Origin of the sequence: Enterococcus sp. AZ149, from assembly GCF_051714285.1 — a bacterium.
Taxonomy (GTDB): domain Bacteria; phylum Bacillota; class Bacilli; order Lactobacillales; family Enterococcaceae; genus Enterococcus_D; species Enterococcus_D entomosocium.
Window position 1 is genome coordinate 690001 of sequence record NZ_JBIORO010000001.1, and the last position, 382500, is coordinate 1072500.

Here is a 382500-nt window from a genome sequence, read left to right on the forward strand (position 1 = left end):
CACTCCTCTTAGGGATGTGACAGCAACTTGCTTTTCAACAAACCAAGCTTAAAGTTTTAGCAAGAAAAAGGCGATAATACCGATTATCAGCAAGAAAAGCCCTAAGTACAAGAGCACAGTGACTGCAGCATGGAAAAAAGAGCGCATTTCTTTCACCTCGAATCATTGTTCTTCTTATTTTACTGCATAATTGCGGAACCAAGTAAGGACCTTCACAAATCTTAAAGGAAGTTTTAGGTCTCTTAAGAGTAGACCTCGTCCTTTTTTGTAACGCTTCCATTTTTTGTGGTAAAATAAAGAAAAGGAGGCGATTTGGATGTTACGTAATTCTCAAAATGTACTTGTAGCCTTAGATGGGTCGGATCAGTCAGAAAAAGCGTTCCAAGAAGCACTCGCGATTTGCCGTAGGAACAAAGCCAAATTGTATGTCCTCTCTGTTATCAACAATGCTGAGTTATCCACAAGTGCCTATGCTTTTGCGAAAATTTTTGATCAAGAAAAATTACGTGTGGAAACGGATATGTTGAAAAAAATCTATGATGCCAATCAACATGGGGTGGAAGATGTTGAGGTGATCGTTGAAGTCGGTGATCCAAAACGTTTTATCATTCATGCAGCGACTGAATTGTATCCAATTGATTTGATCGTTATCGGTGCAACTGGTAAAGGCACATTGACCCGAGCTGTCGTGGGCTCAACCACCGATTATGTCGTTAATCATTCGAAATGTACGGTGCTGGTCGTGAAGTAAAAATTTAAATTAAACGGAAAAAATATGTTATTTTTTAAGTCAGCATCAAGCATCTCCTTTCAAAAAAATTCAGTTTAGTTGAAAAATCTGCTCTCTTAGCTTTAGGAGAGCGGGTTTTTTGTTGTAAAAAAGAAGTGCCTAAAATTGAGCTGTGAGTAACGATTGAAAACCCATTTTAATCTTTTTAACAAAGAATAACTATGTAAATTGAACAAGTTTGACCATTAGAAGAGAAAGTTTGTTACACTTTTAATAAGCAAAGGATGTAGGAAAAGTATTGGAGAGAGGGGCTGATAATTTACTGAGTTTCCATGATTCAGCTGGTTGCAAGTGGCTATCATTGGAAAGGAGAATGAAATGAAGCGTGTTGCAGAAAACTATTAGGTTGTTTTTTCGATTCTTTTGCTGAGTATATGGTTAGGCTTGATCCAAGTGAAGGAATATTCGCAAGAAGCAGTCCTGTCGATCATTTACTTTATTAATCTTTATACGCTCTTGTTCAAATTTAAAGATGCAGCGAGAATGGTGAAAGCCGTTGTATCTTTCGTACTATTGGGTTTTACGATCTTATTTCTTTTGTATATCGCAAGTAATTAGAGGCAATACGAATTGTTAACTTTAGAAATTATCGCTATATATTGGGAATTAGATGTACAAAAAAAGACAACGTTCGACAAACGTTGTCCTACCAAAGCCACTTGACGGGCTTGAACCGTCGACCTCATCCTTACCATGGATGCGCTCTACCAACTGAGCTAAAGCGGCGTGTTATTTAACACAAGATATAGAATACCGTAAAGGCGCTACTTTGTCAATGAGATTTTCGGATATTTCTTGAGAAAAACGCTTTGCGGGAAGGGAAGTTTCTAAAAGGGGATTTTCTTGAAAAAAAGGATCAAAAAATTGATTTTTGCTCTTGCTAAATTATCTGACTATTTGGTATAGTACAGATAGATTCTTCCGGCATAGCTCAGTTGGTAGTAGCGCATGACTGTTAATCATGATGTCGTAGGTTCGAGTCCTACTGCCGGAGTATCAAAAACGACCTTCGTTTCGGAAGGTCGTTTTTTTGTTGGAAAGAGTCCGTTCTTTTGTTGGTTGTCGATAGCCTGGGGATAATGGGTTCCCCAGTTTTTTCTCCAGAACACTCACTCCGCTGAGGAAATCTTCTGTAATAGTTCCTCGTATAAATCCGTCGTTTCGGCGGCTTTTTTATTTGTGTAAAAAACAGTTGGGCCATCGTTAGTAGTGACTTTTAAAATGGGCGTCACCTTCGTGTCGACAAACATTCTGGCAGGTTTGCCGGCAACGGTAAACTGACCGATTTGGTAACTGGCGGTTCCTACACCCATGGTACGAACACGAGGAGACGGCAATGTTTCGATCAATTCCACTGTCTCTATATCTGCCAAAGAGACCGTAGTTTTCCCGGTCATTGGTGCATCGAAGGTGACTTCTTGTCCTTGCACTTCACCAGTGATCGCATCAGGAGCGAAATCTAAGCGGTACATGGGAATGATGGTCCCAATCATTAACACAAGTAAGAAGACCGCGGTGATACCTGCGACGATTTGTCCGCTGCGTTTGCCTAGATTAACGCCGATATTCATTCCGACACGGTCAGGTACGAACAGTCGCGCATCATTAGGATTGATGTAAACACCATATCGCCAGTAAGCATCTTCGCCATAATAGCGCGGTTGTGCTGCTGGTTCTAAGAGCTGATCTTGTTTTTTACGCAGATCAAGCAATAAGAAGAAGGTAAAGACGATCAAGAAAACCACCAAAACAACAAAGAGCACTAAGAGGATAGTACTGAATGCTCCGGTAGCGGACATGGACGCCAGCGGGACAGTCAACAAGAGCAGCGTAATGGTGCAAGTCACGGCGATCATTAAGGACCAATAACGCTTTGTTAAATCATTGATGTGCTGGTCGATAGCTGAATCACCGCTGATCCCGCGAACGGGTAAGCGGCTGATGATCACCCAGAGATAGAGGAACAGCGCAAAAATTGCTAAGGAGACACCGCCCATCAAGTATCCTGTAGAAAGATCAGGCAACTGCCATGCTTGGTACAAACTGATCATCAACAAAATCCCCGCAGGAACGAGGCTATACCACGGCAGCATCCGCTTATTTTTGGTTTGAACGAGTTTCGTATCGATCCGAATCGGATCGATGGGTAGTTCCCATCCATTGGTAAGGATCAATTGCCGCATTTTTCCGATGTAATGTACTTGTACCAAGTAAGCTGTCCCCAGCAAAGCGGCCATATAAAGCCAGAACAGGGTAAGGATGATGGAGTCAGATAAATTGAACAAAAAAAGGAGACTTGCTACACTAAATGTACCAACGATTTGTAAGATACGCTTGCGAAATTCTGTGATCAAGCTGTGGACGCTAGGATCATCCAGATGCTCAGGGGCAAGGGTATTTTCGAGTAAAACATTTTTGTGGGGTTTACTGATCAAGCGTAAACCAAATGCGGTCGTCCCACAGAGGACGAGGGCAATAATGAAAAAAAGATAAGTCATTTGCATTCATTCCTTTCAGGAAATTGGTCCAGAAGTTGTTGAACATCCGTTAAAAGCGCTTGCTTGCTTTTGCCGTGTAAGAGAGCGATTGCTAGCTGTAGCTGTAAGTTTTGGCGATACTCCGCTTCTTGTCCGGAAGTAAACGGTGGTGGCGCGGCAACGGCGGTTCCTTTGCGGCGATCTGTGACTAACAAGCCTTCTTCTTTGAGGGAATTGTAGGCTTTTGAGATCGTCATGGTATTGATGCCGATCTCTTCGGCTAATTGACGGACGGATGGCAGCAATTCGCCAGCGGCCAAATCGCCTTTTGCGATACCGACAATGATCTGTTCCCGCAACTGCTGGTAGATGGGTTGGTTGCTTTGGGTTTGAATATCAAATATCATCGAAAACAGCTCCTTTGTATTATATATATTAATACAAAATATACAAAATAGCAACTGGTAATCAAATGAACAAGAATCGTTAGAAAAAAGTTAATAGCTTGTTACAGTTCTGTTTCATGGATCAGGTATCCTTTGACAGATACAACTTAGAGGAGGAACTTTTTATGAGCCAATCGCAAAGAACGGCTTACTTTGATAATGCCAAATTTTTACTGATGATCTTGGTCGTCTTCAGTCACTTGCTGCAGCCTTTTATCGGCGATCAGAAGTTTTATCATGACCTATATTATTTTATCTTCACTTTCCACATGCCAGCTTTTGTTTTTCTGGCTGGGTACTTTGCCAAACCGTTGACGAAGGGACACAAGCTTCGTGAGTTGATGAAAAAGTTCTTGCTGCCTTATGTCTTCTTTCAGGTGTTTTACACTGTCTATTACTGGTTGATCGGTCTACGGGAGTCGCTAAAAATCCAACTGTTGAATCCGCAATGGGCACTTTGGTTTTTGCTTAGCATGTTCTTTTGGCAGCTCTCGCTGTTGATCTTTCAAAAAATGTCCAAAAAGCAGGCGATCCTGCTGAGTATTGGCTTGAGCATCTTTGCTGGCTACGTGCCGTTTTTAAATCAAGTGTTGACCTTGCAGCGGACCTTTGTCTTTTTGCCGTTTTTCATTATCGGGTTTTATTTTCCCAAAAATGAGATGCGCTTTTTATTGAAACCAAAGATTCGAACCATCAGTTTGCTTTTCCTACCGATCATCTACACCTTTATCGCGTTTTTTCATGGGATGAACAAGTACATGGTTTTTGGTTCCAAGCCTTATGACGATTACTTGAGCTACCCGTTGTTCGGCGGTCCCTTGCGTGCGGTCTTTTTCGTGATCGGGCTGATGGGGATCATCGGTTTTCTGAGCCTCGTGCCCAGAGAGCACCTGTTTTTTACGAAGTGGGGCAAAAACACACTGCTGGTCTATCTTTTACAGGGGATCTTCATCAAGGGCTTGCGGGCATTAGCCATCACCGACTTGAATCTGTCGGTATTAGGCTTTGTGACGTTGGTGTTAGCCAGTGTTTTACTGACGATCTTGCTAGCTAGTCGCCCGATCCGCTTCCTGTATGCACGATTTGAACGAGGACTATCCTTTGTTTTACTTGGCTTTTTGCTTTTGATGCTAACTCTTTAAATCCTTGATACGAGCAACCGCTCTTAGAAAGATGATTTTTTCATTTTTCTAGGAGCGGTTGTTATTTGAGAGGCAGAGGCGTAAAATGGAAGGAACGGAAAGTGAAAGGATGAAGAAATATGTCAGAAATTTCAAAAAAGACCACCGCTGCCTTTGCGCAAGCGTATCAAGACAATAATAAACAAACGGCACTGCAACGGAGTGTTGTGAAAAATGGGATCACCGCTTCTGCAGAAAACGTGTCAGCAAAAGTCAACAATGTGCCGGTTTTCTCAGTCGATGTGACAACAGGGAAAGTCTCAAACCAAAAACAATCAGGCCGCTGCTGGATGTTTGCCGCATTGAATACATTCCGTCATAAGATGCTGAATGATTTCAATTTAAAAGAATTTGAATTGTCTCAAAATCATACCTTCTTTTGGGACAAATACGAAAAAGCCAACTATTTCTATGAAAATATTTTAGCAACTGCCAACGAGCCTTTGACAAGTCGCAAAGTTGCTTTCTTATTGCAAACCCCACAACAAGATGGTGGGCAATGGGACATGATCGTTTCGATTTTCCAAAAATATGGTGTCGTGCCAAAAACGGTCATGCCAGAAAGCAGCAACTCTTCCAATTCTCGTGACCTAAACAATTACTTGAACAAAAAACTGCGTAAAGATGCGGTTGCTTTGCGTCAGCTAGTGGCTGAAGGCAAAACAGCTGAAGACATTCAAACAGCCAAAGAAGCGATGTTGGAAGACATTTATCGTTTCTTAGCGACTTCTTTAGGCACACCGCCAGAAACCTTTGATTTTGAATACCGTGATGAAGACAAAAACTATCACATTGATCGCAACTTAACACCACAAAGCTTTTATGAAAAATATGTCGGGGTGGACCTTGACGATTATGTCAGCATCATCAACGCACCAACTGCCGACAAGCCTTACAATCAATCGTATACCGTAGAAATGCTAGGCAACGTGGTTGGCGGCAAAGAAGTCAAATACTTGAACGTCGATATGCCGACCTTCAAAAAATTAGCGATCGCTCAATTGGAACAAGGGGAGTCCGTGTGGTTCGGTTGTGATGTCGGTCAATCTTCTACCAGAGATACTGGGATCATGGCATTAGATGCCTATGATATCAATGACTTATTTGATATCGACTTTACGATGACCAAAGCAGAACGCTTAGATTTTGGCGAAAGCTTAATGACCCATGCGATGGTCTTGACCGGTGTTGATTTGATCGATGGCGAATCAACCAAATGGAAAGTCGAAAACAGCTGGGGGGAAAAAGTCGGAACGAATGGCTTCTTCGTCATGAGCGATGCATGGATGGATGAATACACCTATCAAATCGTGGTTCGCAAAGAATTCCTGACAGCAGAACAATTGGCTGCCTTTGAAGCAGAACCAACGGTCTTAGCACCTTGGGATCCAATGGGCGCTTTGGCGTAAGTCAGCAATTTCTAATGGCCAACTGAATATTTACTGAAAATTTTCAAAAAGACGAAATAAAAAAATAACGAACCAGTTGCCGCAATCCAACTGTTAGGAAAGCAGAAATCCTAGCAGCATGGGGGTGTGGCAACGGTTCTTTTTTTATTTACTGACAAAAAAGCGGTACCATCCCAGAAAACTGGGAACTTATTTATTGTAAGATGAAGCAAACTTCTTTAAAATGGAATAGTCACTAATGATGCCACACGTCTCATTAGAGTGAACTGTTGAAGAATGGTCACTGGGAACCTTTACTTCCTCTGACAGACTTTGTCATGTTTATTGAACAAAAGGAGGATTCAAATGACAAATCTGTTAACTATTATTGTTGTTCTACTTTTTGCTGCCCTTATTTATGGGTTCTACTTATTGCAAAAGCGTCACGTGAAGTTTTCAACGCGGGTCTTTGCGGCGTTGTTCGTCGGGATCGTTTTTGGTGGTGTGCTACAGCTGATTTTTGGGACAGGCTCTGATGTTGTCACGCAAGCTCTTGACTGGATCACGATGGTCGGTAGCGGCTATGTGGCCCTCTTGCAAATGCTGATCATGCCATTGATCTTCGTTTCGATCGTTGGTGCTTTCACCAAGATGAAAGAAAGCGAAAAAATCAAGAAGATCAGTTTTACGGTTCTTGCGACTTTGCTAGGGACAACGGCGATCGCTGCCTTGATCGGGATCGTGATGGTCATGGTCTTTGGTCTTGACGGTGCCAGTTTTACCGAAGGGGCAACGGAAACAGCGCGGATCGCAGAATTAGCGGAACGTTCGACACAAGTCCAAGATCTATCGATCCCACAACAAATCGTTTCTTTCATCCCAAGTAATGTCTTCGCCGACTTTGCTGGTACTCGTTCGACAAGTACGATCGGTGTCGTGATTTTCTCAGCCTTTGTTGGGATTGCCTTTCTTGGTGTCAAACGCAAATCACCGAAAGAAGCGGAAACTTTTGCGAATTTGATGGACAGCTTATATAAAATCGTGATGCGTATCGTCACGTTAGTTTTGCGCCTGACACCTTATGGGGTTTTGGCATTGATGACTAACGTATTAGCTTCAAGTGATTTTGAAGCCATCTTGAACTTAGGGAAATTTATCATCGCTTCTTATGCCGCTTTGATTTTGGTCTTACTCGTTCATTCATTATTGCTGATCGCTGTACGGGTCAATCCAGTAACGTATTTCAAAAAGGCTTTTCCAGTCTTGAGCTTCGCCTTTACTTCTCGTTCAAGTGCCGGTGCCTTGCCATTGAACATCGAAACCCAAACCAAAGCGTTAGGTGTTGATGAAGCCACGGCTAACTTTGCAGGCAGCTTTGGTTTATCGATTGGTCAAAACGGATGTGCGGGTGTTTATCCAGCGATGTTGGCAACGATCGTTGCACCAACGGTTGGAATCAATGTCTTTGATTGGCAGTTTATCCTGCTGTTAGTTGCCGTTGTTACAATCAGCTCATTCGGCGTTGCCGGTGTCGGCGGTGGCGCAACTTTTGCTTCATTGATCGTCTTAGGCTCAATGAATTTGCCGATCGCCATCGTAGGCTTAGTTATTTCTGTTGAACCATTGATCGATATGGCACGGACACTCGTTAATGTCAGCGACAGTATGGTTGCGGGAATGGTGACCAGCAGCCGTATCAACGAACTGGATCGTTCGATCTTAGATGATTCTGCCGCCGTGATCGAAGCCGAATAGAAACATTTTTTAACAAGCGAAAGCAAAGAAAGACTGCGTGTGGTCTTTCTTTTTTTTGTCCGTTAAAGCTCAGCTTGTAGAAAAATCTAGGTTTCAGTGCCCTTAATAGCGAAGTTTCTGCTATACTTTTAACTAGAACATCGCGGGAGGGATAAGCAATGACACAATTGATTCAACTAGAACGAGCGGCAAACGTCAGAGAACTTGGCGGCTATCAAACGAAAAACGGTACGACGATCAAACGAAAAAAATTGATCCGCAGTGCGGCGATCAATGAATTGACTGCTTCAGATCAAGCAGTACTGGCAAACTATGGGGTCAATCAGGTCATTGATTTTCGCTCCATCGCTGAAGCCAATGCACAGCCTGATCGACCGATCGCCACAGCAAAGCAGCTTTTTTTACCTATTTTCAAAGAAGACGAAACGATGGTTTCCTTGTCGCCAGAAAGCTTGAAGCAGCGCTTGGAAGATGGGGAAGATGCCGAAGAGCAGATGAAAAAAGTCTACCGTCACTTTGTTGAAAGCGACTATGCCCGCCAACAATATCGGCAGTTCTTTGATCATGTGATCGACAATGCGGAAGGCGAAGGAGCAACCTTGTTCCACTGTACCGCGGGAAAAGATCGCACAGGCTTTGGCGCCTTTTTATTGCTTCATGTGTTGGCTGTGGCACCAGCGACGATCAAAGAAGATTATTTAGCGACCAATCGCTATTTAGCCCCAATGCTAAAAGAAAAATTTGCCCCAATGACCCAGCATTTGCCGCAAGAGCTGTTAACGGCGATTACGGTTTTGATGAGTGCCAAAGAGAGTTTTCTTGAGGAAAGTTTGGCTGCGATCGATCAGCATTTCGGTTCGGTCGATCAGTATCTCCTGCAAGGACTAGGTGTGACGAAAGAAGAGCAAGCGTATTTGACTGCCCAACTGACTGAGTAAAGAAAGGGAGATCCGTATGGAGGAAGCATTGTTCGCAGCAGTCGGGATGACCGGCTCGCTGACGCCCATCAGTGGTGGGGATGTCAATCAAACGTATCGGTTCACTACAGGAGAAAATCGCTATTTTTTAAAGACCCATCCTCATGTTTCATCGGTGTTCTTTCAAGCAGAAATCAACGGCTTAGCTGAATTAGCCCCTTTCGTGCGGGTGCCAAAAATCGAACGCCTCGGTCAGACCGAAGAGGGGGCATTTTTATTGATGGAATGGATCGATAGTGGGGAAGGACAGCAGCGGCGCTTAGGCCAATGCTTGGCTCGGCTTCATCAGCAGACGCAGGAGTCTTTTGGTTTTTACGAAGACAATTACATCGGCTTTTTGCCGCAAGTCAATCCGAAAACCACCGATTGGCTTGATTTTTACACAGTCTGCCGTTTGGATGTGCAAGTCGAATTAGCGAAGCTGGGTAATCACTGGCATGCCAAACGGGAAGCCGCTTATCTGCGTTTGAAAGAATTTTTGCATGAGAATTGGCGTGATCGCAGCGTCACACCTGCTTTATTACACGGTGATTTTTGGCGGGGGAATGTGCTGTTCGATCAACAAGGAGAACCAGTGTTTCTTGATCCAGCAGTCGCTTATGGGGATCGAGAAATGGATATTGCGATGTCCCAGCTCTTCGGCGGTTTTCGTCAGGAATTTTTGGAAGGCTATCAAGAAGTCTATCCATTAGATGAGAATTGGAAAGAGCGACTGCCAGTGTATCAATTGTATTATTTATTGGTCCATTTGAATCAATTTGGTGAAAGTTATGGACCAACTGTCGATGAAATATTGAGTCGTTTTTAGGAGGCAATTAGAACTATGGCAGCAAAGTATCAAACCACGCATGAAGTGGCGTATTATGAATGTGATGTCAACCAAACGATGACGTTTCCAGCCATGCTAGGCATCGCCATCAAGACATCAGAAGAACAAAGTGCGACGTTAAACCGCGGACCGGAAGTCATCGCTAGTTATGGCTTGACCTGGATCATTACCAGCTATCACATAACGGTAACTCGTTTGCCGCGCGTAGGGGAGCAGATCCAAGTGGCGACCCAGGCGAGAGAATACAATAAGTTTTTCTGCTACCGTTACTTTTGGTTATTGGCAGAAGACGGAACGGAATTGGTCAAAATCGAAGCGGTTTTTGCGTTGATGGACCCGGAGACGCGCAAAGTCAGCAGTGTTCCGGATGAGATCGTGGTGCCTTTTGGCAGTGAAAAAATTAAGCGAATCAAACGCTATCCGAAGATCACCCCTATCACACAAGGACAATTTTTGCCGTATCGGGTGCGTTTCTACGATATCGATAGCAATCAGCATGTCAACAACGCCATGTATTTCAATTGGCTGATGGACGTCTTAGGCTATGAGTTTTTAACAAAACATGAAGTGACACAAGTGACGATCCGCTTTGATCGGGAAGTTGCTTACGGCCATTTGATCGAAAGCCATTTTCAAATCAATGAAAAGACAATCGATGAAGCCGGCGAGGCTGTGCCGCTGCAAACGATCCACGAGATCAAGATCGGTGAGGATACTTACTGCGAAGCCATCTTTACTTGGCGAGAAAAATAAAACAACCCTTTTGCCTCCGTTAACGGAATGGCAAAAGGGTTTTTGTTTGGTCAATTCTCCATGAAATCAGGAAGCTCATCCATGGTCAACCCACGGTTTTTCGCTATCAATAATTTGATGCGGGCTTTTTGGCTATTGATGCTATTGCAGAAAATCACCCCAAGAGCTTGCAATTCGATCCCGCCGCCTAAGTAGTCATAGACCGGCTCGGCAACTCCGTTGAAGCAGCGAGAAACTAAGACGACCGGAATGTTTCTAGCGATCAGTTTTTTCAAAGGCTCAATGGTTTGAGGCGGTAGATTGCCAGCGCCTAAAGCTTCGATCACTAGTCCATCGATCAGCGAGTCGGCTAAAGCATCGAACAATTCCCCGGTCATCCCAGCATAGGCTTTGACGATCGGAAACAAACCATCGACACGATCAACATCCAAATGGCGGTTATTTAACAGCTCTTGCATAAACAAGATTCGGTGCTTTGTGACTAAGCCGATCGGACCTAATGTCGGGGTGCGGAACGTCGCAATATTGGTGGTGTGGGTTTTCGTAACATAACGTGCGGAATGGATCTCATCGTTCATGACGACTAAGACACCTTTTCCTATGGCATCGGGGGACTTGGCGACCCGAATCGCACTTTCAAAGTTATAAAGCCCGTCACTGCCGATTTCATTACTTGAGCGCATGGCACCAGTCACCACGATCGGTAACTGACCGCCGATCGTGGTATCTAAAAAGAAGGCCGTTTCTTCCAGCGTATCGGTTCCGTGAGTGATCACGACCCCATCGACACCGCTTAAATGCGCCAGCTGGATACGTTCTTTCAGTTGCAGCATTTCTTTTGGCGTCATATGAGGACTAGGAATATTAAAAATGTCTTCGACGATCAATTCAACATCGTCATCAATGTGGATCGGTGCATCCATCAGCGGATTGCTGACATCGGGGCTGACGCCGCCTGTCAGGGTATCTTCTTTCATGGCGATGGTGCCGCCAGTGTGCAACACGAGAATTCGTTTCATTTTTTCATCACCTGCAATGATTTATTTACTCTTAACTCAAAACTATTGTATACTATTAAAATAAGAAAACAAGGAGCGATGGGAAAAAATGATTCGAATTGGTTGTACCACATTTAGTGAACATGGCAGTCTCGTGCAAAGAAAAAACTCGAAATTATTTGAGTATGCCCGTTATTTTCCGTTAGTTGAGCTGGATACCACCTATCATTTTTTGCCAAAAGAAAAAGACGTGCGCAATTGGTTGACCCAGATTCCCGAAAATTTCCGCTTTGTGTTGAAAGTCCATCAAAGTGTGACCACCCAAGGGGATTTGCCAGATCAGTTGACCATGACCGAAGCGCTGCAGCTTTATAAAGAAGCGATCGCGCCAATGGTAGAAGCGGGCAAACTGTTTTGCCTATTGGCGCAATTTCCCAACAGCTTTAAATGTACGAAAGAAAATGTCGCCTATTTAGATCAAGTGCGAGAATGGTTTGCGGGTTACCCAGTGGCGATTGAGCTGAGAGACAGCAGCTGGTATCAGCCGAAACTGTATCCGGGAATGATCGATTATATGAAGCGAAAACAGTTTTCCTTAGTAGTCGTTGATCAGCCGAAAAAGCTATCGACCACGATTCCCCTTGATCCAACCGTGACCAATCCTGCGTTTGTCCTGTGCCGTTTTCATGGACGCAACGACAGCGGCTGGACAGCGACGGGGCCAGATGCCAAAAATCTGCGGACCTTGTATCGCTATGACCAAGCCGAACTAACGGAGTTAAAACAAGCGATTCAAGCCATCGAAGCCAATGCCAAAGAAGTCGCAGTGGTCTTCAATAATAATGCCGGTCGTGATGCCGCTGACAATGCTCGTGCATTGATCGATGCGCTGCAGATCGATTACGAAGCATTAAATCCTAATCAGTTGAAATTATTTTGAGGAGTCATATGATAAAAGCAATCTTTTTTGATATTGATGGCACACTGATTGCCAGTAACGGCAAGGCGCTTGCCAGTACTCGTGAAGCCATCAAACAAGCCCAAGCCAATGGCGTCCTCTGCGGCATTGCCACCGGACGTGGTCCGGTTGATTTAGAGAAGGTGATCGATTACTTGTCGTTAGACATGTTTATCACCTATAACGGCCAATATGTTTACACGAAGGAAACCTTGATTTATGCCAAACCTTTTCCAAAACAAACGCTGGAAGCGATCGTAGAATACGCCGATGAAAATTATCGTCAAGTCATGTTTGGCGGAGAAACGCAAGTGGCTGGCAGCTTGATGATCCGTTTAAGCCAATCACCCGTCATGCAGCGCTATTTGCGCTATGTACCGAAAAAATTTCCCGTCGGCTTTTTAAAGAAAGTCTTGCAGCGCTTCAGTCCCAATCGCAACGCCAAACGTTATGAATCATTGGACATTTTACGAGAGCCAATCTATCAGTGCATTATGCTGAGCCCTGAATCAGAGCGCGAAAAATTACGCTCCAAGCTGCCGCAATGTGATTTTAAGCGATCCAATGCCTATTCTGTTGATATCGTGCCGAAAAACGGTTCGAAAATCAAAGGGATCAAAGAATTTTTGGCCTATGAAGGGATCGCGATGGAAGAAGCGATGGCCTTTGGGGATCATTTTAATGATGTGGAAATGTTAGAAGGTGTGGGGATCGGGGTTGCGATGGGCAATGCCCAGCCCATCACCAAAGCCAGTGCTGACTTTGTGACGGACACCAACGATCATGACGGCATCAAGAAAGCCTTAATCCATTTTGGGATCATTGCCGAGGATGCCCAAGCAAGGATTGAATTAAAAAAATAAACAAGGTGTAGCCAATCCATGAAGCAACGTAGGAGACAGCGCAGAACCATGAAACAGAACCATTAGAAAAAGCAGAAAGAAGCGAGAGAAATGAGTCCATTTGAAATGACGGAAGAGTTTCATAAAACCTTTGATCCAACACGACCGCCATATCCACAAGCTTTTTCAGCGGAAAAAGCCCTGTTTCGTGCTGGTTTTAAAATTGAAGAATTAGTTGAGTTCCTTTATGCTGCCAGCAACAATGACGAAGAGACCTTTCAAGCAGGGTTGACCCATTTGCATCAAGCAATTGATCAAGCCCAAGCCAAGCTGGCTGCCAAACAACAGCCTGTCAGTGATTCTCTAGTAGAACAAGTCGATGCGCTCTGTGATCTGCTGTATTTTACCTATGGCTCTTTTTCACTGGTAGGGGTCGATCCAGCGCCGATCCTGGCTATCGTTCATGACGCCAACATGGGGAAACTTTTCCCAGATGGGCAGCCCCATTATGATCCTGAGACCCACAAAGTCATGAAGCCTAGCGATTGGGAAGAACGGTTTGCTCCTGAACCGCGAATCAAGGCAGAAATCAAACGCCAATTGGCACAAAAACAAGCGCAAGCCCAAGAATCGTCAGAATAATAAAGAAACGTGCCAGTTGCCCGTTCCGATTGCTTATCAGCAAAAGGAGTGGTGCAACTGGCACGTTTGGTTTAATCAAAGAAAGTGTAGTAAAGGGTTCTGACAGCGGCTTTTTCTTGTTCTTTGTGGATGCCGAACATGATGCTGACCTCAGAGGACCCCTGGTTGATCATCTCTAAGTTGATATTTTTTCGCGCAAGGGCAGCGGTACTGTCGGCAGTGATCCCGACTCGTTGACGCATCCCTTCACCAACGACGACGACCATGGATAGATCGTGGGTCATTCGCAGTTCATCGGGATCGATCTCGTAGGCGATCTTGCGCAGCAGTTCTTCTTCCAATACTGGATTCAACTGGTTGGAGCGCATAATGATCGAGATATCATCGATTCCTGAAGGCATGTGTTCATAATTTAAATCAAATTCCCGGAAAATCTCTAAGACCCGTAACGTGAACCCAACTTCGCGGTTCATCAAGTATTTGCGGATATAGATCATACAAAAGCCTTCGTCACTGGCAACGCCGATCACCGGCTGATCCAAATTGTCTCTTTGGTTGGTGATCAAGGTGCCGGGATGACTTGGGTTATTGGTGTTTTTGATCACCACGGGAATTTTCGCATGGTATGAAGGCATCAACGCCTCATCGTGCAAAACAGTAAAGCCGGCATAAGACAGCTCCCGCATTTCTCGGTAAGTCACTTCTTTGATGGACTCTGGATGATGAACGTAGCCTGGATGAGCAGAAAAAATCCCATCGACATCGGTAAAGTTTTCGTACAATTCTACTTGCAGACCAGCCGCCACGATGGCACCAGAAATATCAGATCCCCCTCGAGAGAAGGTACAGATTTCGCCGGCTTCTGTGTAACCAAAGAAGCCAGGAATCACTAAGATTTCAGGACTATCGCGCCATTGTGCGATCTTAGCGTACGATTTGTTCAAGATACGGGCGTTTTGGGGTTCATCCGTCACTAGCAACCCAAGTTCTTGCGGATTCATGTAGCGAGCAGCTAACCCACGGCTTTGTAAAATCCCAGCGATCAATTTGGCATTGTTGTCTTCGCCGCTTGCCAAGACCGTATCATAAAGATGCGGATTGTCTTGAGTAGGCAGTGTTTGAAAAGCCGCCAATGATTGCCAGATGCGGTCTAAATGGACTTGTTCGATACCAAAGGGGGCGGCGATCGCTGTATAGCGGGCATAGATTTCTTCTATTAAATCAGTGATTTCTTCTTGGGCACACAGACCGGTACAGACTGCTAGTAACAGATCGGTGACTTTCTGATCGTCGCTGGAACGCTTACCAGGCGCTGAAACAACAACAAACCGTCTTTTAGGATCACTTTCAATTATCGCAACAACTTTTTCGACTTGTTCGGCTGAGGCAAGGGAACTGCCTCCGAATTTCGCTACTTTCATTTGACATTACTCCTGTTCAAGCTTTTTACTAGAGTACAGTTTCAATAGGGAGAAATCAAGCGGTTTCTTGAAAAAAATCGGAAAAATCAGAAAAAAAGTCACTTGTTGATGTAAATTTCACGATTTGTTTTCATTATCGATGGAAAAGCCGTGAATGATTTTATTCGATGCGAAAAAAGTCGATCTTTTTTGCCTCAATCTAATGCTTGATTTTTTTCTTTATGCTATAATCTAGCGTAGATGCTTTTTTATAAAGGGACTGTCTGTCCTTTTTATACTCAATGAACTTATCAATCAATCTGCTGATCAGCAGATTTTAGACGAAACATGTATATTTGAAAATTGGAGGAACCACAAAATGGGAACTAATATCATCTTTGGAATTGTCATTGCCATCATCATCATCGCAGCGGTCTTGTATGCAATTGGCTTTTTCATGCGGAAGAAAAACCAAGAAAAGCTAAATGACTTGGAAAAACGCAAAGAAAATCTGTTTGACTTACCGGTGATCGAAGAAGTCGATGAAGTAAAAAGAATGCACTTGGTTGGTCAAAGTCAAAACACCTTCCGTGAGTGGAACCAACAATGGACAGATATCTCCACAAAATCTTTTGCTGAACTTGAGAGTCAAATCTTTGAAGTGGAAGAACTAAACGAACGCATCCGCTTTTTCAAAGCAAAAGGGGCGATCGTTCAAGCGGAAGCGACCATGGATGAGATGGAACGCCAAGTAGAAGAGATTCGCGCCGGCTTGAAAGAATTACGAGAAAGTGAAGAACGAAATTCACTGGAAGTCCAAAAAGCGTTGGACGTTTACGAAGACTTGAAGAAGAAGCTACGGGATCAAGGCGAAGAATTCGGTCCTGCTTACAATGAGCTGCAAAAACAAATCAAAAACATTGAAATTGAGTTCACCCAATTTGTTACCTTAAATACTTCAGGCGATCCTGTGGAAGCACGGGAAGTGTTAGACCAAGCAGAAAAACACACCTATGAAGTAGAAGACTTAATGAAACGGATCCCAGCGGCCTACGAAGAATTAAACCGTACCTTCCCAGATCAGTTGAAAGAAATCCAAGATGGCTACAAAAAATTATTAGAACAAAAATATGTGTTCCCAGAAGCAAACTTCCAAGAAGAAATCAACCGTGTGAAAAAACGAGTTGAAAACTCCATGAACGATCTAGCGAAAACAGAAGTCGCTTCCGTTGAAGTGGCAAGTCGTGATACTGCAAGTGATATCGATGCCTTGTATACGGTGATGGAACGTGAGATCAATGCCAAGAAATATGTCATGAAAAATCGCCAAATCATTGAAGACTATATTGACCACGCAACGAAGAACAACCGTCAGTTGTTGATCGAGTTGGATCATACGGCACAAAGCTATACATTGAATCATAATGAGTTAGGTCGCGTCCGTGGTTTCCAAACGGAAGTCGACGAATTGGCTCGTCGCAATAACGAGTACCTACCACAATTAGAAAAGCACGAAATTCCTTATTCAGAAGTGCAAAGCTTCTACAAAGATGCCTACAAGATTTTGGATGATGTGGAAAGCCAGCAAGTCGAAATCGATGATTCCCTTGCGGAATTACGTCGTGGCGAAAAAGTTGCGCAAGAAAAAGTGGAAAGCTTCGAATTCCGTCTACGCAACTTGAAGCGGTTTGTTGAGAAGCAACGCTTACCTGGTTTGCCAGGTGAGTACTTAGAATTCTTCTTCGTGGCAACAGATCGGGTGGAAGAACTAGGCAAAGAATTGAACAAGATTCGCATCAACATGCAAGAAATCAATAAATTGGTTTCTGTCTGTGAAGAAGATCTTGATCTTTTAGATGAACAAACGAAAGACTTGGTGGATGCTGCGGCATTGACTGAGCAAATGATGCAATATGCCAACCGCTATCGTCATTCTCATCCAGATATCAAGGCAGCGATCGACAAATCACTTTACTTGTTCAGTAAAGAATATCGCTATCAAGATGCGCTAGATGAAATCGGCACAGCGTTGGAACGAGTAGAACCAGGTGCCTTCAAACGGATCGAAAACTTCTACTTCAATAACCGCGACTTAGTATAATACGAAAGCCAGCAGTGAAAAACTGACTGGCTTTTTTCATGGAAAGAATGGCTCGCTGCATGATTAACGCTTACGAAGGAAGGGAAAGTTTCCTTTAAATAAAGCCAAAGCCAGCGAGTCACCTTGAAACTCAGCCCAAGAGCAGTTATAATGGGAAAGAATTTTTTTAGAGAAAGGGTCCTATCATTGATCTATTTTGACAACAGTGCAACAACCGCTATTTATCCACAAGCTTTAAATACATATGTCCAAGTCAGTCAGCGAATCATCGGCAATCCCTCAAGCCTGCATGATTTAGGAAATCAAGCCAATCGCCTGCTACAGCAATCACGTCAGCAGATCGCCGATCTGTTAAACGTTTCTTCCAAAGAGATCGCATTTACCAGTGGGGGGACCGAAGGAGACAACTGGGTCATCAAAGGGACTGCTTTAGCGAAAAAAGCCTATGGGAATCACCTGATTATTTCCAGTATTGAACACCCTGCCGTCAGTGAAACAGCGGCTCAATTAGCCGAATTAGGATTTGAGGTCAGTGTGGTCCCTGTTGATGCTCAAGGCTTTGTCAACGTGTCAGAATTAGCAAACATGATTCGCAAAGAAACGATTTTGGTTTCGGTGATGGCGGTCAATAATGAGGTAGGATCGATTCAACCGATCCATGAGATCGCAACCGTGTTGGCGGACTACCCAACGATCCATTTCCATGTAGATGCCGTCCAAGCCATCACAAAGGTCCCGCAAGAGCAATGGTTCAATGAGCGAGTCGATTTTGCCGTGTTCTCTGCACATAAATTTCACGGACCTCGTGGCGCCGGATTTATCTATTGGAAACAAGGTCGTAAGTTGGCGCCATTGATGACTGGCGGTGGGCAAGAGCAAAACCAGCGCAGCGGTACCGAAAATGTACCAGCAATCGTTGCCATGGCAAAAGCCCTGCGTTTAGCGACGGAACACAAGGCTGAAAAGCCGAACCATGTTCAATTATTAAAAGGCTATTTGCAAGAAGCACTGGCTGGCTATGAGAAAGTCACGCTTTTTTCTGGCACTGAAGGGTTTGCGCCACATATACTTTGTTTCTCATTAAAAGGGATCAGAGGAGAAGTCTTAGTCCATGCCTTTGAAGAAAAGCAGATCTATCTTTCGACGACGAGCGCTTGTTCCTCCCGTAAAAAGATGGCCAGCAGTACGCTTCATGCGATGCACGTTCCGGAACAGTTAGCGACATCCGCTGTTCGTATCAGTTTAGATGAGAGCAATACGATGGCAGAAGTCGAGCAGTTTCTAATCGTCTTCCACCAGTTGTACCAAAAATTTTCGAAAATCAATTAAGCACGACATAGCACTATAAAATCAATCCAAATCAAAGGAGTTTTCTCGTGAATTATTCAGAAATCATGGTTCGTTACGGCGAACTGTCAACAAAGGGCAAAAATCGTCGTAGTTTTATTATGCAATTAGCTTCAAACGTCAAACGTACCTTAGCCGATTATCCCCATGTCAAAGTTCATGCCGAGCGAGATCGCATGCACTTGCTATTGAACGGTGAAAACAGCCAAGAGATCATTCCTAAGCTGCAAAAAGTCTTTGGGATTCAAAACTTTTCCCCTAGTATTCGGGTTGAAAAAGACATTGAGGTATTAAAGAAAGCCGTTCAAGACGTTATGGCAGAGATCTACACCGGTGTTGAGACCTTCAAAATCACAGCTAAGCGCAGCGATCACTCGTTTGTGCAAGATAGCAACCAGTTGAATTTGACCTTAGGTAATGCGGTGATCGACCGTTTTCCTGATATCAAAGTCCAAATGAAAAAACCAGACATCAATCTGCGGGTGGAAATACGGGTCGATGGCGCCTATCTGTCCTATGAAACGATCCAAGGAGCAGCCGGCTTACCCGTTGGCACCAGCGGTAAGGGAATGTTGATGCTTTCTGGTGGTATCGATTCGCCAGTTGCAGGCTACTTTGCCATGAAACGCGGTGTTGAGATCGAAGCAGTCCATTTTGCAAGTCCTCCTTATACGAGTGAACAAGCATTACAAAAAGCCAAAGATCTAACGAAGAAGCTTGCTCCTTATGTGGGAAGCATCCAATTTATCGAAGTTCCGTTTACGGAAATCCAAGAAGAAATCAAAAACCGTGTGCCACAAGGCTATTGGATGACCATCACCCGTCGGATGATGCTGCGTTTGACAGATGCGATTCGTGAGGCTCGTCATGGCTTGATTATCTTAAATGGTGAATCATTAGGACAAGTCGCTTCACAAACTTTGCATAGCATGGTCGCCATCAATGAAGTAACCAATACGCCAATCGTGCGCCCAGTGGCAACGATGGACAAATTGGAGATCATTGAAGTTGCCGAAGCCATTGATACCTTTGAGTTATCGGTTCAGCCCTTTGAGGATTGCTGCACAATCTTTGCCCCCCCTCAACCAAAGACACGCCCAAGACTGGATAAAGTACATCAATATGAAGAGCGTCTCGATATCGAAGGGATGATGGAACGTGCGATGGCTGGGTTGAAACTAGAAGTAATCACGGCAAATCAAGAAAAAATAGCAACCGAATTCGCTGAATTCTTATAATAAAGTTTCTTTTTTAAACTACGACCACAACTGTTATGGAACATTTGTGGTCGTTTTTCATCGTGTGAGAGAGTTTGTGAATATTTTCTTGCTATTGAAAATGGAACATGCTACACTCAATATGTGAATCATTTAACAAGGAGGGTGGACAGGATGGAAGCATTAAGAGATAAAAAACTTCCGAAAGCAACGGCAAAACGTTTGCCAGCTTATTTACGACACTTAAAATTACTGGATGCCTCAGGTATTCAGCGAATCAAATCAAAAGAGTTTGCAGAAATCACGCAAGTTCCTTCAGCCACGATCCGCCGGGATTTTTCTCATCTAGGAGAATTGGGTAGAAGTGGGTATGGCTATGATGTTCCTTATTTGATTGAGGTTTTGAGCTATATTTTAGAAACCAATGAGGAGAAAAAAATCGCCTTGATTGGTTATGGAAATTTAGGAAAAGCGTTAGCTAACAACAATTTTCGCAGAAATGAAAATCTTTCCGTCATCGCGGTTTTTGACAATGATCCAGAAATGATTGGCCAGACCATTAGTGGACGTTATGTCTATGGAATGGACCAATTGGCGGAAGTCGTAGCAGAAAAAGGGATCACCGTAGCGATTTCGACTGTTCCTAGCCGCTATTCACAAATGGCGATCGATGCGATCGTGGATGCTGGGATCACAGCAATCCTGAATTTTGCCCCTGATCCCGTCATCGTGCCAAAAGATGTCAATATCCAATACATTGATTTGACGACAGAATTGCAAACCTTGATCTTTTTTGATACGACCTACTCGCAAAAATCGAAAGTCTGAGCAAATCCTTTTCGTTTTTTGACAATCTTTCTTATACTGGGAGAAAATGCTATAGGAGAGATGTTATGCAAGTTACACGCAAAGAAACGGTTTATGAGATGCCCGGCAACCAACCAAAAGTAGGGGATAAAGCAGCTGATTTTCGCTTGAAAAGTTTAGAGGACAAGGAATATACACTGACTGATTTTTTAGGAAAACCAACGATCATCAGCGTTGTTCCCGATATCGTGACACGCGTTTGTGCGTTGCAGACCAAGCGTTTCAACCAAGAGGCAAGTCAATTGGATGATATAAATTTTGTAACGATCTCTAACAATACAAAAGAAGAACAAGCACAATGGTGCGGCCAAGAAGGCGTCGACATGATCATGCTTCATGATCCGGCGAATACCTTCGGTGAGGCCTATCAAATCATGATCCCAGACTTCGGTCATTTTGCCCGAGCAATTTTCGTTTTGGACCGTGAAGGCGTGATTCAACACGTTGAGATCGTGCCTGAGATCTCCCACGAACCGGATTATCAAGCAGCCATTGAGGCGGCGAAAGCAAACCTCTGATTGACTTTCAAAAAAGTTCATTGTAGAATGTAGCAAGATGAAACAAGAATCTATGATAGCAAGACAATGTTCAAGAGGAGTATCAGTGACCCTGGCGGTCAGAGAGAAGTCGGTCGGTGCAAGACTTCCCCAGACACTGAAAAGGTAGCTTGAAGGTCTTTGATCCGAACCACGGTTTGTTTCTTGCAGACAAAGCCGCACAGTAAGATCAAGCGCGTCGTGAACGTTACCTCACGTCAAAGTGGCAGAGCAATCTGCAATTTAGGTGGTACCGCGTATCAGCGCCCTAATGCCTCGGCATTAGGGCGCTTTTTGCTGTGAATCACTGCGAGTGGCCCACAAGTGGGACAGAGCAGATGATGAACAGTACTAGGCGACCATAGGGAGCGTAGTAACCATACTAGGAATCACTATGATTGGCGCACAAAGTGGGACAAAGCAGATGATGAACAGTACTCGAAGTCACCAAAATTGGTTCACGAAGCGAGTTAGATCGGTTGCCAAAGGCCCTAAGACACAATAGAGGATCACGGAAGTGAGCCATGACCTCTGTAAGAAACGTACTTTTTACGAACAACAAACGAGGCGTCAACAAACAACGGATAATCATCTCTACCACTGCACTCATCCTGAACGATTCGAACATTTTCGTGCTTTACCCAGCAACAGGCACCAAAAAACCACACCAACCATTACGTTTAAAAAACGTAACTTTAGGAGGACCAACTATGACAGAAACTGAGAATCTATCCACCAAGTACAATCCCCAAGAAGTAGAAGCCGGGCGTTACCAAGATTGGTTAGAGCATGACCGTTTTAAACCAAGCGGCAACAAAGAAGCAAAACCTTATTCTATCGTGATTCCACCACCAAACGTAACAGGAAAATTGCACTTAGGTCATGCCTGGGATACCACGTTACAAGACATCATCATTCGTCAAAAACGGATGCAAGGGTATGACACCTTATGGCTGCCAGGAATGGACCATGCCGGGATCGCTACCCAAGCCAAAGTAGAAGAAAAGCTGCGGGAACAAGGAATTTCTCGCTATGACCTTGGTCGGGAAAAATTTGTTGAACAAGTATGGGATTGGAAAGAAGAATATGCCGGTCACATTCGGGAACAATGGGCGAAACTAGGCTTATCCTTAGACTATAGCCGTGAACGGTTCACATTAGATGATGGATTATCCGAAGCGGTTCGTAAAGTTTTCGTGACGCTATATGAAAAAGGCTTGATCTATCGTGGCGAGTACATCATCAACTGGGATCCACAAGCCCGCACGGCATTATCTGATATTGAAGTGATCCACAAAGACATCGAAGGTGCTTTTTACCACATGTCTTACGAATTAGCAGATGGCAGCGGTGTGGTGGAGATCGCAACGACTCGCCCAGAAACGATGTTGGGGGATACAGCAGTCGCGGTTCATCCAGAAGATGAACGCTATCAAGCATTGATTGGTAAGAAAGTGATCTTGCCTTTGGTCAATAAAGAGATCCCAATCATCGCTGATGAGTACGTGGACCAAGAATTTGGAACAGGGGTCGTAAAAATCACTCCTGCCCATGACCCGAATGACTTCGAGGTCGGTAACCGCCATGACCTACCACGGGTCAATGTCATGAATGATGACGGAACAATGAATGACTTAGCAGGTACCTATGCAGGCATGGATCGTTTTGCTGCTCGCAAGCAAATCGTGAAAGATTTAGAAGCGTTAGGTCGTCTGATCAAAATCGAAAAAATGGTCCATAGCGTAGGTCACTCAGAACGGACAGGCGTAGTAGTCGAACCTCGTTTATCGACACAATGGTTCGTAAAAATGGAACCATTAGCAAAACAAGCCATCGACAACCAAGAAACCGACGATGCGGTGGACTTTTATCCGCCACGTTTCAACCAAACATTCTTACGTTGGATGGAAAATGTCCATGACTGGGTTATCTCTCGTCAGTTGTGGTGGGGCCATCAAATCCCAGCTTGGTACCACAAAGAAACGGGGGAAATGTATGTAGGACTTGAAGCGCCAGCAGATGCCGAAAATTGGCAGCAAGATCCAGACGTATTGGATACATGGTTTAGTTCTGCTTTATGGCCGTTTTCAACGATGGGGTGGCCAGATGAAAACAATGAAGATTTCCAACGCTACTTCCCAACGAATACATTAGTAACTGGTTACGACATCATTTTCTTCTGGGTAAGCCGTATGATTTTCCAAAGCTTGGAATTTACTGGCAAACGACCATTTGAAAATGTCTTGATCCACGGATTGATCCGTGATGAACAAGGTCGCAAAATGAGTAAGTCTCTTGGAAACGGGATCGATCCGATGGAAGTCATTGAACAATACGGTGCTGATGCATTGCGTTGGTTCTTATCAAATGGCTCTGCACCGGGACAAGACGTGCGTTTCAGCTATGAGAAAATGGATGCTGCCTGGAACTTCATCAATAAAATTTGGAATGCTTCCCGTTTTGTCTTAATGAATGTCAGCGAAATGACTGCAGAAGACATTGATTTTTCTGGTGAAAAATCAGTGGCGGATCGTTGGATCTTGACGCGCTTGAATGAAACGATTGAAAAAGTCACTGACCTTTTTGAACGCTTCGAATTTGGTGAAGCAGGTCGTCAATTATACAACTTTATCTGGGATGATTTCTGTGACTGGTACATTGAAATGTCGAAAGAAACGTTATATGGTGACAATGAAGCAGCGAAACAAGTTAACAAGAGCATCTTAGTCCATGTTCTTGATCAAATTTTACGCTTGTTGCACCCAATCATGCCATTTGTTACAGAAGAAATCTGGAGCAAGCTGCCGCATACAGGGGAATCATTAGTCGTTGCTGAGTATCCACAAGTGGCTCCAGAATGGACGGATGAAAAAGCGGCGCAAGGGATGGAAGTGTTGAAAGAATTGATTCGTTCGGTTCGAAACATCCGAGCAGAAGTAAATACACCACTTTCGAAACCAATCACTTTGCTGATCCAAGCAAATGAGCCTGAAATCGAAGAATTCTTGATTGCTAACAAAAACTATATCGAACGCTTCTGTAATCCAGAAGAACTAGAAATCTCTAACAGCTTGCAAGCCCCTGAATTGGCGATGTCTGCCATCCTATCAGGTGCGACGATCTACTTGCCACTAGCTGGGTTGATCAACATTGAAGAAGAAATCGCGCGTTTGGAGAAAGAACTAGCGAAGTTCACCCAAGAAGTTCAACGGGTACAAGGCAAACTGGCGAACGAACGCTTCGTTGCCAATGCGCCTGAGGAAGTCGTGGCACAAGAACGCAGCAAAGAAGCCGATTATCTTGAAAAACAAAAAGCCGTTCAAGAACGGATCGAACAATTACGCACAATCCAATAGGATGAGCACATCACACGCAAACAAGCATCTTTCGGAGATGCTTGTTTTTGCTTATTCAATAGAAACAGGGCGAACAATTTTCTCGTTTAAAGGAAAGAAATTGGGAAAGCCGTTCATTTTTTGTTAAAATAGGAGCGAGGTGAGCGAGATGACAAGCGAAGAAGCAACAGCGTGGATCCATTCGCGTTTGACATTTGGGCAAAGACCTGGATTGATGCGTGTCGAAGCATTATTAAAACGGATGGGTAATCCTGAAAAAAAGGTGACCATGATCCATATCGCCGGTACGAATGGCAAAGGATCGACCGTCAGTTATTTGCGCAGTCTTTTAGAAGAAGCTGGGCAGCAAGTGGGGACCTTTACTTCCCCACACATTGAAGCGTTCAATGAACGAATTGAAATCAACGGACAATTTATATCAGATGAGGACTTGGTCGCTTGGGTGGAAAAAATCCAGCCGCTGGTTGCTGAAATTGATCGCGATGAAACGTTGACGGGCATTACCCAGTTCGAGATCATTACCGCTATGGCATTAGGCTATTTTGAAGAAAAAAAGGTCGATGTTGCGATTATTGAAGTTGGCTTAGGGGGACTCTTAGATAGTACCAACGTTATTTCTCCTATTTTGACCGCGATCACGACGATCGGCATGGATCACATGGATGTCTTAGGAGATACCATTGAAGCGATCGCTGCCCATAAGGCAGGGATCATCAAGCCGCAAACACCCCTTGTTACTGGCAATATCGTTGAAAGTGCGCTTTCGGTGATCGATTTGAAAGCTACAGAAGCACAGGCACCCGCTTATCATGCAGGGCAAGAGTACCGTGTGACCTATCGTCGTCCCGATGAAGAATGGGGCGAATTATTTGATTTTGAAAATGAGCATGGCAAAATCAAAGGCTTGAAAACACCGATGTTAGGCCGCCATCAACCAGAAAATGCCGGTGTTGCGATCCAATTATACAGCCTGTATTGCGACCTGCGGCAACTGCCCTTTTCAGCCAAAGAGATTCGCAATGGCTTGCGAAAAGCCTATTGGCCCGCCCGGATGGAACGAATCAGTAGTGAGCCACTAGTGATTATCGATGGTGCCCATAACGTACACGCCATGGCTCGTTTAGTAGATACGATGAAAGAAGAGTTCAGCGACTATCGCATCCATGTACTGTTTTCAGCGCTTGAAACCAAAAACGTCAATGAGATGCTTCAGCAATTGCTATCGATTCCCCAAGCCGAGATTTATTTAACGACCTTCGATTTTCCCAAAGCACTGCATTTGGCAGACGGCTATCAGGAACTCGATGAAAAACGAATCTCAACCGTTTCTTTATGGCAGTTTGGCTTGGCAGAATTATTAGAAAAAATGACCAATGAAGATTTGCTGCTGGTGACAGGATCCTTGTATTTTGTTTCAGAAGTTCGTGAATTGTTGTTGGCAATAGGAGGAAGAAATGGCTAAGTTACGTGGTGTGATTTTCGATATGGACGGCTTGATTTTTGACACGGAGCTGCTTTATTACCAAGCGACTCAAATCGTGGCTGATCAAATGGGTATTCCCTATACAAAAGAGTTATACCTAGCCTATGTAGGTGTTTCGGATGAAGAAGTCTGGGCAGCTTATCATGAGAGATTCGATGAAGCCTTTGGTCATCAGATGATTGAAGAATTTATTCAAGCGGCTTTTCAGCAAACGTTGGAAATGTTCCAACGGGGCGAGGCTGAATTGAAGCCGGGGATCCACGAGTTATTGCATTATCTTGATGAGAAAAAGATTCCCCGAGTGTTGGCGTCTAGTAACCAGCGCAAAGTGATCGACACCTTGCTGGAAGCAGCAGACTTAACGGCGGAATTTCCTAAGATCGTCTGCTTTGATGATGTCACACGGGCAAAACCAGATCCTGAGATTTTTGAAAAAGCTCATGCATTACTGGCGGTACCAAAAGAAGAATTGGTGATCCTTGAGGATTCGGCTAACGGTATTCATGCTGCTCATGGGGCTGGGATCTCAGTCATTATGATTCCCGATTTGATCGCGCCGACGACCATCATTGAAGAAAAAGTCTTGAAAGTCTTGCCTTCACTAGAGGATGTCCCAGATTTTCTAGAAACGGCTTTTTCGATTTAACTGTGATTTTTTGCGCATCTTATTCATGAAATACTCTCTCCTTTGCGTATCTTTTATTAGACCGACGCAAAGGAGTTTTTTTATGATCAATGAAACAGAGATTCCCCAAAGCTCGTTTCCACGAGAGCGCTTAGTGCAATATGGGGTTGATGCCCTTTCGAACCAAGAACTGTTGGCAATTTTGTTGCGGACTGGCTCACGGCCCCTAAATGTCTTGGAATTAGCGGCTAGTGTCTTGAATCGTTTTGAAGAATTGTATGAATTAAAAGAAGCGACAATCGATGAATTACAAGAAATTCGCGGCGTCGGACAAATCAAAGCCATCGAGATCAAAGCGATGATTGAATTAGGTGTGCGGATCCAGCGGTCTGTTCAACCAAAGTACGGCAAGATCAACTCCAGTATGGCGATCGCTCATCAGCTGATCCAAGAATTAAAAGACTTTCGTCAGGAGCACTTGCTAGGGATTTATTTGAATACCAAAAATGAGATCATTCAAAAAAAGACGATCTTCATCGGATCGTTGAATCAGTCGATCGCTCACCCACGGGAGATTTTTCATTGGGCGGTACGCTACAGTGCCGCACGAGTGATCGTCGTTCACAACCATCCCAGCGGTAGTCCCCAAGCCTCAGAGGCAGATCTGCTGTTTACACGCCGCTTGATCAAGTGCGGAGACTTGATGGGGATCGAACTACTGGATCATTTAATTATTGGCGACAATACCTATGTTAGTTTGCGAGAAGAAGGCCTCTGGCAACAAGAAAATTGCTGACACAACGGCTAATTTGCGAACATTATTAAAAATAAAGGTGAATTGTCTAATCGTCTGTCTTGCAAAAAAATACGGGCAAGTGTAAAATATTATTGTAATTTTGTTTGCTGAATAGATGTTGAAACGCACGTTAGGCCTCTATCGCACAAAGGCAATGTTACACATAATTAAGTGCTTATGCACGAGGAGGTTTTTTTATAATGGAACAAGGTACAGTAAAATGGTTCAATGCTGAAAAAGGGTTTGGTTTTATCTCTCGCGAAGACGGTACAGACGTATTTGTACACTTTTCAGCGATCCAAGGTGAAGGATTCAAAACTTTAGAAGAAGGTCAAGCAGTAACTTTCGACGTGGAAGATTCTGATCGTGGACCTCAAGCAGTTAACGTAAACAAAGCGTAAGCTTTCAAACAAACTGCCAGTAAGAGCACTTTGAAATCAAAAACCCAAAAGACCATCGATTCGATGGTCTTTTTTTTCTTTTTGCAACGGAAAGGAAAAAGGGGAGTTCCCAGTAACCTGAGAACTCCCCTTGCATGTGAAACTATAAATTATCCGGTGTCATGATCATTGAAAGGATCATTGGATGACGCTCGGTTTTTTCAAATAGGAATGGCTGTAAAGCCGATGACATCGCTTCTCTTAATTTGTGCTCTGTTGGGTCTGGTTGGTTCAAGACTTCTCGCAACGCACGGAAGAGAATTTGTTGGGCTTCGTTGATCATCTCGCCGGATTCCCGCATGTAAACAAACCCACGAGAAAGAATATCTGGTCCAGCAAGAACTTCTTTCTTCGCCACATCGACTGTCGCTACCGCTAAGACGAGGCCTTCTTCTGAAAGAATACGACGATCTCGTAAGACGACATTCCCGATATCACCGATACCGCTGCCGTCGACATAAACATCATTGGCATTGAAATGACCAGCCAAGCGAGCGGTATCCGCTGTTAAGGCCAACATGTCACCATTTTCCATAATGAAACAATTTTCTTTTGGTACACCGACATCTTGTGCCAGTTGGGTGTGGATGTTCAGCATCCGAAATTCCCCGTGGACAGGCATAAAGAATTTTGGCTTCATTAGACGCAACATCAGTTTTTGTTCTTCTTGGCCACCGTGACCAGAAGTATGGATGTTGTTCAATTTGCCATGGATCACGTTTGCGCCAGCTTCCAACAGTAAGTTGATCAGCTGGTTGACACTCGTGGTATTTCCTGGGATCGGTGAGCTTGAGAAAATCACGGTATCATCTGGGTGAATTTGGATTTGACGGTGAGTCCCGTTGGCAATTCGACTTAAAGCAGCCATTGGCTCTCCTTGAGAACCCGTACAAAGGATCATGGTTTCGTTTGCAGGCAAACGGTTGATCTCATGAGATTCTACAAAGGTTCCATCTGGCACCTTGATATAGCCAAGGCGCTGTCCGTTGACGATCGCATTTTCCATACTGCGTCCAAAAACGGCGATTTTACGTCCAGTCGCAACCGCCGCATCTGCAGCTTGTTGGAGACGGAAAATGTTGGAGGCAAAGCTGGCGAAAATGATCCGACCATCGATTTTTTCAAAAATCTTTTGGATCGAGCTGCCGATCGTTTTTTCTGATTTGGTAAAGGTCGGAATTTCTGCATTGGTACTATCGGAAAGGAGGCAAAGGACGCCTTCTTCACCAATTTTTGCCATTTTGTGCAAGTTTGCTGGTTCGCCCACAGGCGTAAAGTCAAACTTGAAATCGCCAGTTGCGACGATATTGCCAGAAGGCGTTTTGACAACGACACCTAAAGCATCAGGGATACTGTGAGTCGTTCGGAAGAAGCTGATGGATGTTTTACGGAAACGAATCACCGTATCTTCATTGATTTCGTGTAATTCCGCGTCCCGCAATAAGCCATGCTCATCTAATTTGTTGGTGATCAAAGCAAGTGCCAAGGGTCCCGCATAGATCGGGATATTGGCTTCCCGCAACAAGTAAGGGATTCCGCCAATATGGTCTTCGTGACCATGAGTGACGATCAAGCCTTTGACTTTCGGTAAATTTTGAACGATGTAGCTATAATCGGAAATGACATAGTCGATCCCAAGCAGTTCATCTTCGGGGAATTTGATTCCCGCGTCAATTAAGATGATCTCATCTTGGAATTGAACCCCATAACAGTTTTTTCCGATTTCGCCAAGTCCACCGACGCCGAATACGCCAGTCTCATTATTTTTCAGCGAAACTTTCATCTTAAAACTCCGCTAATTTGAAATCAGCGTTTTCTTTTTCGTAAGCTAAATGTTTTTCATCTAGTTCTTGAACGAACTCGATGTTGTATGGGGTATTTTGTTCAACCAGACGGCGTGCGATCACTGCATCGTCTGCTTCAATGTACAAAGAGTGGGTTTGTTCTCTCTTTGGGTTGCGGTCTTTTGTTTCTTGGTAATAAATTTTGTAAATCATATCTTTTCTCCTTTATCTGCTTTTCGCAGTAGTCTATTTGGTTGATGAATTCGCTGCATCACAAAATCGAGGTCCGAATAAAGTGACCTGAAAAGAAGGCTTCGAGAGCCGCTGCATGCTTTTTTCAGACAATCGTTGTGAGAAAAAAGAGAAAGCCTCGTCTTTGCTTTCCAAATGTCGTCATAAAAAATTCACCGGGTTTGTAAGTCGTTCCACTACAAGTATCCCTAGTTTATCACAGAAAAACGAATAAGTATAGAAACACGTCATTTTTGAAAAGGCTTACTGAAAGAAAATGAAACGACTATTTCCGAAGTTTACTTTTTTTCGTTGAAAGTGCATTACAATAAGAATATTCCTATGCTATAGTAGAAGTAATGAAGTAAAAAAGGAGGGGATTTTTTGAAATTAATGTGGCACTATACGATGAGAAACAAAAAACTGCTGGTTTTTAATTTCATCTGTGTTTTTGGTTTTATTTTGATTGAATTAGGTTTGCCGACGTTATTGGCAAGAATGATCGACAAAGGGATCGCCGCTGGTGATCGCGACTACATATGGAAAATGGGTGCGGCGATGATCGCGATCACCATTGTGGGGATCACGATGAACATTTTGTTAGGCTATTTCACGTCACGTATCACCACTAACATTGTGGCAGATATTCGTGACGATCTTTTTGAAAAAGTCCAAGGCTATTCACATACTGAATATGAAAAAATCGGGGTTTCATCATTGATCACCCGTGTGACCAATGATGCGTATCAAATCATGCTGTTTATGCAAAGCATCTTACGGACGGGTTTGATGACACCCATGATGTTTGTGGTCAGCTTGTACATGGTCATGCGGACAAGTACACAACTAGGGTTATATGTCTTGGGGGCATTGCCGATATTGCTAATGGCAGTCATCGCCATTGCCAAAATCTCGGAACCATTATCCACCAAGCAACAAGCCAATCTAGATAAAATCAATGGCATCTTGCGGGAAAATCTCTCTGGTTTACGAGTGATCCGTGCCTTCGTCAATGAAAAATTTGAAGAAAAACGCTTTGGCAAAGTCAACCAAGCCTATGCGTCTAGTTCTCGCAGCTTGTTTCGCTTGATGGCAACGGCACAACCGGGCTTTTTCTTCTTATTCAATATCGTGATGATCTTGATTATTTGGACGGGAAGTATTCAAATCGATCAAGGGCAACTGCAAGTCGGTGACTTGATTGCGTTTATCGAATACATCTTCCATGCGCTGTTTTCTTTCATGCTGTTTGCGACCGTCTTTACGATGTATCCACGAGCGGCCGTTTCTGCTCGCCGAATCCAAGAAGCGTTAGATGCGACTTCTGAAATCAAAGAGCCAGAACAGCCAGTGACAGAAACTAAGACAAAAGGTTTCTTGGAATTTAAAAATGTTACCTTTGCTTATCCGGGACATGCGCAAAGTCCAGTGATTCGTAATGTTAGCTTTACCGCTTCACCAGGTGAAACTGTGGCGTTTATCGGTAGTACCGGGAGCGGGAAATCGACCTTGATCCAATTGATTCCGCGTTTTTACGACGTCAGTGAAGGCCAAGTCTTGGTGGATGGCGTTGACGTTCGGGATTACAGTTTAACGACTTTGCGCAACAAGATCGGGTTTATCCCTCAAAAAGCGTTGCTATTTACAGGGACGATCGCAGAAAACCTGCGCTATGGGAAAGAAGATGCCACGCAAGCAGAGCTGGAACGAGCAGCCGAGATTGCGCAAGCGGCCGATTTCATTTCTCGCACACCAGATGGCTTTGATGCTCATTTGGCAGAAGGCGGAAGCAACTTCTCTGGCGGACAAAAACAACGTTTAGCGATTGCCCGTGCGGTGATTCGCCAACCAGAGATCTATATTTTTGATGATAGTTTTTCTGCATTGGATTACCAAACGGATGCAAAATTGCGGGCACGCTTGAAAAAAGAAACCACGGAATCGACCGTTTTGATCGTTGCTCAACGAGTAGGAACGATCATGAATGCCGATAAGATCGTCGTCTTGAATGAAGGCGATGTGGTTGGGATCGGTACCCACAAAGAACTGCTGCAAACTTGTCCAGTATACTACGACATTGCGGCGTCACAATTATCAGAGGAGGAGTTGGCACAATGAAAGCAATCTCTTCTTTAAAACGGTTAGGTGCTTACATCAAACCATACAAAGTACAATTTATCCTAGTCTTGCTGTTTACAGTTGCAACCGTCGGCTTCAATGCGGCAATGCCGTATGTTTCTGGATTGCCGACGACAGAGATCAGCCGCAACATCGCTGCAGGCGAAGGCGTTAATTTTGATTACGTGATCCTTTGCTTGATCTGGATCGCAGTCGTTGGTGTCGGTTACTGTTTCTCACAATTGATGTCAGGGCTGCTGATCACCAACGTTGTCCAATCTGCGATGCGAGATTTGCGGCAAGACATTGAAGAAAAAATCAATCGTCTGCCCGTTTCTTACTTCGACCGCAACCAGCAAGGGAATATCCTGTCAAGGGTGACCAATGACGTGGATGCCGTCAGCGGTGCGATGCAGCAAGCCTTGATCGGGATCGTCAATGCCTTCTTAGGAATCATTATGGCGGTTTCTATGATGTTTTATATCAATACTTACATGGCATTGGTTTCATTGATCATGATCCCAGCCTCCTTATTAATTTCTCGCACAATCGTCAAAAAGTCGCAAAAGGACTTCCAAGGCATGCAAAATGCGTTAGGAGATCTGAACGGCTACGTACAAGAAAACATGACTGGATTCAGTGTGTTGAAAGTGTATGGACGGGAAAAGCAAACACTTGAAGGGTTTAAAAACGTTAACCACCAGTTGCGCTATTACGGCTTTCGTTCTGCCTTTGTGTCAGGATTGATGATGCCACTGGTGCAAATGACCGCTTACTTTACCTATATCGCAATGGCAGTCATGGGTAGTTTTTACGTGATCAGCGGCGTGATCGTTGTTGGTCAGCTGCAAGCGTTCATTCAATACATTTGGCAAGTCAGTCAGCCAATGGGGAACATTACCCAGTTGTCTTCCGTCTTACAAAGTGCCTCAGCAGCAGCAAAACGGGTCTTTGAAATCTTAGATGAGGAAGAAGAGCCAGTCAATCGAACCGATATCCAATTACCGGAACAAATCAGAGGCGACGTGACCTTTGAACATGTCGGCTTTGCTTATGATCCGAAAAAACCATTGATCAAAGACTTGAACTTTGAAGTCAAAGCTGGACAAACTGTGGCGATCGTTGGACCAACAGGTGCTGGGAAAACGACCTTGATCAATTTGTTGATGCGTTTTTATGATGTCAATGAAGGGGCCATCAAGATCGACGGCATCGACACGAAGAAGATGGAACGTCACGATGTCCGCTCACTGTTTGGGATGGTTTTACAAGATGCGTGGTTGTATGAAGGCACGATCGGCGATAACATTCGCTTTGGGAAATTAGATGCCACCGATTATGAAGTCGTTGATGCAGCGAAAACCGCCAATGTGGATCACTTCATTCGTACGATGCCAGATGGCTACGAGATGATCATCAATTCTGAAGGCGACAATGTCTCTTTGGGACAAAAACAATTGTTGACCATCGCCCGGGCAGTCATCTCTGATCCGAAGATTTTGATTCTCGATGAAGCCACCAGTTCGGTAGATACCCGCTTAGAAGCGCTGATTCAAAAAGCAATGGATAAAGTGATGGAAGGTCGTACCAGCTTTGTGATCGCCCATCGTTTGTCAACGATTCGTGAAGCGGATCTGATCTTAGTGATGGATCAAGGGTCGATCATTGAAAAAGGCAATCACGAGACCTTGTTGGCAGCTGGCGGCTTTTATAGCCAACTGTATCAAAGTCAATTTTCAGAAGAAGCCGAGTAAGCCGAAAAGAGCGTCCAGTCTGACTGGCGCTCTTTTTGCATTGTAGCAAGGGTGGTGCTATAGTGAAAAAAGAAAGCGCAGATCCGTTTATGGATTGGAAGGAGAAGTTGATGGACAAAGAACAATCAGGGAATGAAACCCAAAAAACAGTTTCGCCCGCCTCGCCGCAAGCGACACCTTGTTTTGTGGCAAAAAATGCGACGATCGTAGGAAACGTGACTCTAGGAAAAGATAGTACGGTCTGGTTTCAAGCAGTGATTCGAGGCGATGCCAATCGAATCGAAATCGGCGCGCGTACCAATATTCAAGATGGAACGATCATCCACGTTGATCACGATGCCCCGACGATCGTTGAAGACGATGTGACTGTTGGGCATCAGTGTATGCTCCATGGCTGTACCATCAAAAAAGGGGCTCTGGTCGGCATGAGCTCGATCGTTTTGAATCATGCCGTGATCGGCGAAAATAGTTTGTTAGGTGCCGGTTCGTTAGTGACGGAAGGAACCGTCATTCCTCCTAATGTGTTGGCGTTTGGTCGTCCGGCACGAGTGATCCGCCCGTTGACAGAAGAAGAGATCGCCAAAAATCAGGCAAACATCACGCATTACGTGGAAAATGGGCATGCTTACCAACAAGGTCAATATGGCGAAGTCTGACGATGAACCAAAAGACGCAAAAAGGTGTACGAAGCAATTCGTACACCTTTTTATGCAAGCTTATTTCAATTTGTTTGATTCCATGATCTCGTCGATCAAGCCGTAGTCTTTGGCTTCTTGTGCGGTCATGAAGTTGTCGCGATCGGTATCGCGTTCAATCACTTCGATTGGTTGACCAGTACGTTCTGATAAGATTTTGTTCAGACGTTCGCGGGTTGCCAAAATGTGGCGGGCAGCAATTTCAATCTCAGTTGCTTGACCTTGTGCGCCACCTAATGGTTGGTGAATCATGATTTCGGCATTTGGTAACGCAAAACGTTTGCCTTTTTCACCAGCGGTCAATAAGAATGAACCCATAGAAGCAGCCATCCCCATAACGATGGTTTGGACATCGGCTTTGATAAAGTTCATGGTATCAAAGATCGCTAGACCAGCAGTAACGCTTCCGCCAGGCGAATTGATGTACAAGTAGATGTCTTTTTCAGAATCTTGCGCGTCTAAGAATAAAAGCTGAGCAATGATCGAGTTTGCTAAGTCATCGGTTACTTGACCACTCAACATAATGATCCGGTCTTTTAATAGACGAGAATAGATGTCATACGCTCTTTCACCGCGAGATGATTGTTCAATGACAGTAGGAATTAAATTCATAGTGATAGTCCTCCTAAAAATCGTTATAGATATAGTTTAGCATAAAGTTTTCGCAATATCTAAGAGATAGTATACCGATTAGGTCAAGAAAGGTCAAATAAAAAGTTCGTTATCTTTTTTGCGAAACTTTCAAATATGATACAATATTAAAAAAGGAATGAGGAAGGATCGAAGAATGGCAGTAGCAATAGCAGGTTTGATTGGCGTCTTAGTGGGCGCATTGTTAGTAACCATCATTTTTAATTTACGCATACGGTATGAGGAACAAAAAGAAAAACAACGCCGTTTGTTGGAGCATAAAGTCAAAGAAATCGAAACGCTGGTTTTATTGAATCAAAAAATCAGTGAGATTCTACAAAAACGGGTCATGCTGATGGATGAGTATGTCAGCTTTGATGCCTTTGACGACTGTTATATCACCATCGATGATTTTGCCTATCTACAATCTTTTGCGGCGCAAAACAGTTTTTATCTACCGAATTTTTTCTTGGAAGAATTTTTCAAAAAAATCGGGACACGTCGGGTGATTTTGTCGCCAGAGGAAACCGTTAAGATCGGTGGGTATACGTATAAAGGCGGTCGGATCATTATGGAAAATTTCCTTGATCAATTGGTTGAAATGGTCAATGAGCGTAAAAACCAAATGAAAAACATGACGAGCGAACCGTTGACCTATTTTTCAAAAACGATTTGATTCTTCTGGTCAGTCGGTCGCCTTGGTTAAGGTAACCAAACCATAGTATCGACGATTGCACTTTTTCAACTGATCACACACACTCTTACTGCGATCATAGTAAGAGTGTTTTTCTTTGACCGAAACAAAGCGCTGTCCCCTTAAAAGGATCAAAACAAACAGAGGCTTTTTGGTTCTAGCAGATTCCATGGTAAAATAAAGAGTGAGAATGGAGTGAAAGAATGATGGTACAAATCGTTGCCCACCGCGGGAGTAGCGGCAACCGACCTGAAAACACGCTACCGGCATTCGCGGAAGCGGTGCGGGTCAAAGCTGATATCATTGAGTTAGATGTACATCTATCAAAAGATGGCGGCTTGATCGTCATGCATGATGAAACGGTTGATCGAACGACCAACGGCAAAGGTCGGATCTGTGACCTGACGGTTGCTGAACTAAAAGAACTCAATGCCGGCAGCTGGTTTTCTGAGGAATTCCAAGCCGCCAAAGTCCCCACGCTAAAAGAAGTGTTGGATTTGCTTGCAGCGAAGAATTATCGTGGCATTTTGACGATCGAATTAAAAACCGATCATTATGAGTATGAAGGAATCGAAGCCAAAGTATCCGATTTATTGAATAGCCAAGAATGGCCTTTTACTCATTGGTATTGTTCCTTTAATATCGAGACTTTGGATCGGATGCATGCGATCGAACCGGATGCGATCCTTGATTTTATTATGGGACGCGGGGAAGACAAACCACCGTTGGCGCTCAGCCGACCGTATATCGAAGGAATTCATCCGGCCTATCGCTGGGTCCAAGAGACAGCAACGGTCTTGACTGATTTTCCGATTGCAATCCGTCCGTGGACTGTCAATGAAGAAGCGGCGATTCGCACCTGCTTGGCTTTGGGGTTGACCGGGATCATCACCGATTTTCCAGAAAACGCTCGGGCAATTGTGCAGCAGGTCCGCGAGGAAACAAAAGGATGAAAAAAGTCTTAGTGATCGTGGGACCGACCGCAGTCGGTAAAACCGCCTTGAGTATCCAATTAGCTCAAAAATACCATGGGGAGATCATCAGCGGGGATTCCATGCAAATTTATCGACAATTAGATATCGGTACCGCCAAAGTGACGAAGGAAGAAATGGCAGGGATTCCTCATCATTTGATCGATATTCGTGCAATGACGGAAACGTATTCTGCCGCTGATTTCCAGCAAATGGGGCGTGAAGCCATTGAGACGATCCAGCAGCAAGGAAAGCTGCCGATCGTTGTGGGGGGGACAGGGCTATACATCCAAGCGCTTTTGTATGACTTTCGTTTAGGGGCAGAAGAAGGCGACCCAACGATTCGTCAGCGCTATGAACAAGAAGCAGCAGCCATCGGCAAAGAAGCTCTATGGCAAAAGCTGCAGGCGGTCGATCCCTTGACAGCAGCGAAGATCCACTACAACAATGAGCGGAAAGTGATTCGTGCGTTGGAGGTTTTTGAAATGACTGGCGAAAGTATTGCTGCACCAAAAGAAACACCGCAAGTTTTGTACGATTTCTTCATGATCGGTTTAACCACTGAGCGAGAATTGTTATACCAGCGAATCAATCAGCGAGTGGACTTAATGATGGATCAAGGCTTGATCGAAGAAGCAAAAGCTGTTTTGCAGTATCCAGAAACGCAAGCCGCAAAAGGGATCGGCTACAAGGAATTTTTGCCCTATTTTCACGGGCAGGCCACATTGGATGAAACCATTGAGCAAATCAAGCAAAACTCACGCCGCTACGCCAAGCGGCAGCTGACGTGGTTCAATAACCGAGCACAGCCCCGATGGATTGATTTAGTGAGACAACCTGAAGAACAACGTACCCTTGAAACAGAAATCAACCAATGGTTGGAGGAGAAAAGATGAGCCAAGAACGTGTGATTCTTGTCGGAGTAGAAACGGAGAAAAACTATCTTCATTTTGATTCGTCAATGAAAGAATTGAAAAGCTTAACAAAAACCGCCAATGGCGAAGTTGTTTTTTCACTGGTGCAAAAACGGCAGCAAGTCGATCGACAAACCGTGATTGGCAAGGGGAAAGTTGTGGAATTGCAGCAGTTGGCAGAAGCACATGAAGCAGATCTAGTGATCTTCAATCATGAACTGACACCAAGGCAAAGCCAGTTGATCGGTGATGCGCTAGAAGTGCCAGTGATTGATCGCGTCCAGCTGATCCTCGATATTTTTGCGATGCGTGCCCGTTCCAAAGAAGGAAAGCTGCAAGTAGAATTGGCGCAGCTGGATTATTTGCTTCCACGTTTGATAGGGCAAGGAAAGAACATGTCTCGGCTGGGGGGCGGAATCGGAACGAGAGGGCCAGGGGAAACCAAGCTGGAGACCGATCGTCGACACATCCGCAACCGCATCACCATCATCAAACGGGAATTGAAGGAAGTGGCCGCCCATCGAGACCGGACACGCCAAAAGCGCAAAGACAGCCAAGTCTTTCAAATGGGCTTGATTGGTTATACCAATGCCGGAAAATCAACTATTTTAAATATTTTAACCAGTGCGGATACCTATGAACAAGACCAGCTGTTCGCAACACTCGATCCTTTGACGAAACGCTGGCGGATGCCGGAAGGATTTGAAGTCACCATTACCGATACGGTTGGCTTTATCCAAGAATTGCCGACCCAATTGATCGATGCGTTTCATTCCACACTGGAAGAAAGTCAAAACATGGACTTCTTGCTGCATGTCGTCGATGCCAGTTCCGAAGAACGGGTTCAGCAAGAGGAGACCGTCTTGAAGTTAATGGAAGAACTTTCTTTGACCCAATTACCGATGTTGACGGTCTATAATAAGGCGGATCGCATCGACGCCGATCAGTTTGTCCCAACGCTCTTTCCCAACGTCTTGATTTCGGCAAAGAGTACCAAAGGCAAAGAACGCTTGACTCAGGCGATCAAAATGGAGTTGATGCAGATCATGCAGCCTTATCATCTGGTTCTGCAAGCCGATGAAGGCAATGCGCTGAATCGTTTAAAACGGGAGTCACTAGTTTTGAGCAATGCCTTCGATGAAGCAACACAGACCTATCATATCAAAGGATTTGCGCTTGAGGATACCTATCCACTACGCAGAATGGCGCAAGAACAGGAATAAGCAGAAACGGTGCAACCGATGCACCGTTTTTTTGTCGTGACAAAATTATGAAGTATAAGTGGTTTGGCTTGCTTTGAACGCAAAAACCGAACATTTTTGGCTAAAGCACCATTTCTTCCATAAAAACAACTGCTTGAACATACGATCAAATCAAGGACCTAATGAAAAAATCAAAAAAATTTGCATTCATGTCACATTTTCTAACATGAGGGGTTGACACGCAAAAAAAGAATTGGTATAGTTTCCATAAAGTTACGCAGCATCATTGAAACGGAGGGGAGCCAAGTTATGCGGGAAAAAGAATTGCGGCGCTCAATGTCAGTCTTTCCTATCGGAACAGTCATGAAATTGACCGATCTCACCGCCCGTCAAATTCGTTATTACGAAGAACAAGAATTGATCCACCCGGAACGCAGCGATGGCAATCGACGCATGTATTCGCTGAATGATATTGATACCTTGCTAGAGATCAAAGACTATCTTTCCGATGGACTGAACATGGCTGGGATCAAACGAGTTTATGAAATGAAAGTTGCCAAAGAAAAAGAAGCGAAGAACAAACCGCCGCTGACCGATGAAGATGTTCGTCGAATTTTTTATGATGAACTCTTGGCTCAAGGTGGATTGAATCAACAACAGCCATACCAGCAAAAAGGTCCACGAATGTAGAACATTTGTAGATCATTGCTGTGATATAAAAAAAGAATTGGGAAAAAGGAAGGGATACTATGCCAAAATTTGAAAGAACTGCCGAAGACATCAAACAAATCGTAAAGGATGAGAACGTGCGCTTTTTACGCTTGATGTTTACTGATATTTTAGGAACAAACAAGAACGTTGAAGTACCTGTAAGTCAATTAGATAAAGTACTGGAAAACAAAATGATGTTTGACGGTTCTTCTATTGAAGGATTTGTCCGTATTGAAGAAAGTGACATGTATCTGTATCCTGATTTGTCGACATGGATGATCTTCCCTTGGGAAAGTGAACATGGCAAAGTGGCTCGTTTGATCTGTGATATCTACAATCCAGATGGCACCCCATTTGCAGGCGACCCTCGCGGTAACTTAAAACGGGCATTAGCGGACATGCAATCCCTTGGCTTTACTTCTTTCAATCTTGGACCAGAACCAGAATTTTTCCTATTCAAATTAGATGAAGCAGGCGAAATCACAACGGAATTAAACGACAAAGGCGGCTACTTCGATTTTGCCCCAACCGATCTAGGGGAAAACTGCCGTCGCGATATCGTATTAGAATTAGAAAGCCTTGGCTTTGAAGTTGAAGCGTCTCACCATGAGGTAGCACCAGGGCAACACGAGATCGATTTTAAATATGCGGATGCAGTGGAAGCATGTGACAACATCCAAACCTTCAAACTTGTCGTGAAAACTATTGCTCGTAAACACGGCTTGCATGCAACCTTCATGCCAAAACCATTATTCGGCATCAACGGTTCAGGCATGCACTGCAACATGTCCTTGTTCAAAGGCGATGAAAATGTCTTCTTTGATGAAGAAGGGCCAATGCAATTAAGCCAAACAGCGTATCACTTCTTAGGCGGTTTGATCGAACACGCCCGTGCTTACACAGCTGTCTGCAACCCAACCGTCAACTCCTACAAACGCTTAGTGCCAGGTTACGAAGCGCCTGTATACGTGGCATGGTCAGGACGCAACCGTTCACCATTGATTCGGGTACCAGAATCAAGAGGCTTGTCAACGCGTTTGGAATTGCGTTCGGTTGACCCATCAGCCAACCCATACTTAGCAATGGCTGTTTTACTGCAAGCAGGACTTGATGGCGTTAGACGTGAGTTGACACCACCACCAGCAGTCGACCGCAACATCTACATCATGAACGAAACAGAACGTGCAGAAGCACAAATCGAAGATCTGCCATCAACGATCCACAATGCCATCAAAGCATTGCGCAAAGATCAAGTGATGATCGATGCTTTAGGCAAACACATCTATGCCAACTTTGTCGAAGCAAAACGATTAGAATGGGCAGCCTTCCGCCAAACAGTCTCCGAGTGGGAAAGAGAACAATACTTGGAGCTATACTAAAATCGCAAGAAAACCGCTAGAGATAAACAATCTAGCGGTTTTTTTATGATGAACTCAGCTTTTATCCTAATAATTCTCGGTTTATTTATTTCCGATAGTCAATAACTGGTTGATCAAAATTTGAACAGAAAAACATTGCGAAGCTAGAGCGGTTCTGTCTATAAGGCGCGTAAATTTTGCCTGATCATTGAGAAAAAATAAAAAATACCAGTCGGGCGAGGACTGGTAAGAGGAAGAAAAATAATTTTGGTATAAAGCTAGCATAGCCGGTCAAAGTAAAATGAACCTTAAAAAGTAGAAAGTTTCTTGTAAGAAGTCCTTATTCGTCAAAGGTTTCCAGCTCAGACAGTATTTTTGCTGGGACTTCTGATTGAGGGACTTCATTGGGACCCGAGATGACACGGGTTTTACTGATCTCTGCTTTGACTAAGGTATTTGGCGCGAATGGCTTCACATTTTCACCAGAAAGATCATAGGTCATGAGTTCTTTCTCACCGTTTTTCTTAACAAACTCAAACGTGTACTTATACGTAAAGGAGCCATCGATTTTTTCACCGGAATCGCTGTACGTTTGGGTCTTTTCTGGGACTTTGTTGGGCGTGATGGCATAGGCCGTTATCCCTTGATAAGTTGTTGTATAGTAAGTGCAGCCAAAATAGCCACCTACTGCTAAAATCAAAACGCCAAGCGTCAAAAGTAGTTTTTTCATGTGCATCGATCCTTTCAATTACTGGGTTTACTATAGCATGATGGAGCCAAAATCATTCATCGAAATGGATAACAATATTGTAAGTTTACTGTTTATCAACAAAAAGCTTGTAATTTTCTGTTTAACAATTGTGATAATGAAAAACATTTCTGAAACCTTCCTGCAATATTGTAATGTTATTCTCTTACTTGTGCCCGATAGCGGGACAAATAATCAAAAGAGAGGTTTTTTCATTTGAAAAAATTTGCATTTACAGTTGTTGCAGGATTTGGTTTATTCGTTGGAGGAACAGTTGTTTCAGCAGCAGAACAAACCCATGTTGTCGAACCAGGAGACACCCTATCTGGGATCGCTGCTACTTATCAAACAACGATCGAAGACCTTTTAGCTTTGAATGATTCGATCGAAAATCCAAATATGATTTTTGATGGCGAAACATTGTTGGTTTCTAACGATGGCCAATCAGTAGAAAACAAAGAAACAAGTACGAAAGAAAGCACAGAAAAAAGTGAATCTACAGCGACTGCTAACGTGAATCAAACCCTTTCAAGCATTCCTGGTGCTGGTTCTGGAGTCCTGAATCCAGTGGATGGGATCAACTACTTCAATGGTGTGAGAGAATCGTACTACTCACAAAAAGTTTTGCCAGGAGGCGGATTGAACATCCCTGGACGCCATGTAGCCTCTGACGGAACCATCCGTGATGCCGATGGGTACATCGTTGTTGCCAGTGACAATCAACCGAAAGGTTCGACCGGTCAATCATCCTTAGGTGCCTACAAAGTCTATGACACAGGTGTCGGTCATAGCGGTATTGATGTTTATACGAATTGGTAAACAAGTAGAATACGAGTAGAGACGAGCGCATTTTAGAGCTCGTCTTTTTTTGATTGCCGAGAAAAAATCGTCATCTGGTCTAGACTAATTATTGTAATTCAACACAACCTGTGGTATTATTGGACTATACCAAATAGAAACGGAGCGCTGATCATGGAAATTATTCGCGTTAAAGATGCTGCTCAAGGCGGAAAGAAAGCTTTTGAATTGATACAAGAAGGTATGGCAAATGGTGCCAAAGTGCTAGGTTTAGCAACAGGAAGCACGCCAGAAACCCTTTATGCAGAAATGACTGCCAGTGAAGTTGATTTTTCAGAAATGACTTCAGTCAACTTAGATGAATATGTTGGATTAGGCGGCGAAGACGAACAAAGCTATCGTTACTTCATGAATGCACATTTATTCAACAAAAAACCATTCAAAGAAACCTTCGTACCAAACGGCAAAGCGGAAGATTTAGAAGCGGAATGTCAACGCTACGATGGCGTGATTGCGGATCACCCAGTTGATATCCAAATCTTGGGTATTGGTCAAAACGGACATATCGGCTTCAACGAACCTGGTGCATCCTTTGAAGGAACGACCTCAGTCGTTGATTTGACTGAATCGACCATCAATGCCAACAAACGCTACTTTGATAAAGTCGAAGACGTCCCAACGACGGCAATTTCCATGGGGATCGGTTCAATCATGCAAAGCAAAAAGATCATTTTGATGGCATTTGGCGAAGTCAAAGCGGATGCGATCCAAAAAATGATCGAAGGACCCGTAACCAACGAATTACCAGCTTCAGTTTTACAAAAGCATGATGACGTGATCGTGATCATCGACGAGGCTGCTGCCAGCAACCTGTAAAACAAAATCAGCCCTTTTCAGAAATAAGTCAGAAGGAAAACGCGCCATCCTTGCAGCTTCCCTCTGCGCTTGTGCAGTAATGCCAGCGCAGCTGCGAGCGATGGTTCGGATCTATCTTGCTTATTTCTGAGGAGGCTTTTTTTATTTGGCCGCTCTAGCGATGTTTTTTCCTTTTTTCCATCAGAGATGCTATAGTTAAAAGAGAGAATACGAAGAAAAGAGTGATGCAAATGGTTGATATGCATTTATCCATTCCTGAAGTAGCACTGAGGTTGCTGTTGGCGATGGTCATGGGTGGCACGATTGGGTACGAGCGGCAGTACAAAAGCCGACCAGCTGGTCTTAGAACCCATATCTTGGTTTGCATGGGGGCTTGTGTCATTGCTTTGATCCAAGTGGAGATCGCCACAGGTGCCATGCGAGATGCGCTGGATCATCCAGATTTAGCAGGCGTGATTCGTTCGGACGAAGCACGATTGATTGCACAAGTCGTCAGCGGGGTCGGTTTTCTAGGCGCCGGAACGATCATTGTGACGAAGCGCTCCGTGACGGGGTTGACGACGGCTGCTTCCTTATGGGCGATCGCCGGTTTAGGAATTGCCATCGGGATGGGCTTTTACACCATCGCATTAAGCAGTTTTATCGGGATCTTCTTTGCATTGACGATCGTTAAGCGGATCGTTCGCGTACCAACAGCAAAGAAATTGGAGATCCAGTACATTCATCGCACCGAGACCAAAGAGTTTTTGACGGAGTACTTCCAAGAGAAAAATATCGTGATCGAAGATGTCAATTTTGATGTCAAATTCATGGAAGACTATCGCATTTATACCAACATTTATACGATTGATCTCCCGCGAGGACTAGGCTTTTCTGAAGTGATCGAAGAATTGTCTGTCTACAAAAATGTCACGAAGATCCGCTTGGTGGATATTGCTTAACGGGTATTGAATCAAAAAGCAGCAAGACACATCACATTAGTGAGATGCCTTGCTGCTTTTTTTATGATGCGTTAGACATTTTTTAAGTAAAAGAAACACACAGTCAAAATAACGATCACTATTGAAGTCAGCAAATTGACCCCTTCATTCGTTACAAAGGAAAGACCGCCGACTTGCTTGGTCGCAACGTCGTGGTGGACTTTTTTTTCGGTGTATTGGTGACAGACTGGGCATTGATAGCGCACCTGAATCGCTGCGCCCAGTAAGCTGTCCAAAAGACTACCGCAAAAGCCTAAAGCAGTCAAAGTCAACCAGAGATCAAGGGAGAACGGCTTGCCGTTCAACCATAAGGCTGCTGCGAATAAACCAGTGATGGCGAGACTCCCTGCTAGGGAAGCGGCAGTTCCCAACCAACTAACACCGCCGGAAAGTCCCGGTGGTAATTTTTTTCCCGTTAGTAAGTGACGCGGTGGACTTGGACTCAGCACGCCGATTTCTGAGCCCCAAGTGTCAGCCGTACAGCTAGCGATTCCCGCCACAAATCCCCAAAGGAATAGCGGTTCTTTCGTCCAAAAGGCAAGCAGTAGAGCAAAGATGCTTGGTGCGATGTTTGCAAAGACTTGTTTTGCATCACGGCGAGCACCTTTGGCAAGCACAGCTAACTCTGGCTGACGGCGCATTTTCTTTAAAAGACCAATGATGCCAGAGCTGGCAAAGAAAAAGCCAATCAAAAAGATGCTGTACCACGGACCAAAGCCAATAACCAGTGTGCCGCAAAGAATCGCAGCCAGTGCGCCAGAAATAGTCAGCCACTGAAAGACGAATGCTGACGCTGCAACGAATATGCTGGCAAACAATCCTAGCATGAATTGATAGAAGAAAACCATTTGAACACTCCTTTTTGCTGAATAGACTAAACGTATTATAAATCACTTCGCTATCGAAAAGGCAACCCAAAGGATCAGACTCAGGTTGCAGAAGTGAGGAGGACAATTCTCGAAATCTGTCCGTTGTATATTAATATATGAGAAGTTACTATTATCAATAAGCAAACGGTCATAGAAAATTGCTCTTCATAGATAGAAAGCAATTATTTTTTTTAGTGTAAGTGAAAGCGATTTCTAAGTCCGTTTTTGTGACAATCGTTTAAGGAGGTATATATGAAGATTGCAACAAGTGTCATCGATAGTCAAGAAGAAAATCACTGTTTTTTGATTCGAACAAATGGCTGTTTAGTGAAGATCATGTTCTTGACTGACGAAATTATTCGGATTGGTGCCAGCTTTGATGAGGAATTTGATGAGGCGTCTTACAGTCTAGTGTTGACTGGCTGGGAAGATCGCTTCGATCAGTTGATTGGAGCAGAGCGTCAGCGAGTCAATTTACAAGAATTTCAGGTCCTTGAAGAGGAAGACAAGATTGGGTTGATCGGCAAGAAATTGAAAGTGTTTCTCTACAAGGATCCCTATCAATTGGTGATTTACGACCAAGAGGACTTGGTTTTGCACAAAGATATCGTCGATCTTGCATTGATGGAAGATGCGAATAAGCGCAAAATCCACACCAGTGAAATAGTAGAGGGAGATTGCTTCTACGGATTTGGGGAAAAAACAGGTGCCATAGAGAAAAGTCATACTTTTATGGTTATGAGTCCTCGCGATACGATGGGCTATGACCCTAAAAATGCCGATTCTCTTTATAAACACATTCCCTTCTATGTAAAAAGCAATAAGCGAACAAAAGTTGCCAGTGGTTACTTTTATCACACCACGTATGAATGTGATTTTGATATGGGGCGTTCACATAGTAATTATTGGAAGAAGCACAGTCGTTTTCGAGTAGACGGTGGAGACATTGACTTATTTTTTATTGCAGGACCAACGATTAAAGAAGTGGTTCAGCGCTATACCTCGTTGACTGGACGGTCGGCGATGCTACCTAAATATGCATTGGGCTACCTAGGTTCTTCCATGTATTATTCTGAACTAGCTAAAGATTGCGATCAAGCGATCATTGATTTCATCGATACCGCTAAAGAAGAATCGGTACCGATCGATGGCTTCCAGTTATCTTCAGGCTATTGCAATCATGAGGGGCAGCGCTACTTTTTTACGTGGAACAAGGAACGATTTAAAGACCCTAAAGGATTCTTCGCTGAGATGGAGAAACGGGGTGTCACGACCTCGCCTAATGTCAAACCCGGGATTCTCTTAACGCACCCATTCTTTCAGGCGCTTCAAGAAGAACAAATTTTTGTGAAAGACAGCATGGACAAAGGTAAAAATGCTTTAGGTACTTGGTGGGGAGGAAAAGGAGTTTTCGCTGATTTTACCAATCCCCATACACGGAGGATTTGGAAAAAGTATTTAAAGGAACATGTCTTATCTTACGGTGTAACCAGTGTTTGGAATGATAATTGTGAATATGAAAGTATTGTCGATCAAGATGCTCGTTGTTTTTATGATGGGAAAACCGGTACCATTGGTCAGCTGCGTCCAATCATGGCAAATCTTATGTGCCAAATCACAACCGAAGCCATCATAGAAGAGCACCCGAACACCCGACCTTTTGTGGTTTGTCGGGCAGGCCATGCGGGAATTCAGCGTTTTGCCCAATCGTGGTCTGGGGATAACCGAACGAGTTGGGAGTCGCTAAAATACAACATCGCGACAGTTTTAGGAATGGCGCTTTCTGGGGTGACCAATTATGGCTGTGATATCGGTGGCTTTTATGGGGATGCTCCTGAAGAAGAGCTGTTTGTCCGCTGGGTCCAAAATGGGATTTTCCAGCCCCGCTTCTCGATTCACTCAACTAATACTGATAATACGGTGACTGAACCCTGGATGTTTTCTGCAAGTAAGCAACGGATTGCAGAGGCGATCCAATTTCGATACAAAATGATTCCGTATTATTATTCCTTGATGGTGCGGGCGGCTGAGACTGGTTTGCCAATTATTCAACCGACCTTTATGAAATTTCTAGAGGATGCGAACTGTTATGACAATGGCATTGATTTTATTGTCGGAGAATCATTACTCGTAGCGAATGTCGTGGAAAAAGGCCAAAAAGTCCGTGAGGTCTATTTGCCAGAAGGGGCAGTGTATTATGACTTTTATTCACGACAGAAGTACCAAGGGGGCCAAACACTAGCCATTCCTGTGACGATCGATAGTGTCCCATTGTTCGTGATTGGTGGATCTATCACCCTTTTTGCAGCGAATGAAGTGAGAAATCTTCATTCTGAGGCGGTCACTGATCTAGAGATTTTAGTGGCACCAGATCAAGCTTGTCACTTCACCCATTATGAAGATGACGGGAAATCATTGGCTTACAAGACAGGCGCCTACGTCAAAGAAGAGATCCATGTGGAACCTGGAGAACAGGTCAAAGTGACAGTGAAACGAACGGGTGACTATCCAACACAGATCGAAAAGATTCTTTTAAAAATCATCAACCATGAAAAAGCGCCTTTTTGGGTAACGATTGATGATCAGCTTGTTCCTCATTTTCAGCATCGAAAGCAATTCGAGGCTGCGAAGGAAGGCTGGTACTATAGTCAAACCATGGGGCAAGTCTTTATCAAATACCCAAATCCAAAAGTAGATTATCAAGTGGTGATCTCCTTTGAAAACTTTGATTTGTTAGGGATGTAAGAAAAAGAAATGTAAAAACGAGGAGGAAAAGAAATGATTACACAGGTATTAGGCGGATTGGTCATTTTGTCGATTTTATTTATGGCTTTTTATTGTATCAAGGGCTATAACATGACCGTTGGCTTTTTCTTAATGAGTGCGATTTGGATCGCTATTAGTTTTGCCGGAAATATGATTGAGCCCAATAGTGCTATGGAGGGATTAACCGCGGTTGAAGTGCTGACGGATGTCTTCCAAGCGGGCCCCGAAGCCTACGGACGAAATGTTTTAGTCAATGTGTTGTTCGGGGCATTCTTTGGTACCGTTTTGATTGAAACAGGGATTGCTTCAACTTTGATTCGTAAGACCGTGGAATTAGGCGGCGATCATCCACGAGTGACCGTCAACTTGCTGTGCTTGGTTACAGCGGTATTGTTCACTTCGTTAACTGGTGTCGGACCATACATTGCTATTGGGGTAGTTGTTTTACCAATCATGCTGGCATTAGGTATCTCACCACTTGTTTCCGTTTTTGCTTTTATTGGTTCAGCGGGAGTGAGTGCCTCCTTCTTGAATGTAGTGAATTTCCAACAGTATCAAACGATTTTCGAAACGACGAGTCCAGAATTTGCGAATTATAGTTACAATGATTATTTCCCGTTTGCGATCGTGGCAGCGACGATTTCTTTGATCGTGATCTTGACGATCGTTAATGTGAAGATCGGGAAAGCTAGAAAAGTCTATTCATGGGATGCAGGGCAGTCTACTGCGAAAAGTGCCCCGGCCATTTCACTGATTTCCGTTGCTATGCCTGTCATTTTATTGATTGCATTTAATCTACCCGTGATCCTTTCCTTTATTTTATCCAGTTTGTTTGCACTGATCACGACAGGGCATCTAAAAGGCGGCTTTGTGGAGGCCAGTCGGAAAATTGCCAAATATGGGTCTGATGGGGCAATCAGTGTTGCACCGATGATGGCGTTTTTGTTAGCCATCGCCACTTACAATGCGGCAGCTGCGTATGTCGCTCCTTATCTAGGTGCATTATTAAGCCCAGTGATTCCTGCAACCACATTAGGATTGGTGATCGTGTTTGGCGTCTTTGGTGTCTTAGGGCATTTTAGAGGGCCGATGAACTTAGTCGGAAGCGGTCTTGCACTTTTACATGTCGTAGCTGCGGTAACAAGTTGGCCGATTCAATTTCTCTATCCATTGTTTATCGTGACAACGATCATTCCCCAAGGACTAGACATTACCCTTTCAGGAGCAGTCTGGGCATTGGATTATGCCAAAGTACAGTCCAAAGATTATATGCGTCTTGGGATTCCAACGTCAGCGACCCTATGTGTCATTATGGCAATCGTTGTCTATCTCATGTACGGATCTTTAATGTAAAAAATCAGCACAAAAGGCTAGAAAAGAGTGGTATAGAACATGACAAGAAAAGTACGGATGGGAATTGACGTGGGTGGAACCCATACAAAAGCGGTAGCGATCGATAATGCGACTCATGAGATTATTGGGAAATCTTCCGTCAAAACAACCCACGATGATGTTTCAGGAGTGGCAAAAGGTGTTATTCAGACCTTTCAAAATTGTTTAAAAGAAAACAATATTGCTCCGGAAGAAGTGATTTTTGTTGCCCATAGTACCACGCAGGCGACCAATGCATTAATTGAAGGTGACGTGGCGAAAGTAGGGATTTTAGGCATAGCCAAAGGCGGCTTAGAAGGGTTTCTGGCGAAGAAACAATTAAACATAAAAAATATTATTTTAGGAGAAGGCAAAGAAATTCAGATCGCTAATGAATTTCTGAAACTAAAAGAAGTATCCGAAGACAAAATCGGTGACAAAATTGCCACGCTAAAGCAAGAATCAGCGGAGGTCATCGTTTCTTCCATGGCGTTTGGGGTAGATGATATCGGTCCCGAGGAGCTGGTTTCCAATGTAGCGAAGCAAAAAAATATTCCTTCTACGATGGCATCAGATATCACGAAGCTATATGGCTTAACGCGGCGAACCCGTACGGCAGTAATCAATGCCAGTATTTTACCAAAAATGCTAAATACCGCTACATCAACCGAAAATGCCGTTCGACAAGCAGGCGTAACTGTTCCGTTGATGATCATGCGTGGTGACGGTGGGGTGATGGAAATCACTGAAATGAAGCGTCGTCCCGTATTGACGATGTTGTCAGGACCGGCTGCTTCAGTCATGGGTTCATTGATGTATCTGCGGGCTTCAAATGGCATCTATTTTGAAGTTGGTGGAACGACCACCAATATCGGTGTCATCAAAAATGGACGGCCCACGATCGATTATTCTATCGTGGGTGGTCATGCTACGTACATCAGTTCATTAGATGTACGAATCCTCGGCGTTGCAGGTGGTTCAATGGTTCGCGCGGATAAAAATGGCATCATTGACGTCGGCCCACGTTCTGCACATATCGCAGGGCTTGATTATGCCGTATACACCGATACTGAGAAAATCAATCAGCCAAAGGTCGATTTCTTTTCACCTAAGCCTGGTGATCCTGCCGATTACGTCCGAATTCTCATGGAAGACGGTTCAGCTGTCACCATTACAAACTCCTGCGCAGCCAATGTCTTAGGTTTGGTAGAACCGAATCATTTCTCTTATGGAAACATTCCTTCTGCACGCAAAGCGATGCAAGTGTTGGCGGAATATTGCAAGACGACAGTGGAGGATATCGCGAACCAAATCATGGAAAAATCTTATCAAAAGATTGCACCGGTCATCAACGAACTGGTAGATAAATACAAGCTAGAAAAAGACCAAATCTCCTTAGTAGGGGTAGGTGGCGGTGCCTCCTCCCTGATTACGTATTATTCAAATAAAGACCAAGTGAAATATGATATCCCAGAAAATGCAGAAGTGATTTCTTCCATTGGTGTTGCTTTAGCCATGGTGCGTGATGTCGTTGAGCGGATCATCCCATCACCAAGTCCAGAAGACATTCGTGCCATCAAACAAGAAGCACTAGATAAGGCGATCGATAGTGGGGCAAGTGCCGAAACGATCGAAGTTCATATTGAAATCGATCAACAGACGTCAAAAGTGACCGCGATTGCGACTGGTTCCACCGAAGTCAAAGCCATGGATCTGTTAAAAGAATGTTCGGAAGAAGAAGCATTGTCTTTGGCTGCCAAAGACATGCGCTTGACGGAGCAGCAAACGACCTTATTGGCGAAAACCAATGCCTTCTTCGTGTTTAGTGAAGCGACACATGACGGTCCCACTCAAGTTCGCATCTTAGATAAAAAAGGCTTTATCAAAGTGCAACGAGCGAATGCTTTGGCAGCAAAAGCAACGATTGCCACTTACCGAGAGGCAGTGGCGAAATTGTGGGAAGAAATGTCTGTTTATCAAAGTGAGATCATTGTTCGACCAGAGTTTTATGTCTGTTTTGGTTCACGAGTGATGGACTTCTCAGCTTCAACGCTTGAGCAGCTAGCGTTATTGATGGGCATTGAGCTAGATGATTTACAAGGGGATACAGAAGTTTTACTGGTCGCAGGAAACATCAAGCAAACGTAATTAGGTGATCAATGATGAATCCCATGACTATTTTAAGACGACCATTGAAGGAACTAACGCAATACGATGACGAATTTTGGGCGAATTATCTATTCATGACCGATCCCATTGCTTGCAAATACCAAGGATTAGATCATGTGGAGCTGATTGTGCAAGCACGACAATGTGGCAAAACTGCTGCCAAAGAATTTTTAGAAATGTATGGTCACCCCTTTGATAGGGGGACCATCTGCAAACAAAACAAGCTATTGTTGCGAAATCAAGTGCCCTTAAATGCTAGTGGAATGGTCTTAGGGCAATTTCATCCACCTAATCAATTATTCATCAATAAGGCAGCAATCACACAGGTAGCAGCCTTTTTAGAAAACAGGGCAATCAAGAGCACTGACACAGAAATTGCGAACCTAGTTTTCGGACATGAATTTTTTCACTGGATCGAAGAGCAGCAACAAGCATCGATCTACACGAGAACGAAAAAAGTCCAGCTCAGAAAATTTTTAGGGATACCGCAAATCGTCAATTTGCGTGTCTTGAGTGAAATCGCTGCGATGGTTTTTACGAAAGAAATAAATGATTCAAAATTCAATCCCTGTCTCTTGGACTGTGCATTGATTCAGGGAAAAGGGGACTATTATGAGAGTGAAAACATTTCTTTATCTTGAAAAACGACCCGATGATTACTTGATCCATACCGAAGAAGCAACGATTCAACTACTATTTCTCACGGAAGATATTGTCCGAATCCGCGCCTCTTTTGATCGGACATTTATCGAAAAATCGTATGCCTTAGTAATGACGGCTTGGGAGGATCGCTTGGACTCCTTATTGAAGGAGGAGCGTAAGCGAGTCGCAGCGGTTACTGTTCCGTGTGAAGAAACGGAAGATACCTTGATTTTTCCTGCCAAAAAGTTAAAGGTGATCATCCACAAAGCACCTTTCCATTTCAGAATCTACAACCAGAATGACGAATTGATTTACTCTGATTTGCCAGAACGGGCTTTTGAGATCGACCAGCTAGGCAGAGCGTACCATTATAATAAAATCGAACCAAAAACCGATCATTTTTATGGTTTTGGCGAAAAGACAGGGCACCATGATAAAAAAGGCAGACGAATGCGCATGTCCGCCAAAGACGCAATTGGTCACGATCCAGAGTTTGGTGATCCGTTATACAAGCATATCCCTTTCTATATTCGTCTGAGTGAAAGCAACCAAACAGCGATTGGTCTCTTTTATAACAATTCTTATGAGTCTGTATTTGATATGGGCAATGAGATCAGTGGTTATTGGGACCCCTATAGCTATTATCAAACAGATGGTAACGAGATTGATCTCTTTTTTATCAACGGTCCTTCAGTAAAAGAAGTTGTCAATCGCTACACCGATCTAACCGGCAAGCAAGCTATGCCGCCTAAACACAGCCTAGGTTTTACTGCATCTACGATGTATTATGCAGAACTTGACAAAAATTGTGACCAAGAAATCTATGGTGTGATTGAAAAGCATCGTGCCAATGGTATGATGATCGATAATTTTAAGCTAGCTTCGGGCTATTCCTCTGGTGAAGAAGATAATCTGAGGTATGTGTTTCATTGGAATAAAACGCGTTTTCCTGATCCAAATGCGTTTTTTAACAAAATGAACCAGCTAGGAATCAATGTTATCGTGAATTTGAAACCGGGTATTTTAGAAAAGCATCCCTTTAAAGAGGAATTTGAAGCAAATGATGTGTTTGTGAAAGACTGCGACGGTGAACAAGATTACTATGGTCGCTGGTGGGGTGGTGAAGGTCGTTTTGTTGATTTCTTAAAAGCATCAGGGCGCAATACATGGAAAAAAATGTTGAAAGCATCGATTTTAGAAAAAGGGACAACTACCGTCTGGAACGATAATTGCGAATACGATGGGATCGAAGAGAAACAAGCGCTTTGTGGCGAAGGAGCAGAACGAGGTCAAATTGCAGAATTAAAACCGATCCAAGCCAACATGATGGCCTATACGGCAAAACAAGCGATCAAAGAAGTTTTTCCCAATAAGCGACCGTATATCATCAATCGAGCAGGCTATGCCGGGATTCAGCGTTATGCGCAAACTTGGGCGGGAGACAATCTCACTGACTGGCGGACGCTCCGATATAATATCGATACGATCATCGGGATGGGTTTGTCTGGGGTAGCAAATACTGGCTGTGACATTGGTGGTTTTGCTGGCGGTGCACCAGATGCAGAATTATTACTGCGCTGGATTCAAAATGGTATTTTTCAACCGCGTTTTTGTATCAATTCTGCCAACGATGATAACACAGTTACGCAACCATGGATGTATGACAAAATGAATCCATTGATTCGAAAAGCCTTTCGCTTGCGCTATCAAATGCTTCCTTACCTCTATTCCTTAATGTATCAAGCCCATCGAACGGGTGATCCGATCCTCAGACCGTTGTTCTACGAATTTCAAGAAGACCCTAACTGTTATGCAGATCCTTTTCATACCTTCATGGTTGGTTCATCGCTTTTAGTTGCCAATGTTTTGGAAGCAGGTGCGACAACGCGAACCCTTTACTTGCCAAAAGTTAGTCAATGGTTCCAATTAAACGAGCAATTCACATGCTATGAGGGTGGTCAAGTGATCACGATTCCAGTCGGCTTAGAAGATATCCCGATGTTTCTTAGAGCAGATGGTATCTTTGTGACAAGTGCTGATGAGCATCAACGGGCGACTGATACGGTGAAACAGATCGAACTACTAATAGGTGAAGGAGAAAATCAACGATTCGATTTGTACGAAGATGATGGACACAGCAATGATTTTGAACAGCAGCATTACAAGCTAACGACGATCAAGACAACTGGCAGAGAAAGAAAAACCATCCACTTTCAAACAACAGGTACTTTCGACAGTACGATCGAGTATTATCGCTTGAAGGTGATAACAAAAGAAAAAGGTGCTTATTGGGTCACCTTAGATGGGCAAAAGCTGCCACAATATCTAAGTCGTCAAGATTTTGAAGCAGCAACAAATGGCTGGTATTACGATCTTCAAGAACGGACAAACTGGATAAAATTCCCACGACCAAGCAGGCCATCTTTTGAAGTGATCGTTTCAACGGAAACGTTTGATCTGATCGGAATGAGTAATGAGTGAAAGCTGAAAAAAATTAGGCAAATGATTAAAAAGTGTTATGTTACTTTTATAGTAATTTTTTAGATATGATTTAACTGTTTGTTGGACCGGATTGTTTCAGAACCCTAGAAACCAGCTCTATCAGCACAAATAACGATTGGTTTCTTATCAATGGGAGGAAATGCAAAAAACGGCTGTCAATATTCATTATTTGTTATTGTAAACAGACAATAGCTTAGATAGAATACTCGTATAGCGAAGGCAGGAAGGTTCATCTTATTAACCGAACGAGTCGAAGATCTATCCATTAGGGAAGCATCAGAAAAATGGAAGATTCGTTTACTAGATAAGGGTGTTTAGATGGCAGAATCAATGATCGTAAAGAAAAAAATTTCCAAAGCATTTAAACAATTAGTAGTGGAGATTGGTTTCGAGAAAGTAACTATTTCAAAGATTATGCTAGCAGCCAATATACGTCGTCAAACGTATTACAATCATTTTCAAGACAAATATGATTTGACCGATTGGATTTTTCAGCAAGAAGCCATTGAAAAAATAGCAGATAATTTGGCTTATGAAGACTGGATGACGACATTACAAGACTTGTTCGTTTACTTTGAAGAAAATAAGCGATTCTATTGTAATGTGTTATCTTTTCAAGGTCAAAATTCTTTTCAAGAGTATTATGTCGAACACTTAAAGGGCTTGATCAGTAAGATGTTGGATATAAAATGGGGCTACAACAGTAAAAAGAAAGAAAATCGTGAGTTTATCGAAGAATTTTATGCGACTGCGTTTATGGCGATGACGACAAAGTGGATGTCAGAAGGCTGTAAACCAAGTGGACGAGAATTTGCGAATAATATGAGCAGCTGTCTATTTGATTAAGCAAATAGACAGCTGTTTTGTTTTATCGAGGCAAAAGAGGCGAGACTTAATGCCAACCAAAGGCATCGGTCGGAAGATGCAAGTACTCTTGCCACTTTTTGTTTTTCAAGGAAAAAAAGGAAAGCGAGAGACCATCCGTATCATAGGCGGTCAAAAAGTTGCCCATTTTTTTAAAGGAAGCACGAATCTCTTCAATTTCTAGTAATTGTTGGACATCGTTCATAAATATTGCCAGTTCCAAAAGAGGGATCGCCCCTAAGCCGTTGACCAGCAGAGCGATGTCTTTTAGCTCTGCTTTGGAAAATTGCTTGCTGAGTTTGTTGACTAATTCAATAGCGATTCGTTCAGAAGAATGGATCTTTTCAGTTCGGTAACCAGACTCTCCATGAATACCGATGCCAAATGCTAGTTCGTCCGAAGCTAAGTGATATTGCTGACGAATGTGTGCGATAGGTGAGGGCGGAGCAAAAGCAACCCCTAGTGTTTTGATCCTTGGGACGATCTGTTCCCCTAATTCTTTCAATTGTTTTAATGACAGTAGTTCTTCTGAAGCAGCCCCCAATAGCTTGTGGACAAAAATCGTTCCAGCAACGCCTCTACGGCGTTTGATAAAGGTATCACTTTCAATCGAACAATCGTCGGAAACAAGCAAATGATCCACTTTCATCCCAGCTTCGGTAGCCCATGTTTGCGCCTGTAAGAAATTTTGAACATCTTTAGCAAAGTTTTTAATGATCAAGATGGTCCCATGTCCGTTGTATGATGCCTTGATACCACGAAAAATCTCCTCTGCTGAAGGAGGCTCAAAGATTGATCCCATAATAGCACCATCCAACATGTTTTTTCCAATATAGCCTATGTGGGAAGGTTCATGACCACTACCGCCACCACTTAATAAAATAACTTTATTAGTTGGCAATTCTCTTTTTAGGAAAATCCCTGTGCGGGGAATCCAGCGCAGGCGATCATGATAGGTATAGGCAAATCCAGCAAGAATCTGTTTCTGTATCTGTGGTTTTGATCGAATAAAACGATTCATTGACGCCAGCTCCTTTTACTTAAATCGTAATTCGATTATACGCTTTTTTTGAGTATCGAACTACTATAAAGGTAGCGTTGAAAGCGGACACATTAGTGTTTCTGTCCGTTGTAAACTCAACGGGATAACAGTAAGATTATAGATAAGAAGATCAACAAAAAAGCATGAATTCCATTAAAAAATTGGAAAGCTATGTGAAGTGGAAAGACGGTTTTTTTTACAAAACAGTAATATCGATTTTTTCAATAATGCTTTTTGTTTTTAAAAGGAATAATTAAAAATAACAAACGATCAAGATGGACTATGAGAAACTTCTAGTGGATAGTTTGGATGACAGCTTGAGGTTTCCATAGTGTTCTGTTCGTAGCCGAAAGGAAGTAAGCAATGAAAAAAATTATGAATCAACCGACAGATGTTTTGGCAGAAATGATTCGAGGAATCGTTCAAGCAAATGAATCAACGATTGAACAAGTTCCCAATACATTTGTCGTAAAACAAAAAGAACTCGCCAAACAAGTTTCTTTAATCAGTGGTGGTGGAAGTGGTCATGAGCCAGCTCATGCGGGCTTTGTCGGTGAGGGAATGTTACAAGCAGCTGTTTGTGGGCAAGTGTTTACTTCACCTACGCCGGATCAAATTTACGAAGGAATCAAAAGTGTGAATACCGGCAATGGTGTCGTTTTGATCGTGAAAAATTATTCTGGCGATATTATGAACTTTGAGATGGCAAAGGAACTCGCTGAACTAGATGGTATTGAAGTTGGCACAGTGGTCGTTGATGATGATATCGCTGTGGAGGATAGCACCTTTACGCAAGGAAAACGTGGGGTCGCTGGCACGGTTTTTGTTCATAAAATTTTAGGAGCTGCTGCCAAACAGGGGTGTTCCATTGAAGAGCTAGTGGCACTTGGGAACCAAGTTGTTCGTCAATTAAAAACCATCAGCGTCGCACTGAGTGGTGCCACCGTACCAGAGGTGGGAAGTCCAGGCTTTACACTAGCAGAAACAGACATCGAGTTTGGTGTGGGGATTCATGGTGAGCCTGGTTATGCTCGGGAAACGATGTGTTCTTCAAATGAGATCGCTCATAAAATGATCGAGAAATTAGAAAAGGCTTTTTCTTGGGAAAATGGGGAGAAATTTGCTGTGATGGTCAATGGATTGGGCGGTACACCATTGATGGAGCAATATATTTTCTATCAAGATGTACGGAAACATTTGGATCGTGAGCTCGATGTGGTGTTTTCAAAGGTCGGCAATTTTATGACGGCAATCGATATGGCAGGTATCTCATTGACCCTATTAAAATTGGAACCGGAATGGGTGGCTTATTTAACGGAGCCGGTAGCACATACCGCTTGGTAAAAGGGGGAAAAGAATGTTTACAAAAGAAAATTCATTAAAAACACTTCGTCTTTTTCATCAAACGATTCAAGCAGAAAAAGATTATTTGAATGCACTAGATACAGCGATCGGTGATGGCGATCACGGAAGTAATCTAGCTCGAGGAATGACAGCAGTCATGGAGACGTTAGAAAAGGAACCTGTAGAGGAGGTGTCAGAGATTTTTAAAAAGACAGCGATGACTCTGATCAGTAAAGTGGGTGGCGCATCCGGACCCCTCTATGGCACGGCTTTCTTAGAGATGGCGAAAACGAGCGCCATGATGGAAAATCCCAAAGCGATTCTTGAAGCAGCACTTAGTGGTATCAAACGTCGAGGACAATCTGAAGCTAAGGATAAAACGATGGTAGAAACTTGGGAAGCAGCAACCGTAGCTCTGGAAACAGGAACCTTGTCCTTTGAAGTCGTGAAAGAAGCTGCCGAAAAAACAGCGGATCTTGTTGCCAAAAAAGGTCGTGCTTCTTATTTGGGGGAACGATCTTTAGGACATATTGATCCCGGCGCAATGTCCAGTGCCTTTCTTTTTGGCGCAATGATCGAAGCAGGTGTTTTTGATGAATAAAATCGGCATTGTACTCGTCTCTCATGTTTATGAAATTGCTTTTGGCTTACAGCGTTTGATCAAAGAGGTTGCTCCAGATGTTCCCATTACTTTAGCAGCTGGCTTAGAGGACAATGGAATCGGGACAAACGCGGAAACGATCGTAACTGCGTTTGAAGAGAACCGAGGCCAGATACTGTTCGCTTTTTATGATTTAGGCAGTGCCAAAATGAATTTGGAACTTGCGGAGGAATTGACCGAAAAAACAGTTCACTTATTTGATACTGCACTGATTGAAAGTGCCTATACTGCAGCTGCATTGTTGCAAGTTGCTGCTTCTGAGCAAGAGATCATAGAACAATTGACTGCATTAAAAATAAAATAAACGAAATGGAGTGTCGTGTAATGAGAAAAGCTTTTATTAGTCCAGCAAAATATGTGCAAGGAGAAGATGAATTGCTTCGCCTAGGGTATTTTGTAAAAACATTCGGAAAAAGTGCCTTATTGATTGCCAGTAAAGAAGATGTCGCAAGGGTCAAAGAAAAATTAGATCAAACGGCAAACACCTATGAAGTTGTTTTGGTCGAAAGTGATTTTCACGGAGAAGCGACCCGGGGAGAAGTGGCTCGTCTAAAAGCGATCGCTGCCGCAAACGCCTGCGACTGTATTATTGGTTTAGGGGGCGGAAAAGCCATTGATACAGCAAAATGTGTGGCGGAGGGTCGCAACTTGATCATCGTTCCAACAATCGTTGCAACCGATGCACCTACCAGCCATTCGGCGGTTTTGTATACAGAAGAGGGCGCATTTGATGACTACGCGTATTTTGTCCAAAGTCCGAGCGTAGTTTTGATTGATACAGTCGTGATCGCACAAGCACCGACACGTTTTCTGGTCTCTGGAATCGGAGATGCCTTATCAACTTATTTTGAGGCAAGAGCTACTCAACGTTCTTTTTCTAATGTCAATGCTGGATTGCCTTGTGGGGCACAAGAAGGCTGTCCACCCGCGAAAGGAACCAAAGCCGCTTATGCATTAGCGAAGCTGTGCTATGAAACGATTTTAGAAGATGGTGCCAAAGCGAAGCAAGCATGTGAGCGTAACGTGGTTACACCAGCATTAGAAAATGTCATTGAAACCAATATCCTCCTGTCAGGGTTAGGATTTGAAAGTGCCGGGTTAGCAGCGATTCACGCCATTCATGATGGCTTGACGGTTCTTCATGACGCTCATGGTGCTACCCATGGTGAAAAAGTCGCTTTTAGCACGATTTGCCAACTCGTTTTAGAAAATGCACCTCAAAAAGAGTTGTTTGAAGTAATCAACTTTGCGCTATCGATTGGCTTACCTGTTTGCTTGAGAGACTTAGGGGTAGAAACGATCAGTGACGAGGAATTAACAGAAGTAGCCGAAAAGGCTTGTATCCCTGAAGAATCGATTCATTCGATGCCGTTTCCAATTACGGTTGAACAAGTCAAAGCAGCGATCGTCGTAGCAGATAAGATTGGGAGTGCTTGTAAGCGAGATTCTCAGCCTCAATGACATAGATAAAACAATAGCAAAAATAAACCACTCAATCAGGAAGTACGTTGCATGATCCTAGTGATGATGCAACCAAACCTCGATTGGCTGGTTTTTTTTTTGTGTTTTTCTTTTTTTAGCGAATTTTTTAGTGAGGGCTGTGTGGCTGACGGCACAATCATAAAGGTACGGTCATTCAGATTGATTTTTTGGTTTGAAAGCATCTTCCAATATCTGGTGCAAAATAATAGTAAGGAAGATAGCTTTTTACTCGTCAAATGAGAGCGTTTCATTTAAGCTAAGGGAGAGAGGTGATCCAATGAAAATCATAATTATAGGTGGGTCTTTTGGTGGTGTCAGCTGCGCCCGTGAAGCACGTCAATTATACCCTAACGCAGAGATTTTATTGATAGAAAAAAAAGCCCATCTTGGGTTTGTTCCTAGCGGCTTGTTATTGCTGATCGAAGGCAGGATCGCTTCACTGGATGAAGCATTCTTTTGTACGAAGGAGCAGCTGGAGGCAGAAACAATCGACGTAGCCTTAGAAGAAACCTTTCTAGAAGTCTTTCCTTCTGATCATCGGATTCGGACGGATCAGCGGGAACTAAGCTATGATCGACTCGTCTTGGCGGCAGGTTCCAGTCAAGATTCCACTGTTTTGCCGCAACCAGAAGAAGCACTGCTGACCTACAAAGAATATGAAGCAGCGAAGCATTTCTTACAGCAATTGCCCCAAGCAGAGTCGATTACCATCGTCGGTGCTGGTCAAGCCGGGATGGAAGCGGCGAATACCTTAACGATGATCGGCAAAAAAGTCAGTGTGATCGAATCAATGTCGTATCCTTTATTCAAATACTTTGATCGCGATTTTTTGCAGCCCTTTTTAACGGAGATCGAAAAAATCCCCAACTTGCAGCTGCATTGGTCGGAGCCAACTTTGGCAGTCGTTAAAACGGAAACAGGCTTTCGGATCGAAACCGCCGATCAACGTTATGAAAGCGATCTGGTATTGACGACAGTTAACGTTCATCCTCGCTTGCCAGAGGCATTTACGGTCTTTGAATTACACAGTGATCAAACCATCTGGACAGATGCCTACTTGGAAACTTCTGCCACGGATATTTTTGCGGTCGGCGACTTGATCCAAATTCCAAATGCTATTACGAAAGACACGGTCTACATGCCCTTAGTCAATAATGCTGTTCGCTCAGGGATTGCGGCAGCTCGCAATCTAGCAAACAAAACGACCCCGTTTCGTGGTGGATTGCGGACAGTCGGTACACAATTGTTTGAGTGGTATTTAGCCAGTACCGGCTTGACCGAGTCGGATCAGTTTTTCTATGAATCACCGATCGTTTGTCACACTTTTACGGCTACCGTTTCCCTTTTTGATTCGACGCAGGTTCATGGAAAAGTGATGATCGAACAAGCCAGCGGTCGAATCGTTGGTGCACAGCTTTTATCAAAAGCCAATATTTTGGAAAAAATCAATTTACTAGCGTTTGCGATCGAGCAGCAGGCAACGATGGAGGAGCTGACCCAAAAAGACTTTTTCTTCCATCCACGATTCACTAATGTGTTGGATCAAACCTTCATATGGTCGGGAAGTGATGCCGATGAGACTTGATCAGTTATTAGAAAAAAAAGAAGCAAAACAATTGCAGCTGCTCAAAAAACTTTTACTAGTTGGCGGTCAAATGGAGCTACATGAATTAGCGCTCTATCTTGGCATCAGTAAGCCTTCTCTGGAAAAGTATGTGGATGAGCTGCAAGATGAGTTGACGCACTATCATGAGCAGTGTCGATTGTATTACCGAAATGGTTCACTGGTTTTTGAAATGAGTCCCACCTTTTCTCTTAACCAAATTGAATGGGCATTTTATCGTTCGGCCTTGAAATTTCAAATTCTCGAGCATCTTTTACAACATCAAGAAGTGACAACTGTCCAGCTGGCACAAAAATTAACAGTCAGCGAGTCATCCTTGTTTCGCAAAATCAAAGAGCTAAATGGTTTGCTAGCAGAATTTGAGTTAGAGATCTGGCAAGGAAAGCTGATTGGAGAAGAAACCCAAATTCGTTATTTCTATTTTGAACTCTTTTGGTATGTTCATTCTTTTGACAGTCAGCCATTGCCGATCGATGAGAAATATGTCGGTCTGATCACTCGCGGCCTGAACATGCGCTTTACGAAAGAAGCCCAGCAGCGCTTGTCCCTATGGCTGAGGATCATGAAGGCGCGACTTAAAATTGCTACTCAATCCTTTCAAGTTTTACGGGAGAAAATGGCACCTTACATGAAAGACCCTTTGTTTCAACAATTACGTGAGTTGGTATTTCGTGGCTTTGGCCATTACGCATTAGAAGTCAGAGAAGAGGAGGCGATGCTGCATTTTGTCTTTTTGTTGTCGTTCTCGGTGTTATCCGAACACGATCTGCAGGTGTATATGCTGCAGCGTTCTCGGTTTACGCCAACTGCCTTGACGGATACATTGATTTTGGAACATATTTTGCATCTTTACCGCCCATCGTTTGTTCCTCGTGAAATGGAAGCCACTTGCTATGGTCACCTGCTGCAGATCCACAGCCGCGTCTATTTTTTCAAAGGGGATGTGGAGGTTTTTGATCGAGAAAATATTTGGCAGTTAGAAGCGCAGTTATCCAGCCGCAACATTCAGCAAATCAGTCATGAACTATTAGGTAAGGCCTTAACAGAGTTAAATATCAAGCCGTCCGAGAAAAATAGTCTACTGATGATGACGATGGTCAAATACTTGAGTGTCATCACGATCATCGACTATCAAATCAATCGAGAATTTCGTGTTGGGATCGCCTTGAAAATGGATGAGCTATTTAAAGAAGCTCTCTATTATATGTGGCTGCTGTATCTCAAAAATTTGAATGGCGTAGTTGTCGAACGCTATCGTCCAGAACAAGAATATGATTTGATCTTGGCGAATTACGCCATCGAGACCAAAACACCGACTTATCGAATCAGTGAATTAGGGACTGCTTATGATCGTGAGACAATCAAAAAAATGATCCGTGAACGCTTTAAATAGTGGATTTCGTCAATTTCTTAGAGATTTGAAAAAAAATTGACGAACCATATAGCAAAAGTTCAGCTAAAATAAAAGCAAGACAGAAAGCGCTAACAAAAAAAGCGCGTATAAAACCAAAGGGAGCGAATCAAATGGCAGAAAAAAATTATGTAATGGCGATCGACCAAGGAACCACTAGTTCAAGAGCAATTATTTTTGATCGTAACGGGAAAAAAATCGGCAGTTCACAAAAAGAGTTTCCGCAATACTTTCCAAAATCAGGTTGGGTAGAACACAACGCCAACGAAATTTGGAACTCTGTCCAATCAGTCATCGCAGGGGCATTTATTGAATCAGGTATCCGACCAGAAGCAATCGCCGGCATTGGTATCACCAACCAGCGTGAAACGACAGTGGTTTGGGATAAAACGACAGGGCAGCCAATCGCGAATGCGATCGTTTGGCAATCCCGTCAATCTTCTCCGATCGCTGACCAATTAAAAGTAGATGGCCATACAGAGATGATCCATGAAAAAACTGGGTTAGTCATTGATGCGTATTTCTCAGCGACCAAGGTGCGTTGGCTTTTAGACAATATCGAAGGGGCACAAGAAAAGGCGGATAATGGTGAGCTACTCTTCGGAACGATCGATTCATGGCTTGTGTGGAAACTGACAGATGGACAAGTCCATGTCACCGACTACTCCAATGCTAGTCGGACGATGCTTTACAACATTCATAAATTAGAGTGGGATCAAGAAATTTTGGATCTTTTGAACATTCCAAGCTCGATGCTACCAGAAGTCAAAAGCAACTCAGAAGTCTATGGTCACACCCGCAGCTACCATTTTTACGGCAGTGAAGTACCAATCGCTGGAATGGCTGGAGACCAACAAGCCGCCCTCTTTGGACAAATGGCCTTTGAAAAAGGTATGATCAAAAATACTTACGGCACTGGGGCATTTATTGTCATGAATACGGGTGAAGAACCACAATTGTCTGACAATGACCTACTGACGACTATCGGGTATGGCATCAACGGCAAAGTCTATTATGCCTTAGAAGGAAGTATCTTCGTTGCTGGATCAGCGATCCAATGGCTGCGGGATGGTCTACGCATGATCGAGACTTCGCCACAATCAGAAGAACTAGCTGCCAAAGCAAAAGGAGATAATGAAGTCTATGTGGTACCTGCCTTTACTGGATTAGGTGCGCCTTACTGGGATTCAGATGCAAGAGGAGCAGTCTTCGGCTTGACTCGTGGGACGACGAAGGAAGATTTTGTTCGGGCAACACTGCAAGCTGTTGCGTACCAATCAAAAGACGTCATCGATACGATGAAAAAAGATTCCGGTATCGATATCCCATTGCTGAAAGTCGATGGAGGGGCAGCCAAAAACGATTTATTGATGCAGTTCCAAGCGGACATTTTAGACATTGACGTACAACGAGCAGCGAATCTGGAAACAACCGCATTAGGGGCAGCCTATTTGGCAGGGCTAGCGGTTGGCTTCTGGAAAGACTTAGATGAATTGAAATCAATGGCAGAAGAAGGGCAAATGTTTACGCCAGAAATGCCAGCAGAAGAAAGAGACAATTTGTACGAAGGTTGGAAACAAGCGGTGGCGGCTACTCAGACCTTCAAATTCAAAGCGAAGAAAGAAGGCGAGTAAGCCATGACCTTTTCTCAGAAAGATCGGAAGGAAACCATTCAAGAAACGGCAAAGACCACCTATGATGTGTTGATCATTGGTGGTGGGATTACCGGCGCAGGGGTTGCCGTTCAAACAGCAGCGGCTGGGATGAAGACGGTTCTTTTGGAAATGCAAGACTTTGCCGAAGGGACGTCTTCGCGGTCCACGAAACTCGTTCATGGCGGTATTCGCTATTTGAAAACCTTTGACGTGGAAGTGGTCGCTGACACCGTGCGGGAACGGGCGATCGTCCAACAAATTGCTCCGCATATCCCGAAACCAGATCCGATGCTTTTACCGATTTACGATGAACCGGGGGCAACCTTCTCCTTGTTTTCTGTCAAAGTGGCGATGGATCTTTATGATCGCTTAGCAAATGTGACAGGCAGTAAATACGAAAATTATCTGCTGACGAAAGAAGAGGTCTTAGAACGCGAACCACAGCTGCAGGCGGAAAACTTAGTTGGTGGCGGAGTCTATCTTGATTTTCGCAACAACGATGCCCGCTTGGTGATCGAAAACATTAAACGAGCACAAGCCGATGGGGCAGCAATGATCAGTAAAGCCAAAGTCGTCGGCATCTTACATGATGAGCAAGGCATCATCAATGGGGTAGAAGTGGAGGATCAACTGACAAACGAGCGCTTTGAGGTTCACGCCAAAGTCGTGATCAACACGACCGGCCCTTGGTCCGATATCGTTCGTCAATTAGACAAGAATGATGAGCTGCCACCACAAATGCGTCCGACAAAAGGCGTCCATTTAGTGGTCGATCGGGAAAAACTAAAAGTACCGCAACCAACCTATTTTGATACTGGGAAAAATGATGGTCGGATGGTTTTCGTGGTACCAAGAGAAAACAAGACCTATTTTGGCACAACCGATACGGACTATACAGGCGATTTTGCCCATCCGACGGTCACACAAGAAGATGTCGATTATCTACTGACCATCGTGAATGAACGCTTTCCACATGCACAGATCACCCTTGATGATATCGAAGCGAGCTGGGCTGGTCTACGTCCATTGATTACGAATAATGGTGGTTCGGATTACAATGGTGGTGGTAAAGGCAAATTATCTGATGAAAGCTTTGAGCAGATCGTTGAAAGCGTCAAAGAATATCTTGCAGATGAGCGGCAGCGACCAGTTGTAGAAAAAGCTGTAAAACAAGCGCAAGAACGAGTAGAAGCCAGCAAAGTGGATCCATCGCAAGTTTCTCGCGGCAGCAGTTTGGAACGCTCAAAAGACGGACTATTGACGTTGGCAGGCGGAAAAATCACCGACTATCGTTTGATGGCGGAAGGAGCAGTCAAACGGATCAATGAATTGCTCCAAGAAAGCGGTGCTTCCTTCGAGTTGGTGGATTCAACCACGTACCCAGTTTCTGGTGGTGAGCTTGATGCGGCCAATGTAGAGGAAGAATTAGCGAAGCTGACTGACCAAGCACAAGCCGCTGGGTTCAATGAAGCAGATGCGACGTATTTGGCTCATCTTTATGGGTCGAATCTTCCCCGAGTGTTGAACTACAAGACGAAGTTTGAGGGCTTAGATGAAAAAGAAAGTACTGCCTTGAACTATTCCTTGCATGAAGAAATGGTTCTGACGCCTGTCGATTATCTATTGCGTCGGACCAACCATATCCTATTTATGCGAGATACCTTAGATGAAGTCAAAGCCGGTGTCGTCGCAGCTATGACCGACTTCTTTGGCTGGAGCGAAGAAGAAAAAGCAGCCTATGTAGCAGAAATGAACCAAGTGATCGCAGAATCAGATTTAACAGCCTTAAAAGGAGGAAAAAAAGATGAATGAAACAACACAGATCTTTAGTGAATTTCTAGGAACGGCTATTTTGGTTTTGTTAGGGGATGGCGTGTGTGCGGCTGTCAATCTGAAAAAGAGTAAAGCAGAAGCCTCTGGCTGGATCGTGATCGCGATGGGCTGGGCAACGGCGGTGACCATAGCCGTATACGTTTCAGGGTACATGGGACCTGCTCACTTGAATCCAGCCGTTACATTAGGCATGGCGATGACAGGGAATTTTTCTTGGAGTTTGGCTATACCGTTTATGCTGGCGCAGATTGCTGGTGCGATCGTAGGAGCAATCCTCGTTTGGCTCAACTACTTGCCATTATGGGATGAAACAAAAGACCAAGGCGCGATTTTAGGTACCTTTGCAACAGGGCCTGCAGTTCGTAATTTAGTATCGAATACGATCACTGAAGTCATTGGTACCTTTGTCTTAGTCTTTGGCTTATTGGCTTTTGGTGCCAATACCTTTACGGATGGATTAAATCCCATCGTTGTTGGGATCTTGATCTTAGCGATCGGACTGTCTCTTGGTGGACCAACAGGCTATGCCATCAACCCGGCACGGGACTTAGGACCACGGATCGCTCACCAAATCTTACCAATCAAAAACAAAGGGACTTCCGATTGGGGCTATGCGTTAGTACCAATCATCGGTCCAATGATCGGTGCAGCGATCGCAGCTGGATTGTTTATGATGTTGCCATTATAAACGATGTTATTTTAAGGATGGTGCCTATTGGTATCATCCTTTTTTAATCTTTAGCGATTGTCATTGAATTTGCTAAAAAAACATGGTTAAATGAAAAAGCTGAAACAGAACGAAGGAAGGAGCTTTTGCGTGAAAAAAATTCTGCGCTTTTTCATGTGGGTGGCGATTGTCCTGATCGGACTCTTAGCTGCCGTTTTTCTGGCTTTTCAACTCTCCCCACGACCGGGGGCTTTTTTGATCGGTCATCTGTTTAACCAAGAAGTGACCATCAAGGATGAGGCGGCTTATCAAAAAAGTTTGCCGAATGTGACGGTCAAACAGGACTTGGCTTATCAATCGGATTATCAACGCAGTACCTTTGATCTTTATTATCCCAAAGATGCACAAGGCCCTGTTCCAGTCATTTTTTGGGTCCATGGGGGCGGATATGTCGGGGGAGACAAAGAAGGCGTCAAAGAATTTGCGACCTATGTCGTCGATGAAACCAAAGCCGCTGTGATTTCGATTAATTATGAATGGGCGCCAAGTTTGCATTATCCGGGACAGGTCAAACAATTAGCCCAAGCGGTAGACTCGATCAAAGCAGATGCCCAAGCATACCCCATGCTTGATTTCGATCAACTCTTCTTCGGTGGAGATTCTGCAGGTGCCCAAATTGCCGGGCAATATGTGGCGCTGCAAACCAATCCAGCGTATGCGAAGGAAATGTCCTTTGATCAAGACATTCCTGCATCGGCCCTGAAAGGGTTTATTTCCTATTGCGGCCCCCTTGATTTGAAGCAGATCGTTGGAACTTCTTCGGATGATCGTTTTATGAAATTCTTTGTTAAAACGGTGGCTTGGTCGTTATTAGGCAAAAAAGAATGGCAAGATAGTCCCCAACTGCAGGAGATCTCACTGGTGGATAAATTGACGGCTGATTTTCCACCAACGTATATCACTGATGGCAACGCCTATTCCTTTGAAGACCAAGGCATTGCCTTTGCCAACCAGCTGCAAGCTCTTGATATTCCCGTGACAAGTCGTTTTTACAAAGGGGATTCGGAAACAGTGACCCACGAATACCAATTTGATTATAGCTTGCCGCAAGCACAGGAATGTTTGACAGAAACGTTGACCTTTATCAAAGACCAGCTGGCTAACTAAAAACACCTTGTTTCTCACCCTCTATTGGCGAGAAACAAGGTGTTTATTTGTAAGCAAATCAATCAAGTCCGATGAAGTAGTCATCGTCTTTCATCGCTTCAACGGAACCAAGCAGATACCCGTTCCCAACTTGTGAGAAGAAGTCGTGATTGCTGGTACCAGTTGAAATACCGTTCATGACGATTGGATTGACATCGTTGGCGGTGTCTGGGAAAAGCGGGTCTTGTCCTAGATTCATCAAAGCCTTATTGGCATTGTAACGCAAGAAGGTTTTGACTTCCTCGGTCCAGCCAATCTCATCGTATAATTCTTCGGTATAACGTTCTTCGTTTTCATACAACTCATACAACAAGTCGTACATCCAGTCTTTCAGCTTTTGCTGTTCGTCTTCTGGTAATTCGTTGAAACCTAATTGGAATTTGTAGCCGATATACGTGCCATGAACGGATTCGTCACGAATGATCAATTTGATGATCTCCGCTACGTTCGCTAGTTTGTTATTACCTAAGTAGTAAAGGGGTGTATAGAAACCTGAATAGAATAAGAAGGTCTCTAGAAACACACTGGCGATTTTTTTCTCTAGCGGTGTCCCATTTTTGTAAATCTCATTGATTCGTTCGGCTTTCTTTTGTAAGTAAGGATTGGTATTGGTCCATTCAAAAATATCGGCGATCTCCGCTTTTGTATTCAAGGTGCTGAAAATCGATGAATAGCTTTTTGCATGGACAGATTCCATAAATTGGATGTTGTTCAAGACCGCTTCTTCATGTGGGGTGCGGACATCTTTACGCAGTTGATCCATACCGCTTTCTGATTGAACGGTATCTAATAAGGTCAAGCCGCCAAAGACGTAGCCCACCGTCGTTTTTTCTAATGGTGATAGCGTCCGCCAATCATCAAGGTCATTTGATAAAGGGATCCGCGTATCTAACCAGAATTGCTCTGTTAATTTTTCCCAAGTGGATTTATCGATGATATCTTCGATCTCATTCCAGTTGATTGCTTCATAGTAAGTCTTACCCATAGTCGGTTCCTCCAATAATCGTATCAAGACAACAGCCGACCCGCTCTCAAGAAAGAGCAGGGGTAGGCTATTGGTTCGTTTTCAGGCAAAAGTTGGATTAGATGACACAGCTTTCACATTGGTTGCTGCCGATCTCTTCTGCATCATCTGTAAAGGTCCGTACATAGTAGATCGATTTGATCCCTTTGTGGAAAGCATAGTGACGCAAGATGTTCAAATCACGGGTGGTTTGTTTTGTCGTTTCTTTCCATTCGTAAAGACCTTCTGGAATATCTGAACGCATAAACAAGGTCATACTCATCCCTTGATCGACGTGTTTTTGAGCAGTTGCGTAAACATCGATCACTTTGCGCATATCCATATCGTAGGCTGATTTGTAGTAGCCGATCGTCTCATTGCTCAAGTAAGGTGCTGGATAATAGATCTTGCCGATTTTCTTTTCTTGGCGTTCTTCGATCATCCGAGTGATCGGGTGGATGCTGGCACTCGTATCATTGATATAAGAGATCGAACCATTTGGTGCAACGGCTAAGCGGTTTTGGTGATACAAGCCGGTTTCTTTGACGGTTTGTGCCAAGGCTGCCCAATCTTCACCAGTTGGTAAAAAGACGCCTTCAAACAATGCTTTGACTTTTTCCGATTTTGGTTGGTAGTCACCTTGGATATAATCAGTGAAGTAGCTGCCATCTGCATAAGCTGATTTTTCAAAGTTATGGAAAACTTCGCCTTTTTCTTTGGCGATGGCATTGCTTTCAACCAATGTCCAATAGTTCAACAACATGAAATAAAGATCAGTAAATTCAAGGGATTCTGGTGAACCGTATTCCATTTGATTTTTTGCAAAATAGGTATGCAAGCCCATTGCGCCTAACCCGATCGTGTGGTTCAAGGCATTCCCATTTTGGATCGATGGTACCACGTCAATGTCAGACGCATCAGTAACGAAGGTCAAGGCACGAGTCATTGCTCGAACAGATTTCCCAAAGTCAGGGCTGTCCATCAAGTTCACGATATTGGTGGAACCTAAGTTACAGCTGATATCTGTTCCTAAAACCTCGTATTCTTGCTTGCCGTTGATCTCAGATGGTGCTTGAACTTGAAGGATCTCGGAACAAAGATTACTCATGATGATCTTGCCATCGATTGGGTTGCTGCGGTTTGCTGTATCGATATTAATGATATAAGGATAACCAGATTCTTGTTGCAATTTAGAAATTTCATTTTCTAAATCGCGAGCTCTGATTTTAGTCTTGCGAATCCGTGGATTCATGACTAAGTTGTCGTATTCCTTGGTGATATCGACATAAGAAAATGGTACGCCATATTCTTTTTCGACACTGTACGGACTAAAGAGATACATCTCTTCATTTTTACGCGTCAATTCGTAAAATTTGTCAGGTACGATCACACCTAATGATAAGGTTTTGACACGGATTTTTTCATCTGCATTTTCTTTTTTCGCTGATAAAAAGCTGATGATGTCTGGGTGGAAGACGTTCAAGTAGACCACACCAGCCCCTTGCCGTTGACCCAATTGGTTTGAATAGCTGAAGCTATCTTCAAACAATTTCATTACAGGCATCACACCACTTGCTGCACCTTCGTAGCCTTTGATAGGCGCGCCAGCTTCCCGCAAGTTTGATAATGTGATCCCGACACCGCCGCCGATCCGTGAAAGTTGCAGCGCGGAGTTGATCCCACGACCGATCGCGTTCATGTCATCAGTGATTTGGATCAAGAAACAAGAAACTAATTCACCGCGACGTTTGCGTCCTGCGTTCAAGAAAGAAGGGGTTGCTGGTTGGTAACGTTGGTAGATCATTTCATCTGCCAAGCTCATGGCTAACTCTTCATTCCCATCCGCAAAGTAAAGGGCGTTGAACGCCACCCGATCTTCGTAACGCTCAAGATACGCGGTACCATCATTCGTTTTTAATGCATATTGTGAATAAAACTTGTAAGCAGCCATAAATGATTTGAAAGTAAAGTGTTGCTCATCTAAGAATTGATACAAGTCCTCAATAAAAGCAGGACGGTACTTTTTGATAAATTCTTCTTCTAAATAATCATTTTCAATCAAATAATTGATTTTGTCCATTGCAGTCGCAAAGGTTAAGGTATTTGGTTCAACGTTTTCTTTAAAGAATGCCGCTAGGGCTTCTTTGTCTTTATTTAATGGAATTTGACCATCTACTGGACGGTTGATCTCATTATTCAATTTGAAATAACTGACATCTTTGATTTCTTTCAAGCTCATAAATGGCTAACCTCTTTTCTTGTTTTGTTCGTATAAAAAAGGACTTGCGGTCTGGACGACTGACAAATCCCTCAAAAGCATCACATTGAGAAAAATCTTAGCTCGCTAATTGACGTAGTTGATCTGGACGGAAACCGATGATCGTTTGCGCATCAGAGGTAATGACTGGCACACTTTGAAATCCTTGTTCTTTCAAAAATTCTAATGCTTCAGGCTCATTATCGATATTGATTTCTTCAAAGGCAATCTGATTTTCACTTAAAAAGCGTTTCGCCATTTTACATTGCATGCAGTTGTTTTTAGAAAATAGTTTGATATTCATAATTGTTTCCTCCGAGTTGTAATAGTTATAAACCTAGTATAAATAAGTCTCGGAGAAAGTCAACGAAAAAACACTATATCTTGTGCTTGTGAATTCGGCATACACAATTTATAGTGTTTCTGTGTTTTTTATGCAAATGAAAAAAGCGGAAAATACTTAGAATTACAAGGTTTTTGCGTAATTATTAGAGGGGATATGCAATCAAAATGAGTAAAAAAAATCTCTATTGTGAAGGAAGATTCAAAGTTAAGTCGAAAACAGATTGACTTCCTATGGAAATGGCTCTATTATAATGATAATCATTCTCAATTAAAGTAGGTTAATTAAAAAACACTTCACAAAAGGAGTAAGAACCAATGAAAATGGCGCAAACTTGGGCTTCTGGGACATACAAAATCGACTCGTTGGCAACAACCAAAGAAATCACGGTTCATTTAAACGATCTTGGCATTCGCACGGGGGTTGAAATCGTTGTGGTGCAAAAAGATCGCAAAGGCGGCATCATTTTGCACCAAGGGACGCGGATTGCTTTAGATGCACGGGTCATGGAACAAATCGATGTCACAGAAATCCAGCAGCAAACGGTCATTACCTCTTTGGATCAGCTGCAAGTTGGTGAAAGCGGGAAGGTCAATCAGATTGGTGCAAAAGGTGCTTTGCGCCGTCGTTTGATGGATATGGGGCTTACGAAAAACGTTCATTTGGAAGTAGTGAAACTGGCTCCATTGGGTGATCCAATGGAGATTCGGCTCCGCGGCTATGAATTGTCTTTGAGAAAGCAAGAAGCAGCGTTGGTTTTTATCGAAAAAGGAGTCGAAGCTTGATGACCTATCAATTTGCATTAGCAGGAAATCCCAATAGTGGGAAAACAAGTACTTTCAATCAATTGACTGGTGCCAAACAAACAGTGGGCAATTGGCCGGGTGTCACCGTAGAACGTAAAGCGGGGCGACTGCGAAAAGACCGGCACGTGCTGATCCAAGATCTGCCCGGGATCTATTCCTTGTCACCTTATACGCCTGAAGAACTGATTTCCCGCAATTATTTGATGGAAGCATCGCTGGATGCGGTGATCAATATTATTGACGGAACTAATCTTGAGCGAAATCTGTATTTAACATTGCAATTATTAGAAATGAATGTTCCGACCGTGGCAGCCATCAACATGATCGATCTATTAAAGAAAAAAGGCTTGCAGATCAACTTCGAAAAATTGGCTTACGGATTAGGGATTCCTGTAGTGGGGATCAGTGCTTTGAAACAACGTGGTTTAGCCAAAATGATCGAGGCAGCGAAGCAAGCAGCCAACACACTACAGCTCCCTCCCCGCTACGATGCTCGTCTAGAGGCTGGCTTGACCGAGATCATGGCGATTTTGCCAGAGACGATCCCTCAGCAGCGAAAACGCTGGTTTGCCATAAAACTCTTCGAAAAAGATGAAGCGATTCAAACAATGTGTAAACTGACTGATTCCCAGCAAGCAGTCATTCAGGAGACGATTTCGATTTTAGAGATGATCTTTAAAGACAGCAGTGACGCCATTCTCGTCAATGAGCGCTATGGCTTCATTGAAGAATTGTTGGCGCTGGCAGTCATCAAGGAAACAGATCAGCACTTAGCCTTCAGCGACAAAATCGACCGCGTGTTGACCCATCGCGTATTGGCGCTACCAATTTTTGCCTTCATTATGTGGGGAATCTACTATTTATCGATTCAGACGATTGGCACGATCGGCACCGATTGGGTCAATGATGTATTATTTGGCAGCTGGATACCCGAAACAGCAGCGCACTGGCTAGAACAGCTGCGGGTCGCCCAGTGGCTGCAAGAATTGATTTTGGATGGCATCGTGGCAGGGGTCGGTGCGGTCTTAGGCTTTTTGCCGCAGATCTTCGTGTTGTTTTTTTGCTTGGCTATCTTGGAGGACTGTGGATACATGGCACGGGTGGCATTTGTCATGGACCGGTTGTTTCGCAAATTTGGTCTATCCGGCAAGTCGTTTATCCCTATGTTGATTGCCACAGGCTGCGGCGTGCCGGGGGTGATGGCAAGCCGAACGATTGAAAACGAAAAGGATCGTCGGTTGACGGTGATGGTCACGACCTTTATGCCTTGTTCTGCCAAATTGCCGATCATTGCATTGATTTCGGGTGCCTTTTTCCCTCATTATAGTTGGGTCGCACCATCGGCCTATTTTGTCGGCATGGGCGCTGTGATTTTTTCAGGGATCGTCTTGAAAAAAACGCCGCTTTTTGCAGGTGATCTGGCACCATTCATTATGGAACTGCCAGCGTATCATTTGCCGCAGCTCACAACGATTTTGAAAAGTGCCTGTGATCGAGTCGTTGCTTTTGTAAAAAAAGCCGGTACGATAATTTTTGTAGCTTGTATCTTTGTCTGGTTTACCTCCAGCTACAGCTTTACCTTGCAGCGGGTCAGTGAAGACCAAAGCATTTTGGCCTTTTTCGGTCGACTTTTGGCGCCCCTCTTCGCTCCCCTAGGCTGGGGAACTTGGCGAGGCGCCGTGGCGACGATCACTGGCTTGGTGGCCAAAGAAAATGTGATCGGCACATTCGGGATTCTCTACGGACAAACCGGTGAGTTGTCAGAAAGTGGGACGGAGATTTGGCAAGTGTTGCGCGGCGATTACACTGCTGTGGCGGCATACTCTTTCCTCGTCTTTAATTTACTATGTGCCCCCTGTTTTGCTGCCATCGGTGCTATCCACCGTGAAATGGGGGACAGCAAGTGGACGTGGTTAGCCATTGGCTATCAATGCGGCTTGGCGTACTGCGCCAGTTTTCTGGTGTACCAATTCGGACACGTCATCTTTGAAGGCGGACACCTCACGCTAGGTGTTTTTGCGGCAATAGTCATTGCTGGTCTATTAGTATTTGCTCTGGTGAAGAAACCATTCCGAGGGAGTGCGCCCTTGATCCAAGTCGTAGGAGGCGAAAAATGATTGCTACAGTAATACTAAGCGGACTGATTTTTGGCTATGGCGGTCGTGTGGTGTACCGCATGGTGAAAAAGGATCATTGTTCTGATTGCCACAGCAGTTGTCCCGTGAAGCATGAGGAAGCAAAGTAGCGGATGACAGCAGAAAGGAAAAACTTCTGATGTCAGAACTACTATAGAAACGAATAAAACAACTCAGAAAAGAATAAAGCAGTTCGATCACGATCGGGCTGTTTTTTTATTCTTTACAAAACGACCTATTAAAGGAATCTCAAATATAGTATAATTATTTAATAAAAAGATATTATTTAGTGAGGTTCGCAGGAAAGGGAGCAGGGAATCTCGTTAGAACGTAAACGAAGATAGGTTTTTGATAAAGCAGAGTGAAAGGGTGAGGGCATGAGACAACAACGAAGACGGGAGCGTCAGAAACACCAGCGGATCATTGTGGGGTTAAGTACAGCGTTGCTGGCAATCATACTTGGAGTGATTTATCTAGTGATTCAAGCGACAAGCATCCCCGAACAGCGTCTTACAGCAGAATCGACAAAGCCAATGCAAGAATCAAGTAGTTCTACCGAAACAAAGCCAAAAGTAAAAACCATCACAGTGACAGCTAGTGGCGATATGCTTTATCATACACCTGTTTATTTAAGCGCTTACGATGGAAAGCGTTATGATTTTGACAATGATTTTGAGCAAGTCAAACCGTTAATTGCATCGGCGGATCTTGCTCTGGGTGATTTTGAAGGAACCATCAATCCTAATAAACCGCTTGGCGGTTTTCCCTTATTCAACGCGCCTATCGATGCCGTTGCCAGCATCAAAGACGCTGGCTTTGATGTGATCGATCTTGCTCATAATCATATCTTAGATACGGGAATCGAAGGAGTCAAAACAACGGCGGCTGCTTTTCACGATCAAGGGTTGGCAACGATTGGTGTCACGGTCGACAATAGTGGAATTTTGGTCAAAGAAGTCAACGGGATCAAAGTTGCTCTCTTGGCCTATGCCTATGGCTTCAATGGACTTGAAGAAAGCTTAACTCAAGCAGAGTATGACACCTTTTTGAAAGACTTGTCCCTCGATAAAGTGGAAGCAGAGATCAAAGAAGCGGAAACCTTGGCGGATATCACCATCGTGATGCCTCAGTCTGGTGTCGAGTATTCTTTAGAACCAACGGAAGAACAACAAACTGTTTATCGGAAGATGATTGATTTTGGTGCTGATATTATTTTCGGCGGCCATCCGCATGTAGCAGAACCAACCGAAATCATCGAAAAGGACGGTGAAAAGAAATTTATCATTTATTCAATGGGGAACTTATTGTCGAATCAACGTTATGAAACCGTCAATAACAACTATTGGACCGAACGCGGCGTCATTCCAGAAGTTGAGATCACCAAACAGGGAGCTCGGACCTATTTAAGTAAGATTGCCTTACATCCAACTTGGGTCTCCAAAGAGCCGATCCCTGATCGTACCTATTATGATCCAGAATACGGCGTCTTACAGGCCTTTGATTTTCAAGTTTACTTGGCCGAAGATTATCTACCGGATGGACAATACGCCAAACGTGTTCCTGAAGAAAAACGACAGCGCATAGAAACCGCCTACCATGAAATGCTGGAGCTGTTAGATTTGAAGTGGGAGCAGCAAAAAGAAAATCAAAATGACTAATAAGGCAACCTGACCAACAGGTTGCTTTTTTATTAGCTCTCGAGAAAACGAATCATGAAACGAATGGTGCTCCTTCCAACAAAACATGACAGTAGACTATCATTTATGAACAAAAAATGACACCTCAAGCTGATAAAAATAAGTAATAATGTCAACATAAAGCATTCAGAAATGAGTCGGAAAGGATTCAGTAGATGATTTCTGAATAAAAGGGAAAGAAAGCAGGATGTGTCATGAGAATTATTATACTGACGAAAAATATATCATATGAGATTGATTTGCAGCGGGAGTTACAGATTTTGAGTCATGAAGTGTTCGTAGGGAAAAATACAGAAGAGGCGGAATGGTTGATAGAAAGCGCCAAATTATTTGACTGCTTATTTGTCAGTGAAACGATTGCAGATCCAGAATTTTTATTGATCAATCAGGCGTTGGCTCCTTATTATCAAAAACGAATCGTCCGTATCTTGCCAGGGAATATTGAACAAGAAGGTAGGATGGAAAAAGCTGAAAATGCCACGTACCTGAATCGCTCTTTTGTCGAGCTGAGAGAATTTTTGGCTGCACTACCACCAATTAGTCGTAAGTTAGAAAAAGCATCCGTCACGAAAGAATCCTTTCCTAAATTTCTTAGTCTGCAAGAACAGATCTTTTTTAACAATTTAGGAGAAGAGCAATTTATCAATCGAGAAGACCTATGTTGGAAAATTTGGGGAAATGGTGGAACAAATTCAAGAAAATCTCAGTTGTCGATATTAGCGAAACGAATCAATGAAAAATTAGATGAATACGACTACACTGAAAAACGGGTTCGTACCGCTTGGGGCAAAGGCTATATCTTACAATAAAAAGAAAATTGTGTGATCAAAAGAGCATCGAAGTCTTATTTCTCACGAATAGACCTCTTTGTAGCTTCGACTGCTTTTCAGGTAGAAACGACTCTGTTTTCAAATTGAGTCGTTTTTTATATAAAAATATTAGTATTAAATAAATGACGGTATCTAAAATTATGATAATGATTTTTTTTAGTGTTAAAATAGAGATAATCAGTAATGAAAAGGAATACTACAGGATTTAAAAAGCACTTTGGAGAAACGTGCTGTAGTATCTTTCAGAGGAGGAAATGTCGTGAAGAAGATTGAGTGTGTGATATTTGATTTAGACGGAACCCTATTAGATTCGAGAGAATGCAGCATCAAGGCGACAAAAGCAGCTTTTACAGAGATGGGACTCAAAGTACCGAGTGAGGTAGTCATTGAACATTACATGGGGATACCGATCGAAGAATCGTTTTTTAAAATGTCAGAACAGCCATTGGATCAAGAAACAGCAACGGAACTGATTCGGGTTTTTCGTACCTATTATCAAACATACGAGGAAAGTACCTTGAACGTATTTCCTGAAATTCCCCATGTCCTAGAAATCTTAATGAAACGAAAGGTTCCTTGTTTCGTGGTTTCAAGTAAGAAGACAGCGGTCGTCAAACGAAATTTGGCTGCTCAGAACCTGGTGGCGTTCTTTGAAGAAATCATCGGCTCAGATGCGGTGTCCCACTACAAGCCTCATCCAGAAGGAATCAATAAAGTAGTAACTCAGTATCAGTTTGATCCGACAAGGACGATCATGGTAGGAGATGCTATTTTTGATATCCAGATGGGCAAAGCAGCCGGTGTCAAAACCATCGCTGTTACCTGGGGCAGCCACGATGCGAAAAAACTTTCCGCTGACAAACCAGATGCTTTGGCAGAAGCGCCGCAGGATATTTTAGATTATATCTATGCTTGATCTATTTTTACTGATACAGTTTAAAAATCATTTCTATTTTTGATCTGTAGCGTGAAAAATAGAATGGACTGAACGTCTTCTTCCAGCAGTATATTTGAGGTTTCGACCAATGATCGATAGATTCGATTATTGGTTTTTTTTGTTGGTATGGATATGGGGCGTCTATTTACATGAAGCAACAATTTTAGCTATCTGTTGATTTTTATGGATATTATAGTCATTTTCTTGTCATTAGAGACGATCTAGTTGCATTCGGGCACTACTTTTTAGCAGAAGGGAACGGGGCCGCCTCTTTTTCACTCTTATTTCTTTTATTTAATAAAAAGTAATTATAAGAGAATCTGAAAGGGAAACTATAATAGGCGTAACTGATTTTCTTAATGTGTCTGCATTGGTAAGAGCTAAAGACCCAATCATTTTTAGTGGTTTTTGGACAGCTAAGCTTCAATTAAAAAACCTATCGGAAGAAAATCAAAGCGAGCAGAAGGGATAGCGCTACTTTCACCAAAAAAACATAGATGTAAAGGAGTAAGGATATGATATCAGAAAATATCAAGGAACCGAAAGACTATTTGTGTTATTCAAAAGAAGTGTTGCTAAGTGTAGGGGTATTGACTGATTACCCAAAAATCTTTCATTATTATCAAGAACTCTGTGATGAATTTGAGCACATTTACTATGATCAATCAAAGAGTTTATTTGTTCAGCTCAAAGCACTTCTAGCAATAGATGCGCAGATTCAAATTTTACTGGAACTTTTTGAAAATAGTAGAACAAACCTATGCAAAGAGTTTTGTATGGATGATCATGAAATTATTTGTATGATCAAAAATGATAAAAAATCTTATTATCGCGAGCTTACAGGTCAAAAAAACAATCAAGTACCAAAATGGAGTTTAATTTATTTAAGTGAGGAGTAAGCATATTTTAGGATAATTCAACCATCTCAAGAAAGAACACATGGAGCAATAACGCGATGAACACGGGAGTAGAGGAATAGAAAGAGGGATCACAATAACAGAATCCCATCTTATGATCTAGTAAAATAGTCTAGCGCACTTTCCTTGTGATTTGTTATACTAATTCTAAGGAGCTGATCTTGACACCTTGTGTTCGGCAAGTACGTTCATGTGAGCGCTTTATTGATTGAGTGAGAAAAGAGGGAATGATTTGACGAAAAAAATTGTCTTTTTAGATGTAGATGGAACATTATGTGATGATGCTGGAAATGTACCAGAAAGTGCACGCCAAGCGATCACAGCGGCACATAAGAAAGGCCATGAATTTTTCTTATGTACCGGTCGTTCAAAGGCCGAAATTACAGAAGACGTGTTGGCACTGCCCCTAAGTGGGATGATTGGTGCCGGCGGCGGTTATTGTGAGGTGCATAATGAGGTGATTTTGCACAAAGTTTTTGAAAAAGAAGCTTTATTAAGATTGATTGATTTCTTAAAAGAAAACCAAATCGAGTATTACTTGGAATCGAACCAAGGTTTATTTACAAGTACCAATCTAAGAAATCGTTTGCTGGAGATCGTCTTAGCAGGTGAGTCTGTTGAAAGTGAAGCAGGAAAACAGCGGGTTCAAACTATTCAGTGGTTCCTTGATTTACTGATTGAGGACGAAGCGAAAATCGATTACGATGACGTGAACAAAGTTTCCTTCATCAATCATTCCATTCCTTATGAACAGGTCCATGACCAATACCACGAACAATTCCAAATGATTCGCAGTACGGTACCTGTTTTTGGCAAAGATAGCGGCGAGATCGGCATCAAGAATATCCACAAGAAAACAGCCATCGATTTTCTCTTGAACCATCTAGGGATCGATAACAAAGATACCTTGGCGTTTGGTGATGGCCATAATGATGTCGAAATGTTTGAAGCCGTTGCGACGGGAATTGCAATGGGCAATGCCTGTGAACAGCTATTGGCAGTAGCTGACGAGGTGACGGCTCGACCAGAAGACGGCGGGATTGCGCAAGCACTCCAAAAGCACGGTCTGGTGTAACCACTAAGAAGCAGATGTCTGCACAATCCTTTTGTTTCCTAGAGGGATTGACCAGGAGTTGAGCGATGTTGTTAAACTGATCGGTAAAACCAACGATTGACAAGGAGGCTGAGTTGAATGAAGGAAACAACCTTTTTTTGTTATCTTGAACAAGCATTGAAAAATCTGAAGGCGACAGAAGCCTTGCGCTTCAACATCGAAGGCGAAGTCAAACGGCTGATGAAGGTGTACAGTGAGGCAGAAATTTGTGAGAAAGTAAAAGAGGAACCCTTTAAAAAGTAAGAACATTTTCTTATGAAACGCAGCGAATAGAACAAACACCCAACCTTGTGAAAGGCACAAAAGCGATCAATGCGTCCTTTCAAGGAGGGGCACACAAGTAACTATTTGTTGTATCAAAAAAGACTGATTCCAATTGAATCAGTCTTTTTCTTTCTTCTCAAGCAGTCAGATAAGCCACTAAAATAGCAAACAGGTCGAACAAGACATGTGTGCCCCAACTAGTCAGGATCGAGTTGCTCTTGATAGCAGCTTGGTTAAATAGCAAGCGCGCCACTCCTTGAATGAAAAGAATATGGATCAAGGTATGGAAAACATTGCCGTTGTCATAAGTGCTGTAATGAACCAAGCCAAAGATGATCGCGGAAAGGATGCTGGCAATTGGCAAGGTACATTTACTAGAAAAGATCGCTAAAAAGAAGATAGAAAAGAGTTCTTCTCCAAGTAACATGATTGGAATAACTAGCAGAGTCAACCATTGAAAGCCTTCGTTCACTGGATTTCCGTGAAGATCCCATTTTAGTCCATATTGCAAAACGAGAGAAACGAGGAAGCTGATCAGGATGTTTAAAAGAACATACTTGCTGATCGTATTCACTGGCGCGATGGGTTTTCCAAATAGCTGCTTGACTGCCTCATTACCGTAAACCAGCCGTAATGCCAAATAGCTGGCAATCGATAATGAGAAGATGCTGACGATGGCAGGGGCATACAAAAGACCGACCAAACCGATACCTGCGAGGACTGTTCCTAGTAAAGCGTTGTTCCATGAGATTTGTTTTCCTATAAGTTTGTTCATTTACTTTTCTCTCCTTATTAAGCTATAGAGCATGTACTATTTAGCTGTTTTCTCTGATTCTTCTGAGTGTGCTTTTTGTGCCGCAATATAAGCGATAAGTACAACAATGAACGTTTTGGGTGATTGTCATATCATCGCTTCATTTGCGCCAATTCTTTGTACGGTACAAAGGATAGAGTAATCGATAACGAGTTTCTGAAACAAGATGGTCGTATATTTCGGACTTTTTTATGGTTGTGCAACTAAGTGATGGAGGATGCACAAGTACTAAGTTACTTCATTAAGAAAGGAAAACTGACTTCCAGTTTCGATGGAATAATCGTCAACAAAGAAACGACATCGCTATGTTCTCTTGAAATCGACTAAAATTCCAGAATATTTCGAAAAATACCATTGCTTATTTATGGCAAAACCATTAGTATTATTAGAAAAACTGATGGTGAATCGATGATAAAGCGAGCCTTTAACAGTGAGAAAGCCGAATCAGTGGCATGAAATAGGAGTGATAAGTGTGGAAGAGTTATGGAATGTATTGAAACCAGCCGAACAAGTCGAACTGAAATTAAGAAAATTGTATACGCAGCATCATTTTTCACCTTATCACTCGAACAACTTTGAAGAGTATCGCAACTATCAGCAAAATGATCAGTTCTTGCGTGGTTCTTCCATCATCACGTTTACAGGCACGGATGGCAGGACGATGGCGCTAAAACCCGATGTCACCTTGTCGATTGCCAAAAATACACCTTCTGGAGAAGCGCGCAGAGTGTATTATGTGGAGGATGTCTATCGACAGGATCGTCAAGCAGGGGAATACCAAAAGATCGATCAAATCGGTTTGGAGCTCATTGACCAAATCACATGGGAAGATCAACTGGAGGTTGTAAAACTGGCTTGGGAAAGTTTGGCTCAGGTGGGAAAAGGGACCTTGGATCTGTCTCATATGGGGATTTTGGATGGCATCTGCCAACGCTTCCCCGAAGCGGATCGACAAAAGGTACTGCACTGCCTGCGGGATAAGAGTTCTCATGGCATGGATGCACTGACTGAAAAAGCTGGCTTGTCAGCAACAGAAGCTGAAAAATTAGCGAAACTGGTACGTTTGTCAGGTGATTTTGAAACCAAGTATCAAAAAGCCAAAGAACTGCTGGCAGAATATCCCCAAGCTCAAGCTGGTTTAGCAGAACTGAACCAACTGTATCAAGCATTGAAAAAAGAACAACTGTCAGCCTCCATTCGAATAAGGTTAGATTTTTCGATTTTAAATGATGCCGATTATTACAGTGGTTTGCTGTTTCAAGGATTTATCGAAGAAGCAAGAGAGACGATTTTATATGGGGGCCGTTATGATCGCTTAATGAGTCGGCAAGGCAAAGCGCAAGGGGCGATCGGGTTTGGTATGAAGCTCAACCATGTAGGGCAAAAGTTGCCGACTGACAACGAAAGTTCAGGCTATTTGAACATTGCGCTGCCAAAAGGCCGTATGGGGGATGCTGTATACGATTTGTTCACGAAAGCCGGAGTCGCTGCGCAAGGCGTCTTTAAAGACAATCGCCAACTAATTTTTTGTGATGAAGAAAACAAGCTGCGCTTTTTCTTAGTCAAGCCTAGCGATGTAGCAATCTATGTGGAGCACGGAGTGGCGGATATCGGTGTCGTAGGCAAAGATATTTTAATGGAAAGCAAGGCGGAAGTCATCGAATTTCTTGATTTGCATATGGGGGTCTGCCGTTTGGCCGTAGCGGCGCGTAAGGAATTCGAGGAAGATTTCTCCCGACCGCTGCGGGTCTCTACAAAATATCCGCAGATCACCCGCCAGTTTTATCAAGGGTTAGGTCGCTCGGTGGAATTGATCCAACTGCATGGATCGATTGAATTGGCCCCTTTATTAGGTCTCTCCGATGTGTTCGTTGACATCGTCGAAACGGGGACGACACTAAAAGAAAATGATTTAGAAGTGATCCAAGACATCGCGCCGTCTTCAGCGCGATTAGTGATCAACCACGCCACGTGGCGTTTCAAGCAAGAACGCATTCAAACAGTGATTGAGAAGGTGAGGGAGCAATTATGAGAATTTTTTCGACCCAAAAAGATACGATCGAAACGATTGTGGCAAGGAAACAGTCGGAAACGAAGGATGTTTCAACCGTTGTCGCCCAAATCATTGCCCGTGTTCAGCAGCAAGGAGATCAGGCGTTGTTTCAATTAATTGAGGAAATCGATCAAGTGACCTTGTCTTCCTTAACCGTCAGTCCAGGGGAGATAGACGCGGCTGTCCATGCCGTCTCACCCGAGCTGCTTAATGTGATGGAACAGGCGAAAGAAAACATTTTGGCATTTCATCAAAAACAAGTCCAGCAAGGCTTTGTCTTGACGAAGGAAAATGGCGTTGTGATGGGACAGCGGGTCTTACCATTAGCAAAAGTCGGGGTCTATGTTCCTGGCGGCACAGCAGCTTATCCAAGTACGGTTTTGATGGATGTCCTGCCGGCAAAAATCGCCGGGGTCAAAAAAATCGTTATGATCACACCGACGGACAGTCAGGGAAAAGTTCCGGCTGCTATTTTAGCGGCAGCTTCCGTTGCCGGAGTGGATGAAATCTACAAAGTCGGTGGTGCCCATGGCGTAGCGGCATTGGCTTATGGAACAGAAACAATTCCCAAAGTCGACAAAATCGTCGGACCGGGAAATATTTATGTCGCCACAGCGAAAAAAATGGTGTACGGCGAAGTTGATATCGATATGATCGCAGGGCCCAGCGATGTGCTGATCCTCGCTGATGCCAGCGCAAATCCTCGCTGGCTGGCGGCGGATCTTTTGGCACAAGCCGAGCATGATCCCTTAGCGCAAGCCATCTTAGTCACAACAGAAGCAGCCTTGATTGAACAAGTCCAAGTAGAGCTTGACTTGCAGCTGAAGGAACTGCCCCGCAAAGAGATTGCTGCTGCAGCGCTTGAATCTAGCGGAAAGCTGATCCTAGTCAAAGATTTGACCGAAGCACTTACCATTGCCAATCAAATCGCCCCTGAACATCTTGAATTAGCAGTGGCAGATCCTTTTGCTTTGTTGGGACAAGTAGAAAATGCGGGCAGTGTCTTTTTAGGACATCATACACCAGAAGTGCTGGGAGATTATTTTGCTGGGCCAAATCATACCCTACCAACAGAAGGGACCGCTCGTTTCTACTCGCCGTTATCAGTGGATGATTTTATTAAGAAAAGCAGCTACTTGTATTATCCAGAAGCAGCCATGAAGGCGGCTGGTCCAGCCGTAGCGTTGTTCGCAGAAACCGAAGACTTGATCGGCCATGCCCGTTCGATCAATGTACGAAGAGAGGGAGAAAAATGACCTTTTTACATCAAAAGTATCACAAGCTGACTCCTTATACACCGGGGGAACAAGTAGATGAGCAAGTCGTTATTAAACTGAACACCAATGAAAGTCCTTATCCGCCAGCGCCAAGTGTTCAAGCAGCGGTTGCTGATGCCGCCCAAAAGCTGAATCGTTACTCGGATATTGCTGCTGAAGTGGTGACAAACCCTCTGGCTGCCTATCTTGGCGTTACGCCAGCCCAACTGTTTCTCGGTAATGGCAGTGACGAAGTCTTGTCCTACCTCTTTCAAGGCTTCACGGAAAACGGCATCGCCTTTCCCGATGTGACCTACGGGTTTTATCAAGTATATAGTGCCTTGTACCAAGTCGCTGCCACCGTTGTTCCGCTGCAAGAAGATTTCTCAATCGCGTTAACGGACTACGATTCACTCAAAGGGACCGTCATTTTTGCCAATCCCAATGCCCCGACTGGGGTTTATCAAGAACAAAGCGAAATCTGTGCCTTTCTAAAACGGCATCCCGATCGCTTAGTGATAGTCGATGAGGCCTATATCGATTTTGGCGGCTCTTCAATGGTTTCTTTGATCGATCAATACCCAAATCTCTTGGTTGTGGGGACGTTTTCGAAATCTCGGCAGCTGGCAGGAGCACGCTTAGGCTTTGCGGTTGCCAATGAAGGACTGATCCAAGACTTGAATCGGTTGAAATTTAGCTTGAATCCGTACAATGTCAATAGTTTGACCCAAGCCGCTGGTGCAGCCGTTTTGCAGGAACAAGCGTATGTCGATGAGAAAATCCAAGCAACGATCCACGTGCGTGAGTGGAGCAAGCAAGCCCTAGCGAAATTCGGCTTTGAGCAGACCGACAGCCAAGGGAATTTTTTGTTTGCAAGGCACCTTGCGATTGCCGGTGAAGAGTTGTATCAGGCACTGAAAGAGCAGAAAATCTTCGTCCGCTGGTTCAATCAGCCCCGCATCAAAGAGTATTTACGAATTACGGTAGGAACGAAGGCCCAGATGGAACGACTGATGACGGTGCTAACAACTATCATAGAAGAGGTGAAGGAATGAGAAAAGCAGAAGTTACCCGCAATACGACGGAAACCAAGATCCACCTGCAGTTGACGATCGATGGTACTGGTCAGCAATCAATCAAGACTGGTGTGGGTTTTTTAGACCACATGCTGGAATTATTTGTCCGCCACGGTCGCTTTGATTTGACGTTGGTTTGTGATGGCGATACAGAAGTGGATGCCCATCACACAACAGAAGACGTTGCCATCGCCATTGGCCGAGCGTTTTCAGAAAGTCTTGGGGAGCGACGAGGCATCAAACGTTATGGCAGTATGCTGCTGCCGATGGACGAAGCCTTAGTCATGACAGCGATCGATATTAGCGGTCGTGGCATGGCAGTCGTAGAGTTGGCGATACCGAGCAAAAAAATCGGGCAGCAGTTTGATACGGAATTGGTTGAAGAATTTTTCATTGCTTTTGCCCGTGAATTAGGTGCTACGATCCATCTCCATCAAATCGCTGGCAAAAACAGCCACCACATTGTGGAAGCTTGTTTTAAAGGCTTTGGGCGTGCTTTAGGTGAAGCAGTAGCGATCAATCAAGCAGCCCCAGATGAGATCCCTTCAACCAAAGGGACGATCCAGTGATTCATGAGGGAAAAATGATTACGTATCTTCCACACAGAGGGATGAGATAAGGAAAGGGGCGTATTATGTTAGCAATCATCGACTATGGGGTCGGCAATTTGTTCAGCTTGTCTCGTTCGCTGGACTTCTTGGGTGTTGAGTGCCGAATCACGCGTTCACTAGCAGAATTAAAAGCTGCCGACCGCATTCTTTTACCCGGCGTAGGGGCTTTTGGCGATGCCCGTCAAAAGTTGGCAGAGTTGTCGCTGATCGAACCGATCCAAGAATTGGCAGCAGCTGGTAAACCCTTTTTAGGTATTTGTTTGGGGATGCAGCTGTTGTTTGACAGTAGTGAGGAGTTTGGTACACATGCGGGGCTCGGTTTGATTCCAGGACGGATCGTTTCCATGCAAAGTGCCTTTGAAGAAGCCAAACTGAATCTGAAAGTGCCGCAGATTGGGTGGAATCGTTTGACTGTCAGAAAAGAAAGTCCCTTAGTCAGCGGGCTAGGGGAACAAGACTTTGTCTACTATGTCCACAGTTATTTTGCTACTGATTGCCAAGAGTATGTCGTGGCAGACAGTGACTATGGTCTGGCGATTCCCGGTATCGTGCAAAAAGACAATGTCTTCGGCACTCAGTTTCACCCAGAAAAAAGCGGGGCTGTCGGGTTGAAGATTTTAAAAGCATTTACGGAGGTGCCGCTATGAAAATTTTTCCAGCAATCGATCTGTTAGATCAAAAAGTGGTCCGTTTGTACCAAGGAGACTATGAGCAAAAAGAAGTGTTTGGGGATGATCCTGTGGCATTTGCTCGTTCATTTGAAGAAGCGGGTGCCAACTATCTGCACCTCGTCGACTTAGATGGTGCCAAAGCCGGCAAACTCCATTACTTTGATGTCGCAAAAAATATCGTCCAGCAGACCAATCTGTTTGTCGAAGTTGGCGGCGGGATTCGTGAGGAAGAAACGATCCAGCATTGTTTGGCAGCAGGCGTTCATCGGGTGATCCTCGGCACGATTGCCCAGAAAGACCCAGCATTCACAAAAGCGATGCTCAAGAAATACGGCAATAAGATCGCCATTGGAGTCGATGCCAAGGAAGAAAAAGTGGCAGTGGAAGGCTGGCTCGAGAAAACGGCAACAGACGCGTTTACTTTTTGCCAACAATTGGTGGCATGGGGCGCGCAAACGATCATCTTTACCGAAATCTCGCGTGACGGTACAGGAGAAGGCATCAATCTGCCCTTATACGAAAAACTCAATCAATTGGATTGCGACATCGTGGCTTCTGGCGGCGTGGCTTCATTGGCAGATATCAAAGGATTAAAACAGTTGGGGATCTCTGGCGTGATCGTCGGGAAATCCTTATATAACGGCAGTCTCCAATTGGCCGATGTCTTAGCAGCAGGGGAGGAAAGGTCATGATCGCCAAACGAATCATTCCTTGCCTTGATGTGCGAGATGGGCGAGTCGTGAAAGGGGTCAACTTTGCTGGCTTAAAAGATGTCAATGATCCGGTGACTTTGGCGCGCTTTTACAATGAACAAGGCGCCGATGAGCTGGTTTTTTATGACATTACTGCTTCTGCAGAAGAACGCGGCTTATTCACGGACATTTTGCAGCGTGTGGCGTCAGAAGTGTTTATTCCTTTGACGGTGGGGGGCGGCATCAATCAGGTAGCAGATTTTGAACGAGTCTTAAACTGTGGTGCCGACAAAGTCAGCGTCAATTCGGGGGCGCTTCGCCGACCAGAGTTGATTGCAGAAGGCGCGAAACGCTATGGCAGCCAGTGCGTTGTTTTATCCGTTGATGTTCGCCAAGTCGGTGAGAACTGGCATGTGTTTGCTAAAGGCGGACGGGAAGATACAGGCTTAGAAGCATTGGCGTGGATTCGCCAAGCTGAGCAGTTAGGTGCTGGTGAACTAGTCATCAACAGCATGGATACCGATGGCGTGAAGCAGGGGTTTGATCTCGACTTGCTGAAAGCTGTCAGCGAAATCACCAAATTACCGATCGTCGCATCGGGTGGTGCTGGCAAAAGTACCGATTTTATCGAGCTGTTTCAATTGCCAAATATTGAAGCAGGGCTGGCAGCCTCGATTTTTCACTATGGCGAGGTAAAAATCCCAGAGCTGAAAAAACAATTACAGGCCGTCGATATTCCCGTACGAATCGTATAGAGTAGGCGTTTTGATAGGCAACAGAAGGAGTGGATAACATGGTGCAAGTACGATTTGATGAACAAGGATTGGTTCCAGTGATCGTGCAGGATGTGGAAACGAATGAAGTCTTGACTTTGGCTTATATGAACCAAGAAAGTTTGACCTTGACCTTGAAGGACCGATTGATGACCTTTTATTCCCGCAGTCGTCAAGAATTGTGGCGCAAAGGAGAAACCAGCGGCAATTACCAGCATTTAGTATCTTTGACAGCAGATTGCGATCAAGATGCCTTAGTCGCCAAAGTAAAAAAAGACGGACCTGCTTGCCATACAGGCACAGAAAGCTGCTTTACAGAAGTGCTTTATGGTACAGAATCCTCTCCAACCATCGATGCGTTGTATGAGCTGATAAAAGGTCGTAAAGATACGCCACAAGAAGGCAGCTATACCAGCTACTTGTTTGAAAAAGGCAGTGAAAAAATCTTAAAAAAAATCGGCGAGGAAGCAACCGAGGTCGTAATTGGGGCGATGAAGGAAGACCGTCAAGAAACCGTTTATGAGATTGCTGATTTGGCGTATCATACATTGGTTTTAATGGCAGAAATGGGGATTGATTTAGCGGCTATTCGCCAAGAGCTTACCAAGCGTCATGTTGTGGATAAGAAAGTCAAACAAGAGCGGATGCAATAACGGTCAGGATTTTTCAGTAGAAAGAAAGTAGCTGACGAAAAAAAAGAAGCCCTTCAGCTATTGCTTGAAGGGCTTCTCATCCGTGAGGAAAAAGTTGATCTGCTGGTTCTTTAAGTGAGCACACAAAATTGCTATTTGTTTTCTAACTCTTCGATCAATTCTTTCATTTCTTTGATTTCTTTTTCCTGTGCGTCGATGATTTTTTCTGCAAGTTCTTTTACTCTTGGATCAGACAAATCGGCATTTTTACTGGTTAGAATCGCAATCGAATGATGGGGAATCATGGCTTTCATCCAGGCTGTATCTCCCACGGCAGTTTGGCTTCTGACCATAAAAAGTGAACTAAAAAAGAGTACAACACTGACAACTAGAATGCTGATATTCATTTTCTTGTTGTCATACATCTTCCACATAAACAATAGCATGATGATCGCCATCATCGCGCCCATCATAAGTGCCATAAACAGGCGGGTTTGGCTGAAAAAAATATGATCGAGGGCATAGACATTGAAATACATCATACAAAACATAATCACCGTCGATACCCCAATCATTACCAAAAATTTCCCATACTTCTTCATTTCTTTCCTCTCCTTTTTGTATACAAAATAAAAACAATAAAGCAATCCAAAACATCATCGTAACAGATGCTTTTTTTTGTTTATTGTTTTGTTAGAATAAATTTACTCCCTAAATCAAGTATAGCGGAGGAAATAGAATGAGAGAAGAGATATACATTTGAACGAAAACAATCGGTTCTTAGAGTAAAAAAGCGAAAACGGGATTACTCGTCTAGGTTTATTTGTTATAATCAACCTAAGAAATGGATGGTGTATAGAATGAATCACAATGATCGCTTGACGCGTTTACGCTATGCTTTGGATATCAAAGATACTGACATGGTGAAAATTTTTGAACTTGGCGGCGCTTCTTTCACGAAAGAAGAAGTAAGACAATTATTGAAGAAAAAAGACCCTGAGACCTACGAGATTGAGTGTACCAATGAAGCCTTTGAGCGTTTCTTAAATGGTTTGATTCGCTCGCAACGAGGAACAAAGTCAGATGCTGCAGAACCTGTCTTAGAGTTGAACAATGGCAATGTGAATAATTTGATGCTGAAGAAAATAAAAATCGCCCTTTCCCTAACAACGGATGAAATGCTGAACATTTTCGAGCAAGCGGGAGTTACGGTTTCAAAAGGTGAACTGGGCGCCATTTTACGCAAAGAAGGCCATCGCAATTACAAGCCATGCTTAGACAAATATGCCCGCAACTTTTTAAAAGGATTGACGATCGAGTATCGGGATAACTAGTAAAAAATCAATAATAGACTGAACTTACAATGGGGCGCCTAAAGAGATGCATGTTATGTGTCTCTTTTTATGTGTGTAAAAATAACAATTTAAATCAGTGATTGGAACGCTGACCGAGTCCAAGCTTGGAGCATGAAGAAGTAGGTTAAGTGAACGATCTGATTGCTTGAATAACCTGTTCGTTGAAACCTGACAAGTTTGGTCATTTCTGATACAAATGTTGACGTGTTCAGAATGATGAACCATGTAATACTATCAAAATGAACAGGAGCATCCTGTGTCTAAAAGTTGTAATTAACAAGTCGTCACCATCATCAGAAGGCGAAGTTTGTAGATAGGTGAAAGATAGGAAAGCGTATCGTATTTAAACGAATATAAAAGGAGAATGTTATGAAAAGGAAATTTTGGGGCTATTTGTCATTGGCGATCTTGTTAAGTCAGCCTGTGTTGGCACCTTTGGCACAAGTTATGGCTGAGGAACAGGAAACCATTCCATCAAACAAGGAAATAACGACACTAGGAACATTAGAAAAAGTGGAGGAGACTACTGAAACAGTCGATTCTTCTCGTATAGAAGAAATCAACGGGGACACCACAAGTAACTCAGAATCGCAAGAAGTGTTTAATGATGATGAGAAAAATGACTTGACGGAAAGGACAGAAAAAAAACTCCCTGATTCAAGTGAAGACACAGCTAGCTCGGCAACCGAATCGTCAGCAGAAATGAAGGAGGCATTCTCTGATCGCAGCGTTTCATTGGACGCTTGGATGCCGGATAAGAATTTGCAAAATGAGGTAGCGAAAGGGCTAAACAAAACAGTTGATACAATCACTCAAGAAGATATGGCGAATCTAAAACAGCTAGATTTTTCTTCTTTAGTTAAAGACACAGTAGTCGATTTTACTGGCTTAGAATACGCTAGCAACTTACAAGCGTTATATACGACGTCTATTATTGCTGCGAATGTTCCCAAAATCACTATGGCGGACAATGCAACATTGTTTACCCGTCCTAATGTACTAGCACAAATTTTTCCAAAAGGATCTTTTTCAAATATCCACATAGGAAATTATGATGCCTATTTGACAGCCCAAGAATTAATTGGGGTTGGTCAATATCTTAGTGGATGGGTTACAGATTATCTGACGGTCTATGCAAGTAGCATGACGGATTTTTCTAAGTTAGAGCTATCTGCAGAACACCATCAAAATTCCCAACTATCTATTATGACTCAGGAGAAAATACTATTAGAGCCAATGTTAGTAAAAGACGGCCAATCTGATGTTCTTTATAAAGACCGTATGATGGTTGATACCCAAGGAAATGCGTTGCTCTCTTCTTTGTCCAACAAAAAGTATTCTTATTCGATTCGGGGGATAGATAAAAATGGCTATATCTTTCCCTTATATGAAAATGATGGGTTTGAACTTACTGAAGAAGGGATTCAATTTAAACATATTCCCGCCAATGTTGATTATTTATCAATCACTTCTCTTGTACCTAATCGTTTATCCACCGAGAGAGCTGCTAGTACAGGTACCATTCAATATTTAGTGAATTATCAAATACCAGTGAAGTATGTGAATACTGCAGAAGATGTGACCGTCAAGTATGTTGATGAAAATAAAAAGACATTGTTACCAGACGTCACTTTATCAGGGGTTGTTGGTGAACCGTATACGACACAAGAAGAGCCGATTGCTGGCTATACATTGAAAGAAATCCAAGGGGATAAAACAGGTACTTTCAGTGATACCTCGCAAGAAGTCGTTTATGTATACAAACGCAGTGATGCCGCACCCGTGACAGTAAGATACGAAGATACAGAAGGCAATCAGTTAGCCGAACCAACGATTCTGAACGGCAAAGTAGGTTTGCCGTATGAGAGCAAGTCAGAATCTATTTCTGGTTGGTATGTAGCCCAAACACCCGACAATGCCAAAGGCATCTTCGGTGACACCGCGCAAGAAGTGGTCTATGTGTATGAACGTAGTGATGCTGCACCAGTGACAGTAAGATACGAAGATACAGAAGGCAATCAGTTAGCCGAACCAACGATTCTGAACGGCAAAGTAGGTTTGCCGTATGAGAGTGAAGCCAAAGAACTTTCAGGCTGGACGGTGACTCAAACGCCAGCGAATGCCAAAGGCATCTTCGGCGACACCGCGCAAGAAGTGGTCTATGTGTATGAACGTAGTGATGCCGCACCAATGACAGTAAGATACGAAGATACAGAAGGCAATCAGTTAGCCGAACCAACGATTCTGAACGGCAAAGTAGGTTTGCCGTATGAGAGTGAAGCCAAAGAACTTTCAGGCTGGACGGTGACTCAAACGCCAGCGAATGCCAAAGGCATCTTCAGTGACACCGCGCAAGAAGTGGTCTATGTGTACGAACGTAGTGATGCCGCACCAGTGACGGTAAAATACGAAGATACAGAAGGCAATCAGTTAGCCGAACCAACGATTCTGAACGGCAAAGTAGGTTTGCCGTATGAGAGTGAAGCCAAAGAACTTTCAGGCTGGACGGTTTCTCAAATACCAAGCAATGCCAAAGGGATGTTCAGTACTACCGCACAAGAAGTCATCTATGTGTACGGTGCTGAAAAAGAGAATAAACCAGAGGATGATTCAGGAGCAGATACGCCTGAAGCAGAAAACAAAACCCCTGAAGCAGAAAACAAAACCCCTGAAGCAGAAAAAGAGGATAAATCAGGAAACAAAGACAATCAAATGAACACACAAACCAACACACAAACCAACGGGAAAAGTAAATTACCTGCCACAGGAGAGCAACTAACAGGTCAACGAATCATGGGCTTTTTGGGAACGATCATTGTTCTATTTTCTTTCTTAGCAATTTGGCGAAGAAAAAGAAAAACTGAGAATTAAAGCTTCTCTATAAAGAGTAAAATATGTCCAGAATGGACGATTGGTTTAAAAAGTTAACCTTTTATGGAGTGGGGCGATCCACTCCTTTTTTGTAGGATGGATTGGACGGTTTCCTCGTCTCCTTAATCTTTGAATGGATTTTATCTGACTATTCCCAGTAGCTCAAAGAATTTCTGATCATTTGAGACTCTGATTCTTTATCAGACTAACGTTCCAAGACAATCTCGAATAACAGAATTATTTAGCAAGAATGTTTCATTGAGAGAAACGAATGAATCAACACCTAGGAAATGAAAATGTACGTTTAAAAGAGTATAATTACTGTAAAACTAAAGTTAAGAGGTATTACTATGTATAAATTTCTTTTAACTAAATTGGATCAAGATGTCTATGAGCTATTTGCGTATTTTTTTGAACATGCCATTGATCGTGAACTATTGAGTGACCTTGCGGATCATGTGCATTTATCAAAAAGAAGAATCGTTTTAGTTTTTGAGCGTGCAAGAGACTTACAAAAATCATACCCTTTTTTTGAAATCGACATGCGAGAAGGAAGGGAGCTAGCCCTTGATTTTGCGCCTAATTTTTTGTTGTCAAAATTCTATTCGGTTATGTTAGCAGAAAGTATGCCATTTCAAATTTTAGACAGACTCTTTAGTGATAAATACGTGTCTTTGGAAGAAACCGCCCAACAACATTATGTCAGTAATCGCACGGTTCAAAGAAAGCTCAAGGAAGTAGAAACGATTCTTGAGAATTATCAAATCAAATTGAATTTAAAAAAGAAACCGTTATTTGTAGCGGAAGAATACCGAATTCGTCATTTTTTCCATATCATGTATTGGCAGATCTATGATGCGACGAATGTGCGTTATATTGGATTGTCGAAGCAAAGTGTTCGTGCATTGAAGGAGAAGTTGACAAGTTATCCTAGTTTTTATCGTGGTATCGATCAGGAAAAATTTATCCAACTGCTTGCACTAAGTCTTTATCGTTTTAAAAGAGGTTTTCCGGTAAAAGAGATTCCTCAAGAGATGAAGAAAATGGTCCATCACACGATTTCCTACGAGCAATTCAAAGAAGAGCTCATAAAACCATTGCTAAACGCTAACTTGATTCTAAGTGACGTTCCAGAAACAGAGTTTCTCTTCTTATATTATATGTTTTCTGTGATGACGACGTATTTGCCTGAAGAGATTCCTAGCCAACTAAGAGTTGTTGATCACTTCTCGGAAGGATCAATTGCAACAGCAAGACTGTTTGCAAAAACTGCTCAGAAGATCTTTCTCGTCCCTGAAGGGGAGATCGAGTATCTTTTCGTTAATGCCTTGAACATTCATTCTGTGTCACTCCTCTTTGCGTCGAAAAATAAAATTGATGCTTTTGGAAAAACGACAACGGATAAAGATTATCGCAGAGTCTTTCCCAAAATTTTTCCACTCGTGCAGGAGATGTACCAATCGTTAGCCCAACAATCCCCAATTTTTACTACCATGTATGCTTCCAATAATCGACTGCTTTTTCAATACAGCATGCTTCTTTCAATTGTAGCAAAAATCGATCGAACGACAGTCCGCATCTTTCATGAATCAAAATTTGGAAAAATTCAAGAAATCAGACAAAAAGAACGATTGAAACGCTGGTTTGGCTATACCCTCGCTTTCGTTTCAGAAAAACCAGATTTTGTGGTGACCGATTATCCAGTTGATCGGCAAGCCTTTTTGGACCAAAATCCAAACGTCCAATTTTTTAAGTGGAATAGCTTTCCAACCGGTGACCGGTGGCTGGAACTAATTGAAGCGGTGGAAACATTTCAGAATACCTCCAATAAAAAATACAATGAAAATGATTGATTTACCCAAGATTCAGCAAACAGGCAGTATTCTCAAATCTGAGAGGACTGCCTGTTTTTCTTTATAGCCAGAGGATAGAAATTTGCTGAACAACAGTGTCACACCTTCTATAGCTTGCGAAGTATGTTCGGAGATAAAGGTGATTATGTAAATGAACTGTACTAACTAGAATCAGTATTTATATAACAGGACGTATTTTGTATTTAATCAGTCACATATTGACGCGTTTCCAGCTAAAAACCGTGTGATAATACAGACATACAAGACTGGAATAAATCATTTTACATAAGAATCAACCATTAAAATACAGGAGGTGCTGGAGATGGAGGAACCATTTAAAATCCACACATTGCAAGAATATTTGAACTTTTATATTGAGGAATCTGAACGGCTTTTCAGTAAAGATGAGTATGGAAAAATCAAAGAAAAAATCCATAGAAACTGTTTAGAAATTCGCATGGCGATTCAAGAAATCAATCAAAAAAATTTTTTCGAACAGCTTGCGAAAATCAATACCCTTGAAGCAGAGATTTTGATTATTTTAGAGTGTAGTGAGCTTCGAGGCAGTGACAGTGTTGTGCCTTTTACTGAAGCGGAAATCTTGCAAGTGGCAAAAGAAGACAGCAAGACTTACTTTAAAGAAAGGTGCGGGCTGACATTGATCGCCCCAACCCCTCATTCCTTGCATTTTTCGGTGGAGTAGGAATTTATCAGTTGGAATGTACGGATTGACGCTCAAAGACAAAAAAAGCAATAATATGACCAAGTCAATTAATAGACATGGTTTTTATTATGAAAATAAATAGAAAGGGGAAACAAAACGAATGAAGCGATACGATATCAATGAGGACTGGGCACTTTCAGGTGTGATTGAAGCGGGAAATTTTGTTTTCGTGGGCTATTGCGTGGGGAACATCGGGCAGCCAATAGAGCAACAGATTGTAGGGGCATTGAATCATTTAGAAGAACGTTTGAAATTAGTCGATTTGACATTTGCAAATGTGGTTCAAATGGATGTACTTTTTAAAGATGTGTTTGATATTCCAGTGATGGAGAAGCTCTTAAAAGAAACCTTCCATGGGAAATTTCCGGTTAGAAAATCAATTCAGACAGCTTTCGCTCATTCTGGAGAGGTAGGCATTCTTTTTCAAATCGATGCTATTGCTTTTAAGGAAGATCAGGGAAAGTAAGTTCGTAGAAATCAAAAATGGGCTTCGATGTTTTTGCTTGTTAGCCGTAGGATAAAGGGAGAAGATCAAGAGCGTCTTGGCTGTTTCTATGAATAAGAATGATAAACAAAAGGGGCTGAATATCCAGTCTCTTTTTTTGTATCTCTATATAGCTATTATTTCCTTCGAGTTAATTGGATTGATCGGTTACACCCAAAGTTTTTTACGAGGACTCCGAACGCTTTGTAAACATAGTGTGAACCAGTTCTAGGAAGTAAGTTAAACTATATTTCTTTAATTTGTTCACACTTTCAGAGACACAATCATTCATATTCTTTATTTTCGTTTTATAAAATAGGACTTATTTTGTCATATTCATGACAATTATTGTCGTGTTCGTCCCTGAAAACCATGCAATAATGCAGTCATAAGGAATGAGTCAGCGAACGTATTACATAGATGTAAGAAGTAGTTGTCAATGGGCAGCTTTTTTTAATTGGAGAGAGTGTAGCTGATCTTATTTACTTAATTTGAAAGAGGGAAAAGCAATGAAAAAACCAGCGAAGAAAGAACTTTTATCACGTATTCTGATCAGTTCTTCTGTTTTTATATTAGGCAGCCCATTGATCACGCAAGCAATTGTCAGTGTTCCGGCAGTAGCTGAAACGATCAGCACTTCAACGACAGAAGAAGTAACACGAAGTACAAATGAATTCATATCTGAACAACAAGAAGGAATAGTCGAACAAGCTACAGGTGAAGAAACCGTCGATTCAGAAACACAAGTAGTAGAAAGTACAGGGGAACATGGGGCATCGGAGTCATCACAAGCAAGTGAAGATCAAGTGGAACCATCCACAGAGCAAATGACAGAATCCTCCAGTGAGCCAGAAGCCGCTGAGAGCAGTACAACATCTGATGAGGAGTCGAAAACAAAAGTAGCGGAAGCAGAAAATATCCTTTGGTCAGGTAACTGGGGAACCGCTCCAGCCACATTAGATATTGAAGGGGTTTTGACTGTAGGAGCAGGTACATTGACAACGGCGGTGGACCAAGTGATTCCTTTAACGGAAGAACTTAAAAATATGGTCATAAAAAAAGTTATTCTCACTGCGCCCGTCATTCTGCCAGCCGATGTGGCAGGTTTGTTCGAGAGCTACTCCCACTATGGCACTGTACCCTCTCAATTGAATGAGATTGTTGGGCTGACTTATCTTGATACGAGTCAAGCCACCACGATGAATAGTATGTTTTATGGCTATAGCGGATCTACATTAGATTTATCGAATTTTGATAGCACCGGTGTTATAAATTCTTTAGGTGCCGGGATGAACGAATTTTTTGGACAGGTACGCTACCTAAGAGAATTAACATTAGGACCAAAATTCAGTTTTGTTGGGTGGAACAATTGGCCAGGCAATTCCTATCCGGTGAACTTGGTTGACCCAAGTGGGATGTACGGATGGAATTCAAGTTATTATACCGGCTACTGGCAAAATGTAGGGACAGGTACCATAGATGCGCCATACGGTGATAATGTATTGAAATCAGAGGAGCTAGTGCTGATTTACGATGGCACGACGATGGCTGACACCTATGTATGGCAGCCTCGGTTTATTGAAGGAGCACCAGTCACAGTCAATTACCTAGATGAAGAGGGTAATGAATTATTGCCACCTAATGTATTGACTGGCGGAAATATTGGCGATTCAATTGAAGTTGTCCCTGAGGAGATCCCTAACTATACATTGAAGGAAGTTCAAGGAGAGGAAAAAATTGTCTTTAGCAATGTTCCGCAAACGGTCACGTATATCTATAGTCCTAAAATAGAAAGTAATGAGGAAAGAAAAATTGTCGCACGAGTCATTCACTATTTGCATGAAGACGGTACAGAAGCTGCTCCAGATAAAGTAGACACAGTTGAATTTACTCGAGAAGTAAGGACGAATCTAGCCACTGGCGAAGAAACGTTTGGTGAATGGCAAGCAAGAGATGATGATACGATATTTGATTTAGTCAAAAGTCCAGAGATAGTCAACTACTATGCAGATAGGGAGTTTATCGATGAAGTTATCGATGTAAAGGCCGATTCAGAAGATATTGAAGAATTTGTCATTTACTCGCCAAAGATGGTTGAATCTACGGAGACCAAAGAAGTCAAGCGAATGATCCATTATGTGTATGAAGATGGTAAAGAAGCCGCGCCAGACAGTGTCGACACGGTCACCTTTACACGCACAGTGACAACGAATGAAGCAACAGGGAAAAATACCTATGGCGAATGGCAAGCCCAAGATGATGACACGATGTTTGATGAAGTGTTAAGTCCAGAAATAGACAAGTACAATGCAGACCAAAAAATGGTTGATAAAGTCACAGACTTGACGGCAGAATCAGAAGATTTCGAAATAACCGTCACTTATTCGCCAAATATGATCGAATCTACGGAGACCAAAGAAGTCAAGCGAATGATCCATTATGTGTATGAAGATGGTAAAGAAGCCGCGCCAGACAGTGTCGACACGGTCACCTTTACACGCACAGTGACAACGAATGAAGCAACAGGGAAAAATACCTATGGCGAATGGCAAGCCCAAGATGATGACACGATGTTTGATGAAGTGTTAAGTCCAGAAATAGACAAGTACAATGCAGACCAAAAAATGGTTGATAAAGTCACAGACTTGACGGCAGAATCAGAAGATTTCGAAATAACCGTCACTTATTCGCCAAATATGATCGAATTTACGGAGACCAAAGAAGTCAAGCGAATGATCCAATATGTGTATGAAGATGGTAAAGAAGCCGCGCCAGACAGTGTCGACACGGTCACCTTTACACGCACAGTGACAACGAATGAAGCAACAGGGAAAAATACCTATGGCGAATGGCAAGCCCAAGATGATGACACGATGTTTGATGAAGTGTTAAGTCCAGAAATAGACAAGTACAATGCAGACCAAAAAATGGTTGATAAAGTCACTGAGTTGACTGCAGAATCAGAAGATCGCGAAGTGACTGTCACTTATTCGCCAAACATGATCGAATCTACGGAGACCAAAGAAGTCAACCAAACGATCCATTATGTGTATGGAGATGGCAAAGAAGCCGCGCCAGACAAAACGGACACTGTTACTTTTACACGAACTGTCACAATAAATGAAGCAACAGGTGACAAAACTTTTGGCGAATGGCAAGCGAAAGATGATGACACGAAATTTGACGAAGTGAAGAGTCCTGAGATCAAGAACTATCACGCAGACAAAACAAGCATCGAGGAAGTCACAGGTTTGACAGCAGAAGACAAGGATCGTGAAGTGACTGTTACTTACTCACCAAATATGACCGAGTCAACAGAAACCAAAGAAGTCAAACGAATGATCCATTTTGTATATGAAGACGGCAAAGAAGCCGCCCCAGACAAAGTAGACACGGTTACGTTCACTCGAACGGTCACCACGAACGAAGCAACTGGCAACAAGACCTATGGCGAATGGCAAGCCCAAGATGATGATACGATGTTTGATGAAGTGTTAAGTCCAGAAATTGACAAATACAATGCGGACCAAAAAACGGTTGATAAAGTCACAGGTCTGACTGCAGAATCAGAAGATCGCGAAGTGACTGTCACTTATTCGCCAAATATGATCGAATCTACGGAGACCAAAGAGGTCAAACAAACGATCCATTATATGTATGAAGACGGCAAAGAAGCCGCGCCAGATAAAGTAGACACGGTCACGTTCACGCGGACGGTCACCGCCAACGAAGCAACTGGTGACAAGACCTATGGCGAATGGCAAGCCAAAGGTGATGATACAACATTTGATGAAGTGAAGAGTCCTGAGATCAAGAACTATCATGCAGACAAAACAAGCATTGAGAAAGTCACAGGTTTGACAGCAAAGGACAAAGATCGTGAAGTGACTGTTACTTACTCACCAAATATGACTGAGTCAACAGAAACCAAAGAGGTCAAACAAACGGTTCATTATGTGTATGAAGACGGCAAAGAAGCAGCCCCAGACAAAGTAGACACGGTGACCTTTACACGCACAGTGACAACGAATGAAGCAACTGGTGACAAGATCTATGGCGAATGGCAAGCCAAAGAAAACGATACGACATTTGACGAAGTGAAGAGTCCTGAGATTAAGAACTATACCGTCGATAAGGAAACGATCGAAGCAGTTACAGGAGTAGCGGTTGATAATCAAGACATCGAAGTCACCGTTACGTATGTGCCAAAAATGGAAACCGCAACAGAAACTGAGGAAGTCAAGCAAACGATTCATTACGTCTATGAAGATGGTAGCAAAGCGGCGGACGATCATACCGATAAAGTCACGTTCACCCGGGTGATAGCAAAGAATTTGGCAACTGGTGTAGTGACCTATGGCGAATGGAAGGCAAAAGACAACGACACGACTTTTGCTGAAATTTCCAGCCCAATGATTGAATATTGCACACCAGATAATGAGTTGATCGAAGCAATTACGAATATTCAACCCGATGCAAAAGATACCGAGTTGACTGTGATCTACAAAGCAAATACGGAAACGAAAGAGGAAAGTAAAGAGGTTTCGCGGACGATTCATTATGTTTATGAAGATGGTAGCCAAGCGGCAGAAAGTTATACGGAAACCTTAACCTATACACGCACGGAAACAACCAATCTGCTGACTGGTGAAGTCGCATATAGTGACTGGACAGCCACAAATGGTGACACGACATTTGATGAGGTGAAAAGCAAGCAAATTGAGGGCTACACGGCAGACCTGACGACAGTCAAAGAACAAACAGGAATGACTGCAGAAGATGAAGATACGGAGGTGACTGTGACGTATATAAAAAATGCAACAGACGAAGCCAATCCAACAGACTCATCAAAAGAGTCAAGCAACACGCCAAATGATCAGACAAAAACAGATGATAACACACCGTCTACTGATATGAAAATAACGACTAACGTATCAGAAACAACAAGAACAGTCACGAGTGAAAAAAGTCTTCCAAAAACAGGAGAGAAAGAGGAACCCTTCATATTATACGCTGGAGTGACTATGGCGGTATCATCCCTGCTAGCATTTTTCTTAAGACGCTTAAGACAGAAACGAAAATAAGAAATCAGAAAAAGCTTTCTTTTGAAATGGAATAGAATACTGGCGAAGTAGAAGACTGCTGATAATTTCCCATACTAATCTTGGAAATTTATCAGCAGTCTTTTCATTATGATTTGAAGCTTGTTCAAGTACTATCACACACCAAACCTTCTGACCACTTCAATAGAAAAACTCCTTCGTTTTCTGAAGAAAATTATGATATGATTTTGTGACAGAGACACGCTATGAAAGATAAAGGGAGGGATGGAACTATGAAGATAAAACAAGTGAGTGAAAACTATGATATCACACCACATACTCTTAGGTACTATGAACAAATTGGTTTGTTATCACCCAACTATACTGAGAATGGGTATCGAGATTACTCATACGAGGATATTGAGCGATTAAATACCATTAGAGACCTGCGTTTTTTTGATGTGTCACTTGAGGAAATTAAGAACTACTTGGATACAAAGAATAAAGCGCTGACTAAAGAAATCCTTCATTTCGAGATGGAGCAATTAGAAGATAGAATCCATGCGTTAAAAGAGAAACAAGATTTGTTAAAAGAGCGAATTGACTTGCTTGTCTACGCTGAAAAAAAGCAAAACTATGAAATTGAACGTACATTTTATGAAGAACGGTACCTTGTTTTAAGTCAAGAGAAAGACACAATGGGGAAAGACTTGTACTTTGAACTTAAACGCCTGCACAAACAATTTGAAAAAGAACTGCATGCCAATAATCAAAATGTTTTCGGAACGATTTTACTGCCGCACGAAGACGCATTTAGGCATCAAGTTTTCTATTGTCTGACAAACGATTTGGCAGATGAGAAGGCATTTACAATGCCTGCAGGAGAGTATCTCGCTATTTATTATACGGGCACATATAAGCAGCGTTTAGCTGCTTTAGCAGAACTAAAAAGTTACCTAAAGAAAAATAGACTGGTCGCGAAAGGAAATTTTTATGAGTTCTACTTGATTGATTTTCATGAGACGAATTTACCGGAAGAATACGTGAGTAAAATAGAAATTCTCCTTGATCAACCCGATTAAAACGGGATCGATCAAGGAGAAACGTATCTATTGGTACTTAGTGATTCAGCAAGTTTATCGATAAGATGACTTATGAAATAGAACTGTTCTTATTTCTCTACTTTGGTATCCATTGAGTAGGTGGGAGTAGTTTCCTTTAGAATGACTCGTGTTACGTGCTTTTCAGATTCTACTAATAAGAAAAGTAGAGTTGCTGGGATAACACTGATAAGCAGTTCGGATAAAGTTAAAGAGGTGGTCTGTAAGATACTTTGCAATGGTGAAAAATAGACCATTCCTAATTGGAGAATCGCCATAACAAGTAATGAGTAAATCAAGGCTTTATTCTGCTTGATTTTGTTACTGAAGGCTGAATCCGTGATCTCACGACAGTTGATCATGTAAAAAGCTTGACCGAAAACGATCGCATTGATCAAAACGGTTTGTCTGACAGCTTCGTCGCCGAATGCATTCATCGTTAGAAAGCCGAAGAAGGTCAAGAGTAGGCCGACATAAACGATTCGAAAGAGTGTATATTTGGAAATGATTTTTTCTTTCATATCACGAGGTGCTCGATTCATGATCATTTTGTGAGCTGGTTCAAAACCTAACGCATAGGAGAGTGTAATTGACGCAACTAGATTTAACCAAAGAATCTGCACTGTGCTTAGTGGTAAAGGAAGATTTCCCAACATAGAAACGATCAGCAAAAGCCCCTGGGCCAGACAGGTTGGCAAGTAGAAGAGGATCGTCTTTTTTAAATTATCAAAAATTCGACGGCCTTCTTTGATTGCTTTTGCAATCGTTTCAAAATTATCGTCAATGAGGATCATGTCGGCAGCTTGTTTACTAACATCGCTTCCTTTAATTCCCATGGCGATCCCTACATCTGCTTTTCTAAGTGCGGGTGCGTCATTGACCCCATCACCAGTCATTCCAACGATTTCGCCTTGTTCTTGTAAATAAGTAACAATCATCAGTTTATGCTCAGGTGTCGTTCGGGCAAAAATATTAGTATTTTTTACCACTCTTTGCCACTCATCTGTGGATAAACGATCCAATTCAGTTCCAGTGATTGCCCGTTCAGAATGGTCGATTCCTAATTTTTTGGCAATCGCTTTTGCGGTCGTTGGGTGATCCCCGGTGATCATTACGACTCTGACCCCGGCTTTTTTACAATCTGCTACCGCTTCGATCGCTGATTCTTTTGCTGGATCGATAATGCCAGCTAATCCGATGATTACGAGCTCGTCCATCTCTTCATGAGTCAATTCTGTCGTTGTATCTACATCTTTATAAGCAAATGCGATCACTCGTTGTCCCTCTGAAGCAAAAGCCAAATTGATCTTTTCCCACTGTGCATGATCAAACTCCGCTATCTGCCCATCAATATGTGCAGCAGTCGCTTTATTTAAAACGATATCTGGAGCACCCTTTACAAAAATCCGCTTTTTCCCATTGATCAAATGGCTTGTTGCCATATACTTATATTTTGAGTCAAAAGGTAATGTTTCTAGACTCTTGATCCGCGGTGTGCCAATACGATTGGTCCAACGTAATAAAGCTAATTCTGTTGCATTTCCGGTCACTGGACAGTGGCGATCATCGAAACTCTGTGTTTCTTGACAGTTTTGCATGATTTTGGCTAGCAGTTCGTTGTTCGAAGAATCTGTTTGGTCTTCATGATCAATCACTGTTACCTGATTATTAGAAAACACATTGGTAAGGGTCATATCGTTTTTGGTCAAAGTACCTGTTTTATCAGAACAGATGACTGTCATTGAGCCAAGTGTTTCGACAGTAGGCAATCCCTTTACGATCGCATTTTGCTCAGACATATTTTTCACGCCGGAAGACAGAATAATCGTCAAGATAGAAGGCAATCCCTCAGGAATAGAAGAAACGATCAAAGCAATGATTGCTGACACGATATACATCGGACTCATGCCATAAATGAAGTAGCTGATCAATCCTAATAAGAAGATAAAGACGCCGATCCCTTTAAAAATAGCATGATTCATTTCGTTCACTTTTTTCAATAAAGGGGTTTCTTTCACTTCAATGGTTGCTAAAGAAGCATTGATTTTACCAATCTCAGTGTCCGAGCCAATTTCAACAACGATCCCTTTTCCAGTTCCTGACTGTACTTGCGTACCTGAATACGCCATATTGGTTCGTTCAGCAAGTGCTATTTGCCCCTCTAAACGAGCACTTGTTTTTACGACTGCATCAGGCTCTCCAGTCAGAATCGATTCATCGATTTTTAGTTCATTCACGGTTTCCATACGCAAATCAGCAGGAATAACATCACCAGGTGATAAATAAACACGGTCCCCTGGAATCAAATCTTTTGCATCGATTGAAAGACGTCCGTTTTCAGATTCGACTGTCGCCTTTGAACTAAGTAATTTTGAAATGCTAGATAGTGAATCATCTGCTTTTCTCTCTTGGTAGTAACCAATCATTGCGTTTAAAACGACAACGAGTAAAACGATCGCTCCTTCAACTAAACTTCCCGTAATAAATTTTAAAACAGCTGCACCGATCAAGACATACATTAACGCATCGTGGAAGTAAGATAAAAACTTCTTCCATTCGGGTGTCTTTTCTGATGCTTGTAATTTATTTTTCCCGTGTTTTTCTTGATACGCTTTACGTACCTCATTTGTGATAAGCGTCTTACTTGTCGCTGACTGCACCTTTTCAATATCCAAATTATGCCATTGTTTCATTATTTTCCCTCCGTTTTCTTTACATGAATAGCATAAAGGTTAGAGTGACTATAAGGTCAAACGTTTTTTGAAAATATTTTTTACCTATAGGCTAATTGCAAAAAAAATTCTTTAGATGGGCTGAAAATGGCGATTTGGATCCGTGTTTCGTTATAGGAGTCAAGGCGCTTGATTAATGAAGGTACCTACAAAAAGGCTAGCAAAACTATTATCAAATGGCTAAATCAATGTCCGCTGGTAAACTTGATGCCCAAAATACCAACTATTAATAAGACGACGAAAACCCAAGTCAGAAGGGATAGCTGGTCTTTAAAGAACACGACCCCCACAATAATCGATCCCACCGCACCTATCCCTGTCCAAACAGGATAAGCGATACTTAATGGTAGGTTTTTGACCGCTAAAGCCAAGAAGCCAAAACTGAAAAGCATTCCGATGACTGTTAAAATACTATACCAAAAGTGGTTAAACCCGTTGCTCAGTTTCATGGTAGATGCCCATGCGACCTCAAAAAATCCTCCTAAAAGTAAATAAATCCATGTCATAATTTGTTTTCCTCCTCAAAAAAAATAAGCATTCAGTAAACTCTTCAAGGACCTAATGAGTTTACCGAACACTTCTATCACCCGGTGGTGTTTTGGATATTCAATTAATGTAACAATAATAAAATCTTAGCTGAAAAGGGAGAGATTGTCAAACTCTCTGAATTCAGAATCTTTTCATTTACTAACCATAGTTTGCATGCATTTCACAAAAGTTAGAATCAACAAAAGGAGCTGGATTCCCCAGCTCCTTTTATAATTGCTTTATACAGCTCAAAAAGTGGTGATAGTCACTTTTTTGTAAGATTGCTTGTTGAATATCTTCACGATCCATCAATTCTAATAAAAGACTATAGATTTCTTCGGTATCTTCATATTCGTCTTTTTGAATCGCAAAGAGAAAGACAAATTTAACCAAATCACCATTTCCCCAATCAACACCATCAGGAATGATCGCCACTGAAACGGCTGAGCGTTTTGCCAGCAATGTCATGGGGTGGGGGATAGCAAGCCACTCGTTAATATTGGTCTGATTGATTGCTTCTCGTTTTTTCACACTGTCATAAAAATCTTGGGGCACAAAATCTTTTTGGTACAATTGCTGCGCCATTTCCTTTAGTAAGGTTTCTTTATCTGCATGATTTTCATGAAGAAAAAATGCTTTTTGAAACAATGAATAGATGCCGTCTTTTGTTTCACTGAGCGTTTCAATGAACGGTTCGATTTTGCCAATTTCTTTATCTAGCTTGGCCATGTTGATGTAAATAGAGGGAACCGAAAACTGTTCTAATGGAACGGTTGTGATCACAAAATCAATCGCAGAAAGATCACATTGTTGTAGCTCGACGTAAGAAAAGCGATCAACGACTTCGATCGTTTCTTGATAGTGCTTGATAATTTTTGCTTCAATAATACGACTCATGGCTCGACCAGTTCCACAAACAAGGATGACGCGATGTTTATGATGATTTCTGATGGAACTCCTTTCCATAGCACCTGCGATGTGCAAAGCGATATAGCCGATCTCATCAGGAGAAAAATAAAAACCGTGTTTCAGGCTTACCGTTTCTAAATGAGTCAAACATAAATCATAAGCCTGTGGAAAAGATTTTCTGATCGTTGCCAGCAATGGATTGCTACGGCGTGCATCCATTAGATTCATATTGATAAAGCCCTCAATATGAGATGTCAGATCTTCTATTAGCATCTTGTCTGTCTCTAATGCATAGTTTGACGTCTGTTTGATCGCAGTCAATAATTCTTCCACAATGGCTTTTGCAGTTTTCGTGGAAGAATCGCTTGCATCACCTGTTTCAACTAAACGTGGTGCATTCATCGCGAGATAGTAAATGAAGTATTGTTTTTCTCCAGCAGTCAATTGTATATCAAATGCATGATCGATTTCTTCTAAGAAGTGACCTACAACTTTCTGGGCATCTTTTTTGAGCGCGGGCACATGCAAGGGAAATTCGTTGATCTGATGACCGGCTATAAAGCGACTGATTGCTAAAGCAAAATGAGAAAGAATGTTTTTATGATAGTAGTCAGAGTCTAACAAGTCTAAGGACGCCAGATGATTTAATGACAATTCTTGCAAACGGGTCAGATCAATCGTATCAAACAACTCAAGTTCCATTTCCGTGAAGCCGACCAAATACTCTTGGAGATCTTTTTCAATCAACAGATCACTGATTGCTTGGCGTTTGGCGAATTCGTTACCCAAGACTTCAAAGCCAATATTTGGACGATTTACTATTTTTAATTGATAGGTCGCTAAATTGTCTCGAGCCGTTTTTAAGTATGAGTAAAAGGTGTTTTTACTAATAAATAATCGATCAAGAAAATCATCTAAGGATAAAGGGTTTTCATTCTTAAATAAAAGGAAAAGTAGATAGGCTTGTCGTTCTTCACTCGTAGTCAGAAAGGACTCGGTAGTTGACATACTTTCAGTCCACCAGTCATGAAATTGCTCTTTTGAACCAATAGACAACAAATAGCCTTGCCCTCGAATCAACTTGATGGAGGCACCGACATTTGTTAACAAATCATTCAAATTTGCAATGTCGGTCCGAACCGTTCGCTCAGAAATCGAGAAGTTTTTCGTTAACTCCTTCATTGGTAGCGGCGCCGTTTGTCTAGTTAATACTTCCATTAGATCATCTAATCGTTGATAAGCAAGTTTTGACACTTGTTTCACCTCCGTGCTCTTTCTCATCATACAATAGAAAGAATAAGAAGGAAATGCTTCACCAGTACCGAAAATTTCCAGAAGAGTTGGCAATCATTTTGGAAAACGCTTTACTAATGATTGCCACTTGAATTGGAAATTTGTTGTGTTTACATCGTGAATCAGAAACCGTAAATTAAACGTGTACAGAAAATAAACCACACGAATTACGCTAATGGTTTCATAATAAAGGAAAGGAGCAGATGAGATGGATTTTCAGGAAAAAAATATTCTCTTGAATGTGGCTGTTACATCAAAAGAAGAACTGTTTCACGTGATTGCACATCATGCCTATGAATCAGGGATCGTTACCAATGCAGCAGATACATGTGCGGCATTCATTGAACGGGAAGCTCAATATTCAACCGGCTTACAAGAAGGCTTTGCTATTCCACATGCAAAAGCTGAACCGGTTTTGGAACCGACCGTTTTGTTTATTCGTTTAGAGCAAGCCATCGAATGGGAAACTTTCGATGATTCGGCAGTCAAAAATGTGTTTGCTTTGATGGTCCCTAAAAAAGATGAAGGAACGGTGCATCTGCAAATGCTGAGTCGTCTAGCAACCGCATTGCTTGAAGAGACATTCATCCAGCAGATTCAACAATCAGAAGACAAAGCTTATTTAGCAGAATTAATCAAAAAGGAAATGATGGGAGAGAAAATTATATGAAAATAGTAGGGATTTCCGCCTGTCCAGCAGGATTGGCACATACACCGATGGCGGCAAAAGCTTTAGAAAAAGCTGGTGCGAAACTTGGCTATGAGGTCAAGATCGAACAGCAAGGCTCGTTAGGGCAAGTCAATGAGATCACTGCAGCCGAAGCAAAAGAAGCAGATTTCTTGCTTTTAGCGACTGACCAAAAAGTTGTTGGGATGGAACGGTTTGAAGGAAAACCGCAAATTCGAGTAAATATCAATACGTGTATCAAAGCACCGGAAGCGGTGCTGAAGAAATGTGTCGCTGCTGTTGAACAAAGAAACGCAAACTAAAGGAAAGAGGCAAGGATGATGAAAAGAGTTCTAGCAGATTTAAAAGGCCACTTGATGAGTGGAATTAGTTTTGTACTGCCATTGATTATTGGTGCTTCACTGGTTGTTGCCATTCCGAAAATGATTGCTCTTGGTATGGGGATCACAAGCTTAGATCCTTATGCTGACACGGAAGGCTTTAAACATGCGCTTTATTTGATTGAACAAGTAGGGTGGACAGGAATCGGCTTGATCAATACTGTCTTGGCTGGTTTTATCGCGTATTCTGTTGGAGATAAGGCTGCGCTAGGTGCCGGCTTTATCGGTGGTGCAGTCGCTTCTAGCACCAATGCTGGGTTTTTAGGGGCAGTTATTGCTGGGTTCTTAGCAGGATACTTAGTGAAGTGGGCGAAAGAACATATCAAATTACCGGAGTCGTTTGCTGGGGTGATGCCGCTGGTAATTTTACCCTTGATTGCTACATTGTCTGTAGCAATCGTCATGGGCGCCTTACTCTCTGAGCCATTGGCGTGGATCAATACTAGTTTGGTTGAATGGATCCGAACCATGATTGAAAATGACGTTAACAAAATTTTACTGGCAGTCATCATGGGGGCAATGATTGGCTCTGACTTAGGGGGGCCTGTAAACAAAGCTGCTTGGATGGCAGGAAATGTGTTACTAGCGGAAGGGGTCTTTTTGCCAGCTATCATCGTGAATGTTGCGATTTGTGCGGTACCATTTGGATATGCCTTAGCAACTTTGTTCCACAAAAATCGATTCAACAAAGAGCTACTGGATGCTGGGCGTAATAACTTTATTATGGGGTTCATCGGAATCACAGAAGGAGCAATTCCTTTTACATTAGTCAATCCATTACGGCTTGTGCCGATCAACATGTTGGGAGGAGCAATCGCTTCTGGTTTGGGGATCGCATTAGGAATGTATGACAAAATGCCGCCAGTTGGGGGAATCTACGGCTTCTTCACTGTTGGAAACGGTTGGGCGTATTTGATTGGACTATTTGCAGGAGCAGCCTTCATCGGTTTTGTCGCGCCTTTATTCGTGAATTTCAATAAGCAAGAAGAACAAACAGAAGATATTGCCCTCGATGATATTGAAGTGAGCTTTGAAAATTAAGCAACAAGGCTGATTAGCTAAATAGTAGCAAAAGAAAAGGCACGAGCAGGTGATTTTTCAAGAACGCTTTAAGGCATCTGACAATGTCAAGACTTGGGGAAGAAAACGAGAGTATTTGAAGAGAATCGATTTTCAAAATTCGAAGTATTTGTGTAAGAATCAAATTATGCGTACCAGATGGTAAAAAAATTGAGAAAAATTAATAGGCACGAACGACACCCATCGTTACGTGCCTTTTCTAATCACGGGAGAGGAATGATTGAATGAAAAAAACAGTACATGTCGTACCCCACAGTCATTGGGATCGCGAATGGTATTTTACGACGAGTCGCTCGAAAATCTATTTGATGCACGATCTAAAAAACGTCATTGAACAACTAGAAAAGGATGATCCTTATGAAAGTTTTATCTTAGATGGACAGGCTTCTCTGTTAGATGATTACTTGAAATGGCGTCCGCAGGACAAAGAAAGGATTCAACAACTTGTTCAACAAGGGAAGTTGATCATTGGTCCATGGTACACACAAACCGATCAATTAGTGATTTCGGGAGAAAGCATTGTTCGAAATATGTTATATGGCATGAAAATTTGTGAAGCATTCGGAACCTACATGAATGTCGGCTATGTGCCAGATTCTTTCGGACAAGCAGCTAGTATGCCGCAAATCTATCGTGAGTTTGGTATCACTGACACGATGTTTTGGCGCGGTGTCAGTGATGACGATGTTAAATGCACAGAGTACAAATGGCGTGGAGAAGATGGTTCTGTGGTCAATGTTTATCAGATCCCAAGTGGGTACTACATTGGAGGTGCCATTCCTGAGCGAGAAGTAGAATTAGCAAAGTTCTTACATCAAGAACCGTTTAAAACGACTTGGGGACGCAGTGCAACGGATCAAGTGTATTTTCCAAATGGTTTCGATCAAGCACCAGTTAGAGAAAATCTTCCAGAATTGGTTGATCGAATGAATCAACTGTATCAGGATGAGTATGTGTTACAATTTTCAACGATCGAAAAATACATTGCTGCGGTCAAAGCACGCCATCCTGAGTTGGAAGAAATCGCTGGTGAACTGATCAACGGCAAATTGATGCGAATCCACAAAACGATTTTTTCTTCACGTCCTGATTTGAAGGCGATGAACACCCAGATCCAACATTACTTAGTCAATGTCATGGAGCCTATCTTAACCATGGCTATGCAATTAGGATTTGAGTACCCCGTAGAAACAGTCATAGAGATTTGGAAGTTAATGTTTGAAAATGCGGCGCATGATTCGATTGGTTCTTGTGTTTCTGATACGACCAACGAAGATATCTATATGCGCTATAAGCAAGCGCGAGATATTTCTATGAATCTTGTCGAATTGACGTTACGACAGATTTCTACTGCAATCAACAACCCACAAGCAAAAGAAATTACTTTTACGCTTTTCAATACCTATGACACAAAACGTAATGGGGTGATCGAAGCAGAGGTTTATTTGCCGCAAAAAGAGTTTGCGATCCTTGACCAGTCAGGTCAGGCGTTACCTTATACGATTTTAGAGCTTACCGACCAAACGGAGTATGTGTTGAATCAGGGGAACATATTAGATCCAGTCAAGGAGATCTATTTGCCGGAGAAAGTCTATAAAGCAAAAATTGCCATAGAAACGACTGACGTGCCGAGTATGGGGTATACCCAGCTGACGATTGATTTAAAAGGTGATACAAGCGCACCATTGCAGGAGATTACAACCAATACGATCGAAAATGAGTACTATCAGATCACTGTCAATAGCAATGGTTCGTTGGATATTCTAGATAAAACCAATCAAGTACTTTATCAAAATCAAGGGATTATTGAAGAAAATGGCGACGATGGTGATTCATTCAATTATTCACCACCTGTGAAAGATTTTGTGATTTCATCAATTGATGCGCAACCAACGATCTCGATTCAGCAATCAGCGATCTACCAAAAGATTGATGTGGCATTCACCCTGAGGGTTCCGAAGGATTTAGCTGAACGTGCAGAAAAGAAGGTCTCAGCTTCACTGCCGATCCAATTGACAATCGTGTTGAAAAAACAATCGCAACAAATTGATTTCAAATTAACGGTTGAAAACCAACAAGTGGATAGCCATCGGGTATGTGTGCTATTTGATACCGGAATTTCCTCGAAATTTTCGCTGGCTGACCAACAGTTTGGTACGTTGCAGCGTCCCGTTGTGTTTGAAAAAGAAATGGCCCTTTGGGAAGCCAATAAAGAGCAATGGAATGAGCAGCCGATCGCCATAGAAACGTGTCAATCGTTTGTCGGTTTATTCGATGAGTCCCATGGCGTAGCAGTCATGCCCCAAGGTGTACGTGAATATGAGATCGTGGGGGAAGCGTTTGATACGATTCGCTTAACGATTTTCCGAACCTATGGCTTCATGGGGAAAGAGAATCTACTGTATCGTCCAGGGCGTGCTTCAGGAGAATCAGTGATTGCGACACCAGCTGCGCAGTGTCACAAAACGATGCATTTTGATTTTTCTGTTGCTTACTTTGCGCAAGGATTTGATCAAGCAAATGTTGCGCAACGTGCCAAACAAGCAGTAACACCGATCACGCTTTATCAATCCGCAGAATTCCTGAATTCCCGATTGATTTTTACTTTAGGGCCGGTTGAACCAACCTTACCGGCAAACTTTAGTCTTTTTGAGATCAATGGCAATTTGACCCTAAGTGTATTGAAAAAAGCCGAAGCTCGTCCAGGTTATATTTTGCGTCTATACAATGGGCTTTTAGATGAAGTTGGACACGCGACGATCACATTTAACCATCCAGTGAACGTAGTAGAAACAGTCGATTTAAAAGAAGCTACAAAAGAAGCACTTCTTGTGGAAAAGAATGTAGTCACTCTTGAAAAGATAGGCCATGCAAAATTTGTGACATTGTATGTAGAATAATTGCTAGTGATCGAGAGTAAGGATATTTAAGTGCAGAGTTGAAGAAAATTCATAGTGAAAAGGTCAACCTCCCGTATACATTTTAACCAGATGTGTATGGGAGGTAGGTTTTATTTTTGACTATTTTTAACAGTTTTTGTTGAGAGTCTATCAATTCACAGCAATGAAAGGCAAAGAATTTTCTCAGCCACAGCTTTTCCTAAAATTTCCCCTCCAGTTTGAGAAAAATGCAGATGATCCCCCGAATCAAATGCAGAAGCTAATCTCGTTTTATCAGAAGGATCTCTTACCATATCATTGATATCGATCGTATTTGCTTGAGTCATTATCCATTGATTAAACGCAGTTCGGATAGCTTCTTTTTCCTCGGTCCAACTCGGCTTTCCTTGGTTGTAAGAATAGTTAAAAGGGGGAAGCGTGAGGGGAACAAACGGAATGTCTGCTTTTTTTGCCAGATTTATTAGAACTTTGTATTGTTGGATCAACTCTTCTTTGATAGGTAATTCTGAAAGCGGTGAGCCAGTTCCTGGGTGAAACAAGTCATTTAACCCAATCAATGAAACAATCAAATCTGGCTTTTGATCCACGACATCTGCTTGGAACCTGTCGATTCCTGCAACACCAAAGCTGTCTTTCCAACGAGAAATCCCTGAACCAGCATGTGTCAGACGATTGCCTGATATGCCAGCATTAAAGCTTGTTGCAATCAGACCACGTTTGTTTAGATTGTCGATGACACTATCACTAAAATATCCTTGATTCGTCAAAGAGTCGCCAAAAAAAGCAATGACTTTTGCATCAACTTTCGTTTCTAGAGCAACTGAAGTAATCCCAAAAATAAAGTTATTGGTTTCTCTTATATTCGAATGGACTACTTGATCAGATAGTAAGTTTGCCGAGGAAGATACTCGATTGATCTCGTTGGAGAATAATGCCTCTATCAGAATATCGGCTCCTTTGGTTACTGAAAAATCAATGTCATCTGTCCATAAAGTGGATCCAGCTGGGACAATGAATTGTGGTCGATTATCTAAGGTAATAACATTGGATTGTTGGTTTCCCGGATTACTACTGATTTTTATCGACTCTACGTTTAAATCAAAAGAATCATAGCGGTTACAAAGTTCGAGTGCTAATCGTTGTCCAGAAAGCGGCTGCTTGATTCTTAAACGTAATTTACGTCCATTAGGAGAAAAGTTTAGTACTTGGTAATTAGAAAATACTTGATGCCAAATTATTTTTTTCATCATATATCACCTTACAGTTCATCTGCAGCTTTCATTTTATCATTGAAACCAAAAAGCCAAGTCAAAAGAAAGGATAGCAAAAATGTTCCTATATGAGAGAGTAGATAAGCATAGAAGTTTTTATCGATCCCTGCAACCGGGTTGATAAAAGAGGCAAATCCTATAACCCCACCTGCGAATCCATAGTTGACCAAGTGAAGGAAACCTGCTAGAGCACCACCAAAAATATTTGAAAGGGTCACGAGATAGAAGACTTTTTTGTATTTTAGTAGAATACCATAGATTGCAGGTTCGCCAACACCGCATATTTGTGAAAGAGTGGCAGCAAAGGCAACTTGTTTTAGTTGAGCTTTTTTTGTTTTCAATGCGATTGAGCATGTTGCACCCGCAATACCCATCATCAATACAGACGAGAAGGCATTCATCATACTAAATCCGTTAACAGTTAAATCGTTGACGATGATCGGAATCAATGGCCAATGCATGCCGAAGACCACTAAGACTGGAAAAAGTGCGCAATAGACTGCTCCGCCAATAATCGTGTTAAAGTCAAAAATGGTACTAATTCCGAATGCTAGCCCATCACTAATAATCGTTATGATTGGTCCGATGATAAGAAGAACGGCTAAGCTTAGTACCAGAACTTCAACGATTGGTGACACAATGGAAGAAATCACGAGAGGAACAATTTTCTTTAAAAACTTTTCAACATACGTTGCTAACCAAGCAGCGACCAGAATAGGGAAAACCGAAGCTGTATAATTCATAATGGGGAATTCTATGCCAAAAATAGCGACCTTCGCAGCTGTACTTGAAGCAATAGTGACTATATTTGGATGAATGAGTATCGCACCCACGACTGCCAGAACAATAGGATTCACCTTTAATTTTTGAGCTGCAGTAAAACCTAAGATGACAGGTAAAAAATAAAAAATGCCATCTGCAATCGTGCTAATCAATAGATAAGATTGCGAACTATCTTGTAATAAACCAAACGTCACCAACGAAGCTTGTAATCCTTTGATTATTCCAGCTCCTGCAAGAAGACCGATGACGGGCATCATTGAACCTGTAATTATGCCAATAAACTGATTGAAGCCATTTCGAAATAGCTGAAGAAAATCACTATTGGAATCATTTTCCACCACTCCCTCTGTAGAATCAAAGACTTGATCCTTGTTTAACTGGCGCATTACTTCCTCGTAAATAGCATTTACTTTGTTTCCAACAACCACCTGATATTGTCCTTGAGCTTCTACTACGCCCATTACATCATCCAACTCTTTTATCTTAGTTGTATCGGCTTTCTCTTTGTCCACTAGATAGAAACGAACACGTGTAATGCAGTGGATCACATTTTTGATATTATTTTTTCCACCAACGTACTCAATCATGTACTCCGCTAACTGTTTGTCACTCATAATAAAACCTCCTCATTTCTTTTAACCGGTTACGCTCATTTTAAATTTGTTTAAACAAATAATCAAGCATTTGTTTAAACAAATTTAAGTTTTTTGTATAGGTAGAATGATATCATGTTATAATTAACTGAAAGAGTGAGGTGGAACTATGGTGAATAAGTTTCGGGATATATATGACACTTTGAAAAATGAAATTAATGAGGGACTCTATAACGATACAATGGTTTTACCGACCGAAATGGCGTTAATTGAGCGATTTGGTACTAGTAGAAATACAGTTCGCAGAGCGATTCAACTGCTTAATGAAGATGGATTGGTTTATAGTGTGAAAGGAAGAGGGGTAGTTATTCTTGAAAGAATCGAGATTGACAAGAAGTCTTTCAAGGTAGGAAATTTTCAAGGATTGAAGGCACTATCCGCAGATACTGAGGTCGAAAAAAAAACAATTGTGCAAGAATTTCACGAGTTGACTGTTGATGATTCATTAGCAAAAAAAATTTCATTTCCGGTTGGTGAAAGAGTATACCTTGTGAAACGATTACGCCTCATTGATGGGAAAGCGATGATGTCAGATACGAGTTATTTCAAAAAAAGTATCGTTAAGGGTCTTAATGAGAAAATCATAGCCGGATCAATCTACGACCATATCAAACAAAACTTAGATTTTAAAATCGCTGCATCAAAGTCTATAATGAAAGTTGAATCTGCAAAAGATTCTGACTTTAAAGAATTAGCTTTAGGAAAAAATAATTGTGTGGGAATATTGGAAAATGCGGTCTATAATGATATGGGAAAATTATTCGAATATACGACAATCAGGTATATTCCTAACGAATATGCACTCATTTCATTTGATCAAAATTAAAAACTGGTTTAGCTAAATAACATAAAAGATCATAGCAAAGGGATTTCTAGTACATTGTCTGTATACTTTTTTTCTATTGCACTTGTACAAATCAACTAGCTGTCATTTATTTCTAAGTTGATAAATGAATGTGAGTTATCTAAAACAAGACCGAATAAAAAGCCAAAAGGTGGGAGAATACTATGAGAATTAGAGCTGCTGCATTGTCTGATCATAAAGAACTAGCTCATTTGTCGAAAGTACTAGGCTATCCAATCGAAGAAGAAGTATTGATCGAAGGCCTAAAGAGAATTTTAGCTGAGGAGGACCATCTCTTGCTGGTCGCTGAAATAGAGGGAAAAGCAGTTGGAATGATTGAAGCACAGCCATATTCAACAGTTTATTCTGCCGGGCGATTTTTTAATGTCCTAGGTTTGGTAGTGGATGATCAAGTGCAAAAGCAAGGCGTTGGCGGGAAACTACTGTCGGCAATTGAAGCAGAAGCCCGACAGCGAGGAATGCAAGGCATTCGATTAAATTCGAATGTCAAACGCCATGCTGCCCACAAGTTTTATGAAAACCATGGCTACCACAGCAGTCATGAACAGAAACGGTTTATCAAGGAATTATAAAAATACAAAGACGCTGGAGGAGTGACAAACGACTCTTCAGCGTCTTTTTTGTATCCACCTTAATTGATTCATTTATGGAATCAATGCCAACAACAGCCGTTTAATCTCCTCATAAACCTCTCCGGTTTCCGGCGTCACACGTTGACGATTTTGAATGATAAAAAGATCACGATAGCGGTACTCTGGATCAAGTTCCTGCCAAGGCAACCCTTCTGGTAATGAAAGTTTCGAAATGATCGATTTGCCGATGTTTTGTTTTAGTAGGGACAAAATCACTTCACTGTTATTGGCTTTGATGATTTGTGGATGCAGGTGCTGTGCGTACAGATAGGTTTTGTTAATGTAATACATCCCCGAGTCGTTTTCCCGCAAGACCCAAAAATCAGAAGCGAGGTTGCCTGCTAACACCAATTCATCGCGATAAACGAATTCTTTTTGGATCAATGGCGAAACGATTGATTTTTCGATCAGGCCAATATGGGCTTTGTTTGATTCGACGGCATCGATTACTTCTTGAGAATTCATGATTTTGATTTCAAAAGCAAACGTTGGAAATTCTGCAATCAGCTGCGCCATGATGCTGGGCAGTAAGTAGACGGCGGTGGTATTCGAACAAGCGAGCACACACTCTGTTTTAAAATTTTTGGTGTCTTTGGCTTGCGAAAAAATAGTGGACATTGAGCGGAGAGACTCGACCACACGAGGATACAAAAACTCCGCTTGGCTGGTGGGTAAAATCAATTGTTTTCCTTTACGTTCAAAAAGTTTGAAGCCAAGTTCGGCCTCTAAGCGTTGGATTTGCAAGGAAATCGTTGGTTGAGTTTTATAGAGTTGTTTGGCGGCAAGACTAAAGTTTCTCGTTTCATAAACAACAATGAAGGTTTTGAGCAATTCAATCATTTTGGGGACTCCTTTATTATTAATAATATTTATAATTAGTATTTAAAAGTATAATTTTACAAATAGTTATCAGGTGATTATAGTATAAGTGTAGAGAAAAAAGAAAGCAAATTTAGTTGAAATTTTCATACGTTTAGAAAGGATGAGTTGATGAAAACATCGATCCAGCATTTTTTACATTCATTGCCAATCCCGATTTGTGGCTTGATTTTAGGCACTGTGTCATTGGGGAATTTATTGTATTCAGAAGGAATGGAGACGGTTGGAAATGCGTTTTGCACCCTTGGTATTTTCATCATGGGGCTCTTCCTTCTGAAAGTATGCTTTACATTTAAGCACACGATGTCAGAGTTGCAAAACCCAATCGTTGCTTCTGTGGCGCCGACCTTTACGATGGCGCTGATGGTGATTTCCACTGTTTTTGAACGGGTCATTCCCGATGCAGTGGTGAATGATCTGCTCTGGTGGGGGGCTATCGGCTTACATTTTGCTTTAATGATCTATTTTGTTGTCGTGCATATTTTGCCTGTCGACCTTTCGCTGGAATACATTTATCCGAGCTGGTTTATTACCTTCGTCGGTATTGGCGTCATTCCCAATACTTCTGCTGTCTTTTTTAAAGAGCTGGGGGAAGTGATCGTCTGGATCGCATTGGTATTGTATTTTGCGCTTTTGCCGATTATTTTAAAACGAATCGTCCATCAGAAGCTGACGGAACGTGCGGCAGTTCCTTTGATCACGATTTTAACAGCACCAGGTTCTCTTTGCTTAGCAGGTTACCTTTCCGTATTTGAACAAGGCTCTGCTTGGTTTGTCGCCTTTATGCTGTTATTGTCACAAACGATTTATTTTTGTGTCGTCGCTTATATGAAAAACATGCTGGCAGTCGGCTTTTACCCAAGTTATGCGGCATTTACGTTTCCTCTTGTGATTTCAGCGACTGCTATGTTCAAATCAGCGCTGTTTTTTGCGAATCACCCACTGATATTTGGGTTTCTACAAGCCTTAACGATTATTGAAACAAGCTTTGCCGTGATTGTCGTCTGCTATGTGGTAGGAAAATATGCAATTCATTTGTATCAGCAAACCAAAGCGCTGATTGCCGGCCATAGTTATTAAGGAAACACAAGAGATCATCCATTTTTTGAGAAAATACGTAATATACGCAAAACAATACCACAAGTATTTGAAAAGAAAAGGAAGGGATCGCACATGAAAAGTACAAGCAGAAAAGTTGTCGTTGTCGGAACAGGTTTCGTTGGAACGAGCATTGCGTATTCCATGATCAATCAAGGACTGATCAATGAGTTAGTCTTGATCGATGTCAATCGTGACAAAGCAGAAGGAGAAGCCCTCGATTTGTTAGACGGTATGTCATGGGGGCAAGAAAACATCAAAGTTTGGGCTGGAGAGTACTCGGAATGTAAAGATGCTGACATCGTGGTTATTACCGCAGGGGTCAACCAAAAGCCAGGACAAACACGGCTTGAATTGATTGATGTGAACGCCGAAATTATGGCAAGCGTCACAAAACAAGTGATGGCTTCAGGCTTTGATGGCGTGCTTGTTATCGCTTCAAACCCAGTCGATGTCTTAACTTATCAAGCATGGCGTGTGTCCGGGTTGCCAGCCAATCGGGTCGTTGGTACGGGAACGACCCTCGATACCACAAGACTTCGAAAAGAAGTGGCGGCAAAATTAGCCATCGATCCACGGAATATTCATGGGTACATCATTGGGGAACACGGTGACTCGGAAGTCGCTGTCTGGTCCCATACAACGATCGGTGGGAAACCGATCGTAGAATTGATCAAGCAAAAGGATCGTTTGACCGTTGCCGATCTAGCGGTTCTTTCTGAACGAGTAAAAAATGCTGCCTATGAAATCATCGATCGAAAACAAGCAACTTTTTACGGGATAGGGATGAGTGTTGCAAGAATCGTTCGAGCGATCTCAAATGATGAGCAAGCGATTCTGCCGGTATCTTCCTACCTTAATGGGGAATATGGCATCAACGATTTATTCACAGGGGTTCCTGCAGTCGTGGACCAAAACGGCGTCCGCGAAATTATTGAATTGACGCTTACACCTGAGGAAAAACGGCAGTTTGATACTTCGTGTCATCAGTTACGAGCAGTAATTTCCACAATTGGACAAAGCAAAGTCAGCTGATCTCTAGAACACCAATAATGAAATCCTCGTGTTCGTTTTTGCCAAAGCATGGTTCGACTATTTACGGTCTGCCATGCTTTTTTTCATCTAGCAAAGAATGTTAAAAGGAAATGGCGTATTTTACGCGAAACGCCCAGTATTCAACTCTCTTTATTCACACTCCTTTAGGAAAAAACATCCTCAGTGAATGACAGAAAAAGAATGATCGATCAACCTTACAAACTTTCCGAGTTGTAAAAAGTGACAAAGTGTCACCTTATGTGGTATTCTTCAAAAAGTGACACTTTGTCAATATTTGGAAAGTAGGAGGAAAGAACAATGTTTCTGGCTATAAAAGAAATGCGTTATTCAAAATTAAGATATGGGTTGATCGTAGGAATCATGTTTTTGATCGCCTATGTTGTTTTTATATTGTCTGGCTTAGCTACCGGACTTAACTGGGATTTTAAAAAGGCCATCGTCGACTGGGATTCATCCGCGATCGTTTTATCAGAAGATGCGAATGACACATTTGCGGCTTCGCAATTGACGAGAGGGGATTTAGACCGTGTAGAAGGGACACAAAAAGCCCCAATTGGTTTATACAGCAGTGTCATTACGGTCAACGATGAACAAGTCAATGTGACTGTTTTTGGTACACAAGACGATGCGTTCTTGTTACCAGAAGTCTTAGAGGGCAAGCTGTTTTCAAAAGAAAATGAGATCACGATTTCAGAAAACTTAGCAGAAGAAGGTATCAAGGTCGGGGATCAAGTGAAAATCGGACGCTCAGATGAAACCTTCAAAGTCGTTGGGATCACCCCAGAAACGTCTTATACGGTGTCACCAGTGATTTATACTTCCCTCGATACTTGGACGAAAATGAAGTTTGCTAATCAACCATTTGCATCTGACAAGGAGCAGCCAATCAATATCATTGTGACCAAATCAAGTGATCCGAAAGTCAATAACCAGGAAGGAACCCAGCTCAAAGTGTTGGCAACGGAAGACTTTATTGAAAAGCTTCCCGGATTTTCTGCCCAAAACTTGACCTTAAATGCCATGATCTACTTCTTGTTTGTTGTTGCAACGGCAATCGTGGGGATTTTCATGTATGTGATCACCCTACAAAAAACAGCGATTTTTGGTGTGATGAAAGCCCAAGGGATTCGGACCAGCTTCATTGCCAAATCAATTATTGCGCAAGCATTTATGGTAGGAGTGATCGGGGTAGCCCTAGCCTTTGCGGCGGCATACGGCACCAGCTTGTTTTTACCAGATGCCATGCCATTTTTCTTTGAATTAAAGCAATGGCTGCTTTATAGCGGCATCTTGATTCTCGTGGCAGTTCTAGGCGGCTTATTCTCCATTCGGACGGTCACAAAAGTCGATCCAATCACGGCAATAGGAGGGTAACAAAGATGAAAGACATTTTAGTAATGAAGGATATTATAAAAAAATTTGGCAAGCAGCATACGGAAGTAACGGCATTAAAAGGACTGAATTTTCACGTTCAAGAAGGGGAGTTTGTCAGTATCATCGGCCCTTCTGGTTCAGGAAAAAGTACCTTTTTGACTATCGCTGGCGGCTTACAAAGTCCAACATCGGGAGAGATCATCATCAACCAGGTGAACTTTTCCCAATTAAATGAAAAGCAACGAGGGAAGTTGCGTTTTAAAGAGATTGGGTTTATCTTGCAAAGCTCGAATTTGATCCCTTTTCTAACAGTAAAGGAACAATTTTATTTGGTCGACAAAGTTTCAGGAAAAGCCAAGGAAAAGGAACGGATTGATGAATTGCTTGCTTCATTAGATATTCTCGATCTTCAAGACAAGTTTCCCCGCGATTTATCTGGTGGGGAACGTCAACGAGTAGCGATCGGCAGGGCCTTGTTTAATGACCCAAGCTTGATTTTGGCGGATGAACCAACTGCCAGCTTAGACACGGATCATGCTTATGAAGTCGTGAAGTTATTGGTGAAAGAAGCGCATGAGAAAAAGAAAGCGACAGTCATGGTCACCCACGACGAGCGAATGATCCAATGGAGTGATCGCATTTTCCGAATGGAAGATGGCAATCTGATCGAACAAAACGCCCCATCAAGAGAAACTGCACAAGTCTGAGTGGAAAAGTAGAGGGATTTGTTTATAATAGAGGGAGTAGATTGCGAATGATGGAGGAGAATCCCTTGCCAAGTACAACATTTTTTCATTTAAAACAAGAGAAAAAAGAAAAAATCGATGCCGTGCTTTTAGAAGAATTTTTTAGCAAGCATATCAGTCAAGTCAAGGTCTCTGCCATCGTCGAAAAATCGCAAATTTCTAGAGGGGCGTTTTACAAGTACTTTCAAAACTTAGAAGATGCCTATGACTATGCGATCACCAACTATTCCAACCAAATCCATTCTGCGATTTTTACGTTTATCAATCGCAACAAAAATGATTTTTTCAAAGGGATCGAAGAATACTTGGCTTGGTGCAGTCAATGGTCACCTGAAGATGATCATTGGAAAATGATCCACTTATGTACCCAAAGCAATGCCTGGACGAAGCGCGATGCGATCCCTGACGATTCGCCCATGATTCGCCAATGGTTGGAGCTGTTGGAAGAAAATCGCTTCACGATCCATGATACGCAAGAAGCCGTCAGTTTCCTTTACTTTATTATGGCGGTCGTGATGGATAGTCTGACAGATTTTATTTCGAATGAATGGACCGCAAAAGAGCTGATCAAAGATTTCCGCTATAAGGTGCAGTGGATCAAGTATGGAATCAAAAAGGACAACAAAGAGTACAACAAAGAGGAATGAATGCTTCGGCAAGAGGATGGAGCAAATAACTCGCACGGCGGAGAAGTTCATTTACAAAGAAAGAGGTGCCCGACAATCGAAATAGTTGTCGGACACCTCTTTTTTGAGCAAATGGTTATTTTTTATTTACACGTTTCGCAATGATTGGCAAGATCAAGCCAATCAAAAGAAAGGCGATCGGCGTAATGATATTTAAGGCCAATTGGAAGAACCAAGCTTGCGGATCTGCCGCATAATCAAGCTTAGGAACCATCCCTAAAATGCAGGCAAAGGCCGTGAACAAGAAGCACCATAAGCCAATCCCAAAGCCAACTTTGGTGTTTTTCACGAATTTATAATCGGAAGTAAAGCGATTGGCGTGTTTGTTGACTAGCATAAAGGCTAAGAAGACCCATAAGTAACGCAGTGGCATGACAACTGAATTCAAGTTCAGCAACCAACGGTACAGTTCGGTCATATTGCCGATTCCTAGTGCTGGAATGATGATCAAAATGCTGACTAGGATACCAGTCATAATATATCCATTTACTGGTGTTCCTTTTTTGTTTAGTTTTGCTAAGCCATTTGGTACAAATTCTGAATCAGCATCAGACAGTAATATTTTCAATGGGGCATCAATTGAAAAGGCCAAAGCAGAGATTTGCGCCAACGCATTGGCGATGGAATAAAGAATGACAAAGAAGTTGCCGATTCCGTAGAAGTTTCCAAGTCGTTGAAAGGCTTCATAAGCGCCGTTGACCATCAAATCTTCTGGAATATGGTTGGCATCAAAAAGCATCCCCATAGCAATCGAGCCGAGCAAGGCACATAACGCCACCATACCAGCTAAAAAGATCATGCCTTTTGGAAATTCTTTTGCAGGATTTTTTGTGTTATTTACGTAAGGCGAGATTTTTTCACAGCCGCCTACCGCAAATACCAGCATCGAGATCGTGGTTAAATAGGTAAAGTCAAATTTAGGGATATAGGTTGAAACAGATGACATGTTTGGTGTAGCAATTTCAGCACCAGTCATTGCTGGAGCGGTGACTGCTAAAAGAATAAAAAGAATCGACATCACGAACATGGCTGTTCCCGCGATGTTCCCAATCATTTTTAAGGTCGTCAATCCTTTAGAGGCAATCCATAAAAAGAATAGAAAAATAGCTAAACAAATCAACGAGACTTCCATGGAACCCATCGTCGATACAAATGTACCATTTCCTTTAAATAACCAACTCAAGGACACTAAGATTCCTTGAGGTTTTTGTGCCAAATAGGGCACGTGCACGACCCAATAAGTCCAAGCAGCAAAAAAAGCCAACCGCTTTGTTGAGGTTTCTTTGATCCATGAGGAGACCCCACCACTTGACTCTTTGAAGGTCGATCCTAACTGACCAACACTTAATGCATAGGGTACAAAATAAAGAGCCATGATTAATAGCCACGAAACAACAACAGTCAATCCTTGTTGAGCGTAATTGTTTACAACATTTCCCAGTCCCCAAACAGAGACGAACGCCATCAGCGCAATATTATACCAGCGTAATTGTTTCTCATTCATCGCTTTCTCCTTCTTAAAATGATTTTTCTGACTGGTTAAAATAGAGCGTTTTTTGAAATTTAGTGAGAAAAAAATTTCTTTCCATAAGCGCTTGATCACTATCAAGTTTCTTATGCACTTTTTCACAAATGTCAAAGGTCAAATTGAATAAAAAAATTTCAGCTGCTCTTTTTTATCCAGTCATTGATTTTCCATAGTTAGGATAAACCTCTGAATTCTTTTGGTCAAGAAAAATTAAATTGTTATTTAAAAAAAATAATAAATTTCTGATGATAGAAAAAGCAAACATCATCATTCATTAATAATCTGAAAGAAATGCTACTACATTCGGTCAAGGGCGTGGATGAAATAGAGAACGTTTCATTTAAATGAATGGACGCATAAAGATGAAAGAAACCCTTTCGAAAGGCTTTTCACTGGTACTTTTTGGATAGATTTTTAAGCAAAGGAAACAGAAGAGTAGCCATAGTTTTTTTGTTTTTCTAACAATAACTTTACGCTAACATTCTTTCAAAGAAACACGAAAACAAAGTTAGCTGGATTCTTCATTCCATCGAAATCACTGGTTTTTTTTCTTCAATTTATAGGAGTTGGGTGTTATTCGCTCAAATACTGGCCATAAAAGCAAATAAAAGACGAAGTTTCCACTGGCATGGAAGAAATCGAACAGTAGTCCTTGAAGGTAATAGGCAAGAAACGAAGGAAACTGATACAGCCAAACCTCCATCAACGAAACGATCAAGCCATAAAGAAGTCCGCAAAGAAAGGCAAAGAAAGCTTGCAGGATACGATTTTTCTTGATGATCGGGATTTTTCCAAGCTGTTGAAAAAGAACGATGGTGCCGGTAAGTGCAGCCAATTGACTGATCGTCCAGGGACCCATGCCTAAATAGATATTTGTTCCGAGCAAACTTAGCAAGGCAATCATCAACGCATCGGTTAAGCAGTAAGAAAAAGCCACTAAAAATAAAAGGGCACTCATAGGCTGAACGTTAGGGATAAAGACAAAAACCAACCGTCCAACGATACACGCTGCGGTGAGCAGTGCTAAATGAGAAATTCTTTGAACGGAGAATACCTTGGATTGGGGAGGAAGCATGAAAATCGCCGACTTTCTAATTGATAATCATTCTCATTATACATGGAAAATAATATAATTCAAGATTGAAATACACATTATATAGTACGATAATAAAAACTGAGCGCAATATGTTGTGTTTTTAGAAGGAGAGGGAAAGAAATGGACTACAAAAAACAAACGATTGAGAAATTGAACGAGGATATCAAGTTGTTCCAAGAAGTTTCGGCGATCACACCGGAAATGACCAAAACATTTGAGGGAATCGCTCGTTTGATTATGTTGGATCGTTACTCATTCAAGGATCAAACCCATCAAACGTTGGGTAAGGATGATTTGGTGATTTTGACAACGAAAGCTGATCCTAAATATCCTGCACGAGGAATCGGTATTGTGAAAGCAATCGATGGGGAACTAGTCTCTATCGAAGTGGAAGAGGCCTATCGTTCAGCGTTAGAAGATACTGATGAACAAGCCAGTGGACTTGTGAAAAGAAGAAAAAGTGACATTGAAAAACCGTTAGAACTCTTTTTTGAGCAAGTGGCGCATCGTGTTGCCAAAGGGATTTCTGCCAACGAGTCCCATGACCAGGAGCGCTTCCTTGAGACGTTTTACCAACAAATCGTGGCGCAAAACCTAATTCCCGCAGGCAGAGTACTTTATGGAGCAGGAACAAATTCTCAAGTTACCTACTTCAATTGTTTTGTGATGCCTTTCATCCATGATTCCCGAAAAGGGATTGCTGTCCATCGACAAGAAGTCATGGAGATTATGAGTCGTGGTGGCGGGGTTGGAACCAATGGGTCGACCTTGCGACCAAAATCAAGTGTGGTCCACGGCGTCAGTGGTCGGTCTTCTGGGGCAGTTTCTTGGCTGAATGATTTGGCGAACTTGACGAACCTTGTCGAACAAGGAGGTAGTCGTCGCGGAGCGCAGATGATTATGATGGCAGATTGGCATCCAGATATTTTTACGTTTATTCTTTCTAAAGTTCAAAATCCTGCTGTATTGCTTCACCTGAAAAAAACAGTCACGAATGCGGCAATCAAACAACTGATCAATGAAAAACTGCAATTTGATCCTTTGACAAAAATGGAAGAAAGAATGTTCACGTATCTAGCGCAACTGCCTGAATCGTCAGATAAGGAACATAATGACATGATCCAAAAGGCAAAAGAAAAATTGCGAATAGGTGGCAGCCATACGGTAAAAGAAAGTGATTTCTTAACTGGTGCGAATATTTCAGTCTGCTTGACAGGAGAATTCATGGAAGCAGTGAAGACAGATGGGTGGTATGAGCTGCGCTTTCCAGATATTGACAATTATTCAGAAGCAGAGATGGCGCAATATGATGCAAAATGGGCGGAAGTCGGGGATGTGCGAGAATGGGCAGCTGCTGGTCATAAAGTCAAAACCTATCAAAGGATCAAAGCTCGTGAGTTATGGGATTTGATTACTTTTTGTGCAACGTATTCTGCTGAGCCTGGTATTTTCTTTATCGATAATGCCAACAAGATGACGAATGCTACAGCATACGGACAAAAAGTCGTGGCAACCAATCCGTGCGGTGAACAGCCCCTAACCCCTTATGCCGTCTGTAACTTGGCAGCTATCAATCTCGCAAACATGGCGGATCGCCAGAAAGGCACCGTTGATTTTGCCAAACTAAAAGAAACCGTGAAAAAAGCAGTTCGTTTCCAAGACAATGTTATTGACGCAACGCCTTACTTTTTTGACAAAAATGAGCAGCAGGCGAAAGGGGAAAGACGTGTTGGATTAGGGATCATGGGTTTGGCAGATTTATTGATCTACTGTGGGAAAAAATACGGATCGGCAGAAGGGAATCAATTCGTTGATCAAATTTTCGAGGAAATGGCAGTCACTGCCTATGAGGCATCCATTGAATTGGCGAAAGAAAAAGGCAGCTTTCCCTTCCTGATTGGAAAAAATGACCAAGAGACGCAAGCGTTGCGGAAGAAATTTGTCGATACAGGATACATGAAAAAAATGCCAGCGCACATCCGCGAAGGCGTGCTGCGATTCGGCATTCGTAACTCTCATCTTTTGACCGTTGCACCAACAGGATCGACAGGCACGATGACGGGAGTTTCAACCGGTTTAGAACCTTACTACTCCTTTTCTTATTTTAGAAGCGGTCGACTAGGTAAGTTTATTGAAATCAATGCGGAGATCGTTGACGAATACCTGATGGATCATCCTGAAAGAACCAAAGCGCAGTTGCCGGCATGGTTCATTTCCGCTATGGAGTTGACGCCCGAAGAACATGTCGGTGTGCAATGCACCATTCAACGTTGGGTGGATAGCTCCATTTCAAAAACGGTCAATGCACCAAAAGGATATACAGTAAGCCAAGTAGCCAAGGTTTATCGAGATCTTTATGAAGGAGGAGCCAAAGGAGGGACCGTCTATGTAGATGGCAGCCGAGATTCACAAGTACTTACCTTAGAAGCGGTAGAAAATGAGCTGACCGCACAAGTTGAACCGCTGCCTGTCGTTCAAGTAGATGAACCCGTCGTCTCTGGTGAAATCTGCCCCATCTGCCATGAAGGAACCATTGAGGAAATCGGCGGCTGTAGTACCTGCACAAACTGTAAAATCCAATTAAAATGCGGGCTCTAAGAAAAAACGGGATTGATAAAATAACTCTTATCCGCATATTGGATAGAAAAACGATTAGTATTTTGACTATTGGAGAGGAAGAAATAGATGAAAAAAGTATTTGTCGTATTTATGCTAGTGAGCACATTACTCGTCGCTACAGGATGCCAACAGGCAAGTGTAACGTCAGAAAGCACGCAGCAAAGTTCGTTGAAGCAAGAACAAGGAACAGCTACGATCGTCATCCAAAATCAAGAAGCTGTGACCTCAAAAGAAGTAATGTTCCGAGAAAATGAGTCGCTGCTGGAAGTAATGAAAGAAAACTTTGCGATCAAAGAAAAAGATGGCTTTATCACCTCGATCAACAGCATCAGCCAAGATCAAAAAGCCAATCTATTTTGGGTTTATACCGTCAATGACGAAATGACCGATAAAGGGGCACAAGAGTTGATTTTAAAAAACAATGATATCATTACATTTGATTTGAAAGCATTCTGATTTGTTTGATTCTAAGGATCTTTATTGGTGCAAAAGAACTTGCACATAAAGATCTTTATCTATACAGATAGACTCTTGCGTTGATTTTGGAGGTAGTTTTGCATTCAAGTTCTATTCAAGAGTCTATTCTTGTTTTTCTATCATAGTTTGGAGTGGTGGCTTATTTTATTTTAAAATTGGAATAATAGAAATAAAGATACCATTACATACATAAGTTTTAGCCATGATGTTTCTTTCGTATTTTGGCTTGCGTTCCTTTTTTTTGTAGAAAATAATTTTTTTATAGTAGAGTGGAAATGGACAAAAATTTGATTATCCGTTAGCTTAAGTGGCTAACGCTTCTATTCTCTAATATATGGTTTTACTTCCTATTTTTCTTGCGATTGTTTCCCAATCTGCTTGTTGTTCATAAAAACAATGTTATCATTGTATCATCAGATGTGGGTGGCGAACAGTGGTCTAAAACACGAGCGTTGATTACAAATAAGGTTTTTTCGTTCTCTTTGTTTATTGATCAGAAAAGGTAGGAGGAGAATAATGGTTGAGGTACTTTTGATGTGTGGCGTTAGTGGTGCAGGCAAAACCACTTACTCAAAACAAAAAGAGCAAGAAGGTTATGTAAGATTAGCAATAGATGAATTAATTTGGGAAGACTATGGCGTTTATGGTGTTGATTACCCTTCGGAAAAATATGCAAAAGTTTCGTCATTATCTTCAGTTAAATTGAAAGAGCTTACAGTAAGGGCTGTTCAAGAAGGAAAAAACGTAGTTGTCGATTCTAGTTTTTGGGCTAAAAGTCACCGAGACGCTTATAGAGAACTACTGGCAGCATATGATGTGACGATTAAAGTAATCTATCTAAAAGCTGATTATGATACTTTACGAAAACGATTAGCGATCAGAAATAAAGTCCAGACTGCAAATTCCGCTTTTCCTATTACAGAAGAAATCCTTCAACGGTTTTTTTCAGGATTCGAAGAACCGATAAATGAAGATGAAGTAGTGATTGAGCAAAAGAATAAATGAAGTAGCATCAAAATGTTTTTACTCCTTTTCAATACATTTAGTCTTATTACTGTGCAGGACACAAAGGACAGTCATACTAGAAGCAAAACAGTGATTGGCAATTTCTTTTCTTGTTGCATTCTTCGATTAATAAACGGATCAAAAAGCAAGCCGCTGAAGACAAAATGACTATGGCAGCTGTTAAAGACCAAGAATCAATACAAGAAACCGCCCATTTGGTAAATAGGACGGCAAACAGTAACCAAATTGAGCAATCGAAACCACAAATTACGGCACAAAAAACGATTACTAAAAGACTTGAAGACTTGTAAGAAAAATTAAATATGTTCTTCCTCTTTATTTACGTACGTTATAATATGCTTAAGATTTTTAAATAGAAGGAGGAGAAAACATGGAAGTAATTACACCAACGAATGCAAGAAAAAACCTTTATGGAATCATTAAGCATGTTGTGGCTGACAGTCAACCTGTAGAAATTGCGAGTACAAAAGAGGAAGAAAGCGTCATCATGATTAGTAAGAGCGATTGGAACTCCTTACAAGAAACGCTCAACTTACAAAATGTGGGTGTACTTGATCGGATCAAACACTTTGAGAATGAAGAAAGTGAAGACTTAGGTGAAATTGATTGGGATAGAATGTAAAGATCAAAAAGAATGCTCGCAAAGATTTGTCTAAATTGAAGAGTATCAATCTAACTAGTAAGTTTGATGAACTGATCAAAGTCATTAAGGAAAATCCTTTTCAAACACCGCCGCCTTACGAAAAATTACCAGGATTACCTTACTGTTCAAGACGTCTCAATATCAAACACAGGTTGGTTACAGCGTGGAAGAAGAGAGTAAAACGATCACGATTCTCTCTGTTTGGTCACACTATGAACGTGGGATATAATATGCTAAACTATTTCGACTCTTTGTCAATAAGGACTGATGAGTCGTACAAAATCAAATCTGGGTCAGAATAAATAGCATTCTGGCTCAGATTTTTTGTTAGCTTACTTTGATTAGTTGATTGATCAAAATGATTCTAATTCTCATGTTCTCAAATGATTTAAATCTGTAGAATACTCGTTTCGTGATCGGTAAATGAGTCATCGTTTGAGTAAGGGAGAGAATCGTATTGAGATGCCTTCTTCATCGCTCAAAAGTTTTTGAAGTTTTACACAGACCTCTTCAAATAAGAAATCCTCTTATCAAAAAAAATCCCTTTATTCGCAAGGTGATAATAATAAACAAAAAAATGGAACAGCATAAATGTTTTCGAAATGCTTTCGCACCAACATTTACCTGTTCCGTGGGTTTGGCACCCAATGGGCCGTGAGGGGCTCGAACCCGCGACCCGCTGATTAAGAGTCAGCTGCTCTACCAACTGAGCTAACGGCCCGTACCAAAAGTACTTCATTATCTTAGCACTCCGGTGTTTAAAAATCAATCATTCTTTTGAAAAAAATGTGCGCTTTTTTCAGTTGGAAAACAGGGGTTATCTTAAAAAAACACCATTCGTTCCCCAATTTCAAATGATAGGAAATTCTTAAAAGATTGATCAGATTGCTTTAAAAACTCAGAAAACCGTGATAAAATGTATCTAGTTATCGAAACTAGATGATTAGTTTGTGATAATCTAACCTTCTGTTCGTCAAAATGGAGGATGACATGAAAAAATTACAAGCAGACATGAAAAATTGGGGCAATTCATTGCTGAAATTCCATCTGCCGAGATGGGAAGAGTTGCCAACCCTGGAACTGTATATGGATCAGGTAATCACTTTGATTGACCAATATTTATCACCGGTGATCCAAACAGAAAAACATCCGCTATTGACCTCTTCTATGGTCAATAATTATGTCAAAAAAGGGATGATCCCCGCACCAGAGAAAAAACGCTACAACCAAAAGCATCTCGCATTTTTGATCGCGATCACGATGCTGAAGCAAGTGTTGACGATTCCAGAAATAAAGACAGGCATCCTTTTTCAAGGGAAAGCTGTCGGAATCAGAAATGCCTATAATGTATTTTGTGAAGAACAAGAAAAAGCAATCCATCTTGTTGGCAAAGAAGCAATGGGAGAGCCCGAGCAAATGGCATCGGAACCAATCCCGATTGAATTAGTGGCCATGAAAGGTGCAACGCGTTCCTTTGCCAACAAACTATTGGCAGAAAAAACAATCGAATTAGAAGTCATTTATTTAGAAACACATAAAGGAGAAGCCCATGAATAAAGAGAAAATTGCCCTATTAGTTGATTCAGGTACCGATGTTCCCGCACAGATCATGGAGCAATACGGCATGTATATGCTGCCATTGCAAATAATCTACAAGGATCGAACCTATACCGATAAAGTTGATATTACTGCCGAAGAAATTTATGAGCGCTTGCCACAAGAGATCCCTAGTACCTCGTTACCTGATGGCGCGGCGATCGGGGAAATCTTTGATCGGATCAAAGCCGATGGGTATGAAAAAGTCCTTGCCGTAACCATCTCCAGCGGATTGAGTGGAACGTTTAATGTCGTTCGACTGTTAGGTGAACAACGGACGGATCTTGAGGTTTTTGTCCTTGATACGAAAAATATCGGGATCGGTGCAGGGCTGCAAGCGATTCGTGCGGCAGAACTGTTAGAAAAAGGCGTGACTTGGGAAGAATTGCGGGCACAATTAACGAATGAAGTACCGAAAAACAAAGTCTTTTTCAACGTAGCTACCTTAGAGTATTTACAAAAAGGCGGCCGGATCGGTCTGGTTGCATCCATCTTAGGTAATGCTTTGAAATTGAATCCAATTATCTCTTGTAATGAAGAAGGGATCTACTATACGGTCGCAAAATCTCGTGGACGGAAGAAAAGCTTGGATAAAACCGTTGACTTGATCAAGCAATTCATCGGTGACCATCGCCATGTGCGTTTAGCCGTGGCCCAAGGTGATGCACTACAAGAAGCCAAAGAGATGAAAGCAAGATTAGAAGCCGAATTTCCTAAGGTCAAAGAAATCTTGTTTGGGCAAATCTCTCCCGCGTTAGTTGTCCATACGGGTCCTGGGTTGTTAGGGATCGGTATTCAACTCTTAGAAGAGTAAAAAAGAAAGGCCCCGTGCCTTTCTTTTTTTGTGCTTTCCTTAAGAATGAGGCGGCGGTTTTTGGGAAAGATGAAAAGCCTGTTTAAATAATGTATAATAAGTAAGAAACCAAAAAAAATTGAGGTGACATTTTTGAAAAAGATCCTAGTCGTGGACGATGAGAAACCAATTTCTGATATCGTCAAATTTAATTTAACCAAAGAAGGATATGAAGTATATACCGCCTATGATGGAGAAGAGGCATTAGAAAAAGTAGCCGAGGTCGATCCTGATCTGATTTTGCTTGATTTGATGCTACCAAAAATGGATGGATTGGAAGTTGCACGGGAAGTGCGCAAAACCCATGACATGCCGATCATCATGGTCACAGCCAAAGATTCTGAAATCGATAAAGTACTAGGCCTTGAGCTTGGTGCGGACGATTATGTAACCAAACCATTTTCAAACCGGGAATTGGTGGCCCGCGTCAAAGCCAATCTGCGTCGCGGCTCGGCAGCTGCGAAGGAAGCAGACGACAATGCCAACAGCGAATTAACGATTGGTGATTTAACAATTCATCCCGATGCCTACATGGTCACTAAAAATGGTGCAGCCATCGAATTGACGCACCGGGAGTTTGAATTGATGCACTACTTGGCAAAACATCTTGGTCAAGTGATGACCCGAGAACATTTATTGCAAACTGTCTGGGGCTATGACTACTTTGGTGATGTCCGAACCGTTGACGTGACGGTGCGCCGTTTGCGTGAAAAAATCGAAGACAGCCCGAGCCATCCAAACTATTTGGTTACTCGTCGCGGAGTGGGCTATTACTTGCGGAACCCAGAACAGGAATAAGCTATGAAAAATAAGGTTCGCTTTTTTCAATCGGTGAACTTCAAAATCGCCCTGACTTTTATCTTGATCTTATTGATTGCGATCCAGATTATCGGGGCGTATTTTATTCGCGAATTGGAAAGAACAACGGTCGATGCCTTCAAACGCGACATGGAGGCACGGGCCAGCACGTTAGTGGTGACATTAGGCTCTGAATTGAGTCGCATGGATAATGATGACGGGTTGGATTGGGATTCCATGAATGCTTCCTTGAATCGAATCTTAACGAGTACCAACTCTTCAGAAATTTTGGAGATGCGGGTGGTGGATGAGCAAGGGATTATTCGTGCAACCACCAATATCAATGATCGTGGCTCGGTGGGTGAAAAAAATGATTACCGTGATTACGATACGAACCGCAGTGAAGTCCTTTATGATGAATCCAGCGGTCAGCGGGTGTTCAATATCGTCCAGTCGATCCAATCACCGACTGGGGATACCGTTTTAGGAACCCTTTATTTACGGAGCAATCTAGAGTCAAAGTACAATGAAGTCAGTACGACGGCTGTCATTTTTGTTACCGCCTCGCTGATTGCGGCAGTGATTTCGATCATTGTGGCACTATTGGTCTCTCGTTCGATTACCCAACCAATTGGAGAGATGCGGGAACAAGCGATTCGCATCGCTAAAGGAGATTATAGCCGCAAGGTCGCGATTCATGGGAAAGATGAATTGGGACAATTGGCGGAAACCTTCAATCAACTAGGGGAACGAATCGAAGAGACTCAAGAGGCGATGGAGTCCGAGCGAAATCGTTTGGATAGTGTCTTATCCCACATGACAGACGGCGTTGTTGCCACCGACCGACGAGGCAAAGTCATAACCATCAATGAGATGGCGATGTCCTTGTTGAATGTCACTAACGAAGAAGCGATCGGGCAGTCGATTTTGACGTTATTGGAAATCGATGAAGAATACACGTTGCGAAAACTTTTGGAAAATCCTGAAGACATGCTTTTGGAACGTCCTAGCAATGATTTGACGGGAACAAATCTGATCTTGCGCATCGATTTCTCCATGATCCGTCGAGAGTCCGGGTTCATTTCCGGTCTAGTTGCGGTAATGCACGATGTCACGGAACAAGAAAAAAATGAGCAGGAACGGCGAGAATTTGTCTCCAACGTTTCCCATGAGTTGCGAACACCTCTAACGAGTATGCGTAGTTACATCGAAGCGCTGAGTGAGGGTGCTTGGAAAGATCCAGAAATTGCGCCGAACTTTCTAAAAGTGACCTTGGATGAAACGGATCGGATGATTCGCATGATCAATGACCTATTGAGTTTGTCGCGGATGGATAGCGGCAATTCGCAACTGCAATTGGAATATATCAATTTCAATGAGATGGTTAATTTCGTGTTGGACCGTTTTGACATGATGGTGACGAATGAAAGCAAAAAATATCTGATTCGTCGGGAGTTCACCAAACGAGAATTGTGGGTGGAAGTCGATACGGACAAAATGATCCAAGTGATCGACAACATCATGAATAATGCCATCAAATATTCGCCAGATGGTGGGATTATTACGGTGAAATTGATGGAGACTCATAACAACATCGTCCTTAGCATCAATGACCAAGGACTAGGAATTCCGAAAAAAGATCTCACGAAGATCTTTGATCGTTTTTACCGAGTCGATAAAGCTCGAGCCCGGCAACAAGGAGGTACCGGCTTAGGGTTGGCGATCTCACGTGAAGTCATCAAAGCTCATGGCGGTGCGATTTGGGCGGAAAGTCGAGAAAATCGCGGGTCAACATTTTACATTATGTTGCCGTATGAACCGTATGAGGAGGATTGGTGGGTATGAGAATCTCAGAAAAAATCATTCGAGCAGGTTTAATCGTGATGATCGCATTGAGTTTTTATTTCTCCTATATGATTTGGCTAAATCCGACCGGGTTCAACAATGCCAGCACCGAAACAGATACTGGCGTCAATCCTTCGGTTCAAACGTACAAACAAAAAAGCGATTTGTTTTTGCCCCTATATCTAACATGGAATGATGAAGAGGATATCAAAGAAACCAACTCTGAAGCGGTGATTCGAGAGATCCAAGAGGTGATCAACGAGGCAACGATCAGTGATTTGACCCTGCGAACCTATGGTGAAGAACAGGCTTTTTCGAAAGCCCAAGAGGTCGATCAAGGAATATCCTTAAACTACTATACGACATTTTACTTGAAAGATTACGAGAAAACCTTTGATAAAGAACTGTCCTTAGAGGACGAAAGTGAAACAGAGGATTTTCCGTTTTCTCGCATCCAGTTTGATCTCGAAGAAAATACGATCCAATTTGTTGACTTTACCCATCAACGAGTAGTTCGAGGCAAGATCGACTGGGATAAAAGCCAAGTAAAACACTTGCTAGCAGACAATCCTCGGGAATGGACGGCAATGAGGACTGATCAAGAACGATCTAGCAATCAATACTATACGCAGGATTCGATCAAGCTAAAAAAATACAGCTACTATTCTTCGACACAGTCTCAGAGTTTGTTCCGAGAAGCCTTTTTCAGCAATCCTAAAAATGTCAAGATCAACGACGAAAGTGTCGATACCTACTATTATGAAGGTGGGCAAAACATGACTGTCTTGCAAGATCAGCAGCAAGTCAAGTTTGAAACCACCACAGACGGTTCCGATGAAATGGATCTGGCGATGTTGAGTGCGGATTACATTATTCGTCTAGGCAATAACTTTGGGACGATCCGCTATTTTGATCAACAAGACAAACACTTGGATTATCGGGTTTTCGTCGAAGGCTATCCAGTCTTTAGTACTGGCGGCCAGGGGGTGATCAGTGTCGCTTTTTCAGAAAGTGGTCAGACCGGCAGTCGTGAAATGACGATTTCTGCCAGCTTGAATGCGATCCAAGTGCCGATTCCTTCTGAAACGGAGATTGAATTGCCTTCTAGTTTGTCAGTCAAAAATGATTTGATTGCGGCAGGGGCTGACCCAGCGTTGTTGCAACAGATCATCGTCGGCTATCAGTGGGGGGAGATCAAAGATGCACCACTGGTTGATTTGACGCCTGCTTGGTATGTCAATTATGACTCGTCTTGGATTAGCTATGATGCATTAATGACAAAATTAGCAGAAACGGAGGAGAATTAATTGGATTTTAAACGAATCGAATGGATTTTTTTCCTCGCTTTTCTTGGTCTGAATGTCTTTTTATTCAATGTTTATAGTGAGGCTCGCAGCGAGCATCAGATGGTTTCACAATCAAACCAAACGATTCCTATCGAACAACGACTTGATTCTGAGGACATTCGGTATTCTGGCGAATTATCAGACGAGGTCTTGAGTGGCTATTATTTGAGCGGTGAACAGACGGATTTTGATGCGGAACTACGAAATCCGCAACTCAATACTCAGTTCAAAAGAGGGTCTACGGTCAAAGGGCAGCAGTTGATCCATGTCTCAACCAATGGCTTTTATATCAGTGATGATTCTCAAACGGAAGAAACCGTCAATGGTTTCTTGCAACGAAAAGACCAAGTCCTGTTTGGGGATGAATATGACTATTTGGAAAACCTCTCTGTCTTGAACGCCAATCATCCGACGGTGGTGGCGGTCCAGTCGTATGAAGGCATTCCTTTCAATGACAGCTCAAGTCGGATCGATATCACCTTAGAACAAACGGATGATCTACTGCAGATTGCCCGTTATACGCAAACACATATCTCCAATATTACGCCTCTAAGGGAAAAGATGACGGTCTATTCAGAAAAAGAAGCAGTAAATACGCTTTATCTGAACAACAAGCTGCCAAGTCACTCGAAAATTCTCTGGACGGAATTAGCCTATACGATGATTTTGAAGGTTAGGGAAAAAAACGTGTATATTCCTGCATGGTTTATTGCTTTCCAATTAGATGGCGATGACACCATTCAAATCGAAACGGTCAATGCCTTCAGCAATCGGATCATCACGAATAATGCCGTTCAAAAGGTAGAAAATCCATAAAAAAGCGGGTATAATGGAACTCGTTGAAACAACCAGAGAGGAAGTCACGTAAACCATGATGAAGGAAAATGCCTTTCAAGTAAGTATTCTAGCCAGCGGAAGCTCAGGGAATTCGCTCTATATCGAAAGCAATAAAAAGCGGATCTTAGTGGATGCCGGTTTGAGCGGCAAGAAGATCACTTCATTATTGGATGAAGTAGGGCGCAAACCAGAAGACTTGGACGCCATTCTTGTGACCCACGAACATCGGGACCATATCCACGGTGTTGGAGTACTGGCACGAAAATACAAACTTGATGTCTATGCGAATACAAAAACATGGCAAGCGATGGATCCAATGATCGGTAACGTCGCTGTCGAACAAAAACATATCTTTGAAATGGGAAAAGTGCTGACCTTGGGTGACTTGGACATTGAAAGCTTTGGCGTCTCTCACGATGCTGCAGCGCCGCAATTTTATCGTTTCCATAAAGACGGCAAATCATTCGTGATGTTGACGGATACCGGTTATTGCAGCGATCATGTGCGAGGCATTATCAAAGGCGCCGATGCGTACCTTGTGGAAAGCAACCATGACCTAGAAATGTTGCGAATGGGTCCTTATCCATGGAGTCTCAAGCAGCGGATTCTTGGAGATCGCGGTCACTTATCGAATGAAGATGGCGCACTTGTCATGACGGATATCTTGACCGACAACACCAAACGGGTCTATCTTGGTCATTTAAGTAAAGAAAACAACCTGAAAGAGTTGGCGCACTTAACGATGGTCAACACCATGAAAGAACATGATCTAGGTGTTGGAGAAACGTTTGAAGTCTTTGATACCGATCCTGACAAAGCGACGGAATTATTTGCGATCTAATCGATCATCAGAGCGATGAATTTGTTGGGTGGAGGCAGTGGGATGTTTGATGAAGAAAAAATCAAGACTTTGAACGAGCTTGAAATGGCAGTTTATAAATACATTGTCCAGCATTTTGAAGAGATCGATCAGCTGACGATTCGCGAATTGTCAGCTGCATGCCACGTCTCAACGTCGACGATTTTACGATGTATCACGAAATTGGGCTATCGTGGATATTCAGAGTTAAAGTATGCAATCTGTCAAAAAAAGGAACAAGACGCACGAGCGTTTGATCTTTTCTATGATGCAACGATTCAAGTCAATACATTCTTAAAAAAAGTCAATAATGAAGATTACCGTAAGTTTATCCAACCGGCAGTAGAATTGATTCTTTCCGCACGCCATGTGGCGTTTTCCGGTATCGGCACAAGCGGCATTCTGGGCACCTATGGCAGTCGCTATTTTGCCAACTTAGGCATTAATGCTTATAGCATCGTTGATCCCTTTTTGCCAGTACCGTCTCGTGGAATGGAAAATACGTTAGCGATCATTTTATCGGTGTCGGGTGAAACCATTCAAATGATCAAGCAAACGGAGGACTTCAAACGCTATGGAGCAAAAGTACTCAGCATCACCAATGATGAAAAATCGACGATCGCCCAAATGGCAGACTACAATATATCGTATTATATGCCCGTCGTAAGTGGCGGAAAAGAAGTCGATTTGAACCTGACAACGCAAGTCCCGGTGATTACATTGATCGAACTTCTAGCCCATCAAGTCTACAAGCAAATCTAAGCGATCGTAAAAAAACAGCTTCGGCTGTTTTTTTTGTTGGAACATGTTTCATAACTTAGAAAAGCTATAGGCAAGGGGAATATTATCCATTAAGATTTATTTGTAAGCGAATTCACTGGCCGGTGGATGGAATTTTATTTTAGGAGTGATGTGAGATGAACGAATGGATCAATGAGAAATTATTACCCCCAATATTAAAATTTGTTAATACGAAAGCAATCACTGCATTAAGAAACGGTATGCTTTATACGATGCCCTTTTCAATCGTAGGATCGATTTTCCTGCTATTAGCAAACTTTCCCGTCCAGTCGATTGCGGATTGGGTAACGAATAGCGGCTTAGGTGAATACTTCAACCAAGCCTATGGCGCCTCTTTTGCAATTATGGCCTTTTTCGCCGTAATGGGCATCGCCTATTCATATGTAAAAGCAGAAGGTTACGAAGGACTCCCTGCAGGAATGATTGGTTTAGTTATTTTCTTATTAACTATGGAGTCAAGTGTGACGGATGCTGAAGCAAATGTGACCATCGCAAATGTCATTGATAAGACGTGGACCGGTGGACAAGGAATGATCAGTGCCATCTTAGTGGGACTTTTTGTGGGTTGGGGCTATACATGGTTCTTGAAACGCGACATCCGAATCAAACTGCCAGAGCAAGTACCCACCAATGTCGCAAACTCATTTACAGCATTGATTCCAGCCGCTGTTTTGACGACCATCGCATTAGGCATTTATATTTTCTTTGATAAAGTCTTTCAGACAACCGTGGTCGAATGGATCTACACCGTGATTCAAAGTCCAATGCAAGGGGTGACGGATTCCCTTGGTGGTGCAATGATGCTAGGCTTCTTAGTGCCATTCTTGTGGTTCTTTGGGGTTCACGGTTCGACGATCGTGGGCGGGATCATGGGACCAATTTTACAAGCCAATTCATTAGCCAATACGGCTATTCTTGAATCTGGTAAAGCATTGACATTAGAAAATGGCGGACACATCGTGACCCAGCAGTTTTTGGATCAATTTATGACGGTAACTGGCGCAGGAATGACGATTGGGATCGTGCTATACATGGTGGCTTTTGCCCGTTCGGCGCAGTTCAAACAATTAGGACGTCTTTCCTTGATCCCGGCATTCTTTAATATCAATGAACCAATTATTTTTGCGACACCGATCGTTATGAACCCAATCATGGTATTACCATTTATTTTGACACCGATGGTTTCAGGCGTGATCACGTATTTTGCACTTTATACCGGTATCGTACCGCTATTTACTGCTGTGCAAGTTCCCTGGACGACCCCGCCGATCATTTCAGGTTTTCTAGTAGGTGGCATTCGTACCGCTATTTTACAATTTGTTGTTTTAGCAATCGGCTTCTTTATTTACTATCCTTTCATTCGTAAGGTCGATAGTTTGAACTATAAACAAGAAACAGAGATCGTTTAATACCAAGGAAGCAGGTTGAAAAGAAATGAATAAACTTAGAAACGATTTTTTATGGGGTGGCGCAGTCGCTGCTCATCAATTGGAAGGCGGCTATCGTTCGGGCGGAAAAGGCGTGAGTGTCGCTGATGTCATGACTGTAGGAGGCAACGGAATTCCTCGCCGAATCACGGAAGGTATCCAACCGGGCGAAAGTTATCCCAATCATGAAGCGATCGATTTTTATCATCGGTATCCTGAAGACATCAAGCTTTTTGCCGAATTAGGGTTGAAGTGCTTCCGAACATCGATTGCCTGGACCCGTATTTTTCCAAAAGGTGATGAACGCGAGCCAAATGAGGAAGGCTTGGCCTTTTATGATCAATTATTCGATGAGTGTTTACGCTATGGCATTGAGCCGGTTATTACCCTTTCTCACTTTGAAATGCCCTATCATTTAGTTACCGAATACGGAGGTTGGCGTAACCGTAAGTTGATCGATTTGTTTGTCCGCTTTGCAGAAGTTTGTTTTACGCGCTATCAAAAGAAAGTGAAGTATTGGATGACTTTCAATGAAATCAACAATCAAGCAAACTACAAAGAAGATTTTGCGCCGTTTACCAATTCCGGTCTGTTCTTTACCGAAGGAGAAGACCGAGAAAAAATCATGTACCAAGCAGCCCATTACGAACTCGTTGCTAGTGCGAAAGTGGTGGCGCTAGGGCATGCAATCAATCCTGCGTTTCAAATCGGATCGATGATCGCGATGTGTCCAATCTATCCGTATTCTTGCAATCCCAAAGACATGATGGCAGCCACGGTGGCCATGCAGCGCCGCTATTGTTTTTCAGATGTGCATGCCCGTGGACACTATCCGAGATATATGCGCAGCTATTTTGAGAGAAAACAATTTGATTTAGATATCACCCCTGAAGATGAAGCAATTTTGGCAAACGGCTGTGTTGACTACATCGGCTTTAGTTACTATATGTCTTTTGCGATCAAAGGTAAGGAAAATGATCCAACCTATGACTATGATGAGAGCCAAGATCTGGTGGATAATCCCTATGTTGATGCTTCCGAATGGGGCTGGCAGATTGATCCCGTGGGCTTACGCTACGCCATGAATTGGTTCAACGAACGCTACGAATTGCCGCTCTTCATTGTAGAAAATGGCTTTGGTGCCGTAGATACAGTGGAAGAGGATGGACAGATCCATGATGACTACCGTATTGATTACCTGAAAGCCCATATCGAAATGATGAAAGAAGCAGTAGCTTATGATGGCGTCGACTTATTGGGTTATACACCGTGGGGCATCATTGACTTGGTTTCTGCTGGTACAGGGGAAATGAAGAAACGCTATGGTGTGATCTATGTGGACAAAGACAATGAAGGAAATGGGACCCTTGATCGTCGGAAGAAAGATTCATTTGCATGGTATCAGCAAGTGATTGCGTCCAATGGCATGAAGGTATAAAGAAAAAAACGTTACGCAAAATTTCTGCGTAGCGTTTTTTTCTTTAGGGCATTTGGATATAGCCGTAATGAAGCAACAACTGAATAATAATAACTAAAGTGTTCATTCCCACATGGGTAATCATGGAAGTCCAAATGCTGCCGGTCAAGGCATAAAGCCCAGAAAAGAACAGTCCTAAGAAAATATAGACTAAGAGATGATTGTCATTATGGGCAAAGGCAAAGGCTACAGCGCTGACCACTACACCGACCCAAACATTGCTGTATTTCCCAATGATGCCAACTAAGGCTCTGCGGAAGACAAATTCTTCCATAATTGGTCCACCAACCATTGCCGCGAGGGCGAACAGTGGGTTTTGCAGCACAATAGCAATGATATTTTCGGTATTTTGCGAAGCACTGACTTCACCGAAAAGCGATTCGATAAAAATGGCTAGATTTTGCAACAAGATCGCTGCAATAATACCTGTCAGTCCATAAATAAGAATCGATGAAATTTTTGATCTTTTGTGTTCAAACGATAACGGTTCCGTTTGTTTGAAATACAAGAAAAACATGATCGCAGCACCAACTAAATAACCAATCGTTGTTGCGGCCACTTGATGTCCGCTAGGGATGAAGGCGATCGGTAGAAAAAAGACGATGCCGTAAGTAAGAATCGTGGACAAAGAATATTTTGATAAAGACATAGTTGTTTCCTCACACTCCTTTGCTTCATTATAGACTAGGTTGCTTCTAGAAACAAAAAATCCTACTATTTTTATCAATCAAATAGAAATGCAAAAAAAATTTAGCAAAAGGCTTGCAAAAATTTGGGAAAATGAGTAATATTGAAACTGTAAGTTAGCACTCGATACAAGAGAGTGCTAATACTAAATTCTATAACATTCATTGGAGGGATTTATCGTGTTAAGACCATTAGGTGATCGTGTGATTATCGAAGTCGCAAAAGAAGAAGAAAAAACTGTAGGCGGAATCGTGCTTGCATCAGCAGCAAAAGAAAAACCACAAACGGGTACCGTTATTGCAGTCGGCGAAGGACGCACGCTCGAAAACGGTGAAAAAGCTCCTGTTGCTGTCAACGTTGGCGAACAAGTAATGTTTGAAAAATACGCTGGCACAGAAGTGAAATATGAAGGAACAGAATATTTGATCGTTGCTGCAAAAGATATCATTGCAGTAGTAGAATAAGAAAAATAAAAAATACTTGAGGTGATGAAATCATGGCAAAAGAAATCAAATTTGCAGAAGACGCACGCGCAGCAATGCTTCGTGGGGTAGATAAATTAGCAGATACAGTAAAAGTAACCTTAGGTCCTAAAGGTCGTAACGTGGTTTTAGAAAAATCTTACGGTTCACCATTGATTACAAATGACGGTGTAACGATCGCTAAAGAAATCGAATTAGAAGATCATTTTGAAAACATGGGCGCAAAACTTGTTTCTGAAGTCGCTTCAAAAACAAACGATATCGCTGGTGACGGAACAACGACTGCTACGTTATTGACACAAGCAATCGTTCGTGAAGGATTGAAAAATGTCACCGCTGGTGCGAACCCATTAGGTATTCGTCGTGGGATCGAAATGGCAACAAAAGTGGCTGTAGAAGAGCTACACAACATTTCATCAATCGTTGATTCAAAAGAAGCAATCGCACAAGTTGGTGCTGTTTCTTCTGGTAGTGAAAAAGTTGGTCAATACATCGCTGATGCAATGGAAAAAGTCGGCAATGACGGTGTTATCACTATTGAAGAATCAAAAGGGATCGAAACAGAATTAGATGTTGTGGAAGGAATGCAATTTGATCGTGGGTACTTATCACAATACATGGTAACTGACAACGATAAAATGGAAGCAGCGTTAGAAAATCCATACATCTTGATCACTGACAAAAAAATCTCTAACATCCAAGATATCTTGCCATTGTTAGAACAAATCTTACAACAATCAAAACCATTATTGATCATCGCTGATGACGTTGATGGCGAAGCATTACCAACACTTGTCTTGAACAAAATCCGTGGAACATTCAACGTTGTCGCAGTGAAAGCACCAGGATTTGGTGACCGTCGTAAAGCAATGCTAGAAGACATTGCGATCTTAACTGGTGGTACAGTGATCACTGAAGACTTAGGTCTTGAGTTGAAAGATGCAACCATCGATAACTTAGGTCAAGCAAGCAAAGTGGTTGTGGATAAAGACAACACAACGATCGTTGAAGGTGCTGGTGAAAAAGAAGCAATTGACGCACGCGTTCAATTGATCAAAAATCAAATCGCTGATACAACTTCTGACTTTGACCGTGAAAAACTACAAGAACGCTTAGCAAAACTTGCTGGTGGAGTTGCAGTGATCAAAGTTGGGGCACCAACTGAAACTGAATTGAAAGAGTTGAAATTACGTATTGAAGATGCATTGAACGCAACACGTGCCGCTGTTGAAGAAGGCATGGTCTCTGGTGGTGGAACTGCCTTAGTCAATGTCATCAACAAAGTTGCAGAAATCGAAACAGATGGCGATGCAGCAACAGGTGTCAAAATCGTTTTACGTGCATTAGAAGAACCCGTTCGTCAAATTGCTGAAAATGCAGGCTACGAAGGTTCAGTCATCATCGACAAATTGAAAAACGCTGACTTAGGTGTTGGTTTCAATGCAGCAACTGGCGAATGGGTAAACATGCTAGAAGCTGGGATCGTTGACCCAACAAAAGTGACGCGTTCTGCATTACAAAACGCAGCTTCTGTTGCCGCATTATTGTTAACAACTGAAGCAGTCGTTGCCGACAAACCAGAACCAGCAGCGCCAGCAGCTCCTGCAATGGACCCATCAATGGGTATGGGCGGCATGATGTAGTTATAATAAAAGAACCTCTATTTATAGGGGTTCTTTTATTTGTTTGATGTTAGTTTTATACAAAAGGGGCAAAAAAGGGGCAAATTACAAATTGTTTAATCGATCGATAACCTGCTCTTTGGATTTTTTGGTCACGTGATTATAAATTGATAAAGTCGTGTTGGCATCGGAATGTCCGACTCTCTCCATTATGGTTTTTAAAGGAAGATTCAATTCAGCTAGTAAAGAAATATGACTATGTCTGAATATGTGAGAGGATAAGTTTTTATCCCATTTTAGTTCGTCTTGAACTCTATGCAGTACCATATTAAAGCTATGGAGAGACAACGGGGTACCTCTAGATGATTTAAATATATAATCCTCGTTACTTTGAGAGCCGAATACTAAAGAGTTGTGTTCTATAATTTCATTAACAATTTTTATTGCTCTATTAGGCAAAGAAACTATTCTTTTAGAATAAATATTTTTAGGTGAAGTTTTTACAGCATCTGCCATTTTTAAGAAAGAATAGTCTAATGTGCCGTTAATATCCAAAGTACTCCCGTCAAAGTCCTTTACTTGTAATGCCTGTAACTCTCCGTATCTTAGGCCTGTTAAATATAACAATTCTGCAATGTTAGCGTGCAATAATCTTTTAGTAGATTTTCTCATATATACAAGCAACTCTGTCATTTCGCTTTGATCAAGGTATTTTTCATCCATGTTCTTTTTTCTTTTTTCTTCTTCAGCTTTTTTTCTTTGAATTTTGACATTCAGCGCTAGATTTTGTTTAATATACTTTTTCTCAACAGCATAATTCAACATGATTGAAAGGGTCGTCTTGGTCTGTTTCGTATAATTCAAGGATAGGTCACCGAAAGTATACATTTTTTCTGTAATATTACGAATCATATTCTCGTCTATATTTCGAACAAGAACATCGTCAGAAACAACTTTTTGAATATGTTTCATCATCTTTGGAACTTTGGTCCAGCTTGTTCTTTTTACATGTTGTTGGTAATAAACAAACCACTCTTCGTAAAGCTCCTTGAAAGTGATGTCAGATTTATCATAATTACTCAAAGCTTCCTCTATTTTTTTGTCTAATATTTTCTGTGCATTCTTCCAGGCTCTGGAAGAATCACTTGTTAGAACAGTACTTGTCTTTTTCCATTTTTCGGTATAGGGATCTTTGTATCTTTCTATAAACTTATATCTTCCGTTGCCTAAAGATTCGCTCCACATTGTGTGTACCTCAATTCTTTGTTACAATAGGCATGACTAAATAAGCCTATCGTTTATTTTGTTTTGCACGCCTGTCTTTGGTCGGAGGGGCGTGTTTTTTCTTTACTCGTAATAGCCTTGTTCGATAGCTTCTAATGTTTGAATTTCACCAGATGTTAATTCTCTATCTTGAATACTTTTTATTTCATTATATATACGTCTTGCATTTTCAGAAGTTCCTTCAGGCAATGTTGTTTGATCAGCTTGACTACCATTAAATGAATCTTCATATTGACCGGAACCTACTACATAAGTTTCGTTTTCACTAGCTCTGACTGCTTCTTCCCAATCCTCGGCTGTCCAGCCTTCAGCCTTTGCTTTTTCCCACTCAGCTTCACCTTCTTGCCAGCTTGCTGGCATATCGGAAAGACCTTCATAATAGGAACTATCTTCATTGGGATTATTTGTATTGGTTAAAGATTTTGTTTCTTCAGGCTTTTCTAATTCAGTCAAGTCAATTTCATAAATACCTATTTCTTTATCTTCATACATAGCTATCATTTTAACTGGGAAATCTAAGTTATCCAGAGAGTAAGTCTCTATTATGTCCACTGTTTTATCGGGTAACAGTTCATCAGAACGAGAATTTTCTTTATCGACTTGCTCATTATATGATTCGACATCATCTGTTGATCCAAATGCATCTAAGCTATAGTAGGTATTATCGAGATCAACCTCAGAAGTTTCATTCTCTTGTTTAAATAGAACGTAATCATTAATAATATCAATAGGTGTGATATTATTATCTGAAGTATTCGTTAATGAATACGTTATATATAACCCATAGCCATCTTCAGATGGACTTTTAACTATTTCAGAATTTTTATAAGTAAGTTCAAACTCGTCAGTAATGATTTTCCCATATTCGAAGTCAGCTTTCTGTTCTTCAGAAACAGAAGTCGTTTGAGAAGCTGTATCAGTTGGGGGAGTTGTACTTTCTTCATTATTAGAACATCCGGTCATTATTAAACCAACAAACAATAAGTACGGTACGACTTTTTTCATCTTCTTTCCTCATTTCTCTGATATAATATATTTGTACTATCTCAGAAATGAGTAACCCTTATCGAAGCTGGTCCTTTGATAGGGGTATTTTTATCTAGCATATTTAACATCGTAGCCCATCCCAATACTAAATTCTTCTATTAATTGACTATAATTATAAATGTCATCGTATTCGCTGGTGAAGTAGCTTATCATAAATCTATCTGCAGCATATTCCATTTTCGACTTTAAGACAAACGAGAGTTTATAAAGCTCGTAATTATCTTGATCTTCACAAGCATGCCCTAATTCATGAAGTAAAGCCTTCTTCGTATCAAAATCATTTAACTTACTATTCAATACAATTATATTTACAATTGGTAGATATTTCCCATGATCTTCCAAAAATTCATCATAAACTATTGTTATGTTCAACTTTTCAACAATTTCTAAAATCTGAGCATCCAAACAAACACCCTCTTATATTTTTCCGTCCAAGTATGCTTTTGCAATCCTCTCTAAAACTTGACGGTCATTTTCCGAAACTTCTTTACCGTTATAACTCATAACAGATTTCAAAGCTTCTTCTATGGTCATTTCTTTTTGTTTTTCGGACATTCCCATGTGTGGGTTGTCTGTCCTTCCTAAAAGGTAATCTGTCGATACGTGAAAGTAGTTTGCAATAAGCTCCAAAGTCTCAGCTTTTGGACTACTCGTTCTCCACTGATAGATAGCATTTTTAGATAATCCGTTATCTTCTGCAACTCGATTTAAACTTTTACCCTGTTTTTTTGCAAGTTCTGAAACCCTTTCAAATAAACTCATTTTCAACCATCCTTCTTGCAAATGAGTTATTTTTCCCAAAGTATAATAAAAAACACTTTACAATTATAAAGTTATGGGATAATATTAGCTCATAAGCAAATTAAATACGCTAATAAATACAGAAAGACACTTATATTTATTAAAAACAATCGAGGTCGGGAAACTAAGAATGTTTAATATATAGGTATTATTCCGTCTGTTTATTAACCATAAACCAATATTATAAAACTTTGGGATGGATGTCAACTATTTTAGCGTATTTTGTTCGCTTTATTAAAAAAGGGAGGTGTGGGTATGTCTAAAGATTTCATCGTTAAAGTTAGGGTTGAGTTAGCACGGTACGATAAAACACAAAATTGGCTTGCTGAGACAATTGGAATTTCGAAAACATATATGTCTGACATTATGAATGGTCGACGTAAACCGGATAAACAAATAAAACCAATCGAAACAGCTCTAGAACAACTTAAGAATTCACATTAGAAAGGAATGTAAATATGAAAAAACCAACTATTCCGGAATTAATCAAAATGGCTACGGATAAGACTTCGATTTCTGAATGGGATAGGCGTGAGGATTTAATGATTCGTTTCAATGGGTTATCTCGTACTACTTTAAATACGTATCAAAAAGAGATGGAGAGTATTCCTGAATTCAAGGAAGGAGTTTTAAAACCAACCCATAGCGTAACTTGGATTCACCTTGGAACATTCCTTTGGTATTTGAAATGGAAAGAAGCTAACCGTTATAGATCAAAAAAGTTGAAACCTTCAGAGGTAGCATAAAGAGGAGGAAGCAAAATGAGCATACCACAAATTTTCAATTTCGAAAAAAACGAGGTTCGAACATTTTTAGTGAATGATGAGCCATATTTTTTTGGTAAAGACGTTGCAAGTGCTTTGGGTTATTCAAATACGCCAAAAGCAATTAGAGATCATGTAGATGAGGAAGATAAAACGCAGAACGAATCGTTCACCGTTAATGGAACAGCATTAATGCTAATAAATGAATCGGGGCTATACAGCTTAATACTTAAATCCAAGCTACCAAATGCAAGAAAGTTCAAACGTTGGGTAACGAGTGAAGTCCTTCCAACAATCAGAAAAACAGGTAGCTACACAAACGTTCCTCAAAGTTTCGCTCAGGCATTGCGACTAGCAGCTGACCTAGAAGAAAAGAACCAACTGCTCGAACAGCAAATCGCTGAATATGAACCGAAAATCAGTTACCTAGATATGATCCTGTCATCGACTGATACAGTAGCAACGTCTCAAATCGCTGCTGATTATGGAATGTCGGCAATCGCACTTAACAAACTGCTTAATGAGTTAGGTGTTCAGCATAAAGTCAGTGGTCAATGGATACTGTACCGCAAACACATGAACCAAGGATACACAAAATCGCACACAAGCGAAATTCCAAAAGCTGATGGCGGCGTAAAAGTTGTGATGAATACAAAGTGGACGCAAAAAGGTCGGGTCTTCATTTACAACTTATTAACTGCAGAGGGTTACTATCCTCAAATGGATCTACTGGATTAAAAATAACCCCACACGGAAGGAGGGGCTTAGTCTTATTACTATTTCACTTGTTTGGTTTGATAAGTATTTTGCAAAGAATCGAAACAACTAGCATAAGAGTTATGGGTGAGGTGACACCATTAATTACACCAGAAGCCATTGCAAAAATAGTTTGGTAAATAAAGCCAGAAAGTTCATTATAAAATGTCTGTTTATTTAGAAGCACATCTAAGAAAGAAGGGTCGATATCTTGATTTATAACTTTTTCTTCGTGTTCGGAATCTTGAGTTTTATTAGATACCAACTCACTTTTATCACTTATTTCTTGATTGTCCTTGAGCAACGTAGGGGACATCGAATTAAGATAATTTCGAATCTCATTGGATTCTTGAATGTTCTGATTGGCAATAAATTCCGACGCTAACAACAAACTTTCTTTTTCCTCTTTTGTAAAATCTTGTTTCTCTTTCAACTCAACTAATCTGGAGTCTAAACTAGTAAGTTGAGTTTCGATCGGACCATCATTTTTGAGTTCATCGGGAGTAGTAATACCGCTATAAAATTTCTTTACATCTGGGATTAAAGAACGAATCTTGTCGTAATGTTCAGTTGCTACTTTCACATTTTCAGTAGCAACATTCATTATCTTAACATGTGGAGCAATCACTTCTTCAAATTGTCGGATTTGTTCTAAGGCAGGCTCAATAATTTTCTTTCGTTCTTCTAAGTAAGAATTAAATGTTTCGAGATTAAATCCATCCACATTAACACCACCAGTTTTTAACAATTATACCAAAGGAGGAACAGCATGAAAATCACTATCTCAATAGAAACAAACGGATCGACAATGCAGCATACCGTATCAACAAAAGAAGAAGCGCTCGCTTTGATCGATCGATACTTCAAGGAGGAAAAACTATGATTAAGAAATTTTGCATCTGGTATTTACGAATCACTGAAACACCGGTATTTCTCAATTTAGAAACGGTGGATGGGGACATCAATCTTGCCGCAAAAAAAGGACCGGTTTTCCTAAGTGCGGATACTGGCCCCTATGGAGTATTCCTTAATTACAAAAGCAAAAGGAAGGTAAGACGGTATGACTAGAGCAGAAGCTTTGCGCATCGGTAAAGTCGTTGCTGATCGATGGTACAGACACAACAAGCCCTTGATCCAAGCAAGACAACATATCGAACGGATGAAACAAAAAAGTGACTCAGCCGACCAAAGCAATGAGTCACAAACAAAATGTATTTAAGGAGAGTGTATCATGGATCAATTTGACAGTCTAGGGGCAAGACAATTGCCACAAGATGAAAATGACCCTATAGCATTTGATTGGCGTGGCAATCCCCTATATCAAGGTGACCTAGTCTATTCCGTTGATGATCAATTCATCCATGAGGATGACCTGCTGGAGTACTGCAAATCAAAACTAGGAAAGCCGGTGCCTTTATGACAATAAAAGAAATCGTCTCTTTCGAGGAACTTTACAACCGAGATCTGACGAATGCAGTTAAGAAGAATGTCCAAAAATACACAGATAAACAAGGAAATCCACAAGAATTTTCTCTTGAATATCTTTCATGGTCATACGGATGGCGTGAAATGAAACGTATTGATCCGGAGGCATCAGAAAAAGTCCACGAATTTCCAATGTTTGATAATCAATTCCGAATGATTGAAGGGGTGACAGTCCCTTATTTAAAAACACCACAAGGATTTTTCGTCAGAAACACTGTGACATTTCAAGGTAAGGCAGAAACCGAATGGCTGCCAATTGTTGAAAAAGCCAAGTATCCAGTATCTAATCCTAATAGTTTTCAAATTAACACTAGTAACAAACGTTGCTTTGTTAAAGCATTGGCCAAACATGGATTAGGCTTGTATCTCTATGCAGGGGAAGATATGCCAGAAGATATTTCTAAGCCAGAACTAATTAGTGAGGAACAAGTCGGCTATTTGGATGAAATACTCAAGGTTGTTGCTCAAGCAACAGATACAGATTTTGAAATCCTTGTTGCAAATATCCGAGAAAACACAAAAATACAAACACCATTTGATCAATTAAATAAAAATGAATATGGCACTATTTTGAATTATGCCAATCGGATGAAGCTTAAGGCAGAAAAAGTTCAGAAGGCTAAACCACCTGAACAAGGAGCGCCGAAAAAGATAGAAACTAAATCATTTACATGGGGGGAACTATCGGATGAATGAATTAATCAAAACAGACACATCAATTCAGATTGACTATACACCAAGTACCATTGAAATCAAAAATGAAGCAGAGCTTGAAGCACTTGTTGAAAATACCGCCAATCATTACAAAAGCTTGACCTTCAGCGAAGGAGACATCCAAGGAGCTAAAGATGCGCGGTCGTCTCTGAATAACATTATTAAATTGCTGGAAGAAAAACGGAAAGAAGTAAAAAACGGATATTCTGAGCCGTTAAAAGCATTTGAAGCCAAGATCAGAGCCTTTGTTGATCAGATGGAAACTGCCAAAGAAGGAATTTCTCAGAGCCTCGAAAAGTTCGAAACTAAAGAACGTGATTCCCGATTGCAGAAAGTGAAAGAAAAAATAGAGGACCTGTGCAATGCATTAGGTGTTGATCCAAGTGAAATTGAAATTCCTGATCGATGGACAAATAAGGGCGCCTTTACTGCTGCTAAGGGTGAGTTAACAAAAGCAATCAGTAAAGAAATCACAGATGCCATCAATGAAATCGTGTCTAAAAAACAAACTTTAGAAGCGAACAAACAAGCAGTTGAAAGCTATGCGCAGGCCGTTGGCTTAGATCCATTCTCTTGGGTTCGTTGGATCGATCAAGGTCACGAATTGCAAGAAGTCTTTGATCAGATTAATCAAGTTGTTGCAGAACAAAAAGAAAAGCTTGCCAAAGCAGCAGCTATCATCGAAAAAGTTGAGAAAAAAGAGCCAGTTCCATCAGTACCGATTGATCCGGAAACTGGTGAGATCCAAGAAGAGCCTGCTCAAGAAAAGGAAGTATCAGCAAAAGGCAAAGTAGTCACGCTTAAACTTAAAGGCTCGGATGAACAATTTAAACTACTAAACAAAAGCATTGTGCAATTAAGGATCGAAATTGTTGAAGTGACCGAGTGATGCTAGCCAAGATTTTGAAGCAACAGGGGAACAGATTTCTACTGGAAGTTGACGAGAATGTGAATCCTGAACACCTTGAAACGATCCGCAGGGGGCAGGAGGGATTCGCAGAAATCCAGTTTATAGATAATGACCCCAGAAGTGCGAAGCAAAATGCATTATCTCATTCTTTGATCAAAGATATTGCTGAGAGTGAAAATATTCCACGCTATGAAGCGAAAGAAAAAATGCGGAACGTCTATCAAAATACCTACAATTGTGAATTCAGTCATGCTACAGCAACAAAATCAGAGATGAAACAATGGATTGACTTTCTAATCGAATACGTTGTTGCAGAAGGGGTTCAGTTGCCAAGGCGCTATAACTACCTTCTGGAACACGATAGTTTCTTCTACTTCTGCTGCAAATACCGTAAATGCGCAGTAACTGGTCAATCAGGAGCGCAGATCCACCATGTAACGGCAGTAGGGAATCGCCACAGAAACAAAGTCGATCATCGGAAGTTTCCGTTTGTTGCTTTGAGTTGGAAGTATCACAATATCGCTCACAACTTGGGTCAAGAAGAGTTTATTCAAAAATATCAAATCAAACCAGTCTACTTAGACCAAGAGGCATTGATCAAGATCGGAATTATGAACAACGCCCAGATCATGCGATTTGATGAAGAATACGAAACGGAAGATTTGTTCAAGAAAGCTATTGAGGAGGAGTATCGTGAGTGATCACCGAAGTTATTTTGCGGTAATTCCTGCCAGTGTTAGATATGACGATACTTTAATACCTAACGCAAAACTCTTGTACGGAGAAATTACCGCCTTGTGCAATGAAAAAGGCTATTGCTGGGCAAGTAATGACTATTTCGCCAGTCAGTATAAAGTAGGTAAGTCTACTATTCAAAACTGGCTTAAATCCCTTGAAGATAGGGGGTTCATATACAGAGAGGTCAAATACAAAAAAGGGACTAAGGAAATTGAAGCTAGGTATATCAGAATTCTAGACGGCCCCACCCAGAAAAATGTAGGGGGTAGCCCAGAAAAATGGGTGACCCCTCACCCAGAAATCTATCAAGATAATAATACATCTATTAATAATACATTTAATAATACAAATAAAGAAGAAGTTGAAACTTCTCCCGTGAAGTATTCTACCGAACACTTCACGCTTGCTTCGAAGCTTAAAAATAATTTGATGAATGATTTTCCTAGAGAAATGAAAAAAGCCAACTTGGAAAAATGGGCAGATGTTATTCGCCTTATGGAGGAAAAGGATGATCGTACTATCAAACAAATTGAGTATGTGATCAATTGGCTTCCTAAAAGCGAGTTTTGGTTTGGCAATATCAGAAGCGCTAAAAAGCTGAGAGAAAAATTTGACAGTCTCAAGTTTGAGATAAAAAAAGAAACAAGTAACCAAAAGCGAATAAAGAAACCTTTTATTCGAGAAGAACCATTGCCGGAAAGATTTGTTAATCCTGAACCGGAGCCTGAAATTGATCCTGAACGTCAAGCGGAAATAAATGCCAAGGTTCAAGCTTATCTAAACAAAAAGGGAGGCGGTTAGATGGATAAAGAAAAAAGACTTGAAAAAAAGATTCGCCGGCAGCGGATGGTGTACCTTGCAGAAAAAGTGGATCTCGAAAAAGACCCGGATGCCAAAAATGAATGGGAAAAGCTTCGGGAGGATCTATATGAAGGTGTAAATCCTGAAAAACGTTTAGTTGAGGTCCTGTATAAAGGGGGCGTCATTTTTACAGGAAATAAGAAAACCGTTAGTGAGAAATGCAAAAAGTCCAAAGTCACTGTTAAAAATTTAATCCAAAGTGGGAACCCTGATAAACAAGGGCGGATCTATCGCTGGAAGGAGTAACCTCAAAGGTGTCCCACCATTTCATAGGAGGTGTCCCACCTTTTGGCTACGAAGAAAAAAAGACCCAGATACGCTATGGATGATGCAACCATCGAAAAGTTTCAATGGTTGTGTGTGCAGCATCAAAAGCGATCGGGCAAGAAATTATATCCCAAAGATACACTGAAAGAGTTGATCGACCACGAATATGAAATTCGCAAGAGTTTCGGTTAGGAGTGAACGATGACCAGTAAGAATTCGCTGATTAATAAAATTGTTGGAGATTTAGAAAATGATTTGAATCCAGAACAACTTAGGAAAGTAAATATGCTCCTATTGATGCATTTGGATTCATTCGACTTAGTTAAAACTTCAACTGATGTAGTGATCTATGATGAGAGATCCGATGCAGCTGCATACCATCAATTTATGGTGTCAAAGAAGATTCAGGGGCTTTCAGACGGAACATTGAAACTTTATATGCAGACGATCAATTTCTTCATGAGTAAGCTTAGAAAGCCGTTTAAGGATATCACCGCAAATGACATCCGATTGTTTATTGCTAACAGGGAAATTCAGGATCGAATATCTAAAGGTACGCTTGCTCGTGAACGTGGCTGCATCGTTAGGTTCTTTCACTGGCTTTATATCGAAGAGTTTATCGATCGAGATCCTGGCGCAAGGGTGGAAAAGATAAAAGTACCCAAAAGGCGCAAACAAGAATTCAGTGAGCTTGAAGTTGAAAAGCTGCGAAGTGCTGCTTCTAATGCAAAAGAAACGCTCATCATCGAACTGCTATTGAGTACCGGATGTCGAGTCTCTGAATTGGTTTCTCTAAATTTTAATGACTATGACCAAGAAAATGATTCGATTGAAGTAATTGGAAAAGGCAACAAACAAAGAACTTTATACTTTAATGCCAAGGCAAAGTTGGCATTGAATCATTATTTAAAAGAGGTGCCTCACATCACTGGTCCATTATTTTATGGACAGACGAGAGGGAAAGAGATGACTACTGCAGGAGTCCAAAAGTTGGTCAAGCGCCTAGGGGAGCGTGCAGGTGTTTTGAATGTTCACCCGCACAGATTTAGAAGGACAGCCGCAACACTTGCGAGAAGACACGGGATGCCTATAGAACTCGTTTCTAGGTTTCTCGGTCATGAAAATATTGAGACCACGATGGCCTACTCGATGATTAATGATGATGAAGTGAAGATCTCCCATCAAAAGTTTGTAAGTTGAGGTGAATATTTTGAAAAGAATTTATTACAACGAATTTCATGCGATTTTAGTGGATGAAACAGCAAGGACCTATCGTTCATTACTAGTCAAGAAGGAAAAGCCTATGCGTATCAAATTGGTGTACAGGCGATTTATCGTAACGCTTTGAACCAAAGGGAAGAGTTTTTGATTGAACTAGGCTATAAAAGAACAAGATAGACAATATATAGTGGGCGAAAATACGTTCCTACAATATATTGTGTATAACTTTGTGGATATGTGCATAACTAAAATTTGGAGGAAATAACATGGATGTATTAGTTGAATTAGTAGAAAAGTGGGCAAAAAATAAGGGGCTTGATAAGGCAGAATCTAGCAAACAAATGCTGAAAGTTGTCGAAGAAACTGGTGAAGTTGCGGCTGCATTAGCTAGAAATGATCAGGATGCACTTCGTGATGGCATCGGAGATGTTGCTGTGACTTTAATTATTTTAGCTTTACAAAACGACATGGATTTATACGAGTGCTTGAATTTCGCTTATGACGAAATCAAAGGACGGACTGGAAAGATGGTCAATGGTGTTTTCGTTAAGTCCAGTGACCTGAAATAATTCCAGAAGCGGAAGAAATAGCGGAATAGGAGGGAAAGAAATGACAGTTGCTGAACTAATTGAGGAACTAAAAAACTATCCATCTGATGCGAAAGTTACCACAACAGTTGGTGGGGAAGTATGTGAAGAACCTTGGTTGGAGTACAACGATAACTACAACATTGTTGATTTAGGCACCACATGATTAAGTCAGTAATCCACCAAAATTGTGGAAATAAAAAAACTACCCTAAAAGAGTAGCAACAGAATCATAAATTATTTTTTTTGGAATCGGAAATTCCGTGTTTAACTGCCAATCTGATGATTCCATAAAGCATAAATCCTATAAAAATATACCAAATAAAAGCTAAAAAAGTTCCCAAAGCAATACCTCCTTTTAGGTATTGTAACATATTTTACCAAGTCAGTTATCCGACGAAATGCTTTAATCAGAACAGATAATTAAAAGGATTCAAAATTTCTAAAAACAAGTTAAGAAATAATTCTTTAAAGTTTACAAAGAAAGGTTCTCTTTTAAAAACTAATCTAAAAAAACTGATAATGAGAGATGCGACGAGACACAACAAAAAATATATTAAAGCAAATATTAGTATTACTGAAACTACTTCTTTTACTTTGTCCATAAAAAGACTCCTTTTTAATTAATAATCAAATTATATCATTAAGGGGAGTCAGCAACCCTTACAGTATTGCAAGACATTAAATAATAAAAGATAGTAGTAAATTTCCGCAATCGTCAGCGATAGCAAACAGGAGGGATAAAATGATACCAAAATTTAGAGCGTGGGAACCAGATACGAAATTTATGAACGATCAAGTCCGAGTGACGAGTAACCGATTCGGCGACGGTGAGATTTTGGTAGAGGCTACCGATGGTTTTGGTTGGATAGAAGTGAAACCAGAGTACCTCATGCAATCAACAGGCTTGAAAGACAAGAACGGCGTGGAGGTTTTCGAGGGGGATATAGTAGCAATTAAGTATTCTGAATCTGGATATCACTACTATGAAAAAATAGTTTTCGAGAATGGAACTTTCACTGCAGGGGATGAGGATTGGCTATATAACATCAAAGATTATTGCGTTGTATGTGGCAACATATACGAAAACCCAGAACTATTGGAGCCAGCTAATGAAAACTAGCCACTCAATCATCATAATACTGTTGACGATCGCAGGTCTGAGTTGGCTATCCTATACAATTGTGGATCAACAGAAGCAAATTGAACAACTTCAAGAGCAACTGCAGTATGAGCAGATGAAGTACAAGATTATTATTAACGATCCATTGGTACGAGATGCTATGGAAGCAGGGGGATAAAAATGGTATTACCTAAGAAATCAAATCATGTTCGTGAAGTTAAAATGATGGAAGTTATTCATGTGGTTTCGTTCGAAGGTGAGGGAACCACAGAAAATCCAGCAAGGTTGATCAATGAATATTACTCCAAAGAAGGTACCTTGCTAGCAACTAATGATGAATGGCTAGAGCGGGAAATTGAGAAGATAAGAAAATGACAGAGGCGGTTTTGATATTTGTAGCTGTAATAGCTTCTGTATTCGTAGGTGTGATTTTTAGTAAAGAAGATAATGAGGAGGGCAAGTGATTGGAAATTAATGTGCATGAGCTATCAGACAAACAATTAGACGAGCTAGCTCTAAAAATTCGTAAAGGAATTCAAAAAGACAGGGAATATGAGAAAAAGCAGTTCAAGAAAAGAGCTTTTCACAATGCAAGGTTACTGATGAATAACTACCACAAGTTGAAAGCCCATAGTGAAGCCGTTGAGGAGCATGTAGAAGAGGTACAAGGCACATTTTGGGAACATAAGTGGTTAAATCTTGATTTGTTGATGCAGAATAAAGCAAAATCTGTGAAGTTAATGAAACATGTTGATATATGCTTAGAAGCTTATAAAGAAATTTGCCTTTCGACAGGCAAGCCAGAAGACAAGCGCAAGTGGCGAATTATTAACAAAAAGTTCATTGAGCGTCCCTTGTTGAATGATGACAAATTGGCAGAGCAATTGCATGTTGATCGTTCTACTATTAGTCGCAACTGCAAAGAAGCGCTTGAAGATTTATCAGTAGTGCTGTTTGGTATCGACATGATTAACGATTGGTAACCTGATGCACAAAACATGCACACACATGCAACAAATCCAGTGATAAAATAGTAGTATAGAAATTTGTAAATAACAGGGCGCACTCCTTTATGATCAGTTGGCAGACCTACTTTCGTGATTCTCCTTTTAGCGCCCTGTATTTAATTAAGACGGCATCAAAAAATTTAAAATGAATGGAGTTGAACACACTCCTTATCTTCATTCGCTAGCCGTCTTAAAACAGGAATTGGCTCAGTTTGGTAGAGCGCTACTCTTGGGCAGTAGAGGTCGTAGGTTCAAATCCTACATTCCTGATTGGGAGTTGTCGGTTGGATTACTCACATGATCTTTGATACTTCCTACTAAACAGTCCTTCAGGGCTGTTTTTTTGCTTTTCTGAATAATCTAAAATGATATAATAGATTAACTATATTGTTAAGGAGGATTTATGAAAGATTATATTCTAACTTTTTTTGCTTTTTTGGCAGGTGTTGTGCCTTCAGTTTTACTATTTTTTGGTGTTCCAAATATTATCTCGAATTATATAAAATCAAGATGGGACCAAAAATTAGACGTTTTGAAAGCAGAACAAGAAAAAGAACTTCAAAAAGAATTAGAAGCCATTCGGTATGACAATTCAATTAGAATAAGTGAGATTCAGAATGAATTTCAAACGAAGTATCAACAATTAGAACATGAGTTTTCTGTAAAATTCGAAACAATGAAAAAAGAATATGATGTTCTTCCTGTATTATATGAAAAAATTATTACTGCTTTTGAATATTATAGACTCAACTATAAAGGCGGTGTACTAACAAATGATTTGCTTAAATTTATTGCTGACGCCAAGAACTACATAACACTAAATAAATTTTTCATTTCCAGTGAAATATTTGATAAATCTAAAGAATGTGAAGAATCATTATTTGATTATCTGAACGTTAAGAGTGAAGATAGAGCAAAAGGTTCTGCAAGAGATATATATCTACGATCAGAAATTAAACGGTTAGAAAAGAGGATAGATTCATTAATTGATGATCTTGAAATCTTGATACAAAACAAGCTTCATTAGACTTCGTATGAGGTCTTTTTTTATACATAGAATTACAAAAAAGACACAGATTGTGAGGTGGTGGTGAATGGATGGCTAGACAGAGAAACCCAAATAGAGATAAAGCCTATAAATTGTGGTTAAAATCAAAAGAACGGCCTTTAGTAGATATAGCCAAGGAATTAGGAGAACGTCCGTCAACTATCAGAAAGTGGAAATCACAAGATAACTGGGAGCGTTCCGATTCCAAAAGGAGCGCTCCAAATAAAAAGGAACAGTCCGTTAAGGCAAATGATCGACCACAATTAATAATAGATAACGATGACTTGACAGAGCAACAAAAGTTGTTCTGTCTTTACTATTTACAATCATTTAATGCAACGAAGGCCTACCAACAGGCGTATGGATGTGATTATAATTCCGCTAGATCTAACAGCATAAGATTGATAGCAAAAGATAGCATAAAGATCGAGTTGAAAAGACTGAAGGCAGAACTGCAGCAAGATGTGTTTCTTGATGTAAAAGATTTGATAAGAGAATACGCAAAGCAGGCGTTTGCTGATATCACGGATTTTGTTGAGTTCTCATCAACAGAACATAAGCTTTATGAGTATGATGAGGCCGGCGAGAAGCAAGAGGTGTTTAACGAGTTTACTGGCGAATTGGAAACATACAAGTCATCCCAAGTTTCATTGAAAAACAGTGAAGAAGTCGATGGCACACTCATCCAAGAGGTTAAAAAAGGGAAAGATGGAGTTTCTGTCAAACTCTATGACAAGCAAAAAGCTATGGCCGAACTTATGAAGTATATTGAAATTGATGAATTGCACAATGCTCAAATCAAAAAAGCTAAAGCAGACGCAGAAATTTCCCAATTTAAAGCTGAAGCACTCAAAAATGGCACAACTCAGACTACTGAAGATAAGTTAGATGAGTTGTTAGAGAAGATTAGTGGTGAACTGAATGATTAGTGATGTATACACTACTAAACAAATCCAAGTTTTGAATGAAACGGTAAAGAAAGATTGGTTCATTACTTTGCTGCATGGAGCTAAGCGATCAGGAAAGACAAAGATAAACAATGACTTATTTTTGTTTGAGTTAAGACGTGTGCGCAAGATAGCAGATAAAGAAGGCATTAAAGAGCCGATGTATATTCTCGCTGGTGTATCAAGTGCCACTATTCAAAAGAACATACTGCAAGAGCTGTACAATATGTATAGCATTGAACCGAAGTTTGATAAGCATAATAACTTTGTCTTGTTCGGTGTGAAGGTGGTTCAAGCATACACGGGAAACATTGGCGGTGTCGGTGCTATTCGTGGTATGACGGCTCATGGTGCATATATCAATGAAGCTTCATTAGCTAAGCAAGAAGTATTTGCTGAAATCGTTTCTCGTTGTTCAGGAACAGGCGCTAGGATATTGGGCGATACTAACCCAGATAATCCAGAGCATTGGCTAAAAAAGGAATATATCGACAATACAAGTAAAAATATCAAGGCGTTTCATTTTGAATTAGATGACAACACTTTTCTTTCTGATCGATACAGAGAAAACATTAAAGAGTCAACGCCTAGTGGTATGTTCTACGATCGTGACATAAAAGGATTGTGGGTGTCTGCTGAAGGTGTGGTATATCAAGACTTTGATGCGAGTAAGCATTACGTCCAATCAAATGAAATCCCTCAGTTATCCTCTTTCTATTGTGGAGTTGACTGGGGGTACGAACACTGGGGATCTATTGTTGTTATAGGCGAAACAGATAACGGAACAGCATATCTCATAGAAGAACATGCCACGCAGTTTGAAGAGATTGATTATTGGGTAGAGATTGCCAAAGGTATTCAGGAGCGATATGGCTCTAGGATACCTTTTTATTGTGATTCTGCCAGACCAGAACATGTTGCTAGGTTCAAACGTGAACGCATCGAAGCTTTCAATGCAGACAAAGCCAGATTAAGCGGTGTTGAATCTGTTGCCAAGAAGATTAAAGCGGATAAGCTTTTTATCTGTCGTGACAAAGTTAAGAAGTTTCCAAACGAGATTTATCAATATGTTTGGGATAAACGAAAAGGGGAACCGATTAAAGAATTTGATGATGTTCTTGATGCATTAAGATATGCAATTTACTCACACGAGTTGAAGAAAAGCAAAAAGGCTCAAATCGTCAGCAAAGTTAAATTCGGATTTTAAGAGAGGTGATATTGTGGCAATAGTAGTTAACAGACAGATAGCCGGCGACTTAAATAACCCATCTGCTGAGTTACTTAATTTTTGTATCCAACAGCACATGATGGAATTGGCGAGACTAGAAAGGCTATCAGATTATTACGATGGTAAGCACGACATTCTTAATCGTGAGAAAGAAAATGAAGCAGCGCCAAATAATAAAGTGTTGATCAACCATGCGAAATATGTAGTGGACATGAATGTTGGATTTATGGTGGGTAATCCGATTTCTTATGTATCTGAATCAGATAAGAACATATCGCCAATCTTAGATGCTTACGACAGGATTGACATCGTTTCTCATGATACAGAATTGGAGAAAGACCTATCAACGTTCGGCGTTGGTTATGAACTTGTGTATCTAAACAAGACAAAGGAAAACGATGGAACACAATTAGAAATCAAATGTATTGATCCTAGAGGTATTTTCTTAGTTACGGATGACACAGTAGACAAGAACCCTTTGTTTGCAGTTCATTATCAACCCGTACTAACGCTGCAAGGCGGCATTGATCACTATGTGGTTAAGTATTACAACGACAATCGAGTGATTACGTATCACGCAAGCTCAAGAGGATTTGGTGAGTACCTACTAGTGGATGCCAAGCCACATTACTTCAAAGCAGTGCCAGTCATTGAGTATCGAAACAATGAAGAAAAGCAAGGCGACTTTGAACAAGCTATTTCTTTGATTGATGCATATAATTTACTCCAATCCGATCGACTAAACGATAAAGAAGCCTTTGTAGATGCAATCCTATTTATAAGGGGATTTACTTTGGAAGATGGTGATGGTGAGAAGCTAGCGAAAGAAAAGATGCTTCAAACGGCTGCAATGCCTAATGAAGTAGACGCAGGGTATCTTACAAAGGAATTAAATGAGGACGGTGTTAATCTTTTACGATCAGCAATCCTTGACGATATCCATAAGATTACCTATGTACCTGATATGAATGATGAGAAGTTTTCTGGAAATGTTTCTGGTGAAGCTATGAAGTACAAACTTTTTGGCTTGCTTCAGCTTATGTCGGTTAAATCACGTTATATGATCAAAGGTTTGAGAAAGCGCATGGTATTGTTTGAAACAATTTTGAAGGTCAAAGACAATTCAATTGATGCGCAAGGAACAAAGATTAAACTTAAGCCTAATTTACCTGTAAACACTAGCGATATCATCAATCAAATCGTTAGTGCTTATCAAGCTGGCATCTTACCGCTTAAAGTGCTTCTAGGGTGGTTGCCAGATATTGACGATGTGGACGAAGTATTGAAACAGTTGAACCTTGAAAAAGAAGAAGCTATTGTGATGAACCAGAAAGCATTAGGAGTGCAAGCTGAAGATAGTCATTCGGATTTAGATGATGAGCCAGAGGAGGACGAAGAGGATGAAAGCTAGGAAGAAACCGGTAGTGGTCGATGTGATGCAACTAAAAATGTGTTCTGCTCGGTCTTACAGAAAATGTAAAGAGTTCGTGGGCGACGCTTGGATTGATTATTTTGTTGATGGTTCTTGTGTTAACCGAGATGATATGCCCAGCTACTATCCTGCTATCAAGACTTTAGAAGGAACTATGAAAATTTCTGATGGTGATTACATCATCAAAGGCGTTCAAGGTGAGTTCTATCCTTGCAAACCTGACATTTTTCACGAAACTTATGAACTTGTAGAGGATTGAGGAGCTGATTAAATGGCTCAAAAGAAACGCAAGCCATCCTACTGGGAACGACGTAACATCGACGCAGAGCAAAAGATAAACGATGGTGCAATCAAGGTTGAGGAAGCTGTAGCCAAGGCTTACAGGCAAGCACAAACATACTTAACTAAGAAGGTTAGGAAGTTATTTGCACGCTCTCAACAACGCTCTGGGCTATCTGAGGATGAAGCTAAAAGGATACTAAACCAAACAACGTCAGTTGAAGAGTTAGAAGAATTGTGAAAGCTATCTAAACAGATTAAAGATTCTGAATTACAAGCTGCAGCAAAAAACAGATTGCAATCATTAGCATTTAAAGAGCGTATCACTCGTGCAGAAGACTTGAAAGCCAAGTCTTTTTTAGTTTCTAAGCAAGTTGCTGATGTTCAGCTAGAAAAGCAGACAGAATTCTATGTAGATGCTATTCACGAATCTTATCGTGAAGCAACTGCTGAATCAGTCATTCGAAAGGCACAAGAGAATGCTAAGAATGGCGTAGTTATTGAAGTATGGAATAAGAAAGATTATCAGTTTAAGGAACTATCGACCAGGTATACGAAGAACATCCTCGATAGCCACTGGCATGGATCGAATTATTCTAAACGGATATGGGGTGATACTGAAGCTTTAGCAGCAAGGTTAGAAGAACTGTTCACTGTTGAATCAATGACTGGCATGTCGGAGTTTGAAATGACTAAGGCAATAGCTAATGAGTTTGACCGCTCTATTGGTGTTGCTAGGCGCTTGATTCGGACGGAAGCTAATTACATGGCTAACCAAGCAAAGCTCAAAGCGTGGCAAGATAACGGCGTAAAAGAATACATGCTGGTTGCAGTGTTGGACTTGCGAACATCTGATATCTGTAAAGGAAAAGATCATAAAATATATCGAGTTTCTGAAGCTAAAGTAAATGGTGCTAGTGGTACGTATCCGCCTTTCCATCCTTGGTGCAGAACAATAGCTATTATGTACAGCAAACGCACTCTTAAGCTGCCTAGGAATGCTTTGGATCCTATCAGTGGTAAAGTCATTCCAATTAGAGGTGACACTACCTATAACGAATGGATGGATAAGCTGAAAGAAAAGTATTCGGATGAAGAAATAAGAGAACAGAAAAGAAAAATAATGGGATTGAAAGCTTAGTCATTGACTAGGCTTTTTGTCATGTCCAAGCGTGAAGACATTAAAAGCATCGGAAGTGCAAGCATTTATCCACTCTAAAAGATATGGAAGGAGTACAGAACATGAAACACAAAAAACTGTTGCCACTTAACCTACAATTCTTTGCTGAAAAAGATGAATCAGATACTCCGGATGATTCTGAAACATCAAAACAACTTAATGTAGAAGAGTTGAGCGAAGAAGAGATTGCAGCAATCAAAGAGAAGTTTGGTTTCAAGGATGACAAAGAAGTTGACTCTATTGTCAAAAGTAAAAAGTCACGCTGGCAGAAAGAATTTGAAGAAGAAAAGAATGAAGCTGCCCGTTTGGCAAAGCTAAGTGAGGAAGAAAGACAAAAAGAATTGCTTAACAAAGATAAGTTGGAATTCGAAAAAGAAAAAGAAGCTTTTCGACAAGAACAATTATTTGTTGAAAAAGGCAATCAGTTACAGTCAATCGGAATCAGCAAAGAGTTAGCAGCACGCATTAAAGGTGACACCGCAGAAGAAATTTTGGAAGATGTCAAAACATTCAAGAAAGCATGGGATGAAGCGCTAAAAGTTGCAGTTGATCAAGCGCTATTGAATTCAGTTGATTCACCACTAGGTTCTAATACAACTTTGCCTGACATTAATCCGTTTGCTGCGGAAACCTTAAATCTTACTGAGCAAGGAAGATTGCTACGAGATGATCCAGAAAAAGCAAAAGCCTTACAGGCACTAGCGAATAAATAGAAAGTGGGAGAAAAAATGGAAAAAAGTTTAATGAAAATGAACTTGCAGTATTTTGCTGCAAAAACAAAAATCGAAGACGTCATTGTACCAGAAGTCTTCAACCGTTACGTTATTGAACGTACTGCTGAATTATCAGCGTTGTACCAATCGGGAATCGTTGTGAAAGATCCAGAATTAGATGCTTTGGCAACTGCTGGTGGTAAGTTAATCAATATGCCGTTTTGGCAAGATTTAACTGGTGACGATGAAGTATTGTCTGATTCCGAATCACTAGAAACAGATAAAATCACTGCTGGTCAAGACGTTGCCGCTCTCTTAATGCGTGGTAAAGCTTGGAAAGTAAATGATTTATCTAAAGCATTGTCTGGTGACGATCCTATGCGTGCTATTGGTGACTTGGTTGCGGCTTATTGGGCCCGCCGTCAACAAGCTACGTTGCTGAGTGTCTTAAAAGGCGTGTTTGGCGCTACAACTACTAAAATGAGCGATAACAGCTTAGATATTTCTGCTGAAACAGGTAATGCTGCTGCGTTCACTGGTGAAACATTCTTGGATGCTTCATACAAATTGGGTGATGCAGAAGAAAAACTGACTGCAATTGCTGTTCACTCGTCTGTATATGCTAACTTGCGCAAACAAAACTTGATTGAGTTCTTGTTAGATTCAAACAACACAAAAATCCCGACTTACATGGGTAAACGCGTGATCGTTGATGATGGTATGCCTAATTCTGGCGGAGTGTTCACTTCTTATATCTTTGGCCAAGGTGCTATTGGTTTGGGGAACGGTGCTGCTCCAGTCCCTACTGAAACAGACCGTGATGCATTAGCTGGGGATGATATCTTGGTTAACCGACAACATTTCTTGTTACATCCACGTGGAGTTAAGTTCACAAGTAAGTCTGTTGCTGGTTCTTCTCCAACAAACACTGAGTTAGCTACTGGCGGTAACTGGGAACGTGTATACGAATCTAAAAATGTTCGTATCGTTCAATTCAAGCATAAACTATGGACACCGACTACTACGATCGCTGGTGGGACTGGCGAATAAGGAGTGAAATCATGGATGAGAAACGAGATGAAGTTATTTCAGTACTAGCTGAGCAATTGGAGATATCTCCTATCTCAGCAACAGTATTGATCGAGGACGCTGTCGCACTCGTCCTTGATTATACTGGTCGTGAAGCGATGATTGATCGTATGTGGGTATATGCAAGACAACTTGCAACAATCGCATACAACCAACAGGGCGCTGAAGGTGAAGCTTCAAGGTCTGAAGGCGGCGTGTCGCAGTCTTTCTTGACCGATATTCCAGTCTCTATTCAACGTGGCTTGAACAGATTCCGAAAGGGAAAGGTTGTGAGTTACTATGCGCCTACTGAAGAATGACCTACAAACAGTCTATCTAAAAAAGCGAAAAGTTACTCATGATGAAGAAGCAGAGGAAATAGTAACTTATCCATTCGAACCAATTGAGTTACGTATGAATGTACAAGCTGCAAGCGGTTCGGTAAACGCCCAAATCTATGGCAGCAAGCTTGAAACAATGAAAGCATGCAAATACCAAGGCGATAAGATTAGCGAGTCACAGAATGAACTAGACGGCATTTGCGTCTACGTTGGTAAAGATGAGGAACCAGACTTCACGATCAAATCTATCCAGACATTTTCGACGCACAAGAACATTATGCTAGAAAGGAATGATAATCGTGGGAGTTGAAATCAAAGGCCTTGAAAGTTTACGGCGAAAAGTCAAAGCAATACCGCAAATCTTAGATGATGCGATGTGGGATGCAACTTTTGAGATCACTGAGTTGATCAAACAAGCTGCCGAATTGCGATTGTCGTCTAGCATGAAATATTCTAGTGGTGAATTGTTGGGTAGTTTGAAAAACGAAGTCGTGATTAATGCACAAAACCAAATTGTTGGATGTGTCTGGTCCGACAAGCAAGAAGCGCTATTCCGAGAAGTTGGTACTGGTCCTATCGGTGAAGCTAGTCAAAAAGACTTACCAGAAGGATTTACACCAGTTTACTCGCAAACAGCATGGTTTATCCCAGCAAAAGATGTTGCTGCGGATTTGGAAGCTATATACGGTATTCCTCGTGTGACTGTTCAAGGTACAGACTTCTACATTACCAAAGGACAGCCAGCACGACCATTCTTGTATCCTTCTTTAGTAGATTTGATCGGTGAAGCACCAGAAATCTACAAAGAGCATGTACAACGCAAGTTAAGGGAGTTGAAGTGATGGAACGAGTGAATATGAAGACAGTCACTGTTGAAGTATTACAAGCCGTCACTGACATCAAAAAGATTGCCACGGACTATCCTTCAACTTGGAATACATTCCCATTGGCTATTTATAGGACAGCCAATAAACCACATCAGATTGATTCGTTGGGTAATGAGTTACAAACAGATTGGACAATCACAGTTGAATTATACGGAGACAAAAGCCAGACCAGTATTGCTGAATGTGTTTTAAGCACATTCGGTAGTATTGGTTTTTCTGGTACCGCTAAAGATGCTAACACGGCTGATCTAAAGCGAATCATCGTTGAAGTAACAGCTGTAGTTGATAATGTTACGAAATATGTTTACAAAAAATAGGAGGAATTACACATGGATTTTGCAGGACTATTATCAAAGGGTACCGTCTTAACCTACAAAGATGGTGCAACAACTAAAACTGTAGCAGCAGTTAAATCTATCCCAGCATTGGGTAATGACCCAGAAAAAGTGGATGTAACACACTTGGGATCAGAAAAGAAAGCTTATATCAAAGGTATTGAAGATGTAGACAACTTTGAATTTGCGATCGTTTATCAAGGGGACAACTTCCGAGATGTCCATGCATTGGTTGAAACTGGCAAATCTGTGGCTTGGACGATCACTTATCCAGACGGATTGAAAGCTGAATTCACTGGCGAGCCTTACTACAAATTTGATGGAGCTGAAGTTAACCAAGCGATTGGGTTTAACTTAGGTATCGTTGTAAGTGACGGTCCAGATATCACTCCGGCACCAGCGCCGGGGGAGTAACAACCCCTGAAGATACCACAGGGGACAATGCAGACGAATCAGAGACTGAGGGATAATCCTTAGTCTCTATTTTTATAAATTAGGAGGAAACATACATGTCAAAAAGCAACGTAGTACAAATGCCAAACACTAAATCATTTCAATTAGGAGAGCTAAATTTACAACTTCGTTTAGACGGTAAATCGATTTTAGCAATCGAAAAGCGCTTAGATGAAGGGATTATGGGACTGTTTGTTAAAAAACAAGGCGAAATCAAATTACCACCAGCCAACAGTTTATTGATTATCTTACAAGGCGCCAATAAAACAAGCGGCGTGACAGATAAAGCAATCGTTGATGCGTTCGAGCAATACATTGAATCAGGAAAAACAACGATGGATCTATTTGGCGAAATCAATGACTTCTTGGATGAAGCTGGTTTTTTCGGAAAGAAAGAAACGGCGAACGAAGCGACAGATGGGGAATCTTTGGATCAAACGAACAGCGAAGACAGTCTTCTGTAAAAAACTTCGATAATCTATCCGAAATGCTTGAATTCATGTACCCACAAGCTGTCGAATCAGGAATCCCTGCCACTGAATATTGGGGAATGACACTTGAAGAAATCATGATACAAGTTCAAGCCAACAAGAAAATCAAGGAGAATGAGTTGAAAGAAAAAGCATTATTCGACTATTCTCAGCAAAGGTTAGCCGTTTTTGCATTCAATGATCCGAAGAAGTTTCCAAAATTTGAAGATGCTTATCCATTTCTCAAACAAATTGAACAAGCCGTTGAAGAAGCGAAAACGGAGGAAGAAACAAAGCAAGAAGCTATGCAGCGTGAGCAAGAAATGTTCTTGGCCCAAGCGCAGGCTATCAAAGCAACAAGGGAAAGAAGAAAACTCATTGAAGAAAGGTAGGTGAGAAAGCATGGAATTAGAAACACTTGAAGTCTTATTAGATATCAATACTGCTCGAGTTGAGCAATCCCTAGAGAGTGTATTGCCAAAAATTGAGGGTGCAATGAGTAGAATCCAACAAATGTCCGGTAACTCAATGGATCGCACAGAGAAAAATATGGATATTGAAAAAGGCGCTAGCAATTTCACGAAACAACTAGAAAAAATGAATCAGGCAATAGAAAAGACGTTAGCAAACTTTGAACGATCGACAAAGCAATCGTCTGAAGCGGTTGGTGATAACTTTGCAACAGGTGTGCGTAAAGCTCGTCCAAAAGTGACCAAGGAAATCGATGCGATGGTGAATGAGATCAACGCCAAGATGGGACAAGCAAAAGCAGCACAAGAAAAGGTTGCTTATCTGAAATCACAAAGGCAAACGGCATCCAGTCAAGGAGATACAGGGAAAGTCGTTAAATACGACGAACAAATCGCTCGAGCGCAAGCTCAGATGACAAAATTCCAAGATCAGGCAAAAGGTATGGGTAATACAATTAAGCGTGAATTAGACGCTGTTCCGTCTTCCTTGGAAAATATAACAAAAGGCATGAGCCAAAACGAAGCCCAAATTGAAGCGATGCGAAAACGAATTCGGACGTTGAAGGCGGAGTACAACGACCAACGTGTGCCAACAGGCAGCTTTACATCTGGATTCAAGAATTATGAAGATACTCCTCAATCACTGAAAACGTCTGGTGAGATTCAAAAACAATCAATCAAGATGAATAAGCTTATAAGTGATAATGATCGTTTGCAAAAGGAATACGCACAAACAGAAGACAGAGCAGATGCGTTGAGAAAGGCTCTGCAACGAGTTAACTCTGCTTTGGGACAATCATCCATTCAAACGGGCAACGCTTCTAGCGGCGCTAGTATGACAGGCACAGGACTGAAGCAATCTGAGCGGGCTGTTTCTAAATATGGCGGTGTATTCAACCGCATGTCCAATGCTGTTTCACACGGATTCGGGAGCGTCGGAAATGGCTTAAGGAACTCTCTTGGATTTATTGGAAAGTTCGGAAGTCTATTTTCTAGTAATTCCAACAAAGTTACAGCTGGAACAAATCGAATGACAGGAAGCACGAATGCTTTTGGTCAGTCAATGAAATATCTGTTACCTTCATTGGTTGTTTATCAGCTGTTAGGTGGCGCAATTACCAAACTAGCTAGCGGTATGATGTCAGCGTTGAAAACGAACGATCAATTCAGCGCCTCGTTGAATCAGATTAAAGTCAATCTTATGACGGCATTCTATCCAATATACACGGCAATCTTACCAGCGTTGAATGCGTTAATGAGCACAGTAGCCCAACTCACGGGGCAGCTTGCTTCATTTATTGCAATGTTATTCGGGACAACCTATGATGCGGCAAAACAAGGCGCTAGTGGATTGTATGACAATATCCAAGCGCTAAATGATACTGGGTCTTCTGCAAATAAAGCCAATGAGAAAGTGAAAAAACTACAAAAATCTCTCATGGGATTTGACCAAATCAACAAGCTAACGATGGATACGGATGATGAAAAGAAGGAAGATTCCACAACTCCGGGCATTGATTTTGGTTCGGCGACAGGCACTTATTCAACGCCTAAATGGATGAAAGACATTCAAAACTTGTTGAAGGATTTTTTCAAGCCTTTCCAAGATGCATGGAAAAATCAAGGACAACGAGTGATCGATGCTTGGAAGTATGCATTAGGTGAGGTAATAGGTTTAGCTTCTGCTATCGGCAAGTCATTTATGGAAGTTTGGACAAATGGAACGGGTCAATTATTTATTGAGAATATCCTGATTTTATTAGCAGATGTACTTGGCATAATTGGTGATATAGCTGGTGCGTTCAGACGTGCATGGGAAGATGATGGGCGAGGAACAAGGCTAATTCAATCGTTCTTTGATATGTGGAATCGAATCCTTGAATTACTTCATGAAATCGCTGTTGCTTTTCGAAACGCATGGAACGATGGACGTGGAGAAAGTATAGCTGCCAATATTCTTGAAATCTATACGAATATCTTCAACACGATCGGCAACATAGCTGAGCAGCTTAAAAAGGCGTGGAAAGAAGGAAGAGTTGGAGAATCAATCTTCGGAACGATACTTGATGCAGTAGATGATTTGTTAGGAAATATCAACAGTATGACCAAAGCCACAGAAGAATGGGCAAAAAACCTTGATTTCACGCCATTACTTAAAGCGATAGATGGATTATTTAAATCGATTCGTCCTATCCTGAAAAATGTTGGCGATGGACTTGAGTGGTTGTATAAAAACGTTCTACTAGCTTTGGCAAGCTTTTTCATTGAAGACTATGTGCCTAAGTATTTTAATATGTTCTCAGCAGCATTGAAGGTCTTGAACCAAGTGATTGAGATTTTCAAACCAATCTTTAAATGGTTCTGGGACGTCGTTATTGTTCCTCTTACTCAAGTGGCTAAATTCCTGATTATTGGACAAATTGAACTTTTGACAAAAGGGTTAGAATTTCTTGCTGGTGTGTTAGAAAAGGTTGCTAACGCAGTTAAGAATCCTAAAAAAGCGATTGGTGAACTTAAAGATGTTATCGATGATCGCTTTGGCAAAATAATGAAGACTGTTTCAGATACTTGGGGCAATGTCCAAAAATGGACCAGTGACACTTGGAATAATGCTAAGAAAACAGTTACTGGGAAAGCTTCTGATATCTGGAATAATGTTAGCGGTCGATGGAGTGACATCAAAAAGAATACAAAGGAAACTTGGGATACTTTTTCCACAGATGTATCAAACAAAGCAAGAACAGCAAAAGATAATGCGTCAAACCGATTACAAGAACTTCGGAATAACGTTTCTGATCGATGGAATAATGTCAAAAATAATACAGTTGATAAATGGAATGAAATTCGTGATAAGGTTTCAACTTCGGCTAATTCAGCTAAAGAAAAAGCAAGTACTGCATTTAGTAATTTAAAAACGAGCATGGGAAGCTCATTTGATACTATGAAAACAAACGCTTCTGAAGCTTTCGGAAAGATTACCGGTTGGGCTAATGAACTAGGAGAAAAAATAGGGAAAGGTCTTGGCAATGGCGCTAAGAAAGTTAAAGAAGGAGCAGGTAAAATTTTCAATGGAATGGTCGGAGTTATCGGAAAAGGTGTCAATGGAGTCATCAGCGGTATCAACTGGGTACTAAGTAAAGTCGGAGCAGGAGACAGCGCTCTGAAGAAATGGACCATTCCTACTTATGCTAAAGGTACCGGCTATCATCCGGGCGGACCTGCTTTAGTAAATGATGGGTTAGGATCTAATTATCAAGAAGCTTACCGGACACCTGATGGACGTACTGGTATCTTTCCGGCGCAAAGAAATCTGATGGTTAACCTTCCAAAAGGAACATCCGTCTTAAGTGGTCCAAAGACTGCTGCAATGTATGGTGTACCAGCCTATGCAAATGGTATAGGCGAATGGTTAAAAGAGAAATGGGATGGCGCAAAAGAAATTGCATCGGATATTTGGTCGTATGCATCAAATCCTAAGAAACTTTTGAATTCAGCAATTTCTAAATTCGTTAACTTGAAAGGTGCAGTTGAACCGGCTCTATCAATGGCGAAAGGTTCCGTTGGTACGATCGCAGAAGGTTCTTATGAATGGTTTAAATCGAAGTTCGATGCAGGATATGAAGCACAAAATAGTTCGTTTGATGGATCAATGGGGAGTTGGGGTGTATACAAATACCTATATGATATCGCAAGAAAAACCGTCGATCGATATCCTGGTATGAGAATCACTTCTGGGTTTAGACCAGGTGATCCTCATTCCCATGGGAAGCATCAGGCAATTGACGTTGCGTATCCAGCAAGTATGAATGGATCATCTAAATACATGGCTCCTGCCAATTGGGTGTTTGATAACTTTGCTTCAAAAGTAGCCTACGTAATCACTCAAGGTAAAGTTCGAGACCGAAAAGGAATGTCTGGTACTGGTTCAAGCGGAAGTTGGGTAAGATGGCCGCAAAATGACCACTACGATCATTTGCATATCAACGGCTCACTCGGAGCAAGCGACATAGACAAGGATGCTTCGTTTGGTGCATCTGGAGGTGCAGCAGTTGCTGGTCAGTATGGTTCATCAGTAGAAAGATGGAGATCGACTGTCAATAGCGCATTGAACAAACTAGGCATTTACTCACTAGCCAATGCAAATCGCACGCTTTACCAAATGAAGACTGAATCAAATGGTAACCCTAACGCCATCAATAATTGGGATATCAACGCTAAGAACGGAACTCCTTCAAAAGGTTTAATGCAGGTTATTGATCCAACGTTTAGAGCTTATGCCCGAAGCCCATACAACAAAAATATTTGGGACCCAATGTCGAATATTTTGGCTTCTATGAGATATGCATTGAGTCGTTATGGATCACTTGCTGCAGCTTATCGAGGTGTTGGATATGAGAATGGCGGTTTGGTAACTCAAGACGGTTTATATCGGATGGGAGAAGGCAACAAGAAAGAGATGGTTATTCCATTGGAACGTCCACAACGTGCTGCTGAATTAATTCAACAAGCTGTTGAGTATCTTGGACTTGATATGTTCAACTCAAGCATAATGTTGCCAGAAATGTTCCAAACACCAACATTCACACCGTCGAATAGTACGTTTAGTAACAATAATCAAATGAATTATGAAGGTGGCGGCATGAAAGACTTCACATCGTCTATGGTAACAACATTGATGAATGCCATTTCTGCAATGGGTGCAACACCAACACAAGCGCCAAATGGAGATATTGTCATTAATATTGGCGGTAAAGAATTCGGTCGTATTGCAGTTAAAGAAATCAACAAATACCATCAACAACTTGGTTATACAGAATTAAACATTTAGGAGGATTGATCTGATGGCTGGATATTTAAAAATTAATGGAGTTACGATCAAGACTCCTAAAAAGTTTACTGCAGGTATACAAGCAGTTGATGGTGATTCTGGTCGTAATGCGAAAGGTGATATGACTCGTGATTATATCGCTACAAAACGAAAAATGGACCTTGAATGGGGTGCGTTAACAGATGCGGAGATTTCACCAATTTTAAAAGCGGTGATGTCTCCTTTTTTTGAAGTCACTTATCCCGATCCCATGGAAGGCGGCATCGTTACAAAGACATTCTACGTCGGCGATCGATCAGCTCCAGCATATTCATGGCATGACAAATTGCCTAAGTGGGAAGGGCTAACGATGAGTTTTATTGAAAGGTAGGTGAGGTAATTTTGTTAGTCACAACAGATGACGTAATAGCTGCTTGGTTAAGTCCTTCAAGACAGCTATCTATTCGAGTGAAAATGAATAATGTTACGTATGGGAGTGAGGATATTACCTCACTCTCTTTTGATTCTGGCAGTATTTCTGGTGAAGTTTTCCAAATTGGTTCAACCCCCCTGAATTCAGTTCGGATAGTTTTTCCGACAATTATAGAAACAGTGAAAGAAGATTTAGAAATTGAACCAGAGTTGGGGATTTTAATTAATGGTGAATATCAGTTCACTAAATTAGGTCATTTTTTTATAACGGACTTTGAGCGTGATAGAAACAGTAATAAGACTACGATTACTGCAAATGACAAAATGATTTACATGGAAGGAATATATGAATCAAAATTAACCTATCCTAAGCCATATCGGGAAGTTGCGTTAGAAATAGCCAATTTAGCAGGTGTTGAAATCGATCAAGCATCCTTTGCCTCGCTTGGAACTGAGTGGGTTCAGAAACCTGTAGGATATACGTTTCGCCAAGCAATCGGTTTGATTGCTCAGTTTGAAGGTGGTTTTGCAAGTTTTAACCGCAAGGGTGAATTAACAATAAAAAGACTAGCACCCACAAACTTTGAAATCACTCCAGACTCATATATGTTAAAGGGATTTACTAAAAATGAGAACAGTTATCGAATTGGTGGCATCACGGTAAAAACTGGTGAAGAAGAAACGGATGTCATTCGTGTTGGTTCTACCAATGGATCACAAGTTGAGCTTGAGAATAAAGTGATGACTCAAACACATTTGAATCAAATGTGGGAACTAGTCAAGACACTTAATTATTTTCCTTACGAATTGAAGTGGCGTGGAAGTCCCATTTTGGAAGCAGGAGACTGGATCTATATTGTTGATAAAGACGGTACTAGATATTCTGTCCCTAATCTGTCGTACAATATCACCTTTAATGGTGGAATGTCTTCAGAATCAAAAGCAAATACCAATTCAAGTTCACAGGCAACTTATAGATACCGTGGTCCTTTAAATCAACGAGTGGATTATGTTGAATCTCTTCTAAGTGCCAATAAATGGAACAGCAATTACTACGATCAAACAGAGCCTATAGATCCAAAAGAAGGCGATATTTGGTTTAAGCCAAATGGTGTAGATACTGAAATTTGGGTATATGAGAAAAATAGTTCTGGAGAATTGGATTGGGTGTTTAAAGTATCCACTGCAACAGATCCTGATTTGGTGAAAGAAATCGAACAGGCAAAACAAGTCGGAGAAAATGCTCAAGAAGCCGCTGATCAAGCAAAAGCTGATGCACAGTCTGCACAGGCTAAAGCCGATAAAATCCAGATTGATGTCAATGGGCTTGTTTTTGATGTTACTACGATCAATGGGACAGTTAATTCTATTAGTAGTAAAGCTAACGAAGCCTATAATAAGGCGAATGCTGTCGAAAGTAGAACAGCAACGCTTGAAACCTCAGTCACTGGATTAACTGGAAGAATCACAGATGTTGAATCGACTGCCACAAGTACAACGAAGAATCTGAATGAATTGGTAGTAACAGTCGATGGCCAAAAACAAACAATGGCAACGGTTACGACAACAGCAAACAGTGCCTTGAGTAAGGCGAATGTTCTGGAATCCACCGTTGATAGTGTTAAGCAGACGTTGACAAGTGTGGAAGAATGGCAGAATGATTTCAATATTTCTGCAAGAAATTTAGTGCCCAACAGTTCCTTTTATGATGATAGCATTGGGTGGGGAGCCTCGCTTATTACAAGTATTATATCAAACGGGTCATACACACGAGTTGTTAAGGAAAGTACATCCACAAACAGATCAACTATATCACGTAACATCACAGACGGAAGATTTAAGCCAAACACTCAATACACATTGGGGATTATGGTCTACGTGGAATCAGTTTCCAACAATGCTACTTCTACAGGGTCCAACGCCTTCTTGAGAACAAACAACGGTGCGATGCTGGATGCACCGATAGGTCATATTGATTTCACTAAATTGGGCGAATGGCAAATTGTAAAAGGTACTGGCAGGACAAGAATCGACACATGGGTAAATGATCCTCAAATAACTATTGCATTGCAAGCAAACATTACTTGTACCATAAGAATCAAAGAATTTGTGATAGTCGAAGGAAACAAATACTTAGGCTGGTTACCTGACCCAGATAATGTAGCTACTGTTACTAAAGTCAATCAAATCGAGTCAACAGTTGATGGCACTATTCAAACCATAGCTAGCGTCAAGAATACCGCCGATTCGGCTCTTACGAAAGCAACGCAAGTCGAAACAACAGCGAATGGTCTGAAATCAACCATATCAAGCGTTGAGACAACCGCTATCTCTGCTTTAACCAAAGCAACACAAGTTGAAGCTACAGCCAGCGGAATCAGGCAAACCGTTACTGAAGTGCAGTCTGTTTTAGACTTAACAGATCTTAAAACTCGCATAGCTGGTGGACAAGTGCTGAACAGTGATCCAGTTTTTAGTGGGAATCTAACCAACTTCTATTCCTATGGTACGGATTCAACCGGTACTGCAATAGCATTAGTCATAACGACAGATTCCACATTAAAAACGCCATCTGGGAACAATAGGGCGAAATGGAAAAGCGAGCTCTGGTCCGGGTTACGGTGGTTTCGAGTACAAAATCACATCACGTGCAAATGGTAAATTTGTGGTTAGATTTACCGCAAATTTGAAAACAGGTAAAAGATTTCAATATGCGATGAACGCAACTGGAGATGGGAGAAAAGTCACTTGGCTCACTTCTTATGAGGGGAAAGGTGTATGGACTGAGTATGCGTATCTTGTTGAGTGCGGAGCTACAGGAACCTTTAGCACGTTTGGACATTTATACGTTATGGATAGCAATGGGGGAGCTACGGAATCCGGCACATGGTACTGGTACGTTGATAAATATGAATTTATTGATATTTCAGCGAGCCAGCAATCACAGATTACTCAATTGGCATCAGACATCAATTTAAAAGTATCTAAAAATGATGTGATCAACCAAATCAATATCTCGACAGACGGCGTTTTGATTGCAGGTAAAAAAGTCCAAATCACGGGGCAAACGTATATCGAAGACGGTGTTATAGGTAGAGCGCAGATAGCAAATCTCGCAGTTAGCACTGCACAGATTGCAGATGCAGCGATCACTGATGCTAAAATCGGTAGTCTATCAGCAACCAAGATTACCACCGGAACGCTAAATGCAGCGAATGTGAACATCATCAACTTGAATGCGAATAGTATCGTGTCGGGCACTTTAAATGCAATTGATTTGACTGGTGGGAAAATCACTCAGTCAGATTCCGGTGAATATAGTATGGAACTTCTAAAAGGAAGCATCTACTTTAGAAGAAGCACAAACGAATTAGCTAGAATCCAGCCTATTTATATTTCGAAAGAACCTGTGGGATTAGCTATTGTACAGATGCCAGGAGAGGTATTTTCAATAAATACCGGCTCAGCAACTGATACAACTTCTATGCCAATCTTTCAAATTCCAGATACGTCTTCAAGAACGAATATGGAGTGGAAAATGTATGGTTTGGGGAATGTGGACGCCATAGTAAATTTCAACAACACAGTAAACGCAAAACTTAGATTTGTTAGTACGAATACCGTGGAAGCAAAAAGAATAGTTACAGGTAACAAAGATAGTTATGTCATGCAAATGGATGGGAATAACTATTTATCTATAGAAGGAGAATACGGAGTTCGGATAAAACATAATCAAAGTGGAACACTATATACGCCAATTGAAGCAAGATACAACAATACAAAAATTGCAACGACCACTACTATTAATTTGAACGTCACATCGGGTGCGAACATGACTTTGAAAACTGATCGATTGGAGCTAAACAATGGCGGAGATAGTTATTATTCTAACGCACCTGCAGGTGTAACACTAGGAATGGATAGTACGCCAAGAATTTGGAGTATGGCCATTTATAATCGAACATATTCTAGTGCGTCAAATATGTTTATCACAAGTGCTGGAACTATAGGTCGGTCAACATCTGCAAGAAAGTATAAAGAAGATATCCAAGTGGCCGAGGAAGTCATTTCTAAAGCAAAACGACTTTTGTCTATTTTGCCTTCTTCTTGGTACGACAAAGCTGAGATTGCTCGTGGGGGCAAAGCGCAAAGGTATTATGGGTTTGTGGCTGATGATTTTGATTTAAAAGGATTAAAAGAAGTTGTTTTGTATGGCTCTTCTGGTCAAGTAGAGGGTTTAGCTTATGATCGTTTAACCATGTATCAAAATGTTATCCTTAGTGATCACGAGCGAGAAATTCAGTCTCTAAAAAACGAAGTCGATCAATTAAAAAACAAAGTAATAGAGTTAGAGGCTGCATAGCTTTTAGCTCTTATTTTATGGAGGAATTCAAATGAAAATCACATTGAAGAACAACGAGTTAGCGCCAGCAATCAATTTCTTAGAAGGTATGACTCTCAAAGCAAATAAGGACAGTCGTCATCGTACAAAATTAGTTAAGCGGATTAGAGAAGCGTTCAAAGAATTGTCAGATGAAGAAAAGGCACTCATGGAAAAATTCAGTTTGTTGGATGAAAATGGGCAACTAAAAGATGGCGACGATCAGGATGCGAAAGATGTAGCTGGATTTAACAAGGAACAAACAATCCTCATGGAAGAAGAAGTTGTTATTGAAGGTGGTATGTATGCCCGAAATTTTGACGAAATTCCTCGAATCTTGGATGATTACGATGGCATGCTATCAGGAAAAGATGCAGAAGTTTATGATCGATTACTTGATGAATTTGAAAAAAAGGATACTGAGTAATCAGTGTCCTTATTAAATAAAAAATATTGGAGGAAACTATCATGGCATTAGAAGTAAAGAAAGCAATTAGTATTACTGGAGATTCGAGAATAAACGGTCAGCGTGTAATTTATTTTTCAGCAACTGTAACGACAGATTCAGCTGGCAATACGAATATCAATCAACAGATTGAGAATCAAGATTTGTATCGACAAAATCGCGTAGAATGCCGCAAGGATGTCGAAGATTTCCAAGACAAGGTTTGGACAGTTGAAGATGATTTATTACAAGAAGTTGAGGGGCAAGCGTAAGCTTGCTCCTTTTCCTTTTAGAAAGCAGGTGGCATATGTGGAAAGTGTTGGCTTTAAAGTGGGATAGTTTGATTTTGTCACTAGTGTCTATAATCTATGGAGTTCAACTTCTGTTGTATCCAAATATTCTTCAGAGCTATAAAGTTTATCGTTTGATAGATGGGATGTTTGATCAGAAATTAATCAGTTTAACATTCGTTATTCTTGGATTAATGAAGTTGCTCGGTGTGGTATTGAACAAAAGAGTTCTCAAACGATTTTCACTGACAACCTTATCATTTTTGTGGATGGTTTTTGCTATTTCATTCTTAATTAGTCCTCCAGCAAATACTGTGTGGATATTCTCTTTAGCGATGGCGCTTTTAGCGTTTGGAATCGCTCTGAAAGAGGGTTAGATATGACAGAGCAAATGTGGATAGTTATATTGCCTTCGTTAGTAACTGGATTAATTACCTATGCGGCTACTAAGACTACGAATAAAACGAACTTAGCTGAAACGAATATCAAAAATGCAACTCAGCTTTATCAGAAGTACGAAGAACTAAATAAAGGATTGGAAGCGAAAGTTGATCGTTTAGAACACCAAATTGAAATCATGAAAACCAAGTACGAAAAAGAAATAGCATTTTATCAATCAGAAGTTGAAAGACTAGAGGATGAAAACGAAGAATTGACAACGAAACTAATAAATACAGAGAACGAATTGCGAAATTTGAAAGGTGGAATTTAAATGGATTTATCAGTAGTAACAGAAAACTTTGTGCCGGTGATTGTGATTGCATGTTTGGTTGTTGGCTATATTATCAAGAACACGCCAGTTTTAACCAATAAGGTAAATGATTATATCCCATTAATCGTCGGAGTGCTAGGCGCGGTACTAGGTCTTGTAATGAACGGTTTAACGGTTGAATCTATTGTTTATGGTGCAGTAAGTGGTCTGGCGTCTACAGGGCTACATCAAACATTTACCAGGATTATCAATCAAGGAGTGGCTGAATAAGCTGCTCTTTTTAATTTAGAAAGGATGATTTAAATGAGTTTTATTAAGTACGAGTATATCAATATGAACAAGTTTTCTCGCCCAGGGATCAGGAACAGCGGTATTAAAGGCATCATCATGCATTATACTGCAAACAATGGTGGCACAGCCCGAAACCATAAAACGTATTTTAATAATTTGAGCGGTGTATATGCTTCAGCTCAATTGTTTGTTGATGATATTGAAGCAATCTGCATTATTCCGCTGAATGAAGTTGCATATCATGCGAATGATATCCAAAAATATGTAAACGGTCAACCATACTATCCACTTAGAAGTATTTTAGGAAATGCTAACTACTCCGCGATTGGGGTTGAAATGTGTTTGGATAAGAACGGAAACATTACTGAAAAAACTTTCCAAAACACTGTTAAGACTGTTAAAGAATTGATCGCTATCTATCCTAATATTACAAGAGAAAAGATTTGGCGGCACTTTGACGTAACAGGCAAGAATTGTCCGGCTCCTTGGGTAGCAAAGCCAAGCGAATTAGAACGATTTAAAGATGCAGTCTTTGGCTCGAATGGGAATTCTAGTAATAACAACAATTCATCAGAAAAGCCAAGCACGCCAGCTACTAAGCCAAGTTATATTACCTTATCAGTAGATGGCAAGTTTGGTCCAGCCACTGCAAGACGGTTGCAGCAATATTTTGGGTCCACACAAGACGGTGTCATCAGTCATCAGTGTAAGCAGAAATTTAATCAGAATATTTATGCCGCACAATTTGATCAAACACTGAGAGGATCTAATGTAATACGTGCTTTGCAGAAATTGTTAGGAGTCTCTCAAGATGGATTAATGGGTCAAGCCACAATCAAAGCATTACAAAAGCGATTGGGTACTACGCAAGATGGTATTATCAGTCCAGTTTCAAACGTGGTATCTGCATTGCAAAAAGCATTGAATACTAACAAATTACCTTAGAACTATTTTGTATATATTTGCAAACCATTGATAGGAGTTGTCAGCATGACTAATGAAACTAGGGCACACATTCGCTGTATATTATGGCAATATAAAAAAATCGAAAAAACGTTTAAAGAGTTCTCGGATATTATTGCAACTGATAGAAATCCTTATATGGAGTACCCATTAGGTGAAGAAAATCCAAGTTGGACAATGAATCAAATTTTGTTTTACAAATCATTTTTAAGAGTGGTCAATGGTGTTCTAGAAGATTCAACACTTGATGTTAGAGATATATTCTATGTGAAGTACTACAATGGTCATTCGAAAAAATGTATAGCGGTTGTATCCGCGGAAACTTTTCTAAGCGAGTCTACTATAAAGAGAAGAGATGCGGAATTTATTAATGAAATTGCAAAAAGATTAGGCTGGTTATCGGTTTGACCTCTTTCTATACCCATTATGGTTTAACATTTAATTAAGGACGTACGTTCACCATGGACGCATGGTTAAAAAGAGAGGGGAAATTAAAAATGGCTAGTATTGAAAATATGATCAAATGGTTTAAGGATCGAGAAGGTAAAGTAACTTATTCAATGAATTCACGTTTAGGACCCAATAGTTATGACTGTAGTTCGGCTGTGTATTTTTCATTGATTGCGGGAGGTTTCTTACCTTCGGGTACAGGGATTGGAAATACAGACTCACTATTTGCGTTAGAAGGTAAATTGCTTACTTCGATTACTCGTTCTGAAGTGAAACGGGGAGACATTTTTGTTGCAGGGTACAAGGGAAACTCTGGCGGTTCGGATGGACACACTGGGGTTTTTGTTGATAGTACAAATATTATTCATTGTACCTTAGGAGGCGGAAAAAATGGAATCGTAACGACGCCAGCTACAAATTGGATGGGAGATTATAGTGGATTGCCAGTATACTTTTACCGATTAAAGGGCGCTAACCCTCCATTTAAGTACAAAGTGGATGACGTTGTTTATATCAAAAACAATGCTACTCATTACTTTAATGGTGACTTAATTAGTGATAACGACAAGAGACTTGCTGGAAAAGTAACGGGTGTTAAGTATGACGATACCGGCCGAAATGGTGAGCATAACTTAGTGTTTGTAAAACAAGTTCAAACACCTACAATTATTAATCACTGGACCTTAGAACGTGATTTGGAGAAGTGGTCTCCAACAACTACCTATATTTCTAATGGTGAAATTGTCAAATTCAAAGCAGCAGCACAGAGAACAGTCGAAGGAACACTATTGACATCTGATCAGAAATCAAAAAGTGTAAAAAAAGTCGATACAACAGATATTGCACCAGTGAATGTTGGTACAGGTACTAGTTATCGTAAGTATAAGCTAGAGGGTATTTCTGGATGGATCTATGAAACTGATGTTCAAAAATGACGTTTCAAGTTAATCGTTTAGTATATCCAAATCACAAAAATACCACTCCGTAATGGGAGTGGTTTTTTTAAAATGAATAGCCCGCTTCGGCGGGCTTATACATAGATCATATTCGTTTTACTTGCGCTAACCAAGTTTATCCTATAGATTAGTAGGTGCGTGCAATACTCTACGAGGAGTATTAGGCGGTAATGCTTGGGGAAGTGTGCCTAGTACTCTTCGATTTTTATATTCTATCATGATTACTACTTAATAGATATTATTGATTAGAAAACCGTCATAAATTGGTTGAGTTTAATTAATAAAAGATGTATCGTAGACTCATACCCAAAATGTTTATTTTTCGTTTACTCTTTCGAGATCCACTCTATCATAACTTGGGTGGATTTTTTGTTGAAATAAAAACTATGTTCTTGTAGAATGGAATCATAGCCTTGACCGGGGCTATTTCATTTTATATCTTTTTTCAGGCCCACTCTCCTTGAGGGTGGGTTATTTTTGAGCAGAAGGTTTGATCAATTTGTAAATAGTTAATATAATTAAATTACCTTATAAAAAACTTTTTCATCTAATTGTGCCACTCCTCCCCGGGAGTGGTTATTTTTGTTGTGAATTATTTAAACGAAAAAGACAGCCAATTTCAATTGGCTGTCTCCTCTTCTTAAAAATCTTTCAAACTTAAAATCTTTTCAATCTTAAATCTAAAACAAACTTATCATCAACTAAAGATTTTTTTGGTAAACACTCTTATCGTCAAGTAAAAATTTATTTTCAACTAACTAATATCATCTACGAGTTAATATTAACATTTCTTTGGATAAAGTCAACATATAGATTTTAGATATGATATGATTATTGAAAATAATCAACAATGAACAAGGAGAGATAAGTATGATACCAGAAGATTTGTTTCAATTTGCGTATTGTAGAACTAAAGAAATGAATTTTAAAGATTATATTAACGAACTTTCAAGAAAAGCAATTAAAGAAGACTGGGGGAATGAAAATAGAATACTAAAAAATTATTTAAATTTCACTTTTAGTAAATTAGCTTCAGATTATAATATGAATTCTATTGAAGATAAACACAAATTTGTATGTTTTAATTCTGATAAATGCTGCTTCAACACTGGACTTTTCAATGAATATTATGAACCGATTTTTGCTTATTTTAAGAAAAATGTCTATAAAAAAGAAGGGGATGATCAGTCACCTTGGTTTTTAGTAGGCTTTAAAGTTCCCAGTGACTCGGAACTTAATGTTTTTGAGGAGCTTCCTTTAAGAGCTCAATTTTTTAAAGAGGCATCAGACTTAGTATATGATTATAGATTAGAGATAAGAGCAAATGTCAGACATATTTTAGGAGACAAAGAAAATATTAACCGTCTTCCTAAAAGTTATAGTGAAATGGAGCCTCTAGTTTTGGTTCAAATTCTTGAAGGTGCTATCAAAACTGCTGAAAAAAGAGTATCTGCAAATTATAAATTAGCAGTTCCGCAGTTTTACAAAAACAACTTACAGTTGTTAATTCCTCTTTCTTTAATTAAAGAAAATCAAGCTGATTTAGCGTTAGTTTTGAAAAAAGAAGGCAACATTTATACCGCTAGAACGTGTTTAACTCTTGATATGGCGTATAACAATGCTAGACTTATTGTAAAACCGGAATCAGAGTGGTTAAAAGCTCAATAATGAAATAATATAATTGATTACCACTCTTTAAAAGGAGTGGTTTTTTGAAAAAAAAGCACAGCATATTCTCATATGCCGTGCAAGTGGAACTATGTTCCGTCATCATAATAATCATCATATGGTAATTTGCTGAATAGGAAAAGTAAAACGCTTATCGAACATTGATATTTTCAAATTCAATCATAATCTTCGTCTTGCCAATCACCGAATATTTCCGGACTATGAATTGATTTCTACTATTATACTCACCAGCAACCACAATCTGCATTCCCTCATCCACATCGGCTAAGAAGTTCAAACTATGCCCCGCAATTAAACAATTCGCTCTACCAATCGAGAACCGCACCAAAGGGGTCTTGCTCATCTTCAACACACGTATCTTCGATACATAGCCTTTCATCGATTTCATAACAATCGCCTCCATAGTGTTGTACATAATAGCGACAATCCGTTTTACCTAAAGTGACAGCAACATAAAACGCGACACATTTTGCGCCGAATAAAGCTTCCTGTGACTCAGAAATACTGCACGGATAATCATTTATAAACTCAGAGAAGGATAGGTAATCCTGCTCATATTGACTGATTATGTTCATATCAGTTACCTCCGGGCTTATATTTTATATTCGGATCGTATTTTCGGAGAATTTTGTCTTGAGTCCTAACGTGATCGAACAGATAATTTTCACCGTCTATTTTAAATACAAAAGCCAACTCTTCAGAATAATGACTATAGCTGATGGGTACAGTAAAATAGGGTTTCCCGAAGTTCTCCATCGTCCGAACAAACTGATCGTAAAGTAAGTGTGCTGGACCCATTCTTTCTATAAACTCGTAGTAATATCTTTCTAATGCATAGGTCCGTTGGTACGCAAGTGGTATTTGCATATCAATCACTCCTATTCCATTTCAACTTCTGCTAAGGATTCGGATAGTGTATCAAATAAATTTTCCTTTTCCATGAACCTTAGCCAGTCATTGTATGGATCCAAGGCCCTGCTATTAGGAGCTTTGTCCATCCTTTTAACAGACTGATAGATATTTTTTGCAGCTTGATCCCACATACCCTCGATTGCTCTATTTACTTTTTTATTGTTCCACTTAGCCTTTCCAGACCGTAATTTATTTTTGGCGATTTGGAAGTCCTCGGCTTTTTGCATAAATACTTCGTAACCAGATAGACGGTTTTCCAAAAGGTTTTTAAAATCATTATATTTCAATTTGACCACTCCTCTTGTTTATTTCTTCTTCAGTATACGAACGTTTGTTCGTTTTGTAAAGGGATTAAATAAAGAATAGGGGGCAAAAAAGGGGCAAAATAACTTTATTAGTTCGAACTAGTTGAATTATTTTTATACTTTAAATTGATCAAAAGGCTATTATATAGGCATTTTTATACTGGTATAAATGAGTGTGTCAGACAATCTTAGATGGGCGGCATGATGTAAGCAAGCCTTGAGAACTCCTCTTTTGAGGGGTTCTTTTTTTGTACGATCAAAAAATACTTTAACACAGTAAAAGACAAAAAAACTCTCTTCTTAGTATTCTAAGCACCAAAGAATTGGTTCATTGCTTGAATAAAAGGAGAAAGGACTGGTAGATATGAGCTATCTATTTGTCTTGTAAAGGCAGCGTGTTTTCTAAGGAACCGTGAATTACAACCGTTCCCAAAATCCCTGGGCAAACCCAGTAATAAATTCATAAAGAGCCGGCAGTATCACAGAAACACATAAGACGATAAAGACCATTTTCTGAACAGGTGTTAATTGTTTGAGGAAATGGTCTTTTGTGAACAGTAAATACACGATACAGATAACGGCAAGTAGTTGTAATAGATCAAATAAAATGGACAAGAAGATCACCTTTTCTAATTAGATTATATGGATGTTATAATGATGGATTGTCTTAGTATAGAACAAAGATTTGAATGATATTGTTCTGAGAAAAACGTGAAGATCAACGTTTATAAAGAAACGGTATTTCGACACCGAAGAATGCGAAGATACCGCTTAAAAGAAAGTAAGTCAATAAGCCTAAATAAAAAAGGACTTTCCAATTCAATTTCTTTTTCATTTGATCCACTCCTTTTGTGTATCATAGCATAAAAAAACGATAATATAAATAAATAATCTAAAGATGCAAATTTGCATTTTTCAGCAAGTGTAAGCTCTCTCAAGCTACATTTTCGCTATCTTGAAAAACCTGAGCTAAAATAGAAAGAGGAACAAAATCATGGCTCACTTTGATTTTTAAATGAACAATGAGTCGAAAGAAGGAGACATTTCTTTGAAAAAACCATGGATAAAACGCAAAAAGAAGCAAAACGAAAATGAATTATTAACGGAACAGTCCGTTCAAGTCGAGCAAAGTCAAACGAGAGAAGAGCTGCAAGAAGAAGCGGAATTTACTTCTTTTTTTGCGGATGTCATGAAGCGAATGCCGAAAAAATCGGCTGCCCTTGTGATGAAAGGCTATGACGGATCAAAAGCTCAGGCGGAAAAAGTGTTAGCGAAAAGCAAGGATCAATTTGATCAGGTGTTTGAGGAGTTTTTGGTTGGCGTAGATGATGAAACGCGGAAAAAAGCCCACCGCACGATCCATGCGGCTTCTTTGACGGCGGCGATCATCGGCTGTTCACCGATTCCCTTTTCAGATGCAGTGTTACTTGTGCCAGTTCAGATGACAATGATGGCCCGTTTGTATCGTATTTTTGGGCGAACATGGCGTGAAGGGTTAGCGAAAAGTATCTCGAAAGAGCTAGTCGTTGTGAGTTTCGGTCGCAGTGCCGTTGGCAATATCTTGAAATTTATCCCAGCAGTTGGTACCGTTGCCGGAGCTGCGATCAATGCCAGTGTGGCTAGCGGTATTACCGAAGCATTAGGCTGGGTGACCGTCAAGATGCTGAATGATGGGGAAGATGTGTTTGAGCAAGTGATGTCCTTTAAAGGCCAATTTCACACGCTGTTCAATGCGTTGAAAGTTGGCAAGAAATCCAAGTAGGTCAAAAAGAAGAACGAAGCAGGTCCATCAAAAGACGACGTGCTTTTGTTGCTTCTTTTTCTTCACAGCAAAAAAATACTTTTTAAGGAGTGAGTAAAATGAAACAACGAGTGACACGGGAAGAAGTCAAAGAACGGTTGGTCACCGATGCGTATTTTCAAAAAGGTCGTTCTGCTTTGAAGACCCGCCAAACGATTTTGACGATTCTTGCTTGGCTGATGGTCTTGGTTCCGTTTGTCTGGCTGGCCATCCCGCTGACTTTACCGAATCTGGCGGATCGGATCGCCTTTCGGACATATCTGGAAGAAGCAGTGACTTTTGATTTTTTGGCGTTGTTCTTAGGAATTTCTTTTTTGGTCTTGGTTCTGACATTTACTTTGTTGACCTTGAGGAACAATCGCCGTTTCAAACGATTGCTACAAAAGCAATCGATGCATGACGAAGTTGCCTTAGAAAAACGTAAAGAAGTATTAGAAGGATTTTACGAAGAACGCTTCGGAACGAAAGAAGAGCGTCACGCTGCCAAGTACTATGCCGTTGCTCCTGAGCAAAACATTGGAGAAACGGAGATCCAAGAACTTTTCCGTAGAAATGGGGTGGGCTGATGGTTGTCAATTTTGATACTGGGTTCCCGTGGTTGGATACATTTTTAACGGTCGTTTTAATGATTCTGTTCACGTATCCCATTTTAGGTGGCTTTGCTTGGTTCATCGGGGTGATCTGCAATCGTTTTTTGTTCCGCTATCGTCAATTAGAGTGGATACCGATCCCCGAAGAGATCGAGCCGATGATCACCATTATGGTACCGGCTCACAATGAAGAAGTCGTAATTGAAGACACGATTCATTATTTAATGAACAATCTAAACTACAGCAATTATGAGGTGTTGGTGACGGATGATGGCTCAACGGATCAAACTCCTGTGATACTAGACCGATTGATGGAACAGTACCCGAATCTAAGGGTTTTGCGCATCGAAAAAAACCAAGGGAAAGCCCATGCCTTTAATATTGGTGTAGGGTTTGCTAAAGGGGAATTGATTTTGAGCAACGACGCAGATACGGTCCCTGAACCTGATGCATTGTGGAAATATGTCAATTATTTCATCCGCCAAGATTCCATCAATATCTCTGCCATTACGGCGAATATGGACGTTCAAAATCGCACAACGATCGTCGGGAAATCACAAACCGTTGAATTTTCAAGTATCGTAGGAATTATCAAACGAACCCAGCAAGCCGTTTTCGGCGTCATCTATGCCTATAGCGGTGCCAACACAATGTATCGTAGAGCCGCATTGATGGATGTTGGTCTCTTTCGACAAAATCGTGCCACGGAAGATATCAGTATTGCCTGGGACCATCAATTCCATGGTTGGTTGTCCTTATTTGCGTCACGAGTGATGTTTTTCATGGAGGTGCCAGAAACACTCAAGATGCTCTATCGGCAACGGAAACGTTGGGCGAAAGGCGGAACGGAAGTGTGGTTGACCAATTTTAAAAAAGTTTTCTTACACCCTTTTGAAAATATCGGACGAACCGCCATGTTTGTGGATCAGTCCTTAAGTATTATCTGGTCATTCTTTTTCTGGTTGTCTTCGGCTTTGTTTGTTTTTTATCTGATTTATTATGGGGCAACTGGGAATTACGAGCGGATCTACCATATGTTTACGATGGCCTTTCTCTTCGTTTGTTTTGAGATGATTGCAGGGGTCATGCAGCTATTTACCAGCCTTTTGGCGGATGACAACCGCAGCAAGCTGAAGTATTTCCGCTTTGCCCCTTTTTACATGCTGTTTTACTGGATGATTAATGCCATAACGATCGTCACTCCCTTTATTCCAGCCGTCAAAACCATCCTTGGCTACGGTAGCGGCGTTTGGGTCAGTCCCGAGCGAACGGCGAAAAAAAACGAAGAATCTTAACGAGTTCACCTTTCCTAGACAATAAAAACAAGTCTGAGTTTTCTTCAGACTTGTTTTTTTGCCATTAAGGTTCAGAAAGATAGTAAATCTCACGATTTTGGTAAGGATAACGAGTTTGTGAAAATTCGAAGGGCCGCCCGTCGGAGAGACGAGCAACTTGTTCTAATTCTAAGATCGGATCATTGGGATCAACTTCTAAATATTTGATATCATAGGAATCCGCTTTGTCGGCACGGATTTTACGTATGGCGGGGCCTATTTTGAGGTGTAAGGAATCAGTGATATATCGATAGATCGAGTGTTCAAGGATCGCCATATCAATATCGGGAATGGTTTTGATGGGCATGATCGTGTACTCCAATTCAAAGGGTTCGTTATCAACATAGCGCAGTCGTACGATATCATAAACAGGTTCGTTTTCTCGCAAGGACAAGTAATCCATTTCGTTGGCTTCTGGGAAACGAACATTGAAACTAATGATTTTACTTTGCACTTTATGCCGCCCGCCATATCGGTTGACTAGACCGATATACTCATTGATCTGTCCTTGGTAGGTCGCTGAATTGACATAGGTGCCATGACCTCTTTTGGTGGAAATCAGGCCTTCTTGCTTCAGTTGATTTAGCGCTTTTTGGATCGTCATTCGCGAGGTTTGAAATCGTTTGGCTAACGCCGTTTGTTCCGGTAGTTTTGATAAAGCTGGAAAAACACCTTCATAAATATTCGTCCGCAACTGATCAACAATCTCTTTGTATTTTGTCATAGTCATCACTCCTTATGTAAAGAAATTCATGGACTTGAGTTTTGTTTGAAGGGGATAAAAACAAGGTATATCATTAAAGAATCAACTGCAATTCAAATGTACAGAAAAAGCTTTACATGTGTGTTTGAAAAATTTACATGCCGATTTCACCTAATTATAATAGGTTTTGTAAGCGAATACAAATGATGGAGGAATCACTATGACAACATTTTATTGGGGGAACAGTGTCAGCAGTATGCAGACAGAAGGTGGTTGGAATGAAGGTGGTAAAAGCTTATCCGTTTATGATATACGGGAAGCTTCGGAACAGGCTAGCGATTGGCATGTAGCAAATGATAACTATCATGCGTATACAGAAGACTTTGATTATATGCAAGATTTGGGGATGAACATGTATCGTTTCCAAATTTCTTGGTCAAGGGTCGTTCACGATGGAGATGGTGCTTTTAATGAAGAAGGGATCGCCTATTACGATCGTTTTATTGATGATCTGTTAGCTCGAGGAATCGAGCCTATGATTTGTTTGTATCATTTTGATATGCCCCTGCATCTGGCGAAAACCTATAACGGGTTCATCAGCAAAGAAGTGAAGGACGCATTCATTCGCTTTGGTAAAGAAATGGTGGATCGTTTTGCGGATAAAGTCCATTATTGGTTAACCTTTAACGAACAAAATCTATTCCACCAAGACCATGGTTTTAAGATCAGCGGCTATTTAGAAGGGGAAGAAACAACAGAAGAATTGTATCAAATTTTCCACAATGTCATGGTTTGCCATGCAGAGATCTGTAACTATCTTCATGAAACAACAAATGCGAAGATTGGCGGCATGCTGGCGTATTCTGAAGCGTATCCAGCGACTTGTCGTCCACAAGACATCAAAGCAGCAAGAGAGTTTGATGAATTTGCGAATTTTGCTTTATTAGATTGCTATGCGCACGGCAAGTATTCGGCAGCACAAGACCGATACGTGAAAAATCATCAACTCAATATGAATATTTTACCTGGGGAATTAGAAGCGATCGCAGCGCAGAAAAATGATTACATTGCCTTTAGCTATTATGCTTCTTCTACCTTGAACGCTGAAAAAATCCCTGAAGGAACGCCGCCAAATCGGTACATGACTTTTGGAAAACAAGACAATCCGTATATTGAAACGACGGAATGGAATTGGCAAATTGATCCGCTCGGCTTCCGTGATGTCTTAAATAAAGTCTATCAGCGGTACCGGTTGCCAGTGTTTCCGATTGAAAACGGAATTGGTGTCAGAGAGCATTGGAATGGCAACGAACCGATTCAAGATGATTACCGGATTGCCTACCATCAAGAGCATATTCGAGCGATGTTTGCAGCGATGGTGGAAGATGGAGTGGTCTGTCTTGGTTATCTTGGCTGGGGACTGATCGACATTTTGAGCTCTCAAGGTGATATGGAGAAACGATACGGACTTGTGTATGTCAATCGTGGCAATCATGAGTTGCGAGATATGAAACGTGTGCCGAAAAAATCGTATGAATGGTTCAAAGAAGTGATCAAAACGAATGGTAGTACGATCTATACAAACCCATATGCAGAATAGGAGGAACAGAAAATGGCAGCAGAAAAGCGCACGTTTTTAGATAAATTTACAGAGTTTTCGGTCCGTCTCGGCAATCAGGTTCATCTCAAAAGTCTTCGTGATGCGTTTGCGACCTTAATGCCTGCCTTTATTATCGCAGGGATCGCTGTGTTGTTTAATAATGTCTTCTTTCCGTGGTTCTTAGAAGGGGCTGCCTTGGCGCGAATGCAAGTGTTTGGCAATTCCATCACCAATGGAACATTGAATATCGCCGGTTTGCTGATTGCTCCGATGATCGCCTACTTCCTTTGTCGCAACAAAAATAATCCAAGCGCTATCAATGCAACTTTTGTGGCAACGACTTGCTTAGTGGTCATGTTGGCGATGGCTCATGCCGTGATGCCAGAAGGCACCCAAGCAGAAGTGACCATCAGTGGTGTGATGCTGTTTGATGATGTCGGGACCAAAGGGATGTTTTCTGGAATCATTTGTGGGCTAGTTGCCACGGAATTATTTATTCGGCTATCAGAAAACAAGCACTTAAAAATCAATTTAGGGGATCAAGTTCCTCCTGCCGTCAGCAAATCCTTCAGCACGTTGATCCCTGCTATTTTAGTGATTTCTTTCTTTGCCTTAGTTGCGACCGTGCTAGCAGCCTTTGATACCGATCTGATTCAAATCATTTCCACAGTGATCCAAGAACCACTGCGTTTATTGAACACATCGATTTTTGGGTTCTTGATCATCTATTCAACGGGCAACTTTCTGTTTACTTTAGGCATTCACCAAACCGTCATCAATGGCACCTTATTAGATCCATTGCTGTTAGTCAATATGAATGAAAACATGCAAGCCGTGCAGGACGGTGCTGCGCCGCCCAATATCTTAAATTCAGCATTCGTGACGGTTTTCGCACAACTAGGCGGGACTGGATTTACGATCAGCTTGATCATTGCAGTGCTCTTATTCGTCCGCAATTACCAACCTTTTCGGGATGTCGTCAATCTATCCCTAGCTCCGGGTATTTTTAATATCAATGAGCCAATCATCTTTGGTTTACCGATCGTCTTCAATTTACCCATGATCATTCCCTTCGTTGCAAGTCCAATTGTGGCGACGTTGATTGGCTACTTTGCTACCGCAGTAGGATTCATTGAGCCACTTTCTGTGATGGTTCCTTGGACGACACCACCAATTCTTAGTGCATTGTTGGCATCAAAAGGGGATTTTAAAGTTGTTTTGGTTCAAGTGATCATCATCGTCGTCTGTGTAGCAATCTATTTTCCATTTTTAAAAATCGCTCAACGGGTTGCAATCAAATCTGCTGAATTGGAGCGGGCAGAATAAAAAAAGGGAATCCTATATTATAGTGACCTACAAAAGTTAGATCAAAATTCTAACGTTTTGGGGTCACTATTTTTTGAGGTGATTTTTTTACTAAGTTTCTATTTTGAATTTTAATTAAATGGTATACTATCCCAAAAGGAGCGACTATGAAACTATCAGAAATGCAAAAAGCGATTTATCAAAACAAGATTGATCACCAATTCAATGTCACCAATATTGAAAAAGAGTTTTTGGCTTTATATGGTGAAATAGGGGAGGCCTTTGATGCCTATCGGAAGCAACAAGAGGTAGGAGAAGAATTGGCGGATGTGGCGATTTATCTTCTTGGGTTAGCAGAAATCCTTTCCATTGATCTTGAAGCAGAGATTCATAAAAAAATGGCCGTCAACCAAAAGCGCCGTTATATCAGTTATGGCAATGGCTATGCAAAACGAATCGATGATTGATACACGCACAAAAATTAGTGGATTCTTCGAGTATAGGCTCGACCGAAATAGAAAGGGAAGCAGGAGATAGGATGGAAAAGAACGTAAGCATGCGTGAATTAACAACGGCAGATTTAGCAGAAGTCGTGGACCACTATATTGCTGTATTTTCAGCAGAACCATGGAATGACCAATTGACAGTGCCGCAAATCACCGACTATGTATCATCAATGATGGCAATGAATACTTTTATTGGTTATCGACTAACAAACCGATCATCGAATGAATTGATTGGTCTTTCATTGGGCTTTATCAAGCCCTGGTATCAAGGAAAAGAGTATGTGGTCGACACCTTTTTAATTACAGGCACGCACCAAGGAAAGGGCTTGGGTTCCACTTTCTTAGAAATGATCAAAGAGGATCTGCTCAAGAAAGAGATTCCAACGATCCTGTTAGATACCGAAGAAAGTATGCCCGCAGCGGATTTTTACAAAAAGAATGGCTTTAAACCGTTACCAGATAATGTGAGCTATTATTTATCTCTAGATTAATTCAAGCATGTCAATAACTAAAAAGTCTGCGAAAAAATCGCAGGCTTTTTAGTTATGCACAGTTTCAACAGGTTTATCCACAATATATTGTAGGAACGTGTTTTCGCCTACTAAATATTGTGTTTAAGACCCGTTGGAATAAGAAACTGTCGCTTCTTTTGAGGAAGAGTTTCCCTTTATTGCATTGATGGTAGTCATTCGGTGATTTTCAAGGTGAATTGACAATGGTTGAGATAGAAAGTATCATAGCCTGCTTTTTTTTCGATTACAATAAAGACGAGACTCGCCACCCTTCGGCGAAGCCTCGTCTTTTTACAGATCAACAAAAAAAGAAAACGCAGGATTCTACGCTTTCTTTTTCTGTTCTTCTTTTTTCTTGTCTGTGGTCGGTACGGAATCTAGGGCTTTTTTGAAAATCTCTTCTTTTTTCGTTTTGTAGTTATGTTGTCGTTCAGCATAAACTTTTTCTTTCGTCTTTGTTTTCATACTCGGTCACCTCTTCCTTTTTTTTAGTATAGCATAATTTCACAAACTTATGCAAATTCTTGGTTTTCTCCTTGGTATTATAAACTTTCGTATGAAATACATTGTGAAAATATTTCTTTCGGTAGAAGTGAGGGACTTCTCTATCAAAAAATTCGTATCCGGTTGGAAGCGATGTAACAGGATTTCATCATAGCGTCGATCACACTTGTGAAAGAAGCATTCTTTTTGAAAAAACTTTTTCACAGAATCCCGTGTGTAAAAAAGGAATGATAAATGGGTGATTTTAGTATCGATTTTTGAAAAAGGGGATCAGGAAAGAAATGTTATTCAAATAACAGTCTTGATTTTCAAAAAGTGGGTTTGTTTGCAAAAAAAATCCTGTTTTTATTCGCGAATTAAAATAACGTTGAATGAAATAGCATTTTTTTGTTGTTTATAGAAATCTTTGTAAATATAGTGTCAGTGGTCAGCGTCAAAGAGAAAGTGATTAAAAAGAATAACGCAGGAAAATAAATGACACGTTTTATTAAACGCAAATTAAAAAAATACAAAACGAAAACAATATCAAAAAATATTAATTTTTGTTAAAATGGGGTACAGGGGGTGTTTTATTGGAATCTCGGAAAATCAAACGGAAGCGTTTAGTGAAACAAAAACGGTCCCTTTTCGTACAAAAAGGATTGGGTATCACAGCAGCGTTAGCATCAACTTCAGGTGTCTTTACGTCTCTTGCTCATGCGACCGAAACGACGAACGCTTCGTCATCAACCAACACAACTGCTACTCTTGCCAGATCGTCAGCTGAAACGGCGATCAATCGACAATTTAAAACAACAGCTTCACTGAATGTTCGTTCAAATGCTTCAACGAGCGCCTCTATCGTAAGTGGTGTAGGAGCAAATACAACAATCACTGCGGTGGCTCAAAAGAACGGTACCTCAGTGAATGGCAATACAATATGGTATAAGCTATCAACAGGCGGCTGGATCTCAGGGGCTTATGTGAAGAGCACCTCAGGCTCTTCTTCTGCCAATACAGGCTCGTCCAATTCGTCGTCTTCTTCATCGGAAAAAGCAATTTCGAAATCAGTGAAAACTACTACTGCATTGAACGTCCGTTCAAATGCAACGACAAGTTCTAGTGTCGTACGCGGTTTGAGCAGTAATGCGACAGTACAGGTCGTTGCACAAAAGAGTGGGACATCGGTGAATGGCACGACCACTTGGTACAAATTGTCCACAGGCGGTTGGATCACGGCAGCCTATGTCAAAGATGTTTCCAGTAGCTCCACAGGCAATAGTTCTTCTGGCGGCAATACAAGTGTTTCTGCAGAAACGGCTATCAGCAAGAACGTGAAAACAACAGCGGCATTAAATGTTCGTTCGAGTGCGTCAACAAGCGGCAGTGTCGTTGGCAGCCTAAGCAACAGCACGACGGTGAAGGTCGTTGCCCAGAAAAATGGCACATCCGTTGGCGGCACCAATGTTTGGTACAAAGTATCGACTGGTGGCTGGATCACAGCGGCATATGTGCGTGACGTCACGTCTAGTTCTGGAAATACAAGTAATAACAATAATTCAAACACAGGTTCAAACAATACTGGTTCATCAAACGGCTCAAGCAATGCGAGTGAGCAAGCCATCAATAAGACGTTCCAAACAACCACTGGGATGAATGTGCGCTCAAATGCATCGACTTCTGCAAGTGTGGTCAGCAGTTTGGGCAGTAATGCGACCTTCAAAGCAGTGGCTCAAAAACAAGGCACGTCAGTCAATGGCAATACCACTTGGTATAAGTTATCAACGGGTGGCTGGGTATCTGCAGCATATGTCAAAGAAGTCAGTGCGACGACTCCTGGCAACAATAACAACGCAGGCAATACTAATGTTCCGATGAGCGTGAACGGAGCAGCGATCGTTGCAGAAGCTAGAAAACATATCGGCACTCCTTATCAATGGGGAGGCAAAGGACCAGATGTCTTCGACTGTTCTGGGTTTACACGCTACGTCTTCTTAAAAGTGACGGGCAAAAACATCGGTGATTGGACAGTCCCACAAGAAAGCGCAGGGACGATCATTCCTGTCTCGCAAGCACAAGCTGGCGACTTGCTGTTCTGGGGTCAAAAAGGGAATACCTACCATGTAGCGATCGCTACAAGTAATACAAGCTATATCCATGCGCCAAGCACGGGTTATACAGTCACCGAAGCACAATCAGGCTTTTCGACTGCTAGCTTCGCTCTACGCGTGAAATAAATATTTTATTGAAAAGGCAAAGGGTTTGTCCTTTGTTAGAAACGCCCCTAAGAAAGCTGCAATCAGTTTTCTTAGGGGCGCTTTTTGTGCTGGGCGCAGATCTTCTAAAAGGTGGGACTTTGCCCTTGTTTTTTTGACAAAAAGGCCGATTTGTCAAAATCACTTGATTTTACTAGTACAAATTTTTGTCAAAAAAAATAGTTACTGATACCATAAAAACGTACCAATATTAGGAGGGATCTACATGAGATATACGAACGGAAATTACGAAGCTTTTGCAAGAAGCAGAAAACCGAAAGATGTCGAAAAGAAAGAAGCCTATATTGTTGGTGGTGGATTAGCAGGACTTGCTGCGGCAGTCTTCTTGATCCGTGACGGCCATATGGCGGGTGAGAAAATCCACGTCCTTGAAGAACTTTCTTTATCAGGCGGTTCATTAGACGGAAAATTCATTCCCCATGATGGATTTGTGACCCGCGGCGGTCGAGAAATGGAAAATCATTTTGAGTGTCTGTGGGATTTATTTCGCTCGATTCCGTCTTTGGAGGTGGAAGATGCTTCGGTGTTAGATGAGTTTTACTGGTTGGATCACGATGATCCAAATTCGTCTAACTGTCGGATCATCCACAATCGCGGCCAACGAGCAGCAGATGATGGAGAATTTACCTTGTCTGCTACAGCACAAAAAGAATTGACTCAATTATTTATGACTTCAGAAGATCAATTGATCGGGAAAAAAATCGAAGATGTTTTTGGCGAAGAATTCTTTGAATCCAATTTTTGGCTATACTGGTGTACGATGTTCGCCTTTGAAAAATGGCATTCGGCGATTGAAATGCGGCGCTATGTGTTGCGTTTTGTGCATCATATCGATGGCTTGCCTGATTTTACCGCGTTAAAATTTACCCGTTACAACCAATATGAGTCATTGGTCAAACCACTACTTGCTTATTTGGAAGAACAAGGAGTCGACTTCCAATATGAATGCACAGTCAGCAATATCGATGTTCGGATCGTGGGCGAGGAAAAAGTTGCTCAAAAACTTGTGCTAGAAAAAGCGGGGGCAATCGAAGAAATTCCTTTGTCAGAAGATGACTTGGTCTTTGTTACCAACGGATCGATCACTGAAAGTTCCACGCAAGGGGACCATTATACTCCAGCGCCTATCTCAAAAGCACCTGGTGGTAGCTGGCGTTTATGGAAAAACTTGGCGGCGCAATCGCCTGAGTTTGGTCATCCAGAAGTCTTTTATGAAAACTTACCTGAAGAAAGCTGGTTTGTTTCGGCAACTGTCACTTGGCAAAATTTTGATGTTGAACCTTATTTAGAAAAATTGACCCATCGCAAGTTGCGAACAGGCAGAATCGTCACTGGGGGGATCGTCACCATCAAAGATTCCAATTGGATGATGAGCTTTGCGACCCATCGCCAACCGCACTTTAAAGAACAAAAAGACCAACAAACGATCACATGGGTGTATGGATTGTTGTCAAATACGCCAGGAAACTACATCAAAAAACCAATTGAACAATGTTCGGGACAAGAAATCGTGCAAGAACTGCTTTACCATTTAGGCGTGCCGGAAGCAGAAATCCAACGCATTTCAAAAGAATCAAGTGTGGCAGTTCCGGTTTACATGCCGTTTATCACTTCCTACTTCATGCTGCGTGAGCCAGGGGATCGGCCATTGGTTATACCAAATGGCTCCAAAAACTTAGCTTTTATCGGTAATTTCGCAGAGACTGAAAGAGACACTGTTTTTACAACAGAGTATTCCGTTCGGACTGCAATGGAGGCTGTTTATCAGCTATTAGATGTGGAACGCGGGGTACCAGAAGTGTTTGCTTCCGCTTATGATCTGCGTACCTTGGCCAAAGCTGTCTATTATCTGACCGATAAGAAAAAAATCACGGAAATGGAGCTACCATTTATCGAACGGAAACTATTGGAAGGCTTCGTTAAGAAAACCGAACATACCTACATTGGCGATCTGTTGAAAGAAAACCATTTGATTTAATTAAAACACAACGACGGCGAGGCGAAAGAAACTGCTCGTGGTCGTTGCGTTTTTTCATTTACTTTTTAGTGTTGTTTAGACGAATCCTTATTCCTCAGATAAAATCCGTACTTGGATCTCTGTCAAATAAGCTTGCTCGTTGCTAAGGGTCGTTTCATGGATCGATCGTTCATAGAAGTAGTCATCGATTTGCCATTGGTGCGCTGCAATCAGCTGCTTGAGTTTTTGATAGAACTGCTTCAATCCTTCGTCATCCCCCTGATAAATGGTGGTTAAATAGCAACCTGCTGGTTTCACGAAGGAAGCTCGTTGTGGTTCTTCTTGCCGCACATAAACGTAGTCGATGTCCTGCGTATTGTCTTTGTTCGTCCGAATCATAAAACCGTATTCGTTATTCGAGAAAAGATAAGGCTGTGCCATCAAAAGGTCGTAGGCTTGGGTGATCATCTCTGGGATGCTGCTGCCGTTTAATCTAGGACTAAGGGAGAAATACTCCTCTGGCTGTTCCTTCAAGGTGAAGGGGGAAGTTTTTTCTGCAGCCAGACGCAAGTCCGCTGCTTTTCGTTCGATGATTTTTTGGATGTTGGTCAACTGCTGAATTTTTTCATCGATGGTTTGCCGCTTGGCTTCCAATAAGTTTCTCATGGTCTCGGCATCCCCCTGCAACGCTGTTTGAATCTCTTTTAAGGGCATCGATAATTCTTTCAATGACAGGATCAATCCGAGATCCAAAAGTTGATCAAGGGAATAATACCGGTACCCGTTCTCGTCTTTGCTGTTTGGTTGAAATAGCCCAATCTCGTCATAATAGTGGAGTGTCCGAGTATTGATTCGCGCTAAGCGTGCCATTTCCGATACTTTTAATTTGGTTTTCATGGCGTTCCTCCTTGACTTTACAGTTACTGTAAACTTTATACTAAAGATAGTCAACTACTGGGAGGAAGATAGAATGAATAAACAAGTAACATATCGACCATTTAAACGAGAAGATCTGCCTGCGCTTGTGCAAGTAATTATTGATAGCTGGAACTACGACAAGCAATTTGACCAGAAGACCGCCAAACACTTTGCTCATGTCTTTTTGTGTTATGAACTTGCCCGTGCTACCTATTCACGTGTGGCTCTTTTAAATGGTGAAGCTGTCGGTATCTTATTAGCAGACAGTAAAAGAGGGAAGAAGCTTCATCCAATGCGCTATTGGGGGAAAACGATGTGGCATGCTGGCTGCTTAATGCTTTCTAATCAAGGGAGAAACACGCTGCTGCATTATGCCAAAGAGGTGGCTGAGTTAAATCAAGCGATGTTGAAAGACTTACAAATTCCTTTTCAGACCGAAGTTGGTTTGTTTGCCGTTAGTCCCAAAACACAAGGATTGGGTGTAGGCAAGCAACTCTTTACTTCCTTCTTAGCGATGGTCCAGCATGATAAAACAGCTCCGTTTTTCCTTTATACCGATACCACTTGTAATTACGGTTTTTATGAGCATATGGGCTTGAAGCGGGCAGCTGCTGTGAAACGCTGGATCAAAAAGCCGATCAAGAAGGAAATCGAGTTTTATATCTATACTTCCTAAGAGTGCAGCGATGCACTCTTTTTTTCATTGGCTAGTATGGTAAACTGGAAGCAAAGAAGGACAAGAAAGCTGTTTTCGTTTTATGGAAACGGCGCTTGTTTTGGTCGAAAGCGATGGATCAATTCGCTTTCGTAAAAAGGATGGGAATGGGAAAGGATGGTTTATTTGGAAAAAAAGCAGATTGGGTTTATTTTAAGTGATATCGATGGGACGATCTTGGATCATAAACATCAAATCGATCCGGTTTTGATTGAAGAAATCAAACGGTTGAAGCAGCAAGCGATTCCTTTTGTTTTGGCTTCCGCTCGCTCCCCGAAAGGAATGCTACCGATAGCTGAAGAATTAGAGATAGAAGACTGGCCCTTGGCTTGCTACAACGGTGCCCTGATTGGACGGTACGATCATACGGGTACGCTTGTACCAATATTTAGTCATGAGGTCAAAAAAGCAGAAGCAAAGACTTTGGTTGCTCGCATCAAAGCTGATTTTCCTGCCGTTTCCATCAATGTCTACTCTGGTGATCAGTGGTATTGCGAAAGAGTGGATCAGTGGGCACAGGCAGAAGCGGCGATTACCAAAGAGACCCCTTTGGAAACTTCATTGGAACAACTGTTGGCACAAGAAGCTTTTGAGGTACATAAGTTTCTTTTGATCGGCACAACGGCAGAAATCCAAGCGCTTCATGCTGCCTGCCAGAACGCTGACTTATTAGAAAGCGCCTTTTATTTATCCAAAGAGAATTATTTGGAAGTCACTCATCAAGCTGTGGGAAAAGATAAGGCGCTAAATGAATTAGCGGCCTATTTCCAAGTGCCGCTGGCGCAAACCTTAGCGATCGGCGATAATTTTAATGACCTGCCAATGATTGCTTCAGCCGGTATCGGTGTTGCGATGGAGAATGCGCCCGATTTGGTCAAAGCAAAAGCTGATTTTGTGACGGCTAGCAATACAGACCATGGGGTTGCTGATGCATTGCGGCGATTTGTCACAGAATAAATAAAAAAACTAGGTTTTTTGAACAAATTGATTGACTTTCATTTCTACTCTCCTTAAACTTTTAGCTATACCTAAAAAGGTAAGTGTTTGTTGGAAAGAAGGAGAAAAATGAATAAGAAGATCGAGAAGACATTGACCAAATTTGCCGAGCCGTTGGGGCTCTCAGTTGATACTTCCACCGGGGTGATTTATGGAACGTATCATAGTTATAAACTTTTTTTAGTTCAAGAGAATAACAATAGTTATTCTCTTGTGGCTCATTTTTCCCTTAGCAAAGAGGGGGAACTTCCGAACCAAGAAGAAGTCAAAGAAGTTTTAAGTGAGTCAAAAGAGATCACCGACTGTGTGATCCAAGGATATCAAGTTGCCTATACATTACGCGGAGCGATGACTGCAGGGAAAACTGTGGACAAGATCCGTACTGCGTTGGACCAATTGACGAATTTCTTGAAGACGAAAGCTTACCAAAATGCTTGTACCTTCTGCGGAACGATCACTGAGCCGGTTTCGCTGTATGCTATTAGCGGCACTCCCGTCATTGCGTGTGAAGCTTGCTTTAAGAAACAACAAGAAGCGGTCCTTGCACAAGAACGGGAAAAAGGGCAGAAAAAAGAAAATTGGCTAGCTGGAACAGTGGGCGCGTTTCTTGGTTCACTGATTGGTGCCGGCGCAATTATTTTATTAGGACAACTGGGATATGTAGCTGCATTGTCTGGAATCGCAATGGCGATCTGTGCCATCAAAGGGTATGAATTATTAGGTGGAAAACTCAGTACAAAAGGTATTATTAGTAGTATCATCGTCATGATCATTATGGTCTATGTCGGGAATCGTATCGACTGGTCGATCAGTGTAGCGAATTATTACACAGACGTTGATGTCTTCTACGCTTTCCGTATTTTACCTGATTTGATTCGTGAAGGGTATTTGGAAGCGAGTCAATATTACGGGAACTTAGGTCTGGTCTATCTCTTTACGGCGATTGGGGCTATTCCAACTATTATCGCTGCGGTACGAGAGGGGAAAGTGACGCGTCAAAGCTATAAAATGGAGTAATCCACTTTTCTATCCAAAGATAAAAAAACGCAAAGCGCGATCTCTTTCGCTTTGTGTTTTTTGTTTTTGTGTCATAAATAATAACATGCAGTGTTAACATAAAAAATAAATAATAATAAAATGAGAAAAATAGCTTGCTTTTATAATTAATATTTATTAAAATCTTATTTACATTCAGAGTTTTGTAATAATTCTGAAAATTTTGGATTTTCATAAGGGGTAGGTAAGATGAAGAAAAAATGGGGATATGGTGTCATCGCTGTTTGTGGAATCGTATTAGCAGGTTGCTCAACAGGAGGGACATCAAGTACAGGTGAAAGTTCAAGTGGTAGTGGGACAGCAGCTGCCGAACAAATTTTTAATGTTGTGGTTCAACAAGAAATGCCTAGTGCTGATCTATCCTTAGCCACCGATACGATCAGTTTCAGTGCTTTAAATAATGTGTATGAAGGGTTGTACCGCTTAGATGCTGATAGTAAGCCCGAACCAGCAGGTGCCGCCGAATTAGCGGAAGTCAGTGAAGATGGTCTGACCTATAAATTGAAATTACGTGAAGATGCCAAATGGTCAAATGGAGAACCAGTAACAGCAGCGGATTATGTCTTTGGCTGGCAACGCACCGTAAGTGCGGAAACAGGTTCTGAATATGCGTACTTATTTGCGCCCGTAACCAATGCCGAAGCGATAACAGCAGGTGAAAAAGATGCCTCAGAATTGGGGATCAAAGCAGTCAGCGACTATGAATTAGAAATCACGCTGACGACACCTACGCCATACTTCCAATACTTATTGGCATTTCCATCCTTCTTCCCACAAAGCCAAGCAGTCGTAGAAGACAACGGCGATCAATATGCTTCAACAAGCGACAATGCCGTTTACAATGGACCGTTTGTGTTAGCTGGCTTTGATGGTCCAGGAACCGATACAGAATGGTCATATGAAAAGAACGACCAATATTGGGATAAAGATACGGTGAAACTTGATACGATCAATGTCAGTGTCGTAAAAGAATCATCGACCTCTTTGAATCTATTCCAGGATGGGCAAGCGGACGACGTCATCTTAACAGGAGAATTGGCGCAGCAAATGGCCAATGATGAAGCGTTTGTGTCAGAACCATTAGCCCGTACTTCCTATATCGAGTTGAATCAGCGAGAAGAAGATTCGCCATTTCGCAATGAGGATCTGCGTAAAGCAATCTCTTATGCCATCGATCGTGATGCATTAGTGACATCGATTTTAGGTGATGGTTCATTGGCTTCCACAGGATTGATACCAAAAGGAATGACCTTTAACCCAACTGATAATACTGATTTTGTCGATGAAGCGGAAAGTGTCATTGAATACGATCAAGAAAAAGCCAAAGAACATTGGGAAAAAGCCAAAGAGGCTTTGGGAATCGATTCTTTAAGTTTTGAAATTTTGGCCTCTGACACAGACTCAACCAAAAAAGCCATTGAATATATTCAAAGTGCGATTCAAGATACGCTTGATGGGGTGAAAGTTAGCCTAAGTCCAGTACCTTTCTCCGTTCGCCTTGATCGTTCAAACTCAGGTGATTTTGATGTCGTTATGGGTGGCTGGGGTGCTGACTATGCGGATGCCAGCAGTTTTACAGATCTATTTGTAACCGATAATTCATACAACCGAGGTCGTTGGACAAGCGATGAGTACGATGCAGCAGTGAAATCATCTGCCACGACAAATGCTGGCAATCCAGATGCCCGCTGGCAAGATTTGTTGGATGCAGAGAAAATCATCATGGATCAACAAGGGGTTATCCCTGTGTACCAAAACGTTGAAGCTCATTTACGTGCACCAAAAGTAAAAGGGGTCGTTTCTCACGGTGCCGGTGCGCAATACGATTACAAGTGGGCAGTTATTGAAGAATAAGCGCCTAAAGAAGAAGCTGGTTTTGCGTAAGCAAGCCAGTTTTTTTCTTGTGCTTTGTTCTTACTTACACAATGTTAGTAATGAGAGCGGATGCAATTGTTTATAAAAAAACAAAAAAAAGTTGACAAGGATCAATGATCAACTTGTCAACCTCGTTTTTTCTTCATCTATTTCACAGAAATCCAGTGAAAGATTATTCGCTAACTGTTACGTCGCCTGTTACAGAAGCGCCATCTTCGTCAAGTGTTGCTGAATCTTGGAATTCTTTTGAAGTGAATGTTACGTTACCTTCAACTTTTGCACCGTTCAATACAAAGCCGTTTGCATTCACTTCAACGTCACCTTTGATTACACCGTGAACGATGTTGAAGTTTTCTGAGTTAACGATCAATTTAGGAACAGTTACTGTGTACTCAGCTGTTACGTTGCGGTCTTCATCTTGTGAGTACAATGCAAATTTACGGTAGATATCAGCTGAGTCATCGCCTTTATCATGGAATTCGCCATCAACGGTTACATCGTTATCAAATGTCATGTCAGCAGTTACAGCAACGATCCAGTTACCATCTGCACCCAATGCTTTTTCAATGACTGAAGTTTGGTCACTGATAGAAGCAGTTGAAACAACATCATCTGATGATTCAGTTGATGCAGCAGTTGAAGCTGCTGTTGATGATGAGCTTGCAGCTGTGTCGTTATCTGAACTACATGCAGCTAAAAGAGTGCCTCCCATAAGCAATGATGCAGCGATTAAAGTGATTTTAGTTTTTTTCATGTTTCCTTCTCCTTTGTATTCCCATAGTTTTCTTAAAAACAAAATGATTATACCATACCGAAGTGAAGTTTGTGAAACAAAAAACATAAATGAGGAGAAATTTAATAAATATCAGCCTAGGATTAAAAAAATTTCAAAGAAACTAGGAATAAATGCGTGACGCTTACGAATGAATGAGACATCTCATTCACAAAGAACCCTCCATTATGGAGGAAATGCACTTCTTCTATAATGGAGGGTCATTACTACATTCGCTTTCGATCAGTCAACTGCTTGAACTTCGATACGATCAAATCCATGATGAACTGATACATAAAGGCATGGGTTTGGAAATGGGTTTGATGAGGGAAGATGATTGCTTCTTGGACAAAGGGAAGTTCCGAGATCTGTGGGTTGGCGGTGATCACAATGACTTTGGCTTTGGTTCGATCAAAGAAATCTTTTCGAGGCGTTCCATTTCGAATTTGTTGCTTGGTCAGGTAGTCACCGGAATTGGTAAAAATAATAAAAAGCGATTCTTCATCGGCAGATTTGATGATTTCTTCCTGTACGAGATCGTCTTGGAAGGTCCGAATGAACTTGCCGTTGTAAGCTAGTTTGATCTGGAAATCAATAGCAGCCGATTCTGAGAATAATATTCCAAAAGCAAAGACATTTTTATGCGAAACAATTGCTTGTGCGACCCGTTCGATGGCTGGCAGATCAAGATGATGCCGCAGATAATCGATGTCTTGTATCACTGCGTCAAAATAGGAGTCTACGCCTTCTTGCTCCAAAGCAGACAAAATATTCGAGCGATAATTTAGCGGATTGTTGAAGCGGTTCTCGATGAAAGCTGCGTTGTCTTTTAAATCACCATAGTCATCAAAGCCTAAGGTACGGGCGAATTTTGAAACGGTTGACTTTGACACATGGCAAAGAGCGGCGAATTCACCAATACTTAGAGTTTGGATCTGATCGTAATAGTTGATCATGGTCAAACCGATATAGTAGTTGGTGGAATCAGTGGGTGCATTATTTAAAAGATTCAATAAACGAATGATTAAGAGGCCCATTTTCTTTCCTTTCTTGTAAGCAGTTTCCAAATTGCGAACTTTCGCAGGTGAGAGAAAAAAATCTGCTATAGTAACGCCATAAAGCGCTTTATAAATCAAACACGGGAGTGAGTCATTTGGCAAAAGATTATTCAAAACTTGCTAGTGAAATTATAGCACAGGTCGGTGGGGAACAAAATATCGTTAGCCTGTATCATTGCATCACTAGATTGCGTTTTAAGTTGAAAGATGTCGAGTTGGCACGAAAAAATAAGAACAAAATTCAGCAGCTTGATGGGGTATTGTCAGTCATTGAAGGAAATGGCCAGTTTCAAGTCGTGATCGGGAATCATGTGGCAGATGTTTTTCAAACGATCATGAGCAAGTATTCGATCCAAAACGCTTTGGAAAGTGATGGAGATGCCGAAGAATCAACAGAAAAACAAGGCAATGTATTTATCCGATTCTTCAATGTATTGTCTGCGATCTTTAATCCAATCATTGTTGCGCTTGCAGGGGCAGGGATGTTGAAAGCTTTACTAGTTGTTTTTACGACCTATCATTTGATGGACGCAGAAGGAAGCACCTATAAAATATTAGCTGCTGCTGGCAATAGTGTCTTTTATTTCTTGCCTTTATTTTTAGCGATCAGTGCAGCGCGGATTTTCAAAGTCAATATGTTTATTGCTTTAGCAATCGTTGGGGCGTTGCTGGAGCCGAATTTTACAGCAATGGTGACGGAAAACGGTGTGACGGTTGATTTCTTTGGCATCCCAGCTGTGCTGATGGGGTATTCGGGTACCGTGATTCCAGCGATCGTTTCGATCTATATCTACTCGCACTTGGAACGCCTACTCAAACGGATCATTCCTAAGAGTATCGAGATTTTTGCTCTATCGCTAGTGGCTCTTTTGATCATGGTGCCTCTGACCGTTTTGATCATTGGACCGGTCGGTGTAATGCTTGGGGACGGTTTAGGCAATGCCATGAACTTTATCAGCGATAAGAGTGGGCTGTTGGCTGGCTTGTTGATCGGTGGCGGTTGGACATTCTTAGTAATGATCGGGATCCATTGGGGAGTTGTACCGATCATGGTCAATAACCTAGCGGTATATGGCTATGATACGCTGCGCCCGATGATCGCAGCAGCAACATTTGCGAGTGCTGGGGTTGCTTTAGGTGTATTTTTACGCTCTCGCAGAAAAGAAACCAAAGGTCTGGCGCTATCTTCCTTGCTTCCAGCATTGCTTGGAGGAATTACAGAACCCATCGTCTATGGACTTTCGGTAAAATTTAAAAAGCCGTTGATTGCTCAAACCATCGTTGGTGCCATTGCGGGTGCGTTTATGGGCATGATGCAAACCAAGGCCATCGTCTATGTTTTTCCAGCATTGACGACATTGCCAGCTTTCTTTGGGGACACCTTTGTGTACTATTTGATCGGCATTGCCTTTGCGTTCTTCGGTACTGCTATTTTGACCTATGTATTAGGATTTGAAGAAACGCTAGAACCTGTTTTAGAAGAAGGTGCAGGGCTGCAAGTGATGACACCAGTTGCTGGTGAAGCGATCACGCTTGATGATGTCAAAGATGAAGTATTTTCTTCTCGAGCAATGGGAGATGGATTAGCCGTTTATCCATCAGCCGGCGATATTTATGCGCCACTTACTGGTACGGTTGTGACAGTGTTTCCAACTGGACATGCTTTTGGGATCCAATCAGCTGCTGGGACGGAAGTGTTGGTTCATATCGGCTTAGACACGGTTGATTTAGCAAAAGGCGTGTTTGAGATTTCGGTGAAACAAGGGGATCAAGTCGTGAAGGGGCAAAAAATTGGCACCTTTGACTTAGCAAAAATTATTGAAAAAGGATATGATCCGACAACCATGTTGGTCTTTACCAGTGTGATCAAAGAAGATGCATTGACAGTTGTGGATCAAGCGAAAAAAGACGTTACCGCATTGGTAGCAAATGATTTATTAAAAGGAGCGATTTCATGAGTGTATTTCCAAAAAATTTCCTATGGGGCGGCGCGATCGCCGCAAATCAAGCCGAAGGAGCTTATTTGGAAGGAGGAAAAGGATTAAGTGTAGCAGATATTTTACCAGTTGGTGAAAAACGTATTGAGCAAGTTTCACTGCAGCTTGAAGAGGATAACTTTTATCCGAGCCATGAAGCCATCGACTTTTATCATCGGTACCCAGAAGACATTGAACTGTTTGCGGAAATGGGCTTGAAGTGTTTGCGTACCTCAATTGCTTGGAGTCGCATTTTTCCGAATGGGGATGAGACGGAACCCAATGAAGCAGGTTTACAATTTTATGATGATTTATTTGATGCCTTGAATGAAAAAGGGATCCAACCAGTTGTTACATTAGCTCATTTTGAGACGCCACTGCATTTGGTGACGAAATATGGTGGTTGGCAAAATCGTGCACTGATCGATTTTTTTGATCGGTATACAAAAGTGGTTTTTGCACGCTACAAAGGGAAAGTGAAATATTGGATGACTTTCAATGAAATCAACCATACCCATACGATCCCGTTACTCGCAGCAGGTATCGATGTGTTTTCTTTCGAGACTGAAGAAGAAAAATTACAGGCACTTTATCAAGCAAGTCATAATATGTTTGTTGCAAGTGCCAAAGCAGTTCTGGATGGGAAGGCAGTAGATGAAAACAATCAGATTGGCTGTATGCTGTCACTGAGCCCGATTTACCCTGCGACGTGCAACCCGCAAGATGTTTTTGAATCGTATCAACTGCGCCGTCGTTCCTTGTTCTATAGTGATGTGCAATTGCGAGGAGCCTATCCGGAATACTTCGACCGCATCGTGAAGGATAATCATCTGTTGCTGGACATTACAGAAGAAGATCTAGCGATCATTAAAGCGGGGACCTGCGATTATTTAGGCTTTAGTTTTTACCGCAGCTCATTGCATGAAGCAGGCATGAAAATTTTAGGCAATACTGGCGGATTACTAGGGAAAAAGAATCCTTACCTAAAAGAAACTGCTTGGGGATGGCCGATCGATCCGCTGGCATTACGCTATGTTTGCAGCGAATTGACTGATCGCTATCAAAAACCATTATTTATCGTTGAAAATGGAATTGGTTTAAAGGATGTTGTCAATGAAGATGGATCGATCGTCGATGAAGAACGGATGGCCTATTTGAAAGACCATGTAGAAGCAATGGCGGAATCGATCAAAGATGGCGCAACGATTCTAGGCTATACATGGTGGGGACCGATCGATATCGTTTCTGCGGGGACAGGAGAGATGGAAAAACGATACGGCTTTATCTATGTTGATAAGCAAAATGATGGTAGCGGAGATCTTTCCCGCAAGAAAAAAGCTAGTTTTGCGTATTATCAGCAAGTGATTGCCACGAATGGGGAAGCGTTGGCGTACGAATCATTTTTGAAAGGCGGCAAGTAAAATGAAAAGTTATTTTCCAAAAGATTTCCTCTGGGGAGGAGCAACAGCTGCCAACCAAGTTGAAGGAGGTTCTGGAATCGATGGAAAAGGCTTGTCGGTTTCTGATGTCTATCTATTCGATTCCTCAATGCCGAAAGAACGATGGACTGACCAATGGCATATGATGACTCATCAGCAAGTTGCAGAAGCACAGGATCCAAACAGCACGAAATACTATCCGAAAAGACAGGGAATCGATTTTTATCATCACTTTAAAGAAGATATTCGTTTATTTGCTGAGATGGGCTTCAAAGCCTATCGGATGTCAATTGCCTGGACACGGATCTTTCCAAAGGGGGATGAGGTAGAGCCAAACGAAGCTGGATTGGCATTTTACGACGCAGTCTTTGATGAGTGTTTGAAGTATGGGATCGAACCAGTGGTATCACTATCCCATTATGAGATGCCTTTGTATTTAGTGACTGAGTATGGAGGATGGCCAAACCGGCAAGTGATCGACTTTTACGTCCGTTTTGCCAAGACGGTGATTGAGCGATACCAAAAGAAAGTCAAATACTGGGTGACTTTTAATGAAATCAATTGTGTCAAACACCATCCATATGTTAGTGTCGGGATCATTGAAGAAGGTCATCCTAATATTGAACAAGACAAGTACCAAGGGGCGCACCATCAATTTGTCGCCAGCGCAATCGTGACTGACTATTGCCATCGATTGATTCCCGATGCCAAGGTCGGCTGCATGATCAGCTATCAATTATTAACGCCGTACAGCTGTGATCCAGACGATGTCCAAAAAACAGTTGAAAGTCAACGTACCTCACTCTTTTTCAGTGATGTGCAGGCAAGAGGCTATTATCCAGCATATGCCAACCGCATGTTTGAAGAAAAAGGAGTGGAATTGGTGATCGAACCAGGAGACTTAGAAATCATCCGAGAAAACCCTGTTGATTTTGTTTCCTTTAGTTACTATATGTCCAGCGCAGTCAGCGCGCATCCAGAACGCTTGGAAAGTGCTGTCGGGAATCTGATCACTGGTGGGATTAAAAATCCCTATTTGCCAAGCAGTAAATGGGGCTGGCAGATCGATCCCAAAGGGTTGCGAACAGCATTGAATCAACTCTATGACCGCTACCAAAAACCTTTGTTTATTGCCGAAAACGGTTTGGGAGCAGAAGATGTCGTAAACGAAGATGGCACCATCGATGATTTTTATCGAATCGACTATCTGCGTCAGCATATTGAACAAATCAATGAAGCGTTGCATGATGGCGTCGAGGTCTTTGGCTATACGGCATGGGGCTGTATCGATATCATTAGTGCCTCAACCTCACAAATGTCGAAACGTTATGGCTTTATCTATGTTGACCAAGACGATGAAGGCAATGGCACAAAGAAACGCATCAAGAAAGCGTCATTTGATTGGTACAAAAAAGTAATTGCTTCAAACGGCGCAACTCTTTGATTTTTGATTCTTCCAGATAAAGCAATTGCTAGGCTTAATCATAAGGTTTCTTAACAATTTAGCTTTTTATCAAGAAAAAAAGCCAACTTTATTTGCTATTTTATTTTAACCATGCTATGATGAATAGGTAAAGTTCTGATATGTTAATACTTGTTTATCTTTTCTATTGATACACACTTCAATTACACATCATTTTCTATTACAAACAAATAAACACAGTCGATGTGTAATATGGAGGTATACGTTTATGAATAACGGTACAGTAAAATGGTTTAATGCAGATAAAGGTTTTGGATTTATTACAGGTGAAGACGGCAATGATGTATTTGCTCACTTCTCAGCTATCCAAGGCGACGGCTTCAAAACTTTAGAAGAAGGTCAAGCAGTGACTTTCGACGTTGAAGAAGGCCAACGTGGCTTACAAGCAACAAACATCGTTAAAGGTTAATTGACGTTAACAAGCGAGAATCCATTGGGTTCTCGCTTTTTTTGTTTTATTTTATATAAATATTGAAATGGATCGGGTGTTGATGATCTGCTACAAGAGAATAGTTGCAGGTTTTGAGGACCTGACATGGTAAATAGTACATCTTTGATTTCACTATTCAACTAGCCCTAAGCGTCGCGGTTTACTTACCTATGATTTCTCATTCGATGATAAGCGTATAAAAAGAAAGAGGGGCTGTATACCGTATTCAATAAATTAATAAAGTGATTGAACAGGTTTAGTAGCATCGCTACCAATAAAATCAATGATCGCTAGTGATTCAAATGGCATGTCTCATTTGAATAGAATAAAGAAACAGGTACAGTGGAAAATGCCACGATTCAATGTATGGTCCCCCGTACTTATACAAGAGTAATCGATGTGAAAGATCGATAATTCTTATTCGTTTCATCGATATTGTCTTGAATGAATTGTAAAAGTAGAATATATTGATACAAATTAGCTGCTTTTTTATTGCGATTGGAACAAAGATGATTACATTTCGAGGGGGATTTATATGAAGCCAAAAGAAATACTTTGCCAATGGGTTGATGCGTTTAATCAAGCAGATGTAGAATGTATTTCAGAATTATATGATGACAATGCAATAAACCATCAGGTTGCCAATGAGCCAGTTATTGGGAAAGAAGCGATAAAGCAGATGTTTGAGCAAGATTTTTCTAACGCAAAAATGGTTTGTATCGTTGAGAACATTTTCGAAGATGGACAATGGGCAATTTTAGAGTGGCGTGACCCATTAGGTTTGAGAGGCTGCGGTTTTTTTCAAATAGTAAATGATAAAATTTTATTTCAAAGAGGCTACTGGGATAAATTATCTTTTTTAAAACAGCACGACTTGCCTATTGAATAAAAGGAATTCCCGTATAGGAATGGTTAGCAGATATGCATGACAGGAAGGTTGATCGCTTCACGTAAAATTCTTAAAGGGCAACACTGTATGAAAATAAAGCTTTTTGTTTAAGTAATGTTTAAGAATAAGTACGTTTTCTTCCATTTGCACTCTGTCTCGTGGTATAGTTATTAATAAGCGACAAATATTTTTGTACCACACGTTACTTGTTTTGAAGAAATTTATTCAAACCTGGCGTAACTTCAGAGTTACAAGGATACAATAGAGGTTAGGGATTGTATCGTTTAAATGAGAAATAAATAATAGTAGTAATAGTATGCTGCACTTTCAAAGAATAAATATTGACTCGTCAGATAGCCTTCTCGTTTACCCAAACGAGAGGGCTATCGTTCATTAGAAAAGAAAAAGTGTCTTTTTCCTAAAAGAAAGGAAGAAGACACTTTTTGGCTTTATTCTGCTTTGAGGGGGATCGTCAGCTTGCGATCATCGGTTTGATCGTCGAGCATTGAATCGACATATTGCTTCAAAAAGTAAGAATAGGTCGCTAACCACTGATACTCCTCGGAGTCTTTGATGGCAGCTATTTCCTCGACTGAGTAAGTATCATTGCCAGTAAAAAGGGCCGTGTTCAGCTTCGTGACAAACGTGCAAAGTTGTGTGATCTGGGCTTCTGACAGTTCAGACACGGCGGACAATTGGTCGCGGACCAGTTGGTCGGTGTCATTTTCAAAAATACTTTTCTGGTAGTTTTGATAGTCCAGTAACTGTTCATCAGTTTGCTTCGTTTCAGCCGCCCAAGCATCTAGATCAATTTGACGAGCTTCATAGTCGATTTCCTTGTCAGAAAGAGAAAGGACGCCGTAGCCTAATTCTGCTGTTGAATAAGACCCAGTGACTGCTTCATAAAGCGAATCATTCCCTTCGTTAATGTCTTGAATGTGGATATGACCAGAGAAAACGGCTGGCACGTTGAAACGGTCCAACAAAGCGACAGTTTCGGAGGCATTATCGAGAACATAACCGTCTTGTAACAATTTATTATGACCAAACAAGTTATGATGTAAAAAGACCAGTGGTACTTGCTCTGCTTCTTTTGTCAGGGTTAATTGCTCCTCCAACCAGGTTAGAGTAGCTGGTTTCAACTCACCATTCGTTGTAGGATCATCCCAATTAACCTCAGAATCGTAGATACATGAATCTAGTAAAAAGAGGCGATACTTGTCATTTAACTGAATGCTGTAGCTAAGGGAAGACTTGTCGATACTGTTGGCTTTTTCGTAACCTTCAGCAAAAATCGTTTGAAAATCCTCAGGACTGATTTGATCGGCATAGTATTCCTTTTCACCTTGAAATGCTCGCGCCCAACCATTGTAAATCTCGTGGTTGCCAGGTAATGCTAAAACCATAATGCCAGCTTCTTGCAATGGTTCAAGCAATCTTGCCAACTCTTGAGCACTTGCTTTCTCGCCATTGAGCGTCATATCACCGGTCAAAATAATTCCCGTTGGTTTCTCCTTTAAGGCTTGAGCGGTGAAGGCCTCGATTGATTGTTCTTGATACATCATCTCTTTGCCAGCAGCTCCTTGCGTGAAGGTCTGAAAGGCTTCGCCATTATCATGAAGCGTGGAGGAAAGAAAATGAATATCACTTAAGAGCCAAAACTCACTGTTGCTTGCCTGTTGCAAAGGTGTATCGGCTTCATGCACCTTACGAAATTGAAAGAATAACAGGAAACAGGTGACAAAAAGTGTAAGAAGTGCCAATGGCCAAAACCATTTTTTGTGTGTACGAATCGCGATTCCCTCCTCGCTTGTTTTATTTATTATAGGAAGGAAAAGGAATCTTGTCACATAAAGGGTCTTTTTTTGAAAGATTTCTTGTTTTCATAGTTTTTCTTGTTAAGATAATTCCGAAAAAACTATAAGTGCTCTTATTTAGGTGCTTTTATGTGATAAAAATAACTAAAATAGAAAGAACATCATTTTTTGAAAATGAAAAGAAAACGCGGTGTTTTATTCAGAAACATTGATTTAACGGTCTTTAATTGTTCTGTTATTTATCGCTGAGATAAAGGAAGTGTTAGATTGAAACATTTTTGTAACATTTCCTTTATCTGTGTGTCATATCATTATGGTAGAATTCATTTGTCGTTAAATCGAACATTAAACTTTCTTAGACAAAATTAAGTTTTTATAAAGGCAGTTCATCTGTCAAATCAACCAGCTAGTCGGAGGAAAAACGAGTGAAGAATAGTTTGTTATCAGCATTAATGGTGTGTTCACTAACATTAACCGCAGTTGCAGCACCTGCATTAGCATTTGCAGATTCCATTGATGATCAAATCGAGCAGCAAGACCAAAAAATCAATTCTCTTAAAGGTCAGCAAGCTGACGCCCAATCACAGATCGATTCTCTAGAAGCAGAAATTGAAACAGTGAGTGCAAAAGTTGCTTCATTAGAAGCAAAACAAGTTGAGTTAGGTCAAGAAGCTGAGAAATTGCAAGACAAAATCGCAACATTGAAATTGCGTATTGCCAAACGTGAAGAAGCAATTCAAAAGCAAGCCCGTGATGTACAAGTTAACGGTCAAAGCACCAATTTCATTGATGCTGTTTTAGAAGCAGATTCTTTAACGGATGTTATCGGTCGCGTACAAGCGATGACAACGATCGTCAATGCAAACAATGATTTAGTTGAACAACAAAAACAAGACAAACAAGATGTTGAAGACAAAGTCAAAGAAAACGAAAGCAAGATCCAAGAAGTTGCTGCAAACCAAGCAGAACTTAGCCAACAAAAAGATGCCATTGCAGCAAAACAAGCTGATTTAAATGTCTTGAAAGCAAACTTAGCAGCAGAACAAGCAACTGCTGAAAAAGACAAAGATGCATTGAACAAGAAAAAACAAGAAGCGGAAGCTGAAAAAGCCCGTATCTTGAAAGAACAACAAGAAGCTGCTGCTGCTCAAAAAGCAGAAGAAGAAAGACAAGCTGCTGCTTTGAAAGAAGCACAAGAAGAAGCTGCTGCCCAATCAACAGAGAGCACGACAGAAAATACAGTTGCTTCTACTGAAACAGCAACAAGTAGTTCTTCAAGCAACACAAGCTCAAGTTCAAGCAATACTAGCAGTTCTAACAGCTCAAGTTCATCGAACACAAGCTCTTCGAACACTGGTTCAAGCAATTCAAGTTCAAGTAACTCAGGTTCAAACTCTTCATCAAACAATGATTCTACCGGAAGTACTTCTACAGGCGGCGGAAAAGATCATTCAAGCTCAGGGAACATGTATGCTTGGGGTCAATGTACTTGGTACGTGAAAAACCGTGCTCCTTGGGTAGGTACTTACTGGGGTAACGGGGCCCAATGGGGTGCGTCAGCTGCAGCTGATGGGTACACTGTCAATGGTACACCAGCAGCCGGTGCTGTTGTAGTCTTTGCCGCTGGTCAATCAGTTGGTGGCGTTTGGACTGCTGATCCAACTTATGGTCACGTAGCCTATGTTGAATCATACAACCCATCAAACAATACGATCACGATCTCTCAAGGCGGAATGGGCTTTGACAGTCCTGGTGGACCAAACACTGCAACATTGAGCGCATCTGGATATACTTACATCCATCGCTAATCAAATCAAAAGCAAAGCATCAACGCAATCGCGTTGATGCTTTTTTATTTGATCGATAGCATTTTCAGTTCTTGATCGGTTAGGTGAGAGATTTACCAGAGAGACAAGACAGGGTTCTCTCAAATCTTATCAAGATTCTATAGAAAATAGGAGGTTTCTCGTTCTACTATCAAATAGTGAGAAACGGTGAAAAGGTCGTTTTTGAAGTTACCATCAGTTCTTCCATTGCACGAGAAATCGCCGTATAGAGAATCCGCTGATCTTGATCGGTATGATAATTTTCTGCTGAAACATCATATAAAAGAACCTGCTTAAATTCCAATCCTTTGGCAAGATGAATCGGTAAAACCGTTCCATGAAATGACACGGCCTGTTTATCGAAGAATTGTTTAAGCTCTTCACTGGATCGACTATCTTTTGTGATGATCGTTACTGGCTGCTTAAGTTCCTTTACTATGTCTGCCAAGGCAACGTCAGTCAGATTGGCATAAAACTGTGGCAACTTTCCTGCTGGTCGAACGGCAGAGATGTTTAAATTGGTTTCTTTTGGTAGCATTTGAGCAAATAACCGTGTGATTACACCGCTAGACCGATAACTCGTAGTCAGCTGATACGTTTCGAGGGATTTCGCCTGTTGTTGAAATATCGTTTGGATTTCTGATACGGTGATGGCACTTGTAAAAATCGCCTGTTGCTGATCCCCCACGAGGGTGAAAGCGGTCATAGGAAAAAGACATAATAGAAACTGCAGTTGTGCTGGCGTATAATCTTGGACTTCGTCGATAAAGAGATAGCGCAAAGCAGGGACAGGTTGTTTTTCGGCCACCAAATGACGTATCAGCAATAGACAAACAGTATAATCCAAACTATCTGTTGTTTGCGTCAAAGTGATCTGTCCATGAGTAAAATAGTCGGCACTGTCTGCTAACAATTGTTTCGTATCAAACCACGTAAGGTCGTTGATTTGTTTCGTAACTTTTGCATATTTTTTCTTTAGGAGGCGAAGGGCTGCATTCTGAATCGTTTTTTCTGAATCATCTTTTAAAACTGTCCCTAAAAGGGATCGTTGTTCATCTTCAGTCAAAGAACGAACTTGGTTGTGAACATTCGCTGCTAAGGCATTTTTTTGCAATCGTTCCTCCCAAGCGTAAGCCAATTTCTTTTTGACAGCTTGGATGCGATCGCGCAAGGATGCCTGTTTCGGTGTTTCTTGGAAGAAAGTGTCGATCGTTTCTTCAGAAAAAAGGACGACGTTTTTTCTTTTGATTGGTTTAAACTGAAGCACAAGTTCTTCTGGCAGCTGTTTGCTCAAGGATTGAAGAAAGCGGCTGAAGTCAGCACTGCGTAAAAGTTCGATTGCTTCACTGGGTGCTTGCTGGATGCGGTCAAAATAAGCCTCTTCCGATTCTAAGTCAACGCTAGGAAATGCTTGGCAAAACTGCCGCATGGTCAACGTCAATGGATTTTTTTCACCGAGGGAAGGCAGCACTTGCGAAATATAATCAATAAACCGCGAATTCGGGGAGAGGATCAAGACATTCTCTGCGGTCATCTCTTCACGAAAATGGTACAGCAAAAAGGCGATCCGCTGCATGACAGCAGAAGTTTTTCCGCTTCCAGCAACACCGTTGACCAGTAGGTTTTTATGCGCTAAGTCACGGATGATGACGTTTTGTTCGTGTTGGATCGAAGCAGTGATATCCTGCATTTTTCGGCTATTATTGGCTTCAAGGGCTGCCAGTAACACGTCATCTTGAATCGCCACTGAGGTATCAAAGGCTTGCTTCAATTGATCTTTTTCGATAATAAATTGACGGCGTTGTTCAAGAACGGCAGAAATCGTCTGATTGTTCACTTGATAAGAGACCGGACCCAAGCGTTTGGCATAGAACAATTCGGCAATTGGGGAGCGCCAATCATAGATCAGCCCTTCCTTATTTTCATTAACAAAACCATTGATCCCAATGTAAAAATCTTCTATCGTTTCCTCATCTTCAAATTGTAGGGAGATTTTACCAAAGTAGGGACTATCCAGAAGACGGTCGATGGCAGCTAATTCACGTTCAGCAGATTGAAGAGCGGCGTTCATTTGGTCGATCTCACGATTCTTACTTTCGATGGCAGCAAAAGTATCTAAACGGTCAGCAAAATTATCAAAGTTTAAGCGAATCTCTTCGCCGATGCTTTGCATCGCAAGGCGATCTTTTTTTCTGCCTTCAGTCAAGAAACTGTTCAGCACTGTCTTTCGTGTCAGCAATTGCTGGTACGTGTCTGCGAGATGCTTCTTTTCAGCCTTTAGGTTGTTCATTCAGACTCACATCCATTCTCCAAAGTAACTCAATTATACGGGCATCCACCAAAAATACTAGTCTATTTTTTTGACTCTGGATGCGGTATAATAATAGTGGGAAGAGGCAGCTGATTGTTCCAATGTCATGGGAGCAAGCAGAATGCGTCTATTTTTTTGTTTTAAAAATGAGAAAAAGGGTCATTGCTTGTGTTTTTGAAGGGGCTGTTTATACTGAATATAGAGAAAAATACAAAGCGAAAAATCGTTGAGGGAGTGTCAACATGTCCAAACTATTGTCACCAGTGAAGCTAGCGAATTTAACATTGGCCAACCGCGTCGTTATGTCGCCGATGTGTATGTATGAAGTAAAAAAAGAAGACGGTGTTGCGGAGCCCTTTCATTTTGTTCACTATGGGGCACGAGCATTAAGCAAAGCCGGATTGATCATTATCGAAGCAACTGCCGTTGAACCAGACGGACGAATCACAAACAATGATCTAGGGTTATGGAATGAAGAACAGCAAACAGAACTGACGAAATTGGTGGAACTGCTGCATGGTTTCAATGCGCAAGTAGGCATCCAACTAAGCCATGCAGGACGAAAAGCAGTTGATGCCACCAATCCTTTGGCACCAAGTGCCGTTGCCTTTAACGAACGCTACCCGTTACCGTCAGAAATGACCCTGGCGGAGATCAAACGGGTGCAAGACAGTTTTGTTCAGGCTGCCCAACGAGCAGCTAATGCGGGTGTCGCGATGATCGAACTTCATGGGGCTCATGGCTACTTGATGGACCAATTTCTTTCGCCATTCGTCAATCAACGCACCGACCAGTATGGTGGTTCCTTAGAGAATCGGTATCGCTTTGTAAAAGAAACGGTACAAGCAGTTCGGGCGGTCTTTTCTGGGGCATTGTGGATGCGCTTGTCACTGACAGACTATGAAGAACCAGGACGCCAAAATTCGTTGGAAGATTGGCAGCAAGTAGCCCAATGGCTTCAAGCAGATGGCATTGATTGTCTTGACTGCTCCACAGGCGGTGTGGTGGATAAAAAGCCTAATATTCCGATCTATGATGGCTACCAAGTGCCCTTTGCTGCAGCCATCAAGCAAGTGGTCGATATTCCCGTAGCAGCAGTCGGTTTATTGGATAATCCTGATCTTTGCGAATATCTTTTGCAAACCAATCAAGTGGATTTGGTTTTACAAGGCCGCGCGTTGATCAGAAATGTCAACTGGTTGGCAGATGCAGCGGCTAAACTTCACGATAAGTCCTTTCAAGCGTACAATGATTCCTATCAACGTGGGGTGAAACGTTGATATATGTTTTATTACATGAGAGTTGATTCGAAAGAATGACTTGTAAGTGTAGAGATCGGGAATGGAAGAAAAGTAGAGATTTACTTACGGTTCTTCTTTTAAAAATTTTTTTAGTATAGGTTAGGTATTAATCGAAATAAGAGAACAATGGACGATGATTTGTCGTTCTTTGTTCTTTTTTTGACTTTTATAGATCATTTTTATGAACGTATTCCACTTTTTTTCGTCTATTTGCATTAAATAGCTCATAGCATTGAACTGTTTAGTTCACGATGGTATAGTTTAGGCAAGTTTTCGAAAACGATTACAAAAAAATGGAGGTGTTGAAATTGGATATCGGTCAACTGATTGATGAACGATTCATTTTATTTGATGAGCAAATTCGGACAAAAGAAGAATTGTTTACTCAAGCATCTGTTTTATTCGAGTCCTCAGGAGTTATCAGTAATATAAAGAAGTACAAAAAAGATTTATTTCGTCGCGAGAAACAAACCTCTACTGGGATTGAAGATCATTTTGGTATTCCTCATGCAAAAAGTAAGGCAGTACTAAGGCCCGCAATCGCCTTCGTAAAGTCGAGTCAAATTACTGATTATCAAGCAATTGACGGAACGGCTGTCACCTATTCTTTTGTCATCGCAGTACCTGAAAAGAGTACTGACGATCATTTAATCATCTTAAGCAATCTCGCACGGTTGTTGATGCACGAAGGATTTCGAAATGCAGTAAAGAAGGCAAAAGACGCCTCAGATATTATTAATAATATTCAATCAAATCAATCAGAAAAGAGGGAACCTGTATGAAAATTGTCGGTATTTCTGCTTGTCCGACTGGAATTGCGCATACGTATATGGCTGCTGAAAAACTGGAAAAAACGGCAAAATCATTGGGATATACAATCAAAATCGAGACACAAGGAGTAAAAGTCGAAAACATTTTGAGTACAGAAGAAATTCAACAGGCAGAGGTTGTCATTTTAGCGGTTGACAAAGAAGTACAGACCGACCGATTTGCTGGAAAAAAAGTTAAAAGAGTGTCAACCGCAAGAGCAATCAGAGAACCAGAAAAAGTAATTCAAGAGGCAATTGATGGGGTAGAAGTGACCACGGTTGCCCAAGCCGAGCATGTTTCAAACGAATCCGGAAAGAAAGCTGGCATTTATAATCATTTCATGAATGGCGTTAATTACATGTTGCCTTTGGTTATTGCTGGTGGAATTTTAATTGCGTTTAGTTTTGCTTTTGGGATCAATGCAGCTGATCCTAGCGATCCATCATACAATCAAATTGCCGAAGTTTTAAGCACGATTGGTGGGAATACGGCTTTTGCATTGATGGTTCCTGCACTTGCAGCAGGAATTGCCACTTCCGTTGCCGGTAGACCGGGCTTTGCCGCTGGTTTGGTTGCGGGAACGATGGCGGCAAGTGGAGGATCTGGTTTTTTAGGTGGGATGGTTGGTGGTTTACTCGCTGGGTATGCTACGGATTATTTAGCGAATAAAGTAACAGTAGCAAAATCATTTGCGGCACTCTATCAGTTGATTATTGTTCCTTTGATCTCAGTTGCTGTGACTGGCTTTGCCATGTTTTATTTCATTGATAAACCAATCTCTTATGTATTGGATGCTTTGACGAATTGGCTTAATGGACTTGGTTCTACGAGTGGTGTGGTATTCGGCTTACTGATAGGCATTATGATGGCAGCTGATATGGGCGGTCCCATCAATAAATCGATTTCAACCTTTAGTATTGGTTTGATGTCGGCAGGAGTTAATGCACCAATTGCGGCTTGTATGGCTGCCGGGATGACACCTCCTCTAGGCATTGCCTTGGCTTCTATCTTGTTTAAGCAAAAATTTACTCAAGAAGAACGAACTTCTGCTCAGTCTTGCTGGGTTTTGGGATTATCTTATATTACTGAAGGTGCGATTCCATTTGCTGTCGCTGACCCATTACGAGTAATACCTAGTTTGATGGCAGGTTCAGCAACCGCTGCTGCAATATCAATGGGTGTCGGCGTAACTTCATTAGCTCCACATGGTGGTATCTGGATCTTACCGATTCCCAATGTATTGAACAATCCGTTGATGTATGTCGTGGCAATCGTTTCTGGAACGGTGGTTACAGCATTGATGTTAGGGTTTTTGAAAAAATCTAGAACTGAAATGGAACGCCAACCAACCGATGAAGGAAAACTGATTTAGAAACTATTTATAAGTTGAAGCGAAACGAATCAAAAGAAAAGAGGAATGTCACAATGTTAATGACAATGAAAGAATTACTTGCTGTAGCAAAAGAACATAAATTTGCTGTTCCAGCATTTAATATTTGCAGTTTTGATATGTTAAAAGCAATCATGGAAGAAGTTGAGGCACAGGATGCACCAGTCATTTTAGAAATTCATCCTGATGAGATCGAATACTTAGGAGATTGTTTCATAGCGACAGTGCGAGAGTACGCATTAAAAAGTAAGGTACCAGTCGTTATTCATTTGGATCACGGGGGATCAATCTACGATGTCATGCGGGCGATCCGTAATGGCTATACCTCGGTGATGATCGATGCATCATTAGCCGATTACGAAGAAAATAAAAAAATCACGAAAGAAGTTGTTGAACTGGCACATATGGTTGGTGTCAGCGTTGAAGCAGAAATTGGTACGATTGGGAACAACGGTTCCGCAGAAGGGGGAGCTGCAGAAATTATTTACACAGATGTCGACCAAGCCGAAGACTTTGTACGTGCTACCGGCATTGACACCCTTGCCATTGCAATTGGAACGGCTCATGGGTTGTATCCAAAAAATATCACCCCTAAGTTGAACATCGATTTGTTGAAAAAGTTGAACGATCGTATTGCTTTACCATTTGTATTGCATGGTGGGTCAGGAAACCCAGATCATGAAGTGCGAGAGTCTGTAAAATATGGCGTATGTAAAGTAAATCTTAGTTCTGATTTGAAATCCGTATTTTTTGATTCAGTCAGAAAAGTATTGACGGAAAACCCTGCTATGTATGAACCAAATCAAGTATATGTACAACCAATAAAAGATGTGAAAGCTGTTGTACGCCATAAGTTGACCCTGCTGAATACGGTTGACAAAGCACGTTTTTATCAGAGATAATAAATGAAATGATTGATTGGTACAGGATTAAATTGGTGGGAATCTCTTTTTTAAAGGAGTTTAATGTATGGGGAAAGCAAAAGATGAGCGTAAGCAGAAAATCATGATGTATTTAAATGAAACGAAATTTGCTTCTCTGGGGGAATTAGTTGAATTCTTACATTATAGTGATGCTACGGTCAAACGCGATCTGATTGAACTGGAAAACGAAGAACAAATCAGACGTACCCGAGGTGGTGCTGTGCTGATCGATTCAGAGAAGGTCGATGCGGCTTATCTGACAAAAGTGGGGAATTATGTCAATGATGAAGAAAAACGCAGAATTGCAGAACGTGCAGTGACGTATATTGAGGACGATATGACCATTTTCGTGGACAGTTCGAGCACAGCTTTGCACCTGATCCCTTACCTGAAAAAAATTCATGGGTTACGAGTGGTAACCAATAGTGTGCTAACTGCCGCACTACTATCGGAACATACTGCTGCTGAGGTGACCATCGTTGGCGGGACGGTAACGAACAAAAAGTTTACCGTTAATTCAGTTACAGCAGTCAACCAGCTCAGAACCTATCATTTTGATCTTGCACTTCTCTCATGTAGAGGATACGATGAAGAAAAAGGAGCCACTGAGAATACTGAAGGGGAAGCAGTATTTAAACAGGTATTGAAAGACTGCACCGAAAAAATTATTCTAATGGTTTTAGAATCAAAGCGGAATAAAGTATATTTTTACAAGAGCCTCTTACCCGAGGATATCGATATTGTCATCTAGAAAAAAGCATCGGGTTTGTCAAAAACGGTCTTATTTAAAAGGCCGTTTTTATTTCCACTGCTAGTATGCTTTACAAACTAGTGGCAAACACGTATACTAGGTACAACACTAGTTTGTATAACAAACTAGATAAAGGGAACCAAAGGAGGGAAATCGTGAAAGAGACGCAATTGCTAAAAGGGGTTTTGGAAGGGTGTGTTTTGCAAGTGATTGCTCAAAAAGAGATTTATGGTTATGAACTGGTACAGGAACTGAAGCAAAGAGGCTTTGAAACGATCGTTGGCGGCACGATCTATCCTTTGCTGCAGAAGTTGGAAAAACAAGAACTTATTACCTCTGAGATGAAAAAGTCACCTGAAGGACCTGATCGCAAGTATTTCTCGATCACCCCGAAAGGCATAGACTATTTGGCACAATTTAGAGAACAATGGACGAACCTAATGAAGAAAGTCGAAGGATTATTTAAGGAGTGAGGAAACATGGCAAATAAACAAGAGACGACCTATTGGCGAAAGCAAACCAATCTGATCGAGCAACAATTCAATGAGAAAAATCGCCAATTTTTTGATGATTTTCGAGGCTACCTCTTACTTTCCAGCCTTTTTTACGATGAGCATAAAGTCACAGAGCAGGTATACGCGATTGCAATGGATTTATTAGAAGCACAAACTCATGGGGAAGAGGCGCAACACTATTTTGGCAATGATCCGAAAGGGGTGGCAGATGAACTATTGGCAAACACGCCAAAGAGTAATCTCAAAGAGCGCCTCAAATTGGCGTATCTAGCGGTTGGCATCAGTTGGGGAATCAAATTTATAGCTGATTTTACAAATCAAGGACCACTGGTTCTTAACCTTCTGGATTATCTTTTGACAGGATTGGTAACTGTGTTAGCGATCATCGGGATTTTTGCGATCATCAGCAAAACCATCTATCAAAAGAAGGGCACAAGCAAAGTGATTCGTTTCGGCTCCCTGTGGCTCGTTGTAAGTGGCTGGATTGGTCTTTCACTGCTGATCAATCTGCTGACCCCAAACTGGTGGCTCCTGACGATCGCATTTCCATTTGATGTAGTATTGGTTGGCAGTTTGCTGGTAGCGGCGATCGTTTTTGTTGTATCACTCAAAGAAAAAGCTTTTTATCCGATCGTTTTTCTACTGGGGGTATTTGTGTTGCTTGGTTGCCTGCAAAAAGCCATGGCATTTTATCACATTGGGGATCCATCGTGGATGACCGGCGGACTTTTGACACTGTTAGTTGTAGGGTTTCTTATTTTTCTCTGGTGGACCCGTCGAGTGATGAAAGAGCAATAAGCAAAGCCAGAAACAAGTGTCTTGCTTGTTTCTGGCTTTTTTTACATAGAAAAAGCATTATCCTGAGGAATCTTTCTGCTTCATGCTACACTAAAAAAGAAACGGAGGGAAATCAAGATGTTGACAACAGATCAGTTCTTTCACGGCCACGACAAGCAGACCGCTTTTTTTGAAGGCTGGTACCATAAACACCAAATCGGTGAAGAAGTCTATGCTTTTATTCCTGGTTTTTCGATTCAAAAAGACGGGACCAAAGAAGTATTCATTCAAGTGATCAATCATGAGGGTGCGCATTACTTTTCCTTTCCAGAAACTGACTTTCAAGTGTCAGAAGAGGAGCGTAAAGTAACGATTGGTGACAATATCTTTAGTGAAGCAGGCATCCAAGTCTCTTTAAAAAATAACGAACTTCAAGTACAAGGGTCAGTAAAGTATAACGACCACAAACCGATTCAGCGGACACGTTATGCGCCGAGTATCATGGGTCCTTTTTCGTATCTGTCATTTATGGAGTGTTATCACGGGGTCTTGAGCATGAGTCATACCTTAGAAGGTACGCTGTACTGGAACGAAGAACCAATCGATTTTACGAACGGGATCGGTTATTTGGAAAAAGATTGGGGAACCTCCTTTCCAGCAGCTTATATTTGGGTTCAGTGCAACAGCTTTGATGCGCCAGATGTTCGGTTCTTTTTCTCCGCAGCCGACATTCCCTTTGCTGGTTTTGCTTTTTTGGGAACGATTTGTGTTCTGCAAGTCGGCAGCCAAGAATATCGTTTTGCTACTTATCATGGTGCAAAGATTCATGATGTCAAACGCACGGAAGACCGTTTAGTGATCCATCTCAAACAAAAACAATGGTCCTTAACGATCGAAGTTTTGACGAAAGAAGGGCATTCTTTGAGGGCACCTTCTATTGGGCAAATGAATCGGATCATTCGCGAAAGTGCCAGTACGGAAATCACCTTGACCCTTTTAGAAAATGGGCAGGAGATCTTAAGGCAGACAGGGATGTCGGCTGGTTTTGAAGAAGTTGCGAATTTGCGAGGATTTCACTATTAAAAAAAGCAGAAAAATTCGTTTCTTTTGATATACTAGTAGATAGTTACTACGAAAACACGTATATTTGGAGGGAAATGGATGAAAAAAATAACGAATGAGACACTGTTTGAACTGAAAACGATTGCGCAGCCTGCAGTGGGGCAAAATCAGGTTTTTTACTTGGAAACGGTAGTCAACCCAGAGACCAACACGTATGATTCAGCGATTTATAGTATTGACGCAAAGACCAAACAACGGCGTGAGTGGGGCACCGAAGCGACGACCCACAACAGTCTAAAGGTCTCGCCAGATGAGCAATGGCTCAGTTTTGTGACGACCGATCCAAAGAAAGGTGAAAGTACGTTATGGACGATGTCGGTGTCCGGCGGCAAGCCCCAAGCACTTGTCACTGAAAAAGGTCTGGGCGACTATTTTTGGAAGCAAGACGCAACGGCTATCTATTACCAGCTGGCACAAGAGGAGACGGTTTCAGAGAATCAAGACGACAAAGAAAAGACGGACAAGCAAAAGGAATTTCCACAAGTAAAAGCTACTACGAAAGTCAATTATTTGGCGGATGGCGTCGGCTTTTTAAAAGAAAAAAAACATTCGATCATCAAAAAAACGATCGCGACACAAGAAACGGAACTGATTTTTGAGCATAAGTATCCCTTTGTGTTCTCTGGCTTAGCGGATGATCAAGAGACTTTGTTTTTCACTTTTGACAAAGAGGAAGAAGACGAGTGGGATTATGGCTCGAAGGTTTGTCTCCTAAATAGTCAGACGAAAAAGACAGAAAGTTTAGAAAACATTCTGCCAGAAGGAACGTATACTTTTGCTGCAGCGCACAATGATCAGCTATTACTATTAGGCAATGATCTTTCCTATGGTTTTGTGACCTTGGATGATTTGTTTTTGGTCGACTTAAAAACAAAAGCGGTCAAAAATCTTTCCCAAGATCTTGACATCGCTTTTGGCAATGCGATCATCAGTGATTTTCAACAAAAAAATCGCGGCGTAGCGATCACCTGGTTGACGGATGACACATTCCTTGTACCCGTAACGGAGCATGGCAAGCTACAATTGTACCGCGCCTCGATCCAAGGAGAATGGACCAAACTGCTTGATGAAAAAATGGATATCCTTGATGCGGCGATCTATTCGGAAGCCAAACTTGCTGTTGCTTATGCGACGCCAACGATCCCTAGTCGCTTAGGCTTGATTGACTTAGCAAGTGGCGAAGTAACTGATCTATACGATCCCAACCAAGCAATTATGTCACAGTTAGCGATCAGTAAACCCGAAGCGTTTTGGTACGAAGGAGCAGATGGTTGGCAAATTCAAGGCTGGTATTTGCCCCCGACCGAAACACAAGAAAGTCATCCAGCAATTTTGTACATCCATGGCGGTCCGCAAGTCTGCTACGGCGAAACATTTTTCCACGAGATGCAAGTCCATGCCGCTAACGGCTATGGGGTCATCTTGTTGAACCCTCGTGGCGGGCAAGGGTACGGTCAGGCGTTTGTCAAATCGATTTTAGGTGATTATGGCAATAAAGATTATCAAGACTTGCTGTTGGGGGTTGATGCCGTGGTGGCAAACCATCCAGAAATCGATACGAACACGATCCATGTAGCTGGTGGCAGCTATGGTGGCTTTATGACCAACTGGATCGTTGGTCATACGGATCGTTTTTGTGCGGCAGTTACGCAACGCTCGATCTCAAATTGGATCAGCTTTTATGGGACGAGCGACATTGGACCTGCCTTCGTCAAATTCCAATTGTTGCGGGAACTTGATGAGACCGAAGGACTTTGGAAGATGTCGCCTTTGGCCTATGCCAGCCAAGTCAAGACACCTACGCTAGTCCTCCATGGGGAAAATGATTTGCGATGTCCGCAAGAACAAGGACAGCAGTTTTACATGGCGTTGCAGCGTAAAGGCGTCGATACGAAGCTGATACTGTTTCCTCAATCCTCGCATGGTTTATCACGCAATGGCTTGCCGAACTTGCGGATAGAACGCTTGCAGGCGATCAGTGAATGGCTTGCATCACATGAGAACAAATCAGTAAATTAACCGAAAGAAATCACCTGATAAAGGATCACGACATGGGCTGCTTGAAAAGCCCGACCAGTGATTCCTTAAAGATCAGGTGGTTTTTTTGCGCGATCAAAAGCTACAGGTTCCTGTTACCTTGCCGCCAATGACAGCAACGATTGAAAACAAATTCATATGACGTTTTCTTCACGTGTTAAATAACAAAAAGAAGAAATAGTTTTGCTTGCTTCCTATGTTTGAGTGTGATATGATACAAAACGTAATCGTTACACTTTAATCTTTTTTGGTGTGACGCAAGAGGAAGGAGCTGGTTATTATGAGAAACAATATTATTTTGGCATGTGTGGAGACAGGGGAAAGACTTTATTTGACCAATAAGAACCAGCGCAATACGCCGGAACGTTTAGAATTAAAAAAATATTCACCAAAGTTGCGGCGCAGAGCGATTTTTCGTGAAATCAAGAAATAGGAAGGACAATAACTGAATGGCAAAAAAATCAAAAATGGCAAAATACAACAAGCAAGTACAACTGATCGAACAATACCGAGCAGTGCGTCAAGAATTAAAAGCGCAAGGAGATACCCAAGCATTGGCCAAACTACCGAAGGATTCGAATCCGACTCGTTTGAAGAAACGGGATATGATCGATGGTCGTCCTCGGGGCTACATGAATAAATTCGGCATGTCACGGATCAATTTCCGTAAGCATGCACACCTCGGAGAAATTCCCGGCGTTACAAAAGCAAGCTGGTAACAGAAAGGAGTCAACATGGAAAAAACGGACTTGTCTAGTGCGTATCGACGTTTAAAGAGCCCGAACATCAAAACAAGGAAACGCGCATTAAAAATCATTCATGAATTTAAACGAAACAAACGAAAAAATGCATTGCAGCTGCGTGCATAATGAAAAAGTGAAAGAAAGTTGGAAATGACATGGCAGTACCTGCAAGAAAAACATCAAAAGCAAAAAAGAATAAGCGTCGGACCCACCATGGCGTCAAATCCCCAGCGATTTCGTTTGATGGGACAACAGGAACCTTCAAGCGCAGCCACCATGTATCTTTAGCAGAATACAAAGCACAGCACCCAATCGAAAAGAATTAACGCCGTCTTATGACGCCGTCCAGAAAGCAGGGGGAAAATGGAGATCATCTATCCGTCATTGATTGAAGAAGCCTATCGTCACAGTAAAAAATTTCATCCAGAGATCACCAAAGAGGCCATCTATCGCCATTTTTACGAAGCTGGTTTAATCAAAGAAAATGGCGATCCAACGGAAAAAGCCTTGTCAGAAGGGGTCGTTAAAGATTATACTGAGGACTGGGATCTTACCTTTGAAGAATTTTTGATGATCTACCCGGTGTTTCGTTCCTTTGACTCAAAGCATTTCAAGAAGATCGAGCATTTTTGGGAAATGGATTTGACTTTGCAAGAACAAATCCTTGCCCAATGGGAGCAAGAAACCTTCACAGAGGAAGAGATCATCGATCTAACTGCTTTTTTTGAAGAGCGATTACCTTCTAAAAAGGAACAGTAAATGAACCGTGAAAGGCGTACATGTGATGAAAAAGACGATCCAGCCATTTTTAAAACTTCTAAAGCCCTATGATTATCTGCTGTTTATTCTGTTAGTTGTCGGCTCTTTTTTACCGCTTTTTCTATTTGAAGCACAAGCTCAAAGTGATACCGGCGATCGGTATGCAATCGTGCGAATAAATGGAGAAGAGGTTGACCGTTTTAACTTAGAAGAAATCGATGCGATGGAAAAAACCTACTATCCAGCAGAAGGTCAGTACAATATCGTCGAGATCAAAGATGGCGCGATCCGAGTTCGTGAAGACAATAGTCCCGACCAGATTGCTGTCAAAACCAGCTGGATCTATCGCAATGGACAGACGAGCATTTGCCTGCCTCATAAGCTAGTGATCGAGATCAAGCAAGCTGGTGCTTCTGACTATTTAATTTATTAATCGAACTTCGTGGTAGTTGGAAACTACACTATTTTGTGTTGGTGGGAAATCGTTGGATTTTCTACTGACACTTTTTTATTGAAAATAGAAAATAAGTGCGTCTAACTGGAGACAATCTGTCGATCAAACTCAGTCTCATTTGATAAGAAACGAGGAGCATATGAAAAAGATAAGTTTCTGCAAACATCCTTCAAACCAAAGCTATGTCAATAATGCTGTATTGCCAGAAATGGGGAACGGTGAAGGGGAGAAGAAAGGATCGTTCCGTTTGTTCAACAAATTTTCTTCTAAACCTAGAAAAACAGTTCAGCATTACGAAGCATTGGTTGCGTCTAAATCGCTTGTCCAATAAAGAGGAACGAAAACCCTAAAAATCCTTTTTTATGAAGGGCTATAATAAGTTGAAGATTTTTTTTATTTGCGATAGGCTATTAGTAAAGCATTCGGGAGATGAAAACACATGAAATTTAAATTGAATCTAAAAGAAAAAGTAACGGAAGTTGCAGAGCATGTCTATGATGTGGTGAAAAAGGAAGATTATGCGATTCGTGTGGCTCCAAAAGGAATCAAAGTAACGAAACAGCGCAAGACGAAAGACACGATCAAATGGCGTTCAAAGAATCACTAATTGAGGAATAAAAAAGAAACTGCACATTCGCAGCTTCTTTTTTTTATTCCTCAATCTCAATCCCCAAGACAGTCAGGTGGCCGTTTGCCACCAGTTTGATGACAAGTTTTGCTAGATGGTCGGGTGTCATCGTTGTTTCTGCCGTTAGCCACCAATGCAAGGTACCAACAAATATCGAGGTCATATAGTCAATGATGAAGTCTAAGGGCACTTCAATGTCTCCTTCGGTGATTCTCAACGTTGAAAAGATCTCTTGGTAACGTTCAGTCAAAATCAGGCCCAACTTTTTACGGATGATCTCAATGGCAGAGGCATCCATGATCGTCAAATAAAAGGAACGATTGTTTTGAATGTGTAAAAAAAGTTCGGTCATGGCCGCTTCGATTTTGCGGATTTTGATGCGATTGCCTTGAACAAAATCTTCAAAATCAAGAATCGCGGTAAATGATTCGACAGCCAAGTCAAATATCTTTTCATACAAGTCTTGTTTGTCTTTGTAATGGGCATAAAAGGTTGCACGGTTGATCATGGCTTCATCGGCGATATTTTGGACAGTCACTTGCTCGAAGCCTTTTTCTTCCACTAAGCGGATAAAAGCTTCAATAATGTACTTATTGGTTCGTTTGACACGTAAATCCAATTTTTTCATATTGTGAATTTCCTTTCAAAATAAACAACAAAAAACGGGTAATTGTTGTTTATCCCACACCTTCCTTAGAATTGTTTGTTGAATTATCAATTAAAAGAATTACAATGAACATAAGTATTATAACAAACGGCTTGTTAGATAATCAACAAAGTGTTGTTTAGATGGAGGCAACAAATGAAAAAATATAAAGCGGGCATCGATGTCGGGTCGACAACAGTCAAGATGGTTCTGTTAGATGAAGGCAATCAAACGTGTTTTTCAAGATATGAACGGCACTATGCAGATATCCAGAAAGCAGCGGAAAAAATCATTAGAGAAGCGCAAGAAGTGATCGAAGATCAGCCGCTTGCGCTGGCGATTACCGGATCAGGTGGGATGGGTCTGGCGGAAGTTTTGCGGATCCCATTTGTCCAAGAGGTCATCGCTTGTACCAAAACAGTTGAGACAGTGATTCCCGAAACCGATGTGGCTATCGAGTTAGGCGGCGAAGATGCGAAGATCACCTTTTTTGAAGGGGCATTGGAGCAGCGAATGAACGGCAGTTGTGCCGGTGGAACGGGTGCGTTTATTGATCAGATGGCAGTTTTATTGAAAACCGATGCCAATGGGGTCAATGAACTAGCCAAAGATTATCAAACCCTTTATCCGATCGCATCGCGCTGTGGCGTCTTTGCCAAAACCGATGTGCAGCCGCTGATCAATGAAGGAGCAGCAAAAGCAGACATTGCGGCGAGTATCTTTCAAGCGGTGGTCAATCAAACGATTGCTGGCTTGGCTGCTGGTCGTAAAATCAAAGGCAAGGTAGCCTTTCTAGGTGGACCGTTGACGTTTATGTCGGAATTGCGTCAACGATTTATCGATACGTTGAACCTGCAAGAAGCAGATATCATTTTTCCCGAGAACCCAGAACTGTTTGTGGCGATGGGGGCTGCACTGTATGCAGAAGAAGAGCAACAGCTTTCCGTGCTATTAGCCCGCTTAGCCAACGGAGAAGATGGCAAACTCGCGCCAACTGATACATTAGCCCCATTGTTTAAAGACGAGGAGGAATTGACTGCTTTTCGTGCTCGCCATGCTCAAGCGGTGGCCACAGAAAAAGCGTTGTCTGAGCATACAGGCGCTGCTTATCTAGGCATCGATGCAGGATCAACCACAACGAAAGTGGTTTTGATCAATGATGCAGGGGAATTATTGTTTTCTTTCTATGGCAATAATGAAGGTGAACCGTTAGCGACAACGATGGCGGTTTTACAAGAGCTTTATCGTCAGATGCCTTCTGACGTTTACATCGCAAAGTCAACGATCACAGGTTACGGCGAGCATTTGATCAAACATGCACTGAAAGTCGATATCGGTGAAGTGGAAACGATGGCCCATTACAAAGCTGCCGAACATTTCCAGCCGGGGGTTGATTTTATCCTAGATATCGGTGGACAAGACATGAAGGCGATGACGGTTAAAGATGGCGCGTTATCTTCGATTCAATTGAATGAAGCCTGTTCCTCAGGATGCGGCTCCTTCATTGAGACTTTTGCCAAATCTATGAATCAGGATGTCAAAGAATTTGCGTTGGCAGCTACAAAAGCCCAAGCACCGGTTGACCTTGGTTCGCGTTGTACCGTCTTTATGAACTCAAAAGTGAAACAGGTCCAAAAAGAAGGGGCTTCTGTTGGCGACATTTCAGCCGGCTTGTCTTACTCGGTCATAAAAAATGCTATCTATAAAGTCATCAAGGTTCGGCGACCTGAAGACCTCGGCGAGAAAATCGTCTGCCAAGGAGGGACTTTCTATAACGAAGCGGTTCTGCGCGCTTTTGAATTGATCAGCGGCCGTGAAGTCGTTCGACCATCGATCGCCGGTTTGATGGGGGCATATGGTGCCGCCTTGATCGCTTTAGAAGAAGCAGCCCTTGACGATGTTAGTACGTTGTTGTCTCCAGCAGAAATGGCCGATTTCCAAGCAGAAAAAGAATTTACGAATTGCGGTCTATGCGAAAACAATTGCTTGTTGACGGTGACCCTCTTTTCTGACGGTCGAAAATTTATTACCGGGAATCGCTGCGAACGTGGTGCGCGAATCAAAATCAAGAAAGAAGACCGCAAAATCAATCTTGTGGATGAAAAATATCGCCGCTTGTTTAAGTACCGTTCCTTACGTAAAAAAGAGGCCGTCCATGGCGAAATCGGCCTGCCAAGAGTATTGAATCTTTATGAAAATTATCCGCTTTGGCATACCTTTTTCACCAAGTTAGGGTTTCGAGTAACCTTGTCGCCACGTTCCAACAAAGAACTATATGAGCAAGGGATTGAAACGATTCCTAGTGATACGGTTTGTTACCCAGCCAAACTAGCCCATGGACACATCCAGGCACTGATTGATCAAAACGTACCGTTGATTTTTTATCCAGGTGTTATTTTTGAGCGACTAGAGAACACTGCCGCTGAGAATCATTTTAACTGTCCAATTGTGCAAAGCTATCCAGAAGTGATTCGTAATAACGTCGATGCGATTCGTGAAGGGGCGGTTGACTACCGCTGTCCGTTTTTGAATTTGGCGGATGAAGCCTCAATGGTCAAAACTTTAACGAGTACTTTTCAAGATTTTGGTTTTGTAGAAGAAGAAATTGCCCAAGCCCTACGCAGCGGTTTCGAGGAGCTGGATCAGTTCAAGACAGATATTGCGCAACGGGGAGAAGAAACGCTACGTATGCTGATGACGACCAATCAAAAAGGGATCGTTTTATCTGGAAGACCATATCATTTGGATCCTGAAATCAACCATGGGATTGCAGAAGTCATTACCCAAGAAGGCTTCCATGTATTGACTGAGGACAGTATTGCTCATTTAGCAAATGTCGGCGATCTGAGGGTTGTGGATCAATGGGTCTATCATTCGCGATTGTATGCGGCAGCTCGAGTGGTCGCGAAAAACAAACAATTAGAACTGGTTCAATTAAACTCATTCGGTTGCGGGATCGACGCAGTCACTACTGATCAAGTCGAAGAGATTATGGCGCAGTATGGGAAGTTATATACGGTGTTGAAAATCGATGAGGGAGCAAACCTTGGGGCAATTCGGATTCGGTTGCGTTCCTTGAAAGCAGCAGTCAACGAACGGGACAAACAGCACTTTGTACCTAAAAAGCAATACGAGGAACCGGCAAAGATCATTTTTACCAAAGAGATGCGCAAGCAGCACACGCTCTTATTGCCGATGTTGAGTCCCATCCATCAAAGCGGGTTAGTCGATGTTGCTTTGCAAGCTTCTGGGTATCAAGTGATCTGTCTACCTAGTGAAGATCGTGAGGCGGTTAATGTCGGTTTACGCTTTGTCAATAATGATGCGTGCTATCCGGCGATCATTTCCATTGGACAGCTAGTAGAAGCATTGCAAAGCGGAAAATATGATGTTGAAAATACCAGTGTTTTGATGACTCAGACGGGCGGCGGATGTCGTGCAACGAACTATATTCCTTTGTTACGTAAAGCACTGAACGATGCAGGATTTCCACAAGTGCCGGTGGTATCTATTTCGATGGGCAACACCGGGGTTGAATCAAATCCGGGCTTTCGCTTTACCTTACCGATGATGAAGCGTTTGGCGGTGGCATTTTTATACGGAGATCTCTTTGAACGGGTCGTTTATCGCACCCGTCCGTATGAGCAAGAAGCAGGGGCTGTCGATCGGCTCCATCAAGAATGGCTGGAAAAAATTGCCAAAAACGTTCGTAATGGCTCCTTCAGTCTGTTTAATCGAAATATGAAAAAAATCATTCAAGCCTTTGATCAAGTGCCGATAAGAGATATCAAGAAGCCGCGTGTCGGTGTCGTGGGAGAGATTTTAGTGAAGTATTCACCGACTGCCAATAACGATGTCGTTCGCCTGTTAGAAGCAGAAGGAGCGGAAGCGGTCGTACCAGATATTGTCGGCTTCATGAATTATTCCCTCTACAATCAGATTTGGCGCTACGAGCATTTGGGGATGGCGAAGAAAAGTAAAATGATCGCTGATTTTGCGATCATGGCGATTGAGAGGCTCCAAAAACCGATGGATAAAGCACTGAGGGCGTCAACGCGTTTTGATGGTATCCATTCGATCCATCAGCTTGCGGAGCAAGCGAGCGAGATTGTTTCCATTGGTAATCATACGGGAGAAGGCTGGTTCTTGACCGGTGAGATGATTGATCTATTGGAAAATAATGTCAACAATATCATTTGTCTGCAACCATTTGGCTGTCTGCCCAATCATGTGGTAGGAAAAGGTGTTATGAAAGAATTACGTCGTCAATACCCGCAGGCGAACATTGCGGCCATTGATTATGATCCAGGTGTCTCAATCGTCAATCAATTGAATCGTATCCGATTGTTGATGGCCACTGCCAATAAAGCGTTGGCTGAATAAATTCTCAAGCCAGCGACCGAACCAATTTAAAAGAAAAGCGACTGCTCTTGTTTGGACATTTTGTGATAACTTCTTTCTTCTGCCTATAAAATAGGGAAAGAATTCGCACAAATTGAGAAAAACAGAGCAGTTTTTGCTTTTTTTATTAGCTATTTAGGTATATACCAGTTATAATAGGAGGGGAACGGAGGAATGTGTAGTGGTGGAAAAATTACCTGTTTATATCCAAATTCATGATCAAATTAAAGCCAATATTGAAAACAATACATACAAAATCGGGGATCGTCTGCCCTCAGAGCGCGAGTTGTCGAAACAATTCGGCGTGAGTCGCATGACGTTGCGACAAGCGATCCAAACCTTAGCAGATGAGGGGATTCTTGAGCGTAAAATCGGTTCCGGCACTTATGTGGCTCGCCAAAAAGTACAAGAGAAAATGACGGGCACGACGAGTTTTACCGAAATCATGAATTCTCTTGGTCGTAAGCCTTCCAGCAAAGCGGTCGCTTATTTCTTGACGGCACCTAGCTCCAGTGAGATGGAAAAGCTGCAATTAGAAGGTCACGAAACGATTTTACGGATGGAGCGGATTCGGTATGCGGATGATGTGCCGATCTGTTTTGAAGTAGCGAGTATCCCTGAAAAGTTTATTCATGACTTTAGCAAGGAGGAGATCATCTCTTCCCTCTATAAAGTGTTGGAAGAAAAAGGACAGCGGAAAATTGGCGGCGCTTCGCAAACGATCTCAGCTATGGTCGCTTCCGAGCAAATTGCTGATTACTTACAAATCAAACGCGGCGATGCGATTTTACGTATGCGGCAAATCACTTCATTTGAAGATGGTCAACCATTTGAATACGTGCGCACCCAATATGTTGGTAATCGTTTTGAATTTTATATGGAAAAATAACCTGTCTTGAGACGGATGGAAACAAAAAAGACGCGAAAAGCCGAAAGGACACTGCGAGCATACTTGCTGTTGCTCCGCATCGGTCATTTCGGGTTTTCAACGATAGGGCCGTTCCTGCATTCGCTGCAGCAAACGGCATAAGTGTCCACGCTTTGAGGAAAAGAGCAAACCCGACATGGTGCTTGCCATGCGTAGTTACTCGGTTGGCTCCTCAATGAGGCGCTCTACATATTCGGTCTTGCCTTTGTTTAGCTGCACTTGCCCTTGCAGCAAGTCAATCAGAGCGGCTTCTTGGTCGGCAAGTACTGCTTCAGGAATCATTGAGGTGACAACGATTTTCTCCGTATAAGCAATATCTTTTATATAGATATTCTGCAGTTCTAAGTAGTTTTGGAGCTTGCCTAAAAGGGGATAATCGATGGTCAAGGCAAGTTCTTGATGCAAAATACCCTCGACGATTCCTACCTCTTTGATTCCAGCAGAGGCCGAACTTGAATAAGCGCGAATCAATCCACCAGCACCCAGTTTCGTTCCACCGAAGTAGCGGGTAACAACGGCGATCACATTGATCAGTTCGTTTTTCTTTAACACTTCTAAAATCGGTACCCCAGCGGTGCCGCTCGGTTCACCATCATCACTGCTGCGCTGGATCTCATGGTTTTCACCTAATACATAGGCGCTGCAATGATGATTTGCCTTCCAATGCTCTTTCTTGAGGGCTTGAATAAACGCTTTGGCTTCGTCTTCTGATTGAATTCGTTTTAATGAACAGAGGAAACGCGATTTTTTGATTTCTATTTCTGTTTCTCCGTCTTGTCGAATCGTTCGATAAGTCACGCGCACGATCGCCTCCTTTATGTTTCTAGTATAGGCAATCGGAAGGAAAGTTACAAATAGAAGAAAGAAACAGGTACGAACATAGACTCTAAAAAGAGGAGGCAGTTGCTTTGGGTAGACGCAAAAAGTACGATACGATCACTCACTATTTAAAAAACAACGGTGGTTCGCAAATCACCTTAACGTTTACGCAGTTTGATGAATTTCTTTTCCCAGCATCCGGTTTGCCCAAAAGTGCCCGCACCAGTAGCGATTGGTGGGCGAATGATTACCGACATCCAGAAAATGGGGCTTATGCGTGGCTGAATGCCGGCTACGAGGTAGTCCTAGTCAATTTAAAAAAAGAGTACGTCGTTTTTAATCGTTTAGTAAAATCAAACTGGTTGCTGGATAGAAAGCGTTGACAAATTTCAAACTTGTTCTATACTAGAGATAGGAAATGTTATCTTATTCTTAAAATTCAAGGAGTGTTCGATATGGCGAAAAAAACAATTATGTTAGTTTGTTCTGCAGGGATGAGTACAAGCTTATTAGTAACAAAAATGCAAAAAGCAGCTGAAGCAAAAGGATTAGAAGCAGATATTTTTGCAGTTTCCGCATCAGAAGCAGATCAACATTTAGAAAGCAAAGACGTAAACGTTTTACTATTAGGACCACAAGTTCGTTTCATGAAAGGCGATTTCGAGAAACGTCTAGCGCCAAAAGGAATTCCATTAGAAGTAATCAACATGGCAGATTACGGCATGATGAACGGCGAAAAAGTCTTAGATCAAGCTTTGACATTGATCGGCGAATAAGCAAGACCTGCTGTTGAAGCAAACAAGAAACCTGTAATCGGTTCAAGTACTTTTCAAAAAGTACTTGAACCGATTTTTTTGCGTAGTTAAAACTGAGGTGTATGTTATGACCAATCAAAAAGGAAGACAATTTTTTGTTTTAGATGAAACAATGAGTGTAGGAAAAACTTTTGATTCTCGACCGGCAATGCTCGAGCAGGGGAAGAGAATCGTTTGTCAGCGTTGCGGTTCTTCCCACCACAAGCCGTCGGTTCTATTGCCGATAGGCTGCTATTACTGTCCAACTTGTATTCGCTATGGTCGGATCACATCAGATGGCCAACTCGTAATTCAACAAACGGATCTTCCAGCCTTTGATCACAAGATCGTTTGGCCAGGAGTGTTGACTTCGTTTCAGCAAAAAATTTCTCAGCAACTAGTGGCAAATTGTCGACAAAAGAAATCGTCTCTTGTTTGGTCAGTCACGGGTTCAGGGAAGACCGAGATGATCTTTGAAACGATCCGCCACATACGGCAAGAAGGTGGTCGTGTGGCGATCGTCTCGCCACGGATCGATGTCTGCCGTGAACTGTTCCCCCGGATTCAACAAGCGTTCCCACAAGAGGAAAGCCTGCTCCTTTATGGGAAATCAGAAGAACCTTATCGTTATACAACGATCCTTATTGCCACCACTCATCAGCTACTGCATTTTTATCGCAGCTTTCAACTGATCGTGGTGGATGAGATAGATGCATTTCCCTACGAGGGCGATGCGCAGCTGCGTTACGGATTATACAATGCCTTGGCAGAAAACGGGTGTCTGATCTATTTAAGTGCGACGCCTTCAGAACGACTGCTGCAAGAAATTCGTGGAAAATTCGCTGTCTTGAGAATGCCGCTGCGGTTTCATCAGCGTCCATTGATCGTTCCAAAACCTGTTCATTATAGTCACTGGGCGCAGGCTTATCGCAGAAAACGTTGGCTGCGACCATTGCTGCAGCAGTTGCAGCGGCTGCTTCAAAAAAACTTTGTCTTGGTGTTTTGTCCAAGCATTGCGCTGATGAAGGAAGTAGAAGCGGCTGTCCGCCGACAAGGCACGTCATGGTCTTTGACTAGCGTTTCGTCGCAAGATCAAAAACGGAGCGAAAAAGTAGCGTCTGCTCGTCGACAGATTTACAAGGTGTTGTTTACAACGATGATTTTAGAGCGTGGGGTGACGTTTGAAAACGTCTCAGTCATCGTATTGGGTGCTAATCATCCAGTCTTTACAAAATCGGCGCTCGTGCAAATTGCTGGTCGTGTCGATCGTAAAGGGGCCTATACGGAAGGGGAGGTCATTTTTTTCTACGACCAAATGACGGAAGCAATCCGTCAAGCAATCAAAGAAATCAATGAGATGAACCAATTAGCAAGGAGCTGGTTGACCGATGGAGTGTAGTTGGTGCCAAATATTTTTTTCAAGAGAGGTAACGATCATTGAGCTGTTGGCTCCTTGGCGCATCCCCGAAAAAGAATTATGTCCACAATGCGCTCAGCGATTTACAGTGATCGATTGGCAAAGCTGCTGCCCAACATGTGGCAAAAAGGATACCATTTCCTGCAGTGACTGTCTCTTTTGGGCGAAAACCTGTCCCATGATCCATTTGCAGCATCGGGCACTGTTTGCTTACGATCAAGGGATGAAGGAGTGGATTCACGAATACAAATTAATGGGAAACTATCAGTTGCGAGAGACCTTTGCTGCTGCCATCAGACAAAAGATCAACAACTTTGATTACGATTGTTTGATACCCATCCCGCTATCGGCAGAACGTTACCAGGAGCGAGGGTTTAATCAAGTGACCGCTGTGCTGGACGCAGGCGGAGTTAAGTCGAAAGAATGGCTGGATAAAGTGGTTGATACCGCACCACAAGCTCAACGTTCTCGCAAGCAACGATTAGAGGAGGCGCAACCTTTTGCGGTGAAGCCAGAGGCAACGGTTGAAATAAAAAACAAGAAACTGTTGTTGATCGATGATGTTTACACTACCGGTAGAACGTTATATCACGCAGCTGAAGCATTGCAGACCTTTGGCCCCCAGTCGATTCGATCCTTTTCCTTTGCCCGTTGAATCGTTATTTTGAAAACGCTTAAAGAAATTTGTTCGATTTACTAGGCAAATGAGCAAGAGTTCGATATAATAGAGTTAAGAAGAAGAAAAGAGTGGTCCTTTTCCTTCTTTACTGGTAGACGAAAGGGGTAATTTTTATGTTTAGATATAATGTGCGCGGCGAAAATATCGAGGTAACAGAAGCGATCCGTGATTACGTCGAGAAAAAAGTAGGTAAATTAGAACGTTATTTTAACGATGTGCCGGAAGCAACAGCACATGTTAATTTGAAAGTTTATACTGAAAAAACAGCAAAAGTAGAAGTAACGATTCCTTTACCATTCTTAGTTCTGCGTGCGGAAGAAACCTCACCTGATCTATATGCTAGTATCGATTTGGTTGTTGACAAATTGGAACGCCAAATCCGCAAATTTAAAACAAAAATCAACCGCAAATCTCGCGAGACAGCATTGGTTCCGCCAACAGATGGTGATTTGTTCACAACTGAAGCAAACGATGAAGAAAACAATGGTTCTGAATTAGACATCGTACGTACAAAACGTTTGTCTTTAAAACCAATGGACAGTGAAGAAGCTGTTTTACAAATGAACATGCTTGGACACAACTTCTTTATCTTTGAAGATGCGGAAACGAATGGAACGAGCATTGTGTATCGTCGAAAAGATGGCAAATACGGGTTGATCGAAACCGATTAACAAGTGTTGATACCTTTTTCTCAACACCCCAAAAAATAGTCTTTTTTGACAGAGTAGCTGAGAAGCTACTCTGTTTTTTTATACTCGTTAAATTGGCTGGGAATCTTTTTTATATAGAGAGTGTCTTGGTTCTTCTTTTGGTTTATTATGTTATACTATAGATGAAATAATACAAGGAGAGTGAATCATGACTACGCTAGCAGATGTTGCTAAAAAAGCAAATGTTTCCGCAATGACCGTTTCTCGAGTGATCAATCATCCGGACAAAGTAACTGAAGAGTTAAAGCAGCTGGTTCATCAAGCGATGCTTGAATTGGATTATCAGCCGAATATTGCTGCCAAATCATTAGTTTCCAAGCGTTCCCATATCATCAAAGTGTATATTTTAGAGGAGATGGATACGACGGAACCTTACTATATGAACTTATTGGTTGGGATCGCTCGTTCTATTGGTAAAGCACACTATTCTTTGCAGCTAGTTACGACTGACGGGGTGGATCGTGGTCCAGCAGATGGCTGCATCATTACGGGCTTTCGCCAGGCTGACATGGACTGGATAAGAAATTTAAGAAAGCCTGTGGTGTTATTTGGCGAAAATGAAGCTGGGTTCAGTTTTGTTGACAGTGACAACTACCAAGGAATCGTTTCTGCATGCAAACATGCTATCGACACCGGCTATCAACAATTGGTCTATATTGGTTTAGAGTTGGAAGAAGCGTTTACGAAAAGCCGAGAAAAAGGGTACATAGATACAGTCACAAAAGCGGGAATATCACCAAAAATCTATCGTTTTGACAACCGATCTTCCGCCGCCCGCAAGTTTATCCAATCGCAGAATGAGCATTTAATGAAAAACACTTGTTTTATCTGTGCCACAGATCGTTTAGCGTTAGGCATCAATCAAGGCTTACAGTCGATCGGAGTGGAGGTGCCAGATGATTTTGGGATCATCGGCTACGATGGCGTATTCCTTGATCAGGTAAGTTCGCCAAAATTGACAACGATGAAGCAAGCCATCGTGGAAATGGGGGAAGTTTGCGGCGAATTATTGATCCAAAAAATCGAACATAATGATACGAGCCAGCGACAACAGCGCTTTTTACCTCAACTCGTGGTTCGTGAATCCACAAAATGAAAAATTAAGCAAATGGTTGCGCAATTTCTTTTTGATTCCTCGACATCTTAATTTAAAGGCTTTTTCTATTTTTGTTATCGCTAACATTTAGAAAAGGTTTGCCATTTTAAGAAACCGGTTGCATAATGGAGTTACAAATTGCAGGAGGTAAACAGGATGAAAGTGAATTGGAAAAAGGCAGCTCTAGGATTAGTTTCAGGAAGTGCGTTGTTAGCGCTTGCGGCGTGTGGCGGCAACGGTGGTAGTACCGATGGTAGTAATGCAGATGCAGGTTCAGGTAGCGATGAAAAAACGCTCACGGTCTCTGTAGGCGCAGACTATATTGATTATATCAATGAAGTGAAATCTGACTTTGAATCTGAAAATGATGTTACCATCAACGTTGTAGAAATGGATATGTTCGATCAAATGGATGCGCTTCAACTAGACGGTCCTGCTGGGAAAGGTCCAGATGTTACGATGTCTCCTTACGATCGTGTAGGTCAAGTAGGCTCGCAAGGGCATTTGGCAGAAATGACTTTGCCAGATGATGGACGGTACAGCGATACAGACAAGCAACAAGTGACGATCGATGATAAAATCTATGGCGCACCAGCAATGATTGAAGCAGTTGTCATGTTCTATAACAAAGATTTGATCGATGAAGCGCCAGCAACTTTTTCTGATTTAGAAGAGCTAGCAAAAGATGATCGTTTTGCAGAAGGCGATGACAATGTTGGTTTCTTAGCTCGTTGGACAGACTTTTATTATACGTATGGTCTATTAGCTGGTTATGGTGGTTATGTCTTTGGGGATGAAGGGACAGATCCATCTGATTTAGGGATCAACAATGAAGGTTCTGTTGAAGCAATCACGTACGCAACTGATTGGTTCCAAAATGTCTGGCCGCAAGGAATGCTGGATGTATCGGCCAACGAAAACTTGATGTTAGATTACTTTAACCAAGGCAAAACAGCAGCCATCATTTACGGACCATGGGGCGTGAACGGCTTTGAAGAAGCAGGGATTAACTATGGCGTAGCGAAAATCCCAACGCTGAGCAATGGCAATGATTATGAAACGTTTGGTGGTGGAAAAGCATGGGTTGTTTCCAACTACTCACAAAACAAAGACGTTTCTCAACAATTTGTCGAATATTTAACAAACGAAGCTAATCAAGAGAAATTGTATGAAATGCGTCATGATATTCCAGCAAACATTATGGCTCAAGAAACAGTTGCTGCTTCTGATGATCCAGTAGCAAAAGCAGTGATCGAGCAATACAGTGTTTCACAACCAATGCCAAATATCCCTGAAATGTCTGAGGTTTGGGTAGGGGCTGAAAACATGCTGTTTGATGCAGGTTCAGGCAATATGACTCCTCAAGAAGCAGCGGATAATGCTGCCAAAACAATCGAAGAAGCGATTGAGCAGAAATATTAATAAATAGCCGATTACGGTCTGTCATTCATGTCGACGATTCTATAGAGGATGTTTGTCAAAAGGATTCCTTGCAACGTAGCACGCAAGAAATTGCTTGATGAGATTGATTTCTATGGATCGTCGGCCGCTTGGCAGACTTTCGATTTTAAGGAGGATACATATGAGGACGAATTCAAAAGCCATGCAGACAGCGCTTCTTTCAATCATCCCTGGGGTGGGACAATTCAAAAATGGTCAGAAATTTAAAGCGGGACTCTTTTTTGCGGTCTTTCTAATTTTTCTAGGCGAAATGCTTTTGTTCGGTGGACAAGCATTATATAACTTTGTCACACTGGGATCAGTACCGATGGAACACAATTCTTTGTTCTTGTTGATCGAAGGAACGCTACAGGTCATCGTTACCGTTATTTTCATTATCTTTTGGGTTTTAAATATCAAAGATGCCTATCAAGTTCGCCAAAGTATTGAAAAAGGGTTCCCGGTGGCAGTTACGAGAAAAGAGTTTTTCAATAAATTGTATGAGGATGGTTTCGCTTATCTATTGACGATCCCAGCCTATCTGGTGATGATCGTAGCAATTATTTTTCCGGTAATGGTGACACTCTTCATGGCGTTTACCAACTATGATTTTCGACATATTCCGCCAGCAAACTTAATCGACTGGATCGGTTTTTCGAATTTTACGAATATCTTCACCTTAAGTTCTTACCGCGACACCTTTGTAAAAGTGTTTAGTTGGACGGTGATTTGGACCGTTTTAGCAACTACTTTGCAAATTACCTTAGGAATACTGACAGCAGTTGTTGCCAATCAAAAATTTGTGAAGTTCCGTCGGGTCTTCGGGGTGATTTTCTTGCTTCCTTGGGCGGTGCCAGCGTTCATCACGATCATGAGTTTTTCGAACATGTTTAATGATACCGCAGGAGCGATCAATACGCAGGTGATCCCGCTATTGAACAATCTGCCCTTTGTGGATATTGGGAACATTGCTTGGAAGACCGATCCGTTTTGGACGAAAACGGCGATTATTTTGATTCAGGGCTGGTTAGGGTTTCCATATATTTATGTTATGGTCTCAGGGATTTTACAATCCATTTCTGAAGATTTGTATGAAGCAGCCAAAATGGATGGAGCAAATGCGATTCAGCGTTTTCGCAATATTACGTTACCGGCGATCTTTTTGGTGGCAGCACCAACCTTCGTTACGCAATATACAGGGAACTTTAATAACTTCTCCATGATCTATCTCTTTAACGAAGGTGGTCCAGGAAGTTTAGGTGGAAATGCCGGTTCGACGGATATTTTGATTTCATGGATCTACAAATTGACGACGGGCGGCTCGCCACAATACTCGATTGCTTCTGCATTGACCTTGATCATTTCCTTTGTGGTGATTTCCATTTCATTACTGGTGTTTAAAAAGACGAATGCATTTAATATGGAGGATTGAGGATGAAAAAGAAAAAGTTTTCTTTCAGCAAATTATTTACCTACTTGTTTATGATCGCTTTATCGATCGTTATCATCTATCCCTTGTTGATTACCGCAACCTCAGCCTTCAAGGCAGGGAATATGATCGCCTTTCGCTTGGATTTTGATGCGGATTGGACATTGAACAACTTTCGACGATTGTTCAATGAAACCCCCTATTTGACATGGTATAAAAACACCTTGATCGTGGCTGTTTCCACGATGGTGATCCAAGTAATGATCGTAACACTGGCAGGGTATACTTACAGTCGTTATCGCTTTGCCGGTCGTAAGAGCAGTTTGATGGTGTTCTTGATCGTTCAGATGGTGCCAACGATGTCGGCGTTGACCGCTTTTTATGTCATGGGCTTATTAGCAAACGGCCTAGATAGTTTCTGGTTCTTGACACTGATCTATATCGGTGGTGGGATTCCCATGAATACTTGGCTGATGAAAGGGTACTTTGATACGGTACCGATCGACTTGGATGAATCAGCAAAACTTGACGGTGCAGGGCATTTCCGCATCTTTTGGCAAATCGTTTTGCCCCTCGTAAAACCAATGGTTGCCGTCCAAGCATTGTGGGCCTTTATGGGGCCATTCGGCGAATTCTTGCTGGCGCGGTTCTTGCTTCGCTCACAAGAGCGTTTGACCGTCGCAGTCGGTCTGCAGACTTTTATCAACGATGCCCGTAACCAACGGGTGGCACTTTTTGCGGCTGGGGCGATTTTGATCGCCGTACCGATTGCTGCACTGTTTTTCTTCTTACAAAAATACTTTGTTTCAGGTTTGACCTCGGGCGGAACAAAAGGATAGGAATGATAGGATGTCTGAACAACGATTTCCCTTAACATACTTTGGGGCCATATTTTCTCCAACAAAAGTCTATGCATGGCGTAAAAAATTAAATCGCTGGCAGCAAGTGTTTGTCTATATTTTCTTGATGTCCTTGCTGATGATCCCGCTGACCTTGATGATCAGCAAGCAAACGGATCAAGCCTTTGCAGCATTTTTCCCCCATGCAAAAACACTCATGACTGCTGAAACAGCAGCCGAATACAGTGAACTGCAGCTGGAAGATGGCAAACTTTTAACGGATGAGTCACAAGTCTTTTCGCAAACAGAAGCGGGCATTATAGGCGTTGCGCTTTCAGAAGCGGCTCTTGAAAAAGCGAAATACGCCATCAATTTTCGGGAAACAGACTGGACCATCAAAGAAGAAATCGATGGACAAACTTATCACTATGAAATGCGTTACACGGCGGAAATGGCACCTGATCAAGTAGATGATGCGGCTTCGTTTCAAAAAGCAATCGAAGACGGCTTCTATCGCAACAACGAGACAGCGATTTTCTTCAGTCAGACGATCACAGTGGCATTTTTATTGGTGGCAATGAATAGTATTCTAGTCATAGGCGCAGCGTTTTTCCTCTGGTTGACGAAAAAATCACGACTATCGACAATCGGCAGCTTCAAAGAAAGCACGAACGTGATTTTAAATGCACTGGGGGCAGGCTCTCTCGTTGCGATGTTGGCAGGATTTATTGGCGCTGATATCGTCTTGATGATCGGGATTCAGTCTTTAGGCATGCTACTGATGCTCTTCTTAGCTTTCTTAAAAACCCGTTTTAAAACGGCATAATTTGCAAACCTTCGCAACAAGACGTTTGGGCGTGTGCTGGACTTTCAGCGCCGATCAATGGCTTGTTGCGTGTTTTTTTTCCCGCGTTTCTTTAAAATCTGTGAAAAAAGGTTAAGAATCCGTTTATCACGCAAGATTGATGCGATAGTTCTATCGAAAAATATTTCATTTATGGTGAACTAGTGCTAAAATAGTTAGGAGAGTTTCCAGCTAGGATAATGCAGAAGTAAAAGGAGAATTATTAAGGTATGGCCAATTTTTTTAGAAAATTAATCGAAAACGACAAAAAAGAATTAAAACGTCTTGACCATATTGCGAATCAAGTTGAATCACATGCGGATGAAATGGCCGCTTTATCTGATGAACAATTACGCGGGAAAACCGATGAATTTCGTCGTCGTTTCCAAGAGGGAGAGACTTTGGATAAATTATTACCTGAAGCTTTTGCAGTAGTACGTGAAGCTGCAAAACGCGTTTTGGGTCTTTATCCTTACCACGTCCAATTAATGGGTGGGATCGTCTTGCATGATGGGAATATTCCAGAGATGCGTACCGGTGAAGGGAAAACCTTGACGGCGACATTACCTGTTTATTTGAATGCCTTGAGTGGTCAAGGCGTCCATGTCGTAACCGTCAATGAATACTTGGCAACTCGTGACTCGACTGAGATGGGAGAGCTGTACAACTTTTTAGGATTGACAGTCGGTTTGAACATCAACTCAAAATCAGCAGAAGAAAAACGTGCGGCGTATGCTTGTGACATCACTTATAGTACAAACAATGAACTAGGGTTTGACTATTTGCGGGACAACATGGTGGTTTATCGTCATCAAATGGTACAACGTCCATTAAACTATGCCATTGTCGATGAAGTCGATTCGATCTTGATCGATGAAGCGAGAACGCCATTGATCATTTCAGGACAAGCAGAAAAATCGACCGCGCTATACAATCGGGTCGACAATTTCGTCAAACGCTTGACGGAAGAAGAAGACTACAAAATCGATATTCAATCAAAAACGATCGGCTTGACAGAACGCGGGATCGAAAAAGCGGAAGAGACCTTCGGCTTAGAAAACTTGTATGATATCGAAAACACCGCATTGACCCATCACTTGGACCAAGCGTTGCGGGCGAATTACATCATGATTCGTGACATTGATTACGTGGTGCAAGATGGCAAAGTAATGATCGTTGACCAATTTACAGGTCGGATCATGGATGGCCGCCGCTATTCTGACGGGCTGCATCAAGCGATCGAAGCAAAAGAAAGTGTCGAGATCGAAGATGAAACCAAAACGATGGCGACGATCACATTCCAGAACTACTTCCGGATGTACAAAAAATTGTCTGGGATGACCGGTACTGCGAAAACGGAAGAAGAAGAGTTTAGAGAAATCTATAACATGCAAGTCATTCAGATTCCTACGAATAAACCGATCTTACGGGATGATCGTGCGGACTTGCTTTATCCAACACTTACCAGCAAATTCCAAGCAGTCGTTCAAGACATCAAAGAACGTCACCGCAAAGGGCAACCAGTCCTTGTAGGGACCGTCGCTGTTGAGACTTCTGAATTACTATCATCAATGCTTGATCGGGAGAAAGTTCCTCATGAAGTATTGAATGCCAAGAATCACTTTAAAGAAGCGGAAATCATTTTGAATGCTGGGCAAAAAGGCGCTGTAACGATCGCGACCAATATGGCTGGTCGGGGAACGGATATCAAGTTGGGTCTTGGTGTTGCAGAACTAGGCGGATTGGCAGTTATTGGTACCGAGCGTCACGAATCACGACGGATCGACAACCAGTTGCGGGGACGTGCGGGACGTCAAGGAGATCCAGGGATGTCGCAATTTTACCTGTCGCTAGAAGATGATTTAATGAAACGTTTTGGTTCTGAACGAATCAAAGTGTTCTTAGATCGGATGAAAATCGATGAAGGCGATGCCGTGATCCAAAGCAAGATGCTTTCAAAACAAGTAGAATCTGCCCAAAGACGAGTGGAAGGGAATAACTACGATACCCGGAAAAACGTCTTGCAATACGATGACGTAATGCGAGAACAGCGGGAAGTTATTTACGGACAACGTCAAGAAGTAATCATGGAAGAAACGGATCTTTCACCACAATTAATGAATATGGTGAAACGTTCCATCAGCCGTGTCGTTGACAGTCATACGCAATTAGAAGAAAGCAATTGGAATTATGAAGGAATCGTTGATTTTGCTGCCAATGCACTTGTTCATGAAGATACCATCAGTATTGAAGACATCAAGGGCAAATCAGCTCAAGAGATTAAAGATTATCTAAACCAACGGGCAGAAGAAGTCTTTGAACAAAAGAAAACACAACTTAATAGTCCAGAACAATTACTGGAATTTGAAAAAGTAGTGATTTTACGAGTCGTTGATACGAAGTGGACCGACCACATCGATGCCATGGATCAATTGCGCCAATCGGTTGGGTTACGGGCTTATGGACAAAACAATCCGTTAGTTGAATACCAAACAGAAGGATTCAATATGTTTGAAAACATGGTTGGAGCCATCGAGTATGAAGTAACTCGTCTGTTTATGAAGGCAGAAATCCGCCAAAACGTTCAACGGGAACAAGTAGCCCAAGGAGAAGCACAAGGGGTAGAAGAAGCACCGGCTGCCCAAGCGCCAAGTTTCAAAAACGTGGGCCGCAATGATCCTTGTCCTTGCGGAAGCGGGAAAAAATTCAAGAATTGCCACGGGAAAAATATGTAACAAGTTTTGAAAAAGGTGAGAGTAGGCTGGCAGACGTTTTTGTCCAGTCTACTTTCGTTTGTAAGAAAAAAAGAAAGAAGGAATTTTAATGGAAATCGCAGATATTCGGAATCAATTGACCCAGATGAATGAAAAAATAATCAGTTTTAGGGGGTCTCTTTGACTTAGATCAGTTAGAAGAGGACATTGCGGAAGCGGAACACCAAATGGCAGATCCTACCTTTTGGGATGATTCAGAAAAAGCTCAACAAGTCATTAACGCCAACAATGCCAACAAAGAGACTTACGATCAATTCAATCAGCTAGCAGAAGAATTGGAAGAACTCGAAGTGATGTTGGAAATGATTCAAGAAGAAGCCGATCCGGAAATGGAAGCAGAACTTGATGCGCGAATCGGTAAGTTAAATGAGAAAATGGCTTCTTATGAATTGTCGATGTTGTTAGATGAACCCTATGATCGAAACAATGCCATCATCGAGCTGCACCCGGGAGCAGGCGGTACCGAGTCGCAAGACTGGGGCAGTATGCTGTTACGGATGTATACTCGTTTTTGCGAACAACATGGGTATCAGGTGGAAACTTTGGACTATCAAGCCGGTGATGAAGCGGGGATCAAAAGTGTCACATTACTTGTGAAAGGCCACAACGCCTATGGCTATTTGAAGTCGGAAAAAGGCGTGCATCGCTTGGTCCGTATTTCACCTTTTGATTCTGCTAAGAGACGGCATACGTCATTTTGCTCGGTGGATGTGATGCCAGAATTAGATGGGGCGATCGATGTGGAGATCAACTCAGATGATTTGAAGATCGATACGTACCGCGCAAGCGGCGCTGGTGGACAGCACATCAATAAAACCGAATCTGCTGTGCGGATCACTCACATTCCAACAGGTACAGTGGTCGCTAGCCAAGCCCAGCGTTCACAGCTGAAAAACCGTGAGCAAGCGATGGGGATGTTGAAAGCCAAGCTGTATCAATTAGAAGTCGAAAAGAAAGAACAAGAAGCAGCAGCCTTGCGAGGCGAGCAATTAGAGATCGGCTGGGGCTCGCAAATTCGTTCTTATGTCTTCCATCCCTATTCAATGGTCAAAGATCACCGAACGAATTTCGAAACTGGGAATGTACAGGCAGTCATGGATGGCGATTTGGACGGCTTTATCGATGCCTATTTGAAGCTGAAACTGAATCAAAAATAACCTGGTATGACTTAAACAGATTGAAACACAATTGTAATCTGTTGCAAGCAAGGTGAAATATATTCATGCTATAATAAACCAGAATGAAAATTTGAGATGGAGAGATAGCTGTATGATAGAAATGAAAGATATAATGAAAAAGTACTCTAATGGTACGACTGCTATCCGTAACCTTTCGATTTCAATTGATCAAGGGGAGTTTGTCTATGTCGTTGGACCATCCGGCGCCGGAAAATCAACCTTTATCAAATTGATGTATCGAGAAGAAAGAGCAACAAAAGGCGTTTTGAATGTCGCAGGATATGATTTGGTCGGCATGAAAAACCGTGAGATCCCTTTGATGCGCCGGGAAATCGGCGTGGTCTTCCAAGACTACAAACTTTTACCGCGGAAAACGGTCTTTGAAAATGTTGCTTATGCAATGCAAGTTATCGGACGCAAACCCCGTGATATCAAAAAACGGGTGATGGAAGTTTTGGATTTGGTCGGACTGAAACATAAAGTTCGGGTCTTTCCAAGTGAGCTTTCCGGTGGGGAACAACAACGGGTGTCGATCGCTCGTGCCATCGTAAATACACCAAAGGTATTGATTGCGGATGAACCAACCGGAAATCTAGATCCTGAAAACTCATGGGAAATCATGAAATTGCTTGATCGAATCAATGCACAAGGAACAACGGTCGTTATGGCGACCCATAATAGTACGATCGTAAATACGATTCGTCATCGCGTGATCGCGATTGAGAATGGCCGCATTATTCGCGACCAAGCGGAAGGAGAATATGGTTACGATGATTAGAACATTTTTCCGTCATCTCCTGGAGAGTATTAAAAGTTTAAAGCGTAACGGCTGGATGACTATCGCGTCATTGAGTGCCGTGACGATCACATTAACATTAGTCGGTATTTTTCTAGGTGTAATCTTAAATGCAACAAAACTAGCCGAAGATATTCGTGAGAATGTGGACGTGTCGGTTTTCGTTGATATTGGTACAGAACAAGAAGACATGGATGCTTTAGAACAGGCCTTAAATGATCTGCCGAACGTTTCAGAAGTGACATTTTCTAGTCGAGACGAAGAATTGCAGAAGATCCAGGATGCCATGGGGGATTCATGGAACTTGTTCGAAGGCGACAGTAATCCACTGTATAACGTATTTGTTGTAAGTGCAACAGATCCAGAGTATACGACAGAGATCGCAGAACAAGCTGGGGATTTGCCGAATGTCTTTAAAGCCGATTACGGTGGAGATTCTTCTGACCGAATCTTTGAATTGTCTGCGGCTGTGCGGACTTGGGGCTTAGCTGCTGCTGTCTTACTGATTTTTGTGGCAATGTTCCTAATCTCTAATACGATTCGGATCACGATTTTGTCCCGTCAAAGAGAAATTCAAATCATGCGTCTGGTTGGGGCGAAAAACGGCTACATTCGTTGGCCATTCTTCCTTGAAGGAGGCTGGATCGGACTCTTAGGATCAATTGTCCCAATTGCGTTGATGTATTTCGGGTATCATCAAGTTTATGCAATGGTCAATCCATCCTTGCTACGTTCAAATTACAGCTTAATTGCACCAAATATGTTTCTAATACAAGTGTGCGGTGTGATGGCACTGATTGGTATCGTGATTGGTTCGCTTGGTTCCGTCTTATCAATGCGCCGATTTTTAAAATTCTAAACGTATGTTTTATTAAAGTCGATCGTCAGATCGGCTTTTTTTGTTTCATCACAGTGTTTCTTTACTTTAGGTACTATTTTTTGATATGCTTTAGTAGCGGGAAATCGGGGAAGAGGTGGAAAAATGGTTGTAATGGATAATTTGGTAACCATTTTATTTATAGTTAATATTTTGTTATCAATCATTATCATTTTCAGAGAGAGACGTCAGACTGCTCAGACATGGGCCTGGCTTTTGGTCTTGATGTTCATCCCAATCGTTGGTTTTGTGCTTTACTTTTTCTTTGGTAGAGGAATTTCCAAGGAAAAGATTTTCGATATGCGCTCACAAGCAAAGATTGGTCTAAACGTTGAATTAGAAGAACAAAAACAAGCGCTCGCGCGTCATTTGTTTCCGCATCCGCCGACTGCTCAAGTAGAAGTCCAGCAGTTAGTCTATCTGTTGACGGTCTTTGGTCAATCCCTCTATACGACAGCCAATAGCATGACACTTTATACCGATGGGCGGCAGAAATTTGATGCCTTGATCGCGGATATCGAACAGGCAAAAAATCACATTCATATGGAATATTATATTTATCGCAGTGATGCATTGGGAAATGAGGTCAAAGAAGCATTGGTACGAGCCGCAAAGCGAGGCGTAAAAGTAAGAGTCTTGTTAGATGCTTGGGGCAGTACCCAGGTATCATTGAAGTTTTTTGATGAATTGCGTCTGCATGGCGGGCAAATTGCCTTTTTCTTTCCTTTGTTCGTTCCTTATGTCAATCCGCGAATCAATTATCGGAATCATCGTAAAATCGTGGTGATTGATGGTGAGATTGGTTATACAGGCGGTTTTAATGTGGGAGATGAATATCTAGGACAAGTGGAAAAATTTGGTTATTGGCGAGACAATCACTTGCGAATTGCCGGTTCAGCTGTCTATTCGCTGCAAAATCGGTTTTTGATGGATTGGAATTCACAACATGCCTTGGAGATCAAATATGATCCTTCTTTGTTTCCTGAAATCAAACAAGCGGGGACAGTCGCAGCCCAAGTCATCACTAGTGGTCCTGATACGGAACATGAAGAAATTAAAATGACGTATTTGAAAATGATCAATTTAGCCAAGAAAGAAATCCTAATTCAAACGCCGTATTATATTCCGGATGAAGCCATTCATAACGCCTTAAAGTTAGCACTGCTCTCTGGGGTGAAAGTTCATATACAAATTCCGAACAAACCAGATCATCCCTTGGTTTACTGGGCGACCTATTCCTTTGCGGCTGAGCTGCTTCATTTTGGCGCAATCATTGAAACCTATGAGAAAGGGTTTATGCATGCGAAAACGATGATTATAGATAGTGGGCTTGTATCGATTGGCTCAGCAAACATCGATGTTCGATCCTTTCGTCTGGATTTTGAAGTCAATACGATTATCTATGACGCGCAACTTGCGACTCAAACAAAAGAAGCGTTTCTGGCGGATTCGATCGATTCCAAACCATTAACGATCGAAGCATATCAACAAAGAAAATTGACGATCAAGATCAAGGAAGGCCTGGCACGTCTTGTGTCACCGTTACTTTAAAAAAATGCCCTTTTCCAAAAGATGGAAGCCATCATTTTGGAAAAGGGCATTTTTAATAGGATTAACCCATAATACTTGTGTACGCTGCTAAGAAAATCGAGCCGACAGTGAGAATAAGCATGGTCCAGATCACGACTTGCGTGATTTTTGCAAAGGTACTTTTTGGTTTTTTCTCGTTCATTCTAATCCACCTTTTAGAGTTATTCTAGTGACAGTTTACCCTCAATTTCTCAAGAACTCAAGTTGATCCAAGGAGAAATTAAGAAAATTTCAATTTCACCATAAAAAAATTCGTTAGAATGGCAAGATAGGCTTGTTGAAGCTACGCCCTTCTGTTTTAATAGGTAAAGAAATACATTCTTTAAAACTTTCAAAAGTTAGTTGTTGAAATAAGAGCCTCCTTAAAAAATTTCATGGCTGTCTTATTCCGGCTTAAATTTTTAAAAGAACTGAAACATGGATGTAAAGAAAATAAAGTATAGTGACACTAGTTGTTAGAAAGGATTTTGCTGTATGTCTGGATTTAATCCAATCGTTTTGTTTTGGTATATTTTTCCTGTGCTCGTTTATTTTGCTTGTCGTTTTATCGTTTCTGCACTTTCGTTGAATGATCGTTACCATGTGAAGGCACCGGATTTAGCGGTACCATTTTTAATGGTGGGGATTCATCAATTATCAAAATATACTTTTGATCAAGCAATCACATTGTATTATTTGATCTCCATTTTTTTATTAGGCATTCTACTGGCCGTCTTTCAGGCGTACTACTATGAAGAGATCCAATATGGTCGCTATTTTAAGATGTATTGGCGCAGTATTTTTCTATTTACGATCATTTTTCATGTCGTTTTGATCATTCTAAATATCGTAAGTTACTTATAGTGTTTTGCCCCTTGATAAACGTCCATTTTTTTACTTAAAGTTTTTTTAAAGACTTTAAGGAGTCTGATTTCCTCTTTTTGTTCATTTGGTAAAGAAAAGTCAAACAACTTCCCTTTCAAATTTCATATAATTTGTGGTAGAAAGTGGGGGATTGTGGTAGACTGTGAATATCAGGTGGAGATCGGGGGTTATTTATCGATGTTTATGGGTGAATTTCAACATTCGATAGATGCAAAAGGCCGACTAATCGTCCCTTCAAAACTACGAGAAAAACTCGGAGAAAAATTTGTTGTGACACGTGGATTAGATGGCTGTTTATTTGGCTACCCCTTATCTGAATGGGAAAAACTTGAAGAAAAACTAAACGAAATGCCTTTAGCGAAAAAGGATGCTCGGACATTTGTCCGCTTCTTTTATTCTGCTGCAACAGAGTGCGAGATCGATAAACAAGGACGAATCAATATCCCTGTTACATTGAGAAATCATGCAGACCTTACTAAAAGCTGCGTGATCATCGGGGTTTCAAATCGAATCGAGATTTGGGATGAAACGCGTTGGCAAGCATTCTCTGAAGAAGCAGAAGAAAACTTTGATGAAATTGCTGAAACAATGATCGACTTTGGCTTATAGGCTTGATAGGAAGAGGAAAAACACATGGCAGATTTTCAACACTACACCGTTATGCTACAGGAGACCGTTGATGGATTATCAATTCGTCCAGAAGGCGTCTATGTCGATTGTACATTAGGTGGAGCTGGTCATAGTGAATATTTATTGTCACAACTGTCTGAAGAAGGACATCTCTTTGCTTTTGATCAAGACCAAACCGCCATCGACCATGCAAAAGAACGTTTAGCACCTTATGTTGCTAAAGGGATGGTCACGTTTATTAAAAGTAATTTCCGCTATTTAAAGGAAGCATTGAATCAACACGGCGTAAGCCGAGTCGATGGTATTTTGTATGATTTAGGTGTTTCCTCACCCCAATTAGATGAAGCCGAACGTGGCTTTAGCTACCACCAAGATGCACCGCTGGATATGCGGATGGATCAAACTGCAGCATTGACTGCCTATGAAGTGGTCAATCAATTCGACTACCATCAATTAGTCAAAATCTTCTTCCGTTATGGAGAAGAAAAATTCTCAAAACAAATCGCTCGGGAAATCGAGCGGGTGAGACAAGATCATCCCATCGAAACAACAGGGGAATTGGTCGATATCATCAAAACAGCCATTCCAGCTCCAGCAAGAAGAAAGGGCGGTCACCCAGCAAAACGGGTTTTCCAAGCCATTCGAATTGCAGTCAATGATGAGCTAGGTGTAATTGAAGAATCACTTGAACAAGCCATTCATCTTTTAGCAGTCAACGGACGTGTCAGTGTGATCACGTTCCACTCATTAGAAGATCGCATTGTGAAATCGATGTTCAAGGAATACAGTACACCAAAGGATATGCCACCAGGTCTGCCGATGATACCAGAAGAATTTCAACCAACACTAAAACTTATAACAAGAAAACCACTGCTTCCTACTGAGGAAGAAGTAGCTGAAAATAATCGTTCTCGTAGTGCGAAACTACGAATCGCGGAAAAAATCAAGGAAAGCGAAGGGTAACAACTATGGCAGAACTAAAAGTTCATGACTATGAATTCAGAGAACCTCTTGAATCACAACCTTTGGATCACTCTGAACCGACAACTGAAAAACTGCCTACTGATCCCCAGCGTCCTGAGGTCATCCGTGTACCAGCATCTCCGGCTCGTCGGTTAAAAAGTATTTCTACTCTAGAAAAACTGATTGCTGCCTTTGTGATTATCGCTGTATTGACGTTGGCAATCTTGACCATCAATATTCGGACCAATATCAGCCAAGTTGAGCATGATATTTCCTTGATCCAATCGGATATCACTGAGAAAACAACACAAGCAGAACAGTTGGAACAAGAGAAAAATGAACTTTCTAAAACCGAGCGCATCCAAAAGATTGCTGAGGATAATGGATTGTCGATCGATGATGGCAATTTAAGGAAAGTGGACTAAATGAAGTTAACAGATAAATTCAAGCAATACTTAAAAAAGAACAATCAAACTACAACGAACAATCGCAAAAAAGTAGGTATTATTCTCTTTGCTACGAGTATTGGATTGTTCTTTTTGTTTGTCACGCGTTTGAGCTATATCGTCATTGTCGGGGATGTCGCGGGAACTTCATTAGCAGAAAAGACCAAAAATCTTTATGAAGGCAGCGAAGTGATCAAAGCGAAACGTGGAACAATCTATGACCGTAATGGGATTCCGATCGCCGAAGATGTGACCTCGTATTCCATTTATGCTGTTTTGAATCAGAATTACAAAGATGGCAACAAAAATCTCTTTGCAGAAAAAGCAAACTTCAATAAGTTGGCCAAAATTTTGTCAGATGTATTGTCCATTGATCAAGAAACAGCAGTCAATACGTTAGAGGATGGCCTTGAGCAACAATTGTGGCGGGTCTCTTTTGGGAGCAAGGGAAATAATATTACATTGGAACAAAAAAATGCGATCGAAGATGCGATGGAAAAAGAAGATATTGCCGGCTTCCATTTTGATAGCCATCCAGCTCGCCTTTATCCGAATGGGGTCTTTTCTTCTCACTTTATCGGGTATGCTGTTGCCAATGATGACGATACTGGTCTAGTCGGCAAAACTGGGTTGGAAGCTGCTTACAATGATGTATTATCGGGAACTGATGGTGAGATCGTTTATCAAAAAGATAACAATCAAAACCCGCTGCCCGGAACAGTAGCAGAGACCGTCGCAGCCGTTGACGGAAAAGACGTTTATACCACCATCGATAGTCGAATCCAAAGCTATTTGGAAACGCTGATGGACAGCGTCTTTAAAGAAAACAAACCAGAAAACTTAACAGCGAACTTAATGGATGCCAAAACCGGCGAAATCATAGCGATGGCACAACGACCAACCTACAATCCAGAAAATTTGGATTCGATCAATGATTGGCAAAATCTGTTAGTTGAAGACAACTATGAGCCAGGATCAACCATGAAGATTTTGACGACAGCAGCTGCCATCGATCAAGGCATCTTCAATGAGAACGAAACCTTTACCCCAAGTCCTGATGGATTAAAACTTTACGATGCAACCATCAATGACTGGGACTTTGGTCAAAAAGGAACACTGACGATGCGCCAAGCTCTTTCATGGTCCAGTAATATCGGAATGGTGACCTTGGAGCAGCGGATGGCTGATCGTTGGCAACAATACTTAAAAGAATTTGGCTTTGGCCGTAGCACCTATTCAGGATTGCCTAACGAAAATACTGGAATCACCCCAGAAGATAATCCTGTCAGCCAAGCGATGACTTCCTTTGGTCAAGCGATTGGTGTGACGAATTTCCAAATGATGCAGGCTTTCACATCGGTCGCAAATAATGGAACGATGCTGAAACCACAATTTATTAGTAAAATCGTTGATGGCAATACTGGAGAAGAAACGGTCACGCAACCAGAAGAGGTCGGCCATCCGATCACAAAAGAGGCTGCAACAGAGGTCCGTGAATATATGCGTGATGTTGTCGAGAGTGAAAATTATGGAAGTGCCTATGGCGTTTATGAATTACCTGGCTACAACATTTCTGCAAAAACAGGGACGGCCCAAGTAGCCGATCCAACAACCGGTAAGTATTTGTCTGGTGGCACCAATTATCTATATTCCGTTGTTTTGATGTTTCCTTCAGAAGAACCAGAATACATTTTGTATTTGACGATTAAATTACCAGAGAAGCACGAAAGCACCGTGTTGGGTGAAATTGCCAATCCATTGATGAAACGGGTCATGGATCTGAAAAACTCTGCATTAGAAGAAAGCACAACATCTGGTAGCGAAACAACTGTGGGGGATTATCGCAATCTCGATACAGAATCGGCTGCAACGGATGTTCAAAAAGCTGGATTGATCCCGGTAGTCATCGGGGATGGTGAAAAAGTCATTGCCCAATCGGTTGACAGTGGGACTTCGATCATGCCTGGCGGACGGGTACTGCTCGTTACCGACAGCGATAAGTACTATATGCCGGATACGACTTCTTGGTCAAAAGCAGACTTAATCAAATTTGGTAGTCTGCTGAATGTAGACGTCAGTTTTGAAGGAAACGGCTATTGTACCAAACAAAGCGTGGAACCATACACCGAATTATCAGGACAATCGATCAAGTTTACACTAAGTGAAAACGAATAAATAGGAGAGAACAATATGGAATGGACAGAGATGATATTACCTTTGGCAAGTGGCTTTGCGATCGTAACAGCCACAATGCCTTTGTTTATCGGCTATTTTCAAATGAAGAAATACGGACAGGAAATACGTGGTGACGGCCCCAAATGGCACAATGTAAAGGCCGGTACACCAACGATGGGTGGGTTTGTATTTTTGATTTCTGCAATGATCACTGCCATCTGGGTAGGAGCATGGCAAAATCAATTGACTGCTTCATTGTTCATTCTTTTGTTCATTACCTTGGTTTATGGTGCATTAGGATTTCTTGATGACTTCATCAAGATTTTCCGCAAACGAAATATGGGGCTGAACTCGTTGCAAAAGCTGATTGGACAGATTTTAGGCGGACTCGTCTTTTACTTTGTTTTCCGATCCGAAGGCAATGCGGATGTACTGAATTTCTTTGGGATAGACGTGTCGCTATCGATTTTTTATGGCTTGTTCGTCATTTTTTGGCTTGTTGGTTTTTCAAATGCAGTCAACTTGACGGACGGTATCGATGGGCTAGTCGCAGGACTGGGCACGATTTCTTTTTCAACTTACGCACTGATTGCTTGGCGACAAGATCAAATCGATGTGTTAATCGTTTGTCTTGCGATCATCGGCGGATTGATCGGCTTCTTTCCCTACAATCGCAAACCGGCAAAAATCTTTATGGGGGATGTCGGCTCACTGGCTTTAGGCGGTCTGCTGGCAGCTATCTCGATTCTTTTACACCAAGAATGGACCCTATTGCTTGTCGGACTGGTCTATGTTTGTGAAACAGCAAGCGTGATGCTGCAAGTTGCCTCATTCAAATTAACAGGCAAACGAATCTTCAAGATGTCACCCATCCATCATCATTTTGAAATGAGCGGATGGTCTGAGTGGAAGATCGACACTGTGTTTTGGTGTATCGCGTTAGGTTGCTCGTTGCTCACAATAGCCCTTGTATGGTAGGAGATGAAGAAAATGAAAAAAATTACAACATATCAAAATAAAAAAGTTCTTGTGCTAGGATTAGCGCGTAGTGGATTCAGTGCGGCCAAATTGTTACATGATTTGGGCGCACTTGTGACCGTTAATGACGGAAAGCCATTTGCTGAAAATCCAGAAGCACAAGATCTTTTGGCTTTAGGGGTCAAAGTGATCACTGGCAGCCACCCGATTGAATTATTGGATGAAGGATTTTCGCTAGTCGTTAAAAATCCAGGGATCCCCTATTCACAACCTCTTGTTCAAAAAGCTTTAGAGAAAAAAATTCCTGTGATCACGGAAGTGGAACTAGCGTATCAAATCTCTGAAGCGCCGATTATCGGTATTACTGGTACGAATGGAAAAACCACCACAACGACTATGATCGCCAATGTCTTGAATGCTGGAATGGAAAAAGGACAGGCTTTGCTTTCTGGAAATATCGGGTTTCCTGCAAGTTCCGTTGCTCAAACAGCTAAGCCTGAAGATCGCTTGGTGATGGAGCTTTCAAGTTTCCAATTGATGGGAATCGATACCTTACGGCCGAAAATCGCTGTCATCACGAATATATATGAAGCCCATATCGATTACCATGGTAGTCGCCCGGAATATGTCTTAGCAAAATGGCGCTTGCAACAACGAATGACCGCTGACGATTATTTAGTGATCAACTGGAACCAACCGGAACTAGAAGCACTGTCGGCCAAATCAAAGGCGAAAATCATTCCTTTTTCCACCAAGGAAAAAGTAGCAGGAGCATATATGCTTGATGGGATGCTCTACTATAAAGAAGAAGCAATTATGGCAGCGGAGGAACTTGGCGTACCAGGGGCACACAATATTGAAAATGCCTTAGCGGCGATCGCTGTTGGAAAACTTTGCAATATGCCAAACGAAGCAATCAAACAAGCGTTGCAAACCTTCACTGGGGTACCTCATCGGACCCAGTATGTCACCACCATCAATCAGGTGAAATTTTTCAATGATTCCAAAGCAACCAACATCTTAGCAACAGAAATGGCCTTAGGCGGTTTTGACAATGAGAAATTGGTCTTATTGGCAGGCGGCTTGGACCGTGGTAACAGTTTTGATGAGTTGGTTCCAGCACTAAAAGGACTCAAAGCTATCGTAGTGTTTGGAGAAACAAAAGAAAAATTAGCCGCAGCCGCTCAAGCAGCTGGCGTAAAAACGATTGAAATGACAGACAATGTTGAAACAGCCGTCCCAGTTGCCTTTTCTTTAAGTGCTGCTGGAGATACGATTCTATTGTCACCGGCGAATGCAAGTTGGGATCAATACCCTAATTTTGAAGTTCGAGGCGACAAATTTATGGCGGCAGTAGCAGAACTTAAATAGAAATGAGTGAAGGACATGAAAATACTTGTGACTGGCGGCGGTACTGGCGGCCACATCTATCCAGCGTTGTCTTTTGTCGATTACGTAAAAGAGATTGACCCGACAGCCGAATTTTTATACATTGGTGCAACAAGGGGCTTGGAGAATAAAATCGTCCCTCCAACAGGTATTCCTTTTAAAACGTTAGAGATTCAAGGCTTTAAGCGTAAGCTGTCTTTTGATAACGTAAAAACGATCCAGCTTTTCATGAAAAGCTATTATGCAGCAAAGAAAATCATCAAGGAGTTTCAACCGGATGTGGTGATTGGCACCGGCGGCTATGTTTCTGGCGCCGTGGTCTTTGCTGCAGCGAAGTTGAAAATACCTACCATTATTCATGAACAAAATAGTGTTCCTGGAATCACCAATAAGTTTCTAACCAAGTATGTGGATAAAATCGCCATTGCTTTTCACGATGCTTCTCAATACTTTCCAGCGAAGAAAACGGTGCTTGTGGGCAATCCCAGGGGTCAAGAAGTACGGAATAGTCAAAAGTCGACGATTTTGTCTTCTTACGATTTAAATCCGGCGAAAAAAACGGTTTTGGTTTTTGGTGGGAGTCAAGGAGCTCTGAAAATCAACCAAGCGATCATTGATGCGCTGCCGCTTTTTGCTCAAAAAGAGTATCAGTTACTTTATGCATCTGGGGAAAGGTATTACAAAGAGATCGAAGAAAAAATCGGGATGTCAAAAGATGCTTTCCCTAATATCAGTATTCGTCCCTATATCGATCAAATGGCAGAAGTGATGGCAAATAGTGATTTGTTGATTGGACGAGCAGGCGCCACATCGATTGCCGAATTTACGGCATTAGGGATTCCAGCAATTCTGATTCCTAGCCCTTATGTGACTAATGACCACCAAACTAAGAACGCCCAAAGTTTAGCCAATGCAGGAGCAGTCAAAATGATTGCCGATCATGAACTAAACAGCCAAAACCTCGTGGAAGCAGTAGATAGTATCATGCAAGATGAAGCCCTTCGTAGTAAGATGGCCAAAGCCTCAAAAGAACAAGGGATCAGCGATGCCTCGGAACGATTATTTCGACTTGTGCAAGAGGTAATCAAATAGTACAATGTGTGGGATAGAAAGGAGCGATTATCATTAGTAAAGACAAAACACCTCATGATGATCAAACCCCCTCGTCAACGGAAGAGTTGACCCCTTGGCAAAAAGAAAATCTAAAATATTTGCAAGAAAAAGGCAATCAGCCAGCTTGGTCTTCACCCGCTTCTGAAGAAACAGAAGACATGAAAGAAGCGCATGAAGATGAAGAGGAGTTGGCAGAAGAAGCACTTTTTGAAGCAGAACAAGCGATAGAAGAAACCGACGCTGGGAAAGAAGAGCTGCCTGAGCCAGAAAAAAAGGCTCGCTCCTTTGCTGACCGGCTACCTAATCTAAAGGCGTACCGCAATCAAGTATTGATTCGCCGTTTAGCGCTGATTATCGGTTTACTGATGATTCCTTTGCTGATTGTTTTGTATTTTGTTTCGCCGCTTAGTCGTTTGGCTAATGTGGTGGTCAAAGGCAATCAAGAAGTATCCGCAGAAGCGATTATCGAAAATTCTGACCTAGCCGTCAATGAAGAGATGTGGCCGCAATTTTTTGAACGGAATCAGAGTGTAGCAGCAATCAAAAAAGAATTGCCGCGCATAAAAAATGCTTCTATTTCTTTATCTGGTATTAATCGTTTTGATATCACTGTCACTGAATTCCAGGAAGTGGCTTTATTAGCCAAAGATGGCGGCTATGCACCAGTTTTGGAAAATGGCGCTGTTTTGGATGATATCAGTGAGCAGCCAGAGGAAGGATTGCCGGTTTTAGAAAATTTTTCGGCTGAAGACAAAATCAAGGCGACACTCAGTGCCTATCAAGAATTAAGTTCAGAAATTCGAGATGGCATTTCTCAAATCAAATACACCCCCCGTGACAGCAATGATGAACTGTTAACTCTCTTTATGAATGATGGCAATCAAGTGATTGTCAATATCTCAAATATGGTGAGTCAAATGCAGTATTATCCGCAAATTGCCAAAGATTTGACCGAGGACAGTATTGTGGATATGGAAGTTGGGATCTTTACTTACCCAATTTCAAATACACAAGAAGACGATGCAGACGAAAATCAAACAGCTGATAGTGATTCTTAGGAAAAATTCAAGAGTTTTTTTCATTAACTTGTTTCTAAAAAGCGCCATTATATGGTAGAATTGGTAACAGTGAACAAATTATTCGAATGAACTCTAAAAACGGACTGTGATGGTTCGCTATATATCCAATTTAAGTAGGAGGGAACCCCATCCATGGCAAAAACGGGAATGTATGTTGGCCTTGATATCGGTACGACATCTGTAAAAGTTGTAGTAGCCGAATACGTTGACAGCCAAATGAATATCATTGGTGTAGGAAATGCAAAATCAGAAGGAATCAACCGTGGCATCATTGTAGATATCGATAAAACGGTACAAGCCATTCAAAGAGCAGTAAGACAAGCAGAAGAAAAAGCAGGAATTCAAATTCGCAGTGTAAGTGTTGGTGTACCAGCCAATCTTCTTGAAGTGGAAAATTGTCAAGGGATGATCGCTGTCAACAGTGAATCAAAAGAGATCACCGACGAAGACGTCCGCAATGTTGCTTCCGCAGCACTTGTACGTTCAACCCCTCCTGAAAGACAGATCATTGCTATCTTACCGCAAGAATTTACAGTGGATGGTTTTGAAGGGATCAAAGATCCTCGTGGCATGATCGGTGTTCGCCTAGAGATGTTTGGTGTGGTTTATACAGGACCAAAAACCATCATTCACAACATTCGTAAATGTGTGGAAAAATCTGGTCTGATCGTTAATGAAGTAGTCATTACGCCATTAGCACTGACAGAATCGATTTTATCTGATGGTGAAAAAGATTTTGGTACGATCGTTATCGACATCGGCGGCGGCCAAACGACGACATCAGCGATGCACGACAAGCAATTGAAATTTACCCATGTGAACCAAGAGGGTGGCGAATTTGTCACAAAAGACATTTCGACAGTTTTAAATACCTCCTTCAACAATGCAGAAGCATTAAAAATCAATTATGGGGATGCGTATCCTGAACGGACGTCCGCTAGTGAAGAATTTCCAGTGGATGTGATTGGGAAATCAGAACCTGTGAAGATCGATGAACGCTATTTGTCAGAAATCATCGAAGCACGTATGGAACAGATTTTTACCAAATCAAAAGAAGTCTTAGATGAAATTGATGGACTTGATTTGCCAGGTGGCGTGATTTTGACTGGTGGTGCTGCAAGCCTGCCGGGTGTCGTAGATTTGGCTCAAGAAGTATTCGAAACAAACGTTAAGCTTTACGTTCCTAATCATATGGGACTTAGAAATCCTGTATTCACCAATGTAATCAGTATCGTTGACTATTCAGCAAACTTAAGCGAAGTCTATCAGCTTGCCAAAAGTGCGATCACTGGTGAAAAAACAGTCGCGCAACAGCCCGTTGCCATTCAACAACAAGAAGTGCATTACGAACAATATGAAGCTCCAGAAGAAACTTATGAAGAAACAGAAGAAGAGAAAAAAGGTGAGTCGATCACAAACCGAGTAAAAGATTTCTTCTCAAATATCTTTGAATAATCTAAAACGATTCTCAGGAGGAAGATAAACTATGGAATTTTCAATTGATAATAACATCAATGACGGCGCTGTGATCAAAGTCATCGGAGTCGGCGGTGGTGGCGGCAACGCAGTCAATCGTATGATCGAAGAAAATGTCAAAGGCGTAGAATTTATTGCAGCCAACACTGACGTTCAAGCATTAAAAAATTCAAAAGCAGAAACAGTCATTCAATTAGGCCCTAAATATACCCGTGGTCTTGGTGCTGGTTCACAACCAGAAGTTGGTCAAAAAGCAGCAGAAGAAAGTGAAGATTCTATTCGTGAATCATTAGAAGGCGCAGATATGATTTTCATTACCGCTGGTATGGGTGGCGGAACCGGGACCGGTGCTGCACCGATCGTAGCTAAAATTGCCAAAGAAATCGGGGCATTGACAGTCGGCGTCGTTACTCGTCCGTTTACATTTGAAGGACCAAAACGCGGCCGTTTTGCTGCTGAAGGAATCGCTAAATTAAAAGAGAATGTCGATACCTTATTGATCATCTCAAACAACCGTTTGTTAGAAGTTGTTGACAAGAAAACGCCAATGCTTGAAGCATTCCGTGAAGCAGACAATGTCTTGCGTCAAGGGGTTCAAGGGATCTCAGACTTGATCACTGCACCTGGCTATGTCAACTTAGACTTCGCTGATGTGAAAACAGTGATGGAAAATCAAGGCACCGCTTTGATGGGAATCGGTGTTGCTAGCGGCGAAGAACGCGTGATCGAAGCAACGAAAAAAGCAATCTCTTCACCATTGCTAGAAACATCGATCGATGGTGCTGAACAAGTGCTATTGAACATCACTGGCGGATTGGACATGACTTTATTTGAAGCACAAGATGCTTCTGATATCGTCGCTCATGCGGCAACAGGTGATGTAAATATTATTTTAGGTACATCAATCAATGAAGACTTAGGCGATGAAATCCGTGTGACTGTCATTGCAACTGGCATTGACCCTTCTAAAAAAGAACGTGGGTCTCGCTCTAGCAGACAAAGTCAAAGCCAAATTCATTCTATCCCACAAAAACCAACCTTAGATATGGACCAAGCGCGTCCTGCACAAGCAGAAGAAAGCAATGGTTTTGGTGATTGGGATATCCGTAAAGAACAAAATGTACGACCTAAAGTAGAAGAAAACACATTTGAAAATGTAGAAAAGAAAGAATTCGACACCTTCAGCCGTGATGAAGTACGCTCGAATGATGACGACGAATTAAGCACACCACCATTTTTCCGTCGTAAACGCTAGGGGGCAGAGCACATGATTTCTGAGAACTTGCACAAGATCCAGCAAGAGATACAGGACTCCTGTGCTCTTGTTTCTAGAAATGCCAGTGAGGTCTGTTTGACAGCTGTGACAAAATCCGTCGATACAGAAACGACAAGAGAACTTCTAGAAAATGGTGTGCGTGATTGTGCAGAAAATCGAGTAGAAAAGCTACTTGAAAAAAAGGCAGCATTAACTGATTACCCAGATGTCCGTTGGCATTTTATTGGTAATTTACAGCGCAGAAAGGTAAAATCAGTTATAAATGAGATTGATTTTTTCCATGCGTTGGATTCAATCAAACTGGCACAAGAAATTCAAAAACGAGCAGAGCATCCGATCAACTGCTTTGTGGAAGTGAATGTTTCGCAGGAAGCAACGAAACAAGGGATTTTCGTAGAAGAGGTGGTGGCTTTTATTGAAGCACTCGCTTCGTTCGACAAAATTCGTGTTGTTGGATTGATGACGATGGCCCCGCTCACTGCTTCCAAAGACGAGCAGCATCAGATTTTCAAAGAATTAAAAAGGATTCAACAACAGATCGCTGACCTGCATCTTACACATGCCCCTTGCTTAGAAACGAGTATGGGAATGAGTAATGACTTTCCCATTGCGATTCAAGAAGGCGCAACATTTATTCGTGTAGGAACAGCATTATTTCAATAAAAAAGGAGGTTGACCGATGTCGCTCAAAGAGAAACTGACCAATTTTTTTGGATTGACTGACGAAGAAGATTATTATGAAGAAACATTTGCCACTGAAGAACCGGCACGCACGGCAGCGAAACCAGCTGTGAACCAAGGAGGAGCTTTTACCGCCCCTAGAACAACAGCGAGTACGCGTGCTTCTAGCCAAGCGGCTTCTTATACAACAAGTCAACCACAAAATCAAGCCTATCAATACAGACAGCAGCCTCAAACTGCTGCCTATCAACAATCCTCAGCGGCGGCTGAACGAGTAAGATCGGTGCCTAAGACGGAAGAAAAAGTCGTTCCAATGGCGCAACAAAGAACTAATACGAGAGTCAAAGACACAAAAGCAAAAGAAACTTCTCCACAAATGGCTGGAAAAATAACGATCGTAGAACCACGCGTTTATTCAGAAGCTATGGGGATTGCGAAGCAAGTCATCAATGGAGATGCTGTACTTGTTAATTTTCATTTAATTGAAGAGTACCAAGCTCGTCGAATAGTTGATTTTTTAACAGGAACAGTGTACGCTGAAGATGGTGATATCAAGCGTGTTGGCGATGAAATTTTTCTTTGCACGCCTAAGGGTATGGAAATTGAAGGCACTGCCCAAACATTAGCAGATACCAATTTTTTTGATATCTAAAGTGAGGAGGAACGCCAATTTTATTCTTGAGATTCGTTAAATTACTGAGTGATGCTGTTTATCTGTATACCATTTTATTAGTGATCTATGCACTTTTGTCTTGGTTTCCAGGAGGGTATCAGTCCGCTTTTGGCCGTTTCTTAGCAAAAGTGTGTGAACCGTATTTGAGTTTATTTGATCGATTGAAATTAAGTTTTGCTGGTATCGATTTTACGATTGCATTTGCAATTATTGTCTTACAGCTAGCATCACAAGCATTGATATTGATCTTACAATCAATTTTATTTTAACGTAAGGGGTGGTTATCGGTGAACGCAAATGTCTATCAACATTTTCGAAACGATGAACGCCCTTTTATTGATTCCGCTCAAGGATGGATCGAACAAGTGCAAATGCAGTATGCGCCTTACTTGACTGATTTTTTAGATCCGAGACAAGCGTATATCTTAGAAAGCTTGATTCGTCAATCAACGGATTTAAGTTTCCGCTTTTTTGGTGGATATGAAGCTGCTGAGAGACGACGTTGTTTGATTTATCCCGATTACTATGAGCCCACCACCGATGAGTTTGACATGACTTTATTTACGATTCAATACCCGAAAAAATTTACGGTGTTGAGTCATGGAAAAGTTTTAGGCACATTAATGGGGACTGGAGTCAAGAGGGAATACTTTGGAGACATTCTTTCCGATGGTGAAATATGGCAAGTATTCGTTGCCACTGAAGTCAGTCATTTTATTCAACTCCAAGTGGATAAAATCGGCAACGTATCCGTTCGATTGGAAGAAACAAAATATACCGATTTGATCGTGCCTAAAGATGGCTGGACCGAGGAAAGAGAAACGGTTAGCTCATTGCGTCTTGATACAGTGATCTCTGCCGTATACAACATCTCACGCCAGCGTTCGAAACAGTTGATCGAATCAGGAAAAGTAAAAGTAAACTGGACAGAAGCATTACGACCAGATTTTGTTCTGGATTTACTGGATATCATTTCGGTAAGAGGATTTGGTCGGATTCAAATACAGGGGTTAGAAGGAACCACGAAAAAAGAAAAAGTTAGATTGTTATTAGGTGTATTACGTAAATAAATCAAAGAGGTGTATAGAATATGGCATTAACTCCATTAGACATTCAAAATAAAAACTTTTCAGTAAAAATGAGAGGCTACAACCAAGATGAAGTCGATGACTTCTTGGATATGATCGTTCGTGATTATGAAGAAGCCGTTCAACGCAATCGTGAGTTAGAAAAATCGTTGAAACACGCAGAAGAAAAACTTGAATATTTCAATGAATTGAAAGATGCCTTGAATCAATCCATTATCGTGGCTCAAGATACGGCGGATAAAGTAAAAACAAGCGCAAGCAAAGAATCAGAAGTAATCGTTACTTCTGCTCAAAACCGTGCGGATGAAATGGTTGCTACTGCAGAAAAACATGCGCATGCCTTGATGACCTCAGCGGAAGAAAAAGCCAAAGAGATTTTGACGGATGCAACCGACAATGCCCGTCAATTGGCGACAGAAACAAATGACTTGAAGAAGAAAACCAGAGTCTTCCATAACAACTTATTAGTTATGTTGCAAACGCAATTAGAACAAGTGAAGAGTCCTGAGTGGGAAGAAATTTTGGCGCCATTTTCAAGCTATGTACAAGATTCCCACCAAGTGATCAGAGAAGTTTTGTCAAAAGAACTTGACAGTGAAAATGGTTCTGGAGTAAACTCAGAAGCAGTGGAAACATTTGATGTGGACATTGTTGAATCAGATGAAAAAATCGTTGATGTAAGTGAAAGCCCTGAAGTGAAAACATTAGATGATGCGAGAAACTTATTAGACGAATTGAACAAGACAGATAACAACTAAGACACAGAACAGAAAAATTTCTTATATTTTTCAAGCGAGTTTGGGAGAGTGGAAGCCAAATAAAACCCTGTAAGAAATCAGATCATCTGTGAGTTGCGTTCTTGAAAGAGCTGACTTTTCAAAGACTCGAGTAGAGAACGACGCCTGATCCCGTTACCGATCATCAAAGAATTGTCAACCGACAATAAAATTTGGGTGGTACCACGAACACGTTCGTCCCTTACCAGGGACGGACGTGTTTTTTGCTGTGAATCACTGCGATTGGTCCGCAAAGCGGAACAGAGCAGATGATGAACAGTACTAGGCGACCGCCGGGAGCGTAGTAACCGTACTAAGAATCACTATGATTGGCTTGCGAAGCAAGACAGAATAGATGATGAACAGTACTAGGCGACCATAGGGAGCGTAGTAACCATACTAGGAATCACTATGATTGGCTTGCGAAGGAAGACAGAGCAGATGATGAACAGTACTAGGCGACCGCCGGGAGCGTAGTAACCATACTAGGAATCACTATGATTGGCTTGCGAAGCAAGACAGAATAGATGATGAACAGTACTAGGCGACCGCCGGGAGCGTAGTAACCGTACTAAGAATCACTATGATTGGCTTGCGAAGCAAGACAGAATAGATGATGAACAGTACTAGGCGACCATAGGGAGCGTAGTAACCAAATTAGGAATCACGCTGATCAACTGTTAACAATCAGTGAATCCTAAATGCATTGAGTTTATGGCAACCAATCCATTTGACAGGTTCAATAGAAGCAATCGGTTGATCGAGTCGATGGATTTTGAAACTATACCAAAACGTTGAGAGACGAAAAGGAGCGAAACAAGAATGAAAATGAAAGAAACACTGCATCTTGGAAAAACCGCTTTTCCAATGCGAGGCAACTTGCCGAACCGCGAAGTGGATTGGCAAAAAGAATGGGAAGAAAATCAATTGTATCAACGTCGTCAAGAATTAAATGAAGGCAAGCCAACCTTTGTCTTACACGATGGCCCTCCCTACGCAAATGGAAACATCCATATTGGACACTCATTGAACAAAATCAGTAAAGACATCATCGTACGTTCCAAATCGATGTCAGGTTTCCGTTCCCCTTATGTACCTGGTTGGGATACTCATGGTTTGCCGATCGAACAAGTACTGACCAATAAAGGGATCAAGCGCAAAGAAATGAGCTTGGCAGAATATCGCAAAAAATGTGAAGAATATGCTTTGACACAAGTGGATACACAAAGAGCTGATTTCAAACGTTTAGGCGTTTCTGGTGACTGGGATCATCCATATATCACATTGACACCAGACTATGAAGCAGCAGAAATCCGCGTGTTCGGAAAAATGGCAGAAAAAGGCTACATCTACAAAGGATTGAAACCAATTTACTGGTCACCATCTAGTGAATCATCATTAGCAGAAGCTGAGATCGAATACAAAGATGTGAAATCACCATCGATCTATGTGGCTTTCCCAGTAGCAGATGGCAAAGATTTGCTTGATTCAGATACATCTTTTGTTATCTGGACGACGACGCCATGGACCTTACCAGCGAATCTAGGAATCTCTGTGAATCCAACCTTTGCCTATGTTCAAATCTTGGCCGATGGCCGCAAATTCGTCGTGGCAAAAGATTTATTAGAAACCGTGACGAATGAGATCGGTTGGGAATCTGTCGAAGTATTACAAGAATTGGCTGGCGATCAATTGGAAAAAATGACGGCAAAACATCCTTTTTATGATCGTACGTCTCTATTGATGTTAGGGGACCATGTGACATTGGATGCCGGTACTGGTTTGGTCCACACTGCACCAGGACACGGGGAAGATGACTACATCGTCAGCAAAAAATATGGTCTAGATGTCTTATCACCAGTCGATAGCCGTGGGGTCTTCACAGAAGAAGCACCAGGATTTGAAGGGGTCTTTTATGACAAAGCCAATCCAATGATCACTGAGCTTTTAGAAGAAAAAGGAGCCCTACTAAAACTAAACTTCTTTACTCACAGCTATCCACATGATTGGCGGACGAAAAAACCAGTCATCTATCGGGCAACACCACAATGGTTTGCGTCTATTGATAAGTTCCGTCAAAATATTTTGGATGAAATCGAAAAAGTAGATTGGATCATTCCATGGGGCAAAACTCGTTTATACAATATGATTCGCGACCGCGGCGACTGGGTGATCTCTCGTCAACGTGCGTGGGGCGTTCCGTTGCCAATCTTTTATGCAGAAAACGGCGAAGCCATCATTACGCCTGAAACGATCGAGCATGTGGCAAACTTGTTTGCTGAACATGGTTCAACGATTTGGTTTGAAAAAGAAGCAGAAGAATTACTGCCAGCTGGCTTCACGCATCCGGGCTCACCAAATGGCAAATTCTCGAAAGAGACTGACATCATGGATGTTTGGTTTGATTCAGGTTCTTCTCACGAAGCCGTGTTACGTCAACGTCCAGAATTGACGTTCCCAGCTGACATGTACTTGGAAGGTTCTGACCAATATCGTGGGTGGTTCAACTCAAGTATCACGACTAGTGTTGCGATCAATGAAGTCGCACCATATAAAGCCGTCTTGTCTCAAGGCTTCACCTTAGATGGCGAAGGTCGCAAGATGAGTAAATCTCTTGGTAATACCATTGCACCAGAAAAAGTGATCAATCAAATGGGTGCGGATATTTTGCGTCTTTGGGTCAGCAGTGTTGACTACGAAGCGGATGTCCGAGTGTCTATGGATATCTTGAATCAAGTGTCAGAAGTCTATCGGAAGATTCGCAATACCATGCGTTTCTTATTAGCGAACACGAGTGATTTTGATCCAGCAAAAGACAGCGTACCTTTTGAAAACTTGCGTTCTGTCGATAAATACATGATGGTTCGTTTGAATCAAACGATCAAAACGATTCGGGAAGATGGCTATGAAAAATATAACTTCTTGCATATTTACCGGACAGTCATCAACTTCTTGACAGTCGATATGTCTTCCTTCTATTTGGATTTTGCAAAAGATGTCGTTTATATCGAAGCTGAAAATGATTTCCAACGCCGTGCTATGCAAACTGTCTTTTATCAAACAGCGGTTGCATTGACGAAATTATTGACACCGATCATTCCGCATACCGCAGAAGAAATCTGGTCACACTTGAAAGAAGAAGAGGAATACGTACAGTTAGCGGAGTTCCCTGGCTATGATACATTTGCTAACCAAGAAGAACTGCTCGATCTTTGGCGGGCCTTCCTTGATTTCCGTGACAATGTCTTAAAAGCATTAGAAGAAGCGCGTAATGCAAAATTGATCGGAAAGTCCTTTGAAGCGAAAGTCACTGTTTATCCAACTGAGCCAGTTGCGGCATTGCTAAAAGCTATCGATTCAGATATTGCACAACTGCTGATCATTTCACCAGACTTCTTAACGATCAAAGAAGTCGGTGAAGCAGCTCCTGAAGCGGCATATCAATTTGAGGATGTGGCGATCTTAGTTGAAAAAGCCGAAGGGGAAGTATGTGAACGTTGTCGCCAAGTCCGGGTAGATGTTGGTGTAGAAGAGCAACTGCCAACACTTTGTGGGCATTGTGCAACCATCGTCAAAGAAAACTATCCCGAAGCAGTTGCAGAAGGCTTTGAAAAATAAAAGAACGAAAAAAGATGACCCCATTGCGGGTCATCTTTTTTTGCGCTTGCTCATTCTTATTCCTTGAGAATGGGAGAAAAACGCACGTTTCTGACATGAATATGAGAAAATAGGTGGCAATTGATAACGATTCTCATTTGTTTGCAATAATTTTTCGACAGTTTATTGTATAATAAAAAAACCTTACTAGACGAAGTTTCTTCCTTAAGGTCTGTAGGCAATTGTTTGTTCGAGATAGAGTATTTCACTGTCAACAGAAGAAACCAACGAGCTCGGATCAAGTAAAAAAAACTTGCCAGATAGAAAAACAGGTTGTAAACTGTTAAAAATCGGAATATTCAGAATATTGAAAGAAAGTGTGATTCCATGAGTGATTTAGAGATGATGAGGAAAACGAACCAAACGATGTACGATGCCGCTTTTGAAAAAGATGCTTGTGGGATGGGGTTTATTGCACAAAAAGATGGTCGCTATTCCCGAGAACTTGTGCAAAATGCCTTAACAATGTTAGAACGGATGAACCACCGAGGGGGAACTGGCGCTGAACCTGACACAGGTGACGGAGCTGGAATTTTGATGGCGATGCCTGACCCATTTTTTCAACAGCGAGCAAAAGAGGCCGAAATCTCATTGCCTGAAAAAGGCGCCTATGCTGTTGGGATGTTTTTTTTACCGAAAGAAAAGCTCCGAGCAGCACAGGTCCAAGAAGAAGTAGTCAAAGATATTCAACAAATGGGTTTTACCGTTTTATGGCAACGGGATGTGCCTTATGATTATTATCAGTGTGGACCGGGGGCGCAAAAAGTCATGCCCTCATTTGTGCAAGTCTTTATTGAAAAACCTGTCGATGTAGCTGCTGGACGTCTCTTTGAAGATCAGCTTTACCGGCTACGACGTAAACTGGAAAAAACGTATCATACTGATGAGTTGTCTATCTGCAGCTTGTCCAGTAAGACAGTTGTTTATAAAGGAATGCTGCATGCCTATCAAGTTGGCTTATTTTTCAAAGATCTTCAAAGTGCAGAAATGACTTCGAGTATTGCTTTGACCCATTCTCGTTTTTCAACGAATACCTTTCCAAGCTGGAGTCGGGCGCAACCTTTTCGTTTCTTAGCCCATAATGGCGAAATCAACACGTTACGCGGGGCAGAAAATTGGATGCATGGACATCAAATCGAAGTCTATGATGATGAAAATTCTGATTCGGCGAAACTAGAAAATTGTATGGAATATTTGTACCGTCAAGGGCGAGATATTCCTCAAGCACTGTTGATGATGGTGCCAGAAGCGTGGTCCAAAGAAGCTGGATTGTCACCGGAGCTGACGGCTTTTAATGAGTACAACGCAAGCTTTATGGCTCCTTGGGATGGACCGGCAGCTTTATGTTTTACAGATGGGGATTTGGTAGGGGCTGCACTCGATCGAAATGGGTTACGGCCATCTCGCTACTCGATCACGAAAACTGGTTTTGTGGTCGTGGCCTCTGAGTCAGGCGTTGTGGATCTTCCAGCATCGGAAGTGATTGAAAAAGGGGTGCTTGGACCAGCAAATATGTTTTTGGTGGATACCAAAAAAGGGGTGATCTTACGCAATCAAGAAATCAAAGCGCATTATGCGAATGCCCATCCTTACCAGGAGTGGCTAGCGGATCACTTATTGACACCAGAGCTGCTTCCTGAGACTGAGAAGCAGGAGGAAACAGCAGATGATGCGATCCAGACCCTTTGGAAACGAAATGGTTACACGGATGAGATCATTCGCACGTTGATTTTACCAATGGCTCAAACGGGAGAAGAACCAGTGATCTCCATGGGGTTTGATTCACCCTTAGCTATTTTGAGCGAACGTCCCCAATCCTTGTTTACGTACTTCAAGCAACAATTCGCCCAAGTGACCAATCCGCCAATCGATGCGATTCGCGAAAAATTGGTGATCGGTACCGAGCTGTTTTTAGGTCGAGATGGGGATGTTTCAAAGGACATTCGAATCAATTGTAATAAGCTGAAGATTGCTAGTCCGGTGTTAAAAACGAGTGAATATGAAAAAATCAAACAGTTAGATCAAAATGGTCAAAAAGCGGCTTTACAGTCGATTCTTTATGATTATGTACCAGAAAACGGGGCAGCTTTGCAACAAGCGTTAGAAGCGCTTTTTAAAGAGACGGAGCAAAAAATCGATTCTGGGGCAACGATCGTCATTTTAAGTGATCGGGAAGTCATCCAAGCGCAAGAAGGAAAAGTGGCGATTCCGATCCTTTTGGCGGTATCAGGTCTGCACAATTACTTGGTGCGAAAAGGCAAACGTTCCTTGGCATCAATCGTTGCGGATACTGCGGAAGTCTGTGAGGTCCATCATTATGCCATGTTAGTCGGCTACGGAGTAAGTGGGGTCCACCCTTATGGGGCTTACCAGACATTGGCACATTTTGAGCTTTCAGAGAAGATCGAAAGTTACCGTAAGGCATGTGAAAAGGGCATTGTCAAAATCATGTCACGAATGGGGATTTCAACGATTGCCGGTTACCATGGGGCGCAATTGTTTGAAGCTGTTGGTATCTCTGAGAAAGTTATCTCCGAATACTTTACCGGCACGGTTACTCGTATCGGTGGACTTTCATTAGCGCAAATCGAGCAAGAATACTTAACGCGTTATGAAGCGGCGTATGGCGAGAAACGCGTGGATTATCTTGATTCGGGTGGTAGTTTCCAATACAAAGCTGACGGGGAACATCATCTGTTCAATCCAAAAACAATCTATGGATTTCAAAAAGCTGTTCGTACCGGCAGCTATGCGCTTTATAAAGAATATGCGGCGGAGATGAACCAAGACGCGTTAGAGAATCCAACGACCCTCCGTTCTATGTGGACCTTTGGGAACACGAGACGCAGTATTCCTTTAGCTGAGGTGGAACCTGTTGAAACGATCGTCAAACGGTTTAAAGTCGGTGCGATGTCTTACGGCTCTCTAAGTGAAGAGGCGCATCGCTGTATTGCTGAAGGGATGAATGCGATTGGTGCAAAATCCAACAGTGGAGAAGGTGGAGAAAATCGGAATCGTTTCAAACCAGTGAAGGGCATTAACTATAACAGTCGTATCAAACAAGTTGCTTCTGGCCGTTTTGGTGTCAATGCCGAATATTTAATGAGTGCGGACGAACTCCAAATCAAAATGGCCCAAGGGGCAAAACCTGGTGAAGGTGGTCAATTGCCAGGCAACAAAGTCTTCCCATGGGTAGCGGAGATTCGTGGCTCAACACCTGGTGTCCGACTGATTTCGCCGCCACCACATCACGACATTTATTCGATTGAAGATCTAGCCCAGCTGATCTATGACTTAAAAGCAATCAACCCGTATGCCCGCATCAATGTCAAATTGGTTTCTAGTACAGGTGTGGGTACGATCGCTACCGGTGTCGTCAAAGCCGGCGCAGACGTAGTCGTGATCTCAGGCTATGACGGTGGGACCGGTGCTTCTCCGAGAAATTCGATTCGTGATGCTGGCTTGCCTTGGGAGATGGGGCTTGCAGAAGCCCATCAAACGTTAGCTATGAATCATTTGCGGCAGCGAATGACCTTAGAGACAGATGGAAAATTAATGACGGGTCGGGACATCGCCATTGCTGCTCTTTTAGGAGCAGAAGAATATAGCTTTGCCTCTTTAGCGCTAGTTGCGATTGGTTGTGTCATGATGCGAGTTTGCAGTATCAATACATGTCCTGTCGGCATTGCTACGCAAAATCCAGCGTTGCGCAAATTTTTCGCAGGGAAACCTGAGCACATCATCAATACGATGTACTTTTTAGCAGAAGATTTACGGGAAACAATGGCCGAGCTAGGGTTTCGCACGATTGATGAGATGGTAGGACACGCGGAAGTGTTGACACCACGCTTCGTTGCCAAAGGCAAAGCAAAGTCATTAGACTTTTCGAAAATGATTGGAACGACGATCCCGATCGAACGCAAGGTGACGGACCCATTCCTTGAGAAACGACAATGGCCAGAATTAGACGCTTTTGCCCAAGAAGCCATCGACAATAATCAAGAAATCGTTATGAATCATACGATCAATAATGTTCAACGTTCAGTCGGCGCTCGTTTAGGGGGGTGGATCGCAGAACGCTTTGGCAATTACGAAGTAACACCAGGTTTGTTGCAGTTTACGTACCGCGGCATTGCTGGTCAAAGTTTTGGGGCGTTTGCCACCCAAGGCATCCAGTTGAAACTGATTGGCGAGGCCAACGATTATGTAGCCAAAGGATTGAGTGGTGCCCGTTTGATCATTGTGCCGCCTGAAGATGCTGCTTACGATGCAGAGCATTCACCGATTGTCGGTAACGTTGCTTGTTTCGGAGCGAATCGTGGTGAAGGCTATTTCCGCGGCATTGCTGGCGAACGCTTTTGTGTCCGTAACAGTGGAGCCAAAGTCGTTGTCGAAGGCGTTGGTGACCATGGCTGTGAGTACATGACTGGCGGCGTCGTGGTGATTTTAGGAAAAACCGGTCGCAACTTTGGTGCCGGAATGTCCGGTGGCGTGGCGTACGTCTATGATCCCGATCAAACCTTTGCTGATAAATGCAATCGGGAAATGGTTGATTTGTACCGGATTGGCGAAAGTGGCGATGACCATCAGCTGAAGGAGATGATCCAGCAGCATTTTGCCTATACAGATTCATTGAAGGCGGCGGAGATTTTAGAAGATTGGGAAAATCAGCAGCACCATTTCATCAAAGTCTATCCGACAGAGTACCATCAGATGATCCAAGCAACGGAGACTTTGGCTGAGCAAGGATTTATCGGGGAGGAACTTGTGACGAAAGCCTTCGAAGCTGTTGTCGGTCCACAATTGACTATTCCAGGAAAGGAGCGTGACTAATATGGCAGATCCATTTGGTTTTTTAAAGTATCCAAGAATAGAAAATCCTACCCGACCGGTTTCAGAACGTATCGAAGACTGGCAAGAATTACAGACGCCATTGCCTGAAAATGAGCGTCAAGAGCAAGCGGCACGCTGTATGAATTGCGGGATCCCATTTTGTCATACGGGTTCTTTTTACGGCGGTCAACGGGCAGTTTCAGGTTGTCCCAATGACAACCTGATTCCTGAATGGAATGATCTGGTTTATCAAGGACGTTTCCAAGCCGCCTTTGAGCGTTTAGCCAAAACCAATCCACTACCAGAAATGACAGGGCGTGTCTGTCCTGCTCCATGTGAAAAAGGCTGTACCGAGGCACTGAATGGCTCAGGTGTCACGATCCATGACAATGAACGTTTTATTATCGATACTGCTTTTGAAAACGATTGGGTCAAAGCTTCCGGGTTGCCTCAAGAAGCGACTGGTTTCAAGGTGGCGATCGTTGGTAGTGGACCGGCTGGTTTATCCGCTGCTTGGCGCTTGAATCAACTAGGACATCAAGTGACGGTCTATGAACGCAGCGATCGCTTTGGCGGTTTGCTAATGTATGGTATCCCAAACATGAAATTAGACAAAGATGTCGTGCAGCGACGTATTGATCTAATGGCAGAGCTAGGCGTGACCTTTGTCGCTAATACGGAGATCGGTCGTGACTTGTCAGCAGAGGAATTGTCCGCTCAGTATGATCGGGTCATTTTGGCAACAGGAGCTAGTGTTCCTCGTGACTTGAAGATTCCAGGTCGTGAATTGACTGGGGTGCAATTTGCAGTCGATTACCTGACGGAAGCAACCAAAGATGTCTTAAAGCATGGCAAAGCGGCAACCAGTAAAAAACTTGCTGGCAAGCATGTTATCGTAATTGGCGGTGGCGACACTGGAAATGACTGTATTGGTTCAGCGATTCGTCAAGGAGCCGCTTCTGTGCGTCAGTTGGAGATCACGCCCCAACTTCCATTGACACGTACCGACAGCAATCCTTGGCCTGAATACCCAATGACAGCCCGCACAGGCTATGGGCAAGAAGAAGCGGCTGAAGTGCTGCAAACACAAGTGACGTATCATGGGGTGTCCACAACGGCCTTTATCGGCGCCGAACGTGGCCAGTTGATTGCTATTGAAACGGTCTCAGTGGATCAACAGTTTCAGCCGATCCCTGGTACAGAGCAAGTGATCAAGGCGGATTTGGTTTTGTTGGCAATGGGCTTTGTTGGTGCAGAGACCCAACTCTTCGATGCCTTTGGTGTGCGAGAAGTGTACGATGATTACACGACGAACAATGAACGAGTGTTAGTCGCAGGAGATGCTAAAAGAGGACCGAGTTTAGTCATCTGGGGGATTCGTGAAGGACGCTTAGCGGCAGAAAAAGTCGATCAAGCGTTACGATCATTGGTGTATCAATAAGCAATCAATAAAAAACAACCTGAGCAGCTCTTCCTCCTTCTGAATTAGAAGGGGAACAGCGAAATGCTCAGGTTGTTTGCCTGTTAAGCAGTTGGTTCAGATGGATGGGGCTTTGATCGCTGTTCATTTTTTTCCATTGCTGCCTTTGGTAAACGAATCGAAAAGACGATGGTTTCGTCACGGCTTTCCGCCCAGATTTTTCCACCTAATGCCTCAACGATTTCTTTGGCGATCGGCAGCCCCAGACCGGTCCCACCCGTCGCCGTTGCTCGGGAAGCGTCCATTCGGTAAAAAGGCTCAAAAATCAAGCCAATCTTTTCAGCAGGGATCGTTTTTCCATGATTGGTCAAACGAATCAGGATATCATCAGAGGCACTGATGGCTAAATGCAAGGGGGAATCGGCATAACTATAATTGATGGCATTGCGAATCAAGTTATCAAAGACGCGTTCCATCTTCTCTGTATCGACAGTCGCATAGACTTTTTTCTGTAGCTGCAGTTGCCAATGAAGGTTCTTTACTTCTAGCAGCGGTAAAAATTCGAACGTCAACTGTTCTAGCATCAAGCTAAGATCCGTGGTTTCGGTCTGTAAGGCGATCGTTGTAAGATTAAAACGAGTGATTTCAAAAAATTCGCTGATCAATAATTCTAGCCGCTGGGCTTTTTGCAAGGCGATCTTGGTATAGCGTGCGCGTAGTTCGGAAGAAAGCTGCGGTTCTTCTTCTAGAAGTGTCAAATAGCCGATCACACTGGTCAAAGGTGTGCGTAAATCATGTGCGAGATAGACGATCAAATCATTTTTCCGCTGCTCTGCTTCTTTGGCAGCTCGTTGATCCTGTAGGTTTTTTTCCCGCAACTGGTTCATTTCTTCTTGCACGTCGATCAGATTGCTGGAAAGAACGATTCGCTTCGTAGGTTCAGCAATCAATTGATTCGTGGCTTGAATCGTTTCATTCAAATAGCTGATGGCTTTACTCATATAATAAATCGTTGTGCTCACCCAAATCAGCAAGGCACCGATCGCTAGACAGACGAGCCAATAATCAGCAAAAAGCCGTAATATTTGATAAATGGGCTCATAGCCGTACCAAACCCTCAATCCTGCTACAAAGCGAACAGTTAAAGGGATCAGAATCAAAAGGAGCATTAAAACACCTGTGGTGATAAAGTATTGAGTCAAAAGTTTCCGGATCAATGGACTTCTATTTTTCAATGATATAGCCGACCCCCCATACAGTTTTGATTAATTTCGGTTTGCGGGGTTGTTCGTTTAGCTTTTCCCGCAGACGGGCAATATGTGCCATCACTGTGTTATTGTTATCTAAATATTTTTCTTTCCAGACTGCTTCAAAAAGAGTTTCTGAGGCAACGACCGATCCTTGGTGTTCAAATAAGTAAAGCAGGATTTTAAATTCGATGGGGGTCAAGAAAACCTCTTTGCCATAAAGATAACATTGGTGACTGTTGATTTTCAACAGTAAGCCTTCCTTTTCGTATTCTTCAATCTTCTGCGGAACAGCTGACTGATTGTATCGTTGGTATCGCCGTAGTTGCGTTTTGACCCGAGCAACAACTTCTAATGGATTGAAGGGTTTAGTCACATAATCATCTGCACCTAGACTTAGACCGGTAATTTTATCCAGATCTTCTCCTTTGGCAGTGAGCATCAGTACTGGAAAAAAGTGGGTTTTGCGAATGGTCTGTAACAGCTGAAAGCCGTCGATATCCGGCAGCATCACATCTAAAACTGCCACATCGACTGTTTCTTTTTCGAGATAAGCCAAAGCACTCGTTCCATCATAAAAAGGTTCCACTTGAAAGCCTTCATTCCTTAGAAACGTCGTGACTAACTCGGCGATTTCTTTTTCATCATCAACAACAATTATTTTTTCTGCCATCCTTGATTCACTCCAACTATCTACGATCTTTTTTCATTTAAACTACCATTTACTCTACCCACATCATACCGTAATCGGTAAGCGAATGCATTCGTTTTCTACTTTGACATTGAAGGGACGCGGGAACCTAGTCGACTGATCAATTCATTGGGAATGGTTTGTGCTTGATCAGCTGTATTCGTCCAATCGTTGATTACTTCTAACCAACTTTCGACCGCCAGTTCTGGATAGTCCGTTAAATCGATCAAGAGCATATCCATACAAATCAACCCAACCTGCGGGAGTAAAACCCCTTGATAAGACAATTGGAATCCTTGATTTGATAGGGCACGGGGGACTCCGTCACAGTAGCCGATACTAACGATCCCAATCGTGGTAGGTCGATCAAAAACAGTGGCTAGTCCATAGCCGATCGCTTCACCAGCGGCGACTGTTTTTTTGTCCACTAGTAAGGCTTTTAGGGTCAGAATCGGCTGTACGTTTATCTTCTGTTTTGTTGGTTCATTCGGGACACTCAGGGAACCAGTTAAAAGAATACCCGGGCGCACATAATCATACTGTTTCTCTGGATAATTCAATATTCCGTAACTGCTTTGCAGATGCGTCAGACCATAGGCGATATTTCTAGCGGATAAGCCAGCCAATAGATCATCAAAACAAATGATTTGGGCTTGTGTCCGTAAGATACTTGCCGTATCTAGCTGATCTGAAGAGCCTAGATGGGAAAAAATGCCTGTGATCTTGAGGGATGGCAAGGCATAAAGCCTTCTAACTGTTTCAAGGTCAGGGGCAACGCCTAGACGATGCATGCCGGTATCTACCGCTAAATGGCATTCGATCGGAATGCTTGTTTGGGCTAAAGCATGCCCATGGGCCTCACTAACGATGGTTGGAATCAAGGAATAATGTTTCAGCTCTTTGGCACGTTGGGCAGAAGTGTACCCTAAAATCAGTAAGCGACTTTTGATGCCAGCTCGCCGTAATTCGATGGCTTCTTCTATGGTGGCAACAGCAAAAAAATCGACGCCTACTCTTTCCAAGGTACGAGCGACCAATTGTGCATCGCAACCATAGGCATCTGCTTTAACCACCGCCATCACTTTTGTTTTTGCGGGGATCAATCGCTTGATTTCCTGCAAGTTGTGCAACAGGGCGGGGGCTGAGAATTCTTTGGCTGCCCGCTGCAAGTGGAGCGGCGTTTTTTTCGGAAACGGCAACAGCTTTTGCAAAGCAAAGAGACCATGCACCACCCCAATGGTCAGTCCTAAGACCACCAAGAAATTGATCAGATTGTTTTGCAGCAAGGGTAGCTTTTGACTAAGAAAATGGGTTACTGCAATGGTATAAGGATGGAGCAAATAGAGCCAAAGGGACAGACGACCCGCTTGTTTCCAGATCATGGGTGCTTGCCATTGCTGAATGATCGGAAATAAAAACAAGAGAACGAAGGGCAAAAAGACATACATGCTGTCATGTTTAGGTGTAGTAAAGTGATGCAAGAGATAACTTTCCAAAAGCAAGCAAATAAGACTAATCATCAGATAACTATAGCGATGGGGAGAAGCAGGTTTTTTGGCAAATCTTCTGGCTAGTACCCCTAAGATCAAAAATAAGGGAGCAAAAAAAATGCCGTTGCGAGTTCCATCCAATAGTTGGAAAATCAGTGAATAGAGTGGCGTGATGGGTGTTTGTGCAGCCAGGCCAGACCAACTGTCCCCACCTAAACCAACCACATACAAACCGACAGCAATGAAAAACACCTGCTTGAAAGAAAGACGTGTCAAGAGGCCCATCACTAGTAGACCGCCGGTAATGATCGCAGGAAAATACCAAAGATGGTAAAGAATGCCGTTGACTAGCAAAGTTTGAATAAAAGTGTCTAGTGGCATGTTCAATCCTAGTATGCCGCTGTACCAAGCAAGCGGCAAAAAGAGCAGTGTGGCAATGAGATAGACTTGCAGCTGTTTTTTGATAAATAACCAAATACGTTGTCTGGCAGGATAGCTGTTTTGGGTGGCTAAATCACTGAACACATAATACCCGCTGATCATAAAAAAGAAGGGGACGGCGATTCTGAAAAGAGTCAATGTGATCAGGATATCACCATTGGGCCACAATCGATGAAGGGGCAGACAGTGGATCGCGACCACCATCATCGCTAAAATCACCCGAAACTGCTCAATTCCTTGATTCTTCTTCATGCGAACTGCCTCGCGGTTTGTTCAAGATATTGATAGTATTCTTCCAATGTCCACTGTTGACTGGCGATGATTTGACTATGAGGCAGACCGACATAACGAAAATGCCATGGTTCATAGCCAATCCCTGTAGTCTCCTGTTTGTCTGCGGGATAGCGTAAAATAAATCCGTAGTTCATCATTTCCTGTGTAAATAAATCCGCCGCTGCGCTGTCACGAAACCGTGGGCAGATCAAATCACCTTGCTGGGCTTTTAAACCAACATCGATCGCTAAGCCTAACTGATGCTCGCTGCAGCCGGGCAACGCCACAAATTGTTTCGTATAGGCTAATCCATTTTCTTTTAAGGAATATTCCCATAAATGCCGTTGCTGCTTTTCGGTTCGATAGCCGTCTAATAAGCAGATCTCGTTTTCAAGTTTTAAGGCTTTGACGAGGCGTTCCCATTGTTTGGCTGCTTCAGGCTGCAAGTAAACTTCTTCTTCACTAAAAGCAGCAAGGACGAGGTGGGGCGGCTCTTGGTTTTTTTCTAATGGAAACTCTTTGCTAACTAACTGTAGATAGGGATTCATTTGCCTTCCTCCTTTGCTAAGACAAGCAGTTTTTGTAGTAGTTCTTGATAGGATAAGCCGATTGCTGCCATCATGGCAGGATAGCGGGAGTGACTCGTAAAGCCCGGCATAGTATTGATTTCATTCAAGTATAGTTCTCCTTGATCCGTGACAAAAAAGTCGATGCGAGCAAGTCCTTTAAGACCAAGACTGTGATAGAGCAGCTGAGCTTGTTCTTTGACCTTGGTTTCAATCGTTTCAGGCAATGGTGCAGGAACGGTGATCTTGGCGCTAATCAACTGGTACTTTTCTTCAAAATCGAAAAAGCCTTCTACTAATGAAATAGCGTCACAAGCACCGACAGTCAAAGAGTCGTTGCCCAAGATACCGCAACCAATCTCAACGCCAGCTATATTTTTTTGTAAGAGCACTGCGGAACAATAAGCGAAGGCTTCCTTCAAGGCAGGAGCAATTTCTTCGACACAAGTCACTTTTGTGATCCCTTTTGAGGAGCCAGCTTCATTAGGCTTAAAGAAAACCGGAAAGCCATGGGTCTGGATAAAGGCTTCGATTTGTCTTTGCTGGTTGTCTTGATTTGTCAAGAGAATCGTAGGAGCACTTTGTACGCCAATGGCTGCTGCAGCTTGATGCAGCAGCCATTTGTTCATACATAAGGCAGAGGCTGCCACCCCGCAGCCTACATAAGGCAGCTTCATCAATTCAAACAATCCTTGGATACTGCCATCTTCCCCGTATTTGCCATGCATAATGGGAAATAAAACATCAGGTACCAACGTTTGCTGCTCTTCACTTAGCCAAAAGCCGTTTCCTTCAAAAAGCGGCTGGATTTTCTGTTTATGTTTCGTATCCAACAGCCACGTGTCTTGTCGGATGTTTTCCAGTTCTCCTGTATACAAATACCAATCCATAGCATCTGGGGCGATCCCGATCAAAGAGAGGTCATAGTCATCGGGAGATGATTGGAGTGCTTCGATTGCGCTAGTTGCTGAGGCTAAAGAAACGGCGTACTCCGGTGAATTGCCTCCAAAAATAATGGCGATTTTTTTCATATTTTTCTTCCTTCCACTTTTCGATTCTTGCTACATTCAGTCTATCAAGGAAAGAAAAAAGAAATTTACGGGCTTACTGGTATCTTTCTTTTCTTTTTGTGATGAAATTGTGACGAATTTATGACAAAAGGAAGGCGACAACTGCCGCTCTTTTTACGCAAGAAAGGAAACAGAATTTGAAGTAGAAAAAGCTGCCATAAGATGGAGCGGAGAAAATAGTGAAAGGAGAGCACTTTTAAGGAAGGAAAGGAGAGGCAATAGCAGGAACGTTGACACAAAAAAAGCACGCCGAAGCATGCTTTTTCCTTTTGAAGATGGTTTTTCGCTCATTATACGATTCGCTTATTATGCGTAATGAGCACGAGGACCACCGATATATTTGGGCCGTGATCCCAGAGCTGTGACATGGGCAGCGCCAAGGGTCTTGATAGAGGGACGGATCGGGATTTGAACATGTTTGACATGCATACCGATCGCTGTGTCGCCGATATCGATACCCGCTTTGGCCACAATGTGCTCCACTTCGATAGGCTCATCGAACAACTGGAAAGCCGCAACTGAGCAAGCACCGCCTGCATGCAGCTGGGGAACTACTGCGACTTCTTCTAATTGATATAGTCGAGCCGTTTCACGCTCAACGGCTAAAGCCCGATTGAGATGTTCACAGCCTTGAACGGCTAAATGAATATTTTTGGGACGCAAGATCGCTCGTAGTGTTTCAACGATAACCATGCCTACTTCTTGACTGGAATTTTTGCCAATCAAGCCACCAACCACTTCACTTGTTGAACAGCCGAGAACAAAAAGATCATTTTCATCAACGTTCGCTGTCGTAATGACTTCTTCAACGATCGTAGTTAAATCCGTTTTTAATTGATTGATATCTGTCATGAGAATCACCTTTCATTTAAAGAAAACTTTTTCGTGCGGCGTAAGGCATGGGTCAGCGGTAAAGCAACGATGCTGCCAAAGACCGTTTGGATTAAATTACTTGGAACTGAGGCGATCCCTGCCCCTAAACCGAATAGTAAAACTGTTGCTGCTGCATAGCCGGCAATCATGATCAAGCTGCCAACAATAACGGCTGCTAGTGGTCGATGGTTCATTCTACCCACGATCCAGCCTTGCACACCATGGATCACAATGGAAAAGAGGGCCCATTCAGGATAGCCTGATAGAAAATCAATGATGCCACCGCTCATTCCGCCTACGAAGGCCCCGGCGCTAGGTCCGAACAAAAGGGCCGAGATATAGATCCCTGCTTCACATAAGGTCACAAAGCCCTTCGTTTGTGGAACAGGAATGATAAAGGTCAAAGAAAGTGCACAGGTAAGTGCCGTCAGCATAGCGATCATGGTTAGGTTTCTTACTTTCATAGGTGTTCCTCCTTTTTAAAATAGGCGAGCTGATTGACGTTGCCAGAGGTTCCTAAAGGCAGACCGTCTTCGATCCCTGCCCAAACAAATGCTTTTGCAGTTTGAACAGCTGTTTCCAATGAAGTGCCTTTGGCAAGTAAAGCGGCAATCGCCGATGAAAGGGTACACCCAGCACCGTTGGTAGTCGTTCGGGTACTTTTTTCTGCTTCGAAAACAGTATATTGCCCAGAGTGGTATAAAAGGTCGTAGGCTTTTTCTCCAGTTAGTCGACTGCCACCTTTGATCAGGACATTTGGGGCACCCAATGCATGGATTTTTTTCGCCGCGGTTTTCATTTCCGCCAACGTCGTAATGGTTTGACCAGAGAGGTGCTGAGCTTCGAGTAGATTAGGTGTTACTAATGCTGTGTAAGGAAACAATGAGATCAATCCTGCTTGATAGAAATGGTTAAAGGCAGTATCTCCTTCTTTAAAGGCAAGAACTGGATCGAGCACGATCGGTCCGGTAAATGTTTGTAAAAAATCCCGCAGCAATTCAATGATGGCCGTTTGATGAAGCAGCCCGATTTTGATTGCATCCAAGGAAATGACCGAGCGCACGGAATCCAATTGTGCTTGAACCACAAATTCCGGGAGGTCATGGAACAAAAGATTATCATTGATGGCGACCACACATGTTAATAGGGCATGGCCAAACACCCCGAATTCCTCAAATGTTTTCAAATCAGCCGTCATGCCGCCACCTGCCAAACTGTCGAGACCGGCGATCGATAAGACTTGTTTCATGTCTGCTGCTCCTTTCGTTTCTCATTTCTTTCTATTATAAACAGTTGGTAAAAAAGAAAAACGGCCAATTGGATGTTTTTTCCTCATCCAATTGACCATTTGCTTATTTTTCATTTAGTAAATCTCGCTCACGATACCATTCATCGGGGCGCCAGATCCATTCAAAACCATCGGCAGCTAAGAGATCATACGCAGCTTGGGGTCCCATCGTTCCTGCGGCATAGTTTGGAAAATCAGGTGTTTCTTGGTCCCAAGCGTGACGGATCACATCAACGATGCGCCAAGATTGGGCAACTTCATCCCAATGGGTAAAGTTAGTGCCATCCCCATTCAAAGCATCTAAAATCAATTTTTCGTAGGCTTCAGGGGTGTTTTCGACGATTTCAGTACTATTCCGATAATCTAGCTTCACTGGCAATGTCTCAAACCCTTGGCCAATTTCTTTTCCATTCAAGGAAAGAGAGAAGCCTTCTGTCGGTTGAATGTAGATTGTCAGCACATTCGGTGCCAAACTCTCGTTTTGCTTTTGTTCATTCAGGTCTTGCTTAAAGACATTGACAGGGACTTGTTTAAAGACAATGTTGATGCGAGTGCCTTTTTCCGTCAAGCGTTTCCCGGTTCGTACATAGAAAGGTACGCCGGACCAGCGGAAGTTGTCGATCAAGAATTTTCCAGCAACGAAGGTTTCAGTTGCCGATTCTTCATCAACATTGGCTTCTTCTCGGTAGCCAGCAAATTCCTTATCTTCTAATTGTCCTTTGGCGTATTGACCACGAACGAAGTGTTGTTTCACTTCTTCTTCGGAGTAAATACGGATCGCATTTAAGGCTTTGATTTTTTCCGTCCGTAATTCTTTTTCAGAAAAAGCCACTGGCGGTTCCATGGCTAATAAGGAAAGGATCTGCAGAATATGGTTTTGGACCATATCTTTCAAGGCGCCGCTCTTATCATAATACCCACCGCGTTCTTCAACACCTAAGTTTTCTGCGATATTGATCTGAACATTGTCAATGTACCGATTGTTCCACATCGACTCAAAAATGTTATTGGCAAAACGAATCGCAGAAATGTTTTGGATCATTTCTTTTCCTAAATAATGATCGATCCGGTAGATTTCTTGCTCTGTAAAGACTTGATTGATCTCTTCATTCAATTCTTTTGCTGAGTCGTAGTCGCTTCCAAATGGTTTTTCGATGATCACTCGATGGTAGCCGTCAGTATCCAGCATTCCTTGGGATTTCAAGTGAGAAACGATCGTCCCAAAGAAATTAGGGGACATTGCTAAGTAAAAAATCTGATTGCCTTCTAAATGGTATTTCTGATCTAAGGTTTCCGCCAAATCCTTTAATGAATCATAATGACTCGTATCTGTTACATCATGTGATTGGTAGTAGAAATGAGAAGCGAATGTCTCTGCTTGCTCTTGTGAGTCGCTCAATTCTTTGATCGTACCTATTACTACTTCACGATAGTGTTCATCCGACCAAGGACGGCGAGCAGTACCGATGACTGCAAAATCTTCTTTCAAATCGCCTTTTTTGTACAACCGAAACAAAGAAGGGTATAGTTTGCGTTGGGCAAGGTCGCCCGTACCGCCAAAAATCGTAAAAAGGACCTTTTTTTCCATCATCTTCACTCCTTACAGTTTATCAACAAAAATCGTGCTGGCGGCTTTGTAGCTGACAGCAATTTCTTTTGTGTCATTTTTGATCGTAATCGGACCCTCGTATGCTGCCGCATCGATGATCTCGTATTCTTCATGAATATTCAATTGGATCGAAACAAGGTAATCCAGCAGTTCTCGTTCATCAAGGACACGGGCGATACGAATCTTGGTTCCTACCGGGTAGGAACTCATGGTGTTTTTTTCGCCTTCGTGAATGAGTTCTCCTTGTTCGGGGATCATTCCGCCATGTGGGCAATACCGAGGATGATCAAGGTAGGCTTCTAAGCGGCTCGCCAGTGTTTCCGAGGTGACGTGTTCTAAAACTTCTGCGTCATCATGAACTTCATTCCATGAGTAATGCAGGTGCTCCACAAGAAAGACTTCCCATAAACGATGCTTGCGGATCAGAGCACTTGCAGAAGCTAAACCAGTTTCAGTCAACTGTACCCCTTGATAAGGTGAATGTTCCACTAAGCCTTCTTTTAATAATTTTGAAATCATTTCACTTACTGAAGCTGCTGAGACGTCCAGACCTGACACGATTTGTTTGTTATTGATTTTCTTTTGGTCACCACCAAGCTCCAAGATGAGCTTTAAATAATCTTCACGATTTGGTGTCATCGGATCCATCCTCTCTTATCAAAGACTATCAAAGTAGATTTTATCAAAAAAGCCGGCTGATTACTACGAAAAAACCCGCCGGTTTCCAATATTCTATGTAAAAGAAGGCCGAGGGGAGCAACTCCACCTCAGCCTTTTTTTATTAAGCCCAGTCACCATTGCGAAAGACAGGAATCGTGGTGCCATCTTCTCTGATGCCATCGATGGACATTTGGTCAGAGCCAACCATGAAATCTACGTGGGTTTGGCTGCGGTTCAAACCAGCAGCTGCCAGTTCTTCTTCACTCATCTCAGTGCCGCCTTGCAAGCTGAAGGCATAAGCGGATCCTAAAGCCAAGTGGTTTGAGGCATTTTCATCGAACAACGTATTGAAGAAGATGATGCCGGATTGTGAGATAGGGGAAGGATCAGGAACTAATGCGACTTCACCTAAAGATTTTGCTCCTTCATCGATTGCTAGCAGTTTGCCTAACACTTCTTCGCCCTGTTCCGCAGAAAAGTCCACGACTTTGCCGTCTTTGAAGGTGAACTTCATCCCAGAGATGATGGTGCCTGCGTAGCTCAATGGTTTCGTACTTGAAATATAGCCATCGATGCGACGATTATCTGGGGCAGTAAAGACTTCTTCTGTTGGCATGTTCGCCATGAATTTTTCATTGCGGGTATTGTAACTGCCAGCACCTTCCCACAAGTGGTTTTTAGGCAAACCGATGATCAAATCGGTACCAGGTGCCGTATAGTGCAGAGCACTGAATTGTTCTTTGTTTAATTCTTCGGCTTTAACTTGCAAGGTTTCATCGTGTTTTTTCCAAGCTGCGACAGGATCTTCTTCATAGATACGCGTCGTTTTGAAAATTTGATCCCAAAGCTTGTCTTGTGCTTCTTCAGGGGAAGCATCAGGGAATACTTTTTGGGCCCAATCTTGACCAGCCGCCGCAACCACAGTCCAGCTGACTTTGTTGGCTTGTGTTGCTTGACGCAATTTCATCATCGCTTTACCAGAAGCTGCTTGGAAGGTTGCCACTCGGTCTGAGTCGACGCCCGCTAACGCATCTGGATTCGCGGAAACGACACTGATACGGCTGGCACCTTTTTCAACCCAGTCTTCCGTTTGATCAATTTTGTGCTGAGGAATCGTAGACAAACGATCTTCGGCCGCATGAGTAAGAAATTCTTTTTGGATCTCATCGTCGGTCCATTGGACGATTACTTCGTCTGCACCTAATTCATACGCTTTTTTCGTTAATAGGCGAGCTAAAGGTGCTTGGTCCACGGCGATTTGGATGACGATCGTGTGCCCTTTTTGGACATTTACGCCAACTTCAGTGATCAGTTGGGCATATTTTTCAAGGTTCTGATTAAAGTTTGGTAAAACCATTAAAATTCCTCCATTTATTCTAAATTTATAACTGTCTTCATGATAGCACTAAGTATTTTTGAAAACAAACGAAAAAGTGAGCAAAAAAACAGTGGTCTTCAAATTGAAAAACTGGAAACACTAAGGGCAATAAATTTAAAAGTTTTTTTGCAAACTTAAAAAAACATGATACAATAAGTAAAAGGTATTTCTGAAAGCGATGTATAGCAGAATTAAGGAGATTAAAAAATTATGGCAAGAAAGAAAACTATTACTAGAGACCAGATTTTAAAAGCTGCCTATGAAGTTGTCGCAACCGAAGGATTTACACGTTTTACCGCACGCAATATCGCAGCGAAGATGAAATGTTCAACGCAACCGATCTACTTAGAATTTAAAAATATGGATGACTTAAAAAATGCATTGATCAATCAGATTTACGACTACTTAGCGACAGAAGTTTTTCCAGTTGAAAGACGGGGAGATGTCATCGTTGACTTAACGCTAAATTATATTGGCTTTGCAAATAAAGAAAAACGATTATACCGAGCGCTATATTTAGAAGAGCATGGTGGTGGGGATTCCATGCAACAGTTTTCATTTGACCTTTTTGTGAAATCAGTGAAAAAAGAACCAAAATATCAAGATCTATCTGATGTAAAATTACAATCTTTGCACACCGGTGTCTGGATCGTCGCTACCGGCTTAGCGGCATTGATGTCTTCGGGAATCATTCATCCGACAGAAGATCAGATTGCTAAGCTGATGACGGAAACCACCGATAATATTTTAGCAAGAGAAACACCCATCGATATCAGTTATCATTAAGCAAACAATAAACCTCTGACAGAATCAATTGATTTTGTCAGAGGTTTTCTTGTTTTATTCAGCGAATGCTTCTGCTAGTTTTTTGGCAAAGGCTTCTAAGTTTTGAATATCGTCTTCTTCTGCAGCCAAGTCAACTTTGACGCTGTCAGCTCCTTTTGTCGCACCAGTTTTGCTAAAGGCGGCTTCAAAGTCGTCAACCGATTTACAAAAGTCATCATAAAAAGTATCACCGGAGCCGCAGACTCCAAATATTTTGCCGCTTAAATCAAGTTCTTGCAAATCTTCATAAAAATCGACGATCTCATCCGGTAGCTCCCCGTCTCCATATGTATACGTTGCGACGATACAGATATCGGCATCTTCAAAGTCATCTGCATCCACTTGGGTACACTCATTCATTTCTACTTCCATGTCAAGATTTTCAAGGGCTTCAGAAACGATATCCGCAATTTCTTCCGTATTCCCCGTCATGCTTGCATAGACGATTTTTGCTAAAGCCATGGGCTTTTTCCTCCAATCTCATTCCTATTCTCAAGGAAAACTCTCTTACAGATTATAGCAAATGCACGAAAGTTTGAAAACAAAACTTGAAAAACTCTTTACAATGTCTGTGAATTTTGTAAAATAAGGGATTTCTATGGTAAAATAAGAGGAATTTAATTAAGGGAGACGAGAACATGATTACATTAAAATCTGCCAGAGAAATTGACCGCATGGCCGAATCCGGCGCGCTGTTAGCAGATGTCCACAAACAATTACGCAGTTTCATCAAACCAGGTATCACGAGTTGGGATATCGAAGTGTTTGTCAGAGATTATATTGAAAGCCACGGCGGCATCGCTGCCCAAATTGGTTTTGAAGATTACAAATATGCCACTTGCTGCAGTATCAATGATGAGATTTGTCACGGATTTCCTCGAAAAAAACCATTGAAAGACGGCGATCTAATCAAAGTCGACATGTGTATTGATTTAAAAGGCGCCATTTCTGATTCTTGTTGGAGTTATGTCGTAGGGAACTCGACGCCTGAGATTGATCGATTAATGGAAGTAACCAAAAAAGCATTGTATCTAGGAATCGAACAAGCGCAAGTGGGTAACCGAATCGGTGACATCGGTCATGCCATTCAAACCTATGCGGAAAAAGAAGGGTACGGGGTTGTGCGTGATTTCGTAGGACACGGCATTGGCCCAACGATCCATGAAAGTCCGATGATCCCTCACTACGGAGAAGCCGGCAAAGGGTTACGTTTAAAAGAAGGAATGGTTATTACCATCGAACCTATGATCAATACAGGGACGTGGAAAATGAAAATGGATCCTAATGGCTGGACCGCCTATACATTAGATGGCGGCTTAAGCTGCCAATATGAACATAGTTTGGCGATCACCAAAGAAGGTCCGAGAATTTTAACTTCTCAAGGAGAAGAAGGAACCTACTAAATTTTATAAGTAGGAGACTTCTGGTTTTTACGTATGACAAAGAAAAAAAGGCAGATGATTCGCTGGCGGAGGAAGAAACATGAAAATCGTTGATAAAGTAAAAAGCAATCAAAAGCTGATGCGTTTCATCGAAACGACGCAAAATAGAATAACTGATTCAGAAATGGGGACCACTTCGGTCGTCGTGGCCTACTATTTATTGCTTTCACTTTTCCCGTTAATGATTGCGCTGGGGAATCTTTTGCCTTATTTATCAATTGATCCGAACACGGTTTTATCTTATGTACAGGAATTGATCCCGAATCAAATCTATGATTTTATCGGCCCAGCGATCGAAAATCTCCTCACCACAAGCTCTGGTGGATTGTTGTCGATCTCCGCTTTAGCGGCGTTGTGGTCCGCGAGTCAAAGTATCAATGCCTTGCAAATTGCGATGAACAAAGCCTTCGGTGTGGACCAGCGTTCCAATTTTATCGTGGTGCGCGCAGTATCGTTTGTGATCATCCTGCTCTTTATGATTGCGATCGTTGGGGTTACGATGGTATTTGGGCTTGGAAAAATCATTCTTGATTTTTTGCAGCCGATTTTTAAGTTTCAAGACAATCTGATCGATACGTTCCAAACAGTCAAATGGCCAGTCACGATCGTTGCTTTGCTGTTTATCATGATGCTGATCTATTGGTTAGTGCCTAATGCAAAGGTCAAGTTGCGTTCGACTTTGCCGGGGGCGATCTTTGCAACGATTGGCTGGATGTTGCTGTCACAAGTGTTTGGCTTATACGCCCGTTACTTTGCTGCGAAAATCATTGGCTATCAAATTATTGGAAGTTTTATTGTTTTAATGATCTGGTTGAATCTTGCTGCGACGATTATTATCTTGGGTGGAATCATCAACGCAGTGGTAGAAGAGTATGTATCAGGACAAGAGATCAAAGAACGAACAGATCCTGTTCAGCGGATTTCTTCGAAAATCGAAGATACATTTACCAATAAAGAGAAATAACGGAAAGCGAGAATAAACGATGGATTTTGCATTCAAATTTGTAATGCGCTTATTTATAACAATGATCGTGTCTTTAATCCTAACACCGATCATTAAATTGATCTCTTTTAAGATCGGCGCAGTCGATCGACCAGGAGATCGCCGAATCAATACCAAAACAATGCCGACCGCAGGGGGATTAAGCATCTTCCTCTCCTTCTCTTTTGCATTGCTTTGGGAATTTCGCGCAATGATTCCCTTTGACTACGTCTGGCCGATGCTTTTAGGGGCAGCTATCGTCGTAGTTACTGGATTATTGGATGATATCTTCGAGTTGACTCCTATGCAAAAAACGCTAGGCTTGACGTTAGCGGCTTTGGAGATCTATTTTGTTGCCGGCATCAAAATCAGTACGGTTTCGATCCCTTATCTCGGGGTTTTTGATTTGGGCTGGCTTGGATTGCCTATGACGATCTTGTGGATTTTGGCGATCACAAATGCGGTCAACTTGATTGATGGTTTGGACGGTCTAGCGAGTGGGGTCTCCATTATCAGTCTGACGACCATTGGGATCATCAGTTATTTCTTTTTACCAAATTCAGTTGAAGTACCAATGGTGATCTTTACATTAATTGCCGCAATCGTTGGTTTTTTTCCTTACAATTTTTATCCAGCTACGATTTTTTTAGGGGATACTGGGGCACTTTTTCTAGGTTTTATGATCTCCGTCTTATCGTTGCAAGGGTTAAAAAATGCGACCTTCATTACAGTGATCACCCCGATGTTGATTTTAGGGGTACCGATCACTGATACCGTCTATGCCATGATTCGTAGAAAATTCAATAAGCAAAAGATCTCATCAGCGGATAAAATGCACTTGCATCACCGCTTACTTTCCTTAGGGTTTACCCATCGAGGAACAGTTTTGACGATCTATGCCTTGGCAATGGTATTTTCATTTATTGCATTATTGATGAATTATGCCAGCAACACAGCAATCATTTTACTGATCATCAGTACAGGCTTCGGCATTGAATTGTTTATCGAATTGATTGGTTTGGTTGGAGAAAATCGTCAACCATTGATGTGCGCACTGAAATTCCTTGGAAACCGTCGATTCAGGCAAAAAGTCCTCATGGCACGTGCGGAAAAAAGACAAGACAAGCAAGAAGAGGAAAGCGAGGATTTGGCTTCCAGTGCTTCTCAAATCAAAGAAAAGCGACGAAAGAGAAAACATTACCAAGCAAAACACAAAAAATAAACGATACAATTGCGGCATAGGAGCCCAACAGGCGAAGCGAATGTGATTGATTATTGAAGAAAAGACAGGAGCAGCCAGCGCTTCTCCTAGTACTTTCTCTCACGATCAGCTGACCATGATTCAATCAACCAGTTGGGCATTCTTGCCGCTTTTTATTTGTGTGAAGACGGCCCGGCATAAAATGAATGCCTACTGAATCCGTCCGTCTTGAATTGACGGATCTAGCCCTTAACGGCTATACTTAAAAAGAGTAGCAGACTAAACAAAGAAAGAAGGATATGAACGAATGCCAAATGTGAAACAAACGACCTCAGAAAAAATGGGAACGATTTATGAGCTTTCCAATGATAGCGGTACCATCGTAAGGCTGAGTCCCGAAGGCGCACGCTTATTGGATTGGGTCGTTCCAGTAGAAGAAGGCCGCGACATTGTGGTCGGTTATGATACGATCGAAGGACATCGCCAAGCACGCTATTATGGTGCAACGATCGGTCCAGTAGCGGGAAGGATCGCAGGTACCCGCTTTGAGGTTGAGGGGCAAGAATACCAAACGGAGGACAATGATGGCGGCAATACGCTTCATGGTGGTTCAAAGGGGCTTGACACGGATATCTGGATCGCTGAAACTTTTGAGGAAGCAGACAGAGCCGGCGTGATTTTTACTACCTCACGACAAGATGGCGACGGCGGCTTTCCAGGAAATGTTCGTTATCAAGTCACCTATACGTTGACTAATGTCAATGAACTATTGCTTGCATATGACGCTAACACAGACAAAGCGACTTTATTTAACCCAACGAACCACGGTTATTTCAATTTGACAGGTGATACCCAACAGCCGATCGATGACCACTTGGTTCAAATCAATGCCGAACATGTGGCTGAAACGAACGATGACGTGACGACCACCGGTGAAAAAACGCCTGTCGCAGGCACAAAGTTTGATTTTAGACAAGAACGCCCAATGGGAACGACCATGTTGGATGATCCATTCTTATTGGATCATGAGCAAGAGTGGGATCTGAAAGTAACCAGTCCCGATCAAAAAGTGCAGCTGACTGTTACTACTGACCGTCCTGCTGTTGTTATTTACACAACAGGTGAGGGAGAAGCTGGGGCCCCAATGAAGACCGGTCCTTTTGCCAAACATGGCGGGATGGCGATCGAAACACAAGGTGTTCCTGGCTCTGAGAAATTCACCCACTTTGGTGAGATCGTGCTGCGCCCAGAAGAACCCTTCCACTCTGTGACGACGTATCAGGTCCACTTTTAAACGTTGGAACCAAACCATTTTTAACGAAATAGAAAAAAGCATTGCCAAAATGCAGAAAGTTTGGCGATGCTTTTTTTTGACAAAATACGATTACAGATGTAAACTTAAAAATGTGAATCAGTTATGAAAGGAAGTGGACAAATGCAATCAGTGGTCGAACCAATCAAAATCAGCGATTCTGAATGGGAAGTCATGCGTGTGATTTGGACATTGGGACAATCCGATGCGAAAGAGATCACCGCTTTGTTAAGCGAAAATAAAAATTGGAAAGCAGCGACAGTCAAAACGCTTTTAGGACGACTTGTTAAAAAAGGCGTATTGAAAACAGAAAGCCAAGGGAAAAAGTTTGTTTACTCGCCACTTGTTTCAGAAGAAGCCACTGTTCGCAGTGCAGTTGAGAATCTTTTTTCTCATATTTGTGCCAAAAAAGTCGGACAAACATTAGCAGAAATGATCCAAGAAGCAGCATTGACGGCAGAAGATTTGGCGATGCTCCAAGCAGCAGTCGACCAAAAAGTGCCAGTAGCAGCGATTTCGTGTAATTGTATTCCTGGTCAGTGCCAATGCAAAACCCATGCAACAAAATAAGTAGCCAACAAACTGTTAAAAGAAATGAGGAATAGTAATGAAAAAAAATATGCAAATCAGCGGAATGAATTGCGCCCATTGTGCCGCAAAAGTTGAAAAAGCCTTAAATGAAGTACCGGGTGTGAAAAAAGCTAAAGTCGACTTGAAAAAAGCTCGTGGGACGGTCAAATTTGACGAGTCGCAAGTGACAGAAACAGCCTTAATCAGTGCAATAACTGAAGCTGGTTATCAAGGTGTTTTTGAATAAGCGATGCAAACGCTAAAGTGATAAGGAGAAAAATCTAGAAAGTCCAGCCGCTTGAAGCTTTTGTATGAAGGCGCAAGACTGTACGGATATTCAGTGAAATAGGAAGGGGAATACTAGGATGAATCAGAAAAAAACGTCACCTGCAGACAATCGTCAGACGTCAAGCCATCATAGGCATGAACCTAGGAATAAGCAGGATAATAAAGGGCAAGAAGGACTCACACACCCACAGGCGGAGGAAGTCCCTGAGCCCCGAAGCCATGAGATGAATGGGGTGGATCATCAAGGGGCGACATCAAAACTGCAGGAGCATGAAAGCGCCGATAGTAACCATGCTCACATGGATCATGAGGTTTCCAGTATGGACCATAGCCACATGGATCATGAGATGTCTGGCATGGATCACAGCCACATGGATCATGAGATGTCTGGCATGGATCACAGTCATATGGATCATGAGATGTCTGGTATGGATCATAGTATGCATATGGGAAATTTTAAGCAAAAGTTTTGGCTATCCTTGGTTTTGGCGATTCCAATCGTCATTTTATCACCAATGATGGGTATCGAATTGCCCTTTCAGTTCACGTTTCCCGGCTCAGATTGGGTTGTATTGATTTTAGGAACGATCCTGTTTTTCTATGGGGGGCAGCCGTTTTTAAGTGGTGCAAAAATGGAATTGAAACAAAAAAGCCCAGCCATGATGACTTTGATTGCTATGGGGATCACGGTTTCTTATTTTTATAGTCTTTACGCGTTTATCGCTAATCATTTTCTTGCTGTTCCTCATGTAATGGATTTCTTCTGGGAACTAGCGACTCTGATCGTGATCATGTTGTTGGGGCATTGGATCGAGATGAATGCCGTTTCTAATGCCGGCAATGCATTACAGAAATTAGCAGAACTGTTGCCAAAAGAAGTGATTCGGAAAAATGCAGATGGATCAGAAGAACAGATTCCATTAGAAGAAGTGACCAACAAAACACAGCTGATCGTTCGCTCAGGAGATAAGATTCCTACAGACGGAACGATTCTTGAAGGGGAAACAACGATCGATGAGTCGGCAGTTACCGGTGAATCCAGACGGGTACCTAAAACCATCGGCAGTACTGTCATTGGAGGATCTGTCAACGGCAATGGTACCATTACGATGGAAGTCACAGGGACTGGCGAAGACAGCTATTTGGCAAAAGTCATGGAAATGGTACGAAAAGCCCAAGCTGATAAATCCCGCTTAGAAGCACTTTCGGACAAAGTGGCGAAATGGTTGTTCTATATCGCCTTAGTTGCTGGTGTTTTGGCCTTTGCTGTATGGCTGTTTGTTGCTGACCTACCGACTGCTCTTGATCGAATGGTCACGGTATTCGTCATTGCCTGTCCTCATGCGTTAGGCCTAGCGATTCCCCTCGTCGTGGCTCGTTCAACATCGATCGCTGCCAAAAACGGCTTGCTCTTAAAAAATCGCAACGCACTGGAGAATGCGCATCATGTTGATTATCTGATCCTCGATAAGACCGGTACGTTAACAGAAGGAACGTTTACCGTAACTGGCATCGAGGCGACAGGCAGCCTTTCTGCATCAGAAGTACTAGCTTACCTAGCAGGTCTTGAGAAAACCGCCAATCATCCGATCGCAGAAGGCATTTTAGCCCAAGCAGAAAAGGAAAACATCACAGCCAAAAAGGCGACTGATGTTCAAACAAGGACGGGTATTGGCCTGGAAGGCGTAATCGATGGACAAAAGTGGTTGATCGTCAATCAAAAAGGATTGGAGCAATTAACCATCCAGTATCAAGGGAAATCCTTGAAAAATTATCAAGAGCAGGGCAATACCATTAGCTATTTGGTTCATGACGGCAAAGTGGAAGGAATCGTCGCATTAGGGGATAAGGTGAAACCAGAAGCGAGTCAATTTATTCAAAAAGTGAAAGACTTAGGCATCACGCCAGTTATGGCTACTGGGGACAACCAAGAAGCGGCGCAAGCCGTAGCCGATTACCTAGGAATCGAAGCCTTCCATGCGGCAATGTTACCAGACGATAAAGAACGTCTAGTCAGTGACTATGTCAAAGAGGGCAAGCGCGTCGTAATGGTAGGCGATGGGATCAATGACGCCCCAAGTCTTGCAAGAGCGACGATCGGGATTGCGATCGGAGCTGGTACCGATGTAGCGATCGATTCAGCCGATGTCGTTTTGACGAATAGCGAACCTCAAGACATCTTGCACTTCTTGACTTTGGCGAAAAAAACAAGGCGCAAGATGATTCAAAATCTCTGGTGGGGCGCAGGATACAATATTTTTGCTATTCCTTTGGCAGCTGGCGTGCTCGCACCAATCGGGATCATTTTGAACCCAGCAGTCGGAGCTGTCTTGATGTCTATGAGTACGATCATCGTTGCCATCAATGCAATGACCTTATCAATCGAAAAAAGCGGCGATTAGCCGCTTTTTTGTTTCTTTTCCTAGGAGCAGTGAAATACCTCTATAATCTGCTTCTGGATTTATGCTATAATGTGTTCGTTGAGACAAGGAGGACGTTGATTATGGAACTGAAGAAGTTGGATGTTCCCACTACTTCAATTACTGAAGTAAAAAAATCTCCGATGGATGTATTTAATCAAGCGCGAGAAGCAGAAACAGCAGTATATGTATTCAATCGTGAAAAAGTGGCGGGGGTCATGTTGACACAAGAGCAGTACGAAACGTTATTGCAGGAATTAGATTATTTGCGTCAGCGACCGCTGATGGAAGAAGAGCCTGAACAGCCGCCAGTGGCAGGGCTAGAAGAATTCTTACAAATCATGCGGCAAGCACTGATCACCGGTGCCAGCATCTCGGCAAAAAATTTAGATGAGCGGATGGTGGCGTTAGGCTTCATCACTCGTAAAACAGGTTTTGGCGGTGTCGTCGACATGGTGAACGAATTGAAAGAAACAGGCAAGATTGTTTATCAGTTGCGCAAAAAACAAGACGGCAAATCAGTGACTGCTGAAGTCATTGGGGAACAAGACAATCAAACGCAATTATTTGATAAATTGATCATCAAAAAAATCTTTCTAAAAGAAAAATAAACGCTGGAACTTGTCCCAGCGTTTCAGACAGTAGACAAAGTACGGGTGTTTTTGTACTTTGTCTTTTTTTGTAAAAAACTGGAGCTTGTTAACTTTTCAAAACTGTGAAAGATACTGGCCATCCAACCAACAAAAATTCCATCCAACTACAGACTGGGTTTTAAGTCAGCCAGTAAGTTTTTCCGTCTTTCGTCCGTTGCATAAATCCATACTCGATCAAATATCGTCGGACAGTGACATAATCGGTGATCGCTTGTTTTAATACATCGTTTACGGCAGCTTCTGAATAATTTTTCTTCGGATCAAATTTTTGTGCCAGCACACTTAAGACAACGATCTTGCGCTTTTCTTTGCTCGGAAACTGTTTGATAAACCCCGCTTCATCAAAATAAGTAGCAATGATCTTTTCTCTTTCACTAGCCGTAATGGCATAGCGATCATCAAGCATCGTCGCCCCTTTGTGAGGCGGCAGCAACGGGGTATCTTGCAACAAGGACATGATACTTATAAAAACAGTCGCTTGTCGCTGCTTTTCTTTTAGCTTAAAGCGATGATTCCTGACAGTCGAAGAAGAGATACCTAAGCGCTGGGCAATCACAGTATCGCTAACATCTTGGGCAAACAGTTGTAAAATCTCCTGCTGGCTTTCTGATAAGCCTGTTTGTTCTTTGGGTAAAGCCAATAATGCGGATAAAACGGTTCCGTGATGCTCAGTGATATGCTGTATCATTCGTTTTTTTGCCGTAAAAAAGGCGCCATCAACGGGATAGATTTCTTCTTTGTCGAAGGTCTCCTGACAAAATACGCAACAATAATCCGTTGTTGTTTCGACATATCCTTGCTGATAATCAGAAATGGTAAACTCTTGATAAGGTTTCATTTTGGGTTCTCCTTTTTTGTTTGATTATATACTAACACAAAATGTTTTTGTTTGTAAATAAGCAAACGGAATTGTGGTTATTAGATTAATTTCATCCGTTGCTTAAAATTGTCGCCTTTTTGTGTTAGGATTAACAACAATAGCGAATGAATTTGCTTAATTCAAAGGAGTGATACTATGGCAGACGTAAGCCAACGCTTCAATCACGAAGTGTACAATATAGCTGTTTCATTGATTCGTAAATTTGATGAACGGGTTTCTTCAATTCCTGATATTTTAAAGTTAACGTTAGGCGAGCCGGATTTTAACACACCAGAGCACGTGAAAAAATCGGGTGTCCAAGCAATCGAACAAAATTTTAGCCACTATTCTGGAATGGCCGGCTTAGCAGATGTTCGGCAAGCAGCCAGCCTCTTTTTGAAAAATAAATATCAGCTTGATTACGACTTTCAATCAGAAGTATTAGTGACGATCGGTGCAACGGAAGCAATCTCAGCTTCTTTATTAGCCACGTTGGAACCTGGCGATAAAGTTCTCCTACCGGCACCAATTTATCCAGGCTATGAACCAGTCATCCATTTAGCCCATGCCCAACCGATCTATCTTGATACGACGGACAATGACTTTGTTTTAGCGCCAGAAGTTTTGGAAGCAGCCTTAAAAGAGCATGGGGAGCAAGTCAAGGCAGTCATTTTGAATTATCCTAGCAATCCAACAGGGGTCGTTTATACCCGAGAACAAGTCAAAGCATTGGCGGAGGTTTTAGAAAAATACCCCGTTTTTGTTATTAGCGATGAAATTTATAGTGAGTTGACTTATGATGAAACCCATGTGTCCATTGCTGAATACTTGCGGGATCAAACGATCGTGATCAATGGCTTGTCGAAATCTCACGCGATGACTGGGTGGCGCGTCGGCTTCATTTTTGCACCAGAAGCGTTGACTGCTCAGATCATTAAGGTCCACCAATACTTAGTGACTGCGGCATCAACGATTTCTCAAAAAGCCGCAGTGCGGGCATTGATCGAAGGCATCAATGATGCAGAAGTCATGAAAGCCGATTACCGTGAACGCCGAGATTACTTGTTTGAAAAGATGACTGCCCTTGGTTTTGACATGGCGAAGCCATCAGGTGCATTCTATATTTTTGCCAAAATACCAGCTGGTTTCAACCAAGATTCCATGGCTTTTTGTGTCGACTTAGCGGAAAAGAATCAATTAGCAATCATCCCGGGTATCGCCTTTGGTCCCGAAGCAGAAGGCTATGTTCGTTTAAGCTATGCGGCAAGTATGGAAAACTTGGTAGAAGCGATGGATCGCTTGACACGCTATATGCAAAGCAATTGATTCTACAGACATTTCTTTCGTTTTTAGATAAAGCAAGCCCCCTCTGATGGATGCAGCGGGGGCTTTTTAGGCAATCGACGAACTTTACAAAAGATTTACATCGCTTTATCGATTCTTTACATGAAATCCATCAAGGGTTTACACCGCCTTGCTAAACTAAGCATATAACGAAAGGAGATTTACTAAATGAAAAAATTGGGACTTTTATTTTTTGCAACTGGATTATTATTAGCTGGCTGTGGGAGCGGTGGTACAAGCACTGAGAGCAGTCAAGCATCAGGCGGATCTTCATCAGGTGCCGCATCAAATGAAAATGTAGAAATTTTAGCGGTAGGATCAACTGCTTTGCAACCCTTGGTTGAAGCAGCAGGTGAAAGCTTCTCAGCAGACAATCCCAATTATACAATTACTGTTCAAGGTGGCGGTAGCGGAACTGGCTTAAGTCAAGTAGAAACAGGCGCTGTGACGATCGGCAATTCCGATGTTTTTGCGGATGAAAAAGATGGTGTGGACGCCAGCAAATTAGTTGACCATAAAGTAGCCGTAGTTGGTATGGCACCAGTGGTGAATAAAGATGCAGGCGTTACTGATCTTAGCCAACAAGATTTAATCGATATCTTTACAGGCAAAGTGAAGAATTGGTCTGAACTCGGTGGAGCAGATCAAGAAATCTCTGTAATCAACCGTGCGTCAGGCAGCGGTACGAGAGCGACCTTTGAAAAATGGGGCTTAGATGGTGCAGAGACGATCCAAACACAAGAGCAAGATTCTTCTGGAACAGTCCGTAAAATCGTTGCTGAAACACCAGGAGCAATCAGCTACCTTGCTTTATCTTATTTAGATGATTCAATCCAAGCGCTATCCCTTGATGGGGTAGAAGCGACCCCTGAAAATATTGCAGATAACAAATGGCCCATCTGGTCTTACGAGCATATGTACACGAACGGTGAACCAGATGCTAATGTCAAAGCCTTTCTTGATTACATCATGACAGACGATGTCCAACAAGGAATCGTTATCGAATTAGGATACTTGCCAATCACTGATATGAAAGTAGAACGCAGTGTAGACGGCGAAGTAACGAATGTTGAATAAACAGTTTTCATAAGGTACAAAAAAAGAAGGGAAGAACTCCTTCTTTTTTTGTACCTTTTTTTTATTTTTTATGTAAAATAGATAGTGAATATAGATGAATATAGTGAAAGGGGAAAAAAATGAAAAGATTTCCAAAAAAAATGTTAATAGCAGCATTGTATGCGGGAACGGCCTTTGTCATTTTTGGCATGCGTGTTGGTTTTGCAGACACGGAATCAACAAGTGAGTCAAAAGAGGCTGCTATTGTTTACTCTGAGACGAATGATGTGACAAGCAGTGACAGCCAAACAATTCGCTCGAATACAGGTGAAACCAGCGAAGACTCAATTGATTCAACGAGTGAGACAACATCATCAAGTAACCGCAGTGAAACGGGCAGTACGACTGTTGATAGCAGTACAGCCGAAAGTGAAGAAAAAAGCCCAGACAATGCTTCGGATTCTGTCTATGATATCAGCTCAGGATTAGACCCAACGTATCGAAGCCGTTCAGATTTGAAAGTCAGCTTAAGCCGTTCGGCACGGTCTGTTTCTAGTGTTCCTTATATTTCAGCAGGAGATCCCTCAACCCCAAAGCAAGACTTTATTGATATTTCCTCCCACAACGGAGAGATCACTGTGGAGCAGTTCAAGTTGATTAAAAGTTATGGCGTTTCTGCAGTGGTGGTGAAATTGACAGAGGCAACTTCTTATCGAAACCCACTAGCTGCAAGTCAAATTGCAAATGCTAAAGCCGCTGGGCTGATTGTACATGCTTATCACTACAGTTGGTTCACCACTGAGGCACAGGCAAAAGCTGAAGCAGATTATTTTGTAAGCTATGCGAGACAATTAAATTTACCGACTTCTGCTCTAATGGTCAATGACATTGAAGAGCCAAATATTAAGAAAAAAGCAGATCATACACAATTGTCAAAAGTTTTTGAAAATAGATTAAAAGAACTGGGGTATACGAATACGCATCATTATATAGGTGTGTCGTGGGTCACGGATAACGCGATCGACCCTGTTGCTTTAGGAAAAAACAAAGTTTGGATCGCACAATATCCATACGAACCGCAAAATCAGAAGTATACGGATTATAGTGCATGGCAGTGGACATATAACGTTACATTCCCAGGGATCAATGGCACCTTTGATATGAATTCAGATTATAACAAGTATTTTATCAGTCAAGGACAAGGCGGTGCGATCAATGATGGCCGTTATGCCACCGTTGTAAAAGATAATTATACGATTTGGCAAAATTTCTCTTGGACCAAAAAAGCAGACTCTAAAGCTTATCTGGGTCAGACCCTGCAAATAAAAGTGCGTTATGAGCATATTAACGGTAGCACCTATTATTCATTATACGACAACCAAGGGAATTGGGTTGGGTACATTAACTCTGGTGGCGTCAAAGTTGCTGATGGTCCTCAAGGGAATTGGCAATCAAAGCAAACCTATGTCAAATTCAAAGAGCCAGGAACGATATATCGAGATTTTACATTTACTAAGACTGCACCGGTAACTTCAGATATGGTGAAAAATACCTATAAAGTAACCGGTACTTACCATCACTTTGATGGCACGTATTATGATTCAGTTTATGATTTTTCTGGAAAATGGATTGGGTACATCGCTTCAACGAAATTAGCAGTTCAAACGAATCAAGGCCCCGCATTGGCCGATGGACGCTATGTAACGATCACCAGTGGAAATTACTCGATATGGCAAAATTTTTCATGGAAAGTAAAGGCATCCAGCAAGGATTACTTGAATAAAACAGTTTTAGCGAAATATCGCTATGAACACTTAAATGGCAGTATTTATTATTCATTATATGATCAATCTGGTACATGGTTAGGCTATATGAACGCTAATGGTACCAAAACAGCGAATAATGCAGGTGGAACAGCTATTTCAAGTGGTAAATATGTCACTGTTACAAGTAAAAATTATTCGATGTGGCAAAACTTTTCTTGGAAAGAAAAAAATAAAAGCAGTAATTTTTATGGTCAAACACTTCAAGTAAAAGTTTACTACAACCATTTCAATGGTAGCACCTATTCGTCACTATATGATAATAAAGGAACTTGGCTTGGCTATATCAATGCCAATGGAGCAAAGGAAGCAAGTAATGCTGCCGGAATAAACCAAAGTTACCATAAAAAAATAACGTTTACTCAGAATTTCCCACTATGGCAAAATTTCTCTTGGAAACAAAAAAGTACTGTGACTAACGCCATGAAAGGACAGACGTTCGAAGCGCGTTACGTGTATCGCCACTTTAATGGAAGTAATTACCTGTCAATTTATGATAATAAAGGAACTTGGCTAGGTTACGTCAATGAATCAGCAACAAAAGTTGTTAAGTAAGTATGGTTCCAAAAAACTAGCCGAGAAAATGCCATTAGACGTTTTCTCGGCTAGTTTTCTTTCTAATGTTCTCAATGAAGCGGCAAAGTCACCGTAAATGTAGAACCAATTTTAGGGAAACTGTCAACCTTGATGCTGCCGCCTAATAATTTGGTATAGTCTTTGACGATAGCCAGCCCAAGTCCAGTGCCGCCAGAATTGCGAGCGCGGGCTTTGTCCACCCGATAAAACCGCTCAAAAATCCGTTCTTGATCTTCTTCATCGATGCCGATGCCTTGATCCTGCACTTGAAAAAGCAGCTGGTCATCTTGCTCGGAATAGGATAATGTGATGACACCACCAGGTTTTGAATAGGTGACCGCATTTTCAACTAGATTTTTTACGATGGGCTGCAGCAGTTCTTTTTTGGTAGATAAAATGAATTGTTCGGGTCCTTCAAATTGAAAGGTCAATTGCTTCTTAACAGCTGCGGGACCATAGGTTTGAACGACTTGTTGCAGCAGCTCAGAAAAGTTGATCGGTTGGTCGACATACTGGAAAGAATCACTGTCTTGAGACAATTGGATGATATCTTGTATTAGATTTTTCAAGCGATAAGCATCTTTTTGAATGATCTCTAAGAAGGTCTGCAACGTTTCAGGGTCTTCTTTGGCGCCATCCAGCAGTGTTTCAGTAAACCCAATCAAGGAAGTTACCGGCGTTTTTAATTCATGGGAAACATTGCCGACAAAATCTTTTTGCATCTTTTCTAATTGTCGGATGCGTGTCAAGTCATAAGAAATACCAATCAACTGGTTTTCTTGGAAGCTTCGCAAGGTAACATCTAAGACTTTTGAACGTTCCCCGCTAAGGGTGGTTTCCGCATGGAAAATAGGGGTCTCGTCATTAAATTGATAGATCAACTGGATCAATTGTGTGTCATGGATCACTTCAGTAAAAGGTTGCGGTAAGATCGGTGCGGTTTCCATCCCTAGCTGTTCTTGCATCGTCGGATTCAACAGCAGCAGTTGATTTTCTTCATTGATGATAAAGACACCGATCATCAGTTCACTGAGCAAGCCGTACAGTTGCTGTTCAGAAGCCGCATAGGCACGATAGGTCTGGCTCATTTGCTCGCTCAGCTGATTGATCAGTTGATACAACTCATCATGTTCAGGGGTTTCTTGCATAATGATTGCTTGTTGATCGGGCGAGGTGATCATTTTTTTTACGACGGGCAGAATCGTTTGGATCGGCCGATTTCGCTGGCGCAAGGTATGGAAAATCAATAGGCTGATCAAAAAGCAAAAAACAAGATAGACAATCAAGATCGACTGCTTGATTCCTTCATTTTTTGCAAAAAAAGCCGCGGTCGGTTCGGCGATTCGCAAGATTTGAGTCAAGTTTCCATCCTCTTTGACAGGAATCGCCACGTAAAGCAATTCTTCATGCAAGGTGTCGCTTTCCCGCAGCGATTGACCGACGGAGCTTCCGCGCAAAACGGCTTGGACTTCTGGACGATTGGAGCGGTTTTCATGCAGTGTATGATCATAGGTATCGAAAATGATCTGACCATGGTCATCTAACAAAGTGATGCGACTATTGCTATCTTCAACATAGGTATCCGCAAACTGTTCTAAGGCCGCGGTTTGATTATCTGATAGATTCAAAAATACGGTGGCTTTCTCTTGGAGAAAAGCCACTTGCTGGGCAATGACTTGCTGACGGTAAAAACTGCTTAGAACTTGCCAGCACAGGAAAAAAATCAGCAATAGACCGATCGACCATAAACCATAGCCATAGCGTTTTTTCATTAGACTGGCTCCTGAAATTTATACCCGAATCCCCGAACCGTTACTAAGTATTCCGGCCGTTTTGGATCAGCTTCCAATTTTTCTCTTAAATGACTGATGTGAACATCCACGATTCGACTTTGTCCATCAAAGTCGAAGTTCCAAATGCGATTGAGCAAGGTATCGCGATCGATTACGCGGCCTTTTCGTTTCATAAAGTAAACTAGCAGCTCGAATTCTTTTGGCGTTAGGAAGATTTTCTCACCATCCACACTGACTTGGAAATTCGTCAGGTCTGCTTGGATCCCACCGACTTGCAGAATCTCTGCAGGTTGATCTTCTTCTCGTGTTTGTTGACGGGGTTCTAAACGACGGAAGATGGCTTTCATTCTAGCTAATACCTCTCTAGGACTGAAAGGCTTCGTCAAATAGTCATCGGCGCCGATCTCTAAGCCTAAGATCCGATCGATTGGATCATCTTTTGCGGTCAAGACGAGGATCGGGGTCTCGATTTTTTCTTGACGCAATTTCTTCGTGATCTCGATGCCGTCCATATTCGGCAGCATGACATCTAAGATGATAAAGTCAAAAGGCTTAGACAAGGCTAATTCGTAGGCTTTTTGACCATCTGAGGCGGAAACGACTTGATAGCCCTCTTTTTCTAGATTAAAGGTTAAAAGTGTGACGATGGAAGGTTCATCATCGACAACGAGTATTTTTTTCATGGCAAACTCCTTTAGCTTCTTTTTTTCAAGAAACGATTAAATTTCAACGAACAAGTCCTATTTTAGCATGAATAGACAATTGGTACTATTGCAACCACTAAATAAATGCTATAATAAAGGACGATTTCATAGGAAAGCTGAGGGTGCTATATGATCGGAATCAGTGCGTGTCTAGGCGGTGTACTTTGCCGTTATGATGGAAAACACCAAGCAGTGCCACCATTGATCGAACTGGTAAGAGCAGGTCAAGCAATGATGGTTTGTCCAGAAGTTCTTGGCGGCTTGCCGATCCCACGGGAACCGGCCGAAATCGTTGGTGGCGATGGGGTGGACGTTTGGGCGCAACGAGCGAAGGTCGTCACCATCTCAGGGGAAGACGTGACCGAACAGTTTACTACCGGCGCGAAAATTGCTTATCAAAAATTACAAGAGCAAGGCATCACCCAACTGATCCTAAAAGAGAAAAGTCCCTCTTGTGGCAGTCAGATGATTTATGATGGCAATTTTTCTGGAATCAAAAGAAGAGGGATCGGTGTCGCTTGTGCGTATTTTCGGCAACAAGGCATGACTGTTTTGTCCGATGTCGAATGGCTTGCAAAACAGGAGGAAGCAAATGGAAATTGAAAAGACCAATCGCATGAATGCGTTGTTTGAGTTTTATTCCACGTTATTGACAGAAAAACAGATGAATTACATGGAATTGTATTACGCAGATGATTTTTCTCTAGGAGAAATCGCTGAAGAGTATCAAGTAAGCCGTCAAGCAGTCTATGACAACATCAAACGCACCGAACGTATTTTAGAAGACTATGAAAAAAAACTACATATGTTTTCGGACTATATCATGCGGGAAGACTTGCTGGATCAGCTAAGCGAGTATACGAAAACTCACTATCCAAAAGACGAAACCTTACAGGGGTTTATTCAACAGCTCCAAGAAATTGAAGAATAAAGGAATGAAAAAAAATGGCATTTGAAAGTTTAACTGAACGCCTCCAGCAGGCAATGAGTAAACTGCGCAGAAAAGGAAAAGTATCTGAAGCAGATGTAAAAGAAATGATGCGTGAGATTCGTCTAGCTTTATTAGAAGCCGACGTCAATCTGCAAGTTGTGAAAGAGTTTACCAAAAATGTCCGTGAACGGGCAGTTGGGGTAGAAGTATTAGAAAGCTTATCTCCAGCGCAACAGATCGTTAAAATCGTTGACGAAGAATTAACCAAAACGTTAGGATCAGAAACAGTTGGGATTGAAAAATCACCAAAGATCCCAACGATTATCATGATGGCTGGTCTGCAAGGGGCAGGGAAAACCACCTTTGCTGGGAAATTAGCCAATCACTTGATCAAAACCGAAAACGCACGTCCATTAATGATTGCCGGTGACGTGTACCGTCCAGCCGCGATCGACCAATTGAAAGTATTAGGTCAGCAATTGGATGTACCTGTTTTCGATATGGGAACTGATGTCAGTCCAGTTGAAATCGTACGCCAAGGATTGGCTTTGGCTCGGGAAAAGAAAAATGACTATGTCTTGATCGATACAGCAGGTCGTTTGCATATCGATGAAAACTTGATGGAAGAGCTAAAACAAATCAAGGACTTGGCACAGCCAAATGAAATTTTACTGGTAGTGGATGCGATGACAGGACAAGATGCTGTCAACGTGGCGGAAAGCTTCAATCAACAATTGGGGATCACAGGGGTAGTCATCACCAAACTAGATGGCGATACACGTGGCGGTGCGGCATTGTCAATTCGTCAAGTTACAGGCGCTCCAATCAAGTTCACTGGTACCGGTGAAAAATTGACCGACCTTGAAGTATTCCATCCAGATCGGATGTCTAGTCGGATTCTCGGTATGGGTGATATGCTGACTTTGATCGAAAAAGCACAGCAAGATTACGACGAGAAAAAAGCAGAAGAACTTGCTCAAAAAATGAAGGAAAACTCCTTCGACTTCAATGACTTTGTTGAACAGATCGATCAAGTCATGGGCATGGGCCCCATTGAAGATCTTTTGAAAATGATTCCGGGAATGAGCCAAATGCCTGGCATCGAGAACGTCAAAGTTGATCCAAAACAAATTGCCCGTCAAAAAGCCATGGTTTATTCCATGACACCAGCAGAACGTGAAAATCCTGATTTGTTAAATCCAAGCCGTCGTCGCCGGATTGCCGCCGGTTCTGGCAACAGTGTCGTCGAAGTCAACCGCATGATCAAACAATTTAAAGAATCCCGCAAAATGATGCAGCAAATGAGCAAAGGGAATATGAACATTCCTGGCATGGATCAAATGTTTGGCGGCGGTGTCAAAGGGAAACTTGGAAAAATGGCCATGAATCGTATGGTCAAAAAACAAAAGAAGAAAAAGAAAAAACGCAAATAATCGTTTAACACTGATAGGAACTAAGAACCGAACCTTCTCTTAGGGTACAATTAAAAAAAACATGACCTGAAAAGACACCAAATCGAGAAGCTTTACCTCCTGATTCTAGCAGCTGCAGCTCCTCAGATTGCCTTCTTTCAGGTCATGGTTTTTTTATGTTCACAGTGTCCTCTTTAAATGAACTCCTTCAAAGAACATCAAATAGAACATCAAATAGAACATCTAAAGAACATCCCTTTTTATAGAGAAAGCCAGCTTTCTACTGAATATCCTAAATCGTCCAAGAGTCAAAAATAGCGAAGAACTATCGTTGCGGACAACTCAAAGGATAAGATAGAAGCAGAACATTCGTGCTTTCTGGCAAATGATGCTACTATTAATTTATAGCAAGTATGAAAGGAGTTTTTACGATGACAAACAAGGATCGCATTGAAGGAAAAGTAACCGAAACAAAAGGGAAACTTACAGGAGATGACTCCGAGGAGTTAAAAGGGAAAACCCAAAATAAATATGGGAAAGCCAAAGATAAGGTTGAAGATTTTGCGGATGATGTTTCTCGCAAAGTAAATGACTTCTTTGACAAAAAAGACGACGACAAACCTAAACATTAAACATAAAAGCGTCCCGGCAACAATTTCTTGTTGTAGGGACGCTTTTTTAAATATTGCTGACCTGTTTGTTTTTTCGTTTGTACCACCAATTCATCAGTGCTTTAGGATAGACAAGCAATAAACTGATGAATAAGCAAGCAACCAGCAACAAGCCAAGCCGAAGGATGATGTTCCAAAGACTGACATCATACCCCTCATAGAGATCACGGTAAAAAATTTCTAGCGGGTAATAAGAAATCATGGATAGATAGAACCAGGTTCCCAAAGAAAGCAGCCAATAAACCGGGGCGCGCAATTTAGGGATCGTTAAATAATCACCGTCATTTTCTAAAGAAATTTTCGAGAACACTTTTTCGGCAGCAAGAATCAGCAAGCCGCTCAAACCGAGGTAAAGGAGCAGTAGCCACCAAGGATAGACATATCCTTGCGGCCAATCGATCCACGTTTGAAAAGGAAGCAGAAAATCCCCATGACCAAGAAATACAAAACTAAAAAACTCGCGGGTACATTGGAAAAAGCTATACCCCATTGTTCCTAGAGAAAGAGTGAAGAACACCGACAGCACGCCAGTAAACAGATTCCCCAGTAAAACGCCCAACAAGATGCCGACAGCAAATACGAGTAGATTCGTTGCCAAAGTACTAAGGGCGGAAAGCAGCACGTCTTGAAGCGGCACAGCGAGATAGCGAGCCGGGATCATTGTGTATTCGATCAGGATATGACCTAACAGGCCCAACACTAAACAAGCGGTCAAGGGTAAGCCGATAAAAAGCAGTTTCTTGCGAAAGACGTGCTTTCTGCTAAAGGGTAAAGCAAATAAAAAGCGATTGAAATTGGTGCGGCCATCGACAAAAAAGGACAAAAAGCCCCAAATAAACAGGAAGACAATCACAAATTGATTCATGGTGGTCATATACGGGCGATTGTAATAAAAATCATCTGAGTACTCTTTGTTGATTGTCAATACCGCATCGCGGTACTCTGCTGCCGAATCAAAGTAAACCGGGGTTTCACCGTTGTAGCTTTTGACATAGTATTCTCGATTTTCGTTAAAATCTTTGATAAATTCCTCAGATGCCAAATAACGTTCTTGCTGGTGCCAAGAATTTTGTGATTGCCAGCCAGCACTAAGATACATGAAGAGCACGACAAAACAAAAACCGATCAACAGCTTACCGTAGCGTTCTTTAAATATATTGCTTAACATCGTTTTCCACCTCTATCCTTCCACCAATGCTTCTTGTCGTAAATTTGCTTCAAACAGATCTTCCAAAGTCAAAGGTAATTCTTCGAAAACCAAAGGATCAAGTTGCTGGATCTCAGCCGCCAGCTCCTCTGTGTAATTGTCAAACAAAGCAGTCAAGACTCGACCTTGTTTTTGAATCAGCTTGGAGTGCTGCTTGATAAGGGGAGGAATCTGTTTGCTGCGAAAGACGAGTTGGAGTTTGCGAGATTGTTCGCGAATCGTTTCCAAACGGTAGTCTCCTTCAATCGTTTTCCCTTTGATCAACAAGGCACGATCAATAATATGTTCTAATTCATTTAGATTATGAGAAGCGATTAAGGCGGTACGATTCGACTCGCTGAGGCTTTCCAGCAATAATCCAATCACTTTTTTACGGACGATCACATCAAGCCCATCAAAAGGTTCGTCTAACAGTAAAAACGTCGCATTTGAGGCGATCGCAAGAATCATTTTATAAAGACCTTGCATACCTTTTGACATCCGTCGGTAGGAAAGCGTCAGAGGAAGACCGTGACTTTGCATCAATTCTAAGTAAAGATTCTGATCGAAATTTGGATAAGCAAGCCGATAAAATTGATTGAGCTTTTTCAAAGAGTAGGCCGAAAGAAAGTTTTCTTTTTCATCAATATAAAAAAGTTGTTCTTTTAATTGCGGATGCTGATCCAGGCGTTGGTTATCGATGGAAATCTCCCCATCATCTAGTAAATAATGCCCAGCAATCGTCCGAAACAACGTGGTTTTCCCAGAACCATTGCGGCCGATTAATCCTACGAGCTCTCCTTTTTCCAAAGAGAAGTTCACGTTTTCTAAGACAATTGTTTGTTCCATTTTCTTGGTCACATGCTCGATCTTCACTGTGGATCGCCTCCTAACTCTTGTTCAAAGCCATTCATCCAATCGCTCAGCTCACGCATGCTGATCTGTAAATGGCGTGCTTCGATCACCAATTCTTTCAAACGTTCTTTCACTTGTAAGATCCGAATCTCATCGCGTGGCAGATCCTCAGTAACTTTCACAAAGGTGCCTTTTCCTTTGATGGTGACAAGTACTTGCTCATTTTCCAATACTTTGTAGGCTTTGCTGACGGTATTTGGATTCATCAACAGGCGCTTGGCCATTTCACGAACCGAAGGTACTTGGTCTCCGGCGGTTAGAACACCGTTCAGAATATCTTCTTTGATACTTAAAACCAATTGCTCATAGTAAGGTTTGCTGCTGGCTTTGTTAATGCGAACCACAAAATCAGCTCCTTTCATTTATGTGTACTAGTATACGTAGTACACTGGTGGAAGTAAAGTCATTTATGATAAAATAAACAAAAAGGAGCTGATGAGGACAATGGAGCGATGTGAATGGGCCAACAGTACACCAGCAATGCAGGAGTATCATGATACGGTATGGGGAAAACCTGAGTATGAGGATCAGCAGTTGTTTCGAAAACTGGTGTTAGATATGAATCAAGCAGGATTGAGCTGGCAAACGATTTTAAACAAGATGGCGAATTTCGATGCAGCATACGATCAGTTTAATATCATAAAAGTAGCGAACTATACGGAAGAAAAAGTGGAAGAACTGATGATGAATCCAGGCATCATCCGCAATCGGCGAAAGATTGAAGCAGCGATCATCAATGCCCAAGAAGTTTTAAAAATCCAGCAAGAATACGGCAGTTTCTCCGCATTCTTGTGGCGATATGTCGATCATCAGCCAGTCATCAATGAATTTCAGCAGCAATCCGATGTACCGACCCATTCGGAAATCTCCGATCAGCTAGCAAAAGACTTGAAAAAGCGAGGCTTTAAATTTGTCGGAACGACAACTATTTACGCGTTTATGGAAGCGGTCGGCATGGTTAATGATCACTTAGTCACTTGTGTTTGTCGAAGGTCAGAAGCAATCGTAAAAATAAAGGAGTGAGCCTAATTGGGAAAAGTGGTATTTTATGGTGCAATCAGCCTCGATGGCTATTTAGCAGGTATGGAGGATCAACTGGACTGGCTGTTTCAAACTGATACCGGTGTTGCAACGACCTATGAAGCATTTTTTGCAACCATCGACGCGACCGTGATGGGAAGAAAGACCTATCAAGAAGCAAAAAAACTGATGGATGATGGACTGCTATATCCTGAAAAGACCAACTATGTTTTTTCTCGTACCCGAAAAGAGCCGCTGCCGGATGCAACCCTAGTGTCAACGGATCCAGTTGCATTTGTTTCAGCATTAAAACAAGAGGAAAACGTATGGGTAGTAGGTGGGGGTTCCTTATTAAAACCATTGCTGGAAGCTGATTTGATCGATGAATGGTTTATTCAAATCGCGCCGGTGTTTTTAGGAGAGGGCAAGCGACTGTTTGAACCGGGGGATTATGCGAGACGCTTGACGTTTGTTGAAACAAAACAGATGGGGGAACTGACAGAACTTCATTTTGTCCGAAAGTCTGTGTCAGGCAGCGAGTAAAAAGCGCAAACGATTATTCTTCACAGTAAAAAGACCAAGAAACTCAGTGCCGAGTTTCTTGGTCTTTTTGTTTGGATTCTTAATTAGTTGAATCGTTGAAAGAGTTCAATATATTTTGCAATGATCGTTTCAAAGAAGCTTACTGTATCTGGGTTGATTTCGTTGTTTTCATCAATCAAGTTGGTGATTCCACCGATATAGGCTTCTGGTTGTTGTAGAGTAGGCATATCCAAAAAGACTAATGATTGACGTAGGTGATGGTTTGCACCAAACCCAGCGATCGCTCCTGGAGAAACGCTGACAACCAAAGCTGGTTTGCCACCCCAACTGCTAGCACCGTAAGGACGAGAACCAACATCTAATGCATTTTTCAATGCTGCAGGAACAGAACGATTGTATTCTGGTGTAAAGAAGAAGACCCCGTCAACGGCGCTTAATGCTTCCCGAAATGCTGTCCATTCAGCAGGAACTTTTCCTTCAACTTCCAAATCTTCATTGTAAAAAGGCAAGTTGCCGATTTCGATGAAAGATGCTTCAAAACCTTCTGGTAATAATGATGCGAATTTTTTCGCTACGAGTTTATTAAATGATCCTTCCCGTAAACTGCCGACGATAAAACCAATTTTTTTTGTCATGTAAATTTCCTCCTTGTTGTTTTCTACTCATTAAGCTTACCAAAAGTAAGTGGATGGTGCAAATAAAACGATTTGACTTTAAAAAGTTTCTCTATTACTAATGATACGCGTCCTGATTCATTCTGGCAAAAGATAACCATGCTTAGAAAATAAGAAAGAAGAAACTTTTTTTAGCTGTAAAGAAAAAACTCTTTACACCATCGGAAAAACCTGTTAAACTATCTCTTGTGATTAAATCAATGGAGGTGTAAATAATGGCAGTAAAAATTCGTTTAAAACGCATGGGTTCTAAAAAGAAACCTTTTTACCGTATCGTCGTAGCAGATTCACGTTCTCCTCGTGACGGACGTTTCATCGAAACAGTTGGTACTTACAATCCTTTACTAGACCCAGCTGAAGTGACAATCAAAGAAGATTTAGTTCTTGATTGGTTATCTAAAGGTGCGCAACCTTCAGATACAGTTCGTAACATCCTTTCTAAAGAAGGCGTTATGAAAAAACACCACGAAGCAAAATTCACTAAGAAATAAGGTGACTTTGGATGAAAGATTTGCAAGAATTAGTCTTAACGATCGTTTCACCACTTGTTACCAAACCTGAGGATATCAAGCTTGAGCTGGTAGAGTCAGATGATTTCTTGGAATATAATCTTACTGTGGCACCAGAGGATATTGGTCGTATCATCGGTAAACAAGGTCGGGTTGCCAAAGCAATTCGAACAATCGTTTACAGTGTACGGACAAATGGACCAAAAAAAGTTCGTTTGAATATCATTGATGGTAAATAAGCAAGAATGAAAAGCATTTCTCTTTGAGGAATGCTTTTTTTGTAAAATTCATGCTTAAGATGGAGGACAAAAAAAGGTGGTTTTGAGATAATCAAAAGGAGGAGGTGCTTGTATGTCTCAACTAATCGCATGGATCGTCGTTCTTTTGATCCTCGTCTTTATTTATAAAATTGGTTCTTTTCTTTGGCGAACGCTAGGGATCTTGTTGTTGCTCTTTTTAATTTGGGTCTATCGTGAGGAGATCATGACGCAATTGAACCAATGGACACAAAACTTTCGTTGGGGCGACCTATCGACGATCGCCAATCAAGTTTGGCAATGGATCAAGGATGGCTTTCAATCACTGCAAAATTGGGTGACAAATCTTTAAAAAATCAACAAAAAAATGACAGACAATCTGACTTGTTTGTCATTTTTTTTATTGAGGGGTATCCTTTGTATAAGGAGGGGAACATCATGAAAAAAGAACTAGGATTATTCGTTACGCTGCTGACGATGGGCGCCTTCGCTGGCTGCAATAATCAACAGGAACCAGAAACCAGTCAAGCCAGTAGTGCCGAAACAACAGCGACGAGTATGGTGGAAAGTACCCAAACGCAAGCAAGTAGTCAATCAGAAACAAGTCAATCAAGTACGTCTTCTAGTCAGGCGGCTTCTAGGGATTCTTCAAACACGAATAGTACTGCAGATATCTACGCTCAAATACAAGCGGCATTCCCTGATCTTGTCTTGCCCAAGGACATTCCACTTGCTTCAGGTAAAGTGTTGAATGCGGCCACAGCTGGCAGTCAGTCCGATGCTTCGATTCTTTATTATGGACTTGATAAGCAGCTGCCTCTCAATGACAAGGCTTTGAACGAGGAAACACCGATTGCTGCTTTTCAATCAAAAGACTATCAATCAGCGGATGAAGCTGCTGCAGCGGTCAATGTAACAGCTGATGATGGCGGACAAGCCGTTGATCTCGGATATGGCATTACTGGGCATATGCAAGGAGCTGCTGGCTCCAGTTATTTGAGCTGGCAAGAAGGAAATTGGTCATTGACTGTTCGAGCAGTCAATCAAGAGGAACAAGATCCAGTTCCGGTTGCCAAAGAAGTGGTAGCGTATCTGGAAGAAGCTATGCTCCCAGCGCCTGAGGTCGGTCAAATCACTATCGATATGGGAAAAAATGACCATACAGCAACTACAGTGGTTTGGCAACAAGAAAAGACCCTTCGAACGGTGCAACATCAAGATGCACGTTCAGCATTGAAAATGGCCGTTTCTATGAATCAATAAGGTTCATATTAGGACAATGCCCCTTTGATCAAGCGTCGAAGGGGCATTTTTCGCGCGATGATTTTGAGGAAAACATGGGGCGCTAGGAAACGGCTAGAATTCGCTACTTTGCTATGCTAAAATAGAACAGAAGTTAGAAGAAATGGGGAACGAACGTGACAGAATATTTAAACGTAGGAAAAATCGTCAATACACATGGAATCCGTGGAGAAGTACGTGTGATATCACAAACGGATTTTCCAGAAGAACGTTACCGTAAAGGGGCCGAATTGACACTTTTTCGTGAAAATAAAGAGCCAATAACATTGATTGTTTCAGGTCATCGCAAACACAAAAACTTTGATTTAGTGACGTTTGAGGGCTATCCCAATATTAACGATGTTGAACCGTTTCGTAACGGCATTTTAAAAGTTACCAAGGATGATTTGGTGGATTTAGCAGAAAATGAGTTTTACTACCATGAAATTATTGGTCTGGAAGTCGTCGAAGAAGATGGCACAATCATTGGTAAAGTCAAAGAGATCCTTTCACCAGGTGCCAATGACGTTTGGGTCGTTCAACGAAAAGGGAAGAAGGATGCCTTGATTCCTTATATCGAGTCGGTTGTCCACACGATCGATCTTGAAAATGGTCAGGTCACTGTGGAAATCCCAGAGGGGTTGTTAGACGATGAGAATTGATGTATTGACACTATTTCCGCGAATGTTCGAAGGTCCTCTAGGAGAATCGATCATTGGCAAAGCACGGGAAAAGGGACTGTTAGAAATCAACGTCTCAAATTTCCGTGACTATTCCGACAACAAACATCAAACAGTGGATGACTATCCTTATGGTGGCGGAGCAGGAATGTTATTAAAAGTCCAACCTGTCTATGACAATATCAAAGCGATCGAAGAAGCAGCACCAGAAACGAAGAAACGCGTGATCCTTTTAGACCCAGCGGGGAAACCTTTTGATCAAAAGATGGCAGAAGAATTTTCTACCGAAGAGCACCTCGTCTTCATTTGTGGTCATTATGAAGGATACGATGAACGAATCCGTTCATTGGTCACTGATGAAGTGTCACTGGGAGATTACGTCTTGACTGGCGGCGAATTGGGTGCAATGGTCATGATCGATGCGACGGTCAGACTATTACCAGAAGTTTTAGGCAATCAAACCTCCGCACAAACCGATTCTCATTCCACTGGTTTATTAGAACATCCGCAGTATACACGCCCAGCAGAGTTTAAAGGCATGAAAGTACCAGAAGTTTTGATGAATGGCAATCATAAATTGATCGAGCAGTGGCAATTAAAAGAATCATTGCGCCGCACCTTTCAGCGCCGACCTGATATGCTAGAAAATTATCCGTTGACGGAAGAAATGCAGAAGCTTTTAAAAGAAATTGAAGAAGAAGCGAAAGCTGGCAACTAAAATAGTGCCAGTTTTTTTGATATTCTGCGCGATGACAAGAAAATTCTCTTTACAGCCTGTGGTCGACTGTGGTAAGATGTTTCAGTGAGTGTAAACTCAACTATTACGATGTTCCGCTGGAGCTTTCATGCTTTAAGAATGTTTGGGAATAAGGAGAATGATAAACATGAATCCATTGATTCAAGAACTAACTCAAGAACAATTACGTACGGACATCCCAGCTTTCCGTCCTGGGGACACTGTTCGCGTTCACGCGAAAGTTGTCGAAGGAACTCGCGAACGTATCCAGTTATTTGAAGGTGTTGTCATCAAACGCCGCGGTGCTGGTATCAGCGAAACTTATACAGTTCGTAAAGTATCAAACGGTGTAGGTGTTGAACGTACCTTCCCATTGCACACACCACGTGTTGCACAAATCGAAGTTGTTCGTTACGGTAAAGTACGTCGTGCAAAATTGTACTACTTACGTGCATTACACGGAAAAGCAGCTCGTATCAAAGAAATTCGTCGTTAATCATTTATTATCAGATGAAGCAAAAGCCCTTGATTTCAAGGGCTTTTTTCTTTTGTCTGAGGTGACAAAAACTTTCTATTCGTTGTGATAAAATCATGAAACGACTATAAGAATAGGAGGGGATCATTGCTGCATACCACTGGGTAAACTTGTATTTTGATGGGAACAGTCGTCTGAGTGAAACACAATGCCATCGACTGAAACTTTTTGTGGTCATTTATCGGCTATCCGATAGTGACAGATTGCAGGTTGAAGATTGTTTGATCGATCACCTTTCAGCATTATTTGCTTTTATGTGCAGAGAAGGAGAAAAAGGGAGTGAAAATTGTTAGGAAAACACTGATGAGGGACATCACGTTAAATACCAATATGACATTCAGTGCCTGAAAGAAAATAAATCGTAAATCACCGAATTGATAAAAAAAGGATTAGAGAATAATGGGGAAGACCAAGATTACATGTTTATGTAATTTCCTCTTGATAGGTTTTATTAAAACTTTTGTTATTTATATGATGATTTTTTTCGTTTTTTTAGTCCTTGTAGTTTATGGAATTTGAAATATAAGAAAAAAACTTGAATTATTTCATTATTTTTTTCTCATAAATGATTACAGAAAAAAAGCAATATATTCCCCTTTTTTTGATGGTTTCTATGGTAACCTTCTCGATAGGGAACTTTCTTTTATCTAGCTATTGCTGACCTCTTCGTGTTAGTTAATTACTTCACAAATAAAAGAAAGTTCTTTATTTAAATGAATTGAAAGAGGTGTCTTTATGAAAGCAGCTGTAGTATCAAACGATAAGGTTGTAAAAATTGAGGAAAAAGAATTGAGAGCGCTTCGTCCGAATGAAGCATTATTGAAAATGGAGTGTTGTGGTGTCTGCCATACGGACTTGCATGTAAAAGATGGTGACTTCGGAGATGCATCTGGAATCGTACTTGGACACGAGGGAATCGGTAGAGTGGTCGCGATCGGTGATGATGTTACTTCTCTAGCAATCGGTGACCGTGCAAGTGTCGCTTGGTTATATGAAAGCTGTGGATCATGCGAATACTGTGTGAACGGGAATGAATCATTATGCCGTTCCGTTAGAAACGCCGGATATTCTGTAGATGGCGGTATGGCTGAAGAGTGTATCGTTGTAGCTGACTATGCAGTGAAGGTACCAGAGGGCTTAGGTTCTGCTGAAGCCAGCAGCATTACTTGTGCAGGTGTAACCACATATAAAGCGGTAAAAGTTTCTGACATTAAACCAGGTCAATGGATCGCGATTTATGGTTTAGGAGGATTAGGAAACCTAGCCTTGCAATATGCAAAAAATGTCTTTAATGCAAAAGTGATTGGGATTGATATCAACGAGAAACAATTGGACTTTGCAAGAGATCATGGCGCTGACCTTGTGATCAATCCTGCGAAAGAAGATGCGGCAAAAATTATTCAAGAAGCAACCGGCGGCGCACATGCAGCTGTAGTAACAGCTGTTTCAAAAGCAGCCTTCAATTCTGCTGTCGATGCCGTTCGTGCGGGCGGTACGATTGTAGCGGTTGGTCTTCCACCAGAAAGCATGGACTTGAACATTCCTCGACTTGTATTGGACGGTATTAAAATCGTCGGTTCCCTTGTTGGAACACGGACTGATTTAGAAGAAGCTTTCCAATTCGCAGCTGAAGGAAAAGTCGTTCCTAAAGTTGTCATGCGTCAGTTAGAAGAGATCAATGATATTTTTGATGAAATGCTTTCAGGAAAAATCAAAGGGCGAATGGTCATTGATTTTCAAGAGAAATAAATAGAAAAACCAACGGGTGAATTTTAAACGAAGGAGAAGATTTCGTGTGTAACTTATTGATCATTGATAGCAAAGAGCATGGAGCAGTTAACGATATGATTCGTTTGATCGATCGTCATTTTCCGAATGTCATCTTGCTTCCGACGGTTTGTTCAAAAAAAGCGCTTCAGCGTACCTGTCTTGAGCAGCCGGTTGAAATTGCAGTGATTAATGCGGATGGCGAAGAGGACTCTTTTGAATTATATAAAGTATTGCTTTCATTTTGCCCTAATGCAAAAGCAATTTTGTATTCTGCTGTAGAAAGTTTTGCTACCGCTCAAAAAGCGTTGCGTTACGGCTTGATTGATTACTTGGTCGAACCGATCACAAATGATTTTGTTTATGCATTGGATCGGGGAATTCAATCCATCAATCAGATTTCCTTGCTACACATCGAGAAAAATAATGAGGCTTCTCCTTCGCTTTCTTTAAGACATAAGATATTGCGCTATATTCATGAAAATTATAGAGAACATATTACGTTAGATACTTTAGCAGATCACCTGCATTTAAGCCGGTATCACACCAGTCGTTTGATCAAGAATACATTAGGAATGACCTTTTCATTGTACTTGATGATTTATCGTATTGAAGTTGCCAAAAAAGAACTATCAACAAGTGATCGATCAATCAGTGAAATCTCTGTCAGAGCAGGATTCAATGATCCAAATTATTTTAGTAAGAAATTTAAAAAAGCAACTACTTATACGCCAAAAGAGTATCGAAAAATTTATCGTGGGAAAGCTACCGTGATCGATTCAAGACTTGAGCTTTAAGTATTGAAAAAAACAGATCAGCTTGCAGTTGAATTGATTAGCGAAAAAATGGCTTCTATGCGATGCGTATCTGGTTACTTTTCCATAGATGATAAAAGCAAAAGGCCTTTCATGCAAAGGTTTTTTTGCTTGGAAAAACGAGTTTTGAATGAGCTGATAGAAATCAACGGCGTAGGATAAGGTCTGATGTTTTTGTGAATCCAACGATAGATGCTATAATGAGAGCGGATTCATCAATACAACTTATCAAAGAAAAGAGGCAAGAAAATGGCGAATAAAATGGTGTTTATAAATTTGCCTGTCACTGATATCAAACGCGCAACCTCCTTTTATGAAGCGTTGGGATTTGTCAAAAATGAAGAGTTCTCAAACGAGACTAGCAGCGGAATGGTTTGGAGTGAATCGATTTGGATAATGTTGTTAGAACATGAGTTTTATCAACAGTTTCTGAATGGCAGACGTATTGGGGATACGAAGAACACGAGTAGTGCATTGATCGCGTTTAGCTTTGATACGCCAGAAGAAGCGAAGAATTTTGCAAAGATTGCAGAAGCAAATGGTGGCCAATCGTTCCAAGTTGATATGGGGATTCCAGAAGACATGATGGTCGGCTATGAAATCGTTGATCCCGATGGCAATCAGCTTGAATCAGCATGGATGAATGGCTATTAGCAAAGTGATTGTTTAAATAAAAAGTAAAAAAGTGGTTCAGGATGCAGTTCCCTCAAGAAGTTAGGCTTTTGTACTAACTTTTTGAGGGCTGCTTTTTCTTGACGGGATCCTCGAGTTTTGTAAGATTGGTCAGTCCCCTTTGTCTAAATGCTAAAAAAGAGGTATGATACAAGAAAAAGGAGTGGAGACGAAGTGAAATACTCAACCAAATACAGCGACGCCATTCACATCCTCGCTTATATCCACCTCTTTAAAGGAACTGATTTATCAAGTGATCGGATCGCCCAGAGTGTTGAAACGAATCCGGCTTATGTTCGTCGGATTATGAGTGATCTACGGGTTGCTGGGTTGATCGAAAGCCAAAGAGGAAAACCAAACCCTAAACTAACGAAGGAACCAAACGAGATTTCTTTGTTGGACATTTATGCGAGTGTTGAAAAAGACCACCATCTTTTACATGCAGACAAAAAAACCAATCCCAACTGCTTGATTGGGGGGAATATCCAAGGGGTATTAGAAGAAACCTATGATGTGCTGCAAAAGAAAATCGAGCAAGAGATGAGCGCCATCTCGCTGCAATCAATCATTGAAGGCATTCAAGGGGAGGCCGATCAAGTAGATTGAACGGACACAACACAGTAAAAAGAACTTTCACCTGCTAAGCAATTTCTTGACAGGAAAGAAAGTTTCTTTTATACTCTAGTTGTAACTTGATTAGTAACAACTGTTTTAGTCAAACAAAAGATGAGGAAGGATGATTATCATGAAAATCGGTGTTATTGGCGCAACAGGAAATGCAGGTTCAGCTATTTATCAAGAAGCAGTACAGCGAGGACATGAAGTGACTGCTATTGTTAGAAATGAAGTTAAAGCCAAAGAACAATTTGGTGATACAGTCAAAACACTTACAAAAGATGCTTTTTCGTTAACAGAAGAAGACCTCGACGGATTTGATGTGTTGGTCGATGCGTTTGCGACAAGTCCTGACCAAGCGTACTTGCATGTGGATCTGGCAGCAAAATTGGTTCATTTGTTTCGAGAAAAGAACACGCGCTTGTTCTTCATTTTAGGAGCTGGCAGCTTGTTCAATGAAGCGGGTGAACGCAATCTTACCGAATTGAAAAAAGCCCCAGGAAGTGAAAGCTGGATCGCGATCCCAGAAAATCAGTTAGATGAATATCTCTTTTTAGAAACCGTCAAAAATGTTCATTGGGTCGGGATTTCTCCAGGAAATCTATTTCAAGAGGGACCAGCTAAACCAGCGATTTTAGGCAAAGATCACTTGCTTTTCAACGACCAAAAGAAATCAGTAACTTCCAGCGGTACGTTAGCCAAAGCAATTCTTGATGAAATTGAAACAGTGCAACATGAAAATACTCGTTTTACTGTGATTGATGCAGAGTAGGTTCAACAAATGATTGACCCAATCGATCAGAATCGATAGCTGCATAGGTTGGCAAGTAGCCTGTTTCAGGCAACATCTTTTTTCACAATTTTTGTTTCCAATACCCAATAATTTAGACAAGACAAATCCTCTGTCTTTGCTTATAATCAAGGACAGAGGTGATAAAATGAATAAAAAAATCGAAGCGTATGACTTGATGCTTCTGCAATTAAAAGGGTTGCTAGAAGCGGAGAGTAATTGGATCGCCAACCTAGCCAACTCTTCTGCTTTACTGAATGAAACATTGGAAGATACAGTGTTTGCCGGCTATTATTTGTTTGAAGAAGGCGAGCTGATTTTAGGTCCATTCCAAGGAAGAGTCTCTTGCACCAGAATCACATTAGGCAAAGGGGTTTGTGGGGAATCAGCGGAGAAAAAAACCACATTGATCGTACCCAATGTCAAAGAACATGAAAATTATATTTCTTGTGACTCAGCAGCGATGTCTGAAATCGTAGTTCCCATGGTGGTTGATGATCAGTTGCTTGGAGTGCTGGATATCGATAGTGGAAAAACGAACAGCTATGATGCGATCGATCAGAAATATCTGGAAGAATTTGCTGCTTTATTGGTAGCAAGTTGTCAATAAAGTACTTGTTTTTTAATTTTAACTATAAAACAACATAATGTTTTTAAGTGGGGCGTTCATTGAATAATGAACGCTTTTTTTAGTTATTATTTAAAAATGAAGGGCATATTACTTTATTTAATTAAAATTAGATGATAATATGATAATACAATTAGAAAAACGAGTTTTTAAGGAGAGAATTATGGAAGCAGAAACAATTGTATTAGGTAAAGCATATGAATGTAAACCAGTCGGCTTACAAAGCCGCGTGATCGGTGAAGTGGTCAGAAAAATGGAACGGTGTGTCGTATTAAATGTGATCCGCTACGATGGGATCGATCATGAAGATATCGAAGAACGTTGCGGACGAGTAGTTGCAAAATACAATGAGATCTATCAACCAGCGCTAGTTGAATGCTTTTTTAGCTGATCCATTGGTAATCACCCAATCAAAATAAAATGAAACCATGCATGTAAACCAATTCCCTTAAAAAAAGACTGTTTCTCAGAAGCAGTCTCTTTTTTGATTCTTAGACTCAGGTACCTAGCAAAAGAAGTGCTATAATAGGCGAGAAAACAACAGAAAGCAGGGAATAGGATGGAACTAAAAAAGACGATGGTTGAGGAACAGCAGTTGCTTTTTGAATGGCCGAATGAAGCAGGCCAACTGCAAATTGTTAAGGGAAGTTTAGCGCAAGTCAAAGAAAATACTGTGCTATTTTTTATCAAAGACGGCCAAATTTTCTCAGTAGCAGACGATAAAACCTTTGACGACCAGTTAGAATACGACCGCTTGATGATCCTCACACCACCTTGGGAGATCATGGCTCCTTACTTAGTAGCCTATTATCAAGAACAATATCAGTTAACCAATGGGTCCAAAGCATCCATCGGCATCCCACAAGAGTTGCAGCAAACCATTGCTGCTAGCGCAAAACCATTTGATCGATTTATCGATTTTCTTGGCTATGGATCTACGAGCAAAAAGACGACAAAAGAGGCAAAAAAAGGGGGCAAACCAAGACACAAATGGTCAAAAGAATTACAAGATGAACCCTTCATGGTTGACTATCAAGGAAGTAAAGCAAGGGTCTATTGGCAAAAACGCAACGAGGTTCGAATTGAAAAAGGCGCAATTTTGAGTCAAGAGATTCCCTTGAATAAAGACGGATCGGTTGGTTTTTCTGCTCGTTTAGCGGAAAAAATTCGGCAAGAAAACCAAGCGGCGATCAAAGAGGGACACACGATTGAAGACGTTGTATTAAAAAGTGTCAACGAGGTAGGAATGTTTCTTTACTATGGGGGCACCAATGGTTGGCTGCAATTAAAAGATCAGCAAGGAAGAACCTTGAACGAGCGAACGGTGGAGTAGAATTGCCAAGAAGCACAGAAGAAAAAAGCGCCTCTCAAAATGCTCGATCAATCTTTGAGCGTTTGAGAGGTGTTCTTTTCATTAAATAGGAGTAGTAGGTTCTTCATTGATCAAGACAAATTATTGACCGGTCTTGGACAAAACAAGGTTCGGTTTTGCAGTTCCTTCTTTTTCTGCTCGATACGCCTCTCGGTGCTTTTGCAAATGTTCGGGACGTTTTAACCAAGCTTGAAAGGCTTTTTTCTCAGTCCATTTTGACACCAACTGGAAAACGAGGCTGTCTTTTGATTCTGAAAACCAAGCTTCAGCAGAGTGACAGCCAGCAAATGTTTTCATTGAGGCGGTATCTTTTTTCATTTTAGCAAGAAAGAGTTCTTTTCCTTCTGGAATGACTTCAAAAGCAACGGTACGGATATACATGAAATTCCTCCTTTGACTCGGGACGATTTGGTTTAGTATAGCGCTAATTGAGAATGATTGTCAATTAGCTATGGAATCTTGTAAGCTTTTTATCGATAGTCATTTTTTGATCAAATTCCTCAAAAGCCTTGAACAAATGAAAAAAGTACGTATAATTAATATACGTACTGAAGAGTCCGAAGAGTATTGGAGAAAATGGATACTTGGGGAAGTCTTTCTTTTCTCACGTGCAGTACTCTTCGTTTGTTTAGTGTACCACTCTCATTTTAAAATAGATACGTTTATTTTACTTTCTGAGGAGATTTCTTTTGTTCCTTGAGGTGAAAGCCGAAAAAGTGGGAAGGTTCTGAGAAAGCACTATGAAGACAAAATTTGTGTCTTCTTTTTTTTGCGAAATGTTAGGAAAATAGTGGGAGTTTTTTTATCCATTTTTCTTCGAAATGATGTATAAGAGAGTAGCCAAAGTTCTGATCGCTAGGAGATCAGAACTTTTTTGTATGCTTTCTTGGAACTACTCCTTTCAACGATATTTAGCATAAAGTCGCTCTTTTCTAATTTTTACATTCAGAAGAGAACTTCTGACACAACTATGTAACCTCTTACATTTTTTGGTCGTGTTAAATTGACAGGCTGCATAAACATGCGGTAAACTCGGTACAACAAACAGAATTTTTTGAATTATCTGAATGTTAGAAGGGGATGAGTAGAAATGGGGAAACGCAGCAAATATACAGTATCGCTTGTGTTACTAAGCAGCTTTTTTTTAGCAGCTTGTCAAAATGGCAATCAAGAAAACGAGACGGATTCATCAGCAGCTTCTTCCGCAGAGCAAGTGATCAATGTGCAATTTTCGGCGGAGATGGGCAGTGCCGATATTTCTTTAGCAACCGACTCTTATAGCTTTATTACTCTGAACAATGCTTATGAAGGCCTTTATCGCTTGGATGAGAACAATGTTCCTGTAATTGCTGGTGCAAGCGAAGACGCTGAAGTTAGTGAAGATGGGCTTTCTTACACCATTTCACTGCGGGAAGAGGCAAAATGGTCCAATGGCGATCCAGTTACTGCAGCTGATTATGTTTTTAGCTGGCAGCGAACCGTTGATCCAGCCACTGCTTCCAATTATGCTTATATGCTGGCACCCGTTAAAAACGCTGCCGCTATTTCAGATGGTACGCTAGATAAAAGCGAGTTAGGGATCGAAGCAGTCAATGATTATCAATTGAAAATCACGTTAGAAAAACCGACGCCTTACTTTTTATCTTTACTGGCTTTTCCAACTTTCTTCCCGCAAAACGAGCGTGTCGTGGAAGAGTTCGGTGACCAATATGCCTTAACCAGTGAAAACGCGGCGTACAATGGACCATTCCTATTGACCAATTATGCTGGACCAGGCACCGACATCCAATGGACATTGGCGAAAAATCCCGATTATTGGGATGCCGATTCGGTCAAACTTGAAACAATTAACTTTGATGTCGTGAAAGACTCATCGACCGCTTATAACTTGTACGAAAGCGGACAAGCCGATGACATTATTTTAAGCGGTGAATTGGCGATGCAGAATGTGAATCATCCTGATTACATTGTTCAGCCTAGTGCAACCACTCAGTATTTAGAAATGAATCAAGCACCAGAAGATTCGCCTTTTCGAAATGCAAATCTGCGCCAGGCCATTTCGTATAGTATGAATCGACAACAAATCGTTGACAATATTTTAGGCAACGGCTCCTTACCGGCGGTCGGTTTTGTTCCTTCTGACCTAGCGTTTAATCCAGAGACAAAGGCTGATTTTGTCGAGGATGCGGCAACCACGTTAGCCTTTGACGAAGAAAAAGCCCAAGAATATTGGGAAAAGGCAAAAGCTGAACTGGGTATCGATACATTGTCTTTTGAACTGTTGACATCAGATACCGATCAATCGAAAAAAATGGCAGAATACATTCAAGGCACCTTGCAGCAAACACTGGATGGGCTGACTGTCGAAGTCACAAACGTTCCATTTTCTGTGCGCTTGGATCGTTCAAATAGCGGCGATTTTGAGATGGTCATGAACAACTGGATCGGGGATTATGCAGATCCAATCAACTTTTTGGAATTGTTCAAAAAAGACAGTTCCTATAATCGTGGAAAATGGCTAAATGATGACTACAATCAATTGATCGAACAAGCCTCCAATGAAAATGCTAACGATCCAGAAGCCCGTTGGGAAAATATGGTAGCAGCAGAAAAAATCTTAAACGACGACTTAGGCGTTATTCCACTCTTCCAAAGTGCTGAAGCACATCTACGGTCGTCAAAAATCAAAGGCCTCATCGTTCATAGTGTTGGCGCGGCCTATGATTATAAAAATGTCTTTGTCGAAGAATAAGGAGAAAAAAGCTTCTTTTGTCTATTCATTGTCTGACTTCGTTAAAGAGGGCAGCAGACGAGAAAAACGTTACTAGAATGTTTAGCAACTTGATAACAAGGAATAAAGCAGTTCTTTTTCTAGCAGCGAACAATGACGTATTCATTTTAGCTAGATAAGAACTGCTTTTCTTTTTGGGAGGAACACCAATGAAAATCACAGCAGTTGAAACCAAACGAATTCCGATCCAGCTGAATGCACCCTTTAAAACGGCGCTCAGAGAAGTGCACGCCGTCGAAGTGATTCGAGTGCTGCTTTCTTTTGACAATGGGATCGTTGGCATCGGAGAAGCAGCACCTACCGAAGTGATCACCGGTGATACAAAAGAAAGTATTTTAACAGATATCGAAACTGTCTTTGCCCCGTTCCTGTTAGGAAGAAAGGTAGATGCCCAATTGCTGGTAATGGATGAGCTTCATGCGTTGATCCAGCATCATACGAGCCCTAAAGCGGCGATTGATATCGCGTTGCATGATGCACTGGCAAAAGCGGCAAACTTGCCTCTTTACCGCTATTTAGGTGGTTCTGCCAATACACTGACAACCGACTATACGATCAGTGTTGGTTCACAGGAACAGATGCTGCATGATGCCCAAGCGAAAATCCAGGCGGGATTTCGCTCCTTGAAAATCAAACTGGGAGTAGACGCGATCGAAGAGGAGGTTGCGAAAATTCGCCGCATCAATGAACGTTTGGCAGGAAAGATCCCCTTTCGAATTGATGCCAATCAAGGCTGGACCAAAGAAGAAGCGGTGCAGATTTTAGATCAATGGCAAGACATTCCGATCGAGTTTGTTGAGCAACCCGTCAAAGCCAATGATTTTGCTGGACTTAGCTATGTGACTGCTCGGACGACGATTCCGATCATGGCAGACGAAAGTCTTTTTTCCTATGAGGATGCCAAACGTTTGATTGCTGAAAACTGCTGCGATTATATGAACATTAAATTGATGAAAAGCGGCGGGATCAAAGAGGGACAAAAAATTTATCAATTGGCAAAAGAGCATCAAATGCCGGTGATGGTCGGTTCGATGATTGAAGGGTATGGGGGAATGGCTGCAGCCGCCCATTTTGCCTTGGGGATGGCGGATGTCCAATTTTATGATCTGGATGTTCCTTTTATGTGGGAGACCCAAACGACTTCCCCTGAAATGCAAGGGATTCTTCAGCGTCCAGGAAGCTTGAGCGTCACCGAACGCATCGGACTAGGAATCAACGAATAAACAGTTATGAGAGGAGCAAAGATGAAACAAATTGTTCAGGCTGGCTCTTCCTTCTTATGGAAGGAACCCAAAGAAAACAAAGTACTAGCAAAAATCAAAGCATTTCCTTTAGAAGCACTGCACACTTTTTTGACTGATGAAGATACGATGCGGCTTTATCAGGAAAGCTTAGTGGACTCCGAAGTATTATATGGAACGATTGTAGAAGTCATCGCCCAAATGGATGGTTGGTCCCATGTGATCGTCTTGGATCAAATAAGCAATAAACACCCACTCGGGTATCCTGGTTATCTGCCGAACGAGGTATTGAAGCCATTGTCACCAGACTATGCAACAGCTAAAAGAAGAATTGGTGTGATTGTAAAAGAAGCCGTGCTTGTTTTTGACTCGACCACACGACTTGTTTCTTTTGGAACAGTTTTACCACTTGTTGGGGAAACCGCAGATTCCTATCAAGTGGCTACGCCTAATGGACCAGCAACGATCGCTAAAGCTTTTGCTCACGTCCTATCGGACACATGGGCAAAGCTCCCAGAAAAAATAATAGCCTTGGCCGAACAATTTATAAACCAACCCTATGTCTGGGCAGGCATTAGCGGCAGTGGCTTTGACTGTTCTGGATTCATGTATTCGCTGCATCGACTTCATGGTATTTTAATCCCCCGAGATACGATCGAGCAAGCACAACAAGCAAAAACTGTGCCGTACAGTCAGGCAAAACCGGGGGATCTGCTGCTGTTTGCTTATGAAGAAGGAAAAGGCGAAGTCCATCATGTCGGTCTATATTTGGGGGATGACGAAATGATTCATTCGAGAACACCTGGGTCACGGGTCATGAAAACCAAAATTACTGGTTCTAATTATGAACCAGAGCTCGCAGTTGTGGCGCGTTATTGGCAGAACCAACCGAATGAATCACAGGAATGCTCATGAACATTCTTTTCATGAACGTAAGGAAAGGGGTTTTTGATGGGAAAAGATGACTTGCGTGTAGCAATTGATCCTATTCTAAAAAATTACCAGGCAACATTGGAAATGGGGTTATGGATCGGTACGCCAACGGAATGTCTTGTTGACTATCAGAGTCAAAAGTCGTTTTCGGCAGCGAGTATCAGTAAGCTTGTTTTGTACGCGTATTATCTTGAACAAATAATCGAAAAAAAGATCGATCCCCAACAGGTAATTTGTGTGAGCCCTGTTGATCTGACAGGGGGTGCTGGGGTGATCCGTCTTTTTCCTCAGAAGAAAGGTTGGACCATCAGTGAACTTCTCACGGCAATGATCGCCGTATCTGATAATACTGCGACCAATGTACTATTGGACTTAGTAGGGTTGCCCACGCTTCAGGCATGGATTCAGGAGCCGGAGATCCAATTTGAACGGTATATGATGCGACCGATCAAAGACAAAGAGAACCGCTTGACACCCTCGGCGGCTGCCAAACTGCTACTAAGGTGTGTGGAACGAGAAGAAGCTGCACTAGGATTTTCACCTTTAAATCAGCAGCAATTTCAAGATGGATTAGCGGGGAATTTTGCTGAAACTGCGCAGCCTTCTTGCCGCATTTTTAATAAGACAGGTCGTCTTGACCGCATCGAACACGATGTAGCATATTTGCAAGCCAATGAAACGACGATCATCATTGCGGCATTTTCCTATGATAAAGCCGGTAGTGGCCGAGGGATCAGTTGGCTAAGAGAAATTGGTCAAACAGTCTATCAGCAGTATTTTAAGTAAAATACGCTGCGTATCGAGTGCCTCTGAGTGAGGATCGATACGCAGCGTATTAATTATTTACAACAATAAAATCCCCCATATCATAGCGGTGCCGTGATTGGGAAAATTCAAAAGGCGTCCCATCGCCGAGGTAAACCGTTTGTTCCACTTCTAAAATGGGATCGGTGGCAGCACAAGCTAAGTATTGCTGGTCGTAGGTGTCTGCACGATCCGCTTTGATACGACGGACAGATGTTCCAATCGAGGAGTGGAGTTGGTTCGTGATGTAGCTATAGACGGAAGAGGTTAAGACTTCTTCGGTAATGCCAGGAATGACATGAAGCGGCATGATGGTATATTCTAAAACAACGGGTATATCGTCAAATAGACGCAAACGAACGATATCATAAATTTGCTGGTCACTGCGAATGTTTAGTTTTTCTTGTTCTTTCTCATCGGGAAAAAGAATGGCAAAAGAAATGATCTTGCTGGTGATCTTTCCTGTTTCTCCAAGGCGCTTGGTCAGCCCGCGATTGATCTTGGCGTTGTAATCGAAGGTTGAATAGGAATCGCTGATAAACGTACCCGTGCCTTTTTTACCGTAAATAATGCCTTCCATTTGTAAAATATTCAATGCTTTTTGAATCGTCACGCGGCTCGTTTGATAATCCGCAGCCAGTTCGGATTGCTTCGGCAATTTTTTCTCTTCTTCGTAAAACCCGTGATTGATTTTGCTCCGTAAATCGGCAGCGATGTCATGGTAGTTCGCCATTTGCTTCACCTCAAAATAATAATAAGTGATAAAACGAAGTATGTAAACGTGGAGCTTTACATACCCTGTTTTGAAGGCTTTTCCTGCGTTTACATTCTTCAAGAAATGAATTACATTTGTAATGTAATCGTTTTCTATCAATTGAAGAATAGGGTATAGGAGGGAGTTTTATGCAAGGATTTATGGATCGACTCGCTGACGTTTTGGGAAAATTTGCCAACAGGATCAACAATTTACGCTACATCATGGTCATTAAAAATGCCTTTGCTGCTTTGATTCCAGTAATCATTACAGGGGCATTTGGTACATTATTTTCAGCAATGGTTTTTGATGCTGAAAATGGATTGGCACAAATCGAGGTACTGCGCTTTTTAGAAAGTTTAAAACCAATCTCATCTGCGGTCAGTTATGTGACATTGAGTTTCTTAACGATCTATGCAGTGTTTCTGATTGGGATTGAGCTAGCAAAACTAAATAAGATTTCTGGGGTCTTTCCAGGAATCATCGCCGTGATGTCTTATCTTTCTGTTAATCCAATGATCTTTGAATTTTTGCACGAAGATGCGACGGTGGTTGCCGAAAACGTGCTGGCTAAGCAATACACGGACACGAAAGGTCTATTTTTAGGCATGTTCGTTGCGATCGTTTCCATCGAGCTTTATGCGTGGCTAGGAAGACAAAAACGGCTGCAGATCACGATGCCTGATAGTGTTCCAGGGAATGTTTCGGCAAGTTTTTCGGCATTGTTTCCAACGATTTTCACCGTGACCATCATCGCCACCGCTGGTTTTGCTATCAAGGCGCTCACAGGAATGTATGCTTACGATATCATCTACAACGTGGTTCAACGCCCACTGGAAGGAATCGTTCAAGGCTTACCAGGCATCTTGTTGTTGATGTTTATCGCACAAGTCTTTTGGGTGATCGGGATTCATGGGAACCAGATGGTCAAACCCATTCGAGAACCATTGTTATTGGCAGCGATTGCCGTCAACACGGAAGCCTTTGAAGCTGGAAAAGAAGTACCCAATATCATTACGATGCCGTTTTGGGATATGTATATGAGTATGGGCGGCTCTGGCGTGACGATTGGTTTGCTGATTGCGATTTTGATCGTCGGTAAACGAGAGGATATGCGCCAAATCACTAAATTGTCATTAGCACCTGGGATTTTCAATATCAATGAGCCAGTGATCTTCGGAATGCCGATCATGCTGAATCCCATTTTGGCGATTCCCTTTATCCTCACACCGTTAGTAACAGGAACGATTGGGTACGTGGCGACAAGCCTAGGCTTTGCCGCTAAAGCGGTGGTAATGGTCCCATGGCCGATGCCACCGATCGTCAATGCATATCTAGCTACTGCTGGGGATATCGGGGCTGTCATCACGCAAGTGATCTGTATTATCGTAGCGATTTTGATCTATCTGCCTTTTGTTTTGGTAATGAATCGTACGACCAATGAAGTTGCATAAAGGAGTTTTGCAAAAATGGTAAAAATACCTGAGACATTTATTTTAGGCGCTGCTTCGTCTGCTTGGCAGACAGAAGGCTGGCAGGGAAAGAAAGAAGGGCAAGATTCGTATCTCGACCGCTGGTACAAAGAAGAACGATTTGTTTGGCATAATGGCTATGGGCCGGCTATTGCGACGAATTTTATGGAAAAGTTTTCGGAAGATATCCAACTGATGCAAGAAGTTCATTTGACCCATTATCGAACATCGATCAACTGGGCGCGCTTCTTTACCGACCATGAACAATTGATCGTTGATGAAGACTATGCTGCACATATCGATCAGCTCATTGATCAGTTGATTGCCGCTGGGGTCGAACCGATGCTTTGTTTGGAACATTATGAACTGCCAGCTAGTTTGATGGATGCCTATGATGGCTGGAGCTCGCGGAAAGTGGTCGATCTATATACCCGTTATGCCGAGATTGCCTTCGAACGTTACGGTGATCGAGTCAAACAGTGGTTCACCTTCAATGAGCCGATCGTTATTCAAACCCGTTGTTATCTTGACGCGATTCGCTGGCCCCATGAACAAAATACGAAAAAATGGATGCTTTGGAACTATCACAAAGTATTGGCATCCGCCCAAGCAGTGGCTGCCTATCATGAAAAAGGCTATGAGGGGCGCATCGGTTGTGTGCTGAATCCAGAAATGGTTTACGCACGCTCTTCCTCACCGGAGGATCAAAAAGCGCAAAAAATGTATGATCTCTTTTTCAACCGGATCTTTTTTGATCCAATGGTCAAAGGTCATTATCCAGAGGAACTTATCACACTTTGCCAAACCTATGGCATCTACTTTGATCCGACAGAAGAAGATCTGGAAACGATCTGCACCCATACGGTGGATTTCTTAGGTGTCAATCAGTACTACCCGAAACGCGTGCGGGCACCACGATATCAATGGCATTCGGATACACCATTTCATCCAGAAATGTTTTATGAGACCTTTGATTTGCCAGGGAAACAAATGAATAACTCTCGTGGCTGGGAAATCTATCCGAAGGTCATGTACGATATGGCTAATTATCTTAAAGAGAATTATGGCAATATTCCATGGCTGATCACTGAAAATGGTATGGGGCGGGAAAATGAAGAACAGTATATGGATGCCACAGGTCAAGTCCAAGATGATTATCGGATTCAGTTTATTACCGAACATCTTTACTGGCTGCTAAAAGCCGTCGAGGAAGGCGCCAACTGCGAAGGCTATATGCTTTGGGCATTTACCGATTGTGTTTCACCTATGAATGCATTTAAGAACCGCTATGGTCTCGTCCGAATTGAGTTAAATGAAGAACGGACCCGGTCATTAAAAAAATCAGCCGCTTGGTATCGTTCCCTTATTGATGAACGGTGGCTTCCATTTGAAGAAAAGCCATTGATTCTGTAATAAAAACCCACGATTATTTCCTAATCCTAAAGGAAATAATCGTGGGTTTTCAGTTAAAAGGGTTGTTTATGAGGAGCAAGTTTCTCCCAGTCAAATATGACACCAATCCCTGGTTCTTCTGGTGCAATCGCACGGCCATCGGATGGATCGATCACTAATGGTCTCGTGGTGTATTGATCGATTGGAAAACTGTGCATTTCAAGATACCCAGCATTAGGCATCGCCGCCAGTAGACTGACGTGTAATTCCTGCATGCCATGTGTAGAAACAGATAAGTTACTTGTTTGTGTTAAGGCAGCAATTTTCAACCATCCGGTGATCCCACCGCAATTGGAAGCGTCGGGTTGTGGAAAATCGACATTGCCATATTTGATCATATGAGCAAACTCAATAGGGGTGCGCAAGTTTTCCCCGCCTGCGACCGCAATTTGCCCTTCTTTAGCGATACGAGCGTAGCCTTCGTAATCTTCGGGGATTGTTGGTTCTTCAAGGAACAAAATGTCATAAGGCGCCATCAGTTTGGCGGCTTTGATCGCTTTTTCAACAGACCAGCTCATGTTGGCATCCACCATAAAGACAACATCGGGACCAATCAATTCTCTGACCGCTTTTATTCGAGCAATATCTTCGGCAAGTGTTTTTTGGCCCAATTTGATTTTGACCGCTTTTAATCCCATGTCTAAATATTTTTGATTATTGGCTAAGAGTTTTTCAAGAGAAAAGTTTAGATCGATCGTACCACCATAGCATTTGACTTTGTTGCTTGCGCCGCCTAAAAGTTTGTAGAGGGGTTCTTGTGCTTTTTTCGCGCGTAAGTCCCATAAGGCAATATCACAAGCCGCAATGGCGAAACTCGCTAAACCGCCTCTGGCAACATAGTGAATGCCCCAGTTCATCTGATCCCACAAGGCCTCCACACATGCTGGATCTTTCCCTAAAAGGATTGCTTTTAGTTCTTTGTCGATCAGTTTGGCAATCGATTCGCCACCGAAGCCACCAGTATACGTATAGCCCACACCTTCACGTCCCTCATCAGTAACGATCTTGACGATAGGCACTTCAAAGTGGGTGTGTAAGCCGTGCTTCGCATCTTCCATAATTTCCGGAAGAGGTATCCGATAATACGCTGTTTGTACATCTGTAATTTTTGCCATTAAAAATCCTCCTCAAACTAATGTTCACGTGTGCATTTTAATGTTAACGTTTGCATAATCATGTTAGCATGGGAACGCGAGATTGACAAGACAAAAATCGCTCAAATTCAATACTTAGGAAACAAGAATGTCTCTTTTTAAGAGGTCATTCACTTAGGAGCGAAGCTAAAGGACCTCTTCAGAATATAAATAGAAATTGGAGAGATGTTATAAGAAATGAATTGAAAACCTTATAAATTGTCATAAAAAGGTATTTAATGTAATTTATAGACATATTTATTGAATAAAAATCATTTTTGTATTATGATTATCTTAACAACGAGCAATGAAGAGTACTGGGGCAGATGAAAGCTTGGGGAAGTCTTTTATTTGGGATACCTAGTACTCTTATCTTTCTTCAACGACAAGTGAAATACAAAAGAACGACTGAACTTCTTTGGTTCAGTCGTTCTTTTGTATTTCATAAAGCGAGCGAGAGTAACTTGTAGTAAGGAAGAAAAAGTTTTTTCTCAATTGACAAAAGAATAATCATTGGCGGTTAAAACAGTACGAGCTTGTTCTACCTGATGCTCCTTGATTAAAATATAATCAGTATTGAAGGTAGAAACAGCAAAAATACTGATTGACTCCTCGGCTAGAAGGGAAGAGATTTTTGCAATAATGCCAATCAAGCTAAAATCCAGCACACCAATTATTTTCATCGCTTTCCATCCATCTTCTCTGTTTAGCGTTTCAGCTGGAACGTTTGCAGTTGGTAACACCAAAGAAAGTTCTTCTGACGTATGGGCAAAAAACAGAGGAACAATCTTCAGTATCGAAGGATCAATACTCTTTACTTGGATGACAGAAAAAGAGGGAGCCAGTAAGGTTAGTTTCATCTAATCACGTCCTTCGTTTGATGCTTTCATCATATCAAATGGGAAGAACGAAGGGAATAAGCTGTTAAACATTTTCAATTATCAAACCAATTAGCAAAGAGAACGATAGTCTATACCTTGATAGGAGCTCAACCTATCGTTCTGGTATTAAACTTTTCTTCGAGTCTTTAAATCATCAATCTGGAGTTCCAGTTTTTCGAGGGAGCTACCTAAGTCTGTGAGAAAAACATGGAATAATAAGGAGCAGGCATGATAATCTCGGATGATTTTCTGCTTATTCACGGGTCTTTTTTTGTCACTGAAAAATTTTTCTAATACACCGAGTGGTTCTTGCCAAGATTTCAATTGCTCCAAAGTATCTCCTAAACGATACATGTCCTGGTAGCTAATTTCTTTTACCGGCTGCTTATTACTCGTCTTAATACCCATCTTTTCTATTTCTTTCAACGTAACGCCTCCATTCTGATTTTATTGATGTTTGTATAGACACCACTTTTAATCCTATTTTACTATATGATGTCTCTAGGAACAACATCTGTTTGCAGAAAAGGTGGGAATACATGAACAGAAGAATAGAAATAGGCTTAAAAGAGCTTGTAAAAAGCCGAGGAATTTCTCTAAGAGAGTTAGCACGCTTATCGGATATTGAACCTTCGATTATTAATAAGCTGGCAAATGGAAAACGAGAGAAAGTTTACCTTCAACATATTGAAAGAATCGCTAATGCATTAGAAATTGACGATATTTCAGAAATTATCAGACTCACGAAAAAATAACTTTTTGAAAAGTAGGCTAAGGCAAAAAAGAGAACACTTAGAATATCGTAATCACACTGTAGCGACGTGACTATTCTAAGGTTCTCTTTGTTTTTATATCCTATAGAAATCAGAGAAGGCGACACAGAAGGATTTAGGAAGCACGCCAGCGGACGGCATCACTTCTAGCCCATCAATTTTCGAAGTGGTGGACTTTTTTGTGTGCTTTTGAAAAAACTATTTAGAGTGGTAGTCAAATAGTGCCACATACTGGCACAAGTAAAAAGCCAAAACCTTGTAAAATCAAGGTTTTGGCTCTTAGTGTCACTTACTGACAGTTTAAAATGGAGATGGCGGGAGTCGAACCCGCGTCCAAACATATTGCTACCTAAAAATCTACGCTCATAGTCAACTCATTTGTAGATTCGCTTTACAGCTTGCCGAGTGACAGGCAGTCTGTATCGCTAGTCTGATGATCTCTTTTTTATCTTACAGACGGAAAGATAAAACGTATCCCACTTAGAATAGGACCCTTACTCGAGCACATGGGCGATGCCGAGAGGATCTACGCTAACTGTTTTTAGGCAGCTAAAGCGTAAGAGTTTTCGTTTTTAGCAGTTATATTTAACTGTAACGTTTTAACGTAGACGTAACCTACGAAGCGCAATTCAGGCTCAACTATGCCTGTCGAATCCGTAACATCCCCTTGATAAAAGGGGTATCGCTACCATTCACTAGTATACCATATTTTCGTGCGTGTGCAAAGAATCAGATTAAGTCAAAATGTTTCAGGGCGTGTACGATCCCGCCTTCGGTATTTTTCAAGGTCACGAAGTCTGCCAGCTCTTTTAACTCTTGAATCCCATTTCCCATTGCAATCTTGTGGTCACAAGCTTCTAAAAGGGCGAAATCGTTGCTGCCGTCACCAAAGCCAAAGGTAGGTACATCTTCTAGACCCAATAATTCTACCAAGGTTTTTACGCCAGTCCCTTTAGAAGTCCCGGATTTTACGACATCGATTGAAAAGGGCGTATTACGATAAAAAGTTAGTTCGGGAAAACGCTCATGATAATAAGCATCGTTGCCGACACCTAAAACCAACAACATATTGGTCCGATCAGTTTCATAATGCAGAGGATCGATTTCTGGTAGAGGGCTACAGACGTAGTTATATGCACCAACCATTTCCTCGGTGTGACCAGTCGCCCAATAGCCTTTCTCATTGTAATAACACAGCTCATCGCCATTGTCTTTGACGGCTTGGTACATCCTTGCGCAAAGCTCAGGCTCAAGGGTATCGGAAAAAACTTCTTTGCCATCAATGCGGATAAAAGCACCGTTCATGACGATGTTCGAGGTAATACCAGCTGCTTCACGAATAGCGGTAACTTCAGGTTCGGTTCTGCCTGTTGCAATGATCGGCAGTACTTGGTTTTTTCGCAACCTCGCCATCGCATCAGCAATTTCCGAAGTGATTTGCGAGTGCTCATCTAAAAGTGTACCGTCAAGATCAAAAAAAGTTAATGCTTTATAGGTCATGTATCTTACTCCTAAGGTTTATAGTCATAGTCCACTCACAATCTTATCAAAGATTGAAAAAAAGGCAAACCTTTATGAATAATCGGTGAAGTTGTTGGTAGAAGAAAGAAATTCGAGTATACTATAGGAAGAATGGAGTGAAACGATGATTTTTTTAGTAATTGGCAGCATTTTTTTCTTGATTGGTCTCACTTTTTTTCTTTTTCCATCAAAAAAAATGAACCTTATTTATGGATACCGTTCCTATCTAGCAAAACAAAATGAACGCAATTGGCGACAGGCCCAAAAACTATCTGCCCGATTCTTTCTGCTTTTTGGCGGAATCATGGCGCTCATTGGGTTTGTCTTGAAATGGCAAGAATGGACCAATTTTTTTCTAGTTGAAATGATCGTGATCCCTTGGTTCATCGTGCCGATCTTTGGCCTGATCGAAGAAAATCTGCAACGATTTGATAAAGAACATAGAGGTGAAGAAAATGAATATATTAATGATTGAAGACAATGAATCTGTTTCTGAAATGATGCAAATGTTTTTCTTGAATGAAGGATGGGAAGCAGTATTTAAATACGATGGCAAAGAAGGACTAGAGGCCTTTGCTGCTGAACCAGACAAGTGGGATATGATCACCCTTGACTTGAATCTTCCTTCCATGGACGGCATGATGGTGGCGCGCGAAATTCGTAAAATCTCTAGTACAGTTCCTATTATTATGTTGACGGCCCGTGATTCAGAAAGCGACCAAGTCATCGGGTTAGAGATGGGGGCGGACGACTATGTGACGAAACCCTTTAGTCCATTGACCTTGATTGCACGGATCAAGGCATTACACCGCCGCAGTGAATTGGTTGAAAAAACAACACCTGAAGCTTCCGATGCCACCTTTGATATCGTCACCGATCATTTCAAAATGAACACAAAAACAAGGGAAGCCTATTTAAATGGCAAACCCATCGATGGGTTGACGCCGAAAGAATTTGATTTGCTTTATACGTTAGCGAAAAAACCGCGACAAGTGTTTTCGAGAGAACAGCTGTTAGAACTGGTTTGGGATTACCAATACTTTGGCGATGAACGGACCGTTGATGCACACATCAAAAAACTAAGACAAAAAATTGAAAAAGTGGGGCCACAGATCATTCAAACCGTCTGGGGCGTTGGGTACAAATTTGATGATGCGGGTGCTGCTTAATGCGCTACCTGTATCAACAGCTGATTGCATTTTTTGTGGTGATCTTCGTGATCTTGATGACGATTGGTATTGCGTTTACTCAAATGACACGCCAAACGTTACAAGAACGGAATTATGAGCAGTTAATGGGGTATGCTTCGTCGGTCGCGACGATTTCGCAAATCAGTGATTCAGAATATTTACAGCAAAATATGACCCGGGATGGCTATCTACAGTATTCCTTGCGTTTGGCTGAGAATATTTTGAGCAACCAAGATATCTCCTTTGCTTTCTTTAAAAGTCCTGATGACATTATTTATCCACTAGATACCGCTCATGCTGTTGATTTTCCGATCTCTGAAAAAGACTGGCAATCTTTAGAAAATGGGGCGCGTTTACAACTGACCTCCGCCACAAATTTATACGGGGAAAAAGAACTGACTTCCTATGTGTTGATACCTTTTTCTGTCAATCGCACGGATTTTTACGGTGTAATGGTGGTTTCGCAATCGGCAAGCAGTATTTTGAATCTTGTCAGTGCTTTTAATCAAAACTTGTTTAAAGTTTGTTTGATCTCGATCGTTGTCTCATTATTGATCAGTTACCTTTTCGCTACGTTCCAAGTAAGACGGATCAATCGAATGAAACGAGCAACCAAAGAAATTACTAATGGCAATTTTGATATTTTCTTGCCGGTGCATAATCGGGATGAATTTGATGAATTAGCCGAAGATTTTAATTTAATGACGAAATCCTTAAAAGAATCTCAAGAAGAAATTGAACGGCAAGAAGAACGTCGTCGGCAATTTATGGCCGATGCTTCTCATGAGATGCGTACCCCGTTGACGACCATCAATGGCTTATTGGAAGGCTTAGAGTACAACGCAATTCCTGAGAATCAAAAAGACAATGCGATCCGCTTGATGAAAAATGAAACCAATCGTTTGATTCGTCTTGTCAACGAAAACCTTGACTACGAAAAAATCAGGACCAATCAAATCTCGATGGTCATCAAAAAATTTGATGCGACGCAAACCATCAAAAATCTGTTGACGCAACTGGAGAGCAAGGCAGAAATTGCCAAAGATGTGCTGATTTTAGAAACAACCGAGCCAATCGATGTCTACGCGGATTATGATCGTTTCGTCCAGATCATGGTCAATATTTTACAAAATGCGATCCAGTTTACGGAAGATGGAGAAATTCGGGTCCGAATAGAAAAAGGCTATTTAGAAACGATTATCGAAATCAGTGATACGGGGATCGGTATGTCTGAAGAACAAGTCAAAAATATTTGGGATCGTTACTACAAAGTCGATCCGTCCCGTAAAAACCGTCAATTTGGCGAATCAGGTCTAGGCTTATCAATCGTTGAACAGCTCGTACGCCTGCACAAAGGAAAGATCAGTGTAGAAAGTGAACTTGGCAAAGGCACGACCTTTAAAATCTCTTTTCCAGATATCGACTTAAATGAAGAATAAGGAATCGACCGGCAGCAATTCGCTTAGCCGGTCGATTTTTTTGCGGTTCATTGGCAGCAGCCCAAACAAAAAGACTTGCTTTTGCAAGCAAGCCTTTTTGTATGAGGGCTATGTAAACTATAGATAAGTGGTATAGGGCGTATGGGCAAAGCATTCGTCTTCATGGATCAAATAGATGGCAACAGCAAATTGTTCGGCGATTTCTTGGCACAAAGGTAGCAGGATTTGGACCTCTTCTGTTGTTAACGTGCTCAAGACATTTTCGATTAAAAGGGTTTCTCTTTCTGAAAGTAACGCTAAGAGCAGCTGAATTTTGATCTCCTCAAAGGGGCCTAATTCTGTCCGCTCTTTTTTCAAAGCCGATAAGGGAAGCTGAACATAAGGCAGAACACCCTCTAAATCGCCCCCTTTTTTATTTGCAAGAGATACATTGTCCATGACGGATAAAAAGGGAACGGAAGGCCATTGAGCACGAATCAAGATGGCTTTTTTTTGTGAAAGCAGCAAACTTAATTCAGAAGTTTTTGTTTCATTGTCTTTCGAAACATAATAGAAACCAATTGGTTTCGTTAGCTGAGTTGGTTTTTCCATTGTTTTTTCCTCCAATACAGACTATGTCCGCTGGCAATCAAACCAGTAAAACTGGTAACAGCGGCAAGTAAGACGACAAGTGTGTGGCGTGTGCTTTCAAATAAAATAGCAAGCCAAGTGGTGCTGTTCAAATCGACATTTTGGACCAGAATTTGACTATTCTGCGGAATCGTAATGGCGAATTCTTGTCCAGGAAGACTTTGTACAGCCTCCCAAAAGTTATCAGAAGCACGCTCTCGATCAAGGGCAATGATATGCCCACTGAGTAATTCCCGCTGGAAATAAGGCTGGAAGAGTAGCAATAAGACAAAGGCGATCACAGCGGCTGCTAAGAGCGGCAAGAGCATTTCAATGATCTGCATCGCTACCCATTGTCTGGTGGTGGCGCCACTTGCTAACCAAGCTGTGTATTCCGAGCGTTTATATAATTGATAGTAAACTTGAAAGCCAATAAAGACCAGTGTAAAGGCACTAAAAATCAAATAGAACAGTTGATGATAGATTGTCGTGACTGGTTGGATCTCTTCGGCTACTTTCGTTTGCAGATCTTCTGTCGCCAAGAGATCTCTTGTTTGAGCGATCACTTGATCCATCGAATAGATCAAGGCAAACGTCACGATCAAGCCAATCACGGCAAAGAAGGATACAAGCGTATAAAGCACCATGGCTTTTTTATGATAAAAAATGCTGGCAATCGCAAAATGTATAGTTTTCATCTAAGTCACCTCATCCTAGTACATAGTATAAAAGGGGAGTTTGAATAAAGTATGAAGTTCTTGTAGTAAAATATCGAAGCTAAAAAAGTGGCAAGAAAGTTCGACTTTTTCCTATCAAATAGTGCAAAAAAATCCAGCAAGGCAGGTGCCTTACTGGATTGATTATTGGTTGTTCTTACTTTACTCGCCGCTATCTTGTTCCGTCATCTGCTGGTATTCTTGGAAGGTTTTTGTTTGATACAGATCGACGGTCGATTGATTGCCATTTTGAGAAAAGGCACTAGTTGAATCACTGCCTAGATTCTTTTCAATGTCCATCATTTGCTGAAGGGCGTCTTTGTAGTTATAGGTCGAAGGATCAACTTCTTCTAGACCGCTTTTCGCGTAGAATCGTAAAAGGTCACCATTATTGATCTGATCAGAAACCGAAAGCTGCTTGTCGACTTTGGCTTTCCATTCATCGACTTTGGCTTGCAATTCATCGGATGGATCGTTGATCGGCATGCCGGTACGATTGTCATACAATGTACTGCTGTAGTAGGTGTAGTCTGGTGTCACAAAGTCGCCATCGCGGAAGGCAACCAGTTGTTCGTTTTGATCAGAGAATAAATCTTGTCCTAATTGGATATAGTTTGATGTATCCACACCCAGTAAGTGCAATAGGGTTGGCAAGGCATCGACTTGGCCACCATACGTATGATTGATGCCGCCGTTTGATTGTCCTGGAATATGAATCATATAAGGCACACGTTGTAACGAGGCATTGTCAAAGTTTGTCCATGTAGAACTTGTTTTTCCAAGCAATTCTGCTAAGTTACGGTTACGAGAATTGGAAATTCCGTAATGGTCACCATATAAAACGATGACTGAGTTTTCGTATAAGCCACTTTCTTTCAAGTAATTGAAGAACTCTTCCACGGCTTTATCCAAATAATTCGCGGTTGCGAAATAGCCATTGATCGTTTGATCAGAAGTGTTCGCTAGCGGGAAGCCGCCTTCTTCATTGGTAAATTCAGAATATGGGTAGTGGTTAGAAACCGCAATGAATTTTGAATAGAACGGTTGTTGCAGACGTTCTAAGTATTGTACGGATTGTTCAAAGAACGGTTTGTCATGTAGGCCGTATTGGAATGAATTTTCATCATTGACATCATAATAAGATGCATCGAAGAAATAATCATAGCCAAACCGTTTGTAGGTTTCATTTCGGTTCCAGAAGGTACCGGTATTTCCGTGGAAAACAGCACTGGTATAGCCTTGCGTTTGACCTAAAATATCTGGAGCTGCCTCAAAGGTATTTTTCCCACCCAGTTGAGTGAATAACGCTCCTTGATTCAATCCAAACAGGGAATTTTCGAATAATGTTTCGGCATCACTGGTCTTCCCAGCTTTTACTTGGTGGAAGAAATTATCAAAACTAAAGGTACTATCGCTATGGTATAAACTATTGATAAACGGCATGACTTCATGTTCCACGCCATCTTCATCTTTCAATTTATAATCGATCAAGAATTGCTGAACACTTTCTAAGTGAATATAAATGACATTCTTGCCTTTTGCGATACCGAACAGATCATCATTTGGTTCTGCGTAATGTTCTTTAACATAGCTCTCTACTTCGTTCATGTCGTTGGGACTCGCTTCGGCACGTACTTGCGAAGCTTGATAAGTTTGTACCCCATCATAAACCGTAAAGGCGTTGATCCCAAGATATTTGACTAAATAGTCACGAGAAAACGTTCGAGTAAGCAATTCAGGACGATCCGCCTCTGCTAAGAAAAGGTTGGCAGAAAAGACCATGACAGCCAATGTTGAAATGGCGAAAGCCATCCGTGCCCGTACAGGACGAGTGTCCATTTTGATTTTCTTCATTGAAAAGGCTGCAATTAACACGATAAAGTCAATAAAATACAACACATCGTAGGGACGGAACAAGCGAATCGCGCTTTCTCCTAGACCACTTGCCACTTTTCCTACACCGAGCATTGTGTTGATGGTAATAAAGTCAGTGAATTCTCGATAGTACGAAACGTTGGAGAACAACAGCAGGGTCATCAGGAAATAAATCACAAGCATGGTGATATAAGCTGCTTTGGTTCTTCTTACGTACAATGCGATCGACAGCAGCAATAAGGTCGTTGCGATCGGATTGATGAATAAGATGAAGTACTGAATGCTGCTTTCAATACCTAGGTGGAAATCCACCATATAGGCAAAGATATTTTTTAGCCAAAATAATAGGGCTAATAGGAAAAAAAAGCCCATTCTTGTATTCACAAAGGTGGATACTTTATTTTTTTTCAAAGGAATCGTCCTCTCTTTTTCCAGTATAACCGGTAAATTACGATTTTACATCACAATACATTCTACTAGGCTGTGAAAGACGTGTCAAATGAATTCCTTGTCATGACGCGGAATTAAGTATTTCTTTACTTTCAAGGATACAGACAATACAGTCGCTTTTTGCTATACTAAAAAGGAGAATGAATGGAGCAGATGAACATGAAAATAAAACTAACGAAGCAAGGATCAGCGAAGCTTCGCAAAAAGAATCCGTTGATCCAACGAGAAGATCTTCAACAAGCAATCGAGACGAAGGAGTGGGTCACCTTTATTGATCAGGCCAACCATTTCTTAGGTGTCGGCTATCTTGGGGAACAAAATAAAGGGATCGGCTGGGTCGTATCCTTTGAAGAAACAGTGATCGACCAAGCATTCTTTGCGCAACGCTTTGCGAAAGCAAAAGGCAAACGCAGTGCTTACTATCAAGATGACCTGACAGATGCCTTTCGTCTGTTTAATGGCGAGGGGGATCAATTGGGGGGACTTACCGTAGATTTGTATGGCGAGTATGTCGTTTTTTCATGGTACAATGCCACCCTTTATCAACATAAAAAATCGATCGTGGCGGCTTTTCGTCAAATCTTTCCCGAGATCAAAGGGGCATATGAAAAAATCCGCTTTACGTCTGAGCTGCCTGAATCAGCATGGGTCTATGGAAAAACGGCACCTGAACCCTTACTGGTGAAGGAAAATGGCGTCACGTATGCGACGTATTTGAACGAAGGATTAATGACGGGCATCTTTTTGGATCAAAAAGAAGTTCGTGGGCAACTTGTTGATGGCTTGGCAGCTGGCAAGACGGTTTTAAATATGTTCAGTTATACGGGGGCGTTTTCTGTCGCTGCTGCTGTCGGTGGCGCTGCTCAAACAACGAGCGTCGATTTGGCAAAACGCAGTCTAGAAAAGACCCGCGAACAATTTGCAGTCAACGGCATTGATCCAGATACCCAGCGTATCCATGTCATGGATGTTTTCAATTACTTCAATTATGCCAGCAAAAAAGACTTGCGCTTTGATGTGATCGTTTTAGATCCGCCGAGTTTTGCCCGCAACAAGAAAAAGGTCTTCTCGGTTGCGAAAAATTATGGCGACTTAGTCACTGATAGTTTGGCGATTTTAGCGCCTGATGGCTTGTTGATCGCCTCAACGAATGCGGCCAATCTTTCACCGAGGAAGTTTCAAGAAATGATCGAAGCATCCTTAGAGAAAGCACACGTTGCTTATGAATGTATTCAAAGTTATCGTCTACCAGCTGATTTTGCGGTAGATAAGCATTTTTCCGAAGGGAACTATCTGAAAGTATTCTTTTATCAAATGAAAAAGGAGTGAAGTAGATGAGCCGATCAAAACCAGTAACGTTAGACGGGAAAACACCGTTGATTTGTGTGCCATTGATTGGGAAAACCAATGAAGAGATCTTGAAACAAGCCATTGCTGCTGAGGAATCAGAGGCACAGATCGTCGAATGGCGTGTTGATCATTACAAACATGTCGAAGACCAGCAAGCGGTCTTAGATGCGTTATCACATATTCGCACGACATTAAAGCACAAAGAGCTGCTCTTCACTTTTCGAACCTTGGAAGAAGGGGGCGAGCGGGCGTTCACATTGACCCAGTACAAAGAATTGTGTTTAGCTGCTGCTGATTCAGGCTTGATCGATTGGATCGATGTCGAATTAGAGAAAGCTGAATTTTTAGGTCGAGCCTTTATTCAAGAAATCAAAAAGGCACAGGTAAAGCTGATATTGAGCAATCATGATTTTGAGAAAACGCCAGAAGATGCTGTGTTGATTTTAAAGATCGGCGTAATGAATCAATTTGGTGCCGATGTTGGCAAGTTAGCGATGATGCCCAAGCAAGTCCAAGATGTTTTACGTTTGATGGGGATCATTACTAAAGCGCGTGGCTTCAACCAACTGCCGTTGGCGATCATGTCGATGGGGGAGCTGGGGAAAATCAGCCGGGTTAGTGGGGCATTGACTGGTTCGGTCTTTACTTTTGCTTCGTTGCAAGGTGCTTCAGCACCTGGACAAATACCGATCGAACGAATGACCAACTACTTACAAGAATTTTCACTCAATGAGTAAGACCAGCCAAGGCCTTCTCTTAAAAGAAACCAAAACAAAAGAGGGATAAAATGGCGAAGAAGAAACAAAAAACCAATGCGATCCGTCAAGTAGAACAACAGAAAATCGCTTATAACGAATATACCTATGAGTGGTCGGAAGACCATCTCGATGCGCAATCCGTCGCTGTGCAACTAGCACGCCCGCAAGCCATCTACAAAACGCTGGTGGCAGTGGGCAACAAAACAGGTCCGCTAGTGGCTGTGATTCCTGGAAACAGAGAAGTGGATCTGAAAAAGTTAGCCAAAGTCAGTGGAAACAAAAAAGTAGAGATGCTGCATCTGAGAGATTTAGAAGAAACGACTGGCTATATTCGCGGCGGCTGTTCGCCGATCGGGATGAAAAAGCTCTTTCCTACTTATATTGATCGTGGGGCGCAGACACTGGAAGAAATCGTGGTTTCTGCAGGAAAGCGCGGGTTGCAGATGGGGCTTGCCCCACAAGCGTTGCAACAATTGACTAGGGCGATCTTTGCCGATTTGTTGGCACCTGAACACGAATAAAAAATCCCCGTGAACCATCTTGAAATGCCGTTCACGGGGATTATTTTGTACTATTTTATTCCATTACTTCAATATCGAAAACCTCAATATTTTCTAAACCACCATAAAAGTCAAACCATGGAGTGGCATATTGTTTTAGAATGGCGTTTAATTCTTCAACATTTTCTTTCCCTTGGGTGTCCAGCCATTCCAACAACGCTTTGGCACCTTGTTTCCCATAAATTTCCACACTATCGCGCCAAGTTGCTCGACCTCCTAAGATTCCTGAGAATTTGGCACCATGTTGACCAGCAAAGGTCAATTCATCGCGAAAGACATTCGCTGGAACTCCCGCACTCAAATAGATAAATGGCCGAGTCGCGGCGTCACTGGCTTCTTTGAAGTAATTGGCTGCTTCTTCTTGCGTATAGACGGCCTCTAAGCCTTCTTTTTGGAAGCCTTCCACTAAGTCGAACTGAACCGGTACTTCGACTTTCAAAATATCGATATGGTAGTGATCTTTCGTCAATTCCTGAATGGTTCGGATGACCTTGCTCGGTTTGATCTTGGCAAAAGCAGGTGATTTGTCATCTGTGATCTCATCATCATAGACGATCGGTTCCACAAATAAGGGAATATCGGCCGCCTGTGCCTCCGTACCTAAACGCTCCAAAAACGCATGTTTGGTATCTAAAATCTCTTGGGGTTCATCTGGATTATAATAAACCAAGACTTTTGCAGCATCCGCACCTTTTTTCACCAAGCGCTGCAACGATTCATTGGGTAAAATCTCTGGCAAACGACCCGGCGTGTTGACATCATAGCCTGTTTTTTCATAGGAAAGGATCAAGCCAGCATTGGGATTCTTTGCTTCGATCCCTAAGAAGCCATATTCCTCATCTAACAGAATACTGCTGACATATTTGGTCAGTTCTTGGGAAACCAACTGTTTGAATTCATAAATGTGTTCCATCGTAAAGTCATCCGGTCCAGTTGCCGCCTTCATCATTTTTTTCATGGAACCACGTTGGTCGATCGCTAGTGCGGCAATCACACCGTCCTCATTTGAAAGTTTTTGCATTCGTTCAAATTTACCTCTTGAAATTCGTTTCATAAAAAAAACCTCCCTCGATCTTGCTATCTTTAGTCTACGCCTACTTTGAGAAAAACCCAACTAATAAGCAAAAAGAGAGGAGACCCAGGTGTTGGCAGCAACGGCAAGGATATTGCTGCCAACACCTGGGTCGTCGATCAATAACTGAAATAACTAGCTGTTTCTGCTGCGTTTTTTCCAGAAACATGACCCGTGCAAAACGCAGCGGTGATGTTGAAACCACCTGTATAACCATTGATATCCAGCAATTCACCGGCAAAATACAAGCCATTGATTTTCTTGCTTTCCATGGTCTTAGGATTGATTTCTTTCAGATGGACCCCGCCGCCCGTCACGAAGGACTTTTCTAATGGGAACGTGCGGACAATGGTGATTGAAAAGCCTTTGATCAAGGAAGCGAGCGCCGTCAACTGTTCCGGTGAGGCTTTTTCAGCAACCAGCTCATGCAAGTCTAGCTGCTGCAAAAAGAAGGTCATCAAGCGCTCAGGCAAAAAGCCAGCTAAAGCATTCGGCAATTGTTTCTTCGAAGCCGCAGACTGAATTAATTCTTGGGTCAAGGCTTCCTGGGCTTTCGTCGGCAGACAATCCAGAACAACCGTCACTGGTTGCTGCTTTTTCAATTCTTGGTTCACAAAAGAGGAACAGCGCAAAGCAGCTGGACCAGATAACCCAAAGTGGGTAAACAAAAGATCCATGGTATGGGCGACGATGGGCTTTCCTTTTTGATCCAAGACACTCAAGGTGATGCCTTGTAAGGAAATGCCCTGCAAGGTCCGCTCTTGAATAAAAGATTCTTCTGAAACAAGCGGCGATTCGGTTGGATAAAGCGGCGTAATGGTATGCCCGACTTTTTTCGCCATCTTATAGCCGTCCCCCGTCGCGCCCGTGGAAGGATAGGTGCGGCCACCCGTCGTCAAAATCACGCTTGGGGCAGAGAACTCATCGGTTTCGGTTCGTACGCCGCGTATTTGGCTGCCATCATGGATCAGCTTGGTTACGACCGTATTCGTCAACAGGGTGACGTGATGATCGTTGATTGCTTGAAGCAGCGCTTCGACGATGGTTTTTGATTTGTTCGTCACAGGGAACATCCGTCCGTGGTCTTCTTCTTTTAAGACGACACCTAAGTCTGCGAAAAACGCCATTACATCATAGTTATTGAATTGGGAAAACGTACTATACAAAAACTTGCCGTTTCCTGGAATATGAGCAACTAAATCATCTACCGGCCGATTATTGGTTACATTGCAGCGTCCGCCGCCAGTCATCAATAGTTTCTTGCCGATTTTTTTGTTTTTTTCGATTAATAAGACCCTAGCACCTTGTTTGGCAGCGGTGATCGCAGCCATCATACCGCTCGTACCTGCACCAACAACGATGACATCATAGGTTTTTTCCATTCTTCTCACCTCTCTGGGATTGTAACACATCGCCTATGACTGCTGAAAGGAGAGGGCGATTTTTTTCGAATGATAAAAAATTCTGACAATTCTAAAAAAAAGCGTGCAATTTCAGAAAATTTCTTTAAAATAGAAAATATCTTAAAGGAGGTAATGCACTATGACCAAAGCTTCAGCTTACGTGAAAGAAATTCAAGCGAAGATTCACGAGAAAGACCAACACCAACCGGAATTTCTTCAAGCAATTGACGAATTTTTGCCTACGATCGTTCCCTTTTTAGAGGAGCATCCAGAATATATTGAATCAAATATCCTTGCACTCTTAACTGAACCAGAACGTTTTATCCAATTCAGAGTCCCGTGGCAAGACGATCAAGGCAACTGGCAAGTAAACCGTGGCTATCGGATTCAATTCAACTCTGCAATGGGGCCTTACAAAGGCGGCTTGCGTTTTCACCCAAGTGTAAACTTGAGTATTTTGAAGTTTTTGGCGTTTGAGCAAATCTTCAAAAACAGCTTGACGGGTCTGCCGATCGGCGGCGGCAAAGGCGGAAGTGACTTTGATCCAAAAGGCAAATCAGATGCCGAAGTGATGCGTTTTTGCCAAAGCTTTATGACGGAGCTGTCAAAACATATCGGACCTGACCTAGATGTTCCTGCTGGCGACATTGGTGTCGGAGGTCGGGAAATCGGCTATTTGTTTGGTGCCTACAAACGATTGAAACAATACGATGCCGGGATTTTAACCGGTAAGCCACTAGACTTCTGGGGCAGTAAAAACCGCACAGAAGCAACGGGGTATGGCGCTGTTTATTTCGTTAAGCATTTATTGACAGACTTAGGTGAAACATTTGAAGGCAAAAAAGCGATCGTTTCTGGAAGCGGCAATGTTGCGATCTATGCAATTGAGAAATTGCAAGAATTAGGTGCGATCCCTGTCACATGTTCTGATTCCTCTGGTTTTATTTATGACCAAGACGGCATTGATCTGGCCTTATTAAAAGAGATCAAAGAAGTGAAACGCGAACGGTTGACGGCTTACGCCAAGGAACGGCCATCAGCGGAATATCATGAAGGGGCAACTGTCTGGGATTTTGATACTCCAGCGGAATTAGCCTTTCCTTGTGCGACCCAAAACGAGATTGATCTCTCGCAAGCCAAACGTGCAAAAGCCAATGGCGTCCGGGTCGTTTCTGAAGGCGCGAATATGCCTAGCTCATTAGAAGCAGCAGAATATTTTATTGAAGAAGGAATTTTCTACTGCCCAGGAAAAGCAGCCAATGCCGGCGGCGTAGCCGTTTCTGCTTTAGAAATGAGTCAAAACTCCCAACGATTGCAATGGGAAAAAGCCGAAGTCGATGCCAAATTGGATGATATCATGAAGTCGATCTATGAAGCATGCCGTGATACAGCTGAAACCTTCGATCAAAAAAATAATTTTATGTTAGGTGCGAACGTCGCAGGCTTTGAAAAAGTTGCTAAAGCAATGTTTGCTCAAGGACTTGTCTAAAATCACCTGACAGGCTATCTATCAGGAATTACTTGAAAAAAGTTGGAAAAAAACGTAAAGTAGGTAGTGTATGAAAAACTATTTTTTCAAGGAGGACAAATCATGTCACACATCAAGTTTGACTATTCGAAAGTAGCACCATTCGTGAACGAATACGAATTGAGCTACATGCAAAGTCAAGTTACAGCAGCAGACAAACAATTACGCGAAGGAACAGGTGCTGGTAGCGACTTTTTAGGTTGGATCGACCTTCCTAAAAATTATGACAAAGATGAATTTGCGCGTATCAAAAAAGCGGCTGAAAAAATTCAATCTGATTCTGAAGTACTAGTCGTGATCGGGATCGGCGGATCTTATTTAGGAGCGAAAGCAGCGATTGATTTCTTAAATCATTCTTTCTTTAACTTGTTACCAAATGAAGAACGCAAAGCACCACAAATCTTTTTTGCCGGTAATTCGATTTCTTCAACTTACTTAGCAGATTTGATCGAAATCATTGGTGACCGTGACTTCTCTGTGAATGTGATCTCAAAATCAGGAACAACTACTGAGCCAGCGATCGCTTTCCGTGTTTTCAAAGAACGTTTGATTGAAAAATACGGCAAAGAAGAAGCCAACAAACGGATCTACGCAACAACGGATAAAGCGAAAGGTGCAGTAAAAGTTGAAGCAGATGCCGAAAACTGGGAAACCTTCGTCATTCCAGATGACGTCGGCGGCCGTTTTTCTGTATTGACTGCTGTTGGTTTATTGCCAATCGCTGCCAGCGGAGCGGATATCGATGCCTTGATGCAAGGGGCAGCGGATGCTAGCGATGCTTACGCAAGTGACGACCTTGAAAAAAATGAAGCGTATCAATATGCAGCAATGCGTAACATCCTTTATCGCAAAGGCAAAGTAACCGAATTGCTGATCAACTACGAACCAGGCATGCAATACTTCTCAGAATGGTGGAAACAATTATTCGGCGAGTCTGAAGGAAAAGACCAAAAAGGGATCTATCCTTCAAGCGCAAACTTCTCAACAGATTTGCATTCTCTTGGTCAATACATCCAAGAAGGCCGTCGCAATATCTTTGAAACTGTCGTAAAAGTTGAAAAACCACGCAAATCAATTGCGATCCCTACACAAGAAGCAGATCTTGATGGTCTTGGCTACTTAGAAGGAAAAGAAGTTGATTTTGTTAATACGAAAGCTTTTGAAGGAACGTTACTTGCCCATACAGATGGGGATGTACCTAATCTGTTAGTAAAAATTCCTACAATGGATGCGTACACGTTAGGTTACACGATGTACTTCTTTGAGATCGCTGTAGGTATCTCTGGTTACTTAAACGGTGTGAACCCATTTGACCAACCAGGGGTTGAAGCGTACAAGAAAAACATGTTCGCCTTACTTGGCAAACCAGGTTTCGAAGATCTTGCAAAAGAATTGAACGAACGTCTATAATTCGACAAAGAAACGCCTTGTGCCAGTTCTGATTGGCACAAGGCGTTGTTTTATTTTCGCGTTTGTTGTGTTACTCGATAGTTGATCCAAAAAATCAGCGGTCTTCTTTTAATCCCCAAAGCAACGCAGCAGACAATAGTCCAAAGATACAGGTTTGAATAATTGGCATTTGACTCATCTCCTTTTGATTTCCTTTAGTATAAAATGCTTTTTAAGAAGTGGCACGAACAAACCAGTGCGTTTGAACGAACGAAACTGTCATTTCTTGGTGACAAATGCGTGATAAATTGAAATAAAACGTTTTCAATTTGATGCTTTTTTGTTATTATATCTTTATGAAAGAAAACGGTTGAGGTGAGGATATGGAGAATATTACGATCGGTGAAAAATATGTCTGCCAACCTGTCGGGGCGAGCAAGCCTGTGATCGGTGTGGTGGAAAAACTATACGTACATACGGCGTTGATCGTCGTTTCAAGTTATGAAGAAGAAGATCAAGCACAAGTAGAAGCTTGTAATCGTCGGATGATCGTCAGTTTCAATAAAATTTGTACGCAAACGAACGTTGCCTAACCAACTAGCAAAAAATGCTGCTCAACGGATCACCGTGAGCAGCATTTTTCTTTGTGTGAGATCAGCCAACGCCAATCACGAAATTCAATAGTTTGTCTGAATAAGTCATGTCTTCTTCCGACAAACTCAACTCTTCATTTAAAATCCCCATTTGGTCAGTAATGATCCCGTCTACACCGTAAAAACGCATTCGGCTGATAGTATCCGCATCATTGGGGGTCCAAACGAACACTTCCTTGCCATCGGTCCGGGCAGAAGCGATGAAGTTGCGGTTGATCGTACTGTATTCCATTGTCAGAAAGTCGGCACTGGTCAGTGGCGGCCCTACGACATTGAAAGGCATGATGTATCCCGACGTCAATTCAGGCGCCTTATCTTTTAATTCTTCAACAACTGTATAGGAGAGACTTTGCATAATATGCCCATTTGCAACTAAATCCTCTTGGTATCGGTCTAAGAAGGCATCTACGAGTGCCGCAGTATCTTTTTGTTGGGTTTTGATCTCCACCAGTAATTTTTGGTCCAACTGATTGGCAAGCGCCAAGTACTCGTCAAAAGTTGGAATACGGGCTGTCTGGTTGTTTTCTGAAACCGTCAGTGATTCGGCGTAACTCAAGGGCAATTGCTCGGGTTTTCCTTTGCCGCCTGTCAAAGGCCGGTAAGAAAAATCATGGTAGACAATAAAATGACCATCACTTGTTTGCTGGACGTCCATTTCCACGTAGTCCGGCTGATATTTCTCACTAGTAAATCGTAACGCTTCAAGGGAATTTTGGACCCCTTGTCCGTCGCTTACCCCTCGATGGGAGATCGTTACCGGATGGATCGAAGCAGCTGAGGTCAGATAGTTCATATTATACAGACTAACCCCAACACCAAAAAGTACCGTGACCAAGGTAAACAAGGAACTTTTCAGTCCTAGAAAATGTCGCTGGTTCAATGGTTCTTGGTGGAACCACGAAGGGATCTCTGGTAAAAAGCCTTCATCATCCATGAAATCAACGATGATGTAAAAAATAGCCACGGTCGATAAAATGACATTCAGTAACAAAATAAACTGCAAGAAAGTCATAATAAAAACAGCACTATACAACGCATAGTCCGGTGTAACAACTTCAATCACTGCTTGAAGGGTAATAAGCAGCGTGAAGCCCAGAGTCGTGATCAATAAGATACTACCACCGATAAAGACAAATTGACCAACGATGGCAAAAAAACGGCGTTTTGTTACTTGGAGGCTTTCTTTGATCGCTTTTCGAAAGGGCAGATCACGTAAAATCATTTCCGGTAAGGCAAAGATCACGCGAATCCCCAAGTAAATCAACAAAACATAAACCAAAAGCACTGCCCCAATGATCAAGACACGATTGGCAAAAATAAAGTCCATGATAAAGGCAGGAATTTTGATTTTTGCGAGTAAATCCGAATTAAAACTCAATCCACCGATGGGTAAAATCAGTAAGAAGTAAAAAAGGAAAAATAAAAAGGTCATCGGCCGTAATTTGCGCAATTGCAAAATAGTCATTCGTAACAATTGCCGCAAGCTGATGGGCTGCTTCTTTTTGATAAAATAGACACTCAGCAGTAAGAAAGTAAATTCAAAAAAGACGGCTAATAAGATCAAAAGCAAAATCAGGGTTAATGAGAGCAACACAACAGGGTGATCTGTAAAGATACTACCGATATTATCGAAAGAAAGATAAGGCAAGCCGCCGCGCTTTAAGACGAACTTGGTGGAAGCTGATAATATCGGGATCACTAAGAACAACAAGGCACCGTGCATCAATAAAACATCACGGAAGTAGGCATTGCTGTCTTTCAAAAAATCCCACGTGTTGACTAAGCTGTTTTTTAAATAATTCATGGTCGTCATCCTAACAAAGTAAGTATTGTGGTTCAATTTATTCTAGAAAGGCGGTAAAAAAGAGCCGAACAGTTTTAGAAGCACATTTGCCACAGGCATAGTTCCCTGTTTGAAAAGCAGCTTCTTTACGTTCGGCTCGCTGAATTGATCGTTTTTCTTACATATGATTCTTATCCGCCTAACAAACCAGTTAAGAATGTTCCACCGTAAATCAATGCCATACTGTACAAGAAAATTGAAGCAGGTTTTGCCAACAAAATAATCAACGTAAATTTCTTCACTGTCATGTTGGTCAAGCCAGCCATTAGACAAAGGGCATCATCTGGGGCAACCGGTAGAAAGATTGCAAGGGCGAAAAGTTTTTCAAATCGGCTTTGGTTGTCTAACCAGCCGATATATTTATCGTAAGTTTTGTCACTGATCATACTTAAAATGAATGGTTTACCATATCGTCGGCCAAGCAGGAAAATAATGACAGAACCAATACTGATTCCTACATAGTTATAAACGAATCCTAGATAAGGACCGAAAATCAAGACACCTGCAGCGCTGGAGACACCACCGGGAATAATCGGGATCACTACTTGCAAGATCTGCAATAGGATAAAGACGATTGGTCCTAAGATAACGGAATTTCCAACTAGACCTCGCAGTGCATTAATGTCTTTGAAAACACCTAGATTGATAAAATAGATGGTTAACGCGATCGATAAACCTAAGCCAATAATAGAAATCGTATTAATGATACGACGAGAAGTTGCTATGCTCACAGGACTTCATCTCCTTTATGTTTCATAATCTCACTATACGGGGTGAGACCAGAAAAATCCAGTAAAACAAATGACAAACGTCAAACAGTTTTGTAAGGTATGCCCTTATTATAAAAGAAGTCCGAAAAGAAAACATTGTACTAAAGTCTGAAATAAGAAAAATTTATAGTTTCTGCGCGCCAATAGTTTCAGGAGATTTTTTTATCTGGATGACGTTTTTTTGTGCGTTTCACTTGCCAGCGATTGACGATCTTTTCAACCACACTCGTCATCATGAACCCGCCGGCAATCGCCCCAGCGGTGATGACAACGATCATCAGATTTTCAAAACCGACAAAGTTGTCGCCCAAAGCGAATTCTCGAACGGCTTTGTAGGCAGGCCCACCCGGTACGAGGGGAACGAGGCTAGGAATGTTAAAAATGATCATGGGCATTTTTTTTCTGCGGGAAAAAAAGATGCTGACACAACCGACGGCAAATGCGGCTAAGAAGTTGGCACTGCCTAGACCGTAGCCAATCGTTTGCAATGACCAATAGATCATCCAGCCAACCGTTCCAGCAATGCCTGTGGCAACTAAGGCTCTTTTAGGAATATTGGTCAAGATGCCGAAGGTTACAGTGCTTAAGAAGCTGAATGAAAGGTGAATAAAAATCGTCATGAGATCCCTCCAAATAATGTGAAGACCGTGGCGATGCCTACACCGATCGCGGCAGCAGTAAAGATGGCCTCTGTTCCCCGAGCTGTGCCACTAATGAGATGGCCCGCCAAGATATCCCGAAAGGAATTGGTGATTGCTACACCAGGAACTAAGGGCATGACGGCACCGATAATCAAATTATCGACGTTTTGTGCGATATGAAGAGAGACCGCTAAGACAGACAAAGTACCGATCAGTAAGGAGGCACAAAACATATCCAAAAAGCGAATGTCGATCAGTTTCTTGACCCAATACGCACACAAAAAGCCAAGGCAGCCAATGACGAAGGTCGCTAGAAAGTCAAACCAAGCACCGCCAAAAATAATCATTAAGGTACTGCTGACCACGCCAGCACTAAGAACCTGTAGCCAGTAAGGAAAACTTGGTGTTGTCTGATTGACCTTTTTTAATGCCTCATGCAGTTCCGCTAAGGAAAGTTTCTTTTCCGCATAGGCGCGAGAGAGCCCATTGACGGCAACGATTTTTTCGAGATTGATGACTCGATCATGAACATTTTCTACTTGTGCATAGTGGCTACTGCGTAAGCCCATAAAAAGTCCAGTTGCTGTTACATAACTAATACTCCCTTGCTCTCCAGCGTTTGCCGCAATTCGATTCATCGTATCTTCCACGCGATACACTTCCGAGCCGTTTTCCATCATGATTTTCCCTGCTAATAAGCAGGTCTCCAATAATAGCTCTTTTGATTCAGCCATTTCCAAACCCCTTTTTCAATCGAATTTGCGTGCTACACTCTTAGTGTACAATTTCAGCGAGTTTTCAACAAGAAAGAAAAGTAGATTTGAAAAATAACTAGAACGCCATCCGTTGGATTTTTTGTGATAAATGAAAAAAGCAGAACATTTCCTATTACTAAACATTCGTTTTTAGTGAACAAAGTGAATAGAAATAAGATAACGGAAGGAGTGTTTTATTTTTAAAAAATGAATATCTCGGTTACAATTAAATAAATATAAAAAGGGGGATTTATTGATGCGAAGGAAGGTCTATACAAGAGAACACATTTTGAAGGCCGCTTATGAACTGATCAATAGAGAAGGTTTTGGCAACTTTACGGCCCGGAATATCGCTAAGCACATGGGAATTTCTACTCAACCAATTTATCTTGAGTTCGAAAATATGCAGGACTTAAAAAATACCTTGGTGGAGGCTGTTTTCAAAGATTTATCGGAAAATGTTTTTCCAGTCGTTCGAACAGGAGACAAACTTGTTGATTTAGGCCTGAATTATATACGCTTCGCGCAAGAGCAGCACAATCTCTACATCGCCCTTTTTATCGACGACTACGGCGGTGGGAAATTGATGCATGATTTTTCATCCACCTATTTCAAATCCTTGATCAAATCAGAAGAAAAATATGCAGATCTATCCGAAGATGCGATAAATGCACTACATAATGGCGCATGGATCGTTGTGACTGGTTTGGCTTCCTTAATGTCGGCGGGTATCATCACACCCACCGATGATCAGATCATCAAAATCATCAACGAGACGATCGAAGGCGTAATCGAAAAGAAAGAAAACTATATTTTCGATTAAAGAACAAAAAATCTGTATCCATTTCCATTTTGGATGCAGATTTTTCTTGACATTTTTTGTAAAACTAGCGAAAATAACTGTTATGGAGAGTTGGCAGAGTGGTAATGCAGCGGACTCGAAATCCGCCGACCCGGTTCATCCCGGCGCGCAGGTTCAAATCCTGTACTCTCCTTATACCAACGCTTTGGAGCGTTTAGCCTATCTTTCGAGATAGGCTTTTTTGTTTGTTGTGGGCAGAAGAATATAAATGACTGCCGAGGTTGATCGATAACCATCTGAAAAGCGATTAACCTACACTCGGTCTAGAAAACAGCATAATTGTTCCGTCAACTTGCCGATATCTTTTTTGCTTGTGATCCTGCAACAAACGAAAAGAATCAATCGGGCAAACGTGCTAAGGCGTATTCAATTTGTTCAGAAGTAAAGCCTTCAAAGGAAAGTTGGCTCGCCACACGCTCATCCGATAAGGATAAATTTTGCGAGTAGCGAATCGCTTTTTTCAATGCTTGCTCGTTCCAATCGGCATCCACGGTGGCTACGGCAAAGTCTGCTGCGCTCTCAGAAAAATCTTCATAGAGTAGTTGGCGTTTTAAGCTCGACTGAGAAAACGCATTGCTGGATAAGTATCTTTCTGCACGATTCAGTGCATTTCTTTCTTCACGAGAAAGTTCAGGTGTATGTTGCTCGTTGTTCGCGGGTTCTTCTTGTTGTGCGCTACTTGCTTCGTTGTTGCCAGCTTTTTGTTCTCCTTGTGCTTGTTCCATGGAAGCAGCGGCATCGCCAAAGGATTCGCTTTGCCTTGATTCGTTACGTAAAGAAAGGCTTAATTGCGCAGTGATGCTATCGAAAGATGTCACATCTTGGTAGAAGGACAAGCCACCATAAGAAAACAAGGCAATAAAAGCGGAAGCGACAATGATCAAAACGTTTCGATCTCGTTTTGCATTTTGTTTTACAAGCCCAATATAAAATAAGACAATGCCAAAAACGAAACAGAACAATCCAATGAAAAACAAAATGGCGAAAAACGTAGCCATAAAAATTCCTCCTAAATAAAAGTCTCCTGAAAAGACAATAGTACTATGTTCTGTACCAGAAAACAGATTTGTCTTTTCATGAATAGAGGAAAAGGATGATTTGACAAATGTAACGTGTATGCTATTAATGGATCATTCATAAGTATTAAAGGAATGACGCTCAAGAATGACTAGTGAAATAGATGGTAAACTTAATAAAAGCACAGTTGTATCAGTAGGAGGCAAGAAGATGGATTTTGAAGAAAAAGATTATTTTATGCGTTATACAAAAGTTGCGGCACAGGGATTGAGTAAGTTTATTACGCAAGGATCAGTTGATGAAATCTTACAGCTAGATGAATAGCAAAGTGGACAGAAGCAAGAAGTGGATGCTGCAACAGACAAAAGCGAGCCAAAAAACAAGAAAGCACCTAGCTAATTATTTCCTTAGCGAGGTGCTTTCAGTACGAATCGGTATCCTTCATTTGGATAAACTCCTTATGCAGTTTTTTTCAATTCTTGTACAGCTTGCTCGATCGTAATTCCAGTCGCAAAATGATTCGCATCTTTTTTATCGAAAACGATAAATAAATTCAATTTGGTATCCAGAGTTACACGATATTGTAGATCTGTGTTATAGAATGTCATAGTCATTCTCCTTTCTTAAAACTTGTCATTGAAAGGCAACGGTTAGTTGATAACGAAATTCCATAGTTAGAATAACACTTTTTTTCACAATAGTCCAATAAAACTATCAAACGAACAAATCTGACTGATTATTTTCAGGAAATCAATGCTGAGAATGGAAGCAAAAGAAGTTTGCTGGAGTCAGTAAATTCGGGAAAAGTATCTTTGTATATTTTCAGAAAAATAGAATTCATAAAAAATTTCTTAAGAATTTTGAGGATAGCTATTTTCTTAGATAACAAATTTGTAAGATTGAGAGTATGAGATTATTGGAAACCTTGATATCATAAGGTTTATCTTCAAATTGTGTTTTGTGCAAAAATATATTGATTGTATTTTTTTGAAAAAGAGATCGTATCTCTTGAATTCTATGGTATGATTTACTTTAGAAAAATGAAAATGGATTATGAAAACGGATGTGAAAATATGTGCGGAATTGTCGGCTTTGTCAATTCAAAAGACCAAAAAGAAATCATTATTGAACGCATGATGGACCGGATCGTTCATCGCGGACCAAACAGTTCAGGGAAATTTACCGACGACCGAGTGGCATTAGGGTTTCGTCGTTTATCGATCATCGACTTAGAAGGTGGCTCACAACCAATTTTTAATGAGGATCGAACAAAAGTAATCATTTTTAATGGTGAAATTTACAACTTTCAAGTATTGCGTGAGGAATTGATCCAAGCAGGTCATGTCTTCTCTACCCATGCGGATACCGAAGTAGTCTTACATGGCTATGAAGAGTGGGGCATTGATGTGTTGCAGCGCCTGCGGGGAATGTTTGCTTTTGCCATCTGGGATACTCAAAAACAAGAGCTTTTCGGCGCGCGGGATCACTTTGGGATCAAACCGTATTACTATGCGCAAATGAACGGCAGTTTCATGTTTGGCTCTGAAATCAAAAGCTTTTTGCCTCATCCAGATTTCAAGAAAGAACTAAACCAGGAGGCGTTGAAACCTTATTTGACGTTCCAATACTCGCCTTTGAACGGAGAAACCTTCTTTAAAGGCGTTCATCGTTTGCAAGAAGGGCATTATTATCTGTTTAATGAACAGGGATTGACGATCAAGCAGTACTGGGATGCAGATTTTTCAGTGAAAGAAAATCATTCAAGAGAAGAATGGGTCGATAAAATCGATCAAGCAGTCCAAGAATCAATTGCTGCTCATCAAATCAGTGATGTTGAAGTCGGCTCATTTTTATCCAGTGGTGTCGATTCAAGTTACGTGGCCTCGGTCTTGCGCCCAGATCACTCATTTTCAATTGGGTTTGATGACAAAACCTACAACGAAGCGATCGAAGCCCGCAAATTGACGGAAAAGCTCGGCTTGAACAACACAGCAGCGGTCATCGATGGTGAAATGTCCTTTGAGGCATTTCCGCTGATTCAGTATCACTTGGACGAACCGGATTCTAACCCAAGCTGTGTCCCTTTGTACTTTTTAGCCAACCTAGCAGCACAGCAAGTGCGGGTCGTTCAATCTGGGGAAGGGGCAGATGAATTATTTGCCGGTTATGCTGCCTATGGCTTCCACACAAACTCTAAAGCGGTTCGCGTTTTTGCCCAAGGCTTGAAAAAACTGCCGCAAAACATCCGCTTTCGTTTAGGGCGTCAAATCGGCAAAATGAAAAACTTCCATGGTCGAATTCATCTTTATGAAGCAACGGCACCTGCCCAAGACTTCTTTATCGGGCAAGCCCTGGTCTTTGAAGAAGAGGAAGCACTACAGCTTTTAAAACCAACGTATCAAAAAGGACCATCTGTTGCTGAAATCGTTGCGCCTCATTATGAGAAAGTCAATGGTCTCAAAGACGAGGTCAACAAGATGCAATATTTGGATCTTCATCAATGGATGCCGAAGGATATTTTGTTAAAAGCAGACAAAATGTCCATGGCGAGTTCTTTAGAATTACGGGTTCCGTTACTGGATATCGAGATGCAAAAACTGGCGCAAACGATCCCGACGAAATATTTGATCAATCAAAACAATACGAAAGATGTGTTTCGACAAGCGTCAAACCGTCATTTGCCAAAAGAATGGGCAAACCGTGAAAAGCTAGGCTTTCCTGTACCAATCAAGGCATGGCTGAAAGAAGGAACAGGGTATGAAGCAGTTAAAGCCCTTTTTGAGTCAGACTTTGCAGCAACCTTCTTTGATCAAACAGCGATTTTGCAAATGCTAGAAGACCATCGCCAAGGAAAACCGAATCTTCAGCGAAAAATCTGGACGATCTTTACATTCTTGACCTGGTACAAAGTATTCTTTATTGATGAATCGATTCCCGAAGCCAAAGAAATCGTTTATGAAACACTTTGATTTGAATATGGAAGCAAAAAAAAGCTGATGCGGACAATCCCGCATCGGCTTTTTTTATAGACCTAAATATTTTTCCAAGTAATCGACCATGCCATCTTCCGCATTGGTTTTGTCAGTAACATCATTGGCGATCGATTTTAATTGTTGCGTGCCATTTGCCATAGCAACGCCCCAACCCGCATAATCCAGCATCTCCAAATCATTGTGTTCATCACCAAAAGCGATGATATCTTGCCGATCCAAAGACAAAGAATCCGCGATCACCGAAAGACCAAGTGCTTTATGGACCCCTTTTGGTACGATCTCTAAGATGGCTTGAGGTCCGCCCCACGTGCGAACATCGACTGCATCGTCAAATTGATCCTTGATACGTAAAGAAACAGATTCTGCTAATTCATTTTCGGTTTTCACCAGTAATGAAGTGGGATCCGTTTTTAAATTTGCTAATAGATTTTTTTCGGAAGCATTACCCGAAAAGAAAAAGTGTTGATCAAATCCGCTTAGGTCATCGATGAAAAAGGTTTCACGATTTTCTGCTGCCACAAACGTCAGCCCCAGCTGCTCTTTTTGTGCCATGAGCTCAAACGCAATTTCTCGAGAGATCGAGTGCTCCATTTCGTTTGCCCATACTTGTCGAGGTTTATGGACCAACCCACCGTTAAAATTGACCATTGGTGTTGTGAGCGCCAATTCTTTATAGAATTGATCACTCATACGAAAAGGTCTTCCTGTAGCGATGGTAACAAAGTGTCCCGCTTTGGTGGCGCGAACCAGTACCTCACGTGTGCGAGGGGAAAGTTGGGATTCAGTATTTAAGGTTGTGCCATCTAAATCAATGGCGATGATTTTTGGTTTCAAAAGACTCGCTCCATTCTCTTATGGTAGTGGCTTAAGTGTAACATATTTCTGTCATTTCACAATACAAGTAAGTTTTCGATAAGTTTTCATAATAGTTACAAAGTAAAACACGAACATTAAACGTTTTTGGTTCGTTTTATTCGGAAAAAGGTTTGAAAAGCGAAAATTATTCCCTTATAATTTTTAATTGTTCGATGAAAAGCGCAATTATTCATTTTTTCTTTTCATAGAAACGATTAAAGTTCAGGAGTGAAACATAACATGGAAAAGTTTTTCAAATTAAAGGAGAATAAAACGACGGTTTCCACAGAAGTGATGGCTGGGGTCACCACCTTCTTCGCGATGAGTTATATTTTGTTTGTGAATCCGACGATTTTATCTGCTGCAGGCATGCCGTTTCAAGCTGTTTTCTTAGCAACGATCATCGCTTCAGTGATTGGTACCCTGATCATGGGCTTATTTGCAAATGTGCCTTACGCGCAAGCACCTGGAATGGGACTTAATGCATTCTTCACCTTTACCGTTGTTTTTGGTTTGGGGTATACGTGGCAGCAAGCATTAGCGATGGTTTTCATCTGCGGCCTGATCAACATTTTTATCACGGTGACTCGAATCAGAAAAATGATCATTCATGCGATTCCAGAAAGCATGCAGCATGCAATCGGCGGCGGGATCGGGATCTTTGTGGCTTATGTAGGGATCAAAAATGCCAACTTGCTAAACTTCAGTGCAGACACTGCCGCAGTGACGGGTTCAGTTGTCGACGGTGAGACGATTGTGAGTGCCAATTTTAATGGGGGGATCGTCCCAGCTTTGGCGAATTTCAATAATGCACCTGTTTTGTTAGCAGTGATTGGTTTAGTAGTGACTACTTTATTAGTGGTGAAAAATGTACGTGGGGCAATTATTTTTGGTATTTTAGGAACGACGATCATTGGTATTTTGATGGGTGTGGTGGATTTAAGTGCCATTGATTGGCACGGGAATTCATTAGGAAGTTCCATCAGCGAACTAGGAATCACATTTGGCGCTGCGTTTGGCTCTGAAGGAATGGGCTCACTATTCAGTGATTCTGCCAAAATCCCTCAAGTAATCATGACGATTTTAGCATTTAGCTTATCAGATGTCTTCGATACGATCGGTACCTTTATCGGGACTGGACGTCGTACAGGGATCTTTTCGAAAAAAGATGAAGAAGCGGTTGAAAATAGTAACGGGTTGAATACGAAGATGGATAAGGCTCTTTTTGCAGATGCCGTAGCCACTTCTGTAGGGGCCATCGTAGGGACCTCAAATACAACGACTTATGTGGAATCAGCAGCTGGCATCGGTGCTGGTGGACGCACGGGCTTGACTTCCGTTGTGGTGGCAGCACTCTTTGCGATCAGCAGTATCTTTTCTCCACTGATCTCAATCGTTCCCGCACAAGCGACAGCACCGGCGTTGATCTTGGTTGGGGTAATGATGATGGCTTCTTTTGCGGACATCAAGTGGACTGATCTAGAAGAAGCAGTTCCAGCCTTCTTCGCGTCCATTTTTATGGGCTTGTCTTACAGTATTTCAAATGGGATCGCTGTTGGTTTCATTTTCTATGCATTAGTGAAAGTAGTGAAAGGAAAAGCCAACGAAGTGTCTCCGATCATCTGGGTCGTCAATGCGTTGTTTATCCTGAACTTTGTCATTTTGGCTTTGATCAGTTAAGTTTAATGATGAAAATCTTTCTGTATTTTAAATGCAGAAAGATTTTTTATTTGATTATTACTCACGATACGGTATAGTATTTGTGAAAGAAGGTTTGTAAATGAAGATTGATTGGAAACGAAATCTACTGATTTCATGGGTAGGTTGTTTTTTTACGGGTGCCAGTTTTAGTCTTGTCATGCCATTCATTCCCTTATATATAGAAGAGTTAGGCGCTCCAGAGAGTCAAATTGAGTTGTTTTCTGGATTAGCAATCTCAGTAACGGCGTTTGCGGCGGCTATCATTGCTCCAGTTTGGGGAAATCTAGCAGACCAAAAAGGTCGTCGTTTAATGATGATTCGCGCGGCTGCGGGGATGACAGTGACGATGGGTTCTTTGGCTTTTGTACCGAATGTCTATTGGTTATTGATCATGCGTTTCTTTACCGGAATTTTATCGGGGTATATTCCAAATGCGACTGCGTTGATCGCTTCGCAGGCGCCTCGAGAAAAAAGCGGTTGGGCGCTTGGGACATTGGCTACAGGAGCCATCGCAGGGAATTTGATTGGTCCTTCGATGGGTGGGGCGTTAGCGCAATGGTTTGGCATGAAAAATGTCTTTATTATCACAGGCGTTGTTCTACTAATCACGCTGTTGCTTACGATTTTTCTCGTTCAAGAAGATTTTGAGCCAGTTGAAAAGGGCGATCTGCTTTCCATTAAAGAAATTTTTGGTCAAATCAAAAATATGCAGTTGCTTGTTGGCTTGTTTATTACTTCCCTGATTTTACAGCTAGGTGTAACGAGCATCAGTCCGATCCTCACATTGTATATTCGTGATTTAAGCGGGGATACGGGCAATATTTTGTTCGTCAGCGGATTGATCGTCTCTGTTGCCGGTGTTTCAGCGATTCTCTCCTCGCCGTTTTTAGGCAAAATCGGTGATCGTTATGGCAATCACAAAGTGCTGTTGGGGGGCTTAGTACTGTCATTTTTCTGTTTTATTCCGATGGGCTTTGTCTCTACTCCGTTTCAACTAGGCGTGTTGCGCTTCTTGCTTGGTTTTTCTACCGGTGCCTTGATGCCGTCCATCAATACACTGATCAGCAAGATCACTCCAATGGAAGGGGTCAGCCGTATCTATAGCTACAACCAAATGTTCTCCAACTTTGGGCAAGTGTTAGGTCCGATGGTCGGCTCAACGGTGGCAGCTGGCTTTGGTTATCCCGCCGTCTTTTGGGTAACTAGCGGGTTTGTACTGATCAATATTTTTATCTCAGGATTTAATTTCCGTAAAAGCTTGCGTAAAACGGACATCAGTGAATAGTTGAAAAGAAAAAAAAACCAGTTACAATAAAGGTAACTGGTTTTTTTTTAATGGCTTGTCTTTTCAGGCGCTGGTGCGATAATACCAACAAGAATGATCACCACACCTGTGACCAAAGAGATGATTGAAGTTAATTGAAAATCATAAGTTGCTCCAGCAAGTGAGCTGCCTAGATAGCCAACGACTTGACCTAATACAAAAGTCCAAAATAAAGTGACTAGGTAACGCATGACGACACCTCTTTTCTGCGTATCTTCCATTTCGACTTTAGTTTATCACAAAAATATTTATTGTAAAGATTTTCACTTTTTCATTTTGTTTTTCAAATCTATTTACTAGCAGAAAGAAAGAGAATTTTCATTTTTGGAGGGATTTCAATGTATTCACAGCTCACCACCTTAAGCGCCTATTCGTTGCTGCAAAGTACGATCAAAATTCCTCACTATATAGAGCAAGCCAAAAAGATGGGCTATCAGACCCTAGGCCTAACTGATCATAATGTTCTCTATGGCGCGGTCGAGTTTTATCAGCAATGCCTAGCGCAGGGCATCAAGCCGATTTTTGGTGCTTTGTTCGACTGTACCTTCGGGGAGGGATCAATGTCCTTTCCATTGTACGTATTTGCCAAAAACCTCAAGGGCTATCAAACCTTGATGCGTTTATCAAGTGAAAAAATGATCACCGAGCAGTTGAATTTATCTGCTTGTGATTCTTTGCAGGACCTCTTTGGTTTGCTGCCTGAAGGCGAGGGGTTTCTGCCTTCTCAGCACGATGATCTAGAAGCCAATCAAGAAGCACTGCGAGCAATCAGCCATAAATTTGATTCTGAGAGCTTGTTTTTAGGGATTACTAGCAAAGGGCTAGATCCAGAAACGATCGCTTGGTTTAACGAGCAAAACATTGCACCATGTGCGTATCAACCCATCGCGGCTTTAGCACAAGAAGAAGCCTTTGCAGTCAAAGTGATGACCCATATCAAAGATGGTTCGCAAATTGAAGACTTTCGTCAGGCAAAAGAGCAAGCGACTACGCAGCTTTTTTTACAACCGGCAGACCAATTGACTGCGTCATTTGGCGAAGCGTCGCAGGCATTGATGAATAATCAGCGGATTGCAGCTGAATGCGCCGTCGAGCTGCCGCTGCATCAGCGGCTGTTGCCTCATTACCCGCTACCAGCCGAAGAAAGTGCTGCGGACTATTTGCGGAAAATTTGTTTTGAGCGTCTGCCTCAGCGTGTTGCCCACGTTACATCGGCGTACGAACAGCGTTTGGATTATGAGTTGTCCGTTATCCATAAGATGGGCTTTGATGACTATTTCTTGATTATTTGGGACGTCATGGACTTTGCCCACCAACAAGAGATCGTTACCGGCGCTGGACGGGGATCGGCTGCTGGAGCACTGGTGGCATATGTTTTATCGATCACCGACGTAGATCCAATCAAATACGATCTTTTGTTTGAACGATTCTTGAATCCAGAACGTTACACGATGCCTGATATTGATTTAGATATTCCTGACAATCGCAGAGACGAGATTTTACAGTATGTGCGCCAAAAATATGGGCAAGAATATATGGCACAGATTGCCACGTTTGGTACCATGGCGGCCAAAATGGTTTTGCGAGATGTTTCTCGGGTCTTTGGTCTCTCGCAAAGTGAAGCTAATCGCTGGTCAAAAGCCATCCCCAATGCCTTGAAAATGACCTTAGATCTTGCTTATGAACAATCCAATCAGCTGCGAGAGCTGGTTTCGTTCAATGAGCGGAATCAAGTAATGTTTCAAGTCGCCAAAATCTTAGAAGGACTGCCCCGTCACGTATCGACCCATGCCGCCGGTGTGGTGATCAGTGACAAGAATCTGCTTGATTTGGTGCCTTTGCAAGAAGGCAGCGATGGGATTTGGCTGACCCAGTTTACCATGAATGACGTGGAAGCCATTGGCCTATTGAAGATGGATTTTTTAGGTTTGAGAAACTTGTCGATCATTGATAATACCTTGAAAGGTATCAAACGAATCAGCCAACAAATCGTAACCCAAAAAGAGATTCCTCTTGATGATCCAGCAACATTGCGTTTGTTTCAAAAAGGGGAGACGGCAGGGATCTTCCAATTTGAATCAGCGGGAATACGCAATGTCTTGCGCAAGCTAGGGCCAGAAAGTATCGAAGACATTGCTGCAGTCAATGCCTTGTATCGCCCGGGACCGATGCAAAATATTGATACTTTTATCAAGCGGAAAAAAGGACAAGAGCGGGTCTCTTATCCGGATGACAGCTTGATTCCAATCTTGCAAAACACTTACGGAATCATTGTTTATCAAGAACAGATCATGCAAGTAGCTTCCAAAATGGCTGGTTTTAGCCTAGGACAGGCAGATATTTTGCGGCGAGCAATCAGTAAAAAGAAAAAAGACGTGTTGGATGAAGAACGTCGCCATTTTGTGCAAGGTGCGTTGGCCAATCATTATGACGAGAAGACCGCCAATTTGGTCTATGACTATATTGAGCGCTTCGCCAACTATGGGTTTAACCGTTCCCATGCGTTTGCCTATTCCTTTATCGGCTTTCAAATGGCGTACTTGAAAGTGCACTATCCGGCACCTTTTTTTGCTTCGATCTTGCACTCGGTACGCAATACTGCAAGCAAAATGAAAGAATACTTAAATGAAGCCGCACGTTATGGCGTAGAAGTATTGCCACCATCGATCAATGCCAGTGGGTTTAGTTTTCAACTGCAAAATGAGAAACAAATCCGCTTTGGGTTCAGCAGTATCAAAGGGATTCGGCGCGACATGATCCAAGACATTTTGACAGAACGAAAAGAGCATGGCAATTTCACGTCCATGGATCAATTTTTACTTCGCTTGAATCAGCGGAACAGCAAGTGGTTAAAGTTGGACTATTTATTGCCGCTTTTGAGCATCGGTGTATTCGATGTGATTGCGCCTAATCGAAAACAAGCATTGATCCAACTAGAAGGGAAAATCCAAAATATTACTTATAGTGGCGGCAGTTTGGATCTCTTAGAAACCATGGCTTTAAAAGAAGAAGCCGTTGCCGATTACAAACTGGAAGAGAAACTGGCTTTGGAAGAAGAATACTTAGGTGTTTATTTGTCTGGCCATCCCGTAGAACAGTTTCAAAAATTGCATCAATTAAAACAAATCACCGATATTGCCGATCTGGTTCCGAATGAACGGGTCCGCATCCTTTTGTATGTCCGCAAGATTCGGGAGATACGTACAAAAAAAGGCGAACAGATGGCATTTGTTGAAGGAACGGATGCTAGCAAAGAAGTTTCAGTAACGATTTTTCCCATCGTTTATCGACAAGTGCGTTCCTTGATCGAAGAAAATGCTGTTCTCTATATTGAAGGAAAGGTCGAGGTAAGTCGTTACAATGGTGAAATCCAACTCATTGCTGATAAAATAGACTTAGCAGAAAACGTTCAAAATAAAATTGCGCCACAAACTTGCTACTTAAAGATTTCTGCTGAAGCCGAAACGTCGCACCTGCAAGCATTGTCGAAGGAAATGAAGCAGCATCAAGGAAATATTCCAGTGGTGATGTTTTATGAAAGTAGTGGCAAAAAAGTGTTATTAGCAGAAGAAAACTGGGTAACGGATGAGCCGAACTTTGTCACACAACTGAAGGCATTATTAGGAAATGGAAATGTAATTTTCAAGTAATTTTCCGAAAACGATAATTCAACTTACACTTTTTTCAACTTTTTCCCACTATTTCAAGACATTTTCATGGAATAATGGTAGAATATGTCTCGTGGTTATTACTTGAAAACTAGCAAACAGGGGCTTCCCTAAACAAAATCTTTTGATGAGGTGAAAGAATAATGAAACGCATTGGAATTCTAACCAGTGGCGGCGATGCACCAGGAATGAACGCAGCGATTCGCGCAGTTGTCAGAAAGGGTATTTTTGACGGACTTGAAGTATACGGAATCAACTATGGCTATGCCGGACTAGTCGCAGGCGACATTCGTCGCTTAGATGTTGCTGATGTTGGTGACAAAATTCAACGTGGTGGAACATTCTTATATTCAGCACGTTATCCAGAATTTGCGACACAAGAAGGGCAATTAAAAGGAATCGAGCAATTAAAGAAATTTGGCATCGAAGGGCTAGTCGTGATTGGTGGAGATGGATCTTACCATGGTGCGATGGCACTTACTCGCCACGGTTTCCCAGCAATCGGGATTCCAGGAACGATCGATAACGACATTCCAGGAACAGATTTCACGATTGGTTTTGATACAGCGATCAATACTGTCTTAGAATCGATTGACCGTATCCGTGATACAGCGACATCACATGTCCGCACATTTGTGATCGAAGTAATGGGACGTGGTGCTGGCGATATCGCTTTATGGTCAGGTGTGGCCGGTGGTGCGGATGAAATCATCATCCCAGAACATGATTTTGACATGCAAGTTGTTGCTGATCGTATCCGTGAAGGACGCGACCGCGGGAAAAAACATTGCTTGATCGTTTTAGCCGAAGGTGTGATGGGCGGAAATGATTTTGCTGACAAACTTTCTGAATACGGCGATTTCCATACCCGTGTATCAATTCTAGGACACGTTGTCCGTGGTGGTTCACCAAGCGCTCGTGACCGTGTGTTAGCAAGTAAATTTGGTTCATATGCCGTTGAATTATTGCAACAAGGCAAAGGCGGTCTATGTATCGGTATCGAAAACAATGAAATGATTGCTTCTGATATTATCGAAACCCTTGAAAACAATCGTCACAAACCAGATCTTAGCTTGTATAACTTGAACAAAGAAATCTCATTCTAAAGAGATTTTTTAGAGCAACGCAACAGTAATTTTGTAAAAAAAGCTTATTAGCTATTTTAAATAAATGAATAGGAGCGTTTAGTAATGAAAAAAACAAAGATCGTAAGTACATTAGGACCAGCAAGTAACAGTGTGGAAATTATTTCTCAACTGATTGAAGCCGGTGCGAATGTCTTCCGCTTTAACTTCTCTCATGGAGATCATGAAGAACAATTAGCGCGTATGACAATGGTTCGTGAAGCCGTGAAGAAAACTGGTAAAGATGTCGGTATCCTTTTAGATACAAAAGGTGCTGAAATCCGTACAACTGTACAAAATACGACAGAAGCTGACTTTGGTCGTGCTGGATACATCCAATTTAACGTTGGCGATGAAACACGCATTTCAATGGATCCAGAACACAAAGGAACAAAAGAAAAAATTGCTGTAACTTATCCTGGTTTATTTGAAGATGTTCATGTGGGCGGACACATCTTGTTTGATGATGGTTTGATCGACATGGAAATCAAAGAAAAAGACGAAGCAACCCGCGAATTAGTGGTTGTTGTTAAAAATGCTGGAATGTTAGGATCACGTAAAGGGGTCAACGCTCCTGGCGTATCAATCAGCTTACCTGGTATTACTGAAAAAGATGCAGAAGATATCCGTTTTGGTCTTGATAACGATATCGACTTCATTGCCGCTTCATTTGTACGTAAAGCGCAAGACGTTTTAGAAATTCGTGAAATTTTAGAAGAAAAAGACATGACTCATGTGCAAATCTTCTCTAAAATCGAATCACAAGAGGGTATCGATAATATCGATGAAATCATCAAAGTTTCTGATGGTATCATGGTTGCCCGTGGGGACATGGGTGTTGAGATCCCTGCTGAAGAAGTACCAATGGTTCAAAAGAGCATCATTAAAAAATGTAACGCTGCTGGTAAATCAGTTATCACAGCAACACAAATGTTAGAGTCAATGCAACAAAACCCACGTCCAACCCGTGCAGAAGCTTCTGACGTTGCCAATGCTGTCTTTGATGGTACCGATGCAACAATGCTTTCTGGTGAATCAGCAAACGGTGACTACCCTGTTGAGGCAGTAGCAACAATGGCACGGATCGACATTGAAGCTGAAAAAGCTTTATCAGAAAACAGCACATTCCAAATCAACCAATTCGATAAAACAGATGTAACAGAAACAATCGGTTTATCTGTTGCTCGTGCGGCGAAAAACCTAGGGGTTAAAACAATCGTTGCAGCGACTGAATCTGGCTACACTGCAAAAATGATCTCTAAATATCGTCCAGATGCTGACATTTTAGCTGTTACATTTGATGAACGTACAAAACGTGGCTTGATGCTTAACTGGGGTGTCTACCCAACCGTTGCTGAAAAACCATCAACAACTGATGAAATGTTTGAATTAGCAGCAAAACAAGCAGTTGATTTAGGTTTTGCTAAAGAAGGCGATCTAATCTTGATCACAGCCGGTGTTCCTGTTGGTGAACGCGGAACAACCAACGTCATGAAGATCCAATTGATCGGTTCAAAATTGCTTGAAGCGCAAGGGATTGGTGAAAAATCAGTTGTTGCCAATGCCGTGATCGCTCACAGTGCCGAAGAAGCAATTGCGAAAGCAAAAGATGGCATGATTTTAGTTGTACCAACAACAGATAAAGAATATATGCCAGCAATCGAAAAAGCAGCAGCTTTAGTTGTTGAAGATGGCGGCTTGACTTCTCATGCAGCAGTTGTCGGAATCGCGAAAGATCTACCAGTCATCGTTGGTGCCAAAGACGCAACAACAACCATCAAAGATGGCGAATTGGTTACTCTTGATTCTCGTCGCGGTATCGTTTATCGTGGAGAAACAACAGCGATCTAATGATTTTTAACGATTGATCAAGCAACAGGCAAGTGCACGTTGTGCGCTTCCTGTTGTTTTTTTGAGAGGGTCGAAATCCCTTGAGAAAGGGCATTAAAATGACACGATCAAAAATGAAAAAGGTGTCAAGAAAATTTCATTGACAAAGCCTCAGAAGCCCTGTATAATTGCTTTTGTTGCTTAGGGGTGATAAAAATGAAATGGTCTTTATTGGAATTAAAAAAATACCAAGAGACACCGCTGATGTTTGAAGAAACACTTGACTTAAAGAGTCAACTGATAAAACGCGATGGACAGATCATTGATTTGTCTCCTGTAAAAGTAAAAGGGCTGATGAGTGTTGATAAGCAAGGATACTTGCTGCACTATCAAGTAGAAACGACGATGACATTGCCATCTACTCGTTCTTTGACACCTGTAGCGATTCCTTTTGATTTTTCAGTGGATGAACACTTCATGACACCAGAGCAATTTCAGCGTCGCGATGAAACGATCGTCGAAGAAGAAGTTTTGATCGTTGAAGGTCAAACCATCAGCTTAGATGAATCAGTCGCTGATAACCTATTACTTGCGATTCCTTTGCAAGTCCTGACAGAAGAAGAAAAGCAAGGTTCAGCAATGCCATCTGGCAACGATTGGGCTGTTTTGTCAGAAGAAGACTTTGCAAATCAAAAAGAAGCGCAAGCTCAACAAGTTGATCCTCGTCTTGCAAAATTATCCGAATTATTCACTGAATCAGATGACGATAACGCGTAGGATTGGAATAAATTGCAGCCTCAAGGTTGCGTTCATTAACAAGGAGGTGTAGCAAAATGGCAGTACCAGCTAGAAAAACTTCGAAAGCGAAGAAAGCAAAACGTCGTACACATTACAAATTGACAATCAACGGTTTGAACGAATGTGCAAACTGTGGTGAAATGAAAAAAAGCCACCATGTCTGCTCAAACTGTGGTCATTACGATGGCAAAGACGTAGCAACAAAAGAAGCATAATTCCTTTTTTTCAGAAAGAGGATTCTAAAACCTTAGGCTAACCATGGAGCCTGAGGTTTTTTTGTTTTTTTGACTAATATGGAACTTTTCAGAAATATTTTTGTCCAGCGAAAGAGAATAGTTCAAAAGCAGGTACATTTGCGCTATAATGAAAAAGATAATTGAATCTTAGGAGGATGAAAGATGACAAAACAACAAATCGGCGTTGTCGGTATGGCTGTTATGGGCAAAAACTTAGCGTTGAACATCGAAAGCCGCGGTTATTCAGTTGCCTTATTTAACCGTACTGGTTCAAAGACAGAAGAAGTAGTAAAAGAACATCCAGATAAAAATTTTAAAGCAACCTATACGATAGAAGAATTTGTTCAATCTATTGAAAAACCACGTCGTATTTTATTAATGGTAAAAGCAGGATTTGCGACAGATGCAACGATCCAAGAATTATTGCCTCATCTAGACAAAGGCGATATTTTGATCGATGGCGGAAATACCTTCTTTAAAGATACGGTTCGTCGTAACGAAGAGTTGGCAAACTCAGGAATCAACTTTATCGGTACAGGTGTATCTGGTGGGGAAGAGGGCGCCTTGAAAGGTCCTTCGATCATGCCAGGAGGACAAAAAGAAGCGTATGAATTGGTTGCGCCAATCTTGGAACAAATTTCTGCAAAAGCCGAAGATGGAACACCTTGTGTGACTTATATTGGACCAAACGGTGCAGGCCATTACGTAAAAATGGTTCATAACGGGATCGAATATGGAGACATGCAGCTGATTGCTGAGTCTTATGATTTGATGCAAAACATATTAGGTCTATCTGTTGATGAAATGGCTGATATTTTTGCTGAATGGAACAAAGGCGAATTAGACAGCTATCTAATTGAGATCACAGCGGATATTTTGACTCGCAAAGACGATCAAGGTACAGGCAAACCAATCGTTGATGTGATTTTAGATGCTGCTGGTAATAAAGGAACTGGGAAATGGACAAGCCAAAGTGCCTTAGACCTAGGCGTACCACTACCATTGATCACTGAATCTGTTTTTGCCCGTTATATCTCGGCTTACAAAGAAGAACGGGTCAATGCCAGCAAAGTCTTACCAAAACCAGAAGCAGTTGCTTATGAAGGAAACAAAGAAGAGTTTATCAATAAGATCCGCGAAGCATTATACTTCAGTAAGATCATGAGCTATGCACAAGGATTCGCGCAATTACGTACAGCATCAAAAGAGTATGATTGGGATCTTCCTTTTGGTGAAATTGCCAAAATTTGGCGTGCAGGCTGTATCATCCGGGCTCAATTTTTACAAAAAATCACGGATGCTTATGACAAGAATGCCGACATTGAAAACTTACTATTAGATGACTACTTCAAAGATATTACGAAACGTTATCAATCTTCTGTACGTGAAGTAGTTGCACTAGCTGTCCAAGCCGGTGTACCTGTGCCGACGTTCTCATCTGCGATCGCGTACTTCGATTCTTATCGTTCTGATCGTTTGCCAGCGAACTTGATCCAAGCACAACGGGATTACTTCGGAGCGCATACGTATGAACGGACAGATAAAGAGGGAATTTTCCATTATTCATGGTATGACGAAGCGTAAGCTTTAAGAGAATCCAAAAGAGAAAGGCCGAAAGTGAGAACTTTCGGTCAATCTCTTTTTTATTTTTTAGATACATGATAAAATAAGACAGATAATGTCTAATTTAAAGGCAGAATAATCAATAAAGGGGCTATCAATAATGAGTAATATTCTAATCATTGAAGATGAAAAGAACTTAGCTCGATTTGTGGAATTAGAATTGAAGCATGAAGGGTATAATACTGAAGTTCATTACAACGGACGGACGGGACTGGATGCGGCGCTGAATAATGAATGGGATGCGATCTTATTGGATCTGATGCTTCCTGAGTTAAATGGGTTAGAAGTTTGCCGCCGCGTGCGTCAATCGAAGAACACCCCGATCATCATGATGACCGCACGAGATTCCGTGATTGATCGAGTATCAGGTTTGGATCATGGTGCTGATGATTATATTGTGAAGCCTTTTGCAATTGAAGAATTGCTGGCACGCTTACGTGCGTTGCTTCGCCGTATCGATATCGAAGGGGACAAAAACGTCGCAAAACAAACTACGATCACTTACCGCGATCTAACGATTGAAAAAGAAAACCGTGTCGTTCGTCGTGGAACAGATGTCATTGAACTAACGAAACGCGAATACGAGCTGTTGTTGACTTTAATGGAAAACGTCAATGTCGTTTTAGCCAGAGATGTTTTATTAAACAAAGTCTGGGGCTATGAGACAGAAGTGGAAACCAACGTTGTCGATGTTTACATCCGCTATTTACGTAATAAAATTGATGTACCAGGGGAGGAAAGCTACATCCAAACCGTTCGTGGTACAGGATATGTGATGCGGTCGTGAACCTTAAAAAAAGAATGAAAAAATTAAAAGAACTGAAGGGGCCTTCTTTAACTGTAAAGTGGGCCTTCGCAAGTTCTTTCTTTATATTCGTCGTATTTACGATCTTTGCCGTGATCACCTATAAAACATCGGTGAATTTGATCGTCGCTAAAGAAGAAAACAATGTGGAGCGGACGATGTCAGAGGTTGCTTCTCGTTTAGCCAATTCGGATCAAGAACTAACATTGGTCCGAACGTATCGTAATTTAACCAAAAATGATGCGGGAACGACGAGCATTTATGATCGCACTTCAACAATCGATGGCAACTTAATGAAAATCGACTCCTTTATTTCGGAATTAGGCCAAGCACCATTGAGCCTGTTTGTTTATAATTTGAATGAGGACCTTGTGTTTAAAACCCATGAAAATGATTTAGCACTGATCGACACGCAGCGCAAAGCGCCAACTATCGTAACGCTGGATGGTATCACAGGCTTTCTCTCGATCCAACCCATTTATTCAAAAGGCACCAGAGAGCGGATTGGCTATGCACAAACCTTTTATGAGTTGACTTCTTTTTATGAAATACGCAGCAAACTGCTGCTGACTTTGATTATCTTAGAAGTCGTCTCTCTGATTCTCAGCAGTGTACTCGGGTTCTTTTTATCAGCATATTTCCTTCAGCCGTTAAAGGTACTACGGGATACGATGGAAACTGTTCGGAAAAACCCGCAGTCAACCGTGCATATGCCAGAATTAAATACGAATGATGAACTGTCTGATTTAGCAGATATATTTAATGAGATGTTGGATCGCATGCGCCTGTACATTGAGCAGCAAGAGCGATTCGTTGAAGATGTTTCTCATGAGTTACGGACACCCGTAGCAATCATTGAAGGACACATGAATTTGTTGCAACGTTGGGGGAAAGATGATCCAGAGATCTTGGATGAGTCCCTCGCAGCCAGTATGCAAGAGATCAGTCGAATGAAGACGCTAGTACAGGAAATGTTGGATCTCTCAAGAGCGGAACAAGTGGATGTTCATTATGCAAATGAAACAACTAATGCAAAAGAAGTTGTCTATCAAGTGTTCAATAACTTTAAAATACTGTATCCGGATTTTGTCTTTACATTGGATGATGATTTGTATCATGAGTTGAAGCTGAAAATCTATCGCAATCATTTTGAACAGATCATTATTATTGTCTTGGATAACGCAGTAAAGTATTCCACTGATCGAAAAGAAGTTCATCTATCCATTTCATTGGATCGTCAATCTTTTGAAATTGCCATCCAAGATTTCGGGGAAGGCATCTCCAAAGAAGACCTCGATAAGATCTTCAATCGTTTCTATCGGGTAGATAAAGCTCGTGCTAGAACCAAAGGTGGCAATGGTTTGGGGTTATCTATAGCAAAACAACTATTGGAAAGCTATAAAGGAAAAATCACGGCGGAGAGTGTCATTGGCCAAGGAACAATCTTTCGAATTTATATACCGATTCTTCAAACGGAAGATCGGGCGAAAAGAGAACGTTGAGCAAAAAAGCTTAAGTTCTCTTTTTTCATTCTTAAATGATAGATTTAGTGCCGAAACACTGCTTATAAACGAACGTTCGAATCGTTTGGTAATGAATAATTCGCCTATGAAAATAGTTGTCAAAAAGCCTATTTTTTTAGTTGATTTTTCCTTTAAGAATTGCTATATTATTACTTGTCCTTGTTAAGACATTTGTAACAAACACTGATTGATCTTTTTTGAAATTAGTTGTTGACGAAACATTTTACAAGTGTTATTATAACAAAGTCGAAAAAATATCGTCTCTGAAAAAACCTGATAAATCAAAAAAACTTTTCAAAAAAGTGTTTGACATATAACGGTTGAGATGGTAAGATAAAAAAGTCGCTGAGGTTAAGAGAGAAGTTAAATAACAACTTCTTGAAAAAAACTTTTAAAAAAGAGTTGACAATCAAACGTCGCTCTGATATGATATAAAAGTTGCTAACGCAGCACGGTAGACCTTTGAAAACTGAACAAAGCAAGCAAACGAACCAATGTGTAGGACGTTTCAATTTATTGAAACAAATACATGCAAGCAATAGCTAGCAAAGTTAATTTTTATGAGCTTAATGACCGTATGGTCATTCAAACAAATCATTATGAGAGTTTGATCCTGGCTCAGGACGAACGCTGGCGGCGTGCCTAATACATGCAAGTCGAACGCTTTTTCTTTCACCGGAGCTTGCTCCACCGAAAGAAAAAGAGTGGCGAACGGGTGAGTAACACGTGGGTAACCTGCCCATCAGAAGGGGATAACACTTGGAAACAGGTGCTAATACCGTATAACACTATTTTCCGCATGGAAGAAAGTTGAAAGGCGCTTTTGCGTCACTGATGGATGGACCCGCGGTGCATTAGCTAGTTGGTGAGGTAACGGCTCACCAAGGCAACGATGCATAGCCGACCTGAGAGGGTGATCGGCCACACTGGGACTGAGACACGGCCCAGACTCCTACGGGAGGCAGCAGTAGGGAATCTTCGGCAATGGACGAAAGTCTGACCGAGCAACGCCGCGTGAGTGAAGAAGGTTTTCGGATCGTAAAACTCTGTTGTTAGAGAAGAACAAGGATGAGAGTAAAACGTTCATCCCTTGACGGTATCTAACCAGAAAGCCACGGCTAACTACGTGCCAGCAGCCGCGGTAATACGTAGGTGGCAAGCGTTGTCCGGATTTATTGGGCGTAAAGCGAGCGCAGGCGGTTTCTTAAGTCTGATGTGAAAGCCCCCGGCTCAACCGGGGAGGGTCATTGGAAACTGGGAGACTTGAGTGCAGAAGAGGAGAGTGGAATTCCATGTGTAGCGGTGAAATGCGTAGATATATGGAGGAACACCAGTGGCGAAGGCGGCTCTCTGGTCTGTAACTGACGCTGAGGCTCGAAAGCGTGGGGAGCGAACAGGATTAGATACCCTGGTAGTCCACGCCGTAAACGATGAGTGCTAAGTGTTGGAGGGTTTCCGCCCTTCAGTGCTGCAGCAAACGCATTAAGCACTCCGCCTGGGGAGTACGACCGCAAGGTTGAAACTCAAAGGAATTGACGGGGGCCCGCACAAGCGGTGGAGCATGTGGTTTAATTCGAAGCAACGCGAAGAACCTTACCAGGTCTTGACATCCTTTGACCACTC

Annotated in this window: 361 protein-coding genes, 5 tRNA genes, 1 rRNA gene, 1 other RNA gene, 3 pseudogenes and 1 other annotated feature (1 of these 372 only partly in view); of the genes and pseudogenes, 285 read left to right on the forward strand and 86 right to left on the reverse strand. The window is 41.8% G+C overall.

Annotated features, from left to right (window positions below; genetic code table 11):
* The first annotated feature begins 316 nt into the window (after positions 1-316).
* On the forward strand, positions 317-751 hold the full coding sequence (locus IGI94_RS03170; protein WP_005237544.1) for a universal stress protein: 435 nt from the start codon (positions 317-319) through the stop codon (positions 749-751).
* 692 nt (positions 752-1443) lie between these two features.
* Here IGI94_RS03170 and IGI94_RS03175 read toward each other — a convergent pair.
* Positions 1444-1516 (reverse strand) — tRNA-Thr (locus IGI94_RS03175).
* 194 nt (positions 1517-1710) lie between these two features.
* Between IGI94_RS03175 and IGI94_RS03180 the strand changes: the two genes are divergently transcribed.
* Positions 1711-1784, forward strand: a tRNA-Asn gene (locus tag IGI94_RS03180).
* Positions 1785-1899: 115 nt separating this feature from the next.
* Here IGI94_RS03180 and IGI94_RS03185 read toward each other — a convergent pair.
* Together IGI94_RS03185 and IGI94_RS03190 are read right to left on the reverse strand one after the other, a co-directional pair.
* The gene (locus tag IGI94_RS03185; RefSeq protein WP_438899424.1) at positions 1900-3288 is read right to left on the reverse strand and encodes a hypothetical protein; all 1389 of its coding nucleotides are present in this window, start codon (positions 3286-3288) and stop codon (positions 1900-1902) included.
* Entirely contained in the window at positions 3285-3674 is a 390-nt protein-coding gene (locus tag IGI94_RS03190) for a GntR family transcriptional regulator (RefSeq protein WP_016620245.1), read from the reverse strand. Before IGI94_RS03190 ends, IGI94_RS03185 begins: the two co-directional genes overlap by 4 nt.
* A 164-nt stretch (positions 3675-3838) precedes the next feature.
* Here IGI94_RS03190 and IGI94_RS03195 point away from each other — a divergent pair, with 164 nt between their 5' ends.
* The 6 genes from IGI94_RS03195 to IGI94_RS03220 all read left to right on the forward strand — a co-directional run bounded on the left by IGI94_RS03195 (position 3839) and on the right by IGI94_RS03220 (position 10596).
* The gene (locus IGI94_RS03195; RefSeq protein WP_008377006.1) at positions 3839-4855 is read left to right on the forward strand and encodes an acyltransferase family protein; all 1017 of its coding nucleotides are present in this window, start codon (positions 3839-3841) and stop codon (positions 4853-4855) included.
* A 119-nt stretch (positions 4856-4974) separates the two neighbouring features.
* Positions 4975-6303, forward strand: a complete 1329-nt coding sequence (locus IGI94_RS03200; RefSeq protein ID WP_005225135.1) for an aminopeptidase C — start codon at positions 4975-4977, stop codon at positions 6301-6303.
* Between the two features lie 345 nt (positions 6304-6648).
* Complete coding sequence (locus IGI94_RS03205) at positions 6649-8037, forward strand: L-cystine transporter (protein ID WP_010747447.1); 1389 nt, start codon at positions 6649-6651, stop codon at positions 8035-8037.
* A 158-nt stretch (positions 8038-8195) separates the two neighbouring features.
* Positions 8196-8975 carry a tyrosine-protein phosphatase gene (locus IGI94_RS03210; RefSeq protein WP_142437656.1) on the forward strand — a complete coding sequence of 260 codons (780 nt, stop codon included), beginning with the start codon at positions 8196-8198 and terminating at the stop codon, positions 8973-8975.
* A 16-nt stretch (positions 8976-8991) separates the two neighbouring features.
* Positions 8992-9822, forward strand: a complete 831-nt coding sequence (locus IGI94_RS03215; RefSeq protein ID WP_142971844.1) for a fructosamine kinase family protein — start codon at positions 8992-8994, stop codon at positions 9820-9822.
* Between the two features lie 15 nt (positions 9823-9837).
* Entirely contained in the window at positions 9838-10596 is a 759-nt protein-coding gene (locus IGI94_RS03220) for an acyl-ACP thioesterase domain-containing protein (protein ID WP_301388056.1), read from the forward strand.
* A 50-nt stretch (positions 10597-10646) separates the two neighbouring features.
* Here IGI94_RS03220 and IGI94_RS03225 read toward each other — a convergent pair whose 3' ends face one another.
* Positions 10647-11615: an asparaginase gene (locus tag IGI94_RS03225; protein ID WP_005237533.1), complete on the reverse strand. Its 969-nt coding sequence runs from the start codon at positions 11613-11615 to the stop codon at positions 10647-10649.
* Positions 11616-11703: 88 nt separating this feature from the next.
* Between IGI94_RS03225 and IGI94_RS03230 the strand changes: the two genes are divergently transcribed.
* The 3 genes from IGI94_RS03230 (at position 11704) to IGI94_RS03240 (ending at position 14036) form a co-directional block, all read left to right on the forward strand.
* Positions 11704-12534 carry a DUF72 domain-containing protein gene (locus tag IGI94_RS03230; protein WP_008377017.1) on the forward strand — a complete coding sequence of 277 codons (831 nt, stop codon included), beginning with the start codon at positions 11704-11706 and terminating at the stop codon, positions 12532-12534.
* Positions 12535-12542: 8 nt separating this feature from the next.
* Complete coding sequence (locus IGI94_RS03235; protein WP_438899425.1) at positions 12543-13415, forward strand: Cof-type HAD-IIB family hydrolase; 873 nt, start codon at positions 12543-12545, stop codon at positions 13413-13415.
* A 90-nt stretch (positions 13416-13505) separates the two neighbouring features.
* Entirely contained in the window at positions 13506-14036 is a 531-nt protein-coding gene (locus IGI94_RS03240; protein WP_438899426.1) for an HAD family hydrolase, read from the forward strand.
* 71 nt (positions 14037-14107) lie between these two features.
* On the opposite strand, the gene IGI94_RS03245 is transcribed toward IGI94_RS03240, so the two are convergent.
* On the reverse strand, positions 14108-15457 hold the full coding sequence (locus tag IGI94_RS03245) for an aspartate kinase (RefSeq protein ID WP_086372646.1): 1350 nt from the start codon (positions 15455-15457) through the stop codon (positions 14108-14110).
* 358 nt (positions 15458-15815) lie between these two features.
* Between IGI94_RS03245 and ezrA the strand changes: the two genes are divergently transcribed.
* The 10 genes from ezrA (at position 15816) to IGI94_RS03295 (ending at position 28165) form a co-directional block, all read left to right on the forward strand.
* The gene (gene ezrA / locus IGI94_RS03250) at positions 15816-17537 is read left to right on the forward strand and encodes a septation ring formation regulator EzrA (protein WP_016611694.1); all 1722 of its coding nucleotides are present in this window, start codon (positions 15816-15818) and stop codon (positions 17535-17537) included.
* A 186-nt stretch (positions 17538-17723) separates the two neighbouring features.
* The gene (locus tag IGI94_RS03255; protein WP_034872411.1) at positions 17724-18866 is read left to right on the forward strand and encodes a cysteine desulfurase family protein; all 1143 of its coding nucleotides are present in this window, start codon (positions 17724-17726) and stop codon (positions 18864-18866) included.
* 47 nt (positions 18867-18913) lie between these two features.
* A complete protein-coding gene (gene thiI / locus IGI94_RS03260) occupies positions 18914-20122 on the forward strand; it encodes a tRNA uracil 4-sulfurtransferase ThiI (RefSeq protein ID WP_142437652.1) in 1209 nt (402 codons plus the stop codon).
* Positions 20123-20275: 153 nt separating this feature from the next.
* Positions 20276-20929: a redox-sensing transcriptional repressor Rex gene (locus tag IGI94_RS03265; protein ID WP_005237525.1), complete on the forward strand. Its 654-nt coding sequence runs from the start codon at positions 20276-20278 to the stop codon at positions 20927-20929.
* 65 nt (positions 20930-20994) lie between these two features.
* Positions 20995-21486 (forward strand): thiol peroxidase, encoded by a 492-nt coding sequence (gene tpx / locus IGI94_RS03270; RefSeq protein ID WP_142967897.1) that lies wholly within the window; start codon positions 20995-20997, stop codon positions 21484-21486.
* A gap of 57 nt (positions 21487-21543) precedes the next feature.
* Positions 21544-21778, forward strand: a binding site (T-box leader).
* A 436-nt stretch (positions 21779-22214) separates the two neighbouring features.
* Positions 22215-24860, forward strand: coding sequence for a valine--tRNA ligase (locus tag IGI94_RS03275; protein WP_061053800.1), 2646 nt, complete (start codon positions 22215-22217; stop codon positions 24858-24860).
* A gap of 148 nt (positions 24861-25008) precedes the next feature.
* Positions 25009-26322 (forward strand): bifunctional folylpolyglutamate synthase/dihydrofolate synthase, encoded by a 1314-nt coding sequence (locus IGI94_RS03280; RefSeq protein ID WP_008377037.1) that lies wholly within the window; start codon positions 25009-25011, stop codon positions 26320-26322.
* Complete coding sequence (locus tag IGI94_RS03285; RefSeq protein WP_016611929.1) at positions 26315-26989, forward strand: HAD family hydrolase; 675 nt, start codon at positions 26315-26317, stop codon at positions 26987-26989. Before IGI94_RS03280 ends, IGI94_RS03285 begins: the two co-directional genes overlap by 8 nt.
* 82 nt (positions 26990-27071) lie before the next feature.
* Positions 27072-27764 carry a RadC family protein gene (gene radC, locus IGI94_RS03290; protein WP_438899427.1) on the forward strand — a complete coding sequence of 231 codons (693 nt, stop codon included), beginning with the start codon at positions 27072-27074 and terminating at the stop codon, positions 27762-27764.
* Positions 27765-27964: 200 nt separating this feature from the next.
* Positions 27965-28165 (forward strand): cold-shock protein, encoded by a 201-nt coding sequence (locus IGI94_RS03295; RefSeq protein ID WP_005225155.1) that lies wholly within the window; start codon positions 27965-27967, stop codon positions 28163-28165.
* A 142-nt stretch (positions 28166-28307) separates the two neighbouring features.
* On the opposite strand, the gene rnjA is transcribed toward IGI94_RS03295, so the two are convergent.
* Positions 28308-29987 carry a ribonuclease J1 gene (gene rnjA, locus IGI94_RS03300; protein WP_005237517.1) on the reverse strand — a complete coding sequence of 560 codons (1680 nt, stop codon included), beginning with the start codon at positions 29985-29987 and terminating at the stop codon, positions 28308-28310.
* A gap of 1 nt (position 29988) precedes the next feature.
* Positions 29989-30201 (reverse strand): DNA-directed RNA polymerase subunit epsilon, encoded by a 213-nt coding sequence (locus IGI94_RS03305; RefSeq protein ID WP_005225157.1) that lies wholly within the window; start codon positions 30199-30201, stop codon positions 29989-29991.
* 402 nt (positions 30202-30603) lie between these two features.
* On the opposite strand from IGI94_RS03305, the gene IGI94_RS03310 reads away from it, so the two are divergent.
* From IGI94_RS03310 to IGI94_RS03320, 3 genes are all read left to right on the forward strand, one after another.
* A complete protein-coding gene (locus IGI94_RS03310; protein ID WP_086372649.1) occupies positions 30604-32337 on the forward strand; it encodes an ABC transporter ATP-binding protein in 1734 nt (577 codons plus the stop codon).
* The gene (locus IGI94_RS03315; RefSeq protein ID WP_005237514.1) at positions 32334-34091 is read left to right on the forward strand and encodes an ABC transporter ATP-binding protein; all 1758 of its coding nucleotides are present in this window, start codon (positions 32334-32336) and stop codon (positions 34089-34091) included. The genes IGI94_RS03310 and IGI94_RS03315 overlap by 4 nt, the downstream gene beginning before the upstream one ends.
* Positions 34092-34153: 62 nt before the next feature.
* The gene (locus IGI94_RS03320; protein ID WP_016611938.1) at positions 34154-34747 is read left to right on the forward strand and encodes a gamma carbonic anhydrase family protein; all 594 of its coding nucleotides are present in this window, start codon (positions 34154-34156) and stop codon (positions 34745-34747) included.
* A 60-nt stretch (positions 34748-34807) separates the two neighbouring features.
* Here IGI94_RS03320 and clpP read toward each other — a convergent pair whose 3' ends face one another.
* Positions 34808-35398 (reverse strand): ATP-dependent Clp endopeptidase proteolytic subunit ClpP, encoded by a 591-nt coding sequence (gene clpP, locus IGI94_RS03325; protein ID WP_005225161.1) that lies wholly within the window; start codon positions 35396-35398, stop codon positions 34808-34810.
* Positions 35399-35573: 175 nt separating this feature from the next.
* Here clpP and IGI94_RS03330 point away from each other — a divergent pair, with 175 nt between their 5' ends.
* From IGI94_RS03330 to glnA, 6 genes are all read left to right on the forward strand, one after another.
* Positions 35574-36092 carry a hypothetical protein gene (locus IGI94_RS03330; RefSeq protein ID WP_008377057.1) on the forward strand — a complete coding sequence of 173 codons (519 nt, stop codon included), beginning with the start codon at positions 35574-35576 and terminating at the stop codon, positions 36090-36092.
* A gap of 221 nt (positions 36093-36313) precedes the next feature.
* Positions 36314-37063, forward strand: coding sequence for a glycerophosphodiester phosphodiesterase (locus IGI94_RS03335; RefSeq protein WP_016611940.1), 750 nt, complete (start codon positions 36314-36316; stop codon positions 37061-37063).
* The gene (gene miaA / locus IGI94_RS03340; RefSeq protein ID WP_438899429.1) at positions 37060-37977 is read left to right on the forward strand and encodes a tRNA (adenosine(37)-N6)-dimethylallyltransferase MiaA; all 918 of its coding nucleotides are present in this window, start codon (positions 37060-37062) and stop codon (positions 37975-37977) included. The genes IGI94_RS03335 and miaA overlap by 4 nt, the downstream gene beginning before the upstream one ends.
* Entirely contained in the window at positions 37974-39218 is a 1245-nt protein-coding gene (gene hflX / locus IGI94_RS03345; RefSeq protein ID WP_008377064.1) for a GTPase HflX, read from the forward strand. The genes miaA and hflX overlap by 4 nt, the downstream gene beginning before the upstream one ends.
* Before the next feature lie 288 nt (positions 39219-39506).
* Complete coding sequence (locus tag IGI94_RS03350) at positions 39507-39887, forward strand: MerR family transcriptional regulator (RefSeq protein ID WP_005225166.1); 381 nt, start codon at positions 39507-39509, stop codon at positions 39885-39887.
* Between the two features lie 59 nt (positions 39888-39946).
* Complete coding sequence (gene glnA, locus IGI94_RS03355; RefSeq protein WP_005225167.1) at positions 39947-41287, forward strand: type I glutamate--ammonia ligase; 1341 nt, start codon at positions 39947-39949, stop codon at positions 41285-41287.
* A gap of 319 nt (positions 41288-41606) precedes the next feature.
* On the opposite strand, the gene IGI94_RS03360 is transcribed toward glnA, so the two are convergent.
* Positions 41607-41996 (reverse strand): YxeA family protein, encoded by a 390-nt coding sequence (locus IGI94_RS03360; RefSeq protein WP_438899430.1) that lies wholly within the window; start codon positions 41994-41996, stop codon positions 41607-41609.
* A gap of 234 nt (positions 41997-42230) precedes the next feature.
* Between IGI94_RS03360 and IGI94_RS03365 the strand changes: the two genes are divergently transcribed.
* The 3 genes from IGI94_RS03365 to IGI94_RS03375 all read left to right on the forward strand — a co-directional run bounded on the left by IGI94_RS03365 (position 42231) and on the right by IGI94_RS03375 (position 44629).
* On the forward strand, positions 42231-42833 hold the full coding sequence (locus IGI94_RS03365; protein WP_438899431.1) for a LysM peptidoglycan-binding domain-containing protein: 603 nt from the start codon (positions 42231-42233) through the stop codon (positions 42831-42833).
* 153 nt (positions 42834-42986) lie between these two features.
* Positions 42987-43688, forward strand: a complete 702-nt coding sequence (gene nagB / locus IGI94_RS03370) for a glucosamine-6-phosphate deaminase (RefSeq protein WP_008377071.1) — start codon at positions 42987-42989, stop codon at positions 43686-43688.
* A 230-nt stretch (positions 43689-43918) separates the two neighbouring features.
* On the forward strand, positions 43919-44629 hold the full coding sequence (locus IGI94_RS03375) for an MgtC/SapB family protein (protein ID WP_429970148.1): 711 nt from the start codon (positions 43919-43921) through the stop codon (positions 44627-44629).
* Positions 44630-44700: 71 nt separating this feature from the next.
* On the opposite strand, the gene IGI94_RS03380 is transcribed toward IGI94_RS03375, so the two are convergent.
* The gene (locus IGI94_RS03380) at positions 44701-45516 is read right to left on the reverse strand and encodes a DUF92 domain-containing protein (RefSeq protein WP_438899432.1); all 816 of its coding nucleotides are present in this window, start codon (positions 45514-45516) and stop codon (positions 44701-44703) included.
* Positions 45517-45789: 273 nt separating this feature from the next.
* Between IGI94_RS03380 and IGI94_RS03385 the strand changes: the two genes are divergently transcribed.
* The 6 genes from IGI94_RS03385 to dhaS all read left to right on the forward strand — a co-directional run bounded on the left by IGI94_RS03385 (position 45790) and on the right by dhaS (position 55833).
* The gene (locus tag IGI94_RS03385; protein ID WP_438899433.1) at positions 45790-48282 is read left to right on the forward strand and encodes a TIM-barrel domain-containing protein; all 2493 of its coding nucleotides are present in this window, start codon (positions 45790-45792) and stop codon (positions 48280-48282) included.
* Positions 48283-48315: 33 nt separating this feature from the next.
* Positions 48316-49656, forward strand: a complete 1341-nt coding sequence (locus tag IGI94_RS03390) for a citrate transporter (protein ID WP_438899434.1) — start codon at positions 48316-48318, stop codon at positions 49654-49656.
* Between the two features lie 39 nt (positions 49657-49695).
* On the forward strand, positions 49696-51822 hold the full coding sequence (locus IGI94_RS03395; RefSeq protein WP_438899435.1) for a hydantoinase/oxoprolinase family protein: 2127 nt from the start codon (positions 49696-49698) through the stop codon (positions 51820-51822).
* Between the two features lie 23 nt (positions 51823-51845).
* Positions 51846-52484 carry a hypothetical protein gene (locus tag IGI94_RS03400; protein ID WP_194199794.1) on the forward strand — a complete coding sequence of 213 codons (639 nt, stop codon included), beginning with the start codon at positions 51846-51848 and terminating at the stop codon, positions 52482-52484.
* Positions 52456-54966, forward strand: a complete 2511-nt coding sequence (locus IGI94_RS03405) for a glycoside hydrolase family 31 protein (protein ID WP_016620562.1) — start codon at positions 52456-52458, stop codon at positions 54964-54966. The genes IGI94_RS03400 and IGI94_RS03405 overlap by 29 nt, the downstream gene beginning before the upstream one ends.
* A gap of 339 nt (positions 54967-55305) precedes the next feature.
* Positions 55306-55833 (forward strand): dihydroxyacetone kinase transcriptional activator DhaS, encoded by a 528-nt coding sequence (gene dhaS, locus IGI94_RS03410; protein WP_016620563.1) that lies wholly within the window; start codon positions 55306-55308, stop codon positions 55831-55833.
* Positions 55834-55879: 46 nt separating this feature from the next.
* Here the strand turns inward: dhaS and IGI94_RS03415 are convergent, their stop codons facing one another.
* Positions 55880-56872 carry a dihydroxyacetone kinase subunit DhaK gene (locus tag IGI94_RS03415; protein WP_016620564.1) on the reverse strand — a complete coding sequence of 331 codons (993 nt, stop codon included), beginning with the start codon at positions 56870-56872 and terminating at the stop codon, positions 55880-55882.
* Between the two features lie 384 nt (positions 56873-57256).
* Here IGI94_RS03415 and dhaK point away from each other — a divergent pair, with 384 nt between their 5' ends.
* The 10 genes from dhaK to IGI94_RS03465 all read left to right on the forward strand — a co-directional run bounded on the left by dhaK (position 57257) and on the right by IGI94_RS03465 (position 68737).
* The gene (gene dhaK, locus IGI94_RS03420) at positions 57257-58237 is read left to right on the forward strand and encodes a dihydroxyacetone kinase subunit DhaK (protein ID WP_061053812.1); all 981 of its coding nucleotides are present in this window, start codon (positions 57257-57259) and stop codon (positions 58235-58237) included.
* Positions 58238-58250: 13 nt separating this feature from the next.
* On the forward strand, positions 58251-58838 hold the full coding sequence (gene dhaL, locus IGI94_RS03425; protein WP_016620566.1) for a dihydroxyacetone kinase subunit DhaL: 588 nt from the start codon (positions 58251-58253) through the stop codon (positions 58836-58838).
* Positions 58831-59202: a dihydroxyacetone kinase phosphoryl donor subunit DhaM gene (dhaM, locus tag IGI94_RS03430; protein WP_016620567.1), complete on the forward strand. Its 372-nt coding sequence runs from the start codon at positions 58831-58833 to the stop codon at positions 59200-59202. Before dhaL ends, dhaM begins: the two co-directional genes overlap by 8 nt.
* A gap of 20 nt (positions 59203-59222) precedes the next feature.
* Positions 59223-60359 carry a glycerol dehydrogenase gene (locus IGI94_RS03435; protein ID WP_438899436.1) on the forward strand — a complete coding sequence of 379 codons (1137 nt, stop codon included), beginning with the start codon at positions 59223-59225 and terminating at the stop codon, positions 60357-60359.
* A 298-nt stretch (positions 60360-60657) separates the two neighbouring features.
* Positions 60658-61965: an FAD-dependent oxidoreductase gene (locus tag IGI94_RS03440; RefSeq protein ID WP_438899437.1), complete on the forward strand. Its 1308-nt coding sequence runs from the start codon at positions 60658-60660 to the stop codon at positions 61963-61965.
* Entirely contained in the window at positions 61955-63397 is a 1443-nt protein-coding gene (locus IGI94_RS03445) for a helix-turn-helix domain-containing protein (protein WP_016611958.1), read from the forward strand. Before IGI94_RS03440 ends, IGI94_RS03445 begins: the two co-directional genes overlap by 11 nt.
* Before the next feature lie 131 nt (positions 63398-63528).
* Positions 63529-65049 carry a glycerol kinase GlpK gene (gene glpK, locus IGI94_RS03450; protein WP_086333036.1) on the forward strand — a complete coding sequence of 507 codons (1521 nt, stop codon included), beginning with the start codon at positions 63529-63531 and terminating at the stop codon, positions 65047-65049.
* A gap of 3 nt (positions 65050-65052) precedes the next feature.
* Positions 65053-66882 carry a type 1 glycerol-3-phosphate oxidase gene (gene glpO, locus IGI94_RS03455; RefSeq protein WP_438899438.1) on the forward strand — a complete coding sequence of 610 codons (1830 nt, stop codon included), beginning with the start codon at positions 65053-65055 and terminating at the stop codon, positions 66880-66882.
* On the forward strand, positions 66875-67591 hold the full coding sequence (locus IGI94_RS03460; RefSeq protein WP_005237471.1) for an MIP/aquaporin family protein: 717 nt from the start codon (positions 66875-66877) through the stop codon (positions 67589-67591). The genes glpO and IGI94_RS03460 overlap by 8 nt, the downstream gene beginning before the upstream one ends.
* A gap of 90 nt (positions 67592-67681) precedes the next feature.
* Positions 67682-68737 (forward strand): alpha/beta hydrolase, encoded by a 1056-nt coding sequence (locus tag IGI94_RS03465; protein ID WP_016611960.1) that lies wholly within the window; start codon positions 67682-67684, stop codon positions 68735-68737.
* A gap of 58 nt (positions 68738-68795) precedes the next feature.
* Here the strand turns inward: IGI94_RS03465 and nrdF are convergent, their stop codons facing one another.
* The 3 genes from nrdF to nrdH all read right to left on the reverse strand — a co-directional run bounded on the left by nrdF (position 68796) and on the right by nrdH (position 72340).
* A complete protein-coding gene (gene nrdF / locus IGI94_RS03470; RefSeq protein ID WP_005225180.1) occupies positions 68796-69761 on the reverse strand; it encodes a class 1b ribonucleoside-diphosphate reductase subunit beta in 966 nt (321 codons plus the stop codon).
* Positions 69762-69858: 97 nt separating this feature from the next.
* Positions 69859-72018, reverse strand: a complete 2160-nt coding sequence (nrdE, locus tag IGI94_RS03475) for a class 1b ribonucleoside-diphosphate reductase subunit alpha (protein ID WP_008377092.1) — start codon at positions 72016-72018, stop codon at positions 69859-69861.
* A 97-nt stretch (positions 72019-72115) separates the two neighbouring features.
* Positions 72116-72340 (reverse strand): glutaredoxin-like protein NrdH, encoded by a 225-nt coding sequence (gene nrdH, locus IGI94_RS03480; protein WP_005225182.1) that lies wholly within the window; start codon positions 72338-72340, stop codon positions 72116-72118.
* Positions 72341-72696: 356 nt separating this feature from the next.
* Here nrdH and IGI94_RS03485 point away from each other — a divergent pair, with 356 nt between their 5' ends.
* From IGI94_RS03485 to IGI94_RS03525, 9 genes are all read left to right on the forward strand, one after another.
* Entirely contained in the window at positions 72697-73164 is a 468-nt protein-coding gene (locus tag IGI94_RS03485) for a FeoA family protein (RefSeq protein WP_005237467.1), read from the forward strand.
* Positions 73164-75302, forward strand: coding sequence for a ferrous iron transport protein B (feoB, locus tag IGI94_RS03490; RefSeq protein ID WP_438899439.1), 2139 nt, complete (start codon positions 73164-73166; stop codon positions 75300-75302). Before IGI94_RS03485 ends, feoB begins: the two co-directional genes overlap by 1 nt.
* On the forward strand, positions 75299-75430 hold the full coding sequence (locus tag IGI94_RS03495) for a hypothetical protein (RefSeq protein WP_005237465.1): 132 nt from the start codon (positions 75299-75301) through the stop codon (positions 75428-75430). Before feoB ends, IGI94_RS03495 begins: the two co-directional genes overlap by 4 nt.
* Before the next feature lie 267 nt (positions 75431-75697).
* A complete protein-coding gene (locus IGI94_RS03500; RefSeq protein WP_438899440.1) occupies positions 75698-76978 on the forward strand; it encodes a CapA family protein in 1281 nt (426 codons plus the stop codon).
* A 233-nt stretch (positions 76979-77211) separates the two neighbouring features.
* Positions 77212-77826 (forward strand): hypothetical protein, encoded by a 615-nt coding sequence (locus IGI94_RS03505; RefSeq protein ID WP_005237455.1) that lies wholly within the window; start codon positions 77212-77214, stop codon positions 77824-77826.
* A 280-nt stretch (positions 77827-78106) separates the two neighbouring features.
* Positions 78107-78763 (forward strand): HAD family hydrolase, encoded by a 657-nt coding sequence (locus IGI94_RS03510; protein ID WP_176273466.1) that lies wholly within the window; start codon positions 78107-78109, stop codon positions 78761-78763.
* A 536-nt stretch (positions 78764-79299) separates the two neighbouring features.
* A complete protein-coding gene (locus IGI94_RS03515; RefSeq protein WP_438899441.1) occupies positions 79300-79683 on the forward strand; it encodes a DUF7006 family protein in 384 nt (127 codons plus the stop codon).
* A gap of 250 nt (positions 79684-79933) precedes the next feature.
* Entirely contained in the window at positions 79934-80776 is an 843-nt protein-coding gene (locus IGI94_RS03520; RefSeq protein ID WP_438899442.1) for a Cof-type HAD-IIB family hydrolase, read from the forward strand.
* A gap of 117 nt (positions 80777-80893) precedes the next feature.
* Positions 80894-81058, forward strand: a complete 165-nt coding sequence (locus IGI94_RS03525; protein WP_185932223.1) for a hypothetical protein — start codon at positions 80894-80896, stop codon at positions 81056-81058.
* Positions 81059-81215: 157 nt separating this feature from the next.
* Here IGI94_RS03525 and IGI94_RS03530 read toward each other — a convergent pair whose 3' ends face one another.
* A complete protein-coding gene (locus tag IGI94_RS03530) occupies positions 81216-81854 on the reverse strand; it encodes a CPBP family glutamic-type intramembrane protease (protein ID WP_438899443.1) in 639 nt (212 codons plus the stop codon).
* A 511-nt stretch (positions 81855-82365) separates the two neighbouring features.
* On the opposite strand from IGI94_RS03530, the gene hisG reads away from it, so the two are divergent.
* From hisG to hisIE, 8 genes are all read left to right on the forward strand, one after another.
* Complete coding sequence (gene hisG, locus IGI94_RS03535; RefSeq protein WP_438899444.1) at positions 82366-83925, forward strand: ATP phosphoribosyltransferase; 1560 nt, start codon at positions 82366-82368, stop codon at positions 83923-83925.
* The gene (hisD, locus tag IGI94_RS03540) at positions 83922-85202 is read left to right on the forward strand and encodes a histidinol dehydrogenase (protein ID WP_438899445.1); all 1281 of its coding nucleotides are present in this window, start codon (positions 83922-83924) and stop codon (positions 85200-85202) included. The genes hisG and hisD overlap by 4 nt, the downstream gene beginning before the upstream one ends.
* A complete protein-coding gene (hisC, locus tag IGI94_RS03545) occupies positions 85199-86257 on the forward strand; it encodes a histidinol-phosphate transaminase (protein WP_438899446.1) in 1059 nt (352 codons plus the stop codon). The genes hisD and hisC overlap by 4 nt, the downstream gene beginning before the upstream one ends.
* Positions 86254-86847 carry an imidazoleglycerol-phosphate dehydratase HisB gene (hisB, locus tag IGI94_RS03550; protein ID WP_430608118.1) on the forward strand — a complete coding sequence of 198 codons (594 nt, stop codon included), beginning with the start codon at positions 86254-86256 and terminating at the stop codon, positions 86845-86847. Before hisC ends, hisB begins: the two co-directional genes overlap by 4 nt.
* Before the next feature lie 65 nt (positions 86848-86912).
* Positions 86913-87536, forward strand: a complete 624-nt coding sequence (hisH, locus tag IGI94_RS03555) for an imidazole glycerol phosphate synthase subunit HisH (RefSeq protein ID WP_430608120.1) — start codon at positions 86913-86915, stop codon at positions 87534-87536.
* Positions 87533-88252: a 1-(5-phosphoribosyl)-5-[(5-phosphoribosylamino)methylideneamino]imidazole-4-carboxamide isomerase gene (gene hisA, locus IGI94_RS03560; protein WP_301387969.1), complete on the forward strand. Its 720-nt coding sequence runs from the start codon at positions 87533-87535 to the stop codon at positions 88250-88252. Before hisH ends, hisA begins: the two co-directional genes overlap by 4 nt.
* Positions 88249-89007 carry an imidazole glycerol phosphate synthase subunit HisF gene (gene hisF, locus IGI94_RS03565; RefSeq protein WP_430608122.1) on the forward strand — a complete coding sequence of 253 codons (759 nt, stop codon included), beginning with the start codon at positions 88249-88251 and terminating at the stop codon, positions 89005-89007. Before hisA ends, hisF begins: the two co-directional genes overlap by 4 nt.
* A gap of 38 nt (positions 89008-89045) precedes the next feature.
* Positions 89046-89678, forward strand: coding sequence for a bifunctional phosphoribosyl-AMP cyclohydrolase/phosphoribosyl-ATP diphosphatase HisIE (hisIE, locus tag IGI94_RS03570; RefSeq protein ID WP_438899447.1), 633 nt, complete (start codon positions 89046-89048; stop codon positions 89676-89678).
* A 131-nt stretch (positions 89679-89809) separates the two neighbouring features.
* Here the strand turns inward: hisIE and IGI94_RS03575 are convergent, their stop codons facing one another.
* Complete coding sequence (locus tag IGI94_RS03575) at positions 89810-90259, reverse strand: DUF305 domain-containing protein (RefSeq protein ID WP_430608125.1); 450 nt, start codon at positions 90257-90259, stop codon at positions 89810-89812.
* 258 nt (positions 90260-90517) lie between these two features.
* Between IGI94_RS03575 and IGI94_RS03580 the strand changes: the two genes are divergently transcribed.
* The 7 genes from IGI94_RS03580 to IGI94_RS03610 all read left to right on the forward strand — a co-directional run bounded on the left by IGI94_RS03580 (position 90518) and on the right by IGI94_RS03610 (position 103068).
* Complete coding sequence (locus tag IGI94_RS03580; protein ID WP_086299161.1) at positions 90518-90991, forward strand: DUF1456 family protein; 474 nt, start codon at positions 90518-90520, stop codon at positions 90989-90991.
* Positions 90992-91381: 390 nt separating this feature from the next.
* The gene (locus IGI94_RS03585) at positions 91382-93883 is read left to right on the forward strand and encodes a MucBP domain-containing protein (RefSeq protein WP_438899448.1); all 2502 of its coding nucleotides are present in this window, start codon (positions 91382-91384) and stop codon (positions 93881-93883) included.
* Positions 93884-94233: 350 nt separating this feature from the next.
* Positions 94234-95736 carry a helix-turn-helix domain-containing protein gene (locus IGI94_RS03590; RefSeq protein ID WP_008377149.1) on the forward strand — a complete coding sequence of 501 codons (1503 nt, stop codon included), beginning with the start codon at positions 94234-94236 and terminating at the stop codon, positions 95734-95736.
* A gap of 322 nt (positions 95737-96058) precedes the next feature.
* Positions 96059-96439, forward strand: a complete 381-nt coding sequence (locus IGI94_RS03595) for a DUF7006 family protein (protein ID WP_008377151.1) — start codon at positions 96059-96061, stop codon at positions 96437-96439.
* Positions 96440-96560: 121 nt separating this feature from the next.
* The gene (locus tag IGI94_RS03600; protein WP_008377153.1) at positions 96561-96926 is read left to right on the forward strand and encodes a RidA family protein; all 366 of its coding nucleotides are present in this window, start codon (positions 96561-96563) and stop codon (positions 96924-96926) included.
* 527 nt (positions 96927-97453) lie between these two features.
* Positions 97454-102028: a mucin-binding protein gene (locus tag IGI94_RS03605; protein WP_438899449.1), complete on the forward strand. Its 4575-nt coding sequence runs from the start codon at positions 97454-97456 to the stop codon at positions 102026-102028.
* Between the two features lie 251 nt (positions 102029-102279).
* A complete protein-coding gene (locus IGI94_RS03610; RefSeq protein WP_042890059.1) occupies positions 102280-103068 on the forward strand; it encodes a MerR family transcriptional regulator in 789 nt (262 codons plus the stop codon).
* An 89-nt stretch (positions 103069-103157) separates the two neighbouring features.
* On the opposite strand, the gene IGI94_RS03615 is transcribed toward IGI94_RS03610, so the two are convergent.
* From IGI94_RS03615 to IGI94_RS03625, 3 genes are all read right to left on the reverse strand, one after another.
* Positions 103158-105779, reverse strand: coding sequence for an HAD-IC family P-type ATPase (locus IGI94_RS03615; protein ID WP_438899450.1), 2622 nt, complete (start codon positions 105777-105779; stop codon positions 103158-103160).
* A 224-nt stretch (positions 105780-106003) separates the two neighbouring features.
* Complete coding sequence (locus tag IGI94_RS03620; protein WP_430619363.1) at positions 106004-106324, reverse strand: DMT family transporter; 321 nt, start codon at positions 106322-106324, stop codon at positions 106004-106006.
* A 250-nt stretch (positions 106325-106574) separates the two neighbouring features.
* Complete coding sequence (locus tag IGI94_RS03625) at positions 106575-108509, reverse strand: BglG family transcription antiterminator (RefSeq protein WP_438899451.1); 1935 nt, start codon at positions 108507-108509, stop codon at positions 106575-106577.
* Between the two features lie 247 nt (positions 108510-108756).
* Between IGI94_RS03625 and IGI94_RS03630 the strand changes: the two genes are divergently transcribed.
* From IGI94_RS03630 to mngB, 4 genes are all read left to right on the forward strand, one after another.
* Positions 108757-109218, forward strand: a complete 462-nt coding sequence (locus IGI94_RS03630; RefSeq protein WP_016621827.1) for a PTS sugar transporter subunit IIA — start codon at positions 108757-108759, stop codon at positions 109216-109218.
* Positions 109215-109538 (forward strand): PTS fructose transporter subunit IIB, encoded by a 324-nt coding sequence (locus IGI94_RS03635; protein ID WP_005237427.1) that lies wholly within the window; start codon positions 109215-109217, stop codon positions 109536-109538. Before IGI94_RS03630 ends, IGI94_RS03635 begins: the two co-directional genes overlap by 4 nt.
* An 18-nt stretch (positions 109539-109556) precedes the next feature.
* Positions 109557-110657, forward strand: a complete 1101-nt coding sequence (locus IGI94_RS03640; protein WP_008377165.1) for a PTS fructose transporter subunit IIC — start codon at positions 109557-109559, stop codon at positions 110655-110657.
* 263 nt (positions 110658-110920) lie between these two features.
* Positions 110921-113596 (forward strand): mannosylglycerate hydrolase, encoded by a 2676-nt coding sequence (mngB, locus tag IGI94_RS03645; RefSeq protein ID WP_438899452.1) that lies wholly within the window; start codon positions 110921-110923, stop codon positions 113594-113596.
* Between the two features lie 155 nt (positions 113597-113751).
* Here the strand turns inward: mngB and IGI94_RS03650 are convergent, their stop codons facing one another.
* Both IGI94_RS03650 and IGI94_RS03655 read right to left on the reverse strand, forming a co-directional pair.
* A complete protein-coding gene (locus IGI94_RS03650) occupies positions 113752-114843 on the reverse strand; it encodes a GDSL-type esterase/lipase family protein (protein ID WP_240934902.1) in 1092 nt (363 codons plus the stop codon).
* Between the two features lie 11 nt (positions 114844-114854).
* The gene (locus IGI94_RS03655; RefSeq protein ID WP_438899453.1) at positions 114855-116264 is read right to left on the reverse strand and encodes a PTS transporter subunit EIIC; all 1410 of its coding nucleotides are present in this window, start codon (positions 116262-116264) and stop codon (positions 114855-114857) included.
* Between the two features lie 148 nt (positions 116265-116412).
* Here IGI94_RS03655 and IGI94_RS03660 point away from each other — a divergent pair, with 148 nt between their 5' ends.
* Together IGI94_RS03660 and IGI94_RS03665 are read left to right on the forward strand one after the other, a co-directional pair.
* Positions 116413-117129, forward strand: coding sequence for a GntR family transcriptional regulator (locus IGI94_RS03660; protein WP_005237422.1), 717 nt, complete (start codon positions 116413-116415; stop codon positions 117127-117129).
* A 182-nt stretch (positions 117130-117311) separates the two neighbouring features.
* Positions 117312-117740 (forward strand): GNAT family N-acetyltransferase, encoded by a 429-nt coding sequence (locus IGI94_RS03665; RefSeq protein ID WP_008377173.1) that lies wholly within the window; start codon positions 117312-117314, stop codon positions 117738-117740.
* A 72-nt stretch (positions 117741-117812) separates the two neighbouring features.
* Here IGI94_RS03665 and IGI94_RS03670 read toward each other — a convergent pair whose 3' ends face one another.
* Positions 117813-118640, reverse strand: coding sequence for a LysR family transcriptional regulator (locus IGI94_RS03670; RefSeq protein WP_438899454.1), 828 nt, complete (start codon positions 118638-118640; stop codon positions 117813-117815).
* Positions 118641-118790: 150 nt separating this feature from the next.
* On the opposite strand from IGI94_RS03670, the gene IGI94_RS03675 reads away from it, so the two are divergent.
* The 5 genes from IGI94_RS03675 to IGI94_RS03695 all read left to right on the forward strand — a co-directional run bounded on the left by IGI94_RS03675 (position 118791) and on the right by IGI94_RS03695 (position 123600).
* Positions 118791-119759 carry a TDT family transporter gene (locus tag IGI94_RS03675; protein ID WP_438899455.1) on the forward strand — a complete coding sequence of 323 codons (969 nt, stop codon included), beginning with the start codon at positions 118791-118793 and terminating at the stop codon, positions 119757-119759.
* A gap of 93 nt (positions 119760-119852) precedes the next feature.
* Positions 119853-120812: an L-lactate dehydrogenase gene (locus IGI94_RS03680; protein WP_438899456.1), complete on the forward strand. Its 960-nt coding sequence runs from the start codon at positions 119853-119855 to the stop codon at positions 120810-120812.
* Between the two features lie 318 nt (positions 120813-121130).
* Positions 121131-122207: an ABC transporter permease gene (locus tag IGI94_RS03685; protein ID WP_016613760.1), complete on the forward strand. Its 1077-nt coding sequence runs from the start codon at positions 121131-121133 to the stop codon at positions 122205-122207.
* 5 nt (positions 122208-122212) lie between these two features.
* Positions 122213-122914 (forward strand): ABC transporter ATP-binding protein, encoded by a 702-nt coding sequence (locus IGI94_RS03690; protein WP_077453594.1) that lies wholly within the window; start codon positions 122213-122215, stop codon positions 122912-122914.
* A 47-nt stretch (positions 122915-122961) separates the two neighbouring features.
* Positions 122962-123600: a TetR family transcriptional regulator gene (locus tag IGI94_RS03695; RefSeq protein WP_087665150.1), complete on the forward strand. Its 639-nt coding sequence runs from the start codon at positions 122962-122964 to the stop codon at positions 123598-123600.
* A gap of 115 nt (positions 123601-123715) precedes the next feature.
* Here IGI94_RS03695 and IGI94_RS03700 read toward each other — a convergent pair whose 3' ends face one another.
* Positions 123716-125143 (reverse strand): APC family permease, encoded by a 1428-nt coding sequence (locus IGI94_RS03700; protein WP_005225272.1) that lies wholly within the window; start codon positions 125141-125143, stop codon positions 123716-123718.
* A gap of 559 nt (positions 125144-125702) precedes the next feature.
* Complete coding sequence (locus tag IGI94_RS03705) at positions 125703-126242, reverse strand: hypothetical protein (protein ID WP_086299165.1); 540 nt, start codon at positions 126240-126242, stop codon at positions 125703-125705.
* A gap of 141 nt (positions 126243-126383) precedes the next feature.
* Here IGI94_RS03705 and IGI94_RS03710 point away from each other — a divergent pair, with 141 nt between their 5' ends.
* From IGI94_RS03710 to IGI94_RS03725, 4 genes are all read left to right on the forward strand, one after another.
* Positions 126384-128861 carry a vitamin B12-dependent ribonucleotide reductase gene (locus IGI94_RS03710; RefSeq protein ID WP_438899457.1) on the forward strand — a complete coding sequence of 826 codons (2478 nt, stop codon included), beginning with the start codon at positions 126384-126386 and terminating at the stop codon, positions 128859-128861.
* Positions 128862-128948: 87 nt separating this feature from the next.
* Complete coding sequence (locus IGI94_RS03715) at positions 128949-129338, forward strand: DUF4430 domain-containing protein (protein ID WP_438899458.1); 390 nt, start codon at positions 128949-128951, stop codon at positions 129336-129338.
* Positions 129339-129875: 537 nt separating this feature from the next.
* Positions 129876-130364, forward strand: coding sequence for an AAA family ATPase (locus IGI94_RS03720; RefSeq protein WP_005237399.1), 489 nt, complete (start codon positions 129876-129878; stop codon positions 130362-130364).
* Between the two features lie 391 nt (positions 130365-130755).
* Entirely contained in the window at positions 130756-131007 is a 252-nt protein-coding gene (locus IGI94_RS03725; protein WP_005237397.1) for a type II toxin-antitoxin system Phd/YefM family antitoxin, read from the forward strand.
* A gap of 348 nt (positions 131008-131355) precedes the next feature.
* Here the strand turns inward: IGI94_RS03725 and IGI94_RS03730 are convergent.
* Both IGI94_RS03730 and IGI94_RS03735 read right to left on the reverse strand, forming a co-directional pair.
* Positions 131356-131525, reverse strand: a pseudogene (locus tag IGI94_RS03730) (ISL3 family transposase); the annotation flags it as partial.
* 151 nt (positions 131526-131676) lie between these two features.
* Positions 131677-131749, reverse strand: a tRNA-Lys gene (locus IGI94_RS03735).
* A 269-nt stretch (positions 131750-132018) separates the two neighbouring features.
* On the opposite strand from IGI94_RS03735, the gene IGI94_RS03740 reads away from it, so the two are divergent.
* From IGI94_RS03740 to IGI94_RS03785, 10 genes are all read left to right on the forward strand, one after another.
* On the forward strand, positions 132019-132585 hold the full coding sequence (locus IGI94_RS03740) for a DUF1836 domain-containing protein (RefSeq protein WP_008377223.1): 567 nt from the start codon (positions 132019-132021) through the stop codon (positions 132583-132585).
* A complete protein-coding gene (locus tag IGI94_RS03745) occupies positions 132578-133438 on the forward strand; it encodes a DegV family protein (RefSeq protein ID WP_005237394.1) in 861 nt (286 codons plus the stop codon). The genes IGI94_RS03740 and IGI94_RS03745 overlap by 8 nt, the downstream gene beginning before the upstream one ends.
* A gap of 132 nt (positions 133439-133570) precedes the next feature.
* A complete protein-coding gene (gene yycF / locus IGI94_RS03750) occupies positions 133571-134275 on the forward strand; it encodes a response regulator YycF (RefSeq protein WP_010747607.1) in 705 nt (234 codons plus the stop codon).
* A 3-nt stretch (positions 134276-134278) separates the two neighbouring features.
* A complete protein-coding gene (walK, locus tag IGI94_RS03755) occupies positions 134279-136120 on the forward strand; it encodes a cell wall metabolism sensor histidine kinase WalK (protein ID WP_008377228.1) in 1842 nt (613 codons plus the stop codon).
* The gene (locus IGI94_RS03760; protein WP_005237392.1) at positions 136117-137427 is read left to right on the forward strand and encodes a YycH family regulatory protein; all 1311 of its coding nucleotides are present in this window, start codon (positions 136117-136119) and stop codon (positions 137425-137427) included. Before walK ends, IGI94_RS03760 begins: the two co-directional genes overlap by 4 nt.
* Positions 137428-138282, forward strand: coding sequence for a two-component system regulatory protein YycI (locus tag IGI94_RS03765; RefSeq protein WP_016620617.1), 855 nt, complete (start codon positions 137428-137430; stop codon positions 138280-138282).
* A 55-nt stretch (positions 138283-138337) separates the two neighbouring features.
* Positions 138338-139144: an MBL fold metallo-hydrolase gene (locus IGI94_RS03770; RefSeq protein WP_005237390.1), complete on the forward strand. Its 807-nt coding sequence runs from the start codon at positions 138338-138340 to the stop codon at positions 139142-139144.
* 42 nt (positions 139145-139186) lie between these two features.
* Positions 139187-139924: a MurR/RpiR family transcriptional regulator gene (locus IGI94_RS03775; protein ID WP_008377233.1), complete on the forward strand. Its 738-nt coding sequence runs from the start codon at positions 139187-139189 to the stop codon at positions 139922-139924.
* A 155-nt stretch (positions 139925-140079) separates the two neighbouring features.
* A complete protein-coding gene (locus IGI94_RS03780; RefSeq protein WP_005225288.1) occupies positions 140080-141372 on the forward strand; it encodes a PTS sugar transporter subunit IIC in 1293 nt (430 codons plus the stop codon).
* A gap of 25 nt (positions 141373-141397) precedes the next feature.
* Entirely contained in the window at positions 141398-142828 is a 1431-nt protein-coding gene (locus tag IGI94_RS03785; protein WP_008377237.1) for a 6-phospho-beta-glucosidase, read from the forward strand.
* Positions 142829-142871: 43 nt separating this feature from the next.
* Here IGI94_RS03785 and IGI94_RS03790 read toward each other — a convergent pair whose 3' ends face one another.
* Positions 142872-143516 (reverse strand): CPBP family intramembrane glutamic endopeptidase, encoded by a 645-nt coding sequence (locus tag IGI94_RS03790; protein WP_008377239.1) that lies wholly within the window; start codon positions 143514-143516, stop codon positions 142872-142874.
* 217 nt (positions 143517-143733) lie between these two features.
* Here IGI94_RS03790 and groES point away from each other — a divergent pair, with 217 nt between their 5' ends.
* Both groES and groL read left to right on the forward strand, forming a co-directional pair.
* Positions 143734-144018 carry a co-chaperone GroES gene (gene groES / locus IGI94_RS03795; RefSeq protein WP_005225291.1) on the forward strand — a complete coding sequence of 95 codons (285 nt, stop codon included), beginning with the start codon at positions 143734-143736 and terminating at the stop codon, positions 144016-144018.
* Between the two features lie 32 nt (positions 144019-144050).
* Positions 144051-145679, forward strand: a complete 1629-nt coding sequence (groL, locus tag IGI94_RS03800; RefSeq protein ID WP_005237384.1) for a chaperonin GroEL — start codon at positions 144051-144053, stop codon at positions 145677-145679.
* Between the two features lie 84 nt (positions 145680-145763).
* Here groL and IGI94_RS03805 read toward each other — a convergent pair whose 3' ends face one another.
* The 4 genes from IGI94_RS03805 to IGI94_RS03820 all read right to left on the reverse strand — a co-directional run bounded on the left by IGI94_RS03805 (position 145764) and on the right by IGI94_RS03820 (position 148751).
* A complete protein-coding gene (locus tag IGI94_RS03805) occupies positions 145764-146903 on the reverse strand; it encodes a tyrosine-type recombinase/integrase (protein WP_438899459.1) in 1140 nt (379 codons plus the stop codon).
* A 102-nt stretch (positions 146904-147005) separates the two neighbouring features.
* On the reverse strand, positions 147006-147947 hold the full coding sequence (locus IGI94_RS03810) for a DUF5067 domain-containing protein (RefSeq protein WP_313151507.1): 942 nt from the start codon (positions 147945-147947) through the stop codon (positions 147006-147008).
* A 90-nt stretch (positions 147948-148037) separates the two neighbouring features.
* Positions 148038-148394, reverse strand: coding sequence for an ImmA/IrrE family metallo-endopeptidase (locus tag IGI94_RS03815; protein ID WP_123834873.1), 357 nt, complete (start codon positions 148392-148394; stop codon positions 148038-148040).
* Between the two features lie 12 nt (positions 148395-148406).
* A complete protein-coding gene (locus tag IGI94_RS03820) occupies positions 148407-148751 on the reverse strand; it encodes a helix-turn-helix domain-containing protein (RefSeq protein WP_086294642.1) in 345 nt (114 codons plus the stop codon).
* A 294-nt stretch (positions 148752-149045) separates the two neighbouring features.
* On the opposite strand from IGI94_RS03820, the gene IGI94_RS03825 reads away from it, so the two are divergent.
* From IGI94_RS03825 to IGI94_RS03835, 3 genes are read left to right on the forward strand one after another with little or no spacing between them, the layout of a single operon-like run.
* Positions 149046-149234: a helix-turn-helix transcriptional regulator gene (locus IGI94_RS03825; protein ID WP_086294643.1), complete on the forward strand. Its 189-nt coding sequence runs from the start codon at positions 149046-149048 to the stop codon at positions 149232-149234.
* 14 nt (positions 149235-149248) lie between these two features.
* The gene (locus IGI94_RS03830) at positions 149249-149536 is read left to right on the forward strand and encodes a hypothetical protein (protein ID WP_162985197.1); all 288 of its coding nucleotides are present in this window, start codon (positions 149249-149251) and stop codon (positions 149534-149536) included.
* Positions 149537-149551: 15 nt separating this feature from the next.
* Positions 149552-150292 carry a phage antirepressor KilAC domain-containing protein gene (locus IGI94_RS03835; RefSeq protein ID WP_313151506.1) on the forward strand — a complete coding sequence of 247 codons (741 nt, stop codon included), beginning with the start codon at positions 149552-149554 and terminating at the stop codon, positions 150290-150292.
* A gap of 43 nt (positions 150293-150335) precedes the next feature.
* Here the strand turns inward: IGI94_RS03835 and IGI94_RS03840 are convergent, their stop codons facing one another.
* On the reverse strand, positions 150336-151034 hold the full coding sequence (locus IGI94_RS03840; RefSeq protein ID WP_313151505.1) for a hypothetical protein: 699 nt from the start codon (positions 151032-151034) through the stop codon (positions 150336-150338).
* A 155-nt stretch (positions 151035-151189) separates the two neighbouring features.
* Here IGI94_RS03840 and IGI94_RS03845 point away from each other — a divergent pair, with 155 nt between their 5' ends.
* The 46 genes from IGI94_RS03845 to IGI94_RS04070 all read left to right on the forward strand — a co-directional run bounded on the left by IGI94_RS03845 (position 151190) and on the right by IGI94_RS04070 (position 185469).
* Positions 151190-151378 (forward strand): hypothetical protein, encoded by a 189-nt coding sequence (locus IGI94_RS03845; RefSeq protein WP_142425404.1) that lies wholly within the window; start codon positions 151190-151192, stop codon positions 151376-151378.
* Positions 151371-151529, forward strand: a complete 159-nt coding sequence (locus tag IGI94_RS03850; protein WP_185932371.1) for a hypothetical protein — start codon at positions 151371-151373, stop codon at positions 151527-151529. The genes IGI94_RS03845 and IGI94_RS03850 overlap by 8 nt, the downstream gene beginning before the upstream one ends.
* 12 nt (positions 151530-151541) lie before the next feature.
* On the forward strand, positions 151542-151730 hold the full coding sequence (locus IGI94_RS03855; protein WP_313151504.1) for a hypothetical protein: 189 nt from the start codon (positions 151542-151544) through the stop codon (positions 151728-151730).
* On the forward strand, positions 151727-152491 hold the full coding sequence (locus tag IGI94_RS03860; RefSeq protein ID WP_153883465.1) for a DUF1071 domain-containing protein: 765 nt from the start codon (positions 151727-151729) through the stop codon (positions 152489-152491). The genes IGI94_RS03855 and IGI94_RS03860 overlap by 4 nt, the downstream gene beginning before the upstream one ends.
* The gene (locus IGI94_RS03865) at positions 152484-153398 is read left to right on the forward strand and encodes a DUF1351 domain-containing protein (protein ID WP_438899460.1); all 915 of its coding nucleotides are present in this window, start codon (positions 152484-152486) and stop codon (positions 153396-153398) included. Before IGI94_RS03860 ends, IGI94_RS03865 begins: the two co-directional genes overlap by 8 nt.
* Complete coding sequence (locus tag IGI94_RS03870; protein ID WP_428216090.1) at positions 153398-154120, forward strand: putative HNHc nuclease; 723 nt, start codon at positions 153398-153400, stop codon at positions 154118-154120. The genes IGI94_RS03865 and IGI94_RS03870 overlap by 1 nt, the downstream gene beginning before the upstream one ends.
* Entirely contained in the window at positions 154113-154958 is an 846-nt protein-coding gene (locus IGI94_RS03875) for a helix-turn-helix domain-containing protein (RefSeq protein ID WP_438899461.1), read from the forward strand. Before IGI94_RS03870 ends, IGI94_RS03875 begins: the two co-directional genes overlap by 8 nt.
* A complete protein-coding gene (locus tag IGI94_RS03880) occupies positions 154959-155264 on the forward strand; it encodes a hypothetical protein (RefSeq protein ID WP_438899462.1) in 306 nt (101 codons plus the stop codon).
* A 42-nt stretch (positions 155265-155306) separates the two neighbouring features.
* Positions 155307-155477, forward strand: a complete 171-nt coding sequence (locus IGI94_RS03885) for a hypothetical protein (protein WP_167827182.1) — start codon at positions 155307-155309, stop codon at positions 155475-155477.
* A 9-nt stretch (positions 155478-155486) separates the two neighbouring features.
* Positions 155487-156485 (forward strand): tyrosine-type recombinase/integrase, encoded by a 999-nt coding sequence (locus tag IGI94_RS03890; protein WP_438899463.1) that lies wholly within the window; start codon positions 155487-155489, stop codon positions 156483-156485.
* 287 nt (positions 156486-156772) lie between these two features.
* On the forward strand, positions 156773-157075 hold the full coding sequence (locus IGI94_RS03895; RefSeq protein WP_194188268.1) for a MazG-like family protein: 303 nt from the start codon (positions 156773-156775) through the stop codon (positions 157073-157075).
* A gap of 40 nt (positions 157076-157115) precedes the next feature.
* Positions 157116-157259 (forward strand): hypothetical protein, encoded by a 144-nt coding sequence (locus IGI94_RS03900; RefSeq protein ID WP_194185345.1) that lies wholly within the window; start codon positions 157116-157118, stop codon positions 157257-157259.
* 579 nt (positions 157260-157838) lie between these two features.
* A complete protein-coding gene (locus IGI94_RS03905) occupies positions 157839-158216 on the forward strand; it encodes a YopX family protein (protein WP_438899464.1) in 378 nt (125 codons plus the stop codon).
* Positions 158206-158394 carry a hypothetical protein gene (locus IGI94_RS03910; protein WP_325837266.1) on the forward strand — a complete coding sequence of 63 codons (189 nt, stop codon included), beginning with the start codon at positions 158206-158208 and terminating at the stop codon, positions 158392-158394. The genes IGI94_RS03905 and IGI94_RS03910 overlap by 11 nt, the downstream gene beginning before the upstream one ends.
* Positions 158395-158396: 2 nt before the next feature.
* On the forward strand, positions 158397-158591 hold the full coding sequence (locus IGI94_RS03915) for a hypothetical protein (protein ID WP_142963187.1): 195 nt from the start codon (positions 158397-158399) through the stop codon (positions 158589-158591).
* 89 nt (positions 158592-158680) lie between these two features.
* Positions 158681-159199, forward strand: coding sequence for a hypothetical protein (locus IGI94_RS03920; RefSeq protein ID WP_128489054.1), 519 nt, complete (start codon positions 158681-158683; stop codon positions 159197-159199).
* A gap of 220 nt (positions 159200-159419) precedes the next feature.
* Positions 159420-159493: transfer RNA gene (locus tag IGI94_RS03925), tRNA-Pro, on the forward strand.
* Positions 159494-159626: 133 nt separating this feature from the next.
* Complete coding sequence (locus tag IGI94_RS03930; RefSeq protein WP_438899465.1) at positions 159627-160250, forward strand: hypothetical protein; 624 nt, start codon at positions 159627-159629, stop codon at positions 160248-160250.
* A 71-nt stretch (positions 160251-160321) separates the two neighbouring features.
* Positions 160322-161200 (forward strand): terminase small subunit, encoded by an 879-nt coding sequence (locus IGI94_RS03935; RefSeq protein ID WP_438899466.1) that lies wholly within the window; start codon positions 160322-160324, stop codon positions 161198-161200.
* Entirely contained in the window at positions 161193-162425 is a 1233-nt protein-coding gene (locus IGI94_RS03940) for a PBSX family phage terminase large subunit (protein ID WP_270287008.1), read from the forward strand. Before IGI94_RS03935 ends, IGI94_RS03940 begins: the two co-directional genes overlap by 8 nt.
* Before the next feature lie 13 nt (positions 162426-162438).
* Positions 162439-163857, forward strand: coding sequence for a phage portal protein (locus IGI94_RS03945; RefSeq protein ID WP_438899467.1), 1419 nt, complete (start codon positions 162439-162441; stop codon positions 163855-163857).
* Positions 163847-164137, forward strand: coding sequence for a hypothetical protein (locus IGI94_RS03950; RefSeq protein ID WP_438899468.1), 291 nt, complete (start codon positions 163847-163849; stop codon positions 164135-164137). Before IGI94_RS03945 ends, IGI94_RS03950 begins: the two co-directional genes overlap by 11 nt.
* A 12-nt stretch (positions 164138-164149) precedes the next feature.
* On the forward strand, positions 164150-164398 hold the full coding sequence (locus IGI94_RS03955) for a hypothetical protein (protein WP_438899469.1): 249 nt from the start codon (positions 164150-164152) through the stop codon (positions 164396-164398).
* A gap of 54 nt (positions 164399-164452) precedes the next feature.
* Positions 164453-165298: a minor capsid protein gene (locus tag IGI94_RS03960; RefSeq protein ID WP_438899470.1), complete on the forward strand. Its 846-nt coding sequence runs from the start codon at positions 164453-164455 to the stop codon at positions 165296-165298.
* Between the two features lie 101 nt (positions 165299-165399).
* Positions 165400-166050 carry a DUF4355 domain-containing protein gene (locus IGI94_RS03965; protein WP_438899471.1) on the forward strand — a complete coding sequence of 217 codons (651 nt, stop codon included), beginning with the start codon at positions 165400-165402 and terminating at the stop codon, positions 166048-166050.
* A gap of 15 nt (positions 166051-166065) precedes the next feature.
* Positions 166066-167100, forward strand: coding sequence for a major capsid protein (locus IGI94_RS03970; RefSeq protein ID WP_438899472.1), 1035 nt, complete (start codon positions 166066-166068; stop codon positions 167098-167100).
* Between the two features lie 11 nt (positions 167101-167111).
* A complete protein-coding gene (locus IGI94_RS03975; protein ID WP_438899473.1) occupies positions 167112-167438 on the forward strand; it encodes a phage head-tail connector protein in 327 nt (108 codons plus the stop codon).
* Positions 167419-167769 (forward strand): hypothetical protein, encoded by a 351-nt coding sequence (locus IGI94_RS03980; RefSeq protein ID WP_142963179.1) that lies wholly within the window; start codon positions 167419-167421, stop codon positions 167767-167769. Before IGI94_RS03975 ends, IGI94_RS03980 begins: the two co-directional genes overlap by 20 nt.
* Entirely contained in the window at positions 167759-168301 is a 543-nt protein-coding gene (locus IGI94_RS03985) for an HK97 gp10 family phage protein (protein ID WP_438899474.1), read from the forward strand. The genes IGI94_RS03980 and IGI94_RS03985 overlap by 11 nt, the downstream gene beginning before the upstream one ends.
* Positions 168301-168663, forward strand: a complete 363-nt coding sequence (locus IGI94_RS03990) for a hypothetical protein (protein ID WP_142963177.1) — start codon at positions 168301-168303, stop codon at positions 168661-168663. Before IGI94_RS03985 ends, IGI94_RS03990 begins: the two co-directional genes overlap by 1 nt.
* A gap of 12 nt (positions 168664-168675) precedes the next feature.
* On the forward strand, positions 168676-169095 hold the full coding sequence (locus IGI94_RS03995) for a phage tail protein (RefSeq protein WP_142963176.1): 420 nt from the start codon (positions 168676-168678) through the stop codon (positions 169093-169095).
* 95 nt (positions 169096-169190) lie between these two features.
* Positions 169191-169598, forward strand: coding sequence for a DUF6096 family protein (locus IGI94_RS04000; protein WP_438899475.1), 408 nt, complete (start codon positions 169191-169193; stop codon positions 169596-169598).
* Positions 169599-169744: 146 nt separating this feature from the next.
* Positions 169745-169996 carry a hypothetical protein gene (locus tag IGI94_RS04005; protein WP_254907490.1) on the forward strand — a complete coding sequence of 84 codons (252 nt, stop codon included), beginning with the start codon at positions 169745-169747 and terminating at the stop codon, positions 169994-169996.
* Positions 169997-170006: 10 nt separating this feature from the next.
* Positions 170007-174902 (forward strand): transglycosylase SLT domain-containing protein, encoded by a 4896-nt coding sequence (locus IGI94_RS04010; protein ID WP_438899476.1) that lies wholly within the window; start codon positions 170007-170009, stop codon positions 174900-174902.
* Positions 174903-174915: 13 nt separating this feature from the next.
* Entirely contained in the window at positions 174916-175272 is a 357-nt protein-coding gene (locus IGI94_RS04015) for a DUF6711 family protein (RefSeq protein WP_438899477.1), read from the forward strand.
* 11 nt (positions 175273-175283) lie between these two features.
* Positions 175284-177974: a hypothetical protein gene (locus tag IGI94_RS04020; RefSeq protein ID WP_438899478.1), complete on the forward strand. Its 2691-nt coding sequence runs from the start codon at positions 175284-175286 to the stop codon at positions 177972-177974.
* A 4-nt stretch (positions 177975-177978) separates the two neighbouring features.
* Entirely contained in the window at positions 177979-179676 is a 1698-nt protein-coding gene (locus tag IGI94_RS04025) for a hypothetical protein (RefSeq protein WP_438899479.1), read from the forward strand.
* Positions 179677-179707: 31 nt separating this feature from the next.
* Positions 179708-180121 carry a DUF1617 family protein gene (locus IGI94_RS04030; protein ID WP_430618517.1) on the forward strand — a complete coding sequence of 138 codons (414 nt, stop codon included), beginning with the start codon at positions 179708-179710 and terminating at the stop codon, positions 180119-180121.
* Between the two features lie 41 nt (positions 180122-180162).
* Positions 180163-180411 (forward strand): hypothetical protein, encoded by a 249-nt coding sequence (locus IGI94_RS04035; protein WP_005237380.1) that lies wholly within the window; start codon positions 180163-180165, stop codon positions 180409-180411.
* 35 nt (positions 180412-180446) lie between these two features.
* Positions 180447-180806, forward strand: a complete 360-nt coding sequence (locus tag IGI94_RS04040) for a hypothetical protein (RefSeq protein WP_438899480.1) — start codon at positions 180447-180449, stop codon at positions 180804-180806.
* Between the two features lie 2 nt (positions 180807-180808).
* Positions 180809-181141 (forward strand): hypothetical protein, encoded by a 333-nt coding sequence (locus IGI94_RS04045; RefSeq protein ID WP_244353221.1) that lies wholly within the window; start codon positions 180809-180811, stop codon positions 181139-181141.
* Entirely contained in the window at positions 181142-181411 is a 270-nt protein-coding gene (locus tag IGI94_RS04050) for a phage holin family protein (protein WP_413127012.1), read from the forward strand.
* Between the two features lie 33 nt (positions 181412-181444).
* Positions 181445-182377 carry a peptidoglycan recognition protein family protein gene (locus IGI94_RS04055; RefSeq protein WP_438899481.1) on the forward strand — a complete coding sequence of 311 codons (933 nt, stop codon included), beginning with the start codon at positions 181445-181447 and terminating at the stop codon, positions 182375-182377.
* A 45-nt stretch (positions 182378-182422) separates the two neighbouring features.
* On the forward strand, positions 182423-182803 hold the full coding sequence (locus IGI94_RS04060) for a transcriptional regulator (RefSeq protein WP_438899482.1): 381 nt from the start codon (positions 182423-182425) through the stop codon (positions 182801-182803).
* A 53-nt stretch (positions 182804-182856) separates the two neighbouring features.
* Positions 182857-183780, forward strand: a complete 924-nt coding sequence (locus IGI94_RS04065) for a peptidoglycan amidohydrolase family protein (protein WP_416378620.1) — start codon at positions 182857-182859, stop codon at positions 183778-183780.
* Positions 183781-184671: 891 nt separating this feature from the next.
* On the forward strand, positions 184672-185469 hold the full coding sequence (locus IGI94_RS04070; protein WP_438759208.1) for a DUF3825 domain-containing protein: 798 nt from the start codon (positions 184672-184674) through the stop codon (positions 185467-185469).
* Positions 185470-185620: 151 nt separating this feature from the next.
* Here the strand turns inward: IGI94_RS04070 and IGI94_RS04075 are convergent, their stop codons facing one another.
* From IGI94_RS04075 to IGI94_RS04095, 5 genes are all read right to left on the reverse strand, one after another.
* A complete protein-coding gene (locus IGI94_RS04075) occupies positions 185621-185878 on the reverse strand; it encodes a hypothetical protein (protein WP_438899975.1) in 258 nt (85 codons plus the stop codon).
* Entirely contained in the window at positions 185796-186065 is a 270-nt protein-coding gene (locus tag IGI94_RS04080; protein ID WP_438899483.1) for a hypothetical protein, read from the reverse strand. Before IGI94_RS04080 ends, IGI94_RS04075 begins: the two co-directional genes overlap by 83 nt.
* 1 nt (position 186066) lies before the next feature.
* Positions 186067-186357 (reverse strand): DUF5960 family protein, encoded by a 291-nt coding sequence (locus IGI94_RS04085; RefSeq protein WP_438899484.1) that lies wholly within the window; start codon positions 186355-186357, stop codon positions 186067-186069.
* An 11-nt stretch (positions 186358-186368) separates the two neighbouring features.
* Positions 186369-186698: a hypothetical protein gene (locus IGI94_RS04090; protein ID WP_438899485.1), complete on the reverse strand. Its 330-nt coding sequence runs from the start codon at positions 186696-186698 to the stop codon at positions 186369-186371.
* 426 nt (positions 186699-187124) lie between these two features.
* Positions 187125-187322, reverse strand: a complete 198-nt coding sequence (locus IGI94_RS04095) for a hypothetical protein (RefSeq protein ID WP_194188516.1) — start codon at positions 187320-187322, stop codon at positions 187125-187127.
* A gap of 400 nt (positions 187323-187722) precedes the next feature.
* Here IGI94_RS04095 and IGI94_RS04100 point away from each other — a divergent pair, with 400 nt between their 5' ends.
* From IGI94_RS04100 to IGI94_RS04110, 3 genes are all read left to right on the forward strand, one after another.
* Entirely contained in the window at positions 187723-188469 is a 747-nt protein-coding gene (locus IGI94_RS04100) for a YcjF family protein (protein WP_194188517.1), read from the forward strand.
* A gap of 98 nt (positions 188470-188567) precedes the next feature.
* Positions 188568-189074 carry a hypothetical protein gene (locus IGI94_RS04105; RefSeq protein WP_420657454.1) on the forward strand — a complete coding sequence of 169 codons (507 nt, stop codon included), beginning with the start codon at positions 188568-188570 and terminating at the stop codon, positions 189072-189074.
* Positions 189074-190393, forward strand: coding sequence for a glycosyltransferase family 2 protein (locus tag IGI94_RS04110; RefSeq protein ID WP_438899486.1), 1320 nt, complete (start codon positions 189074-189076; stop codon positions 190391-190393). The genes IGI94_RS04105 and IGI94_RS04110 overlap by 1 nt, the downstream gene beginning before the upstream one ends.
* 64 nt (positions 190394-190457) lie before the next feature.
* On the opposite strand, the gene IGI94_RS04115 is transcribed toward IGI94_RS04110, so the two are convergent.
* A complete protein-coding gene (locus IGI94_RS04115) occupies positions 190458-191156 on the reverse strand; it encodes a GntR family transcriptional regulator (protein ID WP_034868333.1) in 699 nt (232 codons plus the stop codon).
* Between the two features lie 199 nt (positions 191157-191355).
* Between IGI94_RS04115 and IGI94_RS04120 the strand changes: the two genes are divergently transcribed.
* From IGI94_RS04120 to IGI94_RS04135, 4 genes are all read left to right on the forward strand, one after another.
* Complete coding sequence (locus IGI94_RS04120) at positions 191356-192735, forward strand: glycoside hydrolase family 1 protein (protein WP_438899487.1); 1380 nt, start codon at positions 191356-191358, stop codon at positions 192733-192735.
* Positions 192736-192747: 12 nt separating this feature from the next.
* Entirely contained in the window at positions 192748-194061 is a 1314-nt protein-coding gene (locus tag IGI94_RS04125; RefSeq protein ID WP_430619378.1) for a PTS sugar transporter subunit IIC, read from the forward strand.
* A gap of 146 nt (positions 194062-194207) precedes the next feature.
* Positions 194208-194507, forward strand: a complete 300-nt coding sequence (locus IGI94_RS04130; protein WP_005237365.1) for a MazG-like family protein — start codon at positions 194208-194210, stop codon at positions 194505-194507.
* A gap of 71 nt (positions 194508-194578) precedes the next feature.
* Positions 194579-195037, forward strand: coding sequence for a GNAT family N-acetyltransferase (locus IGI94_RS04135; RefSeq protein ID WP_438899488.1), 459 nt, complete (start codon positions 194579-194581; stop codon positions 195035-195037).
* A 345-nt stretch (positions 195038-195382) separates the two neighbouring features.
* Here IGI94_RS04135 and IGI94_RS04140 read toward each other — a convergent pair whose 3' ends face one another.
* Entirely contained in the window at positions 195383-195523 is a 141-nt protein-coding gene (locus IGI94_RS04140; RefSeq protein ID WP_005237363.1) for a hypothetical protein, read from the reverse strand.
* Between the two features lie 611 nt (positions 195524-196134).
* Between IGI94_RS04140 and IGI94_RS04145 the strand changes: the two genes are divergently transcribed.
* Both IGI94_RS04145 and IGI94_RS04150 read left to right on the forward strand, forming a co-directional pair.
* Positions 196135-197778, forward strand: coding sequence for a C40 family peptidase (locus tag IGI94_RS04145; RefSeq protein ID WP_008377254.1), 1644 nt, complete (start codon positions 196135-196137; stop codon positions 197776-197778).
* A gap of 244 nt (positions 197779-198022) precedes the next feature.
* Complete coding sequence (locus tag IGI94_RS04150) at positions 198023-199795, forward strand: oleate hydratase (protein WP_086332105.1); 1773 nt, start codon at positions 198023-198025, stop codon at positions 199793-199795.
* A gap of 87 nt (positions 199796-199882) precedes the next feature.
* Here IGI94_RS04150 and IGI94_RS04155 read toward each other — a convergent pair whose 3' ends face one another.
* The gene (locus IGI94_RS04155) at positions 199883-200671 is read right to left on the reverse strand and encodes a MerR family transcriptional regulator (RefSeq protein ID WP_016613781.1); all 789 of its coding nucleotides are present in this window, start codon (positions 200669-200671) and stop codon (positions 199883-199885) included.
* Positions 200672-200744: 73 nt separating this feature from the next.
* Here IGI94_RS04155 and IGI94_RS04160 point away from each other — a divergent pair, with 73 nt between their 5' ends.
* The 4 genes from IGI94_RS04160 (at position 200745) to IGI94_RS04175 (ending at position 205313) form a co-directional block, all read left to right on the forward strand.
* Complete coding sequence (locus IGI94_RS04160) at positions 200745-201368, forward strand: GNAT family N-acetyltransferase (RefSeq protein WP_008377258.1); 624 nt, start codon at positions 200745-200747, stop codon at positions 201366-201368.
* A gap of 156 nt (positions 201369-201524) precedes the next feature.
* Positions 201525-202364, forward strand: coding sequence for a Cof-type HAD-IIB family hydrolase (locus IGI94_RS04165; RefSeq protein WP_438899489.1), 840 nt, complete (start codon positions 201525-201527; stop codon positions 202362-202364).
* A gap of 108 nt (positions 202365-202472) precedes the next feature.
* Positions 202473-203420, forward strand: a complete 948-nt coding sequence (locus tag IGI94_RS04170) for a hypothetical protein (protein WP_005237351.1) — start codon at positions 202473-202475, stop codon at positions 203418-203420.
* A gap of 228 nt (positions 203421-203648) precedes the next feature.
* Complete coding sequence (locus IGI94_RS04175; RefSeq protein WP_005237349.1) at positions 203649-205313, forward strand: peptide ABC transporter substrate-binding protein; 1665 nt, start codon at positions 203649-203651, stop codon at positions 205311-205313.
* 193 nt (positions 205314-205506) lie between these two features.
* On the opposite strand, the gene IGI94_RS04180 is transcribed toward IGI94_RS04175, so the two are convergent.
* Complete coding sequence (locus IGI94_RS04180) at positions 205507-206088, reverse strand: polymer-forming cytoskeletal protein (RefSeq protein ID WP_005237347.1); 582 nt, start codon at positions 206086-206088, stop codon at positions 205507-205509.
* Positions 206089-206333: 245 nt separating this feature from the next.
* Positions 206334-207143, reverse strand: a complete 810-nt coding sequence (locus IGI94_RS04185; RefSeq protein ID WP_008377267.1) for a MurR/RpiR family transcriptional regulator — start codon at positions 207141-207143, stop codon at positions 206334-206336.
* Positions 207144-207250: 107 nt separating this feature from the next.
* Here IGI94_RS04185 and IGI94_RS04190 point away from each other — a divergent pair, with 107 nt between their 5' ends.
* The 5 genes from IGI94_RS04190 to IGI94_RS04210 all read left to right on the forward strand — a co-directional run bounded on the left by IGI94_RS04190 (position 207251) and on the right by IGI94_RS04210 (position 213381).
* Entirely contained in the window at positions 207251-209122 is a 1872-nt protein-coding gene (locus IGI94_RS04190) for a beta-glucoside-specific PTS transporter subunit IIABC (protein WP_086299180.1), read from the forward strand.
* On the forward strand, positions 209119-210561 hold the full coding sequence (locus IGI94_RS04195; protein WP_244733267.1) for a glycoside hydrolase family 1 protein: 1443 nt from the start codon (positions 209119-209121) through the stop codon (positions 210559-210561). The genes IGI94_RS04190 and IGI94_RS04195 overlap by 4 nt, the downstream gene beginning before the upstream one ends.
* A gap of 1 nt (position 210562) precedes the next feature.
* Positions 210563-212023, forward strand: a complete 1461-nt coding sequence (locus IGI94_RS04200; protein ID WP_016610580.1) for a glycoside hydrolase family 1 protein — start codon at positions 210563-210565, stop codon at positions 212021-212023.
* A 247-nt stretch (positions 212024-212270) separates the two neighbouring features.
* A complete protein-coding gene (locus tag IGI94_RS04205; RefSeq protein ID WP_005225331.1) occupies positions 212271-212471 on the forward strand; it encodes a cold-shock protein in 201 nt (66 codons plus the stop codon).
* Between the two features lie 556 nt (positions 212472-213027).
* Positions 213028-213381 (forward strand): nuclear transport factor 2 family protein, encoded by a 354-nt coding sequence (locus tag IGI94_RS04210; RefSeq protein ID WP_005237337.1) that lies wholly within the window; start codon positions 213028-213030, stop codon positions 213379-213381.
* A gap of 449 nt (positions 213382-213830) precedes the next feature.
* Here the strand turns inward: IGI94_RS04210 and IGI94_RS04215 are convergent, their stop codons facing one another.
* Entirely contained in the window at positions 213831-215231 is a 1401-nt protein-coding gene (locus tag IGI94_RS04215; RefSeq protein ID WP_420657460.1) for a metallophosphoesterase, read from the reverse strand.
* Between the two features lie 392 nt (positions 215232-215623).
* Between IGI94_RS04215 and IGI94_RS04220 the strand changes: the two genes are divergently transcribed.
* Positions 215624-217006 carry a CHAP domain-containing protein gene (locus IGI94_RS04220; protein WP_042890032.1) on the forward strand — a complete coding sequence of 461 codons (1383 nt, stop codon included), beginning with the start codon at positions 215624-215626 and terminating at the stop codon, positions 217004-217006.
* Between the two features lie 169 nt (positions 217007-217175).
* Here the strand turns inward: IGI94_RS04220 and IGI94_RS04225 are convergent, their stop codons facing one another.
* Positions 217176-219314 (reverse strand): HelD family protein, encoded by a 2139-nt coding sequence (locus IGI94_RS04225; protein WP_438899490.1) that lies wholly within the window; start codon positions 219312-219314, stop codon positions 217176-217178.
* A 263-nt stretch (positions 219315-219577) separates the two neighbouring features.
* On the opposite strand from IGI94_RS04225, the gene IGI94_RS04230 reads away from it, so the two are divergent.
* The 17 genes from IGI94_RS04230 to IGI94_RS04310 all read left to right on the forward strand — a co-directional run bounded on the left by IGI94_RS04230 (position 219578) and on the right by IGI94_RS04310 (position 231524).
* A complete protein-coding gene (locus tag IGI94_RS04230; protein WP_086332109.1) occupies positions 219578-220615 on the forward strand; it encodes an NADH:flavin oxidoreductase/NADH oxidase in 1038 nt (345 codons plus the stop codon).
* A 320-nt stretch (positions 220616-220935) separates the two neighbouring features.
* Complete coding sequence (locus IGI94_RS04235; protein ID WP_438899977.1) at positions 220936-221418, forward strand: PTS sugar transporter subunit IIA; 483 nt, start codon at positions 220936-220938, stop codon at positions 221416-221418.
* Complete coding sequence (locus IGI94_RS04240; protein ID WP_016613797.1) at positions 221415-222818, forward strand: PTS fructose transporter subunit IIC; 1404 nt, start codon at positions 221415-221417, stop codon at positions 222816-222818. Before IGI94_RS04235 ends, IGI94_RS04240 begins: the two co-directional genes overlap by 4 nt.
* Before the next feature lie 53 nt (positions 222819-222871).
* Positions 222872-223738, forward strand: coding sequence for a ketose-bisphosphate aldolase (locus IGI94_RS04245; RefSeq protein WP_016613798.1), 867 nt, complete (start codon positions 222872-222874; stop codon positions 223736-223738).
* 67 nt (positions 223739-223805) lie between these two features.
* Positions 223806-224510 carry a DeoR/GlpR family DNA-binding transcription regulator gene (locus tag IGI94_RS04250; RefSeq protein WP_008377293.1) on the forward strand — a complete coding sequence of 235 codons (705 nt, stop codon included), beginning with the start codon at positions 223806-223808 and terminating at the stop codon, positions 224508-224510.
* 155 nt (positions 224511-224665) lie between these two features.
* Positions 224666-224983, forward strand: coding sequence for a PadR family transcriptional regulator (locus tag IGI94_RS04255; RefSeq protein ID WP_008377296.1), 318 nt, complete (start codon positions 224666-224668; stop codon positions 224981-224983).
* 6 nt (positions 224984-224989) lie between these two features.
* Positions 224990-225823 carry a hypothetical protein gene (locus tag IGI94_RS04260; RefSeq protein WP_008377298.1) on the forward strand — a complete coding sequence of 278 codons (834 nt, stop codon included), beginning with the start codon at positions 224990-224992 and terminating at the stop codon, positions 225821-225823.
* Positions 225824-225940: 117 nt separating this feature from the next.
* Positions 225941-226885: a tocopherol cyclase family protein gene (locus IGI94_RS04265; RefSeq protein WP_005237328.1), complete on the forward strand. Its 945-nt coding sequence runs from the start codon at positions 225941-225943 to the stop codon at positions 226883-226885.
* Between the two features lie 78 nt (positions 226886-226963).
* Positions 226964-228943 carry a prolyl oligopeptidase family serine peptidase gene (locus tag IGI94_RS04270; RefSeq protein ID WP_438899491.1) on the forward strand — a complete coding sequence of 660 codons (1980 nt, stop codon included), beginning with the start codon at positions 226964-226966 and terminating at the stop codon, positions 228941-228943.
* 298 nt (positions 228944-229241) lie between these two features.
* A complete protein-coding gene (gene rpmG / locus IGI94_RS04275) occupies positions 229242-229394 on the forward strand; it encodes a 50S ribosomal protein L33 (protein WP_005225339.1) in 153 nt (50 codons plus the stop codon).
* A 16-nt stretch (positions 229395-229410) separates the two neighbouring features.
* Complete coding sequence (gene rpsN / locus IGI94_RS04280; protein WP_005237326.1) at positions 229411-229680, forward strand: 30S ribosomal protein S14; 270 nt, start codon at positions 229411-229413, stop codon at positions 229678-229680.
* Positions 229681-229695: 15 nt separating this feature from the next.
* Complete coding sequence (locus IGI94_RS04285) at positions 229696-229830, forward strand: putative metal homeostasis protein (protein WP_005237325.1); 135 nt, start codon at positions 229696-229698, stop codon at positions 229828-229830.
* Between the two features lie 29 nt (positions 229831-229859).
* Entirely contained in the window at positions 229860-230030 is a 171-nt protein-coding gene (gene rpmF / locus IGI94_RS04290; protein WP_005237324.1) for a 50S ribosomal protein L32, read from the forward strand.
* A 37-nt stretch (positions 230031-230067) separates the two neighbouring features.
* A complete protein-coding gene (locus IGI94_RS04295) occupies positions 230068-230463 on the forward strand; it encodes a hypothetical protein (protein WP_194199596.1) in 396 nt (131 codons plus the stop codon).
* A 25-nt stretch (positions 230464-230488) separates the two neighbouring features.
* Positions 230489-230896, forward strand: coding sequence for a NusG domain II-containing protein (locus IGI94_RS04300; RefSeq protein WP_034868672.1), 408 nt, complete (start codon positions 230489-230491; stop codon positions 230894-230896).
* Positions 230897-231056: 160 nt separating this feature from the next.
* Positions 231057-231248 (forward strand): hypothetical protein, encoded by a 192-nt coding sequence (locus tag IGI94_RS04305; protein WP_005237321.1) that lies wholly within the window; start codon positions 231057-231059, stop codon positions 231246-231248.
* A 108-nt stretch (positions 231249-231356) separates the two neighbouring features.
* Positions 231357-231524 carry a hypothetical protein gene (locus IGI94_RS04310; RefSeq protein ID WP_005237320.1) on the forward strand — a complete coding sequence of 56 codons (168 nt, stop codon included), beginning with the start codon at positions 231357-231359 and terminating at the stop codon, positions 231522-231524.
* Between the two features lie 43 nt (positions 231525-231567).
* On the opposite strand, the gene IGI94_RS04315 is transcribed toward IGI94_RS04310, so the two are convergent.
* Positions 231568-232173 (reverse strand): TetR/AcrR family transcriptional regulator, encoded by a 606-nt coding sequence (locus IGI94_RS04315; protein ID WP_005237309.1) that lies wholly within the window; start codon positions 232171-232173, stop codon positions 231568-231570.
* A 174-nt stretch (positions 232174-232347) separates the two neighbouring features.
* Between IGI94_RS04315 and IGI94_RS04320 the strand changes: the two genes are divergently transcribed.
* Entirely contained in the window at positions 232348-236574 is a 4227-nt protein-coding gene (locus IGI94_RS04320; protein WP_142437486.1) for a 2-hydroxyacyl-CoA dehydratase, read from the forward strand.
* A 199-nt stretch (positions 236575-236773) separates the two neighbouring features.
* Positions 236774-237481 carry a GntR family transcriptional regulator gene (locus IGI94_RS04325; RefSeq protein ID WP_005228765.1) on the forward strand — a complete coding sequence of 236 codons (708 nt, stop codon included), beginning with the start codon at positions 236774-236776 and terminating at the stop codon, positions 237479-237481.
* A gap of 195 nt (positions 237482-237676) precedes the next feature.
* Here IGI94_RS04325 and IGI94_RS04330 read toward each other — a convergent pair whose 3' ends face one another.
* Positions 237677-238318 (reverse strand): YigZ family protein, encoded by a 642-nt coding sequence (locus IGI94_RS04330; protein ID WP_035006530.1) that lies wholly within the window; start codon positions 238316-238318, stop codon positions 237677-237679.
* A gap of 110 nt (positions 238319-238428) precedes the next feature.
* Here IGI94_RS04330 and IGI94_RS04335 point away from each other — a divergent pair, with 110 nt between their 5' ends.
* The 16 genes and pseudogenes from IGI94_RS04335 to cls all read left to right on the forward strand — a co-directional run bounded on the left by IGI94_RS04335 (position 238429) and on the right by cls (position 254763).
* Positions 238429-238722: a DUF7662 domain-containing protein gene (locus IGI94_RS04335; RefSeq protein ID WP_005237305.1), complete on the forward strand. Its 294-nt coding sequence runs from the start codon at positions 238429-238431 to the stop codon at positions 238720-238722.
* Between the two features lie 72 nt (positions 238723-238794).
* The gene (locus IGI94_RS04340) at positions 238795-239115 is read left to right on the forward strand and encodes a PTS sugar transporter subunit IIB (protein WP_005228768.1); all 321 of its coding nucleotides are present in this window, start codon (positions 238795-238797) and stop codon (positions 239113-239115) included.
* Between the two features lie 106 nt (positions 239116-239221).
* Positions 239222-240532: a DEAD/DEAH box helicase gene (locus IGI94_RS04345; protein ID WP_087664395.1), complete on the forward strand. Its 1311-nt coding sequence runs from the start codon at positions 239222-239224 to the stop codon at positions 240530-240532.
* A complete protein-coding gene (locus IGI94_RS04350; RefSeq protein WP_008377318.1) occupies positions 240522-241205 on the forward strand; it encodes a ComF family protein in 684 nt (227 codons plus the stop codon). The genes IGI94_RS04345 and IGI94_RS04350 overlap by 11 nt, the downstream gene beginning before the upstream one ends.
* Positions 241206-241342: 137 nt before the next feature.
* Positions 241343-241900, forward strand: a complete 558-nt coding sequence (hpf, locus tag IGI94_RS04355) for a ribosome hibernation-promoting factor, HPF/YfiA family (RefSeq protein WP_005237301.1) — start codon at positions 241343-241345, stop codon at positions 241898-241900.
* Between the two features lie 187 nt (positions 241901-242087).
* Positions 242088-243035: a LacI family DNA-binding transcriptional regulator gene (locus IGI94_RS04360; RefSeq protein ID WP_005237300.1), complete on the forward strand. Its 948-nt coding sequence runs from the start codon at positions 242088-242090 to the stop codon at positions 243033-243035.
* Between the two features lie 156 nt (positions 243036-243191).
* Positions 243192-244457, forward strand: a complete 1266-nt coding sequence (locus IGI94_RS04365) for an extracellular solute-binding protein (protein ID WP_005237299.1) — start codon at positions 243192-243194, stop codon at positions 244455-244457.
* Positions 244458-244617: 160 nt separating this feature from the next.
* Positions 244618-245907, forward strand: coding sequence for a carbohydrate ABC transporter permease (locus IGI94_RS04370; RefSeq protein WP_077453540.1), 1290 nt, complete (start codon positions 244618-244620; stop codon positions 245905-245907).
* 2 nt (positions 245908-245909) lie between these two features.
* Complete coding sequence (locus IGI94_RS04375; protein WP_005237297.1) at positions 245910-246743, forward strand: sugar ABC transporter permease; 834 nt, start codon at positions 245910-245912, stop codon at positions 246741-246743.
* A 10-nt stretch (positions 246744-246753) separates the two neighbouring features.
* Positions 246754-247569 carry a DUF1189 family protein gene (locus tag IGI94_RS04380; RefSeq protein WP_438899492.1) on the forward strand — a complete coding sequence of 272 codons (816 nt, stop codon included), beginning with the start codon at positions 246754-246756 and terminating at the stop codon, positions 247567-247569.
* A 248-nt stretch (positions 247570-247817) separates the two neighbouring features.
* A pseudogene (gene secA / locus IGI94_RS04385) lies at positions 247818-250202 on the forward strand (preprotein translocase subunit SecA); the annotation flags it as partial.
* A 45-nt stretch (positions 250203-250247) separates the two neighbouring features.
* Positions 250248-250322 (forward strand): annotated as a pseudogene (locus tag IGI94_RS04390) (SEC-C metal-binding domain-containing protein); the annotation flags it as partial.
* Positions 250323-250410: 88 nt separating this feature from the next.
* Positions 250411-251518, forward strand: a protein-coding gene (prfB, locus tag IGI94_RS04395) for a peptide chain release factor 2 (RefSeq protein ID WP_101495161.1) whose coding sequence is annotated in 2 segments (ribosomal slippage) — positions 250411-250482 and positions 250484-251518 — 1107 coding nt in all. Because the reading frame shifts where the segments join, the coding sequence is not laid out codon by codon here.
* A 112-nt stretch (positions 251519-251630) separates the two neighbouring features.
* On the forward strand, positions 251631-252317 hold the full coding sequence (gene ftsE, locus IGI94_RS04400) for a cell division ATP-binding protein FtsE (RefSeq protein ID WP_005237293.1): 687 nt from the start codon (positions 251631-251633) through the stop codon (positions 252315-252317).
* Positions 252310-253194, forward strand: a complete 885-nt coding sequence (gene ftsX / locus IGI94_RS04405) for a permease-like cell division protein FtsX (protein ID WP_005237292.1) — start codon at positions 252310-252312, stop codon at positions 253192-253194. The genes ftsE and ftsX overlap by 8 nt, the downstream gene beginning before the upstream one ends.
* A 123-nt stretch (positions 253195-253317) precedes the next feature.
* Positions 253318-254763 carry a cardiolipin synthase gene (cls, locus tag IGI94_RS04410; protein WP_005237291.1) on the forward strand — a complete coding sequence of 482 codons (1446 nt, stop codon included), beginning with the start codon at positions 253318-253320 and terminating at the stop codon, positions 254761-254763.
* Between the two features lie 61 nt (positions 254764-254824).
* On the opposite strand, the gene IGI94_RS04415 is transcribed toward cls, so the two are convergent.
* On the reverse strand, positions 254825-254944 hold the full coding sequence (locus tag IGI94_RS04415) for a DUF4044 domain-containing protein (protein ID WP_005237290.1): 120 nt from the start codon (positions 254942-254944) through the stop codon (positions 254825-254827).
* A gap of 332 nt (positions 254945-255276) precedes the next feature.
* Between IGI94_RS04415 and IGI94_RS04420 the strand changes: the two genes are divergently transcribed.
* The 19 genes from IGI94_RS04420 to IGI94_RS04510 all read left to right on the forward strand — a co-directional run bounded on the left by IGI94_RS04420 (position 255277) and on the right by IGI94_RS04510 (position 280340).
* A complete protein-coding gene (locus IGI94_RS04420) occupies positions 255277-255645 on the forward strand; it encodes a DUF3397 domain-containing protein (RefSeq protein WP_218193171.1) in 369 nt (122 codons plus the stop codon).
* Between the two features lie 198 nt (positions 255646-255843).
* Positions 255844-256275 carry a division/cell wall cluster transcriptional repressor MraZ gene (gene mraZ, locus IGI94_RS04425; RefSeq protein ID WP_005228792.1) on the forward strand — a complete coding sequence of 144 codons (432 nt, stop codon included), beginning with the start codon at positions 255844-255846 and terminating at the stop codon, positions 256273-256275.
* A 24-nt stretch (positions 256276-256299) separates the two neighbouring features.
* On the forward strand, positions 256300-257259 hold the full coding sequence (gene rsmH, locus IGI94_RS04430) for a 16S rRNA (cytosine(1402)-N(4))-methyltransferase RsmH (RefSeq protein WP_008377332.1): 960 nt from the start codon (positions 256300-256302) through the stop codon (positions 257257-257259).
* A 5-nt stretch (positions 257260-257264) separates the two neighbouring features.
* Positions 257265-257684 carry a cell division protein FtsL gene (gene ftsL, locus IGI94_RS04435; protein WP_008377334.1) on the forward strand — a complete coding sequence of 140 codons (420 nt, stop codon included), beginning with the start codon at positions 257265-257267 and terminating at the stop codon, positions 257682-257684.
* The gene (locus IGI94_RS04440; protein ID WP_008377336.1) at positions 257685-259880 is read left to right on the forward strand and encodes a penicillin-binding transpeptidase domain-containing protein; all 2196 of its coding nucleotides are present in this window, start codon (positions 257685-257687) and stop codon (positions 259878-259880) included. It begins immediately after the preceding gene.
* Between the two features lie 15 nt (positions 259881-259895).
* The gene (gene mraY, locus IGI94_RS04445) at positions 259896-260858 is read left to right on the forward strand and encodes a phospho-N-acetylmuramoyl-pentapeptide-transferase (protein ID WP_005237283.1); all 963 of its coding nucleotides are present in this window, start codon (positions 259896-259898) and stop codon (positions 260856-260858) included.
* Between the two features lie 12 nt (positions 260859-260870).
* Positions 260871-262229 carry a UDP-N-acetylmuramoyl-L-alanine--D-glutamate ligase gene (gene murD, locus IGI94_RS04450; RefSeq protein ID WP_042890037.1) on the forward strand — a complete coding sequence of 453 codons (1359 nt, stop codon included), beginning with the start codon at positions 260871-260873 and terminating at the stop codon, positions 262227-262229.
* Positions 262230-262244: 15 nt separating this feature from the next.
* Positions 262245-263339 carry an undecaprenyldiphospho-muramoylpentapeptide beta-N-acetylglucosaminyltransferase gene (murG, locus tag IGI94_RS04455; RefSeq protein WP_005237281.1) on the forward strand — a complete coding sequence of 365 codons (1095 nt, stop codon included), beginning with the start codon at positions 262245-262247 and terminating at the stop codon, positions 263337-263339.
* A gap of 86 nt (positions 263340-263425) precedes the next feature.
* Complete coding sequence (locus IGI94_RS04460; RefSeq protein ID WP_087664394.1) at positions 263426-264418, forward strand: cell division protein FtsQ/DivIB; 993 nt, start codon at positions 263426-263428, stop codon at positions 264416-264418.
* Positions 264419-264571: 153 nt separating this feature from the next.
* The gene (gene ftsA / locus IGI94_RS04465) at positions 264572-265894 is read left to right on the forward strand and encodes a cell division protein FtsA (protein ID WP_005237279.1); all 1323 of its coding nucleotides are present in this window, start codon (positions 264572-264574) and stop codon (positions 265892-265894) included.
* 31 nt (positions 265895-265925) lie between these two features.
* Positions 265926-267170 (forward strand): cell division protein FtsZ, encoded by a 1245-nt coding sequence (gene ftsZ / locus IGI94_RS04470; RefSeq protein WP_005237278.1) that lies wholly within the window; start codon positions 265926-265928, stop codon positions 267168-267170.
* A gap of 12 nt (positions 267171-267182) precedes the next feature.
* Positions 267183-267854, forward strand: a complete 672-nt coding sequence (locus tag IGI94_RS04475; protein ID WP_008377340.1) for a YggS family pyridoxal phosphate-dependent enzyme — start codon at positions 267183-267185, stop codon at positions 267852-267854.
* A 16-nt stretch (positions 267855-267870) separates the two neighbouring features.
* On the forward strand, positions 267871-268524 hold the full coding sequence (locus IGI94_RS04480; RefSeq protein ID WP_005237276.1) for a cell division protein SepF: 654 nt from the start codon (positions 267871-267873) through the stop codon (positions 268522-268524).
* A 26-nt stretch (positions 268525-268550) separates the two neighbouring features.
* Entirely contained in the window at positions 268551-268814 is a 264-nt protein-coding gene (locus tag IGI94_RS04485; protein ID WP_005228822.1) for a YggT family protein, read from the forward strand.
* A gap of 18 nt (positions 268815-268832) precedes the next feature.
* Positions 268833-269615, forward strand: coding sequence for an RNA-binding protein (locus tag IGI94_RS04490; RefSeq protein ID WP_005237275.1), 783 nt, complete (start codon positions 268833-268835; stop codon positions 269613-269615).
* A gap of 20 nt (positions 269616-269635) precedes the next feature.
* Positions 269636-270391, forward strand: a complete 756-nt coding sequence (locus IGI94_RS04495) for a DivIVA domain-containing protein (protein ID WP_005237274.1) — start codon at positions 269636-269638, stop codon at positions 270389-270391.
* A gap of 840 nt (positions 270392-271231) precedes the next feature.
* Entirely contained in the window at positions 271232-274027 is a 2796-nt protein-coding gene (gene ileS, locus IGI94_RS04500; protein ID WP_016613827.1) for an isoleucine--tRNA ligase, read from the forward strand.
* Positions 274028-274393: 366 nt separating this feature from the next.
* Positions 274394-278899: a glutamate synthase large subunit gene (gltB, locus tag IGI94_RS04505; protein WP_438899493.1), complete on the forward strand. Its 4506-nt coding sequence runs from the start codon at positions 274394-274396 to the stop codon at positions 278897-278899.
* A 1-nt stretch (position 278900) separates the two neighbouring features.
* Positions 278901-280340, forward strand: a complete 1440-nt coding sequence (locus IGI94_RS04510; protein ID WP_438899494.1) for a glutamate synthase subunit beta — start codon at positions 278901-278903, stop codon at positions 280338-280340.
* 83 nt (positions 280341-280423) lie between these two features.
* Here IGI94_RS04510 and vanS read toward each other — a convergent pair whose 3' ends face one another.
* The 11 genes from vanS to IGI94_RS04565 all read right to left on the reverse strand — a co-directional run bounded on the left by vanS (position 280424) and on the right by IGI94_RS04565 (position 291884).
* Positions 280424-281554 carry a vancomycin resistance histidine kinase VanS gene (gene vanS, locus IGI94_RS04515; protein WP_438899495.1) on the reverse strand — a complete coding sequence of 377 codons (1131 nt, stop codon included), beginning with the start codon at positions 281552-281554 and terminating at the stop codon, positions 280424-280426.
* Positions 281544-282239 carry a vancomycin resistance response regulator transcription factor VanR-C gene (gene vanR-C / locus IGI94_RS04520; protein ID WP_005237269.1) on the reverse strand — a complete coding sequence of 232 codons (696 nt, stop codon included), beginning with the start codon at positions 282237-282239 and terminating at the stop codon, positions 281544-281546. The genes vanS and vanR-C overlap by 11 nt, the downstream gene beginning before the upstream one ends.
* A 98-nt stretch (positions 282240-282337) precedes the next feature.
* Positions 282338-284440: a membrane-bound serine racemase VanT gene (vanT, locus tag IGI94_RS04525; protein WP_194188532.1), complete on the reverse strand. Its 2103-nt coding sequence runs from the start codon at positions 284438-284440 to the stop codon at positions 282338-282340.
* Entirely contained in the window at positions 284437-285009 is a 573-nt protein-coding gene (vanXY, locus tag IGI94_RS04530) for a D,D-carboxypeptidase/D,D-dipeptidase VanXY (RefSeq protein ID WP_194188533.1), read from the reverse strand. Before vanXY ends, vanT begins: the two co-directional genes overlap by 4 nt.
* Positions 285006-286058, reverse strand: coding sequence for a D-alanine--D-serine ligase VanC (vanC, locus tag IGI94_RS04535; RefSeq protein WP_194188534.1), 1053 nt, complete (start codon positions 286056-286058; stop codon positions 285006-285008). The genes vanXY and vanC overlap by 4 nt, the downstream gene beginning before the upstream one ends.
* A gap of 345 nt (positions 286059-286403) precedes the next feature.
* Positions 286404-286949, reverse strand: a complete 546-nt coding sequence (locus IGI94_RS04540) for a TIGR01440 family protein (protein WP_008377364.1) — start codon at positions 286947-286949, stop codon at positions 286404-286406.
* Between the two features lie 5 nt (positions 286950-286954).
* Positions 286955-287434 (reverse strand): ECF transporter S component, encoded by a 480-nt coding sequence (locus IGI94_RS04545; protein ID WP_061053867.1) that lies wholly within the window; start codon positions 287432-287434, stop codon positions 286955-286957.
* Positions 287431-288219, reverse strand: a complete 789-nt coding sequence (gene thiD / locus IGI94_RS04550; RefSeq protein WP_438899496.1) for a bifunctional hydroxymethylpyrimidine kinase/phosphomethylpyrimidine kinase — start codon at positions 288217-288219, stop codon at positions 287431-287433. The genes IGI94_RS04545 and thiD overlap by 4 nt, the downstream gene beginning before the upstream one ends.
* A gap of 103 nt (positions 288220-288322) precedes the next feature.
* The gene (gene zwf / locus IGI94_RS04555) at positions 288323-289849 is read right to left on the reverse strand and encodes a glucose-6-phosphate dehydrogenase (RefSeq protein WP_008377369.1); all 1527 of its coding nucleotides are present in this window, start codon (positions 289847-289849) and stop codon (positions 288323-288325) included.
* A 9-nt stretch (positions 289850-289858) separates the two neighbouring features.
* Positions 289859-290506 (reverse strand): metal-dependent transcriptional regulator, encoded by a 648-nt coding sequence (locus IGI94_RS04560; protein WP_008377371.1) that lies wholly within the window; start codon positions 290504-290506, stop codon positions 289859-289861.
* Between the two features lie 142 nt (positions 290507-290648).
* Positions 290649-291884, reverse strand: a complete 1236-nt coding sequence (locus tag IGI94_RS04565; protein WP_005237260.1) for an aminopeptidase — start codon at positions 291882-291884, stop codon at positions 290649-290651.
* Between the two features lie 231 nt (positions 291885-292115).
* On the opposite strand from IGI94_RS04565, the gene IGI94_RS04570 reads away from it, so the two are divergent.
* Positions 292116-292691: a TetR/AcrR family transcriptional regulator gene (locus IGI94_RS04570; RefSeq protein ID WP_005228861.1), complete on the forward strand. Its 576-nt coding sequence runs from the start codon at positions 292116-292118 to the stop codon at positions 292689-292691.
* A 54-nt stretch (positions 292692-292745) separates the two neighbouring features.
* Here IGI94_RS04570 and IGI94_RS04575 read toward each other — a convergent pair whose 3' ends face one another.
* Positions 292746-293192: a flavodoxin gene (locus tag IGI94_RS04575; RefSeq protein WP_005237258.1), complete on the reverse strand. Its 447-nt coding sequence runs from the start codon at positions 293190-293192 to the stop codon at positions 292746-292748.
* A gap of 176 nt (positions 293193-293368) precedes the next feature.
* Here IGI94_RS04575 and map point away from each other — a divergent pair, with 176 nt between their 5' ends.
* The 8 genes from map to IGI94_RS04615 all read left to right on the forward strand — a co-directional run bounded on the left by map (position 293369) and on the right by IGI94_RS04615 (position 301556).
* Positions 293369-294133, forward strand: coding sequence for a type I methionyl aminopeptidase (gene map / locus IGI94_RS04580; protein WP_005228863.1), 765 nt, complete (start codon positions 293369-293371; stop codon positions 294131-294133).
* A 79-nt stretch (positions 294134-294212) separates the two neighbouring features.
* Positions 294213-295136: a YihY/virulence factor BrkB family protein gene (locus IGI94_RS04585; protein ID WP_005237256.1), complete on the forward strand. Its 924-nt coding sequence runs from the start codon at positions 294213-294215 to the stop codon at positions 295134-295136.
* A 19-nt stretch (positions 295137-295155) separates the two neighbouring features.
* On the forward strand, positions 295156-296376 hold the full coding sequence (locus IGI94_RS04590) for a glycosyltransferase family 4 protein (protein ID WP_016613834.1): 1221 nt from the start codon (positions 295156-295158) through the stop codon (positions 296374-296376).
* A 286-nt stretch (positions 296377-296662) separates the two neighbouring features.
* Positions 296663-297649: an aldose epimerase family protein gene (locus IGI94_RS04595; RefSeq protein WP_005237253.1), complete on the forward strand. Its 987-nt coding sequence runs from the start codon at positions 296663-296665 to the stop codon at positions 297647-297649.
* Between the two features lie 141 nt (positions 297650-297790).
* Positions 297791-298237: a CopY/TcrY family copper transport repressor gene (locus IGI94_RS04600; protein WP_034872472.1), complete on the forward strand. Its 447-nt coding sequence runs from the start codon at positions 297791-297793 to the stop codon at positions 298235-298237.
* A 37-nt stretch (positions 298238-298274) separates the two neighbouring features.
* Positions 298275-298484 (forward strand): copper chaperone CopZ, encoded by a 210-nt coding sequence (gene copZ / locus IGI94_RS04605; protein ID WP_005237251.1) that lies wholly within the window; start codon positions 298275-298277, stop codon positions 298482-298484.
* Between the two features lie 118 nt (positions 298485-298602).
* Positions 298603-300927 carry a heavy metal translocating P-type ATPase gene (locus IGI94_RS04610; protein ID WP_438899497.1) on the forward strand — a complete coding sequence of 775 codons (2325 nt, stop codon included), beginning with the start codon at positions 298603-298605 and terminating at the stop codon, positions 300925-300927.
* A gap of 101 nt (positions 300928-301028) precedes the next feature.
* The gene (locus tag IGI94_RS04615; protein ID WP_438899498.1) at positions 301029-301556 is read left to right on the forward strand and encodes a type II toxin-antitoxin system Phd/YefM family antitoxin; all 528 of its coding nucleotides are present in this window, start codon (positions 301029-301031) and stop codon (positions 301554-301556) included.
* Between the two features lie 160 nt (positions 301557-301716).
* Here IGI94_RS04615 and IGI94_RS04620 read toward each other — a convergent pair whose 3' ends face one another.
* The gene (locus IGI94_RS04620) at positions 301717-302436 is read right to left on the reverse strand and encodes a DUF2087 domain-containing protein (RefSeq protein WP_429947473.1); all 720 of its coding nucleotides are present in this window, start codon (positions 302434-302436) and stop codon (positions 301717-301719) included.
* 177 nt (positions 302437-302613) lie between these two features.
* On the opposite strand from IGI94_RS04620, the gene IGI94_RS04625 reads away from it, so the two are divergent.
* The 3 genes from IGI94_RS04625 (at position 302614) to IGI94_RS04635 (ending at position 307235) form a co-directional block, all read left to right on the forward strand.
* Positions 302614-303783, forward strand: a complete 1170-nt coding sequence (locus IGI94_RS04625; RefSeq protein WP_005237247.1) for a pyridoxal phosphate-dependent aminotransferase — start codon at positions 302614-302616, stop codon at positions 303781-303783.
* Positions 303784-303969: 186 nt separating this feature from the next.
* On the forward strand, positions 303970-304878 hold the full coding sequence (locus tag IGI94_RS04630) for a phosphate ABC transporter substrate-binding protein PstS family protein (protein ID WP_005237246.1): 909 nt from the start codon (positions 303970-303972) through the stop codon (positions 304876-304878).
* Positions 304879-304997: 119 nt separating this feature from the next.
* Positions 304998-307235 (forward strand): GH25 family lysozyme, encoded by a 2238-nt coding sequence (locus IGI94_RS04635; RefSeq protein WP_005237245.1) that lies wholly within the window; start codon positions 304998-305000, stop codon positions 307233-307235.
* Between the two features lie 71 nt (positions 307236-307306).
* Here IGI94_RS04635 and pnpS read toward each other — a convergent pair whose 3' ends face one another.
* Positions 307307-309028 carry a two-component system histidine kinase PnpS gene (gene pnpS, locus IGI94_RS04640; protein ID WP_005237243.1) on the reverse strand — a complete coding sequence of 574 codons (1722 nt, stop codon included), beginning with the start codon at positions 309026-309028 and terminating at the stop codon, positions 307307-307309.
* On the reverse strand, positions 309028-309732 hold the full coding sequence (locus IGI94_RS04645) for a response regulator transcription factor (protein ID WP_005237242.1): 705 nt from the start codon (positions 309730-309732) through the stop codon (positions 309028-309030). The genes pnpS and IGI94_RS04645 overlap by 1 nt, the downstream gene beginning before the upstream one ends.
* A gap of 150 nt (positions 309733-309882) precedes the next feature.
* Here IGI94_RS04645 and IGI94_RS04650 point away from each other — a divergent pair, with 150 nt between their 5' ends.
* The 4 genes from IGI94_RS04650 to IGI94_RS04665 all read left to right on the forward strand — a co-directional run bounded on the left by IGI94_RS04650 (position 309883) and on the right by IGI94_RS04665 (position 312728).
* Positions 309883-310356: a DUF523 domain-containing protein gene (locus IGI94_RS04650; RefSeq protein WP_005237241.1), complete on the forward strand. Its 474-nt coding sequence runs from the start codon at positions 309883-309885 to the stop codon at positions 310354-310356.
* A complete protein-coding gene (locus tag IGI94_RS04655; protein WP_005228897.1) occupies positions 310346-310684 on the forward strand; it encodes a putative DNA-binding protein in 339 nt (112 codons plus the stop codon). The genes IGI94_RS04650 and IGI94_RS04655 overlap by 11 nt, the downstream gene beginning before the upstream one ends.
* Positions 310685-310698: 14 nt before the next feature.
* Positions 310699-312117, forward strand: a complete 1419-nt coding sequence (gene ffh / locus IGI94_RS04660; protein WP_005228902.1) for a signal recognition particle protein — start codon at positions 310699-310701, stop codon at positions 312115-312117.
* A gap of 410 nt (positions 312118-312527) precedes the next feature.
* On the forward strand, positions 312528-312728 hold the full coding sequence (locus tag IGI94_RS04665) for a CsbD family protein (RefSeq protein ID WP_008377398.1): 201 nt from the start codon (positions 312528-312530) through the stop codon (positions 312726-312728).
* A gap of 46 nt (positions 312729-312774) precedes the next feature.
* Here IGI94_RS04665 and IGI94_RS04670 read toward each other — a convergent pair whose 3' ends face one another.
* Genes IGI94_RS04670 through IGI94_RS04680 form a run of 3 tightly spaced genes read right to left on the reverse strand, consistent with a single transcriptional unit; the run spans position 312775 to position 315212 of the window.
* A complete protein-coding gene (locus IGI94_RS04670) occupies positions 312775-313935 on the reverse strand; it encodes an ABC transporter permease (RefSeq protein WP_005237239.1) in 1161 nt (386 codons plus the stop codon).
* Positions 313936-313947: 12 nt separating this feature from the next.
* A complete protein-coding gene (locus IGI94_RS04675; RefSeq protein ID WP_005237238.1) occupies positions 313948-314829 on the reverse strand; it encodes an ATP-binding cassette domain-containing protein in 882 nt (293 codons plus the stop codon).
* Positions 314826-315212: a GntR family transcriptional regulator gene (locus tag IGI94_RS04680; protein ID WP_008377404.1), complete on the reverse strand. Its 387-nt coding sequence runs from the start codon at positions 315210-315212 to the stop codon at positions 314826-314828. Before IGI94_RS04680 ends, IGI94_RS04675 begins: the two co-directional genes overlap by 4 nt.
* A 100-nt stretch (positions 315213-315312) precedes the next feature.
* Here IGI94_RS04680 and IGI94_RS04685 point away from each other — a divergent pair, with 100 nt between their 5' ends.
* Entirely contained in the window at positions 315313-315891 is a 579-nt protein-coding gene (locus IGI94_RS04685; RefSeq protein WP_430601449.1) for a DNA-3-methyladenine glycosylase I, read from the forward strand.
* A gap of 6 nt (positions 315892-315897) precedes the next feature.
* Positions 315898-316431 carry a dihydrofolate reductase family protein gene (locus IGI94_RS04690; RefSeq protein WP_005237235.1) on the forward strand — a complete coding sequence of 178 codons (534 nt, stop codon included), beginning with the start codon at positions 315898-315900 and terminating at the stop codon, positions 316429-316431.
* Positions 316432-316514: 83 nt separating this feature from the next.
* Here the strand turns inward: IGI94_RS04690 and IGI94_RS04695 are convergent, their stop codons facing one another.
* A complete protein-coding gene (locus tag IGI94_RS04695; protein WP_016613846.1) occupies positions 316515-317066 on the reverse strand; it encodes an NADPH-dependent FMN reductase in 552 nt (183 codons plus the stop codon).
* 254 nt (positions 317067-317320) lie between these two features.
* Between IGI94_RS04695 and rpsP the strand changes: the two genes are divergently transcribed.
* The 15 genes from rpsP (at position 317321) to IGI94_RS04770 (ending at position 327723) form a co-directional block, all read left to right on the forward strand.
* A complete protein-coding gene (gene rpsP / locus IGI94_RS04700) occupies positions 317321-317596 on the forward strand; it encodes a 30S ribosomal protein S16 (RefSeq protein WP_005228917.1) in 276 nt (91 codons plus the stop codon).
* 11 nt (positions 317597-317607) lie between these two features.
* Positions 317608-317853 (forward strand): KH domain-containing protein, encoded by a 246-nt coding sequence (locus IGI94_RS04705; RefSeq protein ID WP_005228918.1) that lies wholly within the window; start codon positions 317608-317610, stop codon positions 317851-317853.
* Between the two features lie 112 nt (positions 317854-317965).
* Positions 317966-318223 (forward strand): hypothetical protein, encoded by a 258-nt coding sequence (locus tag IGI94_RS04710; protein ID WP_005228919.1) that lies wholly within the window; start codon positions 317966-317968, stop codon positions 318221-318223.
* 86 nt (positions 318224-318309) lie between these two features.
* Positions 318310-319134 carry a hypothetical protein gene (locus IGI94_RS04715; RefSeq protein ID WP_438899499.1) on the forward strand — a complete coding sequence of 275 codons (825 nt, stop codon included), beginning with the start codon at positions 318310-318312 and terminating at the stop codon, positions 319132-319134.
* Between the two features lie 155 nt (positions 319135-319289).
* Positions 319290-319814 carry a ribosome maturation factor RimM gene (gene rimM, locus IGI94_RS04720; protein WP_005237231.1) on the forward strand — a complete coding sequence of 175 codons (525 nt, stop codon included), beginning with the start codon at positions 319290-319292 and terminating at the stop codon, positions 319812-319814.
* Positions 319804-320550 carry a tRNA (guanosine(37)-N1)-methyltransferase TrmD gene (gene trmD, locus IGI94_RS04725; RefSeq protein WP_005237230.1) on the forward strand — a complete coding sequence of 249 codons (747 nt, stop codon included), beginning with the start codon at positions 319804-319806 and terminating at the stop codon, positions 320548-320550. The genes rimM and trmD overlap by 11 nt, the downstream gene beginning before the upstream one ends.
* A 166-nt stretch (positions 320551-320716) precedes the next feature.
* On the forward strand, positions 320717-321064 hold the full coding sequence (gene rplS, locus IGI94_RS04730; RefSeq protein ID WP_002357176.1) for a 50S ribosomal protein L19: 348 nt from the start codon (positions 320717-320719) through the stop codon (positions 321062-321064).
* Between the two features lie 774 nt (positions 321065-321838).
* Positions 321839-322852 (forward strand): alcohol dehydrogenase AdhP, encoded by a 1014-nt coding sequence (adhP, locus tag IGI94_RS04735; protein ID WP_438899500.1) that lies wholly within the window; start codon positions 321839-321841, stop codon positions 322850-322852.
* 95 nt (positions 322853-322947) lie between these two features.
* On the forward strand, positions 322948-323667 hold the full coding sequence (locus IGI94_RS04740) for an AraC family transcriptional regulator (protein ID WP_176285408.1): 720 nt from the start codon (positions 322948-322950) through the stop codon (positions 323665-323667).
* 267 nt (positions 323668-323934) lie between these two features.
* Positions 323935-324339 (forward strand): VOC family protein, encoded by a 405-nt coding sequence (locus IGI94_RS04745; protein WP_005237221.1) that lies wholly within the window; start codon positions 323935-323937, stop codon positions 324337-324339.
* A 192-nt stretch (positions 324340-324531) separates the two neighbouring features.
* Positions 324532-324963: an Rrf2 family transcriptional regulator gene (locus IGI94_RS04750; RefSeq protein ID WP_061053880.1), complete on the forward strand. Its 432-nt coding sequence runs from the start codon at positions 324532-324534 to the stop codon at positions 324961-324963.
* A gap of 130 nt (positions 324964-325093) precedes the next feature.
* Entirely contained in the window at positions 325094-325744 is a 651-nt protein-coding gene (locus IGI94_RS04755) for an NAD(P)H-binding protein (protein WP_016613898.1), read from the forward strand.
* Positions 325745-325910: 166 nt separating this feature from the next.
* The gene (locus tag IGI94_RS04760; RefSeq protein WP_438899501.1) at positions 325911-326372 is read left to right on the forward strand and encodes a GAF domain-containing protein; all 462 of its coding nucleotides are present in this window, start codon (positions 325911-325913) and stop codon (positions 326370-326372) included.
* Positions 326373-326553: 181 nt separating this feature from the next.
* Positions 326554-326781: a hypothetical protein gene (locus IGI94_RS04765; protein ID WP_005237217.1), complete on the forward strand. Its 228-nt coding sequence runs from the start codon at positions 326554-326556 to the stop codon at positions 326779-326781.
* A gap of 168 nt (positions 326782-326949) precedes the next feature.
* On the forward strand, positions 326950-327723 hold the full coding sequence (locus tag IGI94_RS04770; RefSeq protein ID WP_218193508.1) for a hypothetical protein: 774 nt from the start codon (positions 326950-326952) through the stop codon (positions 327721-327723).
* Positions 327724-327843: 120 nt separating this feature from the next.
* Here IGI94_RS04770 and IGI94_RS04775 read toward each other — a convergent pair whose 3' ends face one another.
* Positions 327844-328143 (reverse strand): antibiotic biosynthesis monooxygenase family protein, encoded by a 300-nt coding sequence (locus IGI94_RS04775; RefSeq protein ID WP_438899502.1) that lies wholly within the window; start codon positions 328141-328143, stop codon positions 327844-327846.
* 709 nt (positions 328144-328852) lie between these two features.
* On the opposite strand from IGI94_RS04775, the gene IGI94_RS04780 reads away from it, so the two are divergent.
* The 4 genes from IGI94_RS04780 (at position 328853) to IGI94_RS04795 (ending at position 333513) form a co-directional block, all read left to right on the forward strand.
* The gene (locus IGI94_RS04780; protein ID WP_438899503.1) at positions 328853-330514 is read left to right on the forward strand and encodes a peptide ABC transporter substrate-binding protein; all 1662 of its coding nucleotides are present in this window, start codon (positions 328853-328855) and stop codon (positions 330512-330514) included.
* A gap of 188 nt (positions 330515-330702) precedes the next feature.
* The gene (locus IGI94_RS04785; RefSeq protein ID WP_438899504.1) at positions 330703-331776 is read left to right on the forward strand and encodes a dipeptide epimerase; all 1074 of its coding nucleotides are present in this window, start codon (positions 330703-330705) and stop codon (positions 331774-331776) included.
* 21 nt (positions 331777-331797) lie between these two features.
* Positions 331798-332709 (forward strand): NlpC/P60 family protein, encoded by a 912-nt coding sequence (locus IGI94_RS04790; protein WP_438899505.1) that lies wholly within the window; start codon positions 331798-331800, stop codon positions 332707-332709.
* 36 nt (positions 332710-332745) lie between these two features.
* Positions 332746-333513, forward strand: coding sequence for a serine hydrolase (locus tag IGI94_RS04795; protein WP_438899506.1), 768 nt, complete (start codon positions 332746-332748; stop codon positions 333511-333513).
* 49 nt (positions 333514-333562) lie between these two features.
* On the opposite strand, the gene IGI94_RS04800 is transcribed toward IGI94_RS04795, so the two are convergent.
* Positions 333563-334264, reverse strand: a complete 702-nt coding sequence (locus IGI94_RS04800; protein ID WP_034872495.1) for a GntR family transcriptional regulator — start codon at positions 334262-334264, stop codon at positions 333563-333565.
* A 170-nt stretch (positions 334265-334434) separates the two neighbouring features.
* Between IGI94_RS04800 and IGI94_RS04805 the strand changes: the two genes are divergently transcribed.
* A complete protein-coding gene (locus IGI94_RS04805) occupies positions 334435-335739 on the forward strand; it encodes a PTS sugar transporter subunit IIC (RefSeq protein WP_086299222.1) in 1305 nt (434 codons plus the stop codon).
* Between the two features lie 15 nt (positions 335740-335754).
* Positions 335755-337170 carry a glycoside hydrolase family 1 protein gene (locus IGI94_RS04810; protein ID WP_438899507.1) on the forward strand — a complete coding sequence of 472 codons (1416 nt, stop codon included), beginning with the start codon at positions 335755-335757 and terminating at the stop codon, positions 337168-337170.
* A 53-nt stretch (positions 337171-337223) separates the two neighbouring features.
* On the opposite strand, the gene IGI94_RS04815 is transcribed toward IGI94_RS04810, so the two are convergent.
* The 3 genes from IGI94_RS04815 to IGI94_RS04825 form a co-directional block, all read right to left on the reverse strand.
* Positions 337224-338324: a mandelate racemase/muconate lactonizing enzyme family protein gene (locus tag IGI94_RS04815; protein ID WP_438899508.1), complete on the reverse strand. Its 1101-nt coding sequence runs from the start codon at positions 338322-338324 to the stop codon at positions 337224-337226.
* A 509-nt stretch (positions 338325-338833) separates the two neighbouring features.
* The gene (locus IGI94_RS04820; RefSeq protein WP_005237205.1) at positions 338834-339202 is read right to left on the reverse strand and encodes an ACT domain-containing protein; all 369 of its coding nucleotides are present in this window, start codon (positions 339200-339202) and stop codon (positions 338834-338836) included.
* Positions 339203-339349: 147 nt separating this feature from the next.
* On the reverse strand, positions 339350-339649 hold the full coding sequence (locus tag IGI94_RS04825) for a hypothetical protein (protein WP_438899509.1): 300 nt from the start codon (positions 339647-339649) through the stop codon (positions 339350-339352).
* A gap of 113 nt (positions 339650-339762) precedes the next feature.
* On the opposite strand from IGI94_RS04825, the gene IGI94_RS04830 reads away from it, so the two are divergent.
* Positions 339763-339978: a helix-turn-helix domain-containing protein gene (locus IGI94_RS04830; RefSeq protein WP_034872498.1), complete on the forward strand. Its 216-nt coding sequence runs from the start codon at positions 339763-339765 to the stop codon at positions 339976-339978.
* A gap of 321 nt (positions 339979-340299) precedes the next feature.
* Here IGI94_RS04830 and ssrA read toward each other — a convergent pair.
* Positions 340300-340663: a transfer-messenger RNA gene (gene ssrA, locus IGI94_RS04835) on the reverse strand.
* Between the two features lie 62 nt (positions 340664-340725).
* The gene (locus IGI94_RS04840; RefSeq protein ID WP_438899510.1) at positions 340726-341496 is read right to left on the reverse strand and encodes a Cof-type HAD-IIB family hydrolase; all 771 of its coding nucleotides are present in this window, start codon (positions 341494-341496) and stop codon (positions 340726-340728) included.
* 145 nt (positions 341497-341641) lie between these two features.
* Between IGI94_RS04840 and IGI94_RS04845 the strand changes: the two genes are divergently transcribed.
* The 3 genes from IGI94_RS04845 to IGI94_RS04855 are packed head-to-tail and all read left to right on the forward strand — an operon-like array spanning position 341642 to position 344146.
* Positions 341642-341992: an SdpI family protein gene (locus IGI94_RS04845; protein ID WP_005237201.1), complete on the forward strand. Its 351-nt coding sequence runs from the start codon at positions 341642-341644 to the stop codon at positions 341990-341992.
* A complete protein-coding gene (locus IGI94_RS04850) occupies positions 341973-342686 on the forward strand; it encodes a response regulator transcription factor (RefSeq protein WP_005237200.1) in 714 nt (237 codons plus the stop codon). Before IGI94_RS04845 ends, IGI94_RS04850 begins: the two co-directional genes overlap by 20 nt.
* Complete coding sequence (locus IGI94_RS04855) at positions 342686-344146, forward strand: sensor histidine kinase (RefSeq protein ID WP_005237199.1); 1461 nt, start codon at positions 342686-342688, stop codon at positions 344144-344146. Before IGI94_RS04850 ends, IGI94_RS04855 begins: the two co-directional genes overlap by 1 nt.
* Positions 344147-344263: 117 nt before the next feature.
* On the opposite strand, the gene IGI94_RS04860 is transcribed toward IGI94_RS04855, so the two are convergent.
* From IGI94_RS04860 to IGI94_RS04870, 3 genes are all read right to left on the reverse strand, one after another.
* Entirely contained in the window at positions 344264-344737 is a 474-nt protein-coding gene (locus IGI94_RS04860; protein WP_005237198.1) for a hypothetical protein, read from the reverse strand.
* Entirely contained in the window at positions 344716-345453 is a 738-nt protein-coding gene (locus IGI94_RS04865) for a hypothetical protein (RefSeq protein WP_005237197.1), read from the reverse strand. The genes IGI94_RS04860 and IGI94_RS04865 overlap by 22 nt, the downstream gene beginning before the upstream one ends.
* 180 nt (positions 345454-345633) lie before the next feature.
* Positions 345634-347718: an LTA synthase family protein gene (locus IGI94_RS04870; RefSeq protein ID WP_016613914.1), complete on the reverse strand. Its 2085-nt coding sequence runs from the start codon at positions 347716-347718 to the stop codon at positions 345634-345636.
* Between the two features lie 237 nt (positions 347719-347955).
* Here IGI94_RS04870 and IGI94_RS04875 point away from each other — a divergent pair, with 237 nt between their 5' ends.
* From IGI94_RS04875 to ybaK, 3 genes are read left to right on the forward strand one after another with little or no spacing between them, the layout of a single operon-like run.
* Positions 347956-349125 carry a class I SAM-dependent rRNA methyltransferase gene (locus tag IGI94_RS04875; protein WP_438899511.1) on the forward strand — a complete coding sequence of 390 codons (1170 nt, stop codon included), beginning with the start codon at positions 347956-347958 and terminating at the stop codon, positions 349123-349125.
* Between the two features lie 5 nt (positions 349126-349130).
* Entirely contained in the window at positions 349131-349883 is a 753-nt protein-coding gene (gene aroD, locus IGI94_RS04880) for a type I 3-dehydroquinate dehydratase (protein ID WP_005229128.1), read from the forward strand.
* Positions 349884-349933: 50 nt separating this feature from the next.
* Positions 349934-350425, forward strand: a complete 492-nt coding sequence (gene ybaK, locus IGI94_RS04885) for a Cys-tRNA(Pro) deacylase (protein ID WP_005237194.1) — start codon at positions 349934-349936, stop codon at positions 350423-350425.
* A 55-nt stretch (positions 350426-350480) separates the two neighbouring features.
* Here the strand turns inward: ybaK and IGI94_RS04890 are convergent, their stop codons facing one another.
* Positions 350481-351518, reverse strand: coding sequence for a tagatose 1,6-diphosphate aldolase (locus IGI94_RS04890; protein ID WP_005237193.1), 1038 nt, complete (start codon positions 351516-351518; stop codon positions 350481-350483).
* Positions 351519-351655: 137 nt separating this feature from the next.
* On the reverse strand, positions 351656-352918 hold the full coding sequence (locus IGI94_RS04895; protein ID WP_438899512.1) for an NAD(P)/FAD-dependent oxidoreductase: 1263 nt from the start codon (positions 352916-352918) through the stop codon (positions 351656-351658).
* 160 nt (positions 352919-353078) lie between these two features.
* Between IGI94_RS04895 and gdhA the strand changes: the two genes are divergently transcribed.
* The 3 genes from gdhA to IGI94_RS04910 all read left to right on the forward strand — a co-directional run bounded on the left by gdhA (position 353079) and on the right by IGI94_RS04910 (position 356449).
* On the forward strand, positions 353079-354428 hold the full coding sequence (gene gdhA / locus IGI94_RS04900; RefSeq protein ID WP_005237191.1) for an NADP-specific glutamate dehydrogenase: 1350 nt from the start codon (positions 353079-353081) through the stop codon (positions 354426-354428).
* A gap of 102 nt (positions 354429-354530) precedes the next feature.
* On the forward strand, positions 354531-355877 hold the full coding sequence (locus IGI94_RS04905) for a glucose-6-phosphate isomerase (protein ID WP_005229134.1): 1347 nt from the start codon (positions 354531-354533) through the stop codon (positions 355875-355877).
* A gap of 362 nt (positions 355878-356239) precedes the next feature.
* Positions 356240-356449 (forward strand): hypothetical protein, encoded by a 210-nt coding sequence (locus IGI94_RS04910; protein ID WP_005237189.1) that lies wholly within the window; start codon positions 356240-356242, stop codon positions 356447-356449.
* 61 nt (positions 356450-356510) lie between these two features.
* On the opposite strand, the gene IGI94_RS04915 is transcribed toward IGI94_RS04910, so the two are convergent.
* The 4 genes from IGI94_RS04915 to IGI94_RS04930 form a co-directional block, all read right to left on the reverse strand.
* On the reverse strand, positions 356511-358313 hold the full coding sequence (locus IGI94_RS04915) for a glycerophosphoryl diester phosphodiesterase membrane domain-containing protein (RefSeq protein WP_034878703.1): 1803 nt from the start codon (positions 358311-358313) through the stop codon (positions 356511-356513).
* 170 nt (positions 358314-358483) lie between these two features.
* Positions 358484-359083, reverse strand: a complete 600-nt coding sequence (locus tag IGI94_RS04920) for a TVP38/TMEM64 family protein (protein WP_005229140.1) — start codon at positions 359081-359083, stop codon at positions 358484-358486.
* Positions 359084-359271: 188 nt separating this feature from the next.
* Positions 359272-359742, reverse strand: a complete 471-nt coding sequence (locus tag IGI94_RS04925) for a threonine/serine exporter family protein (protein ID WP_005237187.1) — start codon at positions 359740-359742, stop codon at positions 359272-359274.
* Positions 359739-360497: a threonine/serine exporter family protein gene (locus IGI94_RS04930; protein ID WP_016619873.1), complete on the reverse strand. Its 759-nt coding sequence runs from the start codon at positions 360495-360497 to the stop codon at positions 359739-359741. The genes IGI94_RS04925 and IGI94_RS04930 overlap by 4 nt, the downstream gene beginning before the upstream one ends.
* A 277-nt stretch (positions 360498-360774) precedes the next feature.
* On the opposite strand from IGI94_RS04930, the gene IGI94_RS04935 reads away from it, so the two are divergent.
* The gene (locus IGI94_RS04935) at positions 360775-361341 is read left to right on the forward strand and encodes a TetR/AcrR family transcriptional regulator (RefSeq protein ID WP_005237185.1); all 567 of its coding nucleotides are present in this window, start codon (positions 360775-360777) and stop codon (positions 361339-361341) included.
* 84 nt (positions 361342-361425) lie between these two features.
* Positions 361426-361513 (forward strand) — tRNA-Ser (locus IGI94_RS04940).
* Between the two features lie 205 nt (positions 361514-361718).
* Here IGI94_RS04940 and IGI94_RS04945 read toward each other — a convergent pair.
* Together IGI94_RS04945 and IGI94_RS04950 are read right to left on the reverse strand one after the other, a co-directional pair.
* Positions 361719-362378, reverse strand: coding sequence for an Ltp family lipoprotein (locus IGI94_RS04945; protein WP_005237184.1), 660 nt, complete (start codon positions 362376-362378; stop codon positions 361719-361721).
* Between the two features lie 477 nt (positions 362379-362855).
* Positions 362856-363005 (reverse strand): hypothetical protein, encoded by a 150-nt coding sequence (locus tag IGI94_RS04950; RefSeq protein ID WP_005229155.1) that lies wholly within the window; start codon positions 363003-363005, stop codon positions 362856-362858.
* A 465-nt stretch (positions 363006-363470) separates the two neighbouring features.
* On the opposite strand from IGI94_RS04950, the gene asnB reads away from it, so the two are divergent.
* Positions 363471-365366, forward strand: coding sequence for an asparagine synthase (glutamine-hydrolyzing) (asnB, locus tag IGI94_RS04955; protein WP_061054487.1), 1896 nt, complete (start codon positions 363471-363473; stop codon positions 365364-365366).
* Positions 365367-365420: 54 nt separating this feature from the next.
* Here the strand turns inward: asnB and IGI94_RS04960 are convergent, their stop codons facing one another.
* Entirely contained in the window at positions 365421-366224 is an 804-nt protein-coding gene (locus IGI94_RS04960) for a Cof-type HAD-IIB family hydrolase (RefSeq protein WP_005229159.1), read from the reverse strand.
* A 261-nt stretch (positions 366225-366485) separates the two neighbouring features.
* Here IGI94_RS04960 and IGI94_RS04965 point away from each other — a divergent pair, with 261 nt between their 5' ends.
* Positions 366486-367925, forward strand: coding sequence for an NCS2 family permease (locus tag IGI94_RS04965; protein WP_005237180.1), 1440 nt, complete (start codon positions 366486-366488; stop codon positions 367923-367925).
* 100 nt (positions 367926-368025) lie between these two features.
* Complete coding sequence (locus IGI94_RS04970; RefSeq protein WP_016613926.1) at positions 368026-369231, forward strand: multidrug efflux MFS transporter; 1206 nt, start codon at positions 368026-368028, stop codon at positions 369229-369231.
* Positions 369232-369278: 47 nt separating this feature from the next.
* Here IGI94_RS04970 and IGI94_RS04975 read toward each other — a convergent pair whose 3' ends face one another.
* Positions 369279-369461 carry a YjzD family protein gene (locus IGI94_RS04975; RefSeq protein WP_008377814.1) on the reverse strand — a complete coding sequence of 61 codons (183 nt, stop codon included), beginning with the start codon at positions 369459-369461 and terminating at the stop codon, positions 369279-369281.
* A 147-nt stretch (positions 369462-369608) separates the two neighbouring features.
* Here IGI94_RS04975 and dnaE point away from each other — a divergent pair, with 147 nt between their 5' ends.
* The 9 genes from dnaE to IGI94_RS05020 form a co-directional block, all read left to right on the forward strand.
* Complete coding sequence (gene dnaE, locus IGI94_RS04980) at positions 369609-372920, forward strand: DNA polymerase III subunit alpha (RefSeq protein ID WP_438899513.1); 3312 nt, start codon at positions 369609-369611, stop codon at positions 372918-372920.
* A 161-nt stretch (positions 372921-373081) separates the two neighbouring features.
* Positions 373082-374044: a 6-phosphofructokinase gene (gene pfkA, locus IGI94_RS04985; RefSeq protein ID WP_005237177.1), complete on the forward strand. Its 963-nt coding sequence runs from the start codon at positions 373082-373084 to the stop codon at positions 374042-374044.
* 84 nt (positions 374045-374128) lie between these two features.
* The gene (gene pyk, locus IGI94_RS04990) at positions 374129-375913 is read left to right on the forward strand and encodes a pyruvate kinase (RefSeq protein ID WP_008377816.1); all 1785 of its coding nucleotides are present in this window, start codon (positions 374129-374131) and stop codon (positions 375911-375913) included.
* Between the two features lie 195 nt (positions 375914-376108).
* A complete protein-coding gene (locus IGI94_RS04995) occupies positions 376109-376669 on the forward strand; it encodes a YceD family protein (RefSeq protein ID WP_005237175.1) in 561 nt (186 codons plus the stop codon).
* Between the two features lie 56 nt (positions 376670-376725).
* On the forward strand, positions 376726-376905 hold the full coding sequence (rpmF, locus tag IGI94_RS05000) for a 50S ribosomal protein L32 (protein WP_005229191.1): 180 nt from the start codon (positions 376726-376728) through the stop codon (positions 376903-376905).
* 183 nt (positions 376906-377088) lie between these two features.
* A complete protein-coding gene (gene gndA / locus IGI94_RS05005) occupies positions 377089-378510 on the forward strand; it encodes an NADP-dependent phosphogluconate dehydrogenase (RefSeq protein WP_218193520.1) in 1422 nt (473 codons plus the stop codon).
* Positions 378511-378649: 139 nt separating this feature from the next.
* Complete coding sequence (locus IGI94_RS05010; protein WP_005229193.1) at positions 378650-379336, forward strand: response regulator transcription factor; 687 nt, start codon at positions 378650-378652, stop codon at positions 379334-379336.
* A gap of 14 nt (positions 379337-379350) precedes the next feature.
* The gene (locus IGI94_RS05015) at positions 379351-380856 is read left to right on the forward strand and encodes a HAMP domain-containing sensor histidine kinase (RefSeq protein WP_061054488.1); all 1506 of its coding nucleotides are present in this window, start codon (positions 379351-379353) and stop codon (positions 380854-380856) included.
* A 616-nt stretch (positions 380857-381472) separates the two neighbouring features.
* Positions 381473-382500, forward strand: a 16S ribosomal RNA gene (locus tag IGI94_RS05020); it runs 532 nt beyond the window's last position.

Coding starts and splice junctions, on each gene's coding strand:
- IGI94_RS03170 (WP_005237544.1), top strand. CDS start 317: ATGTTACGTAATTCTCAAAATGTACTTGTAGCCTTAGATGGGTCGGAT.
- IGI94_RS03185 (WP_438899424.1), bottom strand. CDS start 3,288: ATGACTTATCTTTTTTTCATTATTGCCCTCGTCCTCTGTGGGACGACC.
- IGI94_RS03190 (WP_016620245.1), bottom strand. CDS start 3,674: ATGATATTTGATATTCAAACCCAAAGCAACCAACCCATCTACCAGCAG.
- IGI94_RS03195 (WP_008377006.1), top strand. CDS start 3,839: ATGAGCCAATCGCAAAGAACGGCTTACTTTGATAATGCCAAATTTTTA.
- IGI94_RS03200 (WP_005225135.1), top strand. CDS start 4,975: ATGTCAGAAATTTCAAAAAAGACCACCGCTGCCTTTGCGCAAGCGTAT.
- IGI94_RS03205 (WP_010747447.1), top strand. CDS start 6,649: ATGACAAATCTGTTAACTATTATTGTTGTTCTACTTTTTGCTGCCCTT.
- IGI94_RS03210 (WP_142437656.1), top strand. CDS start 8,196: ATGACACAATTGATTCAACTAGAACGAGCGGCAAACGTCAGAGAACTT.
- IGI94_RS03215 (WP_142971844.1), top strand. CDS start 8,992: ATGGAGGAAGCATTGTTCGCAGCAGTCGGGATGACCGGCTCGCTGACG.
- IGI94_RS03220 (WP_301388056.1), top strand. CDS start 9,838: ATGGCAGCAAAGTATCAAACCACGCATGAAGTGGCGTATTATGAATGT.
- IGI94_RS03225 (WP_005237533.1), bottom strand. CDS start 11,615: ATGAAACGAATTCTCGTGTTGCACACTGGCGGCACCATCGCCATGAAA.
- IGI94_RS03230 (WP_008377017.1), top strand. CDS start 11,704: ATGATTCGAATTGGTTGTACCACATTTAGTGAACATGGCAGTCTCGTG.
- IGI94_RS03235 (WP_438899425.1), top strand. CDS start 12,543: ATGATAAAAGCAATCTTTTTTGATATTGATGGCACACTGATTGCCAGT.
- IGI94_RS03240 (WP_438899426.1), top strand. CDS start 13,506: ATGAGTCCATTTGAAATGACGGAAGAGTTTCATAAAACCTTTGATCCA.
- IGI94_RS03245 (WP_086372646.1), bottom strand. CDS start 15,457: ATGAAAGTAGCGAAATTCGGAGGCAGTTCCCTTGCCTCAGCCGAACAA.
- ezrA (WP_016611694.1), top strand. CDS start 15,816: ATGGGAACTAATATCATCTTTGGAATTGTCATTGCCATCATCATCATC.
- IGI94_RS03265 (WP_005237525.1), top strand. CDS start 20,276: ATGGAAGCATTAAGAGATAAAAAACTTCCGAAAGCAACGGCAAAACGT.
- tpx (WP_142967897.1), top strand. CDS start 20,995: ATGCAAGTTACACGCAAAGAAACGGTTTATGAGATGCCCGGCAACCAA.
- IGI94_RS03275 (WP_061053800.1), top strand. CDS start 22,215: ATGACAGAAACTGAGAATCTATCCACCAAGTACAATCCCCAAGAAGTA.
- IGI94_RS03280 (WP_008377037.1), top strand. CDS start 25,009: ATGACAAGCGAAGAAGCAACAGCGTGGATCCATTCGCGTTTGACATTT.
- IGI94_RS03285 (WP_016611929.1), top strand. CDS start 26,315: ATGGCTAAGTTACGTGGTGTGATTTTCGATATGGACGGCTTGATTTTT.
- radC (WP_438899427.1), top strand. CDS start 27,072: ATGATCAATGAAACAGAGATTCCCCAAAGCTCGTTTCCACGAGAGCGC.
- IGI94_RS03295 (WP_005225155.1), top strand. CDS start 27,965: ATGGAACAAGGTACAGTAAAATGGTTCAATGCTGAAAAAGGGTTTGGT.
- rnjA (WP_005237517.1), bottom strand. CDS start 29,987: ATGAAAGTTTCGCTGAAAAATAATGAGACTGGCGTATTCGGCGTCGGT.
- IGI94_RS03305 (WP_005225157.1), bottom strand. CDS start 30,201: ATGATTTACAAAATTTATTACCAAGAAACAAAAGACCGCAACCCAAAG.
- IGI94_RS03315 (WP_005237514.1), top strand. CDS start 32,334: ATGAAAGCAATCTCTTCTTTAAAACGGTTAGGTGCTTACATCAAACCA.
- clpP (WP_005225161.1), bottom strand. CDS start 35,398: ATGAATTTAATTCCTACTGTCATTGAACAATCATCTCGCGGTGAAAGA.
- IGI94_RS03330 (WP_008377057.1), top strand. CDS start 35,574: ATGGCAGTAGCAATAGCAGGTTTGATTGGCGTCTTAGTGGGCGCATTG.
- IGI94_RS03335 (WP_016611940.1), top strand. CDS start 36,314: ATGATGGTACAAATCGTTGCCCACCGCGGGAGTAGCGGCAACCGACCT.
- miaA (WP_438899429.1), top strand. CDS start 37,060: ATGAAAAAAGTCTTAGTGATCGTGGGACCGACCGCAGTCGGTAAAACC.
- hflX (WP_008377064.1), top strand. CDS start 37,974: ATGAGCCAAGAACGTGTGATTCTTGTCGGAGTAGAAACGGAGAAAAAC.
- IGI94_RS03350 (WP_005225166.1), top strand. CDS start 39,507: ATGCGGGAAAAAGAATTGCGGCGCTCAATGTCAGTCTTTCCTATCGGA.
- glnA (WP_005225167.1), top strand. CDS start 39,947: ATGCCAAAATTTGAAAGAACTGCCGAAGACATCAAACAAATCGTAAAG.
- IGI94_RS03360 (WP_438899430.1), bottom strand. CDS start 41,996: ATGAAAAAACTACTTTTGACGCTTGGCGTTTTGATTTTAGCAGTAGGT.
- nagB (WP_008377071.1), top strand. CDS start 42,987: ATGGAAATTATTCGCGTTAAAGATGCTGCTCAAGGCGGAAAGAAAGCT.
- IGI94_RS03375 (WP_429970148.1), top strand. CDS start 43,919: ATGGTTGATATGCATTTATCCATTCCTGAAGTAGCACTGAGGTTGCTG.
- IGI94_RS03380 (WP_438899432.1), bottom strand. CDS start 45,516: ATGGTTTTCTTCTATCAATTCATGCTAGGATTGTTTGCCAGCATATTC.
- IGI94_RS03385 (WP_438899433.1), top strand. CDS start 45,790: ATGAAGATTGCAACAAGTGTCATCGATAGTCAAGAAGAAAATCACTGT.
- IGI94_RS03390 (WP_438899434.1), top strand. CDS start 48,316: ATGATTACACAGGTATTAGGCGGATTGGTCATTTTGTCGATTTTATTT.
- IGI94_RS03395 (WP_438899435.1), top strand. CDS start 49,696: ATGACAAGAAAAGTACGGATGGGAATTGACGTGGGTGGAACCCATACA.
- IGI94_RS03400 (WP_194199794.1), top strand. CDS start 51,846: ATGACTATTTTAAGACGACCATTGAAGGAACTAACGCAATACGATGAC.
- IGI94_RS03405 (WP_016620562.1), top strand. CDS start 52,456: ATGAGAGTGAAAACATTTCTTTATCTTGAAAAACGACCCGATGATTAC.
- dhaS (WP_016620563.1), top strand. CDS start 55,306: ATGGCAGAATCAATGATCGTAAAGAAAAAAATTTCCAAAGCATTTAAA.
- IGI94_RS03415 (WP_016620564.1), bottom strand. CDS start 56,872: ATGAATCGTTTTATTCGATCAAAACCACAGATACAGAAACAGATTCTT.
- dhaK (WP_061053812.1), top strand. CDS start 57,257: ATGAAAAAAATTATGAATCAACCGACAGATGTTTTGGCAGAAATGATT.
- dhaL (WP_016620566.1), top strand. CDS start 58,251: ATGTTTACAAAAGAAAATTCATTAAAAACACTTCGTCTTTTTCATCAA.
- dhaM (WP_016620567.1), top strand. CDS start 58,831: ATGAATAAAATCGGCATTGTACTCGTCTCTCATGTTTATGAAATTGCT.
- IGI94_RS03435 (WP_438899436.1), top strand. CDS start 59,223: ATGAGAAAAGCTTTTATTAGTCCAGCAAAATATGTGCAAGGAGAAGAT.
- IGI94_RS03440 (WP_438899437.1), top strand. CDS start 60,658: ATGAAAATCATAATTATAGGTGGGTCTTTTGGTGGTGTCAGCTGCGCC.
- IGI94_RS03445 (WP_016611958.1), top strand. CDS start 61,955: ATGAGACTTGATCAGTTATTAGAAAAAAAAGAAGCAAAACAATTGCAG.
- glpK (WP_086333036.1), top strand. CDS start 63,529: ATGGCAGAAAAAAATTATGTAATGGCGATCGACCAAGGAACCACTAGT.
- glpO (WP_438899438.1), top strand. CDS start 65,053: ATGACCTTTTCTCAGAAAGATCGGAAGGAAACCATTCAAGAAACGGCA.
- IGI94_RS03460 (WP_005237471.1), top strand. CDS start 66,875: ATGAATGAAACAACACAGATCTTTAGTGAATTTCTAGGAACGGCTATT.
- IGI94_RS03465 (WP_016611960.1), top strand. CDS start 67,682: ATGAAAAAGCTGAAACAGAACGAAGGAAGGAGCTTTTGCGTGAAAAAA.
- nrdF (WP_005225180.1), bottom strand. CDS start 69,761: ATGGGTAAGACTTACTATGAAGCAATCAACTGGAATGAGATCGAAGAT.
- nrdE (WP_008377092.1), bottom strand. CDS start 72,018: ATGAGCTTGAAAGAAATCAAAGATGTCAGTTATTTCAAATTGAATAAT.
- nrdH (WP_005225182.1), bottom strand. CDS start 72,340: ATGAATATCAAACTATTTTCTAAAAACAACTGCATGCAATGTAAAATG.
- IGI94_RS03485 (WP_005237467.1), top strand. CDS start 72,697: ATGAAAATGGCGCAAACTTGGGCTTCTGGGACATACAAAATCGACTCG.
- feoB (WP_438899439.1), top strand. CDS start 73,164: ATGACCTATCAATTTGCATTAGCAGGAAATCCCAATAGTGGGAAAACA.
- IGI94_RS03495 (WP_005237465.1), top strand. CDS start 75,299: ATGATTGCTACAGTAATACTAAGCGGACTGATTTTTGGCTATGGCGGT.
- IGI94_RS03500 (WP_438899440.1), top strand. CDS start 75,698: ATGAGACAACAACGAAGACGGGAGCGTCAGAAACACCAGCGGATCATT.
- IGI94_RS03505 (WP_005237455.1), top strand. CDS start 77,212: ATGAGAATTATTATACTGACGAAAAATATATCATATGAGATTGATTTG.
- IGI94_RS03515 (WP_438899441.1), top strand. CDS start 79,300: ATGATATCAGAAAATATCAAGGAACCGAAAGACTATTTGTGTTATTCA.
- IGI94_RS03525 (WP_185932223.1), top strand. CDS start 80,894: ATGAAGGAAACAACCTTTTTTTGTTATCTTGAACAAGCATTGAAAAAT.
- IGI94_RS03530 (WP_438899443.1), bottom strand. CDS start 81,854: ATGAACAAACTTATAGGAAAACAAATCTCATGGAACAACGCTTTACTA.
- hisD (WP_438899445.1), top strand. CDS start 83,922: ATGAGAATTTTTTCGACCCAAAAAGATACGATCGAAACGATTGTGGCA.
- hisC (WP_438899446.1), top strand. CDS start 85,199: ATGACCTTTTTACATCAAAAGTATCACAAGCTGACTCCTTATACACCG.
- hisB (WP_430608118.1), top strand. CDS start 86,254: ATGAGAAAAGCAGAAGTTACCCGCAATACGACGGAAACCAAGATCCAC.
- hisH (WP_430608120.1), top strand. CDS start 86,913: ATGTTAGCAATCATCGACTATGGGGTCGGCAATTTGTTCAGCTTGTCT.
- hisA (WP_301387969.1), top strand. CDS start 87,533: ATGAAAATTTTTCCAGCAATCGATCTGTTAGATCAAAAAGTGGTCCGT.
- hisF (WP_430608122.1), top strand. CDS start 88,249: ATGATCGCCAAACGAATCATTCCTTGCCTTGATGTGCGAGATGGGCGA.
- hisIE (WP_438899447.1), top strand. CDS start 89,046: ATGGTGCAAGTACGATTTGATGAACAAGGATTGGTTCCAGTGATCGTG.
- IGI94_RS03575 (WP_430608125.1), bottom strand. CDS start 90,259: ATGAAGAAGTATGGGAAATTTTTGGTAATGATTGGGGTATCGACGGTG.
- IGI94_RS03580 (WP_086299161.1), top strand. CDS start 90,518: ATGAATCACAATGATCGCTTGACGCGTTTACGCTATGCTTTGGATATC.
- IGI94_RS03585 (WP_438899448.1), top strand. CDS start 91,382: ATGAAAAGGAAATTTTGGGGCTATTTGTCATTGGCGATCTTGTTAAGT.
- IGI94_RS03590 (WP_008377149.1), top strand. CDS start 94,234: ATGTATAAATTTCTTTTAACTAAATTGGATCAAGATGTCTATGAGCTA.
- IGI94_RS03595 (WP_008377151.1), top strand. CDS start 96,059: ATGGAGGAACCATTTAAAATCCACACATTGCAAGAATATTTGAACTTT.
- IGI94_RS03600 (WP_008377153.1), top strand. CDS start 96,561: ATGAAGCGATACGATATCAATGAGGACTGGGCACTTTCAGGTGTGATT.
- IGI94_RS03605 (WP_438899449.1), top strand. CDS start 97,454: ATGAAAAAACCAGCGAAGAAAGAACTTTTATCACGTATTCTGATCAGT.
- IGI94_RS03610 (WP_042890059.1), top strand. CDS start 102,280: ATGAAGATAAAACAAGTGAGTGAAAACTATGATATCACACCACATACT.
- IGI94_RS03615 (WP_438899450.1), bottom strand. CDS start 105,779: ATGAAACAATGGCATAATTTGGATATTGAAAAGGTGCAGTCAGCGACA.
- IGI94_RS03620 (WP_430619363.1), bottom strand. CDS start 106,324: ATGACATGGATTTATTTACTTTTAGGAGGATTTTTTGAGGTCGCATGG.
- IGI94_RS03630 (WP_016621827.1), top strand. CDS start 108,757: ATGGATTTTCAGGAAAAAAATATTCTCTTGAATGTGGCTGTTACATCA.
- IGI94_RS03635 (WP_005237427.1), top strand. CDS start 109,215: ATGAAAATAGTAGGGATTTCCGCCTGTCCAGCAGGATTGGCACATACA.
- IGI94_RS03640 (WP_008377165.1), top strand. CDS start 109,557: ATGAAAAGAGTTCTAGCAGATTTAAAAGGCCACTTGATGAGTGGAATT.
- mngB (WP_438899452.1), top strand. CDS start 110,921: ATGAAAAAAACAGTACATGTCGTACCCCACAGTCATTGGGATCGCGAA.
- IGI94_RS03650 (WP_240934902.1), bottom strand. CDS start 114,843: ATGAAAAAAATAATTTGGCATCAAGTATTTTCTAATTACCAAGTACTA.
- IGI94_RS03655 (WP_438899453.1), bottom strand. CDS start 116,264: ATGAGTGACAAACAGTTAGCGGAGTACATGATTGAGTACGTTGGTGGA.
- IGI94_RS03660 (WP_005237422.1), top strand. CDS start 116,413: ATGGTGAATAAGTTTCGGGATATATATGACACTTTGAAAAATGAAATT.
- IGI94_RS03665 (WP_008377173.1), top strand. CDS start 117,312: ATGAGAATTAGAGCTGCTGCATTGTCTGATCATAAAGAACTAGCTCAT.
- IGI94_RS03670 (WP_438899454.1), bottom strand. CDS start 118,640: ATGATTGAATTGCTCAAAACCTTCATTGTTGTTTATGAAACGAGAAAC.
- IGI94_RS03675 (WP_438899455.1), top strand. CDS start 118,791: ATGAAAACATCGATCCAGCATTTTTTACATTCATTGCCAATCCCGATT.
- IGI94_RS03680 (WP_438899456.1), top strand. CDS start 119,853: ATGAAAAGTACAAGCAGAAAAGTTGTCGTTGTCGGAACAGGTTTCGTT.
- IGI94_RS03685 (WP_016613760.1), top strand. CDS start 121,131: ATGTTTCTGGCTATAAAAGAAATGCGTTATTCAAAATTAAGATATGGG.
- IGI94_RS03690 (WP_077453594.1), top strand. CDS start 122,213: ATGAAAGACATTTTAGTAATGAAGGATATTATAAAAAAATTTGGCAAG.
- IGI94_RS03695 (WP_087665150.1), top strand. CDS start 122,962: ATGATGGAGGAGAATCCCTTGCCAAGTACAACATTTTTTCATTTAAAA.
- IGI94_RS03700 (WP_005225272.1), bottom strand. CDS start 125,143: ATGAATGAGAAACAATTACGCTGGTATAATATTGCGCTGATGGCGTTC.
- IGI94_RS03705 (WP_086299165.1), bottom strand. CDS start 126,242: ATGCTTCCTCCCCAATCCAAGGTATTCTCCGTTCAAAGAATTTCTCAT.
- IGI94_RS03710 (WP_438899457.1), top strand. CDS start 126,384: ATGGACTACAAAAAACAAACGATTGAGAAATTGAACGAGGATATCAAG.
- IGI94_RS03715 (WP_438899458.1), top strand. CDS start 128,949: ATGAAAAAAGTATTTGTCGTATTTATGCTAGTGAGCACATTACTCGTC.
- IGI94_RS03720 (WP_005237399.1), top strand. CDS start 129,876: ATGGTTGAGGTACTTTTGATGTGTGGCGTTAGTGGTGCAGGCAAAACC.
- IGI94_RS03725 (WP_005237397.1), top strand. CDS start 130,756: ATGGAAGTAATTACACCAACGAATGCAAGAAAAAACCTTTATGGAATC.
- IGI94_RS03740 (WP_008377223.1), top strand. CDS start 132,019: ATGAAAAAATTACAAGCAGACATGAAAAATTGGGGCAATTCATTGCTG.
- IGI94_RS03745 (WP_005237394.1), top strand. CDS start 132,578: ATGAATAAAGAGAAAATTGCCCTATTAGTTGATTCAGGTACCGATGTT.
- walK (WP_008377228.1), top strand. CDS start 134,279: ATGAAAAATAAGGTTCGCTTTTTTCAATCGGTGAACTTCAAAATCGCC.
- IGI94_RS03760 (WP_005237392.1), top strand. CDS start 136,117: ATGAGAATCTCAGAAAAAATCATTCGAGCAGGTTTAATCGTGATGATC.
- IGI94_RS03770 (WP_005237390.1), top strand. CDS start 138,338: ATGATGAAGGAAAATGCCTTTCAAGTAAGTATTCTAGCCAGCGGAAGC.
- IGI94_RS03775 (WP_008377233.1), top strand. CDS start 139,187: ATGTTTGATGAAGAAAAAATCAAGACTTTGAACGAGCTTGAAATGGCA.
- IGI94_RS03780 (WP_005225288.1), top strand. CDS start 140,080: ATGAACGAATGGATCAATGAGAAATTATTACCCCCAATATTAAAATTT.
- IGI94_RS03785 (WP_008377237.1), top strand. CDS start 141,398: ATGAATAAACTTAGAAACGATTTTTTATGGGGTGGCGCAGTCGCTGCT.
- IGI94_RS03790 (WP_008377239.1), bottom strand. CDS start 143,516: ATGTCTTTATCAAAATATTCTTTGTCCACGATTCTTACTTACGGCATC.
- groL (WP_005237384.1), top strand. CDS start 144,051: ATGGCAAAAGAAATCAAATTTGCAGAAGACGCACGCGCAGCAATGCTT.
- IGI94_RS03805 (WP_438899459.1), bottom strand. CDS start 146,903: ATGTGGAGCGAATCTTTAGGCAACGGAAGATATAAGTTTATAGAAAGA.
- IGI94_RS03810 (WP_313151507.1), bottom strand. CDS start 147,947: ATGAAAAAAGTCGTACCGTACTTATTGTTTGTTGGTTTAATAATGACC.
- IGI94_RS03820 (WP_086294642.1), bottom strand. CDS start 148,751: ATGAGTTTATTTGAAAGGGTTTCAGAACTTGCAAAAAAACAGGGTAAA.
- IGI94_RS03825 (WP_086294643.1), top strand. CDS start 149,046: ATGTCTAAAGATTTCATCGTTAAAGTTAGGGTTGAGTTAGCACGGTAC.
- IGI94_RS03830 (WP_162985197.1), top strand. CDS start 149,249: ATGAAAAAACCAACTATTCCGGAATTAATCAAAATGGCTACGGATAAG.
- IGI94_RS03835 (WP_313151506.1), top strand. CDS start 149,552: ATGAGCATACCACAAATTTTCAATTTCGAAAAAAACGAGGTTCGAACA.
- IGI94_RS03845 (WP_142425404.1), top strand. CDS start 151,190: ATGATTAAGAAATTTTGCATCTGGTATTTACGAATCACTGAAACACCG.
- IGI94_RS03850 (WP_185932371.1), top strand. CDS start 151,371: ATGACTAGAGCAGAAGCTTTGCGCATCGGTAAAGTCGTTGCTGATCGA.
- IGI94_RS03855 (WP_313151504.1), top strand. CDS start 151,542: ATGGATCAATTTGACAGTCTAGGGGCAAGACAATTGCCACAAGATGAA.
- IGI94_RS03860 (WP_153883465.1), top strand. CDS start 151,727: ATGACAATAAAAGAAATCGTCTCTTTCGAGGAACTTTACAACCGAGAT.
- IGI94_RS03865 (WP_438899460.1), top strand. CDS start 152,484: ATGAATGAATTAATCAAAACAGACACATCAATTCAGATTGACTATACA.
- IGI94_RS03870 (WP_428216090.1), top strand. CDS start 153,398: ATGCTAGCCAAGATTTTGAAGCAACAGGGGAACAGATTTCTACTGGAA.
- IGI94_RS03880 (WP_438899462.1), top strand. CDS start 154,959: ATGGATAAAGAAAAAAGACTTGAAAAAAAGATTCGCCGGCAGCGGATG.
- IGI94_RS03890 (WP_438899463.1), top strand. CDS start 155,487: ATGACCAGTAAGAATTCGCTGATTAATAAAATTGTTGGAGATTTAGAA.
- IGI94_RS03895 (WP_194188268.1), top strand. CDS start 156,773: ATGGATGTATTAGTTGAATTAGTAGAAAAGTGGGCAAAAAATAAGGGG.
- IGI94_RS03900 (WP_194185345.1), top strand. CDS start 157,116: ATGACAGTTGCTGAACTAATTGAGGAACTAAAAAACTATCCATCTGAT.
- IGI94_RS03905 (WP_438899464.1), top strand. CDS start 157,839: ATGATACCAAAATTTAGAGCGTGGGAACCAGATACGAAATTTATGAAC.
- IGI94_RS03910 (WP_325837266.1), top strand. CDS start 158,206: ATGAAAACTAGCCACTCAATCATCATAATACTGTTGACGATCGCAGGT.
- IGI94_RS03915 (WP_142963187.1), top strand. CDS start 158,397: ATGGTATTACCTAAGAAATCAAATCATGTTCGTGAAGTTAAAATGATG.
- IGI94_RS03930 (WP_438899465.1), top strand. CDS start 159,627: ATGAAAGATTATATTCTAACTTTTTTTGCTTTTTTGGCAGGTGTTGTG.
- IGI94_RS03935 (WP_438899466.1), top strand. CDS start 160,322: ATGGCTAGACAGAGAAACCCAAATAGAGATAAAGCCTATAAATTGTGG.
- IGI94_RS03940 (WP_270287008.1), top strand. CDS start 161,193: ATGATTAGTGATGTATACACTACTAAACAAATCCAAGTTTTGAATGAA.
- IGI94_RS03950 (WP_438899468.1), top strand. CDS start 163,847: ATGAAAGCTAGGAAGAAACCGGTAGTGGTCGATGTGATGCAACTAAAA.
- IGI94_RS03955 (WP_438899469.1), top strand. CDS start 164,150: ATGGCTCAAAAGAAACGCAAGCCATCCTACTGGGAACGACGTAACATC.
- IGI94_RS03965 (WP_438899471.1), top strand. CDS start 165,400: ATGAAACACAAAAAACTGTTGCCACTTAACCTACAATTCTTTGCTGAA.
- IGI94_RS03970 (WP_438899472.1), top strand. CDS start 166,066: ATGGAAAAAAGTTTAATGAAAATGAACTTGCAGTATTTTGCTGCAAAA.
- IGI94_RS03975 (WP_438899473.1), top strand. CDS start 167,112: ATGGATGAGAAACGAGATGAAGTTATTTCAGTACTAGCTGAGCAATTG.
- IGI94_RS03980 (WP_142963179.1), top strand. CDS start 167,419: ATGCGCCTACTGAAGAATGACCTACAAACAGTCTATCTAAAAAAGCGA.
- IGI94_RS03990 (WP_142963177.1), top strand. CDS start 168,301: ATGGAACGAGTGAATATGAAGACAGTCACTGTTGAAGTATTACAAGCC.
- IGI94_RS03995 (WP_142963176.1), top strand. CDS start 168,676: ATGGATTTTGCAGGACTATTATCAAAGGGTACCGTCTTAACCTACAAA.
- IGI94_RS04000 (WP_438899475.1), top strand. CDS start 169,191: ATGTCAAAAAGCAACGTAGTACAAATGCCAAACACTAAATCATTTCAA.
- IGI94_RS04010 (WP_438899476.1), top strand. CDS start 170,007: ATGGAATTAGAAACACTTGAAGTCTTATTAGATATCAATACTGCTCGA.
- IGI94_RS04015 (WP_438899477.1), top strand. CDS start 174,916: ATGGCTGGATATTTAAAAATTAATGGAGTTACGATCAAGACTCCTAAA.
- IGI94_RS04030 (WP_430618517.1), top strand. CDS start 179,708: ATGAAAATCACATTGAAGAACAACGAGTTAGCGCCAGCAATCAATTTC.
- IGI94_RS04035 (WP_005237380.1), top strand. CDS start 180,163: ATGGCATTAGAAGTAAAGAAAGCAATTAGTATTACTGGAGATTCGAGA.
- IGI94_RS04040 (WP_438899480.1), top strand. CDS start 180,447: ATGTGGAAAGTGTTGGCTTTAAAGTGGGATAGTTTGATTTTGTCACTA.
- IGI94_RS04045 (WP_244353221.1), top strand. CDS start 180,809: ATGACAGAGCAAATGTGGATAGTTATATTGCCTTCGTTAGTAACTGGA.
- IGI94_RS04050 (WP_413127012.1), top strand. CDS start 181,142: ATGGATTTATCAGTAGTAACAGAAAACTTTGTGCCGGTGATTGTGATT.
- IGI94_RS04055 (WP_438899481.1), top strand. CDS start 181,445: ATGAGTTTTATTAAGTACGAGTATATCAATATGAACAAGTTTTCTCGC.
- IGI94_RS04060 (WP_438899482.1), top strand. CDS start 182,423: ATGACTAATGAAACTAGGGCACACATTCGCTGTATATTATGGCAATAT.
- IGI94_RS04065 (WP_416378620.1), top strand. CDS start 182,857: ATGGACGCATGGTTAAAAAGAGAGGGGAAATTAAAAATGGCTAGTATT.
- IGI94_RS04070 (WP_438759208.1), top strand. CDS start 184,672: ATGATACCAGAAGATTTGTTTCAATTTGCGTATTGTAGAACTAAAGAA.
- IGI94_RS04075 (WP_438899975.1), bottom strand. CDS start 185,878: ATGAAATCGATGAAAGGCTATGTATCGAAGATACGTGTGTTGAAGATG.
- IGI94_RS04080 (WP_438899483.1), bottom strand. CDS start 186,065: ATGAACATAATCAGTCAATATGAGCAGGATTACCTATCCTTCTCTGAG.
- IGI94_RS04085 (WP_438899484.1), bottom strand. CDS start 186,357: ATGCAAATACCACTTGCGTACCAACGGACCTATGCATTAGAAAGATAT.
- IGI94_RS04100 (WP_194188517.1), top strand. CDS start 187,723: ATGAACAATGAGTCGAAAGAAGGAGACATTTCTTTGAAAAAACCATGG.
- IGI94_RS04105 (WP_420657454.1), top strand. CDS start 188,568: ATGAAACAACGAGTGACACGGGAAGAAGTCAAAGAACGGTTGGTCACC.
- IGI94_RS04110 (WP_438899486.1), top strand. CDS start 189,074: ATGGTTGTCAATTTTGATACTGGGTTCCCGTGGTTGGATACATTTTTA.
- IGI94_RS04115 (WP_034868333.1), bottom strand. CDS start 191,156: ATGACAAAATACAAAGAGATTGTTGATCAGTTGCGGACGAATATTTAT.
- IGI94_RS04120 (WP_438899487.1), top strand. CDS start 191,356: ATGACAACATTTTATTGGGGGAACAGTGTCAGCAGTATGCAGACAGAA.
- IGI94_RS04125 (WP_430619378.1), top strand. CDS start 192,748: ATGGCAGCAGAAAAGCGCACGTTTTTAGATAAATTTACAGAGTTTTCG.
- IGI94_RS04130 (WP_005237365.1), top strand. CDS start 194,208: ATGAAACTATCAGAAATGCAAAAAGCGATTTATCAAAACAAGATTGAT.
- IGI94_RS04135 (WP_438899488.1), top strand. CDS start 194,579: ATGGAAAAGAACGTAAGCATGCGTGAATTAACAACGGCAGATTTAGCA.
- IGI94_RS04140 (WP_005237363.1), bottom strand. CDS start 195,523: ATGAAAACAAAGACGAAAGAAAAAGTTTATGCTGAACGACAACATAAC.
- IGI94_RS04150 (WP_086332105.1), top strand. CDS start 198,023: ATGAGATATACGAACGGAAATTACGAAGCTTTTGCAAGAAGCAGAAAA.
- IGI94_RS04155 (WP_016613781.1), bottom strand. CDS start 200,671: ATGAAAACCAAATTAAAAGTATCGGAAATGGCACGCTTAGCGCGAATC.
- IGI94_RS04160 (WP_008377258.1), top strand. CDS start 200,745: ATGAATAAACAAGTAACATATCGACCATTTAAACGAGAAGATCTGCCT.
- IGI94_RS04165 (WP_438899489.1), top strand. CDS start 201,525: ATGGTTTATTTGGAAAAAAAGCAGATTGGGTTTATTTTAAGTGATATC.
- IGI94_RS04170 (WP_005237351.1), top strand. CDS start 202,473: ATGAATAAGAAGATCGAGAAGACATTGACCAAATTTGCCGAGCCGTTG.
- IGI94_RS04175 (WP_005237349.1), top strand. CDS start 203,649: ATGAAGAAAAAATGGGGATATGGTGTCATCGCTGTTTGTGGAATCGTA.
- IGI94_RS04180 (WP_005237347.1), bottom strand. CDS start 206,088: ATGAAAAAAACTAAAATCACTTTAATCGCTGCATCATTGCTTATGGGA.
- IGI94_RS04185 (WP_008377267.1), bottom strand. CDS start 207,143: ATGGGCCTCTTAATCATTCGTTTATTGAATCTTTTAAATAATGCACCC.
- IGI94_RS04195 (WP_244733267.1), top strand. CDS start 209,119: ATGAGTGTATTTCCAAAAAATTTCCTATGGGGCGGCGCGATCGCCGCA.
- IGI94_RS04200 (WP_016610580.1), top strand. CDS start 210,563: ATGAAAAGTTATTTTCCAAAAGATTTCCTCTGGGGAGGAGCAACAGCT.
- IGI94_RS04205 (WP_005225331.1), top strand. CDS start 212,271: ATGAATAACGGTACAGTAAAATGGTTTAATGCAGATAAAGGTTTTGGA.
- IGI94_RS04210 (WP_005237337.1), top strand. CDS start 213,028: ATGAAGCCAAAAGAAATACTTTGCCAATGGGTTGATGCGTTTAATCAA.
- IGI94_RS04225 (WP_438899490.1), bottom strand. CDS start 219,314: ATGAACAACCTAAAGGCTGAAAAGAAGCATCTCGCAGACACGTACCAG.
- IGI94_RS04230 (WP_086332109.1), top strand. CDS start 219,578: ATGTCCAAACTATTGTCACCAGTGAAGCTAGCGAATTTAACATTGGCC.
- IGI94_RS04240 (WP_016613797.1), top strand. CDS start 221,415: ATGAAAATTGTCGGTATTTCTGCTTGTCCGACTGGAATTGCGCATACG.
- IGI94_RS04245 (WP_016613798.1), top strand. CDS start 222,872: ATGTTAATGACAATGAAAGAATTACTTGCTGTAGCAAAAGAACATAAA.
- IGI94_RS04250 (WP_008377293.1), top strand. CDS start 223,806: ATGGGGAAAGCAAAAGATGAGCGTAAGCAGAAAATCATGATGTATTTA.
- IGI94_RS04260 (WP_008377298.1), top strand. CDS start 224,990: ATGGCAAATAAACAAGAGACGACCTATTGGCGAAAGCAAACCAATCTG.
- IGI94_RS04265 (WP_005237328.1), top strand. CDS start 225,941: ATGTTGACAACAGATCAGTTCTTTCACGGCCACGACAAGCAGACCGCT.
- IGI94_RS04270 (WP_438899491.1), top strand. CDS start 226,964: ATGAAAAAAATAACGAATGAGACACTGTTTGAACTGAAAACGATTGCG.
- rpmG (WP_005225339.1), top strand. CDS start 229,242: ATGAGAAACAATATTATTTTGGCATGTGTGGAGACAGGGGAAAGACTT.
- rpsN (WP_005237326.1), top strand. CDS start 229,411: ATGGCAAAAAAATCAAAAATGGCAAAATACAACAAGCAAGTACAACTG.
- IGI94_RS04285 (WP_005237325.1), top strand. CDS start 229,696: ATGGAAAAAACGGACTTGTCTAGTGCGTATCGACGTTTAAAGAGCCCG.
- rpmF (WP_005237324.1), top strand. CDS start 229,860: ATGGCAGTACCTGCAAGAAAAACATCAAAAGCAAAAAAGAATAAGCGT.
- IGI94_RS04295 (WP_194199596.1), top strand. CDS start 230,068: ATGGAGATCATCTATCCGTCATTGATTGAAGAAGCCTATCGTCACAGT.
- IGI94_RS04300 (WP_034868672.1), top strand. CDS start 230,489: ATGAAAAAGACGATCCAGCCATTTTTAAAACTTCTAAAGCCCTATGAT.
- IGI94_RS04305 (WP_005237321.1), top strand. CDS start 231,057: ATGAAAAAGATAAGTTTCTGCAAACATCCTTCAAACCAAAGCTATGTC.
- IGI94_RS04310 (WP_005237320.1), top strand. CDS start 231,357: ATGAAATTTAAATTGAATCTAAAAGAAAAAGTAACGGAAGTTGCAGAG.
- IGI94_RS04315 (WP_005237309.1), bottom strand. CDS start 232,173: ATGAAAAAATTGGATTTACGTGTCAAACGAACCAATAAGTACATTATT.
- IGI94_RS04320 (WP_142437486.1), top strand. CDS start 232,348: ATGAAAAAATATAAAGCGGGCATCGATGTCGGGTCGACAACAGTCAAG.
- IGI94_RS04340 (WP_005228768.1), top strand. CDS start 238,795: ATGGCGAAAAAAACAATTATGTTAGTTTGTTCTGCAGGGATGAGTACA.
- IGI94_RS04345 (WP_087664395.1), top strand. CDS start 239,222: ATGACCAATCAAAAAGGAAGACAATTTTTTGTTTTAGATGAAACAATG.
- IGI94_RS04350 (WP_008377318.1), top strand. CDS start 240,522: ATGGAGTGTAGTTGGTGCCAAATATTTTTTTCAAGAGAGGTAACGATC.
- hpf (WP_005237301.1), top strand. CDS start 241,343: ATGTTTAGATATAATGTGCGCGGCGAAAATATCGAGGTAACAGAAGCG.
- IGI94_RS04360 (WP_005237300.1), top strand. CDS start 242,088: ATGACTACGCTAGCAGATGTTGCTAAAAAAGCAAATGTTTCCGCAATG.
- IGI94_RS04365 (WP_005237299.1), top strand. CDS start 243,192: ATGAAAGTGAATTGGAAAAAGGCAGCTCTAGGATTAGTTTCAGGAAGT.
- IGI94_RS04370 (WP_077453540.1), top strand. CDS start 244,618: ATGAGGACGAATTCAAAAGCCATGCAGACAGCGCTTCTTTCAATCATC.
- IGI94_RS04375 (WP_005237297.1), top strand. CDS start 245,910: ATGAAAAAGAAAAAGTTTTCTTTCAGCAAATTATTTACCTACTTGTTT.
- IGI94_RS04380 (WP_438899492.1), top strand. CDS start 246,754: ATGTCTGAACAACGATTTCCCTTAACATACTTTGGGGCCATATTTTCT.
- ftsE (WP_005237293.1), top strand. CDS start 251,631: ATGATAGAAATGAAAGATATAATGAAAAAGTACTCTAATGGTACGACT.
- ftsX (WP_005237292.1), top strand. CDS start 252,310: ATGATTAGAACATTTTTCCGTCATCTCCTGGAGAGTATTAAAAGTTTA.
- cls (WP_005237291.1), top strand. CDS start 253,318: ATGGTTGTAATGGATAATTTGGTAACCATTTTATTTATAGTTAATATT.
- IGI94_RS04415 (WP_005237290.1), bottom strand. CDS start 254,944: ATGAACGAGAAAAAACCAAAAAGTACCTTTGCAAAAATCACGCAAGTC.
- IGI94_RS04420 (WP_218193171.1), top strand. CDS start 255,277: ATGTCTGGATTTAATCCAATCGTTTTGTTTTGGTATATTTTTCCTGTG.
- mraZ (WP_005228792.1), top strand. CDS start 255,844: ATGTTTATGGGTGAATTTCAACATTCGATAGATGCAAAAGGCCGACTA.
- rsmH (WP_008377332.1), top strand. CDS start 256,300: ATGGCAGATTTTCAACACTACACCGTTATGCTACAGGAGACCGTTGAT.
- ftsL (WP_008377334.1), top strand. CDS start 257,265: ATGGCAGAACTAAAAGTTCATGACTATGAATTCAGAGAACCTCTTGAA.
- IGI94_RS04440 (WP_008377336.1), top strand. CDS start 257,685: ATGAAGTTAACAGATAAATTCAAGCAATACTTAAAAAAGAACAATCAA.
- mraY (WP_005237283.1), top strand. CDS start 259,896: ATGGAATGGACAGAGATGATATTACCTTTGGCAAGTGGCTTTGCGATC.
- murD (WP_042890037.1), top strand. CDS start 260,871: ATGAAAAAAATTACAACATATCAAAATAAAAAAGTTCTTGTGCTAGGA.
- murG (WP_005237281.1), top strand. CDS start 262,245: ATGAAAATACTTGTGACTGGCGGCGGTACTGGCGGCCACATCTATCCA.
- ftsA (WP_005237279.1), top strand. CDS start 264,572: ATGGCAAAAACGGGAATGTATGTTGGCCTTGATATCGGTACGACATCT.
- ftsZ (WP_005237278.1), top strand. CDS start 265,926: ATGGAATTTTCAATTGATAATAACATCAATGACGGCGCTGTGATCAAA.
- IGI94_RS04475 (WP_008377340.1), top strand. CDS start 267,183: ATGATTTCTGAGAACTTGCACAAGATCCAGCAAGAGATACAGGACTCC.
- IGI94_RS04480 (WP_005237276.1), top strand. CDS start 267,871: ATGTCGCTCAAAGAGAAACTGACCAATTTTTTTGGATTGACTGACGAA.
- IGI94_RS04495 (WP_005237274.1), top strand. CDS start 269,636: ATGGCATTAACTCCATTAGACATTCAAAATAAAAACTTTTCAGTAAAA.
- ileS (WP_016613827.1), top strand. CDS start 271,232: ATGAAAATGAAAGAAACACTGCATCTTGGAAAAACCGCTTTTCCAATG.
- gltB (WP_438899493.1), top strand. CDS start 274,394: ATGAGTGATTTAGAGATGATGAGGAAAACGAACCAAACGATGTACGAT.
- IGI94_RS04510 (WP_438899494.1), top strand. CDS start 278,901: ATGGCAGATCCATTTGGTTTTTTAAAGTATCCAAGAATAGAAAATCCT.
- vanR-C (WP_005237269.1), bottom strand. CDS start 282,239: ATGGCAGAAAAAATAATTGTTGTTGATGATGAAAAAGAAATCGCCGAG.
- vanT (WP_194188532.1), bottom strand. CDS start 284,440: ATGAAGAAGAATCAAGGAATTGAGCAGTTTCGGGTGATTTTAGCGATG.
- vanXY (WP_194188533.1), bottom strand. CDS start 285,009: ATGAATCCCTATCTACAGTTAGTTAGCAAAGAGTTTCCATTAGAAAAA.
- vanC (WP_194188534.1), bottom strand. CDS start 286,058: ATGAAAAAAATCGCCATTATTTTTGGAGGCAATTCACCGGAGTACGCC.
- IGI94_RS04540 (WP_008377364.1), bottom strand. CDS start 286,949: ATGACAGATATCAATCAATTAAAAACGGATTTAACTACGATCGTTGAA.
- IGI94_RS04545 (WP_061053867.1), bottom strand. CDS start 287,434: ATGAAAGTAAGAAACCTAACCATGATCGCTATGCTGACGGCACTTACC.
- thiD (WP_438899496.1), bottom strand. CDS start 288,219: ATGAAACAAGTCTTATCGATCGCCGGTCTCGACAGTTTGGCAGGTGGC.
- zwf (WP_008377369.1), bottom strand. CDS start 289,849: ATGATGGAAAAAAAGGTCCTTTTTACGATTTTTGGCGGTACGGGCGAC.
- IGI94_RS04560 (WP_008377371.1), bottom strand. CDS start 290,506: ATGACACCAAATCGTGAAGATTATTTAAAGCTCATCTTGGAGCTTGGT.
- IGI94_RS04565 (WP_005237260.1), bottom strand. CDS start 291,884: ATGGTTTTACCAAACTTTAATCAGAACCTTGAAAAATATGCCCAACTG.
- IGI94_RS04570 (WP_005228861.1), top strand. CDS start 292,116: ATGGCAAGAAAGAAAACTATTACTAGAGACCAGATTTTAAAAGCTGCC.
- IGI94_RS04575 (WP_005237258.1), bottom strand. CDS start 293,192: ATGGCTTTAGCAAAAATCGTCTATGCAAGCATGACGGGGAATACGGAA.
- map (WP_005228863.1), top strand. CDS start 293,369: ATGATTACATTAAAATCTGCCAGAGAAATTGACCGCATGGCCGAATCC.
- IGI94_RS04585 (WP_005237256.1), top strand. CDS start 294,213: ATGAAAATCGTTGATAAAGTAAAAAGCAATCAAAAGCTGATGCGTTTC.
- IGI94_RS04590 (WP_016613834.1), top strand. CDS start 295,156: ATGGATTTTGCATTCAAATTTGTAATGCGCTTATTTATAACAATGATC.
- IGI94_RS04595 (WP_005237253.1), top strand. CDS start 296,663: ATGCCAAATGTGAAACAAACGACCTCAGAAAAAATGGGAACGATTTAT.
- IGI94_RS04600 (WP_034872472.1), top strand. CDS start 297,791: ATGCAATCAGTGGTCGAACCAATCAAAATCAGCGATTCTGAATGGGAA.
- copZ (WP_005237251.1), top strand. CDS start 298,275: ATGAAAAAAAATATGCAAATCAGCGGAATGAATTGCGCCCATTGTGCC.
- IGI94_RS04610 (WP_438899497.1), top strand. CDS start 298,603: ATGAATCAGAAAAAAACGTCACCTGCAGACAATCGTCAGACGTCAAGC.
- IGI94_RS04615 (WP_438899498.1), top strand. CDS start 301,029: ATGGAACTGAAGAAGTTGGATGTTCCCACTACTTCAATTACTGAAGTA.
- IGI94_RS04620 (WP_429947473.1), bottom strand. CDS start 302,436: ATGAAACCTTATCAAGAGTTTACCATTTCTGATTATCAGCAAGGATAT.
- IGI94_RS04625 (WP_005237247.1), top strand. CDS start 302,614: ATGGCAGACGTAAGCCAACGCTTCAATCACGAAGTGTACAATATAGCT.
- IGI94_RS04630 (WP_005237246.1), top strand. CDS start 303,970: ATGAAAAAATTGGGACTTTTATTTTTTGCAACTGGATTATTATTAGCT.
- IGI94_RS04635 (WP_005237245.1), top strand. CDS start 304,998: ATGAAAAGATTTCCAAAAAAAATGTTAATAGCAGCATTGTATGCGGGA.
- pnpS (WP_005237243.1), bottom strand. CDS start 309,028: ATGAAAAAACGCTATGGCTATGGTTTATGGTCGATCGGTCTATTGCTG.
- IGI94_RS04645 (WP_005237242.1), bottom strand. CDS start 309,732: ATGAAAAAAATACTCGTTGTCGATGATGAACCTTCCATCGTCACACTT.
- IGI94_RS04650 (WP_005237241.1), top strand. CDS start 309,883: ATGATCGGAATCAGTGCGTGTCTAGGCGGTGTACTTTGCCGTTATGAT.
- IGI94_RS04655 (WP_005228897.1), top strand. CDS start 310,346: ATGGAAATTGAAAAGACCAATCGCATGAATGCGTTGTTTGAGTTTTAT.
- ffh (WP_005228902.1), top strand. CDS start 310,699: ATGGCATTTGAAAGTTTAACTGAACGCCTCCAGCAGGCAATGAGTAAA.
- IGI94_RS04665 (WP_008377398.1), top strand. CDS start 312,528: ATGACAAACAAGGATCGCATTGAAGGAAAAGTAACCGAAACAAAAGGG.
- IGI94_RS04670 (WP_005237239.1), bottom strand. CDS start 313,935: ATGTTAAGCAATATATTTAAAGAACGCTACGGTAAGCTGTTGATCGGT.
- IGI94_RS04685 (WP_430601449.1), top strand. CDS start 315,313: ATGGAGCGATGTGAATGGGCCAACAGTACACCAGCAATGCAGGAGTAT.
- IGI94_RS04695 (WP_016613846.1), bottom strand. CDS start 317,066: ATGACAAAAAAAATTGGTTTTATCGTCGGCAGTTTACGGGAAGGATCA.
- rpsP (WP_005228917.1), top strand. CDS start 317,321: ATGGCAGTAAAAATTCGTTTAAAACGCATGGGTTCTAAAAAGAAACCT.
- IGI94_RS04705 (WP_005228918.1), top strand. CDS start 317,608: ATGAAAGATTTGCAAGAATTAGTCTTAACGATCGTTTCACCACTTGTT.
- IGI94_RS04710 (WP_005228919.1), top strand. CDS start 317,966: ATGTCTCAACTAATCGCATGGATCGTCGTTCTTTTGATCCTCGTCTTT.
- IGI94_RS04715 (WP_438899499.1), top strand. CDS start 318,310: ATGAAAAAAGAACTAGGATTATTCGTTACGCTGCTGACGATGGGCGCC.
- trmD (WP_005237230.1), top strand. CDS start 319,804: ATGAGAATTGATGTATTGACACTATTTCCGCGAATGTTCGAAGGTCCT.
- rplS (WP_002357176.1), top strand. CDS start 320,717: ATGAATCCATTGATTCAAGAACTAACTCAAGAACAATTACGTACGGAC.
- adhP (WP_438899500.1), top strand. CDS start 321,839: ATGAAAGCAGCTGTAGTATCAAACGATAAGGTTGTAAAAATTGAGGAA.
- IGI94_RS04740 (WP_176285408.1), top strand. CDS start 322,948: ATGATTCGTTTGATCGATCGTCATTTTCCGAATGTCATCTTGCTTCCG.
- IGI94_RS04745 (WP_005237221.1), top strand. CDS start 323,935: ATGGCGAATAAAATGGTGTTTATAAATTTGCCTGTCACTGATATCAAA.
- IGI94_RS04755 (WP_016613898.1), top strand. CDS start 325,094: ATGATTATCATGAAAATCGGTGTTATTGGCGCAACAGGAAATGCAGGT.
- IGI94_RS04760 (WP_438899501.1), top strand. CDS start 325,911: ATGAATAAAAAAATCGAAGCGTATGACTTGATGCTTCTGCAATTAAAA.
- IGI94_RS04765 (WP_005237217.1), top strand. CDS start 326,554: ATGGAAGCAGAAACAATTGTATTAGGTAAAGCATATGAATGTAAACCA.
- IGI94_RS04770 (WP_218193508.1), top strand. CDS start 326,950: ATGGAACTAAAAAAGACGATGGTTGAGGAACAGCAGTTGCTTTTTGAA.
- IGI94_RS04775 (WP_438899502.1), bottom strand. CDS start 328,143: ATGTATATCCGTACCGTTGCTTTTGAAGTCATTCCAGAAGGAAAAGAA.
- IGI94_RS04780 (WP_438899503.1), top strand. CDS start 328,853: ATGGGGAAACGCAGCAAATATACAGTATCGCTTGTGTTACTAAGCAGC.
- IGI94_RS04785 (WP_438899504.1), top strand. CDS start 330,703: ATGAAAATCACAGCAGTTGAAACCAAACGAATTCCGATCCAGCTGAAT.
- IGI94_RS04790 (WP_438899505.1), top strand. CDS start 331,798: ATGAAACAAATTGTTCAGGCTGGCTCTTCCTTCTTATGGAAGGAACCC.
- IGI94_RS04795 (WP_438899506.1), top strand. CDS start 332,746: ATGGGAAAAGATGACTTGCGTGTAGCAATTGATCCTATTCTAAAAAAT.
- IGI94_RS04800 (WP_034872495.1), bottom strand. CDS start 334,264: ATGGCGAACTACCATGACATCGCTGCCGATTTACGGAGCAAAATCAAT.
- IGI94_RS04805 (WP_086299222.1), top strand. CDS start 334,435: ATGCAAGGATTTATGGATCGACTCGCTGACGTTTTGGGAAAATTTGCC.
- IGI94_RS04810 (WP_438899507.1), top strand. CDS start 335,755: ATGGTAAAAATACCTGAGACATTTATTTTAGGCGCTGCTTCGTCTGCT.
- IGI94_RS04815 (WP_438899508.1), bottom strand. CDS start 338,324: ATGGCAAAAATTACAGATGTACAAACAGCGTATTATCGGATACCTCTT.
- IGI94_RS04820 (WP_005237205.1), bottom strand. CDS start 339,202: ATGAAACTAACCTTACTGGCTCCCTCTTTTTCTGTCATCCAAGTAAAG.
- IGI94_RS04830 (WP_034872498.1), top strand. CDS start 339,763: ATGAACAGAAGAATAGAAATAGGCTTAAAAGAGCTTGTAAAAAGCCGA.
- IGI94_RS04840 (WP_438899510.1), bottom strand. CDS start 341,496: ATGACCTATAAAGCATTAACTTTTTTTGATCTTGACGGTACACTTTTA.
- IGI94_RS04845 (WP_005237201.1), top strand. CDS start 341,642: ATGATTTTTTTAGTAATTGGCAGCATTTTTTTCTTGATTGGTCTCACT.
- IGI94_RS04850 (WP_005237200.1), top strand. CDS start 341,973: ATGAATATATTAATGATTGAAGACAATGAATCTGTTTCTGAAATGATG.
- IGI94_RS04855 (WP_005237199.1), top strand. CDS start 342,686: ATGCGCTACCTGTATCAACAGCTGATTGCATTTTTTGTGGTGATCTTC.
- IGI94_RS04860 (WP_005237198.1), bottom strand. CDS start 344,737: ATGGAAAAACCAACTCAGCTAACGAAACCAATTGGTTTCTATTATGTT.
- IGI94_RS04865 (WP_005237197.1), bottom strand. CDS start 345,453: ATGAAAACTATACATTTTGCGATTGCCAGCATTTTTTATCATAAAAAA.
- IGI94_RS04870 (WP_016613914.1), bottom strand. CDS start 347,718: ATGGGCTTTTTTTTCCTATTAGCCCTATTATTTTGGCTAAAAAATATC.
- IGI94_RS04875 (WP_438899511.1), top strand. CDS start 347,956: ATGAAAATAAAACTAACGAAGCAAGGATCAGCGAAGCTTCGCAAAAAG.
- aroD (WP_005229128.1), top strand. CDS start 349,131: ATGAGCCGATCAAAACCAGTAACGTTAGACGGGAAAACACCGTTGATT.
- ybaK (WP_005237194.1), top strand. CDS start 349,934: ATGGCGAAGAAGAAACAAAAAACCAATGCGATCCGTCAAGTAGAACAA.
- IGI94_RS04890 (WP_005237193.1), bottom strand. CDS start 351,518: ATGAAACGAATTTCAAGAGGTAAATTTGAACGAATGCAAAAACTTTCA.
- IGI94_RS04895 (WP_438899512.1), bottom strand. CDS start 352,918: ATGGAAAAAACCTATGATGTCATCGTTGTTGGTGCAGGTACGAGCGGT.
- gdhA (WP_005237191.1), top strand. CDS start 353,079: ATGACCAAAGCTTCAGCTTACGTGAAAGAAATTCAAGCGAAGATTCAC.
- IGI94_RS04905 (WP_005229134.1), top strand. CDS start 354,531: ATGTCACACATCAAGTTTGACTATTCGAAAGTAGCACCATTCGTGAAC.
- IGI94_RS04910 (WP_005237189.1), top strand. CDS start 356,240: ATGGAGAATATTACGATCGGTGAAAAATATGTCTGCCAACCTGTCGGG.
- IGI94_RS04915 (WP_034878703.1), bottom strand. CDS start 358,313: ATGAATTATTTAAAAAACAGCTTAGTCAACACGTGGGATTTTTTGAAA.
- IGI94_RS04925 (WP_005237187.1), bottom strand. CDS start 359,742: ATGACGATTTTTATTCACCTTTCATTCAGCTTCTTAAGCACTGTAACC.
- IGI94_RS04930 (WP_016619873.1), bottom strand. CDS start 360,497: ATGGCTGAATCAAAAGAGCTATTATTGGAGACCTGCTTATTAGCAGGG.
- IGI94_RS04935 (WP_005237185.1), top strand. CDS start 360,775: ATGCGAAGGAAGGTCTATACAAGAGAACACATTTTGAAGGCCGCTTAT.
- IGI94_RS04945 (WP_005237184.1), bottom strand. CDS start 362,378: ATGGCTACGTTTTTCGCCATTTTGTTTTTCATTGGATTGTTCTGTTTC.
- IGI94_RS04950 (WP_005229155.1), bottom strand. CDS start 363,005: ATGACATTCTATAACACAGATCTACAATATCGTGTAACTCTGGATACC.
- asnB (WP_061054487.1), top strand. CDS start 363,471: ATGTGCGGAATTGTCGGCTTTGTCAATTCAAAAGACCAAAAAGAAATC.
- IGI94_RS04965 (WP_005237180.1), top strand. CDS start 366,486: ATGGAAAAGTTTTTCAAATTAAAGGAGAATAAAACGACGGTTTCCACA.
- IGI94_RS04970 (WP_016613926.1), top strand. CDS start 368,026: ATGAAGATTGATTGGAAACGAAATCTACTGATTTCATGGGTAGGTTGT.
- IGI94_RS04975 (WP_008377814.1), bottom strand. CDS start 369,461: ATGCGTTACCTAGTCACTTTATTTTGGACTTTTGTATTAGGTCAAGTC.
- dnaE (WP_438899513.1), top strand. CDS start 369,609: ATGTATTCACAGCTCACCACCTTAAGCGCCTATTCGTTGCTGCAAAGT.
- pfkA (WP_005237177.1), top strand. CDS start 373,082: ATGAAACGCATTGGAATTCTAACCAGTGGCGGCGATGCACCAGGAATG.
- pyk (WP_008377816.1), top strand. CDS start 374,129: ATGAAAAAAACAAAGATCGTAAGTACATTAGGACCAGCAAGTAACAGT.
- IGI94_RS04995 (WP_005237175.1), top strand. CDS start 376,109: ATGAAATGGTCTTTATTGGAATTAAAAAAATACCAAGAGACACCGCTG.
- rpmF (WP_005229191.1), top strand. CDS start 376,726: ATGGCAGTACCAGCTAGAAAAACTTCGAAAGCGAAGAAAGCAAAACGT.
- gndA (WP_218193520.1), top strand. CDS start 377,089: ATGACAAAACAACAAATCGGCGTTGTCGGTATGGCTGTTATGGGCAAA.
- IGI94_RS05010 (WP_005229193.1), top strand. CDS start 378,650: ATGAGTAATATTCTAATCATTGAAGATGAAAAGAACTTAGCTCGATTT.
- IGI94_RS05015 (WP_061054488.1), top strand. CDS start 379,351: ATGAAAAAATTAAAAGAACTGAAGGGGCCTTCTTTAACTGTAAAGTGG.